Here is a 461,373-nt window from a genome sequence, read left to right on the forward strand (position 1 = left end):
AGGTTCGTTTTACAAAGCTCATAGTGATGATTCTAATATGATTGTAAAAGATGATGAACTAGTAGGTTTTAAAAATGTTGCAATAAATAGAAAACTTACAACTGTTTTCTTTGCCTCTTCATGTTCTGAAAAAGAAGATTTTAATACTTTTAGTGGAGGAGAATTATTGTTCAATTTTCTTTTTGATAAAGAAGGTAATCCTATTAAGTACAAACCAAAAGCAGGGGAAATGATTGTTTTTTTAAGTAACCCTTTTTTCACCCATGAAGTTCTAAAAGTAGAAAATGGATATAGGTTAAGTTTAGTTCAATGGCATGATGCAATCACTTCATAATAGGAACTATTATATAATGTAAGGATAAAATCTTTTGTTATAGGATTAGTTTATGAATACTAATGGATTATCACATGCATTGCTTTTAGATAAAAATGGTGGAGCAAAAAGTTTATCTTATGAAGAGATAAAAAGTTATAATAAAACTCAAGGCTTACTTTGGGTTCATTTTGATTATTCTAGTGAAGAAGCAATTGAATGGATAACCAATGTAAGTGGTATTGATGAAGTGGCTATTGATGCATTACTTACGTCTGAGACAAGACCTAGAACAACTATTTTAGATAACTCTATTTTGCTTGCTTTAAGAGGAGTTAATCTTCATCCAAATTCTGACCCTGAAGATATGATTTCAATTAGGCTTTTTATTTCAAAAGATTTAATAGTAAGCACTAAAAAAAGAGATCTTCTTTCTGTTCAAGATATAATAAATAGTTTTAATAAAAATAAAGGTCCTTTAGATAGTTCAGAGTTCTTAATAGACTTAACTGATAGGTTGACTTCTAGAATGGAAGGAACTATGAATGATTTAGAAGATAGAGCAAGTGAAATAGAAGAAATGGTTATATCTTCAAATAATGCTCAAGTAAGAACTGAAATATCAAGAATTAGAAGAGAAGCAATAAGTTTAAGAAGATATTTATTTCCTCAAAAAGAAGCCATGCATAAACTTTATAGTGACAAAATTTCATGGATAAGTGAACATGATAGAATACAGTTAAGAGAGATTACTGATCAATTAATTAGATATGTTGAAGAACTTGATTCAATAAATGATAAAGTGACTTTAATTCAAGAAGAAATACTAAGTAAAATGAGTGAACAAATGAACCAAAGAATGTATGTTTTATCGATTATTTCAGCAATTTTCTTGCCACTTGGTTTTTTAACTGGACTTTTTGGAATAAATGTAGCAGGTCTTCCTGGAACAGAAAACAAAGATGCCTTTATGTTTTTTACAATAGCTTTAAGTGCAATGGGAGTAGGATTGTTTTATTTATTAAAAAGGAATAAATGGATTTAAAGCCTAGTTTGCTGGTTTAGTATAAAAGTTAAACTTCCAACCTTTGTCTTTGTCATATTTTTCAAGATTGTAAGTTTCCCAAACTTTAATACACTTTTTATTTCCTTTTTTTACTCCATCTTTAGCAAATTGATGTGCTCTTCCAAAGTTTGGAAAGGCACCTTTTCCATTAGCATACATAAAGGCTAAGTTGCAGTTTGCATCTTCATAACCTTGCTTTGAAGCAAGTTCAAAATATTTTATTGCTAACTTATAGTCTTTATCTACAGCAATTCCAGTGGCTAAGAATTGACCAATCATATTTTGTGCTGGAGCATAACCTTCATTAGCAGCTTTTAAAAAAGTATTAAAGGCTAGTTTCTCATTAAAAAAGGGTGATCTTTTTGTAATATAAAGTTTCCCTAAAAGATAAGTTGATTTATGATGGTTTAGTAAACTACCTTGTTCTAAAAAGGTTTTAGCCGTAGAAATACTCTTTTGTACACCTTTTCCTTTTAAATAAAAAGTTGCAAGTCTATAAATAGACTCTGTGTCATCTCTTTTTGCTAAAACTCTATAAGAACTAAGAGCTTTTAAAACACCTTGTTCTTCTTCTATTTTTCTTACTTCTTCAAAACTAAGGCTAAAGGCAAAGCTTGTAATCAAAATAGTTAAGATTAGGTATTTCATTGTTACTCTTTTATTTAATCTGTTTTTCTATATTAGGATTAAGTGTTGTTGTTATTTCATAAGATATTGTATCATGTATTGTTGCTAATTGTCTAACATCATCAAAAATACATACTTCTTCATCTGTTGAATTAATAGAACAGTTATCCATTGATACTCGACCTAAAATTTCATAACCATTAGGAGTTTTATATGGTGTTTTTCCATTTAATCTTAAAAAGCCATCTCCATATCCAATATCATATGTTGATATATTTATTTCACTTTTTGCAGTAAAAATACCACCGTATCCAACTCTTTGTCCTTTTGTTATTTTTCTTGTAGAAATCCTATTTGCCCAAAGAGACATTATAGGTTTTAATTTTGGGTTATCAAAAATAGAATCTGTATCTAAATATCCATATTGAGCTATGCCAACTCGAGCAAAATCTTCATCGAAATTCTTAAATCTAAATAAACCTGAAGAGTTAGCTGAATGAAACATAGGAATGGGCAAAAAAAGTTTTTCACATGTGTTCACAGCCAAAGCTTTTACTTGGCTAAAAAGTTGTCTTTGCCAAAAGAATTCACATGATAAAGTATCAGCACTTCTATAGTGAGTCATAATTCCAGTCAAGTTTAAATTTTTCCTTAAAGTACCATGAATAGCCTCTTTTAGAGTTTCAAGTGAAATACCATTTCTATGCATTCCAGTGTCCACTTTTAGGTGAACATTCGTTTTTTCGGGTACTTTTTCAAGTTGTTCAAGACTATTCACTACTATGTGAAAAGTATGTGAATAGTTGTGAAAATTAGTATCAGCTAAAATTAAGATTTGCTCAAATAATGTCTCAACTTTTTTAGCTTCTTCATGGGTTCTTACTACTGCTTTTGTTATTCCAAATTCTTTTGCCATTGATGCAATTTCAAAAAGTCCATGACCATAGGCATTGTCTTTTAAAACAACAGCAATTTTATCTTTAGAACCAGCATGTTCAGAAATTATTTTTAGGTTGTGGAAGTAGTTTTCTTTGTTTAAAATGATTTTAGGCAAGGTTTAATTTTCCTTTTCGTCATGGAAATAATTATATAGTAAAATAGCATCTTTTTCATTTAGAACTTCTTTTAACATTTCAATATTTGCTTCTTTTATTTTTTCAAAACTTCCAAAATATAAAAGTAGTTTTTTAACCTTTGCTTCACCAATACCTTTTATTTGTAATAATGAAACTTGTTTGTCTTCTTTTCTTTTTTGTTTCTTATGAAAGTTTATTACAAATCTATGGGCTTCATCTCTTTGTCTTTGTATAAATTGTAGCCTTTGATCACTAGGTTTTAGTTTTAAACTTCTAATTACTCCAGTTTTTTCTTTGAAATGAACTATATCTTTTGCAGCACCTTTAGCTCTATGAGCTTTTGCATCTACTTTTTCTTTTGCAATAGCTACAATATCAAGATTTACTCCAACAGATTGAACAATATCATATGCAAGTTTTAATAAAGTTTCTCCCCCATCAATAACCCACAAATCAGGAGGACTTACTTTTTCAAAACTTTCAACTCTTCTCATTAGCATTTCTCTCATTTGAGAGTATTCATCTTTTGACTGTAAATTATAGTGTCTAAACTGTTTTTTATCAAAAGCATTAAGCTCTTCATTCCAAACAATCATAGCTCCAACTGTAGCTTGTCCCATCATATGTGAATTATCAAAACTCTCTATTATATATGGAAGGGTTTGTAAGGTAAATAACTCTTTTAATTCCTCATAAATAGTTGTTTGATTTTTAGATGATTCAATTCTAAGTAGTTCATCACAGTTATTTAAGGCGATATTTAATAAGGATTTCTTTTTATCTTTTTTAGGATTAACTATTTTTATATTTCTATCAAACCTTTCCTTTAAGAACTTCTCTATCTCTTCTTTATCTTCTAGTTCTTGTGCTACTAAAATCTCTTTTGGCAAAAGAGGAATTTCATTATCATAATAATTGATAATAGCTCTTTGGTAAGCTTCATTTAAATCAATATCTTTATTATCTTCTAAAAAGTCAAGTTTAATAAAGTCATGAGATGAAGAAGTTAGTTTACCATCTCTAATAAACATACGTACTACGACACCTTTTTTAGTACCAGCTTTTATTGCAAAAAGGTCTAAATCTTCATTTGAAGCTAAGTCAATTCCTGATTTTATTTGAGACTTTTCAATAGTCTTAATTCTATCTCTTAGTTTCATTGCTTCTTCAAATCTAAACTCTTCTGAATATTGCAACATTTTTTCATTAAGTTTGTTTATTAGTTTGTTTTTATTATAGATATATTCACAAGCTTCATCAATTAGTTTTGCATAATCTGCAGTTGAGATTTTACCTTCACAAGGAGCATGGCATTTTTTAATTTGATGAAAAAGACAAGCCTCTTTACCTTTTATACAAGACTTCTTTTGAACTAAAGGAACTATTTCATAGATTGAATCAAGCATATCTCTAGCCCCTGTTGAATAGGGACCAAAATATTTTATATTATTGCTTTTATGGACTCTTCTTGTAATTTCAAGCCTAGGAAAGAGTTCACTATTGTCTATCATAATATATGGATAGGTTTTATCATCTCTTAAAAGAATATTGTATTTAGGTTTTAATTGTTTGATAAGTGAATTTTCTAATATAAGGGCTTCATGTTCATTTGGTACAACTATCCATTCTAAAGAGACTACTTCTGTAATCATTTTATATATACGAGGACCAAGTTTTTCAGCTGGTTGTAGTGTAGGAGTAAACTTAAAGTAAGATTTTACTCTATTTTTAAGTACTTTTGCTTTACCAATATAAAGTAGGTGCCCATCTTTATCAAAATATTGATAAACTCCTGCTTCGTTAGGAAGTTGTTTGAGTTTTTCTTCTAAATTCATTTGTGAATTTTATCTAAAAGTAGCTTTATGAAATAGCTAAAAACTATTTCATAAATTATGTTTTAGTGATAGTTTATATAATAAGGTTGTCTTTTTATATTTCTAGAACCAACTGCTTCTAAACCTAAAATTTGTCTAGGAGTCATTAAAGGTTTTTTATCATTTTTATAAAATATTTTGAATCCACTATCTGCAATAAGTGATTCATTTTGAGAATAAAGGTTATTATAAATTTGAACTTTTATTCCTCCTATACCATGTCCATCAATGTTGTATATTAATTCTACATTGTCATAGTTTTTAACTAACTCTTTTTTTCTTAACATTCTTTTATGGAACATATGAACTATTAGTTTTTTCTTTTCTAATATATTATTTTCAATCAAATAATTACTAATAAGTTCTTGTGCTTCATTTACTTCATCTCCAAAAATATGACCTATATATTTACCTGGAGGATATTTTCTATGTTTAGGAATTCTAAACTCTGGGTCTAATGCTAGGTGAACATTATCATATTTTAAATATTTTAAAACTGGTTTTAAAGCTTCTTTTGGAGTATAAACAGCAAGTTGTAAATCAATAATTACTGCAAAACCTTCTTCTTGAGCTCTTTTTATATATTTCATTACAGTTCTATGAGGTAAATTAATTATATAATCATTGTCTTTTCCTGGATCTCGTGTTGCTAAACCATATATTAAATGAAATGCTAGTTTTACATCAAAGTTTTCACCTAACTCTTTATCATAATATGCTTTCTTCTCTTTAAGCTTTTTTACAACATTGTCAATGTGGCTTTCTCCTAAAATACCTAAAGAAGGTGTGTACGGTCTTCCATAAAAACCTACTAGAACTTCACTTTTTATTGGATCTTTTTGAACTACTATCTTTTCTTCTTTTTCAACTTGTGTTGGTAGTGTAGTTGTGTTTGCAAGGATAGGGTGAGTTAAAAGGGTAAATAGTGTAATTATGAAAGTTAATTTTTTTTTCATTTGCTCGCTTTTTTTTAATAGTTTCATTAGCGAAAGTATATTGAAATATATTAAAAAAAAATTTAAAAATTTGTTTTAAACCAAAGTTTCCAAAAATTTTTACAAATAACTTTATAATTTTTTAGTGTTCTGTAATATTTTTCTTTTATAAATGGAAAATAGGAGCTTAGAAGAATTTTCTCTTCTTCTTTTGAAAAATTATATTTTATGCACAGAGTTGCTAAATCAAAAAATCTATTATTTATAGAAGCAAATTCCCAGTCTATAAAATATGCTTTATTATCAAAAATAATATTCTCTTTATTTAAGTCATTATGACATAAGACTAAATCCTTTTTTTTATTATTTTTTCTAAGCTTTTTAAGGGATTTTTTTATAATTTTTTTTGATTTTTCATCTTTTAATAGAGTTTTATAGCTTTTAAACTCATTTTCTAAAAAGTTGGTTTTTTGGTTAAATTTAATTTTATGAAGTCTTTGTAAGGATTTAGCTAAAGTTTTAATATCTTTTTTTGAAAGTTTATTTTTATGAACTCCTTTTAAAAAGTGACAAGTCATAAACTTATCACTTAAATAAACAGGTTTTGAAGCAATACCTTTATTGTATGCTTTTTTTTGTATTTTAAACTCTTGTTTTCTATTTATATTCACACTATGAGTTTTTTTAAAAACTCGTAATATAAAATCTTTTTCTTCTTTTTTTATTTTATAAACTTCGTTACAAAGCCCTTGATTTTTTAACTTTTTTACCATCTATAGAAGTTTTAAAATATCCTCTTCTATAGCTTCTGGTGTTGTTGCAGAACCAAATCTATCAATAACTTTCCCATTTTTATCTACTAAAAATTTTGTAAAGTTCCATTTGATACTTTCTGTACCTAATATCCCTGAAGCTTCTTTTTTTAGGTATGTGTAAAGTGGGTCTTCATTTTCTCCATTTACATCAATCTTTGCAAACATATCAAAATCAACTCCAAAAGTTAATCTACAAAAATCTTCAATCTCTTTATTTGTTCCTGGCTCTTGATTGGCAAATTGATTTGAAGGAAACCCTAAAATCATAAAGTCTTTATCTTTATATTTTTGATATAGATTTTCTAATCCTTCATATTGAGAAGTGAAACCACATTTACTAGCAATGTTTACAATAAGTAAAACTTTGCCTTTATATTTTGATAAAGAGACTTCTTCTCCTTTTATATCTTTTACTTTTAAATCATAAATACTCATATCTTTATCCTTTGCAAATAGTGTTAGTGATAAAAAAATCATTAAAGAAATGATAGTTTTAAAAAACATTCTAAATCCTTTTTTTTGTATTTTAACCTAAATAAATATCATTTTGTAGTGGTTTTTTGTTTTAAAATAAATTTGTTTTATCAAAAATCACATCATTGTAGTCAACAAACCTATTGCACCTTTTACCTTCTAATGCTAAACAAATATCTTGCCATTTTTTAGAGTGTCCACCATTTTCTTTACTTACATCCCCAAATACAAACATTAAAGCATGGGCATATTCATGGGGTAAAACATCATCAATCATATAATCAACACTCTCTTTAAATCTCTTTTTATTTAGAAATATTACTATTTCTCCTTTTTGATTTAAGGTTGCTGCCCCAAAAAGATTAGAGGGCATTTTATTAGAGACTTTAATTGGAATCTTTCTTTTTATTCCAAATTTTTTATAGGCTAAACTTTGTAGATAAAGAATTTTATGTGTGATTCTATTTTTTGTTTTTTCATCTAAATCAGAAGTTTTAAATTTGTGAGTGTTGTATATTGAATAGACTAAAAATATTGTTCCTAAAATTGTGATTGAAGTAAAAAATAGTTTTAGTCTTTGTAAAAACACAAAAAAACCTTTCTAAGGAAAGGCTTTTAAAAGAACATCTTTGTAGTGATTTAATTGTTGCATTAGCTCATCACCATGGTCATTGATATCTGGATGATATTTTCTAGCTAGTTCTTTATATCTTTTTTTTATATCTTCTTTTGTTGGATCACTTGTAAATCCAAAAAACTCTTTTGCCTTTGATACTTCACCAAAAGATGAAGTCGCACCTTGAAAGTTTCCATTTCTAAACTGTTCTTGAAAATCATTGAAGTTAAAGTTATTTGCTCCATTTGCTTGAGAAAAATCTTGTCCATTGAAAGTAAATTTGAAGTGAGCATTATTTCCAGAAGCTTCTCTTAATTTCTTTTTAAATTGATAAACTATGTAATATCCAATTGCAATTAGTGTGAATATAATGATTAAAAATGTTCCAAAATTAGTAAATATTAAATACAAAATTCCAAAGAATATTGCCCATTTTATAAGACTACTTATAAGTTGTGCCAAAATATTAATCCTATTATTTATAAATTTTGTGGGTATTATAGTATTTTATTGTGAAGTATTTGCTTATCAAAAATGTAGATTATAAAAAGGTATGAATTTCATACCTTTTTATTTAAATTTTTTAGAATGATTCCCATTCATCATCATTGCTTTTTTCTGCTTTAAAAGTATTATGTTTATTAGTTGTTTTTTCTACTTTTGTTTCAGTTGGTTTTTTAGTTTTAATTTCACTTGTATGTGTACTTAAACTAGCTTTAGAACTTACTTCTTTTTTAATATTTACATTTTCTTTTCCAATAAACTCTTTGCTTTGAGCATCTGCAACAATCTCTTTTGCAACTCTATCTGTATCAATTGCAATATCATGAGTTTTGTTTGCAATAGAAGCATTCTCTTGAGTTTGTTTATCTAATTGGTTAATTGCATCATTAATTTGAGTAATACCAGATTCTTGCTCTTTACTTGCATTTGCAATTTCATTGATTTTTTCTGTTGAGTTATTTATATTTTCTAATAATGAGTTATATCCAGTAATCATATCAGCACTAATAGATTTACCTTCATTTGCTTTACTTGTTGCATTTTCAACTAAATCTTTAATCTCTTTAGCTGCTTCAGCTGATCTACTAGCTAGGTTTCTTACTTCTGCTGCTACAACTGCAAAACCTTTTCCAGCTTCACCTGCAGTTGCTGCTTCAACTGCTGCATTTAGTGAAAGAATATTTGTTTGGAAAGCAATTTGATCAATAATAGAAATCGATTCATTAATCAATGTTACTTGTTCAGTAATATCTTCCATTGCAGAAGTAGTTTTTTGTGCAAGGTTTTGTCCTTGTTTTGCAGATGAGTTTAGGTCATCTGTATATTGGTTCATTTGTTGGATGTTTTGTCCATTGCTTACAATTGTGCTTGTAATTTCTTCTAAAGCAGCAGCTGTTTCTTCTAATGAAGTAGCAGCAGAATTAGCAGAGTCATTTAGAGTATCAACATTTTCAATTAGTATGTCAGAAGAGCTATCAAGAGCAAGTCCAATTTCTAAAGATTTTTTTAATAATTCAGAAATACTATCTCCTAAATTATTTACTCCACTTGCTAATTGTTCTAAGTGTGCTTTTATTCCAGTTGTAGGCACTTTATTTCTGTAATTAGAGTTTGAGTATTCACCAAGTACTTTTAAAATAGAATCAACATTCTTTTCTAAGTTTGCACTCATATGATTAATCATTTTTGTTAAGTCATTTAAAGCTTCATTTGAAGAATTAATCTTAATCTTAGAACTAAAGTCACCTTGTTCATATTCTGTTAAAATTCTTACTGATTCATCTATAACTTTTCTATCTTGATCAATATTTTGTTTTGTTTTTTCAATATTTTTGTTTACTACTTTTGCCATAGAACCAAATTCATCATGATTTTTGTCATTTAATAGTTCTACATTATCTGTTTCATTATTTAAATAGTTAAAGAAAGAAATAAGACCTCTTTGAAAGTTATCTAGATTTGATAAGATACTTCTAATTAATGTTAATGCCATACCAATAAATAAAATAGAAGCTATAATTCCTACAATTAAAAGTTGCATTGTTTGAGTATTCTCTGCTTCTGTTCTCTCTTGTTTTGCATGAATATTTATCTCTTCTAGTTTTTTTTCAAGTTCAATTCCAATAGAAACCATTTTCTTCATGTCACGTAAAATCTCTTGACTTTCTTCTTGTATTCCATTTGAATAATCATTGATTCTTGAATTTGCAAAAGAGTCAAAAAATGAAATATACTCTTTACTTAAGTTTTGTATCTCTTTTGTTAACTTTATATCTTCTTCTAATTCTAAGTTTTTTAGAAGTTTTGAACTTTGGTCATTAATAACAGAGAATTTATCTCTTACTTTTTGGGCATTGTCACTTGTAGGGAGTCTTAAAAATTGATATACAGTGATTCTTCCAGTAAGTACTTGCTGTGTCATTTCATCTGTTATTTTTGCATTTGTATCTTTTATTTTAAGTACACCATTGTAGTAAGTATAGATACTACCCGCAATAATCGTTATAAAAAGAAATAAAATTGGTAAAACCAATAATTTAACTTTTGTCGAAATATTTGAAAACATTAACGTCCTTTTTGTCACATTTGTAATAATTGTCACAATAATATAATAATATATTAAATATTCCTCTTAAATGCATCCCAAAATACGACTATATAGTTCTTTTAATTTAGATATTAATAATAAATATCATTTATCTAGTAAGTCTAAAATAATTAACAATAATTTTAATAAAAAATTAATAATTATAAAGTATGATTATAATATAATAGATTAATGTAATATAGGGAATTTATATGGATTATGAAGAGTTTGAAAAAGCTGTAGATCTTTTTGGGATTTTAACAGGAACTTCAAAAAAAGAGTTAAAACAAAAGTATTTAAAGTTGTCAAAAAAGTTACATCCTGATACAGAAGAAGGAAGTGATGAAAAATTTCAACAACTACAAGAGGCTTACGAACTTTTAAATAATTATATTGATTCTTTTAAATATTCATTTGATGAAGAAGAGTTTAAAGCTCAATTTCCTCCATTTACCAACTACAAAAATTGGAATAAATAATAAGGGACTTGTATGAATGATATTAAAAATACAAAAGAGTTAATATTAAGCACTTTGGTTGCTGATGCTTACTCTTTAGGGGCACATTGGGTTTATGATGAGAAACTATTATTAAATCTTAATGTTGATTGGAATGAGTTAAATGATGCAAAAGCATTATGGCACAAAGGTAAAAAAGCAGGTGAATTTACTCATTATGGTGATCAATTAGTTTGGCTATATAACTTTTTACAAAATAAAGAAAACTTTAATACTGAAGAGTACACAAAATATTGGTTTGATAGAATGCAGTGTTATAATGGTTATATTGATGGTGCTACAAAGGATACTTTAGCAAATATCAATGAAGGAGTATTCCCAACAGGTTCTTCTTCTACTGATTTATCAATAGTTGGAAGAATAGCTCCTTTATTACTTGTATCAAAAGATAAAAAAGAGTTCTTAGAAAATGTAGAAAACTTTGTACAAGTAACTCACAACTCAAATGAAGCTTTAATTGCTTCTAAATTCTTTGCAAAACTTTTAGTTGAGGTTTTAGAAGGAAAAGAGATTTTAAAAGCTATTGATGAGTTAAAAGAAGAGTTTGATTCAAAAATACAAAGTTATATAAATGCAGGAATTAACTCTAAAAATGAAGATAGCACAACTGCAATAAGAAATTTTGGACCTGCTTGTGATATAAATGGTGGTTTTCAAGGTGTAATACATCTTTTAAGCAAATACGATAATTTAAAAGAAATGCTTATTTGCAATGCAAAAGCAGGTGGAGAAACAAGTGCAAGAGCAATGTTAGCAACATTAATATTTATGGCACAAGAAGATAAAAAAATAAGCCAAATACCACCTTCATGGCTGAATATTAGAGTAACAATAATATAAAATGAAAAGGACAAAGATGAGAAGATTTATGCGGTTTTTTAAAGATAAATTTTATATAGAAATTCTTTTTGCTACTGCATTATTTTTTGTAGCTTTATCATTAAATCTGATGTTAGAATTTATAATCTATATGTTGTACTTTATTATTTATCTAGAAATAGTAAGAGCAGTTATAAACTATATAAGAGAGCAAAGAGTTGTAATATCTTTTTTAGTTGATGCCTTTATTATTTTAGCTTTAAGAGAATTAATAGTAAATCTTGTAAAAATTAACAATGAAAAAATAGACTCTATTGAAGCACTTTGGTCAAGTAGTTTAAACTATAATATTATGATTATTTCAGGGGTGATTTTGTTTTTATTCCTAGTAAGATATTTATCGGTAAAAACAGCTCCTAAATATTTAATTGATAAGATAAAAAAAACAGATAATTATGTATGATAAATTATCATGAACCTGTATATAGACCTCCAGCAGAGGCAAACTCAATAATAATACAAGTTACACTTGGTTGTTCATACAATAAGTGTAGCTTTTGCTCTATGTATGAAACAAAAACTTTCCAAACTAGAAATTTAGATGAAATATTTAAAGACATAGATAGTATGTCTATTTACTCTGACGAAAGAAGAGTATTTTTAGCAGATGGTGATGCCTTAGCTTGTGATACTTCTTTTTTAGTTGAGGTTTTAACTTATTTAAAAAAGAGTTTTCCAAAACTTCAAAGAGTCTCTTCTTATGCAAGTCCTTATAATCTTTTACAAAAATCACAAGAAGAGTTAAATCTTTTAAGAGAACATGGTTTATCTTTGGTTTATTATGGAATAGAAAGTGGAAATCATGAGTTGTTAAAATATGTAAATAAACCTATGAATCCAGAAAAAATGGTGGAAGGTTTAAATAAAGCGACAAAAGCAAATATGAAAATATCAGCAACTCTTATTTTAGGACTTGGTGGTAAAAAGCTATCAAAACAGCATATTGAAGATAGTGCGAAACTTATCAATAAATGTGAACATATAAATTATCTATCTACTTTGCAACTTGGACTTACAAGTACAAAAGAGGATAATTTTTTCAAAAGATTTGAAAAGAAAAATAGTGAATTTATTTTTTGTGATGATAAAGATATGTTAGAAGAACAAAAAAAATTGATAACTTTAATTAATCCTAAAAAGCCTATAGTTTTTCGGTCAAACCATGCTTCAAATGCCTTGCCTTTAAAAGGAACACTTCCTAGAAATAAAGAGGATTTAATTCATACATTGAGCCTAGCAATAGAAGACTCTTCTATGCTAAGACCAATGTTTTTAAGAGGTTTTTAGTTCATATCAGGTTTTGGAGTTTTTGAAGTACTCACTGGTAACTGAGGATATGAAATATCTGGTTTATCACCTGTAAGAGCTTTTAAGAAAGTAGTAATCTTAGAAGACTCATCATCAGAGATATTGATACCTAATTGTACAGAACCCATCTCTTTTACTGCATCTGCAAGTGACCAAATAGCTCCATTATGGAAATATGGTGCTGTCTCTTCGATATTTCTAAGTGTTGGTGTTTTTACCATACCATTTTTATCACCTTGGAAACCACCTAAAGAAGCAAATTTATATTTTTCTGCTACTTGGAAAGGTTGCATTGTTCCACCTAAACCTATATCATTGTGGCACGATACACAGCCTTTGTCCACAAATAGATTTAAACCTTCTTTTTCAGCAGGAGTTAGAGCATCTAAATCTCCGTGCATAAACTCATCAAATCTTGATGGAGTAACTAATGTTCTTTCAAATACTGCAATTGTATCTGCAATAAGTTTGAAGTCGATTTTTACATCATCTCCATAAGTATCTTTAAACTCTTCAACGTATGCTGGCATAGAAGTAACTCTTGCAACAACTAAATCTTTTGGTGCTGCCATTTCTGGTCCAGCTTGAATAGGTCCTTGTGCTTGATCTTCTAAGTGAGGACTTCTTCCATCCCAAAACTGTACTTTGTTTAAAACTGAGTTATAAACAGTTGGCGAGTTTAAGTGAGCTGGATTTGGAGTCCACTTATGTCCTACAGCCGCTGCTACACCATCGGCTCCACCCATAGCTAAGTTATGACATGTATTACATGAAATAAGACCACTTTTTGATAGTCTTGGTTCGAAGTATAACTTCTTTCCTAACTCAACTTTCTTCTCAGTAATTGGATTGTTTGGGTCATCTACAAGTTTTAAAACTTCTAACTGACTTTGAGGTATTGCTTTAACACCTGCTTCTTTTACTTTGTTTATAAGTTGCATATCACTTGAAGCGAATGCACTTACACCTACTAACGCTAAACTTAAAACTACACATTTTGTTTTCATTATTCTCTCCTTTTAGTAGATAAATAAAATCATAGGATAATTTTTATTAATTGAAAATTAAAGTAAATAAAATATCTTTATTATTGAATAAAATTAATCTTTTATTAAGGTAGATAATTTGTATTGATACTTTTTATAAGTAAAACCATTATTTATTAAATGTAATTTAAATTGTTATTATTCTTAAATGTGTGACCAAGATGTGACAAAGAAAAGATATGATTATTAAATTTGAATAAAGGTAGTTAATGGCTATATATAATACTAACCAAAGAGATAATTTAGAAAGGTTTAATGAGTTCCATAAAGAATTTATACTTAATAAAAGGTGTTACTTTACTGGAGAAAAAGTTTTTAATCATAAAAATATAAAAGAATATGAAAATCAAATTATTAAAGGTTATGATAATAGTGATAGATCAAATCAAGCAAAGTATAGGGATCAAATTATCAAAGGTATGAGTAACTCAAAAAGCTTTAATCTTTTTTTTACAAATATATACTATTTATATGATTTATTTAGGCAGACTGACAATAAAATTAATAGAATAAACTTTTATTTAAATTGTTATCTAAAAGACTTTGATGTTATTAAAAAGGATAAAACATCTAATTCTTCTGATTCCAAAATAAAGAAAGTTTTGAATAATATTAATTTAAATATCATAGTTAATGAAAATATTTGTACAAATGGAATAATTAATTCAGTAGCTTATAATACTAATATGTATTATGAAATGAATTTCATTTATATTTTCTTGAAAAAAATATTTGAAAATGAATGTAACTATTCTGAAATTATTGAAAACATTAAATTTAAAGATGTAATATATTTAAAAAAATTTCATTCAAAAGTAATTCATAGTTTTGTTTCAAGAAATGCTTTATTATATTTGTTTTATCCAAAAAAATATGAACCAATATTAAGTTATGGAGATAAAAAGTCAATTATTACTTATTATTTGGGTTCTATAAAAAGTGAGTTTTTAAAAGAATTAGATATAGATTTATTATATATAAGAAATCAATTAAACATGAGTAATAATGGTTTCTATGACGAACCTTTTAACATTTGGGAAATTGATAAGAAAATATCTACTTCAGTTAGCAATAGGTTAAAACAAGTTAATACGCCTCCTTACATAACTGATTTAGATATAGATTTTTTATCAGAAAGGGAAAGAGAATCATTGATTAAGGCTAGAATTGGACAATCATATTTTAGAAACCAACTTCAATCAATATTTAAAACTTGTTCTATATGTGGAATAGAACATAGTGAATTATTAGTCGCTAGTCATATTAAACCATGGAGTAAATCAAATAGTGATGAAAAAGTAGATTACCAAAACAATGGATTACTTTTGTGTGTGATACATGATAAATTATTTGATAGAGGTTTTATTTCTTTTGATGATAATGGCAAAATTATTATTTCAAAAAAAATTAAAAAAGAAGATTTTAATAAAATAAGAATTGATAAAAAATTTAGATTAGGCTTTGAGATATCAAAAAAGATGAAAGAATATTTGAGATATCATAGAATAAATATATTTTATAAGAGCAATTAGCTCTTATAACTCTATTTCTAAAGCAACAGGGCAATGGTCACTTCCCATTACTTCTGCCATAATATAGGCATTTTTGATACTATCTTTTAAGTCTTCACTTACATAGAAATAATCAATTCTCCAGCCAACGTTATTTGCTCTTGCATTTGCTCTATAACTCCACCAGCTATATGAATCTTTCATATCACCATTTATATGTCTAAAAGTATCAACATATCCATGGGCTAAAAACTTATCAATCCACTCTCTCTCCATAGGTAAGAATCCAGAAGTCTTTTCGTTTGCTTTTGGTCTTGCTAGGTCGATTTCAGTATGAGCTGTATTTACATCACCACATACTATGATAGATTTTCCTTCTTTTTTTAAGTTTTCACAATGCTCTAAAAATCTATCATAAAATTCCATTTTATAAGTAAGTCTTTCTTCTTTTGATTGTCCATTTGGGAAATATACATTAAAGTATGCAATTTCTTTGTTTCCAAGTTTAAAGTGAGCTTCGTTGATTCTTCCTTCATCAAGAATATCAACAGTAGGGCAGTTACAAGTAAAGTGTGGCTGTAAATCAGTAAAAAGTGCAACACCACTTCTTCCTTTTATAGCAGAACTTGATACATGTAGGTTTTTATAATTTTTATCAAAAATAGTGTCTGGGATTTGTTCTGCTTGTGCTTTTGTTTCTTGTAATCCAAGAATATCAATATTTGCTTCATCTACCCATTTTAGAGCTTCTTTTTTGTCAACTGCTCTAATACCGTTTACATTCCATGAAATAAATTTATAATTTTGTTTCGCCAAATTAATCCTTTTTTTTATCTATTTCTTTTATTTTTAAATCTTCTAAATTTTCAATTTTTTTAGGTTGTTTTATTGATAAATCTTTTAAAGAGTTTAGGTCTTTTTGATTTGAAAAGTGTGGTGAGTTTTCAAGTAGTTTATCACCTTTTCCACCATGCATATCTATTTTGCCTTTTTCTTTATTGTAATAATTGTTTGCAAATAAAGAAGTACAAAGAAGTATTATAAAAATACTAAATTTCAATTTTTTTCCTTTTTAGATTTTTTGCCATACCATAAAGTGTAATTAATATCCAAAATATTTCAATAACAAGTGAACCTAAGTTAAAGTGTACGCATAATGATATGAACAATAATATTGCACCAACTAGGTTTAAAACTTGATAAGGTATAGAAGTTATAGTATATTTATTAGTTTGTAGTAAAAAATATGCAAATACAACAAATAGCATTCCTACAAATCCAATAATTTGATAAATATCTAGTTCCAATTATTTTACCTCTTCTTATTTTTTAATAGCTATTTTATCTATTTATACTTTGGAATTGTTTTATTCATATGTTCTTAAGAAAAAAGTAAATAAAATTTTACCAATTAAATTAAGCAAATTCCAAGGTTTGGAACGACAATATACTCAATTATGTCTCGTGCTTTGTTTAAAAAACTGAAGTAATCAAGGTTTTTTATATGCACCGAAATAAAAAAATCATTCTTTTATCTCACTGTATTCTTAATGTAAATTCAAAAGTTAATGGTATCGCAAACTATAAGGGTTCTTTAGAAGAACTTATGGTTCCTTTGATCCAAAAAGGCTTTGGTTTTATTCAACTTCCTTGTCCAGAAACTCTTCATTGTGGAGTAAAAAGATGGGGACAGGTAAAAGAGCAGTTAGAAACACCATATTTTAAAAAGCATTGCAAAAATTTATTAGAACCAATTATTGAACAAATAATTGACTATCAAAACAATGAGTATGAAATAATAGCCTGTATAGGAATAGATAAAAGTCCTAGTTGTGGAGTAAATCTTTCTTGTAGAGCAAATAACTGGGGTAAAGAGTTTGATAAATCTTTTTCACTTGAAGAGATAATATCTTCTTTACGATTTGTAAATGAAGAAGGTGTGTTTATAGAGGTATTTAAAAAGTTATTAGATGAAAACAATATTCATTTAAATTTTTTAGCTATCGACGAAGCCAATCCAAAAACTTCAGTAGAAAAAATATTAAAGGAATTAAATTGAAAAAAATTGTTTTAGGACTTATGGTATGTTTATCAGTACTATCTTTTGCAAAAGATAATACCTTGACTGTAGGACTTTGTGCTGCTTATCCTCCTTTTGAATCAAGGGATACAAAATCAGGAGATATTGTTGGATTTGATGTAGAATTAGCAAATGAAATCGGAAAAATCTTAAATAAAAAAGTAGTTATAAAAGATGCCGAATGGCAAGCTTTACTTGGTGGACTTAAAAATAGTCATTATGACATTATTCTTAGTGCTATGAGTAAACAAGAAGCTGGAGCAAATAATGTAAATCTTTCAGATACTTATTATCTTTTAAATGATGTTATTGTTGTAAAAAAAGACAATCAAGAAATTTCTTCTAAAGAAGATTTAAAAGATAAAACAGTTGGTGTACAACTTGGAAGTGGAAGTGAAAAAGTTGTTGATAAATTAGAAGGTTTAGAAAAAGTAGCAAGATATAACTATAATCCAGAAGCTTTTTTAGATTTAAAACATGAAAGAATTGATGCAGTTGTAGTTGGTTATGCATATGCAGTTAATCAAAAAAACTTTAAAGAAGAGTACAAAATAGTTGGGAAACTTGCGCCTGCTGAATTAGTTGTAGTAATGAAAAAAGGGCAAGACAAATTAACAAAAGATATTAACAAAGCTCTTGATACACTAAAAGAAAATGGTGTTTATGATAGTTTAGTTAAAAAGTGGCTAGCGGTAAAATAGATGGATTTTAGTGCAGTTTTTGATAATCTAGGATTTTTATTAGAAGCCTCATGGCTTACTATATATTTATCTTTTGTTTCATTTTTAATTGCTTTATTTATTGGAGCAGTTGTTGGAACACTTAGAAGTTATAAACTGCATTGGTTATTGAATTTAATACTTTCTTCTTATATAGAGATTTTTAGAGGAACTCCTCTTTTAATACAATTATTTTTCATCTATTATGGTTTGCCTCAAGTTGGCATTGCAATGTCAAGTCATGAAGCAGCCATAATAGGCTTGTCTTTAAACTTTGGGGCATATATGTCGGAGATTGTAAGAGGGGGAATTCAAGGTATTGATAAAGGTCAAGCAGAAGCTGCAATATCTTTAGGAATGAATAAAATCCAAATCTTAATCTACATTATTTATCCACAAGCTCTAAAACTAAGTTTACCTGCATTGACAAATACTTATGCTGCTATACTAAAAGATAGTTCTTTAGTTTCTGTTCTTTCAATAACTGAATTAACAAGAGCAGGGCAACTAATATATGTAAGAACATACGAACCTTTTGAGATTTATCTTACTCTTGGAGTTTTTTATTTTGTAATGACATACTCAATTTCTCTAATTTCAAGGAAAATAGAGAAAAAGTTAAATTACAATTAGAAAGGTTCTAAGTCTTTTTTGGGTATTTTAAAAACTTAATTTTTTTATAAAGATATAAAAGATGTCACAAGAAATTTTATTAGGGATTCTTACCTTTTTTACATCAACTATTGCAGGAGTTGTTGGTCTTGGTGGTGGAATGATTTTAATTGCTATTCTTCCTTCTTTTTTGCCTATAAATGCTTTAGTTCCTGTTCATGGTTTAACACAATTAAGTAGTAATTTAAGTCGTGCAGTATTTGGTTATAAAGATGTAAAATTAGAAGTAATACCTAAATTTTTACTTGGTTCACTTGTAGGTGTATCTTTTTTTGCTATTATTTTATATTTTGTTTCATTAACATACATTCCTCTTTTTATAGGATTTTATATTTTACTATCTTTATGGAGTCAAAAGTTTAATGACAAAATCAAAAAATTTGAAAGCTATTATTTAATAGGTTTTATACAAAGTGGTTTTTCTATTGTTGTTGGCGCCACTGGACCACTTGCAACCACACTTTTAGTTAAAGATTATAATGATAAACATACAGTTGTGGCAACTGCTGCTGCTTTGATGAGTATTACTCACTTATTAAAAGTTTTTGCTTTTATGATTTTCGGTTTTATATTTTTTGATTATTTAGGAATTTTAGTTGCTATGATTATAGGAGCAATTGCAGGAAGTTATGCTGGAACAAAACTAAGAGATAAGATTGATGGCAAAAAATTTATGCTAGCATTAAAAATCATTTTATCATTTATGGCTATAAAGCTTATTATATTTGTATTTATGTAAAGAGGACATATGTTAAAAGGAATTATTACACTATTATTTTTTCAATTTATAGGTGAATGTATTGCTAAACTTTTTGATTTATTAGTACCAGGTCCAGTTATTGGTATGATTTTATTACTTGTTTTTTTAATTATTAAAAAGTCAAGTTTTCCAAGTCTTGATAATGCAGTTGCAATTCATTTAAGATATTTACCAATGCTATTTATCCCTGCTGCGATGGGAATTATTACACAAGTTGATATTATCTCAAAAGAGTTTTGGGCTATTACAGTTTCACTTTTTGTAGGAACAATTGTTGCTTTAGGTTTTTGTGCTAAGTTAATGGATTATTTAACAATCAGACAGGAGAATAAAAAATGAATATAGATGCATTAATACAATATGTTTCTAATACTCCTCTTGTTTGGTTGTTATTGACTTTAGGGGCATTCAAAATTGGAATTATTGTTTATGAAAAATTTGATAAACATACACTTTTACAACCAATTATAATTGCATATATGATTATTATGTTAGCAATTATTATAACAGGTGCTTCTTATGAAGAGTATTTTAAAGGGGTTCAAATTATTCACTTCTTTTTAGGACCTGCAACGGTTGCTTTAGCACTTCCTTTATATAAAAACTTAAAACATATAAAGTCGCTATTTTTTCCAATATTTATTACTCTTGTTGTAGCAGGAACATTTACTATTGTTATTGCAATTGCTTTATTATGGGCTTTAGATGCACAACTTCCAACAATGTTATCCATGACTACAAAATCAATTACTGCTCCAATTGCTATTATTACATCAAAACAAATTGGTGCAATACCTTCTTTAGCAGTTGGCTTTGTAATTATTGCAGGAATTATTGGAGCACTTTTAGGAACTGCTATTTTTAAAATTTTAAAAATTAAACATGATACTTCAAAAGGTTTTGCTCTTGGAGTAGTTTCTCATGGTATTGGTACAGCAAGAGCAATTGAAATCTCTGAAAAGGCAGCTGCTTTTTCAGCACTTGCAATGGGACTAACAGGAATATTAACTGCTGTTTTTCTTCCTTTAGTTGTACAATTTTTCAAATAGATGGAAAAGATATTTAAATCACGTGTAGCTTTGCTATACATTATGTCTATATCTATGGTTTTCTCTTTTTCTGCATGGATGAGTCTACTTAATAACTTTGTTATTGAGGTAGCATCTTTTGATGGAAGCCAAATAGGAATTTTACAAAGTTTAAGAGAAATTCCTGGATTTTTAGCTTTTACTGTTGTATTAGTTATAATTTTTGTAGCCCAACAAAGACTTGCCTATATCTCTATGATGATGTTAGGTGTTGGAGTTTTATTAACTGGGTTTTATCCAACAGCTCTTGGATTATATATTACAACAGTTATTATGTCTATAGGTTTTCACTATCTTGAAACTTTAAATCAATCTCTAGCCTTACAATGGTTAAGTAAAGAAAAGGCTCCTATTATTTTAGGAAAAATAACTGCTGCTAAATCTTTTACTTCTCTTGTAGTTTTTGTGCTTATTTATATAATGATGAAGTTTTATTCTGTAGAGTACAAATATGTTTATGCTTTTTTTGGTGGAGTAACTTTAATAGTAGGAATTATTGCTTGGATAGCATTTGATCATTTCAAAGATGATGTAGTTCAAGAAAAGAAAATCAAACTTAAAAAAGAGTATTGGCTTTTTTATGTATTAACTTTCTTTGCTGGAGCTAGAAGACAAATCTTTATGGTGTTTGCAGGGTTTTTACTTGTAGAAAAATTTGGTGTAGATGTTCATAATATGGTTGCACTTTTATTTATAAATTCTGTTTTAAATATGTATTTTGCACCAAAAATAGGAAGATTTATTGTTAAATTTGGAGAGAGAAATACTCTAAGGTTTGAATATATTGGACTTATGCTTGTATTTGTTTCTTATGCTTTTGTTGAAAATCTTTATGTGGCATATTTTCTTTTTGTTATTGACCATATTCTATTTTCAATGGCAATTGCCCTTAAAACATATTTTCAAAAAATTGCCAACCCAAAGGATATTGCAAGTGCAAGTGCAGTGTCATTTACAATAAATCATATAGCAGCAGTATTTTTACCTGCTCTTTTAGGATTAGTTTGGCTTTATTCTACTTCTTTAGTATTTATTATTGGTGCAAGTGTTGCTTTCTTATCTTTTTCTTTATCTTTTTTAATACCAAGACATCCAGAACAAGGTTTTGAGACTACATTAAAACCTAGAGCTTAATACTCTAGGTTTTTCAAATATTCTGCTATTTTAGGAACATTGTCTTTTCTACAAATTAGACAAGTAGGAATATAAGCTGTTTTTTTATCGAGTTTTGTGATTTTTAAATCTTCAGTAAAGCCTAGTTTATCAACTAAATTTGTAGGAAGTAATGTTTTACCCATACCTGATTTTACACAAGCTAAGATTGTTTCTAAACTACCAAAGGCAAGTGACTTTTCTATGTTTTCACCTTTTTTAATATAGTAGTTTTTTAAAAACTCATCATAAGCACAACCTTCTTTAAAAGATAAAATAACATTTGGACAAGCTTCATCTTGTGGCTCTAAGATAGCTATTTCTTCTTCAAGCTTTTGTAAAACCATAAGTTCATCATGATTTGGTTCTCCACTTATAAAAGCGATATCAACTTTGTAGTTTAGAATCATTTGTATTACATCCCTTGTTGTTCCAGTTAAAAGCTCAAGGTGAATCTTTGGATAGTCTTTATGAAGTTTCATTAAAAAAGAAGAGATTCTAACTGCTGCATTACAATCTGTTGAACCAACAACTAACTTCTTTTGATATTGTATATTTTCCATATCTAATATAGCATTTTCAACTTTTTTTACAATCTCTACTGCATGTTTATAAAGTTTTTCCCCTTCATAAGTTAATACTACACCTTTTGGTATTCTATGAAATAAAGAATATCCTACTGACTTTTCAAGTTGTTTTATTCTTGATGTAACATTTGATTGTGCAAAGCCAAGTTTTTTTGCACCTAAAGTAATACTTTGTTCTTGGGCAACTGCTACAAATACCTTTAATAAATTTGAGTCCATCACTTTTCCTTATATCATTAATCACGATTCGATATTTGACACATCATCATTTTTAGTGATATTATACACAAAAGTTTTTAAAAGGGAAAAGAAACTTATGAATATTAATTTACTGGATAGAAATAGTAATCCAGCAATTATCTTAGCTGGAATACTTGCTTTGATTGTAGGAGTTGGAGTTGCAAGATTTGTTTTTACCTCTTTACTTCCACCTATGCTGGATGATTTTCTAACAATTACTTTTGCGGGTGTATTAGCCTCTTTGAATTTTGCTGGATATTTAGGGGGTTCTATCTTTGCCGTTTTTATTAAAGATATCAATACAAAAGTAAAATATTTTAGATTTGGAATGTTTTTGTGCATTGTTACAACTTTAGTTTTAGGTATTAGTTCAAATGAAATTCTTTGGACTATTTCAAGAATAATTGCTGGGTTTGGTGCAGCTATGGCACTTGTTGTTGGTTCAGCTATTGTTATGACAAAGTTAAAAATGGATAATAAAACAAAAGCTATGGGTATTCACTTTAGTGGAATAGGATTCTCAATTTTTGTAACAGATATGATTGTTAGAATTGTATTTGCTTATGAAGGAAGTTGGAAAGATGCTTGGATAATATTAACTATCTTTGGTTTTGTAGCTTCTATGTATTCTATGTATATTTTATCTTTTGATAAAGAGCTAAAACAAAATGTAGTAAAGCACAAATTTGATAGGTCTTTATTTTCACCTTTTGTAATTTTACTTATTATTGCATATTTTACAGAAGGTGTAGGTTTTGTTGTTCAAGGAACATTTTTACCTGATATTATTAATTCACTTGAAGGTTTAGATGGTTATGGAAGTTTTACTTGGACTTTAGTTGGACTTGCTGGTATTCCTTCTTGTATTATTTGGATGACTTTAGCACATAGATTTGGAAGTATAAATATTATTATAATAGCAATGCTTTTTCAAGTAGTTGGGATATTAATTTCAGCACTTACAACGAATGTTTATCTTAACCTTTTTTCTGGAGTTTTATATGGAGGAACATTTGTAGGTTTAGTTGCTTTATTTATGAATTTAGGTGGCAAATTAGCTGGCGGTAATCCAGTGGTTTTAATGGGAGCTTTAACAACAGCGTATGGAATAGGACAAGTTGGCGCTCCTTTATATAGTGTAAAATTAATTGAGATCTATGGAAATTATTCTATTGCATTATATGTAACAGCAGCAATTGTTTTAGCAGGAGTTATATTTTTATTTATTGCAAAGAACTTTGCAACGCAAGAACAAAGTAAAATATAATAAAAGCAATTTAAAAATCTGACATTTTAAAGGAGACAAAATATGCCAATAATAAACGTAAAAATGACGCATGAAGATGGTGGAGCAACAAAAGAACAAAAAGAACAATTATCTCAAAAACTAACTCAAGCTTTTGTAGATGTTTTTGGTAGGGGTGAAAAAACTTGTGTTGTAACTATTGATGAAGTATCCACTGATAATTATGCTATAGGTGGAAAAACAATCACAAACATAAGAAAAAAGAGTTAATTTTTACCTAGGATTTCTAAAAATATCCTAGGTATTTATGGTTTTTATATATAAAATGTATAGTTTTTTTTAAGAATTCATCTAAAAAAGAGTTAAATTCATCAATAAAATTTTTTTCATTATAAGTAGTGTTCATAATCTCCATAACCTATCCTTTTTTACTTATATCTTAACTATTTTAGAAAATTAAATATTAGAAAAAGATATAGCTTATAAGTTAATTTTGCAAAATAAATTACACTTTTACCCCTCCTAGCAATGTTAGAATTTTCTCACATTTAAAAGGAGAAAAAATGTTAGGTGAAATAAACGACTTTTTAAACAACCTAATTTGGGGTAATATTTTAATCTATTTACTTCCTGCTTTAGGTATATTTTTTACAGTGACTTCAAGGTTTGTACAATTTAGATATTTCTTTAAGATGTTTAATGTACTAAGAGATACAGTTCATGATAAAGAAGGGCATATTAGTTCTTTTCAAGCACTTATGTTAAGTGTTGCTGGACGTGTTGGTGGTGGTAATATTGCTGGTGTTGCTGTTGCAATTACTCTTGGTGGACCAGGTGCCGTATTCTGGATGTGGATTATTGGTCTTATTGGTATGAGTACAAGTTTTTTTGAGTGTTCATTAGCTCAATTATATAAAGAAAAAGATGGGGAAGACTCTTGTGTATATAGAGGTGGACCTGCTTACTACGTAACTAAAGCTTTAGGTCAAAAATGGCTTGGTGTTATTATCTCAATTTTACTAATGATTACTTTTGGATTTGCATTTAATGCAACTCAATCTTTTATTATCTCAACTTCTTTTGAAGCATCATTTGATATTCCAACTTGGATTACAGGTGCTATTGTTACTTTAGTTTTTGCTGTAGCTATTTTTGGTGGAGTTAAAAGAATTACTAAGTTTTCAGAGGTTATTGTTCCAGTTATGGCAATGGGATATTTACTAATTGCGATTGTTGTTATTGCACTTAATTTAGAAAAAATTCCTACACTTATTACAATGATTATAGAACAAGCATTCAATCCAAGTTCTGCTATAGGTGGTGGTATTGGTGCTGTAATTTTACAAGGTGCTAAAAGAGGTATGTTCTCAAATGAAGCTGGACTTGGATCTGCTCCTAATGTTGCAGCTGTAGCATATGTAGCTCACCCAGTTCAACAAGGTATTGTTCAATCATTCTCAGTATTTATTGATACTATTATTTTATGTTCTTGTACTGCATTTATTATTCTTTTATCTGGTGTTTATACTCCAGGACAAGAAGGTGTTCAAGGTGTTCTTCTTACTCAAAATGCACTTATTGAACATGTTGGACCATTTGGTGGATATTTTGTAACTGTTGCATTATTCTTATTTGGACTTTCATCTATGTTATATAACTACTATCTTGCAGAAAATAGTTTAAATTTCTTCTCAAAGGGAAATAGATTATTATTTAATGCTTTTAGAGTTTTATGTGTAGCACTTATTGTTTGGGGTTCATTCCAAGATTTAAGTTCAATTTTCTCATTTGCTGATTTATCTATGGGATTACTTGCAGTAATCAACTTAGTTGTTATTGCAATTTTATATAAACCAGTTCTTAGACTAATCAAAGGTTATGAAAGACAATTAAAAGAGGGTAAAAAACCTGTTTTAAGATATAATGATTATCATGAGTTTAAAATTGATAAAGAAACATGGAAAGAAATTGTTGATAATATTAATGATAAAAAACGCAAAGCATAATTAAAGAGGTAAGGTTTCCTTACTTCTTTATACTTTATGGAGTTAAGATGTTTAATAAAGAAGGGATTCCTTTTTTTACTGTTATTATTCCTTTTTTAAGTATTCTATTTATTTCATTTTTTACTACTTCATATCACTTGAAAGTGACTAATGAAGCTTTTGAAATAAACTTACAAGAGTATAAAAAACTATACTCTAAAACTGAAACTAACAAAGAAACTATAGAAAAACAAATATTACAAAAAAGAAATGAACATAAAAAGTATCAAAATAACTTTACTGATTTTATGATATTTTTAACTATATCGATTCTTATCTTTATGGCATTATTCTCTTTTTTAATGATTTCAATTATTGGTGATGTTGTAATAAAATATAAACAAGAAGTAGAGAATAAAGAAAGAAAATTACAAAGATTAAACAGAGAATTAGCAAGTAAAGTAGCTATAGGAATAGCAGAAGGAAAACGAAAAGATAAAGCTATTTTAGAACAATCAAAACAAGCAAGAATGGGTTCTATGATAAGCATGATTGCCCATCAATGGAGACAACCATTAACAGAGTTGTCAGGGGTATTAATGGAACTTGAAACAGCAACAAGATTTAAAAAAGTTACTGATAATCATATATTAAGTTCTATTGAACGAAGTGATAAAATGATTGAATTTATGTCAAATACAATTGATGATTTTAGAAACTTCTTTAAGCCAGATAAGAAAAAAGAAAAATTTTCAGTATATGATTCTTGTCAAAAAGCAATAAGTTTAATAAATGCTTCTTTAGATGATAGTAAAATAAATTTAGTTGTGGATGTTAAAGAAGATAAGCAAATAAATGGTTATCCAACTGAATATTCACAAGTAATCTTAAATCTTTTAATGAATGCAAGAGATATTTTAGTAGAAAAAGGAATAAAACAACCAGAAATTACAATAACTATTGATACGAAGGGCGTGTTAAGTATAGTTAAATTAAAAGATAATGCAGGTGGAATATCCTCTGAACATATAGATTTAATCTTTGACCCATATTTTAGTACTAAGGATTCCTCAAAAGGAACAGGCTTAGGATTATATATTTCAAAACTTATTATCGAAAAAAACATGGGTGGAGAATTAAGTGTAGCAAATGATGAAGATGGTGCTGTATTTAAGATAATATTAGTAGGATAAGAAATGGAAAAAAAGTTATTAGAAGAGTTAAAAAGTGTTCCAATTTTATGTGTTGAAGATGAAGATGGAATTAGACAGATTATAGTAGAAACATTAAAGTATTATTTTGATGAGGTATATGAGGCAAAAGATGGCGAGGAAGCTTATGAAATATATCAAGATTATAAGCCTAAAATTATACTTTCTGATATACAAATGAAAAATTGTAATGGAATAGATTTTGTGAAAAGAATTAGAAAAGAGGATTCTACAACTACTATATTTATGCTAACTGCATACTCAAATGAAGAGTATTTAGTAGATCTGATTAATTTAAATATAAATCATTTTATTTTAAAACCATTAAATTTAAAGAAATTAAATGAAGCTTTAATGAAATATTTAAACAAATCTGCTTCTCCTATAGAACTTTGCGAAAATATGTATTTAGATTTACAAAAAAGAGAAGTTACTTATAATAGTGATGTTATAATTTTAAGAAAAAGGGAAAAAGATTTTTTACATCTATTATATGAAAAAAAAGGTTCAATATTAAGTTATATTGAAATAGAAGATGAATTGTGGGCTGAAAGAGAAATGACTAGTCATGCACTTAAATCTTTTATCAAAGATTTAAGACATAAGTTACCAGTCAATGTAATCAAAAATATTCCCCAAGAGGGTTATACTTTGGCAAAAATTGATTAATTTTTAAAAAGCACACTTTTTTCTTACTTTGATTTTATATGATTGTGTTTTAAAATAAAAAAAGGTAAAAAATAATGGAAGAGAATTTCAGAATTGAAACAGATTTTTTAGGTGAAAAGAAAATTCCTAAGGATGCATACTACGGTATTCAAACTTTAAGAGCTAGTGAAAACTTTGATATCACACACACAAGTTTATCACTATTTCCAACTTTTATTAAATCTCTTGCTAAAGTTAAAAAAGCTTGCGCTTTAACAAACTATGAGTTAGGTGATTTAAATGATATGCAACGTGATGCAATAATTCAAGCTTGCAATGAAATAATTGATGGTAAATTCCATGATCAATTTATTGTAGATCCTATTCAAGGTGGAGCAGGAACTTCTACAAATATGAATGCAAATGAGGTTATTGCAAATAGAGCTTTAGAGATATTAAAAAAACCAAGAAGTGCTTATGATATTGTTCATCCAAATAATCATTTAAATATGTCTCAATCTACAAATGATGTTTACCCAACTGCTATAAAAATCACTTTATATGAATTAATTTATAAGTTAAAAGATTCACTTAGATACTTAAGAGATTGCTTCAATGAAAAAGCAGTAGAGTTTAAAGATGTACTTAAAATGGGTAGAACTCAACTTCAAGATGCAGTTCCAATGACTTTAGGTCAAGAGTTTAAAACTTATGCTGTAATGATTGATGATGATATTTTTAGATTAAGAGATTGCCAAACTTTATTAAAAGAAGTAAATCTTGGTGCAACAGCAATTGGTACAGGAATTAATACAAAAAAAGCATATAGAAAAAAAGTAATCAATAATCTTAGAGATGTAACAGGTATTGATTATGAAAGTGCTAGTAACTTAATTGAAGCAACACAAGATACTGGTGACTTTGTTCATATTTCTGGTATTTTAAAAAGAGTTGCAATTAAAATTTCTAAAATATGTAATGACTTAAGACTTTTAAGTTCAGGTCCAAGAGCAGGTCTTAATGAAATAAACTTACCTAAAATGCAACCAGGAAGTTCAATCATGCCAGGAAAAGTAAATCCTGTAATTCCAGAAGTTGTAAATCAAGTTGCTTATGAAGTAATTGGAGCAGATACAACTATTGCTTTAGCTTGCGAAGGTGGACAATTACAATTAAATGTATTTGAACCTTTAGTTGCATATAAACTATTTACTTCTATTAATATGATGAGAAGATCTTTTTATACTTTAGCTGAAAAATGTGTAAAAGGTATTACTGCAAATGAAGAGATTTGTATGAATAATATTCTAAACTCAGTTACTCTTGTAACTTGCCTAAATCCTATTTTAGGTTATGAAAAAAGTTCAGCTTTAGCAAAAGAAGCACTTGCAACAAATAGAAGAGTGTATGATATCATCTTAGAGCAAGAACTATTTACTAAAGAAGAGCTAGATAGACTTTTACATCCAAAGAATATGGTAAATAATTACGACGACATTTAAAGGAAAGATAGATGAAAATAACTGTAATAAATACAGGTGGAACATTTAATAAAAGATACAATCCAATAAAGGGACAACTTGAAGTCCCTGCGGATAATATTGCCTTAGATAAAATAATAGCTTCTTGTCATAATGTAGAGTTTGAGATTAAGAATATAGTTTCAAAAGATAGTCTTGATATGATAGATTCAGATAGAGAGAAGATTTGTGAAGCAATTAAATCAAGTGAAAATGATAAAGTGATTATTGTTCATGGAACTGATACTGTTCATTTAACCTCTGAATTAATAAAACAAAGAAAAATAAATAAAAAAATAGTATTTACAGGAGCTATGGTTCCAATGAGTATTGATACAGTTGAAGCAACTATGAACTTTTCTCAAGCCCTTGGTTTTTTAAGTGCAGATGTAGAAAATGGAACATATATTGCAATGCATGGAGTTGTTGTTGATTGTTCTAAACTTGTTAAAAATAGAGAACTTGGACAGTTCCTTATAAAATAAACCCTATTTTGGTATAATCTTATTACAAAATAAAGGAGAATAAATGTTTATAAAGTTAAATGATAGAGTATATATTAACTTAGATAGAATTACAAGAACAAAAATAGATCATGTTGAAGATGGTATTAGAGTTAGATTTTATGAAGGTAAAGATCAAGTAGCAAAATCACAGAAATTTGAAGATGTGAAAGCTGCTGATAAGTGGTTAAAAGAACTTCTTAAAAAGGTAATATAATATAAGATAAGAGATTTTCTCTTATCTTAATTTGTTGGGTCTTTAAATACTCTTGCCCCTAACTCTTTATCTATAGTATATAAACCATATCCATTGTCACCAACTAATTTAATATGATCGATGATTTCTTTTACTGTCGCTTCTTCCTCAACTTGTTCTGTAACATACCATTGTAGTAAGTTATAAGTAGCATGGTCTTTATCTTTCATAGCTAAATCACTTAAGATATTTAAATTTTTACTCATCATTTGTTCATGAGCAAGAGATTTTTTAAATACATCAAGTAAAGATTTATATTCAACTTTTACTTCATCAATAGAAGGTAGTTTTATTTCAACATCTTGATCTTCAAGATATTTAAATAGTTTCATTCCATGGGCAATTTCTTCTTGGTATTGAATTAAAAACCAATTTGAGGCACCATTAAAACCTTCTTTAGCAGAGTATGCACTCATTCCTAAATAAATGTAAGCAGAATGATATTCCTTGTTAAGTTGCTCAATTAAAGCTTTTTGTAGTTCTTTACTAATCATATTTACTCCTTTTATATACTGATTATAACAAGTAATAATAATAGTTTGTTTAAAACTAACATAACTAAACTTTAGCTAAAATCAGCAAAAATTAAAATAGGATATTTTTATGGCAATTTATACATGTGGACATACGACTCCTGATTCAGATTCTATTTGTTCAGCGATTTCGTTAGCTTATTTATTAAATAAAATTGGAAGAGAAGCAACACCTGCAAGACAAGGTCCTGTTTCTCCTGAGACTCAATTTATTTTAGATAGATTTGGGTTTGAAGCACCTGAGCTTAAAACTGAATTTGCTGGTGAAGAGATTTTTATCACTGATTATTCTGATAGAGGGCAAGCTCCTGCTGATATTGATGAGGCTACTATTGTTGGAATTGTTGACCATCATAAATTAGGTGATTTAACTACTTCAACTCCACTTGAATGTTGGATTAGACCTGTTGGTTGTACAAATACAATTGTAAAAGAGATGTATGATTATCATAAAGTTGAAATTCCTGCAAATATTGCTGGAATAATGCTTTGTGCAATTCTTTCTGATACTGTTATATTTAAATCACCAACTTGTACTCCTATTGATATTGAAGTTGTAAGAGAACTTGCTTCTATCGCTGGTGTTGAAGATTTTGGTGCTTTAGGTATGGAAATGTTTAAAGTAAAATCAGCAGTTGAAGGTGTACCTGTTAGAGAACTGATTTTAAGAGATTACAAACCATTTGATATGCATGGTAGTGCCGTTGGTATTGGTCAATTAGAAGTTGTTGATTTAGCAATTTTTGATTCTGTTAAATCATTATTACAAGCAGATTTAGATGCATTAAGAATCGAAAACAACTTACATACTGCATGTTTACTTTTAACTGATATTATGAAAGAAGGTTCAGAAGTACTTGTTTCATCTTCTGACCCAGCAGTATTTGAAAAAGCATTTGATGTAAAACTAGAAGATGGAAAAGTTTGGTTAGACGGTTGTCTTTCAAGAAAAAAACAAATTATTCCTTTCTTAGAACCAGCATTTGCATAAAATAAAGAAGAACTTTTTAGTTCTTCTTATCTACAATGAAAACAAAAATTTTTAAATCTTCAAAACTAAATTTTTTGGAACTAAGATATATAAAAGATATAACTCAATGTCAAAAAATGCATTTACATGAAGAGCTTACAATTACAGCCATAAAAGAGGGTTCTTTACATATAAGTTTTAATGACTCTTTTAAAATATTAAATCCCAATGAAATAGCAATAATCAATTCAAATACAATCCATAATGCGATACTAAATAGTGAAATTGTAAAAGATGGATATGTTTTATATATAGATAAAACCTACTTACAAAGCTTGAATTTAGGTATATCTTTAGATTATACTTTTTTACAAGATGATAAAAACAGTTTTATAAATTTGTGCGAAGTATTATTGGCTGAAGATATCTCTTTATTGGAAAAAGAAGAGATATTTGTAGAGTTTTGTTTAAGCACTTTTTCTTTTCAAGAAGATATAAAAGAAGTAGAGAAAAACTCTTTAGCTGCAAAAATAAAAAACTATCTTGATGAAAATTTTTTGGAAGATATTGTTTTAGAAGATATCTCAAAAGAGTTTGATATAACTGTTGTACATCTAATAAGAGTCTTTAAAAAGCAGTTTGGTTTAGCCATTCACTCATACATAATCAATAAAAAAGTTCACAAAGCAAAAGAACTTTTAAACTCAAATTTACCCATTATACAAGTGGCTTTACAAAGTGGTTTTTTTGATCAAAGCCATTTAAATAGAAGTTTTAAAAGAGTATTTCAAATAACACCAAAACAATTCCAAAAAAACTTAATTTCATAAATGTTAATTTTGTACAAGATTTAAATTCTTTTATTTTATATACTTAGTCAAATAAAAGGAGAAAGTATGAATAGTATAAAAAAATATAATCATATTCAAACAAATAATCTACTCTTTACCCTCTTACTCACTAAATAATCTTTAAATCAAACCTTATTAATTTTTGTCGCAAATATTTGCAAAATATATAAATTCATGGAGAATAAAATGACATATAAAAAATATAGACAATATCCTATTGTCAAAGATTTCGTACGTACTTGGCCAAATAATCAAATCACAAAAGCACCTATTTATGGAAGTGTTGATTTAAGAGATGGAAACCAAGCTTTGGTGAATCCTTTAAATATCGAGCAAAAGTTAGAGTATTTTAATACTTTAGTAAAAATGGGATTTAAACAAATAGAAGTAAGTTATCCAAGTGCTAGTGATACTGATTTTAATTTTACTAGAAAATTGATTGAAGAGAATCTAATACCTGATGATGTTGCTATTCAAGTATTGATTCCAGCAAAAAAAGAGTGGATAAAAAGAAGTGTTGAAGCTATGAGGGGAGTAAAAAATGGAATTTTTCATCTATACAATCCCACAAATGAGTTCCAAAGAAGAGTAGTTTTTCAAAAAAGTGATGAAGAGATAATCTCTATGGCAGTTGAGTCTATGAAATATTTAGTAGAACTTACAAAAGATTTTAAGGGAAATGTTACATATGATTATTCCCCGGAGAGTTTTTCTCAAACCAATTTAGAGTTTGCAGTAAAAATATGTAATAAAGTAATTGATGTAGTTAGACCAACAAAACAAAACAAGATGATAATAAACTTGCCAAATACTTTAGAAGCTTGTACTGCAAATATTTATGCAGATAGAATAGAGTGGATGTGCAATAATTTAAATAATAGAGAAGCCCTTATAATAAGCGTGCATCCACACAATGATAGGGGAACTTCAGTAGCTTCAGCAGAACTTGCAGTTTTAGCAGGAGCAAATAGAATAGAGGGAACTTTATTTGGAAATGGAGAGAGAGCAGGGAACTTGGATTTAGTAAATTTTGCATTTAATTTACACTCACAAGGTATTGATTCTAAGCTTGATTTATCAATCATAGATGAAGTAAAAAAGATGTATGAAAACTTAACAAAGTTAAATATAAATCCAAGACATCCTTATGTGGGAGATATGATTTTCACAGCTTTTAGTGGTGGACATCAAGATGCTATCAAAAAAGGAATAGACTTTTATAGAAAAAACTCTTGCCAAGAATGGAATGTCCCATACTTGCCAATCGATCCAAAAGATATAAAAAGAGGATATGAAGATGTTATTAGAGTAAATTCCCAATCAGGAAAAGGTGGAGTTGCTTTTATTATAAGTGAATTTTTTGGAGATAAGTTAGATAACCAAGACGCGAAAGAGTTTGGACTTTTAGTGAAAAAAGAGAGTGATAAAGTTCAAAGAGAATTGAGTAAAGAGGAGATTATTGAACTTTATGAGGGGTATAAAAAAAGATAATTTTTCATGAAGACTTAGCAGTCTTCGCTTTTTTTGCTTTTTGATCTCGAAAAAGTAAGCAAAAAAGACTGCCGAATTGATGAATGCAAAGCTATCTTCCAGTTAAATATTTATTTTCTGCCCTGTAAAACTTGCAAAAGAGTGCATTTAGCACTCTTTTTTACGCTCAAAAAGTTTCGGGCTTTACAGAAAATAAACATCTAACTTCCAGCTTCATCAAAGGCAGAAAAAATCCCTACAGTTCAAACTATCATTTGTAAATTTAGTAAAGAGAAGTTAGAAGTCTAAACAAATTAAAAAATTAAATGTCTTTATCCCACCTTTGATTCCAACATTTGCAAAAGCCGAATGTTTATTTCTCTTCTAAAAGAGTTACAACTGTTTGAGTAAAGATAAATAATAAATGAGAGAACCCAAAGGGCTTTGATACGGTTGGTGGTTTTCTCAAAGAGAGTGCAAGCACAAGGTTTACTTTGTCCACACAAAGTAAGAGAAGCGGAGAGGTTTACCTTTTCAAGATAATTATTGACATAAATTATTAGTATTATGTCCCCAGATTTTATAACCACATTTTAAAATAAATCAAAATTTTTACTTTCAAAAATATTTCATTATTTGAATCATTTTCATAAATTATTATCTCTTTATTAGATTTCTCATTAATTTGTTTTAGATAAAAATCAAATAAAGGGTCATGAGTTGAATGTGACAAAATTGGTAAGAGTTTGGACATTTCATATGATAATGAAGACGGATAATCTGGATATAAAATTTTATCTGTTGATAAATCAACTATCTCCATGTTTTGCAAATTTTTATGAATTTCATCAATAACTTTTTTTAATTCCTCTTTGTATTTTTTTTCAAGAGTATGGTCTGACGATAATTGAGTATTAAAGATTTTTAATAAATCAACAATAGCATAAATATAATAATCATTATCTAATCGATTCTTTGCCTCTTCATGTAAGATTTCAAGTTGTTTAATGATATTTTTCTCAGTAATAATTATTTGTTTTTTCTTTTCTAATACATAGTTGTTATACTGGTTATTTATCATTTCAATTAAATCATTTAAATATGAATATCTTAAATTTAAAAAGTTATTTAACTCGTTAAACTTTATACCAAAAGTTATGTCTTCTTGCTTAGGTTTATTACTGTATAAACGAACTTGAAAATCATACTCATCCATAAAATCTTTATATGGCCAACTAGCAAACCATTGTCCACTTTTATCATTTAAATTTACGGGATGTGCACCAAAAGTTGCACGTATATGTTTAAAGTATGTATTATCATCCATATGTTCAAATGGGGTGCTTTTTTGAAAAACACTGTTATCATTTTTAAAAGGAATTGAATTATCGCAAGCCAAAACCCTATGTAATTGTGTAATAGCTTCAAAAATAATATCTATGGATGAAATATACAAATATGTTTGCATACTTAAAACATCAATATTGGTATTATCATTTTTCATATCATATAAATTTCTAATTGCAACAGATATCCAATCCATGCAAGAACATATAATATTCCATTGATTTTTTTCATTCACATTTTTGTATCTGTGTAATACAAAATATGAGTTACTATTAACTTTGTCATGAAATTTTGTAATTAACTCTATATCTATTATATTTTTCATTTTACTCTAATATAATTATTTATTAACCATACATTTTATATAAAACACTCTTAAATCACACGATAATAATACACTTAAAACAAATCCTATAACAAAGGAGTTTATTTGATACTATTAAAATATTTTATTATAAATCATAATCATCTATTATTATTTAAAACAAGAGTTATAATACTAAAACTTTACAATCTGCAATATTTTAAGTCTAAACATTTTTTCTACGATATAGTTTAAAATCAATAAATCTTAAAAGGTACTCTTATGAATGACTTATCAAATATAGTAGTTTATAATGATGGAGAATTAGAACTAAAAGTTTCTATAAATACCGAAACAGTATGGTTGAATAGAAATCAACTCTCTGAACTTTTTGGTAGAGATGTAAAAACTATTGGTAAACATATTAATAATGTTTTTAAAGAAAAAGAGTTAGAAAAAATATCAGTTGTCGCAAATTTTGCGACAACTGCATTAGATGGTAAAACTTATAATATAGAGTATTACAATTTAGATGTAATAATTTCTATTGGTTATCGTGTAAAATCTCAAAGGGGTGTTAAATTCCGTCAATGGGCAACAAAAATTCTGAAAAATTATATTCAAAATGGCTATGTAATAAACAGCGATAAAATCACAAATGAAAGATTTGTAAATCTTGAGAATGATGTAAATATATTAAAGAATAAGGTTGATACTATCTCATCAAGACTAGAAGATAATAGTTTGAAAATCAAGCAAGGTATATTTTATGATGGACAAGTTTATGATGCTTATAGCTTTGTATCTGATTTATTAAGAACAACGAAAGAAGAGATAATACTTATTGATAATTATATAGATGATACAACTTTTACACTTTTTTCAAAAGTTCCAAATATAAAAGTAATAATATTTACAAATACTATTTCAAAGCAATTAAAATTAGATTTTGTAAAATATTCAAAACAGTATGATAATATCATTCTAAAAACTTTTAAAAACTCTCACGATAGGTTTTTAATCATTGATAAAAAAGAAGTTTATCATTTAGGTGCGAGTTTGAAAGACCTTGGCAAAAAATGGTTTGCATTTTCTAAGATAAATATAAGTGCAAATGACTTAATATCAAAACTAGATTAAAAAGAAGAAAATATGGCAGAACAATTAAAAAATGTATATACAAAAGAGTATATAAATAATCTAGCAAAAAAAATAAAAGAAAACTATCAAAAGTTTGATAGTGATAGTTTTATTAACTCTATATTTAATTCTACTTGGGAAACTTTAGAGTTAAAGATGCGTATGCGACATATTGCAGTTACTCTTAATACTTTTTTACCTTTATCTTATAAAGAACAACTTGAAATACTAAAACCTACATCACATGATTTTAGTGGTTTTGATGCTATGTTTTTTCAAGATTTTGTGGAAGTTTATGGATTAGAAGATTTTCAAAACTCTATGGAAGCCTTAGAAGTATTTACTCTTGATTCAAGTTCTGAGTTTGCAATAAGACAGTTTATATTAAATTGTGAAGATGAAACAATGTCTCAAATGAAACTTTGGGCAAAAAGTTCAAATGAACATATAAGACGCCTTGCAAGTGAAGGTTGTCGTCCTAGACTTCCTTGGGCTGTGGCTCTTCCTAAATTCAAAAAAGACCCTACAAAAGTATTTGAGATAATCGAACTTCTTAAAAATGATAAATCAAAGTATGTACAAAAAAGTGTTGCTAATAATCTAAATGATATCTCAAAAGATAATCCAAAACTTGTAATTGAGTTTATAAAAACAAACCTTGGAAAAACAAAAGAACTAGATTGGATTTGCAAACATGCTGCTAGGACTTTACTAAAAAAAGCAGATAAAGAAGTCCTTTGTTTATTTGGTTACATAAATAATTCTCATGTAGAAGTTGAAAACTTTATTTGTGATAAGAGTTTAAAAATGGGAGAAAATCTAAATTTCTCTTTTGATATAAAAAGTAATCAAGAGTTAGGAAAGTTAAGAATTGAATATGCAATTATTTATAAAAAAGCCAAAGATAAAAGTTCAAGAAAACTATTTTTAATAAGTCAAAATGAAATAAAAACAAAAACAAAAAGTTTTTCAAAAAGACAAAGTTTTAAAAATATGACAACAAGAAGACATTATAAGGGTGAACATCAAATAGAAATAATAATTAACTCTGATGTTAAATGTAAAGAATCCTTTAATCTTTTTTAGATAATTTCATAATTTATCTTTCTAATAAAAAATTTAATTATTATAGGTTATTATAGTTGTAACATAAAGGTAATATTATGAAAACTACATTAAAAACCTTTCTTTTCTTTTTTATTTTTTTCTTTTCTCCAACTTGTTTAATGGCAAATAATACAAAAGTAATCCTACAACTTTCTTGGTTACATCAATTTGAATACGCAGGATATTATGCTGCAAAAGAAAAAGGTTTTTATAGTGATGTTGGGTTAGATGTCATAATTAAAGAGATGAATTATCAAAAAAAAGATTCGGTTATTGATGATGTTTTAGCTGATAAAATTAATTTTGCAATATCTTATTCTAGTATCATTGAAAGATATTTAAATGGAGATGATTTAATATTTATTGCAAATTTCTTAAAACATTCTCCTTTAGTTTTAGTTAGTCAAAAAGAGATTATGCTTCCAAGTGATATTCGTGGAAAAAAGTTTATGGGAGGAAAAGATGCTTTAAAAAACTCATCCTTTCATTTAATGTTAAAACAGTTTGATATTTCACAAAATGATTTTATTGATGTTCCTCAAAATTTTAGCATAGATGATTTTATAGAAAAAAAAGTAGATGTAACTTCTATCTTTCTTACTAATCAAGTTTATAAATTAAATAAAGAGGGTGCAAAGTACAATATAATAAATCCTGAAAATTATGGGGCAGAGTTTTACACTGATAATTTATTTACTTCAAAAGCTCAATATTTTAAATACCCAAATAGAGTAAAAGCTTTTAAATCAGCCACCATTAAAGGTTGGAAATATGCCTTAGAAAATAAAGAAGAGTTAGTTGATATTATTTTAAAAAAGTATAACTCTCAAAATAAGACAAGAGAAGAATTACTTTTTGAAGCAAATCAAATAGAAAACCTTATACTAAAATCTGTATATCCTATAGGAAGTATTGATTTAAATAGAGTAAAAAGAATAGCAGATACTTATATTCAAACGGGCATAGTAAAAAATAAATCAAGAATAAATAGCCTTGATGAGTTTATTTTAGAACCAGTAAAAACTAATCCTATGTTAAGCAAAAAACAAAAAAAATATTTAGAAAAGAAAAAAGAATTATCTTTTTGTATAGATCCAAATTGGATGCCATTTGAAGAGGTTGATTCAAAAGGTAAACATAGAGGATTAAGTAAAGACTACTTTGAGATATTTAGAAAAGAGTTAAATGTTCCTATAAATTTAGTCAAAACAGAAAGCTGGACTCAAACATTAGAGTTTTTGAAAGCTAGAAAATGTGATATTTTATCTTTAGGAATGAAAACAAAAGAAAGAGAAAAGTACTTAAACTTCTCTTCTGCAATACTTTCTGCACCATTAGTTTTAGCAACAAAACTTGATATTCCATTTACAGATAATATTAGTACATTAGAAGGTAAAAGAATAGGAATAGTAAAAGATTATAGTTTTGAAGATACTTTAAAACAAAGATATCCTTTTTTAAATTTTGTAAATGTAAAAAATGTAGATGATGGTTTATTAAAAGTTATAAATGGAGAATTATTTGGTTTTGTTGGGGCTTTGCCAATAGCAGCATATAAGTTTCAAGAGTCTTATTTAGGACAGTTAAAGATAGCTGCAAAATTTGATGAAAAGTTAGTTTTACATATGGGCTTTAGAAATGATGAGCCAGAGTTGTTTGAAATCTTTAGAAATTTATTATCAAGTATAACAGCTAAAACTAAAGAGCAAATATATAATAAATATGTTGCAATTTCTTATGCGAGTAGAAAAGACTATACTCTTGTTTTATATACGATATTCTTTTTTACTTTTATTATTATATTTTTTATATATTGGAATAGGAAATTAAAACAACAAAAAGAACATTCAGAAAGGCTACTTTTTGAGTTAAGGCTTACAGAAAAACTTCTAGAAGAAAAAAATCAAAAATTAGAAAAACTATATATTACTGATAAATTAACAAATATCTATAATAGACAAAAATTAGATACAGAACTAGAAAAAGAGATTTATAGAAGTGGTAGAACAGGATATAAGTTTTCATTGATTTTAGTAGATATTGATCATTTTAAAGAGATAAATGATGAATATGGACATCAAGTTGGAGATAGTGTTTTAGTAGAGTTTGCCAAAGTTCTAGGAAGAGACTTAAGACAGATGGATGTCCTTGGAAGATGGGGAGGTGAAGAGTTTTTAATTATTTGTCCATATACTGATGAAAAGGGTGCTCAAGCTAAAGCAGAGTATATTAGAAATTCAATAGAAAAAGAGAAATTTACTTATATTGGCAAAAAAACAGCAAGTATTGGAATTACTACATATAAAGCCAATGATACAGAAGCAACTATTTTAAGTAGAGCAGATAAAGCTTTATACAAGGCTAAAAGTAAAGGAAGAAATAAAAGTGTATTTTTGTTATAGTTAACAAAAAAAAGAGGATAGATGACTCCTGCAATAAATTTTCTTAAAAAAAATAAATGTGAATTTTCTATACATAAGTATGACCATGACCCTTTATGTCAAAACTATGGCTTAGAAGTTGTAGAAAAACTAAACTTAGATGCGAAACAAGTATTTAAAACCCTTCTTGTAGAATTAAATCCAAAAGAGTTAGCAGTAGGAATTATTCCTGTTAGTTCAAAAATGTCTTTAAAAAATATTGCAAAAGCACTTGATGCAAAAAGTGCAATAATGGCAAATAAAGATGAAGCTCAAAAAGTAACAGGTTATCTTTTAGGAGGAATTTCTCCCTTTGGACAAAAAAAGAGGTTAAGAACTGTATTAGATAAAAGTGCTTTAGACTTTGAAAAGATTTATGTAAGTGGTGGAAAAAGAGGTATTGATATTGAAGTTAGTGTAAAAGATATTGAAAAGTTACTTAAACTTAAAATTATGGATATCTGCGCTAAGTAAATATATTTCTTTAATAAAATCTTAATTTTTAAAGAGTAGTATTATAAATAATAACAAAAAAAAGGATATTTATGGCTACTACTTCTTCAGATATGAATGCAATTTGTTCTCAACTTTTGACTCCAAATGATTTAGAAATTTCCAATGAGCTTCTTGAAAAGGTTATGAAAACTAATATAGTAACCCAAATTGAAGACGTTAATGGTTCATATAGTATAAAAATATATTCTAAAAAACAAATATTTTTATCAGAAACAACACCTATTTTACATGATATTGGTTTTGTGATTGTTGATGAGGTAACTTATAATATTCAAAACAATAAAAATATGGTTTTTGTTTCACGTTTTAATTTAAAGCTAAAAGATAAAACTGAAGAAAAAAAGATTAATAATGCAAAAGAAAATTTAGAATCAATAATAACTACTTGTTTAAAAGATAGTTCAATGGATCACTCACAGGTTTTTTCTCTTGTTTATAATCAAAATTTTGATTTAAGATACATAACGCTTGTAAGGGCATTTATAGAGTATATTGACCAAGCTGTTTTAACTATAAATTCAGAAACTATACTTCATACCTTTGTTACTCATCATAAAATAACAGATTATTTTGTAAAGTATTTTTGTACAAAGTTTAATCCAAAAATTAAAAAAAGAGAAAGTGAATTATCTAAATTAGAAGAAGTTATATCTGAGGAAATTAAACAAATTCCTCAAATAACTGATGATAAAATCTTAAAACTAACTTTCTCTTTTTTAGACTCACTTTTAAGAACAAATTTTTATTTAAACAAAGAGACTATTGCCTTTAAAATTGATGGAAAAAAATTTGGTCAAAACCTAAAAGGAATACAACCAAATTTTGAAAATTTTGTTTATCATTCTGACTTTTATGGTGTTCATTTAAGAATGAGTAAGATTTCAAGAGGTGGTCTAAGATGGTCTGATAGACATGAAGATTATAGACAAGAAGTAAAATCTTTAATGATTACTCAAGAAGGAAAGAATTCTATTATTATTCCTGATGGTTCAAAAGGTGGTTTTGTAATAAACAAAGAAACAAGTGAAGTTACAAAAGAGTACTTCAAAGAGATTTATTCACTGTATATTAATTCAAATCTAGATTTAGTAGATAATATGGTTGATGGAAAAGTAGTAATCAATCCTGAAGTTGTAAATTATGATGGTGAAGACCCATATTTTGTTGTTGCAGCAGATAAGGGAACAGCAGCAATGAGTGATGTGGCAAATGAAATAGCTATCCAAAGAAATTATTGGTTAGGTGATGCATTTGCTAGTGGTGGAAGTAATGGCTACGGACATAAAGATTTAGGAATTACTGCTCGTGGAGCAATTATGTCAACAAAAAGATTCTTTATTGAAAAAGGAATTGATATTTATAAAGATGAAGTGTCTATAGTTGGTATTGGTTCTATGAGTGGAGATGTTTTTGGAAATGGTTTAATTGAATCAGATAAATTTAAACTACTTGCCGCAATCTCACACAAAGATATATTTATTGACCCTAATCCTGATTTAGAAGTTTCTTATAAAGAGAGAAAAAGATTATTTGAATCTAAAAATGGTGGATGGAAAAACTATAATACTAAATTAATCTCTGCTGGTGGTGGAATATTTAATAGAAGTGATAAAGAAATTGAGTTAAGTCCTCAAATTAAAAAATTAGTTGGTACTACTAAAAAGACAGTAAGTGGAGAAGAACTTTGTCGAATGTTACTTACTATGGAAGTAGATTTACTGTTTAATGGTGGAGTTGGTACATATGTAAAAGCAAGTGATGAAAACTCTATTGATATTGGTGACAAGCAAAATGAAGCAGTAAGAGTCGATGCTACTGATATTAAGGCAAAAATAGTTAGTGAAGGTGGAAATTTAGGTTTCACACAAAAAGCTAGAATAGAGTATGCTTTAAGTGGAGGAAGAATAAATATTGATGGTATTGATAATGCAGGTGGAGTTGATACTTCAGACCACGAAGTAAATTTAAAAATTCTTTTAAATGCAATAAGTGTAACAGACAATATTTGTAAAGAAGAGACTCAAAGTACTTTAAACTCTATGACAGATCAAGTTGTGAATTTAGTTTTACAAAGTACTTATAATCAAGCTTTAGCTATATCTATTGATGAAAGATTCTCAAGAAAATATCAAAATGATTTCCTAAAAGTAATAGAAGTCTTAGAAGAAAATGTTGAAGCTTTTGATAGAAGATCGTTCTTTATTCCAAAACGTGAAAATATAAATGAAGTAGTTGATATTGATGGCTCTATTGTAAGACCAGTTATTTGTTCACTATTTTCATATTCAAAAATTTTTGTTAAAAAAATATTATTAGAATCAACCCTTGTAGATGAACAGTTTGCATTAAGATATTTATATAAATATTTCCCTAAATCTTTTGTGGGAGCATATGAACATGAATTATTAACACATCCTCTAAAAAGAGAAATTATTGCAACTAAAATGGCAGATGTTATTTTAAATTCACAAGGTTGTACTTTTGTAAGTGATTATTTAAAATTAGGACATGAAAGATTCTTATTAAAAATCAAATCTTATTTAATAGCAAAACAACTATTTGGGGCTAAAGAAATTAGACAAAAAATATATTCACAAGACTATATTATGGATGTAGAGTGCCAATATAAGTTAATAGGAAAATTAGAATATACCTTATATGCAAGTACAAAATGGATGGTTAAATATCTTAAAAAGAATCAACTTGATGCAACACATATTTTAGACCATAAAGAGGAGTTATTCTCTTTATTAGAACAAGTGCATCAACAAAAAGCAGAAAACTATATAAAAGGAGATGAAGTATTTAATCAATTCTTTACTGTAATAGATTACCTAAGATTTGCAATTCCTGCAATTACAATCAAGTCTTCAACAAGTCATTCCTTTAAAGATGTTGTTACATTATTCTATTTATTAGTACATGAATTTAATATCTTAGATATTATTATTGCACTTAACAAAGTAAAAATAGCAAATAGAAATGATATGGTTCTTAGAAATCAAGTTTTACAGTTTATAGATTTTATTGTTGTTGATTACACTAAAAAGATTCTTGATTTTCAAAGAATGAATGAAGAACCAGAAGCTGCTTTTTTAAATTATATAAATAATGAAAAAGATATTTTCTATAAAGTTAGAGATAATCTTGATACATTTATGACTAAAGAAAATAAAGATATTAAAGAAATAGCAGTTACTGTTAACCAAATGATGGTATCATTATTATAAAGTTGACTTAATTTTTATTATAAGTTAACATAATATATATTAAGAAAAAAAGGAGTTATCATGAAAAGTAATATGGATGATGAATTATCTTTAGATAAAATTGATGATTATAATGACAAAGAATCAAAACAAAAAAGAAATACAGTTAGACTTGTAGTTGTATTTTGTTTATTAGTTGGTGCTTTCTTTGCATATTTAAAATATAATAGTGTTCCTGATGATTATGTTGGAACTAAAGAAGCACCAGGTATAGATACAAGTAAAAAATAGATTTTTTTGTGAAGCCCTAGAATAGATTGTTAAAATAAATTAGAGTATAATATTTTAATAAATCTTTAGGGCATTCATGAATATTAAAAAGTTTAACTTTTGTAAGTTTTCTACCTTATTATCAATTGTATTATTAGCATATATTTCTACGACTACTTATATTGAGTTTTTTAGCTCAAATGGTTTTGCCTCAGATGAAATGTTTAAATTAAAAATCATCTCATTGGCAATTATATTTATTGCCTTAGCACTTATTTTTACTTTCTTTAAAATCTATAAGAAAAAATATATTGAAAAAGAGATTATTGAAAGAACACATGAAATTATAAATGAAAATGAAAAGCTAAAAATTCACTCTCACATTGACCCTTTAACACAATGTTTAAATAAAAAATATTTTATGGAAAGATTTAATGAAGAGGTTAAAAGAGCAATTAGAGATAAACAATGTCTATCTTTAATAGTTATAAACATTGATGAGTTTAAAGCCTTCAATGATATTTATGGTCAAAATGAAGGAGATGAGTGTATCAAACTTGTGGCTAATATCTTAGTAAATCATAGCAATAGACCTAGTGATTTAGTTGCAAGATTCAAAAGCGATGAGTTTTATATTTTACTTCCAAATACAAAAGAACCAACACTTATTGCAAATAAATGTTTAGAGTCAGTTAGAAGTTTAAATATTCCCCACGATAATTCAATAGCTTCAAATATCTTAACTATAAGTGCTGGAGTTAGTACTTTAATGCCCTTACATCCAGACCAAAAAGATGAGTTGTTATTAAAAGCAAGACATGCTTTATCTCAAGCTAAAAGACTTGGAAGAAACAGAGTAGTATAAGCTACTACTCTTCGTCGTGTGTATTCATCATCCAAATTGAAAATATATCAATATAGTTCCAAAAAGATTGTTTTAGTTCTTCATCTAAATCAAGAGTATTTAAAACCATAATATAAGATTCTAACCAGATTCTTCTAGCTTCTTGCGTAATAGCAAATGGCATATGTCTTGCAACCATTCTTGGAGCACCTCTACTCATATCAAAATATCTAGGGCCTCCACAAATTTGTATAAAGAAGTCAGCAGAGTGCTTTTTAGCCATCTCAAAACCTTCATCTGTAGGTGGGAACAGTCCTCTAATATTACTTTGTCTTAATAAATCATAGTGGTCAGAAACCATTTTTCTCATGCCTTCTTCACCTAAAGCTTCTAATATTTTTGGATTTGGTAAAGATACTTGAGGTCTAGTTCCTATTTGTGCGGGTGTTATGTTATATTGCATTATTATATTCCTAATTTAAAATTTGAAAAAATATACAACATTTTATTTATAAGTTTTAGAAAGTTTGTAAACTAAATAAGGTCTTTCAACCTTATTTAATATAGTTAGATTTTTTATCTTCTTTGTCTAGTTCTTGTCCTATCTCTTTATATCTATTGAAATAAAACTCTACAAAGGCTTTGATTTTTGAATCATTAGGCATAAAGTATTTAGACTCTTTTTTTGCAAAGTTCGCTAAGAATATTGTTGCATCTTTTTTATCTAAATAGTGTTTTGCTAAATCAGTGTATGTTTTAACATACCATTGTTTTAACTTTTTAATTTTTGAAGTTGATAAATCAATACTTAACTTGTCTTTTTCAAAGTCTAAGATCCCAACTGTAAATAGGGCATTTAAGTGAATAAGTCCTTCACAATAGTACGGTTGTACTTCATCTACTTCCATCCAACCTATAAGTCCTACTGCTCTTTTTATAAGGTCAATTAAAACTTGTTCTTCTAATTCTTTTTCATCATCTTCGCTATCTAGGAAAAATGAGATAAGTCCACCAGTTGTAGCTTTAAACTCTTCTATGTTTTTAAAGTTTCCAGTTTCATTCATAAGAGTTTCTGTTTCATCATCACACCACAAGATATGTCCATACTCATGTCCAATAGTACTTATGTCATATACTTGATGCCATTTATCAGTTTCATTGAATAAGAATTCTCTATCTTTTGTAAGTAGTTCTTGTCCAAAAATCTCTTGGCTTAACTTTAAAAAGGGTTTTGCCCTGCTTATTTGTAAAATCTCATCAGAGAATGCAAATATCTTTTTACCTTCTTCCTTTGATACTATTTCATCATTTGGCACAACTTGTGCAGAAAATAATCCATTAAACTCTGCTCCAAAAAATAGGGCAGGTCTTCCCACATATAATTGTACTTTGTCAAGTGATTTTAATGAGAAGTCATAAATAGCTTTGTATTCATCACTTTGCTTTACATTGTCAAAGATTTTTGCAAAGGCTGATTTTATTTTGTTTACTCTGTGGTCATTTTGTGCAAAGTGTGGATTTGTAAGTCTAATATCCCACTCTAGTGCAACTGCTTTTCTAAAATGATCTTCATAATATTCTAAAGGATGTCCTATTTGAATTGGAGATTTTATCTTCATCCAAGTTCTATCAACATCAGCCCATCTTTCTACAAGAAGATGAGTTTTATTTTCAGAGAAAGCTTTGATAAGTGCTTGAATATATAAAATGTAATCCCATTTTTGATTATAGATTTCATCTTCTAGTTCTATAAGTGCTTCTTCAAAATCTTCTAAAGCATCAACTACAGCTGTTGTTTGTTCTTTGAAACTTTCAATATATGCTTTTGATTTATATTCATCTTTTTGTTTTACTAAAGCAGAATATGATCTATCTGCTTCAATATTATTATGTCCTAAATCAAATAGTTTATGTTTTTTAAGGTATTCAAAAACTTTAGTTTCATTTCCATCAAACATATTTAAAAGTTCTTTGTTTACACCATTTATAATATGTGCTGTCCAAGAACTTTGCCATGATGACATTTTTAAACCAACATTATAAACACCCTCAAAAATAGCTTGATAAAAAGGAGTTAATAAGTTATTGTGTTTGATATATTCAACTGTTTTTTTATGTTTTTCATGCCAAAAGTCTCTTACAAAGCAGTATGCTTTTTCTTGTAAGTTTATAACTTCTTCTTCATTTTTACCAAGTTTTTTAAGAACTTGAACTAAAGAATCATCTCTTAAATTAACCAATCTTGTAACAAGTGCAAGTCTAAGATTTGAATCAAGTTCTAAGTCTAAAGTTTTTGCAAACTCATCAATAATAGTTAGTTTTTCATACTCTTCATTTTCTAAGTAAGTTATTAGTTTGTTTGTATTGTTTTTTTGTAAATCTAAATATTCGTAAACTTCTACTAAATCATTTAAAAATTTATCATTCATTTAAAACCTTTTTTTGTAGTTTGGAAGATTTTATCTAAAAATGCTTTTAGAAGAAGTAATATTTTTAAAATACAAATTTAGTCTTTTTTGTAATCAATATTTCTTTTTCCACAATTAGGGCAGGGGTTTGACTCATTCATATGACAAGTAAAGCAGTATATGGTATCACAGGATTTGCAAGTTAATTTACAGTGTTTACAAACGTAAACAGGTCTTTTTTCATTTTTCCATTCTTTCTTTTTGAATATATTAAAAAACATGGCAATCCTTCTATATTAGTTTAATATATTAAAAGTCTTAATGTAAGTCAATGATTATAATCAATATTTCTGAATAAATTGCTGTTAAAGATATTTGAAGCTATAATCCGATTTATAAAAAATAACCATTGTTTTAGAAGGATTGTAATTGATTTTTATTTGTTCATGTTTTAGGATTCTAAAAGGTGGTAAATTTAGTTTAATCATTACTTCAATTCTTAGTTCAACTACTTTGACTTTTGCGGCACCAGCAGGAGGAGTTGTTACTTCTGGTTCTGCAACTATCAATCAAAATAGCAATGTAACAAATATAAATCAAACCTCTAACAAAGCAACAATCAATTGGCAAGATTTTTCTATTGGAAAAAATGAGATAGTTAATTTCAAGCAACCAAACTCTAATTCTATTACATTAAATAGAGTTATAGGAAGTGAAAAATCAATTATAAATGGTGCATTAAATGCAAATGGTCAAGTTTGGATACTAAATTCAAATGGTGTTTTATTTGGCAGAAATGCAAGTATAAACACAAGTGGACTGCTAGCTACAACAGCAGAACTTTCTGATAAAGATTTTAATGCAGGAAATTATAATTTCAAAAATGCAACAGCAAATTCAATTATTAATCAAGGAACAATAGAAATAGCAAATAATGGTTCTGTTATATTAGCTTCAAATGAAGTTTCAAACGAAGGAACTATTAAAGCTATTAAAGGAAGTGTTCATTTAGTTGGAGCTGATTCTTATTCAATTAATCTAAACGAAAACTCATTAGTAAATCTTAGAGTAGATAAAGGAGTACTTGATGCTATGGTTTCAAATTCTGGAACTGTAATTGCTGATGGAGGAAAGATTTATCTAACTACAAATGCAGTTGATGAATTACTAAAAGGAGTTGTAAACAACATAGGTATTCTTGAAGCAAATAGTATTGATGATATAACAGGATATATAGAAGTTTTTGCACATGGTGGTGAGGCTTTAGTTGATGGAATTATAAGTGCAGAGGGCGGTTTTATTGAAACCTCTGCAAAAAAAATCAAGTTTTCAGATACTCTTGCTCTTAATGCAGGTTTTGGTGGTACTTGGCTTATTGACCCAAATAATATAAGAATTGTATCTGATGCAACTGCTGAAGCAAATTTAAACAATTCTGGAGGATTATATACAACTTTAGATGATTCAACAGTTTTGCGTGCATCTACTATTGAATCTCACTTAAATAATGGGGCAAATGTTGCAGTTATAACTTCAAGTGCAGGAACAAACTTGGAAGATGGAGATATTTTTTTAGAGACAAATATCAATAAAACTTCAGGTGGTGATGCAGTTTTAACACTAAAAGCACATAGAAATATAGTATTTGCAGATAGTTATACTTCACTAACTTTATATGGTAGTATTTCAAGCAGTAGTAATAAATTAAATGTTGTATTATGGTCAGATAGTGATGGAAATAATGATGGTTCAGTTTGGATACCTAAAAACTCATCTATTTCAACAAATGGTGGAAATGTTTGGATAGGAGGAGGAGCTGGCTCTATAACATGGAATGGAGTAACAATAGGAGACTCTTATGCAGTTGGTAGTAGTTTTTTTTCAGATGAAGGAAAAGCAATAGCAAGAGGTTCTTCAATAAATGGTAATATAAATGCAAATGGCTCAACTTCTGGTGGAGATATTTATATAAAAGGTCTTGCTAGTCAATCAAGTTATTATACTAGTGCTAGAGGGGTTTCTATAACAGGTTCAATAATAACAAACCATCAAGGAAATATTACAATAGAAGGAACTGCAAAAGGTGCCTCTGATGCTGTTGCTATTGGAGATACTGCTTTAAGTAATGGCTCAGGTATTTTAAGAGTTGAAGACGGAACTATTTCAATAAATGGATATTCAAATAAAAGTAATGCTTCAAGTGACTCTATTTATTTAAATAATGGTTCTTATATAGAAAGTACAGGAACTGGAACATTAATAATAGATGGAAATGATGATGAAATCTCTGCTGATTCTACTTCATATATTAAAATTGCTAATTTATTGTTAAAAAATGGTTTTACTACAACCTTAACTAATGCTAATAATGATATTAAAACATTAGCTGCAACAGGTATGACTGCTTTAACATATAGTGATTTAAATGATATTACAATAGGTACTGTTGGTGGGGTTAGTGGAATAACAGCTAATGGTGATGTTAATCTTTCTTCTGGTTCTGATATTTTTGCTTATGCACCTATTTCCAATGGTTCAAATATTCTAAATCTAAATGCTACTGGAAATATATATTATGATTCAAATGAACCTGTAAACAATGAATCTAAAAATACAGATGCTTCATCTATAATTTCTTCAAATACTTATTATACAATTAATGATTTACCAACTTTTGATAATATAAACAATAAATCTATATCTACAAATGATAAGTTATTTGATTCATCTAGTTTTGAACAAAATACCTTCGATACAGAATCACTTAGTCTTAATGACGTCTTTGGTGAAAGTAAAGTAGAAAAAAAGATTAACTCAAGTAGTTCAAATAAAAATCTTACAGAACAAAAAATTGAGACGAAAAAAGATGTTAGTTTAAATAAATCTATTGAAAATAAAGTTAATATTCAAACTTCAAACTCAACTCAAACTGAACAAAGTAGTGAATCAAATACTTCAAATGAGAGTTCAAGTGAAAATGAAACTAAAGAAAATAAAAGTTCAAAGAGTTCATCAAAGAATTTAACTGAAAATGAACTTGCTCAAAATACTTATGAGTTAGATGAAGCTCAAATTGAAATTCGTGTTGATGAAAATGGAAAGATAGTTTTTAGTAAATCTGAAATTGAAGTACGAGTTACAGCTACTGGAAAATTAATCTTTTCAAGTAGTACAAAAGATGTATTAGCGACAATGGGATTGGCAATAAAGAAAATATCTTTAAAAGACAATAAAATTGAAATTGCAATTACAGATAAAAAAGATACTTCTAAATATAGTGCAACTTTAACAAATGGTAAACCTTTGCCAAAATATTTAAAAATAGATACTAAAACAGGAAAAATAAATGGAGTTTTACCTAAAGGTGTTAAAGAAACAAAAATTAGTATAAAAGCACTAAGTAAAGATAAAACAGTTAGAGTTTTAAATTTAAAAATGGAGATTAAAATATGAATAGAAAAAATTATCTAATTTTTTCAGGAATTTTAATATTATGTATTATTAGTTTTATATATTATAAACTTGAATATTCAAAAAATATATTTGCTCAAATTGTTTCTAAAGTAGGAGAAGTTAATTTAGTTGATGAAAATGGAGAACTACTAAAAAAGGTTGAAGCAGGGTATAAAATAAAAGTAGGAGAATTTCTTGAAACAAAAGATAAATCTTCTGCAACCATAAAGTTTGTTGATAACTCAATTGTAATTATTTCAGAAAAATCCTTGGTTGCTATGAAAAAGTTAAAATATGATGAAAACTCTAAACAAGCTATTACAAATCTTCTTCTTTTAAAAGGAAAGGTTGAATCTACAGTAACCAACCAAGATACCTTTGGTTCAGAATATAAAGTAATAACCCCAACACTTCAACTTGCAGTTAGGGGAACTATATTTAATGTTGCAGTTGAAGATGATGAGTCAAGGGCTTTTGTAACAGAAGGAAAAATTGAAGCTTCAGATGGAAATAAATCTTTAATGTTAAATACTGGGTATGGTGTAGTTGTAAATGATGAAATCAAATTAAGCTCACCAATTAAGCTTCTTAATAAACCAACAGTAGATTTAAATGAATTAAGCATTAAGTATTATAAAAAGTATATATCTTGGAAAGAGCTTGAAAATGCAGTTAAATATCATGTTCAAATCTTTGCTACTTCAAAATACAATACTTTGATTCATGATAAATATGTAAATAGTACAGAACTAAGTATAGATGATTTAAAAGATGGAAAATATAAAATAAACATACAAGCAGTTGATAAGTATGGATTAGAAGGATTTAGAATTGAAGAGTATTTTGATGTTAAATCTAATCCTCTTCCACCAAAAATAAAAAATGCAAAAATTGATGAAGAAACAAAAATGATTTTATTTAATTGGGAAAAATCACAAGAAGCTAATAAGTATATAATAGAAATCTCAAAAACTAGAAGTTTTGATAATGTATTAATTAGAGTAACTAATTTAAAATCCTCATTAGATAGTATGTCACTACCTTTACAAAAAGGAAATTACTTCATTAGAATGTCAAGTGTTGATAATGCAGGAGTTAGAGGACCTTATAGCCAAATGTATCCTTTTAAAGTAGAAAAAAGATGAGAAAATCAGATAGTATATACTGGAAACATCAGCTTTGGATAGTAATTGTATCTTTAGCTATCACATATGCTTTTACTTATACTGCATTATATGATAGTTTGAAAAACTATTTTAATGATACAGTTCAATACCTATCATCAGAAGAAAAATATTTTACTGATAGTGTAGTTATTGATGTAAATGACAGTTCATTAAAAATTCTACAAAAAGATTTTGGACACTGGCCTTACACAAGAGATAAATATGCACTGATAATTGAGTTTTTACAATCAATGGGTGTAGAAAATATAGTTTTTGATATTAAGTTTGTAGATCCAAGAGTTGGGGATAATATTTTTAAAAGTACAATAACAAAGTATGATAATATTTTCTTTGTGACAAGTGTTTTAAATGAAGATATTCCAGTTAGTTTGGATGAACAAAAAAGATTAGAGCAAATGGCTTGGAGCAAAGACTCAAATATACCTGCATTAAAATTTAGTAGTCTTCTTCTTCCCAATGAAAGTGTTCTTAGTACTAACACAATATATAAGCTTGGGATAACTGCTGTTTCTGAAGATAGTGATGGAGTAATTAGGTCAATTCCGTTACTGTATAATGTTGATTCTAAAATACTTCCTTCTTTACTTCTTAGAGTAAAATCACCAAAAACAAATATCCCAAAGATAAACTATAGTTCAAAAACCAATGAACTATCACTAAACAATAAAACATGGAATGTTGATAATGAAAACAGAGTTAAATTGTTTTATCCTAAGAATGCAAACTCAATTATGTCTATTCCTTTTTACAAAATTAGCGAAGTAGCATTAAATAAAAAATCAGTCTCAAATAGTAGTTTTTTTAAAGATAAAACAGTTTTTATAGGAAGTTCAGCATTTTTGTCTGATAGAGTAAATACTCCAAGAGGAGCAATGTCAGGCTCATATTTGCTTGCAATTGCATATGAGGCATTAAAAAATAAACAAATAGTGAAAACTAATAATGTATTAAATTTTATCTTGTTATTGATCGCTGTTTTATTCTCTTTTTATTTAAGTAGTAGAAAAGAGATTTATAATAAAAAGGTATTAGTAGTTACGTCATTGACTATAGTTATAGTTTTTGTATATGGATTTATTTCTTTAAAATATTTCTACTTGGAGACAAATCTATTCTTTTCTTTACTTGTAATCATATTTTCAATTATCTTTACAGTGATAAACTATCAATTATCTTTATCTAAATATAATCAAAAGCTAATTGAAGAGACTAAAAAATTATATAATGAGGCAAATTGTGATACTTTAACTGGTCTTTTAAATAGACGTGGTTTTGATGAACAGTACAGAAAATACAAAGAAATTATCACTAAAACAAACTCTTCTCAAACAGCATGCTTAGCAGTAATGGACCTAGATCATTTTAAAAGTGTTAATGATACATATGGTCATGATATTGGAGATATAGTTTTACAAAAGTTTGGTAAACTTTTAAAAGAGCATTTAAGAGATATTGATGTTCCTGCTAGATGGGGAGGAGAAGAGTTTGTTATTCTTTTAAGGAATACAACAATAGATGAATCAATCATTATTTTAAATAGAGTTAGAGAATTATGTAAACAGATGCAAATTCAAACTTCTCAAGGGGAGCTAACAGTTACAATTAGTATTGGAGTAACGCATATAGAAGATTTAAATGAAACAATTGATTTATATGTAAAAAAAGCTGATATTGGCTTATACCAAGCAAAACAAAATGGTAGAAATAGAGTTTGTATTTCATAAATATTAAATATTTTAGCACTTATAAATAAAAAGTGCTAATTTCTATTAAAACTTTAGCTTCCTTTTATAAAGTTTTGTTAAAATTATCCCATAAAAAATAAAATATTATAGGAGAAATTAGCATGGCAAAACATCAATTTCAAACTGAAGTAGGTCAGTTATTACACTTAATGACTCACTCTTTATATTCAAACAAAGAGATTTTTATTAGAGAACTTGTATCAAATGCAAGTGATGCAATTGATAAACTAAACTATTTAAAACTTACAGATGACGAAATGAAGTCAAAGTTACCAGCTGATTGGTCTGGTGAAATTAATATCGCTTTTGATGAAGCAGATAAATCTTTAACAATCATTGATAATGGTATTGGTATGAATGAAGAAGATTTAATCGCTTCTATTGGTACTATTGCAAAATCAGGAACAAAATCTTTTGTTGAAGCTTTAACAGGTGATGCAAAAAAAGATTCAAACTTAATTGGACAGTTTGGTGTTGGTTTCTATTCTGTATTTATGGTAGCTGATAAAGTAGATGTTATCTCTAAAAAAGCAGGAGAAGAGCAAGCATATAAGTGGTCTTCAACTGGTACTGGTGAGTTTGATTTATCACCTTGTACAAAAGAATCAAATGGTACTGTTATTTATATCAAATTAAAAGATGAAGAAGCCGAAGAGTTTGCTTCTAAACCAAGAATTGAAAATATTGTTGGAAAATATTCTGATCATATTGCTTATCCAATCTTCTTAAATTATACAGAAGAAGTAGAAGAAGAGCTTTCTGAAGAAGATAAAAAAGCTGGAAAAGAGCCTAAAAAAACAAAAGAAAAAAGACACGAACAAATCAATAAAGCAACGGCTTTATGGATGCAACCAAAATCAAAAATCAAAGATGAAGAATATAATGATTTCTATAAATCAATCTCTCATGATTCACAAGACCCATTAGCAACTATTCACACAAAAGCAGAGGGTGTAAATGAATATACAACATTATTCTATATTCCTAAAACTGCACCAATGGATATGTACAGAGCTGACTATCAACCAGGTGTAAAACTTTATGTTAAAAGAGTATTTATTACTGATGATGATAAAGAGTTATTACCTACTTACTTAAGATTTGTAAGAGGTATTATTGATTCTGAAGATTTACCATTAAACGTTTCAAGAGAAATCTTACAAGAAAATAGAATCTTAGCAAATATTAAACAAGCTTCTGTAAAGAAAATCTTATCAGAAATCAAAAAGCTTTCAAAAGATGAAGAAAAGTACAAAGAGTTTATTGAACAATACAATAGACCACTTAAAGAGGGTGCTTACCAAGACTTTACAAATAAAGATAAGTTATTAGAGCTTATTAGATTTAAATCAACTAAAACTGAAAAAGATGCAATGACTTCTTTAGAAAAATATAAAGAGAATGCAGACTCAGAACAAAAAGCTATTTTCTATATTGTAGGTGAAAATGAGAAAGTTCTTAGAAACTCACCACTTCTTGAAGCATACAAGAAAAATGATATTGAAGTTCTTATCTTAGATGATAAAGAAATCGATGAAATCGTAACTCCAATGTATGGTGCATACAAAGAGTGGGAGTTTAAAGATATTACTTCTTGTGAAGCTCCAAAAGTAGAGCAAACAGAAGAGCAGATGAAAGAAGTAGAAGAGAAGTTTGAAGATATCACGAAAAAAATCAAAGATATTTTAGGTGAAGCTGTAGCAGACGTAAAAGTTACAAATAGACTTTCTGAATCACCTTCTTGTGTAGTAAAAGATGCAGGTGATGCTCAAATGGCACAAATGATGCAAATGATGAAAGCAATGGGACAAGAGATGCCAGAGTCAGCTCCAATCTTAGAAATCAACCCAGACCATGAGATTGTTAAGAAGTTAAATGGTTGTGCTGATGATAAAATGATTGATGATGTATCATGGGTACTACTAGACCAAGCGAAACTGTCAGAAGGTATGGAAATTACTGATGCGGTTTCATTTGCTCAAAGACTATCAAGAATCACAGCAAAAGCTTTATAAAATAATGATTTAGGTTCATCTTCGTCGTCGAAGAGAACCTATTTCTCTGTCACTTACCTTGTGTAAGCTCCTTCGCACTAGAACCTCTTCTTCTAGAATCTAAACCAAACTCATTATTCTATATAAGAATTATAAAAACAAATCAAAATCTAATTTTAAAACTATACAAAAATTAATCATGCACATAGAAAAATAATAATAAAATATAATTCAAATTTTTAATAGGATTATTTATTATGTTTAAAAACTTTTTCTTTACTATATTTTTATCACTGATTTTTGTATCTTTTTTAGAAGCTTCAAATGAAAAGATAAATCAACAAATATATGAACTAAAAACTTCACAAGAGTATGCACAAAAAATAAATGATGAAAAAATCACTCTTATAATGGGACAGATAATCCAAAAAGAGAATGAGATTAAAGTGTTAGAAAAGAAAATTGATGAACTAAGAAAAGATAAAAATTCTTTATCTAACTACAAAGATATTATTGATAGACAAGATAAAAGAATTGAAGATTTAAATCATTACTTTTTTTGGTATGGAATATTAATTACTATATTGTTATTTGGTGTGTCTTATATATCATATAGATTCACTTCAAATGAGTCAAAAGATATTGTAAATGATTGGTTAAATAAAAATAAAGAAGAAATATTAAAACCAATACATAAAGAGGGAAATGAATTATTAAGTAATATAGAAGATAAAGCTTTAAAATTTTATCAAAAGCAAGTAAATGATTTAAATAATGATTTAAACATTGATGAAAAATTAACAGAGAATCAACAAGAAACACTTGCAAAAGTTAATCAAATATTAGAACATAAAGAAAAAGAAAAATATACATTTGATGATTGGAATTCAAAGTTTATAGATTATTTTTATAAAGGAAAGTTTGATAATGCATTAGTAGCTATTGATAATGCAATTATAAAGGCTGAAAATAATTTAGATTTGTCATTTGGTTTACTTCGAAAAGGTATTTTTCTTGTAAAGGTGGAAAGATATTCTGATGCAATGGATATATATGATGAATTAATAGATAGATTCAAATACTCAAAAGAAATCAATATTTTAAAGAATGTTAGTGATGGAATATCTAATAAAATAGAGTTATCTTTAATAGAAAATAAAGAATATAGTAAAAAAGACTTAGATTTATATTTTGAATTAGTAAAAGATAAAAAAGATGAACTTATTTATTATGAAATTCTTACTCTCTTAGAGAAAGCTAAGCATAATGAAATTGATGAAAAAATAATATCTTGGAAAGAAGAGTTTAAAGATACTCTTATTGAAGATTGGTCATTTGAAGAATTAAAAACTTGGGCAAACTCTTTTGAAGATGAAGAAGTTAAAGATAGGCTTTTAAGATATATAGATATCTTTGAAAAGCACAATGAAAGTGTAGAGGAAAACTAATCTAAGATTAGTTCTCTAAACTATCCTCATCTTCTGATTCAAGTTCTAAAGTTTCCTCTTCTTCCTTCTCAGGTCTTTTTTCTGCTCTTGCAAGTATTTCTAAGTAAAAAGTTTCAGCTTCAGATTTAGCTGCTTCATCAATAGATTTTGTGATATCAATAAAATCAATCACCTTAGGTTCATCATCACCAATTGCAAATTTACAATCAAAAAACCAAAAGTCTTTATCTTCAGGAAGTGCTTTTCTTTTTTCTCTTTTGATATATTTTCTTACTTCATATTTAATAGAATCTACAACTCTATCAGGATGTTTATTTTCTTGCTTTAATTTAAAAGTCTTTTTCAAATCTTACCTTTGATTTTTTATATTTTTGCAATTGTATCTAAGTTTTTAGAAAATAACAGCTTTTTTGACAACTTAATAAACTATTTATGAAAAATAGGTATAATTCTTAGTAATACTATTTAGTATTACACATAGTTATATGTAATATTAAAGGTAGTCATATGGAAACAGATTTTCTTATAGCATTTACGCTAGTTATACTTATCTCTTCTTTTATACATGGAAGTATAGGTTTTGGTTTTGGTCTTATCTCAACTCCTGTAGTTGCACTTTTTACAGATATTCAAACAACAATCACATATATAATAATCCCAACAATGATAGTAAATCTTGTTAGCATACTAAGTGAAGGTAAATTTTTTGAAGCCTTACGAAAATTTTGGCTTATAATTTTACTTATGGTTATAGGTAGTGTATTTGGAACATTTATCTTGGTTTATTACAACTCTGAGTATTTTAAACTTATACTTGCATTTATAATATTCTTTTATCTTTTTCAGTCTTTGGTTAAATTTAGAGCTAGTTTTATATCTGATTATCCAAAATCTTCAACCTATGGATTAGGACTAGTAGGTGGAGTTGTCTCAGGTCTTACAAATGTAGTTGCTCCTCTTACAATCATGTACACCTTAGAACTAAAGTATTCAAAGAAAGATACAATCCAGCTTTCGAATTTATGTTTTCTTTTTACAAAAGTAGGTCAAGTTGCTACTTTTGTTTATTTTGGAGAGTTTACTTCTCAAGCAGTTCAATTATCTTTTGCTAGTATTTTTATCATTGCTATTGGTCTTTATTTTGGTATAAAAATAAAGAAAAAAATAGATGCAAAATTCTATGCAAAGATATTAAAAGTCTTATTGTTTATTATTGCATGGATGTTAGTTTTTCAAACAGTTTTAGTATAAAGGTTAAACATGGATTCAAATTTATTAAAAGTTTTTATAGCAGTTGCAAATACAAAATCTATTTCTCAAGCAGCAAAAGAGTTAGAGTTTACTCAATCAAACGTAACTTTACGAATAAAACAATTAGAAAAAAATGTAGGATATTCTCTTTTTCATAGAACAAACCGAGGTGTTATTCTTACAAATGAGGGAGAAAAGCTTTTCCCTTATGCTATTGATATTATAAAAAAAGTAGAAGAAGCCCAAGTTTATATGCGAAATATTGATTATCAAGAAGTTCTTAAAATAGGTGCAACTCAAACATTCACTACAAGTAGTTTGATGCCATTTTTAGAAAAACTAAACAATGATTTTAAACAAATGAATTTAGAGTTTACCGTAGATAGTAGTTTAAATTTGATAGATAAACTATTAGACTATAAGCTTGATATAGCTTTTGTAAATGGAAATCCAAATCATAAAGATATAGAGATTTTAAATATTTTTGAAGAGAAGATGGTTTTAGTTGAACCTTTAGACAAAGAGCCTCAAAAGACTTGTTTTGTATTTAAAAAGTCATGTGCAAATTGTATCGCTTTGGAAGGTTATATTAAAAATACTAGAGATGAAGATTATAAAACTGTTGAGTTAGAAAATTTTGAGTTAATCCTTGGTTGTATAAAAGCAGGTTTTGGATTAGGTCTTTTATCTCCTAAGATAATAGAAAAATTTGGCTACACAAACAAAGTAAAAACTACAGATATAGAAAATCATCTTGATACTCACTTGATTTGTAGAAAAGATTATCTTCCAATTATTCATAAATACTTAAGAGATGTAAGTCTTTAAGTAAGAAGTTTATGAAAAATTAAGCAAAGGATGTTATATTTATCCCGAAAAAAATATGAAGGAATTTTATGTCAAATATTATAATTAGAGATGCAGTTATTGAAGATTCTCAAACAATCTTAAATTTTATTACAGAGCTTGCAATTTATGAAAAAGCTGAGCATGAAGTAAAAACTGATGTTGAACAAATTAAAAAATCTATTTTTGGTGAAAACTCAACTGTTAAAGCTTTTATTTGTGAAGAAGATGACGTTGCAATTGGTTTTGCAGTATATTTTTACAACTACTCAACTTGGCTTGGAAAAAATGGTATATATTTAGAAGACTTATATGTTAGTAAAGATAAAAGAGGTAGTGGTGCTGGAAAAGCTATCTTAAAACATCTTGTTAAAAAAGCATATGATGAAGGTTGTGGAAGAGTAGAGTGGTCTTGTTTAGATTGGAATACTCCTTCAAGAGAGTTTTATGAGTCTATTGGTGCAAAGAGTCAAGATGAGTGGATAGGTTATAGATTAGAAGGTGACTCAATAGTTAATTTTATAAATAGCTAAAAAGGTTTTACATGGAAAACTTAGATAGTTTTTACTCTTTGATGTCTAAAGCTTCATCTTTAACAAAAGAGAAAAAATACGAAGAAGCACTTAGGGCATACGATGATATTTTAGTTAAATATTTAGATACAAAAGATGAGTCTATAATAGAGTATTTACCTTATACTTTTTATAACAAAGCTTTAATATATGCACATAAAAAAGAGTATGAAAAAGAGTTAGAAGTTTATAATGAACTTCTTTCAAGATTTATTTCAAATGTCTCACCAAATAGTGAGATTATTTTTGCAAAAGCTTATATGAATAAAGCTATTTGTATTCAAGAATTAAAAGATGAAAAAGAGTCTTTAGATATTTATAAAGAGTTTGTACAAAACTTTGAAAACTGTTTAGATGAAAAGGTTTTAGAAGATATTGTACAAGCAAAATATAATATAGCTCATATTTTAGGAGATAATGAGCAAATTGAAGAGTCTATAAAAGCTTATGATGATGTAATAGATTTATTTAAAGATACAAAAGAAAAATACTTTTTAGAGTTTGTTGCAAAATCTTTAGTAAATAAAGCAAATAAATACAAAGAACTATTTGAGTTTGAGAAAGCCATTGAATCTTTTGATAAAGTTATAAAAGAGTTTTCTTCTTTTGAAAAACAAGTTGCAATTGCATATCATAATAAAGCAACTGTTTTAGCAGAATTACAAGATGAAAAACAGATGAAAAAAGTTTGTGATGAGTTAATTGAAAAGTTTTCAAATGTTCATGATGAATTTATCATGAACATTGTCTCTTCTGCAGAAGTTCTAAAAGATAAGGACACTTTTAATAAAAACTGTTTTTAGTGACCTCGTCCTAACATCTCAGATGCTTCCATAACAATCATGAAAGCATCTTCATCTGTTTGCTGAATAATTTGCCTTAATGCACCTAATCTTCTAACATCAATTACCATAAAAATAAGAGTTTTGTCATCTTTTTTGTTTAAAGCATCCCCTTGAATAAGTGTACCTTCATGCTTTAAATTTTGGCTAATTTGTTTTCCTAACTCTTGTGGTTTTGAAGTAGTAATATGAATAACTTTAGTTGTAAGTGTTCCTGTTAATACAATATCAATAGCTTTAGCTGTTACATAAATACTCATAATACTTAAAACTGCTTTTTCAAAATCTTTAAATACATAAATTGAAGAGATTACAATAAGTGCATCAATAAATAAAATAATTTGTGCTGGTTTAAAATGTGAGTTTGTTGAAACTATTTTTGCAACAATAGTGGAACCACCAGCACTTGCATGTCCTTTTATAATAAAACCAACCCCAAAACCAATAACTGCTCCTGCAAAAATAGCAGCAACTAAGATATTTGAAATTAGTAAATCAAAATCTAATGTATATGAAAAAAAATCAATAAAAATAGAAATAAGAAAAACAGTGATGATTGTTCTTACTGCAAACATTTTCCCAAAATATTTTATTCCCCAAATAAGCAAAGGGATATTTATAGCAATAACCATACTTCCAATAGAAAAACCAGTAAGTTTATGTAATAAAATTGCAGCACCAGGGGTTCCACCAGTAGTGAAGTTATGAGGATTAAAAAATAATACAACAGATAATGCGATAAAAAGAGTTCCTAAAATAATATAAAAAATATTTATAAATTCTTTCTTATTAAAAATAGTTTTCATATATTCCTTTCTAGTTTTTTGGGATTATATCAAATTAAATAAAATATTTTATAATATCTTGAAAAAACGGGGTATTTATGATAAAGTGATAATAAAAAATAATTAGGTTTTATATATGGGAATATTTCAAAAAATAATTAGTGCAATAGCTAATGCTTCGATGCCAATCTATAAATTTGAAAATAATCAAATAGCTTTTAAAACAGATTTTGAAGAATATATAAAATATGATTTAGATATTTATGATATGAAAACGAGACATGATCCTTTTGTTGTAGAGGCTTACACTATAAATAATGAAGAAATATTTTTAGAATATGTAAAAACTGACACAAACACAACTTGGAATGGACAAGCTTTGAGTCTATATGAAGACTTCTTTAAACAAAAACTACAAATAAATGAGTTTGAGACTTTAGAGTCAAAAGATATATCAAACTATACTTTTAAAGTAAAAAGAGTAGATGATGCTTTTATTTTACATATAATCTATATTTGGGCTGCAAATACAGATGTATTTATTGTAGATATGAAAGGTAAGTTATATAAAAAGTTATTATCAGAATTTGAAGAAGGATATACTTATAATTATGAGAAAGAACAAAAAGGTAATGTAAATTTTAATATCTCTCTTGTAAAAGAAAATTGTATTCAAGGTTTCTTTAATGCAAGTCATTAAAAAAATACAAACATATTTTTTTATAATTTTATTTTTTAGTGCTTGTAGCATAAATAGTTTAAATAACTATTCTTCAAAAACTAAAGAACTCTCTTTTTATTCAAATAGTAAATTAATAGAAAAACTAAGCTTTAATAATCCAAAACAAAAGTACTACTTATCAATGCCTTGTGTTTCTAACTCTTATACAATAGAAGAAAAAAATAGTAGATATGGGAAATTGTTTTTTGAGTACATTGATTTAAATAGTAATTGTGTTTGGACAGGTTTAGCAAGTAGTTTTTTTGAAACGAGTTTAAATTATGAGTTAAAGCTTAATTCTTTTGAAGTTGTAGAAAATATTGATATAAATAATTATACTTTTAAAACCTATAAAATAAACAATGAAAGTTATTTAAGTGTTATTTATTCTTATTATACAAATACAAATATGTTTTTAATTGATTATAACGGGAAATTTTACACAAAATTTTTAAAAGAATTGAAACCAAGCTATAAATCAAAATATCTTGATAAAAAAAGATTTTTAGGAAATTATGATAAAAGTTTAGTAAGAAAGAATATTCTTGAAAACTATTTTAGATATGAAAGAATAGAGTTATAAGCATTTAGCTTATAACTTTAGTTTCCAAATACTTTTTTTAGTATTGAAGTTGTTTGTTCAACGGGGTTTTCTCTAATAGAAGCCTCTTTTTCAGAAATCATTTTAAATAAACCATCAATAGCTTTATTTGTTACATAATCATCTAAACTTTCTTCACTAGAACTTGGAATATACTCATCTACTCCAAAGTTTTTAGCTAAGTTCATTACTGAACTATTTTCTACATACTCTTTACCATACTGTTTGTAGTAAGTATTAAAAGTATCATAGTATTTTGAAACACTATTTTCTTGCATTGTTTTATTTACTATTGGTTTAATTAATTCTTTTAATTTGTCATAGGTATTTTCTTTGAAATAGTTTGTCGCAGAGTGTTCATCTGCACTCAAGATTTTTTTAGCATCCTCTAAATTCATTTTTTCAATTGCTTCAATAAAAATCTCAGCAGTTTGAGGTGCTGCTTTTGTTGCTGCACTGTTCATAGACTTTATTAAATCATTAGCAATTTTATCTCCACCAACTTTTCTTATAATACTTTCTGCTTTTTGAAGATTTTCGGGCAATGGAATTTTTACATCTTTATTGTTTAAATAGCCATTTTGTGCCCCTAACGTTTTAGTAGCATAATTAACTCCCACTTTTAAAGCCTCTTTCAAACCTTTTGAAACAGTATTTTCTGATAAAGAGCTTTTTACTGTTTGTTCTTTTTTTGTATCTGTAGTTGTTATATCTTTTACTATATCTTTTGTAAAGCTATTTAAATCAAAGCCAAAAGATAATGTACTACACACTATTAAAGATAAAAGAATTATTTTTTTCTTCATTGTTTTTTTCCCTATATTTTTTAATATTATATGCTAAAATGCTACAAATTCAAATTAGTGAGAGAAAATGATAGAAGAGATTTCACAGTTTTTTTATAGCTTTAAAACAAAAATTGTTGATTCAAATACTTTAGAAAAAGAGTATTCAAAGCAAATCTTTGATTTTGCACAAAAAATTAAAGATGAAAAACTACAAGAAGAGTATAGAGATAACTTTTTACTTATTTTAGGTTATACCCTAAGATTAGAAGATATTTCACAAAGACTTTTTTTCACTTTCCAAGAAGCAATTTATGCTATTGATTTAGATTTTCAAATGAAAAATGAAGAGTCAAAAAAAGTTAACTCAATAGTTTATATCTTAGTTTTAGAAGTTATTTTAAAAGAACTTCAAATCAAACAAATAGATGAAGAATTAAAACAAGAAGCTTTAAACGCTTATGAAAAATTAGAAAAACAAAAAGCTAAAGAGAATAAAAAATACCACATGTATCAATACTAGGAATCTTTTGATCCTCTTGAGTTTGGATAATACCTTTTTTTAGGAATATTATTTATAATAAATGCTATAAAAAGCATTATAAAAGCACCTGTTGTAACAGGTATTAAAACATATAAAAATCCTAAGTTATGAATTTGTTCAGTTCCTATAACTGCAATTAGTGCAGTTGCTCCTCCTGGAGGATGTAGTGTTAATGTTAACTGCATAACTAAAATAGAACTAGCTACAGCAAGGGCTGAACACAACCATAAATAATCACCCAAAAGTTTAAAACTTGTTACTCCAATAATAGCACTTAAAATATGACCACCTACAAGATTTCTAGGTTGTGCTAAAGGAGAGTGAATTGCACCATAGATTAAAACAGCACTTGCTCCAAATGAGCCAATTACTAAAGATAAATCAGTATCATTTAAAAAGTTAAAGTGAATAAATGCAATAGCAATTATTCCTATAAATGAACCTATCCAAGACCAAATAAGATTTTCAATTTCAATTTTTTCTGTGTTTATTTTTTTAAATCTTTTAAAAAACTTCTTCATAGTTATACATACCTTTAAAAATGAAGTATAACTATTACTTTTTATTTATTCTATGACTTGAATCAAATTGGAATATTTAAAATTTCATCTTTTATTTCATTAATATCATCAATCACTTTTATAATATCTAAATCACCTGGATCAATCATTTTTTCATCAATTAAAGTAGTTTCAATAAATTTCATTAGTCCATCCCAAAATTCACTTCCTACAAGATAAACTCTAAATCCATCTCTCATTTTCCCAGTTTGTGTTAGAGTTACTACTTCAAAAAGCTCATCTAATGTTCCAAAACCACCAGGAAAAATAATACAAGCTTTTGAGTACTTAACTAACATATATTTTCTAGAAAAGAAATAATTAAAAGTTAAATGTTTATTTGTATATGGATTAACTGATTGTTCAAAGGGAAGGTCAATACTTAATCCAACAGATTCTCCATTTGAAGATTTAAAGGCACCTCTATTTGCAGCTTGCATAATTCCATCACCACCACCTGTGATAATATTAACACCTTCTTTTGCTAAAATATATGCTAGTTTTTGTGCTTTCATCGCATAGACATTTGTTTGTTTTGTTCTTGCACTTCCAAAAATAGTAACGTTATTTTTTAAATCTTTTAAAAGTTCTCTACCATTTGTGAAGTCATCATTAATTCTTGGACTATATATTACATTGTTTTTTTCCATGATTAACTCCTTTAAAATCAAGTTATGATTATATTTATATTTTCATTATAAAGCTTGTAATATTTTATAAAACAACAAAGTTTTATTTCATTTTACTTTTAATACTCACTTTTATCTCACCTGTTTTAGATAAAATAGCATTTTTAATCAGGAGAATTTAATTGTTTAATGAAAAAAATATACCCAAACTTATTATCTTTACGCCTATTATTACAGCTATATTAATTGCTTTTTTTACAATATATTTCTTTATAGATAATCAAAACAACTATTTTGAAGAAGAGAGTTTAATTGTTGAAAAAGAGTATTTACAAAAACAAAAAAATATTCTAAAAAAAGAGATTGATTATGCAATAAACTATATAAATCATAGAGTTAACAACAACAAATTATTAAGTGAAGAAGAGTTAAAAAAAGATATTTTGGAATATCTTGAAACTATTAGATATGGAAAACATGGATATCTTTGGATACATGATACAAATTATTATTTAAGAGGGCATCCTTTTAGACCAAATAGTATTGACACTTATGACATTGACTTAAAAGATGCAAAGGGCGGTTTTATTACTAAAAAGTTTATAGACGAAACAATTAAAAAGCCAAATGGAGTTTTTATTGAGTATTATTGGCAAAAGCCAGAGGAAAAAGACTTTTCTAAGAAACTTGGTTTTTTTAAACTATATAAAAAATATAATTGGGTGATAGGAGCAGGGCTTTATATTGATGATATTCAAGACTCAATAAATGCAAATAAAAAACTTTTAGAAAAGAAGATTAACAAACACATTAGATTAGTTGTAACTGTTTCCTTTCTAGCGATTTTGATAATTGGTGTTTTATCTTTTATTATGTCAAAAAAGATTACTCAAGTATTTAATGCTTATCAAGAAAATGTAAAAAGAAAAGAGCTTTTACTAGAAGATTTAAATAGAAATTTGGAGTTAAAAGTTCAAAAGGCTGTTAAAGAAGTTAAGAAAAAAGATAGGGCAATGCTTCATCAATCAAGGCTAGCAAGAATGGGAGCAATGCTTTCAATGATTGCCCATCAATGGAGACAACCTTTAAGTGAAGTATCTGGAGTACTCATGGAGCTTGAAACTGCAAATAAGTTTAATAAAGTAACTTCAGAAATGATTGAAGAGACAGTTAAAGAGTCAAATAAACAAATTGCCTTTATGTCAAATACAATTGAAGACTTTAGAAACTTCTTCAAACCAGATAAATTAAAAGTTGATTTTTATATAGAAAATGCTTGTAATAAAGCTTTAACCTTAGTTGATGCTTCACTTAAAAATTTTAATATAAAAGTAGAAAAGAAAATAAAATATAACCCTTTAATTCATGGCTATGAAAGAGAATTTGCACAAGTGATTTTAAATCTCTTATCAAATGCAAAGGATGCTTTAATTCAAAGACAAGTTTCTAATCCTACTATTAAACTTATAGTTACAAAAAAAGATAATAATGCCATTATTAAAGTAAAAGATAATGCAGGGGGAGTGGAAGAGGATTATTTAGATTTAATATTTGAGCCGTATTTTACTACAAAAGGTGCATCAAAAGGAACTGGTCTTGGGCTTTATATGGCAAAAATGATTGTTGAAAAAAACATGAATGGAGAAATTACTGTAGATAACAAGAAAAAAGGTGCAAACTTTTTAATTGTACTTCCTATAGAAGAGGTTTGAGTATGGATGAGAGTATAATAAAACAACTTCAAGAATATACTGTTCTTTGTGTGGAAGATGAAGATGGTATTAGAAAAAGATTAGTAAATACTTTAAAGTACTATTTTGGCGGTGTTTATGAAGCAAAAGATGGTGAAGATGGTTATTACTTATATAATGAATATAAACCTGATTTAATCATTACAGATATAGAAATGCCTTGTAAAGGAGGGATTTCACTTGTTGAAGATATTAGAAAAAAAGACAGTGACACCTTAGTAATAATGGTAACTGCTTATTCAACTGAAGAGTATCTTTTAGAGCTTATAAATCTAAATGTAAACCAATATATTCTAAAACCTGTAAACTCTGATTCTTTATTGACTGGAATTGTAAAAGCTTTTGGAAAAAGATTAAAAGAAAAAATCTTTTTTCACAAAGATTTATATTTTGATGTGCAAGAAAGGGAATTATATTATAAAGATGAGGTAGTTTCATTACGTAAAAGAGATAAAGAGTTCTTACTTTTACTTCATAGAAATAGAAATGTAGTTGTAACTTATGAGTTAATTGAAGAGTATTTATGGCGAGATAAGTCTATGAGCATAACAGCTTTAAAAACCTTTATAAAAGAGTTTAGAAAGCGTATTCCCATTGAAATTATTACAAATAAACCACAAGAAGGGTATAAATTAATCGATTTTTAGAAAAACTCACTTGAAACTCACTTAATTGTTTTATGATGAATTTCATAAACAAAGGTTGCCTTTAGAAAATATTGATTTTTAAAGGGGAACCTAAACAAAGGAGTCTTAATGTTCAAAAAAAGTTTACTTTTAGTTGCTCTTGCAAGTGTTGCATTAGCAGGTAATATTAAAATGGATTTAAATGCAAAATATGGTGCAAATAATTTCCATACAAAAGGTGCTGAAAAGTATGCACAATTAGTTAAAGATTACTCAAATGGTTCTGTAGATATTACAGTACATGCAGGATCTGCACTTATTAAAGGAAATCCTCTTAAAGCTGTAAAAGATGGAACAGTTGCAATGACTGATATGTTTATTCCTTTTACATCTGGTGGAGGAAAAGTGTTTGGGATTTCTGCTTTACCATTTATTGCTAACTCATATGAAGATGCTTTCAAGTTATATCAACTTGCAAAACCAGCTTATGATAAAACTGCAAAAAAATGGAATCAAAAAATTCTTTATTCTGTAACTTGGCCAGCTTCTGGTTTTTATTCAAAAAAAGAAGTTACAAAACTATCTGATTTTGAAGGTATAAAAACTAGAACTTATGACAAAAACTCTGCTGCATTTATTAATAAAGCAGGTGGAAATGCAGTTGCCTTACCTTGGGGAGAAGTTTATTCTTCACTTAGAACGGGTCTTGTTGACTCTGTAGTTACTTCTTCAGCATCTGGAAAAGATGGTAAGTTTTGGGAAGTATTATCAAACTATACAAAAATCAATTATGCATACCCTTTACAAGCAGTATCAATTAACTTAGATTATTGGAATTCTTTAGATAAAACACAACAAAAAGCCATGTTAAAAGCAGCAAAAGAGATTGAAAAAGCTCAATGGGAAGCTGCAAAAGAAGAAGATAGAGTTGCTTTAGAAATGCTTACTAAAAATGGAATGAAAGTAAGTGAAGCAACATCTGAATTAAAAGCTCAATTAGACAAAATTGCAAATGAGTTATTAGAAGACTATTTAGATGGTGCAAATTCTCAAATCAAAGCAATTTTTGAAGAATATAGAAAGTAGTTAGAAGTTATGAGTTTTATTTCTAACTTTATAGATAAGCTTACCAAATTTGGGGCTTATCTGTCAGCTTTTATCTTAGTAGCATTGGTTTCATTGATTTTAATTGAAATCTTTATTAGAGCATTTTTTGATATGTCAACAATGATAGCAGATGAATATAGTGGATATTTTTATTTGGCATCTATATTTTTTGGATTAGCATATACTTTCTCAAGTGATTCTCATATAAGAATTAACATAATTACTTCAAGGTTATCAAAAAAGACTAATAACAAGATTGATATTCTTGCAGCAGTTATTACCTTAGCTGTATTAGCTTTTGCTCTTTATAGAACAATTTTATTTACATATGATTCATATGAATTACAGATGTTATCAGAAAATGTTTCTGAAACACCACTATATTTAACACAACTTGCAATGCCTATTGGAATTACAATGTTCATGTTAGCTGTAGTATTATTTATTTTCAAAGGATTTACAAATGATTAGTGATCCTTTATTCTTATCAGTAATTTTAATTGTGATAATGTTTGTATTTTTATTATCATCATTATGGATTGGTGTTTCGTTAATGTTAACAGGTATTATTGGTATGTTATTATTTGACCATAATTTACCTCCTGTGATTTCTGTTTATGACAAAATTGGAGACTTATTAGCTTCTTCACTTTATGATGCCTTAAACTCTTGGTCTCTTGCAGCTTTACCTATGTTTATTTTAATGGGTGAAATTTTATATAAATCTTCTATTTCAACAAGATTGTTAAATGGTTTAAAACCTTGGCTTGCATTTATACCAGGAGGTTTACTTCATGTAAATGTTGCAGCATGTTCTTTATTCGCTGCTGTTTCTGGTTCATCTGCTGCTACAACTGCAACAGTTGGGAAGATTACATTAGAAGAGTTAAAAAATAGAGGATACTCTAAAACATTAGCAATGGGATCACTAGCTGGTTCTGGTACATTAGGATATTTAATTCCTCCTTCTTTAATTATGATTATTTATGGAGTGTTATCAGATGTATCTATTGGTAAATTATTTGTTGCTGGGCTAATTCCTGGGCTTTTACTGGCATCTTTATACTCTTTTTATATCATGTATAAAGCCAAAGTTGACCCAAGTATTTTACCAAAAGAAAAAGAAGTATTTACATTTAAAGATAGAATAAACTCATTTAAAGATTTAGCACCAATTTTTTCACTTATTGGACTTGTTTTAGGTTCTATTTATGGTGGATTTTCTACTCCTACTGAAGCTGCTGCTCTTGGAGTATTAGGAAGCTTGATTCTTGCATTTTATTTTAAATCTATCTCAATAGATATTCTAAAAAATGCACTTTTAAACTCTGTTAAAACATCTGTTATGATTGGGTTTATTATTGCTGGTGCAGTTTTTCTTTCTCAAGTAATTGGATTTTTGGGAATTGCAAGAGCAATGAGTGAATTTATTGCAGGTCTTGGACTTTCTCCAATGATGTTAATTTTGTTAATTGGTATTATGTATATTATTTTAGGAATGATTTTAGAAGCTATTTCTATTGTAGTTATGACATTGCCAATTGTTTTACCAATCATTATTTTAGCTGGATTTGATCCACTATGGTTTGGTATTTTCTTAGTATTCATGGTTGAAATGGCACAAATTACGCCGCCAGTTGGTTTCTCACTATTTGTGATTCAAGGAATTAGTAATGAAAAAATACAGACAATTTTAAAAGCAACTTTTCCCTTCTTTATTCTTATGATTGTTACTGTTGTATTAATTACTGTGTTTCCTGAAATAGTATTCTTCTTACCAGACCAAATGATTAAATAATATTTTTGGTAAAATAAGGTTATATAAATGGAAGGTAATGAAATGATTAGATTAAATTGTGATATGGGGGAAAGCTTCGGTATTTGGAAAATGGGTGCAGATGAACAAATTATGCCTTATATTAGTATGGCAAATTTAGCGTGTGGTTTCCATGCAAGTGATCCTTTAACAATGAATCGTTCTGTTGAATTAGCAAAAAGATATAATGTAACTATTGGTGCTCATCCTGGATATCAGGATTTAGTTGGCTTTGGTAGAAGAAGCATTCAATGTACTTTAGAAGAGATTAAGTCAATAACTCTTTATCAACTAGGTGCATTAAGTGCCTTTTGCAAATCTCATGGTACAACTGTATCTTATGTAAAACCCCATGGTGCTTTATATAATGATATGATGCGAGATGAAAATATATTCAAAGCAATTTTAAGTGCTATTTCATCTTATGATAAAAATATTAAACTAATGATTTTATCAAATCCAAATAATGAAGCATTTTCCTATACTGCAAAAATGTATGGAATTAATCTAATCTATGAAGTATTTGCAGACAGAAATTATAATGACAATGGAAGTTTAGTATCAAGAATGCAACCAAACGCTATAATTCATGATGAATTATTAGTTATTGAAAGAATTCAAAATTTAAAAGATAGAGGATTTTTAGAAAGTGTAAATGGTCAAAGGCTATTTTTAAAAGCTGATACTGTTTGTGTTCATGGAGATGGTGCAAATGCACTTAATTTTATTCAAGCTTTACAAAAAGTAGTAAACTAAATGGAAATAAAAGTAGCTTCTGTTGATTGTGTAATTATTTATTTTGATACTAAAATCTCTAAAGAAATATCAAATAAAGTAAAAGCTTCATATGCTTATTTAAAGTCTTTAAATAATGAAGCTTTTATTGATATAATCCCTTCTTATAGCTCAATTTTAATTTCATATGATGTATTAAAATATGATTTTGAATCTATAAAAGCATATCTAGAAGAAAGGCTTAAAAATATAAAAGTAGATGAAGAAGAAAACTCTAAGCTTGTAGAAATAGATGTATATTATGGTGAAGAAGTAGGGCTTGATTTACAAAGGGTTGCTTCTATAAATAACTTAAATGTAGAAGAGGTAATAAATCTTCATTCTTCTAAAGTTTATGATGTTTATACAATTGGTTTTTTGCCTGGTTTTGCATATTTAGGTGTAGTTGATGAAAAAATTGCAACTAAAAGATTAGAAACTCCTAGAAAGAAAATTCCTAAAGGAAGTGTTTCCCTTGCTGATACTCAAACTGCTGTTTATCCAAAAGATAGCCCAGGTGGTTGGAATATTATTGGGAAAACTGCTTTTGAGTTTTTTGATAAAAATTTAGAACAATTATCGCAAATAGATATTAATACAAAAATAAAATTTAATCCAATTTCTAAAGAAGAATTTTTAAAACAAGGTGGAACTTTATGAAAGGCTTTGAATTAGTAAAAGCTGGGATTTATACAACTATTCAAGATAAAGGAAGATTCTCTTTCATGCATCTTGGTGTTACAAATTCAGGGTTTATGGATGAGTATGCTGCTAATGCTTGTAATAAACTTTTAGATAACAATCTTGAGACAAATCTTCTTGAAATCCTTTTTGCTGGTGTAGTATTAAAATCACATCAGAATACTACTATTGCAATAACAGGTGCTAAATGTGACTTTTACATTAATGGTGTTTTAAAAAACTGTTGGGAAACTCATAAAGTAAGAGTAGGGGATGAAATTAAAATTGGTAAATTCAATGAAGGTCAAAGAGTTTACTTAGGTGTAAAAAATGGCTTTGATATTGAAAAAGAGTTTGGAAGTAATGCTACTTCTATGAAAGAAGGCTTTGGTGGTCTTGATGGAAATAAACTAAAAAATAGTGATATTTTAGCGTTTGAAGAAAATTCATCTTTTGTAAAAAGAAGATGGAAAGAAAAGTTTGTTCCTAAATATAAAAAAGAGTTAACACTAAGAGTGATACTTTCATATCAATGTGATAAGTTTGAAGAAGAACAAATAGAAAAGTTCTTCTCAAGTGTTTATACAATTACTCCTGATTTTAACTCTATGGCTTGTAAACTTGATGGAGAGGCTATTGAATGTACTATTTCAAATCTAGTTTCTGAAGCAATTGCCTTTGGTAGTATTCAAATACCAAAAGATGGAAAACCAATAATTCTTTTAAAAGAGAGACAAACTATTGGTGGTTATCCAAAGATTGGTGCAGTTTTAAATATTGATTGTTATAAATTAGCTCAAATGAAACCTGGAAGTAAAATAAGATTTGAAAAAATTGAAATTAAAAAAGCAAGAGAAAAAGTTTTAAAATTTTTAGAGGCTTTTTCTTCTTAATCTGCTTGTTTTTTTAAAAGTGAGTTTAATACTTCATGGAAAGAGTCATCTTTCTTTGCTGCTATTGTTGAATATTTGTAGTTTGGTTTAATCATAACCCCTGAATTACTTTTTAGTGTTGTTACAAATAATACAGAAGAAGTATTTTTAATCAAGTTTGAAATAGTAGTAAAATCGTTATTTTTTACAGAAATAATGAATTTACTACTTAGGTATCTACAAATTTCAAAATCAATATCTTCTTTTTTGAACTCTTTATTTATAAACTCATAAATGAATATTAATAGATTATTTGAAATAAGTTTATTGTATGTTTTTTTGATATATTCAAAATCTTTTACATCAATTAGTATAATAATTGCATCTTCTTTTATCTTAGAATTTTGGGCTAAGTATTTATGATATAACCATTTTTTATTATAGGCACTTGTTAAATAGTCTTTGTATATATTCTCTGTCATATCTTGAAGTTTTTCTTGAAGTTCTTTTATTTGTACATAGAGTTTTTTTAGTGCAGAAGAGTTGTTTTCTTCAATGGCTTTTTGTGCATCTAAAGTTAATGCAGCAGCATTATCAATATTTTTAGTAGCATTTTTTACATAGTTATTAATAGTACTAATTTCACTTAAAAGAAGTTCATCTACTTCTTTTTCAAAGCTTTCATCTTTTAGTTCTATTTCTGAAAGTTTTGCATGTTTATCAAAACATTCAAAATATTCTGATGGCAAAATCACTTCTTCTTTAAGTAGTTCATTTATTGTTAAGTCGGTAATTTCTTTTAATTTCTCTTTCATTGCATATCTTCCATTATTTCTTTAATTGGCATAGGTTTTGCTATATAATAGCCTTGCGAGTAATCAATATCAAGTGATTTTACATATCTTAGAATCTTTAAATCACTTACAAACTCTGCTACTATTTTAATATTTTGTTCTTTTGCAAAAAGTACAATACTTTTTACAAGATTATAATAAACATCTTCATCAAGTTTTTTAATTAAACTTCCATCTAGCTTTATATAGTCAGTATTAATATTTAGAATATGCTCATAATTTGAAAATCCACTTCCAAAGTCATCAATAGCGATAGATACATTATAGTTTTTTAAATCTCTAATAAATTCATTTACTAAATAATAGTTTGAGATTTTTTTGCTTTCTAAAATTTCTATTGTTAAGTATTTACCAATATCATGATCTTTGATATTTTCAATAATTAAATCTTTCATTCCTGGATTTAAAATATCATTGTAATCTAAATTTATACTAACATCAATTTTATATCTTTTTATATATTCAATAACTTTTAGAATCAAAATTTCCATTAGTTTATTAAAAAGTCTATATTTTCTTGATTTATTTATAAAAACTGCTGGCATTAAAACTTGTCCATCATGGTCATAGATTCTCATTAATGCTTCATATTTTGTATTCTTTTTTGTTTTATTATCTTGAATTGCTTGGAAAAATGGTTCTACTGTTCTTTCTTCAATATTTTTTCTAAGAACAGATAAAAGCTCTCTATTTTCAAAATGATTGTGATAAAGTTTTGCATCATAATACATGAAGTTTATATAGTTCATCTTTGCATTATGTAAAGCTTTTTCTGCATATACTAAAAGTTCATTTCCTTTACCTTTTGAAGACCCTATAGTAATATCAATGTCAATCTTTAGATCAGAACCTAATAGTGAAAATTGATGTGCAATAATAGTATTAAAGATGATATTTTTAATTTCAATAACTTCTATTTTAGATAAATCATCATAAATTATTAAATTAAAAACATCAACATGGGTATTTTGAGCAGTAACACAGAGTTTTCTTTCAAGATTAAAAAGAATCTGTTGTTTAATATTTGTTGTTAAAAGCCTATAAAGTTGTTTTATTATGTAGTCGCCATTTTCAAAACCATATACAGCATTGATATCTTTCATATATAAAATATCAATTAAAAAAGTAGTTTTAATGTTATTTTTATAAAAATATTTGCATAAACTATTATATATGGACATTTTGCCTTCTTGATTTTGATTATTAAGTATATAAGATTAACTCTTTAATAAAAATCAAAAATGTAAAATATTTTATTAAATTTGTGATAAATGTAATATTGTTTATACATAGTGTATAATAACCCTTAATTTATCATACTTTAGTTAAAATCACATCCATATAGTAAAAGGGTTAAAATAGTACCTTTTTCTAAAATCAATTAAGGCTTTTAAGTGGAAGAATTTATTAGGGAATGGGGATATATTGCACTTTTCGCATACTCATTTGGTGGAGGATTTGTAGGATTAGTTATAGCAGGTGTATTATCTTATGCAGGTGATTTAAATATTTATATTTCAATATTAGTAGCAGGGGTTTCTAACTTTATAGGAGATCAATTTTTATTTACTCTTGCTAGGCAAAATAAAGCTTATGCAAAAGATATGATGAATAAATATGGTAGAAAGGTTGCATTAACTCATATTCTTATGAGAAAATATGGGTCATTTGTTGTAATCATTCAAAAGTATATTTATGGAGTAAAAACTTTAATTCCTTTAGCAATGGGACTTACAAAATACTCTTCAATGAAGTTTGTTCTTTTTAATGCAATTGCTACAACGCTTTGGGCTTGTATTGTTGGTTTTGCTAGTTTTACTGCTGGAGAATATATATTAAGTAGTACAGAAGAGTTTAAATATATTGGTTTAGCAATTGTTGCAGTTATCATAATTGCATTAACTTATTTTTTTAGAAGAGTTTAAAGAAGGAGAAAGCTTAAAAGCTTTCCCATTCATCATTATCCTCTTTTGAGTTGTACACTTTAGTAGGCTCTTTTTCTGCCTTTACTGGTTTTTGTCTTTGATTTGTTTGTTTGTAATCTTTTTTCATAACTTTTTCAATACTTCTTTTTTCATTTCCATTATATGAAAGGTCAGTAGTACTTTTTCTAATTTTGATTTCATCTTTACCATCAAAATCTTTAGCATCAGCATGATCAATAATCATATTAGAAATTTCTAAAGTTTTTTGTGCAATAGTATCTGCTTGAGATGCATTTTGTGCATTTTCTTGTGTGATTTTATCTAAATTAGTAACGGCATCATTAATTTGAACCATTCCTGCTGACTGTTCTTTACTTGCAGTGGTAACATTTTCGATTAAATCAATTGTACTAGAAATATTTTGGTTTAGCTCATCATATCCATTAATCATATCTGAAGCAATTTTCTTACCATCATTTGTTTTTAATTGTGCATTTTCAACTAAATCTTTAATCTCTTTTGCTGCTTCAGCAGATCTATTTGCTAAGTTTCTAACTTCACCTGCAACAACTGCAAAACCTTTTCCAGCTTCACCTGCTGTTGCTGCTTCAACAGCTGCATTAAGTGATAAAATATTTGTTTGGAAAGCGATTTGGTCAATTACAGTAATTGCTTCATTAATTGCTGTTGTTTGTGCATTTATATCTTCCATTGATTTAGCAGTATTATTTGCTAATTTTTGTCCTGTTAATACAGAGTGTTTAACTTTGTCTCCATACTCAGCCATTTTTACTGTAGTCTCAGTATTACTTTTAATATTTGCAGTTATCTCTTCAAGTGCTGCAGCAGTTTCCTCTAAAGAGGCAGCTTGATTGTTTGCAGCATTTGCAATTTCATCCATATTTTTAGTTAATGTATTTGCATTTTGACTTAAGATTAAACCACTTCTTTTATTTTCAATTAATGTTTCAGTGATTACATTTCTTAAAATATTTACGTCATCTTCAAGCTTTTTAATTGCTCCCTCTAAATTATTACCTTCAAGTTTTGGTTTAAAATCGAGTTTTGAATAAGAGTTAAGAACTTTCATAATATTTTCAATGTTTTCATTTAAAGTATGAAGCATTTCATTAATAATATTTTTAAGTTCACTTAATGCAGGATTGTTTGAGTCACTTGTTATTCTAGTATCTAAGTGACCTTTATTAATCTTATTTGCAACTTCAATTGTATTTGAGATAAGATTTCTATCAGCTTGAATATTTGCTTTTGTTTTATTAATATTTTCATTAATAAGTCTAGACATTTTACCTAATTCATCATTTGAATTAACAACTTCTAAATTTATATCATCTTTTTCATAGTTGATAAAGGCAAAGAAGTCATCTAATCCTTTTTTAACTTGGTCAACATCTAAAAGAATTGTAAAAGCAATTGTTCTAGCAAGTATAAGTGTTAAAGCAACACCAATTGCACATAAAATACCAAAAAGAATAATTTCATATATAGCATTTTCTATTTCTTTATTAATGGTTTTAATAAGATGTTCTGCAAGGTAGTTTTCAACTTTTTTTAATAAATTAATTTTTTTAGTAATAGTATTAAACCAATAAGAAGGATCAACTCCAAAGTTTGAATCTATATCTTTAAATAAAGCAATATCTCTCATTCTCTTTACTTCTTCAACTGCTTCACCTTTTACTGTATTTTTGTAAAATACTTTAGATGAATCATCTGATACTTTTAAGAAAGCATCCATATAAGCATTTTGTGCAGCAATTAATGTATAGAATTTAGCTTTCATACCTTCACCAAAGTTATTCCTTGCAAAAGTATTTGTTCCCACTGCTCTTTCTATTCCTGCTCTTTCTTTAGATAATAAGAAGTTTAAATAAGCAATTATATCTTGTGACACTTTTGCATTGGTAGATAGCTTTGCAATACTACTAATTGTATTTAATAATGAACTATTTATATTTGTATAATATCCAATTGCTTTAGAAGTTTGAATATTTAACCCAGTTACATTAGATCTAGTATTTGAAAGGTTAGTTAACATATCTAAACTTTTTTGTAAGTTGTTATTGAATTCTTTTCCATATTTAGATTCATCAAAGGTAGATAAAAAACTTTTCATTTCAGAAAGTCTATTATCTGTTAAATCTCTTTGTGTAGGTAATTTGTCCTGGAATTTACTTCCTTTACTTCCTAAATATCCTGCTGTCATACCTCTTTCTTTTTGTGTTTCATGTACAAGTGCACCAATCTTAGTAGATAATATAATTACATTATCCAAACTCTTTAAATTGTTATAGTACAAAAAAGAGTTAAAGCCCAGTTCTGCAGCTAATAATATTACAACACATAAAGGTATTGACATTATTAAAATAAGCTTTTGTTTAATAGACATTTTTGAAAGCATTTTTATTCCTTTAAATTACTAGATATATAAAAATAATTTTTAAACAGATAATAAAAAGCTTATACTATTTATCCTTTAAGATAATTTAAATTGTAATAAAGTAAAAATATAACTTAATTATATTTATGATAATTTAGATATAATCAATAAAAGAGAGGTATATCATCAAAAAATTCACACAATTAAATTTACCTGCAAAATTTTTATCAAATCTAGAATCTTTGAACTATAATACAATGACAAAAATACAAGAAGAGTCCTTACCTATATCTTTAGAAGGTAAAGATTTAATAGCTCAAGCAAAAACAGGTTCTGGTAAAACAGTTGCTTTTTCTATTCCAATTGTAAAAAAATTAAATGTAAGAAAATTTGCAATTCAGTCTTTAGTTTTAGCTCCAACACGAGAACTTGCTAACCAAATTGCGCAAGAAATTAGAAAAGTAAGTAGGCATATTCATAATGTAAAAGTACTAACTTTATGCGGAGGAGTACCTTATAAACCACAAGTTGCTTCTTTAAAGCATGGTGCACATATTGTGGTAGCAACTCCAGGTAGAATACTTCAACATATTTTTGAAACAAAAGTAGATTTAAGTGATTTAGAAATGCTTGTATTAGATGAAGCAGATAAAATGTTAGATATGGGCTTTTATGAAGATATAACTAAAGTAATAGAAAATATTCCTAAAAATAGACAAACTATGCTTTTTTCTGCTACATATGAAAAAGATATTGAACAATTAGCAAGTGAAATTACAAAAGAATCTACTTTTATTCAAGATGAATCAGTACATGAAAAACAAACTATAAATCAAATAGTTTATGAAGCAAGTGAGACAGAAAAGGATTTATTGATACCTTCTCTTATCTCTTCACAAGAAGCAAAAAGTGTATTAATTTTTTGTAATACTAAAATAAAATGTGAAGAATTAGCTGATATTTTATATAAAAATGATGTTGATGTTTTAACTTTACATTCTGATTTAGACCAAAGAGAAAGGGATGAGACTATTATTATGTTCTCAAATAAGTCTTATCCTGTATTAATAGCAACAGATGTTGCCTCAAGAGGTTTAGATATTGATGATATTGATTTAGTTATTAACTACGATTTAGCAAAAGATGTAAAAACACATATTCATAGAATTGGAAGAACTGCAAGAGCTGGAAAAAAAGGATTAGCCTTATCTTTTTATGATGAAGAATCAAGATATAAGTTAGAGATGATAGAAGATAAGTTTGATGACTTAGTTTATGGAAAAAAAGAAGAAATTGAAGTTTGTAATTATGAAATTGATTGTGATTTTAGAACACTATTTATAAATAGTGGGAAAAAATTCAAACTTAGAGCAGGGGATATTTTAGGTGCCTTAACTGCTGGACTTGGCTTACCAAAAGATGCAATTGGAAAAATTGATATTTTAGAGTTTGTTTCCTATGTTGCAATAAAAAAAGAGTACATAGAACAAGCCTATGAAGGGCTTTGTAGAAATAAAATAAAAGGAAAATACATTAAGTGTTTTATAAAGTAGTTACTATACTTATGATTAATTTAAGATAGAATCCTATAATATTTTCAATAAGGAGTTTGTTATGAAAATAATATCTTTACTACTTCTTTTTATCACAATTGCTTTTTCTTCAAGTATTAATTTTGAAGACAATTTAAAGGAAGCAAAAGAAGAGGCTATCAAAAAAAATAGACCTTTAATGATTATGTATTCAACACCTACTTGTCCTGAATGCAATTATATGAAGAAAAAAGTTTTCAAAAATGAAGAAGTTAGTTCTTATGTCAATAAAAATTTTGTTTCGGTTGTTATGGATATAAATGAAGATAAAAAAGAACTTCCTTTTAAATTTATAGGAATACCTAGTTTCTTTTTTGTAAATGCAAGAACAATGGAATTATTAGATAAAAGTTTAGGTGGAATGAGAGAAAAAGAGTTTTTAACTGTTTTGGAAAAAGTAAAGAAATAAAGGATATCTTATGAAATATTTTATTTTGAGTATTCTTTTTATTTCAAGTTTATACTCTTATAACCAAGAAGATTTAGAAAAATATTTAGCTACAAAATCCTGTGAAGAGTGCGATTTATCACTGGCAAATCTTAGTAATAAAGATTTACAAAACTCTAATTTAGTTGGAGCAAACCTAACAGGTGTAAACTTCCAAAACTCAGATTTAGTAAAATCAAATCTTTGGGGAACAACTTTAGAGAATGCAAACTTAAATAATACAAATTTAAGAGCTTCAAATTTACAAGCTGCTATTTTGATAAATGTTCAATGTAATAATACAATTTTAAAAGGTGCAAATTTATCAAATGCTTCTTTAGAAAATCTAAAGTGTGAAAATCTTTCTTTATGGGCTACAAGACTTTTAGATACTAGCTTTGACAATGTAGATTTTTCAAATGCAGGAGCAGCATACTCTATTTTCGATTCAGTAAATTTTACTGATTTAAAAATAGATGGAGCAATTTTTTGGAATGCAAAAATTTCAAACTCAACTCTTTCAAAAGAAAAGTGTGAGTATTTACAAAAAGAAGAAGCTATATTGTATGAAAATAGTTGTGAAGATTAATTTTTATTTTTCTTCTTTTCATTAATTTGTTGTATGTTTAGTTTATGACACATTTTCATTCCATACAAATAGATTACCCATGAAATATAAATCCAAAAAAATGAAAATAATAAAATAGCTAATGAACCATAAATAGTTGTATATGTTTTATTATAAATAACATAATAAATAAATAGATTTTTAGTGATAGAAAGAATTACTAAAGTAAATAGTGATGAAATGGCAGCTGCTCTTTTATGTACATATCTATTTACACTGAGTTTAAATAATCCAAAAAATACTAACCAAGCAAATGAAAAAGTAATTATCCAATTAAAAAAACTATTTTCGTAAAAAGATAATGCAATATTAACTGCTGCTAGCATTAAAGGCAAAGTAACTAAGAAAAATAGATAAAAAAAGAATGATGCTAAAAGAGGTTTTCTTTTTGCCTGATGTATCTTATTTACAATATATTCATAATCTTTAAAAAACATAATAAATACAAATAGCATATATAAAATACCTAACCAACCAAGTTTATCAGAGTTTGATATATAGTTTTTAAAAGTATTTATAAACTCTTTTGAGTGAGTAGGATTTAAAATATCAAAGGTATATTTAATAAAAATATCCGAGTAGTTTTGTATAACATCTAAACTTGAGATAATTGCAATAAGTAAAGCTATTATTGGTAAGATGGAAAAAATTGTAAAGAAACTAAGACTTGCTGCATAATAAGTTGTATCATCATTAAAAAATGAGTCTAATGCTTTAAGTAAGGTCTTAAGTGGACTCTTTACAATTTCTGGTTCTTTCATTTTTATTCTTTAGTTAATAAGCCCCATTTTAAAAGGATTTAAAATATTTTTAGGGTCAAATGCTTTTTTTATACTTTTAAATAGTTCTATTTCTGCATTATTAAAAGCTATATTCATAAATGGTGCTTTAGATAAACCAATCCCATGTTCACCTGATAAAGTACCACCCATATCAACAACAAGTTGGAAAATCTCTTCAATAGCCTTGTGTCCATCTTCCATCTCTTTTTCGTTTGTTTTATCTTTAACCATTACATTAACGTGAATATTTCCATCTCCTGCATGACCAAAACAAGGTACATTGAAACCATATTTTTCTCCAATTGCATAGATCGCATCAAGTGCTTCAGGAAGTTTTGATCTTGGAACAGAAATATCTTCATTTAGTTTTTTAGTTCCATAAATCATAGTTGCAGGACTTGCATTTCTTCTTGCAAACCATAAAGCATTTCCATGAGCTTCATCAGTAGCTTCAATAAAATCAATAGAACCATATTTTGCAAAAGCTTCTTTTAGTGTAGCTATTTGCGAATCAATTTCAGCTTGGCTTGAACCATCTACATCACCAACTAATATACCACCTGCATTTTCAGGAAGTTCTATTTGAGGAAATTTTTGTTTTAAAGCTTTAATTACAAGTGCATCTAAGAATTCCATTGCAACAGGATTTGCACCAGCAGCAAGTGATTTAAATACGGCATTCATAGCTGTATTTACATCAGGGAAAACACCCATATAAGTTTGTTTAAATTTTGGTTTTGGAATTAGTTTTAAAGTGATTTCCGTAATAACAGCAAGAGTTCCTTCACTTGCAATTAAGATACCAGCAGTGTTATATCCTGCAACATCTTTAATTGTTTTCTTACCTGCTGCAATAATTTCACCATTTGGTAAAACAGCTCTTAATGCAACAACATAGTCTTTTGTAATACCATATTTAGCAGCTCTCATTCCACCTGCATTTTCAGATACATTCCCACCTAAAGTAGAGTACTCTTCACTTGCTGGATCTGGTGGATAAAATAGTCCTACTTCTTCAACTGCTTTTTGAAATTGCATATTAATAAGTCCAGGTTGAACAACTCCAACCATATTTTCCATATCAATTTCAAGAAGTTTATTCATATGTCTTTCTAAACTTAAAATAATTCCACCATTTGAAGGTAATGCCCCACCTGTGAAACCACTTCCTGCACCCCTTGGTACAATTACAATTTCATGGTCATTGCAATATTTTAATACTTTTGATACATCTTGTTCATCTCTAGGGAAAACAACTGCATCTGGCTCAAATCTCTCTTTTGTTGCATCATAACAATAAGCGATTAAATGTGCTTTATCAGCTTTTACATTCTCTTCACCTACAACTGATTTAAAAAAATCAATATGCTCTTTATTTAGTTGCATTTTTTAAACCTAAAATTGTTTTATAATAGTTGTTATAAATCTCACCTTTAACTTCTAAAGCACCAGATTCAAGCTCATCTTCTAATAAAATTTGTTCTTCAGTTCTTTCATCATCACCTAAGAATGTTTTTAAGAATCCTAACCAGTTTTCATAATCTAACACAGTATCAAATGCATTTTTTTCAATCTTTTCAATTCTTGTATAAAATGGCATTTTTTCATCTTGTGTAAAGTTATATGCTAATGAACCTTTTTCTAAAATAGCGAATGTTTTACTGTCAACTATATAAGTAGTACTTCCAATTACAAAGAAAATTGTTCCAATATTTTGAGTTGCAGCAAACTCTTGAATAGTCTCTTTTGAAGGTAACGGTTCTCCTTCAACTTTTAATTTTGCAGCAAAAAGGTCAGAGTGTAAAAAGTCATTATCTCTGTATTTTTCTCTTGTAGCTAAAAATGCATCTTGTGATGGAGCGATAATCATAGAAGAGTCATATAAATAGTTTACTGTTACTTTATCTCCAGTTACAGGTTTTCTATTTGAAGTAGGAATTGCATTTTGCTTAATATCTAAGAATGGAATAATTTTTAGTGTTGAATTATTTGCATTTGAATCTGTAACATAAGCGTTAGCTACAATAAGTGATTTTCCATTTTCATAAGTATGTTCAATAATTGCACTTTGTCCAACTCTTAGATTTCCTATATTTATAGATGCAATTTCTCCATTTGTATTAGAAATTTTTGTATAAATTGGGCTATACTCTAATTTTTTATATTTATTTTCCATAAATTTTGCATTATCAATAGAGATTAATTCTTCATCAGTTAAAACATAAATATAGTTTAGACCTTTTTCTCCATTTTCAATTTTTAAATCTTTTAACTTCCAACCATTTTTTTTCATTTGTGTAAATGAAAATTCACCATTACATTGCCCACCATCAAGCTTAGTTGCTTCAATAGTAGAAGGTGTCTTCCAATCTTTTTTATAACAAATAGTAGTTTGTGCATTTAACCCTTGTGTTAAAACAAAAGTAGATATTGCTGCAATTAAAGTTTTAGATAATAGTTTCATTGTTTTCCTTAGTTTACTTGTTGAAGTTCTTGAAGTCTTTGTTTTACTACATCTGCGTGTAGAACTTCAATTTTTTCACCTTTTACAGTTTTTTTCTTTCTAACATTTACTTTTTCCCATTTTTCAGCAATCTTACCTTCAGGGTTAATAATAAAAGTAGTTCTTACAACTCCCATATTTTCTTTTCCCATGAATTTTTTAAGTTGCCATACTCCATAGTCTTCACACATTTTTTTATCAGTATCAGCTAATAAAGTAATAGATAGATTATATTTTTCAATAAATTTTCTGTGTTTTGCAGTATCATCAGGACTAACTCCTAAGATAATTGCATCTAAGTCATCAAATTCGGCTTCTGCTTCTGTAAAGTCGCAAGCTTCATTTGTACAACCTGGAGTTAAGTCTCTTGGGTAAAAGTATAATACAATCCATTTACCTTTTAAGTCTCTAGAACAAATTTCAATATCATCTTGATTTGGTGCACAAAACTCTGGTGCTACTTGTCCAACTTCTACCATAATAATCTCCTTTTAATTAGTTCCCTAATTTATAAATATTTTTTATTTCTATTTTTTTATTGCAATAAATGTAGCAAAGTTTACCCATTTAAATAGTATTTCACAATGGTCAAATCCTGCGTCAAGTATCATCTTTTTGTTTTCTTCATCAGTATAAGGTATAAGTACATTTTCCAAAGCTTCTCTTTTCTGAGAAATCTCATATTCACTATAGCCTTGAGTCTTCTTAAATTCATAATACTCATCAATGTATTGTTTACCTAAAACTTTATCAGATGAAATTACTTTTTCACAAAAAATAAAAACACCACCTGGTTTAAGGCCTTCATAAATTTTTTTTACAAGTTTTTCTCTTTGAAGAGGTCTTATAAATTGAAGTGTATAGTTAGAGATAATTAGCTTTGCATTAGGATAATCAATAGTGTGTAAGTCTTCATTTAAAAGTTTAATATCTACTCCAAAAGCTTTACACTTATTAGCTGCTCTTGCAAGCATTGCAGGAGAGTTATCTATACCTATTAAGTTTAACTTTTTAGAAGTATGCTTTGATAGTTCTATTAGCGTCGAAGCTGTAGAACATCCTAAGTCATATACAGTATCATCGTCTTCTAAATAGTTTAGAGCAAAATTTATTGTTAATCGTTGCATCTCTTTATAAAAAGGAACAGAACGATTTAACATATCGTCAAATACTGATGCTACTTCTTCGTCAAACTCAAATTGTTTTGTTATTGATTTTTCAAATACCTTATCTGTCATAGGGATATTTTAGCTAAATGAAGTTTAATTATAATTTATCAATTGATTCAATTACTTTAAAATTTCTCTAGCATTGTTAATATCTTTGTGAATTTGTTCTTTTAACTCTTCAAAAGAATCAAATTTTTTATTATCTCTTATTTTATCAATAAATTCAATTTGAACTGTTCTATAATTGTTTTTAATAGTTTTATCTAAGATGTGTGTTTCAACTGCAAAGCTACCATCAGTAGTTACTCTATGTCCTAAAAATGTTATTGAGTTATGACTTTCTTCAGCAATAATAGTATGTGTAGCATATACACCTTCATTTGGTAATAAAAAGTCATCAACTTTTAGGTTTATAGTAGGTACAAAACTCTTACTTCCTAAGCCTTGACCTTTTATTTGGTCTCCAAATATTTTATAGTTTTTAGCTAAAAGTTTGTTTGCAAACTTGATATTCCCATCTTTAAGATATTCTCTTATAACTCTTGAATGAACAGGAACATCTTCAATTTTGATTTCATCAATTACTATAACTTCTCCATCAAAAAGTTCTTTTAATTGAGGTATACAATTTTGTCTATTTTTGCCAAAACAAAAATCAAAGCCTACAACTATTTTTTCTAAATTTGGAAACTCTTCTTTTATAAGGTTTAAAAACTCAACGCCAGTTAGATGTTTTATGTTTTCAAGTTCATAATAGTAAATAGGGTAAACAGAATACTCTTGTCTATAACTTTTAGGAGTTAAGTTTGCAAAACCAGATTCAATAGAAACAATTCCTCCATTTTTGCCAAGTTTATTAAATAGCTTTTGGTGAGCATAATGCATACCATCAAAACCACCTAAAGCAATTGCAGTTATGCTTTTTTTATTTGTCAAAATAGAAGAGCTCTTCTTCATTTCCATCTTTTCCTTCAAGTTTACTTTTTGCACAAGCTTTTAGATTCCATCCTAGTAATTTACATGTATCCAAAAATTTATCCCTTGATTTAGTGATAGCTTTGATGTCTTTTACAACACCTTTTTTATCTCTTTTTATATTTGTTCCAACTTCAAATTGCGGCTTAAATAAAATTATAATTTCATTTTTAGCATGTGAATTTATATCTTCAATAATATTTAAAATAGAGATAAAAGAAACATCACAAGTTACAAGGTCAAACTTTTTTTCACTTTTAAAAGTTCTAATATCTTGATTTTCATAAAAGACAATTCTTTTATCATCTTTTATTCTTTCATGTAGTTGGTTTGAACCTACATCAACACAAACAACATTTTTAACATTTTTTTCTAAAAGTATTTGAGTAAAACCACCTGTACTACTTCCAATATCTAAAGCCTCTTTATTTTCAAGGTTTATATTAAACTCTTCAATAAAGTATTTTAGTTTATAAGCAGCACGGCTTACATAAAACTCATCTTCTAAAAGTTCTATATTATTATCTTCGTAAATTTTAAAAGATGGTTTTGTAACTATTTTTCCATCTACTTTTACTTTTTTGGCTTTTATAAGTTCGTTTGCTTTATTTCTACTTTGAATATCAAAATGTTTTGTAAGATATAAATCTAGTCGCATCTCTTTCATTGAGCAATTATAATAAAAAAATACTTCTTCTTTGATTATTTATAGTTATTTTAGTCACTTTGAGTAAAATACAAAAATGTATTTTGTAAAAGAAGAAAGCTCTCATACTTATGAAGAGAAAAAATCAAAGTTTATAGCTTATTTAGTACCTTTTAATCAATTCGATTCGCTTATGAAAAGATTAAAAGAAGAACATCCAAAAGCAAGACACTTTGTTTATGCTTATAGACACTTAAATGAGTTTAACCAAATAGTGGAAAATAGTAGTGATGATGGAGAACCAAGAGGTACAAGTGGAAAGCCTGCACTAAATGTATTAGCTGGAAATGAGCTTATAAACTGTGCTGTTATTATAATAAGATATTTTGGTGGAGTCAAGCTTGGAACTGGTGGATTAGTTAGGGCTTACAGTGATGCTGTAAATTTAGTGATTAGTGAAAGTAAACTGATAAAATATGAAGATAAAGAAAAATATTTTTTAACTTTAGATTATTCAAGGCTTTCTAAAATAGAATATCTTTTAAATGAGTTAGAAATAGAAGTTACAAATAAAGAGTTTGTAACTGATGTAACGTTAACTCTTCTTTTAACTAAAGAACAAAAAGAGAAATTGCAAGAACAACTTCCCATAGACTTACTACTTAATAATTAAAAAAGTTATAAATAAAGTTTTATTATAATAATTCAAAATATTATTTTGGAGTTTTTATGAGATATCTATTTTTAACTTTACTACTTATATCTTTTTCTTTTTCAAAAGATAAAATTGATGTAAATTTCAATAACTTAGAACTTTTGCAACTTATTAAAATTACTTCTAAAACCCTTGGGAAAAAAATATTAGTTTCACAAAACATAGATGCAAAAGTAAATTTTGTCTCAAATGAACCAATATCAAAAGATGAACTTTTAAATATTTTAGAACTTTCTTTACAAGAAAATGGTTATATTCTTCAAGAAGATAAAAATATTTTAAAAGTTGTAAAGACAAAAAAAGCAAAAAAATTTAAAATAAAAAAAGAAAAAATCTATAAAAGAAAAGTAGAAGTTGTCAAATTAATAAATTTAGATGCAAAGCATGTCCAAAAGATATTAAATAAGATAATTGAGAAAAGAGAAACAAAAGATTCTTATAAGACAGTTGTTATTTATGAAGAGAGTTCAAACTCTCTTGTTCTTGATGGTTTAGAAAAACAAATTAATTCACTGCTGAAAATTATAAAAACCCTTGATAAAAGAAAGAAACAAATATATGTAAAAGCAAAAATCGTTGAACTTGATGATTATTTATTAAGTGATATTGGTTTTAAATTTGGGATATTAGGAGCTAAATCATATAGTTCAGGTCTTTATACTTTTAGTTCAAATTTAAATAATGGTGCAGCAATTAATTTTGATACAAGATCAATTGGATTAGAAATCCCAAACCTTACTTCCTCTCTTGCTTTAGGAGCTTCTTTAAATTTATTGAACAAAACTTACGCTTTAGATATTGTTTCTGAACCAACATTACTTTGTTTAAATAATATTGCAAGTTCAATTTATGTGGGAGAAACTATTTCCATACAAACAGGAAGTACAACTACAGATGGAGGGACAACTAAAAATATTTTTGAAAGAGAAGATGTGGGATTAACATTGAAAGTTAAACCAAGAGTTGATTCAAATAAAGTTTTATTAGATATTGAAGCTATTTTGGAAGGAATAAAAAATAATAACACAAATAATAACCCAGATACTTCAAAAAAAAGAATTAAAACTACAGCCTTTGTAAACAATGGTGAGAGTATTGTTTTAGGAGGACTTATTGAGAAAAAAAAAGAAAAAACTGTTGAAAAAATTCCTTATGCTAGTGATATTCCTTTATTAGGTGAACTCTTTAAAAATAGAAATAAGAATAATAGTACAAAAAACTTGATAATAATCATTACTCCATATATAGTTCCAAAGAATAAAGATTTAACTTATGTAACAAATGAATTAGCAAAAATAAAAATCTTAGAAGATAAACTTTTAGAAAAATTATTATTAAATTTAAAAAAGAAAAAAGAAAAAATACCTGTAAATAAAAATAAAAATTTATTGCATGAAGAGAGATTGAAAAACTATTTTGCTTCATAAAGCTAAACCAAATGTTAAGTTTTATTTGTTAATCTAATAAAAAATAACATCATTTATGACAAAAGGTTTAAAAGATGAAAGTCTCCAATATTGGTATTTTTAAAGGAATGAATAGAAAAATGTCAATTATTTCTATTTTCTTAATTCTTATTTCTGTATTTTTCACGGGATATTTTCCAAAAAAAAGTGAAAGTTTTTTACAAAATATTAGAGAATTATTAAATCCTTTTTTAGAGTGGTATTATGTTTTATTAGTAGCATTTTTACTTTTTTTAATGATATGGCTTGGAATGGGAAGGTATAGAAATGTAAGGCTTGGTTCTGATGCCGAACAACCTGAATTTACCTTTTTCTCTTGGGTATCTATGTTATTTGCTGCTGGTACAGGTGTTGGTATTTTATTTTGGTCTGTGGCTCAGCCTATAATGCAGTTTCAAAATAATCCATTTACCAATTCTAATATGAATCCTGAAGCAGCAATCGTTGGATTGTCTCTTAGTTACTTTCATTGGGGATTAAATGGTTGGGCAATTTTTTCTTTTATTGCAATTACTATGGCATATTTTGCTTATAGGCACAACTATCCTTTAACTATTCGTTCTGCTTTATATCCTATTTTAGGGAAAAAAGTTGATGGACCATTAGGTGATATTGTAGATATACTTGCTGTATTTGGTACGATATTTGGTATCGCTACAACACTTGGTCTTGGAGTTCAACAAATGAATGCAGGACTTAGTCATGTTCTTGGGATTAAAAGTTCTTTATCTTTTCAATTAATTGTCATGGTAGTTATTATGGTTATTGCTACTATTTCAGTTGTATCAGGAGTAAGTAAAGGCGTAAAACTTTTATCTGTAGGAAACTTTTGGCTTAGTATTTTTGTTTTAGCCTTTTTACTTGTATATGGTCCAACGCAATATCTAATTGGAATAACAATTGAAGCTACTGGAACATATGTGCAAGATATTATTAAATTAACTTTTCATACAAATGTTACAAGAGATAGTGATTGGCAAACTGTTTGGACAGTATTCTTTTGGGGCTGGTGGATTGCTTGGTCACCTTTTGTAGGAATGTTTATTGCAAGGATATCAAGAGGTAGAACTTTTGGTGAGTTTGTTGCAGGCGTTTTATTAACGCCAACTCTTATTACAATAATATGGATTGGTCTTTTTGGTGGAACAGCTTTATATGAACAACTTTTTATGGGAAAAGATGTAATAAGTGCAGTAAATACTGATGTATCAGCTGCATTATTTATCATGCTTAAAAACATGGATATAGGTTTTATGTCAGAGATTATGTCTATACTTATGATTGTACTTATAGCTACATATTTAATTACCTCTGCAAATGCAGGAACATTAGTTATTACTACAATTTTAGCTTCGGGTTCTATTTCTCCTCCTTCTGGTCATAGAGCTTTATGGGGAGTGATAATGACTTTACTTACAGGAGTTTTAATTGTTGCTGGGGGTCTAAAAACTCTTCAAGCTGCTGTTATTACAGCTGCACTTCCTTTTTCTGTTATTATAATTACAATGGTAGCTGGATTATTAAAAAGTCTAAGTTTAGAAAATACTCCTGCAAGATCAGGTAATCAAGAAATTACAGCTAGAGAACCTTGGATTTTAGATGATGAAGTAGGGGAGGAGGGAGTATTAATTGACGAACTAAATCCTGAAGTAAAAAGGTTGGAAGAACCTGAATATAAGTAGAAGATTATCCTTCTACTTTTTTCATAAGTTTATATGTAATATTTAAATCTTTTGCTGTTTTTTGTTTGTTTGCAGATTTAATAACTTTTGCACAATCTGTACAAAGAATAACAATATTTTCTAGATTGAAACCTCCGCCATCTTTCATCTGTTTTGCCAGAAGAACTTGAGCATCAACAAGTTTTATTTTTGTTCCACATCTGTTACAAAGCCCTTTATCTCTATTCCAAGCAGCTTCTTTTCTTTTTGCCCAATCAATTGGTCTTTTATTATCTTTTATAAGTCTAGAGTTTGCTTCGTATCCTGCCCAAAGACTCTCTTTAGGGACTGATTTTTGAGTAATAAGATCATATTCATACTCTAAATATTGGTTTATAAAGTCTTCAACTATTAAAGTCTCTTTTACTCTAATATCTTTTTCATCTCTATATTTTTTTTCAATACTAAAATCAAAAGGAATTTTAGGATGATTGGAAACTAAATAAATTTCACAATCCTTCATAAAACCTTTTGTACTTCCTTTTTTATAAAGTCTTCTATATATTTGTTTTCTATAAATGTATAAAGGAATTATAGATGCAATAATTAAAAAGCCTATAAGTACATATTTTAAGTCTAAAATCATTTTTTATCCTTTATATTATCTCAGGATCAATTTCGTGTTTAAATAACTCTTTTTTGATTTTCTCATGCTCATTAAAACTTAAATTAAAAAGTTCACTTTTATGTAATACTGGAATAATTACTTCTCTTCCTACTGCTTTACTAAGACTTAGTCTATTTGCATCAAATAACTTAAACACTTCAACACTATCAACTATAAGTAAGTCTGCTCCTGCATCAAAAGCTTCAAGCATAATAGTTGCAGCAAGTTTTATAATAAAATTCTGGTTAAGATGGAATGTTTCAAGGTTTAAATCAATATTTTCATTTTCAAGTTTTATTTGTTTTGCATTTAGCCTATTTAAAAAGTTTTCTACTTCACTATCTTTATTTTTTCCATAGTAGTATGTAAGATTAAAACCATTGAAGTCATGCTTAATTAAAGAACTTAAATCATAATCATGAAATTTTACATTTGAAGACTTATCTATACAAAAGTTTTGTTCTTCAATACTTTTTATAAGTCCTAATTCATTTTTTATTTGATTTATTTTCTCTTCAATTGTTTTATCAAAATCAAGAAGTCTATTCTCTAAACTTGTATGATACTCTACAGAATACTCTTGTTTTTGTAATAATTTAAGAATTTTATCTTTAAAACTTGGTGTTCTTTCAATAAGCTTGTGAGCAAGTAAAATAATTGCATCACCAATATATTCATATTGAAAATTTAACGTGTTTGAAGCATAAAAATATAGTTTGTTTTCTAGGTATTCACTTTTATCTTCTGTTGTGGTAAACTCATTTAGTATTTCAAGTTTCTCTTCAAAATCACATTGATCAATTATAAAATCTTTGTTAGCTCGTCTAATTGATAAAGGTTCGATAATCAAATCTTTTCCAAAATTATCAACTAATTTTTTTATACTAACTTCTAGTGTTGTATATTTTTTATTTACTACAACACCAAAATCTTTATTATCTATAAAATCAAAAGGTTCATCAATATTTATTTCATTAAAAATATCAAGTAAAGTCTCTTGTTTTTTTATTTTTATAAAATGTTTTTTGTAATAGGGTAAATAATCAGATTTTGCATCAAATCTAAATATTGATAATTCTAGTATCATTATAAAACCTTGTTATTACTCTTTATGCCTACTTACTGTAGCACCAATTTTGCTAAGTTTACCTTCTAAATCTTCATAACCTCTATCAAGATGATAAATTCTATGGATTGAAGTTTCTCCTTTTGCTACTAATGCACATAGTACTAATGCCGATGAAGCTCTTAAATCTGTTGCCATAACATCTGTACCATTTAATTGTCCTGTTTGTCCATTGATTGTTGCAATATTTCCATTTAGATGAATATCTGCACCAAGTCTTAATAGTTCACTAACATGCATAAATCTATTTTCAAATAGTCTTTCATCAATTGTGCTTGTTCCATTTGCTTGAGTTGCAAGTGCCATAAATTGTGCTTGCATATCAGTAGGGAAACCTGGATATTCAGTTGTAACAATATTTACAGGTTTGATTTCATCTGTTGGCATAATTGTTACTGAATTTTCATCTTGTAAAACTTCAAAGTTCATCTCTTCAAGTTTTGAAATAATAGCTTCAAGGTGTAAAGGAATCACTTTATTTATTTTAAGTTTGCAGTTAGAAATAGCAGCAGCACACATATAAGTTCCTGCTTCAATTCTATCTGGAATTACATCAAAGTCTTTAAACTCTAGTAACTGTTTATTTGTACCATGAATTAAAAGTTTTGAAGTTCCAATTCCTTCAATTTTAACACCAGCATTTGCAATAACTTCACAAAGTTGAACAACTTCTGGTTCTTTTGCTGCGTTGATAATTGTTGTAATACCATCTGCTAAAGCTGCTGCCATAACTGTATTTTCAGTTCCACCAACAGTAACTTTATCAAATACTATTTTAGCTCCTTTAAGTCCATTTGGAGCAGTTGCTTCTATATATCCATGTTTGATTTCAATATTTGCACCCATAGCCTCTAAGGCTTTTAAGTGTAAATCAACAGGTCTTTGACCAATGGCACAACCACCAGGAAGTGATACTTCACAATGACCAAATCTAGCTAAGATAGGACCAAGTACTAAGATTGAAGCTCTCATTGTTTTAACGATATCATAAGTCGCAGTTGTATTATGTAGTTTTGAAGTATCAATTTTGATGCATTCAGCTGTTTTTGAAAAACTTCCACCAAGTTTATCAATAAGTTTTAAAAGTGTATTAATATCAACAACATCTGGCATATTACAAATATTTACTTCATTTTTTGCTAAGATTGTTGATGCGATTAAAGGTAAAGCTGCATTTTTTGCCCCTGAGATAGATACTTCACCTTGAAGAGGATTTTGACCGATAATTTTTAAATATTCCATTTGTTTCCTAATAAAGTCTTCTTTATTTATGTAAATGTTGATATTTTATCTAAAAGTTAATAAAATTCGCTTTTTAATAGAGGATACTAAATGACAAATAATGTCTCTTTGGGAATTAAGTATATGCTTTTCGCTTCTTTTATGTTTGCTTGCATGGGTGCATTTGCAAAAGAATTAAGTGATTCAATGACTTCAATTGAAGTTGTATTTTTTAGAAATGTATTTGGAGTGATTTTAATATTTATTTCTATTTATAAAAAACCATTAGTACAAGAAGGTGGTAAACCTTGGCTTTTGATTTTTAGAGGTGCTATTGGTTTTTCTGCTTTATTGTTTTTCTTTTATAATATTGCAAATATTCCCCTTGGTGAAGCTATGACTTTCTCTAAAACTTCAACAATATTTACAGCTATTTTTGCTTTTATATTTGTGAAAGAAAGACTTGGTTTTAGAGGATGGCTTGGTGTATTTATAGGTTTTATTGGAATTTTATTTATTACAGGTTTTGATGGAAGTGTTTTAGATAAAACAGATTGGTTAGGAATCTTATCAGGAGTTGGTGCTGCTTTAGCATACACTTCAATTCGAGAATTAAGAAAGTATTATGATAGTAGAACTATTGTTTTATCTTTTATGTTAATTGGAACAATTGGACCAGTACTTTTAATGCTAGTTTCAGAAGTTTATGTAAATGAAAAGTATGATTATATTTTTGGAAAGTTTGTTATGCCACAAACAAGTGATTGGATTTATATAATTTCTTTAGGAATTGTATCAACTTTGGCACAAATTTATATGACAAAAGCTTATTCAGTTGCAAAAGCTGGAATAATTGGTACAATATCTTATGCAAATATCGCCTTTAGTATTTTAATAGGACTATTGTTAGGTGATACTTTCCCTAGTATTTGGATAATATTAGGTATAATTTTAATTGTATTCAGTGGAGTTTTAGTCTCTTCAAAAAAGGATTAATATGGATATACTAAATGAATTTTTTCTATATATTGAAATCATAATTCTAGTTATTTTAGTTATTATTTTAGCTTGGTATGTACATGACAAATATGTACAAAGAGATCATCAGTTATTGGTTAATTATCCAATTATTGGTAGATTACGATATGTTTTAGAAGAAGCCAGAGAGCCTTTTAGACAATATTTTGGTGATGAAAAATTTTATGAATCAAAAGACAAACTAGATTGGGTTTACAAAGCTTCAAGGGATTTACCTAATTATGCTTCTTTTTCACCTGCTCAACCCTTACCAAAACCAAAGTTTATGTTAAGACATGCAACTATTGTTTTAAATGAAGATGAAGTTGATAATGAATTTTCTGTAACATTTGGTAATAAAAGAAAAAAACCATATACTGCAAAAACAATTATTGCAAGATCTGCAATGAGTGATGGTTCTATTTCTCCTGAAGGTACAAGAGCCTTTGTAAGAGGGTCTTTTATGGGAGATTTTCCTATAAACTCAGGAGAAGGTGGACTTACATCAAACTTTTTTGTAACACATCAAAATTATGATGAAAAGTATATGGAAATAGTAAATGGTACAGTTTTTCAAAAAAGAGTAAAAAATGTAGTTTTAAAACTTTTTAATGGTGCCTTAGCTGCTGATGCATATAGAAAATTAGTTTTTAAAGACAATAAAGAAGCAGAAACATATGTTTTTGATGCTAGAACACAAGTATTCCATAGACCTAATTGGGAAGCTCCTTTAGAGTTTTTCCCTGAAGATGTTCCAGAAGATATGCCTGATATTATTTTACAAGTAAGTTCTGGACTCTATTCTGTAAGAACAAAAGATGGTAAGTTTGACCCAGAGAGATATCAAAAAGTTATGAGATTTTGTAGAATGACTGAAATAAAAATAGCTCAAGGTGCAAAACAAACTGGTGGAAAACTTATTGCAGAAAAGGTTAGTCCTGCAATTGCTTATTATAGAAATGTTGAAGCTCATAAAGATTTATTTTCTCCAAATAGATTTCCTTATGCAAATAGTGTTGAAGAACTTTATGATTTTATAGGTCAAATGCAAGAATTATCAGATAAACCAGTTGGTATAAAAATTGTTATCTCTGATTATGAAAATATTGTTCCATATGCAAAAGAGCTAAAGAAAAGAATAGAAGAGGGTAATAGTGCTTATCCTGATTATATCTCTATTGATGGGGGAAGTGGAGGAAGTGCTACTGCTCCAATTGAAATGATGGAAAGAATAGGTCTTAATATTAGAGACTCTATTTATTTAGTAAATAAAGTATTAGAAGATTATGGTGTAAGAAAACATGTAAAGTTAGTAGCAAGTGGAAAACTTTTAACTCCTGATGATATCATTGTAATTATGGCACTTGGTGCTGATTTTGTTCAAATTGCTAGAGGGTTTATGATGAGTGCAGGATGTATCCGTGCTAGATACTGTTCTGGGACGACAGGACATGACTGTCCAGTAGGTCTTGCAACTCAAAATAAAGAAAAAAGAAAAAAATATTTTGTACATAAACAAGCTAAAAAAGTAAGAGACTATCATAAAAATTTATTAAAAAGTGTTAGAGGTTTACTTGCAGTTATGGGCTTAAAAAATATTAATGAATTAAATAAACACAAAATTATGTTCCTAGATAGAAACTCTAAAGTACACGATAATATTGATGACGTATTTGGTAGAATATTAGACATTGGAAAAGACACGGAGGATGAATATCATGAATCTAGATAAGGTTGTTTCAGGCTTTTTTATTATTTTAGCAATGACTTTAAACTTTGGTTTCTTTTATGGAGATATGGATTCACTTGTATCTCATAGTAAATATGAGCTTATGGCAGCAATTATTGTAAATTTAATTGCTACAACATTAAAACTTGGTGATAAAACTCAAATGGGTTCTGTTCTTTTAGCAACATCATTAGTTGCAGATATTCAACTTATAGTAGCAGCAACAGTTTGGGCAGTTGCTTCATATGCATATGCTATTAATCAAGAAATCACAAGTGTAATTATTTCACTTTCTGGTGGAGCATTATTAGCAAACTTTGTTTCTGTAGCACTTTATATTGGCGATACATTAAAGTCAAAGCGTTAGTTTCTATAAAATAAAAGTAAAGAGTAGTTTTGGAAAATAGTTCACTATTTATAGTCTTACAAAGGATGAGAAAACCTTTTTTGGTTTTAATTATTACTTATACAATAGCTATTGTAGGTTTTCTTATAATTGAAGGGGTTGACAATAATGGCAACCCTTATCAAATGACTATATTTGATGCTTTTTATTTTGTAACTTACACAGCTACAACTATTGGTTTTGGTGAAACTCCTTATGAGTTTACATATGCCCAAAGAATTTGGGCAACTGCTTCTATTTATATAACTGTTTTAGGATGGTTTTATGCAATTGGTACTTTAGTGTCTTTACTTCAAGATAAACTATTTATTAGAGGAATAAAAAGAACAAGATTTAAAAGACAAGTAAAAGGAATAAAAGAGAAATTCATTATTATCTTAGGCTATAATCAAATTACACATGAAGTTGTAAATAGAGCAATAGAACAAGGTCTAAGAGCTGTTATTGTTGAAAAAGATGAAATAAAAGCAAATGAAGCTATTTTAGAAAACTTTACTCCTACTGTTCCTGTTTTAGTTGCAGATGCACATTCTGCTTCGGCAATTGAACATGCAGGCATAAAAAGTAAATATTGTAGAGGTTTGGTATCTTTATTTGAAGATGATTCTTTAAATTTAAGAATTGCTCTTACTTCTAAACTTTTAAACCCTCATGTAAAATTAGTAGTAAAATCTACTACAAATAATCACTCTGATAATCTAAAAGATTTAGATGTAGAAATTGTTGCAAATCCTTTTTCAATAATCTCAAGTGAAATATCAATGGCCCTAGCTGCACCAAACCTTTTAAAACTTGAAAAATGGATATATCGAATGGAAGATTTAAATGCAAGTCTTCCTCTTTTTCCAAAGGGAAAATATATTATATGTGGATATGGAAGAATGGGGCAACATATCTATGAAAGATTAAGACATTATAATATAGAAGCTCAATTTGTAGAGATAGATAAAAGAAAAGGCACAAACTTTGCAAATGATGAATATATGCATCTTACTTATGGAAATGCAGATGATAAAGATTTATTACTAGAAGTAGGCATAGAAGAAGCTGTTGCAATTATCTCTGCAACAAATGATGATACAACAAATCTTTCAGTTCTTGCAACTGCAAAAAAACTAAATCCAAAAATTATGACAATTGCAAGAGAAAATGAAATGGAAGATTTCTCTATTTTCAAAAGTGCAAAAATTGACCATATCTTTATGCCTTCAAGAATTTTAATTAATAAAACAACAAATGCTTTAATAAATCCACTTTCAGATAAGTTTATTAGACTTATGTGTAAAAAAGATGATAAGTGGGCATCAACTTTAGTAAAAGATCTAAGTTCAAAAATTAATGAATTTCCTTTATTAAAAGAGATAACAATAGATAAGAAAAATACACTTATGATTTATGAGGCAATAGAAAAGAAAGAAGAAATAACTTTAAAAATATTTACAAGGTCTTTATACAATAGAGATAAAGAAAATAATATAATACCGCTGTTACTTCAACGAGGGAATGAATTTACATTATTACCATCTCTTGATGAAAAAATAGAAAAACATGATTCTATATTATTTGCTTGTGATGAAAATGCCCAAAGTGATATAGAATATATTAGTCAAAATATATATGAATTTCATTATGCCTTAACAGGAAAAGAAAAAAACACGATTTTTAAAAAGGATTAACATGACAATATTAACTGGACCATGTGTTTTAGAAGATAGAGATACAGTATTTAAAATTGCAGAAAAACTAAAACCATTAAGTGAAGATAAAAGAGTAGATTTTTATTTTAAAGCCTCTTTTGACAAAGCTAATAGAACAAGCCTTAGTTCATATAGAGGACCAGGCTTAGAAGAAGGCTTAAAATTATTTCAAGAGATAAAAGAACAGTTTGGATACAAACTTATAAGTGATATACATGAATCATATCAAGCAAAACCAGCAGGTGAAGTTTTAGATATTTTACAAATTCCTGCATTTTTATGTAGACAAACAGATTTACTTGTAGAAGCAGCAAAAACTAATTGTAAAATAAATATTAAAAAAGGTCAATTTTTAGCAGCAGATGCAATGAAACATCCAGTTGAAAAAGTACTTCAAACAAGAGGTGTTAATGAGGTATCTTATATAAACTCTTCTGAAAATGGTGTTTGGCTTTGTGAAAGAGGTAATAGCTTTGGATATGGTGCTTTAGTTGTAGATATGAGAAATTTAATTCTTATGCGAGAGTATGCTCCTGTTATTTTTGATGCAACACACTCTGTACAAATACCAAGTACTGGTGGAACAACAGGTGGTAATTCTGAATTTGTTCCATATATGGCAAGAGCAGCAGCAAGTGTTGGTGTTGATGGTTTCTTTTTTGAAACTCATACAGACCCAAAATCTGCTAAAAGTGATGGTCCAAATATGCTACAAGTAGATAAATTATATAAAACAATTGATGAGATATTTGCTATTAAAGAAGCGCTTCAAAGCCTTTAATATTTTTTTAGATATAATGGCTAAATATTAGAAAAATTTGGAGAAATTTTATGAAGATTATTGAAGGAAAAATGAGATTAAATGGTAACGAAAAAGTTGCTATTATCAATGGAAGATTTAATCATATTATTACAGATAGATTAGTTGAAGGTGCAAAGGATGCATTCGTAAGACACGGTGGAAACGAAGACAATTTAGATTTAATTCTAGTACCTGGTGCTTTTGAAATTCCATTTGCTTTAGAAAAAGCTCTTGAATCTGGAAAATATGATGCAGTTTGTTGTGTTGGTGCAATAATTAGAGGAGCAACTCCACACTTTGATTATATCTCAGCAGAAGCAACTAAAGGTATCGCAACAGTTGCTTTAAAATATGGTAAAGCTGTATCAAATGGTGTTTTAACAACTGATACAATTGAGCAAGCTATTGAAAGAGCTGGTTCAAAAGTTGGAAATAAAGGTGCAGAAGCTATGACTACAATCATTGAGATGTTAGACCTTTATTCAGAGATGGGGAAATAATTTGGCAACTAGAACACAAGCAAGAGAATCAGTAATAGGTTTACTTTATGCATATGACCTTGGAAATGAAGGTATTGTAACTTTTATTGATGAGATTTTAGAAGATAAAAAAATCAGAAATAAACAAAAAGATTTTGCATTAGATTTATTTAATGGAGTAGTTGACAATATTGAAGATATTAGTGAAGAGATTGTTTCACATTTAAAACAAGGTGGAATCAAAGATATTGGAAGTGTTGAAAAATCTATTTTAAGACTTGCTATTTATGAGATTAAATTTAAAGGTTTAGATAAAGCAATTGTTATTAATGAAGCAATTGAATTGTCTAAAAAGTTAGCTTCAGATGGTGCTCCAAAGTTTATAAATGGAGTATTAGATAAAGTAAATAAGGCATCATAAATGAGAGATATGAAGTTATGTATTTCTCTTGATTTACCAAGTGCAAAAGAGAATCTTGCACTTGTTGAACAAATTAAAGATTATGATGTTTGGTTAAAAGTTGGACTAAGAAGTTTTACTAGAGATGGAAAAGCTTTTTTAGAAGAGTTAAAAGCAATTAACCCAAACTTTAAAATCTTTTTAGATTTAAAGCTTTATGATATTCCAAATACTATGGCAGATGCAGCACAAGAAATTGTTTCATTTGGACTTGTAGATATGTTTAATGTACATGCAAGTGCAGGGAAAAGAGCAATGAGTGAAGTTATGGAAAGAATTAAAGATTTTCCAAATAAACCTTTAGTTATAGCTGTAACAGCTCTTACTTCATTTGATAATGATGAGTTTAAAGCAGTATATAATGAAGATATCCAAACAAAAGCCACTAAACTAGCAATAGATACATATGAGTCAGGAGTAGATGGAGTTGTTTGTTCTGCTTTTGAAAGTTTAGATATTAAGAAAAATACTTCTGATGAGTTTATTACTTTATGTCCTGGAATTAGACCTTTTGGTGAAGCTGCAGGGGATCAAAAAAGAGTTGCTGATATTGCTTTTTCAAAAGAAAATTTAGTGGATTTTATTGTAGTTGGAAGACCAATTTATAAAGCAGAAAACCCAAAAGAAGTAGTTAATAATATTTTAAAGAACATTTAGTTTGAAATTAAGATGTTTTTAAGTACATATTCATTAAAATCTCATTCCTAATTCGTTGGACAAGTGGGTGAGTTGGCTGAAACCACTTCCCTGCTAAGGAAGCGTACTGGCAACGGTACCGAGGGTTCGAATCCCTCCTTGTCCGCCACTAATTATGGATATTATTAGTGTGGTTGGGTTCTTAGCTCAGCTGGTTAGAGCACTCGGCTCATAACCGAGTGGTCCGGAGTTCGAATCTCCGAGAACCCACCACTTTTATAATAATACGCGGGAGTAGCTCAGTTGGCTAGAGCCTCTGCCTTCCAAGCAGATTGTCGCGAGTTCGAGTCTCGTCTCCCGCTCCACTTTTTATTTGTTTTTAAGAAATTTTTGTTAAAATTTCACCATTGCGGGAGTAGCTCAGTTGGCTAGAGCCTCTGCCTTCCAAGCAGATTGTCGCGAGTTCGAGTCTCGTCTCCCGCTCCACTTATTTTTTAACTACATATTAATCAAAACTTCAATAAAATTACAAAAAAAATATAAAGACTTAATTAATGAATGAATTTGTAAAAAATAACCTAAACTCTATACTTGAAGCTTCATTCTCTTTATCAAATCAAGCAATTTATCTTTTAAACAAAGAAGGGGAAGTATTATTTGCAAATAACAATGCATTAGAGACTTTAGGCTATACAAAAGAAGAGATAACAAAGCTTTATGTATGGGACATTGATACAAATGTAAATACAAAAGAAAAGTATTTAGATGCATTAGAAATATTTTATAAAAAAGCTGCTAATGGTCAATCTAATACTTTAGAAACCTATCATAAAAGAAAAAATGGAAGAAGATTTCCTGTTGAAGTTGTTTCAACATTTACTGAAATAAATGGGCAAGAATATCTTTTTTCATATGCAAGAGATATTACAAGTAGGGTTAGACGAACAGAAGAGATAAATTTATATTTTGATTTAATAAACTCTTCAAAAGATATGATTTTTGTTGTTGACCATGAAACTGAGATAGTAGAGTTTGCAAATGAAACAGCCTGTGATGAGTTAGGTTATACATTAGCTCAGCTAAAGAAAATGAAAATATCTCAGATTAGAAAACCAATGGAAAGTGTTGATAATATTGCTATTGCTGAAGTTTTAGAAAAAATAAAACAAAAGCATAGTTTAACTACCTTTGGTGTTTATACTTCAAAATATGGAAAAGATATCCCTGTTGAGACTTCACTTCATTTAAAAGAGTACCAAGGTAAATTTTTTGTAACAGCTATTTCAAGAGATATTTCAGAGAGACTTGAAATAGACGGAAAAAGAGAAGATTTAAACTTAAAACTAAAAAATTATAATAAAACCCTAGAAAAAGAGATTAGTAAAGTAAAAAAAGATCTACTTGATTATGAAACAATTATGAAAAGACAATCAAAAATGGCAGCCATGGGTGAAATGCTAGAAAATATAGCTCACCAATGGAGACAACCTCTTTCTGCTGTATCTGTACTTGCTACGGGAATGATTTTACAAAATGATCAAGACATCCTAACTAAAGACCTTTTAGACGCAGGTTTAAATGATATAAATGAACAAGTACAATATCTGTCTAAAACTATAGATGATTTTAGAAACTTCTTTAAACCAAATAAACAAAAAAATAGGTTTCACCTAAAAACTGTAATCAAAACATCTATCAAATTATCAAAAGCAAGATATACAAAAGAACATATTGAGTTTATTACAAATATCGAAGATATGGAGCTTTTCACTTATGAAAATGAACTGCTACAAGTTTTATTGAATATCATTACAAATGCAAAAGATGAATTAATCAAAAAAGAGGGTAAAAAGTTTATTATTATAGATACTTCTTCAGATGAAAACTATTTATATATTAGAGTTAAAGACAATGCAGGTGGAATAGATAAATTTATTTTAGATAGAATATTTGAACCATACTTTACTACTAAACATAATTCTCAAGGTACTGGAATAGGTCTTTATATGTCAGAAAATATTGTTAAGCATATGAATGGAAAAATAAGTGTCACAAATGAAAATGTTGAGTATAATAGCTCTGTATATTTAGGTGCTTGTTTTGAGATAAAACTTCCTTTTGTACAAAATAGATAAGGCAAAAAAATGAATGATAGATTACATGAAATCTTAGGTGAAGTTGGAATTATCCACAAAGCACTTTTAGAAAACAATAAAATTGATGATGTAGATTATGTGTTAGAGTATATAGATAGTTTTGAAGATGATGTTAAAGACCATTATTTAAAACTATTATTACAATACTATTTCCAACAAAATAATTTAAAGAATTTAAAAGAGTTACTTCTTTTAGGTTACAAATTTGATTTAAGAATGGAAGATATTAAGTTAGCATTTTTAAATATTAAATCAAATGATGAAAATGTAATTGACTTTTTTGATGATAATGTAGTGTTTTTAAAAGACTCAAATATGGAAGAGCCTTTAAAAGCAATTTACACTTATTATAAAGAAAATAAACAGTTACAAGCAAGTTTAGAACAAACAATAGAATTATTAAAAAGAAATAGATATATTTGTGCATATGCATACAAAAATAGTGATTATGATTTCGCAAAATTCTTTTTAAATGAAGACTTATTAAAATCTTTACAAGAAGATTTACCATATTTGTTAAAGTAGGTAATAGTTATAGCAAAGTTTAAAAAAGTACATGTTGAAATAACTAATGTTTGTAATCTAAAATGTAGTTTCTGCCCTCCAAAACTTCAGCCAAATGAAACAATGAAACTTTCAAAGTTTGATGAGCTAAATAAGCAGTTAAAAGAAGTAACTAATGAATTGGCTTATCATGTAGTTGGAGACCCTTTAGTTTTAAAAAATCTAAGTGAGTACTTAGATGTAAGTTTAAAACATAAACTTAAAGTAAATATAGTAACTACAGCAAACAATATAAATAAAAGTTTTCATGAAACACTGATGCACAAAGCAATAAGGCAAATAAACTTTTCTATAAACTCTTATAATGCAAACTCACACAAAAAGTCTTTAGAAGAGTATTTAAATCCAATAATTGAGTTTACAAAGTATGCAATTGAAAAAGAACAACACTTTTTTATTAATTTTAGAATTTGGAATTTAGATGATACTAAAAGTGCAAAAGAGTTTAACTATAAAGTATTTAACTACTTAGAAAAGCATTTTGATGTAAACTTAAATTTAGATGCAATCTATAAAGAAAAACCAAAAAATATAAAACTAGCTAGAATGGTTTTTATAAATTTTGATGAGTATTTTAATTGGCCAAGCTTGGAAAATGAGTTTGTTTCTAAAGAGGGAACTTGCTATGGTTTAGATTCTCACTTCGCAATTTTAAGTTCAGGAAAAGTAGCTCCTTGTTGTTTAGATAAAGATGCAGTTGTAAATTTAGGAGATATTAATAACTCTTCAATAAAAGAAATATTAGCTTCTAAAAGAGTGCAAGATATAAAGCAAGGCTTTAAAAGTGGCAAAGTAATAGAAGAACTTTGTCAAAGATGTGAATATAGAACAAGATTTAATAAATAAAGGTTTTTAGATGTTAGAAGGACGAATGATATCATTAAGTGTTAGAGATTTTTTTACAAAACCAATGCTTAAAATAGCTTTTTTACCACTTATAATTACTATGGTAGTTTTACTAATAGCTTTTTATAGTGCTGCTGATTATGGTTTTGATTCATTACAAATTTATATAGAAACAACACAAAATGGTCAAGATATAGCAGTTGATCCAAATGCTCCATTTTATTATATATGGGCAACGGCAGTTATTGGATTTTTATTTCAATACTCAGTAACTTCATGGTTAGTAGGATTTTTATTTTATACTATTGGAACACTATTTGTTATGATGTTTTCAGTATTTACTACACTTATTATTATAGGTTTTTTAACACCATTTATTTTAGATATTCTTCAAAAAAGACACTACCCTGAGATAAAAACAAATGGATTCGGAAATATTCTAAGTCCCCTTTGGGTTTTATTTAGAAGTGGTCTAATAATGGTAATTATGTTTTTTGTATTAATGCCTTTATATTTTATTCCATTTATAAATATAATTGCTTTTAATCTACCTTTATACTATTTCTTCCATAAGCTTTTAACTTATGATATAGCCTCTACAATTCTTACTAAAGAAGAGTATGCAGTAATTCATACAAGAAAAGCAAACTCTTTTAGAGCTAGAACTATTTTCTTATATATCTTATCAATGGTACCTTTTATTACTCTGTTTACTGCAGTATTTTATATCATATATTTAGGGCATGGATATTTTCAAGAATTAAAGAAAATTAGAAATAATGAAGATAGTATTATAAATAATTTAGAAACAAAGCAGCTACAAGATTAGTTATAAAACTAATCTGTATCCTGTACCTTGTACATTTTTAAGTGCATCTGCTGGAAGTTTTTTTCTAAAGTTTTTTATAAATAATCTCATGGCATTTGGTGTCATTATATCTTCATTCCAAATAATGTTTTCCATCTCTTCATAAGTGATTATTCTATTTTTTTGAATTAAAAGTTTTAAAAACTGATTCTCTTTTTTTGTTAGTTTAAACTCTTCATCTGGTGATTGAATAATTGATTTACTTTCATCAAATAGCCAACCTTCTGAAAGATTGTAAACTCTCGCACTATCAAAACTTTTTACGAAAGCTTCTAAGGCTTCAATTAGTTTTACTTCAGTAAGTGGTTTAATAATATATTTAACAAGATGAAGTTCAGTAGCTTCAAGCATATATTCTAAATCTGTATGAGCTGAAGTTATGATTACTCTTACTTTGCTATCAACTTTTCTAATTCTTTTAATTAGTTCTATTCCAGTTTCATTAGGCATTTTTATATCTGTAATGATTAAATCAGGTTTATTTTGTTCATATAAGCTATAGCCTTCTTTTGCATTTTTAGCTACATAAGTCTCTTTAAATAAGTCCTTTAATACCTCAGTAATATTCTTTCTAATACCTTCTTCATCTTCAATATATAAAATAGTGAAGTTTTTCAAGTTTGAAATTAGTGATTTGTCCATACCAAAAACCCCTATTATTAAAAGTATGGTATCATATCGAAAATAGCATTAGGGTTTAGAATTTGCAATTAATAACAGAGAAGAATATTTCAAAAATAATAATTTATGTCTTCATAATTATCATGACAACAATGATTCTTATGATTTCATACTTTTATGTAAAAAAGACCTATGAAGATTTTGATAGGCAAATGGACAAGTATGTTCAAGACTACTATAAAAATCAAAAAATAATGTTAAAAAAAGAGATTGATACAATCATTGATGTTATAAAGTATAATGCTACAAAAAGTGATGAAGAGAATGAAGAAGAACTAAAAATGGACACTGTAAGACTTCTAAATAATATCTCTTTTGATGAAGATAAAAGTAATTATATCTTTGTATATGAGATTTTAGATATAAATGGTGGAGATGATTTTGCAAAACTACTTGTAAACCCAAATAGACCTGATTTATTAGGTGTTATGATTTCTACAAATTATAAAGATGCAAATGGTAAAAAATTCCGCCAAGAGTTTATGGAAGATATTAGAATCAAAGGGGAGTCTTATACTGAATATTCATATAAAAAAGTAAATAGTGATATTTCAAATCAAAAGCTTTCTTATTTTAAGTATTTCCCTAGATGGAGATGGGTTATTGCTGTTGGAGTTTACACAGATGATATTGAAGAAGAGATTTCAAGAAATAGAGAACAACTGCAACAAAGTATTCAAAATCAAATAGTTCAAAATATTTTATTATTTACGCTATTTTTATCGATAGCTATAGTAATTTCAATTTTAGTTTCACAAAAAATCGATGAAGTTTTAAAATCATATCAAAGAAGAGTAAAAGCAAAAACAGATGAACTAAATGAGCTTAATGAAAATCTTGAAAAAAGAGTTGAGGGTGAGATTGAAAAGAATAGAGAGCATGAACAACTTCTTGTTCAAAAATCAAAATTCATAGCCCTTGGAGAGATGATTTCAAATATTGCCCATCAATGGAGACAGCCTTTATCTGAATTATCTTCTATTTTTATGAATATCAAATTTAAATATTATATGGAAAGACTTGATGAAAAAGTAATGGATAAAAAAGTAAGAGAAGCAGAAGCTGTTTTAGAGTTTATGTCTCATACTATCGATGACTTTAGAAACTTCTTTATGCCTAAAAAGTCAAAAGAAGAGTTTTATTTAAGAGTTTCGATGGATTCTATTATGACTATTATTTCTAGTGCTTTATCAAATAACAGTATTTTAGTAGATATTGATGTCCCTGATAATATCAAATTAAACACATATGCAAATGAGTTTCAACAAGTGATTTTAAATATTATTACAAATGCAAAAGATGTTCTTATTCAAAATAAAATAGAAGAACCTTGGATAAAAATTTATGCAAAAGAGACTGAAAATAATGTTATTTTACTTATAGAAGATAACGGTGGAGGAATTAAAGTAGAACCAAAAAGTAAAGTCTTTGAACCATATTTTACTACAAAAAAAGATAGTGATGGAACAGGAATTGGTCTTTATATGTCAAAAATTATTGTTGAAAAAAATATGAATGGAAAACTTAAAGTTAGAGACACAAAACATGGTGCAAGGTTTGAGATTTATTTACCTAAATAGAAATAATTTCTTTCTTTTCAAGGCTAAAAATAGTTTTTTCTTCATCACTTGATTTTAAACTACACCTATAAGAGTTGTTTAAAGATAAATTACCAACAATTGATAATCCTAGTCCAAAACCACTTTTTTTGTTTTTTCTGTTTTTTCTATTTTTGCTTTTTGAAGTTGTAAAAAATGGTTCAAATATTTTTTGACTATACTCTTTTTCTATCTTAGTTCCATTGTTTTCAAAATAGATATTTTCCTCTTTGGTATAAATTTTTATATATCCTTTTTCAATATGTTTTATTGCATTGCACATGATATTTATACAGATTTTCTTTAAATCTATTTTATTAAATCTTATTTCCAAATCTTTATTTATTTTATTTATATATTGAATATTTTGATTTTTTGGTAAAAGAGGAAACACTTCATTTTCAATAAAGTAGTATAATAAAATTTTTTCTTTTGTTCTATATTTTTTAATTGATGAAATAAACTCTAAGATATCTACTGTTAGTTCATTTAAAAATTCAATCTCTTTTTTTATATAATCAAGGGTTTCAGGTAGCTGTTCCTTTGAAATCAAACCATCTTCTATCTCTTCAATATAGCCATTGATTATTGTTATTGGTGTTTTAATATCATGTGCCATAGAAACAAGAAGGTTAGAAAGATTATGGTTTTTTTGTCTTAAGTCTTTAATTAGTGTTTCAAGTTGGTTTGAAAGATAGTTTATGTCATCATTTATTTCATTTACTTCAGTTATAAAAAATTTGCTATTATCTTGATTAAACTCTTGGTCTTTTATTTTTGCTAATCGTTTTTGAATAAAAATAGAATTTTTAGAAAGGTAAGTGCCAGAAACTAAACTAAAAAAAGCAATTACAGGTAAAACAGCTAATACGGTAAGAGAAATTTTTATAAACATCTCACTATGAATAGGTTCCCCAATAATTACAAAAGTCATAACAGCAGTAAAAGTTGAAACAATTAAGCCTGCAATAGTAGCTAAGGTTACAATAAATGTTTTAATTTTCATCTATTTTATATCCTATTCCTCTTATTGTTTTTATAATATCTTTATCATGATGAGCTGAGATCTTTTTTCTTATATTACAAATATGGCTATCTATTCCTCTTTCATCAATTTCACCTAAGTAGTTATCATATATCAGTTGGGCTAATTCTTGTCTTGAATATACTCTATTTTTATTGTTTGTAAAAACTGATAATATAAAATATTCGCTAGGTGTAAAATCTACTATAAAGTTATTTATAGAAACTTCTTTTGCTTCATCATTTATAAATATTGCACTTGTTTTCTTTTGTTCTTTTGTCATAGTTAATTCATCTCTTCTTTTTAAAAGAGATTTTATTTTAAGAGATAACTCTTTTGCAGAGAAAGGTTTTGCAATATAATCATCAATTCCATAATCATAAGCTTTAGTTTTAAAATCTTCAGTATCTAAAGCACTTATCATTACTATTAATGTTTTTTTTGATTGATTTCTTATTGAATTACAAATTGTAAATCCATCTATTTTGGGTAACATAATATCTAAGGTAATAAGATCATACTCTTTTGTATTTATAAGCTTTAAAGCACTTTGCCCATCTAAAGCAGTATCAACATTATAGATTTCAGAATCAAGCCTATTTTTAATAATATTTATAATTGGCTCTTCATCTTCTATTATTAGTATATTTTTTTTCATTGAATACTCGATTTCATTTAAATATAGTATGTTTTACTAGATTATACAATTGTAACATTAATAAAATATAAGTTTTTATCTTGATAATTTCTTGACAATATCTTAATAAAATCTCAACAATTTTAAAATAAGATTGTTATATATAAATGCACTAAAAGGATACGCCATGAAAGAAAAAAAAGAAATAGGACTTCACGAAGCTTATTATAATGATCCAGTAAAAAGTGATTTAGACATATTTGGTAGAGAAAGTGATGAAAATAGAAGAGGCTTTTTAAAAAAATCTTCTATGTTAGCAATGGCTGCAATGGTTGGTTCGAATATTCCTTTTGCATCAAAGATGCCTTCAGGTCTTATTCCTGCTGCATTAGCTGATTCTACTGAACCTTTTAGAATAGAAGGAAAAGATGGTCTTGTCTATTTAAATGATAGACCTGTAAATGCAGAAACACCGCCGCATTTATTAAATGATAAATTCACTCCAGGAAAACATTTCTTTATTAGAAATAATGGTATTCCTCCAAAGAAAACAGAAAATCCAGATGAATGGACTTTAGAAATTGCAGGTGAAAGTTGTGAAAAACCTATGACTTTTACTTTAAAAGAGTTAAAAGAAAAGTTTAAACACTATACTTATGCTGTACAGTTAGAGTGTGGTGGAAATGGTAGAAAAGAGTATAACCCACCAGCAAAAGGAAATCAATGGACTACAGGTGCTGTAGGATGTGGAAGATGGACTGGTGTTAGATTAAGAGATGTTCTTGAGTATTGTGGTATCAAAAAAGATGCCGTTTATATTGGATATTATGGGAGAGATACTCACTTAAGTGGTGACCCAAGTAAAGACTCTATTTCTAGAGGTGTTCCAATGAGTAAAGCCTTAGAAGATCAATCTTTAATCGCATGGGCTTATGAAGGAGAAGATATTCCTTTATATAATGGATATCCATTAAGATTAGTTTTTGGTGGATGGCCTGCATCAACATCAGGAAAATGGGTTAAAAAAGTAGTTATTCGAGATAGAGTGCATGATGGTAAAAAAATGCAAGGTCAATCTTATAGAGTACCTAAAAATCCAGTTGCACCAGGAAGTGAAGTACCTGATGAAAATATGGAAATCATAGAATCAATGCCAGTAAAATCATTGATAACATTCCCTAAATCAGGTGTAAGACATGAAATAGGTAAAAAGTTTAAATTCAATGGAAAAGCTTGGGCAGGTGATTTAGAAGTAGAGCAAATGGAAGTATCTATCGACTTTGGTGCCACATGGCAAAAAGTTAAAAAATTAGATAAACCAGTAAATAGACTTGCTTGGCAAACATGGGAAGCATCTGTAAGATTCCCTAAAATAGGATATTATGAAGTATGGGCAAGAGCTATGGACTCAAATGGTGTTAAACAACCAATGATTTTACCTGGATGGAATCCAAGAGGTTATTTAAATAATGCTTGCCATAGAATAGCTGTATTAGTAGTGTAAGGAGTTTTATTATGAAACTAAAAAAAACTTTTGTAACCTTTGGGTTACTTGCACTTCTTTCATCTTTTTCTTTTGCAGCTGAAAAGCAATATGACAAAGATACGGGTCTTATTATTGATTCTGGGATGGAAGTAGTAAAAACAAACTGTACAGTGTGTCATAGTGCTAAGTTTATTACTTTACAAAGAGGTAACAGACAAACTTGGCTTGATATGATTAGATGGATGCAAGATACACAAGGTTTATGGGAATTTGATCCAAAAACTGAAAAGATTATATTAGATTATCTGGAGAAAAACTATGCTCCAAGTGAATCTTCTAGAAGACCAAATTTAAGTAAAGACTTATTACCATAAAACAATTATTAGGGAAGTTTTTCCCTAATAGCAATTTAATACAATAAAATTTTTCAAAAATAGTATATACTTTCATATGGAAAAAAATCAAGATACTGCTTTTCAAACTAAAATTTGGAAACCAAAATTTAGTGATGACATTACTTTTCATAAAGCTTATTTTTTAAACTATGGTTTTGATAAGCATGTTCATGAAGACTATACTATTGGCTTAATACAAAATGGACATATGGATGCTTTTGTAGATGGTGAAAAAAAGAGTTTAGATAGTTCTACAATTGTTAGTGTAAATCCTGATGAAACCCATGCTTGCCAAACTTTTTACCATAAAGACTATACTCTTTATTCAATCTATTTAAAACCAAACTTATTTAAAGATCTTGTAAATGAAAACTTTCATACAAGTGAAGTTTATTTTAAAGATGGTGCATATTTTGATAAAGAACTTTCAAGTAGATTTCTAAAAATATTAAATTTTAGTGAAAATCAATATCTTTCTAACTTGGATTTTGAATGTGAACTTTTAGATTCTGTTAAAAGTCTAGTTTCAAAAAATGTAAAATATACAATAGATAAAAATATCTCAAATCATCAATCAATGATAAAAAGAGCAAAAGAGTTTATGAGTGAAAATTATCATTTAGATTTAAATTTAGATGATATCTCAAATGCTTTAGATGTATCTAAATATCACTTTTTAAGAACTTTCAAGGATAAAACCTTTATCTCTCCTCACAACTATCTTATGCTAAAAAGAATAGAAAAGGCAAAAGAATTACTTCAAAAAGGTGAAAGCCTTATAAATACAGCATATATCTGTGGTTTTAATGACCAAAGTCATTTAACTAAAAGATTTAAAGCTATCATGGGCTTAACTCCTGGGGAATATAAAAAGTTTTTTAATTAGCAATATTGTACAAGACAATATTTTCTTTCTTTGATACTATTTCTTATGGATAAAAATTTTAGAAATGGATTTATTGCTAATCTCCCAATTGGAGTTAGCGTTTTTGCTTATGGTGCAGTTTTAGGTGTACTTTGTGTTCAAAAAGAAATTGAGTTTTATCAATTAGCTTTGATGAATATCTTTATTTTTGCGGGGTCTTCTCAATTTGTAATTGTAGATATGTGGAATACAACTCTTGATATTATAGGTGTGACAATTGCAGCACTTCTTGTAAACTTAAGATATTTTTTGGTTACAGCTTCCTTGAATACTCTTTTTGTAGGCACAAGTAAAACTCAAAAATTTAAATATATGCACTTTGTGACTGATGAGTGTTGGGCTATTACAATGCAGAGATTAAAACAAGAGAAAATAACGCCTATGTTCTTATTAGGTGGAGGAGTTTGTATTTTTTCTATTTGGTTTGCTGGAACTTCACTTGGATACTTTTTAGGTGACTTTATTCAAAGCCCAGAAAAATATGGTCTAGACTTTGCATTTATTGCAATTTTTTTAGCTCTTGCAGTTAGTATGTATAAAGGTAAAGAGAATATTATTCCTTGGCTTATAACAATTGCTAGTGCTTTTGCTTTTGAACAGTTAATTGATGGAAAAATATATATAGTTTTAGCAGCTATTTTAGGAGCGTTTTCAGCAGTGGTATTTTCAAAGGATGAAAGATATGGATAGTTTTACACTTAGTGCTTTAGCTATAATATTTTTAGTTGCATTAGGAACTTATAGTTTAAGGGTTTCAGGAATATTACTTTCAAGTAAATTATCAAAAAATAAAAAAATAGAATTGTTTTTAGACTATCTTCCTTCTACTTTACTTTTGGCATTGGTTTTTCCAAGTATTATAAAAGAAGGTGTAGCTGGAATAGTTGCAAGTCTATTAATTGTTTTAATAATGTATAAAACAAATAATGTACTTCTTTCTATGTGTGTATCTATTTTATTTATAGCACTTTTTAGAAATTATATTACATAAGCCATTTTGGCTTATGCTTTGATTTCTTTGTATGCGTCACTTAGGCTTTTTGAAGCTTTTTGAAGTAGGTTTTTTTCTTTTTTATTTAAAGTCACATTTAGTCTATATTCAACTCCTTGGTTTCCAATTGTACAAGGAAGACTAAGAACTGTTCCTTTTTCTAAGTTATACTCTTCATTTGCTTTTACAGATACAGAGAATATCTTTTTTTCATCTCTAATAACACTTTGAATAAGTTTTACAACAGCAACTGCAACACCATAATTTGTATATCCCTTTTTTTGGATAATTTCATAGGCTCTATTTTTTACTATTTTCATAGTTTTCTTTTTTAACTGTGCCAATTTGATATTTTCTGGAAGAGGGAAGTTTTTTAGTTTTACTGAACCAATTATTGCATTTGACCAAACTGCAAACTCACTATCTCCATGCTCACCTATAACATGCACATGAACATTTTTTCTATTTACATTTAGTTCTTTTCCAACTTGAAATCTTAGTCTTGAAGTATCTAAAACTGTTCCTGAACCAAAGACTTTATTTGAGTCTCTTTTAGTAGCTTCTTGTGCTACTCTTGTAAGTATATCAACAGGGTTTGATACCATCAGTAAAACAGCATTTGGTGCATATTTATCAAGGTTTTTAATGATATCTTTTATAATTCCTGCATTTCTATCAAGAAGTTCTAATCTAGTCTCTCCTTCTTTTTGTCTAGCTCCAACTGTAACAGCTATGATACTACATTTTGCTAAGTCTTTATAATCATTTGTAGCTTTAATTGTCATTTCTGAAAGTAAAGGAATGGTGTCATCTATATCCATAGTCTCTGCTACTGCTTTGTCTTTATCTCTATTAAATAAAATTATTTCTTTTCCAACATTTCTAAGGACTAAAGCATTTACAATAGCTGCACCTACATTTCCAGCTCCGATTACACCTATTTTTGTAAGATTTGACATTTGATAAATCCTTTTGTTTTTATTTAAATTGTAGCTAGATAGTTTTAAGGAAAAATTATTTTAGGAAATCTATTTTTCTTTCGTCTTTCCATCTTTTTTTATTTTTTCTTTTAAAAGATGTAAAAATACTTATTCCTATTAATAAAGTTAGCACATAATAAGCATAAGTCTCCATGATATCCTTTCATTTTATATTTTGAAAGTATATCAATAAAAACTAAGCTTATTTAAAAGTATTTCATTTTGCAATATTTTTATTTTTGTAAAAGCTATAAGAAAAATATGTAACCATAACTAAAGTACCAATAATGATATAAATATATGAAATATCCCTTGCAGAACTTAAGTTTATAATAGAGGCTAAATATGTAGCACCCATAGAAGAAAGACCAAAGTTTAAAGCAGAAAATAGTCCTGATGCAGTTCCAGCATTTTTTTTAAAATCTTCTAGTGCAAAAGCAGGGCAGGCACTTACAAAGATTGTACATCCAGCTGCAATAATAGCCATAGGTAAAACATAGGTTTGCCAAATACCAAAAGATGAAAGAGCAAAAATCAACACTCCACCAAAAGTATAAAAAATGATTCCCATGCCTACAGTTTTTTTTATTCCTATTTTTTCTACTACTAAAGGAACTGTAAAACTGCCAATCATAAAAACAAAAGCAATAAGCATAAACATCCAACCAAAAGATACTTTTGTTAAACCTAAATGCCCAATTAAATATAAAGGTGCAACAGTTAAAAAGAACATAAAACCAAGAAAACCAACAAGGGTAAGACTTAGGTATAAAACAAAGCTTTTATTTGTAACTACACTTTTATAAGCTTCTAAAGTAGACTGCTTTTCTAAGATATCGTCTTCTTTACTTTTTACTAAAGTTTCTGCTGTAAAAAGGTATGTCCAAACAATACTACATAAACCAATAATAGAAAATAGAGTAAATACATATTGCCAAGAGTTTGTTTGTAAAATAAATGCCCCAATAAGTGGAGCAGATACAGGAATAATAGCTAAAGAACCATTTAGATAACTGTAAGCCCGTCCTAATTTAACTCCATCAAAAGTATCTCGAATAATCGCAAAAATTGCAGCAAAACAAGCACTTCCTCCAAAACTTTGTAAAGCTCTAAATACTAAAAACTGTGTTGCATTGTCTTGTGTTATTTTTGATATTAGATATGAAGCAAGGGAGAAAACAACAAGTCCTATAAGTGCAACATTTCTTCTTCCTATAATATCACTGATTCTTCCCCAAAACATCTGACCAATTCCCCAAAAAAGAAGGTAAATAGAAATAGCAAATTTAGCAACACTATTGTCACCTAGAAAAAAAGTTTGAATGTCATTTAATGCAGGTAAAAAAAGGTCAATACCCATTGGAAGTAGGGTAAATAATGGTAAAGCTAAAAAAAGAGTCATAAATATAGATTCACTACTTTTGTGTTTTAAAATTGTATGAATATGTTTCATAAAAATCCTTGTAAGAGTTATGTAAAGTTTGGAAGTGGAAAATAAAAAAGTGTACTCAATAATTAGATTTTTAGAATATATGCAAAGAGAGTACACTTTTTTTATAGAGAGAGGGAAAAAATGAATTAAATTGTTAGCACAAATCTCTATGGGCAGAACTTTAACAATTTATAACTTAAAAAACTATTACAGTAATAAAGTAAAGTAAGGACATAAAATATATATAGGGTAATATAATATACTAATAAATGTTACATTTATAATTAAATTTCTAAATTTAAACAAAATTTAATATAAAATATTACATATGTGACGGATATGTGACAAAAAAATATTATAATAATAAAATGAATAAGATTAAATTTTTACACACTTCTGACTGGCACTTAGGTCAAAACTTTATGGGAAAAAGCAGAATTGAAGAGCATGAAGCTTTTTTATCTTGGCTTTTAAATACAATAAAAGAAAATAATATAGACGTATTACTTGTATCAGGAGATATTTTTGATACAGGAACACCACCAAACTATGCACTTGAACTTTACTACAACTTTTTAAAACAATTATCACAAGTAAATAGTTTAAATACTACAATCATAACAGCTGGAAATCATGACTCTGTCTCAACACTAAAGGCACCAAAGCAATTACTTGAAGCACTAAATGTACATGTAGTAGTAAATGGCGATGAAGATGAAAATATAATCATCCCTATAAAAGAGCCTCTTATAGAAAATGATACTACTAAAGCAATAGTTTGTGCAGTGCCATTTTTAAGAGATAGTATCATAAGACAATCACTTGGAGCAGAAACAGTAAGTGATAAAGAAAAACTAGCAAATGATGGTATCAAAGCTTATTATGAGAAAACCTACAATAAAGCAAAAGAGTTAAACTCAAATGTACCAATCATAGCTATGGGACACCTTACAACTGTAGGAAGTAGAACAAGTGAAAGTGAAAGAGATATCTACATAGGTGGAACACTTGATATAGGTGGAGATTATCTTGGAAGTCTATTTGACTATGTAGCTTTAGGACACTTGCATATCAATCAAAAGGTTTCTTCAAATCATGTAAGATACTCGGGCTCTCCAATACCACTAAGTTTTAGTGAGTCAAAAAACACTCAAAAAGTAAATCTTGTAACTATAAAAGAAAGTGTAGAAGTAGAAGAGTTAGAAATCCCACTAAAAAGAAAGCTACAAGTTATCAAAGGCAACTTGGAAACTATAAAAGATGAACTACAAAAGGTGGAAGATAAAACAACTTGGATAGAAGTTCATATCAAAGATGATAACCCAATGTTTGCAAATACTCAAATAAGAGAAGAAGCTACAAAACTAGACCTAACAATCCTAGCTGTTAAAATAGAAAAAAGTGAAAAGCAACTGCGAGCAAAAGAGCTAAAAGCTATAAGCCTAGATGAACTAAGCGTAAATGATGTATTTGAAAAAAGATTAGAGCAAGAAAACATAGAAGATAAAGAGTTCAAAGAGCAATTAACTCTTAGCTTTTCTCAAATAGTAAACAACCTTCACGAAAGTGAGGAACAAATCTAATGAAAATACTAAAAGTAAAACTATTAAACATAAACTCCCTAAAAGGAAAGTTTGAAATAGACTTTCAAAAGTTTTTAAAAGATGAATCCCTCTTTGCAATAACAGGACCAACAGGAGCAGGTAAAAGTACAATTCTAGATGTAATAACTTGCTCACTATATGGAAAAACCCCTAGGCTTAAAAATCCAAATGAACTTATGAGTAGACATACTGGAGAAGCATTTTGTGAAGTAGAATTTGAAGTAAAAAGAAAAAACTATAGATGTTCTTGGGGTGTAAAAAGAGCAAGAAAAAATCCAGATGGAAACTTCCAACCAGCAAAGATGGAAATAGTTGATTTAGATTCTGGAAAAGTTATTGAATCATATTTATCAAAAGTTCCAAAAATAGTAGAAGAAATTACTGGATTAGATTTTGATAGGTTTACTAGGTCAATGATGTTAGCACAAGGTTCTTTTGACGCTTTTTTAAAAGCAGATGTTAATGAGCGTTCTACTCTTTTAGAAAATATAACTGGTACACAAATTTATAAACAAATCTCAAAAAGCATATATCAAACTTTTTCAGAAAAAAACAAAGAGATAGAAACAGCTCAAATAGCACTAGGAAGTATAGAGCTACTAGATAATGAGATAGTACAAGAAAAAACAAAACAATTAGAAGAAAGCAAAAAACAAAAGCAAGAACTAGACAAAAAAGAGGTCGAACTAAAGAAAATATCAACTTGGCTAGATACTTTAAAAAATCTTGAAAATGATAATATCAAATATACAACACAGTTCGAACAAATCTCAAAAGAAAAAGAGGACAAAAAAGAGGACTTCCTAAAACTAGAACTTGCAAACAAGGCTTTAAGAATACAGCCAATAAACCAAGAGAAAAACCAACTCTCAATAACTATAACAAATGACAAAAAAAGATTAGAAACACTAAAGCAAGAGAAAGAAACCCTAACAAAAGAGATAACAACAAAATCAAAAGAACTAGACTCTTCAAAAGAAACTTTAGAAAAAGAAAAACTCTCATACTCTCAAAACTACAACAAACTAAAAGAGGTAAGAGTTCTACAAACACAAGTTGAGAATAAATACGCCCTAAACATAGAAAAAAGCAAAAAAATATCAACTTATCTGCAAGAGTTAGCAAAACTATTTGAAGTAGATTTGCAAACACTTCTAAATGATGAATCACAACTACAAAGCTACTATGAAAACTTTTTAAACACTTTAAACACTTCAAAAGAGCAACTAAATAAACTCCTAGAAGAATACAAAGCTTGTGAGGAACAAACAAAAGATATAAACACAAAAGAAAACAACACAAGAGCAAAACTAAAAGAGATAGAAGCACTTCTAAAATCACTAGATGATTATGAAAAGCTAAACCAAGAACTAAACCAAGAGCAAACAAATATAAAAGAATATAACTCACAAATAGAAGTTCAAACAAACCTAAACAACGAAAAAATAAAACTAATAAATCAAATACAAGAGACTCTATCAACTCTAAAACAAACAAGAGAAAAAGAGCTTCTTATTAAAAACTACGAACAAGACAGAGCCAAACTAAAAGATGGCGAAGAGTGTTTTTTATGTGGCTCAAAAGAGCATCCATATATCAATCATAGTATCAATATCGATATAGATAAAACAACACAGAAAATAAAAGACCAAGAAGACTATTTAGCTGAACAAAACAAAGAGCTAAACCAAGCACAAATAAATCTAGGTAAATTAAGCACAAAACTTGAATCTTCAAACCTAAACTTACAAAAACAACAAATAACAAAAACACAAATAGAAGAGTTCTTCCAAGCAAACAGTTTCAAAATAGAGCAAGACTCAAAAGCTACCTTGCAAGAACAAAATGAAGTAAATGAAGCCAAGCTAAAAGAATATGTACTTTTAAGAGAGCAAAAAGAGAAACTACAAACACAAAAAGAAAATCAACAAACAGTAGTAAACAACCATGTGCAAAAAGAACAACAAATAAAATCAAATATCAAAGCAATAGAAGAGTTAAAACAAGAACAAAAAGCTTTAAACTCTGAGCTTCAAGATTTACAAATAAAAAGCAAATCTATTTTGGATGTACCAAATCTAGATGAGTTTGAACAAACTATTCAAAAAAATCTTGATAGTGTTTCAAAACATTATAACGATTTGCAAACATATCTTTCAAGCCTAAAATCAAAAGATGAATCAAACACAAAACAAATAGAACAATTAGTACAAAAACAAACACAAGATAAACAAACTCTAGAACTACTAACTCAGAAGTTTAACAAAGCCCTAGAAGAGTATGGTTTTAGTTCATATGAAGAGTTTGAAAAAGTAAAGCTAGATAAAGAGCAGTTTGAAACTCTATCAAAGCTATGTAAAAACATAGAAGAGAAATACTCACAAATACAAACACTCAAAAAAGACACAGCCAAAAAACTAAAAGAGCACAAAGAGCAAGAAAAAGAACTCTCTTTTGATAACAGAACTTTAGAAGATATAAACAAAGAGCTACAAGAGTTACAAAACACTATAGACAAACTTCAAGAAAGTATAGGAAGTCTTTCAAAAGAGTTAGAGATAAACGCTTCAAATATGAAAAAATCAGAAGATAAAATCAAAGAACTAGAAAAGAAAAAAGAAGCCTCAAAAGTATGGGTAAAACTAAATGAGATGATAGGTTCAGCTACAGGAGACAAATTTGCCAAATTTGCCCAAGGTATAACCCTAGACCAACTAATCTACCTAGCAAACAAACACCTAGAAATACTTAGCCCAAGATATGAACTCCAGAGAGCTACAGACTCAAGCAAGCTTTTAGATATAGAGATAATAGATGGCTTCCAAGGAGACGCGGTAAGAGGTGTAAATACACTCTCAGGAGGAGAAAGCTTCATCGTAAGTCTATCTTTAGCTTTAGGACTTTCAAGTCTAGCAAGCCAAAAGATAAGTATAGATTCACTTTTCCTAGATGAAGGGTTTGGAACACTAGATAGTGATAGCCTAGAGCTAGCACTAAATGCATTAAATCAGTTACAAAGTTCAGGAAAGATGGTAGGTGTGATTTCCCATGTGGAAGCTTTGAAAGAGCGAATTCCATTGCAAATAAAGGTTGAACCTAAGGGTGATGGAACGAGTATATTAAACTTAAATTAGAAGGAGTTAAGGATGAAAGATTTAATTATAGCGGCGATAGATAATAAAAATGTAGTAGAGTTTACTTATAAAAATGATTTACGAGTAGTTGAACCATTTGTCATAGGTGTTACATCTACAGGTAAAATTGCATTAAGAGCTTATCAGGTAGGTGGAAATAGTTCAGATTCTAATACTATTGGATGGAAATTATTTACACTTGATAAAATGAATAATTTAAGAGTTACAATAGATAATTTTACAGGAGTACGAGAACATTATAATCCTAATGATTCTGCATTAAATCCTATTTATGCAAGAGTTTAAGAGGTGCTTTTATGGGATTAAAATTAGATAGTTTATATTTAGAAAATTTTAAGTGCTATGAAAGTTCTGGGAAAATTCCTTTTCATAATTTAACAGTTTTTATTGGTGAAAATGATGCGGGTAAATCTACAATATATGATGCCTTAGATTTGGTATTAAATAATAATTATCCTAAAAATGAAGATTTTAGAGAAGGCTCAGATATTATTACAATTAAAATTGTATTTACTCTGAGTACAGAAATAGAAGAATTATCTCAATATCTTATTGATGATAGAGTAACTATTGTAAAAAAATATCAACGAGATTCTGCAACAATATTAGAAGTACTAGGTGAAAAATTTCAGGATGAAGACTTAAATAATTATAAGAACATGAATGCCACTGAATTGAAAGCTTTGTTAGAACGACTTGAACTTCCTGCTGAAAGTAATCAAGATTTGAGAAAAGATTCAATAAAGAATTACATTGATGAAGAAAATCCAATGACAACAGATGACTATATAGAAATTAAATGGAATCAAATTAATACATATCTCCCAATATTTCAAAGGTATTCGTCAAGTGATTATGGTAATCCAACTTCATCAATTAGAAAAACATTAGACTTAGTATATCGAGAATCGTTTTATGAAGAAGAAAATGGGACTTATAGATTAAAAGATAATTTTAGTAATTTACATGATGATATTACAGCGTCTTTAAACGAAAAGTTAGAAACACAGCTTTTAGCCTATATAAAAAAATATAAGCCTGAAATTGAAAGTGTAAGTGGTGATTACGATATTGATTTTTCAAGAGGATTGAACTTTTCAGGATTAATAATAAAAAACAATAGTAATGAAAGCAGAAATATTGATCAGTTGGGAGAGGGCTCTAAGAAAAAGATATTTTTATCAATTTTAGAATGGGATTCAGAAATCAGCTTAGCATCATCACATAATAGATGTATTATAAGGGGTTATGATGAACCAGATGCATATCTACACTACAATGCACAAAGAGAAATGTTCTATATGATTCAAAGATTAGCAGAAGATAATGAGTCAAATATACAGTCAATAATATGTACTCATGCTTTAACAATGATTGACAGGGCACCAGCAAGAACAATTAATCATGTTATTAAAGATGCTGACAAATCAATTATAAACTTTTTAGACACAAATGAAGATGAAGATATTTTAGATTTTTTAAATGATGTATCTCAAATAAGTGGACTAAAAAATACTAATATTTTTTATGAAAAGTGCTTTTTATTAGTTGAAGGTGAAGGTGAAGAAAATGCTTTACCAATTATGTATAAAACTTGCCATGACAAAAGTTTAGTTGAGAGTGGTGTAGTTTTAATTAATTTGCAAACTAATGGACAATGGTCAAATGCTTTGAAATTTTTAAAATCCAATAAAAAAGATGTAACGGTATTGTTTTTAGATACAGATACTCAATATGAAGATTCAAATAGTAGAGTAACAAAAGAGAAATTAGAAGATATTGGATTTGATGAAGATTTTTTAGATAATAATTGTTTTTTTATTGGTACTAAAGAGTTTGAAGATGTCTTTTGTGATTTAACATATAAAAACTTATGTAATGAAAAGTTTATCAAAGATGATGATACAGAGTGGATAGAAAATGAGTTTAATCAATTACGAAGTGTAGACAAGTTCTCAGAGGATTTAAGAAGAATGTTAAGTAGAAAATGCAAACGTAGAATTGGTAAACCTGAAATATCATTAGAACTAGCAAAAAAATTATCAAAAGATGATATTGAAAATATAGAACCAATAAAAAATCTTTTTGAAAAGATAAATGAAATTATAAACTAGAAATAAAAGGGAAAAAATGACAATTTATAAAGACATAAATGGTGACTCAGGTGTTTTAGGGTTTGAAATAGATGAAGATAGAATAGTTGTTGAGTTTAGAGGTGGTTCTAAATATTTATATACTTATACAAGTACTGGAAACGAGCATATTGAAAATATGAAAGAATTAGCTAAAAATGGTGATGGACTTAATAGTTATATCAATAAAAATGTAAGAAACAGATATGAAAAAAGATTAAAATAGGAATTTGTTTTGAAGAAAGAAATAGATGTAGAAAATAATAGTTTAATGAAATTGTTTAGTGAAAACAATTTTACAATACCATCATATCAAAGACAATATGTTTGGAATGAAGAAAACACAAAAGAGCTGTTACAAGATATTTTTGAAGCAAGTGCTGAAAATAGTGGTGAAAATGAATACTTTTTAGGTTCATTAGTATGTCAAAGAGTAGGAGATAGTTTAGAAGTATTAGATGGTCAGCAGAGACTTACAACATTATATTTAATTTTTCATGTGATGAGAAATCTATTCCTTAAACATGATGATACAAGTTATTATGAAGCACTAGATGAATTATTACATCAAAAAGAAAATAAAGCAAAAAAATTGAAGGAAAGAAATAAATTTAACTATGAAATTAGAAAAGATGTAAAAGATTTATTTGATAAATTAGCAACACATAATGATATAAATGAAATTGAATCTTTTAATGATTTTAAAATAAAGTCAAATATTTCAATTGAAAATATCATTAATAACTTGATTGAAATACAAAAATATTTTTCAAAAAAAGATATAAATATTGTTGAATATTATGATTATTTAATAGAACAAGTGAAAATTATTACTATCACTACGGAAGACTTAGAAAATGCTTTTAGAATCTTTAGTGTTTTAAATAATAGAGGTATCCAACTTCAAAATGCTGATTTAATAAAAGCGGATAATATTGGTGCTATTGAAAATGATTCCAAAATTGAATATTCTTTAAAATGGGAAGATATTGAGAATTACTTTGATGGAGATTTGGATCGTTATTTGTCAATAGTAAGATTAATTCTTGTAAAAGAAAAAGCAAAGTTAAATTTATATAGTGAATATAAAAACTATTTTGAGAAAAACTCAGATATAAAAGGTACAATTTTTATAGATAAATTAGATAAATATAAAGAAATATATGAAAAAGTAATTAAATTGAATGATAATAAGATTTCAAATAAAACTAAAAATCTTTTAACAATAATGCATTATTTACCACATAATGATTGGATTAGTGCAGTAATGAGTTATTATTATAAATTTGGAAATGTTAAATTTGATGAATTTATTGAAGCATTTGATTATATGGCATCTACGGATAATATTATCGGATATGATATTACAACAAAAATTAAAGATATTTCATTGATATTATCTGAAATTGATAAATCAAAATCACCTGATGAGTTACTTTCAAATGAAAAAAGTGTTCTATATGATATTGATATAGAAGAATTAGAACATGCGTTAAAACAAAATATATATAGAAAACGTGTATCTAAATATATTTTGTTAAAAATAGAATATATTTCTAGAAGTAATGATGATGTTCAAATAGGTAATTTTCAGAAATTAACAATTGAACATATTTATCCCCAAAAACCAAAAGATATGAAGGATTGGGATTTTGAGAATGAGGTAGAATTAGATAAGTATAGAAATAAAATAGGAAATTTAGTTTTATTAAATAGATCTAAAAATTCATCTTTAAGTAATAGTTCATTTGTAAATAAAAATGATAAATACAATTCTAATGAGTCAATCGATATATTTGAGGAAACAAAAAAAGTATATAATCCTAATAGAAGTGAATGGAAACTTGACGATATTATAAAAAGACAAAATACTTTAATAAAGTGGTTAATTAATAATAAAAAAGTTGAAGATTGGGCATAAAAAATGAACCTATCTAAATCACTCTACACAAAAGGTATCCAATGCCCCAAAGCACTTTGGCTTAAAAAATATAAGCCAAGTGTATTAACACCACCAGATGAGCAATCACAAGCTATATTTGAAACTGGAAATATAGTAGGTGACTTAGCTTGCAAGCTTTTCCTTGGTGGTAAAGAAGTACCATACACTACAAACTATGATGAGATGATAAGTACTACAAAAGAGTACTTAGAAGAGGGTGTATCAAATATCTACGAAGCTACTTTTAACTATGAGGGCATACTTATCATGGTAGATATTTTAAAAGTAGAAGATGATAGTGTATCTATCTATGAGGTTAAAAGTTCTACGGAGGTAAAAGATATCTATCTTCATGATGTATCTATTCAGTATTATGTTCTAAAAAACTTAGGTTTTAGTATAAAAAGTGCAAGTGTAGTGCATATAAACAATGAGTATGTAAGAGGTGAGAGTTTAGAACTAGACAAACTATTTAAAATAGTTGATGTCACTAGTGAAGTACAAAACCTACAGTCAAATATCCCAATCATATTAAAAGAGTTTGAAACTTACTTAGAAGACAAAGTAAATGAGCCAGATATAGATATAGGAAAACATTGTAACAAACCTTATGAGTGTGATGCTAAAAACTATTGTTGGAAAGTTCAAAGACAAATTCCAGATTATTCTATCTTTAATATTTTCAATCTTGGAAGTAAAAAGCAAGTTGAATTGTACAATCAAGGTATCATCGATATAGAAAATATCCCAGAAGATTTTGATATGACGGCAAATCAAGCTCAAGCAGTAGAAAACTACAAATCAAAAGCTAGCTACATAGACAAAGAAAATATCAAAGCCTTTTTAGAAAACCTCACATACCCTATCTATCACTTAGACTTTGAAACCTACCAACAAGCAATACCACAATACAAAGGTATAAAACCCTTCGAGCAAATCCCTTTTCAATACTCACTTCATATAGAGCATGAAGATGGAACGCTAATCCATAAAGAGTATTTGAGCAAGGATAGTATAGATAGTAGATATGAACTAGCACAAAAGTTATGTGAAGATATCCCAAGTGATGTTACAGTATTGGCTTACAATATGAGTTTTGAAAAAGGTGTGATAAAAAGATTAGCCAACCTTTTTCCAGAACTTAGCACTCACTTGCTAGCCATAAATGAAAATATGCAAGACCTAATGACACCCTTCCAAAAGAAATGGTACGTAACACCAAGTATGCAAGGAAGCTACTCTATCAAGTATGTATTGCCTGCATTAGTTCCAGAGTTTGAAAAGGCATACAAAGAATTAGAAGGTGTACAAAATGGAAGCGAAGCTATGAATGCCTTTGCAAATCTATCAAAGCTTGATGAGGTAAGCAAAGAGAAAATGAGAACTTCACTTTTAGAGTATTGTAAACTTGATACTTTGGCTATGGTGAAGATATTGGAGAGGTTGAGGGAGGTTTAGGTTATTCTAAATCTAAACTTAAGGTCACAGTTTGTGACCTTAAAAAGTATGAAAAGTCTTTAACACTTTTTAATTGCAATTTGTAATAAATTTAAATAAAAATATTTTTTAATGTTATTATATCTTCAAATGAGGACAATAATATGAATGAATTAATAATTGATGATGACATAAAAAATAAAATATATACCATAAGAGACGTGCAAGTTATGATTGATAGAGACTTAGCAAAACTTTATGGTGTAGAAACAAAAGTATTTAATCAAGCAGTAAAAAGAAATATAGAAAGGTTTCCTAATAATTTTAGATTTCAATTATCTGATATAGAAAAAAATGAACTGGTCACAAATTGTGACCGGTTGAGTATATTGAAACATTCTAGTTCAAATCCATATGTATTTACAGAGCAAGGTGTATCAATGCTTAGTGCTATTTTAAAAAGCAAAATTGCAATTGAAATCAGTATAAAAATCATAAATAGCTTTGTAAATATGAGAAAAGTTATCTCAAATAATAGTTTAATATATCAAAAAATAGATGACTTAGAAAAAAAACAAATTTTAAATGATGAAAAATTTGAAAAGTTATTTCATGCCTTAGAAGATAAAACAATCAAACCAAAACAAGGTATTTTTTACGATGGAGAGATGTTTGATGCCTATACTTTTGTATCTGATTTAATAAGAAGTGCAAAAGATAAAATAATACTTATAGATAATTATGTTGATGATAGTGTCTTAACTCTATTTTCAAAAAATCAAAATGTACAAATAACTATTTATACAAAAAATATCTCAAAACAACTGAATCTTGACCTTAAAAAATACAATTCACAATATAAAAAAATAGAGATAAAAAAGTTTGAAAATTCACATGATAGATTTTTGATATTAGATGATAAAGAACTATATCATTTAGGAGCTAGTTTGAAAGATTTAGGTAAAAAATGGTTTGCTTTTTCAAAGATGGATTTAAAAAGTTTCGATGTTTTAGAAAGGTTAGAAACTTGATACTTTGGCTATGGTGAAGATATTGAAGAAGTTAAAAAAGATATAGATTAAAACTAAAATCTATATCTTCACTTTTAGATATTCTAGCTTTCAACTTTTTCTAAAGAATTAGTATCAATTTTTTCTAAAACCTTATCTATAGATTCTAACTTACCATCTATAAACTCTATAAAACTTTTGTAGTGCTCTTTTTGTTTATGTTTCTCAAGAGACTCTTCACTATCCCATTCTTCTATAAAATAAAATTTATTTTCATCATCTTTATCTTTGTAAAGGTCATATTGAATAAAACCTTCATCAAATTCGTGGGTAAGTTTATGCATTGCTTGCATAAATGGATAAACTATTTGTGTAAACTCTTCTTTAACTTTTATTTTTACTGTAAATACTATATTGCTCATAAATAACCTTTAAAATTAAAATAACTTTAGCATTATACATTTGAAATTTTAAACTTAGATTTTTAGATAATGTTATTATAATCTTCTTTTACTATAGTGCAAATATTATATTATGATTTATATGGAGTAAATATGAATAATAAAAAAATACCATTATCTGTATTAGATTTAATTCCAGTGGGAGAAGGCTTTACCATACCTCAAGCTATTGAAAATAGTACAAAATTTGCCCAAAGTGTTGAAGAGTTTGGCTTTACTCGTTATTGGGTGGCAGAACATCACAACTTCTCAGGAATCGCTAGTGCTGCTACTTCTGTTATATTGAGTTATATTGGAGCTAAAACTAAAAGCATAAGAATAGGTTCTGGTGGTATTATGTTGCCTAATCACTCTCCTTTAGTTATCGCAGAACAGTTTGGTACATTGGAGTCTTTATATCCAAATAGAATAGATTTAGGTTTAGGAAGAGCTCCTGGAACAGATAGACAAACAATGATGGCTTTAAGAAGAGATATAAATAATGACGACTTTCCTCTTATGCTTAAATATTTACAATACTATTTATCAGATGAAGCAGGCAAAAATGGAATAAAAGCAATACCTGGATTTGGATTAGATATTCCTATTTGGTTACTTGGTTCTAGCACTTTTAGTGCACAATTGGCTGCACAAAAAGGTTTACCTTTTGTTTTTGCTTCACATTTTGCACCTGATTTGATGGATGATGCAATAAGAATATATAAGGAAAATTTTAAGCCATCTGCACAGTTAAAAGAGCCTTATATAATGGTTTGTATTAATATAGTATGTGCTAATACAAATGATGAAGCACAATATTTAGCCACTACAGAACTTCAAAAATTTCTTTATCTTCAAAGAGGAGATAATAGACAATTACCAAAACCTACAGAAGATATGAATAATTTATGGGAACAATGGGAAGAAAATAGCATAAGATACAAAACAAGAGAATCAATATGGGGAACACCAGAATATGTAAAAGAAAGACTTGATACTCTTATTAAAAGAACAGGTGCAAATGAAATCATGGTAAACTCAATGATACATGACCCAGAAAAAAGAATAAAATCCTACGAACTCGTCTCAAAAGTTTGGTTTAATTCTCATTGAGATTTGTTAAATATTAATCACTAGGATTTTAGAAAAACTTTAATATAATTTAACAAATTAATTACATAGGATAATTATGAATAAGATAGTTCTAAAACCAAAAAAACAAAAAAAATTTAGCTTATATTGCCCATTTACAAATGAAAAATTATATAACGATGATAATTCATATGAAATCTATGAAGGTGCTGGAAATTATCTTTTTTCAATATGTGAAGATTGTCTTTTTGTTGATGCAGGAAACAATGAAGAAATCGAAAGCTATTGGAAAAATTCTGCTATTGAAGCAATTGAAAAATTCGTAAAAAATCATAAAGAAGAAAATATCTTAATTATTGAAGTTCAAGATGATGAAGATACTTATTGGTTTGGTTTTTTAAATGAAGAAAATATTGAATTAACAGAGCAAGAATTAGAAAAGAAATTTATCAAATAGATAAATGAAGTTTAAAAGGAGAAAGTATGAAAATTGGATTTATAGGACTAGGAATCATGGGAAAACCTATGGCAAAAAATCTATTAAAAGCAGGCTATGAATTAGTTGTTACAAATAGAAGTAAATCTTCTCTTGAAGAGTTAGTATCAGCTGGTGCAATTGATGCTAATAGTGCTAAAGAAGTTGCTCAATCTTGTGATGTTATTATTACTATGCTTCCAAATTCTCCACAGGTTAAAGAAGTGGTTTTAGGTAAAGATGGCGTGATAGATGGCATAAAAGCTGATAGTATTGTTATAGATATGAGTTCTATTGCGCCATTGACTTCTCAAGAAATATCACAAGAATTAGCAAAAAAAGATGTAGAGTTTCTAGATGCTCCTGTAAGTGGTGGTGAACCAAAAGCTATTGATGGAACACTTTCTGTTATGGTTGGTGGAAAAAAAGAGATATTTGACAAGTGTTACGATATTTTGATGGCTATGGCTGGCTCGGTTGTTTATACAGGAAAAGTTGGAGCAGGAAATACTACAAAACTTGCAAATCAAATTATCGTTGCACTTAATATTGCTGCTATGTGTGAAGCTTTAGTTTTAGCTACAAAAGCTGGAGTAGAGCCAGAATTAGTTTATGAAGCAATTAGAGGAGGACTAGCAGGAAGTACTGTATTAGATGCAAAGGCTCCTTTAGTTATGGATAGGAAATTTGATCCAGGATTTAAAATAAACTTACATATAAAAGATTTACAAAATGCACTAGACACTGCTCATGAGATTGGAGCACCTGTTCATCTTACAGCTAGTGTTATGGAAATTATGCAAGCTATGAAAGCTGAAGGGGAAGACCATTTAGATCATGGAGCTTTGATAAAATATTATGAAAGATTAGCAAAAGTTGAAGTTAAAAGATAACTTCAACTTTATCACTATTATTAACTCAAAATAATATCTAATAAATCTATTTTAAAAAACTACTTAACGAATAACTAAAATATTATAATAAAATAACATTAAGTGTCATTCTAGTAAGATATAGAATAAAATTATTAAAAAGGATATGCTATGAGTATCAAAGGTAAAATCATTGGTGCATTTACAATACTTGTAATTATCACTATGTTATCGAGTGTTTATATTGCTTATAATATAAACAAGATTAAAATAAATGTTAATAATCTAACTCATAAAGATTATGCAGGTATTGATTACTTACTAGAGGGTGATAGAGACTCATATCAATCAAATGTAGCTTTATCTCAAATGATTAATTTAGGTTTGATTTATTTACTTGAAGCTGATAGGGATTCATACCAGTCAAATATGGATTTATCACAAGTTTTAAGTATAGAAGATCAAGATAAATCAAAAGAATTAATCGATGATGCTTTGAAAAACTTAGACCAAGTAAAGCAAAGATTTGAAAAGTTTAAAAATCTTTTAAAAAAAGAACTTCCTCAATTAACTGATGAATTTGGCAAATTTGATATATTATTTACAAAAGTAGAAAAAGATACAAATGAATTATTGTCTTTAATAAAAGGTGGAAAATTTAAAGAAGCAAAAATATACTATTTTGAATCTTATTTAGATGATTACAATAAAATGAGAGATAAAATGGATTTCTTTACTGGTGAAACTTATAAGGTTATAAATAATAATCAAGTTGGTACAGATGGAGCAATTAAAACATCTTTTTCTGCCTTTGTAATTATGTCTATTATAAATATAATAATAGCAATAATTTTTACTTTCTATTTAAGTAGAACAATTAAAAATGGGATCTCTAAATTTAGAGATGGTTTATTAGGTTTCTTCTCTTATTTAAATAAAGAAAGTAATGATGTAAAACTATTAGACACAAGTTCTAAAGATGAAATTGCCCAACTTGCAGTAATAGTAAATAAAAACATAGAAAATACAAAATCCTTACTGGAAGAGGATTTAATACTATTAGAGGATGTAAAAAAAGTTGTAGCACAAGTCAAAGAAGGAAATATAAAAGAAAAAATAGTTAAAGATACACATAACCAGAGTTTAGAAGAACTTAAAACTATTTTTAATGATATGTTAGACTCTATAGCAAAAACAGTTGCAGATGATTTAAATGCAATAAAAAAAGCATTAAAAGAGTATCAAAAATTAAATTTCAGATTTAGAATAGAAAATTCAAAAGGTGACACAGTAGAAGGATTAAATACTCTTGCTGAGATTATAAATGAAATGCTTGTTACTAACAAATCAAATGGTTTGACTCTACAAAATAGTGCATATACTCTTTTACAAAATGTTGATAAATTAAGTAGTTCATCAAATGAAGCAGCAGCAAGTTTAGAAGAAACAGCAGCAGCATTAGAAGAGGTTACCTCAAATATTTCACACAATACTGAAAATGTAGTAAAAATGGCACAAAATGCAAATGAACTTAAAAAATCATCTACAGAAGGTGAAAAACTTGCTACTCAAACTACTAATGCTATGGATAGTATTAATGAACAAGTGACTGCTATTAATGATGCTATTTCAGTCATAGACCAAATAGCTTTCCAAACAAATATACTTTCACTAAATGCAGCAGTTGAAGCGGCCACTGCTGGTGAAGCTGGTAAAGGTTTTGCAGTTGTTGCTCAAGAGGTTAGAAACCTTGCTTCAAGATCTGCTGAAGCTGCAAAAGAGATTAAAGATTTAGTTGAAACTGCAACTGTAAAAGCTAATGATGGTAAAAATATTGCTGATATTATGATTAAAGGTTATGTAGGTCTTAATGGAAATATTAGTACTACTTTAGAGTTAATTGCTGATGTTGAGGTTGCTAGTAAAGAACAAAAATCTGGTATTGTTCAGATTAATGATGCTATTAATCTTCTTGACCGACAAACTCAACAAAATGCTTCTGTTGCTAATGAAACTAAAGAAATAGCAAATCAAACTCAATCAATAGCAGATGAGATTGTAAAAGACGCAAATGAAAAAGAGTTTGAAGGCAAAAATAGTGTTAAAGCTAGAGAAGATATAGATATAAAAACTACAAATAAACAACCAACTGAAGAGAAAAAACAAAAACCTAAATTAGAAACAAATAATAATAGCAATACGAAGAATAAAGAAATAAAGCCTAATAAAAAAGATGATTCAGATGAGTGGGAAAGTTTCTAATCCCACTTTATAAAAGTTTTAAATAAAAAATTATTTAAAACTTTTTTTGTAGATATTCAATACAGTATCTAATAGTGCAGCAACTACTGGACCTAAAATAATACCTACTGGACCAAAAGTTATTATTCCTCCTAGTATTGATACAAGTATCACAAGGTCAGGTAGTTTTGCATCATTTCCAACAATCCATGGTCTTAAAAGATTATCTACTAATCCTACTACTGCAATCCCCCATATGGCAAGAGCAATTGCCCAAGCCATACTTCCTGTAATCATAAGATATATTACTGCTGGAACCCAAACTATAGGTGCTCCTAATCCAGGAATAGCAGAAAGAAGAAAAACTACTGTACCCCAAAATACTGGTCCATTAAGTCCGATAAGCCAAAAACTTAAAGAAACTAATAGTCCCTGAATGAATCCAATAATAACAATACCTTTAAGGGATGCTTTTGTTACCATAAGACCACGACTCATAAGTTCTTCATAATCATTTTTTGAAAGAGGTACTAAAGAAGAAAAAGAGTCTAGTAGTTTTTGTCCATTTATCAAAAAATAAAACATTGCATAAAGCATAATAAATAAACTCATAAGAAACCCAGCAGTTCCTTTTGTAGCACTAGATAAACTTGATACCAACCAACTTCCAACTGCACTTGTTGCATCAGAAGCTTTTTTAAGTAGGGTTTCATTTATAGAACCAAACTTATCTTGAAGGGGTAACCAACTAGGTAATTGTTCTTTTAATGATATTTTTTCATCTAAAATCTCTTTTACTAGGGGAGTTGTTTTTTCACTAAATTGTATAGCTTCACTTGTTACCATTCCTGTAAGTGCAGTTAGTGGTAAACCTACAGCTAAAATTGTTACTACTAATACAGTTGAAGCGGCCAAAACAGATTTGTCTTTTAGGTATAGAAGAGTCTTTTTATAAAAAGGATATAATAATCCTGCAAAGATTGCTGCAAGCACAAGAGCTATTAAGAACTGCAGAATCATTCCTATAAAACCCATAAGAACTGTAAACAATAATAATAATATAAATGCTTGTTGAAATTTATTGTGTTTTTTTTGGTCCACTAGGACTCCTTAGATAATTGATAAGTATTTAAAAATAAAAACTATACCTATTTTATAATTAAATTTTGTAATCTATAGATAATTAAAATAATTTTATTTTTTTACCCAATTATCTTTGTCATTTTTTTCATAAACATTTTTCACAGCAGACCAAGCAACTTTATGAGAAATCTCTTCTCTTGAAACATCACCTTTTCTATCTTTAGATTCTTTGTATTCATCCCAAGCACTATTATATGCTTCTTTATAAATTTCTTGAGCATGTTTTGGTAGATTGTCTTTTACTTGTTTTGGTAATTCATTAATACTTTTATATGGCATTATTTTCTCCCAGTTGAAATTTTACTTGTTGTTTTTTATTTACATTAAACTATAACAAAAGCCCATAAAGTAATTCTTAAAAAAAATTGCTACATTTTAAATAAATATATTATTTTTTTATAATGAACTTATAAATTGTAATTTTTATTTTTGATTAATACTCATTATGCTAGATTTAAAGGGTAATATTAAAAAAACAAAAAGGAATCAAAATGGCAACACAAGAAGTAACAAAACTAAAAGAAGAAATTGAAGTTTTAAAGGCTGACATAAAAGAATTGTCTTCTACTTTAAAAGAGGTAACTTCTGCAAAAGTGAATAAAAGTGCGAGTAAACTTGATGTTTTTGAAGATTTATCAATGGATGAATTAAAAGCAAAACTATATGAGTTAAAAACAAAAGGCTTAGATGAAGTTGGAGAGATTGAAACTAAGATTAAAAATGATCCTTTTAAAAGTGTTGCAATTACATTTGGTTTAGGATTTCTGGCAGCTTGGTTAGCTAAGAAATAAAATGTCAAAAGTTACAATTTCAGAATTTATTATTTCTGTTGTAGAACTAGTAGAAGCTCAAATAAAAGAAGTTGAATCTTCTTTAGTAAATAGTGCAAAGGGATTATTAATAAAACTTTTTGCACTTTCATTACTTGTTTTAGCATCTATCTTTTTCTTTATAGGAATAAAAATTTGGATAGAAAGTTATTTAGGTGAAATTTTCGCTTATTTTATAACTGCTTTAATAATTTTGATATTAGCATTGATAGTCTCAAAGGTAGCTTCATGGAAAATAGAGCAAAAAAGATAGAAAAACTTAATAATTTAGTATCTAAGTTAGAAGGTGAAGATTCTATATTTAGAAGAAAACCTAGTTCTGTACAAATTGCTAAGTTAAAATTAAAAGCAGTTGATCCTGGGTATGATATAGGTGATACATTGAAAAGTTTTAATTCCGGTGCAAAAGAAGAGTTAATAGCCACTTTTATATCTCAAAATTATGTAAAACCTTTTTTAATGAAACTATTATCTAAATTTTAAAATTAACTATTGAATTAATAGAAAGGATAAACAATGTTATCATGGTCTTTAACTTTTTTTATACTTGCGATAATTGCAGGGGTTTTAGGATTTTCAGGTATTGCAGGTGCTGCTGCAAATATTGCACAAATATTATTCTTTATATTTTTAGTACTTTTAATAGTGTCAGCAATTTCAAATGCAATTAGAGGTAAACGTCCTTAGTTTAGGACTAAATCTAGTTTTTAGAGTTATTTTTACAAACTCTAAAAACTTTTTTATTAAAATCTTGATTTGGCAGAATCTAAAGCCTCTCCCAGAGATTCCCAAGCACTATCAACTCCTGCTTTTAAATCTTCCCATGCATTATCACTAGCATTTTTTAGTTCAGAAAGTTTTACTTCTGCATTTGCTTGCATTGATTTTAATGTATCAATTTGCTCATAATACTCAATTTTTTTGTCAGCTTTTTCACCTTCTGCTTTAGCTTTAAGCTTATCTATTTCAGCACTCCATTCATCTAATTGTGCTTGTAGTTTTCTCTCATATTCTTTTTTCATACCCATAATGTACTCCTTTAGAATTATTATAATTAAGAGATAGATATATTTGTAATAAATATCCTTATTTATATTAGACTATAACAAAAATGAATAAATTAATCCTTAAATGAGATTGCTAGTATATTAAATAAAAGAGTATGTTTAATATTGTATAATCAATTATGATTATATTAGATTTTGAAACAAATACAATGAATTCCCAAGATGTTATTGAAGCCGCTGCTGTTAAGTTAGAGTTTGTAGATGGTGATTTTAAGGTAACAGATAAATTTCATAGATATTATCTTTCACGATATCCTGTAAATCCTTATTCTTATGAAATTCATAGACTTACACCTGAAAAAATTATTGCCCATCGAAATGGCGCTAGTTATAGTTCATTTTTCAATGAAGACGAAGAATTTATCGAATTTTGTAGTAGTGCAAAAACTTTGATTGCCCATAATATAAATTTTGAACTTAGACATCTTGATAAGCTTGTAAAGTTTGAAAATCATTTTTGTACAATGAAAGAAAATAAACATATAGTTAAAGCTTTAAATAAAAAGGGGAATATTAAAAATCCAAAGTTAGATGAGACTTGTGTTTTTTATGGAATAGATTTTGACCCTCTTTCATATCATAGTGCCACTTATGATGTAAGTAAAACATATGAAATATTAAGATGTATGAAAAAAACTTTTATATAATTAAAATAAGTAGTATGGATAAAAAATGGATTATTTGAGTATAAATAAACAAACTTGGAATAAAAGAACAAAAATTCATATTGATTCACAGTTTTATGATGTTGAGTCATTTAAAAAGGGTAAATGTTCTTTAAATAAGATAGAGTTAGAACAATTAGGAAATGTAGAAGAAAAAACTTTATTGCATTTACAGTGTCATTTTGGTTTAGATAGTTTGTCTTGGGCTCGCTTAGGTGCTGATGTAACTGGAGTAGATTTATCTTCAGACTCTATTGAGTATGCAAAATCTTTAAATTCATCTTTAGGTTTAAAAGCAAACTTTATTGAAAGTGATATATTTCAATTTGGTCTTGAAAATACTAAAAAATATGATATCGTATTTACTTCTTATGGTGTATTGTGTTGGCTACCAAATCTAAAAGATTGGGCAGAAACAATTGCTAAGTCATTAAAAGTAGGTGGAGAGTTTCATTTAGTAGAGTTTCATACCTTCAATGATTTGTTATCAGGTTATTCTTATTTTTCTAAGGATAAACCAGATATTGAAGAAGAGGGTACTTATACTGAAAATTGTGATGGTTCTAAATCTAAAATTGTCACTTGGTCTCATAGTGTAAGTGAAGTAATAAACTCTTTAATTAAAGCTGGTTTGAGTATTGATTCTTTTAATGAATATCCTTTTAGTCCTTATAATTGTTTTGAAAACATGGAGTTTGTAGAAGATAAAGGTTATCAAGTCTTATATAAAGGTCAGCAAGTTCCTTTAATATACTCAATAAAAGCAATAAAGAAATAAATTGTTATAAACTAAGAAGGTAAGAATAAATGATAGATTATAGAAAAAAACTTACATTACATAGAGAATTTTATCCTCTTGATGATATAAATGTTTCATTTGAAAGTGATAGAGGCAGAATTATCTCCTCTCCTGCTTTAAGAAGACTACAAAAGCGTACACAAGTTTTTGCTTTAGAATTAAATGCTTCTATTAGAACAAGACTTACTCATTCTTTAGAAGTTTCTCAAAATGCAAGATTTATAGCAAATATAATACTTCAAAAGTTAAAAGAAAAAGATAGTCTAGATAAATATGGTTTACAAAAGATGGAAAATGTATTTGTCTCAGTATCAGAGATGACGAGTCTTTTACATGATATTGGAAATCCTCCTTTTGGACATTTTGCAGAACAAACAATTAATGAATGGATAAAGAAAAATTTAGTAACTATTTTAAATGATTTTAAAACAAGTAGTGATGATGTTGTTGAATTAAAAGAGATGATTCAAAGAGATATTTGTGATTATGATGGCAATGCACAAGCAATAAGAGTTATAACTAAGCTCCAAAGACTTAATCTGTCATATACACAAATTTTATCAGTGTTAAAGTACACAAGAGGTGCTTATGAAAAAAGAGATAAAACTGATTCTTTAAATTATTTAAAAAAGAAGCCAGGATTTTATTATAGTGAAAAAGATTTTGTTGAGAATTTACAAAATATTTTGGAAGTAAAAAAAGGACATAGATTTCCTATAACTTATATTATGGAAGCTGCTGATGATATATCTTATTTAACAGCTGATTTAGAGGATTCTGTAGAAAAAGGTATTCTTTCCTTTAAAAAAGTTTATAACATCATAAAAGAAGAGTGTGAAAATAAAGATGAAAAATTTTTATTAAAAATAATAACGAAGTATTATGAAAAATCACAAAGTGATGATGAACCTTATCAGTTTAATATGTTTTTTACTCTTATGCGAGCTGAACTTGTAAAAAAACTTGTATTTCATGTATCGCAAGTATTTGTTGACAATCATAAGTCGATATTTGAAGGAAATTTCAACAGTGCACTTTTAGAATATGATAAAAATAGTGAATATTTTAAAGCAGTAGAGATACTACAAGATATATCTATGAAATATATATATCAAAATAAAGAAGTACAAACTTTAGAATTAAAAGGATATAGAATTATAAATACCCTTTTAGATATTTATAAACCATTGTTAGAACTTTCATCAGAAGATTTTTTAAAATTAACAAAAGATAAAAAAATTGATTGTTTTATTTCAATGCGTCTAATTAAAAGACTCTCTTCTAAACAAATTGTAGCATATAGAAAAGACATAGATATGCTTGACAAAGAAAACATTGAAAAGTATGAAATACTAGAATGGTATTATAGAGTTAGATTACTTGTAGATTTTCTTACTGGTATGACAGATGATTATGCCTTAGAAGAATACAAAGAACTAACTGCTTTAAAATACTAAATAAAAAAGCTAGAAGTAAAAACTCCTAGCTTTTTAAGTGATTTAATTTTAAATAATTTATCTATCATCCACCATACATTAAGTTTGGTAAGAATAATGTAATTTGAGGGATATAAGTTACTAATATTAACCCTGCTAAAATCGTCATTGTCCAAGGGAATGCCGCTACAATAACATCTTTGATACTCATACCAGTAAGACCAGATGTTACGAATAGATTCAGTCCAACAGGTGGGGATACCATTCCAAGCTCCATATTAACTGTAATAATGATACCAAAGTGAATTGGGTCAATTCCAAGTGCAACAGCAACAGGAAGTAATAAAGGTACCATAATCATAATAATAGCTGATGGCTCCATAAATGAACCAGCTAAAATTAGAAGTAAGTTAACCGCAACTAAGAACATGTATTTGTTTACATTTGCTTGAACTAATGCTTCAGTAATAGCTTGAGGAATATTCTCAATTGTTAAGAAGTGAGCAAATAACATTGCATTTGCAATAATAAACATAATCATTGCAGTAGTTTTTGCAGATTCTAAAGCTGTGATATATATTTTTGAGATCTTAATATCTTTGTAAATAAATACAGAAACAATAAATGCCCAAGCACAAGCTACAGCTGCTGCTTCAGTTGGAGTAAAGATACCACCATAAATACCACCGATTACAATAACAATTGTCATAAGGCCCCATGAAGCCTCTTTCATTCTTCGTAATCTTTCTTTAAATGGTTTAGGTTCAACTTTTTCAAAACCTAATCTTCTAGCACCAATATATGTAACAACCATCATCATAATACCAAGCATGATACCAGGAACAACACCTGCCATAAATAGTTTACCAATTGAAACTTCTGCTGTTACACCATATACGATAAGTACAATTGATGGTGGAATAAGAATACCTAAAGAACCAGCTGTTGCAATTGTACCAACTGCATATCTCTTTGGATAACCAGCTTGCATAATAGCTCCAAACATAATAGAACCAATAGCAACAACAGTTGCAGGAGATGAACCAGATACTGCTGCAAAAATAATAGATGCAAAAATAGCAGAGATTGGTAAACCACCAGGTAGGTGTCCAACAATTGATTTAGCAAACTCAATAATTCTTTGTGCCGCACTTCCTTTTGAAAGTAAGTTACCAGCAAAAATAAACATTGGAATAGCCATTAACGAATAGTGTTCAACTTTTTCAAACATCATTGCCGAAATTTCAATAGGAGAAATAGGCGTAAATAGTACTAATGTAACAAAAGTTGCAGCCCCTAAACAAATTGCAATAGGTGCACCAATAATAACTAGGAAGAAAAATATACCAAATAATACAGCAACACTCATTATAGCATTCCTCCTGTTTTCTTTTCTACTTCTTTAACCATTTTATTTAACTCTTGTATGTTTTCATTATCTTTATTTCTATGTGCACCAATTCCCATTTCAGCTAATACATGTTCAGCTTCACTCTCTTTTAAAATCTTTTCATGACTTGTTATAGCAATTACATAAAGTCTTTCTAATACTCTATATGCTGCAAGTGCAAAAGAAATAGGAATAACTAAATATACAATCCACATTGGCATATTCCAAAGGTCAATTGATCTTTCATCTAAGTCAATAACTAATAATAAATATTTATAACCATAAAAAGAAACTGTTATTAAGAAAATAAGAGTTACTACATGAGAAATTAGTAACATAACTTTAGCAATTCTTGTTGGCATAACATCTAAAACAATAGTTACAGCAATATGTGCATCTTTTTTGAAACAATAAGCTGCAGCAAAAAATACACTCCATAAGAATAAGAATACACTTAATTCTGATGCCCAAGTTAATGAAGCATCAAATACATATCTTGCAACAACATTAAAAAATGATACAGCAACACCACCAGTGATACCTATCACTGCGATTGATTGATTTATCCAACCAATTATTTTACTTATAATATTAAATATAGCCATATTTTACTCCGTTGCTAAAGCACCTTTGATAAGGTCTTCACCGATACTATTTTCATCATAGAACTCAGGGTAAATTTTACTAACAGCATTTCTCCAAGCATCTTTTTGCTCTTCTGTTAAGTGAATAATTTCTAATTTACCAGTTTTTTCAGCATACTCTTTGATTAATTCGAATTGATCGTCATTTAACTGTGCAGCAAACTCTCTTTCTTTTTCAGTAGCTTCTTGCATAGCTTGTTTTACATCTTCTTGTAAATCAGCTGGTAAAGAGTTCCAGAATTTTTGAGACATAACAACTAAATAACCTAAGTAACCGTGGTCAGAAATAGTTAAGTATTTTTGAACTTCATGGAATTTTTTAGTATAAATGTTAGAAATTGGGTTTTCAGCTGCATCAATAACACCTTGTTGTAATCCAGAATAAACCTCAGAGAAAGGCATCATTTGTGGATTAGCACCAACAGCATGGAATTGAGCTTCTAAAACTTTAGAAGACATAATTCTAAATTTTTGACCTTCAGCATCTTCAGGTAAAATTAGAGGTTTAGTAGAAGAAGATAATTGTTTGAAACCATTATCCCAGAAAGATAATGCAACATAACCTTTATCAGTAACCATATCTTTTAGTTTTTGACCAACTTCACCATCTTGAACTCTATGTAAGTGATCAACATCTTTGAATAAAAATGGTAAATCAAATAAAGCTAATTGAGGTACAATTTTACCAAACTTAGAAAATGACGGTGCAGCCATTTGAACAGAATCTAATTTTAATGCTTTTAAAACAGCATTGTCTTTATATAACTGAGAAGATGGGTAAACTTGAACGTCAATTCTACCATCAGATAATTCTTCAAGTCTTTTTTCAAAGTAATCAGCAGCTTTTCCCTTAGGTGTATTAGGACTTACAACGTGTGAGAATTTAAGCACAAATTTTTCAGCAGCAGGCTTAGCTTCAGCAGTTTTAGTCTCCTCTTTGTTGTCCCCACAACCTGTGAATAATAATAGTGATGCAACTGCAACACTTGATACTATCCCTTTCATTGTTTTAGTCATATTTTTCTCCTTAAAAATAAATTGAGAAAAGTATAATCAAAAGATATGTAAAACTTATGTATAAAATTACAAAATATAAAAAAATTTGCAAAATAATTTTTCTGTAGATATTGAAGTATAGCAGGTGTTACGAATATCAATAATATAATTAAATCTTAAAAAAGTACTACCAAAAGAAGTACTCTTAAGGAGATATTTATCTTAACCATGCTTTAAACAAAAAAAAAGTATAATCCCCCACTTTATGAGGAATATAAAGATATAAATAACAAAGGATAAAGATGGGATGTAATTTAGACTTACTTACTTCTTTTAAAGACAATTGTGGTTTTGGTTTGATGGCTGATTTAAAAAGCAGACCAAGTCACGAGAATTTAGAAGATGCTATTACTTCGCTTGAGCGAATGATGCACAGAGGTGCAGTGGCAGCAGATGGTAAAACTGGAGATGGTTCAGGGTTACTATTATCAATGCCAAATAAATTTATGAGAAAAATAGCTAGTGAACATGGAATTGATTTACCAGAAAAATATGCAGTAGCTATGATATTTGCAAAAGATTTAGAAGATATCGAAACTTTCAAAGAACATTGTGAAGAGAATGATTTAAAAATTCTTTTAACAAGGGAAGTTCCAGTAGACACTGATGCATTAGGAGAACAGGCATTAGAAAGTTTACCTCACATTATTCAAGTATTTGTTGGACCAAATGCACTTATGACATCAAAGAGATTTGATGCGATGTTATATTTAACAAGAAAAGAATGTGAACACAAATTAGTAGATAAAAAAGATTTTTATATTCCAACATTTTCATCTAAAGTAATCGCGTACAAAGGGCTTGTAATGCCTACGCACATAAAAAAGTTTTATATTGATTTAAGGGATGAGGATTTTCAAATTTCTTTCTCTTTATTTCACCAAAGGTTTTCAACGAACACTTTACCTCAATGGAGATTAGCACAACCATTTAGAACAATTGCTCACAATGGAGAGATTAACTCTGTTGAAGCAAATAGAGTTAATGTTCAAATAAAATCTGAAAACCTAAAATCTGAAGTTTTTACAGATGAAGAATTAAAAAGAATTTTACCAATTTTACAAGTATCAGGTTCAGATTCGGCGTCATTAGACAATATGTTTGAGTTTTTAGTTGTAAATGGTGTTGATTTTTTCAAAGCAGCAAGAAGTTTAGTTCCTGCGCCTTGGCAAAATGCTCCACATATGGATTCTGATTTAAGAGCATTTTATGAATATACTTCAACAGTAATGGAAGCGTGGGATGGTCCTGCAGCTGTTTCACTTACTGATGGAAGACATATTGGATGTTTAATTGATAGAAATGGTTTAAGACCTTCTAAATATGTTATTACTAAAAATCATAAAATATATATTACATCTGAGTATGGAACAATTGATATTGATGAAGATAATATTAGTGAAAGAGGAAGATTACAATCAGGACAGATGATTGGACTTGACCTTAAGCACGGAAAAGTTTTAAAAGAAGAAGATATCAATGATTATTTAAAATCATCACAAAACTATGTTAAATGGTTAAATAATGACATGGAGTACTTACAAGAGTATATCGATGAATCATTTGTTGATACTGATGATTATGAAATGGATGATTTAGAAAAAAAGCAAAAATACTTTAATATTACATATGAAGTACTAGATCAAATGATTGATCCTATGGCAAAAGATGGAAAAGAGCCTGTTGGTTCGATGGGTGATGATACTCCTTTAGCATGTTTTTCTACTGTAAATAGAAATTTTACTGACTTTTTTAGACAAAAATTTGCACAGGTAACAAACCCTCCAATTGACCCATATAGAGAAAAAATCGTAATGTCTTTAGAGACTGGTTTTGGTCATATCCATAATATCTTAGATGAAAAAGCAGAAGATGCAAAAAGATTAAAAGTAGCATCTCCTATTTTGATGAAAGAAAAGTTTGATGTATTAAACTCTTTTGGTAACCCAACGTCTCCAAGATTTGATGAATATTATAAAAATCAGGTTTTCTCAACTACTTTTGAATCTGATTTAAAAGCATCTTTAAAAGAGCTTGCAAATAAAGTTGAGAAAGCAGTTAGAGAAGATAATGTTTCTGTTGTTATTCTTTCTGATAAAGATATTGACGAAAATAAAAAATTAATTCCTATGGCTATGGCAGTTGGTTTTGTAAATGAGTCATTAATTAAAAAAGGTATTAGACATAAAGTTTCAATTGTAGCTGTTTCTGGTGAAGTTTATGATCCACATATGTCAGCAGTTATGATTGCATATGGTGCAAGCGCAATTTATCCATATATGATGTATGCTTCTGTTGTAGAGTTACATAAAACAAAAGTATCTTCAAAATATGAGATGCAAAGATTACTTAAAAATACTCAAAAAGCATTAAATGCAGGACTTCTTAAAATCATGTCTAAAATGGGTATTTGTACAATTGCTTCTTATAGAAACTCAAGATTATTTGATATTATTGGTTTAAGTGATGAAATCATTAATGACTGTTTTGAAGGTTCACATTCGGACTTAGCAGGTCTTACTTATGAAGATATTGAAAAAAGAATTGAGAAGTTACATTTTAATGCATTCTTCGATAATAAGCATATTTTCCCTCTTGATTTAGGTGGTTTTTACAAATATATAAATGATGGTGAATACCATGATTATGGTCCAGCTACAACAAGAGCAATGCATAATAAACAAGCAAAAGATAAGGAAGATATTTCTGATTTTAAAAAGCTTAAAGAGCTTGTTGAAACAAGAGATAAAAAGTTTATTAGAGACTTCTTTGAATTTAATTCTGATAAAAAAGCTATTGATATATCAGAAGTTGAATCAGTAGAAGATATTTTCAAAAGATTTGCAACGGCGGCGATGTCTTGTGGTTCTATTTCTCCAGAAGCTCATGAAGCAATGGCAATGGCTATGAATACTATTGGTGGTATGTCAAACTCTGGTGAAGGTGGAGAAGATCAATCTAGATTTAATACACTTAGAAACTCTAAAATTAAACAAGTTGCTTCTGGTAGATTTGGTGTTACTCCAGGATATTTAAGAAGTGCTGAAGAAATTCAAATTAAAGTTGCACAAGGTGCAAAACCAGGTGAAGGTGGTCAATTACCAGGACATAAAGTAACTCCACTTATTGCTTCACTTAGACATACAGTTGAAGGTGTTACTCTTATTTCACCTCCACCACATCACGATATTTATTCTATTGAGGACTTAGCTCAGTTAATTTTTGATTTAAAACAAATTAACCCAGAAGCAAAAATCACTGTTAAATTAGTATCAACAATTGGTGTTGGAACTATTGCAGCTGGTGTTGCAAAAGCTTATGCAGATAGAATTGTTATCTCAGGTGCTGATGGTGGTACAGGAGCTGCTCCTCTTACATCAATTAAGCATACAGGTAATCCTTGGGAAATGGGTCTTGCAGAAGCACATAATGCTTTAAAAGCAAACCACTTAAGAGAATCTGTACATGTACAAACAGATGGGGGATTAAAAACTGGTCTTGATGTAGTAAAAGCTGCAATGCTTGGTGCTGAATCTTATGCATTTGGTACAGCTGCACTTACACTTCTTGGGTGTAAAATTTTAAGAATTTGTCATACAAATAAATGTTCTGTGGGTGTTGCAACTCAAGACGAAGATTTAAGAGATCACTTTACTGGAACAGTTGAAAGACTAATTTCTTACTTTACATTTATTGCAGAAGATGTTAGAGAAATCCTTGCTTCTTTAGGTTATAAAACATTAGAAGAAGTAGTTGGTAGATCTGATTTATTAAAAGTTATTGATGATGAATTTGCACAAAAATTTGATTTCCAAAATGTTCTTAGAAAAATTGAAGGAATAGATACTTGTCAAAAAGAATCAAATGTTCCTTTTGATAAGAATAAATTTGAAAAAGAGTTACTTAAAAAAGTGCATAAAACAATTGAGCAACCAACTACTCCAATTAAAGTTAAAGAGACTATTACTAACTTAAATAGATCATTTGGTACTTTAATTTCTGGTGAAATTGCTAAGTATTACGGGGATGAAGGTTTACCTGATGGTTCTATTAATATCTTCTTAAAAGGTATTGCTGGTCAATCATTTGGAGCACTTTTATCAAAAGGAATGAACCTATACTTAGAAGGTGCAGCTAATGATTATGTTGGTAAGGGAATGAATGGTGGTAAAATCATTATAAATACTCCTCATCAAGGTCCAGAGTTTGCAGGTGCTGGTAATACTTGTCTTTATGGTGCAACAGGTGGTAAGCTTTATGTTAGAGCTGCTGCTGGTGAAAGATTTGCCGTTAGAAACTCAGGTTGTATATCAGTAGTTGAAGGAACTGGAGATAACGCTTGTGAATATATGACAGGTGGTATTGTAGTAATCTTAGGTAATACAGGTATTAACTTTGGTGCTGGTATGACAGGTGGTTTATCTTTTGTTTATGACCCAGAAAAATTATTTGTAGATAAAATGAATCAAGAACTAATAGAAGCAGTTAGAATTGATACAGATGATACAGAAAGAGAAAGACTTTTCTTAAAAAGATTATTAATGGATTATTTAAATGAGACTGAGTCTGAAAGAGCTGAGATGATTTTAGAAAACTTCAGAGCTGAAATTAGAAACTTCTGGATGGTTAAACCTAAAAATATGACAGTGTTACCTCTAAATCCTGAGGAGGGAGATTAAGATGTTAAACTTTACTAAATTTGAAAGAATTAGTCCTGAAAAAAGAGACGTATTACAAAGATTAAAAGATTATAATGAAGTTTATCAAGTTTTTGGTAAGCATAGAGCAAGAGAACAAGCAGATAGATGTATGCAGTGTGGTGATCCATATTGTCATACAGGATGTCCTCTAGGAAACTATATTCCTGCATGGTTAAAGCAAACTTCTGAAAAGAATATGCAATTAGCATTTGCTTTATCAAATGAAACATCTCCTTTCCCTGAAATTTTAGGAAGAATTTGTCCTCAAGATGTACTTTGTGAAGGTGCATGTTCACTAAACACTGGACATGGAGCTATTTCAATTGGTGCAATTGAAACTCATGTTAGTGAAAGAGCATTTGAAAATGGAATGAAACCAACTTTTACTGATAAAAAAGTTGATAAAAAAGTTGCAATTGTTGGTTCAGGACCATCTGGAATTTCAGCAGCTACATTCTTACTTAGAAAAGGTTTCGAAGTAGAAATGTTTGAAAGAGAAGACAGAGCTGGTGGACTTTTAATGTATGGTATTCCAGGATTTAAACTTGATAAATCTACAGTTGAAAGAAGAATGAACTGGTTAATTGAAGCTGGTATGAAACTTCATTTAAATTGTGAAATCGGTAAAGATAAGTCTGCAAAAGAGCTTGAAGAAGAGTTTGACGCAATTTATTTAGCAGTTGGAGCTAAAAAAGGAAGATTTGCTGGTGTTGAAGGTGAAAATGCTTCAAATGTACACTTAGCAATGGAGTTCTTAACAGGAGTTCAAAAAAGAAATCTTGGAAATACAGATATTGAATTTATTGATGTACAAGATAAAAATGTAGTTGTAATTGGTGGTGGAGATACTGCTATGGACTGCGTTAGAACATCTGTAAGAGAAAAAGCAAGATCTGTTAAATGTCTTTATAGAAGAGATGAAGCAAATATGCCAGGAAGTAAAAAAGAAGTTGTTAATGCAAAAGAAGAGGGTGTTGAATATCAATTTAATGTAAGTCCTAAATCTATTGTAATTGATAACAATATTGCAACTGGTGTTGAGTTATTAACTACTTCTATGAGTGAACCAGACGAATCAGGAAGACAAAGAGTTGTTATTAATGAAGGCAGCGAATATATAGAAGAAGCAGATGTTGTAATTATGGCATTAGGTTTCTCTCCAGAGGTTCCAGAATTCTTTAAAGAGTTAAATGTTGAAACAAACTCTTGGGGAGCGGTTGAAACAAACAACTATGTAACTTCAAACAAAAAAGTTTATGCTGGTGGAGATTGCCAAAGAGGTGCTCACTTAGCTGTAACTGCTGCATTAGATGGTAGAGAAGCAGCAAAAGAGATAGTGAAAGCTTTATCATAGTTATGTTTGACTATAACTCATTCACAAATGCAGTTATAAATGCAAATAAAGAGTTATATGGGTATATAAATACTCATATGACTCAAGCTGACCTAGAAGAGTCTTCTTTGATTGGATACGGAGGAGATAAAACTCTAAATATTGATATCATTGCTGAAAATATTTTTATAAAATACCTTTCTTCTTTTGGAGATATTTATTCTGAAGAAGCAGGTAATGTATCAAATAACTCAAATATAAAAATCATAATTGACCCTTTAGATGGGAGTCATAACTTTGCATCAGGATTAGAGTACTACGGTACTTCTGTAGCAGTTAAACAAGATGATGAATATATTGCTGGATATGTATGTAATTTATGTACTGCAGTTTTAATTTATAGAGAGAATGAAGATATAAATAAAATAAATATTTTGACAGAACAATTTTTAAGTTCATATGAAAATAGTAATCCGAATATATCAATATTTGAAAGAGCTTATGCTTATCCAAAAGTAACTCAAAAACTAAAAGAAAATTCTATTAAATATCGAAGTCCAGGGGCTGCTGCACTATCTCTTGTAAATGCAAGAAATTATAAATTTGTACTTTTTGCAGGTAAATTAAGAGAGTTTGATATTGCTGCTTCATTGTATATAAATAAGGACTTAGAAGTCTTCAAAAATGATGAATTCTTAATTATCTCTAAAAACTATAGCAATTTAGTACTAATTAAAGAAATAATTAAAGTTTTTTAGGTTATAACTCCAAAACTATATTTTACTTGGGGAAACGGTTTATGTCATTAATTATAACAGATGATTGTATCGCATGTGATGCATGTAGAGAAGAATGTCCAAACTATGCGATTGAAGAGGGTGATCCAATATACGTTATTGATCCAGATAGATGTACTGAGTGTGTAGGTCACTTTGAGGAACCAGCATGTATTGAAGTATGTCCAGTTGATTGTATCATTGTAGATCCAGATAATCAAGAAACAATGGAAGAATTACAATTTAAATACGAGCAGCTTCAAGAAGAAGAAGCGTAATGGCTAAAGTAACAACTATTATAGACATTGGGTCAAACTCAATGCGTATGGTTGTTTTAGAAAAGAGTAGTAGATTTTCTTTTAACTTAATTAACGAGACAAAAAGTCGTGTTAAAATTTCTGAAGGTTGCTATGAAAATAGTGGTAACCTTCAAGAAGCTCCTATGCAAAGAGCTTTTAATTCTTTGCAGTCTTTCTTAAATATTTCTAAAGCACTAAAATCAAGAAAAATTATTTGCGTTGCTACATCAGCACTAAGAGATGCACCAAATTCAAAACTTTTTACAAACAAAGTTAAAAATGAATTAGGTCTAAATATTAGAATTATTGATGGACCTAAAGAAGCTTATTATGGTGGTGTCGCTGCATTAAACTTAATACATGGTCAAGAGTTTGTAACTGTGGACATTGGTGGAGGTTCTACTGAGTTTGCATTTATAAAAGATGGACAAATTGTTGACTGTATATCCCTTGATGTAGGAACAGTAAGATTAAATGAACTGTTTTTTTCTAAAGGTGATTTAGTAGGTGCTAGAAATTATATTTTAGAAAAACTTGAAGAAGTTAAAAATTGTGGTCTTAGTATTCCAAATACTGTTGTTGGTATTGGAGGAAGTATTCGAGCTCTTAGTAAAATCATAATGAAAAAAACTGAATATCCTTTAGATATCTTACATGGTTTTTCATATATAGTTGATTTAAACTCTTATATTTTTGATGATATTTTAAGGGCTAAGAATAATAACTCTTTAAAATATATTGGTGTAAAAAAAGATAGATATGACACAATAAAAGAGGGTACTTTTATTTTTAAAACTATTCTAGAAGAGTTAAAAACTACAAGAGTTATTACTTCTGGAGTTGGTGTTAGAGAAGGTGTTTATTTAACTGATATTTTAAGAACTAATAATTGTAAATTTCCAGCAAACTATAATGTAAGCGTACGAAGTTTGCTTGATAGATTTCAAGTTTGTCCTAAACAAAGTGCTTACTTAGGTAATAATGCAAGACAAATCTTTGAAGCTTTAAAACCACTTCATAATCTAGATGATAAATATAAAACCCTTTTAGTTATTGCTTCAAAGCTTCATTCAATTGGTACAACACTTAACTTTTATAAATCAAATGATAACACTTTTGATTTTATATTAAATGGTTTAAATTATGATTTCTTACACTCTTCAAGAGTAACAGTTGCTCATATGATTAAGTTTTCTAAAAAAAGACTACCTAAAAAAGAAGACTTACAAAAGTATTCAAAACTATTACCTTGTTTTGAAACTATGCAATGGCTATCTTTTATGATAAGTCTTAATTTAACAATTAATCAAGATATGTCTAGTCCAAAAGTAACTTATAAACTTAAAAATGACAGGTTAAAACTATCACTTGAAAGACCTATATATTTAGTAGAAAGTGAAGTTAAAAAGATTCAAACTCCTAAGGGTGTAAAAGTAAAAGTAGTTTCATGAAAATAGCTATTGTAAAACTTTCTGCTATGGGTGATATTATTCATGCTATGGTTGCCTTACAATTTATCAAAAAAGCTAATCCTTCTATACAAATAGATTGGTTTGTTGAAAAAATATTTACAGAAGTATTGGAAAATAATCCTGATATTGATAATGTTTTTGCTCTTAATTTAAAATCTATAAAAAAGAAAAAAACAGAATTTTTTTCACAAATTTCAATTATAAGAAAATATTCAAAAAATAGTTATGATTTAGTAATTGATGCCCAAGGTCTAATTAAATCAGCAATTGTTTCAAAACTACTTGGAAAAAATAGGGTAGGTTTTAGTAAAACTTCTACTAGAGAGAGTTTAGCTTCTTCTTTATATAATAAAATTATTGACTCTGATTATTCTAAAAATGTTATTGAAAGAAATTTAGATATTTTATTAAAGCCTTTAGATATAGAGTTTAATAAAGAGTCTATTTTAAATAAAAGTCCTTTTCTTTTTTTTAAAGAGAGCTTTGATTTTAGTGATATATTAAACAAAGAAAAAAAGAATATATTGCTTATAGTAGGTGCTAGTTGGCCTTCAAAAATATATTCTAAAGAGAAATTCGCTAAAATAGTACAAAATATAGATGAGAATTTTATTATTGCTTGGGGTAATGAAGAAGAAAAAAAAATTGCAGAATTTATTTCAAGTTCTTCAAAGGCTGTTGTTTTACCCAAATTAAGTTTAAATGATTTGAAGTCATTGGTATCAAAAGTTGATTTACTTATAGGAAATGATACAGGTCCTACTCATATGGCATGGGCTTTAAATATTCCTTCTATAACTATATTTGGTTGTACTCCTGGGTATAGAAATACTTATGAAACAGATATAAATAAAATTATTGAATCAAAATCTAAAGTTGATCCTGAAAGATTAAATAAAGAAGATTATTCAATAGAAAAAATAGATGAAAATGAAATAATAAAAATAGCGAAGGATTTATTGTTTGAAGGCAAACGTTAAGGAATATTTAGTATATTATATATATGTCTTTTTTAAATTTCTTTTTACTTTTCTTCCTAAAGCTCTTGTAAAACAGATTTTAATTTTATGTGCAAAACTAGCTTTTAGATTTAATAAAGAACATAAACATATTGCAAAAGTGAATTTAGATTTAGCTTTTGAAAATACTAAATCTGATGATGAAAAAAATAGTATAATTTATGAGTCATATAAGTCTCTTCTTTTTAATATGTTTGAGTTTGTAGAGAATCAAGTTTTATCTAAAGAGGAAATATTATTAAAGGCAAATATTATTAATGCTTCTTATGTAGAAGATGCTATTAAAAAAGGTAAAAAAATTATATTTTTTACTGCTCATTATGGTGGATGGGAAATTGCATTACCTCATACAGCACTTAAATTTGGAACACTTGCTGTTGTAAATAGAAAAATGAATAATCCTCTAATTCAAGATATGTACAAAAAAGCTAGGAATAGAAATAATATCATAATGCTAGATAAAAAGACAGCTGCAAAAGGAATGTTGAAAGCATTAAAACAGAACAATCATGTAGCAGTTGTAATTGACCAACACATAAAAGTTGGAGAAGAAATTGAATTCTTTGGAAAAAAAGTAATGGCTACTGATTCAACGTCAAGATTAGCTTTAAAATTTGATGCAGTACTTGTTCCTCTTTTTTGTGAAATGAATGATTTTAGGGATTATACAATTAAAATAGAAAAACCAATTGATGTAGCTACTTATGAATTTAAAACAGATAATAAAATAAAAGAATTAACACAAATACAAAATAATATTATAGAAAATCAGATTAAACATAAACCAGAGCAATGGTTTTGGCAGCATAAGAGGTTTAAACACCTTTATAATAAATTATATAAAGTAAATACATGAATAATAAGCCTAAATATAATATTTTTAAAAATACAAAATATGCTCTAGATGGATTTAAACATGCTTTCAATACAGAAAGCTCTTTAAAGTTAGAACTATTATGTGCAATTTTTATTATTATAGCAATAGTGTTAATTGATGTTTCATTGGTATATAAACTTGTTCTTTTTGTTACGGGTATTTTGGTTTTGATTGTTGAACTTGTAAATTCTGCAATAGAAAATGTAGTTGACCTTGTAACTAAAGAGTATGATCCTTTAGCTAAAATAGCAAAAGATATTGGTTCTACTGCTGTTATGTTTACAATTGTGCTACATATAATTTCATGGATAACAATACTACTGTGGGCATGAATTTAAGTATTGGTAAAAACTTTGTAGAATATGCTACAAAGTTATATACAAATAATGATAAAGAAATATTTTCCTTTGAATATGATAATCAAAAATATTGGTTAAAAAAAGCAAGAGCTACAAAATCAAACTTAATTCATAAATTTTTTTATAAACTAACTGATATAGATATACTACTACCTGTTGAAAAAAAAAGTGCTAAAGAGAGTTTAATATTTGAAACTACTAAAATAGAAAGACTAAAAGAAAAAGGTATTAATACTCCTAATATAGCTTTTAAAAATGATGATTTTTTTATTTTAGAAGATTCTGGAAAGATGGTGAATTCTTATATTAGAAAAAGAGATATAACAAAAGAAAAGATGTATTTTTATATTGATTTAATGTTAAAAGAATTAGCATTAATTCACAATAATAGTGAATATCACGGTGGAGCACAAGCAAGAAATTTTATATATAAAGAAAGAATAGTGACAGCAATTGATTTTGAAGATAGCTTTGATAAAAGTATTTCTTTAGAGACATTACAGTTTAGGGATTTAATTTTATTTTTGTTATCTTTAACAAAAACAAGAGCAAGTTTTGCATTGAATTATAATTTCATTATTAATCAATATATAAAATTAGTACCCAAAAATAAAAACTTCAAAAATAAACTTCAGAATTTAGCAAATAAGATTTCCTTTTTTATTTCTTTATATGAAATAGATTTTATAAAAAGAATGATTGGTAGAGATGGACAAGGTTTCTTCAAGCTTTTTATTATTTTAAAAAAATTAGAAGGTTAATATAATGAATCAAATAGTTATGTCAAATGTACTAAATACATTTAAAAAACTTGTTCTATCAAATTTATTATTTTTATTTTTAATGTCACTTTTTAGAGTAGTGTTTTTTAATTATTATTCACCATTAGATAGTTTTAATGGATTTTATTTAGATATTTTAAATACTTTTATTTTAGGTTTACGAATTGATTTGACTGTGATTGGATATATTCAAGCTATTCCAACAATATTATTAATAATTTTGTATTATATAAAAAAAGAAAAACTATTATACTATTTTGAAAAAATTTTAATTTATTATCTTTTTATTTGTTTTTTTATAGTGAGTCTTTTTTTATGCGCTGATTTTGGTTTTTATTCATATTTTAAAGAACATATAAATATTTTATTTTTTGGGCTTTTAGATGATGATACAAAAGCTTTAATGATAACATTTTGGCAAAATTATAATGTGATACTTATTTTAACTATTTTCGTTTTTTACCTAGCCATTTTATTCTTTTGTATTAAGAAAATATTTACAATTGAAAATAAAAATTATAATTCTTTTTTAGGATTAAAAGTATCAGCATTAATTTTCTTAATTATATTTATATTAAATTTTTTAGCTATAAGAGGAACATTAGGAATGTATCCTTTGGGAAAAATGATTCCTAACATTTCTACAAATGAGTTTATAAATAAAGTTTCACATAATGGTTTTAGGGCTTTTACAAATGCATTAAGTGCAAGAGAAAAATACTTAAAAAAGAAATATGATTTACTAAAAGTAACTGGATACAAAGGAAACATAGAAAAAGCTTTTGAAGTTTATAAGGGTAATAATGAAATCAATAGAAATGATTTATTAAAAAATATTACATACAAAACTAATAAAATCGATGATAAAGAATACAATGTAGTTGTAATTATGGTAGAGAGCTTTGGAATGCCAATTTTAAAATATCAAAGTAAGAATTTTAATATATTAGGAGAATTAGAAAAACATTTTAAAGAAGACACTCTTCTAACAAATTTTATTTCAGCTGGAAATGGTACTATATCAAGTCTGCAAGCACTTCTTTTAAATATACCTCATAGACCTGGTTCTTTTGCTTTTTCTCAATCAATTTATAAACAAACTCAGTTTACATATTCTCCTGCTTTTCTTTATAAAAATCAAGGTTATGAAACTAGTTTTATATATGGTGGCGATTTAAGTTGGAGAAGTTTAGGGCAATTTATTAAACATCAAGGTTATAATAATGTTGAAGGTAAGATAAATATCTTTAATAATTTAGAAAATATTAATAAAGATAAAGATGAATATTTTCATCCTTGGGGAATATTTGATGAATATTTATATTCACATATTCTAAAAAAACTTGAAAAAAGTGATAAAAAACAGTTTATAGTAGCACTTAGTACAAATAATCACCCTCCATATAATATTCCTAATGACTATGAGTCTAAAAGTTTAATTTTTAATGATGAGCTAAAGAAACATATAACAGGTGATTTTGATTTAGCAAAGCAAAGATTTAAGTCATATGCTTATGCTGTTGACCAAGTAGGAGTATTTCTTAATAAATTTAAAAAATCTAAATTTAAAGATAATACTATAATTGTAATTACTGCTGACAATAATACTATTGATGGAATAATGAAATACGATGAAAATGAAATTCTAAATTCTCGAAATATACCTTTATATTTTTACTTACCAAAGAAGTTGAAAAATAAATTAAATATTGATACAAAAGTTGCTGGTTCACATAAAGATATTTTTCCTACACTTTATAATTTAACTTTAAATAATCAAGATCATATATCTATAGGAAAAGACCTTTTTGATTCTACTTTAACTCATTATGGTTTTAATGGAGCATTAGTTGTAAATTCTAATAAAGAAGCAAAGAAATTTAAAAGTTTAAGTATAAAAAATGAACCTAGTTTAGAATATTATAAAGCATGCTTAGCAATATCTGAATATTTGGTTAAATACGAATATGAAAAAAGTAAGGAAAATAAATGAGAATAGCAGTTATTGTAAGAAGCCTTAAATATGGTGGGATGGAAAGAGCAGCCTGTAATCAAGCTGATGCTTTTTATTTATCAGGACATGAAGCTGATTTAATTTATTTTTCAAATAAACAAAAGCAAATTGAACCTCGCCAAAAAGATGTAAATGTTATACAGATTGATTTAAATAAGAAGATGAGAACTTCAATTGCTGGTCAAACTTGGGATTTATTTTCTCGATTTATAAATGTATTTTTTAGAAAGTCTTATCCTTTATTAAAAGGTTTTTATACAAGCAAAATATTTAAAAAAGAGTTTGCAAAATTAGAAAAAGAGAAAAAATATGATTTGATTCTAGTAAGAGGACAAGGTACTTTTGAACAAATTTGGCAATATAAAAATAAAAGAACAGTAAGAATTTGTGTAAATGTATCAAAAAAAACAAAATCTTCTTTTTTAGATAAAATAATGAGTAAGTGCTATTATGAGAATGTAAGAGTAAATTGTAACTCAGATGGTTCAAAAGATTTTTATGTAGAAAAATTTAAAAGAGAAAACATTACTCCTTTATCTTTAGACTCAATTAAAAATCCTTTTTTTACAGATAAGGTTTTATCATTGTCAAAAGAAAAAAATAACAAAATCCCAAAAGAACCTTATATTTTAGGTTTAGGAAGACTTGTAAAAACAAAAAACTTTGAATTATTGATTGATAGTTATTTTGAAATGAAAAACAAGTTTAATATTCCTCATAAGTTGGTTATTGTTGGAGATGGTGATGATAAGGAGTTTTTGGAAGAAAAATGCAAGACATTAGATATTGAAAAAGATGTTATATTTGCAGGATATGAAAATAATCCTTACCCATGGATAAAAAACTCAGAAATAATTGCATTTACTTCAAAAAAAGAGGGGCTTTCAAATGTATTAATTGAAGCTATGTGTTGTAAAACAAGAATCTTAATAACTAAATCACCAGGTGGTATGTTAGAAATGATGCAAGGAAAACTGGCAGAAAATATTGCAGAAAATGATAAAACTGATATTGCAAATAAAATGAAAAAAATTTTAGATTATGAAAAAGAGTTTTATTTTGATGATTATGAAAAAGCACTTTCATTATTTGAACCTTCTCAAATAGTTAATAAGTGGTTAGATATGTATATAAAAAAGGATAAGTGATGTTTAGAGAAATTGATACTTTAAATAAAGAAAAAAGCTACAATATCTTTATAGTTAGAACACCTTTTCAGCTTATTAATGCATATGAAACAAAGTATTATTTTAAAAAAGAAGATGCTATTTTAATTATTATTGATAATGGGGCAGATAATAATAAAAAACAACTAACAAACTTAATCTATGATGGGGTTTGGGATAAAGTTATAAGATTTGGGAATGAAGATAAAAGCAATTTTTTTAACTATATAAAGATAATAAAAAAGTTAAAAAAAATTAATATTGATTCATTATTTATTGGAAGTGGCTTTAATAAAATGCAGCAAGTTCTAGTTGCAAATATCAAATCTAAATATACTTGTTTCTTTGATTCTGGAACTAGTACAATGGTTACATACGAAGCTTTTAAAAAAAATAAAATAAACTTTTCATCATTAAAAAAACTAAGATTTAACCTATTTGGATTAAAAACTAAAATTGATAAAAAAATAGATTTTTTTACAATGTTTAATTTAAAAGAACTACCCAACCATAAAATATTTAAAAATAGATATGAATTTATGAAAAATAAATTTACTGATTCTTCAGATTCAAAATCCAATGAAGTTTATATTATTGGACAAAGGTTTGTAACTGCAAATATATTAGAAGAAAAAAAATATATTCAATTTCTAGAAAATGTTTTAGATAAATATAAAAACTATAAAGTTAATTATTTAATGCATAGAAGTGAAGATAAGAATTATTTGATAAAAAATGGATTAGAAAAAAAGTTAAATATTGTAAATAGTACTATGCCTGGTGAACTTTTCTTTTTATCTTTATCAAATAAACCTGATTATATAATAGGTACTGTATCAACCCTAATTACATCATTGAAGTATATTTTTGATGATATATCAATTATTTCATATAAATTTAAAAATGAAGATTTTAAGAAAAATGGTGATTTATATTTATTAGAGTATGAAAATATGAAAAAAAATAATATTGAGATTGTAGAAATTTAAAGGATAGGTATTGAATATAAATGTACTTGACTGCACATTAAGAGATGGTGGTTATATTAATAATTGGAATTTTGAAGATAAAAACATTATTGAAATATTATCATTGCTTGCAAAATCAAATGTAGATATTTTAGAGTGTGGTTTTTTAGATAAAGATATTGAAAAGAATAGTAATTGTACACGATTTAATAACGTCAATAAAATTGATAAATTACTTGAAAAAGTAGAAAAACACAATAGTAGTTGCGTTGTAATGGTGGAGCTAGGTAAATTTAACTTAAACAGTTTACCAAATAAAAAAGATGTAAAAATTGATGGAATAAGATTCTCTTTTAGAAAATCAGATTTAGAAGAGGCATTAGTTCAAATGAAAATCATTGTTGAGAAAGGTTATGAACTTTTCATTCAACCTATCTCTACGAATAGCTATTCTGAGCTGGAATTAATTGATCTAATAAAAGAGGCTAATACTTTAAATGCAAAAGCTATATATATTGTAGATACACAAGGCTCAATGTTTAAAGATGATTTTAGAAGGCTATATTATTTATTTAATGAACATTTAGAAAAAAATATTGCAATAGGGTTTCACTCTCATAACAATATGCAGTTATCATATTCAATTGCAATAGATTTTATAGAGATTGCAAGGTATAGAGAGATTATAATAGATTCTTCAATTTATGGTATGGGTAGAGGAGCTGGAAATTTAAATACAGAGTTATTAGCTGACTATATAAATAAAAAGATTGAAAACAAATATGAAATTAATTATATACTTGAATTAATAGATAGCTATTTTAATTCACTGTACAAACAAAATAATTGGGGCTATTCTTTAGCACACTTTTTATCCGCTTCTTTAGAGTGTCATCCAAACTATGCATCTTTTTTATTGAATAAAAAACATTTAAATATAAATGAAATAAAAGATATATTACAAGGTATTCCTGATAATGAAAAGTTTGAGTTTAATAAAACAGTAATTGAAAAGATTTATCTTGAGTTTAATAGTAATAAAAGAATTAAAATAAATGAACCAAACTTAGGAAATAAAAATATACTACTTATTGGTTCAGGAAAAAAATTAAATGAAAAAATAGATTACATAAAAGAGAATTTAGACAAATATATTATAGTTTCATTAAATCATATTCCAGAAAACCTTGATGTAGACTATGTATTTTTTAATTCAGAAAAAAGATATTATGAATTTAAAGATGAGTTAAATGGAATAAAGGTAATAACAACTTCAAATTTATCTTTTTCTTTAGATTATGTTATAGATTTTGAAAAAGTATCTTCTTTAGAAGAACATTATAATGATAACTCGGCAGTTATGTTTATCAATTATTTATGCCAAATTGGAAAAAAAGAAGTTGAAATTGCTGGTGTTGATGGCTTTGATAAAAATTTAGATAACTACAACTATTCTGAATTTGATAAAATTGTAGAAGATAAAGCAATCGATGAGTTGAATGAAAAAATTCTTAGTGGATTAAAAATCTTATCTAAAAAAATAGATATTAAGTTTTTGACAAACTCAATTTTTAAATCAAAACTAAAACAAAAAATAGTAGGAGTTATCCCTTCAAGGTTTGCTTCTACAAGGTTACCAGGAAAACAATTAGCAGATATTTGTGGCTTACCAATGGTTATTCATGTTTTAAAAAGGGCATTAAAATCAGATATTTTAGATGAAGTAATAGTTGCAACAGATCATGAATCAATAGTTAAAGAGGTTGAAAAGTATGGTGGAAGAGCAATATTAACTTCAACAAAACATCAAGATGGAAATGCAAGGATGCATGAAGTTTCAAAAACTGTTAATGGTGATATTTTTGTCTTAATAAATGGAGATGAACCTTTATTAGAACCTAAACATATTAAAGAATCAGTAGAAGGTCTTATTAATTCAAAAAGAGCAGATGCTTCAGTTTTAGTTACTCCATATGAAGAAAGAAATAATACAACAAATTTAAAAATGGTACTTAATAGAAATGATGAAGTTATGTTTATATCAAGAAGTGATATTCCTTCAGATGCAAGAGAAGAGAAAAAACCTATGTGGAAAGGTTTTTACATAGTTTCATATTGGAAAGAGTTTTTAGATAAGTTTGTTTTAGAATTTGAAGAAACTGAATTGAATCAAAGAGAAACTACTGATCAAAATAAGATTATTGAATATGGATATGTTTTACAAGCTGTTAAAACGGAAAGTAATGCAATAAGTGTTGATACACAAGATGACTTAGAAAAAGTTAGAAAAATGATGGAAAATGATAAAACTTATTTAACTTATAAGGATGAAATTTGATTAAAGTTATTTTCTTTGATTTTGATGGAGTTATTTTAGATTCGATGCCTATAAGAGATTATGGCTTTAGAAAAATATTAGAAGAATATCCACTTGATATTGTTGAAGATTTTATTAAATTTCATCAAGAAAATGCAGGCTTATCAAGATTTTATAAAATAAAATATTTTTATTCTAAATATTTAAATAAAGATATTAGAGAAGAAAAAATACAAGAATATGCTACAAAGTTTTCTGAAATAATGAGATCTGAATTGCCTAATGAAAAATATTTAATCTCAGAAACTGTAAGTTTCATCAGAAATAATTATAAAAAAATGACTTTTCATATTGTCTCAGGCTCTGAACAAAATGAATTAAGATTTTTATGTGAGCAATTAGGGTTAAGTAAATATTTTAAATCAATAGAAGGCTCGCCTACACACAAAAATGATTTGGTAAAAAATATTTTAAATAAAGAAAAATATATATTAGATGAATCAATTTTAATTGGCGATAGTATAAATGATTTTAATGCAGCATCTATAAATGGAATAAAGTTTTATGGGTTTAATAACCCAAAGTTGAGATTAAAAGATGAATATTTAAATACAATTTCAGAGTTAGAGGAAATAGTAAATTGATTAATTATAGTAAAACAAATTGGTTTTTAATGTATGTATATTTTTATATATTCATAACACCTTTGCATTTTTCTAAGTCACAATTATCTGTTTCATCATTATTGCTTTTATTACTAGCAATATTTAAGTATAAAAAAACTTTATTAATAAAAATAAAAGAGTATGCTTTTTTTACTCCTATTTCTCTTTTTTTTGCTTTTATTTTATATATTTATCTAAGCACACTTTGGAGTAATCCTTTTTCAGAGGGCTTAGAACATATAAATACATTTTATAAATATTATTTTTTGTTTGTACCTGCAATTTTGGTTTCATTGAATAAAGAGCAAGCAATTATAGGAATAAAAGTATTGATTTTTAGTCTTGGATTTTATTCAATCTATTCAATTTTGATTTATTTAGGTTTTTTTAATTCTAAAGTATATGGTTTTCAGTCATCTAATCCTACTGGGCATTTAAGATATTTAATATCAACACAATACATGGTTATTGCATTTTTTACAGCTTCATTGTTTTCTTTATATGCTAAAAGTAGTAAAGAAAAGTTAATATTTTTAATTGTTGCACTTTTGTCCTTTTTTGCATTATTTATTAATAATAGTAGAACTGCACAGTTGTCATTTCTTTTTATTTTTATTATATTTCTAATAATATCTTTAAAAAAGTATTTATTTAATCTTAAACTAATACTTATATTTTTAATAATTGTATCTTCAAGCATCAATTTTTTATATCAAAATAACAAGTTAGATAGGTTTGTAGTAGCTTACAATCAAAGTCAACAAGTTTTTTTACAAAATCAATACAATGGTAGTGTAGGAGTAAGGCTTTACTTTAATAAAGCAGGAATTGCAATATTTAAAGATGACCCTCTTTTAGGTACTGGACCTAAAGATAATAGAATTATATTACAAGAGATACAAGAAAAAGACCAAAACTATAATTCAAAAATATATAATCATTTTCATAGTGAACATATAGATATATTAACAGCATATGGTATAATTGGATATTTTTTAATATTTTTATCTTTTACAACATTGATTTATAAACTAAAAAAAGAACCATTATATTATTACTTGAGTTTAGCAGTTTTTCTATGTTTGTTTTTTAATTCTTTTGCAAATAAAACATTATCAGTTAAGCCTTTAAACTATGTATATATTTTGTTCTTTCTACTTTTTGCTATAATTGCACTAAAATCAATTGATATAAAAAAGGGAAAAATTGAAAATAACAGCTAATATAATTACATTAAATGAAGAAAAAAATATAGAGGCTGTAATAAAATCAGTACAAGAAGTTTGTGATGAGGTTTTAGTAGTTGACTCTTTAAGTACTGATAGAACTTGTGAAATTGCCGAAAATTTAGGTGCAAGAGTTGTAAAACAAGAGTATTTAGGTGATGGTCCTCAAAAAGCATTTGGTGAGCCACTTGCAAAATATGATTGGGTACTAAGTATTGATGCTGATGAGAGATTAGATTTAAATGCAATTGAAGAGATTAGAAAACTTGATTTAGATAATACAAAGTATGATGGGTTCTCTTTTGCTAGAAAGACTTATGTAGGAGATAATTTTATTAAGCTTTGGTATCCAGATAGAGTAACAAGACTTTATAATAGAACTAAGTGTGGATATTCAAAATTAAAAGGTCATGCAAAGGTTGAAGCTAAAAATATTTGTGATTTAAAAGCTGATATGCTTCATTACTCTTATGAAGATTATATTCATATGATTAGAACTACTGAAAAGTTTATAAAAAGAGGAGCACAAATCTCATATGATGCAGGAAAAAGAGCAAACTCTTTAGACCCTTTTATTCATGGAGTAGGAGCTTTATTTAAAGCTTTAGTTTTAAAAGGTGGAGCTTTTCATGGGATTCATGGTTGGAATGTTGCTGTGATTTCTGCATATAGCTCTTATATGAAATATGCTTTAATGCTTGAGATGCAAAAGAATGACAAATAAAAAGATTTTAGAAGTTTGTTTATCTCCTGATTTAGGTGGTTTAGAACTTTATATGAGTAGATGTACAAATGAATTATCAAAGAGTTTTGATGTTTCTTGTGTAGTTGCTTCAAAATCAAAACTAAAAGATTTTATTCAAGATGTTCAAAAGTTTGAAATAAATAGGAAAAATAGCTTTTCTATAAGAGCATCTTTAAAATTAGCAAAAATCATTGATAAACAAAATATTGATATTGTTCATCTTCATTGGACAAAAGACCTTCCAATTGTTGTTCTTGCTAAAATCTTTTCAAAAAGAAAACCAAAGATTGTACAAACAAGACATATGACAATGACAAGATTTAAAAGTGATTTTTATCATAAATTTTTATATAAAAATATTGATACAATTATTTGTGTTACAAAAGCTTTAGAAGAGCAAATAAAAAAGTTTATTCCTCAAAATATTAGACCTAAAACTTTAACTTTATATCTTGGAGCAGATGAGAGCAAAGCTTTAAGTGATGAGCAAATAGCAGAGTTTAAAAAAGAATTACTAGTAGAAGACTCTTTTATGTTAGGACTTGTTGGAAGAATTAATGAGTTTAAAGGACAACATTTACTTATAGAAGCTATGAAGCTTTTAAAAGCAAAAGATTTAGATATCAAAGCTTATATTATAGGGTCTCCTATGAGCGAAGATTATTTGCAGCAATTAAAACAAAGAGTTATAGATTTTAATTTAGAAGAACAAGTTTTTTTTGTAGGTTTTACAAAAGAACCACATAAGTTTATGCAAGCTTGTGATGTAGTCTTAATGACTTCAAGAAATGAAACTTTTGGATTAGTTACCATTGAAGCTATGAGAAATGGTAGTTGTGTTATTGGCTCAAATTCTGGTGGGGTTTTAGAGATAATAGATGATGAAAAAACTGGGTTACTATTTGAAAGTGGAAACCATGAAGATTTAGCTTTAAAGATAGAAAAGCTATATAAAGATGAAACTTTAAGAAAAGATCTTGCAAAAGCAGGTCAAAAAAAAGCAGAAGAGCTTTTTGATAATAAAAAACAGTTTAATAAATTAATTGAATTTTTTATGTATCTTTAGTTTACTGTTAATAAATTTATATATAAATTTTAAGTAAAATAATATAGATAAACTATAAGGTAGAACTTGAACTTCAAATTTGAACTAAATGAACAATATAAAAATACAAAAGAATTTTTATTAAATATAAAAAAATATTTCCAAGAAAACTCAAATACTATTCACAAAGCAAGAAATGAGTTAAAAATAATTAATTATGGCGATGTACAAACAGTAGTAAAAGCTTTTAAAATACCAAATAAAATAAATCAAATAGTTTACGCATATTTTAGAGATTCAAAGGCAAAAAAATCATATAAAAATGCAGTAAAATTAAGAAGCTTAGGTTTAAATACACCAGAACCAATAGGATATATAGAATTTTATAGAAACTTTTTATTTAAAGAGAGTTTTTTTATAGCTAAAAAATATGAGTATGATTTTACAATTAGAGAACCTCTTCGAAATAAGACCCTAGAAAATAGAGAAGAGATTATAAAAGAGTTTGTAGAGTTTACTTTTTCTTTACATAAAAATAATGTATATCATAAAGATTTTTCAGCAGGAAATACTTTAGTAGCCATTAAAGATGATAGTTATGAATTTTCAGTTGTAGATATAAATAGAATGGAATTTAAAACTATTGATTTAGAAACTGGACTTGATAATTTTGCAAAACTTTGGTTAGATGAAGATGATATTATTTTAATAGCAACTACTTATGCAAAACTAGCGAAAGTTGAGAAAAACCAAGCAATAAATATTTTAAGAAAATGTGATAAAAAACTAAAAGAATTTGTAGAGTTTAAAAGAAAAGTTAGAGGTAAAAAATAGTGAATCTTCTTATTACTAGACATGATAAAATTGGTGATTTTGTTGTAACTTTGCCTTTAATTAAAGCTATAAAAGAACAATATCCAAGAACCAAAATTACAGTATTAGTTAGTAAAATAAATTTTGATCTTGCAAAAGAGATAGATTTTATAGACGATGTAATTTTATTTGATAAAGATAATTTAAATAAAACATTAGTTGAAATAAAAGAGAAAAAATTTGATGCTAGTATTAGTGCTTATATAGATACTATTTTAGGAAAACTTCTTTTTAAAAGTGGTATTAAAATTAGAGTTGCTCCTGCTACAAAAATAGCACAGATATTCTTTACAAAAAAAATAACCCAAAGAAGAAGTAAAGTAGAAAAAACTGAATGGCAATATAATCTAGATCTAGCAAAAGCAATTTTTCCTAATATTAGTTTAGATTTCTCAAGACCAGTAATTACAACACATACTTCATATCAAGCAACTAAAAAAAGAGTGATATTGCATCCAGGCTTTGGAGGAAGTAGTGATGGAAATTTATCTTTAGATGATTATATAAAACTTGCAAGAAAAGCAGCTCAAACTTCATATAAAGTTGTTTTTACTTTCGGACCAGATGATAAATCATCAAAAGAGTATATATTTTCAAGACTTACTTCTACTGAAAAAGATAAAGTTGAGCTTTTTGATTCAAAAATACCTTTATTTGAATTTACAAAATATATTGCATCTTCTTATCTTTTTATTAGTACTTCTACTGGTCCTATGCATCTTGCAGGGGCAACAAATACTAAGACAATTTCATTTTTCGGTGATTCTTTATTTGCTAGTTCAAAAAGATGGGCAACAATAAGTGAAGAAGAAAATCAAAATAATTTTATGCTTTCAAGTGAATACTCAAAAGAAAAGTATAAAGAAATAGAAAATTGTTTAATGGAACTTTTGCATGAGTGAGAAAATAGTTTTAAATAAAAAGTATTTTTTAGCAAAAGGTGGTGAAAGAAACTGTTATATTCATCCAAAAGATGAAAATAAAGTTATTAAAGTTGTTCATAGAAATGAAAAACACAATGAACAAAATAAGTTAGAATATAAGTATTATAATTTTTTACAGAAAAGAAATAAGCCTTTAACCCATTTGACTAAATGTTATGGTTTTATAAATACTAATTTAGGTTTGGGATTAATCTACGAAAGACTTAAAGATTATAATAACAATCCATCTAAGTCTTTTAAATTTTTTTTAGAAGAAAAAATATTTACTAGAGAAGAAGAAGACAAGTTAGTTAGTGAGTTAAAAGACTATTTATTTCAAAATGATATTTTGTTTATTGATGTAGATTTAAGTAATATTTTTTGTCAAGAGTTTATGGAAAACAAATATAAACTTGTAATAATAGATGGACTAGGTGCAAGAAGATTAAATTGGAGATTTTATACATATCTTTATTCTAAGACATTTACTAGATATAAAATAAAAAAACAATGGAAAAAGTTTTTTCAAAACTTTAAAAAGTATAGTACTTATTATAAATAAAAGGGAAAAATAAGTTGAGCTTTATAAATTTAAATAAGAAAAATTATTTAGGTAAAGGTAGAGAACGAGCATGTTATTTACATCCTGAAGATGATTCAAAGGTAGTAAAAGTAGTTTATAAACCTTTGGAAAATTTAAATCAAAATGAATTAGAGTATGAATATTTAAAATATTTAGAAAAAAAAGATATTCCTTTTTCTCATTTATCAAAATGTTATGGGAAGGTTCATACAAATCTAGGTGAAGGCTACATTTTTGAAAGAATAAAAGATTATAATGGTGAAACTTCAACATCTTTTAAAAATGTTGTAATGAATGGTCTTCTTTCTTCAAAACTTGAAATTGAACTTTTAAATGAATTAAAAAAATATTTGCATGAAAATAGTATTATTTTTGTTGATGTAGCTTTGAGTAATGTATTTTGTCAAAAAATTTCAGAAGATAATTATAAATTAGTTTTAACTGATGGAATAGGTGGAAAAAGAATGGGGCTTAAATCAAAATTGTATTTATATTCAAAACTTTTCACAAAATATAAAGTAAAAAAACAGTTAAAAAAACTAGACAGTAGATATAAAAAAGTGATTAAACAAGGAATTGAAGCTAAGACAAGGTTATTAAGTGAATAACGCACCCTTTTTTTGGGATAAGTATTCTGACCAACCAAGTGTTATAAAAGATAAGACTTACAAAAAAACTATGAGAAAGAAGTATATTTTGGATTATATCAAAATGCTTTTTTCTTCATTTTTTATTTTGCCTCTTGCTATTTTAGTCATGAAACTATTTCGAGGTAAGGAAGAACTTTCAAATAAAGACTTTATCGGACTTGGAGTAAATCTAGATAAAGATGATGGGAATAATATACAACAAGAACTTATAGAAGAACTTGGTGTTAAAAATCTTATTATTAGAATACCTCTTTGGGATATGCAAAATATTGATTCTTATGTAGAGTTTGCAAAAAGTTTTAATCAAAACTCACCTAAAAATATTTTACTAAATATCATGCAAGACAGAACTCATATTGAGAACAAAGAACTTCTAAAAAAAGATTTAGAACTTATATTTTCAAAGTTTAGTTCTTTTGTAAGTGAATATCAAATTGGAACTACTATAAATAGAGCTAAGTGGGGATTTTTTGCTGTAAAAGAGTATTTAGAAGTTTTTAAAATAACTCAAGATTTAAGAGATGAAAAATATAAAGGTTTGAAGTTAATAGGACCTAGTACAATAGATTTTGAATATTACTATAATATAAGGGCAATGTTTAATCTATATAATATAAAATATGACAAGGTAAGTTCTTTATTATATGTAGATAGACGAGGAGCTCCTTCAAATACTCAATATGGCTTTTTTGATACAAAAAATAAGATTGATTTACTTTATTCTTTATGTAAACTTTCATTTAAAACAAACGATGAGGTTTATATTACAGAAGTTAATTGGCCCCTTTCAAATACAGCTCCTTTTGCTCCAACAAGTGAACATGAGTGTGTTTCTAACGAAGAATACTCAAAATATATGCTTGAATATTTAGAAACTGCAAAAAAAAGTAAAAAAATACAAAAAGTTTTTTGGCATCAACTTATAGCCCCTGGTTATGGTTTAGTTGATAATAGAGATGGTAAAATAGTGAAATTGCAACAATTTTATGCGTTAAAAGAGTTCTTGAATGAAAAATAAAATGAAGATTGAAAAAATATTTATAGAGATACCAACTTGGCTTGGTGATGCAATAATGACAACTCCTGCTATACAAAACTTGATAAAAACTTATCCAAACGCAAAGATAACTCTTCTTGGCTCTTTTGTTTCAACTCAAGCGTTAGGTAACTTTAAAAACATAGAGAAAGTTATAGTTGATGATACAAAAAAAGAAGGAAATAGATATTTAAATCTTTATAAATTAGCTAAAGAAATAGGAAAAGTTGATTTAGCCCTTTCTTTTAGAAGAAGTTTCTCTTCAAAACTTATGATGTTCTTTGTAGATGCAAAGAAAAAGTTTAATTATAAAAGGCTACAGAAAAAACAAATACATCAAGTTCTTAGATACAATGATTTTGTAAACTATGTTTTAAAATTAGATAATAAAGCAGGAGACTTAAAACTATATTTTCCTGCTTATAAATACACTAAACCAACTCTTGGAATAAATCCAGGAGCTACATATGGAAGTGCAAAAAGATGGTACCCAGAAGAATTTGCAAAAGTAGCAATTGAAATGTCAAAAACTCATGATATAGTTATCTTTGGTGGACCTTCTGAAACTGATATTGCAAATGATATTGAAGCAATACTTTTAGCAAATGAAATTAAAAGCTATCAAAATCTTGCAGGAAAAACTACAATACCAGAACTTATAGAAAAAATAGCAGGTTTAGATATCTTTATAACCAATGATTCTGGTCCTATGCATGTTGCAGCAGCATATAAGGTAAAAACTGCAGCTATTTTTGGACCAACAAGATTTAAAGAAACAAATCAATGGAATAATCCAAATGAAAATATAATAACAAAAAACTTAGAGTGTGCACCTTGTATGAAAAGGACCTGTCCACTTAAACATCATAATTGTATGAAGTTCATAACTGCACAAGATGTTTTAAAAGTTTTGTAGTAATTTAAAAGTAATATTATTTTAATAGAGTATAATATATTTTATTACTACAATTTAGGAGACTTATGCCTGAAAATAGAGAATATATTTCAGAAGATGAGATTGATTTAAGAGAATTACTTAAAACATTATGGTCATATAAAAAGTTTATTATTATTTTGACAAGTTTAACTACAATCTTTTCAATTGTTTATGTGATGTTATTAAATCCTAAACCTATATATAAAGGTTCTCTTTTAATAAAAATAGGTGAAATTAAAACACAATCTTCTTTAGAGTTAATTGATAATCCCTATAATTTAAAATACTTAATTGAATCAGAATATAATATTGAACAAACACCTAAAAAGAAAACTGAAACGGGTATAGAAGTTTCTATTCCACGTTCTGCTAATTCACTTATAGTTATAAATGCAAAATATTATTCTAAAACTGATATTAAAGATAAAATTGAAAATATTTATAATGACTTAGTTAAAAATCAAAAAGAAAAATTAAAAATGTATAGTGAGTTTATATCTACTAAAAAAATTGGAAGTATAAAAATAGAAGAGGACTCTATAAATAAACCAAATAAAAAACTTATTGTTTTAGTTACTTTTTTATTTGGGTTTATTTTTTCTATAATTCTAGTGTTTTTCTTAAAATTTATTAAAGATATGAAAAAGAAAAAAAACTTTAATTGAGATTTTCAAAGTTATTATAACTTGAAATAAATACATATGATTAGCATAGGTTTCAATTTGGAATAATCATATTAAATAATAGTTTTAAAAGAATATACTATAACAAACTTGTAAGAAGAATATAGCTAAAATATTAAAATAAAATTACAGATAATATCAAGGATAAGATTATTAATGCTTAATAATAAATCATATAAAATTGCAATAGCAGGTACAGGATATGTTGGTTTATCTAACGGGTTACTTCTGTCTCAACACAATGAAGTAGTAGCTTTAGATATAGTTCCAGAAAAAGTAAAATTATTGAATAATAAAAAATCTCCAATTGAAGATAAAGAAATAGAAGAATATTTACTAAAAGATGATTTAAATTTTAAAGCAACTCTTGATAAAAACGAAGCCTACAAAGGTGCTGATTATGTAGTGATTGCAACTCCTACAGATTATGATCCAGAAACAAACTATTTTAATACAAAGTCAATAGAATATGTTATTACAGATGTTTTAGAAATAAATCCAAATGCAACAATGATTATAAAATCAACTATTCCAGTTGGGTACACAAAAAATTTAAGAGAACAATTTGATACAACTAATATAGTTTTTTCTCCCGAATTCTTAAGAGAGGGAAAAGCTCTTTTTGATAATTTATATCCTTCAAGAATAATAGTTGGTGAAAAGACTGAAAGAGCAGATATATTTGCTAATCTTTTAGCACAAGGTGCAATAAAAGAGAATATTGATATTTTATTCACTGATTCAACGGAAGCTGAAGCTATTAAACTTTTTGCAAATACTTATTTAGCAATGAGAGTTGCCTATTTTAATGAACTTGATTCATATGCTTTAAGTCATGGATTAAATACTGAACAGATTATCAAGGGTATTGGACTTGACCCAAGAATTGGTATGCACTACAATAATCCATCTTTTGGTTATGGTGGATATTGTTTACCCAAAGATACAAAGCAATTAAGAGCAAATTATGAAGATGTACCATCAAATTTAATAGGTGCAATAGTTGAATCAAATACTACTAGAAAAGATTTTATAGCAGAAAGTATTATTAAAAAACTTCATCTAACAGCAAAGAATCCCATAAATATAGATACTAATAAAAAAGTTGGTATATATAGACTTGTAATGAAAAGTGGAAGTGATAATTTTAGATCAAGTGCTATACAAGGTATTATGAAAAGAATTAAAGCAAAAGGTATTGAAATAATTATTTATGAACCAAATCTTGAAGATGAATCATTTTTTAATTCAAAAGTTTATAAGAATTTAGATGAATTTAAAAAAGATGCAAGTGTGATAGTTGCAAATAGAATTTCAGAAGATATTGCTGATGTGGAAGAAAAAATTTTCACAAGAGATATATTTAATTCAGATAGCTAAGGATTTTTTTTGATTTACGACTTTTGGAAAAATTATCAAGATATCTTATCTTATGACCAAGCCTTAGCTTTTGATTATAGACTTGATAATATAGTACTAAAACTTAATGAATTTTTTCAAAGACTTTTAATAGAACCAATTGAAAAAGAAGAGATTTCTTTGTATTTAGCTGGTTCATGTATTAAATCAGATAGTTTTAGAGATTTAGATATGATTTTTCCTATGTCAGAAGATAGAGAAACTCTTAATAATGCTTTAAACAAAGATTATTTTGAGTATGAAAATAATTCTTATACATATAGATACAAAAACGATATTTATCAATTAGTTTTTAGAGAGAAGTTTAAAAATGCAAGCTTGCAAGAACTTGTCGATGGTTTTGATTTTGATTCTACAAAAGTTGCTTTTGAGTGTATTTACAATACAAAAAAAAGACTTCTTACTGTGGTTTCTTGTGAAATGAGACAAGAGTTTATTACTTATATAAATACTAGAGTAAATAACCTTTGTAAAGTTAGTGTAAATCCTTTTGTTTCCTTACAAAGATCAATTCACTTTTTAAAAAGAGGTGATGATGTTCCTTATAGCGTATTTTTAGATATCTGTGAAAAGATAGCAGAACTAAAAATTAAAGAAAATGAAAATATAGAAAAGCACTTTGATAGACTTCAAGGTAATCCAAATAAATTAGAAAATATTAAAGATGCAATTTCAAACTTTATTGAACACAAAATAGAAGAGATTGAGGAAAAAAAGTGAAATATCAAAAAAGCTTTTATCAAATAAAATCAAATGATACTATTTTTGAAAAAATCAAAAAAGAGAAAGAATCTATAGGTTATTATAACCTTCCTTTTCAAGATACAAAAGAGATAAAAGAATTTTCAACAACTGTAAAGCAACAACACATTGTAGTAGTTGGTATTGGTGGAAGTTCTTTAGGTACTTTTGCAATTCATGAATTTTTGAAAAATAAAGAAAATGATAAAAAGCTTCATTTTTTAGAATCAACTGATCCTATTGATTTACAAAGAAGAGTAAAAAAGATTGATTTAGATGATGCTTTATTTATAATTATCTCTAAGTCTGGAACAACAATTGAGACAATATCTATTTTAAAATACTTGTCTTCTAAGATAGAGTTAACTAATAAAAACACTGTATGCATCACTGAAACTGATAGTAAATTAAGTATTTTTGCAAAATCAAGAAATATAAAAATATTTGATATCCCTAAAAATGTAGGTGGGAGATTCTCTGTTTTTTCAAATGTAGGTTTACTACCCCTTTCAATTATGGGTTTAGACATAGATAAATTATTAGAAGGATGCAAAGATATTTATAATAGTTTTTTCTCTAAAGAGGATTATTACAATATTATTATGGAAAAAGCAAGATTTATAGTTGAAAATAAAAATAGATTTAATATAAATGTTGTTTTTTCATACTCATCCTTACTTGATGGTTTTAATAAATGGTATGTTCAACTTTGGGGTGAAAGTTTAGGAAAAATAAATATAAATGGAACCAAACAAGCCTTAACACCTGTGGGACTTTTAGGTCCAATTGATCAACACTCTTTTTTACAACTTATAATGGAAGGTAAAAGAGATAAAACAGTTACTTTTATTAAAATTGAAGATTTCAATGATGATTTAACTATCCCTAATCTTTCATTAAAAGGATTAGAAGAACTTGATTATCTAAATGAAATCAAGTTTAAAGATTTAATAAATAAACAAGCAGATTCAACTATTCAAGCAATTGAAGATTTAAAAGATGTACCATTTGATGTAATTACAATTCAATCTCAAGATGAGTATAATATAGGAAAACTTATGTTTACCTATGAGTTATTAACTTCTATCGTTGGAAGTTTTGTTCAAATAAATACATATGATCAACCAGGTGTAGAAGCTGGAAAAATTATTTTAAAAAAAAGTTTAAAGAAGGAAGTATAACTTGAAAATATTAGTAACGGGTACAGCAGGTTTTATAGGTTTTCATTTAACAAAAAAACTTCTTGAAAGAGGAGATAAAGTAGTAGGGTTAGATAATATTAATGACTACTATGATGTAAATCTTAAATATGCAAGATTGAATGAACTTGGAATAGATAAAAATGAAATTAAAGAAAATAAATTGATTCAATCTTCAATTTTTTCACAACATAAATTTATTAAAATAAATCTAGAAGATAAAGAAGCAATGAATAAACTTTTTGAAAATGAAAAGTTTGATGCTGTATGTAATTTAGCAGCTCAAGCAGGAGTAAGATACTCGCTAGAAAATCCTCATGCTTATATTCAATCGAATGTGGTAGGGTTTATGAATATACTTGAGTCTTGCAGAAATTATGATGTAAAGAACTTATCTTATGCTTCTTCTTCTTCTGTATATGGACTAAATAAATCTCAACCATTTAAAACTACTGATAAAACTGATACTCCCATAAGCCTTTATGCTGCTACAAAGAAATCAAATGAATTAATGGCACATACTTATTCTCATCTTTATGGAATCAAAACTACAGGACTTAGGTTTTTTACAGTTTATGGTCCATGGGGAAGACCAGATATGGCACCTATGATTTTTGCAGATGCAATTACGAATAATAGACCAATAAAAGTATTTAATCATGGAAATATGAGTAGAGATTTTACATATATAGATGACATTGTTGATGGTATAATAAAAGTAATAGATAATCCAACTGATTATAAAGTATATAATATAGGCAATAATGCTCCTGTATCCTTAATGGAGTTTATTAAGACTCTTGAAAATTCAATAGGAAAAGAAGCCCAAAAAAATTTTATGCCAATTCAAGATGGTGATGTAGAAAGTACATATGCAGATGTAAGTGATTTAGTAAATGATTTTAATTATAAACCAAATACTAAACTTTCTAAAGGGATAGCTACATTTATTAAATGGTACAAAAGTTACTATTCTCAAAAAGAAGGTATTCTATGAATAAAAAAATATGTGTTATAGGTTTAGGTTATGTTGGATTACCTTTAGCTCATGCTTTTAGTAAAAAATATGAAGTTATAGGCTTTGACATTAATAAATCAAGAGTAGAAGAATTAAACTTAGGTTATGATAGAACATTTGAACTTTCAGAAAGTCAAGTTAAAGAAGCTCTTTCAAATGGTATGAAATTTTCATTAGATATTAAAGATATTAAAGATTGTACTGTTTATATTGTAACTGTACCAACACCTATTGATAGTTCAAATAGACCAGATTTAACGCCACTTATAAAATCATCTCAGATGATTGGTAAAATTCTTAAAAAAAATGATATTGTTATTTATGAATCTACTGTTTATCCAGGTGTTACAGAAGAAGTTTGTGTTCCTGAACTTGAAAGAGAATCTGGAATGAAGTTTAATAATGATTTCTTTTGTGGGTATTCTCCTGAAAGAATTAATCCAGGAGATAAAGAACATACTGTTACAAAAATACTTAAAGTGACATCTGGTTCAACACCTGAAATAGCAACAATTGTTGATGAACTATATTCTTCTATTATCACAGCTGGCACTTTTAAAGCTACATCAATAAAAGTTGCGGAAGCTGCAAAAGTTATAGAAAATACGCAAAGGGATGTAAATATAGCTCTTATAAATGAATTGGCACTTATTTTTGATAATGTAGGAATAGATACTAATGAAGTAATAGAAGCAGCAGCTACAAAATGGAACTTTATTAAATTAAAGCCAGGTTTAGTTGGAGGGCATTGTATAGGTGTAGACCCTTATTATCTTACTTTTAAAGCAGAAGAATTAGGTTATAAACCAAACCTTATTTTAGGTGCAAGACAAATTAATAATGGTATGGGAAAATACATTGCTGAACAAACTGTAAAACAAATGATTAAAAATGATAAAAAAATAAAAGATTCCAATATTTTAATATTAGGAGTAACATTTAAAGAAAATTGTCCAGATTTAAGAAATACAAAAGTTACAGATATAGTAGATGAATTAAGAGAATATGGGGCAAATGTAGATATTTATGATCCTTGGGTTGATTTAGAAGAAACAAAACATCATTTTCAGCATAAATTAATGGCTATAAACCCATTTGAGTCTGATAAAAAATATGATTCAATAATTATTGCAGTGGCACATCAACAATTTATTAAATTAACAGAGGTTGATTATACTTCAATTTCAAATGGAAAAAAAATATTAATAGATATTAAAGGGATTGTGAAAAACCCTACATGGAGATTATAAAAATGTCAAATAAAAAAAGATTTGCACTTATAGGTGCTTCTGGTTATATTGCACCAAGACATATGAAAGCTATTACAGAAACAGGAAATGAATTAGTTGCTGCACTTGATCCTTATGATGGGATAGGAATTATGGACTCTCATTTCCCTCAAGCGAGTTTTTTTACAGAATTTGAAAGGTTTGATAGATTTATTGATAAGTATCATAGAGAAAATGAGAAAAAAATAGACTATATTGGAATTACTACTCCAAATTATCTTCATGATGCACATATTAGATTTACACTTAAAAGTGGTTGTGATGCAATTTGTGAAAAGCCATTAGTACTAAATCCTCACAATATTGATCAGTTAAAAATAATAGAAGAAGAAACAGGGAAAAGAGTAAATAATATTCTACAATTAAGACTTCATCCTTCAATTATTGCATTAAGAGAAAAAGTTCAAAAAGAGTTAGAACAAAATCCAAATAAGATTTATGATATAGACTTAACTTACCTTACAAGTAGAGGAAAGTGGTATTTTGTATCTTGGAAGGGTGATGAATCAAAATCAGGTGGGATCGCATCTAATATTGGTGTTCATTTTTATGATATGTTATCTTGGATTTTTGGTGAAGTAAAAGAGAATATTGTTCACTTAAAACAACCAGATGCAAATGCAGGGTTATTAAGACTTAAAAATGCAAATGTAAGATGGTTTTTATCTGTAAATTATGATTACATTCCAGAAGAAGTAAAAGCTCAAGGGCAAACTACATTTAGATCAATTACTGTTGAAGGTGAGGAAATAGAGTTTTCTGGTGGATTTAAAGATTTACATACAAGATCTTATGAAGAAATCTTAGCTGGCAATGGATTTGGATTAGAAGAAGCTTATGGGTCAATAGATATTGTTTCTCAAATTAGAAAAATGACACCTATTGGATTAAAAGATGATTATCATCCTTTTTGTAAAAAGATTATGTAATGTCTAATTATTTTGCACATGAATCATCATATGTAGATGATAATGTAAAAATAGGTAATAATACTAAAATATGGCATTTTTCACATGTATTAAGTGGTACAACAATCGGTTATAATTGTTCTTTTGGACAAAATTGTGTTGTTGGACCAAAAGTAAATATTGGAAATGGTGTTAAAGTTCAAAATAATATCTCTATTTATGAAGGTGTTGAAGTAGAAGATGATGTTTTTCTAGGACCTTCAATGGTTTTTACAAATGTTATTAACCCCAGATCTTTTATAGTACGAAAAGAAGAGTTTAAAATAACACTTTTAAAAAAAGGTTGCTCAATTGGTGCAAATGCAACGGTTGTTTGTGGTAATACTATTGGAAGATATGCTTTAGTTGGAGCAGGTTCTGTAATAAATAAAGATGTAAAAGATTTTGCACTTATGGTTGGTGTTCCTGCAAGGCAAATCGGTTGGGTTTCTATTTCTGGAAATAGATTAAACTTTGATGAAAATAACATTGCCGTAGATACTTTTGATAATACGAAATATAAATTAGAAAATAATGAAGTTTCATTACTAGAGAAATAAGGAAAATTAGTGAAAATAGATTTTGCAAAACTACAAGATCAATATCAATTATACAAAACAGAAATCGATGAAGCTATTCAAGATGTATTAAATAAATCAAACTATATTATGGGAGAAGAAATAACTCAACTAGAAGAGTCACTTCAAGAGTTTACCGGTGCTAAACATGCAATCTCATGTAGTTCAGGTACAGATGCTTTACTTCTTGCTATGATGGCACTTGATATAAAACCTGGAGATGAAATAATTACTACACCTTTTACATTTATAGCAACTGCTGAAACAATTGCTTTTTTAGGAGCAGTTCCTGTTTTTGTAGATATCGATGATAGAACTTATAATATTAATCCAGATTTAATAGAAGAGAAAATTACTTCTAAAACTAAAGCAATAATTCCTGTATCTATTTATGGACAGCCAGCGGATATGGAAAAAATCCAAAATATTGCAAATAAACATAATCTAAAAGTGATAATTGATGGAGCACAAAGTTTTGGTTCTACTTTTAATAATATAACAGATTCTGCATGGGGTGATATTTCAACTACTTCTTTCTTCCCTGCAAAACCACTTGGATGTTTTGGCGATGGAGGAGCAGTATTTACTGATAATGAAGAATTAGCAGAAAAAATGAAATCATTAAGAGTTCATGGACAAAGCAAAAGGTATCATCATAAATATATTGGAATGGGTGGAAGACTTGATACTATTCAAGCTGCAATTCTAAATGTAAAATTAAAATATTATAAAAAAGATTTAACTTTAAGACAAGAAGTTGCAAGTAAATATACAAAAGCTTTATCTGGAAAAGATTTGATTTTACCTTTTGTTGGTAAAAATGCAACTTCTGCTTGGGCACAATACTCAGTAAGAGTAAAAAATAGAGATAATTTACAAGAAAAATTAAAAAAAACAGGTATACCAACAGCAGTGCATTATCCTATGCCTTTACATCTTCAAGAGTGCTTTGATTATTTAGGATATAAAAAAAGTGATTTCCCTATCTCTGAAATAGTTTCAGAAGAGATTATGAGCTTACCAATGAATCCTTATTTAACAGATGAAGAAATAGAATATATTAGTGAGAATATTAAGTAAATGATATATGATTATTTAATAGTAGGCTCAGGTATTATTGGAATGACAATTGCCTATGAGTTAAAAGAAAGGAATTCTTCTTTAAAAATAGCTATTATTGATAAAGAAGAATATGTAGCAAAACATGCAAGTGGAAGAAATAGTGGAGTTCTTCATGCAGGTTTTTATTACACTGCAAATAGTTTAAAAGCAAAATTTACAGTAGATGGAAATAGACTAATGAAAGAGTTTTGTAAAAAGAATAATATTTTTGTAAATGAAACTCAGAAAATAGTTGTTTCAAAAAATGAAAAAGAAGTTCAAGGGATATATCAACTTCAAAAAAGAGCAGAAACAAATGGAGTTGAAACAAAAATTATAAGTGAAGAAGAAGTTTTAAAAATTGATCCAAATATCAAAACTTATAAAAAGGCACTTTTTTCTCCAAATACAGCAAGTGTAGATCCAAAAGATGTTTGTTTTAAATTAAAAGATGTTTTAAAAGAAAAAGGAATAAATTTTTATTTTAATACTCCTTTTGATGATTGTACTTTAAAATATAAATATTTAATTAATTGTGCAGGAGCATATGCAGATAAGATTGCTCAAAAATTTGGTTTAGCAAAAGATTATACTTTACTTCCTTTTAAAGGAATTTATCTAAAATATACAACAAATAAAAGTGATATTAAAACAAATATATATCCTGTTCCAAATTTAGCAAATCCTTTTCTAGGTGTTCATTATACAATTACAGTAGATGGAAGTATAAAAATAGGACCTACTGCTATTCCAGCTTTTTGGAGAGAAAATTATAAAGGGTTTGCAAATTTTAATTTTAAAGAAATGATTGAAATATTATACTTCGAAACAAAGCTATTTATTCAAAATAGTTTTAACTTTAGAAAGCTAGCAATTGAAGAAATGAAAAACTATCGATCACATATTTTTATTCAAAAAGCAAAAGATATGGTTAAAAAAATTGGAGATAATTTTGAACCAATTCCTGCTGGAATAAGAGCACAGTTATTAGATAAAAAAACAAATGAATTAGTTCAAGATTTTGTGCTTGAGCATGATAAAAAATCAACTCATATTTTAAATGCTGTAAGCCCTGCTTTTACTTGTAGCTTTGCATTTGCAAAATATGTAGTTAATGAAATTGAAAAAAATAAAGGAAATAATAATGAATAAATTAGAAAATGCAAAAGTTTTAGTGATAGGTGCAGCAGGTTTTATTGGAGGATTTGTTGTAAGTGAATTGTTAAAAGAACCTGTAAAGGAAGTTATTATTTATGATAATTTTACTAGAGGTAAAATGGAAAATCTTGAAGATAGTTTAAAAGATTCAAGATGCTCGATTTTCCCTTATGGTGGTGATGTAAGAGAAATTGATGTTTTAGATAAAGCTATGGAAGGTGTAGATTATGTATTTCATTTAGCTGCTATGTGGCTTTTGCATTGTAAAGATTTTCCACGAACAGCATTTGATGTAAATATTGCAGGTACTTTTAATGTATTAGAAGCTTGTGTAAAACATAAAGTTAAAAAGCTAATTTATAGTTCTTCTGCTTCTGTTTATGGAGATGCAGTACAAGTTCCAATGACAGAAGATCATCCTTTTAATAATAAAAATTTCTATGGTGCAACAAAAATAGCTGGAGAAGCTATGTGTACAGCTTATAATGATAGATATGGTTTAGAAATTGTAGGACTTAGATATATGAATGTTTATGGTCCTGGACAAGACCAACATGCAGTTTATAGTGGAGTAGTTCCAATTGTTTTAAATAAAATTGATAGAAATGAAGAACCTACTGTAAATGGAGATGGAAGTCAAGCGTATGATTTTATTTATGTTGAAGATATAGCAAGATGTAATATTGCAGCAGCTAAATCAGACGTGAAACTTGGATATTACAATGTGGGAACAGAAATCCAAACTACTATTAAAACACTATGCGAAACAATGTTAAAGTTAAAAGAATCTAATCTAAAAATCAACTATATCCCTTATAGCGAAGATGATGCAAGACAATTAGTTCAAAATAGAATTGGATCAAGAAAAAAAGCAGAAAAAGAGTTAGGATTTAAATATAAATACTCTTTAGAAGAAGGACTTAATAAACTTATAACTTGGAGAGAAGAAAAAGGGATTAGAGGTTAATACTATGAAAATGAATATTCCTATTACAAAAACAATATTTGGTGATGAAGAAAAAGAAGCTATGGTTAAACCTCTTGATACAGGTTGGGTAGTTCAAGGTCCAAATGTAGCTAAATTTCAAGAAATATTTAGTGATTTTACAAAAGCAAAATATTCTCATGCTACAACAAGTTGTACAACAGCCCTTCATTTAGGTCTAGAAGCGATAGGTATTAAAAGAGGAGATAAAGTAATTGTTCCTTCTTTTACTTATGTGGCAAGTGCAAATGCAGTTGAATATACAGGTGCAGAAGTTGTATTTTGTGATATTGATTTAAAAACATTTAATATTGATGAAACAAAATTAGAAGATTTGATAAAAAATGATACTTCGATTAAAGCAATAATGCCAGTAAATCTATTTGGACTTTGTGCAAACATGCCTTATATTATGGAGTTAGCTAAAAAATATAACTTGAAAGTTATTGAAGATAGTGCTTGTGGTTTTGATGGTTGGATAGGAGATAAACACTCTGGTACTTTTGGAGATTGTGGTTGTTTTTCTTTTCATCCAAGAAAATCAATATGTACGGGGGAAGGTGGTATGTTAATTACCAGTGATGAAGATATTGCAAATAAAGTATCTCAACTAAAAGACCATGGAGCAAGTAAATCAGACCTTCAGAGACACAAAGAGAAAGGTGGTTCTTTATTACCTGACTTTACTATGAGAGGATACAACTATAGAATGACGGATATGCAAGGTGCACTTGGTGTTTGTCAAATGAATAAAAAAGAATATATCATGAATGGACGAAGAGAAGTTGCTTCAAAATATGATGAAGCATTAAAAGATATATCTCAACTTATAACTCCTTTTACTCCAGAAAATTATAAACATGGATATCAATCATATGTTTGTATTTTTACGGATGGAGAAGATATTGCTACTCTTACTAAAGAACAAATAGATAGAATAAATATAAAAAGAAATATTTTTATGGAAAAGTTAGAAGATATGACTATTGCTACAAGACAAGGAACACACGCTGTACATACCTTAGGTTATTATAAAAATAAAAATAGTTTTAGTGATGAAGATTTCCTTATGAGTTATGCTGCAGATAGGCTATCTATTGCCTTACCTCTTTATGCTGGTATGTCTGAGGAAGAATTTAACTATGTGATTTCAAATATAAAAGAGGCTTTAAAATAGTATGTGTGGTATTGTAGGAACATTATCATTAAATAGACCATCTATAGATGTAAATTATATAAAACCTATGGCTGATAAAATTGCTCATAGAGGGCCTGATGATGCGGGTTATTTATGTTTTCATACAGGTGCAAGACATAATAAAAGAGTTTCTTTTTATCAAAATCTTACAGATGAAAGATATAAAAATATAGATGATATGCTTCCTACAATTGAATCAAGCTCCGCTCAAAGAGAATTACATTCACATGACTATGATCTTTACATGGGACACAGAAGGCTTTCTATTTTAGATGTTTCTTATGCTGGACATCAGCCTATGAGTGACTTGTCTAAAAATATTTGGATAGCTTATAATGGTGAGATATATAACTTTAAAGAAATTAGAAAAGAACTTGAAGAATTAGGACATCGATTTAAAAGTCATACTGATACAGAAGTTATTATCTATGCATATATTGAGTGGGGAATAGAATGTATTAAAAAGTTTAATGGTATGTTTGCATTTTCTCTTTATGATAATTTTAATAAAAAGTTTTATCTTTGTAGAGATAGATATGGAATAAAACCTGTATATTATCATCTGTCTAAGGATAAGACTTTTATATATGCAAGTGAGATTAAATCTATTTTAGAATATAAAGAGTATAAAAGTGAAGTTGATAAAGAAGCTTTATTAGAATATTTTACATTCCAAAATATATTTACAAATAAAACTTTACATAAAGATATTCAAATACTTGAAGCTGGATATTACTTTGAAATTGATTTATTGTCTAAAGAAATAGAGAAAAAACAATACTGGGATTTTGATTTTTCTGAACCAGATACTGTAAAAGATGAAAGAGAATATATTGAAGAACTTGATAGACTTTTTACTCAAGCAGTAGAACGTCAGCTTGTAGCTGATGTACAAGTAGGAAGTTATCTAAGTGGTGGTATGGATAGTGGAAGTATAACTGCTATAGCTTCAAATTATTTTCAAAAATCAAATGATTTTTTAAAAACTTTTACAGTAGGTTTTGACTTGTCAAGTGCTAGTGGGATGGAACTTAGTTTTGATGAGCGAGCAAAATCTGAGTATATGTCATACAAGTTTAAAACTGAGCATTATGAAATGGTTTTAAAATCTGGTGATATGGAAAGATGTATGAATAAATTTGCATATCATTTAGAAGAACCAAGAGTAGGACAAAGTTATCCAAACTATTATGCAGCAAAGCTTGCTAGTAAATTTGTAAAGGTAGTATTAAGCGGAGCCGGTGGTGATGAACTTTTTGCAGGCTATCCTTGGAGATACTACAAAGCAGTAAATAATGACTGCTTTGATAGCTACATAAATAAATATTATAGCTTTTGGAAAAGACTTATTCCAAATAAAAAAATTAACAATGTGTTTTCACCTATTTTGTGTGCTACAGAAAAAGTATGGACTAGAGATATATTTGCAAATGTATTTGATACTCCTGTTAAAAATCAAACTCCAGAAGAGTATATAAATCATTCTTTATATTTTGAAGCAAAGACTTTTTTACATGGTTTACTAGTAGTTGATGATAAACTTTCTATGTCTCATAGTTTAGAAACAAGAGTACCTTTTCTTGATAATGATTTAGTAGATTTTGCACAAAAAGTGCCAGCTAAATATAAACTTGGTGATTTACAAAAAGTAATTAAGATGAACGAAAATGAAATAGGTAAAATGCAAAAAACAAATGATGGAAAAGTAATTTTAAGAAAAGCTATGAGTAAGTATATCCCCGAAGATATTCATAAGGCTGTAAAACAAGGCTTTAGTTCTCCTGACCAAAGCTGGTTCAAAGGTGAAAGTATAGAGTTTGTCAAAGCAAAACTTTTAAATAACGATGCAAATATATATAAATATATGGATAAGAACGCTACTCAAAAACTTATAAATGAACATTTAACAGGAAAAGAAAATAGAAGATTATTTATTTGGAGTTTATTAAATTTTGAAGAGTGGAGTGATATTTATGGGTAAATTAAATTGTCAGATATGTAATGGTTTTGTAAAAAAAATAGATTTTCAGATTATGAAATGTGTAACAAGTGATACTAAAGTTATCAATACACCTCTTAATCATTCTTATTGTTCCAACTGTGGGTTTGTATTTATTGACTTTGATAAAAGAGTTGATTATGAAAAATTTTATAAAGACGATTATGAATTTTTACTAGATGGTGAAGTTGAACCCACTATTGATGATGGAAAATATAGTGACTCTTTAGTAGAATTTTATCAAGAATTTTTAGAAAATGATTCAAGTAAAACTTTTTTTGATATTGGTGCAGGTAAAGGTAATTTTATTCAGGCTGTTGAAAATAGATATGAAGAAATAAAAAAATATGCACTAGAACCAAGTAAATCATATGAACAATTAAAAACTAAAAGTTTTTTACAAGAAAAGTATAATAACTTCTTTAACTCGAGTGATTTTATTAAACAATTTGATTACATAAGTTTAATAGGTGTTTTGGAACATGTGCCAAATCCAAAAAAATTTCTAATTGATATAAAAAATATTATGCATGAAGACACTTATATTTTAATAGAAGTACCTAATTTTGAAAATAATAAATCAGATTTATTAACTATCGACCACTTATCTAAATTTACAGAAAATTCAATTTTGAATCTTTTTAATGTCTGTAGTATGAAAGTTATTAAGAAAAAAGTATCTAATAGTGTACCTATGCAGTTTATACTGAAAAAAATCAGTAATGATAATATAAAAATTAACTCTTTAAATGATTTCGACTATATTAATCATGCTATTAGTTATTTGAAAAAAATAGAAAATGATATTTGTAATATCAAAAACGATAAAATTGTTATTTACGGGCAAGGTTTAGTTTTAGATTATTTGATAGGAGTAGGTAAAATAAATATAAAAAATATAGTTTGCATTATTGATGATAATTCTTTATATCAAGGAAAGAAATATAAAAATAAAATTGACATATTAAGTTTTGCTGAGTTTAAAACAAGTAATTTATTAAATGAAACAAAAAAAATATTTCTAGCAATGAATGATTGTTATCATCATAAAGTTAGTTGCAAACTTAATGACTTTGAAATTATTGGAGCAAATATATGAAGATCCTTTTAACAGGTTCTACAGGTTTTTTAGGTAATTATATAAAAAATAATATAGATAATAAGTATAATGTATTGTATGGTACAACTTCAAAGACTAATAATAAAGATTATTTAAAATTCGATTCACTTTATAAAGATATCGAAAAAGTGCTAGAAAATAAAACTATTGATTGTATTATTCACAATGCATCTATAATCCCTAAAAACTTCGATCAAGCAACTTATGAGTTATTTCTAGAAAACACTGAAATGATGAAAAATTTGTATGAGTATGCTAAAAAAAGCTACTTAAATAAATTTATTTATTTAAGTAGCTTTGGCTCAATGAGTGAGCCAAAGCTACTTGATATAGGGGATTATTACACTATGTCCAAAGTAGTTGGTGAACATTTTTGTTCAATGATGAACAAGAAAGGTATAAATGCAACATCATTTAGAATATCTGCTCCTTTTGGAGAATATTCTCATATTAAAAATGTTTTAAATATATTTATAGCCAAAGCTTTAAAAGATGAAGATTTAATACTTTATGGAACAGGAAGTCGAGAACAAAATTTTACTTATGCTGGAAATATTTTAAATGCTATAGAATTAGCACTTGATAATAATGCGAAGGGGACTTATGAAATTGTAGGAGAAAAAAGTATATCAATGCTAGAATTGGCAAAAACAATTATTAAACTAACTAAATCTAAATCTAAAATAGTATTTAATGGCTTACAAGATAGTCAAGAAAACTATCGTCCTACTTATAGTTTTAAAAAAGCTTTTGATGATTTTGGATATTATCCTAAATATACAATTGAAGAAGCCTTAGAAAAATATTTAAAATGGTATAAAAATGAAAATTGCATTAATATCTGATATACATTCAAATCTTTTTTATTTAAAAAAAGTATTACATGAAATAGAAAAAGAAAATGTTAATGAAATTTATTGTTTAGGTGATTTAGTTGGTTATTACGATAAACCAAATGAAGTGATTGAGTTGATTAAAAAAAAAGATATTAAATGCTTAAAAGGAAATCATGATAAATATTTATTAAATGAATTAGTTTATGACTTAAAAAAAGATGAACTTTATAGAATACAAAATCAAAGAAATATTTTAAGTGATGAAAACTTAGATTTTTTACTAAATTTAAAAGATGAAATAATCTTAAAAGTAGGTAATAAAAAAGTTTATATGACTCATTCATTACCAAATGATTGTGAAAAATATATATATAGTCTTGATACTTTAGACTTAGAGTTTTTAAAAGAGTATGATTATTATTTTTTTGGTCATACTCATATACCTAAAATTACATACCATTTTGGAACATGTATTGTAAACCCAGGTTCTATAGGACAACCAAGAGATTATACTAAACAATCTTCTTATGCCATAGTTGATTTTGAATTAGAAGAAGTTAAAATGAAAAAGATAGATCAAAATTTTTGTGAATTTAGTAAAAAATTAAAAAATAAACAATATGTAGTTCAATTGGTAGATATTTTGAAAAGAGGTAAAAATGAAAAAAATTAATGTTTTAGTTACGGGAATTGGTGGTGGAAGTCATGGTGAACAGATTATAAAATCACTAAAATTAATTAATGATTTAGATTTAACAATTATAGGAACTGATGTTACTTCATTAACAACAGGAAAAAACTTAGTAGATAAGTTTTATTTGGTTCCTTATGTGGCAGATAAAAAATATGAAAAAATCATTTTTGATATAATAAAAGAAAACAATATCTCTTTTATATTTCACGGTTCAGAACCAGAGTTAAAATTTATATCTGAAAATAGAGAAAAATTTGAAAATGCTAATGTTAAACATCCTTTAAATTCAAAAGAAGCTATATCCTTGTGTATGAATAAATATGAAACTTATAAATATTTAGAAACTAAAGGTGTGAACCTACCAAAATTTAAAAAAATAGATAAGATTGAAGATATAAATGAAATAGATTTTTATCCTTTGGTATTAAAACCAAGTACGGGTTCTGGAGGCTCTTCAGATGTATACATAGCCCTAGATAAAGAAGATTGCCAATTGCTAGTTAAATATATGCTTAAACACAATGTAGATATTGTGGCTCAGCATTATATTGGAACACATGAAGATGAATATACAATAGGTGTAAGTTCGGATATTAATGGAAAAGTTTTAGGAAGTATTGCAATCAAAAGATTCATTACAAATGCATTGTCAACATATAAAAAAGTTAGAGACCAAAACAATATTTATGTTATTTCATCTGGAATATCACAAGGAAAAGTGTGCCATAATGCGAACTTACAAAAACAAGCAGAGCATATTGCTGAATTAATTGATTCAAAAGGTCCTTTAAATATTCAATGTCGAGAAGTAAATGGTGAACTTATGTTATTTGAAATAAATCCTAGACTATCCGGAACTACATCATTACGAGCAATAGCAGGATACAATGAACCAGAGCTTATGATTAAACATCAAATTTTGGGCGAAAAATGGAACCATAACTACAATAATTCAACCATAATGAGAACAATTGAAGAGGTTGAGATTAGTGAATAAGGTTGTTTTAACTTTTGATTTAGATTGGTGTACAGATGAGGTACTTGACTATCTTTTGGATAAATTAATAAAGAATAATATTCCAGCGACATTTTTTGTAACACATGATACTAAGTTACTTAATAAAATAAAAAAGTATAATTTCTTTGAACTTGGAATACATCCAAACTTCAATGATGGTTCTACTCACGGAAATAGTTATAAAGAAGTTATTGACCACTGTTTATCAATAGTTCCTAAAGCTACATCATGTAGACCTCATGGACTTAAAGTATCATCGAATAAGCTTATATATATGATGGAAAAAGGTATAAAAATAGATTGTTCTATTTTTATGCCAAATGTTAGTAACTTAGAAAATTTTTATTTTGAAATAAATAATCATAGAATTTTAAGAGTTCCTTATAATTGGGAAGATGACTACGAGTTTTATCAAAGAGATAAAAAATATCAATTTAGTGATATCCAAAACTTAGAAAATAAAATCTTAGATTTTCATCCAATACATGTCTATCTAAACTCTGATTCTGAAAAGCAGTATAAAATGTACAAAGCAAATAAAGAATTTAGCAAAAATATGGGTATTGGAACAGAAACAATGCTTGATGAAATTATAAAAGAATATTTAAAAGGGAGTATACAAATTATGAATTTAAAAGAATATGTGGGTTCCATATGAAAGTTGCAATAATAGGTAGAACAGAGATTTTATATAAATCCATAGAGTTGCTTTTAAAAAATGGTTATGAGATACCACTTATAATTACATCTAAAGAAGCACCAGAATACATTAAAATATCAAAAGATTTTGAAAAATTATCCAATGAGATAGGTGCAAAGTATATATATACAAATAAACTTGATGAATTTAAAGAGGAGATAAAAAGAGCTGATTGTGAGATAGCTGTAAGTTTGAACTATTCTAGTATCATCTCGCAAGATGTTATTAATTTGTTTCCTTTAGGAGTTTTAAATGCTCATGGAGGAGATTTACCAAGATATAGAGGAAATGCTTGTCAAGCATGGGCAATAATTAATGGTGAAGAAAAAATAGGACTTTGTATCCACTCTATGATAGGTGGAGAAGTTGATAGTGGTAATATTATAGATAGAGAATACTTTGATATAGATATTAATACAAAAGTTACTCAGTGTTGGGAGTGGATGGTAAATCGAATTCCTGATATGTTTGTAAATTCTGTTCAGAAATTACAAAAAGACCCAAATTATATTTTGGAAGAACAGTCAAAAGACCCAAAAGAGGCTATAAGATGTTACCCAAGGATTCCTGAAGATGGAAAAATAGATTGGAGTAAATCAAACATAGAGATATTAAGACTTATTAATGCTTCAAATAAACCTTATGCTGGAGCATACAGTTTTTATGAAGATAATAAGTTAATCATTTGGGATGCAGAACTTTTTGAAGATGATGAAAATTATTTATCTGTAGTAGGACAAGTAGCAAGTATAGAAAAAGATGGAAGTATTTTAGTTATATGTGGAAATGGTAAATTGAAGATAAATGAAATTGAATATGATGGTTTTATTGGTAATCCAAATGAAAAAATAAAAAGTATAAGAAAAAGGTTATTATGATAAAACTTGAGAAAAATTTAAATATGTTTAAAGAAATTTTATTTAGTAAGAATAATAAAAATTCTGAAATAGTAAATCCATATTAAAAAAGGAATTTAGATGTTTGAAATATTAATACTTATATTATTAACAATTATCTTAAGAATAATACCTAAATTTATAAAAAATAGAATTAATGGGGATACCTGGTATCATTTTGCAATGGCTGAATCTATTAGAAATAATAATTTCTCTATTCCAAAAAGAATAAAAGGATATTTACTACCTAATTTGTATGACTATCCTTATTTTTATCATTATTTATTATCTTTTCTTTCTTTAAAACAAAGAATAAAATATGAAAGAATTTATAGTGCAGTTTTAGATGCACTATTTGTAATATTAGCATATTTTAGCTTTATTTATTTATATGCTAAAATAGGTATTGATTCAAGTTTAGCCTTTTTTAGTGCTCTGCTACTTTCTATTTCTCCTACTTTATTAAAAGTTTCTATGGGACCAAGAGCATTTGATGCTACTCCAAGAGTTTTGGGAGAGCTTTTAGTTTTTGGATTTTTTATAGCAATGTTCTTTTTTTATCAAGAACAAAGTTACTTGGCATATGGTATTGGCGTATTCTTTGCTGCTTTATCTTTAATTACTAGTAAATTTAGTGCACAAGTAATATTTATTTTTTCTCTAATTATTGGAAGTATTCTGAATTCATTAGTGATAGTTTTAGCACCAATTGCAGTATTTTTAATAGCTATTATAATTTCAAAAGAAAGATATATGACTATTTTAATAGGACAATATCAGCATCTTAAAAGATTTGCTAAAATTACTAAAAATGAAGTAGAATTTATTTCATCTATTAATAGGTTTGAACAATATAAATTATTTTTTAAGTATCTTGTATCCTTTCAAATTAAAAAAGCATATTTAGTTTTTCATAGTAAATTAAGTTATTTAAACTTTATAATTAAAGATATAGAGGTTTTTTTAGTTTTAATACTAATGATATCTTTCAATATTGATACTTCAAATAATTCTCTTAGTTTTATATATGCTTGGTTTGCAGCTGGTTTTATGTCATTTATATTAACAGGGAGTCATGCTTTTAAATTTATTGGTGAAGCTGATAGATATTTAGAATATGCTATTTTCCCTACATTTGTCTTTCTCACGATATATTTACAAAATAATATATTATGGCTTTTTTTACCATTTACATTATTGTATATATATAATGTTTTTATTTATAGTTTTACTTCAAAATATAAATTAGAAGATTTATTCAAAGCTACTGAATTTATTAAAAACAATTATAGAAGAGAAGAATATAGATTATTAGGCTTAGTAGAAACAAATAGTTTTTATTATGGTGAAATTTTAACTGGGCTTAAGTGTATGGCAGCATCTGAATTCTCTACAGAAAATTGTGGAGAAGAACTTTGGAAGAAATACTATCAACCTATAATGCCAATTAGAACCAATGATTTTGAATGGATGTATCAAGAATTTGGTGTAAATATTATCCTTGCATATCAACCATATATTGATGAAATCAAAAAAACATATAATCATGAGTACAAATTTGATGGATATAAAGAAGTTTATAATAAAAATGATTTTGTAGTTTATGAGAAGATATGATAAAGAGTGTTTTAAAAGATAGCTTTGTATATGGAGTATTAAATGCCTTCAATAGGTTTTTTATGTTCCTTATATTTTTTCTTTTTGTTAAGTATTTTACAAAAGAAAACATAGCTATTTTAGATATGCTTATTGTATTTGCTTCGATGGTAGGAGTATTTATATCTATGCAATTAGAGTCATCTTTTGCCAGGTTTTATTTCAATGAAAAAGAAGAAAATAAGCATTTTGATCATCTGAAAACTATAGCTTATATGATGGGATTGTTTGGGCTGTTTTATTTAGTACCTGCATATTTTGTATTTGATATATTTTTTGGTGAGTATTCTATGGACTCTTTTACATATCTTTTCTTTATGATATTTACTATTGGTTTTTTAATTAATATAACCAATCTTATAAATCTTCATTTTAGATACAGTTATGAAAAAAAGAATTTTATTATATCTAGTTTATTATTTCCGATATCATACTTGCTTATTATTGGGATTTATATACTATTAAATGATAGTTTGAGTATAGTTTTGGTTTTTGTAGCTCAAATAATAGGATATCTTGTAGCTTTATCTTTTCAGTTTAAAACAGTAGGTAATGAATTTTTAAAAGCTACTTTTCAAAGACAAAACTTAAAAGATATTATGAAGTATGCTCTGCCAATGTTTCCAATGTTTTTTTTGCTATTTGCAAATGACAAAGCTATAATATATATTTTAAAAGAGTTTATTTCTTTAGAGTTGTTAGCAGATTTTTCTGTTGCTACTAAGTACTTAGCTTTTTTATCACTTTTTTTCTTTGCGCTTCGTATGGCACTAGATCCAAAGATAAATCACTTTGTAAGTTTTCCAAGTGATAAGGGGAAAATCGAGTATATTAAATATATAAATATATATATAGTATTTACTATAGTTTTATTCTTTATTTTTATGGTAGTAGTTCCATTTGTACAAGAATATTTTTTTGTTGATTATACAAATGCTTACAAGTGGGCAACAATATTAGCACTAAGTTTGATTCTATTAAATATGGGTTCATACCTGACCCCAGGATTTGCTATAAAAAAAAGGATGGACTTAAAACTTATTATAGTTTTATTTCAAGTTCTATTTAACTTTGTAGGATTTTATTTAGTACTTAAAAGCGGTTATGATGTGGTTTTAGCATTAAACTATTTGGTTTTAGTAAATTATATATTTATGTTAGTACAACATTATTATTCAAATAGATTGTATAAAGTTTCAAATGAGTATTTAAAAGCTACAGGTGTATTCTTAGTTTTATTTATTGTAGTTAATAAGGATTTGATGTTATGAAAAATTTAAGTTTTTTGGGTGATGTATATTTAGATAAAGAGTATGGAATAGATTTTGAGCTTGATGATTATATATTCAATTTAGAATATCCAGTATCAAGTAGAGGAATACCAGCTAAAGATAAGATAAATTTAATTCAGCCAAAGTCTTATATTAAAGAAACTTTTGGTAAATATCCAATAGCCGTAAATCTTGCAAACAATCATATTATGGATTATGGTGAAGAAGCATTCGAAGATACTATAGAGTTTCTAGATAAGCATGGCATAAAGTATTTTGGAGCAGGAAATAAAGCTAACAATTTTAATAATCCTTGCTCTTTAGAATTTGGAGAAAAAACAATAGCACTATTTGGTTATAGCTGTGAAACTACAAGTGCAGTGTTTGGAAATGAGTCTAATAATGGAAGTGCAATTTTAGATTTAGAACTTATAAAGAATGACTTAGATAATTGTGATGCAGATTTTAAAATAGTACAACTTCACTGGGGTATGGAAGAAATACCATATCCAACATATAAAGATACTCAAAAAGCTCATCAAATCATAGATTTTGGTGCAGATATGATAATAGGACATCATGCACATATTATTCAACCTGTTGAAGAATATAAAGGTAAAAAAATATTTTACGGGATAGGAAATTGTATCTTTCCAGATTTTAAGATTAAATCACATTTTGATGGTGAGAAGTTTACAAGAACGAGTAAGAAAAAACAGTTGAAGCACAATAAGCAATCTATTAAAATTGATTTAAAAGAAAATTTGGATATGCAATTTAATATTATTGAGTTAATTTCAGATAGGCTTATGAGTAAAAACAATTATAATTTTAAATATGATGTACCTGAAAGTGAAAATCAGTTTAATAGTCAACTAATCAAAACACAAAGAATAATAATGCTTAGAAATGTATTCTATAATCCACGTTTTCCAACATTGAGACATTTAAAAAAACTATTAGGAGTTAGTATATGAAAAAAATATATATTCTTTTAGATAACAATAAATACTTTTCTAATCATATTAGATTTTCTGAAATAAATTATAAAATAATTATAGACTATTTTAGAGATAAAAATATAGAAGTGGAGCCTATTCCAATTAATAAGGTAGCATTTAGTGAAGCTATTGGAAATAGCATTATTTTTACAATAAGTTCAGAAAAACCTTATCATAAACAATATATTGATGATACAATAGAGATATTAAATATAAATAATAATAATGAGCTTATACCTTCTAAAAATATTTTAAAATGTCATGAAAATAAAGGTTACCAAGAATATTATAAAAATATTGTTGGAATAGACTCTTTGAACGGCTACTATTTTAATGCAGACACTTATGATAATAATTTCTTGAAATCTAAGTATAAGTTTCCACTTGTTTTAAAGTCAATTGATGGTTCAGGAAGTAGAGGGGTTAATCTAGTACATAATGAAAATGAACTTTTATCTAAAATTAATAGTTTTAAAGTTTCTACACATATTAGATTTTTAATTTATTTAAGAGAAAGTATTTATAAATTTTTAAAGTTAAAAAGATTCAATATAGAAAAATTAAAATATTACAAAGATCACCAAAATTTTGTTGTTCAAGAATTTGTACCAAATCTAAGTTATGATTATAAAGTATTAATATTTTTTGATAAATATTATGTTTTAAAAAGAAATATTAATAAAGGTGATTTTAGAGCAAGTGGTAGTGGAAATTTTGAGTATGTAGAGGTTGAAGATTCTTTATTGACTTATTCAAAAGAAATTTTTAAAAAATTCAATGAACCTTTTATGTCTTTTGATATTTGTTTTGATGGCAAAAATTATTATCTAATTGAATACCAAGGAATTCATTTTGGAGAATATACTCAAAGGAATTCTTCTGGATATTATTATGAATCTGAAGGTGTTTGGCAGTTTAAAGAAGAAAAAAAATCAATAGAATTTGATTTAGCTTATTCTTTATATAATCATATTCTAAAAAATAATTTAATAAAGGAACTAATCTAATTGCTATTTAATAGTTATGAGTTCATATTTGCCTTTTTGCCAATAGTATTTTTTGTATATTTTTATTTAAATAGTAAAAGATTAGTAGTAGGAGCAAAAGGTTTTTTAGTATTTGCTAGTTTGTTTTTTTATTCTTGGTGGAATGTAGTATATCTACCAATAATATTAAGTAGTATGTTATTTAACTATGTAATAGGAAATAGCTTAAATAAAGAATATGGAAATAAAAGTTTTTCTAAAAAAAGTATTTTAATCTTTGGAATAGTAGTAAATTTATCTTTGCTAGGATATTTTAAATACGCAGATTTTCTTATAGAGAATGTAAATTTAATAAGTGGTGTAAATATAGAACCATTAAACTTATTATTGCCATTAGCAATATCATTTTTCACATTTCAACAAATAGCATACCTAGTAGATAGCTATAGAAAAGAAACTAAAGAGTATGATTTTTTAAACTATGCACTGTTTGTAACATTTTTTCCTCAATTGATAGCAGGACCAATAGTACATCATAAAGAGATGATGCCACAGTTTGCAAGTAAATGGAATCTGGTAAAAAGATATAAAAATATAGCATTGGGATTGTTTATATTTTCAATAGGACTATTTAAAAAAGTAGTAATAGCAGATACCTTTGCCATATGGGCAACAAATGGATTTGATATAGCACCAACATTGAATTTTTTTGAAGCCTGGGCAACATCTCTTTCTTATACTTTTCAGTTGTACTTTGACTTTAGTGGATATACAGATATGGCAATAGGTATAGCATTACTGTTTAATATAAAACTTCCTATAAACTTTAATTCTCCATATAAAGCATTAGATATACAAGATTTCTGGCGAAGATGGCATATAACATTATCAAGATTCTTAAGAGATTATGTATATATACCATTAGGTGGAAATAGAATATCTTCTTTTAGAACCTACGTAAACTTATTAGCAACATTTATAATAGGAGGACTGTGGCATGGAGCAGGATGGACATTTATATTTTGGGGCTTTCTGCATGGGATGGCATTAGTAATAAATAGATTATGGCAAACCCTAAATATAAAACTTCCTAAAATAATAGCATGGTTTATAACATTTAACTTTGTAAATATAGCATGGGTATTTTTCAGGGCACGTGAGTGGGATGATGCTATTAAGGTTTTATCTGGGATGGTAAATTTTAGTGACTTTGAGTTAATTAATCCAATCTGGTTAGTAACTATTATTATCAGTGTTTTTGTAGTTTTATTTTTTAATAATTCAATGAACTATATAAATAATAGATTTCAATTTTCTAAAAAAATAGCTATTTTTACATCTTTTCTATTTTTTTGCTCTTTTGTCGCTATTAGATTATTAGGAGGTCAAAGTGAATTCTTGTACTTTAACTTCTAAAAAAATAAAAAGAAACATATTTATTAGTTTTTTCTTAGTCTTTTTGGGCTTTGTTGTATTGGATGTTGTATTAGATTTATATATATATTCAAGAACTAAAAAAGATAGATTTATAAATGAAAAAGCATCTAAAATTAAACATTTTAATTTAAACTACAGTGAAAACCGAGATTATGTTTTTATAGGAAGTAGTCGAACTCTTTATCATATATCTACTGAAATATTTAAAGAAAACAATTTAAATATTTATAACTTAGGAGTAAGTGGAAACTTTTTAATCGATTATCCCTCATATATATATGAGGCAATCAAACAAAAACCAAAAAATATAATAATTAGTTTGTCAAAAAAAGATTTATTTATAGAAAAAGAAAATGTATTTAAAACAGTGTTATATGAAGATTTACTTTTTTATAAAAAATATGGAAGCAATGATTTATTTATTTCTTCTTTATTTAGTTGGGTAAAAAGTTTACATAGTTTCTATAATTATTCTGAGGCTATTTTCCTTAAAATAAAATCATTTTATTCTTCTTTTAACTTAAAAAGTTCAAAAGTTCAAATTAAAAAATATACAAATGATATCAAAAGTGATTGTAGTATTTTTAAAAAAGTATTAGAAACAAAAAAGATTATTCTTAACTGTACTAATGGAGATGAAATATTATTAGGTACAAATACTGATCATTTATTAGAAAAAGAAAAATATTCAAATATAAATAAAGATACAATTAAAATTCTTAATAGTTTTATATCTATTATTAAAGCAAATGATATTAATCCAATAGTGATTTTTGAACCAACACTTTCAAAAAGTGAGTTTGATGAAAATATAAGAATAGATTCTTTTTTGGAGGATGTTGAGATTATAGATTTAACTCAAATGCATATACAAACAGATATGTGGGCAGATGTGTCTCATTTTAACAATATTGGTAGAACTTATTATAGTAGAAAACTAGCTAAAAGGTTATTACGTGATCATAAATAAATATTGGTTTTCATTTCTTTTAATAAAAATAGCTTACATGTTTTTAGCTATTTATGTATATGGTAATATTACTACATTGGGAGATACTTATACTTATATATATGGACTAAAATTAGATTATGATAATTTTTGGTATTTCTCTACTTCCATGATGAGCTTACTTGGGTTATTATCAACTTCAATTTTTGGAGAACCTTTAACTCATTTTCCTTTTTTGTTATTATCTTTTTATGGTATTTATTATTCTGTGTCAAGATTAAAGTTATCAAATAAGGATTTATTTATTGTATTAGTCTTATTGTCTTTCCCTTCTTTTGGTATTTGGACATCAATTGTTTCAAAAGAATCAATAGGTGTTTTTTATATGGGTGTAATATTAGGGTATTTTATAGATTTGATGGAAAATAAGAATAGAAAAATAAAACTAATAGAATATTTTGCATTATATTTACTTTTTGTTTTCAAAGTACAATATTTAAGTGCAATATTATCAATTTGGGTATATATAAAATTATCCAATTTTTTTAATTTAAAGGGCAATGGAAAATTAGCATTATTATTAATTCATATTATTATTGCTATATTCTTTTTATATTATTTTAGAGATTTAATTAATGAAATATCTTTTAAACTTCCTAATCATTTCAGTTTAGATGGAGGAAGTACAAGAGAAAATAATATATGGGTAAATGATTATGATGTATTTATAAACGCTCCTTATGGCATGTTTATAGGTTTTTGGGGTCCAACTTTCTCTGAAATATTGGAAAAACCAATACAATCTTTTGCATTTATAGAAAGTTTTATTATTTTTTCTTTTTTTTCTTATTTTTTATTTAAAGCTTTTATTTTAGTAGTGAATATTAAAAGAATAAATATATTTTATTTTAGTATATTACTTATGGCTGTTGTCTGGTTGCTTTTTGTACACTATCCTTTTGGAGTACTAAATCCTGGTAGTGCAATAAGATATAGAGAAAACTTCTATGGATTTTTAGTTGTGTTATTATTTTATATATATCAAAAAATTAAATTAAGGTATCAAGTTGAAAAAAGTAGTTTTTCTTATTAATTCTCTTGCTTCGGGTGGAGCAGAAAAAGTTATGACTGTAATTATTTCAAAATTAATAAAAGATGGTTTTGATGTAGAATTAATATGTTTAGAATCCAATATCTTTTATGAATTACCTAAAGGGGCAAAATTAACATTTTTAAATCATACTGCTAATAAAAGTGGATTAAGAAAGTTATTTGAACTACCATATTTAGCATTTAAATTAAAAAACTATATAGATAAGAATAATATTAATTTAATTCAAAGTCATGTTTATCGTGCAAATTATGTAAATCTTTTAGCAAAATTATTTGGCTCTAATCATATTGCTCAAATAGTTAATGTTGGAGCGATCTCTAGATATTTTGAAGAAGGACTAAGTGGAAAAGTTAACTTATTTTTAATTAAAAATTTATACAAAAGAGCAGATTTGATAATTTCTAAAGCAGAAGGTATGCAAAATGATATGCAAAAGTTATTTAATTTTAGAAATTCAAAAACAATTATAAATAATCCATATGATATTTCATTGATTAATAATTTAAAACATGAATCAATAGAAGAATTTAAATTCAATAAAGAAAAAAAATATTTAATTTCAATAGGAAGATTTGAAACTTTTAAAAGACAAGACTACATAATTAAAGCTTTATCTAAGTTAGATGATAATGTAGAATTAATTTTGATAGGTGATGGACCAAATAAAAAAAATTTAGAATTATTGGCTAAGAATTTAAATATTTATGAACGAGTTCATTTTTTAGGAAGAGTAAAAAATCCTTACAAATTTATATTTAGGTCTGATATATTTATATTAAGTTCAGATGATGGTGAGGGATTTCCTAATGTTTTAGTAGAGTCTATGATTTGTGGTACTGTAGTAATATCTAGTGATTGTATAAGTGGACCTAGAGAGATCTTAGCTCCAAATACTAATATTAAGTATCAAGAAAAAGAAAAATTTGAAATAGCTGAGTATGGAATTTTATATCCCAAAAGTAATATTCTAGAAATGGTTAAAGCTATTGATTTTTTATTTAATGATGAGAAATTAATGAAAACTTTTATTGAGAAAGCACAAAAAAGATCAAATGACTTTTCTGTTAATCAAATAGTTGAACAATATAAAAATGTTTTAAGGATTAGTAAATGAAGCAACAATTTGGTATTTTATAATGTGTGGAATAGTAGGGTTTTTAGATAAAGAAGAAAATATTGATGTTATAAATGATATGCTTGAAATTCAATCATATCGTGGACCAGATGATAGTGGAACTTTTTTTGATGGAAAAAGTGGAGTTCATTTCGGACATAATCGACTTTCCATTCAAGATTTGACTTCACATGGACATCAGCCTTTTATAAGTGATTGTAAAAATTATGTGATTGTTTTCAATGGAGAAGTTTATAATTTTAAAACTATTAAAATTGAACTTAAAAATTTAGGATATAAATTTATCTCAAATAGTGATACAGAAGTTATGCTTTATAGTTATAAGCAGTGGGGTATAAAATGTATTGATAAATTTATAGGAATGTTTGCTTTTTCTATTTTAGATAAACTTCAAAATAAGTTATTCTTAGTTCGAGATAGAGCTGGTGTAAAACCACTTTATTACTATATACATGAAAATGAGTTTATTTTTTCATCTGAAATTAAATCATTTCATAAACATCCTAAATTTAAAAAAGAGCAGAACCTAGAAGTGTTACCCTATTTTTTTCAATTTGGATATATACCTGCTCCATATACTATATTTAAAAATTGTTTCAAGCTAGAAGCTGGGCATTATCTAGAATTGAAAATTGATAATTTAGAATTTAAAATCACTAAGTATTGGTATGTAAATGATTTTTATTTAAAAGAAAAAATCAATAAAGAAGAAGATCAAATAATAGAAGATATAGAAAATATTCTTGATGATGCTATTAATCTTAGAATGGTATCAGATGTACCTGTAGGAGTGTTTTTAAGTGGTGGTTATGATAGTTCTTTAGTGGCTTCAATACTTGCAAAAAAACAAGGTAAAAAGATAAATACTTTTACTATAGGTTTTGATGATGAAAAATATAATGAAGCAAAACATGCTAAAACTATAGCTGAGTATCTTGCTACAAATCACACTGAATATTATATGAAAAATAGTGATATGTTAAATTTGGTAGAAAAACTGCCATTTTATTATGATGAACCATTTGGTGATAGTTCGGCACTACCTACTATGATAGTATCAAAAATGGCAAGACAAAGTGTAACAGTTGCATTAAGTGCTGATGGAGGAGATGAAGCTTTTTGTGGATATAGTAAATACTTTTTTTTAAATAAGTTTCAAAATATATTTTCAAATAGCTTTAAAAGAGAAGTTTTAAAAACTGGTTTAAATTTAATTAATTCAAATAGTATTGAATATATAAATGAAAAACTGCCTAAAAATCTAAAACAAACAAATATTAAAGATAAATATAATAAATTTAAAAGAGCTATAAATAGTGATAGTTTGGAAGAGATGTTTGAAAATGCAAGTAGTTATGTAAATAAGAAAGAAATAAAGAAGTTTTTATCTATAAGTAAAAATGAGAAATTATTTAAAAAATGGCAAAATATAGGAAATATTGAGTTTTTAAATCAGATGATGGCTATTGATTATAAACTTTTTATGAATGATGATGTTCTTACTAAAGTTGACCGTGCTACTATGAGTGTAAGTTTAGAAGGAAGAGAACCCTTACTTGACCATAGAATTATAGAGTATATGGCAAGAGTTCCTTTAAATATAAAATATAAAAATAATCAAGGTAAATATCTACTTAGGCAAATTCTTTATAAGTATCTTCCAAAGAATTTGGTGGATAAACCAAAGTCTGGATTTACTATACCTTTAAATGATTGGCTAAGAGATGAACTTAGAACAATGGTTGATAAGTATATATGTATAAATAAATTAGATGATAAAATATTTGATATATCTGAAATCATGAAGATTAAAGAGCAATTTTATAATGGAAAAAATTTAGGTACTCAAATATGGCTCATTTTGATGTATCAAATGTGGAAGGAAAAATGGCTTGATTAAGAAAAAAATAGCAATATCAGTAAATAACTCTTGGTATGCCTGGAATATGAGAGCAAATCTTGCTTTTTATTTTCAAAAACAAGGTTATGATATTACATTTATTTGTCCATATGATAAATATAGTGAAAATATAAAAGAATATTTTGAATATATAGATATAGATATAAATACAAAGGGTACAAATCCTATTGAGGATTTTAAATCTATATATAAATACTATAAAATATATAAAAAATTAAAGCCTGATATTATCTTGCAATATACTATTAAGCCAAATATATATGGAACAATAGCTGCAAATATTTTAAAAATACCAACAATAAATAATATTGCGGGACTTGGTACACTCTTTATTAATCAAAATATAGTGACAAAAGTAGCAAAATGGCTTTATAAATTTTCACAAAAAAAAGCTACAAAAATATTTTTTCAAAATTATGATGATTTTAAAATGTTTGTAAATGAAAAACTAGTGCAAAAAGAAAAATGTGATGTTTTACCAGGAAGTGGTGTAGATCTAGATAAGTTTCAACCAGTAGAAAAAAAGCATGATGGAAAATTTAGATTTTTACTTATATCTAGGATGCTTTGGGCAAAAGGTATAAAAGAGTTTATAGAAGCTGCAAGAATAATTCAACAAAAATATTCAAATGTGGAGTTTCAACTTTTAGGTCATCTTGATATGAAAAGTCCAACATCAATATCAAAAGAACAAATGAATATATGGGTAAATGAAGGATATGTAAATTATTTAGGTAGTAGTGATGATGTGAGAATAGAAATAGCTAAAGCAGATTGTATTGTATTACCATCATTTTATAGAGAAGGCACACCTAGAATACTTTTAGAAGCTGCAAGTATGGGAATGCCTATTATTACAACTAATAATGTAGGATGTAGAGATGTAGTAGATGATGGAATTAATGGTTTTTTATGTGAAGTTAAAGATGCTAAAGATTTAGCTGCTAAAATGGAAATAATGTTAAATTTAACAGATGAACAAAGAAATATTATGGGAAAAGCAGGAAGAAAAAAGATAGTAAATGAATTTGATGAAAATATAGTAATAAATAAATACTTAGAATCTATCGAAGGCATATTGAAGTGAATAAGTTAATAATAACAGGCTCATCAGGTTTTATTGGAAGCTACTTTATAAATAATTATAAAAAAAAGTATGATATAAAAACTTTTAGTTTTAGAAATAGTGATATTAATTCTTTGGATTATAATAATATAGATGTAGTTGTACATCTATCTGCTTTAGTTCACCAGATGGGTGGAGCTAGTTGTGAAGAATATGAAAAAATAAATGTTACACAAACATTTGAACTTGCAAATAAGGCAAAACAGTTTGGTGTAAAACATTTTATTTTTATGAGTACTGTAAAAGTATATGGTGAGGAGGCAGATGGTTCTTATACTGAAAACACTATTTGTCAACCAGAAGATCAATATGGAAAAAGTAAATTAAAAGCAGAAATAGAGTTAAAAAAACTAGAAAACAAGAACTTTAAAATAAGTATTATAAGAACTCCGATAGTTTATGGGTATGGCGTTAAAGCAAATATAAAATCACTTGTAAATTTAGTAAACAAAATTTCATTATTGCCTTTTGCAAAAATAGAAAATAAAAGAAGTATGGTATATATAGGAAATCTATGTCATTTAGTTGATGAGGTAATAAAACAACAAAAATCTGGAATTTTTCTAGCAAGTGATGATAAACCTCTTAGTACAACAAAACTTATTGAGTTAATAGCTAAAAGTTTAGATAAAAAACTTTATCTAATAAAAGTTCCTTTTTTTGAGAATTTATTAAAATCACTTAAACCATCATTTCATAAAAGACTTTATGGAAGTTTAGAGGTTGATAATAGTATTACAAAAGAAAAGCTTAATTTAAAAAATCCATATACTGTAGATGAAGGTATAGCGCTTATGATAAAAGGAGAAGAAGTTTGATTTATATAATTTTATTATTAATATCTTTTTTTCTTACATATTTTATAAAAAATTATGCGATAAAAAAATCATTAGTTGCTCAAGTAAATGAAAGAAGTTCTCATACTATACCTACTCCTCATGGTGGGGGTATAGCTATAGCTATTACATGGTTTATTGGCTTATTTTATTTATACTTTACTTCTCAAATAGAAACAAATCTTTTTTATGCTCTGTTAGTAGGATTTATCATAAGTGTTGTTAGCTTTCTTGATGATTTATATGAGTTAAGCCCTAAGTTAAGACTCATAGTTCAAGCTTTGGTTGCTATTTTAGGTCTTTATTTTTTAGATGGTTTTGGAAGTTTGACTTTTGGACTATTTGATATTTCAAATTCTATTATTACAAATATTTTTGCATTCTTGCTTATAATTTGGTTTATAAATCTAACAAATTTTATTGATGGTATAAATGGATATGTAGGTAGCGAGTTTGTATTTTTAAGTATGGCAGGTTTTTTAATTTTTTCTGATAATGTATTTATTGTTTTAGGAATATCTGTTTTAGGATTTTTATTTTGGAATTTTAATAAGGCTAAAATTTTTATGGGAGATGTGGGAAGTACTCTTTTAGGATATAATATAGCAATTTTTACTCTATATTATTCAAACTTTGAACCTACAAATTTTTGGTTATGGATTGTATTGTTTTCTCTTTTTTGGTTTGATGCAACAATTACTTTAATAAGAAGAAAATTAAATGGTGAAAGATTAAGTCAAGCCCATAAAAAACATGCATATCAAAGACTTACTCAAGCTGGCTGGAGCCATTATAAAGTTACAAACTATTCTATATGTGTTAATTTAATACTTTTTGTTTTAGTATATTACATTTCTAATATTTTCATATCTTTTTTATTATCTTTAATATTATTATATAGTATAATGAAATTTATTGATTCAAAAAAGGCCTTTAAATAATGTTCCACATTGATAAACGAATTCTAAATTTTTTAGTTATTATTACTCTTACTATCTTTTCTTTTGCTTGGACTTTTTTCATATTTCATAAGTCATTTGATTGGTTTGTTGTTTTAACTGTTATTGTTTTAAGAATGGTTTCATCACTTATTCTTTTTAAAGACTTTTCTCTTTCTTGGAGTAAAGCAACACAAAAGACATTTATTTTAAAAAGTATAGTTTATATAACTCCTTTCTTTTTATATGCACCATATTTTCATGGAGAAGTTAGATTTGCACTTCTTGCTTCAGAGCTTTTTCTTTTTGTTTTTTCTGTAAACTTTTTAATGTACTCATACTATTTTGTAGTAAATAGAAGTAAAGTTCAAAAGACAAAAAGAGTAGTTATCTACGGTGCTGGAAAAGCTGGTATGAAGCTTGAAGAAGAGTTTAGACCTAGTAAATATAAAGTAAGATATTTTATTGATGATGACAAAATTATTCAAGGTAGAAGTATTGATGCAATAAGAATCTTATCAAAAGAAAAGTTCAAAGAAAAAGGTAAAAAGTACGACCTTCTTGTAATTGCTATGCCAAGTGCAACTCAAGAGCAAATCAACTCTGTTTATAAAGAGTTAAAAGAGTATTTTACAGAGATACAAATTCTTCCTTCTTTAGAAGAAATTCTAAGAGACAAAGACTTTTCAACACAGTTAAAAGACATCTCTGTTGAGGATTTACTAGCAAGGCACCCAAAAGATTTAGATAAACAAAGAATTGAAAACTTTATTAAAGACAAAGTTGTTCTTATTACAGGTGCTGGTGGAAGTATTGGTAGTGAGATTAGCAGGCAGTGCAAAAAATTTGGAGCTAAGCAACTTATTTTAGTTGATCATAGTGAGTTTAATCTTTACAGCATAACTGATGAGTTAAACTCTGAAATGGTAGTTCCAGTTATGCAAACAGTTAGAAACTTTGGCTTTATAGAAGAAACTTTTAAAAAGTATAAGCCAGAAATTGTTATTCATGCGGCAGCTTATAAGCATGTCCCACTTGTAGAAGGAAATATACTAGAAGGTATTTCAAATAATATTATGGGAACTAAAAACTGTATTGATCTTGCTATTAAGTACAAAGCTGAGAAATTTGTCCTTATTTCTACAGATAAAGCTGTACGACCTACAAATGTTATGGGAACTACAAAGCGTATTTGTGAATTGTATGCACAGAATATAAATACAGAAGAAAACACTGAAATAGTAGCTGTAAGATTTGGAAATGTTTTAGGAAGTAGTGGAAGTGTCATTCCTAAGTTTAAATCACAAATTGAAAAAGGTGGTCCTATTACTGTAACACATCCTGATATTACAAGATATTTTATGCTTATTCCAGAAGCTTGTGAGCTTGTACTTCAAGCAGCTAGTATAGGAAAAGGTGGAGAGATATTTATTCTTGATATGGGTGAACCAATTAAGATTGTAGATTTAGCTAAAAATATGATTGAATTAAGTGGAAGAAAAGAGATTCAAATAGAGTATTGCGGTTTAAGACCTGGTGAAAAGCTTTATGAAGAGCTTTTAATCAATGATAGCGATATGAAAACACAATATGAATCAATCACAGTAGCAAGCCCTACAAAATATGATATTAAGAAACTAAATCAAGATATAGCAGAGCTTTTAGTTTGTGAAGATAAAATAGCCAAACTAAAAGAGATAGTACCAGAGTTTGACCATAAATTAAACTGATTTAGAATCTAATTAAAATTTTGCTAAAATAGTATCTTTTAAATTAAAGAGAGAATACTATTATGAAATATACAAATATAAATTTTAATAACAAAACAATACTTATCACAGGAGCAGCAGGTTTTATTGGTTCAAGCTTGTGCTTCTACTTTCAAGAAAACTATCCAGATGCAGAAATCATTGCCTTAGATTGCTTTAGAAGTGGAGAGACTTTTTCAAATGGAAACTTAAAAAGCTTTGGACACTTTAAAAACCTTTTAGGATTTAATGGACAAGTAATAAGTGGTGATATAAATGACAAAAAATTACTAAAAGAGCTTGAAATAAACTTCAACTTTGATTATATATTCCATCAAGCAGCAATCTCTGACACTACAGTTTCTGAACAAGACTTAATGGTCCAAACAAATGTAAATGCATATGAAGACTTATTAAAAATTGCAATTGCTCACGGTGCAAATATGATTTATGCAAGTTCAGCTGCAACATATGGTGATAGCGATAGATTTGAAGTAGGGTTTGAACAACCAAACAATGCATATGGATTCTCAAAAGTTATGATGGATAACATCTCATACAAATACATCAAAAAAGGTGTAGATATCTCAATTGTAGGACTAAAGTATTTTAATGTATATGGTCCAAGAGAATTCTTTAAAAATAAAACTGCTTCTATGGTAGTTCAATTTGGACACCAAATTTTAAATGGACAAATACCAAAACTATTTGAAGGTAGTGATAAAATCTTAAGAGACTTTATTTATATTGAAGATGTAGTGCAAGCAAATATAAAAGCTTGTGCAGCAAAACAAAGTGGTGTTTATAATGTAGGTACTGGATGTGCAAGAAGTTTTGAAGATATTGTAAATATTTTACAAAAAGAGTTAGAAATTGACAATGGCAAAGAGTATATTCCAAATCCATTTGTAGGTTCTTATCAGTTCTTCACTGAAGCAAATATTGAATTTACAAAAGAAAATCTAGACTATGAGCCGAGTTTTTCTATGGAAGAGGGAATTAAAGCATACCTTCCAGAAATAAAAAGACTGTTTGAAACAGAAGTAAAAAAAGGTTAATCATTGGAAAATATTCAAAAACTAGCTTCAAACTATCAGCCAAAAATATTAGTAATTGGTGACTTGATGATTGATGAGTATCTTTGGGGAACTTGTGATAGAATCTCTCCAGAAGCTCCTGTACAAGTAGTTGATATTAAAAAAGAGACAAAGGTTTTAGGTGGAGCAGGAAATGTTATAAGCAATCTTGTAGCACTTGGAAGTGAAGTTTCTGTTATGTCAGTTATTGGTAATGATGAAGCAGGTCATGAAGTAAAATCAATGCTTGACAAACAAGGAGTAAAATCTTTTTTAGTTGAGCAAAGTGGAAGAAAAACTTCAAGAAAAACAAGACTTATGGCTTCTCATTCTCAAGTAGTAAGATATGACAAAGAGAGTAAGAACTCTATTTCAACAAGTAGTGTAAAAGCTATTTTTGATAAATTACAAGAAAAAATTACTAGCTATGATACGATTTTATTATCTGATTATAATAAAGGAGTGTTAACACGTGAACTTCTAGAAAAAATTATTCCTTATGCAAATAAATATAATAAAAAAGTTTTAGTAGACCCAAAAGGAAGTGACTTCTCAAAGTATAATGGAGCATATCTTTTAACTCCAAATAAAAAAGAAGCACAATTAGCTTCTGGTATAGAAATTGAAAATGATGATACTTTAAAAAAAGCCCTTGAAAAACTAAAAACTGATGCAAACCTTGGAGTTTCTCTTATAACTTTAAGTGAAAATGGAATTGCTATTTTAAAAGATGATGAGGTAATAGTAAAACCAACAGTTGCAAGGGAAGTTTATGATGTAACAGGTGCTGGAGATACTGTTCTTGCTTCATTAGGTTTTGCTCTAAGTTTAAATTGTGAAATTGAGACTTGTTTAGAGTTTGCAAACTTAGCTGCTGGAGTTGTAGTTAGTAAAATTGGAAGTGCAACTGCTACTTTAGATGAAATTGAAGAGTATCAAACAAGCTTAAATAAAAGTTCAATTGAACTTCACATAAAATCAAAAGAAGATATAGCAAAGATATCTACAAGATTAAAAGCTCAAGGTAAAAAAGTAGTATTTACAAATGGTTGCTTTGATATTTTACACAGAGGTCATGTAAGTTATTTAAATGTAGCAAAATCTTTTGGTGATGTTTTAATTTTAGGACTTAACTCAGATGCTAGTGTGAAAAGACTTAAAGGTGAAAATAGACCAATAAATAATGAAGAAGATAGAGCATATATTTTATCTGCTTTAGAGTGTATTGATTATGTTGTTATCTTTGATGAAGATACTCCTTATGATCTTATAAAAGTAGTAGAGCCTGATATTTTAGTTAAAGGCGCAGATTATGAAGGTAAAGAAGTAGTAGGAAGTGATATTGCAAAACAAACAAAACTTGTTGAATTTGTTGATGGAAAAAGTACTACAAAAACAATAGAAAAAATTCAAGGGGCAAATTAGAATGAAAACTGTTATTGAAAATGAATTTGAAGCTCATTTAGAAACTATTTTAAAAGTTAAAGAAACTATGGTTGAACCATTACAAAAAGCTGCAGCCTTAATAGTTGAAACACTTAAAAATGGAAATAAAGTATTATTCTTTGGAAATGGTGGAAGTGCAGCAGACGCACAACATATTGCAGCAGAATTATCTGGAAGATACAAAACAGAAAGACGTGGACTTCCTGGTATTGCTCTTACAACTGATACTTCAGCTTTAACTGCTATTGGAAATGACTATGGTTATGATAGAGTTTTTGATAGACAAGTTGAAGCACTAGCTCAAAAAGGGGATTTACTTTTTGGTATTTCTACTTCTGGAAACTCTAAAAATGTTATAAATGCCTTTAAAGTAGGGCAAGAAATTGGTTGCAAAATTGTTGGTATGTCAGGACGTGATGGGGGAGCTATGAACGATTATTGTGATGTAAATTTAATTGTTCCTTCAAATGATACTCCAAGAATCCAAGAGATGCATATTCTTTTTGGTCATACAATTTGCCAAATAATAGATAATGAGTTATCATAAAATGCTTACTATAAACTATAAGACAAGAAATTCTCTTATAAGTAAACTTCTTGAAAAAGAAAATATAAAAGAAGTAAAAAAGCCATCTTTCTTTTCAAAACTTTTTGGAAAGAAAGAGTTTGCAGATATCTATTTTCATAGTGGAAATTTGGATGAACAATCCTTAGAAAATATTAAAAAAGCAAAAAAAGTTTTTGTAAACTCTCAAACTGTGCACCATGAATTACTTAAAAAATTTCAAGAAAATCTTGATAAGGTAGAAGTTTTATATCCAAGTGTAAATGTTGAGTATAAAAAACCAAAAGAAGTTAAATTAGCTTTTTGTGAAAAACAAAATATTGACCCTAAAAAGAAGATTGTTTTTTTTACAGCTAAGAATTTCAAAACTTCAGGTGTAAAAGAGTTTATTTCTATTGTTTTACAATTAAGTAGTGAAAATTACATAGCAGTAATAGAAGGTGATAAAAAGCAAATCACAAACTTAAGATTTCAATTATCAAAAATAAATGTAGAAGATAAGATTCTTTTATTAGAAGATTATGCAAATAAAGATGACCTTTTCTTAGCAAGTGATATTTTTATCTTACCTACATATAGTAAGAACTTTGCTTCAAACATCTTAAAAGCAATGTATTGTAAGTGTGCTGTTTTTGTAACTGCGTCAAATCCTGCAAAAGAGTTAGTTGATATTTTCTCTATGATGGAAAGTCCAGATGATAGAAGTATGCAGTTTAAAGTAGAAGCTTTACTTCAAAATAAAAATGATTTAAAACTAATAAAAAAACAAAATAGAAAAATAGCCAAAGAGTACTCTTTAGCTAATGCTTTAATAAAAGTTGAAAAAAGTATTTCTACTTTATAATCAATCCTTTCTAACTCTTAAAAATGAAGCAAACTTCGGTTTGCCATTTTTAGTAAAACCATAATATTTAAAACTAACTATTGTTCCTACTTTAAAAGATTTTTCTCTTTGTACTTTTGTAAAACCAGTTCCTAGATTAAATGTTGTTCCATTTTCTAATTTTACTTTTAAACTTTTAAGCACTCCTGTTTTTTTAGACATGTTTATACCTATAACTTCTCCTTCCATATCTGAAAAGTTTTTTACTTTTAGTATATTTGAACTTCTTCCACAAAAATAGTTCAAAGTAGGATTTTTTACTATTACACCTTCACCTTTTTTATTTGTAACTTCTTCCATAAATTTTTTTAAATGAGTTTTATCTTTTATTTTAATTTGTTTGATTACTTTTATATGTTGCAGTTTCTCTTTTTCTATATATTTTTGTACCAACTGTAATCTTGAAAGGAAATCTCCTTTTTGATGTGGTACTTCAAATATATTATATGTTATTTCCTTCCATTTCTTTGATGGTTTTTTATCCATTACGATACTTTGGATATTTTCAAAATCATCTCTTTTTGTCCACAACTCTCCATCAAGTTCAAAATCAGGTAAGTTTTTTATAAACCATTTAGGAGCATGGATTTTATTTCCTTTTCTTGTTAAAAGCTCTTTTGTGTTCCAGTAAGCTCTTATTCCATCAAGTTTTTCACTCATTACCCAATTTTTTATGTTATCATGTTGTTCATATTTTTTTGCCTTTTGTAAATCAAGGCCAAAAATAAAACTATTTAATATTAGTATTAAAAATAATTTGTTCATGCTAAACCTTTAAATAATAAAAAATATTATAATTATATGCCTTTAAAAAAAATTAAAGATTAAAGTATTGTTTAAACCAAACTTAAGAACAAAAGGGTATAATACGCGAATATTTTTCACTAAAAAAAATTAAGGAAAGAAAATGTCAAGAAGATGCGCTGTATCAGGAAAAGGACCTATGGTTGGAAACAACGTGAGTCACGCAAATAACAAAACAAAAAGAAGATTTTTACCGAACTTAAGAACTGTAAGAGTTACTTTAGAAGATGGTACAACTAGAAAAATCAAAATTTCAGCTAAAGAGTTAAGAACTCTTAAAAAGAACTCATAGAAAGCACATGTAAAGTGCTTTCATGAGCATTTTTAAACGAATAAAAAAAGCTCTTGGCTGGGAGATACGTTCAGCTAAACCAGAATATGACTTAAATCCAGTCATATATTCTCAACTTAAACCTTTTAGACTACCTCTTATTTTAGTACAAATGATTTTGATGATTGGTACATTTGGTTATGTGTACATTGAAGATTATTCAATTATGCATGCTATTTTTCAATCAGCTTATACTTTTACAACTACTGGATTTGGTTCCTTAAATGAAGAAAACTTTAGTAATGCAGGAATTGTTTTTACTGTAACACTTATGTTAGCAGGATTTGCTGTACTTACTTTTTCAGTGGGTATTTTAATTAGCACGATATCAAACGGTACTCTTTTTAAGTTAATAAAGGAAAGAAATATGCTTTACAAAATTGCAAGGCTAAGAAGACATTTTGTGATTTTTTATCACAATGAATATACTGCTCAGTTAGCAAGACAGTTTAATGAAAACCATATCCCATTTGTTGTTGTTGACCCAAGTGATGAAATTGAAGATATCGCAAAAGAGTGCAACTATCCATACTTTGTAAAAGAAGAACCATACAAAGAAGATGCATTTTTAAAATCACACTTAAGTTCAGCAAAGGGAGTTATTTCATTATCAAAGAATATTTCAAACAATATTACTTTGATTGCTTCTGTTAGATTATATGAAAAAGAGTTAGGACGAAGTCCTTTCTTAATCATTTCAAATGCAGAAACACAAAATGAAAAGATTAGACTTATGAAACTTGGTGCTGATAAAGTTGTTGCAACTCCTTCACTTATGGCAAAAAGAGTTTCTGCTATGGCAATTAGACCAGAGATGGAAAATGTACTTGAAGAGTTTTTATATAAAAGAGATACTCCTATTGATATGGAAGAAGCTTTTGTAAATGAAAACTCTTGGGCAATAAATAGAGAGATTAAAGATTTAAGATTAAGGGATAAAATCAAAGTATCTGTTATTGGAATTACAGAGAAAAAAGGTAGATTTATCCAAATGCCAAAGGGGTCTACTATAATTACATCAGAATCAAAATTACTTTTAGTAGGGAATCAAAAAGCAATCTCAAAAGCAAAAAGAATTATCTCTTTAGAAGAAAAACCAGACGACTTATAAAATAAAAGGATGATTAATGTTTACAATCTTACCAATAAAAGGTTATATAGACCAAATTGATGGTTTTTACTGTGATGGTATTCATGCAGGATTAAAACCAAATGGAAATAAAGACTTAGGTTTTATTTATTCTGATACTCTTTGTGATGTGGAAGCAGTTTTTACTAAAAATAAATTTCAAGCAGCTCCACTTAAGCATTATCAAATGTATGAAAAAGGTTTTCAGTCAAATTTTGTACTTATCAATTCTAAAAATGCAAATGCAATGACAGGACAAAAAGGAATTGATGATATAAATGAAATTTTTTCTTCTATAAATCACAAAATTGTAAATCCAATTATGAGTTCAACTGGGGTTATAGGAAATCCTCTTCCAAAAGAGAAAATTATTGTAGGAGCTAACTCTTTTGATTTAAGTTCAAAAAGTGGGCAAAATCTTTCAGAAGCTATTATGACAACAGATGCTTATCCTAAAACTTGCATGTATGAAGTAAAAATTGATGAAGAAAAGTCATTTAAAATAGGTGCAGTAGCAAAGGGTGCAGGAATGATAAATCCAAATCTTGCAACAATGCTTTGTTTTATTTGTACTGATGCAGCCATTCCAAAAGAAGATATGAAAGAACTTTTAGAAGAAGCTTCTCATACTACTTTTAATGCAATATCAGTTGATGGTGATACTTCTACAAATGATACAGTTCTTTTAATGTCTAATAAAAAATCTTTATCTTATGACAAAGAAGCATTTAAAGAGGTTTTAAAACTTGTAATGCATGATCTAGCAATGTTAATGGTTGCAGATGGGGAAGGTGCTAAAAAAGCAGTTGCTTTTGAAGTAGTAGGAGCAAAAAATGATGAAGAAGCTGAAACTGCTGCAAAAGCATTATCAAACTCACTTTTAGTAAAAACTGCACTTTTTGGAGAAGATCCAAACTTTGGAAGAATTGCATCAACTATTGGTGCAAGTCAAATTGAGTGTGATGAAACTAAATTAACTATTTCATATAATGACGTAAAAGTTTATGAAAATGGTGTTATTTTATTTGATGAAGTATGTGAAGCAAAAGCAGCAGAAGTACTTAAAAACTGTGAATTTAAGATTTTATGTGATATTGGATTAGGTGAAGGTAAGTTTACTGCATATGGGTGTGATTTAGGTTACAAATATGTTGAAATTAATGCTGATTATAGAAGTTAAATTTAAATATAATTAAGTGCTATACTGTTATAATAATTTAATACATTAATATTAAGGATTGAAAATGTTCCATGAATTTAGAGAAGAAATAACTGAATTAAAACAAAGTGATGCACACTTTATTAAAGTGTTTGAAAAACACAATGAATTAGATGAAGAAATTCAAGAAATGGAAAAAAACCTTGCTGATCAATTTGAAATTGAAAAAAAGAAAAAAGAAAAATTAAAACTAAAAGATGAAATTTATAATATTATTGTAAATTACAAAAAAGAGAACAATCTATAATTTTATAGATTATTTTATAAAAAGGATGGAAGTTTTTTACTTTCATCCTTTTTTTTTGCTTAAAAATACCGAGAACTAAGCCTTCTTTAGATAAAATATCTAAATTTTAGAACAAAGGCATTTATTAATGGAAAACCTTTTTGAAAATCAAGACATAATCGATATTAAGATAGAAGATAGTATCAAAGCTTCATATTTAGATTACTCTATGAGTGTTATTATTGGTAGAGCACTACCTGATGCAAAGGATGGACTAAAACCAGTTCACAGAAGAATACTTTATGCAATGCATGATTTAAATATGAGTTCAAGAAGCCCGTATAAAAAATCTGCAAGGATTGTAGGGGATGTAATTGGTAAGTACCACCCACATGGTGATAGCTCTGTTTATGATGCATTAGTAAGAATGGCACAAGATTTTTCAATGAGAGCACCATTAGTTGATGGGCAAGGAAACTTCGGTTCAATTGACGGCGATAATGCTGCTGCTATGAGGTATACAGAAGCTAGGATGACTAAAGTTTCTGAAGATATCTTAAAAGATATTGATAAAGATACAGTTAACTTTGTACCTAACTATGATGATACAATGAGAGAACCAGATGTATTACCAACAAGGGTTCCAACTCTTTTATTAAATGGTTCAGAAGGTATTGCTGTTGGTATGGCGACTAAGATTCCACCTCATAACTTAAATGAGTTATTACAAGGTGTTCTTCATATGATTGATAATCCAGAAACTACAGCTGATGAGTTAATGGAGTTTATCCAAGGTCCAGATTTCCCAACTGGTGGTACAATCTTTGGAAGAAGAGGTATTATTGACGCGTATAATACTGGACGTGGAAGAGTTAAAATTAGAGCAAAACACCACATTGAAACAAAAGGTAAAAAAGAAGTAATCGTTTTAGATGAACTTCCATACCAAGTAAATAAATCAAGACTTATTGAACAAATTGCAACACTTGCAAAAGATAAGCATATTGAAGGTATTTCAGAAGTAAGAGATGAGTCAGATAGAGAAGGTATTAGAGTTGTAATTGAACTTAAAAAAGATGCAATGAGTGAAATTGTATTAAATAACCTTTACAAATCAACTCCAATGGAAACTACCTTTGGTATTATTCTTTTAGCTGTTCATAACAAAGAGCCAAAAGTATTTAATTTACCAGAGTTGTTAAATGTATTCTTATCTCATAGAAAAACTGTAATTATTAGAAGAACAATTTTTGATTTAGAAAAAGCAAAAGCTAGAGCTCATATTTTAGAAGGTCTAAAAATTGCTTTAGATAATATTGATGAAGTTGTTAAAATTATTAGAGCTAGTGCAAATGATGCTGATGCAAAAGATAGTTTACAAAATAGATTTGGATTAAGTCCAATTCAATCACAAGCAATCTTAGATATGAGACTTGGAAGATTAACTGGTCTTCAAAGAGATAAGTTAGAAGCTGAGTATCAAGAGTTATTAGCACTTATTGCAGAACTAGAAGCTATTTTAAAATCTGAAGATAAATTAAATGAAATCATTAGAGAAGAATTATTAGAAATCAAAGAAAAATACTCTGAAGAAAGAAGAACAGAGATTGAAGACTCATATGATGAAATTGATATTGAAGATTTAATTCCAAATGAGCCAATGGTAGTTACTATTACTCATAATGGATATGTAAAAAGAGTTCCAATTAAGTCTTATGAAAAACAAAGAAGAGGTGGCAAAGGTAAAGTAGCTGTTACTACTCACGAAGATGACTTTATTGAGAAGTTCTTTGTTTCAAATACACATGATACTTTAATGTTTATTACAAATATGGGACAATTATACTGGTTAAAAGTATATAGAATTCCAGAAGGAAGTAGATCTGCTAAAGGTAAAGCAGTAGTTAACTTAATCAACTTAAGAGCTGATGAAAAAATTATGGCTATTTTACCAACATCAGATTTCGATGAGTCTAAATCTTTAGCGTTCTTTACTAGAAATGGTATTATTAAAAGAACATCATTAAAAGACTTTAGTAATATTAGATCAAATGGTGTAAGAGCTATTGTTCTTGATGATGCAGATGAAGTTGTAACAGCTAAGATTACAACTGTTGAAACTCAAAACCTAATGATTTTTACAAGTTTAGGTCAATGTATTAGATTTGATATTGAAAAAACAAGAGAGCAAGGAAGAACTACAAGAGGTGTTAGAGGTATTAAGTTTAAACATGACACTGACTTTGTAGTTGATGCTGAGATTATTGAAGATGATCAATATGAGTTATTAACAGTATCTGAAAAAGGTATTGGAAAAAGAACAACAGTAGATGAATACAGACTTACAAATAGAGCTGGTTCAGGTGTTATCTCTATGAAACTTCACCAAAAAACTGGAAATGTTGTTGGTGCAGTACTTGTTGATGAAACACAAGATTTAATGGCATTAACTTCTATTGGAAAAATGATTAGAGTTGATATGCAAACAATTAGAAAAGCTGGAAGAAATACTTCAGGTGTAATTATTGTAAATGTAGATGCAAAAGATAAAGTTGTTTCTATTGCAAAATGTCCAAAAGAACAAGATGAAGAATTAGATATTGAAAGTGCCGCTACAATGGATGGTATCGATTTAAATGAGTTTAATCTAGTAGATAAAAATGAAGAAATAAGTGAAGACCAAAACGATGGTTTAAATATTGACAATGACGAAAAAGGAAATGAATAATGAGAAAATTTAATGTAGCAGTCGTTGGTGCTACTGGTGCCGTTGGGGAAGAATTATTTAGAGTTTTAAAAGAGTATAATTTCCCTATCAATAAATTAGTTCCTCTAGCAAGTGCTAGAAGTGCTGGAGAAAAAATCGAATATGCGGGAAAAGAGTACACAGTTTTAGAATTAACTGATACTGTTTTTGAAGAGCAAGAAGTAGAGATTGCATTCTTTAGTGCTGGTGGAAGTGTATCTGAAAAATTTGCAAAATTTGCAGTTGATGCAGGTGCAGTTGTTATTGATAATACAAGCCACTTTAGAATGGATCCAAATGTTCCATTAGTAGTTCCAGAAGTAAATCCAGAAGATATTGCAAAATGGAGAGAAACAGGAATTATTGCAAACCCAAATTGTTCAACTATCCAAATGGTTATGTCATTAAAACCATTAGATGAATTATATGGAATTAAAAGAGTTGATGTATCAACTTATCAAGCAGTATCTGGTGCTGGTAAAACTGGTATGGAAGAACTTGTTAAACAAATGCAAGATTTCTTTGCTTTTAAATTAGATGAATCAAAAAAAGAAGCATTTGCTCACCAAATTGCTCTTAATGTAATACCACAAATTGATGTAGCTCAATCAAATGGTTTTACAAAAGAAGAGATGAAGATGATTAATGAAACTCAAAAGATTTTACATAAAGATGTTGCAGTTGCTGCAACTTGTGTAAGAGTTCCAGTATTAAGATCTCACTCTGAGTCTATTACAGTTACATTTGCTGATGATGTAGATGTAGATGTAAATGAAGTAAGAGAATCATTAGAAAGATTTGAAAATGTTGAAGTTATTGATGATTTAGAAAACAATGCATATCCAATGCCAATTATTTCAACTGATACAGATACTACTTATGTAGGTAGAATTAGAAAAGATGTTTACTCTCCTAATGTGGTACATTATTTTAATGTAGCTGACCAAGTAAGAGTAGGGGCAGCAACTAATGCTGTTAGAATTGCTATTAAATGGGTTGAAATGGAGAGCAATATTTAATGATAGAGAAACTATTCGAAAATTCACTGTGGGGAAGTAGATTTATTGTACTTCTTGCAGTGATTTTTGGATTAATCGGAGCTATAATACTTTTTATAGTTGCAAGTGTAGATATATATGAAGTTGCAAAGTATGTATATATAACATTTTCAACCGGTGCACATCCTGAAAATTTCCATGAAGATATAGTAGCAAATATTATAGGAGCAGTTGATTTATACTTAATTGCTGTTGTAATGCTGATTTTTTCTTTTGGATTATATGAACTTTTTATCTCAAAAATAGATGCAGCAGAGAAAGCTCATGAAGATGCAAGTACTATTTTAGCAATACATTCATTGGATCAATTAAAAGATAAAATAGCTAAAGTAATAGTTATGGTTTTAGTTGTGAACTTTTTTCAAAGAGTAATTCATACTGACTTTAAGACTCCACTTGAAATGATGTATTTTGCACTATCTATTACTGCTTTAGCAGTAGGACTTTACTTTATCGGTAAGGTACAAAAACACTAATTAACAAGGTAATTTATTATGTCAAAAATTTTTGTAGACGCATGTTTAAGAAAAGAAACTCCTTATACTCCTGTATGGATGATGAGACAAGCAGGAAGATATCTTCCTGAATATATGGAAGTTAGAGCTCAAGCAGGAAGCTTCTTAAAACTTTGCCATGACCCAAAAAAAGCTTGTGAAGTAACAATTCAACCACTTGATATAGTTGGAGTTGATGCAGCTATTTTATTTAGTGATATTCTTGTTATTCCAGATGAAATGGGAATGGATTTAGAATTTATTAAAGGTTTTGGTCCAAAATTTAATGATCCATTACAAACAGAAGAAGATTTAGATAGATTAATTGGTGGGGAAGAAGCTGCTGATAAATTAACTTATGTTTATGAAACAATTAAGTTATTAAAAAAAGAGTTACCAGAAGATAAAGCTTTAATTGGATTTACAGGCGCACCTTGGACTTTAGCAACTTATATGATTGAAGGACAAGGAACTAAAACATACAATATTTGTAAAAAAATGATGTATTCAAATCCTGAGTTTTTACATAAAATCTTAAGAAAAGTAACTGATGTAGTTAAACACTATATGATTAAACAAATTGAAGCTGGTGCTGATGTTGTTCAAATCTTTGATTCATGGGCTGCTGCAATTGAACCAGGAAAATATGATGAGTTTTCTTGGAAATATATGGTTGAGATTGCAGAGTATATTAAAGAAAAATATCCAGAGATTCCAGTTATTATGTTCCCTAAAGGTGTAGCTGCATTTATCGAAAGAGGTGGAGTTTATGGAAACTTTGATGTATTTGGTGTAGACTGGGGAACACCAATGGCTCTAGCAAAAGAAAAACTTGGTGACAAGTATGTATTACAAGGAAATATGGAACCTTGTAGATTATATTCAAAAGAAGCAACAACACAATGTGTAGAAGCTATTCAAAATGTAATGCAAGGTGAAGGTCATATCTTCAATCTAGGACATGGTATTTTACCTGATGTTCCTGTTGAAAATGCAAAACACTTTGTAAGTGAGTGTCAAAGGGTTTCAAAAAAGTAAATGTCTTATTCTAATAATATTATCTTTGGTCCTATTCCTTCAAGGAGATTTGGAATCTCTTTAGGAATAGACCTATCTCCTTCAAAAAAACAATGCAACTTTGACTGTCTATACTGTGAGCTTGAAAAAGCTAAAACAGTTGATACAATGACAACTTATCCAAGTGTTGAAGAAGTAATAGCAGAAGTAAAAGCCTCTTTTGAAAAACATCCTAAAATTGATGTTATAACTATAACTGCAAATGGTGAACCAACTTTATATCCAGATTTAGAAAGGTTGGTTGATGAACTTAATAAAATAAAAAAAGATGCAAAAACTCTTATTCTTTCAAATGGAAGTACAATCTATGATGAGAAGATTTACAAGGCACTTCTTAAAATTGATACTGTAAAGTTATCACTAGATTGTGTAAGTGAAAAGTGCTTTAAAAAACTTGATCGAATTCATAGTGGAATTGATATACAAAAGATAATTGACTATATGATTAGATTTAGTCAAGAAACTAAAAATATACTTGTATTAGAGGTTTTATTTGTAAAAACACTAAATGACAAAGATGAAGAGATAAAAGCTCTTTATGAGGCTATTAAGAAAATTAAACCACATAGAGTAGACATTGGTACTATTGATAGACCACCTGCATATAATGTAAAACCTGTGTCTTTTGAAACCTTAGAAAAAATAGCAGAAACCTTTGAAGGTATGAATGTAAATATAGCATATAAAAATAGACCAAAACTGCAATCAAGTTTTTCAGAAGAAGAAATAAAAAATATGCTAAAAAGAAGACCTCTTACACAAGAAGATATTAATAATATGTTTGATGAGGATTCAAAAAAATTATTAGAAAAATTAGTTTTAGAACAAGTAGTATCTCTTGTAGATAGCTCAGGTTTAAATTTTTATAAAAATTTGTAAATTTTCAAGAAAACCCTTGACAAAATTTACAAATTTTACTATACTTCCACTCCATTTAAAGAGGAAGTCAAATTCCGGCATAGCTCAGTGGTAGAGTAGATGACTGTTAATCATTTGGTCCCTGGTTCGAATCCAGGTGCCGGAGCCACTTAACACTTCACTTTAGATGATAAAAAACTTACATTCCGGCATAGCTCAGTGGTAGAGTAGATGACTGTTAATCATTTGGTCCCTGGTTCGAATCCAGGTGCCGGAGCCACTTTTTATTGTAACCCCTACAAATAGAATATTCCAACCTTAACTTTTTCATTGATTGCCAGTTTGACTGCCAACGATTGACAAATTTTTTATATACTTTTAATTTCTTATAAAAATAATTTTTTCTTACTTTACAAATTAAAATAATAAGTGATTGCCAAATCGACTGCCAAACTAGATAATAGAGTTTAAAAAAACACCTCTTTTAATATGCGGTTTCTTCATGTATCTAGCATATTTTGATAAGGTTGTTGTAGAGTCAATATGACCCATCATATTAGCTACCCAAAGGATATCTTCATTCTCTATCATCATTGTTGCAAAAGAGTGTCTTGTATGATATATAGGTCTATACTTGAAATCACATTTTGCAAGAAGTTTTTTCCAATATGTATTTCTTAACCTTTTAATATCATAATAATGATTACCCTCTTTATTTAAAAAAACAAACTCACTTATATCTGCTGTTCTTTCATATTGTTCTTTTAAAAATGGGATTAGTGTATCAATCATATCAATAGTCCTAATACTATTAATAGTTTTTGGAAGTCTTATTAGACCCATCTTAATACTTCTTCTAATAGTGATTTCTTTTTTCTCAAAATCTATATCTTCCCATTTTAAACCTATTAATTCTCCACTTCTAGCACCAGTCAAAAATGCAGTTGCAAGAAAGTTTTTAAATTGTCCTTCTGCATTAGATAGAAGAATTTTAATTTCTTCAATTTTGAAAGGTTGAATTTCAGGAGGAGCAACTCTAGGAGCTCTTACTCTAAGTAGAGGATTTTTATCTATAATTTCATCATCTATCGCATCATTAAAAAGTCTAGACATTACTTTTCTAACTGTTTTAACTCTACTAGGACTAAGTTTTTTAATTGTTATTAAATCACTTTGCCATTTTTTTAAGTCAGATGGTTTTATCTCATATATTCTTTTGTGTCCGAAAACACTTTTTATATGATTTTTATAGATACTTTTATAATCAGCAGTTGTATCTTCATTTCTGTATGATTTATGCATTTCTATTGATGTATGAATAAATTCATCAACTGTTAACATTTTACTTTGAAAGAACTCACTTGAATTTTCTTCAAGTGCTAAAAGCATTTTAGGAATAATATGATTTTCTGCTTTTCTAATATTTTCTTTTGTAGCAGGCAAACCAAGTGATTTTCTTTGTCTTCTTCCTTCATCATCGACAAAGTCTACTCCTAAATATTTACTTCCATTTTTTGTTTTTGTTATTCTTAATTTTACTTTTGACATTGATTATCCTTTTTCAGATAACCATTATCATCATAAATACAAATGTAATTATAATCCATAATAGTTAAATAATCAAAATATTATTTTCTAATAGAAGATATAATCTCCTCAATAGTTTCATCTATATTTAGATTTGTAGTAGTCTTTGGACTTTCTCCTTCAATCCATTTATCAAGTTCATATCTATTAAAGATAAGCTTTTTTATCTTTTTATGAAAATGTACACCTTGAACAAACTCCCCAGAGCTAATTAGTTTTCTAATATTCTCTTCTGAGTAGCTAATATACTTAGCTGTTTCACTTACAGATAGCCACTTCTTTTCATTAGATACTTTTTCTTCAAGAGTATTGATTTTTTCTAATATAGTGTTTATTTTTTCAAGATTTTCAAACGAGATGTTCATAATGCACCTCCTTAGTTGAAACATTAGGAACTAAATCTCTTTTAAGAGCTTCTTTTAATGTAACTTCATAAATATCTTTATTCCTTTTTGATTCATGTTGGGTTTCTTGAACCTTTTCTAAATATCTAAGTAAATCATAATCACTTAGTGTTGATACAGATATAGTCTTAATTGGTTCAATTATTGTCTTATCTTCTAATTGTCTAAGATGTTGTTTTGAGTTATCAGGATTAATTACTTCTATATCTATATATCTTTTCTTTAGTTCTTTCTTTGATGTTGTTTTATTTAATGAATCTTTTGCTTTTGTAAATAAGCTAGATAAGTATTCACTATCTATTAGTAGATTATTTATAAATGCTTTTCTAAGTAAAGCTATATATTCAAACTCAAATCTGTTTTCATCATAAGTAGATACTTTTCTTTTTACTCTTTTTAAACATATACTTGATTGTAAGAAAGATACTATATTAAACTCATCTTTTACCTCCTTGCCATAAGCTATGAGTTTTTGCTTTATACTTATTATGTTTTAAAGTATCCTCTGTAATAGATGTTGTATCTATTAGTCTTATATCTTCCATAGCTTGATTAAATAGATTCTTTGCATTATGTAGTAAGTCTTCTACTGTTAATATCTCATAGGCTCTTAAATGAGTTCTATTCATTTGAAACTCTATATTAAATAATGGCTCATCTAAACTAAGGTCATTATTTAAAAAGTACTCATTCATAAGCTCATACTTCTTTGACTTCTTAAGCTCCAAACCTTTATTATAAATTCTTAGTTTAAATGGCTCTTTTCCTACATAGATAGTTTGTGTACTGTTTGCATCTCCTATCTCATTTATAGTTGAATACTTTCTCTTTCTTGTACTAAACATATCTTTTGAAATAAAAGATAAGTCATACTGTATAAAACAGTTTATATCTGCTCTTGTAACTGGTATATAATCACTTATATACCCTTTTAGCATATCTTTTAGTAAAGTAATCAATGAACTAATACCAAGAGTATAAATACCATTTCCTTGAAGCTGTACTCTTATATCATTTAAACCTCTGTTTTTATACTTGTCTTTAAATCCAATTCTAAAAAACTCATTTAAATCTTTAAACCAATAAAAGCCTTCCTTCTTTCCTAAATAGTTTAAATGTATATCTTCTATAGTAATAGATATATCATTGTTCTCATATTCAATCTCTCTTTTCTCAAACTTTCCTTTTATATCTTCTATTTGGTCTAAAATATCTAAAAATAAATCATCATAGTTTTCATTAGATTCAAAGAAGAAATATAAAGTATCAATGCCATAAAGTTTTTTTATTTCACTCATGTTTTTTTTCTCCTTGTGTTTAAGCAAGGGGTATTACTAATAACCCCTTACTTTTTTTGTTGCGACACCTTTAAAAAAATTTAATAAACCTCCGTTTATCAAGATTTTTTATAAAGAGTGTCCCCATAGATTAAAGACCATAGAAACTATATTTTGAAGAAATGATTCCTACATCAACTTCAACCTCTTTGTTCTCTTTTCCTTTGTATAACTCAATCTTTGAATCAGGAATAGAGATTGTATGAAGCTCTTTTACTTTTGTTCCATTTGCTCTTACAACTTCTACAAGTATCTGGAGCTTCGCCTTTATATCTACTTCTAATCCATCCTCTTTTTTATACTTGCTTTTACCAATTGTATTAATTAGTAATCCTTTTAGTTTTAACATTGTTTATCCTTTGTGTGTTGTTTGGATAACGCGTTATCTTTTGTGTAATTACAGAAAGAAGTTTAATTGGATTTATTTTTTTTTAGAAGTTAATTTGCCTAGTCAATGACTAGTGAAATTAAATATTTTCAAAGATAGGGTGTTTTTTATAGTTTGATTTTGTTCTGTATTCAAGTATTTCTAAACCATTGAAAAAGTCCCTTGTTTGTACTTGTTTTTCAATATGTTTTTTTGAAAGGTTTGAATTAAACATATAATCAAAGAATGAATTTAAAAGATTATTTATACACTTAGCTAATGTAGTATATGGAATATGTTTGTTCAAATTTAAAGTTATATCAGCTAAAACTCCTTTTTTATAAAGGATAAAAGAGCTAATCTGACAACTTCTAAAAATCTGTGTATCTTCAAGTTTTGAAGCAGAGTTTAGAAAGTTTCTTTGATTGTATAAAGTATCAATCTTTTCTTTGTTCTTTTCTAAAAATGTATCTTTGTCTATGTAGTTTAATACATAATACATTGCACTTATTTCTAAAGGATTACTGTTAAATTCATTATAGATATTTAATGCAGTTTGAGAAGATGGAGTATTATTTATTAGTTGATAATCTTTTAGTGTTTTTATTTTAGGAGTTATTGCTTCAATAACTTTTGGATGTTTGGTTTTTGCTATACCTCTTTGTATTGCACAATCAATTTGTTCTAACTCACTTAAATTATTTAAAGCTTCAAGATGTGAAAAGATTTTTTCAAGAAGAATGGTTAACCTGTAGAATACTCTTTTATCATTCATGATACATGACTTATCATATTTAATTAACTCTTTAAATACTTCAATTTGTTCATCTTGAAAGTCATATTCATACATTGATAAAGTATTTTCTAAAATAGAGTTTTCTTCTTTTTTAGAATCAATATATTCAAGAGTTTTTGTAATGTTATATATATCTAGGATAAGTTCTTTAACTTCCTCATAGTTAACATCATCTTTAAACTCTTTTAGGCTTTCATCTATAAACGTCGATATAGAGTTAAAAGTATCCTCTAATTTCAATAAAGAGTTTATCTTTTTGTTAAAAAGTTTATTCATATCTTTTTCTTTAGATAACTATTTTAATTATAGAATAAATTACCATAATTTTTATTATATATAAATAATAAATTAGTATAATATTTATTATGGAGAAGACATGAATATTTGTAATAAAAGAGGCTGTAATAGAGAAGTTTATAATGAATATAAGCAATGTATATTTCATTGTGATAAAAGTAGTTTTGAATCAATTGATATAAATTTATTTTGGGACGAAATTAGAAATACTTATGTATCCTATTCAGGTTTTAATCATCAAATAATTACTAATGAAGTTCAAGTTAGTAATGTTGTTTTCCCAATATTTCAAGATAGAAACTATTCACGAGGTTTAAATTTTTACAAATCAAGAGACTTTCATCGCTATCAACATAATAAAGATATATACTTTACTAAATGTATCTTTAGTGATGATTTTGATTTTAGTAATTTTAATATAAATGCTAAACTCATTTTTAAAGATTGCACATTTTATGGTGATATAAAAGCAAATTTAATAAAAAATCTAGAATTAATTAATTGTGAGTTTAAATCTGAACTTAATGCATATAGTTTTAAATGTGATGACATTTTGATAGAAAATACAAAGTTTATCAAAGAAGTACATATAAATATTAATAATAATTTAGAAATAAATAAAAATGTAATATTTAGGAATAATTTTTTTGTTCAGGGAAATAGTTTTATTAATGTCGATATTTCAAATACACAGTTTGATAAACATTTTGAAATAAGAAATACTGAGCTAATTAACATTAGTGACTCTTTATTTAAATCAAGTGTTAAATTTACTAATGAAAATAAAGAAATAAAAATATCTAACCTTATATTTCCTAAAGATGTAAGCTTTGAAAAATCAAACAATGTGGAAATTAAAAAAGTTAAGTTTAATGCAAAGATTGACTTTATTAATGAATCTATTAATAATATTTTATTTGATGAAAGTGAATTAAACTCTTTATCTTTAAATTGTTCAAATAAAGTTATCTTTACAAATACTAAAGTTAATGATTTTATTAATTTAGATGAAGTTTATGATTCTTTTGAAATTTATAATTGTAAAGTAAAAAATAAAATCATTACAAGTCATATTAAAAATGCAAAAGTCAATAACTTATTTTTAGATGGTTCTTATACTCAAAGTCAACCCTGTAATGATTTTTATATAAATAATTCTGAAATCAAAAGTCTTAAAATAGGTACAACTAACAAAATTGATATATTAAATTGTTCTATTAATGATGAAGTTAATTATTTTGGAGATAGTTGTAATACACTTACAATAAAACAACTTTCTTGTAAAAGAGTTTCAATAAATAAAGTTGATAATTTGATATTAGAAGAAGTGAAAAAATATCCAGAAATAATATTAAAAAATGACACATATTCAGATGTTAATATAAAAAAATCTAGATTACAAAAATTAGAGTCTTTAGGTATTGTAAATAAATTACATATATTGAATGATACTATAGTTAAAAAACTTGAACTTATTAAAGAATGTGAACAAGTAGTTTTAAATAAGGTAAAGATTAAAGAAGATTGTATTTTCCCAACTATAAAACTTTTAGAAATGGATAATAAGAGTGTTTTTTTTAAATCAGTGCTTTTTAACGAACTAGGTAATGTAAGCATTAAAGAAACTAAATTTAATGAAGAAGTTAAATTTGAAAAAAAAGTAAATGTCTTAAGTATTATTGATAATTCATTATTTAAAGGCAGTTTATTATTTAGTGGTATTGATAGTTTAAGTATTATAAAAAGTGAAATATATGAGAGTGTTATTTTTAGTGAACAAATTTATAAATCAATAAGTATAGTTGATTCAGAAATTAATTCAAATATTGATTTTAAGTATTCAAAAGTAGAAAATCTAAAAATTGAGTCAACAGATACAAAAAATATTAAAACTATAATTGATGGAGTGATTGATTTTACACATTGTTATTTAGAGAATATAGAATTTAGTAATACAATTTTTAATAGAGATATTTTATTTAATTTTCTGAACAATAGATTGGTTTTTAATAAGCTAAAGAATGTATATTTTAACAATAAAATAATTATAAATAAAGTTACAATAAAAGATTTATTTAAAGACTCAATTAATTTAAAAATAAATAGCTTAGATATTAGTAATTCAAATTTATCTAAGCAAATTACAAACAAAGAATCAACAGATAAGACAATTGTCATTAAAGAGATTGAAATAGATAATTTTAAATTAAAAGAAGTAGTAATTGAAAACGACTTAAATCTAGAAAATTTAAAAATTAGCAAATTAGAGCTTCATAATTCAAATTTTGAAAAAATATTTAGAATTAAACACTCTTTTATTAAAGAAATAGAAAGTAAAGATAATATCTTTGAAGATTTACAAATAATTGATAATAAATATAATCGTTACAAAAATGAAAAAAGAGATATAAGTTTATTTAACACTACAATAAAAAGCGGAGTATTTGATAAGTTAAAATTTAATGATTTTATTATGAATGATGCACATGTCAGTGAAGCAAAAATTGGTTATGTAGAATTTGATAATGCAAGTAGGGAGACTAATAGGTTTTTCAAAAACTATTATGATTCTATAAGTGATTATATTACTGCAAATAAATATTATCAAAAAGAAATGATTGAGCAAATGAAAGATTGTAAAAATTGGAACTCTTCAGAATGGTGGATTTTATTATTTAATAAAGGTATATCTAATTTTGGTCAAAGTTGGTTATTACCTTTATTTTGGATATTTATCGCTACTTTAATTTTATATAGAATTGCTAACTTTGATTTGTTGTCCTTAGATGGTTTTAGACAAAATCATATTTTATGGATGTTCAATGATATCTTAAAGTTTTCAAATCCGTTTACTAAAAAAGTCTCAGTTGATTATGGGCAATTTTATTGGGCATGGATGTTTCATAAATTACTTATGACTATTTTTATTTATCACTTTATTGTAGCAGTAAAAAGAAAAACTAGAAGGTAGATAAATGAAGTTTAGAAAATTTTTATTAAAATTAAGTCTATTTATACTTAAAGATATACAAATAAAAAAAAGTAAGCAATTTACTGTAAATGAATCTTATGATATATTAAAGGATTCCTCTTCTAATATTAAAAATCATATATTATTTTATATTCCTATTTTATTATTTTTTTTTAATATAGTTCTTTCTATCTCAAATAAACAGATTTTTATAAATAGTTCTAATTTTAAACTCCCTTTTTTTAATTTAGAAATTAATATAACTATATTAATAATCACACTTCCTTTCTTATTATTTTATTTGCAGTACATACTTTTATTTAATATAAAAGCACATTATAAAAAAGTAAAGTATTTTATGAAGTTCTATAGTGTAAAATCAGATGGTATTTTGATGCCATTACCTTTTATTAACAATCTAACAAGCAGTAATATAAATATAATTAGATTATTACTACTAGAAATATTTATATTAATTATTCCTTTTAGCATTCTTTTCACTTTAACCAATATTTCTATGAAGTTTAATAATGAAATAATGACATTTATTGTCCTATCATGGTTCTTTTTATTAACAATTATCTCTTCTCATTATAGTTCTGTAATTATTATGATAATAAATGATTATAAAAAAACTCATTATTATAGGAATAATTTTATAGTAAGATTTATATCAATTATATGTATCTTTGTATTTTTTATATATGTAAAGGATGATTTTAATAAAATATTTATAATCAATCAAAACCTATCTCAAGAATCAAATAATATAATTGTTTCAAAAAATGCTAAAGCTTCTGAACTTAAGGTTTTAAATGCAGTAGGAGAAAATTTAAATGATAGAAGTTTTAAAAATTTAGAATTTTATGGAACTTCATTAATAAACTATAAGTTTAGAAACGTGGAAATTGAGAAATCAGTATTTAAAAATGTTGACTTTACAAATTCTAAATTTAATCATATTATTTTTTTTAACAGTACTTTTGATAATAGTAGTTTTAAAGGAACCAAATTTACTCAAGATATTATTGAAAGGTCTTCTGAATATAATAATAAAGGAATTTGGAATAAATTTTCTAGTCCACAAGAAATTTTTGATTTAAAGTTTAAACAGGTTAAGTTTAATAACAATAGTATTTTGGATGGAGCATTTTTTAATCATATTGAAATTGAAGATAGAGTCATCTTTGATGATTCCAGTTTAAAAGCAGTTCATTTTCATCCTTATTTTTATTTAAATGAAAAAGGTGAAAAAGCAAAAGTTTACTTTGATAATTCTGATATACGAGGAGCTAACTTTTTTATCTCTAAAGATAACTTATCTAATTTGAATTTTAATAATAGTAGATTGAATGGAAGTTTTTTCAACTATATAACTCGTGATATATTTTTAAAAAAGAATTTAGAAGTAAAAAATATTAGAGGTATTCTCTTTAGGAATGAATTGGAAGATAAAGTAAAAGTTGACTCTTTTATTAAGGAAAGAAAAAAAATTATTTGTGAAAATTATTTTATTTACAGAAGTTTAATTAACTTCAATATAAATGAAGCAGAAGTTTTTAATTCAAATTATAAAACAAGTATTATGAAAAAAGTTTTAGATACTTGCCCTAGATTTTTATATTATTAATTTATCTTAAGTTCATATTGTGGAGTAAAAATGCTTAAATCAAAAAATGAAGAGTTATTTATAGAATTATATAGTTTTGAACAATTAACATACAGTAATATTGAAAAAAGAATGAATATTAGTCGTAAAGAAGTGCAAGAACTTCATAATCAATTACAGGAACAAATTTCAAGTATTCAAAAGATTAGAAATAGATTTAATTCTAAAAAAAATCTAGCAAATTTTGGTTTTAAAGACTTTAGAAGTTTTTATACTTGGTATAAAAAACAACCAAATACTTGTTGTTATTGTGGTGTTAATCAAGAGGATGCAGTTAATAGTAAAGTTTATAAAAACCTTAAAAGAAAGACAAGAGCTATATCGTTAGAAATTGAAAGAGTAGTTACTTTCCCTGAGTTTAAAAACATATATTCACCATCAAATTGTAGACTTGCTTGTCATATTTGTAATAATGCAAAAAGTGATTTCTTAACTCCTAGTGAATTTAAATTTATTGCGATAGGAATAAACAAATTTTGGAGTAGTAAGATAAAAAAGGAAGTTATTTTCCCTGCTGAGGTATATAATACTTTTAATTCAGAATAAAGATTTTAAAATAATTTTTTTATTTAAAAAAATTGATTGCCAAAAATTGTTTTTAAATACTATTATATACTAAATAGTACAAAATATAAAATATATAGAAAGTCTGTATTTACGATGATATAGGCTATCTATTGGTTTTATTTGGTATTTCCAGGTGCCGGAGCCACTTACATTTTTGAAAATAAATCATTTAACTAAATATTTTTTTAATTAATTCATTAAAAGTTTTATTCTGTCATGTGCAAACATATGTTCTCTCATAAAAGAAAAATTCTATCCTATCATTTCTATACATTAGAATGAGATTTGATATAATTGTATATTATAAATTGTGAGGTAATAAATGTTATTTAAAGTTTCAGATGATTTTATTAATATCGTAGAGTCATATTTATTGTTTGGTAGGAAAAGACATTTAAGAGAAACATGGAGAATTTTGTTGTATCCTTTAATTATGATATTAAAAGGAGTGAAACTCTTTTATAAAGAGCTAAGCTTATTAAATATTACAACAACTATAATTATGGTATCTTTTATTAACTCTTACTTTTTAGAATTTATCGAGACAAGTTCTAATTCAACTAAAGAAGAAATTTATTTTATTATTATAAGTTTTTTTATTGGATATTTTACATTTAATTCTATTTTCTCAACTCCTGGTTCATTATATAATTTTGGCATAAATTCTACAGATATTAATTCAGTGATGAAAGAGTTAATTAAAATAAATCCAAGTACTAAGTTTTTAAATAAATTAAGAGATAATATTAAACTTTCGTATCAAAGGTACATAAGTAGATTTATATTTTTAAGAACGATTTTTGCATTATTATGGGCATTTAATACTTATTTATTTACTTATAAAAAAGGTGAGCTAGATAATATTTTTGTTCAAGACTTTAATTTTAAATTTTATATTTTAATTATAATATTATTTTGTCTTTTAGAACTTTACAAAAAAAGTGGAGACTTTGTATATAAGTGTATTTTTTATTCATTAAATGAATATGAGATTAGAATAGATAAAGAAATTTATTATAATAAAAAATATGAACGACCTTATGACTTGCCAGTTTAATAATTACATAGTAATAAAATATTAATAGTGAAATACAAAAAATATGCTTGAGATAATTAATAAAGCAGTCATAGTATCTATGACTACTTTGAAGATGTTTATTAAGAGTTAATTTATTGTTATTCGTATGTTTTAGCTAATAATGCTTTCATTAGCTTAGCTTCAAATCTTAAGTCATAACTTTGATTTTGAAGCCAATCACTTATAACTTCTTTTTTGTGTTCCATTTCTTCTTTTCTATAGAATTCATTTTCTGCTTTTTTATCCCATTTACCTTCTTCATCTAAGAAAGTTCTTGCACTAAATTGACCTTCCATAACAATTGTCGTAGGAATTTGTTCTCCATTTTCACCATAAGTGAAACCTTCTAATTTAGCATAATCATCAGGAGAAGGAATATAAGCTTCTCTACTTACTTCTCTAAGCTTATTCTCAAACCCTTGTGTTACTAAATCTTGGTCAAGATTATTAAAATCAAATGATTTTGAATGTTCAGTATTAGTATTAAAAAAACCAATGTTAAATTTATCTACAATTTCATTAACTCCCATAATTGCTCCTTTATTAGGTTATCATTTAGAATTGTAACTTTTATTAAATATTATAACCTATTTTTCTTAAAATAATTATATTATAAATTAATTAATAAGAAATTTTACGAAGAACAAGTTATGTGTGATACCCCAGCTACTCCAAAAAAGTTCGATGGTTTCTTATTATAATATCTATTTTCTATTTCGATTTCTTGCTTAGAATATGGGTTTGTCATTATTTCTTGTAGTTTCTTTATAAGCTGATAATTTCCATTTTCTGCCTCTTTATATGCATCAACTAAAATCCACTCCCTTAGCGTATATTTTGGGTTTGTAAGTTTCATTTCTTGTGATAATTTTTCTTTATCTTCTTTAGAATTAATGTTTAATTCTAAATTCCATTTTTCTAACCATTTATTCCATTTTGATTTGATATTTTCATTTTCAATATTTGTATAAAAACTTTTTTCAAGCTCTTTTATATCTTTTGGTATATTTGATAATTCTCTGAAAAATATTGTGTAATCAATCTTTGTTTCAATCATAAGATTAATAAGTTCTTCAAAAAGTTCAGAATCAAATCTTTTAATACCTAGTTTCCTTGCCCACATCTTTTCCATTTTTGATTGCATTATATATATAAAATCTTTTTCTATATTTTCAAGCTCTTTAATAGATTCTTGCTTAGAAATAACCAAGGGTTTTAAAGCAGAACAAAATGATTTAAAATTTTTCTGTGCTGCTTGGGGTTGATTGAAAAATGAAAAGTGTATACCTCCCCCAGTCCATGGTTGATAATTTGGGTCAAACATATCAATAAAGCCAAAAGGACCATAATCAAGGGTAAATCCACCTGTTGCACAATTATCACTATTAAAATTCCCTTGGCAATAGCCTACCCGTATCCAGTTAGCTACCAAAGAAGTAAGTCTATCTTGAAACTGTTTAGCTAGTAAGAGTACTTTTTTTTCTAAATCTAAGGTTACATCTATAGTCTTACTATATTCTCTATCAATTAGGTGTAAAACTATTTGTTCTAACTCTTTTAAAGCATTTTTATGTTCATGTTTTCTAGCTCTTCTTCCAAAAAGTTCAAGTTGTCCAACTCTTATAAAAGAAGGTGCAACTCTTGTAGTAATAGCAACATCTTCTTCTATCATAACTTCAGGATCTCTTGAATAAGAGTGTTCTTTAAACCATGGTCTTTGAACTTGTTCTTTTTTTGAAGTAAATAGTGTCAAAGACCTAGATGTTGGGATTCCAAGTTTGTGCATATGTTCTTGGGCTAAAAATTCCCTGACACTTGATCTTAAAACTGCTCGTCCATCAGCTCCTCTACAGTATGGTGTTCTTCCTGCACCTTTTAGTTGAAATTCCCATCTTTTATTATTTAAAATTCCTTCAAAAATAGAGATTGCTCGTCCATCACCATATCCATTTCCTGTTTGAAAAGGGCATTGTGCATAATATTCATTTCCATAAATAGATAGGGCATATCCTGTTGCCCAACCTTTGTTTCTCATGGGACTTGGTACATTTGATAAATCAGCTGAAAACATTTTGACAAAGTTTTCTTCTTTTAATAGACTTTCATCTATTCCTAACTCTTCAAAAAAGTTTTTACTATGTGAAATATAAATTGGGTCTTTGATAGGTGTAGGTGCAACATTTACATAATGTCCAGAAAAAACTTCTCTTGGGTTTTTATTATTTCCATTTAGTTTTTCATCTGGGTCATTAGTAAGATTTTCTACAAAAGAGTAGTCACTTGTATTTGCTAGTTTTTCAAAGCTATTAATATTTTTATTCATGTTTTTAATCCAATAATTTGTTTATATAAGATTTTTAACATAATTATTTAAAAGACATAGAAAAAATACTAGTTAGAAATTTTTATTAAGTGAAAAGTAAACCTTATTCACCAAAAAGTACATTCTCCTTTTGATGAATAATTCTTGAGGTAAAAAAGCTCACAACTAAAATAGTTATTATTGGTATTAATAAAAAGTAAAGTACCAGTATATCTGCTCTAAAATCCCAAATAGATTGAAAAAGTAAATCACTTATTATATATGAACCAATGCTTCCTAAAACTATTCCTAAGATACTTGCAAAAATTGAGATAAGTCCAAACTCCAATAAAAATGAGTTTTTAATTGTCTTATTTTTTACTCCAATCATTTTAAGTCTAAGTATATTGTTTTTTTGTAAATTCATTTGATACTGAATAATAATAAAACTCATAAGTAAACCAATTGCAACAGAGTATAAAGACATTTTCTCTGTAATTGATGTAACATCTTTTACAACAGTAGAAAAAGATTCAAAAAGATTTTTTACATCTATTACTGTAAGACTAGGAAACTTATCTGTTAGATTTAGAAGCATTTTTGTTGCATCATATTTCCCTGTAGAAATAGTTGCAAGCATAGTTTTAGGTGCATCATTTATAGCTGCATCTTGAAGTAGTAAAAAAAAGTTTGGAGTAAATTCAGTCCACTTTACTGTTCTTATGTTTACTACTTTTGCACTTAATTCTAATCCTAAAACATCAAAAACAATTGTATCTCCTAAACTTATATCTCTTCTATTTGCATATCTTTGCTCAACACTTAACTCAATAGGTTTTGAGAAATCACTTGAATTATATTTACCACTAAACTCTCTTCCTTCTACAATCTGCTCACTAGGCTTTAGTTTATTTCTATATGATAGATTTATAGCAGAGTTTCTTGCATTTTCACCTTTTTGTGATTGTTCTTTTGCATTTATTTTTATTATTCTAGCTCGAATCATAGGTGCTATATTTTCTAATTTTGCACCCATTTTTTCTACTTGTTTATTTATATCTTCTAGTTGTTCTTCTTTTGCATCAACAACAAAAAATCTAGGTCTTTCTTCTACACTTTTTGATAAAACATTTGATAAAGAACTTCCAACTTGAGGAATAAGGCTAAAAAATGCAGTACATAAAAGTATTGCAGTAAATAGTGTAAGTGAAGTTCTTTTCTGTCTTGTGATATTTTTTAAAGCTAACGATAAAGCTAAGTTATCAAGGTGTCCAGAGAAATCAAACCTTTTTAATAAAAATGAACCAATAGCAAAAAGTAGGGCTATTATTACAAGTACACCAAGGGCAAAGAAAAATCCTATATTTTTTGAAGGTGTAACAAAGTGAGAAAGCAAAAGTAAAAAACTTACAAAGGGAATAAAACTTAAAATTATTCTTGAGAGTTTTCTTTTTTGTCTTTGAACTAATGGCAAAATTAGAGGAAGCCCAATAGATAAACTCAATACAAAAAGAACTACAGCAGATTTTACAAAGAACATATAATCTAAAGAAAAATCAAAACTAAAATCAATGTATTTTTGAATAAATGGTCCTATAAATTGTGAAGATAAACTTATCAGAGTAAATACTAAAACCGTAGCAATACTTATAAGTACAAAAAGATGAAGTAAATAAGTTAAAATAAGATTGTTTTTACTAACTCCAATATCACTTAATATTGTAATGTCTTCTTGATGTTTTCTTAAAAAACCTGAATATAAATATATAAGTCCTACAAGACCTAAGAAAAAGGAGATTAAAGATACTAGAGATAAGAAGTTTGTCAAGAAGTTCAATACTGCAATCAATCTATCTCTTCCATCATTTGGAGATAAAATCCTAAGTGTTCTATCTATTTGTGATTCTATTTCTTCTTCTAAATTTTCAAGTTTATCATTACTTAATTTTTGCTCAAAAAGATAGTTCAGTTTATATCTTGCAGTTGAACCAAACTTTAAAAGTTCACTTCTTTTTAAACCTTCAGAACTTAAATATAGTTTTGGCATAAAACCACTAAAGCTTATATTTTTTAAACTATCTTCTTTGATGACTTTTGCGATAGTATAATTTTTACTTCCTATTTTTACAGTGTCATTTGCTTTTAGTTCAAGTAAGTCTAAAACCTCTTGATATACCCAAACCTCATTCTTCTTTGGTAAGTTTTCACCCTTTGGATAAGTTGAGTTATCATTAAAAGTTAAACCACCATAATATGGAAAACCCTTATTTATTTGAACAAGTTCCATAAGTCTTGCTCTATTTTTTGAAGCAACCATACTTACTGTTGAAATTCCTTCATCATAGCTTTTGATTTGTGGAAGTTTGTTTTTTATTTGCTCTTTTTGTTTATCACTTATTGGAAATCTTGAAGATACTACTAAATCAGCTCCAAGCAAATTTTTTGCTTTTTCATCAAGTGAGCTATCAATACTTGTTTTAAAAAATTGTAAATAAGACAGCGATGCAATAGCAAGACAAAAGTTTAGTATAAATATAAGACTAAAAGATTTAGACCTTTTTAACGCCTTTGAAACAAGTTCAAGTATTAACATTTTTCAAGTTTTCCAGCTATTAAAGAATAAGTTTCTTCACATCTTGCAGCTATATCTTTTGAGTGAGTTACTAAAATCAAAGTGGTATTGTTTTTTTTGATTAGTTCAAAAAGCTTATCCATTACTGCAATTCCTGTTTCTTCATCTAAGTTTCCACTTGGTTCATCTGCTAAAATTATCTTTGGATTGTGTATCAAAGCCCTTGCAATTGCTACTCTTTGTTTTTCTCCTCCACTAAGTTCAGAAGGAAGGTGTTCTATTCTATGCCCTAAGCCAACACTTTCTAATAACTCATAAGCTTTTTCTTTTGCATTTTTTATACCACAAACCTTTGCAGGAAGCATTACATTTTCTAAGGCATTTAAATATGATACTAGATGAAAGTTTTGAAAAACAAAACCTATATTTGTTGCTCTAAAGTCATTTATTTTTTCTTCATTCATATCTTTGTATGAAATATTATCAAGAACAATATCCCCATCATTTGGTTTTATAATACCTGAAATTAAAGAAAGTAAAGTTGACTTACCACTTCCTGATTTTCCCATGATAGCAACTCTTTGTGCTTTTTTTACATGAAAGTTCAAATCCTCATATATCTTGACTTCTTGTGCACCTTGAGTATATGATTTTTTAAGTGCTTTGATTTGTAGCATTATAACTGTTCCTTTAGAAATTTGAATACTTCTTTTGCTATGATTTTATGTCCTTGAGCATTTGGATGAATTCCATCTGCTTGGTTTAGTTTTTGAACTCCTGCTACATCTTTTAGTAAAAATGGCATAAACTTAAGATTATATTTCTTTTTTAATTTTAAATACATATCTTGAAACTCTTTTGAGTAAGCAGGTCCATAGTTTGGCGGTATAAGCATACCTGCTAATAAAACTTTTGCATTTGCTTTTAAAGTATAATTTATTATCTCTTCAAGATTTTGTTGGCTTTGCGTAAGGTTTAAGCCTCTAAGCCCATCATTTGCACCAAGTGCAATAAAAACAATATCAGGTTTTCTTTTTAAATACCATTTTAATCTAGATAAAGCATCATTTGTAGTAGAACCACTTACTCCACCATTTATGGCTTTGATATTTTTATTTAGTTTTTCTTTTGCTAACTTTTCTATTAAGCTTGGGTAAGCCTTGTCTTTTGATACTCCTAAACCTTCAGTTAAAGAGTCACCTAAAAATAAAATTGTTTTAGTACTTGTATTTGCAAATACAACTTGTAGTGTAAGTATAAATAGGATAATAAGTGTCTTTTTCATGCTCAATACTATCAAAAGAATATGGGCAAGTCAATTAAGTTTAAGTAGATATAATTTCTCTTCAGTTAACTATTATATATAAAGGTGTGGATTAAATTATGAAATTAAAAAAATGGATTTTTATAGCAGTATTACTTGTGATATTGTATTACACTTTTATAGTAAATACATTTCTAACTTTATCAATTATTTTTGGATTGATTGTTGCAATTAGATTATATAAACTTTATTCAAAAAAGAAATTAAATAAATTAGTAGCTTCTAAAGAATTTTTTAGAGAGAGTTATTTAGGACATTTTATTGCTCTAGTTGCAAAAGTTGCCAAAGCAGATGGAAGAGTAGATGAACTAGAAGCACAACTTGTGGGAATGATGTTTGATGATATTTCAAAAGTTTTTGATGAGCAAGACAAAGCTAGAAGTATTATGAAAGAGATTTTTAATGAAGAGAAAAAAAGAATTGATGATACAAGACAAATTGCAAATTCATTAAATAAACTTCTTGGAAAAAGTATTTTAAAAAGAAGACAGTTTATAAGTTTCTTGATTCAGTTAGCTTATATTGATAGTGGTATTAGTAATGATGAAGATAAAATATTAAGAATAATTGCAAAAGAGTTACAAATTTCTGATGAGGTATATAATTCTATTGTTAGTGCATTAGAACAAAAAATGCAAAACAATAAAGACTCAATGACTCCTTCAAAAGCTTATGAGGTTTTAGGGGTAAAAGAAAGTGATGATATGAATACTATAAAAAAAGCATATAGAAAACTTATAAGAGAATATCACCCTGATATTATAAGTTCACAAGAAAAAGATGAAGCTTATATGGAAGAAGCTACTTCAAAAACACAAGAAATAAATCAAGCTTATCAAGTTATAAAAGATATAAAGAAAGGATAGAAGTTAAAATGGATTATGAAAAGTTTTCAGAGTTTAGTCCTTGTGATTATGCAGGTCCTTTAAAAAGAGAGAGTTTTATGGATGCTGGGATGAAACAACTTTGGCAAGATATACCAAGAATTTCAGGACCTGCATTTACAGTTAATATGGTTCCTGGAGATAACTTAGCACTTCATAAAGCTATTTATGAAGCACCAAAGGGATCAATTATAGTAGCTCAAACTAATTCTATGGATTATGCAGTTTCTGGTGGAAATGTATGTGCAATTGCTCAGGGTTTAGGCATAAAAGGTTTTGTAATTGATGGTGTAGTAAGAGATATAGGTGAAGTAAAAGAGATTAAGTTTCCTATTTTTGGTAGGGGTGTTCATCCTATGCCTGGAACTAAAAAAGCAATACTCCCATTAAATACTCCAATTGTAGCTGGAGGTATTTGTGTAAATCCTGGTGATATTATAGTTGCAGATGAAGAGGGAATTGCTGTTATTTCTAAAGAAAAAGCCCAAGAAGTTTATAATCAAACAAAAACAAATGTAGAAGCTGAAAAAGAGATGGGCTTTGAAAAATGGGCACAAAACCATAGAAAAAAAATAGACTCTTTTTATAGTTAAAAGAGTCTATTTTTATAATTATTTATTTTCAATTACTTGTTTAGCAAGTTTATCTGCTAGTTCTAATAACTCTTCTTTTTCATTTAACCCATCAATAAATCTTTGAGGAATATTTTTTATACCTACTTGGGCTCCAACTAAAGCTGCTGTTAGTATCGACCTAGCTTGATTTTGTCCTCCTCCATTTAAAGCATGCAATACAGCTGATTCAAAGTCATCATTAAATCTACTTGCTAAGTAATAACAAGCAGGAAGCATATGATAAATAGCACAAGGCATACCATAAACTAAAGATACTTTCCAAGCAGGTTCTATTTGTATTTGAGGATCTTTTGCTGCTTTTGCCATAAATGATGGTGAAAGTAGGGCATCAGGTGAAGCAAATAGTCCAATATTTGAAGGATCTTTACTTCCAGGTTTTGGTGGTTGGAAATTATCTGAAGTTACTGCATGAAAAGGAAGTTCTTTGTTTTTTACTTGTTTCATTAGTTTATTTGATATATCTTCATCTAATGTTTCACCTTGAATTAGTTGGGCTAAAACTGCACCATATGCAACTGTCATAGAACCAACTATATCATCTACTTGTGTTATAAAAGTATTGTGAGAAATTGATTTTGCTAATTGTTGAGGATTAAAAGCATATCTTACTGCAAGGGCTAAAGTTCTTTCTATTGCTTCAGTTGTGTCAGCTTGGCTTCCTACTTCATCCCAAGAAAGTTTTTGTTCTACTCTTTGTCTATAAACTTCTCTAATTGATTGAGAAGTATATCCTCCTGGTCCATGAATTGGAATACCATCAATTTTTGTGAAAAGTTCTTCATCTATTTTTTTGCAAAAATCTTCTTGATTGTAACCATTATTATCTAAAATAGAATTAATCATTAATTTTAGTATAAAACCAGATTGAGATAAATCTCCTGCTTTTTGGTTTTCGTGGTATCTACCTTTTTTAGGAGTTGTATAGTCTGTTATCCATTTTCCATAATCTTTGTATTGTTCTTCTAAATCATAATACCAATGGCAACCAAGGGCTAATGCATCACCAATAAATGCTCCTATAATAGCACCTTTTACTCTTTCTTCTGTAGTTATTGGCATATCTACTCCTTTTTTATAGTTAAGAGTAGATTATAAGACTAATTAGTATTAATGTCAATGGATAGAATAAGGTTAATATCAAGCTTTGGGAAGTTAGCTTGATATTAAGTAGTTTAATTATTTAGGCGTTTTGCTACAAGTTCATTTACAACTTTAGGATTTGCTTTTCCACCTGTTGCTTTTAATACCTGTCCCACAAAGAAACCTGATAGTTTTGTATTTCCATTTTTAAACTTTTCTAAGTTTTCTGGATTTTTTGCAATAACATCATCAATGATAGGTAAAATAACAGCTTCATCACTAATTTGAATTAAACCTTTATCTTCAACAATTTTAGTAGGGCTTTGTCCTGATTGGCTCATCTCTTCAAATACTTGTTTTGCTATCTTTGTTGAAATAGTTTCATCATCAACCATTTTAATAAGTTCTGCGATATCTGAAGCATTAAACTTAAGTTCTAAAGCAGATTTCTCTTTTAATTGTTTTGCAACATCATTTGCAACAATATTAGCTAAAGCTACTGGACTATTTAAATGTTTTAGAGTCTTTTCATAAAATGAAGAAAGTTTTTCATCTCTACATAAAATATTTGATACTTCTGTATTTAGTTTTAACTCTTTAGTATACTTTTCAAAAAGTTCTTCTTGCTCTTTTGTTAAAGGAGCTGCTTCCCCATCTATTTGAACTTTTTTTGGCTCTTGTTTTTTTACTTCTTTAGGTTTGTCTTCTTCTTTTTTACTCTTTTTAGCCCAAGAGTCTTTTAAAGAAACAATCTTATTAAATACAGGAGCTTGATCTGTATAATCAACTGGTTCTTTATAGAAATATCCTTGTCTTTCAAATTGGAATCTTTCATGTGATTTATCTTCAATTACTGCTGGTTCTACAAGGGCATTTTTGATAATAGAAAGTGAATCAGGATTTAAGTCTTCTAATCCTTCAGGTGCTTCATTTTTAAATAGTCTATCATAAAGCCTTACTTCTATATTTTTAGCTTTATTTGCACTTACCCATTGAATAGCACTTTTTACTTTTATACCACTTGTGTCACTTCCACTTTTTGAGTCTTTATAATATTTAGCTTTGATTTCAATGATTTTTCCACTTGCATCTTTAATAACTTCTTCACAAGAAATGATATAACCATGTCTTAACCTTACAGGTTGCTCTGGTGTAAGTCTATAATATCCCTTTGGTGGATTTTCATTAAAGTCTTCTCTTTCTATAAAAAGTTCTTTTGTAAATGGTACTTTTCTAAAACCTTCTTTTGGAACATCATGGGGATAATATGAAGCTTCAATCTCTTCACCTTCACCTTCATAATTTTCTATAGTTACTTTAAGTGGGTCTAATACACACATAACTCTTGGAACTTTTTGGTTTAAATCATTTCTAATACAGTATTCTAGTTGTGCAACATCAACCATAGAGTTTGCTTTTGCAATACCAATTTGGTCACAGAAGTTTAAAATAGATTCAGGTGTATATCCTCTTCTTTTATATCCTGCAATTGTAGGCATTCTTGGGTCATCCCAACCACTCACATAGTTTCCTTCAACTAGCTCAAGAAGTTTTCTTTTACTCATAACAGTATAGTTAATTCCAAGTCTTGCAAACTCATGTTGATATGGTCTTGGTGGTTGTAATTCTAAAGTATCTAAAACCCAATCATAGATATCTCTATTATTTTCAAACTCTAAAGTACAAATAGAGTGTGTAACCCCTTCAATATAATCAGATAAACAATGAGCAAAATCATACATTGGGTAAATACACCATTTATCACCAGCTCTAAAGTGGTGAGCATGTCTAATTCTATATAAAAGAGGGTCTCTCATCTTCATATTAGCTGCGCTCATATCAATCTTTGCTCTTAATACATGTTCCCCATCTTTAAACTCACCATTTTTCATCTTTTCAAAAAGCTCAAGGTTTTCTTCTACAGTTCTGTTTGCATATTGACTTCTTTTACCAGCTTGTGTAACAGTACCTCTTAGCTCTCTCATTTCTTCTTCACTTATGCTATCAACATATGCTTTTTCTTTTTTTATAAGTTCTACAGCATAGTCATATAGTTTTTGGAAATAATCAGATGTAAAATAAACTTCTTCACCCCAGTCAAAACCTAGCCATTTAACAGCATCTTTTAAGGCTTCAACATATTTTGTATCTTCTTTTGTTGGGTTTGTATCATCCATTCTAAGGTTACAGTGACCATTATAATCACGTGCAATACCAAAGTTTATACAGATAGATTTAGCGTGTCCAATATGAGGAAAACCATTTGGTTCAGGAGGGAATCTTGTAACTACATTATTGTATTTATTTGATTTTAGGTCTTCTTCTACAATTGCACGTAAAAAATCTTTGCTTTCATTCATTATTATTAAACCTTTGATTTTGTAACTTTTAAGGGAGATATTTTATCTAATTAGTGCTTACAATTTTGTATTCATTATAAAGAGAAAAGAAATAGTCAAAAAAGATAAAGGATAATTTTTTTCCAAAGAAAAGTATTATTAAGTAAAGTTTAATAAAACTTCTATTATACTTCTATTTATAAAAGAAAAAAATTATTAAAGGAAATAAAATGTTAGTAACAAAAAAAGCTCCAGATTTTACATCAAAGGCAGTATTAGCTGATGGACAAATTGTAGAGGATTTTAATTTATATGAAAATATTGGTGAGAAAGGTGCAGTATTATTTTTCTGGCCTTTAGATTTTACGTTTGTTTGTCCATCTGAAATTATTGCTTTTTCAAAAAGAGTTAAAGATTTCAAAGAAAGAGGTATTCAAGTGATTGGTTGTTCTATTGATTCAGAATTTGCACACTTTGCTTGGAGAGAAACACCAGTTGAACAAGGTGGTATTGGAAGAGTTGAGTTCCCAATGGTTGCAGACTTAAGCAAACAAATTGCAAAAGATTATGATGTATTATTTAATGAAGAAGTTGCATTAAGAGGTTCATTCTTAATTGACAAAGATGGAACAGTAAGACATGCAGTTATCAATGACTTACCATTAGGAAGAAATATTGATGAAATGATAAGAATGGTTGATACTATGATTTTTACAAATGAAAATGGTGAGGTTTGTCCTGCTGGATGGAACAAAGGTGATGAAGGTATGAAAGATACAACAGAAGGTGTAGCTGAATACTTAAGTAAAAACTCTGACAAGTTATAAAATAATTTAAAGAATAATAAGTCCTCTTTTAAAGGGGACTTTTCAAAAGGATAATATTATGTCAAAATATATTGAAATAAATGAAAGTACTATGGAAGATACAGTTAAAGAAGGTGTTTCTTTAGTAGATTTTTGGGCACCTTGGTGCGGACCTTGTAGAATGATTGCTCCAGCAATTGAACAGCTAGCAATAGATTACGAAGGTAAAGCAAAAATTTGTAAAGTAAATACAGAAGAAGAACAAAATCTAACTGTAAAATATGGAATTAGATCTATTCCTACTATTCTTTTCTTTAAAGATGGTGAAATTGTAGATCAACTAATTGGTGCAACTACTAAAGCTGCATTAGAAGAAAAACTAAACAAATATATCTAAATAAAATAAAAGGCAAGTTCTCTTGCCTTTTTCTCTATATATTAAATACACAAAAAAACTATATAATTCTTTTTTATTGGAGAAATTATGAAAGAAAAGATAAAAAAGTATTTAAAAGAGATTATTGTTTTTGTTGTTGTATTAACTATTGCTGCAAATGTTTTTAGCTATTATCGCTCACTTGATTTAAATAAAGAAAAATTAGATTTAAAAACTATTACATTATTAGATGGCAGTTTATATACTCTTCCTAATAATAAACCAGTACTTCTTCACTTTTGGGCTACTTGGTGTCCAACTTGTAAATTTGAAGCTTCAAATATAGAAAAAATATCAAAAGATTATGAAGTGATTACGGTTGCAGTTCAATCAGGAACAAAAGAAGATATTCAAAATTATTTAAATGAACATAATCTAAGTTTTAAAGTTATCAATGATGAAGATAGCTTTTATTCAAAAAAATTCAATATTAAAGCCTTTCCTTCTACTTTTATATATGACAGTGAAAAAAGTTTAATGTTTAGTGAAGTGGGTTACACTTCAACTCTTGGATTATATGCAAGAATGTCCTTAGCAAAATAAGTTACATAATTATTACTAATCATAATTATTAGTAATAATTATAACAAAAAAGTAAAATTATAATTACTTATATAATTTAAAATTAGAATAAACATATTTATCCTATAATTCCAGCCAATTAAGGAGAAGGATAATGTTTAAAAATATGAGTATTCAAAAGAAATTTTCTTTTGTAACTGTTCTTATAATATTTGTTGCATTAGTAATTAGTTTTTTGGTTTTTAATTACTATAAAAATATTACAAAAAAAGAAGTTTATCAAAGTACATTAGATGAGTTAATTACTCACGTCACTGAGAATGTACAAGTGAAAAAAGATGTTGGGATTTCAAATGCTTTATCAATAGCAAATGATGGAAGAATAAAACAAGCACTAAGAGAAAACAACAGAGAGTTAGCAATTCTTAGTTTAAAGTCAATCTCAAAAGAGATGAAGGACCATACCCCTTTTAAAAACATCAAAGTTCATGTGCATACAAAAGATAACAAATCTTTTTTAAGAGCATGGAAACCAGAAAAATATGGTGATGATTTAAGCTCATTTAGACATAGTGTTGTAAAAGTAAATAGTTCAAATGAACCAGTTAATACAATGGAACTAGGAAAAGCTGGACTTAGTTTAAGAACAGTGGTTCCTATAAAAGATGACAATGGAGAACATTTAGGTTCTTTAGAGTTTATTCAAGGTTTAAACTCTGTTGCTAAGAAGTTTGATAAAGACAAAGATGCTTTTTTACTTCTTATGGATTTAAATGTAAAAAAAGTTGAACTTTTTAATGATACAAACAAATTTAAAAACTATCTTATTTCTCAAAAATTTGTAAATAAAGATTTCTTAGCTGATGCAAGAACAATTGATTTAGAGTCTTTAAAAGCAAATGGTTTTTATAAAAGTGATAAATACTTTTATACAAGTAGTGAGGTAAAAGATTTTAGAGGTGAAACTTTAGGAATCTACTTAGTAGCAAGACCTTTAGCAATAGTTGAAAGTGCTATTATTAATGCAGAGAAGTTTATTAATACAGCAGTTATGATTTTAGTAATCTTTGGTTTAGTTGTTTTAGTCGCTATTTTATTTAATCTAAAAAATACAGTTATAAAACCATTGGGTATTTTATCTGATGCAATTGTTGATCTAACAAAAAGCAATGACCCAAGCGAAAAAATAAAACTAAATAGAAATGATGAATTAGGGATTTTAGCTAATAATTTTAATAAATATCTTTCAAATATAGAAGAGGGCTTAAAGCAAGATGCAAAAGTTATTGATGAAGCAATTGATATTGTAGCAAAAGCAAAAGATGGTTTCTATACATATAAAATCGATTCAAGTGCTTCAAATAAACAAGTAGAACTATTAAAAGAGAATATTAATCAAATGTTAGAAATAACAAGGGATAATATTGTTATGGTAATCAATGCATTAATTGAGTTTGGTAATGCACGTTATGATTATAAAATTTCTAGTGATAAAAGTGGGAATATCGGTTCTTTAGTAAAAGGGGCAAACGCTTTAGGTGATTCTATTTCAGAAGTTTTATCTATGATTGATAAAACAGGTAGAAGTTTATCAGTAAACTCAAATGAACTTGCAGCAACTTCAGAACAACTTTCTGCTTCAGCAACACAACAAGCAGCCAGCTTAGAAGAGACAGCTGCTGCAGTTGAAGAGATTACTTCTACTATTGTTTCAACAGGACAAAGAGCAAAAGAGATGTCAGATATTGCAGAAGATTTAAAAACTACAAGTGCAGAAGATGATAAGTTAGCTCATAGGACTGGAAAGTCTATGGAAGAGATTAATACTGCAACTAATGATATTGTTGAAGCAATTACAGTAATTGATCAAATTGCTTTCCAAACAAATATTCTATCACTAAATGCAGCAGTTGAAGCAGCAACTGCTGGTGAAGCTGGAAAAGGTTTTGCAGTTGTTGCAGGTGAAGTTAGAAACTTAGCAAATAGATCTGCTGAAGCAGCAAAAGAGATTAAAGATTTAGTAATTTATGCTCAAGAAAAAACAAAAGAGGGTAAAGAAACAGCTGATAAAATGGTTGAAAGCTTCAAGTATCTAAATGAAAAAGTTTCACAAGTTACAACAAATGTAAATGAAGTAAGTTCTGCAACTAATGAACAAACAAGAGCAATGGAACAGATCAATTCTGTAATTACTCAATTAGATAAAGCTACACAAGAAAATGCAAATGCATCTGAAATAGTATCTCAAAAAGCTATGACTTTAAGTGAAATAGCTTCTAACTTAATGGCAGTTATAAATAGAACTCAATTTGATACTTCAAAGTCAAATCAAGTATGTGACGTAGATTTAGTATTTGATACAACAAAACTAAAACTTGATCATATCTCATTTAAAGAAACAAACTTTAAAGAGCTTGGAAATGGCAAAACTGCAAAAGTTAAAACTCATACTGAATGTGCTTTAGGTAAGTGGATAGAGGAACATTCAAATGAGTCATATACTAACAACAAAGATTGGGATGAGTTCCTTATAGCTCACGAGAAAGTTCATAGCAATGTTCAAAAGTATATTGATATTGATGCAAAAGATAAAACAGATAAACAATTATTCTCTGTAGCAAGAGATATTGAAGATAATACGACTAAGGTATTTAATTATATTGATAAAATTAAAGAGCATAATTGTACAGATTTAAAAAACTCATAAAAAAGTAAAAGGAATTATTTCCTTTTACTTCTATTTTGAAAATAACTCTATTTTTTTCTTATAACTATTGATTGTTTTCTCATTTTATATAATTCAAAACTTTCATTAAAAAATTCATCATACTCTAAAATTTCTACTTCTTTTTTATCAAAAAAAGTTTTTAATTCTCCTTCTTTTAATAAAAAGTCAGGATTTGAAGGTGGCTTTTCATTCTCTTCATGGAACATATAAGTTTCTATAAATAGTACACCATCTTTTTTTAAAGCCTTAGTTAATTTAGGAATAATATTTCTATCTAAAAAGTTTGTCATTATAATTAAATCATATTTGTTTTCATCAAAAGAGTGTGTATCTAAATCAACAAGTTTTGTTTTTACATTTGGGTTATTTTTTTTATTTAAAGTATCAAGGGCCACTTCTGAAATATCAATTGCTGTTACTTTAAAATCATTGTTCGCAAGAAAAATTGAGTTTCTTCCTGAACCACAAGCAACATCAAGGGCATCTAAGCCTTTTGTATGTTTTATAACATCTGCTAATTTATAGCTTTGGGGTCTATCGTCTAAAAGTTCCGGTGTATTTTTATATTTTTTATTCCATTTTTCTTTATCTTTAATTGCCATATTTTTTCTTTTATTTTTTGTTATTATACAAGCTTTTAGTTAAAACACATAATATAATAAATATAAATTAGATTGTAAAAAGGGGATAGTTAAAACAATTTATTTGTTATAATAAGTATGTATTGATAATATTATAAGGTTGTATTATGATTGAGTCTGAATTATATTTATCACATTCAGAAGAAAAATTCAAACTACTATTTGAGTTTTCTCCTATTGCAATGGCAATGATAGAACAAGAAACTGGTAAGTTTCTAGAAGTAAATCAAACCTTATTAGATTATACTGGATATTCAAAAGATGAACTTTTATCCTTATCTTTTTGGGATATTACTCCTTCTAAATATAGTAAGCAAGAAAAACAACAATTTAAAGACTTAGATAAATATAAACGATTTGGACCCAATGAAAAAGAGTATATAAAAAAAGATGGAACAAGGTTTCCTATTAGAATTAGTGGTTTTAGTTTAAAACAAGCAGATGGCAAAAAAGTAGTTTGGGGCTTAATCGAAGATATTACAGAAACTAAACATTATGAACTTATTTATAAAGATAATAAAGAGTTATTAGAGTATATAGCTATAGAAAGTTCTCTTGATAAATTATTAGAAAAAATTGTATTACTTGCAGAAAAAAGATGTTATCCATCAAAGTGTTCAATTCTTTTATTAGATAAATCAAAAGGAAGATTAGTTACAGGAGCTGCTCCTTCTTTACCAGAATTTTATAATAATGCAGTTAATGGTACAAAAATAGGGAAAAAAGTTGGTTCTTGTGGTGCAGCAGCATTTTCAAAAAAAAGAGTTATTGTAGAAAATATTAATGAACATGAAAATTGGCAAGGTTTTTTAGAATTTACCAAAAAAGCAAACCTACACTCTTGTTGGTCAGAGCCAATTATCTCTTCTAATAATGAAATCTTAGGTACATTTGCAATTTATAATGATAAACCAAGTTCTCCAAATAAGTATGATTTAAAATATATTGAAACATATGCAAATATTGCATCAAAAGCAATTGAAAAACATGAATATACTTTAGTTTTAGAAAACAGAGAAAAAGATCTAAAACTTTTATTTGACAATTCTCATTCTGGGATTGTATATGTTTCAAAAGAGGGAAAGATAATAGATGCCAACCATAGGTTTGCAGAAATGATGGGATATGATTCAGCAAATGAATTTATAGGTTCATTTACCACTATATTTCATTTAAGTGAAAAAAAGAGAAATGAATTTTATAAAAAATCCCATCCTCTTTTAATAGAGAATAGAACCTTTGATATAGAGTATAGATTAAAACGAAAAGATGGTGTACCTGTTTGGTGTAGGATGTCAGGAAAGGCCTTAGATGAAAATAGACCAGCAGATTTATCAAAAGGTATCTTATGGACTATAAACGACATCTCTTTACGAAAAAATTATGAAGAACAGTTAAATCAAAAACAAATACTTTTAAAAAATATTTTACTTACAATTCCTGATATGGTTTGGTTGAAAGATCAAAATGGTATCTATTTAGCATGTAATTCAGAGTTTGAAAAATTCTTTGGAGACAAAGAAGGAAATATAGTTGGAAAAACTGATTATGATTATGTAGATAAAACACTTGCAGATTTTTTTAGAATGAATGATAAAAAAGCAATGAAAACTGAAGGTGTGCATAAGAATGAAGAAAAAGTTACTTATGCTACAGATGGAAGAGAAGTATTATTACATACTTCCAAAAAAGCAATGAAAGATAAAGATGATAATATAATTGGAGTTTTAGGAATAGGGCATGATATAACGGAATTAAAAAGAAGAGAAGATGAATTAAGAGAGTTAAATAAGTTAGCTAATTCCTTGGCAGAATCTCAACAAGTATTATTATCTTTATTTGATAAAGGTGATTCAGTTTTATTAAAATGGAAAAATGATGAGGTGTGGACTGTTGAGTACGCTTCTTTGAGTATTAAGAAACTCTTAGGGTATTCTAAAAAAGAGTTTTTAAACAATGAAATAGATTATTTTGACTGTATTCATAAAGAAGATTTACAAAGAGTTAAAAGTGAATATAAAAAATCATTAAGTAAAAGAAAAGACTATTTCAAACATGAACCTTATAGAATAGTCACAAAACAAAATGAGGAAAAATGGGTTTTAGATTATACGGCAACTCAAATTGATAATGAAAATAATGTTGTAAATTTTATTGGATATATTATTGATATAACTGAACAAGTACAAAGTCAAGAAATGATGTACCAACAATCAAAAATTGCATCACTAGGTGAAATGTTAGGTAATATTTCCCATCAATGGAGACAACCTTTATCAATTGTTTCAAGTTTAGCAACAGGAAGTAAGCTAAAAAAGGAGATGGGAATATTAGAAGATAATGAGTTAATGTTAAACTTAGATAATATAAATAAATATGCTCAATATCTTTCATCAACAATCGATGATTTTAGAAATTTCTTTCTTTCTGACTCACAGACTAAGGGTGTAGTAAATTTAAAAGAGACGATTTTAAAGGTAGTTGGCTTAGCAAAAGACTCTTATAAAACAAAAGGTATAAATTTAATTTTAAACCTAGAAGATGATTCCTTATTTGAATGCAATGAAAACCTACTAATTCAAGCTTTAATTAATATCTTAAATAATGCAAGTGATGCTTTGGGAAGTATAGATGATAATAGATCTAATAGATACGTTTTTGTAGATTTATTTAAGAAAAAAAATAAATGTATAATTACTATAAAAGATAATGCAGGTGGAATAAAAAAAGAGTATATAAATAAAATCTTTGAACCATACTTTACAACAAAACATCAATCTCAAGGTACGGGAATAGGTCTTTATATGACAAATCAAATAATAACAAAACATTTAAATGGTGAAATAGATGTTTCTAATATTGAATATTCATATTTAGATAAAAATTATATTGGAGCATGTTTTGTAATAAAACTATGCTTAAAAAATCTTAATTAAAATTATTACTTGTTGCATTTAGTTATATTTAAGAGTGTAAGTTATAAAATGAATTATATACTGATAAAGGAGTTTATTATGAAACTTCAAGGAATTACAATTGATTTTTATGATAAAAGAACATGTGGTCTTTTACCAGACCTTTGTGCCCAATGGGATATTCGTTATGATGAGCTAGAAGACAATGATGAGCTTATATCATATTGGGAAAATAGTTTAGAAAATGTTTTATCTAAAACTGATAAAGTAGTTAGTGGAACTATAGATGGAAAATCTATTTTATATTCTGCTGATAAAGAAGCAATAAAAATAATACAAGATGAGTTTAAAGAGTTAGAATTATTAACTATTGATTATGATGATATTACAAAATGTGATCACTGTTTAAAACATGATTATATTGCTGATGAAAATAAACTTGTAGAAGCTAATTAAATTTTAATTAGCTTCAGTATTAAAACAAGTCAACACTTGAAACTTGTTCTTCTTTAAATCTAACAACTCTATCTCTACCACTATTTTTAGCTTCATATAAAGCAATATCAGCATTTTTAATAATATTTTCAAATGATGTTGAATCTTCAGGATACATTGAAAGACCTATACTAACAGTTTTCTTCAATTTATTACCTGCGTAAACATCTATTTCATTTTCTCTTACTTTGTCACCAATCTTTTTAGCAACACTCATTGCAGCTTCATCTGAGTTTACACCCATTAATAAAATCATAAACTCTTCACCACCATATCTGATGATAATATCAGATTCTCTAACTGTTTCATTTAAAATTCGTGCAAGTTCTTTAAGTACTTTATCTCCAATATCATGACCATACTCATCATTAACAGCTTTAAAGTGATCCATATCAAGCATAAGTAATGCAACATTTGTTCCATCTCTTTTAATTTGTGGTAACATTTTTTTAGTATATTCTTCTAAGAATTTTCTATTATATAGTCCAGTTAATCCATCTGTAAATGCAGATTCTTGTAAAGCATTCATTAAAAGTTTAACTTCAATAGAAGGAACTGATTCTTTTAAATAACTTTTTATGAATACAGTTTTTTCTTTTAATTCTTCAAGTTCTTCCTGTGTATCACAAACGCAGTTAATAATTAAATATAGATTTTGTGTAATATCTACATTAAAGCAGTAGTATAATTTGTCACTATCAAAAAGAGGACAAGTATTATGAAACTGTACTGACATAACATCACTTTTTGTTCTAGCTGCTCTACAAGCTTCTGGATTAGTTTTTAAAGTTTCTTCACAATATAATGATTTTCCACACTGTTTCATTGTAGTCATCTTATATTTTTTCATATCAATTTCCACAAAACTAAAGTTTTTCAATTTAAACTTGTTTTGTAGTACTTCTGCTAATCTATCATAAATCTCTTCTTTAGTGTTATCTAATTCAATCTGCTTTTTAAACTGATAAAGGTTTGATAAATTATCAATAATCTCTTTTGAGTCTTTAAGTGGGTTTCTATTTTTGTTTGAAGCTTTAAATCCAACAAAGCCTTGAAGTTTTTTATCAATATCAACAGCGGTATCTTTAAAAGATTGGATTAAATTATTATAATCTTCTGTAATGTTAATCATTTCAGCAGATAATCCAACAGGAGGAACTATCCCTTTAAATCTTCCATGTGTAGCTTGATTAATATTAATTTTGAACTTATCAAATAGTCTTAAATATGGACTAATTAATCTTCTACTAACTAAAATAAATAGAATAATTGTTGTTAAGATTAAAACAGTAATAACATATATAGATTCTATACCTATTTCTTTTATAGTACTAATATCTAGTACAATTGAAACTGCACCTAAAGTTGTACCTTGATCTACTTGATGACACTTTAAACAATCTATTCCTTTTTCTGCAACTGCATTATATGGAATAGTAACCCTAACAGTAGTACTTGTTATCTCTTCATCAATTTGATATTGCATTCTTCCTGTTGAAAGTGCTTTTTTATCAAAATCATCCCTTGGAGGATTTTTTAAGTGAGAAGAAGGAAACTGCTCATTAACAAATTTACTTCTTACAAGCCATAGCTGTTCTACATTTTTAATATTTGACGCAGAATTTATAAATGTATTAACATCTTTCATATTACCATTAATCATATGTGCAGTTAATCCACTTTTTACAACTTCTGAAATAGATTGGGCATTATGAATAGCTGATTTGATTCCAGTTTTTCTTAGATTATAAAGACTAAATATAGAAATAGTAACTGAAAGCATAATAATCATAACTATTGTATAAAGTGTAATATTTTTTCTCATTGCGTACCTTTTATTAAGGTAGCTATTCTATAAAAAATAGGCTTAATGTATTAAAAAAATATAAGAAAAAAGACATAAATGTTAAAGTTTATTTTTGGTTAATAATTTATAATGATTTTTATTATATTCTAAAAAGATCTTTAGGATTTACATGCATTTCATTTTTTGTAGCTTGGAAAGTTAAAGTATTATTAACTCTTCCTACAACATACCCCTTTTTTATCCATCTACCTACTTTTAAAGATGGTGAAATCTGATCTAAATGAGAGTAAATAGTATGTAAACCATTTCTATGCTGAACAATTACAACATTTTCAAGCATACCTGCATTTTTTTTAGCATATACAATTTTACCATTGAAGATTGATTTAACTTTTGCTTGAGGTTTTTTAGTTTTTAAAACAATAGATTCATTAAATAGTTGTATCTTATATACTGGGTCAAAATATGTTCCAAAATTTTTAACAACTTGGAAAGAGTCAAGTGGAGCAATTGTTTTTCTTCCTCTATATTTTGAAATCTTAATTCCTGAAGTTGAAGAACCAATCATTCTAACATCAATATCAAGGTTTTTTGCATAGCTATTGTTTCTATCTTCATCACTAACTTCATATTTACTAGAACTCTTTTTTGCTTGTCTTCTCTTCTTTTGTGCAGCAAGTCTTTTTGCTTTTGCAATTGCTGCTCTTCTTTGTTTTTCTATCTCTTCTTTTTTAAGAATATTTAGTTTTCCAAGAAGTTGTTTTAAAGAGTCTTGTTTTTGAACAGTTTTTTTAAGTTCCTCTTGATATTCTGTATGTTTTTTTTCTAATGATACCAAAGATTTTGAATGAGTTCTTTTTAAAATACTTAACTCTTTTTTCTTCTTGATTCTATCTGCAATATAAGTACTAATCTTATCTATTTTTCTTTTATTTTCTTTTCTATTTTGAGTCAAAAGTTCATAATTATTGTTTATTTTTATAATTTCATCTTTAGAGTTTTGTGAAAGTAAAGTATAAACTTCTGAGTCAATTAGTTCCTCAAGGCTACTTTCTCCTGCAAGCTTTAAAGCTATTGAAGAAGAAAACTCATTTATTATAGTATTAACAATTTTTTCTTCACTATCTTTTTTTTCTTTTATTAAATCACTTGAGTCTTTTTGTAAAGTTTTTAAAGCTTCTTTTGCAGCAACAAGTTGACTTTGGTGTTTTTTTATATCATCATTAATAATAGTAATAGCTTTTTCTAATCTACTTAATTCTTTGTTTTGATTATTAATTTGTTTTGCAAGAATCTTTATTTGTAAATCTTTTTGTTCTTGGACTTTTTTATTTTTTTGTAAAATTAATTTATTGTTTTGGATTTTTTTATCAATACTATTAGTGGATGCTCCAAATAAAGTGATTGATACTAAAAATAGTAAAGCTAATCTTTTAATCATATTTTATTTTATACTTTAATAATACACCAATAATTGTTAGTATTGAAATACCAAATGATAATAGAAAAATTTTAGATAATGACTCATTTAACGGAAGAGTAACTTGTACAATATTTTCTAAATCATTAGGTAATAATACACCAATATTATCAACTAAATAAATAAACATTCCAGATACTATAAAAAATGAAATGAAGGAACTAATAATTGCATACTTTAAAATTGTTGATGAACTATATAAAATAGATGCCCCATGAAGTTTTAAAATAGTAATTTTTTCATGATGTTCATAAAACCAAATTCTAATTTGCTTTGATATCATAATAATTGCAAAGATAGTTATTATAGTAAAGAGTATAAAAGATATTTGACTAAGTAAAAGCATTAGTAAATATATACTATTGTGATTTTTCGAGAAAATTTCTACTTTCCTAACATTTTTATTTGCATACAACTTATCTTTTATTGTTTGAAGCTGAGTTGTTGTAGGAAATGTTTCTAAATTTATTTTATAAAAGTGTGGTAATTTCTTTCTTAATAAATCTATTGAAGAATTTGATAAATCAGATTTAATATTATCAATTATTGATTTTTTCTCTAAAGTTATAATCTTTTCTACATTTATTCCTGCTAATTCGGTAATATCTTCTTTTATTAAAGGCGTATTTGTAATTACTACAATAGAATAATCATTTGCAATTTTTATTTTATAATTATCTAAAATATTAGATGCAAATAAATATATAATAAAAGATATTAGCATAGCAGTTAATGGAACAACAAAAGCAAATGTATTTTTAAGAAACTTCATAAATTATCCCATCTTCAATAGATAACTGTCTAAATCTAATACCAAAGTTTTTTGGAACTCTATGTGTTACAACAACTACTGTGATACCTAATTGTTCATTTGCACCTTTTAAAAGATTCCATACAACTTCTGCTGAGTAATCATCAAGGTTACCTGTTGGTTCATCAGCTATGATTATTTTAGGGTTGTGTGCAAGAGCCCTAGCAACTGCAACTCTTTGTTGTTCACCACCACTTAGTTCATTTGGATAATATCCTGCTCTGTGTGATAGTTTTACATGGTTTAAAAGTTTTGTTGCTTGTTCCCTTGAAATATCATTTGAATAACCATTGATTTTAAGAGGAATCATAATATTCTCTTCAATAGTCCACTCTTCTATTAATTTATAATCTTGGAAAATAATACCAATATCTTTTCTAAGACTTCTTAGGGATTTTCCCTTTATTCCAAAAACATTTTGTCCTGCAATTCTTAGTTCTCCATGTTTTAGTGGAATTTCTCCATAAAATGATTTTAGTAAAGTAGATTTTCCACTACCACTTGTTCCACCAATAAATATAAACTCTTTTTCTCTTATTGAAAAGTTACCTTTTTTAATAACATACTTGTTTTCATCATAAGAAAGATATATATTTTTGGCTTGTATCATTATTTTAATATCTCTTTTATTTTATTGTGTGCTTTTATATTAGAACTTGTTGGAAGAGGAAGATCTTGAAAATATGAAGCTTTTCCCTCTCTTACAATAATATATTTGCTTAAAGGTCTATCAAAATTACCAAAGGTAACTTGAATAAGTCCAGAATTAGTTTCATCTTCTATAACGAATATATCTTCAACATGAACAAAGTAGTCTTTTTCAACTAAAGTTTTAGTAGGAATACTTTTTATAGTCTCTTCAAAGTTTACTTCTTCTTCAAAGTTAAAATCAAAGTCGTGATTTATTTCTTTATCTTCTTGTTCACATAATAAAACTACATCATAAATATGTTTACCTTGTTTCTTCCATCTATCTTCATATTTACTCGATACAGGTAAGTCTTTATTTATATCTATAGTAATTTTACCCTTTGGCAGATTCGTAAGTAACTCCGTACAGTAGTCAAAATACTTTCTACTATCTGTTCTTAATTCTAAAGTACCATTTACTTTTAATACTCTTAATGCTTCATTGATAAAATCACTTGAATAAACTCTTCTATGTGGTTTTTTATCCCAAGGAACAGGAAAGTGAACAAAAATTCTGCCAACTTTATTTGATTTGATAAATTCCATAAAAAGTCTTGCATCATAGTTTACAACTAAAATATTAGTTAACTCTTGAATTTTTACTTGTTTTAAAAGTTGTTCAATAGAAGGTGTATGAATCTCTAAACCTATAAACTGAACATCAGGATTCTCTTTTGCTTGGTGTAAAAGATGTCTTCCACTACCAAAACCAATCTCAATTTGAATCTCTTTTTCTGTATCAAAATCATTTAAAAAATAGTTAATATCTTTTAAATAATCTTGTGTAGGTTCAATTTTTTGATTTATATTTTGAGTATTTGCAAATAAAATTTCTGATTCAGTAATCTTTGCATAAGAGTTTAAAGAATCTTTGATTAGTTGTACAGGACTTACTCTTGTAACTTTATCTGGTTTTAAAAGTAAGTTGTCATCTTTTTGTCTTAGAGTTAATAAAAACTCTTTATTATCTCTTGTTGTTGAAATTTTATACTCTGTTTTTCTTGGGCTTTGTGTAAAATTATATGACTTTGCAATAAAATTAAAGCTAGTATCATCTATTGAAGATGGTACCTTTAATTTTTTGTTTGTTTTATTAAATACTATATGAGGCATTTATTTAGTTCATCTCCACTAACTTAGGTAAAATAAGCTCTGTTTCTTTTGTTATTTCAGAGTGAATCCCATTTTTGTCAACTGCTTGAATAGCATAGCTATACTGCACACCTCTTACAATATCTTTATCTTCAAATCTAAGTGCGGTAATATCTTGATATTTAATAGTCTTATCTTTGAAAAAACCTTCTTTTATAGTTTTATAAACAGTATATGAAACTGCTCTATCATCACCTGGTTGCCAATTTAAAATAGCTTTTGCCCCTTGAATTTGTGCAAGAGTCATTACAGGTTTTCTTAGTTTATTTAAAGTAACACCCATTACAGAGTTAACATTTAAATTACTTTCTAGACCATCTTTATCTACTGAACTTACTTTATAAAAATATACTTTTCCATCTTCATTAACGAAATCTTCATAATTTAAAGTTTCGGCATTAACTGTTTTTATAACATCAAAACCACTTTGATCATCTGTACTTCTATAGATATTATATTTAACTACATCAGCAGATTTTGAAGGTTCCCATTTTAAACTGATTTTTCTAGGTAAGTCAGTTGTAGCTTTTAAACTTAAAATTCCTTCGGGTAAAGGTTTTGTTTGAGCTTTTACTAAATCACTTGGCATAGTTTCTAAACCATCAAATGTTTTACCAATAACTCTATAGTGATAAACAACATTGTCTTCTAAGTCTAAATCAATATACTCAGCTTGTAATCTTCCATCTAAAGTTTCAATCTCTTCCCACTTGCTAGTTGCAGGAGTTTTTCTTTGAATTTCATAACTTTCGATTCTTTCACTACTATGTGGTCTCCAAACAATTTTAATTTGTCTTGGAAGATTTGAAATAGCTTGAATAAAACTTACTCCTTCCATTAGTGGAAGTGTTGAAACTACATAGTCATTAGTAGTTTTTGATTCAAATTCTGTAGCAGTAGCAGAAGAAATTTTATAAACATATTTTGTACTAGGTTCCACATCTTCATCTACATAATGTGTTGTGTATCTATTTTCAACTGTATCAATTAGTTTTAATTTTGCACCATCTTTTTGTAAATTTGCTCTATAAAAATGATATCCTGTAACTCTAGGGTCATCAACTTTTCTCCACTCAAAAGCAATTGCATTGATATCTGGAAGAGTTCTAATAGAAGCAGAATCAACTACTTCAAGAGTTTCATTAATTTTTGGTTTTGTAGTATCGAAGTTTTTTAAACTACATCCACTAAGTAGTAAAATTAAAGCACTTAACGATGTTAGTTTCATCAATTTTGTCATTTACAATCTCCATATTAAAATTGTTTGTTAAAAAGTCATGCATGTCATTTGAAAGTTTTGCAGTAAAACTCATTTTTTCTTTTGTAATTGGATGAATTAAGTAAAGATTGTATGCATGCAAATAAAATCTATTTATTTTATTTAATTCGCCCTTAAATCCATATAAATTATCACCTAGGATATGCCTATTCATAGTACTTAAGTGTACTCTTATTTGATGAGTTCTACCTGTGAAAAGTTTACATGCTATTAAATCATATTTATCATTATTTGAAGTGCATAGTTTACAAAAAGCAGATTTTGCATTTTTACCATTTTGTTCAATTGACATTTTAAGTCTATTATTTGGGTTTCTAGCAATTGGTTTTTCAATTATAATATTATCTTTTAAGGGTAAATCAATTATTGCTAAATAGTATCTTCCCATACTTTTATCTTCAAGTTGTTTTGAAAGCCCAGTATGAGCTTCATTTGTTTTAGCAATAACCATTACACCGCTAGTTCCTTTATCTAGTCTATGAACAATACCATGTCTTTCTTCACCACTTATTGTAGAAAGAGAAAAGTTATTTAGTTTTAACCAGTCAACTAAAGTTGCATCTTTTACACTTGGTGCATCATGAACTGTAAGGTTATAAGGTTTGTTTACAACTAAAATATAATCATCTTCATAAATTATTTCAATATTTTTATCTTTTAAAGACTCTTTTATGAAACCTTCATCTTTTACTGGATTTATTTGGGCATCTGGAAAGTGAACTTCTACTTTTTGTTCTAACTTTAATTTTAAACCTCTTTTTGTACAAGTTTTACCATCAACTTTTACATATTCTTTATTTATTAGTTGTTCTATCTGATTTCTTGATGCATCAATTTTAGAACTTAAAAATTTATCTAATCTATTTGTCTCTTGAACAATAAAATTTTTATCCATATTTGGGTACTCTTTCACTATGCGTTTATTTGATAAAAGAATTATTTCACATTTTGATTATTTAATAGTTATATTTGTATTGCCTTTAATATTGTTATCATACAATCTTATAAGTGAAACAAACCGTATATTAGCGAATAAACAATTAATTTATTTTACAATCTCATTAATTGTTTTTTTTATAGTATTTATCTTACCAATTAGAAGAAATATTAGACTTATTCCTATTTTGTATTGGCTTGGTATATTTTTGCTACTTGCAGTTGAGTTTTTTGGTGTTACTAAATTAGGTGCTAAAAGATGGCTTAGTTTACCTTTAATAAATATGACAATTCAACCAAGTGAACTATTTAAGCCTGTATTTATTCTTATGCTTGGACACTTAATTCACAATAAGCCACCAGAAGATAGAGGATACAATTTAAAAGATTTTATATATTTCTCTTTTTATATTTTTCTTCCTTTTATTTTAATTGCAAAAGAGCCTGATTTAGGTACGGCATTAGTTTTACTTCTTGTTGGTTATGGGATTTTATTTATAGTAGGAGTTAATTGGAAAATTTGGGCTACTATTTTTGTAACAATAGCTTTAGCTTCTCCTTTTATCTATACAAATTTGATTAAAGATTATCAGAAAAAAAGAATTAAAGATTTTCTTTCTGAAAAACCTAGTTATCAAGTTCAACAATCTATTATTGCAATTGGAAATGGTGGTTTAGTTGGGAAAGAAGCCCAAGAAGCTACACAAACACAATTAAAGTTTTTACCTATTGCAACAAGTGATTTTATTTTTGCATATTTTGTAGAAAGATATGGCTTTCTAGGTGCTATAGGACTTATATTTATTTATGGTTTACTAATTTATCATTTATTGTCTTTTAATTACTACTTTCATGATGATTATGTAATTCGTTCCTTTGCCTCCGGACTTGGACTTCTTATATTTTTAAATATGAGTATTAATATTTTGATGGTTATTGGTTATGCCCCTGTAGTTGGACTTCCTTTACCTCTGTTTTCATATGGAGGAAGTTCTTTTATTAACTTTATTGTACTTTTTGCAATATTAGAAAATTTATTAGCATTTAGGTATATGGATATGTATAATTTTGAAAGGCGATTATAAAATGGAAGCACAAAGTTCTACTTTTATTGGATTTGAAGACTCTTTTGAAGAATCAAAAGCAGTTTTATTTGGAGTTCCTTTTGATGGAACAACTTCTTTTAAACCAGGAACAAGATTTGCACCAAGTGCAATGAGAGAAGACTCTTGGGGATTAGAGAGTTTTAGTCCGTATCAAAATAAAGATTTAGAAGATTTAAAACTTTTTGATTATGGAAATTTAGAAGTTCCCTTTGGGGATAAAAAAACTGCTTTAAGAATGATTCAAGAAATGACACAAGAAATCATTGATGCAGGGAAAATCCCAATTATGATTGGTGGAGAACATTTAGTATCACTTGGACCTGTAAAAGCACTATCAAAAAAGTATGAAGATTTACATATTATTCATTTTGATGCACACACTGATTTAAGAAATGACTATTTAGGTGAAGCTTTAAGTCATGCAACAGTTTTAAGAAGAATTTATGATCAAGTTGGTGATGGAAGATTAAATCAGTTTTGTATTAGAAGTGGTCTAAAAGAAGAGTTTGAATGGGCAAAAGAACACTCTCATTTAGAAAAATTTACATATAACACACTAGAAGAAAGAGTTGAACTTTTAGTTGATAAACCTGTGTATATCACTATTGATTTAGATGTTTTAGACCCTTCAGTATTTCCAGGAACAGGAACACCAGAACCAGGTGGAATTGATTTTCATGACATGATGAAGATTATTTCTATTTTATCAAGACTTGAAAATGTAGTAGGGCTTGATGTAGTTGAACTTAGTCCTAAGTTTGATGCAAGTGGTGTTTCAACTGCTGTGGCATGTAAGACTTTAAGAGAGTTAGTCCTTGCAACTATAAAATAATTTAGAATAAAGAGAGTTGACCAAGGTTACTTTGTTCAACTTTTTTTATACAAGAGCTTTCATCAAATAAAACTTTGTTTACATTTGATGTTACTTCATAAATCTCAAGCTTTTCGTTTGGATAAATATTAAATAAAGAGTTTACCTCTTTTAAGTTTTCACTGTAAAGCCAAGTTTGAAACTCTTTTTTCTCTAATACTACAGGCATACGGTGATGAATTTCTCCTAACTTTTCATTGGCATCACAAGTTATTAATGCAACAGTTACTATTTTCATGTTTAACTCAATATCAAAATATTCATCCCAAATACCTGCTAGGGCTAAATAGTCATTTTTTATATCTTTTACAAAGTAGGGTGTTTTTTCTTTATCTTCTATTTTCCATTCATAAAAACCATTTATAGGGATAATACATCTTCTAAATCTAAATGAATCTCTAAATGTTTGCTTTTCAAAGATAGATTCGCTTCTTGCATTTATATTCATTGCTTTTTTATCTTTTGCCCAAGAAGGTAAATATCCAAAATGAGAATATAAATAGTTTCCATTATTTAAAAGCGCAGGTATAGGCAGTGTTGGAGGGAGGTTATATCTTGGATTCAAAGTTTGAATCATATCGTTTTTTATTAGATGAGAAGCATCTTTTTTAAAAGATTTGTCGTTGAAAATAGCTAAACGACCAGGCATAGGTAGTATTAAAGTAAAAGAAAAATTTCTTTTACTTATTGTCTTTAATTATTTGTCTTATCTCTTCTAATAACTCAACAGAAGCATCAATCTCAGCTTTTCTAATAGCTACACTTTCTATGTTGCAGCCAACTGGAATACCTCTTTTTTTACCATATATAAATAAATCTTCAAAGATATCTCTTGAAAGTTTTACTGAATCATGTAAAATATCACCAGACTCTTTTAAATCCTCTTCTAAATAGTTTGGAATATTGATTCCTAACCACTTCATAAAATCAAGGGTTTTAGCACTACCACAAGGAGTTAGGGTAAAAATAATTGGCACAGGTTCAATATTGTTTTCTTTTGCGTATTTTGCATAGTCTGTTAAAAATGTTTTTGCAGCATGTAGATCATAAACACACTGAGTAATAAAATACTCACAAGAACTATTTTGCTTAGAAAATACTCTTAAATGTTCATCATGTTTTTTCATATGTCTTTCTGGAATTGCAATTCCACCAAGACAAAGATTATTATTAACTTCTTTTTTTATATTGTATGCTTCTTTTAAAGTGATATTTGTTTGTTGCTCATGACTTGCTGCTCCAACAAATACAGAGTGTACTTGAGTTGCTTTTGTACTTTCAAGCCAAGTTGCAAACTGCTTTGCAGTATAATTACCAACTGCTCTATAAACAATTCTTGGAGTTTTAAGTTCTTGTAAATAGTTTTTAGAGTATTCACAAGGATTAATTGTTTTGATAAAAGGAAAAGGTCTTTTTTCATCAGTTCTATCTGACTCATCTTGAATATCATATAAAACTAAACCATCTACATTTAGTTTTGAAATTCTTTCAACATGCTTTTTAGCAATCTCTTTTATCTCTTCTTGGGTATGTTTTACTTTTGGAGGTGTAATTCCGTATAATAATATTCCATTTTCTTTATTTCTAATCTTATCTGTAAGCATTGAAAACCTTAATTTTTATAATAATAATTGTAAATTTTTCGTATTATACATTAATACAACTTGTAATAAACGTATATCTTTATTTTTGTAGGTGTTTTTGGTCTTGGATAATCTTTATATGCATACTCAATTGTTTCTTTGGTATTTTCATCTAAACTTGAATACCCTGAAGAGTTAGTAATTCTTAGATTAGATATATCCCCATTTGGGTGAAGAGTAAATTCAACTATATTCATCCCTTGTTGCCTTGTTCTGACTGCAATATGTGGGTATCTTAAATACTTTTGTGTAATTCTTCCTATATCTTTTAGATTTTTTTGTAAAAATACTTTTTGCACCTTTGTAAAAGAGTTATACTCTTCTCCATAAAGATTGATATAGCTTTTTGTAATATCATCAAGTAATTCTTTATCTAATGGAACAGGTTCTGCTAATAGAAAGTTTTCTAGTGATCTTTTCTCAATATCTTTTTCCCTTTGTGTTTTTTTAGGAATATCTTTTGTAAATGTAGGTTTTGCTTCAACTTTTGGAGTTGGTCTTTTCTGAATCTTTTTAGGTTTTTTTATTACATCTCTTTTAGGAATATTTTGTTTAGGTATTTTTACTTCTTTGTACTTTTTAGGTCTATCTTGTTTTTTAGGTTTTACTTTTTCTTGTTTTGGTTCAGTCTTCTTTTGAGGCTTCACTTTTGGTTGTAACTTTACAAAGTGTACAGAAGATTTATCAATTTTTTTTGAGCTCGATGGTTTGTCATACATCTGCTCTTTAGGTGATTCAATTTTAGTTAAAAATAAAAAGTGAAAAGTTATTGATAAAATAAACGCTAGTATAATAAGTTTCATAACGCAATTATAGTAGAATGTTGCTTTTAATTATAAAAAATAATGATAAATAGGATACATAATGTTTGAAAAATCAATTGAAGCTTATGAACAAGCTTGCCAAGTAATTCCAGGTGGTGTTGATTCACCAGTTAGAGCTTTTAAAAGTGTAGGAGGAACACCACCTTTTATTGAAAGAGGTGAGGGTGCTTATTTAGTAGATGTAGATGGTAATAAATACTTAGATTTTATTCAAAGTTGGGGACCACTAATATTCGGACATTGTGATGAAGATATTGAAGAATCAGTAATACAAACAGTTAAAAAAGGTCTTTCTTTTGGTGCGCCAACAGTTTTAGAAACTGAATTAGCAAGTGAAATTGTTGAAATGTACGATCATATTGATAAAGTAAGATTTGTAAACTCTGGAACAGAAGCTACTATGTCTGCTATTAGACTTGCTAGAGGTGTTACTGGTAAAAATGCAATTGTTAAGTTTGAAGGATGCTATCATGGGCATTCTGATTCTTTACTTGTTCAAGCAGGTTCTGGTTTAGCTTCTTTAGGAACTCCAAGTTCTCCAGGTGTACCAGCTGATTTTACTAAACATACTTTAGTTTGCGAATATAATAATATTGAAGATTTAAGAAAATGTTTTGAGGAATCAAATGATATCTCTTGTATTATAATGGAGCCAATTGCTGGAAATATGGGATTAGTTCCTGCTTCAGCAGAGTTTTTAAAAGAGTGTAGAGAATTATGTGATAAAAATGGGGCATTACTTATTTTAGATGAAGTAATGACAGGGTTTAGAACTTCTTTAACAGGTGCACATGGTCTAATTGATGTTAAAGGTGACATTATTACTTTTGGTAAAGTAATTGGTGCAGGTATGCCAGTTGGTGCTTTTGCTGCAAATAAAGAAATTATGGGACATTTAAGTCCAGATGGTGCAGTTTATCAAGCAGGAACTTTAAGTGGTAACCCAGTTGCAATGGCAGCAGGACTTACAAGTTTAAGAAAATTAAAATCAATTCCAAATCTACATACTGAATTAAATAGAAAAGCAGTTAAATTAGTAACTGGTTTTAAAGAAGTAGCTACAAAAAACAATATTCCTCTTCAAGTTGACACAAGAGGAAGTATGTTTGGATTCTTTTTTGCAGAAAAAATGCCTACAAACTTTAAAGAAGTAAGTGCACTTTGTGATTTTGAAAGATTCGGTAAGTTTCACCATGAGATGATCAAAAAAGGTTTCTATTTTGCTTGCTCTCAATATGAAGCTGGATTTATTTCAACAGTTATGTCTGACTCTATGATTGATGAGTGTATTGCAGCAGCTGATGAAGTTATGCAGAACCTATAAAAAAGGAAAATATAAATATGTCAACTTTTAAAAATGTTGAATTAACAAAAAAAGCAAATATCTACTTTGACGGAAATGTTACAAGTAGATCTTTTGTTGATGAAAATGGTGAAGAAAAATCTTTAGGAATTATGATGCCTGGAGAATATACATTTGGTACTAATCAAGCAGAACTAATGGAAATTACTGAAGGTGAAGTAGAAGTAAAATTAAAGGACTCTGATACTTGGAATACTTATACAGCGAATACTTCTTTTGATGTACCAGCAAATTCAAGTTTTGATATCAAAGTTAAAACAATAACTGATTATTGTTGTTCTTATATAAAATAGGGAATATAAATGGAAAATAAAAAAACAGAAGAAACACCTAAACACCAAGATAAACTAAGAGCTTTAGATAACTTATCTTTAGGTATTTCAATTGTAGCAGCTGTTGCAATTGGTTTTGGTATAGGATATGGCTTAAAAGCTTGGACTGGTTATGCTTGGACTTTATGGTTAGGTCTTTTCTGGGGTATTGCTGCTGCTGGATTAAATATCTATAAAGCCTATAGAAGAGCTCAAAAAGAGTTTGAAGGGCTTGAAAATGACCCAAGATATGCTCATAGAGCAAAGTATGGCGACAAATCTGACTTTGATGACGACGAATAAATATATATTTGATTTTGCAAAAGTATTTTTAATACTTGATGCAAGTTTAGTACTATACTCTTTCATTTTTCAAAATGCAATTTGGGCTTTAAATACTCAAGTTGCATTTTTAGGTTCTTTATTTGTCACACTTGCTTCTTTTTTAGCATATAGAAGAAATGTTAATAATAGATTATCAACACTTGAAAAAAAAAGTGAGCATAAATCTTTAGAAGATAGAGATAAAATAGATGAAATAGATGATCCTTATGATTTATATTCTGAATATGAAGAGATTCCCGAAGAGGAATTAACAACTGAAAAAATCAAAGAGATAATCAAAGATGAAAAATCAAAAGTTAAAAGACACTCTATAAAAAACACTTTTACTTCAGCAAGTAGTTTTGTATCTATTTATAGAATACTTGGATATGGTTCTTTAGTTTTTGGTTTTTTTGCATTAAATAATAATGGTATTTTTCTAGCAGTTCCATTTTTAATTGGTTTAAGTGTTGTTCCTTTTGGAACATTACTTTCAAAACTTGTTTTTAAAAAGAAGTTAGAAGAGTAAAAGTTTCTAGACCTTACTTTGTTATTAAAGGAAGGTCAATAGAAACTTTGTCTTGTAGTTTTGTTACTATAAATGAAGCATTTTCATCTTCATAATTAAATGAATCTAAGTCTATACTATTACTAGAACTTAGTTCCACACTTATAATCGAGTATTTCTTTCCATCAATTTTAATATATTCACCAATTTTTAAAATTACAGATGTAGTTACTATTTCACTTTTATCAAATGCATCATATATAAGATTAAGGGTTTTTATAAACTCTTTTGCATTGATTTTAAATTCAGGAATAGAAGGGTCATAATTTTTTATAAACTTACTAGCTGATTTTATTTTTTTACTTGAAATAGCTAAATCTACAAGTGTAAAGATATTTGTAATGTTAGTATTTTTAGTAGTTAATTGTGAATCTTTTTTTACCATAGCACTTTTATAAAGTTTCATATGGATTTCATCTTCATTATCATACTTAACAGTAATAGCATAAAAAGTGTAGTTTTCTATACTTAAATCAATATATGTAGTTTCTACACCAAAAGTTTTAGGTGCATATTTTAAAGTTAAATCAAAAAGCTCTTTTTGTTTAATTCTATTAAACAAAAATTGAGCTTCATGATTAGAAAACAGAAGTTTTCCACTTGAGGAAAAGGAAATAACTGGATTTAAATCTAGTTCAACCCATTCTTCAAAAAAATTCATTATATTAGCTTTCTACGTAGTTTTTAAGGTTTTTACCAACTTTTGGATGCTTAAGCTTTTTAATAGCACTTGATTCAATCTGTCTAACTCTTTCTCTTGTTACAGAAAGCTCTTTTCCAATCTCTTCTAGTGTTCTATCACTTGCATCTTCCATAAGTCCAAATCTCATTCTAACAACTGCTTGTTCTCTTTCATTCAGTTGAGCTAATATTTGATCAATTTGACCTTGTAAGTCATCTTTCATAATATTATCAATTGGAGTTGGAGCTTTTTCATCAGGCACGAAGTCCCCAAATTTACCATCATCATCAGATCCAATAGGAGCTTCAAGTGATACAGGTTCTTTAGTGATTTTAATTACTTGTTTAACTTTATCAACAGGTAATCCTACTTCTTTTGAGATTTCTTCTACATCCGGCTCTTTACCATTTTCTTGAATACCTTTTCTAATGATTTTATTAATTCTATTAATAGTTTCAATCATATGAATTGGAATTCTAATAGTTCTAGCTTGGTCTGCAATTGCTCTTGAAATTGCTTGTCTAATCCACCAAGTTGCATAAGTAGAGAATTTATAACCTTTTTTATACTCAAACTTATCAACGGCTTTCATAAGACCAATATTTCCTTCTTGGATTAAGTCTAAGAAAGGTAAACCTCTATTTGTATATCTTTTTGCAATAGATACAACAAGTCTAAGGTTTGATTTTGCCATTCTAGTTTTAGCTTGGTCAGTAATCTTTTTACCTCTTTTGATTTGTTCTAATACATCCACAAGTTCTTCTGGCTCTAAATCAAATCCACCTTTAGATGCTTCTGCTGTTTGGAACAGTTTTTTGATTTCCATATACGTAGAAACCATAGTTGCTTCAGGAACCATAGAAGTAATTTGAACTTTAGATAAGTTGATAATATTATCTAAAATCTTTTGGTGATTTTTTAATAAAATATCATTAAATAAAGGTAATTTATATTCTAATTTTTTTAGTTCAGTTTCAAAACCAGTATCTGATTTAAGTGCTGTTTCCATTGCTTTAACAATTTCAGAAATAAGTTTAGAAGTAGGTCCTAAATCAGTAAGAGCATCTTTTACAACTCTCTTTTTAAATGCTGCAGCAAGATTAAATTGCATTTGATCTTGTTCATCATCAGATTTTGCTTCTTCTTTAGTTTGGAATTTAAGCCAATCTTTTTTTGCTTTTTCTAAAATTTTAAAGGCTGCAATAATAGTTTCAGCTCTTTTATCAAGTTTTTTATTTTTCTTTGATGATTTCTCATCTTCACTTATTTCTTCTTCTACATCATCAGAATCTTCATTTTCAGAAGAGTCATCAGAATCTTCATCATCAAAGTTTCTAAATAGCTCTTTTACTTTTCTTTCTCTATTTACTAAAGGCTCTTTATACTCTAAAATAAAATCAATTAAGTATGGTACATAACAGATTGCATCAAGAATGATATCTTCACCCATTTCAATTTTTTTAGAAATTTCAATCTCTTCTTCTTTTGTAAGAAGTGGAATTTGACCCATTTCTCTTAAATACATTCTAACCGGTGAATCTGATCTTGACCACTCTAAAAGCTCTTTGTTTTTAAGTAAGTCGAAAACATCTTCATCGTTTTCTCTCATTTTATTTCTTAGGTCTTCTTTCTTTTTTGCCTCTTCAGCGTTCATTCTTTTTGCTTGTTCTTGTGAACTAATAAGTGTTACGTTATATAGTTGTATAAAAGCTAAAAGTTTTTTTACGTTTGCAGCTGAAGGAGCTTTTGGAAAGATTTTAATAAGTTTTTCGTATGTAAGAACAGAATCTTTGTATTCTTTTACTGTCTGTTCAATCTCTTTATTTAAATCTTTTGCGCTCATAAATGGAAATTCCTCATTTGTTTTTAAAGATAAGGCATATATTATACCGAAAATATTTGAAATTACCTTTAATTTTATTTATTTAATCTATTATTTTTTAATTTTTGGATAAAATGATTGACTTTATAAAAATATCCAAGAAGTTTTGAAATAAAAATTTAAGGTAAATAAGGAAGTTTAAGATGAGTAAAATAACGGGAAAAGTTTGGAATTTTGGGGCAAATATTGATACAGATGTTATCATTGCTGCTAGATATTTAAATAGCTCTGATCCAGAACATTTAGCTAAATATGTAATGGAAGATGCAGATCCTGATTTTCCAAAAAAATTACAAAAAGGCGATATCATTGTTGCTGGAGAAAACTTTGGTTGTGGTTCTTCAAGAGAACATGCACCAATCGCTTTAAAAGCAGCTGGAGTTGCAGCAGTTGTTGCTCCATCATTTGCAAGAATTTTTTACAGAAATGCATTTAATATGGGATTACCAATTTTTGAACTACCTGAATCATTAGAGATTAAAGAGGGTGAAGAGATTTCAATTGACCTAGATGCAGGTGAAATTACAAATAACACTACAAATAAAACATATAAATTTATACCAATTCCAGAGTTTATGCAAAAGCTAATCTCTACTGGTGGTTTAATCAATTTCGCAAAAGCTGAAATGGGAGTTGAAAAATAATGAAAAAGTATAATATTTCAATTATTAAAGGTGATGGTATTGGTCCAGAGATTGTAGATGAAGCTATTAAAGTTTTAGATGCAGTTTCATATTCTTGTGGTTTCTCTTTAGAATATAAAGAGTATTTAATGGGTGGTATTGCTATTGATGTTACAGGTGATCCATTACCAGAAGAGACTGTTACAGGAGTACTAAACTCAGATGCTTGTTTATTTGGAGCAATTGGTGGAGAAAAATGGGACAACTTACCAAGAGATAAAAGACCAGAAACTGGACTTTTAAAGTTTAGAGAAGCTATGGAAGTTTATGCAAACTTAAGACCAGCAATTATCTATGATGAGTTAGTAAATGCTTCAACACTTAAACCTGAGGTTATTGAAGGTGTTGATATTATGATTGTAAGAGAACTTATTGGTGGAATTTATTTTGGTCAACCAAGAGAAAATGATGGTTTTAAAGCATTTAATACTATGGTTTATACTAAACCAGAAATTGAAAGAATTGGTAAAACTGCCTTTGAGCTTGCAATGAAAAGGGATAAAAGAGTTTGTTCTGTTGATAAAGCAAATGTTCTTGAAGTTTCTCAATTATGGAGAGATACTATGGAAGAAATAGCAAAAGATTATCCAGAAGTGGAACTTAGTCATATGTATGTTGACAATGCTGCAATGCAACTTGTAAGAAATCCAAAACAGTTTGATGTAATTGTAACTGGAAATATTTTTGGAGATATTTTATCTGATACAGCTTCTATGGTTGTTGGTTCTATTGGATTATTACCATCAGCTTCAACTGGAGATAAAACAGCAATTTATGAGCCGATTCATGGTTCTGCTCCTGATATTGCAGGACAAGGAATTGCAAACCCAATCGCAACAATTGAATCTGCTGGAATGATGTTAAGATACTCTTTAGGAGAAATCGAAGCAGCAGACAAAATTGATGCAGCAATTAAAAAAGCATTAAAAGATGGATATAGAACAGGTGATTTAGCTGCATATGATGCAAAAGAAGTTGTTTCTACTGCTGAAATGGGTGATGTTATTGCAAACAACATAAAATAACTTTAGGAGTTTATGGTTATGTCTAAAAAGTATAGATTAGTTACAAGAAGTGATATGGATGGTTTAGTGTGTGGAACACTAATGAAATACCTAGGTATTATAGATGAAATAACTTTTGTTCACCCAAAAGATATGCAAGATGGAAAAATTGAAATAACGCAAAACGATATTACAACAAACTTACCATATGTAGATGGTGTTTACCTAGCATTTGATCACCATTTTTCAGAAACACTAAGAAATGAAAAAAGAGATAACCATATAATTGAAGCTGATGCACCAAGTGCTGCTGAAGTTGTATATCAATATTATGGAGGAGATGAAAAGTTTCCTTCAACTTTTAGACCTATGATGGATGCAGCAAACAAAGCAGACAGTGCTAGCTTTACAAAAGAAGATATTCTTAATCCACAAGGTTGGGAGCTATTAAGTTTCTTAATGGATTCAAGAACTGGTCTTGGAAGATTTAGAGAATTTACTGTTTCAAACTATCAACTGATGATGGATTTAATTGACTATTGTAAAGACCATACAATTGAAGATATATTAAAACTATCAGATGTAAAAGAGAGAGTTGATTTATACTTCAAATATGAAAAAGAGTTTGAAGAACAACTAAAAAGATGTACTACAATAAAAGCTAATCTTGCAATTATTGATTATAGAAGTGAAGAGATTATTTATCCTGGAAATAGATTTTTAGTATATGCTTTACATCCAGAAATTAATATATCTATGCATGTTGTATGGGGAAGAGAAAAACAAAATGTAGTATTTTCTCCTGGTAAATCAATTATTAATAAAACTTCAAAAACAAATGTTGGTGAGTTAATGCTTAAATATGGTGGCGGAGGTCACAAAGCTGCTGGTGGTTGTCAAATTGACCACGATAAGGCAGAACAAGTATTAGAAGAGTTAATTACTCAAATCAACGCTGACGGTTAATCTTTTAACTGTTTAAATAAATAGGATAAAATCCTATTTATTTGTTTGTTTCACTTTCATTATCTAATAAATCATCATGTTCATCCATATCCCAAGGAAGTGTAGCTGGTGTAGTATGAATAAATCTTAAATATCTTTCAAACTGAGTAATAATATCATTGATAATTGTATGCTCCTCATAACCATATAAATCATAATGTAATGCTCCTCTTTTTAAGAAGGCTTCGGCATTATAATAGTATTTTTGCTTTTTATTTGCATCTTCTAAGTGAGCAAACTCTGGTATTTCGTATTCTCTTAATCTTACTTCATATGTAAACCTAATATTGTCATCTTTATAAATAGTAATAATAGATCTTACATACTCCTCATCATATTCAATGTCACAATCCCATTCTGATTGGCTAAGCTCTTTCTTTAACTTCTTCATGCTGTTTAGAACATCTTTTTTTATAAAGTTCACAACAACACCTTTTTTAGGGAAATTAATTAGCTCTTTAAGTCTTCCTTTCCAAAAATCCTCATTATCAATACTTGGATGTTGGAAATTCATATTTACATTATGTTGTAAACTATCTTCTCTGTGGTCTTCAATAATTAAAGCTCTCCACATTCCAATAGCTGCAATTATCATAATAATAGCAAATGGCAAGGCACTTACAATAGAAGCTGTTTGCAAGGCTCCTAATCCACCTGCAACAAGAAGAATAGATGCAACTAAACCTTCTAAAATTACCCAAAATGATCTTTGCCAAATAGGAGTATGAATTACTCCACCTGAAGCTAAAGAATCAATTACAAGTGAACCTGAGTCAGAAGAAGTTACAAAGAACGTAATAATTAAAAATACAGCAATAAAAGATAAAACATCAGTTAAAGGCAGTCTTTCAAAAAGTTTGAATAGTGCAATGGCTTTATCATTTTGTACTTCTGTTATTAGTGAATCATACCCTTGAACCATAACCATATGTAAAGCTGTATCACCAAAAACTGAGAACCAAAGGAATGTAAAAATTGTAGGTACTAACATAACTCCAACAACAAATTGTCTTATTGTTCTACCTTTACTGATTTTTGCAATAAACAGACCTACAAAAGGAGCCCATGCAATTGTCCAACCAAAAATAAATAGAGTCCAGTTTCCAATCCAATCATTTGAAATATATGCTTGTAAGCTAAAAGTTCTTTCTACAATATTACTTAAGTAACTACCTGTATTTTCTAAAAAAGTATTTAAAATAAATATTGTAGGACCAACAATAAATACAAAAGTCATTAAAGCAATAGCTAGATATATATTTAATAAAGATAATCTTTTTACCCCTTTATCCATACCTGCAAGTACTGAAAAAAGTGCCATGGCAGTAATAACAACAATTGCAATAATTTGATTAAATATACTTACTTCAATGCTAGGCCACAAATAGTTTAATCCTGCATTTATTTGTGAAACAGATAAACCTAAAGTTGTAGCAATACCAAATAGTGTACCTAAAATAGCAAAGGTATCAACAGTATGTCCTGCTGGACCATGTATTTTTTCTCCAATAAGTGGATAAAGTGTTGATCTCATAGATAATGGTAAACCATGTCTAAATGCAAAATATGCAAGTGATAGACCAACTAAACCATAAATAGCCCAAATATGGAATCCCCAGTGAAAATATGCAATTTGCATTGCTTGTTTAGCAGCTGCAATTGTTTGTGCTGCACCTTCTGGTGGTTCTGCATAGTGTAAAATGGGTTCTGCAACACCAAAGAAAAGTAAGGCTATACCATAACCTGCTGAAAATAACATTGCAAACCAAGAGGAAAAACTATATTCAGGTTCTGAGTGATCAGGACCTAATTTTATATTACCCCAAGGAGACAAGGCAATACATACAATAAATATTAAAAATAAAGCAACAGCTAACATATAGAACCAACCAAAATCATTAGTTATATATTTTAACGTTACAGAAAATACTTCTCCCATAAGTTTAGGGTCACTAATTGTTCCAACAACTAATAGAAATATAACTATAACTGCTGGAACAAAAACTGGAAGAAGAACTGTCGAATTAGATTTTTTTAATTTTTCTAACACATATAATCCTTTCTTAAAAAAGAATTATATTAGCAAAATGTGACTAAGAATTTAATTTGTTTAGTAATCTCTTTGTAAATTCATCAAAAGATGGAAGAGATAAATTTGCTTCTCTTTGTTTCTTCCCCCACATTGGTTCAGGGAAATAAGAGTCTTCTTTAAATCTAGCCATTATATGAAAATGTACATGTGGTACATAATTTCCAAAAGAAGCTATATTTATTTTTTCTGGAGTGTAATATTCAAGCATATGTTTTTCTATAATATCTAGACATCTAAATATTTCAGTTTTTGTTTTATTATCACATTGTGAAAACTCTTTTATATTTTCATTTGTAAAAATAATAAGCCATGGAATTTCACTTTTTTCTACTTTTATATTTATTAAGTCATTTTTATATATCATTGTTTTCTCACTAGTTAAATTGTAAATTAATACTAACATAGCCCTAATTAAACTATATTTAAGCAATAAATAACTATAATCCAAATCCATTTTTCCAACCATAGAGGAATTTTTTATAAAATTTTTGTGTTTTATAAAGAGTTGGGCAGAACCAGAAAAAAGCAAATAGCCCTTGTCTCAAACGAGATACAATGGTTGTTTAAGCTTGGCTCCGCCGATTTTTATTGCAATGCAATATATAAAAATCGGGGCGAACTACAAAAAAGCAAAGCAGTTTGCTTTTTTCAAGTGTAGTTCTTCCCTGTTGGAATGTGGTAATAAACACAAAAGAGGAATGACTGATGAAAGTTAGAGCTTCAGTAAAAAAAATGTGTGATAAATGTAAAGTTATCAAAAGAAAAGGTATCGTTAGAGTAATCTGCGAAAACAAAAAACATAAACAGAGACAAGGATAATCGATGGCAAGAATTGCAGGTGTTGATTTACCAAATAAAAAAAGAATGGAATATGCGTTAACGTATATTTATGGAATTGGTTTACATAACTCTAGATTAATCTTAGACGCTACTGGTATCTCTTATGATAAAAGAGCACACGAATTAACAGAAGACGAAGCAGCAGCAATTAGACAAGAAATCCAAAAGAACTATATGGTTGAGGGTGATCTTAGAAAAAAAGTTGCAATGGATATCAAATCTTTAATGGATTTAGGTTCATACAGAGGTTTAAGACATAGAAAAGGTTTACCTTGTAGAGGGCAAAAGACTAAAACTAATGCCAGAACAAGAAAAGGTAAAAAGAAAACTGTTGGTGCAGCATAAGAAGGATAACGAATGGCAAAAAGAAAAGTAACTAGAAAAAAAGTTGTAAAAAAGAATATTGCTGACGGTATCGTTCATATTGCAGCAACGTTCAATAACACTATGGTAACAGTAACTGACTCTGCTGGTAATGCAATCGCATGGTCAAGTGCAGGAAACTTAGGATTCAAAGGTTCTAAAAAATCTACTCCATTTGCAGCTCAACAAGCTGTTGAAGATGCAATGACTAAAGCTATGGAACATGGTATCAAAAATGTAGGTATTAAAATCCAAGGGCCAGGTTCAGGTAGAGATACAGCAGTTAAATCTGTTGGAGCTATAGAAGGTATTTCTGTTAAGTGGTTTAAAGATGTAACACCTTTACCACACAACGGTTGTAGACCTCCTAAAAGAAGAAGAGTGTAAGGAGTATAGGTATGGCAAGATATAGAGGACCAAGAGAAAAGATTGAAAGAAGATTGGATGCAGACCTTGGATTAAAAGGTGAAAGAAGACTTAACGGAAAATCTGCATTAGAGAAAAGACCATATGCTCCAGGACAACATGGACAAAGAAGAACTAAGATTTCTGAGTATGGTTTACAACTAAGAGAAAAACAAAAAGCTAAATACTTCTATGGTGTATCTGAAAAACAATTCAGAAAATATTTCAAAGAAGCTGCAAGAAGAGATGGTAATACAGGGGCAAACCTTATTACATTAATCGAGCAAAGATTAGATAACGTTGTATTTAGAATGGGATTCGCTTCAACTAGAGCGAGTGCAAGACAATTTACAACTCATGGACATATCCTAGTTGATGGTAAGAAAGTTGATATTCCTTCTTACGTTGTTAAACCAGGACAAAAAATTGAGATTAAAGAAAAATCTAAATCTAACCCACAAATCGTTAGAGCATTAGAATTAACTAACCAAACTGGTATGGTTGAATGGGTTGATGTAGATAAAGATAAAGTATTCGGAATTTTTACAAGAATCCCAACAAGAGAAGAAGTTGTTATTCCTGTTGAAGAAAGATTAATCGTAGAGTTATATTCTAAATAATAAATAAGGTTAGCTATGAAAAAATTTGCAGACACACCGTTTTTACCAACAGAAGTTGAGATAGAAGCTATCAGTGATAATGAGGCTAAAATATCAGCATATCCATTTGAAAGTGGTTTTGCAATTACTTTAGCACACCCTTTAAGAAGACTTCTTCTTTCTAGCTCGGTTGGATACGCTCCAATCGCAGTTAAAATCGAAGGAGCTTCACATGAGTTTGACTCATTAAGAGGAATGCTTGAAGATATAGCTATTTTTATAATTAATCTAAAAAATATTAAGTTTAAAATCAATGGTGATGAAGATCAAGTTGTAGTTGAATACTCTTTTGATGGACCAAAAGAAATCAAAGGTGAAGACTTAGTAAACTCTGATGTAGAAGTAGTTTCTCCAGATGTTCACTTAGCAACTATCAACTCTGATTGTAACTTAACTTTCTCTGTTATTATTCAAAGAGGTATTGGTTATATGCCTTCTGAAGATATTAGAGAAATCGTAGGATCAGATTATATTCCAATTGACGCTTTCTTTACACCAGTAAAAAAAGTTGTTTACGATATTGAAAAAATGTTAGTTGAAGATAATCCTAACTTTGAAAAAGCTGTATTTAATGTACAAACAAATGGACAAATTACTCCAATTGCTGCTTTTAAAGAAGCAGTATCTGTTATGTACTCTCAAATGTCAGTATTTAACAAAGTATTTGATTTATCTGAAGTAACAGTTAGCGATGCTGGTGAAGAACCAGTTGAGTTAAAAGATTTAATTGTAAAAATTGATGATTTAAATTTAAGTGCTAGATCTTTCAACTCTTTAGATAGAGCTGGATTAAAATTCTTAGGTGAACTAGTACTTATGAGTGAAGTAGAAGTAAAAAATATTAAAAATCTTGGAAAAAAATCTTTTGATGAAATCTCAGAGAAATTAGAGTCTTTAGGTTTCCCAATTGAGAATACACTTCCAGAAAATGTTGCATCGGCTTTAAGAAGAAAGCTTGAGCAACTTAAAGCATAATTTAAGGGTTTGATATGAGACATAAGCACGGATATAGAAGATTAAACAGAACATCTTCTCATAGAAAAGCATTACTAAAAAACTTAGCAATCGCTTTAATCGAAAGAGAGAAGATTGAAACAACTGTACCAAAAGCAAAAGAGTTAAGAAGATATATTGAGAGATTAGTTACAACTTCTAGAAATGCTGATTTTAACACTCACAGAGCTGTTTTCAAAGCATTACAACATAAAGAAGCTACTAAAAAACTAATTAATGAAATTGCACCAAAATACGAAGGTAGAAATGGTGGATATACTTCAATAATTAAAACAAGAATTAGAAGAGGTGATGCTACTCAAATGGCATTCATTTCTTTTGTTTAATCTTTAAATAGATTAACTACTCTTCAAAAGGCAGAAGTCATTGACTTTTGCCTTTTTTTATTTCTAAAAAATTATACTTTTTAAATATCAAAATTTCATTTACCAGATTTTAATCATTTTTTTTATATAATGGCGCGTTATACTATATATTTGTAAAACTCTAGGAGAAACATTTGATAACTCTAAAAGAAGCACTAAAATTAAATAGTGATGAATTAAAGAAGCTTAAAGAGGATTTGGCTTCTAAAGTAAAAGAGAGTAACATTGGTGCTTACGTGGAACAGCTAACAAATACTGATATAACAGATTCAAGCAATGGTGTTCCAATTGCTATAAAAGATAATATAAATGTTAAAAATTGGGAAATTACTTGTTCAAGTAATATTCTAAAAGGATATAAATCACCATACAATGCAACTGTAATTAACAAGCTTGAAGAAGCTGGATTATGTGCATTTGGTAGAACAAACATGGATGAGTTTGCCATGGGAAGTTCTACAGAATCTTCTTGTTATGGTAAAACTTTAAATCCTATTGATAATACAAAAGTTCCTGGAGGAAGTTCTGGTGGTTCTGCTGCAGCTGTTGCTGGTGGAATTGCTATTGCTGCACTTGGTACTGACACAGGTGGAAGTATTAGACAACCAGCAGCTTACTGTGGTGTTGTTGGTATGAAACCTACTTATGGAAGAGTTTCAAGATATGGTATTACTGCATACTCTTCATCTTTGGATCAATGTGGTCCTATCACTCAAAATGTAGAAGATGCTGCTATTTTATATGATATTATTTCAGGAAATGATCCAATGGATTCTACTTCTTCAAATATTGATTATGAAGCCGTTGCTCCAAAACTTGATGGAGATAGAAAATTAACAATTGCAGTTATTGATAGTTTTGTAGAACAAGCAAGTCCAGCTATTCAAGAAGGATATAAAAAAGCTATAAAAGCTTTTGAAGATGCAGGACATACAATTGTTCACAAAAATATGTTAGATACAAGTAAAATCCTTTCATCTTATTATATCGTTGCTACAGCAGAAGCTAGTGCGAACCTTTCAAGATTTGATGGTGTTAGATATGGAAATAGAAAAGGTGAGGGTGGATTAAAAGATATGTACACTCAAACAAAATCACAAGGATTTGGTGAAGAGGTACAAAAAAGAATTATGCTTGGTTCTTTTGTTTTAAGTTCTGGTTATTATGATGCATATTATATTAAAGCTCAAAAAGTTAGACATCTAATTAAAGATGAATATGAAGCAATTTTCAAAGATGCTGACTTAATCCTTTCTCCAGTAGCTCCAACAACAGCTCCTGAGTTTGGAAGCTTTAAAACATCACTTGAAATGTATTTAAGTGATATATATACTATTTCTGTAAACCTAGCAGGATTACCTGCAATTTCATTACCTGTTTCAAAAGATGAAACTGGTATGCCAGTTGGATTACAGTTAATTGGAAAAGCTTATGATGAGCAAACTGTGTTTGATGGTGCTTTAGCGTTAGAAAAAGCTGTAAATTATACAAAATAGATATTCAATAGGGGTTATTATGAGAATTAGAAAAAAAGCGTTAACATTTGAAGATGTTTTATTAGTACCAGCAAAATCTGAAGTACTACCAAAAGAAGTTTGTATTAAAACAAAATTAACAAAAAATATTGAATTGAATATTCCTTTTGTATCTGCTGCAATGGATACAGTAACTGAATACCAAGCTGCAATTGCTATGGCAAGACTTGGTGGTATTGGAATTATTCATAAAAACATGGATATAGAATCTCAAGTATTACAATGTAAAAAAGTTAAAAAAAGTGAGTCTGGAATGATTATTGACCCTGTAACAATTACTCCAACTCAAACTCTACAAGATGCAGAAGATATTATGGCATCTTATAAAATCTCTGGTGTTCCAGTTGTAGATGAAAATAATAAATTATTAGGTATTTTAACAAACAGAGATATGAGATTTACTAAAGATTATAGTGAATTAGTTAAAGATAAAATGACTGATATGCCTTTAATTACAGGAGTAGAAGGTACTACTTTAGAAGAAGCTGCTGATGTAATGCATAAAAATAAGATTGAAAAATTACCAATTATTGATAATGCAGGTTTCTTAAAAGGTCTTATTACAATTAAAGATATCAACAAAAAAAGAGAATATCCAAATGCAAGTAAAGATGAATTTGGAAGACTTAGAGTTGGTGCTGCAATTGGTGTAGGACAAATGGATAGAGCAACTGCACTTGTAGAAGCTGGTGTTGATGTTTTAGTTTTAGATTCAGCTCACGGACATTCAAAAGGTATCTTAGATAGTGTTAAAGCTATTAAAGCACAATTAGATGTAGATGTTATTGCTGGAAATGTTGCAACAGCTGAAGCAACTGCTGATTTAATTGCAGCAGGTGCTGATGCAGTTAAAGTAGGTATTGGACCTGGTTCTATTTGTACAACAAGAATCGTTGCAGGTGTTGGTGTTCCTCAGATCTCTGCTATTGATGAGTGTTCTGCTGAAGGTGCTAAACATGGTGTACCTGTTATTGCTGATGGTGGTATTAAATACTCTGGTGATGTTGCAAAAGCACTTGCCGTTGGTGCATCTGCTTGTATGATGGGTTCTGCATTAGCAGGAACTGATGAGTCTCCAGGTGAAGTAGTATTATTCCAAGGAAGAAAATTCAAAACTTATAGAGGAATGGGTTCTATTGGAGCTATGACTAAAGGAAGTAATGATAGATATTTCCAAGAAGGAACTGCTGCTGATAAACTTGTACCAGAAGGTATTGAAGGTAGAGTTGCTTATAGAGGAAGTATAAAAGATATTATTCATCAAATGGTTGGTGGATTAAGAGCTTCTATGGGTTACTTAGGATCTAAAGATATTCCTACATTCCAAGAGAAAGCTGAATTTGTAGAGATTACATCTGCTGGACTTAAAGAGTCTCATGTGCATGATGTAACTATTACGAATGAAGCTCCTAATTACCACGTTTAAAAGTGATGTTATAAACATCATCTTTTAAACTTATTCTGCGTTGAAGATTGATTTTTTATTCTCATGTACTTTGTGTACACTCCGAGAAAAAATCAATCTTCGCCTTGACTAAATCTAAAATCTACTATTTCTAACATCACTTTTAGATTCCATTGAGTTTTTTATCTGATATCAGTACACTTTGATAAGATATCAGATGATTTCTCAATATCTTAACAATCAGATCATTTAAAAAATTATATCCAATATAAATGACAGTAAAAAATATTACATATTGAAATATATTATTTTATATTTTATTAAAATATGCCTATTTATAGGATTTTATCTAACTTAATATTATAACATTGAAATGTATTCCTATTAAGTGATTTTATGGGCAATTAATATATAATGTATTACTAATAAATAGTTAGACAAATACAATAAAGTAAACTTCTTAAGTATATTTGATATAATATATATTAATATAAAACTTATAAGACTGCAAAAGGATAGAAAATATTAAATAAAATAATTTTATTAAATAGTGCAAAATATCATAAAGCAGTTATATCATTTGATGATGTAGATTCTATTCAGATTGTTGGTAAAAATAATATTGGTAAAACATCGCTAATTAGTGTATTGAATTTTTTATATATGCCAAATCAAAATGATTGGAACTTTGATCATAATCCACTGATGACATTAAAGTATTATTTTAAAAAGTTAGATAAAAACTATATCATTTTTGAAATATTTAAAAATAGTTACTTTTGTATTTTAATAAAAAGAAATGATAACAATAAACTTGAATATTATAAGATTAACTCTTCTTATGATGATATTGAAAATAGCTTTTTTGAAAAACGAGAAGATGGTAATCTTCTTTTAGATTTTGAAACGATACAATCTAATTTGATAGAAAATATAGAAGAGCTAGATTTAAATAAATTTAAAGCACTATTATACGGTAAATCAAAAAGAGAAAAAACTATTATTTGGTTAAACGATAATAGTACACAAAAAACATTTAGCAAAATTTATAAATATCTATTGAATACAAAGTTGATTTCTAATGAAAAAGTGAAAGAATCACTTTTAATAGCTGATAAAAAGCATGAAGAGATAAGAGAATTTACCACTAGTGACAATCAAAAGATAGAAGATATTAAAAGGCACCAAAATTATATTGGTAAGTTAAAAAGTATTAAAAAAGATTTTTTTGAATTTAAAGATAAGGTTGAAGAATATTATATTAAAAACGAGAACCTCAATAGTTTTTATCTAAGCTTCAATACTCTTTATAATGAAGAGTTTAATAGAGTTATTCAAGAAAAAAATACTTTAATACTAGCCGTGGAAAATACTCAATCAGAACAAATTAAACCACTTGAAAAAGAAAAATCTGATCTTGATATAAAATTTGGTACTTGCTTAGCAAATATACAAAGTGTAATAAAAAACCATACTAATAAAGAACAAGAAATATTAAAAATAGAAAAATATGATTCAATTGAATTATTACAAGCTTCATTACAAAATATCGAAACAGAAAAAAAGAACTTAGAATATGATTTATCCCAAATAGAAAGAGAGAACTATACTCAAGAAAAGATACAAGGACTTATATCTAAACAAAAAACAGATATAGATCAACTAGAAGCTCAAATAAATAACTTTGAAAACCTATTAATACACCATATCGCAGAAGATGAGAAAATAAAAAAAGTCATCAACAATGTAGTCTCTGATAAGATTTTAAATTTGGATAAAGAAAAAATTATCTCTATCATTAGAAGTGTAGATGAAAATATTTTAAATATTTTTGATGGAAAAATTGATATATCTAATATAAAAGAAAGAGATTTTATAACTATAGATAGTTTAAATACCCAATTACAAAAGACTAAAAAAGAGTTAGAAAAATATACATCTATACACACAAATATTCAAAATTTTAATGATAAACAAAATATATTAAAACAATTAGAAAAAGATATAAAAACTATAAACTCACAAATTGAAGAGATTGAAAAGTTACCAAAACTTAAAGAAGAGTTATTAAAGTTTGAAAACGAAAAGAAAAAATTAGAAGATGAAAAACAGGATATAGAAAAAGAGAAAGAAAAATTAAAAAAGCAAATTGAAGAAATTAAAGCTTCTATTGAAGAGAAAAATAAAACTATTAAAAACTATGAAGAGCGATTAAAAACTTTAGAGATTTACTATAAAGGTTTTGAGGATGAATTACAGAACTTGCAATTAAATTTTAAGGATGAAAAACCTGATAAATCAATTGATGATTTAGTCACTAATATAAAGACTTTGAAAACAACTTTATATACTTTAAAAAGTAAAAAAGATAGTGAATTTTTTAAATTAAAAAATATTTTACAAAAAGAACACTCTTACGAAAAGGAATTTATAAAAGAGATTGAAGAGGAGTTGTCTTCTATCAAAGATAGGCAAAACTCAATCGATACACTTATTGATTCTATAACCAATGATATTAGTAAACCTACTAGTGATTTTTTAAAACATTTGGAACAATTTGAAGGCTATATCTCATCCATAAATACCAAATTTAAAAAATATAAAATATCTGATTTAGAGTCAATCGAGATTAAACTTCATCCAAATAAAATTTTAATCAATGAATTAAAACTAATATCAAATATAGACAAAAACACTCTTTTTCAAGATGATTATAATCAAAAAATAGAGATTTTAAAAGAGTATATTGGTAAATCTAAGAAGTTTCATTTATCTGATCTATTTGATATAAATTTTATAATCAATGGGAATGTGGCAAACCTAAATAAACAAACTGAATCAAATGGAACGGATAGAATACTTAAAGTTACACTTTTTATTTTAATAATGAGAGATTTAATCGTTCAGGATAGTGATAATAAATTAGTAATTTATATAGATGAACTAGGTGAAGTTGATGATGATAATATTTATGAGCTAATTAAAAGATGTAAAGAAAATAACTTTATTCCAATATTTGCAGCCCCTGACAAAAAGCCACATATTGATAAATATTATGACTTGATCGAAGATAGCAGTACAAAAAAAATTACAGTTGATGATAGTAGGGCAATTTATGTCAAAGATAGAGTTTGAATTTTATACTAAATTAAAAAATAATCGAATGGCAAAAAAGCCAATTCCTACAACAATAAAGAACTCTTCTATTTTCAAAAGTTTAGTTAATTCAAAAATTATTGAGCCTATACAAAGGGGAAAAGGTTATATTAAAATATTAAATGAAAAAAAATTTAATGTATTTTATTTGAAAAAATTTCCAAACCCAGGTTGTGAAATAAAAACAGAAATTGATAATCAAAAAAAATTTAAAAATACAAAATCAACCCATATTGAAAAAGATAGAGTTATTTTTATTCGTGGATTTAAAGATATTGTAATTAATGATAAAAAGACAGATTTAAACCAAATTACATCTGAGCATAAGCTTTTTAGCACAATCTTACAAAACCTTACGACTCAAAAACTATGCTTTGTAGAAAACTTAGAGCCTTTTTTAAACATTGAAAAACTATTGGGGAAAGATTATATTTATGTTCACTTTTACGGTAGATTTCCAAAAAAAGAGATACTTGAAAAAATAGCGTGTGAAGAGTATTTGCATTTTGGGGATTATGATTTTGTAGGACTTAGTGAATATTTAAAAGCAAATACAGTTTATAAAAATGCCAAACTATATATCCCTGATAACTTTGAGCATTTATTTGATGAGTATTCAACCCCAAGAAAAAAGAAAGACACTATTTACAAAAATATAAAAGAAACACATAATCAAGAAGTGATTTATATAGTAAACAAAATTAAAAATAGCAATAAAATCTTAGAGCAGCAAATTATAATGGATAAGTTATGATTGATCCAAAAAAAATATTAAGATTTTTAGAAGAGTATTTTGATGAAATCAAAACTATATATAAAATTAATAAACAAAATGGGGTGATACTTAAAGAAGAGTGCGAAACTATTTTTAATAGTAGTAATGTATTGATTGATAACTTAATAGAATATGAGATAATCGAGCAAAGAGTTGATGATACTTTTACACTTAATGAAACTTATGGTGGTTTTATCTCTTTTTTACTAGATGATTTTTCTCTTGATATGCCAGAACAGATTGAAAAATATTATAAGTCATTGGATTCTTTATATAGAAAATTGAAAGTCTCAAACAATAAAAATGAAACTATAAAAACAATAGAAGCATTAAATGATGAAATAAATAAATTTGAAAATCAATTACGAAAAAACATTACTAAGCTAATAAAAGAAACCAAATATATAAAAGCAAATAATCAAAAACTTGATTATCCCAAAAAACTTCAAAAGGCTTCACAGCTTACAACAACTTATATTGAGCCATTAAATATTATTTTGCAGAACCATAGTGAATCCATTTTATATATTATTGATAATATTATTGACGAATCTAGTAAACAAAGATTTAGCAATAATGATGAAAATTTAAAAAAGATTTATACAAAACTTTATAATACATATTATCAAACTAAAAAAGAGATACTGAATCAAAATAGACTTTTAATAAATGAAGTTATACCACTGCTTGATAGAATAAAATCAGGTAGCGATATTCTAACAGGTTTTATTAACTTCTTAAATAACAATACTGCATATAATGTACCTGTCCTTTTGGATAAACAAAGGGATAAAACATATTCAACAAATGCAGAATATGAAGCACAAAATGTTTGGGAGGGATATATCGGTATAAACGAAGATGTCATTATTTCCAAGACACCACCTTTAGAAAATATTTGGATTTATGATAAACAAAAATATAAAAATAAAATGCTTAAGTCCTTGCCGATAGAAAACTTTTATATTTGGATATATGAAGAGTTGAGAGATGAATTGGATATAATTCAAAGTAAAAACTTCTTAGATTTATCAAAATTAATTTTTGATAAAGATATAGAAATTGAATACACAAATCAAAGAATAGATATAGATTTAGCAGATAAAATTATAAATGTACCAACTATTAAAATTAGGAGTTTAAATTGAATTATCCAACTAAACATTATGAAATTGTACAAAACCTACTAAACGGTAAATTTATTTTACATAAAGATGAAATCTTTGATATAGTGTCAGGTAATTATGATTTTTATAAAATGTTTTTTAAAAAAAGTTTTAAATATGACCTAATTAAAACATCGGAAGTAATATATTTAGCTTCAGATAATACAAGTGAAAAGTTTTCAAGAAATTTAATGTTAGTTTTGGCTATTTTAGTGGATTACATTAATCTGCAAGGGAAAGATATATACGAAGAGCTTTATAAAAGTTATAAAATCAGTGAAATCGAAAGTATAATTAAAAATTCAAGTTATAAAAGTGTATGTCGAAATATCGTAATAGAACAATTATTCAAAAATGATTGTCAAAAACGCAATATTATTAACTATAATAGTGAATATGATACATTTCAATTTACTAGTGCAATAAATGTTTTTTTAGAACAAGCAAAAGATATATCAAAAATGAATTACATTGAAGAGGAAGAAGGACAAAAAGAGTTAATATGAAAAAACTAAACGAACTAACACTAAAACAAAGAGAAGAACTTTTTAGACAATTAAGAATATCAATCACACACCACTCAAACGCAATGGAAGGAACAACATTATCGTACGGTGAAACGAAAGAGTTATTAGAGCTTGGTCACACTGCAGGACATAAACCATTAGGTGAACAGCTTGTAATCTTAGGTTTTGCAAAAGCTTATGATGTCATAGTTCGTGAAGCTACAAATAAAGAAAATGTTATTGACAGTAGCTTTATAAAAGATATACATGCCATTATGTTTGAGGATGCTTTAAAAGTAGCACCTCAATATGTATCTAAACCAATAGGAGCATATAGATTAGATGAGCGATACATCAAAGGTGTAGATATAAAATTATCTTTACCACATATGATTTCAAACGATATTGAAAATTTATTATATAGATTTCAAAGTAATCAAATGAGTTTGCTAAATATATCAGAGTTCCATATATTATTTGAAAGAATCCATCCATTTGCAGATGGAAATGGAAGAGTAGGACGATTGATAATGGCATATCAAGCTATACAAAATAATATAGTTCCGCCACTTATTGAAAATGAACATAGAGATGGTTATCTACAAGCGATAAATGATAAAGATGATTTGTGTGAGTTTTTAGATAGAAGCATCTCTAAAAGCTTAAAATTGATAGATTTATAAGTAAATTGTATAACAAAACCTAGCACCGAATAGTATACTCTGTCGGTGAAGTCAACTATTATATTTAAAGAATGAATCATGAATATTCAAAAAGTTACAAAAGAAAATTATCAGGAATTAATCAATGTCTGGGAAGCTTCTGTTAGAGCAACACATAATTTTTTACCAGAGGGAAAAATTGCAGAGTTAAAACTTCTGATTTTGGAACAGTATTTTGATGCTGTTAATTTGCGTTGTTTTAAAGATAGTAACGATAAAATATTAGCATTTATTGGTGTTGCTGATTCGAAAATTGAAATGTTATTTGTAGATCCAGATTATATCGGTCAAAAAATCGGTCGAAAGTTAACTAAATACGCCATTGAGAATTTTGGCGCATCAAAAGTTGACGTAAACGAACAAAATCCCGATGCAATTGGTTTTTATCAGCGAATGGGATTTATTCAATCCGGTCGCTCTGTACTTGATGGACAAGGTAACCCATTTCCTTTAATAAACATGAAATTAAAGAAAATATAACAAATCAGAGGAGCCAATAAATTACTCTATGGGGAATTATCGACTCATATTAAATATTATACAAAAAACGATTCAAATGACATGGATGAAGCAGTACTAAAAGTAAAAATGCTGAACCCACCATTAGATGATGAAAATAATGATAAATATCATCATAAATTAAAAAGTGTATAGAAAAATATAAATTACCATTACCAAGCAAGGTATAATAAAACAATAAAATTAATATAATTTCAATTCACTACATTTATGTTATAATCAAAAATAAAATTCAATGGAGTTTATTATGACTGCACCAAAACAAGAAGCTAAAAAAGTTATTGATTCTTTGCCAGATGATTCATCTTATGATGAAATATTAAAAGAATTAGCTTTTGATAGAATGATTCAAAAGGGTTTAAAAGATTCAAAGGATAATAAAACCATTTCAAACGATGAAATGAAAAATAGAATCAAACAATGGTAAATATAAATTGGACAAATGAAGCAGAATTTTGGTTAAAAGATATTCATGATTATATAGCACTAGATAAAAAATCTATTGCTAAAAAAGTTGTCAATGAAATTTTTAATAAAGTTCAAATCTTACAATCTTTTCCAAAAATTGGATATGAATATCTAAATGATGAAAATAAAGAAATTAGAATACTCCTTTATGGGCATTATCGTATTGCTTATTTAATTAAAAATGAAAATACAATAGATATTTTAGGTGTATTTCATGGAGCATTAGATATTGAAAGGTATTTATAATCCATATCAAAACCTTAGAAAAAAAACAAAGATGTGCTTGTAATAGTTTAAAGTTTATCTTATAAACTAAGAAAAAAATAGATTTGAATTAGCAAGTATAAAATAGCTTTAATTTTGAGTATTTTTTATTTGCAATAAAGAAAAACCTAAACCTACAAATATTCCACCAGTAATCCTATGAAACCAAGTCATAAAGTTTTGTTTTTTAAACAATCCTTTTGTTGATTTTGCCGCAAAACCATAAATACAAAGAATAAAAAAAGAAAAAAACATAAATATTCCAGTCATAATAAAAAACTGAGGCGTAATGCTACTTTTTAGATTTAAAAACTGTGGAAAAAGTGCTATAAAAAATATTATTGGCTTGGGGTTTGTAACAGCCAAAAAGAAAGATTCTAAAAAAGTTTTTTTCAAACTTTTGTCTATCTTTATATTTTCATCTTTTTTTAGTTTTAAAGAAGATGCATTTTTAAACTGTTTTATTCCTAGATAAATCAAATATCCAGCTCCAACTATTTTTACAATCATAAATAAAGTTGAAGAAGTAAGTAAAATAATACCTAACCCAGAAATAGAAACAGAAGATAAAATAAATAAACCTAATATATTTGCAAAAGAAGATGTAGTAACTGTACGCATATCGTGCACTAATCCATTTGTAATAGCTAAAAAAACAGCAGGACCAGGACTAATTACATAAAAAAAAGCAACAATAGAATATAAAAAAAGTGTATGTAAATCCATAAGTATATCCTTGTATGGAATTTATTAAATTATAGCTAAATAATGTGATACTCAATATATTAATTGATTATTTTTTATATATAGTACCAATTGATTGAGCAAATTGTTTTTCTATTCCTTTTGGGTCTTTTTCTAATCCCTTTTTTATAGACTTTGAAAAATCATCTGGATAAACCTCTTCTTTATTTGCTTCTATTTAGAAAATCAAAAAGAGGAAAAAACTTCCCCTCTTTAACTAATTACTGAGGATTTTGTGAAAAATCATGTGTAACAGCAAAGTTATTTAAATGCTCTTCTAAAGCTAATTTATACTCATTTACAAAGTATTCCATTATCTTCTCTTTTTCTGCTAGCATATCTTCAGCACTATCAAATGATGTACATGTCATATACGTAGTAAATCTAGCTGAACCATACATAAGTGAAGCACTTACTTCACCTAATGTTAATCCTCTTTCTAATTGTTTATTTGCAACTTCAATATGTTCATCCGCTCTTTGTAAAAATTCATTTGTTTTTTCGCTCATAAAATTTCCTATTTTTTATTTGAATTATAGTGAAAGAATAGTTATAAAATGCATTTTTAGAAAAATTTATTTATTTTTTAAATGTTAAAATAAGTCTATTCTTTTATTAACTTTTTACTACAATACCAAACTTTAAATACAAGGCTACAAATGGCAAAAAGTCAAAACTCTAATAGTGTAAAAAGTTCAAAAGTAGATCTAATCAAATTAGGTAGTAATTCTACTCCAAAAGCTTTTTCAAAAGATACAACAGTAAAAGAACAAGTGGTAAATGCAAGAAAAGCTGCAAGTTTAAACAAAGCCAAAGCAAAGAAAAAAGCCAAAATGGCAAAGGCATCTAGAAAAAAAGCTAGATAGATTAGAAGTCTTTTTATCCTAAATCAAGGGGCATAAAATTTTTTTGAAGTTCTATGCTTGTATAAAGTTCATTCTCTTCTTCTAAAACTCTTTTTACCTTTACTTCAATAGCATTAAGAAACTCTTCTTTTGTATTGCAGTTTAAAGTATCTGCTGCAATAGTAGTTGCTTTATCTTTTATAGTTTCAAAACTTTCATCTTTTAAATTACTCTTTACTTTTAAGGCTATAGCATCTTTTATGCAGTCTTTATCGTATCCACACTCTTTAATATCAGCTCCAATTTTCTTGGCTTTTTCTTGTAGTATTTCAAAATATTCATCCATAATAATCCTTTAGAAAAAAGTAATTATAAAACAATAGTATAAAGAGTTTGTAAATATCAATATAAGTGAATTTTTTAATAAAATTGATAAAGCTTTTATTAAATTAGAAAACTCGCTATAATGCCTAAAATACAAGGACATATATGCCAAAAGGTAAAAAAACAGTTATTAAAGAAATTAAACTATTAGGAGAAAATGAAATCCTAATAAATGGAAAAGAATACATCATTCTTGAAACTACAGAAGACATTGAAACTGCAAAGACTATGAAAGTATCTTCAAATGGAAATAGAATCCTAAGATTTGAGGATGAAAACAAAAAAGCTAGAATTGATTTAAAAAGATCGATTGATATTATCAAAATAACTTTCAAAGATGAACAAAGAGCAAGAAAGTTTTTCAAAACAAAAGACAAAAAGTTAATCTTACCAGCAGATACAAAAGAGATTGTTGCAACTGCAAATTCTTTTATTCAAGCACGTTCTATAGTTTCTGATTATCAAGATAAAAAGAGTAAAAATTATGATAGCCAAATAGGTATTCATACTTTTTATTTATTTGAAGAGTAGGTTTAATATCAATTCAAATTGCAGTTTGCAATCTTTTTTAGACTTCACTTTTTTTTCTTATATAATTTATAAAATAAAATAGAGGTTTTACCTTATGAAGGAAAAAATAGTGAATGGAAATATAGAAGTTACATATAAAATAGTAAATGACAAAGATTTAAATCTAACTCTTAGTTTGCAAGAGCTTTTAAAAAATGAGAAGATAGTAAAGATTATCAAATCAGAGTTTGCTAAAGGTTTTAGAAATATTGATATTAAAACTGACCAAGAGTTAAATGATAAGTTCAAATTAGAGACTATAAAAGAGCATCATAGTTTTACTGTATCAAAAGATGATTTTGCAGATATTGTAAGTCTTGCAGAAGAAGATGCAACTACAAAAAAACTTCTTAAAAAAGACTCTTTTGTAGAACTTGTAGATATAAAGACTATAGAGTAAAATTTAAAAAAATACTTAGGAGTATATTGATGTCTTATTTTGTGTATATCTTAGAGTGTAGTGATAAGAGTTTATACACAGGCATTACAACTGATGTAAAAAAGCGTTTAGATGAACATAACACTTCAGAAAAAGGTGCAAAATATACAAAAGCTAGGCGTCCAGTAACACTTATATATTTTGAGAAATCTGAAAATAGAAGTAGTGCTTCAAAAAGAGAATATGAAATAAAAAAACTATCACGAACAAAAAAGCTACAACTAGTAGAGAAATTTAAAGTAAACAATTAGGAAATCATTAGTGAATAATACAGATAATACCTCTACTAAACTATTAGCTTTAAATAAGCCAAAGGGTTACGTAGTAACAAGGTCAGATGAACGTGGAAGAAAAACTGTTTATGATTTACTTCCTACTTGGGTATTTGAAAACGAGTGGATGCCAATAGGTCGTCTTGATTTAGAGTCTAAAGGCTTACTTCTTTTTACTCAAGATGGAAAAGTGGGAAATGCTCTAACTAAACCTGGAAATTGCAATAAGATATATGAAATCTGGGTAAGAGGTCATGTAACAGATGAGCATATTTTAACTGCAAAAAAGGGAGTTGAGAGTAAATATGGTTTACTAAAAGCCTTAAAAGTAGACAAAATAGGCTCAGGTGGAGCAAAAACAAAATTAAGAGTACAGATAGATGAGGGTAAAAATCGTCACATAAGACGTCTTTTTGGAAGTTTAAAAGACCCAAAATTTGGAACACCTCTTAAAGTATTAAATCTAACTAGAGTATCAATTGGAAGTTTTAATCTAGATTTAGAGAGTGGCAAGTGGCGTTATCTAAGCCTTGACGAAGAAAAACAGCTATTAGGTAAACTCTTGTATTAGCTGTTCTTAACGACTTTTTTTATACAATCACAACAACGAAACACACTAAGGAAATTGACTATGAATTTAATGGTATTTGGTGCACCTGGTGCAGGAAAAGGTACACAAGCTAAATTTTTAATTGAGAAGTATGATATCCCACAAATCTCTACAGGTGATATTTTAAGAGCAGCAATCGCTGATAAAACTGAAATGGGTATGGAAGCTAAGAAGTTTATGGATGAGGGGAAATTAGTTCCTGATTCAACAATCATTGGTATTATCAAAGATAGACTTGCAGAAGAAGACTGTAAAAAAGGTTTCATTCTTGATGGTTTCCCAAGAACTTTAGCTCAAGCAGAAGCTTTAAAAGAGTTAATGGCAAACATGAATATCTCTTTAGATAAAGTTATTTCATTAAACGTTCCAGATGAACTAATTGTAGGAAGAATCACTGGTAGAAGAGTTTGTCCAGATTGTGGAGCTTCATTCCACGTTGACTTTAACCCATCAAAAGAAGAGGGTAAATGTGACTACTGTGGTGGAGAATTAGTTATCAGAAAAGATGACAATGCTGAAACTGTAAAAAGTAGACTTGGTGCATACCATGAGCAAACTGCACCACTAATCAAATTCTATACTGACATGGGTGTTATGGTAGAACTTGATGGTACAAAAGATGTTAAAGACGTAACTGCTGATATGTTCGCATCTATCGAAGGATAACTCTTCATATAAAAGAGGTTGAATTTTCAACTTCTTTTATAAATCTCACTTAACTCAAAGTTAGATTTTTTCTCTAACTCTTCTATTCTTTTGATAAGCTCTTCTTGAGTTTGAAATTCACATTTTTGACAAATAGCTTCTATAAGTTTATATTTTGTTTGTGCAGTCCCATCAAGTTTTGATTTTTCTTGTTCTTTTTGTATCTCATTTCTTTTAGTAATAACTTTTTTAAGATATAAATCAACTGCTTTTAAATCAAGTACTCCATCAACCATAAACATATCTACATCGTTTAATATCAATGCAACTTTTTGTTTTAAAGTATCAAAGTTATAAAGAGTCTTATCTTTTATCAGCTCATCTATTTTTTGATCTATTTCTACAATATCATCAGTGTACATTTATTTACAAGCTTTATAGTTTTGAATTGCATAATAGATATTAGCAATAAGTGTAATAATCCATCCAATAATTGGAATAAAAAATAAAATACTACATACAAAGTGAATTAAAGTCGGTGTTGATTTTCCATATTCTTCTTCTCTTTTTTCATCCATTAAAGCAAATCTTGTTATTGCAGTTCCTATAAAACTAAAAAATAATGTTAGTAAAAGTGCTATGATAGCTTTAAATGTATTATCTTGTATTTGTTCAATCACAGGTTGGGTTATATTAAATACTGCAATAGCTTTATTATCTTGTGAAATATTAAAATCAACTGATTGTCCTACATATGGAGTTCCTTCACTTTGCCATTCATTTTTAATAAATGTATATCTCTCTCCATCTTGTGCTTTTATTGTATATAGATTGCCGTTTTTGTCAACACCTAAAATTTTACCTTCCATTTAAGACCTTTATAATAAAATAGGACATTATATAAAAAATAATATTATTTAGATATAAAATAAACTTATAATAAGGCATTAAAGTGTTAAATAATATCTTCGATGATATAAAAATAGATAAAGAAAATGAACAATTTATAGATTTACTAAATCACAAAAATGTAAGAATTGAAAGAATAGTTTCAAATGGACAGGCTTCTCCTGTAAATTTTTGGTATGAACAAGATGAAAGTGAGTTTGTTCTTTTACTAAAAGGAGAAGCTGTTTTAGAGTTTGAAAATAAAGAAATTGTTTTAAAAGAAGGTGCTTTTATAAATATTCCTTCAAAGCAAAAGCATAGAGTAAAGTACACATCAAAAGAATCTACTACTATTTGGCTAGCAGTTTTTTATAAAGATTAAAAAGTCTTGAGTAAATATTCCCCAAAGGGAATATTTTATTGATTTGCTTTTACTACACCATAAAAGATTTTTAAAAACTTTTCTGGTGGTAAAAAACCACCACCTAGTTTTTTATCATAATCAGCAAAAGGTTTTAATGCCACAATCTCTTCTAAGGTTTTGCCTTCAGAGATTAGTTTTTTCATTCTTTTATTAAGTTCTACAAGTGTATCTTTATAGTAAATTAACTCTTTTTTATTTGAAAGTTTACCATGACCTGGAATAACTTTTGTTTTGTCATCAATTCTACTTAAGATATAATCTACAGCTTTAATAATACCATCTACATCACCTTTACTTGATTCATCAATAAAAGGATAAAAACCATTGAAATAGATATCCCCTGTATGCACAACATTGGCATTTTCAAAGAATATAACACTATCTCCATCTGTATGTGCATTTTTTTGATATATTACTTCTATATTTTCATTATTCATTGAAAAGTTGATTTTGTCATTAAAAGTTATAGTTGGCAATCCTACCTTTGATAATGCAGGAACTGTTTTATTAAAAGCTTTTATAAAAGTATCTTCACTAAGTCTTTTTTTAACATTTTCATGGGCAACTATAGTCACTCCATCTTTACCTATATTTTCATTTCCATTTGTATGATCATAGTGCCAATGAGTATTTACTAAATATTTTATATTTTTTTGAGATAGCTTAGAAATTGCACCTTTTATTTTTTTGGTTAAAGGAGCAAATTGACTATCAATCATCAAAATACCATCTTTTCCAATTTGTACACCTATATTCCCACCTTGACCTTGAAGCATATAAATATTATTTGCTACTTTTGTTGTAGTAATTACAACTTCTTTTTTGTCATGATTATTGGCAAATAAGAGTGTTATAAAAAAGCTTAGTGCAAAAAATAGTTTTGTAAGTTTCATCTTAATCCTTTTAGAAAAATATAATTATAAATAATATTAACCAAAATAGAAAAGAGAAACTTTAAAATATAAAATTAGTATTTAAAGTAGATAAAACCTCCAAAAGGAGGTTTTATTTTATAATACAGAGTGAATAGTTACTTTAAAGTCTAAATCACAACCTGCAAGAGGGTGGTTATAATCAACTGTAACTTCATCTTTTGTTACTTCTGTAACAGTTGCTTTGATAATCTCACCATCTTCTCCATCTGCTTCAAGAACTAATCCTATTTCTAAATCAATTCCTTCAAAATCTGAAATTGGCAGTGTTTCTTTTAGTTTTGGATCATGTTCACCATAAGCATCTTTTGCCGCTACTTTGATATTTTTTGTTTCACCAGCTTCCATTCCTACAATACCTTTTTCAAGTCCTGCAATAATTTCACCTGTACCTTGAACAAATTTTATTGGTTCTTTGTCTATGTTGCTATCTATTACTTCATCATTTAATCTTACTTCATAAGACATAGATACAACACTATTTTTACCTATTCCCATAATAATCCTTATACGAGTTTCTAAGAACTAACTATACCTTAATAGAATAATTCTAAGGTAAAATAGAAATTGAGAACTTAGCGTTTATTACATTTTAAACTACTTTGTATATAATCTTTTTTTATATTTTGAAAAGGATAAATTATATGAAAGTAGCAGTATATTGTGGTTCAAGTAATGGAAACGAAGCTAAATATATAGAACAAACAAAAGCTTTAGGAAAATTTTTAGCACAAAATAATATTGATGTTGTTTATGGTGGTGGAAAAGTAGGGCTTATGGGAACTATTGCTGATTCTGTTATGGAACATGGTGGAAAGGTTTATGGAGTTATTCCAGAAAAACTAAAAAATAAAGAGTTAGCTCATACAGGAATTACTGATTTAAGAATAGTAAAAGATATGCATGAGAGAAAAGCAATGATGGCTGATTTAGCTGATGCTTTTATAACTCTACCAGGTGGAGCAGGAACTTTAGAAGAGATTTTTGAAGCATGGACTTGGGCTCAACTTGGTTATCACAATAAACCTTGTGCTTTTTATAATATAGATGGTTTTTATGATGATTTATTTAAAATGTTTGAAAAGATGACACAAAGTGGATTCTTAAAAGAAGAATATTTATCTATGCTTATAAATACTTCAAATTCACAGGAGTTAGTAGCTTCAATTAAAAACTACAAAGCTCCAAACGAAAAATGGCATTAAAAAAGAAGGTTCAATTAAAATGAACCTTCAATTTGTTTTACCCAAGCTTCAATTCTCTCATCTGTTAGTTCATCTTGATTAACATCATCAATAGCTAAACCAACAAACTCTCCATTTTCAACTGAATCACTTTCATCAAAATAATATCCATCAGCAGAGGTTCTTCCTACAACATTTCCTGCTTTTACGTATGCATAAAGATTTGCTAAAGCATTACAAAATGTATCTGAATAAGTTTCTTGATCTCCTAATCCAACTAAAGCAATAGTTTTAGAAGAAAAATCTATTTCTTGAAGGTTATTCTCAAAGTCTTCCCAATCAGCTTGTAAATCACCACTACCCCAAGTTGCAGAAGCAAGAATAAGTTTGTCATATTTTTCAAGATCTTCTTTTGAAGAGTCTGCGATATTATGAAGTTCTACCTCTTTTGAGAAAGCACTTTTTATTTTTTCGGCTACTTCTTCCGTAGTTCCTGTATCACTACCATAAAATAATCCAATTGTTTCCATGACAATATCCTTCTTAATTTATTTGTACTAAATAATATAACATGATTATATTAAATAATTATAAAATAGTTTTATTATTTCCAATGAGTTAGAAACTCTTTATTTGTATTTCTTTCTACTTCCTTGCAAAGCTGTGGGAAAAACTCTAAAAAGTCTTCTTCTATTTTGTCTATATTTGAACAAACTCTTTCATAATAGTTTGAAGCCTTGTCTCTAGAAGCTAATCTATCAGATAATCTTTTATCAACTCTTAGAAAACCTTCGTTTAGTTGTTCTAGGCTTTGATATTTATTTAATAAATCAAAATCAATCATTCTTTTTAAAGGTATTGCTGCGCAAGCAGGAAGAGTAGGAAGTATTTGGTATGAGTTTTCATAAAACTCATTTAAAAATTCATCTAAAGGAATTTTGGAAAATTTATCCCAATTTTTAGTAAGTAAATAATCATAGCTTAGATCAATAACTACAGCTTTTAAAAGTCCTTTATTTCCAAGTCTATTTTTACTTATTTTAAAAAGTTTATGTGAATCAGTATATGAGTCAATAAGTTTATGGATTTTCATTCCATTTTGTATATGAATACTTGCATTATCCCAAACTTTTCCTTTTAGTGGGTCTGCAAGGTAGTTTGCAATTTGAAACTCTATATTGTATTCTGATAAAAAAATATGTGCTAACCAATTCATTGTTTATTTTATCATATTTGATATAATAACAGTAACAAAGGAATTGTTATGAAAATAGATATCTACTATGATAAAGAGTGTCCTTTTTGTAATAAATATGCACAGATACTAAATCTTCGCAAAGAACACGATGTAAGTATAAATAATGCTAGGGATGATTTAGAAAAACTTAGATATTTTTATTCTTATGGCTATGATATAAATTATGGAATAATAGTACAAATAGATGATAAAATATATCAAGGCAGTGATGCTATACTAGCTATTGATAATCTAAGTGAAAATACTTCGTTTTTCTATAAAACAAAGATATTTCAAAACTTTTTATATCCAGCTTTAAAGATTATAAGAAAAATTGTTTTATTTATTTTAGGGAAAAATTCTACTATAAAGTTTGAAGAGTAAACCCAAGCAAAAGCTTGGGCTTTTTATTAGTTAATACTACTAATAGTAACTGAGAAGTTTAATTCTTTTCCTGCTAATGGATGGTTGAAATCTACTTCAACAGAACCATCTTCTTTGATATCAGATACAATTACTTGGATAGGTTGACCATTTTCACCTTGACCTTGTAAAGGCATTCCAACTTGTAGTTCTAAATCTCCAAATTGTTCTTTTGGTAAAACTTGTTTTGCTTCTTCATTGTACTCACCATAAGCTTCTGCTGCTGGTACAGTGATATCTTTTGAGTCACCTTCATTTAATTCTACAATTCTTGATTCTAAACCAGGAATAATTTGTCCTGTTCCATAAGTGAATTCTAAAGGATCTTTGCCAATATTACTATCAACTACCTCTCCATCTACTTTTAATTCATACATCATTGCTACAACTTGATTGTTTTCTATAGCCATATTGACGCTCCTTTATTTTATTATTAATGTAAAACTTTATCGAAATAAAATAACACAGAGGTAAAATATGACTATATAAAAAATAAATCTTAAAATTTAGATTTGATAGTCGAAATTTCCACTTTTTGAATTTTTATCATTCCACTCAAAAATAAAACACATTGGCAATGCATTTCTTTTGTTTAAGTAAATTGCAGATACAAGTCCACCTATAAAAATAGAAACAATAGCTACTGCTGAACCAAAAGCTAAAGTAGAAAGTCCAGTTAGACCTTGACCTACTGTACAACCAATTGATAAAACACCACCTGTTCCCATAAGTGCTCCACCTATCATGTTATTTCTAATTCTATTTTCACCTTTTGCAGCAGTACAACCAAAGCTATATCTTTTATTGAATTTAGACATTGTAAATGCCCCAATAACAACACCAAGTACAAGTGATACTGAAAAACTTAATTCATTTACTTGATAAAGCATAAAAAGTTCAATTGTTTTTCCTGTAGGATATACAAAACTAATAGCTTCATAATTTATTAATCTTTCAATGCTTTCTGCTCCTAAAACTCCAGTAACAGTCCATGCAGCAGCTACTAAAAGACCAATTAATACACCATCCCAAAGTGAAAATACTCTTTGTATTTTTTTAGTTAATACAAATAAAAGTACAAGCAAAATACCTACTACAACATAGATATTCATAGTTTTTTCTTCAATAAAAGAAGACCATTGTATTAAAGTAGGGTTATTAATAATAGGATTTAAATATCCACTTAAAAAACCTCTTGCAGTTGCAAAAGCAAAGATACCAATAAATAAAATACTAATTAAAGAGTTTTTATCCCCTTGTGCAAATTTTATAAGGTGTCTATTACTACATCCGTCTGCTAACATCATTCCTGTACCGAACATTAAACCACCAAGAATAATTACAAAATAGTTAATATTTTCTTTATAATATGGTGTTTCTGAAAAATCTAGCTCATAATATGAAGAGATAATTGCTGTTGAAACAATAGCAACAATCATTGCCATTACAACAGATGCTCCTCTCATTGTGGATTTTGTTAACATATAATCTTTAATTGACCCACTAAAACAAAACTGTCTTTTTTGAGCAATCATCCCAAAAATAGCACCTATTGCAAAGCCTAGAATATTTACTATTTGAAAGATTTCTAAATCCATTTAAATCCTTAGTTGATTAATATAGTTTAATTTTATCAAATATTATCTATAAATATTTGAATAGTATATTAATGAGACTTCTTAATAAAATAATTAAGTAAAAATAAATCTTTACTAAAAAAGTAAAGATTATACTTCTTGATTTTCAGCTCTCATATCTTCAAGACCTTCAATGATATCTAAAGCCTCTTCTTGAGAGATTGTATTGTTTTCTATGTCAGCTAATACTTCATCAAAATATTGTTTTATTTGTTTCATGTACTCTAATTCTTCTTTTAAGTCATTAGTACTTTTTTTAGCTAATTCTTCTCTTATTTCTCTAATATTTTCATTTACTTCAACTAAAACATCTTCTTTTACTAACTCTTCTAATTGTTTAATATAATCCATAATTTACCTTTTTTGTCTTGATTAATTCTAATATTATAGCTAGTTGATTTAAAGAATTAGATATAATTGCAAAAAATCCAAATATTTAGGTTTATGATGAAAGATATTAAAGAGTTTATAAAAAAGCTTCCAAAAGCAGAATTACACTTACATATAGAAGGTTCACTAGAACCAGAACTGATGTTCAAATTAGCAAATAAAAATAATATAAAAATTCCGTATAAAACGGCAGATGAAGTAAAAAAAGCATATGATTTCACAAATTTACAAAGTTTTTTAGATATTTATTATGCAGGTGCAAAAGTACTTATTACAAAACAAGATTTTTATGATATGACTTGGGATTATATTTTAAAATGTAAAGAAAACAATATTATACATACAGAAATATTTTTTGATCCACAAACTCATACAAAAAGAGGAATCTCTTTTGAAACAGTTATCTTAGGAATAAAAGAAGCTTTAGATGATGCACAAAAGAAATTTTCAATAAGTTCAAAGATAATAATGTGTTTTTTAAGACACCTAAGCCAAGAAGAGGCTTTTGAAACTTTAGAAGAGTCTTTAGCTTTCAAAGATTATATTATAGGTGTAGGACTTGATTCTTCAGAGTTAGGAAATCCTCCTAAAAAATTTGAAAAAGTATTTAACAAAGCAAAAGAGTATGGATATAAATTAGTAGCTCATGCAGGAGAAGAGGGTGATATTTCTTATATTGAAGATGCCTTAGAGTTACTTCATATAGAAAGAATAGACCATGGTGTTCAAGCAATAAATTCAGACTCTTTGATGAAAAGGTTAAAAGAAGAACAAATACCACTTACCGTATGTCCAAATTCAAATATAGAGTTAAAAGTATTTGAAAACTATAAAGAACACAATATAAAACAACTTTTAGATTATGGTTTAAATGTCACAGTAAACTCTGATGACCCTGCATATTTTAAAGGCTATATAAATCAAAATTTTTTCAATCTAGTAGATAATACAACTTTAACCAAAGAAGATATTGTAAAATTAGTAAAAAACTCTTTTAATTCATCTTTTATTGATGAGAAGTTAAAAGAAGAGTATATTAAAAAAGTTGATGAGGTTATAGAAAGACATGAATAATATTTTAAACTACATAAAAATAAACGAACAAATTTCAACTGCTGGACAACCTAGTGTTGAGCAGTTTCAAAAAATCAAAGAAGAAAACTTTGAGATTGTTATAAACTTAGCTTTAAGTACTGCAACAAATGCTTTAGAAAATGAAGACAAAGTTGTAACTGAATTAGGAATGACTTATATTCATATTCCAGTTGATTTTGAAGAACCAAAAGTAGAAGACTTGAATAAATTTCTAAAAGTTATGCAAGCTTTTAAAGGTAAAAGAGTATTTGTACATTGTGCCAAAAACTATAGAGTAACTGCTTTTATGTATATTTATCATAAACATGTATTAAATACTGCTTTTGATGATATCGATATTTCTATGTTTGAACAATGGTCACCATCAAAAAAGTGGCAAAATCTTATGAAAATAGATTTTAAGAAGTTAGAATTATCTTAGGAAAATACCCTTTAAATCATCTTCTTAGATATTTTTTGTTAGTATAAAGCGATATTATAATAAATGGATTAAGTTTGAAAATAGAAACAAAAGTTGCGAAATTTAATGAACCATTATATTTAGAAAGTGGTAGGATTTTAGAATCCTATGAGCTTATATATGAAACTTATGGTGAACTAAATGAAGATAAATCAAATGTCATAGTGGTTTGCCATGCACTTGCAGGAAGTCACCATGCTGCTGGAAGATATGCCGATGAAGCAAAGCCTGGTTGGTGGGATAAACTTATTGGTGATGGGAAAGCAATAGATACTACAAAATATTTTGTAATTTGTTCTAACAATATAGGTAGTACCTTTGGTTCAACAAATGCTTTAAGTATAGATCCAAGTACAAATAAAGAGTATAGATTAAAATTTCCAATTCTTACTATTTCTGATATTGTTAAAGCACAAATAAATCTTTATAAAAGTCTAGGAATACAAAAAGCAAAAGCAGTAGTCGGTGGAAGTATGGGTGGTATGCAAGCCCTTTGTTACTCAATAGAGTTTCCAGACTTTGCAGAACATGTATTTGCACTAGCAACAACAGCATATACTAGACCATGGGCAATAGCAGTAAACAAAATTGCAATTGAGTCAATAAGACATGACCCAGCTTTCAAAGATGGTTTTTATGACAAAGATAATTTAGAAGCAAAAGGTTTACCAGGACTTGCAATTGGAAGAATGGCAGGATTAATTGCATACTTAAGTCCAAATTTGTTTAATAAAAAGTTTGGAAGAGATTATGCTAGAACAGATGGTTTATATGAACTTTTTGGTAGATTTGAAGTTGAAAGATATTTAGAATACAATGCTTACTCTTTTCCAAAGATATTTGACCCACTTTCATATCTTTATATTTGTAAAACAATGAATATTTTTGATGCAGGAAGAAATGAAGATACTTTAGAAAACTCTTTTCAAAAGATTAAGTGTAAACTTCATTTAATCTCTTTTTCTGATGATATGCTATTTTTCCCTGAAGAGATGGAAGAAATAAGAGACATCATGGAAAAGATTGGAAAAGGTGACCAAGTAACTTATAAAATGATTGAGAGTCAATCAGGACATGACTCATTTTTGGTAGAAGTAGAAAAGTTTGATGATTATATTATAGATTTATTGGAGAATAAGTAATGAGTGAAACAGAGATAAAAGAAGAGATAGTATTTGAAAAAAAGATTGAAAAAGCAAAAGAGCTTTTAGAAAAACTTTCAAATCCAGATATAACACTAAGTGATTCACTTGATGTTTATAAAAATGGAATAAAAGAACTAGAAGAAGCTCAAAAGCTTTTAGATGAAGCAAAACTTGTATTTACACAAGAAGAAAAAACTAACAAAGAAGAACCTTTTTAGAACTGAAAATTTGCCATAAAATATTGCAAATTGACATGTAAATAACAAAAAATAAAATTTATTGATAAACTTCTTCTACTATTTAGGAGAAGTTTATGGAAACTACTAATGAAACTTTTGATCAGTGGAATAGAATCAAGAGAACTACTAACCAAAATAATAGAAAACTAGGAATAAAACCAAGAGAAATATATTGGGCTAAAATAGGACAAAATATTGGCTATGAACAAAATGGCAAAGGTTCGAATTTTGCAAGACCTGTACTTATTATAAGAAAACTTACCTCTGAACTTTTTATAGCAGTTCCTTTAACTAGCACATTAAAAAACAATGACTATTTTCATAGATTTAAGTATATTAATAAACAAAATGGCGAAGTAGAAAATTCAGCATTGATTTTGCAACTAAGAGTTTTTAGTATTAAAAGATTGATGAATAAAGCAGGAGTTATAAATAAAAAAGACTTTCATTTTGTTATAAAAAAATGTACTAATCTAATTAGCCCCACTTGAAAAAGTGGGTGTGCCCGTAGGCGAATTATAGATAAATTATATCAAAAGAAATTTTCTAAGTCAACACAAGGATTAAAAAATGAATACTATTAAAAAGTTAGAAAGCATTGATAAGCCAAGAGAAAAGTTAGAAAAACAAGGTTTAAGTGCTTTAAAAAACTATGAACTTATGGCTATATTATTAGGAAGTGGAGTAAAAGGAAAAGATGTTATTTCTTTAGCTAAGGAGTTAGTAAAACTCCTTGAAAAAGAGTTTGATAATATAGATTTAGAAAAATTACTTAAAATCCATGGATTGGGCAAAGCAAAAGCTTGCCAAATAATAAGTGCTATAGAAATAAGCCGTCGATATTTAATCCAAAATCAAAATATAAAAATAACTTCAAGCCAAGATGTCTATCAAGAGTTAAAACAATACAAAAACAAACAACAAGAATACTTTTTATGCCTATACTTAGATGGAGCAAACAATCTACTTGAAACAAAAGTAATCACAATAGGAACTCTAAATCAAAGCTTAGTTCACCCAAGAGAAGTATTCTCTTATGCCATAGAAAAAAGATGCGCCAGCATAATAGTAGCACACAATCACCCAAGTGGAATTCTAAAGCCAAGTAGTGAAGATATAGAAGTAACTCAAAGGTTAAAAGAATCAGGAAAAATCTTAGGCATAGAACTACTTGACCATGTGATATTTACAAAAGATGATTTTGTTAGTTTAAAAGAAGAGGGTGTTTTATGATAGAAAATGATTTTGATAAATGGAATGAAATAAAAAAGAGAACACAAGATAAAAAAATTACTGCTTATTTTAGAGAAAGAGAAATTTATTGGGCTAATATTGGCAAGAATATTGGTTATGAGCAAAATGGTAAAGGTAAAGATTTTATGAGACCACTTTTGATTTTTAGAAAATATAATAATAAACTTTTTTGTGGAATACCTTTATCAACAACAATAAGAGAAGGTAGCTTTTTTTATAATTTTAATTTCTTAGAAAGTAAAGATAGCTGTGCATTGTTAGTTCAAGCTAAAACTTTTGATGTAAAAAGACTTGATAGAAAAATTGGAACAATAAATAAAAATGATTTTGAAAAGTTAGAAACAAAATTTAAAAAATTAATGAAGTTGTAATTTTCCTCTCTTACAAAGGTAAGAGAGTAGTCCCGAAGGATAATTGTAAAAATATTATATCTAAGAATATTTGTTTTGTCAATTTTTATTTATGCCCCAAACTTCTACTTAAACCAACTACATCTTTAAATCTCTTCTGTTTTATCCAATATAGGGCTAAGTTTTTGTAAAATAATATTTTAAAATACAAACAATTATACAAGGTACAAATTTGAATCACAAAGTACAAAATCAAACTATAAATTTTATTTGGGGTATTGCAGATGATGTTTTAAGAAATGTTGTCAAAAGAGGTAAATATAGAGATATCATCTTACCTTTTACTGTTATTAGAAGACTTGATGTTTTACTTGAAAGTACAAAAGAGAAGGTTTTAGAAACTTATGAGTTTTTAGAAAAGCAAGGTATTGAAGATAAAACAACTCTTTATCAAGTTACAAAATACCCTTTTTATAATCATTCCAAATTTACTTTATCAACACTGTTAAATGACCCTGATAATATTGAGTCAAATTTAGAAAACTATCTTGATGGTTTTAGTGACAATGTTCAAGAGATAATCTCAAAATTTAAATTAAGAAACCAACTTGAAACAATGGCAGAAGGAAATATAACATATTCACTTATAGAAAAGTTTGTTTCAAAAGATATAAACCTTAGTCCAAATATCTCTTTAAATACAAAAGGGGAAAAACTTCCAGCACTTACAAATCTTGGGATGGGATATGTTTTTGAAGAGCTTATAAGAAAGTTCAATGAAGAAAACAACGAAGAAGCGGGAGAACATTTTACTCCAAGAGAGATCATAAGTCTTATGACAAATATAGTTTTCCTTCCTGTAAAAGATAAACTTAAAAACAATCAACAACTTAGTATCTATGACCCATGTTGTGGAAGTGGTGGAATGCTAACAGAATCAGAGAAATTTGCACATGAGTTAAATGACACTTTGAACTTTTCTCTTTATGGACAAGAGAGTGAAGGTGAGACTTATGCTATTTGTACAGCAGATATGCTTATTAAAAATGAAAACCCTGAAAATATCTTTCATGGCTCAACTCTATCAAGGGATGGCTTTCCTACTAAGAAGTTTGAGTTTATGCTTTCAAACCCACCATATGGAAAGAGTTGGAAAAATGACTATGACTATATAGTTGGAGATAAAAAAGAGATACATGACCCAAGATTTTATGTGGGAGTTCCAAGAAGTAGTGATGGTCAGCTTCTGTTTCTTATGAATATGGTTTCAAAGATGGTGGACTCAACTGAACTTGGAAGTAAAATAGCCTCAGTTCACAATGGAAGTTCTCTTTTTACAGGAGATGCAGGAAGTGGTGAGAGTGAGATAAGAAAACATATCATTGAAAATGATTTGCTAGAAGCTATTATTGGACTTCCTAAAAATATGTTTTACAATACTGGTATTAACACATATATTTGGGTACTTACAAATAGAAAAGATAAAAAAAGAAAAGGAAAAGTTCAACTTATAGACGCCACAGAAATCTACTCAAAGATGAGAAAATCACTTGGAAGTAAATCTTATGAACTAAAAAAAGAGCATATCAAACAAATCACTGATTTATATTTGAATTTTGAACCTACACAACAAAGTAAAATCTTTGATAATGAAGACTTTGGATATCACAAAATCACAGTTGAAAGACCCTTACGACTAAAGGTGCAGTTTACAATTGAAGCTATTGAGAGTTTACGATTTGATAGTACTTTAACTGAACTAATGAAGTTAATATATGAAAGATACCAAGATATGGTTTATATTGGTCTAAAAGATGAGAAAAAAGCTATTGAAAGTTATTTTGAAGAGAATGAAATCAAAGTAAAACCAGCAGAACTTAAAAAACTATTCGATACAAAACTTTGGGAAAATCAAAGATATTTACAATATATTGCAAATAAGCTTTTTGAAGTATTTAAAGATGAAATCTTTATGGACTACAATCTTTTTATAAAAGATTTTGATAAAGAGCTTAAAAAGTTAGATATAAAACTAAGTGCAAATGAAAAGAAAAAAATATTAAATGCAATATCTTCAAAAGATGAAAATGCAAAAAGAGTTATAAAAAAAATACACAAATCAAGTGTAGAAAAAGAGCCAGAACTTTATGGGCTGTTTGTATATGGTAAAAACTTTGTAGAGTATGAAAGTGATAGTGAGCTAAGAGATTATGAAAACATCCCTTTAAAAGAGGATATTGAAGAGTATTTTAAAACTGAAGTTCTACCCCATTTAGATGATGCTTGGATAAACAAAGACAAAACTTTAAAAGGCTATGAGATAAGCTTTACAAAGCAGTTTTATAAGTTTACACCTCTAAGAGATATAGAAAAGATAGAAAAGGATATAAAAAAAGCCTTTGAAAGTTCAGCACAACTACTTAAAGAGTTGGGTTTATGATAAAGTATGATTCTTATAAATCAAGTGGAATAGAGTGGCTTGGAGAGATACCTAGTCATTGGGAAAATAAGAAAATAAAATATATATTCAAAATAAAAAAACAAATTGCTGGAAAGTTAGGTTTTGATATTTTATCTATAACTCAAAAAGGTATTAAAATTAAAGATATAGAAAGTGGTGGCGGACAACTTTCTATGGATTATTCTAAATATCAGTTAGTAAAAAAAGGTGATTTTGCAATGAATCATATGGACTTATTAACAGGTTATGTGGATATTTCAAAATATGATGGAGTAACAAGTCCTGATTATAGAGTTTTTTATTTAACTGAAAAAGAAAGTGATTCAAGATATTTTTTATATTTAATGCAAATGGGATATCAAAACAAAATATTTTATGCTCAAGGACAAGGAAGTTCTCAACTTGGTAGATGGAGATTTGCTTCTGAAGAATTTAATAACTTTTTTTTACCACTACCTCCAAAAAACGAGCAAGAGGCTATTGCTAATTTTTTAGATAAAAAATTAGAGCAAGTGGATAACTATATCTCTAAACAAAAAGAGTTAATAGAGCTTTTAAAAGAGAAAAAAAGTTCACTTATAAACCAAGCAGTTACAAAAGGCTTAGATTCAAAAGTAGAGTATAAAGAGAGTGGTATAGAGTGGCTTGGAAAAATACCAAAACATTGGGAAGTAATAAAAATAAAAAGATTAATAAAATATACTGTTGGTGGTATTTGGGGAAATGAAAAAAAATTAAACTCATCTGATATTATATGTGTAAGAGTAGCAGATATGGATTATAATAATTTTAATTTTTCAGATAAAAATCTAACTATTAGAAATATTTTACATAATGAACGTAATAATAGAATTTTAAAAAAAGGAGACTTGATAATAGAAAAATCTGGAGGCGGTGAAAAAACTCCAGTTGGTAGAGTAGTCAAATTTAATTTAGACTATGATGCAGTATGTTCAAATTTTATGAATAAAATTAAAATAATTGATAAAAAAATAATATCTGATTTTCTAGTTTTAATGTTTCATATTTTATATATTAATAAAATAGTAATTGATAGTATTAAACAAACAACAGGTATACAAAATTTAGATATAAATAGTTATTTATCCAATTTGATTCCAATTCCACCAAAAAATGAACAAAAACAGATAGTAGACTACATAGAAAAAGAGAGTTCAAAAATAGATAAAGTGATAAACACAAAAGAGGATGAGATAAAATTACTAGATGAGTATAAACAAAGTTTGATTAGTAGTACAGTTACTGGGAAAATAAAGGTATCTTAAATGGAAAATCAAAATATCCTAATCTACGAAAATCAGAATGGAAATATCAAAGTTGATGTAAGATTTGAAGATGAATCTATATGGCTAAATCAAGCACAAATATGTGAATTGTATGGTAAAGCAAAGTCAACAATAAGTGAGCACATAAAAGCTATATTTGAAGATGGAGAATTAGATAAAGATTCAGTTGTTCGGAAATTCCGAACAACTGCAAATGATGGAAAAAACTATAGTGTTGAGTATTATAACTTGGATGTTATTATAGCCTTAGGTTTTAAAGTTCGTTCAAATACTGGTACAAAATTTAGAATCTGGGCAAATCAAAAGCTAAAAGAGTACATCACAAAAGGTTTTGTCCTTGATGATGATAGATTTAAAAACGGCAATCAAATGTCATATTTTGATGAGCTTCAAAACAGACTTAGAGAAATACGACTTAGTGAGAAGTTTTTTTATCAAAAAATCAAAGACATCTATATGACGAGTATAGATTATGACCCCAAAGATGAAAAAACAATTGAGTTTTTCAAAATAGTTCAAAATAAGCTTTTATGGGCAGTATCATCTCAAACAGCAGCCGAGCTTGTACACAATCGTGTGGATATAACAAAACCACTTTTAGGTATGAGTTCATATGATAAAGAGAATAAAAATATCACCAAAAAAGATGTAGGTGTTGCAAAAAACTATTTAAACGAAGAAGAGATAAAACTTCTTGGACTTTTAGTAGAACAATATTTAGCTTTCGCAGAAACTATGGCAAATCAGCAAACACCTATGTATATGAAAGATTGGATAGAAAGACTTGATTTGATTTTATCTATGAATGGAAGAGAATTATTAACAAATGCAGGAAAGATATCTCACCAAATGGCAAAAGAAAAAAGTGAATTAGAATACAAAAAATATAAAGAAAACAAAAAACAAATAGAAAAGATACAAAGTCTAAAAGAGTTAGAAGAGGATATAAAAAAACTAAAATAGAGGATATTTTATGGCAAGTTTAGAAACAGTTGATACAAGTGAAAGAGGATTTCAAAAACTTATTTTAAAAGAGCTTACAAAAAGTCAAGATTATGAACTCTCATTTAGTAGTGATTTTGATAAAAGTATGTGTATAAATCAAGAGCATCTTTTTAGGTTTTTAAAACAAACCCAAGAAGATATATATGAGATGATACTCTCAAAAGGCAAACAAGCTTTTTTAAATAGAGTAGATAAAAAAATCCAAAAAGAAGGTATAGTAAACACTTTAAAAAAAGGTGTAAAATATTTTGATAAAACTGTAAAACTCTTCTACTCAAAACCTGTTAGTAAACTAAATGAAAAAGACAATAAAAACTATGATGAAAATATTTTTAGTGTATGTGAAGAGTTGATTTATACAAGTGAGCATAAAAATAGAATTGACCTTGTAATTTTCCTAAATGGTTTTCCTATCATAACCTTTGAACTTAAAAATGCATTTACAAAACAAGCTGTAAAAGATGCTATAAGACAATACCAAAACGATAGAAACCCAAAAGATAAGATTTTTAATTTTAAAAGATGTTTTGTACATCTTGCTATGGATACAGATAGTGTTTATATGTGTACAAAACTCTCTGGTAGAAAAACATTTTTCTTACCCTTTAACAAAGGTTTAAATAATGGAAAACCATATGAACCTTTTGGAGCAGGAAATCCTGAAAGTGAAGATGGGATAAAGACAAGCTATATTTACAATGAAATCTTACAAAAAAACAGTTTATCAAATATTGTAGATAAGTTTGTAAAACTAATAGATGAAGAGGATGAAGATACAAAAAAAGTAACTCAAAAACTAATCTTCCCAAGATACCACCAACTAATGGCAGTACGAAATCTTTTAAAAGATGTAAAAGATAATGGAATAGGAAAAAGATATCTTATACAACACAGTGCAGGAAGTGGAAAAAGTAACTCTATATCTTGGTTAGCTCATCAGTTAGTAGCACTTCATAATAGTGAAGATGAAAATATTTTTAATAGTATTATCATAGTTACTGATAGAACAGTTTTAGATAAACAGCTAAGAAACAATGTCATAAGCTTTGCGGATAATCCAAAAATAGTAGGTGCAATTATGGAAAATGGTGGAGATAGTAAAACAAATCAACTCCAAACAGCTTTGGCAAATAAGAAGAAAATAATCATCTCTACTATACAAACTTTTCCTTATGTATTAAAACAAATGGATAGTATAACTGATGGAAAATTTGCAATTATTATCGATGAAGCACATTCTTCACAAAGTGGAGAGACAAGCAAAAGTTTAAATGCAGTGTTATCAGATGTAAATTTAGAAGAGATAAAAGATGAGTTTGGAGAGATAGACAATGAAAAGCTAATCTCTGCGCTTATTCAAAATAGAAAAATGCTTTCAAATGCTTCTTATTTTGCTTTTACTGCAACACCAAAAAATAAAACACTAGAAATATTTGGTGAAAAACATGGCAAAGAATTTTATCCTTTTCATACATACTCTATGAAACAAGCTATACAAGAAGAGTTTATTTTAGATGTATTGGGAAATTATACCACATACCAAAGTTTTTATAAGCTTGTAAAAGCAGTACAAAATAATCCAACATTTAATACAAAAGAGGCACAAAAAAAACTAAGAAGTTATGTGGAAGCACATGAATACTCTATCAAACAAAAAGCAAGAATAATGATTGACCATTTTTTAAGTGAAGTAAGAACACTAATAAATGGAAAAGCGAAAGCAATGGTAGTAACAAAAAGCATAGAATCTGCTATAAAATACAAACAAGCTTTTGATGAGTATTTAACTGAGTTAAATATACCTTGTAAAGCAATAGTTGCATTCTCCGGAAAGAAGACATACAAAGGTATAGACTACACAGAAAACTCAATGAACAGTTTTGAAGATGGTAATAACAATATCCCAAAACAGTTCAAGAAAAATGAGTTTAAGTTTTTGATTGTTGCAAATAAATATCAAACAGGCTTTGATGAACCACTTTTACATACAATGTATGTGGATAAAAAACTAGATGGTGTACAAGCTATACAAACTTTATCAAGACTAAATAGAGCAAAAAAACCATATAAAAAAGATACTTTTGTATTAGACTTTTTTAATAAAACAGAAGATATAAAAGAGGCTTTTAAAAACTATTATTCAATTACAGTATTAAGTGAAGAAACAGATGTAAATAAACTTAATGATTTACAAGATGATTTAGAAAATACACATGTTTATGAAGAGGAAGATTTAGATGAATTATTTAGTATCTATTATGGGAAAGAACAAGATAGAGGTGCACTAGAAAGGGTAATCAATAAATCAGTTATTTATTTTGATGATGAGTTATCTTTGAAAGAAAAAATAGAATTTAAAAGCAATGCTAAATCATTTTTAAGAACATATAGTTATCTATCTAAAATAATAGATTTTGAAAACCAAACTTGGGAAAAGATGTGGTTATATCTCAAACTATTAGTTACAAAGTTAAAAATAGATGATGATAAAGATGAAGATGAGAATATTTTAGAAGCTATTGATATGGATAGTTATAAGCTAATAGATGAAGGAAAAAAGAAAATAGCATTAGATGATGATATAGGAATTATAGATCCCGTTCCAGTAACTATTGGCGGTGGATTAAATGAAGAAGAGTTTGATACTCTAGAAAATATCTTGAAAGCCTTTAATGATAGATTTGGAAATATCCCTTGGGATAATCCTGATAAAGTGCAAGATGTATTGGTAAAAGAGATACCAAATGTATTAAGAAAAAATGCAGCAGTAATCGAAACAATTGCAAATAGCTCAAGGGATAATGCAAAAGACGCAAGTAACAAAAAAGTAAAAGAGCTTATGCAAACTTTTATACATGCGCATACTGAAATATTTAAAGTTTATATGAACAATGAAGGTAGTTTTCAAAATAGATATAATGAATATATTTTTGATATTTTGCTAGAAGAAGCTAAAAAATATGCTAATAATCAAAAGTATGAGAATAAAAGTTATGGAGCAGATTTAGCAGCTGATATTAAACCAGAATATAATTAATAGTTACTAACTTACTCAACATTAAAATTGATAAAAGTCAAACTAATTTAAACTATTTTCGCTATGATTATATTAGATTTAAAAAATAAACTTGACTTTAATACTTAGGAATAAAAAATGAGTGAGATTCATGAATATTTTAACAGACAAATAAAACTTTGGGGAGAAGAGACTCAAGATAATCTTCAAAATAAAAAAGTAGCTATCATTGGAAGTGGTGGTTTAGGTTGTACTTTAGGTATTGCCCTTGGTGCTTCAGGAATTGGAGAGTTTGCTCTTGTAGATTTTGATGAGGTTGGTGTACATAATATTCACAGACAAATTGGATTTAAAGTTGGTGATGATGGTAAATACAAAGCTGAAGTTTTAAAAGAGCTTATTGAGTCAAGATGTCCATATACTAAAGCAACTGCTTATGTGGAAAGTTTTGATGAGTTTGCAAAAAGAGATTTAGACTTTGATTTAATCATTGATGCAACAGACAACTTACCTAGTCGTGCAGCTATAAATAAATATTGCATAGAGAAAAAACAACCATGGATTTATGGTACTGTTGAAGAGTTTCATGGGCAAGTTTGTTTCTTTGAAGAGGCTTCTTATGAAGCAGTATTTAAAATAAATGATAGAAAACCAAATGGAATCGCTTGTCCGATTGTAATGCATATTGGTTCACTTCAAGCAAATTTAGCAATCAGATATTTAACTGGATATCCAGTACAAAAAGATGTATTATATTACTTATCTTTTGATGAAAATGGTGTTTTACAAAACCAAAAATTCAATCTTCCAAAAAACTAAAATCTAGTATCTTTTTAGGTACTAGATTCCCTAACAAAAATTTAAGCACTTCTTAGATATACTATCCAAATTTTTAACTACACTACAACGGGGAACTTTATGCCAAAAAGAGAAGATATTAAATCTATTTTACTTATAGGTTCTGGACCTATTATTATTGGACAAGCGTGTGAGTTTGACTACTCAGGAACTCAAGCTACAAAGACGCTTAAAGAATTAGGATATAGAGTTGTTTTGATTAACTCAAACCCAGCTACAATTATGACTGATCCTGAATTTGCTGATAAAACTTATATTGAACCTATTACAGAAGAAGTTGTTGCTAAGATTATAGAAAAAGAGAATATTGATGCTATTTTACCAACTATGGGTGGTCAAACTGCATTAAACGTAGCAACTACAATGTACGAAAAGGGTATGTTAGAGGGAGTAAAATTCCTTGGAGCTCATCCAGATGCAATTAAAAAAGGTGAAGATAGACACTTATTTAACGAAGCAATGATTAAAATTGGTATGGATTTACCAAAATCTGCAAATGCATACTCTGTTGAAGAGGCTATCAAAGTGGCAAAAGAGATTGGATTCCCAGTTATCTCAAGAGCTTCATTTACTCTTGCAGGTGGTGGTTCTGGTGTTGCTTATAACATGGAAGAATTCAAAGCATTAGCTGAAGCTGGTATTGAGGCATCACCTATCAATGAAATTGAGATTATGGAATCAATGCTTGGTTGGAAAGAGTACGAAATGGAAGTTATCAGAGACAAAAAAGATAACTGTATTATCGTATGTTCTATTGAAAACTTAGACCCAATGGGTGTACATACAGGTGACTCAACTACTATTGCACCAGCACTTACTCTTACTGATAAAGAGTATCAAGACATGAGAAATGCATCTTTTGCTATTTTAAGAGAGATTGGTGTAGATACAGGTGGATCAAATGTTCAGTTCTCAATTTGTCCTAATACAGGAAGAATGATTGTTATTGAAATGAACCCAAGAGTTTCTAGATCTTCTGCACTTGCTTCTAAAGCTACTGGTTATCCTATTGCAAAAGTTGCAACTCTTCTTGCAGTTGGATTTACTCTTGATGAAATTACAAATGACATTACAGGAACTGCTGCATCGTTTGAGCCAGTTATTGATTATGTTGTTACAAAGATTCCAAGATTTACTTTTGAAAAATTCCCAAAAGCTAACTCAACACTTACAACTGGTATGAAATCAGTTGGTGAAGTTATGGCTATTGGTAGAACATTTAATGAATCTATTCAAAAAGCACTTTGTTCTATGGAAACAGGAATTCACGGATTTGACCCAATTTGTGATGATTTAGAAAAAATCAAAGCAGAAATTAGAAGACCAAATGCGGATAGACTAAGATATCTTATGGATGGTTATAGACAAGGTCTTACAAACGAAGAAATCTTTGAGTTATGTAATATTGACCCATGGTTCTTATCTAAGTTTAGAGAAATCTATAACATTGAAAAATCAATGAGCAAAGCTATTTTAGCAAATGAAGAAGCTATGAGAGAAGCTAAAACAAACGGATTCTCTGATAAGATGATTGGTCTTCTTATTGGAAAAACAGAAGAAGAAGTATATATTGCAAGAAAAGCTTTAGATATCGATTTTGAATACAATGAAGTAGATACTTGTGCTGCTGAATTCAAGGCTTTAACTCCATATCTTTATTCAACTACAAATATTACAAAACTACCAAAAGTAGAAAAAACTTCTAATGAGAAAAAAGTTTTAATTATTGGTGGTGGACCAAACAGAATTGGTCAAGGTATTGAGTTTGATTATTGTTGTGTTCACGCTTCATTTGCTTTAAATGAAATTGGTGTAAAAACAATTATGTATAACTGTAACCCAGAAACTGTATCAACAGATTATGATACTTCTGATATTTTATATTTTGAACCAATTGACTTTGAGCATGTAAGATCTGTAATTGAACAAGAAAAGCCAGATGGAATCATAGTGCACTTTGGTGGACAAACACCTCTTAAATTAGCAAATGCTATTACAGAAGCTGGTGGAAAAATTATTGGTACTACTGCTGAAGTTATTGATTTAGCTGAAGATAGAAAAAAATTCTCAACTTTTGTTGAAAAAGTAGGATTATTACAACCTGATAATGGTACAGCTGTTGAAGTAGAACAAGCAATTGAAATTGCAGAAAGAATTGGTTATCCAGTATTAGTTAGACCTTCATTCGTACTTGGTGGTAGAGGTATGAGAATTGTTTACTCAACTGATGAATTAAAACAATATATGGATGAAGCAGTTTCAGTATCAAATGATGCACCAGTACTTATTGACAAATTCCTTGATAGAGCAATTGAACTTGATGTTGATTGTATTAGTGATGGAAAAGAAGTTTATATTGGTGGAATCATGCAACATATTGAAGAAGCTGGTGTTCACTCAGGAGACTCTGCTTGTTCATTACCTCCTGTATCAATTTCTGATGAACTAATCAAAGAATTAGAAGAAAAAACAAAAGCAATGGCATTAGGACTTGGTGTAGTAGGTCTTATGAATACACAATATGCTATTCATAAAGGTGAAATCTATTTAATAGAAGTTAATCCAAGAGCTTCTAGAACAGTTCCATTTGTATCTAAAGCAACAGGTATGCCTTTAGCAAAAGTTGCTACTAGAGTTATGTGGGGCGAATCTTTAAGATCAGCTCTTGATAATTATAACTCTGAGATTGTTTATGAAGATAATGGTGTATTAAAACCAATTTTAAAAGGTCATATTGCAGTTAAAGAAGCAGTATTCCCATTCAATAAATTATCTGGTTCTGACCCTATTTTAACACCTGAAATGAAATCAACGGGTGAAGTTATGGGGATTTCAGATAACTTTGGTGAAGCATATGCAAAAGCACAAAGTGCTGCTAAAAATGGCTTACCAACAGAAGGAAAAGTATTTATTTCTTTATGTGATTTAGATAAAGAGTTTGCACCACAAATTGCACAAGGACTTATTGACAATGGCTTTACAGTTGTTGCAACTGGTGGAACACATAAGGTTATTACTGAAGCTGGAATTGAGTGTGAAAAAGTACTTAAGATTTCTGAGGGTAGACCAAATATCACTGATGCAATAACTAATGGTGAAATTGCATTAGCCTTTAATACAAGTGATGGAAAAGAATCATCAAAATCAGATGGACAAGATATCAGAAGAGCAGTACTTAAAGAAAATGTTCCTTATGGTACAACAGCTGCAACTGCACTTGCTTGTATCGAAGCAATGAAAGCTTTAAGAAAAAAAGATGGATTAGCTGTAAAATCTATCCAAGAATTTTTAAATGACTAATGGATACTAATTTAATATATTTAGTACAAACTGACACTACAGTGGGTTTTTCATCAGCAAATGATGAAAAGCTCGCTTGTGTAAAAAGAAGACCCAAAACACAAAAAATACTACAAACTCTTGACTCTTTTGATACTTTAAAAAAATATACAAGAGTTCCAAAAAATCATAGAAAAAGAGTTAGAAACTCTAAAAAAACCACTTTTATTTATCCAAATATGAATTCATATAGAGTTGTTGATAGAAATGATAAGTTTTATTCATTTATAAAAAAGTTTAAAGCCCATTATTCTACTTCTGCAAATCATACTAAAATGAGTTTTGAAAAGGATTTTGCACTAGCAAATAGTGATGTTATAGTTTCCACAAAAGAAGGTTTTAATGAAAAGATATCTTCTTCAATATATCTTTTAAAAAAAAGAAAAATAAAGAAAATAAGATAACAAGATGTTTATACATAGAAAAGCAGAACTTGAAAAATTAAATAATAGTTACTCAAGTGTAAATTCAGCTTTAGACATAGTTTATGGGGCTAAAAACATTGGTAAAACAGCTTTAGTAAATGAATTTTCTAAAGACAAAGCTTGTATTTATTTTTCAAGTTATGAGATGATACCTAGCCATTTTTTTACACATATGGTTAATTGTATCTCAAAATATTTTTATGGTACTAATACTGTAGGAAAACCTTTTAACTCTTTTGAAGAAGTTATTTTATTTTTACTTGAACAAGATATAAAAGAGAAATTAATCCTTGTATTAGATGATTTTCAAGCTATTTTAAAGACAGATAAGCAAGCCCTTGATACACTTTGTAAATATTGGAAAAAAGAGCTTAGAAAAAAGAATATACATATCATAATATCTAGTTCTTTACAGTTTTTAGAATTTCAAGCCAAAAATGAAATAGAAGCTTTTGCAAATAATATTATAAAATTAGAGTATTTAGATTTTTTTGCATTAAAAGAGTTTTTCCCAAATATAAATAAGCTTGATCTTTTATATATATACTCTTTATTAGGTACAACTCCTGCTAATTTGAAGTATTATAATCCCAAAATCGATTTTACAGAGAATATTGTAAATCTTTTTATCTCATCAAATGCTTATCTTTTTGAATATGGTGTGAGAGTTTTAAAAACTGAAATTACTGAAATAGGTACTTATTGTTCTATTTTACAAGCAATTGCAAAGGGCAATAAAAAAATAGGGGATATTGCAAAATATTTAGATGTGAAATCAACTTATCTCACAAGATATCTTCTAAAGCTTTCAGATATGATGGTTATAAAAAAAGTTATTCCATTAGGAGAAGAAAAAAACAAGAACTCAAAGTATGGAAGATATGAGATATCTGACAACACTTTAATCTTTTGGTTTTTGTATATTTATCCAAATCTTTCTTTGCTTCAACAAAATAAACTAGAAGAAGTAAGTCAAATTATACAAGAAGAGTTTATTAAAAAAACTGTTTTTCAAAGTTATAAAAGATGTATAAAAGAGATTATCTTTGATAAACAAGAAACAATTTTTGGTTATCTTCCAAATGCAATTGGTTCATGGTGGGATAACAGTGATAACACAATAGATATTGTTGCTCATAATAATAAAGTTATAACCTTTGTACAAATTTTATGGGAAGATAAAGATATCGCAAAAATAGCTTATGGTAAATTAAAAAACACTTCAGAAAAATTTGAAACCTCACTTGAAAAAAAATATATAATTGTAACAAAGAGTACATTTTTCAATATGAAATAAGCAATTATATTTATAAAAATATAAAATAAATTTATTTTTTAAAATCCCTTAAATTAGTTTTTTATAAAGATTATATGTTATTAAACATAAATAAAACAAATAAATAAATAAAAATATATTTTACATATATAGTTTTAGCTATAATTTATATAATTTAATACTTCAAGGGTAAATTATGGCAACTACAGATAACAAATATGTTAAATATCTAGATAAAAGTGTAAAAATTATTGATAAACCAAAAGTAAATGAAAATGTTTCGGTTTACGTAAGACCAGGAGACTTGGTTGATTTTAAAGTTCCTGGAGTTAACATAGAAGATTTAGAGTACGAACTTGTAGGGGGAGATATTGTAATTGATATCCCTGGAAGTGGTACTTTTACTTTCGTATCTATGGCTTTAATGGGATATAACGATACTCCACCAAAATTTGCAAGTAATTCTGGAAAACAACTAAGCCTTGGAGATATTTTATCTGAAGTTGAAGAAATCAACGCGTTGCCTATTGATTCTTTAGTTTCAAATGTTGATGTAAATATCCCTGAAAATACTGCCAAACAAACACAAGAAAACCCTCAAATAATTATCCAAGAAGTAGAAGTTTTAGTAGAACAAGAAACAGAAGAAAATGATAATATAAATGACAACGAGTTTGAAATTCCTCCTGTAGATGTACCTGAAATCGTTGAAAATGATTTTACTAGTTACGAAGAAGCTACAGATGATAGTTCTAAAAAAGAAGAAGCTGTAACTGAAGGTACTAAAGCTTTACTTACTTTTGATATAGATATTCAACATTTAGATTCTAGTGAAAGTATAGATACAGCAGCAGGAGTTATGACTGTAGAAGGTGGAGGTGGAACTACTTATAAAAATATTCACCCAGGTACAAATGCAAATGCTAGTAGAGCAGGAATTGTAAAACAAACAGAGGCAGAAGTGCTTGATTATAGACATGTATCTAGTACAGAAGCAAGTAAATTAGTAATAAATGCAGATGATTCAAACTATTTTAATGCAGATACTATTTCAAGAACAATAAAACTTTCTCCAAATCAACCTATAGGTTTTGCAGTTGAGAGTATTACTATTTCAAGTGATGATTTTCCAGATGGTTTTAATATTTTAAATGCTACTAAAACAGGAAATTCTTGGACGATTATAAAAGATAATCCAGATACACCTGAAATAGAAGGTTTTACCCTTGATGAAAATGGAAATATTGAAATAAAAATTTCAATGGATAGAGATCAAGAAACAAATTTTGAGATGAAAATAGAAGCAAAATCTGAGTTTAATATAGAAAATATTCCAGAAGATGAAAGAGCGGGTGTAGAAACACCAGTTGAAACTACTCTTGATTATTTTAAACTTTATGGAGTAAATGTAAAAGAAGTAGATAATTTAGGTGATCCTAATGAGTATCTTTTTGAGCAATTTGTAGATGGTTCTGGGCAACCTATAAAATCAGGTTTTGTTATTACTACAAATATAAATGACAATATAATTTATGGTTCTCAACAAGAGAATGTTTCAAATACTATTACTGGTGGTTTAGCAAATGATACTATTACTACTGGTATAGAAAATGATATTGTAGATGGAAATGTTGGAAATGATACTTTAGATTACTCAACATATAATAATGTAGATAACGAATTAGGGGTTGTAGCAGACTTAAGTGCAGGAAGTGTAACTAAAAAATACGCTTCAAATAATACTGATACTATTTCAAATATTGAAAATGTTACTGGTACACAAGATAATGATACTATCACAGGAAATGCAGAAACAAATACTTTATTAGGTCTTGAAGGAAATGATACTTTAAGAGGTTTGGCTGGTAATGATACCTTAGATGGTGGAGCAGGGAATGACATACTTGAAGGTGGAACTGGTGCTGATATTATAAAAGGTGGTTCAGGAAATGATACTACAAGTTATGAAAATGCAAGTGGTTCAGTAAATGTTGATTTAGATGATGGAAATGGTAAAGGTGTGGTTTCAGGTGCAGATGGAAACGATACTTTATTTGATATAGAAAATGTAATAGGCTCTAATTTTGATGATATTATTGAGGGTAATAATAATAGTAATACCTTAGAAGGTCTTGATGGAGATGATACTTTCTTTGTAAGTGGTGGAAAAGATACTATTATAGGTGGAGATGGAAGTGATACAATTGATGCCTCAAAATCATCTGTCTCACATACAATCAATCTAAAAAATGGACAAGTTTTTGGAGAAGGGTTCTCTTCAATTACTGGGGTTGAAAATGCAATTGGGTCTGATTTAGCTGATATAATAACAGGAAGTGACTTAGATAATACTCTAAAAGGTGGTGTAGGTAAAGATACTATATTTGGAGAAGATGGAGATGATTATCTTGAGGGTGGTACTCAAGATGATATTCTAAGTGGTGGATTAGGAAATGACTATATTGATGGTGGTGCTGATTCTGATGGAGGAATTGGAGACACTGTAAGTTACTCTGATATAACTTCTGGTGGGGTTAGAGTAGATTTATCAATACAAGATGGCTCAGCCCAAAATACAATCAATGCTGGTGAAGATATATTAGTAAATATTGAAAATGTAATTGGTACAAATAATACTGATTTAATCATTGATAAAGTAGATGGTAATAATATGATTTCAACTGCTGGTGGAGATGATTATATCCTTTTAAAAGGTGGAAATGACTCTATTAATGGTGGAGCAGGAAATGATACTTTAAGTTTTGAAGAGTTTGAAAATTCAGTTACTTTTGATTTATCTCTAGGTTCTAGTCAAGAGATAAATGGTGGTAATGTTACAATCTCAAGTATTGAAAATGTAAAGGGAACAAGTTTCGCTGACACTTTAAAAGGTTCTTCTCAAAATAATGAACTTTTTGGAAACTTTGGTAATGATGTTTTAGATGGAAAAGAAAACAATGATACTCTTTATGGTGGAGCAGGAAACGACACATTAATCGGTGGTACAGGAAATGATACTTTAGATGGAGGTAAAAATAGCGATTACTCTAGATTAAGTGGTATTTCTACTTCGCCTTTAACAATTGTTATTGCAGGCTTAACCCTTACAGCTACTGGTGCAAATGCAAGTGAATTAATAGCAAACTTTTTAAAAGAGTTTAAAGAAGCAAATGCCACTAGAATTTTAAATGGACAAGAACCTTTAGGTGATATTTACACTGATAATACAAATATTTTTATTGATAGCCCTGAAACTATTACTTCTTCTACAAATGTAACTATTGATAATAACTTCACTTTTATAGATACTGCTGATTACTCAAATATTGGTTCAGAATCAATTGAAGTAAATATGAAAGATGTAGGTGATTCTACAGTTGATGTAAGTGATGGTTCAACAGATATTTTAATTGATATTGAAAGAGTTGTTGGTTCTTCATCAAATGATATTATGAATGGAAATAGCCAAGATAATATCTTTGTAGGTGGAAAAGGAAATGATACTTTCTTTGGAAAAGCTGGAGATGATACTATTTATGGTGAAGAAGGAAATGACATTATAAATGGTGGAACTGGTGTTGATATTTTAGATGGTGGAAAAGGAAATGATACTTTTATCGCTTCTTTAAATGATGGAATAGATACAGTAAATGGAGCAGATGGAAGTGATACTTTAGACTACTCATCTTATACAAGTTCTGATGGAAATATTTCAGTTTCTTTAAATGGTGCCCTTGAAAGTAGAGTAGAGATTGGTGGAACAGATGAAGATTATATAAAAAATATTGAAAATGTAACTACTGGTGCAGGAAATGATACTTTAAAAGGTGATGATAATAACAATACTTTTATAGCAAATGCAGGAAATGACATATTATCAGGTGGAAAAGGCGATGACTATTTAAATGGTGGAGCCGATATAGATACTGTTGATTATACTTATATTGATGATGGTGTAGGAACAAATGACAAAGGTGTAGTTGTTGATTTAGCAAATAATCGTGCATCTGATATGGATGGTAGTACAGAACACCTTGTTGGAATAGATACTTTAGTTGATATTGAGAATGCAAAAGGTTCTAAGCATGATGATTCTTTACTTGGAGATAGTGGTGTAAATGAACTTTTTGGTGAAGATGGAAATGACTTTATTTCAGGTGGAGCAGGAAATGACACTTTAAATGGTGGAGCTGGTAATGATATCCTAAAAGGCGGAACTGGAGATGATATTTTAAATGGTGGAGCTGGTATAGATACCGCTGATTTCTCTGATGCAAATGCAAGTGTTAATGTAGATTTATCAAATACAGGTTCTGTTGATATTGGAGCAGGTTTAGGAAGTGATACTTTTAACTCTATTGAGGGTGCAATTGGTGGTAACTACGACGATACACTAAAAGGTACAACAGGAGCAAATACACTTATTGGTGGAGCAGGAAATGATACTTTAATAGGTAATGGTACTTCTACAGCAGATGGTGGTACATATGATTATCTTGATGGTGGAGCTGGAGAAGAAGATTTTGTAAGTTTTGAAGGAGAGACAGGCAATGTGACTGTTAACTTAGGACTTAATTATTCAAATAATTCTTCAGATGGTCATGCATTTGATGACTCAGATGGTTCAGTTTATAACTATCAAGATGGTGGAGCTGCTGGAAATCTTCAAATTAGAAATGTAGAAAATCTTCAAGGTGGAGCTGGAAATGATACTTTTATAGGAAACAGTTCTTCAAATACATTAGCAGGAGGAGCAGGTGACGATTGGTTAGTAGGTAAATCTAATAATAACCTTTTAGACGGTGGTTCAAATACAACTACTGGTGATACTGCTGATTACTCAGGTATTACATCAGGTCTTGGTATAAAAGCTAACATGAACGCTGGAACTGATGGTGCAAATGAGTTTGGTGAGGTAGAATATAACGGAGAGTTTGTAGATACATTAAAAGATATTGAAAATATAAGAGGTTCAAAAAATGATGATCAAATTATTGGAGATATTGATGATAATGTAGATAATGTATTTGAAGGAATGGGTGGAGCTGATACTATAAGTGGTGGTTCTGGTGATGATATTATTTATGGTAATAATAAAACAAATGATAATTCAAGTGATGATTCAGATGATATACTTTCTGGTGGAATAGGCAATGATACTATTTATGGTCAAGCAGGAAATGATACACTAAGTGGAGATGAAGGAACTGATACTTTAGATGGTGGAGCTGGAAATGATAGTGTAAATCTTTCATATTTAAATACTACTGCAAATGGTGCAACAGTAAATTTCACTACTTTAACTACAGATGATGGAACAAATACAGATACTTTAATTTCTATTGAAAGTGCAATAGGAAGTGATAATAATGATACTTTTATTATGGATAGTTCCAAAACTACTGATACAAATACAATTGATGGTAAAGCTGGAGTTGATGTATTAGACTATTCAAACTATACTGCAAATGGAATAACTGTAGATTTAGGAAATGAAAATGAACAAACTATAGTATCTGCCACAAATGATAAAGATACAATAAAAAATGTAGAAAATCTAATTGGTGGTACAAAAAATGACACTATAACAGGTTCAAATGCAAATAATAGCCTTAATGGAAATGAAGGTAGCGATAGATTTTATGGTTCAAATGGAACTGATATCATAGATGGTGGAGTTGATGTTGATGGTACAAATGATACTGATATAGCTGATTATTCTAATATGACTGCAAAAGTTGTTGTAACAGGAAGTGGAAGTGATTATTCAGTATTAAAACCAGATGGAAATAGTGATACTCTAACAAACATAGAAGAGGTTCAAGGTAGTGATTTTAAAGATACTATGATTGGAGATAATACATCTTCAAATGATGATATCTTTAGAGGTGGAGATAATTCAGACTTACTTATTGGTAACTTAGGAGATGACTCTTTATATGGAGAAAGTGGTGATGATACTTTAAGAGGTGGAGCTGGAAACGACTATTTACATGGGGGAATAGCTGGTAGTGATACAGCTGATTTCTCTGATGCCACAGGAAGCGGAATAAATGTAGATTTATCTCAAACAGGAAGTCAAAATATTGGTGGTAACTTAGGAAGTGATACTCTTGTTGATATAGAAAATGTTATTGGTTCTGCTTTTGCAGATACAATTACAGGTAATGATAGCGATAATATTATTCATGCTGGAGCAGGAAATGATACTTTAACAGGTGGACTTGGAGCTGATGATTTATATGGGGAAGCTGGAGATGATACTTTCAATTTCTCAAATGCAGTTGGTGAATCAACTGGGGACTATATAAATGGTGGAGCAGGAGTTGATACTGCTGATTATAGTAACCTAACATCAAATATTGAAGTAGATTTAAATGAAGAAAACAATGGTTCTACTTATGTAAAAGTTGGTTCAAATACAATAGACCATCAAATTGAAAATGTAGAAAATATCAAGGGAACTTCTTTTAATGATAACATTTCTGGAAATAGCAGCCAAAATATCATTGATGGTGGAGCAGGAGATGATATTTTAGATGGTGAAGGTGGTGTTGATTCTTCAAATCTAGATACTCTTATTGGTGGATTAGGAAATGATACTTTTATTGTAAATGATAGAGGATATACTGTATATGATGGTAGTACAAATGAAGGTGTAAATTTTATTGATACAGTAGATTTCTCTCAAGTTGCAAATCAATCTTCTGATAAAGTAAATGTAAATTTACAAGATGGAACATTTACTTTAAATGGAAATACTATTAATGAAACTACCTTTACTGGAATAGAAGGTGCTATTGGTGGTGCAGGTGATGATACTATTGTTGGTACTACCCAAGCAAATACACTAGTTGGTGGAGAAGGAGATGATACTCTTTTAGGGAATGGTGCTTCAAATGGAATTGACTATATTGATGGTGGAAGTGGAAATGAAACAAATGGAGACTTTGTAAGTTTTAATTATGCTGGTGCAAATGGTGTAACAGTTGATTTATCAAATGGTTCTGCCCAAGATATTGATGGAAATGATGTTGATGATTTAATAATCAAAAATATTGAGAATCTTGAAGGAAGTATTGGAAATGATAATTTAACAGGTAATTCATCAAACAATATTTTAAAAGGTTTAGATGGAGATGATACTTTCTTTTCAAGTGCTGGAAGTGACACTATTTATGGTGGAAATGAATCAACAGATACAGGAATAGATACAGTTGATTATTCAAGTGGTTCAAAAATAGATGTTGACTTAGAAAAAGCAAATAATCAAGTAGTTAAAACAGTAGGTACCGATACTCTTTATGGTATTGAAAAAATTATTGGTTCTTCTGAAAATGATGTGATGAGAGGTGATGCTTCAAATAATACTTTTGAAGGTGGAGCAGGAAATGATACTTTAGAAGGTAGAGCAGGTGATGATACTTTAGATGGTGGAGATGATGATGATATCTTAAGAGGTGGAATAGGAAATGATGAATTAATTGGTGGTGCAAATGGTTCTAATGGAGATACTGCTGATTACTCTTTAAGAAGTGAAGCAATAAAAGCGGATCTTTCAACTGCCTCACCTAAAGTAATTGTTGATACTAATGATGATGCAAGTGATGGAGATACTTCCCATGAATTTAATGCTTCAGATGAAACAGATAGTTTATCTGGAATTGAAAATGTTACTGGTGGTTCAAATGATGATACTTTTATTGGTAACTCTGAAAAAAATACTTTAAAAGGTGAAGCTGGTGATGATACAATAGTTGTAAATAATACAGCTAATGTATTAAATGATTTTATTGATGGTGGCAGTGAAACTAATGGTGCTAGAGGAAGTGATACTGTTGATTATAGTGCACTAGGAACAAGTGAGAGTATAAATGTAAGTTTAAATGATACTGCAATTACAAATGTTACTCTTTCAGGTACTGGAAATCATCATCAACTAACTGATATTGAAAATATTATAGGAACACAAGGTAGTGATACTATTCAAGGTGATAGTGCAAATAATATTTTAGATGGACATACTGGTGTTGATACTTTATCTTATTCTAACTCTTCAAATGGTGTTTATGTAAACTTAAGTAATACTCAAATTACAACAGATATTTCAGGGGATAATACTACTGATGAAATCAACCAAAATACAGCACAAGGTGTAGTAGATAATAGTGAAATAGGTGTTGATACTATTACAAACTTTGAAAATGTTGTAGGTGGAATAGGAGATGATACTTTAATTGGAAATAGTGGAGCAAATACTCTTACTGGTGGAAATGGAGATGATTTACTTCTTGGACTTGATGGAGCTGATAGATTAGTTGGTGGAATAGGAAATGACACAGTTTCATATTTATTAGATAATGCAGGAGTTGATGCAAGTTTAAGAACTGCTACTGCAACTGATGGCTGGGGTAAAACTGATACTTATGACAGTATAGAAAATATTATAGGTTCTAATCAGGATGATATTATTGAAGGTGATGCAGGAGATAATACTCTTGATGGAGCAGGTGGAAACAATACTTTAACTTATGAAAATGTAACTGTAGGTGGAGTAACTGTAAATTTATCACAAGAAGTAAATAATACAGGTAGTGATGGAATAGATACTATTAGAAATTTCCAAAATCTAATAGGTTCAAAAACTCAATCAGATAATTTAACTGGTAATGATGAAGTAAATACAATAAAAGGTCTTGGTGGAAATGATACTATTGATGGAGGAGTAGAAGATGACTTCCTTTATGGTGGAGCAGGAAATGATACATTTAAAGTAAATCTTGGTGATGGAAATGACATAATTGATGGTTTTGATGAAACCGCCTCAGCAGATATAGATGATATTTCAAATAAAGATACAGTTGATTTTAGTTCTATTGGTTCAGGATATCATGTTGAAGTTGATTTACAAACTGCAAATAATTCAGTAGTTACAAATGGAACAACTATAGACCAAACAGATACTTTATCAAATATTGAAAATGTAATTGGAACTGCACAAAATGATACTATCATTGGAAATGATGAGGTAAATGTTATAGATGCAGGTGCAGGAAATGATACAATTATTGGAAACCTTGGTGCTGATACTTTAAAAGGTGGAACTGGTGAAGACACTTTCCAAGGTGATAACTTTACTGGTGATATTATAGATGGTGGAACAGGACTTGATGGAAATGGTGACACTATAGATTATACAAATTTAAACAATAAAGTAACTCTTACTTTAGCTGAAAGTGGTTCTTATACAGATGTTCAAGTAGGTACAAGTTTAGCAGATCACAAAATAGCAAATATTGAAAATGTTATAGGTTCAAATACGCAAGATGACACAATCACTGGAAATAGTGAAAATAATACTATTTTAGGTCTTGGTGGTAATGATACTATTGATGGTGGACATGGAGATGATTCACTAGATGGTGGTACTGGAACAAATACTTTATCTTATGCAAGTATAGGTTCAGGGGTAAATGTAAATCTAGATACACAAACTGCTGTTTCAAATGTTGATACAGATGGAAATGGAACAAATGATACAGATACTGTATCGAACTTTGATAATATTATTGGTTCAAGTGGAGTTGATACTTTAACTGGAAATAACAATGCAAATGTTATTAAAGGTGGAGATGAAGGCGATACTATAAATGGTTTAGGTGGTGATGATACTTTAGAAGGTGAAGCTGGAAATGATCTATTTATCATGGGTGCTAATGATGGAGCTGATAGTGTTGATGGAGGAAGTGGAAGTAGCGATACTATCTCTTATGAAAATTTAGCTTCAAACCAAGGTATTACAATAACTTTAGACCAAGACACAAGTAATGAAGTAATTATTGAAAATGGAACAAATGATACTGGTGTTAAAAATGTAGAAAATGTAATTGGTGGTGCAGGAAACGATACTATTATAGGGGATGCTCTTAAAAATAAACTTGAAGGTAATGCTGGAAATGACATTATTGATGGTGGAGCTTCTGATGATACTATTTTAGGTGGAGCTGGTGATGATGTTATTAAAGGTGGAGCTGATGATGATATCCTTTATGGTGGAAGCCAAGAACACGATGAAAATACTACAGAATCTGGAACTGGTAATGATGATATAAAAGGTGAAGCTGGAGATGATGTTATCTATGGTAGAGATGGAGATGATACCTTAGATGGTGGAGCTGGTAACGATACTCTTTATGGTGGACTTGGAAGTGATAATCTAAGTGGTGGTGATGGAAACGATACTATAGATGGTGGAGAAGGAGAGGAAGAAAATGGTGGAGACACTGTTGATTACTCTTCTAAAGTAGGCGACTATTTAGATGTAAATTTAAATAATACAGTAGGTGGATTTGCAGATGCTGTTATTGGTGCTGAAACAGATAGATTAAAAAATATTGAAAATATTAAAGGTACAGTTAAAAACGATAATATCTCAGGTGATAATGATTCAAACCTTTTAGACGGTTTCCAAGGTGATGATACTTTAGTTGGTGCTGGTGGAAGTGATACTTTAATTGGTGGCGATGGAGATGATATCTTTAAAGCTGGACTTGATGATAACGGTGACGGTATCTTAGAAAATGGAGATGATGGAGTTGATTATATAATAGGTGGAGAAGTAGATGAGAATAATGGTGGAGACACTGTTGATTATTCAGCTTTAGATTCAGCTATTAATGTAGATTTATCTAATGTTGATACTTCAAACAATGATTATGTAACCGTAAATGTAGATGGTTCTTCAAATGATTATATTAAAGAAATTGAAAATATTATTGGTTCATCACAAGATGACACTATCAAAGGTGATGCAAGTGCAAATACACTAAGAGGTGATGCAGGAAATGACACTTTAAGTGGTGGAGTTGGAGCTGATACTTTAGACGGTGGAACTGGAATAAATAGAGCAGACTACTCAAATGCTGCAGGAAAAATTGTAGTTGATATGGAAAATGCTACAGAAGTTTCAAATGATGGAGATGGTTCATCTGATGATTTAATTTCAATTCAAGAAGTAGTAGGAAGTAATTCAGGAGATACTATTTATGGTTCAGATAGTGAAGATGAATTATTTATTGGGGGTGATGCTTCTGATACTTTCATGGGTAGAGGTGGAGATGACACTATTTATGGTGGAAGTGAAGATAGAACTGACAACTTCTCTGATTTAGTAACTTATGAATATCTATCAGATGGTACAAAACATGTTGTTGTAGATTTAGAAAATGAAAATGCAAAGGTATATGATAATAGTTCAAATCTATTAGAAACTGATACTCTTTATGATATTGAAAATATAAAAGGTGGAGAAGGTAATGATACTTTCATTACTAAATTTGATGAAACAAATGTAATTAATGGCGCAAATGGAAGTGATACTTTAGATTATTCAAGTTTAGACACAAATCATTCAATTACTGTTGATTTAGAAGATAATGGAGCTAGTACAACAGTAGATGTAAGTGATACTGTAAATGATGATACTATTTCAAATATTGAAAATATAAGTGGTTCAAACTTAGCAGATACAATCTCAGGAAATAATTTAGCAAATACATTAAGAGGTAATGCTGGAAATGATATTTTAGAAGGTGAAGGTGGAAATGACATCCTTGATGGTGGAGCTGGAAGTGATACTGCAAGTTATGAAAATTCAAGTGATGGTGTTACTGTTGATTTAGGATTAGCTACTTCTCAAAATATCTCAGCATCACAAGGAAATGACACTTTAATTGATATTGAAAATGTTATTGGTTCTTCTTATGATGATACTTTCTATTCAGACCATACAAAAGCAAATAATTTTAATGGTCTAACAAATGGAACAAATGGCGATACAGTAGATTATACAAATTTACAAAATGATAAAGCTGGTTCAAACTATACTGGAACTGAAAATGTAGATTATATTATTGCTGATTTATCTGGTGCAAGTGATACAGTAACTATTAAAAGTTCTGGTGCTGATGTTGTAGATACTTTAGAAAATATAGAAAATATTACTGGAAGTCATGGTAATGATACTATTACTGGTGATGGTAATAAAAATACATTAAAAGGTTTAGCAGGAGATGATATTATTGCAGGTGGTGCAGGAGATGATATTATCGATGGTGGAACAGATATAAATGGAGATACAGTAAATTATTCTGATGCAACAAGTGGTGTGACTGTTGATTTAGGAATAGATGGAGTTTCTCAAAATGTTGGTGGTGGTCAAGGAAATGATACTTTAACTGATATTGAAAATGCAATTGGTTCACAATATGCTGATATGTTTAAAGGCAGTAATAGTGAATCAAATACTTTTAATGGAGGTATTACAAATTTAGCTGATCCAAACTCTGAAAATATAAATGATGAAAATGATACAGTTGATTATTCTTCATTAACAGGTGCAAATGATAGTATTGTAGTTGATTTATCAAATACTTCAAGTGCAAATGTAGCTGTAACACAAGCAAGTGTAGCACAAGGTAGTGATACTTTAATAAATATAGAAAATGTAATTGGTACAGCAGGAGATGATACTTTCACTGGTAACTCTGATAGTAACTCTTTCCAAGGTGGAGCTGGAAATGATACTTTCTACGTAAAAGAAGCAGCAGTAGGAAGTGAATCAGATATTATAGTTGGAGGAAGTAATTCTAGTATAGGGGATACAGTTGATTTTAGTTTAGTAAGTGATAATACTTTATATGTAGATGTTGATTTAAGTTCACAAAGTTTACTTCTTAAAAACTCTTCAAATGCAACTGTTAGAAACGATAGTGTTTCAGGAATTGAAAATATAGTTGGAACTCAAAATGAAGATACAATTACAGGAGATAGTTCAAATAATACTTTAAAAGGTGAAGCAGGAACTGATACTATTAAAGGTGAAGCAGGAGATGATTATATCGAAGGTGGTTCAAATACTGATGATAGTACAAGTGCTACACAATATGAATATTTAGATGGTGGAGAAGGTGCTGATACTATCTATGGTGGAACTGGAAATGACTACATCTTAGGTGGAATTGGTGACGGTAAAGATACTCTTTATGGTGAAGCTGGAAACGATACTATTTATGCAGGTGCAGGAGTAGATAGAGTTTATGGTGGAGCTGATGATGATTCTATTTTAGGTGAAGCTGGGGAAGATTTACTTGTAGGTGGACTTGGAAATGATGAAATCAAAGGTGGAAGTGAATCTGATACAATTTATGGAGATGATGAAGCTAGAACTGATGTAAATGGTGGAGATGATATTCTTTATGGTGGAGATGGTTCAGATACTATTTATGGAGGTTATGGAGATGATACCTTATTAGGTGGAGCAAATGACGATATTCTTCATGGTGATGCTGGAGTTGATACAGTTGATTATTCAAATGCTACAAATGGTGTAGAAGTTAACTTTGTAACTAATAGAGGTACTGGTGAAGGTATTGATGAATTATATAATATAGAAAATGCAGTTGGTTCTAAATATGATGATACTTTTGTCTCAAAACTTGATGTTTCAAACAGATTTGATGGAAATGATGATGAATCAGGTGAAACAAATGGGGATAGTATCTCTTATGAAGGAATTACAGTAAATGATGCAACACAAGATAAAGTTGTAATTGATTTATCAACAGGAGCCGATGCAGACGGATATTATAGTGCTGATATTTATCAAGGTGGTACTACTACTGTAAGTGATTACTTAAAAAATATGGAAAATATCACTGGAAGTAATGGTAATGATACAATTACTGGTGATGATGACGTTAATACTTTAAGAGGTCTTGATGGTGATGATTTAATTAGTGGAAAAGGTGGAAATGATTATATAGATGGTGGTGAAGGAAGCGATACTATTGATTATAGTGATGAAACTCTTTCTGTAACAGTTGATTTTAAAAATAACCAAGCTTCTACAAATGCACCAGAAGTTGATACTATTATTAGTATAGAAAATGCTATTGGTGGTACATCAAATGATATGTTCATTATGAATGAAGACCAAAAAACAAATACTATAAATGGTGGTATGGGAGTAGGAGATTTAAATGATACAATCTCTTATGAAAACTATACTAACTCTATAAATGTAAACTTAGGAACTACAGATTCTCAAACTGTTTCAACTTCTGACACAGATACAATCTTAAATATAGAACACTTAATTGGTTCTCAAACTGATGATACAATTATTGGTTCAACTGCCAATAACAGTATTGAAGGTGGAAAAGGTGATGATACTTTTATTGCTGGAGCTTATGATGATACAAATGATACTTTAACAGGTGCGGAAGATGGAGCTGATTATTTTGATGGTGGAATAGGTACAAACGATACTATTGATTATTCTGCTATTGATAGTACAGCTGCAGATGCTCAAGGTATAACAGTAACTTTAGACGGTGCAAATAAAAAAACTGTAACAGTTCATAGTCATACAAACAATGATGAAATTTTAAATGTAGAAAATGTTATTGGTACTCAAGATAATGATTATATCAAAGGTGATGTTCAAAACAATACTTTCTTTGGACAAGATGGAAATGATCAATTATTTGGAGAAGATGGAGCTGATGATTTAAGTGGTGAAGCTGGGAATGATACTCTTGATGGTGGAAGTGGAGATGACACTTTAAGAGGTGGAAATGGAGATGACACTTTAACAGGTGGAGTTGGAAACGATATTATTTATGGTGGAGATGAAGGAAGTGATACTGGAAATGATACAGTAGATTATTCAAATGCAATTGAATCATTAATCATTGATTTAGATGTGTCTTTATCAGGTGGTATATCTGGAACTGAAACTTATGGAAAATCAGATGGAAATAACTCTGAGCAAGGACAGGGTGATGATATTTTATATGGAATAGAAAATGTTATTGGTTCAAATGATGAAGTAAGATCAGACTCTATATATGGAAGTAATAGTAATAATATTATCAATGCTCAAAGAGGTGATGATTATATTGAAGCTAGAGGTGGTGCTGATACTGTTCTTGCAGGAGAAGGTAATGACACTGTAAAAGCTACAAGTGCTACAGATGGAGCTGATTATTATGATGGAGGAGCTGGTAATAGCGATACTTTAGATTACTCTTCTTTAAATGAAAATATTTCTGTAAATATTGGTCAAAATGCAACACATGAATTTGAAACTGGAAGTGGTACTAATGATGCTTGGCAAGTAGAGGTTGCAAGTGGTGATAATGATATTATCAAAGGATTTGAAAATATTATTGGTGGAAGTGGAGATGATACAATCTATGCTGACTCAAATGATAACTCAATCTTTGGTGGTGCAGGAAATGATACACTATTAGGTGGAGCAGGTGCAGATACAATTAATGGTTCAACAGGTAATGATACTATTAGTTATGAGTATTTAGATAGTTCAAAAGATTTAAGATTAGACTTATTAAATGATAGTTCAACAGTTCTTGGAGACTCACTTGATGATGACACTATTTATAGTATAGAAAATGCTATAGGTGGAGCTGGTAATGATAGTATGCAAGGTACAAATGATGCAAACATCTTACAAGGTGGAAATGATGGAGATGATACTTTTGTAGGTCTTGGTGGAAATGACACTATTTATGGTGGTTCTTTTGATGGAGCTACTCATACAGATAGTGGTAGTGATACAGTTGATTATACAAATCAAAATAAAATATCTGTAACTTTAGAAGATGATGAAAATACAGTTTCAACAGTAACAATAGATAGTGATGGTGATGGAAGTTTTGCAACGGGAAGTGAAGAACAAGATTCATTATATGGAATTGAAAATATTAAAGGTTCTGATTCTGCAATAAATGGAGCTGATACTATTATTGGAAATAGTGCTTCAAATACTATATATGGGCAAAGAGGTGATGATACTTTATCTGGTATGGCTGGAAGTGATGAGCTTCATGGTGGAGATGGAGCTGATACTATCATAGGTGGTGCTGATGCAGATTATTTATATGGTGATGCAGGAAATGATAGCTTCAATGTAGGCTCTACTGATATATCAGAATATAGTGGAGATGTAATTGATGGTGGAAGTGAGATAGATACTATTGATTATAGCACTATCAATACATCTGGATTCTCTACTGATAGAGGTGTTGATATTGTACTTCAAGCAGGAAGTCCTGCCAATGTTTATGTTGATGGTGATACAACAAATGTACACCATACAATTACAAATGTAGAAAATGTAATTGGTACAGATTTAAAAGATAATATCACAGGAGATAATCAAGCAAATACTATTTCAGGTATGGCTGGAGATGATACTTTAAGAGGAAATGCTTTAAGTGATACTTTATATGGTGGAACTGGAAACGATGAACTTTGGGGTGAAGAAGGAAGTGACCTTTTAGAAGGTGGAGAAGGTAATGACATCATAAGAGGTGGTTCTGGTTTTGATATTCTAAAAGGTGATGCAGGAGCTGATAGTATTTATGGTGGAGCTGATGCTGACCAAATTTATGGTGGAGCTGATGATGATTATATTGAAGGTGGAGATGACAATGATACTATTGTTGGTGAAGCTGGAAATGATACTATAAGAGGTGATAAAGGTGATGATATTATCGCGGGTGGAACTGTTACTATAAGTGGCGGAACAGTTACTGCAAGTGTTGATGATGGAGAGTCTGATACAGTTGATTATAGTGGTGCACTAACAAGTATGACAGTTGATTTAGAAACAGATGATACTTCAGATTTAGCTTCAAAAGGTGAAGCTTATAGTTCAAACTTAAATGACCAAGGAACAGATGAACTTTATGATATTGAAAATGTAATTGGTTCAGAAGAGAATGATACTATCAAAGGTAGTAATGAAAACAATATATTAGATGGTAGAAGTGGTGATGACACAATTTGGGGTGAAGCAGGAAATGATACTTTATTAGGTGGAAATGACAATGATACCCTTTATGGTGGAACTGGCGCTGATAGTATCTCAGGTGATGCAGGAAATGATAATATTTATGGTGGAGCAGACAATGACACTTTAAGTGGTGGAACTGGAAATGATACTTTCTATGCAACAGCACAAGATGATGGAGCAGATATCATTGATGGTGGAACAAATGTAGGAGATAGTGATACTGTTGATTATAGTGCTTTAACTAATTCAAATAATAAAATCGTTGCTACTTTAGATGAAAATAATGATACTGATTCAAGTGTTCAAGTTTATGATGACACAGGAACTTTACAACATACAGATACTATTAGAAATATTGAAAATATAACTGGTACTAGTGGAGATGATACTTTTACTGGAAATACAAGTGCAAATATTTTAATTGGTGGAGATGGAACAGATAAAGTAAACTACAACTATGCAGCTTTAACTGCTGGTGTTACAGTAAACTTACATGTAGGAACTGCAAGTGATGGAGATACTTTAAGCTCTATTGAACATGTAGTAGGTTCAAATTTTGATGATACTTTTGTAACAAAAGCAGGAGTAAATAACACAATAGAAGGTGGAACAGAAACTTCAGAACTTACAGGAGATTGGATAGATTATAGTTCTAACTCTTCTACTGATTTAGTATTAGATTTAAGTGCTCTTGATGGTTCTGGTTTTGCAACTGCACAAGTAAGTTCAAACTCAAAACAAGACTTAGTTAAAGATATAGAAAATGTAATTGGTACTACTGGAAATGATATTATCACAGGAAATGCAGAAGTAAATACAATCCTTGGAAATGATGGGGCAGATACAATCAATGCTGGTGCTAGTGCAGATAGTGTAGAAGGTGGAGCTGGAAATGATATTATTGATGGTGGAGCAGGAGCTGATATTCTAAGAGGTAATAGTGGAGATGATACTTTTGTAGGAACTGACTTTGATGGTGATGATATTGATGGTGGAACAAATACAAGCGCTGGGGATACAGTTGATTATTCACAAGTACTTACATATGGTGTAAATGTTGATTTAACAGATACAGATGGTGATAATGTAAGTATTAATGGCGTAACTCATACAGTAAGTAATATTGAAAATATTAAAGGAACAGACCAAGCTGATGATATTATAGGAAATGACCAAAATAATATTTTAGAAGGTAATGCTGGGAATGATACAATCTCTGGTTTAGATGGAGAAGATACTTTAAAAGGTGGAGCAGGAGAAGATATTTTAAAAGGTGGAGCAGGTAACGATAGACTTGAAGGTGGAACAGGTGATGATACTTTAGAAGGTGGAACAGGTGATGATGACCTTTATGGTGGAGAAGGATCTGATACTGCTGATTACTCAAATGCTACATCTACAATTGAAACAGATGGAAACTTTATTTTTGTAGGTACTGAAAGGGATTATAGAAATAGTATAGAAAATATTATTGGTTCTGATATTAGTGGAAGTGGGGATATTATTGTTGATATTGATTCTACTGATACTTCAAATGCTTTTTATGGTTTAGCAGGAGATGATACTATCACAGAAGGTGCTGGAGATGATATTGTTGAAGGTGGAGCTGGAAACGATTATATTTATGCGGGAACAGGTGATGATATAATTGATGGGGATGATAGTGATGCAGGAACATCAAATGGTAATTCTGATACTTTAGACTTTACAAATGTATTAATTAATGATGATACAGGTGATACAAGAGTTGTAGATGCCGAAACATATAATGGTGGTGACTTTACAGGTATAGAAATTGACCTTTCAAATACAAGCGCTCAAAGAATCCATGCTCAATTTGGTACAGATACAATTTCAAATATAGAAAATATAATAGGTACTGGAAAAGCAGACTATATCAAAGGAAATGATGAGGCTAACCTAATAGAAGGTAGAAGTGGAAATGACTATCTTATTGGTCTTGATGGAGCTGATACATTTAAAGGTGGAGATGGACAAGATACTGTTGATTTCTCTGCTGGTAACCAAGATGTTGTAATTGATATGACAAAAGAACAAACTGTAGGAGATAATACTTCTTATAGAGTTCAAAATGATGGTTATGGAAATAAAGAGTATATTGATGGAATAGAGCATATTATAACTGGAAGTGGAAATGATACAGTTTATGGAGATGCACAAGGAAACTCTTTAATCACAGCTGCTGGTGATGATATTATTAGAGGTGGAGCAGGAAGTGATTATATAGATGGTGGAAGCGAAGGTGCAAATGGTGATACAGTTGATTTTTCTGATTTAACAAGTAAAGTTACTGTTGATTTAGTAGCAGGTACAGCTATATCAGGAACTGACACAGATACATTAGTTGACATTGAAAATGTTATAGGTACTTCTAAAGATGATAGTATTACAGGAGATTCACAAAATAATACAATTATCGCAGGTGATGGTAATGACTACATTAAAGGTGGAGCTGGAACTGACTCTATAGATGGTGGAGCAGGACTTGATGACACAGCTGATTATTCAGATGGTACAGAAGAGATAAATATTGATTTAACACAAGCAGCAGCAAGTAGAGTACAAAATGATGGTTTTGGAAATACAGAATATCTTAATGGGGTTGAAAATATCATTGGTACAAACTCTGCTGATACAATTATAGGAGATAGTGCTGATAATGAGTTCTTTGGTGGACAATCAGATGATACTCTTTATGGAAATGCAGGTGATGATACTTTAGTAGGTGGAACAGGAGCAGATACATTTAGAGCTGGTGCTGGAAATGATATTATTTATGGAAATGAACAAAATACTTCAAGTTTTGATGCTTCAAGAGATGTTATTGATTATTCTGATGTAAATGTTGATATGACTATAAACCTTGAAGCAAATCAAGCTAATGGAGTAGGACAAGGTGTTGATACTCTTTATGATATTCAAGATGTTTTAGGTTCAAGTGCAAATGATAATATCACTGGTAAAACAGGTGAAGTAAACTCTTTATTAGGTTTAGATGGTGATGATACATTCCATGCAACTTTAGATGGTGATTTTATTTATGGTGGAGATACTACAACTGACACAGGAAATGATACAGTAGATTATAGTCATATTGATTCAAATGATGGAAGAGCTATAAATGTTGACTTATCAAAAGATAATACATCAGGAAATGAAAAAGTACAACAAGTTGCAGATGCAACAAACTTCGATATCTTAGATGGAATTGAAAATATTATTGGTACTCAAAATGATGACTTTATTAGAGGAAGTGATGATATTAATGAAGTTAACATTTTAGATGGAGATAAAGGTGATGATACTTTCTATTCTTCAAATGGTGTTGATAGTTTCATAGGTGGTGAAGGAATTGATACTTTAGATTTCACAGGTGTAAATACAGGGAATGAAGGTGTAAATATTGATTTAGACCAAGATAAAACTATAGATGATGGTTTTGGTTATGAAGACTATATCTCAAATGATATTGAAGTAATAATTGGTAGTACTAATGTAGATACAATAAAAGGTGACAGTGCAAATAATACACTTCTAGGAAATGATGGTGCAGATACAATCTTTGGTGGAAGTGGAAATGATAGTATTGATGGTGGAAGTGGAGCAGATACTTTAAAAGGTGATGCAGGTGATGACACTATTTTAGGTGGTGCTGACGGTGACTTTATTTATGGTGGAGAAGGTAACGATATCTTAAATGGACAAGCTGGTGATGATACTATTTATTTTGATAAAGGTGATGATAATATCACAGGTGGAAGTGGAGCTGATACTTTAACATATGAAGAACAAATAATCACAAGCACAGGAATTATTGTAAATAGAACAGATACAGGAGCTACTGTTGATGTTGGTGCTGATGGAACAGATACTTTAGCAGACCATATTGAAACAATTATCGGAACAGGTTTAGATGATGCATTTAATGGTTATGTAGGTACAGATAACGGCAATGACTATAATGATACTTTCTTTGGACTTTCAGGAGATGATATCTTTGATGGAGGTAGAGGTGATGACTATATCGATGGGGGAACACATTCTACTGGAGATACAATTACTTTTGAAACAGTTTCAACAAATGTTGGAGTAGATATAAATTTAGACAGAGCTCAAAGTGATACAGCAGGTAAAACAGATTTTGCAGTACAAGAAGATGGTTTTGGTGGAAAAGATTATGTTACAAATGTTGAGAATATAATTGGTTCTAAAAATGATGATAATCTAGCAGGAAGAGATGACTCTGATAACACAATTCAAGGTGGAGATGGAGATGATACTCTTTATTACACAGGTGGAAATGATAGATTATATGGTGGTACAACTGACTCATCTTCTGGAAATGACTGGTTAAGCTTTGAAAATAGTAATATAGGTGCAACATATGTAAATATTGATGAAGGTGGAACTGTAGGAAGTACAAGAGTATATGGAATTGATAATATTATAGATTCAAAAACTAATACAGGAAATAGAAACTTCTTTGGTAATAGTAATGCAAATAGCTTTATTACTTATGGTGGAAATGATAGAGTTAGAGGTGAAGGTGGAGATGACATCTATGATTTAGGTGATGGTAATGATATAGCTGAATCTGCATATGGTAATGACACTATTATTGGTGGAGCTGGAACAAATACTATTGATTATAGATATTATGAAGGAACAAATGGAATTGTCTTTGATGCAAATAATACTCAAACAATAGATGTAGATGTAAATAAAGATGGAATAAATGATTACACAAATATCACTTTCCAAGAGATCCAAGATGATGGTACTGGTGCTACAGACCTTATATATCAAGTACAAAATATTTATACTGCTGACAATAATAACAGGGTAGATATTATTAGATTTGATGACCAAAACAATGAAATAAGAACATATGGTGGAAATGACACTATTGATGGTAGAGGTGGTGATGACCTAATTTATGGTGGAAATGGAAATGACCTTATCAATGGTGGAACTGGAAATGATGAAATCCATGCTGGGAATAATAATGACACAGTTTATGGAGATGCTGGAGATGACCAAATCTATGGTGATGGTGGAGATGACTATATTGAAGGTGGATTAGGTTCTGATAACATAAATGCAGGTAGCGGCGATGATACTGTTTTAAATGATGAAGGAACTGATACTATTGATGGTAGCACACATGGTGTTGGTGGTGATACTATGACATTTAAAGCGAATGGTTCAAATGGGGTTGTTGTAAACTTAAGTGGAACAACTTTAAATTATGATGCTACTTCAATTGCAGCAAATAGAACTATTGATACATATGGAAATACTGAAACAGTTACAAATATTGAAAATATAATTGGAACAGGAAATGATGATATTGTTCAAGGAAACAGTTCTGTTAATAGCTTAATTATGGGAAGTGGTGATGACACTATCTATGGTTCTTTAGGTAATGACTTCCTTAATGGAGAAGGTGGAACTGACCTTTTAGATTATTCTAACTTAAATAGTGGAGAAGGTGTAAATTTACAACTTGGAGATAATGCAACTATTGGTTTAAATAATCAAACTGTTAGAAATATTGAAAATGCTAGAGGAAGCCAATACGAAGATAATATCACAGGTGATAATGGAGTTAATACACTTTGGGGTGGAGACTCAAATGATATTATCGATGGTCAAGACTCTAATGACTCTATTTATGGAGAAGATGGAGATGATACTTTAATTGGTGGAGCAGGTGCTGACCTTTTAGATGGTGGTGCAAATGGAACTGGAGAAGGTACAGGAGATACAGCAGATTATACTGATATTGGAGCAAAGGTTGTAATTGATTTAAATGAGTCTGGTAATGCAACTGCCTATGTAACTGGTGATGGAAATGATACTTTAATAAATATTGAAAATCTAACAGGAAGTGCAGTTGGAGATGAACTATCAGGTAATAGTGGTCAAAACACAATTCTTGGAAATGCCGGAGAAGATATAATTGATGGTGAAGCTGGAAATGATTATATAGATGGTGGAGCTGATAATGATACTATTATTGGAGGATTAGGTAACGATACATTAAAAGGAAGTACTGGAAATGATGTATTTGTAGCTTCTAATAATGATGGTGATGACAATATAGATGGTGGTGATGATATCGATATTGTTGATTATAGCAATGTAAATGGACCATTAGATGTAACTTTAAATGCATCAGGTGGTACAGATAGTGTTATTACAATTGCTGGAAATGACACTCTTTCTAATATTGAAGGATTTATTGGTACTTCATCAAATGATACTATGGTTGGTAATGATGAAAATAATGTATTTGAAGGTAGAGATGGTTCAGATACTTTAATTGGTAATGCAGGTGATGATACACTTCTTGGTGGTGAAGGAGATGACACACTAATTGGTGGAACTGGAAATGATATTATTGATGGTGGAAATGATGGAGCAAATGGTGACTGGGTAGATTACTCAGGAAGTACAAATGCTATTAATATCAACCTTAGAGCAGATGCCGATCATGCAACTGGTGAAGGAACTGACCAAATAAGATATATAGAAAATATCAATGTTGCAAACAATGAAAATGGAAATATTGTACAAGGTGATGCAAATGATAACTCATTTGTAGCAGGAACTGGTGAAGATACTTTATCTTATGCTGGTTCTACTACTGCAGTTACTATTGACTTTGATTCTGGAACGGTAAGTGGAGATGGAGATGATAACTTTACAGATTTTGAAAACTTTATTGGTACAAACCAAAATGATGTTTTAATAAATGATTCTGTAAAAGATGATACTGACTTTAAATCTTTTGATGCAAAAGGTGGTATTGATACAGCTGATTATTCTGCTTCAACTCAAGATATAACAGTTGATGTAAATGGTAATACTCAATCAGTATTAACTATTGGTGGAACTACAACTGATGAGTTAAATAATGTTGAAATTTTAAAAACTGGTTCAGGAGATGATACTTTTGTTGTAACTTCAACATCTGGACTTGATACTTTAGATGCAGGAAATGGAACAGATACTTTACAATTAAGTGGTAACTTAGACTTATCTTCAGTAACACTTTTAAATTTTGAGAATATAGTGGTTGCCAATGGTGATACCTTAACATTAAGTGTAACAGATTTAGATAATCAAACATTAAATATTGAACTTCAAGGAAATGCAAACTTAATTATTGAAGGTACTTCAAATAATGCAGATTTTGATTTTGATAATATAACTATAAATAAAACAGGAACTGCAAATGGACTTGTTACTTTAGAGTTAGATAATACAATTGATTTAACATCAAAAAATATAAATGGTACAAATGATATTTTAGATGTAATTTCAGTTAATAATGGAACAACAACTATTTTAGAATCTCAAGCTACAACTTTAGATGAGGTAAATGGAAATGGAAGTGTTGTTGTAGAAGTTAGTGCAAATAGTTCAAGTGATTTTGGAACTATTTTAAATTTATCAAATCCAGCAAATGAAACTATCAAATTTACTGGAAGCTCAACATTTACAGGAAGTTTTGGAGATTCTAATGTTGAAGTTGGTTCAGGATTTACTTTAACAACAGCAATTGATAAACTTGATTTAATAGATGTTTCAGGTGCTGGAAATATAGCAGCAACTGGTAACTCTTCTACTGTTGATTTAAGTGGAGTATCAAATGATATCTCTTTTGATGGAACAGTAGTTTTAGGAAATAATAAGGTAAGTCAAGGTGATATTGCTTTAGGAAATAGTGCAAATCTTACAATTGAAGATGCACTAGATATTAGTTCAAAAACAATAACTGGTACAGGTACCTTAAATTTACAAGGTGGTGGAACAGTTGATTTATCAAATGTAAATGTATCTACATTAACTGGTAATTTCACAACTACAACAACACTAAATGGTTTAGGTGTAGATATTGATGCTTCATCATCAAGTGCAAATATCACAATAAATGCACAAAATAGTGTTTCAAATATTCAAACTGGAAATGGTGATGATATTATTAATACTTCTAATGGAGCAACAAATATTGATGGAGGAGTTGGAAATGATACTGTAGTTTATACTGCAAATACTACTTTATCAGGAACATTAACTTCTATTGAAACAATCACAGTTAATGGAAGTAACTTAACATCAAATGTTTCTAATGTTTCAGGGGCTACAGTAAATGGAACAGGAACATTAACTATTAATTCAAGCGGAACATTAGATGCTAGCAATATTTCAAACAATTTAATTCTTGATTCAAGTATTACTTTAAGCAATGCAGGAACAGGAAATATAACTGTAAATGCAGGACAAACTTTAACAGCAGATGCAAGTGTGTTAGATCAACTTACAATTAATGGTTCTGGAAATGTAGTAGTAACAGGTAACTCTTCTACTGTTGATTTAAGTGGAATATCAAATGATATAACAGTATCAGGTACAGTAACATTAGAAGATAACAAAGTTAATCAAGGTGATATTACAGTAGATGGTTCTTTAACTGTATTGGATGCTACAGATATAAGTGCTAGAACAATTGATGGTACAGGTACTTTAAACTTACAAGGTGGTGGAACAGTTGATTTATCAAATGTAAATGTATCTACATTAACAGGAGATTTTGATTCTTCTTCTACAACTTTACAAAATTTAGGAGTAAATTTAGATGCTTCTGCTTCATCTGCAAATATTGAAGTACAAACATCTGATGGAAGTTTAGATATTTCAACAGGAAGTGGAAATGATACAGTTGTTTATACTTCAAATACTACTTTAACAGGTAATTTAACAAATGTAGAGAATATCTCTTTAAATAATGCAGTTATATTAACATCAACAATTGCAGCACTTGGAACTATGGCAGTAGCTGAAACTGGAACTGCAACAGTTAAAATAACTGATGCAAGTGGAGCTTTAGATTTAAGTAATATCTCTACAAATATAATTCTTGATGGAAGTGTTACTGTAAGTTCTTTAAATGCCTCTGTTGGAACTATTACTACAACTGCTACAAAAACAATAAGTGTTGATGCAGATGTTATTTCTAGTAAAACAGTACTTGGAAACGGAATTGTTGATATTACAAGTGGTTCAGCATCTTTAATTGATTTATCAAATATTTCAAATGATGTAAAAGTTAGCAGTGATTTTGAGATTAGTTCAGTTAATAATGGTTCAAACTCTATAGAAATTTCTGCTTCAAATACTTTAAGTGCAGATGCAACAGTAATTAGTGGACATACAATTAATGGAGCAGGAACATTAGCTTTAGATGGAACTGGCGGAATAATTGATATGTCAAATATTAGTTCAGTTGATTTAACAGCTAATATGTCTGGAAATACTACATTTAATAATTTAAGTGTAGATATGAATGCCTCTTCTTCAACAGGAGATATTATTGTAAATGAAACAGCTGGTAATAATTTATCTATTATTACAGGAAGTGGAGATGATATAGTTAATTTAAGTGATGGAAATGATACTGTTGAACTAGGAGAGGGAAGTGATACAGTTAATGTTTCTCATACTAATATTGATATAAATGATAATATCTCAGATAGTGGAACAGTTGGAACTGATACTTTAAATATAACTAGCTCTGGAAATATTGATTCTGCAAATTTAATTGATGTAAGTGGTTTTGAAAATCTAAATCTTTCAAGTGGAGATGATAATATCTCTTTTGATGATACAACAGAGTTTAATAACTTTATCAATGAATTTACTAATATCTCTGATTCAGGTGGAAATGATACTTTATCATTTGGAAGTAGTTCTATTTCAGGAGACTTAGACTTTAGTAAACTAGGAGATTTTGAGAATTTAAATCTTTCTTCAAGTGATGATAATATTACTTTAAGTGGAGATGAACCTTCTAACATAAATGGTGGTGCAGGTGATGATAATTTCACTTTAGATTTTGCAAATATCGATAACTTTACTATTGATGGTGGAAGTAATACAAGTGCTGATAAAGTTACTTTAACTGGAACAACTCAAACTATTACAAGTGATACTGTATTTGGACATGTAGATTCATTTACAAATATGGAAGAAATAGATTTCACAAACTTAAACTTAGATAATGGTGGAACTGGTTCAGAGTTTGAGTTAACAGCAGAATTACTTAACTCTTGGGCAGGTGATAGTTCATCAAGTTTAAAACTTATTTTAGATGCAGATGCTGCTTCTAAGTTAGAATTTACAGCTAAAGATGGTACTAAGTATGGTGGTGATGATGCAGATACTACAGCATTAACTGATGGTGGTTCATATACTCTTAATGATAATGGAGTAGATGTAACACTTGATATTGTAATTCAATAATTAGGAATAATATGAGCAAAAATGAAAATATAAAAGTATTGTTAAAAAAAGCATATGAAGCTTACTCTAAAAGTGATTTAGAATCTTCTAAAAATCACTATTTAGAGGTTTTAAAATTTGATGAAAAAAATAGTGAAGCCTTAGGAAATTTAGGTGTTATTTTTAAAGCACAAGGCGATAATAAAAAAGCCTATGACTTTTATATAAAAGCTATAAATTCAAACCCTAAGAATTCAATGACTTATAATAATTTAGGAAATCTTTTAAAAGATACTAAAAATTATAAAGCTGCTTTAAAAGTATATGCAGATGGGATAAAAGTTAATCCAAAAAACTATCATGCATACAATAATATTGGAATGGTTTTTGAAAGTTTAAATGACAATGATAAAGCAATACAAGCATATAAAGACGCTGTAAGAGTAAATCCAAATTTTGACAAAGCAGTAAATAATATTGGAGTTGTTTTATATAAACAAAGAAAATACAAAGAAGCAATAGAAATCTTTAAAATAGCTTTAGATTTAAATCCAAAATATGTAGAATTATATGCAAATATTGGAGCTTGTTATAATAAACTTAAAATGTATGATGAAGCAATTGAAAACCTAGATAAATCAATTGAATTAAACCCTAAAAATGCAGGAGCATATACAAATTTAGGAAATGTATATAACAAATTAAAAGATTATAAAAAAGCTGCAAAACTTCATGAAAAAGCAATAGAACTAGACCCAAATGGAGCAAATGCATATAGTAATGTAGGAACTTCATATAAATATTTAGGTCAAGTTTCTAAAGCAATTGACTCTTATAAAAAAGCGATAGAGCTAAATCCTTCTTTTGAAAATGCTCACTTTGATTTAGCAACTATTCTTTTAGCAAAAGGTGATTTAAAAGAAGGATTCAAAGAGTATGAGTGGCGATTTAGAAAAGATGAAATGAAAGGTCATATTCTAAATAACAAAGATATCTTTTCTAAGCCAATGTTTAAAGGAACTGAAGATGTAAGAGGTAAAACTATTTTACTTCATTCTGAACAAGGTTTTGGGGATTCAATACAATTTATTAGATTTTTACCTCAGTTTAAAGAGAAATTTGGATGTAAAATAGCTGTTAAATGTAGAGATGAATTAAAAGAGTTATTTAAATGTATAGATGAGATTGATGTTTTAACAAATAGAAGTGAACCAACACCAGCTTTTGATTATCATTTATCTATTATGAGTATGCCTTATATTTTAGGTCTTAGTTTAAATAAAGAGCTTATAACAAAAACTCCATATTTATTTGCAACAAAAGATAAAGAGTTAGAAGTAAAAGAAGAAAAAGGGAAAATAAATATTGGTATTTGTTGGTCTGCTTCAACTACTTCAGAAAGCTATGAAGAAAGAGTTTTAGAACTTGAAAAATTTTTACCTATAATAAATAGTGACAAAATCAATATTTATAATCTTCAATTAGGAGAAGATAAAAAACAAATCCAAAAGTTAGGTTTAGAAGATAAAATTATTGACTATAGTGATAAATTAAAAGATTTTTCTAAAACAGCATCATTGGTAAAAGAGCTTGACTTAGTTATTTCTTCTGATACTTCTGTTGTTCATCTTTGTGGTGCCCTTGATGTTCCAACATGGGTTTTAGTTCCAAAAGTACCTGATTTTAGATGGCAAAATAAAGGTGTAAATTCAGCTTGGTATAAAAGCGTTAAAATCTTTAGACAAAAGAGCTTAGGGGTTTGGGATAACGTATTTCAGTCTGTTTATGATAAACTATTTTCAAATTTTAAGATTAAAATAAAAAAATAAGATAGGAATTTTTTGGAAGAGACTATTAGTAGAGAGGAATATCCTTTAATATATTCACTAAAATATGTATTAGACTTTTATTTTGGGGACATTTCATTAGAAACAATATTAAATATTAGTGCATCTTCAAGGGAAGGTTTTACAAAAGAATTAGCAATAGATGTTGCAAATGAAGTTGGACTTACTGCCGTTTCAAAAAATATAGAAGCAGGAAATATTCCTGCTCACTTTTTCCCTTGTATTATTTTTGACAGTCATGATAAACCCTTTATTCTTTTGAAAAAAGATAGAGATGTTTATTTATTTGACCCAATAGCAAATAAAGAAGTAAAAGAGAATAAAAGCTTTTTAGGTAATTTCAAAAAAGCAATCTTGATTTTTAGGGACCCTAAAAAAGAGAAACTTATAGAATCTAGTAGAACAAAAGATTGGTTTTGGTCTCCTGTAAAAACTTTTTGGCGTTCATATATTGAAGTTGGTTTTTTAACTTTATTTATCAATATCTTTGCACTAGCAGTGCCTCTTTTTACAATGAGTGTTTATGATAGAGTAGTTCCAAATAATGCAACTGAAACTCTTTTTGTACTTGCAAGTGGAGTTGTAATAATTTTACTTTTTGATGTATATTTTAAAAGTGTAAGAAATCATATTATAGAAAATGTAGGAAAAAAATTAGGTGTTTATTTAGAAGAAGAATTGATGAAAAGAATGCTTAAAATCAAATCTGAGTATGATAATATGCTTGTTGGTTCAAAGGCAAATCTTTTTAGAGAATTACATCAAATAAAAGATTTTTTTGCTACAAAATCTATTTTACAAGTTATTGATTTACCATTTTTCTTTATAGCATTACTTGTAATATTTCTTATTTCACCAGCAGTTGCAGCAGTTCCATTTTTTGTAGCAATAGTTATTGTTCTTTTTAATTATTTTATGCAAAAACCTATTGAAAATCTTAGTAAAAAAAATGTAGAAAATGTACAAGCAAAGAACTCATATTTAGTAGAAACAATTCAAGGAAGTGAAATAATTAAACTTACCAATGCTTCTTCAACAAAACTATTTAATTGGCGAAATATAGTTGCAAAAACTGATTCAATAGGACAAAGAATACAATCATTAAATGTATTTTCAATGAACCTTTCACAAACTGTAGTACAATTTGTAACTATGATGGTTATAGTTGTTGGAGTATTTGAAATTGCTTCAAACAACTTAACAGTTGGTGGACTTATTGCTGTAACTATTTTATCAAGTAGGGCAATGGTTCCTGTAATTCAAACTTCAATGATGGTTATTAGATTAAAAGAGATAAAAGAGTCTTTAAACAATATCAATGAGTTTTGGCATTTACCCCTTGAAAACGATAATAATATGGAAATAGGTGTTGGAAAAATAAAAGGTGATATTGAGTTTTCAAATGTTGAGTTTTTTTATAAAAATAGTAAATATCCTTCTTTAAAAGATTGTAACTTAAAAATAAAGCAAGGAGAAAAAGTAGGGATTATTGGTCAAACTGGTGCTGGTAAAACTACTTTTTTAAGGTTGCTTTCTGGACTTGATAGCGCTACAAGTGGAAATATATATTTAGATGGACATGAAATTTCTACTATGCATCCAGTTGAGATAAGACAAAATATTGGAGTTATGACTCAAGAACCTTTTTTATTTTCTGGAACATTAAAAGAGAATATAGAATTATCAAATCCTATAAGTAAAGAAAGAATGATGGAGCTTATTAAATTAACTGGTTTAGAAGAATTAGTTAAAAAAAGCGGTCAAGGTGATGCTTTACAAGTAGGGGAAAGAGGAAGTAATTTATCTGTAGGGCAAAGACATTTAGTAGCACTTGCTAGGGCAATTTTAAATAACCCTCCTGTTTTACTTTTAGATGAACCTACAACAGGACTTGATGTTGGATTAGAAAAGAAACTAATTTCACATTTAAAAGAGTTAATGAAAGATAAAACACTATTTGTAATAACTCACAGATTTGCAGCTTTAGATTTAGTTGATAGAGTAATAGTTTTAAATAATGGACAAATTGTTGCAGATGGACCAAAAGATAAAGTGTTAGCAGCACTTCAAGGAAAGAGACAATAAATGAATAATAAGTTTTTTGAAGAGACAAAATGGAATTATTATGTATCGGTAGTTCCAATTATGCTATTTTTTATAGCTTTTATTACTTGGTCTTTTTTTAGTGAAATTGATGAAGTTGTAAGGGGTGCAGGTAAAGTAGTTCCATCTTCTCAAACAAAAGTTTTGCAGAACCTTGAAGGTGGAATAATCTCAAATATAAAGGTTAATGAAGGACAAAAAGTTGCAAAAGGTGATGTTATTTATACCCTTTCAAATAAGTTTTTTAAAGCAGATTTAAGATCAAAAGAGATAGATCTTTTAGCTTATAAAGCAAATCTTATAAGACTTGAAGCCTTAATTGATGAAAAATCTTCTGTAACTTTTCCTAAGGAGCTTTTAGAAAAAATTCCAGATATAGTAGAAAATGAAAGAAGAATTTTTTATGAAGATTTTAATAATTCAATTACTAAAATCGAAATAGCGAAAGATCAATTAAAACAAAAACAGTATAAGCTAAAAGAAGCCGAAAGTAAATATGAGAACTTAACATTAGAGATGAATCTTGCCCAAGCTAATATGAAAATTTTAGAGTCTTTATATAAGAAAAAAGTTGTTTCTAAAAAAGAGTATTTATCTGAATTATCAAAAAAACAAAATATTGTAACTAAACTTTCTGATACAAGAAATTCAATTCCTATTATAGAAGAAGAAATACAAGAAGCTAAAAAGAAAATTCAAACTGTAAAATCAGAGATTAGAACTAAACATCTTCAAAAATATTCAGCTTTAAAAGCAGAGATAAGTAAATTAACTGAAAAAAATAAAGCAAATGCAGATAGAGAACTTAGAAAAGATGTAATTTCTCCTGTTAATGGAATTATTAATAAACTATATTTTTACACTATAGGTGGTATTGTAAAACCTGGTGATAAAATGGCAGAGATTACTCCTTTAGATGATTCTTTAACAATTGAAGCAAGAGTTAATACATCAGATAGGGCTCAAATTTGGGAAGGACAAGATGTTTCTGTTGAGATTACAGCTTATGATTTTTCAAAATTTGGATTGTTAAAAGGTAAACTGATATCTATTTCACCTGATTCTTTTGAAGATAGAAATGGAAATATCTTTTATATAGTAAAAGTAAAAGCTAATAACGATCAGTTTGCTCCAGATTTACCTATTTTACCAGGTATGATTGCAAATATAAATATCTTAACTGGTAAAAAAACAATTCTGCAATATATAATAAAACCTTTAAAAGATATAAGTAAAAATGCATTAAGTGAACAATAATTCAAAAATAAATAATTTTTAAGCTATCATAATGTAATTTTCAATTATTTAAAAGCATAAATTAACTATTATATGGAGTTTTAATAATTAATAATATATTTTAAGGGCTAGTTAATGTTTAGTTTTTTTAAGTTCTTGCAGAAATTTTTTAAAGATTTAAAGAGTAATAAGGGTTTATGGTTTACAACTTTAGCTGTAATATCAGTTACAGGTATCTTTTTATGTTTGTATATTTTAACAAATATGACAGAGTCAGTTTCTAAAGAAGTATATGAAAATATTTCTAAAAACTATAGTAAAAACTATAAAAATAGAGTTCTTAAAAAAGAAGAAAACTTAAAGAAAATTATACTTTCTTTAAAATCAAATGAAGAACTTATAACTAATATTGAAAATAACAATCTTGTTACAGTAGGTGATGAAATCACACTATTTAATGATACTTTTAAAAAGACAGGTTTCACAAAAACACAATTAAGTTTTTATCCTGTAATTAATCAAGTTAACCAATATAGAAATAGTATAAATACAGTAATAAATTCAAAAAATAGAATTTTTGGGTTAGAGGTACTTCTTGATGGTATTTTTTATGTTTATATTGAACCATTAATTAAAGATGATAAATTAATAGGTATTTTAGAATTAAAAGAAGAAGTACATAGCTTTAAAGCAGAGTATTTAAAAGATGATTTGATTTTTATGTTTTTACTTGAAGAAAGAATGTTAAATAAATTATCAATTGCAACTAGAGGAGATAACTATAGAGAGGTTATTGACTCTGTTTATGTAGAATCAGCAAAATATGATAATCAATTTTTCGGGAAAATTATTGAAGCTGGAAAAGATGAATATAATCAAATGATTGAAAGAGGATATTCTGTTGATGATACTTATTTCCGTTCTGCACAAAAAGTATCTGATATAAATGGTAATATAATTGGTTTAGTTTTAATTGGTGAAACAGCTGAGGGAAGTGGTTCTTTTGTTAATATTGTTGATGATATGACAAAGACTGTTACAACAGTTGCACTTGGTTTAGTAATCTCAATTTTACTATTTATGTTTTAAGCAAAGGTAGTAGATGAGACGTATTAAAATATTAAAGATTTATTTCATTTTTCTATTATTTTTAGTTTTTCTAATTTTTTCAAATATACAACTAATCACAACATTCTTTATGGCGACATTAACATTTAATATCGCTATTTTAACAATATTTTCAATTGGATTACTAATACTTTATCAAGCAGCAATAAAATTAACTATGCTTTCTGGTACTTTTGGTATTTTAGCTTATAAAAAAGGAAAAGCTTTAGAGTTTTATTTAAATGGAATTACTGGAGTTTTCCCTGCAACTATTGCACATATGTTTAATAAAAGAGCAAAAAAAGGTGTTTTATACTTTACTCAAAATGAAGCAAAAGATGTAAGTGAATGGTTAGGAGAACAGTTTTTTAATCAAAAAGGTTATACAAACTTTTTCGTTGGTACTTCACTTATGTTAGGTCTTTTTGGTACTTTTACAGGTCTTTTAGTTGCTATTGATGAAATGGGAGCAATTATTTTATCTTTTGGTGGAGATGACATAGATATTGGTGAAGTAATGACTAAGTTTTCTGGACCATTAGGTGGTATGTCTATTGGGTTTGCTTCTTCATTATTTGGTGTTGCATCAGCTGTTATTTTAAATGTAATGCAATATATTCTTACTAGAAATCAAGCTGCATTTATGCATGATGTTGAAGATTGGATGAAAGGTAAAATCATTGAGTCTCAAAGTTCTGATATGCTTGAAAGTTTACAAGGTTCTGAAATTGGTGGTTTATTAAAAGCTTCTCAACCTTCTTCTTCTGAACCAAATTTATTAAGTGCAGGTTTCTTAGATGTCTTTGTAGATACAATGGGTGATTTTACTGAGAAATTAGATAAGTCGAATAAAGCATCAGAAGACTTACATAAACTTATTAGTCAAAATATTGCACAATCAAGTAGAACCTCTGAAAAAGAGTCAGTATTACTTGAAAGTATTGTAAATAACTTAAGAGAATTAAATGTTAATCAATTCTCAAATGCTTCTATGATGGAAGAGTCATTACAAGAAATTTCAAATGTGATCTTAGCTGAACATAGATCTGTTAAGAAGAATTTATCTTTACAAGAAGAGAATAATAAACTATTAAAAGAGTTAATCAATAGAATTGAAAAACTTGAATCAAATGAAAATAAGTAGTTAGGTTTAATATAAATGGCAAAAAGATGTGAAGACGAGTTTAACCCATGGCCATCATTCGTTGATATTTTTTCATCGGTTATTCTTGTAATGCTTTTATTTTTATTAGTTGTATTAGTAAACTTAGGTTATTACGCACAATTTAAATATAAAGTTTCATATACAGGAACTATTGCAACAGATGACTTGATAGTTAATGATAATCCAAGTGATGGTACAACAAAATTATATCAAGAAAGTCAAGCACAACCTAACAAAAACGTATCAATGATGCAAAAAGAGATTATAAGACTTAGAAGAATTGTTGAAGAAAAAACAGTTAAAGCAAAAGAAAAAGAAGAGTCTGAAATAGAACACGGTGGAATTGATGTGGCTGATAGAGATGACACAGATGAACCATCAAAACAGACTTTAATCAACTCAGATGATTATTATATTGTAACTTTTAAAGGAAATGAGATCTTTTTTGACACAGCAATTATTAAAGAACTTAAAAACTTTATTCTTGAAAGTAAAAAGAAGTATGGAAATAATCATAAAATCATGATTAATGCTGCTGATGTACAAGGACAAGCAAGTGCTACTGTTGCAAAACAAATATCTCTAGCTAGATCAATTGGTGCAAGAAACTTAATTAGAAAATTTGGTTATGAGAAAAAAGATGTAAGGATTGATTTATTGTCAAATACAGATGTTAAAGAAGAAATCAACAAACAAAATGGTTATCTTGTAATTAGGATAAAAAGATAATGAAAAGTATTGTTGTTAATTGCTTTATAATTTTAATATTGTCTTCTTCATCTTTATTTGCACAAGATGAAAATGATCCAGCACTTTTAGTAAATGAGAATAAAAAACTTTTAAAAGAAAATAATCTTAATCAAAAAGAAGGGAAAAAAGACTCTTTAGAAGCAGTTGCAAAAGATAACTTAAATACAGTAACAAATATTACAGAAAAGAAAAGCAATAAAAAAGTAAAAGGTGTAGATACTTCTGTTTATACTAAAGTAAAACTTATTGATGCAGTTTTAGAAACTTTAGCACAAAGTGAGATTTTAAAATCATCAAGGGAAAATGTAATTCAATATGAATTAAAACTTAAAAATGCTATGGCAGAGTATTATCCTACCGTTGATTTTGAATATGTTAGAGGTAGAACAAGAAGTAAACCTAATGATGAAGATGAATTAGCAAAGTTTAAATTTTTTAATGATGAATACTATAAATTTGTGCTTAGACAAAATCTATACTCTGGTGGCTCAACAAGTTATATGGTTAAAAGTGTTGCAAAGAAATTTGAAGTAGCCAAAAATCAATATAAGATAAAACTTGATAGTGAAATAAAAAAAGCAATAAAAGCATATTTTGATGTAGTATTTGCAAATCGTTCTGTTATGGTAAATGAACGAAATATGAAAAAACTAAACAAAATATTAGAGATTGTAACTATTAAGTATGATAATGGAGCAGCTTCAATTGGGGATTTAACATCAATAAAAGCTAATGTTGCAAATGCAATGACAAAGCTTGTAAAAGTAAAATCTAAATTTGTAGAAGCACTTAGATATTATGAATATATAGTTGGAACTAGATTTGAAAAGACACTGCCTTTTGAAAAGAATTTTGATATTAAAATTGATGATTTTGATAAGTTATATAAAAGAGCATTGGAAAACAATAAAAACTTAATAAACTACTATGAAACAATCCAATCTGAAAAGTTCAAGCATAAAAGTATAAGAGGAAAGTTTGAACCAAAAGTAGATTTTGAATTATCTTATAAAGAGTCTATGCAAGGTGAAGATATTGAAGAAGAACATGAACAAGATGTAAATGGTAAAATTAGAGTAACTTATAACTTATTTAACGGTGGAAGAGATAAGAATAAAGTATTAGAAATCAATAGTCAAATTAGAGATTTAAACTATAGATTAGAAGAAGAAAAGAAAAAGATGAAGTGGAATTTATCTAAAGTTCATACTTCTATTACAACAGTAAGTGATGCTTTAAAAAGTACAATTGAGGAAGTTGTAGCTTCTAGAAAAATGGTATCATCATATTGGGAAGCCTTTAAACTTGGAGAACAAGATTTACAAGCCTTGTTACAAGGACAAAAGCAATTAAATGCGGCAGAAACAGAAGTTGTTAAATTTGAAAAAGATCAAGTAAATGATTTCTTCTCTATTTTAGAAATTACTGGTGATTTATCTGCATTTTTTGATGTAGATCCAGAAAACCCTAAGTTTATTGATTTTTCAAAAAGTGATTATAAAAAAACTGTAATAGCAAAAGATGGTCAAAAAATCTCATTAAATTTAGAAAAAAAAGAAGATAAACCTAAAAAAGAAAAAATAAAAGAAGAAAAACCAAAAGAGATAGATATTCCAGAGCTTTCTTTTGAAGATAAAATCAATAACTATATTAAAGAATTTGATAATTTTGATGATGAAAGTTATATGATAAAAATAGGAGATTTTAAAAACATATATGAATCATTTGCTTTTATCAAAAATAAAAACATTAGCGACAACTCTTTTTCATTTGATGTTTTAGATAATTTAAAGATTAAAAATATAATAGTTCATAATAATTTCAAAGATGAAAATCTGGCAAAAGAGTATATTTCAAAATTCAAAAAAGATAATGATATTGATAAAGAAGTTTCACTTATAAAAGTAAAAGAGATTAAATCTTTGTATAACAGTTATTTAGCTGGCTTAGAGATAAAAAAACCAAAAGCAAAAGTTAAAATCGTAGAGAAAGTTAGACAAGAAAAAAAGAAAAAAGAGTTTTCAATTAATGAAGCCTTTAAACAAAAGTTTTTGAATTCAGATGAAAACTTCTATACAATAAATGTTGCTTCTTTTTCTAATAAAAAAGAGTTAGAAGACTTCATATTAGCAAATAATCTTTATGAAAAATCATTTTTCTTTAAATATTTTAGTTCGGTAGAACTATATAAATTAGTTGTGGGTATATATTCTTCTTATGAAAATATTGAAAATGATATAAATGAATTGGTATTAAATAATAAAGGAATTTTCCCTGTTGTTGAAAAAATTGAAAATATAAAAACACAATTTAAAGATAATATTGATTTAAATATTCAAGAAAAAAAAGATAAAGAGTATGAATATATTTCGTTAAAAGAGTTAGAAAAACAAAAGAAAAAAGAAGAAGAGAAAAGAAAAGAAGAAGAAAAACTACGAAACTCTATTTTAAATAAACAAGAAAAAAAAGCTAAACTTGAAGCAGAGCAAAAGGCTAAAGAAGAAGCTGAAAAGTTAGAAAAAGAAAGACTGAAAAAAGAAGAGCTTGAAAGACAAAGAGTAGAAGAAGAACTTTTAAAAAAAGAAAAAGAATTAGCTAAAAAAAGAAAATTAGCCCAAGAAAAAGCTAAACTTGAAGCAGAGCAGAAAGCAAAATTAGAGGCTGAACAAAAGGCTAAACTTGAAGCAGAACAAAAAGCAAAAGAAGAAGCTGAAAAGTTAGAAAAAGAAAGATTGAAAAAAGAAGAACTTGAAAGACAAAGAGTAGAAGAAGAACTTATAAAAAAAGAAAAAGAATTAGCTAAAAAAAGAAAATTAGCCGAAGAAAAAGCTAAACTTGAAGCAGAGCAGAAAGCAAAATTAGAGGCTGAACAAAAGGCTAAAGAAGAAGTTCAACAAAATGTTGAAGAAATAAAACTTGTGGAACAAAAGGCTATAGTAGATAATAATAGTATTGAAAATAATTCACCAATAAAAGAGATTGACTTATCTGGTGAAAAGAAAGAAAAAAGAGAAATAATTCCTTATAAAAAAAGAGTAAAAATTTTTGAAAAAGAGTTTTTAAATGCAGATGCTAATAAATATACCTTATATCTAACAACCATCAAACCAGAAGAATTATCGTGGTATAGAAAAAGATTTGCTTTAGCGCCATCTCATTTTGTAAAAACACAAGCAGATAAAACAAAAATATATTTTGGTATCTTTGACACAAAAGAAGAGGCTTTACAAAAAGTAGATTATTTGCATCCTAAGATATTTGAATCAAATCCTACTCCTATATTAATAGGAAGTGTTAGATGAAAAGAATTTTAGATAAATTTGAAAGACCAAAAATTAAAAATCTTGGTAAATTTATTGATACTAGTTCATCTAATACAACTATTATCTTAAGTTTCTTTGCTCTTGTTTTCTTTATAACTTCATATTTATTTTTCAAAGAACATAAAACAAAACTTTTAGAACAAAGGGTTACGGCTTATCATTTAAATATAGATTATTTTAATTCAAAGCTTGAAAAAAATTTAATTAATCATAATGTTTCTCAAATCGAAAAAGAACTACAAAGTTTATACAACACTGGTTTATTTGAATCAATGATTCTTCAAAATAAGAAATATGTTTTTAATAAAAATACTTTAATAAATAATACTGCTGATTTTGATGATAAATCTTGGAATCTAGCAGATGTAATAGTAGATATTAGAAACGGTACAATAAGAAAAATTGAAAACACTTCTTTATATAGGTTTTATCCTTCTGCCAGATTTGATATTGAAGAAGCAGTAAAAATAAGATATCAACTATATAAAAATAGACAAATAAAGAGTTTTGTTACAGAATTAAATTTCTCTAATTTTGATATTGAAAAGAATTATAAACCAAAGAGTTCTTTTATTAGTTTAGATTTTAAATTACCTATTAAAAATGAAACAGTTGAACATGAAATAAAAGTAGATAATGAAACAATAGCAACAATAACTTATAAATTTAATCTAAAAGATTTACATCTTGAAATAAAAGATTTCCTTTTTAATCTAATTATTTTTAATATAGTTATGTTTTTACCTATTTTATTTGTTATAGGTTTTTATCATAGATTCTTATTTAAAAAACATGTTACAAATCCCGTTAATAACTTAAACAAATACTTAGATAGTATTTTAGCTGGTAAATTTTCTATGCTTGATAAAAAAGAGTATGAAGGTACAAAAGAAGTACAAGAACTAAGCAAAAAAGTATCTAAGATATCGGGAAAAATTGCATCATTGAAAAATGAGTTAAATATTAATAAAGAAACTTTAGAATTAAAAGCCTCTACAGATACTTTAACAGGTTTACCAAATAAGAATATTTTTGATTTTGATATTAAAAGTATGTATGTTTCGAGTATATCTGGTTATGTTTTTATTTTAAGAATCGAAAAACTAACTCAAATAAGTGAAAAATACGATTCAAGTTATATTAATAATTTTATTCAAAGTTATGTAAGTGTTGTAAAAAGAGTTATGGCTAGTATTCATAAAACTGATATTAGGTTATATAGATTTTATGGTTCAAAGTTTGCAATTATTGCAAAAAATATTGATATGGAACAAGCTGTTAAATTGTGTGAAAATACAATAGAACAACTTCACACAAACCTAAAAGATATTTATGAAATACCAGATGATTTAGTTCAAATTGCAGGTACTTTTTTTGATATTTATGGAAGTGTTGATTCTTTATTAAAATCTACTGATAAAGCTTATGATATATCAAAGAAAAAAGGTAAAAACAATTATCATATAATTGCAGAAGAAGAGTTAGAAAAGAACTTTACACAATTAGACTCAAATGTTGTTGATATCATAGATAGAGCAGAATTTACTTTAGATTTTGTTTTAGACTCATATTCATTTGATGAGCCAGATAAAGTAATAATGAATGAAGCTGCTCCACAATTATATACTCGTGAAAATGAGAAATTACCAATAGGTTCATTTATATCTGTTGCAGAAAAACTTCAAATAGCTCATAAGTTTGATAAGCTTGTTATTGCAAAAACTATTGCTCATATAAGAGGAAATGATTTAGAACATGCAGTTGCTATTAATCTTTCTATGAGTTCAATAAATGATCAAAGTTTTATGCAATGGCTTGAAACAGTACTTCAAGCAAATAAAGATATCCTTGATAAAATAGTATTTAGTATAACTTCATATACAGCATATCTAAATAAAGAAACTTTTGTTATGTTTGTAAGAAATATACATGATATTGGAGCAAACATCATTCTTAAAAGATATAAAACTGATGAATATCCATTAGAAGAATTAGAAGGTTTACAAATAGATTATTTAAGAATGCATCAAGATTATACAACAAACTTTGCCAATGATATGGTTAAAAAACATAAAGTTAAAAATATTCTAATTTTTGCAGAGTTAAATAATATTCATGTAATTGCTGATAGTGTTAAGTTAGAATCAGATTATGATTTATTAGAACGATTAGGCACATATGCTACAAGTAGATAGGAAAAATAATGTATAAATATTTATTAATTTTTGTTTTAACTTTTTTCACTGGATGTTTTAGTAATAAAAATCTTTCTGTTGATGTAGAAAAAAAAGATGAAAGAAATAGTACAAAAAGAGTTTATAAAGATATCTCTAAAGACGCGATTTTTGAAGCTGCAAAAAGAACATTTATTTTAACTGGTGGATTAGAATTTAGAATAGATTCGTACAGAGATTCCATAATTGTTTCAAAAACAAAACTTTCTCATTATCCTTTTTATACAAATGTTTCAGAAGATAGATGGCAAATTTCTATTGAAGAGAAAGATAACTCTTCTTATGTAAAAGTTTTAGCAAAAAGAATAAATAATTTTGATGACAAAAATCCTATATATTTAAGTAGTAGTTTACATGAACTTTTATTTGATAGAATAGATTTTTATTTAGGATTAAAAGATAACTGGAGTAGTTGTTTAGTTGATTTTTCTTTAGATGATGCTCTTTGTGATATTATTGATTTAAAATTTTATTCAAACCCTACCAAAGAAGATGTTTTAAAAAATATTTATATTTCACAAAGAAAACCTAGTAAAAAACTAATTGATACAAAAGATATTCTACTTGATGATATTTCTTTTTCAGTTGATGAACAATCTGAAGATATTTTATCACAAGAAGATAATATTGATACAAGCTCAGAGACAAGAGAATTTGATGCAGAAATTTTAGAACTAGATAAAAAAATTAATAGAAATTTAGATAAAACTTTAGATAAAATAGATGATAGCCTTGAGGATAAAGAAGAAGCAAATGAGAGTAATAAATAAACTTTTACTTTTTTTTATTTTGAGTGTCTCTTTAAATGCAAACACCTTTGAAGAAGCAGAAAAATATCTAAATGAAAAGAACTATTCAAAAGCCTTAGAACTATTTACTGATTTAGCTTTGCACGAAGAGAATGCAAAAGCACAATATAATCTTGGAGTCATGAACTATAACGGACTTGGAACTAAACAGAATAAAGAACTTGCTTTTTTTTGGTATGAACAAGCCTCAACTAATGGAAACTTAGAAGCTACAAATAATTTAGCTTATATGTATTCAATTGGTGAAGTCGTAGAAAAAAATATAAAAAAAGCAAGAGAGTTATATGAACAAGCTGCAAATGAAGGTTATGCCTTAGCTCAATTAAATACTGCTATGTTTTATGAAAAAAACCCAACAAAAGAAAATCTAAAAAAAGCATTTAATTACTATGAAATGTCTGCAAAGCAAGGAGTTATAATGGCTCAAAATAATCTTGCTTCTATGTATTATTATGGAAAAGGTGTTAAAAAAGATATAGAAAAAGCTTTTTATTGGTACACAAAAGCTTCAAATGCCAATAATGAAGTAGCCTCTTATAATTTATCTATGATGTATCTAACAGGTGAATATGTACAAAGAGACTATGAAGTGGCAGTTTCTTTACTAGAAAAGTCTGTAAAAAAAGATTATAAAGTAGCAATTTTAAAACTTGCCGATATTTATCGAATAGGAAGTGTAGTAAGCCAAGATTATAAAAGAGCATTTTCTTTATATGAACAAGCTGCTAAGCAAAATAGCTTAAAAGCAATGTATTATCTTGGATTATTTTATTACAAAGGTTATGGCGTACTAAAGGATCTTGGTAAAGCAAAGCTATGGATGAAAAGAGCGGCTGATAGAGGACATGAAAGGTCAAAGAATTTTCTTGAGTTACATAAAATGTAATTAAAAGGTTTTTAAAGACTTTTTATATATAATTCCTATCTTTTTTGACCCCGTCGTCTAGTGGCCAAGGACGTCAGGATTTCCTCCTGAAGACGGATGTTCGAATCATCCTGGGGTCGCCAACTATTTTATGGGTTTTCTAGCTAATTTAAGTTTTAATAAAACTTATTGTTTCCCACCTATTTCCCACTTAGAATGGAATTTCTTGTTCTAATAAATATTCTTCATAAACTTCAAAAAAATCTTTTTTTTCAGGTTCTACAGAAGCATTTAATTGAATATCAAACTTACTTGTATCTATATCGTTTATTTTTTTGATTTGTTCTAGAGGGATATTTAATAGTTCCTTATTTTCATAAGGGGATATAACTCTTTTAAGTTTTTCATATTTTTTCTCTATCTTTCCATCTTCAAAAAAAGTATTGTAGAAAATAAAATCATTTTTTACTAAAGTTGATAATAGTATAAAAAACTCATGTTCTTTTGTACTAAAAATAGTATAAAACTCATGGAACTCTTTTGAAATAAATAATGTAGAATAATTTATTTCTTCTGCAATCTTTACAAGAGTAGCATGATAATCAAATAATAATACTAAAAAATCATCTTTAGCTGATAATCTCTCTAACTGGATAATTTCTTTTTTATATCTTGATAAAAAATCTAAGTAGAGTTTTTCGTTGTATGGGTTTTGTATAAAGTCAAATTGCAATGAAGTATATTTGTGAATTAATTCAGGTTCAACTAATGCAAAAAAATCATATTTAGATACAGTTTTTTTTTCTAAAAATTCTTCTAAATCATTACGACTGAAATATTTTTCAAGTAATTCAATAATTGGTCTATTTTCTTTTCTCCATTTTCCTACACCTTGTGGAGTCATTAAAAGTATCTTTGAAATTAATGTATTTGTTAACATTTAAGTTCCTAAATGAAATATTATTTCAATATTCTATAAAAAAAGAGCTTAAAAACAATAAAATAGAAATAATTTAATAAAATAAAAAGGTAAACAATATTACAATTTTATTAAATATTTTATAATAATAAGTTGCTAATAAAATATTATTTCAAAATGAAAGGAAAATGATATGACACTAGAAGAATTAAATTTAATGCTTGAACCTAAACTTAAAAATAAAATTTGTTTAAACCAAAGTCAAGTAAGTGATTTATTAGGCGTATCTCCCAGTACACTTAGTAATTGGAGAGCAGAAGGGGTTTCTCTTGCATATATGAAAGTAGGAAAAGGAACTAAGAATCGTATTTTATATAACAAAGTAAAGCTATTAGAATTTTTAAATAGTTCTGAGAATAATATAAAAGTAATTTAGACATCCACTTTTTTAAGAGTTTTGCCGAACGTCAAAAAAGTGGACTATCCCGTGTTTAGGACTTCTGCATTATAGTCTGTAAGTCCTTATGTATTATTGAAAATGTATAAAGGATTAATCATTGAAAATACGTGTTAAAAAGAAAGAAAGACAGTATGGACAAGTACATCATAATTTAGTATTTCATCCTAAAGTATCATTACAAGCAAAAGGTTTAGGAGCCTTATTTGAGTGTTATAGTGATGATTTTGAAGTAAGTATGGCTAGTTTAGAAATACATACTGGTTTACATAGAGATACAATTAGAAAGTATCTAAAAGAACTAGAAAAATACTTTTTTCTATTTAGAGTTCAGGTTATTAGAAATTGTAAGATGATTTGGTTTTTTGATTCTGAAAATTTAGAAATTAATTTTCTTATAGATGAGATAGAAAAGATACAAAAGAACCAAAAAATAAGATTTATCACCGCATATGAAATTTTCGCACCCGAAAAAATCGGCACCGAGAAATTAGCTACATATAATAATACTACTAATAGCACCCCTAACTTATCCAATTTAGATTATTTTCAAATGATGTATGAAGTACAACAACATAAAGAAAAAAAAGGGGGAAGTAGTAGTGATTACTATACTTCTAAAAATGGTTCTAAAAAGAAAAAACAGTTGACTTACAGTCCAAGAAAAATTAAACAAGATGAAATTGAGTTTTAAAGGTTGAATTATGAAGATATTTATTTTATACACAATGTTTGAAAAATTAATTTCATATTCAAACAGTTATGAGAGTGCATTAAAATCAGTTGGTTTAATAGATGAATTAGTAGTAAAAGTCATAGAAAAGGAAATATAAGATGGTAGTTAATTATTCACAATTTACAAAATTTGAACTTATATGTCGTGTGAAAGAGTTAGAAGTTTTATTAATAGATTTAAGAGATAAGTATGAGGAGATATTTAAAGAATATTTTGGAGAGACAGATGAATTTATAGAAAGTACATTTGCTGAAATGATGATAAATAATACTCTTTTCAAAGGGAAAATAGTAGATGGAAAACTTTCTATTGAGCGAGAACTAGGATTGAATGATGATTAATTTATTTCACTTAATAAATGGAATTTTTGAAAAAGCCACACAACAAATTACAAGGGGTATTTATGATGTAGGTGCTTCAATATTTAATAATGAGTTTTTTACAAGTGTATTCGCATTATTTATTCTTTATGTAGGCTTTTTGATCGCTTTTAGAAAAATACAAACAGAAGAACTAGCATATAAATTAGTTTGGACTATTTGTATATTCTCATTAGTTAAAGCATTTATGTATGATAGATATTATTACGAAATGTTAGTTTCCTTTTTAAACTTACCAATGTCGATATTTACAGAAATGATTTCAAGGGTTGTTCATTCAGCTAATAGTGATGCAGATATTGCTACTTTGATAAATGTTTTATATACGGCATCAGATAATCTTACTGAAACAATTTTAAAAGAGGCTGGCTGGTCTAATATAAGTGCTTATATTTATGGCTTTGTTGTTTGGGTTACTTCAACATTCTTAATTCTTATTATTTTACTAACAACAGTATTTAGTACATTTTTAGCTAAAGTCATTTTAGCTTTAGGAACTTTTATTGTTCCATTTATGCTTATTAAAAAGACAGAGTATATTTTCTATAGTTGGTGCAAGCTCTATATATCTGTTTCTCTTTATGTACCTTTTACAGTTTTATTTGGTCTTGTTGCAATTGAAACTGCAAATTTGACAATGAATATTTCAAAAACATTAGAGACTGACTTTAATAATAATATTCAATTAATTTTAGCCTTAGTGGTAGCACAAGCATTAACAATAGTTGCAATTTTTAAAATACCAAATATTATAAATCAAATTATAGGAAGTTCAAATGAGGGAAGTTCATTAACAAGTGGAGTAGGAACTGTATCAGCAGGAGCAACAGCAGTAGGAGCATTTTCTAAGTTTACAGGATTAAATTTTGTTAGTAAAGCTGCTCAATCAGGTGTAAGTAAAGCAAGTAGTTCAGTAGCTAAAAAGTCTGCTGAAAAATGGAATGATATTAGAGTAAAAGGTGGCAAGTGATGAGTAAATATTTATCTATGAATAAAAAAAAGATGATTGATGAAATAAAAGAGTATCAAAAAATGTTAAGGGAAGTACTTGATTTATATATTATGCTTCAAGAAATATATGTGAATGAAAAAGGAGGAAGGCTTGAAGATACTGAGGACATCGAAGAAAAACTAGAAGAAGATATTGAACAAATGAGTCTATTAACTAAAACATCTGAAAAGAAAAATAATAAAAGCTAAAAGAAGAGATTAAATTTCGCGAGCGAAAATAAAAAAGGAAATATTATGAAGAAAACAATTCTAAGTTTTAAAACAGTTATGCCAATACTTGATTCATATGGAGATAAATTTAAAAAAGAAGAAATAGAAGGTAAGACAATAAGAGCAACATTAGATTTTCTAGGATGGGGCAAATCTAAGAATTTATTTTTACTTTTTTCTACAAAAGATAAAAAGTTCAAAACCTTTGTTTTTCATCCACAGTATTCTACAAGAGATAAAAGCTTTTCGTTCAGAGATGAGGAACTTATAGGAGAAGAGTTTGAATTAAAAATGAAGATATCTAAAAGCTACTATTTAGATCTTGAATTTGCAAAATTAATAAAAGAAAATGAAAGGAGTACTTCCCCTTTTTTATAATATAAATTGAAAGCTTTATGCTTCAATTTTTAACCATATCCTGATAAGGTGCTAGTATGCAAACTATACCCTTTCGGGATTTAAATTTAAAATCTACCCACAAGGGCTTAGATTTCTTATAAAAAGGGGAGGGATTTTATATGGAACAAGAAGAAAACTTATTAGAACAAAAATTAAAAAGTACTCCAAAGCAAAAAGAGAAAATATTTAAATTAAAAGAAGAAAAAAACTTTAATAGTAGTTATTCAAATAGTAGTGGTAAAAGTAAATATACAAGTGGAAATGTATCTATTTATAAATCATCTTTTCATAGTCAAAAAGCAACTAAACATTCGTTAGAACATATGGAAAGAGAAAGTAAAGTTACATATCTTTTAGAACATGATTCTAGTGTCAATGATAATAAAATATATGAAGATATAGAAAAGTTTAAAAAAGAAGCTCCACAAATTTATAAAGAAAAAATTGGTCAAAAAATGCAGGCGACATCAAAAGCTAATTTAATAAAAGAAGCCGTACTTAATGTAAAGCCTGATAGTACACTTGGAGATATAGAAAGAACATTTAAAAACTTAAATGAAGAGTTTGGAGGACATTATATTTTAGCTAGTTCTATTCATAGAGATGAAGGCGTTTTTATTGATACAAAATATGATTTAAGAGACTTAGAATATGTTTCAAGTAATTTATCATGGAAATTAAGAGATACAGGCATAGATGTTACAGGTGAAGTAATTGATTTCGCACCCAATCGGAATATATATTTTAATAGTGAAAATAGTAATTGGTACTTTGATAAGGAGTTTAAAAATAAAGCAGATACTTCAAAATTCCAAAAAAAAATCAATTATCATGCTCATGTTTTATATTCTAATTTTGATAAGCAAACTGGAAAAACTGCAAGGCTTGATAGAACTGATTTAAGAAATCTTCAAACAATAGTAGCAGATTCTTTAGGGATGAGAAGAGGGCAAAGATATTCTAAAACTAAGAGAATGAATCATTGGCAGTTAAAAAGAGCTATTGACTCAAAAAGAACTTCTAACTTAAAAACTAAAGAATCACTAGCTAGATTAAAAGATTTAAAAAATCAAGTAAATGTAATAAGACAAGAACTGGAAGAAAATAAGTTTGATAGAAATAGCTATGCAGTTTTAGAGCAATTAAAAAAAGATTTAACGAAAGAGATTAAAAATAAAGAATTAACAATTAACGAACTGAGAAATAGGTTAGATGAATATAGAGTAGAAAATGAAAAGAGAAGAACTTCTATTGATGGAACAATACTTACAAAAACTGTAAAAGTAAAAGAAGGATTATTAAAATCTAAAGAGGTTAGAATTTATGATAATTTATCTGTTGAAGGCTATGTATTAAAAGCAAAACAGAAACAAAATAAGTTAGTATCTGAAAATGAAGACTTAAAACAAGAGAATAAAAAGCTTAATGATTTTGTGTATGAGTTAAGGCATCATTTTAAAGTATTTGAGTTAGATAAATTAAAAGAATCAATTAAAAGTAAAATACCAAAAGTTGATAAAAAAATAAATAATAAGAATAAATCTTTAAATAATGGCTATGAGCGTTAATAATAATTTTGTTAAAATAATAAAAGTAAAGATATATTCTTGATTTTATTATGATAATAAAATTTCGCCAGCGAAATATCTAACTAATTATACAACTTAAAAGCTAACATTTAAAAAAGGGAAGTGATGTTTAAAACTATTGCAATTTTATTAGATTATGCGATTTGGTATTCAACTATTAATGACTATCTTTATAATTTATTAGTAGCTCCTTATATGCATGAACCTTTTTTAAAGCAGTATTTATTAAATGTTTTGATTTTCTCTGCTATTGGATTATTTATATTTTTTAAAGTGAAGAAACTATTAGATTTTATCGCGTATGGAATATTAATTATTATATTTAAATTTAGAGAAGAAAAGTAAAAGGAAAAATGGATGAAAAGAATATTAGGAATTATTGGAGTGTCAGTACTTTTAGTTGGATGTGGAAATCCCAAAGAGGCAAATAATGAGAATTTTGAAAAGGTTGTTAATAAGTATTTATTAGAGAAAAAAGATAACTTAACTTGTACAAAAGTAGGAACAAGATTCCCAATAAAAGATGATTTTGGTATTTATGGAAATACATATAAAAAGTTTGTAGATTCTGGACTGATGAAAGTTGATGCAGAAGAGTATGAAACAAAAGACTTTCTAAGTGGAGAAATGAAAAAAAAGTATAAGAATTCATATGATTTAACAGAAAAAGGGAAAGAACATTTAAATAATGGGAAGTTTTGTTTTGGTACACCTGTAGTAACTAAAGTTATAAGTTTTACAGAACCAACTGCATTTATGGATAGAACAGTTAGTGAAATTAAATATACTTATAAATTAAATGATTTACCTAAATGGTTTAATTACAATGAAGATAGAAAAGGTAAGTTATTAGTGTTCTTGACTAATGAAGGTTGGGAGTATAAATAGATAAAAAGACTAAAAAAATCATTTAGTGATATAAATTTCAATTTAGTGATATTAGAATTTAGAAATATCACTAAATGAATGAAGAAAAATATTTTAAATAAAATTTCGCTGGCGAAAACATCTGATTGTTATTTACCTATAAATTATCGAGATATTGCCTTAAAATTTCTTTTGCTTCATAATAGTCAACGATTTCATCATTAAAAATTATTTTATAACCACCATGCTCTTCATGATATTTACCTGTTGAACTAATATTTCTCTCATGATTTAAGTCTGTATCAATATTAAATTTTTCAATTAAAGCATTAAATACTTCTTCTGTCATATTGTCAAGTTGAGTAGAAGAAAATACATAACCAGATTCTTCTTTACTATCAATAACATATCCTTGAGTTTCTAAGCAGTTTATAAAGATTTCAAATCCATCTTTTGTAAAAGCATCAAAGTGCTCTTTATTTAAATCATTCATTTTATTTTCCTTGTAAAAGTTCATTTATTTTTTTGTTAAATTCTTGTTTTGTTGATAAGTAATTAAATAAATATATTTGTGGATGTATAGTTTTCAATTTGCTATATCGTAATAAACTTTTTTTAAATATTAATTTTTTTAGATATTTTGATAGAGTAGTATCCTTTATTAATCTATCAACTGTCGCATTAATTAATTCATATTTTGAGTAGATAATTATTAAATAATAGAATGGGATATATAAAATAATTAAAAGAACAGGTAATAAAAAGCTTTTTAATGTACTTACTAAAAAGAAGTGAGTAGGATTATCTAATAATTCATTTATCGTGAAATATAATAAAAATCCTCCAAGTATTGATAATGTTGTATTTAATACTTTTTCATTAAGTTCAGAGCCTTCTTTAGATGGCCCTAGTTTTACTGCTGCTTGCATACCAACAATTAAAGTTGCTAAGGTAACTACACATAGTTCTACAATATAGTTAAAAGAATAAAAATTAACAATAAACTGAAAAATTGTAAGAATTTTAATATTATCCATAATGATTTTCTTTAAAAAATTATCTTTTGCAACTATTGCTCTATGATTTAGAATTAGTGCAAATGCAGTTAAAGACCAAATAATTGTATCTTTTAAAAGATATAGTTCCCAATAACCAATTTTAGCTAATAAAATAACCTCTAAAGATATGTATAAAGTAAATAATAAAATAGTGATAAAAATAGGTTTTGCAAAAAGTGTTCTAAGTAATAATTTAGTTTGATTAATTATTCCTCTATCTTCATCTTTATACAATGCATATGATAGAGCAAATATAATAATTGTAAGTGTTGCAAGTTCTCTATTATTGATATCCATTTTAATCCTTATATTACCTAATTATATAAGAATTTTAGAAATATTTATAATATATTGCAACTTGTAATATTTAATAAATCATTTAAATTAAATATCATAAGGAATAAGAATGAAGCTAACAACAGAAATTGAGTGTCCTAAATGTAAAAAAAAATTAAGATAAAAATTGAAGAAATGGTACCTAATATAAGTAAAAACTGTAATTCAGAGATTATTTTAATTCCTAATGATGGTAGAAAAATATAGAAATCATTTGATAATTTTGAAAAATCTATGAAAAAAAAGTTTAGATAAGAGATTATACAAAATTAAATTTTTATTAATACAGTATAAATGCAATATGAGGCTATTGTAAAAGCACTAAGAGAAGTTACTGTAAGAATTATTGAAATGGCATTTGATATATTACCTTTTGTGATTTTTTGATTACTATAAAATGCTTGTGTAAAATATGTTGTACCATAGGCACATGCTGAGAATAGAACACCTAGTACAAATATTAGAAGTGGAGTTGAAAGTGCATTTACATATATTTTTTCATTTTTCCCAATCAAGTTTGATATTAGAGTTAACATACTTATTGCTGCACCAGCATTAATAAAAAGAGCAGTTTTCATAGCATTTTGTCCACTTTGAATAACAGATTTTAGCATTTCAATAGATATATTTGATTGGTGTTGTAATCTTTCTTTTAGTAAATTATCTTTTTTTTCATTAGGAATTTGTTTGTTTGAATAGTCTATATAGTCTAGTAAATCATCTACATTAACAGATATTTGATTGTTTTCTTTTAAATTTATAAGCTCTTCTCGTAGTTTAGTAATTTGTTCAGTTTGTTTCATTTTATTTTTTTCCTTAATTTTAGTAAAGATATAGATTAATTCTTGATTGAGTGTTATCCCATTGACAATTAATAAATATTTTATTATAATTTTATTACAACATTTCTATCACAGAGTACATAGTTTATGTATTTGATGACAGAAATGTCTTCTAGTAGTGAAGAGGGGTTACGATAGTCTGCGTTAGTTTACCCGTGGAGGTTTAAAGATATATCGTCTCTCTTCCAATTTAATCAATACTGTAAAAAGAAACTACTAATTCATTCTCATTTTCAGATTTCAATATAATATTATGTTCTTTATCTCTGTTTTTATAATTAATTACAATATTATCAGGATTTGTTACACCTACACTATTTAGTTTTAAGCCTCTTTGTATGATTAAATCCATATTTAGTATATCACTTAAAGTAATTCTTCCAGGGCATTCATTACAATAGTGTTTTTCTAATATATGTTGAAAACCTGCTCCAGTATGCCCTTTTCTTAATATTATTTTCATATCTTTTATATAGAAAGTTGCATTTTTAGTGACATTATTAATAAAGTTGATCATAATTTGTTGATTAGGCGTGAACTTTTTCTTTTTCTTTTTTCTTTTAGTTACTTCTATAGAAAGTTCTCTTTTTAATTTTGCTAATCTTTGTTGATACAATTGACTCACTAAATACCTTTATTCCATATTGAAAAATGATTTTATCATATATTATATAAATCCTTAACTGCTTCTCTCCCACTATCAGGACTCAATTTAGCATATCTCAAAGTCATTTTTATATCTTTGTGATTCATAAGCTTTTGAATCGTAAAGATAGGAGTTCCATTTATTGCTAAATGACTTGCAAATGTATGTCTTAGTGTATGAAATACTATTTTATTCTTTCTATCATTTTCTTCTACATCTTTATTGAACAAACTATCAAGTAATGCCCTTAATCTTCTCTCAGGATTTGAAATAAAGAGTTTATTTTTAATATCATGGTTTATGATGTAGTTCTCAAGTAATTGGCTTAATTCCTCTGTTAAAAAAGCTTTATAAGTACTTTTATTTTTAAAGTCTTTAAGTGTTAATAGTTCATGGGTAAAATCAATATCATTTTTTTGTATGTTTAATATTGATGATAGTCTAGCACCAGTATTCAATGCTATTTTATATATTAGATATAAAACATCATCATTCTTTGAACTTTCAAATAAAGTATTTATCTCTTCTTTTGATAAAAACCTTTCCCTTGCATTATCTATTGAAAAAAGTTTAACATATTTTGATACATCATTTTTAATGAAGTCATTCTTTACTCCATATTTGATAATTGTTTTAAATAGGTTTAGTATATTGTTAATTGTCTTTTCTGCAAGTTTTTTGTTATCTTTAGAGTAGGTTATATTTTGTAGATACTTTGAAAAGCTATCAATATTTGTTTTATTCAAATTGTCGATATCTATTTCATTGAAAAATACTTTGATATATTTGTTATAGTTTGACTTATCTGTTAATGTGCTTCTAGTGTCATTCCTTTGCTCAAAATAAGACTCTGCAATTTTTTCTATACTTAGTATTGATTTTTTCTTTTTCTTTGATATAGCAGGTGGTTCTTCTCCTATTCGTTGCTTTGTAATTATTTCATTTCTTATTTGATTACAATAGTTCTCTCTAAAGCCTTCTGAATATTTTCCAATCTTTTTTTCGACATCTTTTCCATTAGTATCTTTATATCTGATATAATAAGTTTTATCTTTCTTATCATTAGTAAAAGATTCTCTATAAAACACACCACTAAATTTAGTTTGAACTCTCTTTGCTATTCCCACTTATTTCCCACCTAAAATTAATTAATATAGAATAATATAGGTTTTATTGTAAAAAGTCAATTTAATATAAAGCCTATAAATAGGCTATTTGAGATAGTATTTTAATATTTAAGGATTATTGGAAAATATATTATATAGGGATTTCCTCCTGAAGACGGATGTTCGAATCATCCTGGGGTCGCCAACTATCTAAACATTTTTTGTAACTATAAAAATACACTTTTTTAATAATCTTACAATATTAACTTTTTCATTGATTTGAATCAATGATAATAGATATCAAAACAATTATACTTCCAAATAAACAAAAATCTACCTTTATATTTTAAATAAAAACTAATTTAGATCTTGGATATTATTTTTTGTATTTACAGTATGAAAGCTAAGATAGAAATATTATTAAGATATTAGGCTAAAGGAATATATATGAAATATCCAAAGTTTTTTGACGAGGTTGAAACAATAAATCTACAAGATGATTTATCATTGTTTTTAGGATCTTTAGAAGATGGTTTAGTAGAGTTTAGCTATTTAGATATAGTAAAAACAGCAGGACATTCATGCCCAACTGTTGCCGGGGCTTATATTATGACTCTTGTTGCATTAAAAGAATTATATGAAAATGAAATTCCTAAAAGAGGAGAAATTTATGTCAGTTTTAAAGAGGATTCAAGGGAAGGTACAACGGGTGTTATTGCAAATGTAATCACACAAATAACAGGTGCAACAGAAACTTTTGGATTTAAAGGATTAAATGGGAAGTTTAAAAGGTTTGGTTTAATGAAATTTAATGACAATATAACCACAAGTGCAAAGTTTCAAAGACTAGATACAAATAAAACTATTGAAATAATTTATAATCCTAATGTCATTTCATTTAAATCTAGAGTACCAGTATTAATGGAGAAACTCTTAAAAGGAATTGCAACAAATAATGAAAAAAAAGAGTTTGGAGTTTTATGGCAAGAAAGAGTTAAAAATATTTTTGAAAATATTGACAAGGTAATAAAAATAATATGATTGAAAATTCTTTAAATAATTTAATATTAAAAAGGAAATTAAATGCTTAACTACAAATCATTATATTTAAGAATGACACTTATTCATTTAACAGGAATAATACTCTTACCAATAAATGCAATATTTTTTACACAAGAGTATTTCTCTCAAGTAGTTCAGATTATAATTGCTATTGCACTTATATTTCATGAATTAGATGAAAGGAAAAATGGTAATAATCTATCAAAAGAACTTATAAAATTTTTAAAAAATATGGATAAAAAAGATGTGACTTTTAAAATAAATACCTCAATGTCAAGTGAATATTCTGAAATAAAAAATATCATAGAAGAACGCGAAAAGATATTGATTAAAAAAGAGAAAAAAGAAAATGAATTAATAGAAGAAGCAAAAAAAGTAATGCAAAAAGTTAAAGAAGGAACTTATTCAAGTACAATTGTTTCCCAAACCTCAAATATTGCAATAGAAGAGTTTAAAAAAACAGTTAATGACATGATAGATGATACTAAAAAAAATTATTCTATCATAAATTCTGTTTTAGAAGAATACATTAATTATGATTATAGAAATAAGTTAGTATTAAATGGAATAACTGTTGATAGTGAATTAAGTATTTTAGTAAATGCTGTAAATAAATTAAAAGAAGCAATAACACAGATGTTATTAGAAAATAAAAGCACTGGAGTAAATCTTCAATCTTCATCTAAAACTTTATTGACAAATGTAGATAAGTTAAATATATCATCTGATGAATCAGTTAGTAGTTTAAAAGATACTACATCAGTATTAGAAAATGTTACAGTAAATGTATCAAAGATATCAGAGCAAACTATTTCTATGTCAAAATTAGCCAATACTGTTGTAAAATCATCAAAAGATGGTGAAACACTAGCTAATAAAACTAATGTTGCAATGGATGAAATTAATACTCAAGTAAAAGCAATAAATGAGTCAATATCTATTATTGACGATATTGCATTTCAAACTAATATATTGTCACTTAATGCTGCAGTTGAGGCAGCAACTGCAGGAGAAGCTGGAAAAGGTTTTGCAGTAGTAGCACAAGAAGTAAGAAATTTAGCCAATAGATCTACTGAAGCAGCAAAAGAGATAAAAAATTTAGTTGAGTTAGCTAATCAAAAAGCTAATGAAGGTAAAGTTATTGCAAACAATATGATAGAAGGTTATTCTAATCTAAATACGGATATTAGTAAAACCATTGAAATTATAGATAATGTTGCTAATATTTCAGAAGAGCAAAGAAAGGGTGTCATAAAGATAAATGAAGCTATATCTATTTTAGAGAAGCAAATAAAATCAAATAATGAAGTATCAATAGAAGCAAATAATATAGCTATTAAGACATTGGATATAGCTGAAACTATTGTTGCGAAAGCAAATGAAAAAGAGTTTGAAGGTAAAGACTCTATCAAGTGTGAAAAGTGTAGTTAAAAAATGGTTATAAATTTATTTATATTAAGTAAATCATATTTAAGCTAATATTTTTATATGAAAGAAAAATATATAAAACTTAATCCTTTTATCACAATGATAGTTTCTGTATTCATTGTTTTAGTATTAGTTATCATTAGTTATAAGTTTTTTATTAAAAGTTTTGAAGATTTAGAAAGTCAACAAAATAGAAAAAACATATCTTCAATCTTAGATATTATGAATAAAAAACTTTCTTATATAGATGCAATAATTAATGATTATTCTAAATGGGATGACACTTATAATTTTATAAATAATAAAAATGATGAATATATTTATGAAAACTTTAGAGAAGGTACAAATACTCTTGAAGACTTAAAAATAGACTTTCTTATATTTACTAATTTAAAAAATGAAATAATCTTTACTTCAACAATAAATAATAAGTATTATAAAGATAATAAACATCTAGTAGATAATATTTTAGATGAATATTTGCAGAGTAAAGAATTTGTGACTATTTATAAAGAGAATATTAAAGACAATAAGGACTTAAGTAATAACAAGTTTTATTTAGTAAAACGAGCTATTTCAAATAGTGATAATAGTGCAAAAATCAATGGATATATATATGCAGGAAAATTAATCTCTGATTCTACTTTTAATAGTATAAAAAATATTTTTAATGATGTGAAAATCAATGAAGATACTTATTTAAACAATGACTTTACTTTGCACACTCAATACTTAAAAAATGTTAAAGTAAAAGTAGCAGTAAATGACTCTTGTTCTTGTTTAGAAAATACTATTCAAATTTATGATCATGAAAATAATTATTCTATGTCACTAATAACCCAAAATAAAAGAGTTTTAATACAAGAAGGTAAAAGCACAATCTTTTATTATAATTTGATTATTTCTATTTTTGTATTTATTGTATTGTTTTTAATCTTTAGAAATCAAAGACTTTTACAAACTTATAATAAAGAACTTGAAAGCAAAGTAAATGAAGCCATTAGTACTCTTAGAGAAAAAGATAAACTTCTTTTTCAACAATCTAAATTAGCCTCAATGGGTGAGATGCTAGGAAATATTGCCCATCAATGGAGACAGCCTTTAAATGTATTAAGTCTTTTGATACAAAAGGTTGAAATCAAGTATCAGACAAATAGTTTAGATGAAAAAACTTTAAGTGAAATAGTTGATAAAAGTAAACTACTTACAAATAATATGTCTGAAACAATTGAAGATTTTATGAACTTTTTTAATCCAAAACAAAATGATGAACTTTTTATTATAGATGATATTTTAGAAAAGACATTAAATCTTTTTTATGCAAGAAATAATATTTGTAAATTAAATATTTTCAATAATTTAACTTCAAAGAATAAATTAAAAGGTTCAAAAAATGCTCTTATTCAAGTTATATTAAACCTTTTAAGTAATGCCTTTGATAGTATGAAAGATAAAAAAGAGTGTAAAATAGATTTAATTTTAAAAGAAGACGATAAAAATTTATATATCTTAGTTAAAGATTATGGTTTAGGAATAGAAAAAGAAATTATAGAAAGAATATTTGAACCATATTTTACAACTAAATTTAAATCACAAGGAATAGGTATAGGTCTATATATGAGTAAGATGGTTATTGAAGAAAATATGAAAGGTTCTATTATCGCACAAAATGATAACGATGGGGCTACTTTTAAAATAACTATACCTTATAACTAAAGTCTTTAAAAGTAACATAAATATATAATATAAACAATCTCATTATAGGAAGTAAGAACTATGGCAAAAGTACTTTATGTTGAAGATAATAGTGAAGTTTCAGAAATAATGAAAGATATGTTAGAAGCTTTTTTTGAAGAAGTTTATGTTGCAAAAGATGGAATAGAGGGATTAGAACTTTATAAAAAGTATAAACCTGAATTAGTTATTAGTGACATATTAATGCCTAGAATGAATGGAATAAATCTAGCTAAAGAAATTCGGAAAATAAATAAAGATGCAAAAATTGTATTAATAACTGCGGACAATGATGAGAATTACTATTTAGAAGCAAAAAAATTAGGGGTATTAGGTTATTTTAGAAAGCCTTTTGATTTTGCAGAACTTCAATATCTTTTTAATAATTTGTAATGAGATTTTATTTTTATAAATTAAGTCTTTAGTTAACTCTTATTATAAATCTTCCATAAACTCTACACAAAACTATGATAAAATAATCCAAATTATAAAATTGGAGTTTTTTTAATGCAAAATAAAAAAGTAGTTTTAGTCTCGATAGTTGCTTTATTGGCACTATTTTTTGTTGCTGGATATGTTTATAAAAATAAACAATCTGAAGAGTATAAAAATATTTCAGAAAATCAAGCTTTAGTTTTCCAAAGACCTTATTCTATAGTAATTGGAAATAAAGATGCCAAACTTCAGCTAGTAGAATTCTTTGATCCAGCTTGTGGAACTTGTGCATATTTTCATCCTCATGTAAAAGAGATAATGAAAGAGCATGAAGGGAAAATCAAATTAGTTTTAAGATATGCACCATTTCATCAAAATTCAAACTATGCTGTAAAGATGCTTGAAGGAGCAAGAGAACAAGGTATGTTCATGGAAACTTTAGAGTTTATGTTTGCTACTCAAACTTATTGGATAAAAAACCATGTTGTTCAACCAAAACAGTTATGGGCTTTATTAGCAAACGTAAAAGGTTTAGATATGGAAAAAATGACTGAGTTTATGAATAATAACAAAACAGCTGATGAAAGAATTGCACAAGATTTAAAAGATGCAGAAACTTTAAAAGCTGATAAAACTCCATCTTATTTTGTAAATGGAAAACCTTTACAAGAGTTTGGATTAGAAAACCTAAAAAAACTTATTAATTCTGAACTTTAATTCTTATTTTAAATACTTTATGATTTTTCATAAAGTATTTAGAAAACTCTTATATCTTCGCCTTTTTAACCCATTTTCAATAAATTTTAGATAATATATTTAAAAAACTATAAACTATGGATTTTTAATGATTGTAAATATTTCTCTACCAGATAATACTAAATACGATATTACTATTGATACTTTAGAAAAACAATATTTTGACAGAAAAGTTGTAATAGTTACAAACCCAACGGTGAGTGGCTTACACTTAGAATATCTAAAAGAAAAAATTTCAGCAAAAGAGTTGTCTGTTGTAACAATCCCTGATGGTGAACAGTATAAACATATGAAAACTATTGAAGATATTTTAGAACACTGTTTTGAACAAAAACTAAATAGAAACTCTTTACTTATTGCCTTTGGTGGTGGTGTTATTGGAGATATGACAGGTTTTGCTGCTTCGATTTATCAAAGAGGAATTGATTTTATTCAAATACCTACGACTTTGCTTTCTCAAGTTGATGCAAGTGTTGGTGGTAAAACAGGAGTTAACAATAAGTTTGGTAAAAACCTAATTGGTTCTTTTCATCAACCAATTGCAGTTAATATTGATCCTCATTTTTTAACAACTTTACCAAAAAGAGAGGTGGGTGCAGGAATTGCAGAGATTGTTAAAATGGCAGTAACATTTAATAAAGATTTCTTTTCTTGGCTTGAAGAAAATGATTTAAATGATAAGGAAAATGTTAAAACAGCTATTGCAAAATCAGTTGAAACTAAAGCTTGGGTTGTGAGTCAAGATGAAAAAGAAAAAGGCTTAAGAGCAGCACTTAACTATGGACATACTTTTGGTCATGTAATTGAAAATGAAACAAACTATAATACTTATTTACATGGTGAAGCTGTTGGTATTGGAATGGTTATGGCAAATGAACTTGCATGTAAAATAGGGTATATGAGTGAAGATGAAGCTTTAAGAGTTAAAAAACTATTAGAAAAATATGATATTCCAACTGACTATAAGATAGAGGATGTGGAAGACTTTTATGAGCATTTCTTTTTAGATAAAAAATCATTAGACAATAAAATAAAATTTATAGTTCCTAAAGGTATTGGAGATTGTGAAATCACAGATGAGATTTCAAAAGATGATGTAATGCAAGTTCTAAAAGGGTTCACAAATTGAAAAATATTTTCAAACTATTATTACTAACTTTAGTTATAACTTTTTCATTTGCACAAGAAAATACAAAAGAAACTGTATCTAACAAGCTTTCTGATATTGAAGCAATAGAAGTAAAAAGATTAAAAGAGATTGAAGAAGAGAAGTTAAAACAAAAAAAAGAAGAAGAAAAACGAGCAAAAGTTACTGAATTAAAAAATAAGATTGATGCAATTGATTCTGAATTAAAAAACAATATTTTATTAAAAAGATATAGCAATTATGATGCATATAGAAGAATTTCTCAAGAACTAGATGATTTAAAAGATAATCTTGAAAGTGTAAATCCAAAAAATGAAGATAAGATTTTTCAATTAAACAATAAAATTAGAATTAAAGAAAATGAGTTAGAATTAATTTCAGAATATAAAGGTTCACCTATTGGAGGACTTATTAATCCACCAGAAATAGAAAGTTATGAATCTATAACAAATCCTTTTGGAATAATAAATGCTCTTTCATATATTAAAAAATTAGAAAATAATAAAAAGCAGTTTTCTTCTATTGAAGAGAGAATTTCAGAGATTACTAATTTACTTGATGAAAAACTATTTGCATATGTTGAACTTTACAATACAGATCCAAAACCAGAGTATAAAGAAGAAATAAACTTCTTAGATAAAGAGAAAAAAGATTTTCATATGGTTCTTGAAATTGTATCTACTACAGAAGAAGTTTATACAAGAAAGATAGAACAAGTAATTTTAGAGACAAAATCACAAATTTCTAATCAAGTTGAAAAGATATTTAATATTGCAATGATTATTGTTTCTTTATTCTTAATTACATTCTTAATAAAACTTGCACTTAAAAAGTATTTTTCTCAAAATGAAAACTATTATATGACAAATAAAGTGATTAACTTTTTTGTTGTTTTCTTTATTATGATGATTATTTTATTCTCATATATTGACAATGTATCTTATGTAGTTACAATCTTAGGTTTTGCATCTGCTGGTATTGCAATTGCACTTAAAGATTGGTTTATGTCTATTTTTGGATGGATGGTAATTGTTACTTCAGGTTCTATACATGTAGGAGATAGAATAAAAGTTACTAGAAATGGTCTTGAAGTAGTTGGGGATGTACTTGATATTTCACTATTTAAAATAACAGTTAGAGAAGATATTACATTAACATCATACAATGTAAATAGAAGAACAGGAAGAATTTTCTTTATTCCAAATAACTATATTTTCTCAGAAATGATAGCAAACTATACTCACTCAGGACTTAGAACTGTTTGGGATGGTATTGATATTACAATTACTTTTGATTCAAACCATAAAAAAGCACAACATATTGCAAAAGAGATTTTAAAACATTATTCAAAAGGTTATACTGATATTACAAGAAAACAGTTATCAAAAATGAGAAGTAAATATCAACTAAGAGCAACAGGTGTTGAACCAAGAGTTTATACTTTTGTTGAGTCATATGGTATTGTAATTTCTTCTTGGTATTTAACAAACTCTTATGCGGCATTAGTACTTAGAAGTACAATGTCTCCTGAAATACTTGAAGCCTTTATGAAAGAGGACGATATTCATATCGCATACCCAACTCAAACTGTTAATTCAAGTACAGGAGTTAGAACTCCACCACTTGATTTGGAGAGCGTATAATTATGCAATTTAGTACAAGTAAACAAAAAGTATATTTTAAAACTTTTGGTTGTAGAACAAATGTTTTTGATACTCAAGTTATGATGAGTAATCTAAAAGATTTTGAAGTTACAACTGATGAAAAGCAAGCAGATATTGTTGTTATAAATTCATGTACAGTTACAAATAGTGCAGATAGTACGGCAAGAGGTTATATTAATTCTTTACAGAAATTAACTAAACCACCAAGAGTTATCTTCACAGGTTGTGGAGTTTGGACAAAGGGTGAAAATCTTTTTAAAGATAATAAAATAGATGCTCTTTTTGGACATAGTGAAAAAGAAAATATTAACGAGCTTCTAAAAAAAGAAGAGAGATTTTTTGATGCTGGGGATTTAGAACATATTGATGACACTATTGTTGAAGAGTTTATCGGTAAAAGTAGGGCATTTATTAAGATACAAGAAGGTTGTGACTTTAGATGTTCATATTGTATTATTCCTTATGTAAGAGGAGATGCAAGAAGCTATAAAGAAGACAAGATTTTAGAGCAAGTTACTACCTTAGCAGCAAATGGTTTTGGTGAGTTTATTTTAACAGGAACAAATGTAGGTTCTTATGGTAAAAAGCAACATACATCTTTAGCAAAACTTTTAAAGAAAATGTCTTTGATAAAAGGTGTTAGAAGAATTAGAATGGGAAGTATAGAACCTATTCAAATTGATGATGAGTTTAAAGAGATAATAAATGAACCTTTTATGGCAAAACATTTACATATTGCACTTCAACATACTTCTAAAACTATGCTAAAAATTATGAATAGAAGAAACAAGGTATTATCTGATTTAGAACTTTTTGAATTTTTAAAAGATAATGGCTATGCATTAGGTACTGATTTTATAGTAGGGCATCCTGGTGAAACTGATGAGTTATGGAAAGAAGCAGTTGAAAATTTACATAGATTTCCTCTTACTCATGTTCATGCCTTTACTTATTCAAAAAGAGATGGAACACCAAGTGCAACTATGAAAGAAGAAGTTCGAGGTGATATCGCAAAAATAAGATATAACGAACTAACTGCTATTATTAAACAAAAGAATTTAGACTTTAGACAAAACAATACAAAACCTTTAGATGTGTTAATCGAATCATATAAAGATGGTAAGTATCATGGACTTGATCAACACTTCAATCAAATAGAGGTTGAAAGTAGTGCAGATTTAGTAGGTGATTGGATTACAATTGAAAACTATGAAGCAAAAGAAGATAAAAATGTGGCAAAATTCTAATAACAAAAAACAAAATAATTTACTAGATAAAAATATCAAGTTGATGGCAATATCTGCCGTTGTATTAATTGTATTATTTTTATATACTTTATATAAAAGTAGTGCACATATAGAGTCTGGTTCATACTACTTTGGAATTATCTTTTTACTATTTTTATTAGTTTTTGCAGTATTTGCAAGAATAAAGCAAGATAAAATTCAAAAGTTTTTAAATAAAAATAGAAAAGAGAATGAAAACAGTTTTTCAACTGAATTAAAACAAGCAAAACAAACATCAGTAGTAAAAGAAGAACAAGAAGAAAACTCTTCTATAAAAGCAGTTAATTCTGATGTTAGTTTCAATGATGTTGCTGGTATTTCTGAAGTAAAAGCTGAACTTGAAGAAATAGTTGACTTTTTAAATAAACCAAGCAAATATTTAAAACATGGAGTTAAACTTCCAAAGGGTGTTTTACTTGTAGGACCTCCGGGAGTTGGAAAAACTTTAATTGCAAGAGCCGTAGCAGGTGAAGCAGATGTGCCATTTTTCTACCAAAGTGGTGCAAGTTTTGTTCAAATATATGTAGGAATGGGCGCTAAAAAAGTTCGTGAACTTTTTATGCAAGCAAAGTTAAATGCTCCTTCTATAGTATTTATAGATGAAATAGATGCAATAGGTAAACAAAGAACTGGGAAAGCAAATGATGAAAGAGAATCAACTTTAAATGAACTTCTAACTCAAATGGATGGTTTTGAAGGTGATTCAGGGGTTATTGTTATTGCTGCAACAAATAAGATTGAAGTTTTAGATGATGCACTTTTAAGAGCAGGAAGATTTGATAGAAGAGTTTTTGTAAACCTACCTAATATAGAAGATAGAAAAAAGATTTTAGAACTATACTTAGATAAAAAGCATTATGAATTTGATCTTGATAGCTTAGCCCATGAAACTTCAGGTTTCTCTTCTGCTGCACTTTCAACTTTAGTTAATGAAGCTTTATTAAATATGATAAAAAGAGAATCAAAAGTTGTAGAACAAATTGATATAGATACAGCAAAAACAAAGATAGAGTTTGGTAAAAAACAAGCCCTTCTTTTAGATGACAAACAAAAAGAGATTTTAGCTATTTATCAAGCAAGTAAAGCTTATATAACAAAATCAAAAGTTTTACTATTTGATGAAAAAGTTTCTATTTTAGACTCTATTTATCCCTCATACAATGAACTATTAGAGAATATAAAAAGATATCTTTGTGGTTCAATTGCTGTTGAAGTTATCAAAAATGAAAAATATGCCATAAATAAAGATGACATTAAAAAAGCCTATAAATTAGCAGAAGATATGAAAGAAGAGTATAAAATGGTTAAAAGCTCTCAAAATATTATTGATGAAGTATCTAACTCTTTAAGATCAACAATTTCTCAAAATGTAAATGAAATAAATAGATTAAAAACATTAATTTTAGAAAATGAGGTAATTTTAGAAGATGACATTTAAATATTTTTCAGGGTTTTCTTTAGAAAATGAAAAAGAGCTTTTTGAAGACTATTTAGTTGAAAATGACTTAACAGTTTCTGGATTTTCTTATGGAGCTATAAAAGCTTTTGAATATGCTTTAACTACAAAGAGAAGAGTTGATTTACTTCAACTTTTTTCACCTGCATTTTTTCAAACTAAAGATGAAAAGTTTAAAAGAACTCAACTAATGTATTACAAAAAAGATGAAGAAACTTATTGTAATACTTTTTTACAAAATGTTTCTTTTCCCTCTAAAGTTAATATGAAAGAGTATCATAAAGAAGGGCATGTACAAGAACTAGAAGAGTTACTTTATTATAAGTGGGATGAAAAAGATTTACAAACTCTTATAGAAAGAGGAACAAAAATAGAAGTATATTTAGGTCAAAAAGATAAAATTATTGATACAACAAATGCAAAAGAATTTTTTGAAAAATTTGCAACAGTTTATTATTTAAAAGAGAAAGGACATATTTTAAAATGAGTAATGAAATAGCAAAAATTGGAATTATTACAACTTCAGATAGAGCCAGTAAAGGTATTTATGAAGATATCTCAGGGAAAGCAATTGAAGAAACTATGAATGATTATTTAACTTCACCTTGGGAACCAGTTTATAGATGTATTGAAGATGATCAAGAAACTATTGAAAATACATTAAAAGAGCTTGTTGATCAAGAAGAGTGTTGTTTAGTAGTTACTACAGGTGGAACAGGACCAGCTAAAAGAGATGTGACTCCAGAAGCAACAGAAGCAGTGTGTGATAGAATGATGCCAGGCTTTGGTGAACTAATGAGAGCTGAGTCTTTAAAGTTTGTACCAACTGCAATTTTATCGAGACAAACAGCCGGACTTAGAGGAAGTTCACTAATAATAAATCTTCCAGGAAAACCAAAATCAATAAGAGAGTGTCTAGATGCAGTATTCCCTGCAGTTCCATATTGTATTGATTTAATGGAAGGTCCATTTTTAGAGTGTAATGAAGAGGTTATGAAACCTTTTAGACCAAAGAAAAAATAGTTATATCTTTCAATAGACACACTTAGATGTGTCTTTGAAAGCTTTTTAATGCTTACCTATAAACTCTGCTTTATTTATATGTTCCACATTTTTATTTGCAATACCTTTAATCTCTAATGATGTTTCTCTTACGTGTTGAGCGACATTAGCATTTTGTTGTGTTAAAGTATCAATTTGGGCAACAGAATCATTTATAAGTGATATACTTTTTTCTTGTTCTTGAGAAGCCTCTACTACTTCTTCAATTAATTTTGTTGTTTTTGATATATTTTCATCAAGTTCTTGGTATCCTACAATCATTTTATCTGCAATTGTTTTACCTTCATCAGCTTTTATAGTAGCAGATTCTACTAAGTTTTTTATCTCTTTTGCTGCTTCAGCAGATCTACTTGCAAGGTTTCTAACTTCTCCTGCAACTACAGAAAAACCTTTTCCTGCTTCTCCAGCTGTAGCTGCTTCAACTGCTGCATTTAATGAAAGAATGTTTGTTTGAAAGGCAATTTGGTCTATTAAGTTAATAGCTTCATGTACAGCATTTGTAGAATCATTTATTTCATTCATGGCAGTTACTGTTTCAGACGCAAGTTTTAATCCTCCTGTAATAGAAGTTTTTACATTTTCACCTTGTAAAGACATAGTTTTTGCAGTTTGAGTATTACCTCTTGTTGTATTAGTTATTTCTTCAATAGCAGCAGAAGTTTCTTCTATAGCTGATACTTGAGAATTAGTAGCTTCAAATAATGAATTTGCATCCTCAAGTAAACCATGGGATTTATCTTTTAATGAAATACTTGTTTTATATTTTGTTCTAAGGTTATTTGTTATTTCTCCTTTTAAAAAGTTGATACCTTTTGCTAACTCTTGAAGTTTACCGCCTTTGAATAAAGTTTCATCAATATCTTTAATATAGTTTTCATTACCATATTCTTTTAATGTATCAGCAATCTCAGTAAGACTTTGATCTAATTTTTCAGTCATTATATTTATTGATTTTGCAATATAGTTTAACTTTTCATTAGATGTTTTTATTACTATTCTATCTGTAGTGTATCCATCAGATAATTTTTCAGTTGAGAGCATTATCTCACCAAATAGAGTCAAGTCTTCAGTTTGTTTAGATTCTATCAAGTGAGATAACTCTAAAATTGTATCAATTACCTCTCTTGTTTCACCTTTACATTTATGATCTATTTTTTCAATAGAGTTTATTTCATCTTTTATGTATTGTTCAATTACTTTGATTGAATCAATTACACCTTGGTTCTTCTTTTTTTTGAGGAAAGATAGCATAATTTATCCTTTATTTTAACGTTTTGTAGAGTTCTTCAGCTTTTTCTATTTCTTTTCTTGTAGGCTTAATTCTTACAGAAATATATCTTTTTTTTCCATTGGCGGAAGTAGAAGGATAAGCTGTAGCATTTACCCAATAGTAGTTTCCATCTTTAGTTTTATTTTTTACAATACCTTTCCAGATTTTACCTGCTTGAATTGTTGACCAAAGATCTTTAAATGCGGCACTTGGCATATCGGGATGTCTTACAATATTGTGGGGTTGACCTATTAATTCCTCCTTTGTGTACCCAGCAATTGTACAAAAGTCTTCATTTGCATAAATAATGATACCTTTTTCATCCGTTTCTGAGACAATCATTGTTTTTTTATCGAGTTCAACTTCATGCATAATTTATCCTTTGAATTGGAATGTAATTAAATTGTATATTTATAGTAATTAAACTTAGATTATATAAAACAATTAATTGTGTTATTATTTAGTAATATAGAATGTAATTTTTGATAAAAAAATTATCTTAAGAACATTTTTGTATAATTATTGAACATTTAGGAGTACTATCAATGAATAAAATATTATATTCTCTAGCTTTATCAATAATTGCTTTTGCTTTAGCTTCAATTAATTTTAATCTGCAACATTCAATTCTAGTTGGAATACTTGTTTTATTAGTTGCTTTATGGACAAATGAGGGTTTACCTTTAGGTGTAGTTTCTTTATTACCAATAATTTTATTTCCTTCTTTTGATATATTAAGCACAAATGAAACCGTATCTAATTATTCAAAATCCATTATTTTTCTATTTTTAGGTGGTTTTATGATTGCAATTGCAACTCAAAAAACTGAATTACATAAATACATAGCAAACAAACTTTTAAGTATTTTTCCAAGTACTACAAGGGGAATAATCTTTTCCTTAGCAGTTACATCTGCTTTTTTAAGTTCGCTTATTTCTAATACTACAACGGCACTTTTACTTATTCCAATTGCAATGTTTTTAACAAATGAAGCAGACTTAAAATTAAGATTTGTTCTTGCTATTGCATACGGAGCAAGTGTGGGGGGAATTGTAACTCCAATTGGAACTCCTCCAAATTTAATTCTTTTAGGATTTTTAGAGCAACACAATATTGAAACAATCTCTTTTGTAAATTGGATTTTCTTAACGGCTCCCTTGGCAGTAATAATGCTTATTCTAATACCTTTTATTTTATCATTAGGTGCAAAAGATATTGTATTAGACAAAGATATAGGAAAAGTTGTTACTTTAACAAGTGAACAAAAAAGATTAGGAACTATTTTACTTACTTTAATAGTTTTACTTTTTGTAAACTCTAAAATTGAACCTTTTTATTCTGGACTTGGAATAAATGAAAAAGGAATATTATTAGGTTATGGTCTTTTAATGTTTGTTCCTAAATTAGGTTTTCTACAATGGGAAGATGCAAGAAAAATACCTTATGAGATAATTTTCTTATTTGGTGCAGGTTTTTCTATTGCAATGGCATTTTCTTCAACAGGCTTAGCTGAACAAATTGCAAGTTATTTATTAGCATTAACTTCTTTCCCTGTTATGTTACTTATTTTATTAGTTGCTGCACTTGTAACTTTTACTACAGAAGTTACTTCAAATACAGCACTTATTTCTATTGCTTTACCAATAATTTATTCTTTAGGTGAAGCAGCCCAAGTTGATATTCAGTTGATTCTTTTTGTAGCTACAATTTGTGCTTCATATGCCTTTATGCTTCCTATTGCAACTCCACCTAATGCTATTGCGATGAGTAGTGGGGCAGTAAAAGTAAAAGATATGGCAAAGTATGGTTTTGTATTTAATTTATTAGGAATTTTGTCAATTACAATAGTTGCGTTAGTTTATTGGCAGTTTATGATTTAAAAGAAGACTCAAAGAGAGTCTTTCTTTTAAAATGTTTCCCATTCATCATTTGAACTTGTATCTTTAAATGATTGGTTTTTTTCTACTTTAGAAGGAGCTTTTTTCGCTTCTGAATGATTAGTTTGTTTAGGTATAGATTCATTATTTTGATTAGAGTTTGTTTTTATCTCTTTTGTAATATCAATATTGTCTTTTCCTTCAAAATCTTTTTTATCAACTTCTGAAACAATCTCTCTTGCTAAAGAAGCTGTATTTGTAGCAATTTCTTGTGTTTCTGTTGCTACAGCTGCATTTTTTTGAGTTTGTTGATCTAGTGAGTTAATAGCATCATTAATTTGAACTATTCCAGTTTCTTGTTCTTTAGAAGCATTAGAAACATCAGAAATAAGTTCAATAGTTTTATCAATGTTTGTATTTAAACTTGTATATCCTTTAATCATATTTCCTGCAATATTTTTACCTTCATTCGCTTTTATATTTGCATTTTCAACTAATTCTTTAATCTCTTTTGCTGCTTCAGCTGATCTTGAAGCTAAATTTCTAACTTCTTGTGCAACTACTGCAAAACCTTTTCCAGCTTCTCCTGCAGTTGCAGCTTCTACTGCTGCATTTAGTGAAAGAATATTTGTCTGGAATGCAATTTGGTCAATTACAGTAATTGCTTCATTAATAGATGTTACTTGATCATTAATATCATCCATAGCTACTGTTGTTTTTGTAGCTAATTCTTGACCTTCACTTGCAGAGTTTGTAACTTGTGTAGCAAACTCTGACATCTCTGCAACTTTTAAGCTTGTAGATTTAACGTTTCCAGTTATTTCTTCTAAGGCAGCAGCTGTTTCTTCTAAGCTTGCAGCAGCTTCATTTGAAGCTTGATTTAAAATATCAACATTTTTTAAAAGTATATTTGAAGATTCATTTACAATAAGACCATTCTTTTTATTTTCAACCAACATTTGAGTAATAGACTCACCTAAAGAATTAACACCTGTTGCTAGTTTTTCTAGGTGTTCTTTAATTCCAGTAGTATTTACTCTACTTTTATAGTTGTAGTTAGAATATTGCGAGAATACTTCTAAAATATTATCAATATTTTTTTCTATATTGTCAGCCATTTTATTTAGAACATCTCTTAGTTCATTTAATGCTGGGTTATTTACCTTCGTTGTTATTCTTTGGTTTAAATCCCCTTGTTCAAACTCTCCTAAAACTTTAATAGCTTCATCAATAATTGCACGGTCTTCTTCAATACCTCTTTGAGCTTTTTTGATATTTTCATTAACAACTTTAGACATAAGACCTATTTCATCGAAGCTATCACTTTCAAGCTCTTTTACATTGTCAGCTTCTCTATTTATATAGTTGAAAAATCCAAGAAGTCCTTCTTGAAAAGATGTTAATCTTTTTACAATAACATTGTTAATGATTAAAATTGTTCCTACAATTACAAAACCTAAAACACCAAGTGATATGGCAATAATTAAATTTCTAATTGCATTTGGAGTAATTAAAACTTCTGCTTCATCAATCTCTGAAAGAATTGCCCACTTAAAGTCTTGACCAATTTTAACTACAGAATATGCAGATAAAACTGGATTATTATTATAATCCATAATAATTTCAGTATTCTCTTTTCCTTCAAGTGCATTTTTAGCTGCAACTGTATCAACTTTTGCTTTATTTGCAAATGATGCTTTAAGTGAATACTCTTTTGGATTTAAGTAACTATCACTTCTCATAAGTAAGTCTTCACCTACAAGATAATCTTCTTGTGATTTACCATATCCTTCTCTAAATTGCATAATAGTATTAATAGCTCTATCACTAATTTGGAATACTAAAATAGCAATTATCTCTCCTTCATCACTAATAGGTGTACCTAAAAACATTGCAGGTGCATTATTGCTTGGTGCATAAGGTTGCATATCTATAAAAGTAGGTCTTTTATTTTCCATTGTTTGTCTATAAACTTTTCCAAGACCACTATGTTTTAAACTTCCATATTTTAAGTTAGCACCATAATCAGACTCTTTTGCTGCTGTATAAATTACATGTGAAGTTTTTGCATCAATTAAAAAGATATCATAATATCCATACTCTTTTAAATAGTATTGTATGAACTCCTCATGTTTTTGTGTTGCATCTTTAATAATAACTGAGTCAATAGGAAATTTACCTTTTTCATCAATATCAAGCATATCATAGGTATTTCTTAAATCATAAATAAGTTCAATAATATTGTAATTTTTTGAAAGTACATTAATATCACCAACTCTTTCTTTAAAAAAACTTGAAATCTGGTTTGATTTTGAATCCCTTGCAGCTGTAAGCATTGCATAGTTTTGGTTTAATAAACTCTCTTTTGCTTCTCTTACAGAAAAAGATGTAAGAATAATAGTTAAAAAACTTAATGAAAAAACTATTAAGATAATAATTTTAGTTTTGATGGTAAATTTTTTTAGCATTTTGTCTCCTGTTACCAATATGTTACTATTATATAATATTTAAATTACACATTTGTTTAAATATTATATATTATAAAATAAATTAAGAAATAAATACTCTTCTATTTTCTTCTTTTTTAATTTCTGAAAAATTGTCTAAATAATCTAAGTAACTAATTAAATATTTTCTACTAATAGGAAACTTTTCTTTAAAATTTGAAATATCAATAAAGCCTTCATTTTTGATTATGTTTTTCATTTCAAGAATGATTTTACTTAAACTTTGTGCATGAATAAAAATATTATGTTGTAATCTTATTACACTTTTTTTAGCGCATAAAGATTTTAAAATATTATCTCCAACTTTTCTATCAATATCAAGCTCATCATAAATATTATATGGAGCTGTAGGAGCAATATCCTCTTCTTCTAATCTTTTTAAGATGATATTTTCAAGTGTTTTTTTGAAATCTTCTTTTACATTTGAACTTTTATATAGTTTTCCATCTTGTATTAAGAATTTTTCTTCTACTAACTCAGTCATTACTGTTTGTATAAAACTTTCACTAGCCCATTTAAGTCTTAGTGCAATAGACGAAACAGAAAGTAGGGCATATTGATTCTTTTTATAAGTTGAGATGATAATATCTTTTATAACTTGTTTTGTCTCTATAGGGTACAAAATAAGTGAATTTTCATCAATAAATACATTTTCTAAACTCTTTGCAAACTCTAAAGCCTTTTCATGACTTAAAGCAAATCTTTGTGCAGATGAAACTAACCCTAGACCTTTTTTATGTGCTTCAAGTAAGATTCTATACGCTTTTTCAATTTCTTCTTTTTCTAAAGCTTCCAAAAGTTGTAGTTTTTGAGTTTTTTTCATGGGATCAATAATTGGATTTAATACAGTTGCTCCTGCAATAGTATCGTTTGATTGTCTGATAATAATCTTCTCTTTATATATTGAAAAAATAGGTTCTAATAATGAAATTTGAGCAAAGCCTTTTGAAACCTCTACTTGTTCTGTAGAATTAAACAATAAAATTTTTGCTTCAACTTTTTTAGTTCCAATAAAGATAGAATAGTTTTGATTATGTTTAATTGTTTTATTTTTTAAACATTTAAAAGAGATATCAATTTTATCAAAGCCTCTTAAAAAACCTTTTTTAGATATTAAAAAACCTTTTTCTATATCTTTTGTATGTACATTGCTTAAGTTTATAGCAGTTCTATTTGAAATATTTGATATTTCAGTATCTTCTCCATGAACTTGAAGCTTTTTTACTTTTGCTTCTTTTTTTATATCACAAATAAAAACTTTTTCATCTTTTTTTAGTGGTTTTCCTAAAACGGTTCCTGTAACAATAGTACCACTTCCTGCTGAAGAAAAGACTCTATCTATATAATATCTAAAGAAGTTTTCTTCTATTTTTGTACTTGCATCAAGTGTAAATAGTTTTTCCTTTAGTTCTTCAATTGAAGACTCATCGTAAATAGAAACTGCTTTTGAAAATAGTATATTGAAATCATACTCTTTTTCAATAAACTCTTCTATTTCTTCTTGATTATTTTTTAATGTAGCTTCATCTACTAAATCTTTTTTAGTAATAGCTAAAATAGCATTCTTAACTCCAAGAAGATTTAAAATTTCAAGGTGTTCAATTGTTTGAGGCATAATTTTTTCTACTGCACTTACAACAATCATGACACTATCAAAAGAAAAAGCTCCTGCAATCATATTTTTCACTAATTTCTCATGTCCTGGAACATCAATAAAGGCAACATTTTTATCACCTTGACTTAAATTTGAAAAACTTAAATCAATGGTAATTCCTCTTTGTTTTTCTTCTTTTGTTGAATCACCTTCATAACCATTTAATGCTTTTATTAATGCAGTTTTACCATGGTCAATATGTCCACAAGTTCCAATAATATAGTTACTCATTTATAATCTGTCCTATTTTTTCAATTAAAATATTTAAATCATCTTCTAAAATTGTTCTAAAATCCAATAAGAACTTTTCATTTTCAATTCTTCCAATGATATTGTTTTTTCTAAATAATTTTTCTATCTTGTTTGGTTTATAATCTTTAAATTCAATATTAAGAGCTATTGTAGGTATTTTTTTATTTGGTGTTGTTCCTCCACCAATTACAGTTTTTGTTTCAATAGTCTCACAAATACAAAAAGAAGATATTTCTGCTTTTACTTTTTTCGCATTTATTTCTAACTCTTCAAGAGGTTTAAAAAGCATTTTAAGTGTAGGAATAGAAGCATACTCTTTTAAAAGAATTGATTTTACATTTTCTTCTAAAATAGCAAGGGTTAATTTATCAACTCTTAACATCCTTAAAAGTTGATTTTTCTTTAATTGTTCAATATATTTTTTCTTTCCAACTATGATTCCAGCTTGAACTGAACCTAATAGTTTATCCCCTGAAAAGCTAAGTAAACTTGGGTTATGTTTCATATAATCTAGTACTGAAGGTTCAGACTCATTTAGTCCATAGGGTAAATCAACTAAATGTCCACTTCCCATATCATAATAGTCAATGATCTCATTTTTTTGTGCAACTTCAATAATATCTTTAAAAGATACCTCTTGAGAAAAACCTTCAATAGAGTAGTTTGACTTATGTACTTTCATTAACATTGAAGTATTTTCATTTATTGCGTTTTCATAATCTCTTAGGTGAGTTTTATTTGTAGTTCCAATCTCTTTTAAAATAGCTCCACTATTACTCATAACATCAGGAACTCTAAAACTTCCACCTATCTCTACAAGTTCGCCTCTACTTACTGCTACTTCTTTTCCTTTTGCAAAAGTATTAAGGATTAAAAAAACGGCACTAGCGTTGTTGTTTACAATTAAAACATCTTCGCAACCAAGAAGTTCACAAAAAACTTTACTTATATGTGAATATCTTTCTCCTCTTTTCCCTTCTTTTAAATCATATTCTAAATTGTTGTATGAAGTTGCAATATCTTTTGCTTTATCAAAAATATTTTTATCTATAAGACTTCTTCCTAAGTTTGTATGAACAATTACTCCAGTTGCATTTATAACTTTTTGAAGTGAGGGTTTTATAATAGTTTCATACTCTTTTAAAATATTTGATATTAATTGTTTTTCATCTATTAAATCAATTTTTTTAGCTAAAATATTTTGTCTTAATTCTTCAATTTCTTTTTTTATAATTGAAGTAACTAAAGAGCTTGATAAATCTTTGAAAGTACCATTTGAGGCTAATTTATCAATTTTAGGAATAGATTTTAGTAAAGTCATTTTTACCCTTTTAGAAATTTTTAATCTTTTTATTGTAGAATTTCAATCTAACTAAAGTTTGGGGGGTATGTGACCCTGGTGGGCACCGCAGGCTTCAACCCTGATCGGCGGTTTTTGTGTAAACGCCGCGGTAGGTTCGATTCCTACACCTTCTCGCCAAACAATAATCATTTTTAAATCAAAACTAATAAATTATAATTGGTGTTGCACCTCTAGGAATAACTTCACCTATGATTGTTGCATAGCCGTATGTTAGGTCTTCGACTCTTTTTACATACTCTTTAGCATCTTTTGGATCCATTGCAATTAAAAGTCCACCTGAAGTTTGTGCATCACAATACATTTGATAGCATTTATCAGTAGGACACATAATTGTTGTTTTATCTTCAAGATACTTCATATTTCTTTTTGTACCACCTGGAACAACTCCTTGTGCAGCAAACTCTTGGGCTTCAGGAGCTACAGGAACAACTCCACAATGAATAGCAAAAGAGTTAAAAGAATTAGTTGCTTCTAAAGCATGCCCTAATAATCCAAACCCAGTAATATCAGTACAAGCACTAACATCATAATCTCTTAAAAGTTTTGCTGGTAAATAGTTTAATGTCTCCATAATTTTTATAGCTTCATTTTTTGCACTATCGCTTATTAAATCTCTTTTTATAGCTGTTGTTAAAATTCCCATCCCTAAAGGTTTTGTAAGAACTAATACATGTCCAATTTTTGCAGTATTATTTCTTAATATTTTATCAGGATGTACTAATCCAGAAACTGATAAACCATAGTACATTTCAGGTGATTCAATTGTATGTCCACCCATAAGTAGCCCACCACATTCTTGAATCTTTTCATTTCCACCTTTTAACATTTCTCTTAAAACATCTGTACCATGGTTTTTTCTATCAAAACCTACAATATTTAAAGCAGTTTTAACTTCTGCTCCCATTGCAAAGGCATCAGATAAAGAGTTTGCAGCAGCTATTTTCCCATAAATATATGGGTCATCTACAACTGGTGTAATAAAGTCTAATGTTTGAACTAGACCTTCTTCATCATTTAATTTATATACAGATGCATCATCATTATTTTCAAATCCAACAAGCACTTTGTCATCATTAGGTACTAAACTACAAATTGTTTGTTTAAGGTCACCCGGACCCATTTTTGCAGCTCAACCAGCAGCTTGTACGAATTTGGTTAATTTATATTCGTCACTCATAAAATATTCCTGTATTTTTGTATGGAGAAGTATAGATAAATAGTAGTTAAAAGTAAGTTCAATATATTTATGTATACCTATTCCATAGGTTATATATTATAGATTTTACTTTCTTATTATTTAAAGCTAGTTTAAGTAAGGTAAAAATTTTTTTACTATTTAAGTTAATATTTATTTGTAGTTTAATATAGTTACGAAATCAAAAAGCATAACCTAAGGTTTAGGTTGGACATAAAAATTAAAATGCATGCAAATTAATTTATGACTACATATGCTTCAAATCAATTAAAAAATTTGGAGTACAAATGAAGAAACTACTGTTTATTGCACTTTTATGTGTAAGTTCACTTTTTGCAAAAGACTTTGCATTTACGGCAATTCCTGATCAGGATGAAACTCAATTAAAAGAGAGATTCTCTTTATTAGCTGATTATTTATCAAAAGAATTAGATGTTAATGCTAAGTTTATCCCTGTAAAATCATATTCTGCATCAATTGCAGCTTTTAGAAACAATCAAGTTCAATTAGCGTGGTTTGGTGGTTTAAGTGGTGTTAGAGCAAGACTGATTGTTCCAAATGCTGTAGCAATTGCACAAGGTATTGAAGATACACAATTCCATTCATATATCATTGCAAACACTTCTACTGGTTTAGAAAAATCTGATTCTATTCCTACTGGTATTGAGGGTAAAACTTTTACTTTTGGTTCTAAAGGTTCTACATCTGGTAGATTAATGCCAGAATATTTTATTAGACAAGCATTTAACAAAGCTCCTAATGATATATTTGAAAAAGTAGGATTCTCTGGAAATCACTCTAAAACAATTGCACTAGTACAAAGTGGTGCATATGAAGTGGGTGCTGTTAACTTTAAAGTTTGGGATAGAGAATTAAAAGAGGGTAAAATTGATACTTCTAAAGTAAAAGTACTTTACAAAACTCCTGCATATCCTGATTATCAATTCACTGCAAGAGGTGATTTAGATAAAACTTATGGTGAAGGTTTTACAAAAAAATTACAAGAAGCATTAATTGCTATTAAAGATGAAAAAATCTTAAATGCATTTCCAAGAAGTGGATTTATTAAAGCATCAAATAAAGATTTTGAGCCAGTATTAGAAACTGGTAGAAATATAGGACTTATTGACTAATATGGCATTTAATCTTGTTAATGAATCAATATTTTATGATGATTTTAAAGCAATTGACTCTTTAACACTAAGTATCCAAAAGGGCGAAAAAGTAGCTCTTTTGGGTAAAAGTGGAAGTGGAAAGTCAACACTTTTAAAAAGAATGTTTGAACTTCAAAAAGAGTTTTCTTCTTATATTCCTCAAGAGTTAGGTTTAGTAAATAATTTATCAGTTTTCCATAATGTATATATTTCAAAACTAGATTCAAACTCCTTATTTTATAATATTAGAAATTTTATTGTTCCATGTAAAAAACAAGTTAATGGGATTTCTAATGTTTTAAAAGATTTAATGCTTAATGATAAGCTATTTACTAAATCTTTGAATCTTTCAGGTGGTCAAAGACAAAGAGTTGCAATAGCAAGAGCAATATATGGACAAAACTCTATTTTACTTGCCGATGAGCCAGTTTCTGCTTTAGATGAGTTTTTATCAAAAAAAGTTATTGAAAAACTAAACTCTTCTTTTGAAACTGTAATTTGTACAATGCATAATGTTGATTTAGCAATTGAAAATTTTGATCGAATCATTGGTTTAAAGGATGGTTTTATTTTAGTAGATAAACACTCTTCAGAATTAACAGACGAAGATAGAAATAGACTTTATCATGCTACAAAGTAAAAGTTTAAATGTATCAGTTATATTTTTAGCTGTTGCAGTTATTTCTATTTTTTTTGCAGATTTTTCAATCTCAACTTTAGAACCTTTTTTAGAATTAAAGAAGTTTTCTCTTGGAATCTTTCAAATAAATATTTTTGAAGTACCAAAATTAATTCCAGCACTTTTTACTACAATTTCAATTGCTGTTGTTGCAATGCTTGTATCTTCTATTATTGGATTTTTCTTAGCTTTACTTTTTGAAAACTTTTTTATAAGAATAACTTTGGCTTTTACAAGAGCTATCCATGAACTTTTTTGGGCATTAATCTTTTTACAAATATTTGGATTAAATACTTTAACTGCACTTCTTGCAATTATTCTACCTTATAGTGCAATTTTAGCAAAAGTTTATGCAGAAATATTACAAGAACATGATACTTTTCCTAAAGAGTTAAAAGGAAAATCAAAGGTTTCATATTATTTTTATACAAAAATTCCAGATGCATTTGCTCACCTTCTAGCATATACTTATTATAGATTTGAGTGTGCTTTAAGATCAACTGCTATTTTAGGTTTTGTTGGGATTACAACTTTAGGTTATTATTTGTCTTCTTCTTTTATGCAAGGCTATTATAATGAAGTATGGTTGCTATTAATCATGTTTTATATAATCATTGCAACTATTAGGTGGTGGTTAAATAAATATACAGTTATTCCTGTTGTAGTATCATCTTTATTTTATTTAGATGATTTTGCAACAGTTAACTTTGATAACTTTATTAGATTTATTACAAAAGACATTATTCCTTACCCAATAAAAACAGATAAACCTTTTAGTGAAGTTATTTTTTGGTTTGAGTCTATTTTAAAAGAAGAGATAGTAGTTGGAGTTTTTAATACAATTTTATTAACTCAAATTTCATTAGTTTTAACAGCTGTTTTAGCCCTTGCAACTTTTCCTTTAGTTTCAAAGAAATTTACAAATAAGTTCTTTAGAACTCTTTCTCATGTTTTTTTAGTAATTTTAAGATCTACTCCTGAGTATATTTTAGCATATCTGTTTTTACAAATCTTTGGTCCATCAATGCTTCCAGCGGCACTTGCTCTTATGCTTCACAATGGAGCAATTATAGGTTTTCTTATGGGACAACAAACTGATCAAATAGATTTTAGACTAGATGTAACAAAAAAGAAAAATGAGCTTTATTTATATGAAGTATTACCAAGAATCTATTCTCAATTTTTAGCTTTCCTTTTCTACAGATGGGAAATAATTATGAGAGAGTCTGCAATCTTAGGAATACTAGGAGTTGCAACGTTAGGTTTCTTTATTGACTCTGCTATTGCAGATTTTAGACTTGATAAGATGATGTTATTATTAATAGTAACAGCTATTTTAAATATCTGTATTGATTTGATTTCTAAAAAGAGTAGGGATTATTTGAAAGTAGAAAAAAGTATAACTTCTTGTGGGTGTGATTTAAAATAAGAAGAGTTATCTTCTTATTTAATTTTTAGATAATTACTTCATTTAAAGCAGTATCTCTAACTTTTTGAATTTTAAATGTTGCATTAGCAACTTTTCTTGCTGTATCTTCACCATATTTCTCAATAACAGCTTCAATACTATTTATCTCTTTTCTTGTAAAAAGTGATTTATCAAACTCTTCTTCCATTTTTATAAATTTTAGTTCTATAAACTTATCTTTTGTAAGAACTTCAATATCCAAATAGTCAAGTAACTCTTGAATAATATAAAGTCTCTCATCTTCTTCATCTAGGTCTTCACTATTTGCAATAATATCAAATATCTCACTAATAACAACTGGCTCAGGATTTCTTTTATCTTTTATATATTCTTCATTAAATATTTTTTCACCAGTTTTCTTTTGGTGTTCAAAATCCATTAAAAAAAGTAGAATAGCTACCTTTCTGTCATTTAGATGTTTTACATCTTTTTCAATCATATATAAAATTGCATTTGCAATTTTTGTAATATCAATTTTCAATTTTTTCCTTTTATATTAAGTCTAATGCTTTTTCATTAAACGTGTATGTTTTATGTGCAACTTTTGTAAGAATATCTTTTGCAGCTAAATCTTTAAAAAGTTTAATTAGTGTTGGTTTAGAAATACAAATTTCATTCATAATATCACTATAAGAAGCATGAAGTTGATTTTTTTTATCTAAATTACTAATAATATATTTTACAACATCTACTTGTTTACTATCTGTTATAGCAGAGATAGTTTTAATAATATTTGAATTCTTTTCTATTTCTTGTGATTGAACAATTGGAAAAAGTACATCATGCAAAGTATTTAGAAGTTCTTTTATATTTATAGGTTTTACAATATAGTTCTCTACTTTTAATTTAATTGCATCTAAAAGATATTTTGTATCAGTATGTGCAGTTGTTAAAATTGTTGGAATAGTTCTTTCTTCCTCTTTTAAACTTCTTAAAAAATCAATTCCATTTTCCTCTTCTAATAGAATATCAGAAATAATAAGGTCAACTTTTTTACACTCAAGTATTTCTAAAGCTTCTTTTGAAGTATTTACTGCATAAACATTTGCAACAAAATCATCAAGTATATCTTTTGTGTGTGTTAATAGTGATTTGTCATCCTCTAAATAAAGAATATTAAACTTATTTAGAATATTAAGGTCTCTTTCTGACATCAATCTTTTCCTTCTGTTTTTGTATCAAGTGGTATATCTATAATAAATAGTGCACCATGTTCTAAATTGTATCCATCTATTTTATTAAAAACATTCTTACATTTTATATTTCCATTCATATGTCTTTCAATAATTTGCTTAGACATATAAAGTCCAATACCTGTTCCTGCACTTTTGTATTTAGTTGTATAATATGGCTCAAAAATTTGAGGAAGGATAGTTTCATCTATTCCTCCACCATTGTCATAGATATTTATTCTTGCGTAATCTTTGTGTTCTTTAACAACAATCTTAATATATCTATCTTTAACTAAATTTTTTAAAGCATCTTTAGAATTAGAGATTATATTTAAAAAAACATGAGATAATTCATTATAAAAACCATATATTTTTAGATCTTTTTCTACAATCAACCTTAAGTTGATATTGTCCTTTTCTAAAATATATTTAGAAAGTTCAATTGAGTGTTCTAAACATTTTTTTAAACTAAAAGAAGATTTGTCTTTATTTGGACTAAAGAAGTTTTGAAAATCCTCTAGGGTATTTGACATACTTTCAGCAAGTAAGATTGCATCTTCTGTTTTTTGTTCAACAAATTCAAAAGATAGTTTTCCAAGTTCCATTTTTGTTTGAAAAGATTGAATAATCATCATCAAAGAACCTAAAGGCTGTCTCCATTGGTGGGCTATATTTCCAAGCATTTCACCAAGTGAAGCAAGCTTAGATTGTTGGAACATTATTAAATCTTTTTTTCTAGAGTTTGCAACTTCTTTTTGGATTTTAACTTCAAGATAATCATTAAGTTCTTGTAACTCTTTTGTTTTTTCATCAACGGCATCTTCAAGCCTAAAGTGAAGTTTTCTAAAGTTGTTAATTAAAAGAGTTGATAAAATAATTGAAAACAAAAATACAAATACAATTGAGATATTTAATACAGTTGTTAGAGTACTAAAAGTTTTTAATGTTTCTCTTCTTTCGCTAATTGCCAAGGTTAAATCATAGTTAGAAAGATTTGTAATATAGATATTAATTGAATTTATTTCAAAATATATTTCATTAATTAAGTCTGATGTTTCTATTGATTGACCATTTTCTAAAAGTTTTACTGCTTTTTGTATTTTTTTATGTAGCTCTAAAATTTTATCATCAATATTTGAAATAATACTATCTTGTAAAATCTGGCTTGTAGAATTATAGCTTACTCCAAAAAGTTCATTAATTTTTCTTGTTACATATGATTTTTTAAAGTTTGCATTTTTTGAAGTTTTTAAATAAGTATGCCAGTTCTTATTAATAAGTTGTTGCCCTAAGAGAATTATCTCTTTTGATTGTTGTATAGAGATATTATTTTTCTGTATATCATAAAGAGTATCGTAAATATTTATTTTATAAGTATCTTTGATTTTTTCTAATTTAATAATAGGTTTTGTTCTTTTCTCAAAAAGGATATCAAAGTCATTTTTTAAAGTATAAATCGATATTTGTGAAAGTATGATAATAGAAATCATTCCCCCTGTAATAATAAATATTAAAATAGAGGTTTTGTAAGAAAATGGTAAATCGTCGAAGTAAGACCAAATTTTTTTAATCATATTTTATCTCTTCAAAGGTATGGTTTTTATATTTAAATAAATATACATTATTTAATAATTGATGATTTTTATATTCAATTTTTATACCCTTTAGTACATTATTAGGAATAGTTTTAATTGCTTTTAAAAACTTAGCTTGTGTAATATCTCCATTTATTCTTTTTATAGCTTCAACAGTAGTTTTAGCAGCTAAAAAAGATTCTAAAGATACAAATCCTAATGGTTCTTTAGGAAAATACTTTTTCATGATATTTCTATATTCTGCAACTATTCTTATTCTGTTGTCATAATAGGGTGGAACAACTTGTGAAAATAAAATATTAGAAGTTGAGTTATTAAGTTCATTTACCATCTCATTTGCATCGCCAAAAGAGATGTTACAAAAAATAGTATCTTTAAAGCTTTCATCCTCTTTTGCTTTTTTGATAAAATGTGCATTTGCTTCATATGCTCCAATCATGATTATTGCTTGAGGATTATGGGATTTAATTTCTAAAAAGGCATGCCTAATAGAAAGAGTATTTCTTTTATACATTCCTTCACCTTGAATATCTAAGTTCTTTTTCTTTAAAGATTTAATCAAAGAAACATACCCTTCTTCTCCAAAAGTATCATTTTGATAAAAAACTGCAAATTTATCTATACCTTTTTTCTCATATAGATAGTTAACAATTTTATCTATCTCTTCTTGATAAGAACTTCTAAAATTAATAAAATTATCAAGTTGTTTGTTTCTTAAAAATGATGCTCCAGAAAAAGGTGCAATAAAAGGAATTTCAAGTTTAGTAAGCTCAGGTATAATATTTTTAACAGTAGGTGTTCCTACAAAACCAAAAAGAGCAAAAATTCTATTATTGTCAACAAGTTTCGCAAGATTTTCTTTTGTTAGTTCAGGTTCATATTTATCATCATACCAAAGAAGTTTGATTTTTTTATTATTAGGAAGAAGCTTCATTTCATTTGCATAGTTAAAATAAGCATTAGCTCCAACATATACATTATGACCTACTGCTTTCATAATACCTGTTTTTGGAAGTGAAGTTCCTAAATATAAAGTGTCTTCATTAAATTCATTTTTATTTAATTTATAATAGCTTAAAATAAATATTAAAATAAATACTGAAATATATTTTATCAAATAAAATCCTATATTTTTTTAAGATTATAGCATAACAGTCAAATAACTTTTACGAAAAGGTAACAGTTTTTTAAAATAGGTAAACTATATTTAACCTTTTAAGTTTCATATAAGTTTTAAGCTAATAGAATAAAGTAAAATATTCTTTACCAAAAGGCATAGGTTATGCAGGAATTTATATATTATAACAAAGATGGAATAGAATTTCCATTACCTGAAACAATTTTTGTAACTCAAAGTTTATCAGATATCCCTCAAAATGAATATATTGTATCAAATACAATAGGTACTCATGCAGAGCTTGTGGCTGATGAAATAGATTTTTATATAAAAAACTCTCAAGACTCTTTAGCAAATAAAATTAAAAATGTAGAAAAACTTTATGAAGTAAATGCAATTAGATTTGATAATGCAAAAGATATCACATTTAATCAAGAAGTATCAAATGGTGTATTATTAGTTTGTGATGATGAGCAAAAGAAACAAGTTTTAAAATCTATGGTTCCTGATGAATTTAACTTATTTCATGTAAATGAAGACATTATTAAAGATATTAATGGTCATATTGGTAACTTAACAGTTATTGTAGATGATGACGGTGAAGATATTGAGTTAAGAGTAGATCAAATTATTTGGTTTGATGAAAAAGAGTTAGGATTAAAACAAAGTGGTTGTTTTGACCCACTAAAAAGCTCAATTGATGATGTATTAGCAACAATAAGACAAAATATAACTAATTATGAATATAGAAAATTTACTACATATGATAAAACAATTTGTCAATATCATGAAAGAAGAGAAGAAATCTGTTCTAAATGTGAAGAAGTATGTCCTACAGTTGCTATTGTAAAAGACGATTCTAAAAAGCATTTAGAGTTTTCACAAATAGATTGCCATGGTTGTGGTGGATGTGTTTCTGTTTGTCCTAGTGGGGCAATTGATTATGCACCAACTTCAAGAAACTCTATTTTTGAAATGGCAGAACTTTATGAAGATACTCATCCTCTAATAGTTCCTCAAAAAATGAATATTGCAAATTTAGATATTGAAATAAAAGAAAATGTTTTACCTTTTGCAATTGACGGTGAAAAATTCTTAGATGAATCTACTTTATTAACAATAGCTCAAATCTCTGGTTCTCAACTTATTTTCTATACTGATTTTATATCAAAAGGAAGTGGAGATGCAATCAGAATTGTAAATGATATTTATCAAAGTAAATATGGAAAAGATGCAATTATAGTTGCAATGAATGAAGAAGAGTTAAAGCTAGCTTTAGAAAAAGTAGCATTTATAGAAAACTCTCACTTTAACTTTAATCAAGATGGACTTAAAAAAAGAGAAGTTTTTTCTCATAGATTACAACGAATTGTGTCAGATGATGATTTAGGTGAAGTTAAAACAGGTGAGCATGTACATTATGGACTTGTAAAAGTAAATGAAGATAAATGTACTCTTTGTTTAGTTTGTGTAGGAGCCTGTAACGTGGATGCATTACAAGCTGATGCATCCGACAATACACTAAGATTAAATCCTTCTTTATGTACTTCATGTGGTTACTGTGAAGTTTCATGTCCAGAAGCAGATTGTTTAACTATTGAAAGAGATGTTATTAAGTTAACTCCATCATGGTTTAAAGAGAATGTTTTAGCACAAGATGAGCTTTTTGCATGTGTAGAGTGTGGAAAAGAGTTTGCAACAACAAAATCAATTGAAAAAATAGCCACTATGATGGGACCTATCTTTGCAAGTGATCCTGTTAAAGAGAGATCTTTATATTGTTGTGCAGATTGTAAACCAAAAATTATGATGCAAAACTATTTTGATCAAAAAAAAGAAGGAATGGCAAATGCAAGATAATCAAGCAATAAATAAAGCAAGGGCTTTATATTACAACTTATTTGCAAACTTTTTTGTTCCTGCATCAGATGTGCAGAACTATTTAGAGTTAGTTAAATTAGTTGATATTCTAAAGAAAAGTCCCCTTGATACAAATTCAGGAAATGCTTTAGAAAAGATTAATGAGTTACTTGATTCAAGTTCAAATGTAACACTTCTTCAAGAGTATGATGAAATATTTCATAGTCCAACTTCTAAGAATATTAGAACAACAGCTTCATACTATGATGAAGGTGTTGAATCTGGTAAAAAAAGAGTTGAAATGATTAACTTTGTTGGAAAAACAAAATTAAGAAGAAATGAAAAAAAATATCATGAATATGAAGATTCAGTTGGATTTATTTTTTCTTTAATGGCACAACTTACTGATTTAATTGCACAAGGTGAAAAAGAGTATGAAAATACAGTTCATTGTATTTTTGCGCAGATTTTAAATGACTTTATTGATGAGTTTGCAAAAGAACTTTATGAACATGATAAAGCAATTGTATATAAAGAATTAATGGTAGTTCTTCACTCTTTTATAGAATTTGAAAGACTTTATCTTGAAGTTTCAAAACCTATTCCAAAAGAAAAAGTTATAAAAACGCCAACTGCAGATAAAGATGAAGATATCTCAGAAGAAGAAAAAGAAAGAAGAGCAAGAAATAAAGCGTTAAAGGCACAAGGTCCAAAAGAAGAAGCTTGTCCTATTGATATTGCATATGATGTAGAAAGTAATATCTAAAAAAAAGACTAGCCTTTGTTAGGAGATTTTATAAAGAAAGCTTTGCTTTTTTTATAAAGTCTCTTAATCGGGGCTTAATTTCTATAAGGAGGTCAGTCATGCAACAAAGCAGAAGAGATTTCGCTAAAAAAACTGCAATTGTTACAGCTGGAGCAGCAGTAGCTGCAGGAACTAGCGTATTGGCTGCTACTGGTAATTCATCGTATCAAGGTGATTCAAATAATGGTGTTGTGAAGGGTACTTCAAGAAAAAAAGAGATCCTTTATAAAAAAACTGCGACTTGGGAAGAATATTACAAGAACGCAAAATAAATCAAATGATGGTAGGAGAAGCATATGTCAGCTAACACATATGAAACTCTGAATGCAAAAGTTGGTAGACGGTCATTTATGAAAATGGCTGCTGTAGCTACTGCATTTGGTGTTACGTCATCTTTTGCTAGTACTACTGCTACAAGACAAGCTACTGAGGAAGAGATTAAAAATCCTTTCCCTGGTTCAAAAATGGTTAAATCTATTTGTACTGCTTGTTCTGTTGGTTGTGGTATTATGGCAGAAGTACAAAATGGTGTATGGGTAAGACAAGAAGTAGCTCAAGATCACCCGGTATCACTTGGTGGGCACTGCTGTAAAGGTGCTGATATGATTGATATGGTTAGATCAGAAGTTAGACTTAAACACCCAATGGTAAAAAGAGCAGGAAAATGGCAAAGAATTTCTTGGGATGAAGCATTAGATAATATCGCTAATAAGCTTGAATCTTTAAGAAAAACAGATGGTCCAGATTCTGCAATGTTTTTAGGGTCAGCGAAATTTGGTACAGAGCAATCTTACTATTTTAGAAAATTCGCTGCAATGTTTGGAACGAATAATATAGATCACCAAGCTAGAATTTGACATAGCTCAACAGTTGCCGGTGTGGCAAATACATGGGGTTATGGTGCTATGACAAATTCTTTAGGAGATATTCAAAATTCTAAAGCAATAATTATATTTGGTGCGAATCCAGCGGTTAATCACCCTGTAGGATTCCAACATTTCTTAAAAGCAAAAGAAAGAAATAATGCACAAATTATAGTTATAGACCCAAGATATACAAAAACAGCTGCAAAAGCTGATTACTTCGCACAAATTAGACCAGGAACTGATATTCCATTTATGTATGGAATGTTAAATCTTATCTTTAAAAATGGATGGGACAATTTAGAGTTCGTTAAATCTAGAGTGTTTGGTATGGAAGAGATTAAAAAAGAGGCTGCAAAATGGCCTATTGAAAAAGTTGCTGATGTTACAGGTGTTAAAGCAGAGCTTATTGAGCAAATTACAAAAGTGTATGCTCAAAATACTCCAGGAACACTTATTTGGGCAATGGGACTTACTCAACATACAAATGGATCATCAAACACAAGAATGGCTCCTATCTTACAACTTGCTCTTGGAAACATGGGTGAAGAAGGTGGAGGATGTAATATCCTAAGAGGACATGATAATGTTCAAGGTGCTACAGATATGTGTTGTTTATCACACACATTACCAGGGTACTATGGATTAAGTGAAGGTTCATGGAAATATTTTGCATCATCATGGAATGTTGATTTTGATTGGCTACAAGGTAGATTTAAATCTCCTGAATGGATGGGTAAAAAAGGTTTCACTCTTGCTAGATGGTGGGCTGGAGTACTAGGTGGAAATCCTGGTGAAGATGCAATTCACAATGCAGGTACAAACTTAAAAGCTTTATTTGTTATGGCAAATGGTATTACATCTATTGCACAACAAAAGAAAATAAAAGAGGCTTTAGATAACTTAGAACTTGCAGTATTTGTTGACCCATTCGTAAATGAAGGTGCAATTATTACTGATAAGCAAGATGATGTTTATATTTTACCAGGTGCAACTCAGTTTGAAACAAGTGGTTCTGTAACTGCTACAAACAGATCAGCACAATGGAGAGATAAAATAGTTGAGCCAATGTATGAGTCTAAAACTGACCATGATATTATGTTTGAATTAGCAAAAAGACTTGGATTCTATAAAGAGTTTGTTGCAGGTATGGGTAAAGGTGAAAACTTCACTTGGCCAGAAGATGCTACAAATGAAATTGCTAGAACTATTAAGACTATTGGTCTTACAGGTTGGACTGCAGAAAGACTTAAAAAGCATCAAAAAAATTGGCATATGTTTGATGAAGTTAGTCTTAGAGGTTATGGTGAGATGGCTGGTGAATACTATGGTTTACCTTGGCCTTGTTGGACTAAAAGTCACGGTGGATCTCCTATTCTTTATAACATTAATAGAAGTGTTAGAGATGGAGGTATGGGATTCAGAAATAGATTTGGACTTGAGTACAATGGTGTTTCTCAACTTGCAGGAAAAGGTTCTGCTCCAAGAGATTCATTCTTCAAAGATGGTTACCCAGAAATTACTAGGGATAACATTGAAGAGATACTTGGTATCAAACTAACAGAAGATGAAAAGAAAAGAATAGGTAAAAACTGGAAAGTTGATACTTCAGATATAATTGCTGAAAAAAGTATAGAAAGAGGAATTGCTCCTTATGGAAATGCTAGAGCAAGAGCTGTTGTATGGACATTTGCGGATAAAATCCCAGTACATAGAGAGCCATTACACTCTCCAAGAACAGATTTAACTAAGAAATATCCAAATTTTGCTGATAAAAAAGATCATTATAGAGTTGATACAAGATATATAAGTGAGCAAACTGAACAAGATTGGGCAAAAGACTTCCCAATTAACTTAGTTACAGGAAGACTTGTAAATATGAATGGTGCTGGTATTGAGAATAGAGCATCTAAGTATCTTGCTAAATTAACTCCAGAGATGTTCTGTGATATTCATCCAGAACTTGCAGGAAGACATGGAATTAGAGATGGTTCTATGATGTGGATTCATTCACCTCAAGGAACTAAGATTAAAGTTAAAGCTAAATATTCATTTAGTGTATCTGAGGATAGAGTATTCTTACCATTCCACTTTGCAGGTGTAATGGAAGGTGTTGATTATACTCATAATTTCCCAGATGGTACAAAACCTTTTGCATGGGGAGAAAGTGCGAATACTGTAACTAACTATGGTTATGATATTGTTACTCAAATCCCTGAAACAAAAGGTGGTTTATGTAGAATAGAAAGAGCATAGGAGAAGCAACATGAGTAGTAATAATTTAGATTATTCAAGAATGAAATTTTATTGCGATGAACACAGATGTATTCATTGTGATGGCTGTTCTGTTGCTTGTGCCGAAGCTCACGAGTTACCAGTAGAAATTTCTAGAAGAAAAGTAATAACAGTAAACGAAGGTAAGCTAGGGGAGGAATTTTCTCTTTCTGTAGCTTGTATGCATTGTACTGATGCACCTTGTGAACAAGTATGTCCAGTTGATTGTTTTTATATCAGAGAAGATGGAATCGTTTTACATGATAAAAATAAATGTATTGGTTGTTCATATTGTTTATATGCTTGTCCTTTTGGAGCTCCACAGTTCCCAAAAGATGGAGCATTTGGAACAAAAGGTGTAATGGATAAATGTACAATGTGTGCAGGTGGACCTGATGAGACTAATAGTGAACATGAAAGAGAACTATATGGTCAAAACAGAATATCAGAAGGAAAAGTTCCAGTGTGTGCTGCGATGTGTTCAACTAAGGCCTTATTAGTAGGGGATTCTGAGTCTGTATCTAATATTTATAGAGAAAGAGTTCTATCTTTTGGTCATGGTGCACAATCTATGCCTTACGGATGGGATAAAGCATATGGAAAATAAAAGTTTTCTTAGCGAATACAAGGCCTATTTATTAATAGGTCTGTTATTCGTCCTTTTAACATATTGGTATTTTTGGTTAGCAACAATTGCAGACATTAGTTATGTTTACAATTTTTTGTTACAAATAGCACAGGGTAATTTTACTGGGCAGGTTGTTCCTTTTGAATCTTTAACTAGATATGAGCAAATGGAAGTAGCACTGTTTGGACCAGAATACGATGCAATTGCACCTGAAGTAATTAGAGCTTTTGAAGAAAGACAGCATTTACTTCCAATAGTATTTACTGTTGAATTCTTCATTTTTCTAACTATGTTTATAATTGCAAAGGGAAGAAAACAAGCAAAAATCACAAGAAAAAGTGATAAAGTAAGAGTATATTCTGTTTTTCAAAGAGTAGTTATCTTACTTAACATCGTAATTATGATTTATTTATTTATCACTGGTTTTTCAATTACATTTGGTAACTGGACTGGTGGTGGAGAACTTGCAAGATTAATGAGGGCAACACATGAGGTAGTAGGAGTTGGTTGGATTCCTGTATGGGCAATAATGACTATTATCGCATTTAAAGACCACAAATTTTTTGTAAGACCAAGTTCAAAGATTTGGAATAAGATTTTCTTAAGAGGAAAATATAAGCATATGGATAGAATCAATTACTATATGTATGTAGCATTTGGTTCAACATTAGTTGTAAGTGGATTTATCATTTGGTGGTTATTCCCAGATGCTTCAACTCATGCTGAGACTATTCAACTTAAAAGATTTATTCTTTTCTTCCATTTTATGGGAAGTGCGATTATTTCATTCTTTACGCTTGAAACAGTTTATTCTTATTTTATATCTGTTAAAGGATATATTCCTGGAGTTATAACAGGAAAATTACCAGTTGAGTATCTAGAACAATTAAGACCTGATGTTCTAGAAGAAGAGGATTTAAGAAAATAGAATTAGCATCTAAGTTTCCTTTAGGGAAACTAGGTTGCTTTTTCTATTTAATTTATAATATGCAGAATTAGCATATTAAATTTAAAAGCAACTCGTTGCTTATTTTAGAATTTGTTTCTTTATCTGGAAATTTCTTCCAGTTTTAAAAGAAATTATAAAATTAAAATATGCTAGATTAGCATATTAAGAAGAGAAAGATATGGACAACACAAAATATTTAAAAACAGTAGTAATAGACAAACTTATAGAAAATGAAGCAACTGAAATTGAAGATGTGACAATAGAAGAATCACGTCTAAATTTGTATTTAAATGGAGAAAAAACCATATCTATGATGTGTATTCCAAAAGATCAAGATGCCCATGCAATTGGTTTTTTAATGAGTGAGAATGTTATCTCAGGAATTGAAGATATTGAAAGCCTTGAAGTAAGTGAAGATGGTTTAAGAGTTGATGTTAAAGCGAAGATTGATGAAAACTCTTTACAAAATCTTTATAAAGAAAAAACACTTACAAGTGGTTGTGGAGGTGGAGTTACTGGAACTGCCGATGGTAACCTTGAAATTCCTTTTAATCAAACAGCTTTTAATATCAAGCCTAAAACAATTTTAGATGAGATTAAAATATTTTATAGAGAGAGCGAACTTTATAATTTAACTGGTTGTGTACATAAAGCAATGATTTATTTACTTGATGGAACAACAGTTACAGCAGAAGATATTGGAAGACATAATGCAATAGATAAAGCTATTGGTAGATGTAAACTTCAAGGATTAGAAACTAAAAAATCTGTACTTTTTGTATCTGGAAGATTAAGTTCAGAAATGGTTACAAAAGCAGTTATGCATAGAATCCCAATAATTGTTTCAAGAACAGCTCCTACATATTTAGGAGTTCAAACAGCACATAAACATGGAATTACTCTTATTGGTTTTGCAAGAGGTAAGAAAATGAATATCTATACACACTCTGGTAGAGTACTAGGAGTGTAGTATGGGTAAACTTCAAAATATAATCAATCTTGATGAAACACAAAAAGAACTTATCTTATCAAATTTAGATGATAATGGAAGACTATCTTGTCTAAAGGCTTTTAAAGTGGCAAGACTAATTGGGGTAAAACCAATTGAAATGTCAGATGCTTGTAAAAGTATAAATGTAAAGATTACAAATTGTGAACTTGGAGTTTTTGGAAAAATTAAATTTCAAAATGCAGAGAGTGCAATTTATAGCAAAATTAAACAAAACTTTACACAGGATAGTGATGTTTCTTGTAAAACCTTATGGTATATAGCGCAAGAAAGTAGTTTAAGAAGAGTGGGCAATACAGTGAAAAACAGTGATGTAGAAGTAACAAATTGTCAATTAGGATGTTTTAGAGAAAGAAAGGGGCATCGTGAAATCAAAAGTTAAAATTTGGATAGAAGACAATGAACATAATCTTATTTTTGGTGGTGGAAAAACTCAGATACTAGAATTAATTGATGAAACAGGTTCAATATCTGAAGCCTCAAAAAGAGCAGGAATGAATTATAAAAAAGCTTGGTCACATATAAAAGTTTTACAAGAATATATAGATGATGAGCTAGTAATTGTTACAAAAGGAAGAAATTCAGGGGGAACAACTTTAACTCCAAAGGCTAAAGAGTTAGTAAAAAACTTTAAAAAGTTAAATGAAGAGGTTAGTAAATATTCAGAAGAAAAATTCAAAGAGCTTTTCTTAAAAAAAGAGAACATTATTCAATGTTCAAAAGAGAATGAAGATGTATAAATTAAATTTTATTCAATATCCAAGCGTAAATAAAATAGAAGTTGATAAAACACTTTCTTTACAAGCTTTAAAAGATAATGATGAAGCACAAGTTGTTATAGAGGATTTTAAAAAGAGATTTAATTTTAAATCTTTAAACTCATTCTCTTTTTCTGAAGATGGTTTTTTAAGTCTAATGATAAAACTTGGTGGAAAAATTATTGTTTCTAAAGGTGAAAGTCAAGCAATAGTTGATGCAGCAAAAAAATACAAAGATTTAGGTTTTGATATTGAATTTATTTCATTAAAGAAAAATGGTCAATTAAATTATGATGAGATTAAAAATTGTGATTATGCTTTTATCTCTTCATATATCATGGATACTTATGTAAAAGTAGATTTACAAAAAGTAAAAGAGTTATCAGGGGCAAAAATTATTTCAAATGTAAGTGCAACTTTAGATGTAAGTTTTTGTGATATTGCAATATTTGATGCATATAAACTTACTGGTTTTTCTTTTTCTTCAATTCTTTTACATAATGAAGTTTTAGAAGAACAATATTTAGCACTTATTGATATTACTTCTATTGTAACTATTTTAAAAGCAGTTGAAAACTTTACTATCAAAACTAATTATAAAAAAGATTTCCAAATAGCTTTAGAAGAAGAGTTAAACGAAGATATTTACTTCTTTGTTGATTCGAATGAAACTTTAGAATATACACTTCATTTTGGTTTAAAAGGTATCAAAGCTAGGGAAATAATTCGTTCTTTAGCTTTAGGTGGAATTTTAGTTACAAATGGAGAAGGGTGTTCTTTAGGTTTATCAAAGCCATCAAGAGTTTTAAGTGAAATGGGCTACGAAGAGCTTGAAACTAGATGGGCTTTAAGCTTAAGTTTCAAAGATGAATTAACAAGTGATGAAATTAATTTAATAGTAAAAGCAATAGGCAAAAAATATAGACAAATAAAAAGGTTAGGCTAATGAAGAAAACATTTTTAGATTTTAATATAGCAATCCAAAAAGCATTAGAAAATGCAACAGTAACAAAATTTACTGAAGTAGTTAGTATTGATGAAGCATTAGGAAGAGTTCTAGCTAAGGATATAGCTTGTGTTAAAAATCTTCCATCTTTTAATAACTCAGCAATGGATGGTTTTGCAATAAAAGCAAGTGATGCAGGAAAATCATTAAAAGTAAAAAAAGTGATATTTGCAGGACAATCAGTTGATGCTTGTTTACAAGAGGGTGAGTGCTATAAGATTATGACAGGAGCAAAGGTTCCAAGTGATGTAGATACAATTATTCCTATTGAAGATGTAGTATCTTTTGAAGAAAATATAGTAACTATTAAAGAAGAAGTAAAAAAAGGTTCTTCTTTAAGACTTAAAGGTGAAGAAAAAGCTTTAGGTGAACTACTTTTTGAAAAAGCTGACGTTATAACTTCAAGTAAAGTTGCAGTGCTAGCTTCTCAAGGAATTGTTAAAGTTGAAGTATATAAAAAACTATCAATTGCAGTTGTTTCAACAGGAAATGAATTAAAAGAGCCTTGGGAAGAAGCAAAGGAAGATGAAATTTATAACTGTAACTCTTATGCTCTTATTTCTTTTTTACAAGAAAAAGGTTTCAAAGCAGTATATTCAGGTTTAGTTCCTGATAATTTAGAAGAGTCAATTGAGTTTGTAAAAGATTTATCAACTTATGATGTTGTTATCACAACTGGTGGTATTTCTATGGGTGATGCTGATTTTATAGGAAAAGCCTTTTTAGAAAATGAATTAGAAACAATTTTTCATGGAGTAAATATAAAACCAGGTCGTCCAATTATGATGGGTAAAATGAAAAATACTTTTGTAATGTGTCTTCCAGGAAACCCTCTTACAGCATTGGTAAATATGCATCTTTTTGCTATTCCAGTTTTAAATAAAATTCAAGGTAGTAGCTTAATTTATCATGATGTGACAATAGCTAAAAATCAAGAAGAGTTTAAAACAAAAGCAGGACGAGTAAATGTAGTACTAGGAACTTGTGAAAAAGGAGAATATAAAGTAACTAAAAAAAATAAATATGGCTCAGGAATGATTACTGTACTTGATGAGAGTAATTGTATTCTTGTAACAGACGAAAGTACGGTACTACAAAGTGTAGGTGATAGTGTAAAAGTAATCAAGTTCAATTGTTCATACTTAAAAGAACAAACAAATATATTTAATTAAAAAAGAAGGATTTAAATGAAGAAAACATTATTAAGTTTAGGATTAAGTGCAGTATTAGCATCAGCATTAGTTGCAAAAGAGAAAATTGTAGTATTTCACGCTGGAAGTTTAGCAGTTCCATTTTCTGAAATTGAAAAAGAGTTTGAAGCAAAATATCCAGAATATGATGTTCAAAGAGAAGCAAGTGGAAGTAGAGCAGCAGCTAGAAAAATATCAGAAATTGGTAGAGCAGCAGATGTTATGGCAAGTGCAGACTATAAGGTAATTGATAATTTATTAGTTCCTAATAATGCAAAATTTAATGCACAGTTTGCAACAAATGAGATGGCAATTGCTTTTACTCCAAGTTCAAAATATGCAGATGAAATTAATTCAAATAATTGGCCAGAAATCTTTTTAAGAGATGGTGTTAAAGTAGGTCATTCAAACCCAAATATGGACCCTTGTGGATATAGAAGTATTTTAGTTACAAAATTAGCAGAAGAGCATTATAAAATTCCAGGTTTTTATGAAAAACTATTTGGATATGGACAATCTTATAAAGTAGGTGAAGAAGATAAAAATAAAGTTATCGTAAGACCAAAAGAGACTGACCTTTTAGGTTTAATTGAAGCTAATGCATATGACTATTTATATATTTATAAATCAGTTGCCAAACAACATGGATTAAAATATATTACTTTACCTAAAGAAGTTTCTTTAAAAGATAATGAAAATGCAAAATTCTATAAAACTGCAAAATTTGATATTGATGGTAAAAAACCAGGAACATTTATTACTAAAACTGGTGGAGCAATGGTTTATGGAATCACAGTAGCACAAAATAAAAAATCTCCTGCAAATAAAGAAGGAGCTGTTAAGTTTGTAAATTTTGTTTTATCTGAAAAAGGTCAAGAGATTATGAAGAAAAATGGGCAAGGAGTAATTTCTCCTGCAAAAATAACTGGTGATGCTTCAATTATAGGAAAGTAATGAGCTATTTACAGTTAGATAATTTATCAAGCACAATAGATAATTTTGTGCTTGATAATGTGAATTTAAATATTGAAGAGAATGAATATTTTGTACTTTTAGGACAAAGTGGAAGTGGGAAAACAAGACTTCTAGAAACTATTGCTGGATTAAATGATAGTACTGGAAAGATAATATATAAAGATAAAGATATTTCAGAACTACATCCAGAGCAAAGGGAAATAGGTTTTGTGTATCAAGAGTTTGCACTTTTCCCTAATTTAAATGTAGAAAAAAATATTAAATTTTCATCTAAATATAAAAAGGTAGATAACTCAAAAGAGTTATTTGATGATTTAGTAGATTTTTTAAAACTTGGTAACTTATTAAAAAGAGATATTGAAAATTTAAGTGGAGGAGAAAAACAAAGAGTGGCAATAGCAAGAGCCTTGTTTTCAAGACCTAAAATTTTACTTTTGGATGAGCCTTTAAGTGCTATTGATCCAACTTTTAGAAACTCTATTATGAAAAGTTTAAAAGATATTCATAGAAGGTATGATTTAACAACTATTCATGTAACTCATAACTTTAGAGAGGCTTCTTATTTAGCTGATAAAATAGCAATTATTATGAATGGAGAAATCCAACAAGTAGGTAAAAGTGAAGATGTATTAAATCATCCTGCCAATATTGATGTAGCAAAGTTTTTAGGGTTTAAAAATATATTTCCTTCTTCTTTATTAGGCTTTTCTTCCTCATCAAAATTTTTCTCTGTTGATCCAAATATGATACATGTTTCTAAGAAAGAAAAACCAAATTGTGATTACACTTTTATAGGTACTTTAGAGGATTGTATGGGTGTTGTTGATCACTATAAAGTTTTTGTAAATGTTGAAAATCATCAATTTTTTATAAAAATATTAAAAAGAGAATATGAAGGTTGTTACTCAAATGGTGGAAATAGAGTATTTATCGGTTTTGATAAAAAAGATATAGGGTTTATTTAATGCAAAAGAAATCATTTATAGTTTTATTAATTGCCTTGGCTTTTATTATCGTTTTTTTCTTAAGTGTACCAATTTTAAAAATGTTTGTAGGAGTTGGAAGCGATAAACTACTTGAAACAATAAAAGACGGTGAGGTTTTAGCTTCTATTTGGCTTACAATGAAAGTATCAGCTTGGGCAATGATTTTTGTTTTAATAACAGGACTTCCTTTAGCTTATATTATTGCAAGATATAACTTTCCTGGAAGAAGTTTAATTGAATCAATTATTGATATACCAATTATGATTCCTCATACAGCAGCAGGTATTGCTCTTCTTACAACTTTTGGAGATACTTTTTTAGGGGACTTCTTTAAGTTTTTTGGAATTGAGTTTGTAGGAACAGAATATGGAATTATGATTGCTATGATGTTTTTATCTGCTCCTTTTTTAATTAATAGTGCAAAAGATGGTTTTAGAAAAGTAGATGTAAAACTTGAAAAAGTAGCAAGAACTTTAGGTGCTAGTCCTATTTCTGTATTTTTTAGAATCACTATTCCCAATGCTAAAAAAGACATTATTAATGGAGCATTGATGATGTGGAGTAGAGGACTTGGAGAATTTGGTGCAGTAGTAATCTTAGTTTATCATCCAATGACTACACCAGTTTTGATTTTTGATAGATTTAATAGTTATGGATTAAGTTTCTCTGCACCAGTAGCAGCAGTTATTATAGCCTTTTCTGTTGTTGTATTTTTAGCAGTTAGGTTTGTAACTTCAAGGCTAAAATAAATTTAATGAAGGAGAGGTAAATAAGGAAAGAAAAAAATTGTTAGTAGTAGGATTGTTGTCACTTCAGTTAAGTGATTAAGTATAAATAATTATAAAAAGGAAAAAATATGAAAAAAACATTATTAACTTTAGGTTTATCGGCAATATTAGCATCATCACTTATGGCAAAAGATGCTTTAATGATGGCTACAACAACAAGTACTGATAATACAGGATTATTAGACTACTTAGCTCCAAAGTTTGAAAAAGATACAGGTGTTACTTTAAAGTGGGTTGCAACAGGAACTGGAAAAGCTTTAAAAATGGGTGGAAATTGTGATGTAGATATTTTATTTGTACACGCTCCTGCTTCTGAGAAAAAGTTTATTGCAACTGGATATGGTGTTGATAGACATCAAGTTATGTATAATGATTTTATTGTAATTGGACCTAAAAAAGATCCAGCTTCTGTATCTGGAATGACTCCAAGTGAAGCTTTACAAACAATCAAAGATAAAAACGCTAAGTTTTTCTCAAGAGGTGACAATTCTGGAACAAATAAAAAAGAACTTTCTTTATGGAATAATGCAAAAGTTGATACAAAAGAGGCTTCTTCTTGGTATGTTCAAACAGGTCAAGGTATGTTAAGAACTATTAATATGGCTGCTGAAAAAAATGGTTATACAATGACTGATAGAGGTACTTGGATTAAATATATGTCTCAAAAAGGTGATGATAACACTATGAAAGTAGTAGTTGAAGGAGATAAATCATTATTTAATCAATATTCTGTTGTATCAATTAACAAAGAAAAATGTTCAAATGTAAAACCAGAATTAGCTAAAAAATTCACTAACTGGGTTGTAAGTCCTGAAACTCAAAAAACAATTGCTGACTTTAGATTATTAGGTCAAGCACTATTTATTCCTAATGCAGATAAATAAGGGTTTTTATAGATGAATCTTTTTACGGATGGCTTTCAAGAAGCAATACAATTATTAACATCAGGTAATGAATCTGTTTATTCAGCAATTACAACTACAATAACTGTATCTTCTTGGTCTTTATTGATTAGTTTAATACTAGGTCTTCCACTAGGCTTCTTACTAGGGTATTATAATTTCCCTGGTAAGGCCATAGTAAGAACTATTGTCGATACTCTTTTAGCCCTTCCAACAGTTGTAATAGGTTTAATAGCATATACAATGTTATCTCAAGTAGGACCACTTGGTAGTTTAGGTTTACTCTTTTCTCAAGAAGCAATAATAATGGGGCAAATAGTATTAGGATTACCTATCATTATTGCTTTAACTGCAATACAAGTTGAAGCTGTAGATAAAAGACTTTATGTTTCTTTAAAAGGTTTAGGAGCAAGTTCTAAACAGATTTTAATAGCTACTTTAATTGAAGCAAGATTTGGACTTATGACAGCAGCAATGACTGCTTATGGAAGAATTATTACAGAAATTGGTATTTCTATGATGGTTGGTGGAAATATTAAATATCACACTAGAACTGTTACAACTGCAATTGCATTAGAAACAGGAAAAGGTGAGTTTGTTACTGGAATCGCACTTGGATTAGTTTTATTTGTAGTTGCTTTATCTGTAAATATTGCTTTATCTATGTTAAAAAGGAAGTGGAACCAATGAGTAATATTTATGAATTAAAAAATATAGAACAATATTATGATTCAAAAAGAGTATTAAATATAGAAAAACTATCTTTACAGAGAAGTCAAATCATAGGTTTTTTTGGACCAAATGGAAGTGGTAAATCAACTCTTTTTTCTCTTTTATCCTTTATAAATAAACAAACAAAAGGAGAAATAATCTTTAATGGAATAGATAATAAACATTTACCACAAGAGTTAAAACAATCAGTAGTAATGGTTCCTCAAAACCCTTATTTACTAAAAAGAACAGTATTTGAAAATATATCATATGGATTAAAACTAAGAAAAAACATACATAATCTTGAACAAAAAGTACAAGAAGCATTGTCATTAGTTGGATTAGATAAAACTTTTGCAAATAGAAAATGGAGTCAACTCTCTGGAGGTGAAGCTCAAAGGGTAGCATTAGCAGCTAGACTTATATTGAAACCAAAAGTTTTAATCTTAGATGAACCTACAACAGGAGTTGATACAAACTCTGCACAACTTATAAAAGAAGCTATTTTAAGTACAAAACAAAAGTGGAACACAACAATACTTATTTCAAGTCATGATCACAATTGGCTTAATCATATTTGTGATAGAAAAGTAGCTCTTTTTCAAGGGCATTTAGTAGATAGTGGAAATCTTAATTTACTTTTTGCACCTTGGGAAAAAGCAGAAGATGATAAGTTAATTAAATTTTTCCCCGATGGACAAGCATTAAAAATAGAAAATAGTGAATCTAAAAAAAGAGATTCAGTTGTTATGATAGAGTCTAGTGCAATTACTATTTATAGAATAGATTGTAAGGATTTAATTAAAGAAAATACACTAATAGGTGTTATCAACTCAATATCACATCAAAATTCAAATGAACTCTTACTCGTAGAGTTTTCAATTGGAGGAGTATCATTTAATTGTAAAGTAGATAAAAAGACAATGCAAGAACAAAGATTTTTTCCCTCAGATAGAGTTTATGTAAATATTGATACAAACCAAGTTTGTTGGATATAGGTAAATTAAATTATGCAAAAAAAGCTATATATTTTTCTTCTCTTTTCTTTTGTTGCAATATTTCATTTTTTGCTTCTTAATTATGAGTTTAATAAAGAAATTGAATTAAAAAGAAAAAATATTAGCCATGATATTACAGATATAAATCTTGTAAGACTTGAAAAAAAGCAAGAAATTATATCAAAAGCTGAACAAGTTAGAAAAAAGCAAATTGAAGAACAAAAACAAAATGAAGTAGCAGAAAAAGTAATTAAAAACAAAAAAAAGATTATAAAGAAAAAAGGCTTTAAAAAAGAAAAAATAGTAAAAAAACAAATAGAAAAAAATAGTAAAGATAAAATTGACCAAAAAGAGTTAATAAAAAAAGAAAAAGAAAATAGTTTAGAAAAAGAGCATATAAAGCTTTATATAGGATATGTTAGGAGAGTAATAGAAAACAATAAATTTTATCCTAATATTGCAAAGGCAATGAATTTACAAGGTGAGTGCTTAGTAAGATTAAAAATATTAAATGATGGAAAAATTCAAGATATAGAGTTTGAGAAGAAAACAAGATATAAAGTTTTAAATAGTTCCACTTTGAAGATTTTGAAAAATATAGAAAAATTTAAAGCTTTTCCAAAAGAGATTTCAAGAGAATATTTAACTTTACGACTTCCTATTAAATATAGATTAAAAGGTTAAGTTTGAAGAATATTTATATAAAACTATTTTTATTGCTTTTAATAACTGTTTTCTTATCATTAAGTTTAGGTAAATATCCTATAAGTTTTGAGCAAATTATAAACTACATACAAGAGTTGTTATTTTCAAATGAAATAGATGAAAACTTGCAGATGATAGATAATATTATTGTTGAAATAAGACTTCCTAGAGTTATTGCTGCAATATTAATTGGAGCAGCTTATGCTGTATCAGGAGCTTCTTTTCAAGCAATGTTTATCAATCCTTTAGTTTCACCTGGAATATTAGGAGTTTTATCTGGTTCTGCTTTTGGTGCAGCTTTAGCAATTGCATTTTTTGATAGTTGGTTTCTTACTCAATTATTCTCTTTTTCTTTTGGTGTATTAGCAGTAATCTTTGCTATTTTTATAACAATGATTTATCAAAATAGGGCAAATAATAGTTTGATATTAATACTAGGAGGAATAATTAGTGGTTCTACCTTTTCTACCTTGTTATCAATTGTAAAATTTACAGCTGATCCTTATGAAAAGCTTCCTTCTATAGTTTACTGGTTGATGGGAAGTCTTTCATATATTGAACTAAATCAAATTGTTTTGGTATCTATTCCAATGCTTCTTGGAGTTTTAACTCTTATAGGAGTTTCAAAATATTTAAACATTTTGAGCTTCTCTGAAGAAGAAGCAAAAAGTATGGGAGTAAATACAAAACTAATTAGAACTATAGTTATTATAGTTGCTACATTTATTAGTGCGATAAGTGTTTGTTTAGCTGGGATGATAGGCTGGATTGGTCTTATTATCCCTCACTTCGCAAGATTACTTGTTGGAGCAAATAATCAAGTTTTATTACCTACTTGTGCTTTATTAGGAGCGATATTTTTACTTATAGTAGATAACTTTTCAAGAATGCTTTTTGAGTTTGAAGTTCCTATTGGAATATTAACTTCAATAATTGGAATACCAATATTTATTTTTGTGTTAAAAAGTTCAAAAAAGGCTTTACAATGATTGAAGTTAAAAATTTAAGCTTCAAATATGCAGATGATTTAATCTTAGATAATATTAACCTTTCTATTCAAAGAGGAGATGTCCTTGCAGTTTTAGGAGAAAATGGAAGTGGTAAAAGTACTCTTTTAAAACTTATTCTATCATTTTTAGAACCTTTAAAAGGAGAAGTTTTAATAGATAATAAAAATGTTAATTCTTACGAGAAAAAAGCCTTAGCTAAAAAAATAGCCTATGTTCCACAAAGTAGTACTTTACCTTTTTCTTATACTGTTTTGGAAGTGGTTTTAATGGCAAGAATCTCTTATCAATCAATTTTTTCAACATATTCAAATAAGGATAAAGAAATTGCAATTGAAGCTTTAAAACACTTAGAAATAGAAAGCCTAAAAGATAGGATTTTTAGTGATTTAAGTGGAGGACAAAAACAGTTAGTTTTAATAGCAAGAGCTTTAGCCCAAAAAGCAGAAATTCTTATAATGGATGAGCCAAGTTCTAGTTTAGATTATTCAAATGAGTTGATGCTTTTAAATCAAATAAAGAAACTTGCAAAAAAAGGCTTTACTGTTATTCAAACAACACATAATCCAAATCATGCTTTTTATATTTCATCAAAAACATTACTTATAAAAGATAAAAAAGTTTTTGCATTTGGTAAAAGTACTGAGATTCTAACTCAAAACAATATAAATAGTTTATATGATATAAAAGTAGAACTTTACGAAAGCAGCGAAAAAATAAAGTTTTGTATTCCAAAGTTTAATAGGTATTGATATGAAGATAGTTTTTATTTTAATTTTTTATAGTATTTATAGTTTTGCAAATGTTATAAATTGTAATGAATATGAAGGTAATGCTAAAAATATAATAGGACAATCTCCTCCTGTAAATATATTTTTACACTCTTTATATGAAACAAAATTTCCTAATAAAATATCTAAAAAAGATAAGAGATTTTCAAAAATTCCTAGTATTGAAGTATTAGCCAAAAATGGTGTTGAACTTGTACTTTTATATAATTCACAAAGCAATTTTGAGAACTTAGCAAAAAAGTTAAAAAAAGTTAATATTGACGCATGTTATTTAAAACTTCATTCTATATATGATTATATTGATGCTTATAAAACAGTAGGAAAAATAATTAACAAACAAAAAAGAGCTCAAGAAGTTTCTTCATATATAAAAAAAGAGTTAAAGTTTTTAAAAAATATCACAAAGAATATAAAAGATAAAGTAACTATTTATTATGCAAAAGGAGATAATGGTTTAGTAAGTAGTTGTGAAAAATCAGCTCATACTGAAGTTTTTGATTTAATAAAAGCAAAAAATGTAGTTGAGTGTGGCACTTTAGAAAAAAGAAGAGTAACTCTAAATTTAGAAAATTTATTACTTTTAAATCCTGAGATTATTGTAACCGATAATAAAAGGTTTTATAATAAAGTCTTTAAAGACAGTAAATATAGTTTCTTACAAGCAGTAAAAAACAAAAGAGTTTATTTAGTTCCTAAAAAACCATTAAACTATATAGATAGTCCTCCAAGCTTTTTTAAGATTTTAGGAAGTTATTGGGTAGGTAAAAAAGTTTATAAAAAAGAGTTTGAAGAAGTGAACTTTAAAGACAAAAAGACAGAGTTCGAAAGAATATTATTAAATAAGGAATAGATTTTGGAAAGTTTTAAAGCATATATTTGTATTGATGATACAGATGAAATAGGTTATGAAAAATCAACTGGTGAAATTTCAGAAGAGATAAAACAATATATTGAAAACAACTTTGATATTGCTTGTTCTTTAGTTACTCGACATCAACTTTTTTTACATGAAGATATTCCTTACACTTCTCATAATAGTTCTATGTGTTTTACTTGTAATTTAAACCAAGCTCAAAAAGAGCAAATCAAAGAGTTTATAATCTCATATTTAAATAAACATAGTGCTCCTAGTTCTCAGCCTGGGCTTTGTATTGGTTTTGAAAAAGATATTTCAAATAAAAAAGAGCTTATTGAATTTGGTTTAGATGCTAAAAAAAAGGTCTTAACAAAAGATGATGCTTATAAAATGGCCACAAAGCAAGGCTTAGATTTGAGTGAACACAAGAATGAAGGGCAAGGAGTAGTTGGAGCTTTAGCAGGTGTTGCCCTTAGACTTTATGGCTTTGATGGAAGAGTAAAAGGAAAGTTTGACGTAAAAAAGGAGTCTATGAGTGTTGAAGAGTTATTGAAATTTGATTTTATAGATGAAGTTAGGTTTAAAAATAATGACTTAGTTTCAGAAGATACTATTATAAAAACAACACAAGCTTTAAAAACTGTTTTTTTAGACCATAAATCAATTCTTTTAGTTCAAGAGTGTGAAGATGGATATGAGGTTATAAGAAAAGAGAATTTAAAAAGTTATTAAAGGGTATTAATGTTTGAATATATAAATAATAAAAAAATATTTAAATATGGGAAAGAAGGATATAAAGAGGCAATCATACAAGCAATGGATTGTAAAAGTTTTGTTTTGGATAAAGATGAAGATGAACTTATTACTTCAATAGATAAAAACTCTTGCTATAACTGTTTATATAGAAGATGGACCCAAAAAAGCTTCATGTGTATGGTGTCTAAATAAATAGGAGATTATTCTCCTATTTATCTTTAAAAGCTATACTTTAAAGAAGCATAAAATTCTCTGCCTTTTTCTGGATAACCTAAATCATATTCATAGTTTTTGTCAAATAAATTTTCAACGCCAACTTTAAAGCTTAATGCTTTTGAATAAATATATTTTGCATTTAGATTTGTTAATGAAATATTTGATGCTTTAAGATAATCACCTGATACTTCATTTTCTAAATAGAAATCTTTTTTATAAGTATAGTTTGCTTCAAGAATTACACTTTTTACAGGTTTAATATTTGCATAAACATAAAATTGATGTTTAGGAAGTCTTTCAACTTGATCTTCTGAATCTTTTTTTATGTTTGTATATGTATAGTTTAAACCTGCTCCAAATAATGAAGTTTGATAATTAATAGATGATTCAATTCCTTTATATCTTTCATCTGCACTATTTTGTTCTTGTCTCTTTCCATTATCTAAAGTTTTATTTATAATTGCATCTTTAACTTTTGTATAGAATAGGGCATTATTGAATGTAAAGTTATCTACTTTTATTTTATGAGCTACTTCATAGTGTGTTGCAATCTCTGGATCTAACTCTGGATTTGGTATAGCTTTACCTTTTTTGTCAGAGTATCTTTCTTTCATAGTAGGTAAGTGACTTTTTCTAGCTGCAGTAAAACTAACTTGTTGATCTTTAGTAATATCATAAAAGAAACCAATTTGAGGATTAAATGCACTATTTGATTTTTTTTCAACGGCAGTTGCAGTAGTATCAACTTTTGAAGCTCTTGTATAATCATAACTTGCAGAAGTAATAACTTTGAACTTTTCTGTTGCAAAATAGATATCTTCTAAAGCAATAGAGTAAATATTATCAGCTAAGTCTTCTTCTGTATTTGTAATCTTACCTTTTTTGTTAATATTTTCTTCTGTTCCTTTATGAGAATCTTTTTTATAAGAAAATGAAGTCTTTAAGATATGATTTTCTAGAAGTCCAAAGTTTGAGTATTCTAAAGATGTTCCTTTAGTATTATCATCTGAGTCATAAAAACCTTTTGAAGTAGTGTATGTTTCATCTTGAAAATAGTCTGTTTTATATTTATAGTCATTTCTAAAAAGTTTAAATTTAACAGAACTATCAGAAAAAATTTTATTTGCTATAAAATACATTGTTCTTGTGTCCCAAACAGGCCATTTCCAGTACTTCTCATTACTTATTGTTGGATCGATTGTAGAAGGTTGACCTTTTTGTGAATCCATGTAAGAATAACCAAATACATATTCACTTGTATCATCAGGTATAAATCCAACTTTTGCACTTATTGCTTTTTGTTTAGAATCACTATTTTCTCTTTTAGAGTCAGATAAATTAGCATCATTTGATAATGTCCAGTGACTTCTATCTTCAATTGTTCCATTTATTTGATAGTAATATTTTTCTTTTTTTGAACCAAGGTATATATTATACATATGACTTGATTTTTCCCAATCACTATCTGCATTTATTTGAGATGTAAAACTACCTTCAAACTCTTTTGTTGGTTTTTTAGAAACCAAGTTTATTACTCCACCTAAAGTGTTTGAGCCATATAATGATGAACTAAAACCTTTTGCTACATCAATTGAGTCTAGTTGAGTAGTTAAAATTCTAGAATAATCAAATTGTGCATCATAAGGAACATAAATTGGAATACCATCTAAAAACATTCCTATTCTATTTGAGTCAAATCCTCTAATGTTTACAGACTTCTCAACTCTTCCTCCTCTGTTTACTAAAGTTATACCTGTAGTTTTGTCTAAAACTTCAGTAATATCTTTAGATGCAGTATTTTCTAAAGTTTGTGATGAAATTTTGTTTGTATCATATTTCACACCATTGTTATCTTGTATTGAAATTTCTCCAAGTGTAAAGCTACTTTGTGCTAACAAAACACTTGAAGCAATACATGAAAGTAAAATTATCTTTTTCATTTTCTCCCTTTTAATAATTGGTAAAATACTTTTTACTATAAAATATGCTAAAATAGCATATTAAAAAATATAGTCCAATTTTGTGTAGTAAATTGACTATTTAGTAAATTTTTTTTGGTAAAAAAGATTTTACTTTAAAAAGTTTTATAAATACTTAATAAACTAAAATTTAAGTTATATTTTAGTTTGAATAGTAAAATTGACTATTTTATTTTTAAAAAAAAGTTAAAAAAATTTAAGATAATATAAATGAGTTATAAAGATAAAGAGACTTGAAAAGTCTCTTATATCTGTTTTTTTAATCTGTTACTTTTCTAATGCTATTAAACCATCAGCTAAATTAACTTTCCAAGCATAATAATCATGTCCACTTTGAAACTCTTTATATATAAAATCATAACCCTTTGATTCAAGTACTGTTCTTAAGTGTCTATTACTTTCTAAAATATCTATAGAAAAATATCCAGTCTCATAAGTACCAGCATTTAAATAAAACTTAATATCTTTTTTATTTGATTTAGCAATTTGTCTTGTTAACCATTCAGGTTCAGGGTTATTATTAGAGTCTTTCCAAAAAGAACCTGATTGGCTTAATACCTTTCCAAAATATTGAGGATAAGTAAAAGCAACAAAAGCTGAAGCTAAACCACCATAACTAGAACCTGTCAAGGTAGTGTTTTTTGCTTTAAATTTCATATTTGTTTTTTGTTCAACAAAAGGGAGTAACTCTTTTGCCATAAAATCTGCAAATTCCTTATTTGAAGGCAGTTCTAAAGCTCTAGAATTCCTTGTTGGATTATCAATAAAAACAGCAATTGTTGGCTTGATTTTATTTTTATAGATTAAATTATCAAGAATAGTAGGTGTATCAATTTTTACTTGATATTCAACTCCATCAAATACAAAAAGAAGTGTATAGTCTTTTTTTAAATCAAAATTTGAAGGTTTATAAATAGTAATATTTCTAGTATTATTTAATATATCACTTTTAATTTTATAATTTTTTAATGAACCTTTAGGACTATTAGCTTTTACACCCCAGTCTTTATATTCTTTGTCTTTTATTTCAAAAGTTGAATTAGTCATATATTTATCTAACTTTAAATCTTTTGCCATCTTGTAAGGATATTTATTTAAAGGATCCATTTGAGATGTAGCTAAAATAGCCATTCTTTGTTCTCTACTCGTTCCATCAATAGTTGGCACATCAGGTGCAATTTGATATGACATTCTAATACCTTTTTTTACTACAAAACTTTTAAACCAAATATCACTATTTTCTAATCTATTAAAATAAACATGTTCATGGCTTGGTCCCCCAAACAATCTTACATTGTGTTTTGCACCTTGATATAAAAATGTTAAAATTGATTCTTTATCATTTAATGGTTCTACTAAGGGTGTTCCTATTTTTTTAATTTTTTCCCAAAACTCTTTAGTATTTTTATTTGTTAAAAGATTCTTTTTTTCATTTTTGATTATGTCACTTATAATTTCTACTTTTTTATTTTCTTTAAATTTTATAGGTAGAATTTTATCTATGCTTAATTTAAAAGTATTTTCTTTTGACTTATTCTTTAATTTTATATAGAATTTTTGAGAATCATTAGTCACAAATATCAATTTATTTTGAAGTTTATTAGGTTGATCCATTCTTCTTAGAAAATGTTTATTTTTGTCTAATAAGTCTATCCTATCAACTTTAGTACCTAAAATAAAACTACCTCTTATATATGAATTTTTTACTAACTCTAAAGGAAATAAAACTTCTTTATTAGCTTTTATTTTCTTTTCTAAGATAATAGTTTTTGATGATGCAAACATTGATATGTTAAGACATATTATACAAAGAAAAGAGAAGATAAGACTTCTCTTTATTTTTTTAGAATTTATATTCAAGTGACACTCCATAAGATCTTGGTGCTCCATACATTGTATAACCACCTTTCATTAAAGAAGAAAAATATCTTTCATCTGTTAAGTTATTTACATTTAAAGAGATATTTGTATTTTTATTTACTTTATAACTACTCATTAAATTATAAACTACATAACTTTTTTGTGATACATCTTCATATCTACTATCGTATGTTCTACTTTTCCAGTTTGCAGATGCACCTAATTTTAATCCTGTAATTTCTTTTGGAGAATATGTAATAGAAGCATTTAACATTCTTCTTGGTATGTGTCTTGTTACATCATTTTTATCTGCATCTTTAATAGAAAGATTTGTATATCCAATAGAAGTATTAATAGTATCATTAATATCACCAGAAACTTCTATTTCAAATCCTTTACTTGTAACTCCATCTATTGCTCTGAAATAATCTTTACCATTAGGTAATTTACCCATGTTTTCAGCAACATTCTCTTTTTTTGTTTCAAATAAAGCAAAAGAACTATTTAAAGTTCCATCAAAAAATGAAAATTTAAGTCCAACTTCATAGTTGATACCTTCTTCTGCATCTAGCTGATCTCCATTTTTATCAATATTATTTTGAGGGTTATAAGTCGTAGTATAACTCATATAAGTAGATATATTATTAGTTATTTTATATACAAAAGAAAGATATGGAGTTAAAATAGAAGTATCTTTTTTTGTATATGCACCATTCCAAGCAGTTCCTTTTTCATCATAATTTGCTATTTTACTTCCAATTAACAAACTAAGATTATCAAGTATATGAAAATTTGTTGCTGCACTAAAAGATAACTCTTTTTGTATATAATCTGTATTTTCAAGTGCTGAAAAGTCATAATTTCTAGCTGGTGTTGAACCATCCCAAGTACTTAAGTCTATAGGATATTTTGTTACTTCTGTTAATCCCTTTCCTGTATATTTATGTTTTGTGTAATTTGTATTAAAAACAACTTCATGTTCTTTATCAAATAAAGAATATTCTCCATTTAAAGTAAGGTCTAAAGAGTTAGTTTTATACTCATCATCGGCATAAATATTTGCCCAAATTATTCCAGGATCTAAAGTAGACACATCATTATCTTGTTCATTATTATTATATGAATAAGTAGATTTTAATTTCCATTTATCAGATAGTATAGACTCTAATTCTAAAAATGCATTGGTTGTCTTAGTATTTCTATATGACCAGTCTGAACTTGGATTTACTGATATGTCATATTTTTTTTCTTGTAATTCTCTACTATCAAATCCTCCATGTTGTGAACCATTATTTTTATCTTCAACTCTTGTTAATCCAAATGTCAATGTATTATTATCATTAATATCTCCATCAATTATTGCAGAAAAAATAGTTGACTTAGTATCTCTTCTATCTAAATAAGAGTCTGCTTTTTCATATGCTGCTAATACTCTTGCTCTTATAGTTTTTGAATCATTTAGAGAACCTGAAACATCACCTTCTATTCTTCTTTTATTCCAAGAACCACCAGATATTTTTGTACTTGCTTGGAAATCTTTTGTAGGTCTTTTTCTAACCATATTAATAGTAGCAGATGGATCTCCATGATTACTAGTAAGTCCTGTTGCTCCTCTAGTAACTTCAACATGATCATAAAGAAACATGTCCATATCACCATAAATATACCCATTATTACTGGCACCCACTCCATCTATTAAAAAGTTAGTTATATTAAAACCTCTTGAAGTATATCTTGTTCTATCACTTTCAAGTTGTTCTACTTCGATTCCTGTTGTATTATTTAATACATCATTTATAGTGTTTAAATTAAAATCTTTCATTTGTTGTTGAGTTATAACTGATACACTTTGTGGTGTATCTAGTATTGATAGATTCATTTTTGTTGCAGAAGACATTGAATTTATAGTATAAGAATTGCTATTTTCTGTCATTCCATCATCATTTGATATAATATCAATTGAACCCAATGATGTATTATTTTTATTTATTTTGTCATTTGCAATTAAAGTATTACTTAGTGCAATTATTGCAACAAACGATAACAACGATTTTTTAGAAAAAATCATTTAATCTCCTTTTAAATTGATACTGAGTATCATAACCAATAAAAATGACAATGAAATAACTTTAGGAAAAAAATTGACAAAAATTCCAAATTTTATGCAAAAAGAAATAGATATATTAATTGTAGAAGATGAAACACTTTTAGCAATGGGAATGAAGTGTATATTAAACGATTTCAATTATAATGTAAGTGGAATAGAAACAACAGGAAAAAATGCAATTGAACATGTAAAAAGGAATCAACCAGATTTAATTTTAATGGACATTCATTTAAAAGATTCTATGAATGGAATAGAAACAGCAAAATATATATGGCAATACTATAAAATTCCAATAATATTCTTAACTTCATATGGTGATTCAAAGACGGTAAAAGAAGCAATGATTTGTGAACCTTATGCATATTTACTTAAACCTTGTCGAGATGAAGAGATAAGAGCTACAATAGAAACAACAATACATAAACATAATTATTTCTTTAAAAATAAAGAAATAATAGGAAAAGAGAAAAATACAAAGACTATCTTTTTAGAAGACAATTTCTCCTTTGATAAATTAAAGGGTATATTATATAAAGAGGGCAAGGCTCTAAAACTGACAGGAAATGAAGTGAAACTGATACAATTATTAAGTGATTATCCAAAAGAACCTGTAAACTTCAATTATATAAGCACTTATATTTGGAGAGAAGAAGCTTATGATTTAGCAAAACTTAGAACTTTGATTTATAGACTAAAAATAAAAATTGGAAGTAATCTTATAGAAAATGTATTTGAATTAGGATATAAATTAAAAATAAAATAGATGCTTAAACTTAATCTTAATTCATTAAATACAAAAATCTTTATTAGCTTTATATTATTAGGACTGTTTTTATTAAGTCTTTTATTAATGCAACTTATACCAAATATGCAAAATGAACAAAAAAAACAGATCTTAAATGAAATTGAGAATATTATATATTTAACTACTCAACAAGTGATTCTTGCAGAAAAAGCAATCAAAAATAATGGGATTATTAAAAGAGATAAATTAAAATCTATTATGGAACTTGAAGCAAATAAAATATATAACAATATCAATAGATTAAGTGATATAGAAAAATTATCAGCAATTACATATAAGACAAATAATAAAGAGGCTTCATTTAATATTACAATTTTAGATAAAAATAAAAATGTAATCTTTCAAGTGGAAAAAGAAGATTTTAGTCAAATAAAAGACAAACTAAGAATAGATGATTTTCTAAGATATGATGAAAAAAATGAATATGTTTGTTCTTCTGGAATTAGAAAGTTTTTTTATACAAAGAAATTGACTGATACAGATAAATATTTTGTATTATCTTGTGATATTGATAAAATGCCAATTAAAGGCAAAGGACTTGAACTAAATATTAAAGCTGATATTCAAAGTAGCTTTTCAAGGCTAGAAAGATTTCATAAGGGAAAGACTTACCTAATGTGGCTAAATATTAAAAATGCAAAAGAGAATAAAGTTTTATATAATAAAAATGATAATTCAGAATATAATACAAAATATTGTTTAAGCAGATTATCAAAATTTAGATTTCCAAAAACTGGACTTCTTACTGGAAAAGAAATCTTAAATGCAATAGATAAAGAGCCTATAAAACATCTTCTTGACTCCTCTGAAGATCCAGGTAACTATGTTTATCCTACTTTAACTTGGGTTAGATTAATAAGTGGTGATAGCAATGAAAAGTTTCTTTATATAACTTCAGTATATGAAAAAGATTTTATTCAAAATATAGACTCTTCTTTATTGAAAGTTTTACCAGCTGTGATTATCTCTTTTATTATTGCACTAATAATTGGTGCTTTTTTATTTAGAAGATTATTTAAAAGTATAAATATACTTACACATACTTCAAAGCAAGTAAATGAAGGTAAGTTATATCATAGAAATAATTTAAAAGGGAATGATGACATAGCAATGTTGGCAAACTCTTTTGACAAAATGTTAGATTCTTTAGAAAAAAATATTAATGACTTAGATAAAAAAGTTGAAGATAAAACAAAACAATTGAGTAATTCTTTAAAAGAAAAAGAAACTTTGCTAAAAGAGATTCATCATAGGGTAAAAAACAATTTAGCCATCACTATAAATTTAATTAAATTAGAAAAATCAAAAATCAAAAATAAAGACACATTAGATTCTCTTACTAATATCCAAGAAAGAATTTTCGTAATGGAGCTATTACATAGAAAACTATATGAATCAGAGAACTTAAGCTTTATTTCATTAAAAAAATATATAAAAGAACTAACAAAAGATATTGAGCTTAGTTACAATAAAACAAATTACATCAAAATAAACAATCACATTGATGATATAAACATGGATATTGATAATGCACTACCTTGTGGAATTATCATAACAGAGTTAATTACAAATTGTTTCAAGTATGCATTTAATGGTAAAAATGGTGTAATTGATGTATCTTTTAAATGTATTAATAATAAATGTTATTTAACTGTTAAAGATAACGGTATAGGCTTAGATAAAAATATTGATATAAATAATACCGAAACTTTAGGTTTACAGATTATTTCAAATATTGTAAAAGGGCAGTTATTTGGTGAGTTTAAATATTCTTATCATCATGGTTCTAAGTTTGATATAATTTTTAATATATAACTCCTATAATACTTTTTTAAAATAAGAATATTAAAATAGAATTAATTTTAACAGATATAATATATACTATTATATTAAAATAAGGAAATTTAAGTAAAATAAACTTTACTTATTTACTAAAGTATTTGAAGATATAAAGGGTTATTGTAAAAATGAATTTAAAAGTCAAGTTGTGGATTGAAAACAAAAATAGAAACCTTATTTTTGGGGATGGTAAAAATTTGATCTTGCAATATATTGACTCTACTGGTTCTATTAGTGAAACAGCAAATAAACTTTCTATGTCTGAAGATAATATTTTAAAGCACTTAAGAATTTTAGAAGATAATAATAGTAGTGAAATGGTATTAAAGATACAAGGATTGAAAAAAGACTCAAAAGCATCTTATGTTTTAACTCCTGAAGCTAGAATGGTTTTACAAACCTATCAAATTTATCAATATGATATTAATAAGTTTGCTCAAGAAAAGTTTAAAGAAATTTTTAAAGACTTTATTTAATAATAAGTTTGAACACATAAAAAAAGGCTAGTAAAATTACTAGCCTTCTAAAGATTTTGCTATTTTTATTGAATTAAAAAATTAACTATACTCTTCTGTTAATTTATCATAAAATTTAACGTATTCAGTATCACCTTCATCTCTAGCTTTCATAGCTGGTCTTGGATGTTCATTTAAGTGACCTGTAATGATGTACGGTACACTTGGACCCCAGTCTAACTCCTTTTCTAAAGCAACCATATGTTGCTCAATAAATTTTAATACAGGAGCTAATTTATATTTTGGATTTTTTAAGAACCCAAGTAGTAATTCCATAGCACAGTTTCCTGCACCTCTTCCTAATCCACAAACTGTAACATCAAGGTAGCTAGTTCCATAAATCATAGCTTCTAATGTATTAGCATATGCAAGTGTTAGGTTATTGTGTGCATGGATACCAACTTTTTTACCAGCTGGTTTTGCAAATGATAAATATTTTGCTGTTAGTTTATTTATTTGTTCTGGATAAAAAGAACCAAAGCTATCTGCAATATAGATTACATCTACATTTGTTTCAGCAAGTTGTGTTAAAACTTCTGTTAACTCATCATCAAATGATTTTGAAATAGCCATGATATTACATGTAGTTTCATAACCTTTTGCATGGAAATCTTCAATTAACTCAATAGCTTCTGGTAGTTGGTGAATATATGTAGCAATTCTAATCATATCTACTACTGATTCAGACTTTGGTGGAATCTCTTCTTTTATAGTTCTTCCAACATCTGCCATAGTAGCAATTTTCATATTAGTATTGTTTTCACCTACAATTCTTTTAATATCCTCTTCTTTACAGAAGTTCCAAGCCCCATACTCATCTTCACTCATAACAGTTGGTGATACGTTTTTACCGATTTCCATATAGTCAATTCCAGCTGCAACACACATTTCGTAGTGAGCTTTTACAAATTCATCAGTAAAGTGGTAATTATTAACAAGTCCACCATCTCTTATAGTACAGTCAAAAACTTTTACGTCTTTTCTAACCGAAAGTATAGAACCTTTTCTTTCTAACATAATATATCCCTATTTCTTAGTAATTAAATGTGACAAGAATAATACCTTAAAGTTATAAAAAAAGTTATTAAACACTCTTAAAACTCACGTCTTTCTTGACCTTTGTAACTTTTTGGTGACATTGAGTCTCTAATTATTAGCAATTACATTAAAATATTATTTATAAAATAATCAATGCTTTTAAGATATAATGCGCCTATGAATGAAATATTAAAAAAATTAGATTTAGTAGAGTATATAGACTCTTTTTCAAAACTTTTTGCAAGGCAGAAGCCTGTAGTGTTAGAAGGTGATATCAATCTTCACTTTAGATTAATAAATGAGCTTTCAAATTTTGAAATAAAACAACCAGTAAATGTAGAAAATTTAGATACACAAATAATTCATATTCAAAAACAAGGTATTTTAAAATCTTATGAAATATATGAATTTATAAAAATCATTAATTACTTTTTATATCTAAAAAAATTCTCTTTTGAAGGAAAACTAGAAGAGTGGATAGAAAAAATTATTATTCCCGAAGAGCTTATAAAAATTTGTGATTATTTTGATGAAAAAGCAAAACTAAAACATGGTATTGATGAAGATTATGACAGAGTAGTTGAAGCAATAAAACAGAATAAACAAGAGATAAAACAAAATCTTTATAAAACTATAAATTCAAGTAAAATTAGATCTTATATGGTTGACTCTCAAGTTCATTATATAAATGGTGAAGAGTGTTTACTTGTAAGAGGTGGTTTTAATCATGTTTTAAAAGCACAGGTTTTAGACAGGTCAAACTCTGGATTCTTTTATGTTTTACCACATAGTGTTAGTACTTTAAAACAAAAACAAAATGATTTACAAAATAAACAAGAAGAGATTTTATTAAAACTTTGTAAACAAATCACTTCTACTTTTGAAAAGCATTTACTATTTTTAAAGTTTATAAATAAAGAGTTTGATAGGTTTGATCATTATCAAGCAAGACTTCATTTTGCAAAAATTGGTGATAAAAACTTTATTTTACCGAATAAAAAAGGTAAAAATAGACTTGTAGAGTTTAAGCATCCAGCACTTCATGAGCCAAAACCTATTTCTATTGATTTTAGCAAATCAGTTATTATGATTACTGGTGTAAATGCTGGTGGTAAAACTATGATGTTAAAATCCATTTTAAGTGCAGTGTTTTTATCTAAATATTTACTTCCTTATAATGCTCACCATGAGACAGAAATTGGAAATTTCAAATCAATTCAAGCAGTTTTAGATGATCCACAAAGTGTAAAAAATGATATCTCAACTTTTGCAGGAAGAATGGTAGAGTTTTCTAAACTATTCTCTAGTAAAGGTGCAATTGTTGGAGTGGATGAAATAGAACTTGGAACAGATTCAGATGAAGCAGCAAGTCTGTTTAAAGTGATAATTGAAGACTTAATTCAAAAAGATATGAAGATTATTATAACAACTCACCACAAAAGACTTGCAGCACTTATGGCATCAAATGAAAATGTTGAGTTAATAGCAGCTCTTTATGATGAAGCAAATCAAAAGCCAACTTATGAGTTCTTACAAGGAACTATTGGTAAATCATATGCCTTTGAAACAGCTAGTAGATATGGAATTCCTCATAATGTAATCAAAAGAGCAAAAGAAGTTTATGGGGAAGATAAAGATAGGTTAAATGAACTTATAGAAAGAAGTTCAGCCTTAGAAATTGAGTTAAAACAAAAGATTGCAAAACTTGATGAAGAGATAAAAGAGCATGAAAGATTAAATAGAAATCTAAAAGATACAAAAGAGAGTCTAGATAATCATATTTTCATGGAAAAATCAAAACTTCACAAAGAGTATAGAGATGCAAGAGATGAAGCTAAAAAAGCAATTAAAGCAAAAATCTCTAAAGAGGGACATAGACACTTAAACACAGCCCATGAAAAAGCTTCACAAATTAAAACCCAAAAAGTTAAAGATGTTGAGGAGAACTTAAAAGAGGGTGATAGAGTTAAATATAGAAACTCTAAAGGAGTTATTATCTCAATCAAAGGTAAACGTGCTTTCATTGAAAATGAATTAGGTATGAGACTTCAAGTTCCATTAGTTGACCTTTCAAGAAGTGGAAATCCTCCTAAAATAAAACAAAAACCAAAAGCAACTGTAACAGTTCAAAAACCAGATTCTGGTCATGTAAAACTAGACTTACATGGACAAAGAGTAGAAGAGGCATTAGAAAACTTAGATAAGTTTATTTCTGACTCTTTAATTGCAGGATTTGATGAAGTTTTAGTTTACCATGGTATTGGTACTGGAAAATTAGCAGCAGCTACAAAGAAGTATCTTGACAAACATCCAAAAATAAAAGCATACGAAGATGCCCACCCAAGTAGTGGTGGTTTTGGTGCAAAAGTTATAAAACTATAAGGGAAAAGTATGGAACAAATGGAACAAGAAATCCAATCAATACAAAAAGTATATAACCTTTTAATAGAGTTTTTTATGAATTATAGTTTCCAAATTATTGGTGCTATAATTATCTTAATACTTGGATTTTTTATAGGTAAAAAAGTATCTCAAGCTGTACAAAGACTTTGTGATAAAAATAATTTGGATGTTACTCTTACAAAGTTTATAGTAAATACTGTAAAGTTTGCAATTATAATTGGTGCAATAATAATTGCAGTTGGAAAACTAGGTATTACATTAACACCCTTTATAGCTGGTATTGGTGCTGCTTCACTTGGTGCAGGACTTGCTTTACAAGGAACTTTATCAAACTATGGAGCAGGGCTTTCTATAATTATTACTAGACCTTTTATTGTAGGAAATACGATTACAGTACAAGATGTGTTTGGCGTCGTTGAAGAGATAAAGTTAGGATATACAGTACTTTTAACAGAAGATGGAGAACAAATCACAGTTCCAAATAAATATATTATTGGAGAGGTTATTGTTAACTCTTTTGATTATAGAATTGTTGAAGCAACTATTGGAGTTGCATATAATAGTGATATGGATAAGACTATCTCTTTAATTTTAAATGAGTTAAACAAGTTTGAAGAGTATATTTCAAAAGAGGCTAAACCTCAAGTTGGAATAAAAGAGTTTGGTGACTCTTCTGTTAATATTGAGTATAGATATTGGGCAAAAACAAATAACTATTTTGAGACACAATACAAAGTAAATTTTGCTATTTTTGAGACTTTAAAGAAAAATTCTATCGAAATTCCTTTCCCTATAAGAGATGTATTTATTCATGAAAAAAAAGCATAAAATAGATTTTCTATTTTATGCTAATAAATGATTTAAATACACATTCTATTCTATTTTTTATGTCACTTCCATCTTGTTTCATATAGTCAGTTTGTATCTTATAAATTTGTTTTTTATTAATTTTGAATTCAAATACTAAATAACCAGCGTAAAGTTTAGCTTTTTTATTTTTTTTGCCTTTATCTTCTTTGTCATTTTCATATATATAATAATCTATTTCAAGTTTCTTCTTTGAATCTTTATTTGAAGTAAAATATAAGCTAAGAACTTCACTTACTTCTTTTTGTAATTCATTTTTAGAATAATAATTGATTAAAACTGACTTCATAATCTTTGAGTACTCAATATCTGAAATTATTTCTATATTTTGTGATTTTAGTAGTTCAATAGCTTCTTTAATTTTTTCTTTATTTGAGATTTTTTCAAAAGTAGTTGTTTTTTCTTGGCAAGTTAATCTTTTTGATTTGATAGTTTTTTTATTTACTTGTTCATATATTCCATAAGCAAAAAATAGAGCAATAACAAAGATAAGTAATAGTAGTTTTTTCATAATAATATTCCTTTAAATGATACATTAAAGAAATATTACTATTATAATAATTATAAGTAAATAAAATAATTTGTTTATAAGTAAAACTTATCTTATCTTTTTACTGATACATTTAATTTAAATTTTGCCCATTTATCTTTTTTATCAATTTGTACATTTATTTTATCATCAAGTACAATTGCATTTTTATCTGTCTTTTTCTCATTAATTAGGTAGTCTAAAATATTTTGTGTTCTAGTTTTAGCTAAGTTTTCTAACTCTTTTGTAGTAACTTCTTGTAAGGCGGCAAGACTTTCTCTTAGTCTTTTAACATAAGCTTTTTCATCAAAATATTTTGTTCCTTTTTTGTCTGTTTTTTCAAACATTTCTTTTATCGTATCTAAGTCTTTATCTTTAAAGGTTTCTTCAAATAGGTTTTCTAAAGCCTTTTTGTATTCATCTCCTTTTACTATTTTTTTCATTCTTTTTTCTAAAAACTCTTCAAATTTTTTATTTTGTAAGACTTTTTTATCGTAAACTTGGTGATATGAAGGAGTTATATTAATTGCAAGTCTTCTTTTCTTTTCAAGAATTTTTGCAATATTATCTAATGCCTCTTTTTCAGATTCTATAATAGCAGTATTTCCATACTCAAAATCGATACTTTTTATCTTGTCTGCTTCAATTCCAAGTACAGATGCTAAAAGAGTAAATGGCGAAGAAATAGCTTTTGCAATTAAGTTTCTAAACACTTTCCATACAATTGGAGCAATAGCAAATTGAGGGTTATCTAAATCTCCACTAATAGGAATTTCTAAATCAATAATTCCATCACTATTTTCTAAAAGAGCTACAGCTAAATCAAGAGGTAAGTTTGCAGCATCTTCACTTTGTACTTTATCTCCTAATCTTATATCACTAATGATAATAGAGTTATTTGCATTTAGGTTAGATTTTCTAATATTATATTTCAAATTTAGGTCTAGCTTTCCACTATCAATCTCTCTTCCTAAAAATTTTCCAGAATATGGAGTGAAGTTTTTAATAGCTATATTTTTAAATAAAACTGTTGTATCAGTTAGTAGTTTTATATCAGTTATATCTACAGTTCCCATAATTTTTGTATAACCATACTTGTTAACTTTACCTTCCATTTTAAGTTTTGTGGGTTTTGAAGAACTAGAGTTAAGTCTTGAAAAATCTCCATTTAGTTTTGATATATTTGCTTTAAATGGTATTGGTAAGTTTTTATCTTGGAATGCCATTTGAGCATTTTTGATTTTTAAAGGACCAATATCAAATGAGAAATTGTTTTTTTCTTTTTTTGTTTCTGTTTTTTTCTCTACTACTTTTTTTACTTCTTCTTTAGTTTTAGCTTTAGCTTTTTTATCTAGTGTTATAGCTATAAAAGGTTTATTTATCGAAGATGAAACAATTTTTAATTCGTTATTATTGTATGTGATTTCATTTATTAATAATTCAATATCTTTTGCTTTGATATCAGTTTTCGCTTTATTATCTTTAAAACTAAAATTTGGTTCATTTACTCTTATATTATTTACAGTTACTTTGTTATCTATTTTTTTAATTTTATTTACATCAATAAGAATTTCATTAATAGAAATCTTTTTATCTGTTTTTGCATCATTTATTAAAATAGTTGGTTTATTTACAGTTATTTTTGATATCTCTACATCTTGATTTTTATTTTCTATTTCATTTAGATTTATATCAAAATCCTTTGTTGTTATATAAGTTTTTGATTTTTTGTCAGATACTTTTATTTCTTGTGATTTTAGATTAAGATAATCAATTGTAATATCTTTGTTATTAACTTTTAGGTTCTTTCCTTTAAGATTTATATCTTTAATTATTGTTGAAAATAATGTTTTCTTGTCATCAAAAGAGATTTTTGTATTATCAATATTTGTATTTGTTAAGTTTATCTTCCATGGTTTAGAAGTTTCATTTTGTGTTTTTGTTTCTTCTTTTTTTGTATCTTTTTCTTCTTCAATATTTACTAACTTTGTAAGATTTATAGTCTCTTCTTCATCTTTGATAATCTTAGTATTTAATTGGTCTAAAGTAAAAGTTTTAATATCTACACTATTTTTTGGATAGTTAAGGTTTAAATCATCTATTTTTAGAGCTTTTAAATATACAGTTGAGTGTTTGTTTTGCATGATGTTTAAATTTGTAAGGGCAAGATTTAGATTGTTGACTTTTACTTCCAACTCTTTTTTTGTATCTACGTTATATCCGAAGTCTAAGTTAATATTAGTTTCATCTGTTAGCTTGAAGTTAAATAACTCTTCTTTATATGGTAAAAACTCATTTGGTCTTAAATTTGAAAGTTTTACATTCCCATACATATGGAAAGGATAAACTCTAAGCCCACCATTTATATCTAGTTTTGTATGTTTATTTACTAAAATATCTAAACTATGAGATGCCAAAATATTTCTAAAGGTACCTATATCATAAAATGTATAGTTAAACTCGTTGATATTAGTTTCAAAAGGTTTTTTACCCTTTTGTAGTTTTGTAAATTTAATTTTTGCTTTTTGAATAGTTGTTTTATAGATCTGAAACTTGATTGGCTCTGTTGCTTTATCTGTTTTAGACTCTTTTTTCGAATCACTTTTTTCACTTGTTTTAATTAACTTTTCTAGATTAAAACTTTTATTTTCATTTTCAATTATATGAATATAAGGATTAATCAATTGTAAATCTTGAAATGCTAAATGTTTTTCAGTAATAGTTCTAAAAAGATTGAAGTCAATAGTCAATGAATCAACTGAAAATGTTGTCTCTTTTTTATCTTGAACTTTTAAATTTTCTAGTGTAACCGTAAATAAAAATGGATTAAAAGATACTTTTTCTAAGCTAGCTTTTTGTGTAATGTTTGCATTTATATTATCAATAATAATAGGTTTTACTATTTTAGGAACAGCAACAAAACCTAAGATTGAATAGATGATTAATATAGATGATAATATTAAAGCTAATTTATTGTTCTTCATGGCATAGCCTTTTTATGTATTCAATATTATTATAACTAAATATTAGCTACAATCCGTTTACAATAAAGGAAAACAATGACAGTTATAGAATTATTTCAAAAATTATTAAGGTTTAAATCTGTTACTCCTGATGATGATGGAGCATTTGATTTTATAGAGGAGTATTTAGGCGAGGAATGGACTTGCATAAATATCGATAGAGAAGATACTAAAAACAGATTTTATTATAAAAAGTTTAATGACAATCCTCAGCACCTATGTTTTGCAGGACATATTGATGTTGTACCTCCAGGTGAGGGTTGGGATGGTGATCCCTTTGCTGCTGATATTATAGATGGAGTAATTACTGCAAGAGGTGCCCAAGATATGAAAAGTGGTGATGCTGCCTTTTTATATGCTTGTAAACATGCAAAAAACTTTGATGGAACACTTTCAATTTTAATGACAAGTGATGAAGAGGGTGAAGGAACTTACGGAACTATCAAAGCCTTAGAACACTTAAAAGAAATTGACTTCATACCACAATATGCAGTTGTAGCAGAACCAACTTGTGAAGAAGTTTTTGGTGATGCAATTAAAGTAGGGCGAAGAGGAAGTATCAATGGATATATCACTATCAAAGGAAAGCAAGGGCATGCTGCATATCCTGAAAAATGTATAAATCCTGTGCATAACTTTGCAGAGATTTTACCAAAATTAGCTGGACATAATCTTGATGATGGAGATGAATATTTTGCTCCTAGTAAAATGGTTATCACTGATATAAGAGGTGGTATGCAAGTTACAAACGTAACTCCAAATGAGTTAAAACTTATGTTCAATGTAAGAAACTCAACAAATACTACAAGAGAATCAGTAGAAGAGTTTATTCATAAAAATCTTGAAGGTTTAGAGTATGACTTTAGGACAACTCAAGGCTCTTTTCCATTTGTTACAAACAAAGAATCAAAAGTAGTAAAAGCTATGGAAACTTCAATCCAAAAGGTACTTGGAGTAACTACAAAACACTCAACACACGGTGGAACTTCTGATGCCAGATATTTTGGAGCCTTTGGAATAGAAGCTATAGAGTTTGGAGTTATAAATGATACTATTCACTCTGTAGGTGAGAGAACAACAGTTAAAGAGGTTGAAGGTTTAGCTGATGTTTATGTGGACTTGATTAAAAACTTTTAGATTGCAAATGAATTTAAATCGATAAGGCAAAACTTGAAACTAAATGCAGAAAATATAATTAGAGATAAACTTATAGAGAATTTAAAAATTTTAGATTCTGATTTAGTATTATTAAAAAAAGAAGAATTTTTGCCAAATAATCTTGGAACTAGAGGTTTTATTGATATACTGGCAAAAGATTCAAAAAATCGTTATGTAATTATAGAACTAAAAAGAAGTAAAGCTTCATCAAGAGAAGCACTACATGAAATCTTAAAATATATTGAGGGAATAAAAGAAAATAAAAGTCTAAGAAATGATGAAATACAAGTTATGATTGTATCAACAGAGTGGGAAGAATTATTAGTTCCTTTCTCATCATTTATAAATAAAACATCAATATCAATTAGTGGGTATCTTTTAGAAATAGATACTCAATTAAATCCTATATCAGCTAAAATTGTTGAGCCTTTGGAATTAAATAATGATAGATTGCTTAGTGACATTCATTCGATTCATTTATATGAAAATTTAGGAAATTTGAATAAGGGTGTGATATCACATAAAAAAGTTTTAGAACAAAAAAATATAGATGATTATTTATTAGTTATATTAAAAGCATCTCCTGAATACAATGAACTAGTAAAAGAATCAGTTTTATTTAGTTTAAATGAAGTATATAAAAATTTTGATGGAAATAAATCTGATACTAAAATATTTGATATTATTGATAAGATTCCTTCTTATCACTATATTATTTATAGGGCAGTACAAGTATTAAGTGAAGCACACTACTATGATATTATAAAAAAGGATTCAGAACAATATGAAGAATTAAATTACATAAAAGAAGATTATGAAGGAGATGACTTATTTAAATTATTACATGAGTATGCTCTTGATAACGTTGAACCTTCACCTTATTGTGATAGCATGGAAATAGGATATCCTGCAAAATTTTCAAAAAAGTTGTTAGAAGATGAAAAGTGGGAAATTCAAGAAATAATAAGGAACGGAAAATTTTTAAATAATAAACTATTAACTGACGATATACTGATAGAAGAAATATCAGGTAGTATGGGTACAAATAAACAAAAGTATTATAAAGAATTTTCTACAAAAAGTTTATCCTCTTTTGATGAAATAACCAAAGGTGTAAAAAAATGTTTACAAGATAATGTAATTTGGAAGCAAGGTATTTTATATGCATTACAAGCCATAAAAGAAAAAAATATAATTGAAACTGCAAAAGGACATATACAAATCTATAATCCTTCAAATACAATATTATCTATATATCAGTTTTTGAAAGCTAATTCTCCTATTGAATCTTTTTTATGGATTCCAAATTATTTATTATCATTAGAAAATGATAATTATGCCTATGCATATATTGGAGGGTTAGAACCTAATAATATTAAAACTACATTTGCGAATATACTCAATGAATATTATGAAGGTAATAGTTTTGGATTATTACACTGTATGACATGGGGTGGTTATGAACATAGAGATATCCAAATTAGTAGTTCTTTAGGATTAGAATATGCAAATTATTATGTAGAGATTGATAAGAAGAAAAAAAAGAAAACTATGTTTAAATTTAATGGATTCCAATATGTTCAAATTGAAGATGTAGATATTTTTAAATTATTTATAAATTTTATTAATAATAATGATAGCTTAGTTACAGAAATTTGTAATTTTTATGATAAACATTATATTGCTCCCGGAATACTAATGTCTATTAATGAAAATAATATAAGTTTATAGTAACATGAATTTTTATAAAGAGTTAAAATTAGATTTTACAATAGAAAAAAACTTTATGATATATTCTAAGCATATGTAATCCATACAAAGGTAAAAAATGCCATTTTCAAAAGAAGAAAAACAAAAGCTTTTAGAAGTAAAGTTTGAGGGTGAAACCGTTATAAGAAGATTTGAGCAAATAGGTATTGATTCTTTGGAGGCTTTATCTAAAAGTAGTGTGGATGAGATTACGGCTATTGTTTCAGATATTTTGGGAAGCAGTTGTTGGAAAAATTCTCCCCAAGTTAAAAAAGCGGTTCAAAATGCCATTGATTATGTTAAATCTGTCCAATAAATTTAAAAATTAAAAAAGAGTTAATACATAATGAACCTAGAACAAATAGAATCTATATTTATGGCTAAACAAGGTGCAACAAAAGATTTTCCTTTTGGTGATGATACTATGGTCTTTAGAGTTATGGATAAGATGTTTGGTCTTATTAGTTTAAAAACAACTCCATTAAATATAAATTTAAAATGTGATCCAAATGATGCAATAGCCTATAGAGATATTTATGAGTGTGTAAATCCAGGTTATCATATGAATAAAAAGCATTGGAATACTATAACTTTAGATGGGACTATGAAAGAAGAGACAATAAAAGACATGGTCAATGAATCATATGATTTAGTAGTATCGAAACTAACAAAAAAACAAAGAGAAGAGTTACTTTTTAAATAACTATAAAATGAAAAGAGATATACTATCGCATAAATAAAAAAGGAAAAAACAATGAATACTTTACTCTAATTCAAGGGTAAAATCTGACTTATCCTTGATACTAAATATAGATAGTTCAAGGAATTTATATGCAATATCTACAAATAAATAATCTTACTTTTAAATATACAAGCAGTGAAATATTTTCAAATCTTAATTTGAGTTTTGAAAAGGGTTGGAGCTGTTTAGTTGGTTCAAATGGTTCAGGTAAAACCACACTTTTTAAACTTATTGCCAAAAGATTAAACCCTCAAGAGGGAAATATCGTTGGCAATGAATTGGTCTATTATTGTGAACAAGAACTTCATGAAAAACCAAATGGTTTTGAAGAGTTTCTTTATACATACAATACAAAAACATTTAAGCTAAAAGAGTTGCTTCACATAGAAGAGGAGTGGTTTTATAGGTGGGAAACTCTAAGTTTCGGCGAGCGAAAACGCATACAAATAGCCATTGCTCTTTTTTTAGAGCCTGATGTTTTATTGCTTGATGAACCAAGTAATCATCTGGATATAAAAACAAAAGAGATATTGATAAAGAGTTTGAAAAACTTTAAAGGCATTGGTATTTTAATAAGCCATGACAGAGAACTTTTGAACTCTTTGTGCCATAACACAGTTATTATAAAAAATAAAAAAATCTATAACTATAAAACCACTTTCCAAAAGGCAATAGAAGAGTTAGATTTATATTTTAACTTTTTGCAAAAAGAGAATGAAAATATAAACAATAAAGTGAAAAAATTACAAAAAAATATTCAAGTACAAAAAGAGAAAGTATCCCAATCAAAAAGCAGATTGTCCAAAAAAAATATAGATACAAAAGATAAAAGTCTAAAAGAGAAAATAAACTTAGCAAAACTTACAGGAAAAGATAAGTCTGATTCAAAACTTGTGACAAGTTTTTCTAAAAAAGCCCAAGAATTGTCCTCTAAAAAAAATGAAATAGAAAAAAGTTTTGACAAAGGTATTTCAATAAAAGATGAAAAGAGTAAAAAAGAGAACTTCTCTTTTCTTTTGCAAAAAGGTCAATTACATTTAGGTGAAAAAAAGATTTTAAAATATGAAAATCTATCTTTGAATAAAGGTGATAAAATAGTCATAATAGGTGATAATGGCGTAGGGAAAAGCAGTTTTTTAAAGCTACTTATTTCAAAAATAACACCCCTTAAAAGCTATTTATATCTTCCCCAAGAGATAGATTTAAAACAAAAAGAAAATCTTTTTGAAGCAATAAAGAGTTTGAACAATGAAAAAAAAGGTGAACTTTTTACTCTTATTCAAAGGTTATCTTCAAATCCTAAAAATCTTTTAAACAATGAAAATACAAGTTCTGGAGAGCTTAGAAAACTTTTTATTGCAAAGGCTTTATTGGATAATATACAACTTATAATATTAGATGAACCAACCAATCATATGGATATAGATTCTATACAGTCTTTAGAACAAGCTTTAAAAGAGTATCAAAACACTCTAATAGTAGTAAGTCATGATAAAACTTTTATAAAAAATATAAATACGAGAAAGTACTCCATCACAAAAGGTATAGATGATTTTTATGAGTTAAAGGAGTTAAATGCAAATAATACAATATGATAAGAAATATAAAAAAAAGATCCCCGAACTTTTTACCAACACCATTCATAAAACATGCAATAAAGAGTATACAAAAGAGCAATTAAACGCTTGGGCAAATTTGCATATTGATTATAAGTCTTGGGAAGAAAGATTAAATAAAACAAAACCATATTTGGCAATACTTGATGAAAAACTTGTAGGTTTTGCAGAGTTTTATGAGAATTATATTGATTGTTTTTATGTACATCATGAGTATCAAGGTTGTGGTATAGGAAAGATGCTTTTAAATCATATTTTTAAAATAGCAAAAGAGAAAGAACAAACTTCATTAAGAGTAGATGCAAGTATCACTGCAAAACCATTTTTTGAGAAGTCTGGTTTTATAGAAGTAAAAAAGAATAAAGTCATAAGAAATAATATAGAGTTAATAAATTTTAGTATGCAAAAAGTATTATAATTAAAAGGCAATGAGTATTTATACTCATTATCCTTCATAATCTTCTATTTTAAAACTATTAAAAAGTATGTCTGTTGCATACATTCTTGAACCATGATTTAAAGCATCTAATATATCTTTATCACTCCAACTTTGTGCTTTTAGTTCATTTATTATGTTTTCATCTACTTTGTGTGGATTTTTAACTGAATCAATTACAAATTTTAAAAGAGTATTTTCCTCTTTTGTTAATTTGTGACTAGCAATATCATTTTTTAGTTTTTCCACATCTTCTATGCTCCATTTTGCTTTGTTTATAAGAAGTGCAGAATTAAAATCAATACAAAAGTTACATTTTTCTTGATTTGATACACAAACTCTGATACTAGCAAGTAATGGCATTGATAAAGTTTGATGATTTGCATAATATTTAATAAATTCAAGTTGTTGTTTTAGTAACTGGGGACTTGAACTAAAAAGTTTAGCATTATTTCCTACTTCACCTCTTAGTTTTATTATCTCTTCATATATCTCTTGTAATTCACCAGTTGCTTCTTCTTTTTCATAGGTTTTAATTAGTGGCATAAGTTCTCCTTTTATAGTTGACCTGTAGGTCAAGTAGAATAATACTTAAACTTGACCAGTTTGTCAAGTCCAAAATGTTATAATAAAAAATGGAAAAAAATACAAGAATCAATTTAATAAATTCAGCATTTAAAGAGATATATGAAAAGGGGTATCAAGGTGCTTCTATGACAACTATTTTAAAGAGTGCAAAAGTACACAAAGGATCAATGTATCATTTTTTTGCAAATAAGAAAGAGTTGGCTTTAGTATCTATAGAAGAAAAGATTTATGAAAGGTTTGATGAAAGATATACTTCAATTTTACAAAATGAATCAAACTATTTAGAAACTTTTATTGAAAGTTTAAAAGATATTACCCAAAGAGATTTTAATAAAGGTTGTCCTATCGCAAATGTAATACAAGAGATGTCAAATCTTGATAGTGATTTTAAAGTTTTGATGGAAAAAATTTATTTGTCTTTTAGAAAAAATATAAAAGATATTTTGGATAAAGCTATTGAAAAAAAAGAGATGAAACAATGTGATACTACAAAACTTGCACTTTATATAGCTTCAACTTTAGAAGGTGCAATACTTTCTGCAAAAGCAACAGGAAATATACAAGACTATGTAGATGTAGTAGAAATACTTTCTATTTATATTTTATCTTTTCGTTTATAAAGGAGTTATATGCAAAATAAATTACATTTTATGTGTGGAAAAATGGCAGCAGGTAAATCTACACTATCAACAAAAATATCAAATGAAAATAATGCAATTTTTTTAAGTGAAGATGAACTTTTAAAAAAGTTATATCCTGATGAAATAAAAAACATTGAAGATTATATAAAGTATTCAAAAAGATTAAAAGATACGATGTATGAATTTATTGTTGAACTTTTAAAAAAAGGCAATGAAGTTGTTTTAGACTTCCCTGCAAATACTGTTGCTCAAAGGCAGTGGTTTAAAGATATATTTGAAACAGCAAATGTTGAACATATTATGTATTATGTAAAAAGAAGTGATGATGTGTGTAAAGAGCAACTAAAAAAAAGAAATGAAAACTTACCAAAAGATGCTCCTTTGATAGATGAAGCAACTTTTGATGCAATTACAAAATATTTTCAAGAACCAAAAGAAGATGAGGGTTTTAATATAAAGTATGAATAATTTTGTGATAGGGTGTAGCCTATCACAATTTAAGAATTTATTTAAAAACTTTCCCAATCATCATTATCTTTTTTATCTTTGATAATTTCTTTTTGTATTGTTGGTTTTGATTTTTCTTCAGTCTCTATTTTCTTTTGATTTTTTTTAGCTTCAACATTATCTTTTCCTCTAAACTCTTTATTATCTGCATCACTTACTACAAATTTAGCTATTTGATCTGTTAAGCTTGCAATATCTTGTGTTTCAGATGCAATCATTGCATTTTCTTGTGTTTGCTGATCTAATTGGTTTACTGCAACATTTATTTGTTCTATTCCAGAAAGCTGCTCTTTAGAAGCACTCTCAACATCAGAAATTAGATTTGTTGTTTCTTGAATATCTTCATTTAATACTTTATATCCTTTAATCATCTCATCTGCAATATTTTTTCCATCATTAGCTTTATTTGTTGCATTTTCTACTAATGATTTTATTTCACTTGCAGCTTCAGCACTTCTTGATGCTAAGTTTCTAACTTCTCCTGCAACAACAGCAAAACCTTTTCCTGCTTCACCTGCCGTTGCTGCTTCTACTGCTGCATTTAAGCTTAGAATATTTGTTTGGAAAGCTATTTGGTCTATTACAGTTATAGCCTCATTAATTGCAGTAACTTGCATATTAATATCTTCCATTGCAAGAGTTGTGTCATTTGCTAATTTTTCACCTTTACTTGCTGATTCAGTTACACCATCTGAAAGTCGAGACATTTTTGCTATATTTTCTGTATTACTTCTAATATTACTCGTAATTTCTTCTAAAGCTGCTGCTGTTTCTTCAAGTGAACTTGCTGCTTCATTAGAACTTTCATTTAATTTATCTACATTATTTAGTAAGCTATTTGAACTTTTTTCTAGTGTTAAGCCATTTGATTTGTTTTCCACTAACATTTCAGTTATTGAATCACCTAAACTATTTACTCCAGAGGCAAGTTTTAAAAGATGTTCTTTTAATCCTTTTGTAGATATTTTGTTTAAATAGTTATATGAAGAATATTCCTCAACAATATCTAATACATTATTAATATTGTTTTCTAAAGTATCTGCCATTTTATTTAGTACATCTTTTAGTTGCATTAATGCTGGATTTGATACATTTATATCTAATCTTTGTATTAAGTCACCTTGTTCAAACTCCCCTAATACTGTTATCGTTTCATCTATTAATCTTCTATCTTCTTCTATTCCTTTTTTTGTTTTCTCTATATTAATATTAATTATTTTTGTCATATTTCCAAATTCATCTGTGGAGTCAATTTTTATTAACTCCACTTCTGTTATTTCTCTGTTTAAGTATTTAAAGAAGTCTATTAGTCCTATTTGGAAAGTATTTAATAAGTTAGATATGTTTCTAGGTAATGCTATTGCTAGGAAAATTGCTAAAGTTAATATTATAATAGATATCGTTGTAATTAATGATTTCATATTTGAGTTTAATTGTTTAACTGCTGGTCCAATTAAATCTTGTTCTTCTTTTATTGATAATTTTACTTCTTCACTTAAATTTGCAATGACAGGACCAAGAACATTAAGTTTTTTTTCAAGTATTTCACTTCTTTTAAGAGTATCTTTATATATTAATGTAAGTGCATCTGTATATTTTTTTATTAAATCAATTGCTTCATTAAGTTGAGTTATTCTTTTTGCACTTTGTATAGTATTTCTTAATTCAGTTAAATGTTTAGATAAAGATTTAAACTCACCTTCTACTTTATTGTAGTTATTTTTAGATTCACTTTCTAAAAACTTCATTGTATAAAGTCGTGCTAATAGTAGACTTCTAATTGCACTACCAGTGAGATATGAAGCTTCATGGTCTTTTTCATTTTTTGTAGCTTCAAAAACAGAAGACAAAATAGTTTCAATTTTTTTGCCATTTACATTTAATATTGTATTTAATATTTTATCTTTATTTTTTGTATATTTTACTATTTCATAAAAGCTACTTTTATATGTAGTTAAATCATTTTCTATTTTTAACATATTTGTAGCTCGAGTTGGATGTTGAATATCTTTTTTTGCTATATCAAGAAATTTTTGAGTTTTTTTGTAAGAGTCTTCGAAGCTATTTATATTTTCTTGCGTAGGTGTACTTAAGTATTTAACAACACTAATTCTTGCCATTAGCATATTTGCTTGAATACGTGATGCAAGAGCAGTATTTTTTGCCATTTTTCTATATGAGTTAAATCCTTCACCTGCTTTATTGGTTGAATATATACTATAAGCTGCTAAGCAGATAATTAGACCAACTATTAAAACGAATGAAGATATTAATTTTGTTTTGATTGTCATATTTTTGAACATATTATCCCTTTTTTAATTCTTTAATATTATTTAAGTGAATACAAAACTCTATTCCATAAACACTTTTTCCTTTAAATTTAAACTTTTTATTTGCTATTTTCATTTCTCCTTTATAATATTCTTCAATAATTTTTTTTGATATTTCAAGACTAATATCAAAAGGAATTTCATCAATAGTTATATTCGTGCTTTTAATTGAAATTATGGTTTTATTTTTATTTCTTTGTGTATTTATTATTAAAAATTTAGATTCAGTTTTATTTTTTAAAATATTAGTTAATGAGCTCAAAATATATAGAAATATTTGCGATAATTCATTCTCATAACCATAAATATAATTTGTAGTAGAATAATTAGTTTCAATAGTGATATCATGCTTTTTATAAGTAGAAGTATGTGAAGATATTATATTTTGTAAAGTATTATTAATATTAAACTGCTTAATTTCTTTTCCATTACATAAAAAAGTCTCAAAAGAGTTAATAGTATTTATTATTGATTTAATATTTTCATTTACTGAAACTAAAGTCTCATTATACATATCATCTGTAGCTAAACCAACTTCACTATTAACTAAAGTTCCCGATGACATAGTATATATTTTATTTAATTTACTTTTCCAGTCATTTATTACATGTGTAATTTCATCAGCTAATTGTAAAATTCTATAATTTTTTTCAGTAAATAAATCATTTTTATTCATAGATATCTTTTTAATTATTATTTTATAATTGATAATGATTATAGCTTACAACTAAACTTAATATCTATATCCTATAGGATAAATTATTTAAATTGTTATAAGTTATTATTTGCAGTATTAAAAAAATAGAAATGTATAAGATATGTAAAAATAATTTTAACATAGAAAATTTTTATAATGCAAATTAATTTGCATATTATATTTTTTTAATAGATGATTTATCCTATAGGATAAACATAAAAAAATCCTCTAAGTATATAATAGTAATATTGGTTTAGATATATCTGTAATTTAATTCTCTGCAGTTTAACAAAGTTTTATAGGATAAATAGAATAATGAATATTTTTACTAATTCAACCCAATCTGAGGTTGATATCTTTCATCGAAAAATATCACGAAACATTAAGAGGAGAAGATTAGAAAGAAATTTAAAACAGTTAGATGTTGCATTGGAAATAGGCATTAACTCAGTTGCTTTTTATTCAAATTGCGAAAATTGCAAATATGGAAAACATTTTAATTTAGGACATATTTATAAAATAGCAAAGATATTTAATATTGAACCCTATGAATTGTTAAAATAAAATAATATTAAGTTTACTAAAAATATTACAATTTGTATTTTAAAAGATTAAAGTAAATTGCTAAAATAAATATTATAACATTGTTGAGTTATAATATTTTATTACTTTTAAATCATTGTCCCATTGCAGACTTAGTTGCAAAGATTACAATTCCTATTGCAAATAATAAGACTATTAACAAAGAAATAATTTTATAGAAGGTGAGGTTGATTTTTACATTTTCATTATTTTCAGCTTCTATGTCATTGAATTTTATACATAAAGATATTAATACAAGAGCTATTATAGTACTGATAAATTCTATTGAAAATAGTGTTGTTGACATTGCTACTGGACTTGTTGGAAAAATCTCAAATAAATCAAGCATATATACAAAAATATAAAGAAGTGCAAAAATAGCACTTAATACAATTGAATGGTTTTTTTTCTTTGCAATTAAAAAAGCAACAACAAAACTTAAAAGTCCTAATGCAGTAAGAAATATATTAAATAAAGATAGAGTAGTTTCACTATAGTGAGAAAAGTCTCTTGTTTCTATTGGACCACCTGGAACTAAGATTGTTAATAAAATAGATAATGTAACAAGTAAAAATGCAATAACATAATGAATGTTTTTTGAGAGCATAAATATCCTTTATATATAATAGTAACAATGATTTTACATAAAGAGATATTTTATTAAGGTTAAAGATTAGTCTTAAACTATGCAATAAGAATTTATAACTAATATAAAAAAGTAATTTTTGTTATAAAATATTTAGTATAATGAAATATTTTAGAAGAAAGATTAATTAAAAGGTAAAGCTTATGGTAGATTGGGGACAAAATTATGCAGCTATTTATAGAGCTAAAAATGAATATTTAAAACCTGTTAAGTATCTTGACGAAGTGTTTTTTAGTGACTTATTAGGAATTGATCATCAAAAAAATGAGATTATGAAAAATACTCAAAGATTTATTGATGGTTTACCTTCAAACAATGTTTTACTTTGGGGTGCAAGGGGTACTGGAAAATCTTCACTAATAAAAGCAGTATTAAACGAATATAAATCTCAAAAATTAAGACTAATAGAGATTGATAGAGAAGATTTAGATGATTTGATAGAAATAATCGACAAGATAAGAGATTTACCATATAAGTTTATTATTTTTTGTGATGATTTATCTTTTGAAGAAGGAGAGCGAGGTTATAAAGGTTTAAAAAGAATCTTAGAAGGTTCTATTGAGGCAACACCTAAAAATGTAAAAATATATGCTACTTCAAATAGAAGACATCTAATCACTGAATATCATAGTGATAATGTAGGTACAAAAGTTGGTACTAATGGAGAGATTCACTATAGAGATAGTGTAGAAGAAAAAATATCCTTAAGTGATAGATTTGGTTTATGGTTGTCTTTTTATCATGGAACTCAACAAGAGTATTTAAAATTAGTTGATTTTTATTTTAAAGATTACAAAGGTGATAAAAAAGAACTATATAAACATGCACTTATGTTTGCCCAAAGTAGAGCAAGTAAAAGTGCAAGAACTGTAAAACAGTTTTTTAATAGTTTCTCAACCTTTGATTTATTATAAATAAAATTAAAATTTTAAATTTATTTATCTAATTGTTTTTATCTTCTTTTGATAATATAATATAAATAAAATAGAAAGAGACAAATGAAAGTAAAATATTTAGAAAAATTTTATGTAGCAGGTATTACAACAAGAACAAACAATGAAACTGAATTAAATGATGAAAATCCAAAGATACCAGCTTTATGGCAAAGATATGTAGATGAGAATATAGAAGGTAAAACTTTTAATAAAGCAAAATCTATGGCAATGTATGGAGTTTATAATAAATATGAAAGTGATGTAAACTCAGATTATGATTATACTATTGCAGTAGAAGTTACAAAACCTAAAAATGCTATTACTATAGAAAAAGATAGATATTTAGTATTTACAAAAGAGGGTGAATTTCCAGAAGTAGTAATTGAAGCTTGGAAAGATGTATGGGATTATTTTGCTTCAGAGACTTGCGAATATGAAAGAGCATATAATTTTGACTTTGAAAAGTATACAAAAGAGAATGAAATAGAAATATATATATCTATAAAATAAGGAAAATATAATGCAAGAAAACAGTAAGATCAATTTTTTTATCTTAGGAATATTTATATTTTTAGGTTTGAGTACTTTAGGATACTTTTTTCAAAATGCAGTTATTTCTTATAAGCAATATGATAGAAGTGTAAAAGTAAAAGGTTTGTCTGAGAAAGAGTATAAGGCAGATATTGTTATTTGGCCTATTTCATATACTGAAGTTAATAACAACCTTGAACAAATGTATAGTTCAATAGATAAAAACAATGAAAAGATTTATAATTTTTTAACTTCAAATGGTATAGAAAAAAGTGAAATAAGTTTTTCAGCACCAATAATAACTGACAAAGTTGCACAACAATATGGGAATGAAAAGATAAACTATAGATACAATGCATTTCAAACAATTACTGTCTATTCAAAAAATATTGATCTTGTAAGAGATGTAAAAAAATCTATATCAAAACTTGGAAAACAAGGCATAGTATTTTCAGGTAATAATTATACAAATCAAACAGAATATATCTTTACAAAACTAAATGAAATTAAACCTAAGATGATAGAAGAAGCTACAAAAAAAGCTAGAGAAGTGGCTCAAAAGTTTGCAATAGATTCAAAAAGCAAACTAGGAAAAATAAAAAGAGCTTCACAAGGTCAATTTTCAATCTCTCAAAGGGATAAAAATAATCCTCAAATCAAAAAAATTAGAGTTGTTTCAACTGTTGAGTATTATTTAACAGATTGATAAAGGAATAAAATGAAAACTATAGGACTACTTGGTGGAATGAGCTGGGAAAGCACAGCTTTATATTATAAACAAATCAATGAAGAAGTTAAAAAACAACTTGGTGGATTGCATAGTGCTAAAGTAGTCATCTATAGTGTAGATTTTGATGAGATAGAAAAGCTTCAACATGAGGGCAAGTGGGACGAAACAGCAAAGATATTAAGTGAAGCAGCTAAAAATCTTCAAAATGCAAGTGCGGATTTTTTAGTTATATGTACAAACACTATGCATAAAGTAGCTCCTGCTATCCAAGAAAATATTGATATTCCTATTTTACATATTGCAAGTGCTACAGGTAAAAAACTTCAAAAAGAAGGTATTAAAAAAGTAGGACTTTTAGGAACTGCTTTTACTATGGAACAAGATTTTTATAAAAATACAATTTATGATAACTTTGATATTGAAGTTATAGTTCCTAATAAAGAGGATATAAAAATAGTACATAGTATTATATATGAAGAACTGTGCTTAGGAATTATAAAAGAGTCATCAAAAAAAGAGTATTTACGTATAATAGACTCACTTGAAAATAAAGGGGCGCAAGGTGTTATTTTAGGTTGTACGGAAATAGGGATGTTAGTATCTCAAGAAGATACTAACATAAAACTGTTTGATACAACATATATACATGCACTTGAGGCTGTAAATAAAGCCCTTAGTTAAAAGGATTGATTATGCCAAATATGATTTATGGAACAGCATGGAAAAAAGAGAATACAACTTCTTTAGTAGAAGAGGCACTTTTATGTGGTTTCAAAGCTATAGATACTGCTTGTCAACCAAAACACTACAGAGAAGATTTAGTTGGGATAGGACTTGAAAATGCCATAAAAAAAGGTATTGAAAGAAAAAATATCTTTATTCAAACAAAGTTTACTCCAATAGCAGGACAAGACAGAACAAATATGCCATATGAAGCTAGTGATGATATTTTAACACAACTAGAAAAATCTTTTTATAAGTCAAAACAAAATCTAAAAGTAGATTTTATAGACTCTTATCTTATACATTCACCTTTTGCCCCATTGGAAGATTTAATAAAAGTATATAAGACTATGGAAGAGTTTGTTATTTCTGGTGAAGTAGGGCAAATAGGCATTTCAAATTGTTATGATTTAAACTTACTTGCATATATTTATGATGTAGCAAAAGTAAAACCAAAGGTGATACAAAATAGATTTTATGCTGAAACTTCTTATGATAAAGAAATACGTGAATTTGCAAGACAAACAGGTATGATGTATCAAGGTTTTTGGTCACTAACTGCAAACCCACAGTTATTAAAACTTGATGAGATACAAACTCTAGCAAGAAACTATAAAAGAACAGTTCCCCAAATATTTTATAAGTTTTTAAATCATATTGGAATAACTCCTCTTAATGGAACAACTTCTAAAACTCATATGCAACAAGACTTAGATATAAAGAGCTTTTCACTAGAAGAGGATGAGGTAAACTCAATACTTCGATATATATAATTAACCCATATGTAACCAAACTTATGATAACATGCGCTTATAATTATATTAAGTTAAAGGAAAGAAATGGAGCAATTACCAAATTGTCCTAAGTGTAATGGAGAATATACTTATGAAGACGGAAGTTTATTAATCTGTCCTGAGTGTGCACATGAATGGTCAAAAGATGCTGTAGAAACTGAAGATGAAGATGTATTAGTAGTAAAAGATGCTAATGGTACAGTTTTACAAGATGGAGATGATGTAACAGTTATCAAAGATCTTAAAGTAAAAGGAAGCTCTTCAGGTATTAAAGTTGGTACAAAAGTAAAAGGTATCAGACTTGTAGAAGGAAATGATGGTCATAATATCGACTGTAAGATTTCTGGAGTTGGAGCAATTAAATTAAAACAAGAGTTTGTTAAAAAATCTAACTAATAAAATGAGAGTTTAATTACTCTCATTTATATACTACTTATAGCTTTTTGATTTCCAAAAAGAATAATACAAATCCCTACAAATACAACAAGAGAACCTAAAATATCCCATTTATTAAAAGCTTGTTTTTCTACTAAAAATAGCCAAGCTAAAGAAGAGATAATATAAATACCTCCATATATAGCATAAGCTCGTCCCGCAAACTCTAAATTTACTCTAGTAAGTAAGTAGGCAAAAAGAACTAAAGAGATAACACCTGTAAAAAGCCAAAAAGATGATTTTTGAAGTTTAAAAACCATCCAAAAACTATAGCATCCTAATATTTCAAAAAATGCTGCTAAAAAATATATTGCAAACTCTAAACCCAAAGTAACTCCAAAAGATTTTATTATTAGTATTGAATATCATTACTAAATTGAACTTTAGTTAAAAACCTTTTAAAAGCTACTAAAACTATTATCCTATATATCTCATCCAATAAAACTCTAAAGGATATAAAAATGTTATAGTGATAATAGCTAATAGAAGTATTACTTTTATCATATACTTTTGTTTCATACCAGATAAAGCAAGTCCTACTGCTAAAGGTGGAGCTTGAAATGGAAAATAAATATTAGAAAAAGCAGCAACTTGCATCATAAAAATTTCGTTTAATGAAAAGCTACTTATATTACTTAGGTGTTCTGCTATTGGTGTATAAATAGCTGGAATAGTTGGTTGAGTGATAATAGTTCCACTTAAAGACATCAAAGTAGTGATTTTTATATAATCAATTAATTCATACTCTGATGGTGTGTATAGATTTATAATACCAAGTAGTCCCTCTTTTATGAACTCATTATTTGCAACAATACTTCCAAGACTAATAATAGCAGCTACAAAAATCAAAGAAGAGAAGTTGATACTATTTATATCTTTACTTTTTATGATATTTATACTTGGGTATGCTAAAAACAGAACTCCAATCATAGCAATTACACTAGGTGAGATTTTATGGATAAAATCAGTTAACCAAAATAGAAGCATGATAGATAAAGTTATCATAACTATTTTTTCATTTTTACTAAAAGAACTAGTGTCTTTTTCTAGTTTGTTATGTTTTATTTCATCTTTAAAAAATAGGTATATTAAAGCAACAATTATAATATTTTTTAGTAAACCTAGAACAAAGAAGTTTGATAATAAATAGTGAGAAAATAAAAGCTCAAAATCATATATCTCTTTTGTAAGTCCACTTAAAATCATATTTGGTACATTTGCAGGTAAAACAGTAAATGCAGGAATAGAAGTACAAAGTATAAAAGTAAGTAGTATTCCAATATAACCTTTGTCATTTTCTTCAAAACCAAAAGCTTTTGCTATTGTTATAGCTAAAGGTACTAATAAAACAACTCTAACTACACTAGAAGGCATTAAAAAGCTAAAAGCTATGCAGAATATAGAAATAACAGATAAAAGCTTTAAATAGCTAATATTGTTGATTATAGAAAAGAAGTTGGAAAATCTATTACTTAGGTTTACATTTTTTATAGCAGTTGCAATTAACATACCAGAAAAAACTAACCAAAAAGCAGAAGAAGAGAACCCAGAAAAGATTATCTCTTTAGGACTTAGTGCAAATACTAAACAAGTAAATAAAAATATAAGTGATGAAAAATATAAAGGTATTAGGTTTGTTGCCCAATAAACTATAGTAGAAAGAATCAAAGTAATTAGTATTAAGTCTTTTGTTTGCCCAATAAAACTATTTAAAATAAAATATAAAAATAAGGGAATGCAAATAAAAGCAATATTTTTCATAATAGAGTGTTTTGTCATTTTTTACTCTTTAGTGATTTTCTTATTCTACTAAGGTGAGTAGGTGAGATACCTAAGTATGAAGCAATATGGTGTTGAGATAGTCTTGATAAGATGTGCTCAAACTCTTTTAAAAATCTTTCATATCTAACTTGAGCATCTTCTAAAACCAGTGCATAAGTGTTATGATCTTTTTGTAGTATCCAATGTTTTTCTAAATATAAAATATGATACATCTTCAAGTCTTCATACTTTGATAAAAGCTCTCTATATTTTGTATGGTTTATATCTACAACAATAGAGTCTTCAATAGCTTGAACTGATGAGGTATTTTCAGTATTTGAAAGTAGTGCAACCATAGGACCATAAAATCTAGTTTCCCAAAAGAAGTTTTTTGTGTACTCTTCCCCGTGTTCATTTGTAGAGAAGGTTCTAAATAATCCTTTATAAACAAAAGAGATAGCATCAACTTTATCAAATAGTTCAAAAGCATAGTCATTTTTTTTGATCTCTTTTATAGTGCATATATTTTTAAAGTCATTCCATGTAGTCTCAGAAATCTTAGTATAAGAGTCCATAGTGTTTTTTAATGAGTCAAAAATTTCATTTATATTTATATTCATAATATCTCATATATTTTTTGTAAAGAATAGTATATATTTATTAAAAAATCAACATATGTAAATGACAAAAAGAGATTATTTTTATAATCTTCCATAAAAAAAGGAAGAATATGTCAAAAGAGTTAAACTCTCATCTTATTATTTTATTTGCTACATTTTTAGTAGCAGGTTCATTTATCGTTTCTCAAAAAATATCTGGAATAATTGATCCAATTTCTATTACACTTCTTAGGTTTGTTATAGCATCTGTTATTTTAGCTCCAATAGTTTTATTAAAAAAAGAGTTTAGAAAAAAAATAACTACAACATTTAAAAGAGCTATGATTATTAGTTTTTTTTACTCTTTATATTTTATTGGCTTATTTAAGTCTTTAGAATATACTACCGCACTAAATACAGGAACACTATTTACACTTGTACCTTTACTTACAGCTATAGTCTCTATTTTTGTATTTAAACAAAAAATTCCCTCAAAGCAGTATTTAGTTTATTTTTTAGGAATACTAGGAACTTGTATTGTGATATTTAAAGGTAGCTTGCAAATGTTTTTATCTTTAGCTTTAAATCAAGGTGATATTTTATTTATTGCTTCAGTTTTATGTATGGCTTTATATTCTGTCTGTGCAAAGTATTTTCATAAAGAAGATGATAAGTTAGTAGTATTAGTATTTTTAACACTTGTGGGTGGAAGTATTTGGATGAGTATTGCCTTAATAGCTTTTAATATTCCTTTAGAGTGGAACAAGATAAATAGTCCACAGTTTTTAGCAATGGCTTATTTAAGTATAGCTGCTACTTTAGTAACTTCATATCTTTATCAAAAAGGAACAATCGTTTTAGGACCTAAGAAAGTAATGTCCTATGTTTATCTAAACCCAGCAGCTATTGCAATACTTTTATTGGTATTTGAGTTTAAGTTTATAAATGTTTGGATGATACTTGGAATTATGATTTCATCTTTTGCTACTTTTGTTTTGTTACGTAGTAGAATCTAAAAGTATAGAGGAGATTATAAAATCTCTTCTATAAAGTATCTATTGTTTTTTTCATTAACATGAATTTCTATATCAAAGATAGAAGATAAGTTTTTGCTTGTAAGTAACTCTTCTTTTTTCCCTTGTTTGTAGATTGTATTGTTATGAATTAGTGCAATATTATCTATCTCTTCAAATATCTCTTCTAAATGGTGAGTTACTAAGATAATACTTGCTTCTTTTGATAGTTTTTTAAGCATTTTTATAAAGTTTATTTGTGCTTTTATATCTAAGCCAACTGTTGGCTCATCAAGAATAAATGCTTTTGGACTATGAATTAAAGCTCGTCCTACAATACACTTTCTAAGTTCACCTGTTGACATCTCATTTACTTTTTTATCTTTTAGATGTTCTATTTCAAGAAAACTCATAACTTCCTTTGCTTTATTTAATTGTTCTTGTGAAAAGTCTTGGAAAGTATAAACCCCTATAGAACTATAATGACCACTTAATACAACTTTATATCCTGTAAGAAAGCTTCCTTCTTTTGCAAAGTAGTTATGTAAATCATTTGTGATAATACCTAGACTTTTTCTTAGTTCAAAAACAGAATAAGTAGATTTACCTAAAATCTCTTTTTTGAACTTTGAAGTTCTTCTTGGATGAATTTCAGATTGTATTAATTTCATAAGTGTAGATTTTCCTGAACCATTTGCACCTAAAATAGCCCAGTGTTCTTTTTCTTTTATTTTTAAGGTAATATCTTTTAGTACAATCTTCTCATCATAACCTACATTAATATTTTCAAAATCTATAATATTCATGAAAAGAACCTTTTAGTTAGTATGCATAATAGCTTTAAATTATTGTTTAGCCAATGATTTTACAGCAATTGAAATCTCTTTTTCATTAAAGCAGTAAAACTTTAGATATAAAATATTGTTATTTAGAATTTTGATATAATACTTTTTAAGCTGACCAAAGGATTATTGAATGGAAAATAATGCAAAAGTACTTTTTATAAAAGTAGGGAAAGTAACTACAACAAAATTAGAAAATCAAAAAAGAAAAGAATTAGTATCTGGTATAAAAAAATATCCAGTAGAAAAAGCATATCTATCTAAAACAGGGTTTTTAGAAGATGAACAAGCAGATTTAAATCATCATGGTGGAGAGAATAAAGCTCTGTTTTTATTTTCAAATTTGACATATAAAAAGATAAATAAAGATTGTAATACTAATTATAAAATAGATGAGGTATCACATTTTGGAGAAAATATAGTTTTATCTAATATAAGTGAAGAAGATGTTTGTATAGGTGATATCTATAAAATTGGAGAAACAATAATACAAATAACTCAACCAAGACAACCTTGTTGGAAATTAAGTGCAAATACAAATAAAAAAGAGATGACAAAATTTATTTTCAATAGTGGTTTAACTGGGTGGTATGCAAAAGTTATAAAAGAGGGTGTAATTAGTAAGAATGATATGTTTGAACTTATAGAAAGAGTAGAAGATGATTTAACTATTAGTATTTTAAATAAGCTTATGCTAAATGTTGATATTGATATAAGTTTAGCAAAAAAAGCTATTGAATCTAAATATTTAGGAAAACCCTTTCAAGATTCTTTAAAAAAAAGAGTTCAATTAAAAGAAAAAGACAATCAATTTGAAGTTTATCATAGCTAAGTACCATTTTAAATAAAATGGTACTTTAATATAGATTATCTTTTATCTACGCTGATTTTTCCAGCACCTAAGAACATTAAAGCAATAGCTCCTAACATAAATAAAAGTGGAGTTTCGATTAAAAGACCACCTGTTTTTGAATTTATTACAAAAATATCTGAAAAATGAGCTAAATAAATTGCAAAAATCATTGTTGCTGCATATATAAAACTATTAATTCTTGTATATAGTCCAATGATTATTAGAATAGGAACTATTAATTCTCCAATATAAACGCCATAAGCTAAGAATTCAGGAAATCCGTTTTTAGTAACTAGAAATTTAATACCTTCAATTCCTTTTTCTAATTTACTTATTCCATGAAAAAGCATTAGAATACCAAGATTTAATCTTAGAATTAGTTTTCCCATATCATCACTTAAAACTCTAGCTAAAAAGTTTTCTAACGTCCTCATACTATTTTCTCCTAGAAAATTAAATATTTTATAAATTATTTGATAGAATTTATAATGTTGCAATTGTATCAAAAGCTTTAATAATCAAAGTTTATATAAATTACTTTTACTCTTTTGTTCTTGCCAAAGAGTATAAAATATCTCAAGTGCTTTTTTTAAATCATTCTCTTTAAAACCTCCAAATCCCATAGATAAAACTTCTTCTTTTGTATTTAAATTTCTTAAATACAATTTCATATACTTGTTTTGTGCTTCTTTTTTTAATATTTCTAAATCTATATTTATTATTGGTTTTATTAAAATATTTAGTCCACTTCCTTCTCTTAAAATCTCAATTTCATCTATCATTTTTGAATATAAAAAATTTTTCATAATATCATGTTTCTTTTTATTTTGAGTTCTTACTTTTCTTAAGTGTCTTTCCCAAAATCCTTCTTTTATAAATAAAGCAAGAGTTTTTTGTATATCAATAGGAATATTTGAAAAATGATAATCAAACTCTTTTTTGTACCTTTTTAATAATTTAGTAGGTAAAACTAAATAAGCAACTCTAATTGAAGGGGAAAATGATTTAGAAAAAGTTCCTGTATATATTACTTGTTCATTGTTATTTATACCTTGCATAGCTGGAATTGGTCTATTGTTGTAACTTAATTCACTATCATAATCATCTTCAATGATATAAGAGTTATTATCTTTTGCCCAATTTATTATTTCAATTCTATTTGCAATAGGAGTTGTCACTCCAAAAAAGTATTGATGGGATGGCGTTAGATATAGAAGTTTTGCATTGGATTTTTTTAATTGATTTAGATTTATACCATTTTGTTGTACTTCTATCTCTTCAATCTCAAAATTATGTTGTTCAAAAACTTTTTTGGCAACTCTATAACTTGGAGTTTCAAACGCAATTTTTTTAATTTCATCTTTTAATATTTTTGAAACGATAAACATAGAATCTGCAAAACCACTTGTAAGAACAATATTATCAACTGTACAGTTTACACTCCTTGAACTTTTAAGATATTTTGTAATTTGTTCTCTAAGTTCAATATCACCTTGATTGTTGTGATATATCCCAAGATTTAAAGAGCTTTTTAAAACTTTATTATAAAGTCTTAACCAAGTCTTTTTTGGAAAAGTATCAGCACTTAAACAAGCTGGAAAAAAGTCATATTTGACAATATTATCTGTTGTTTTATCTTCTACTTCAATTTCATTTTCTTTTTTAAAACTATCATAAAGATTTTCACTTACAAAATATCCACTTTGAGGAATACTCTCTATATAACCCTCTGCAAAAAGCTGATTATAAGCTGTTTGTACAGTATTTTTACTAATTTTATAATCTGTGGTCATTTTTCTAATAGAAGGCAGTTTTTCTCCAGCTTTTAGATTTGTTTGAATATCTTTTTTTATCTCTTCATAGAGTTGAAGATAGATTGGTTTTTTTAATTTTGAATCTATATTATACAAAACTGTCTCCATAAAAAAATTATAATTTGTATCTTGTAGTAAGTACAATTTATTGATATTATACGTAAAACAACTTAATAAAAAGCAAAGGATATAAAATGGATAAAAGAATAAATCTAGGAAAAGAAGCACCACATATGTATGATAAATTAATATCTTTAAAGCATGATATGCAAGCTTTGATAAAAGATGCAAATATAAATGAAGGATTTAGTCATCTATTATTACTTAGAGCTTCACAAATAAATGGTTGTGCTTTTTGTGTAAGACTGCATACAAAAGATTCTTTAGATGCAGGTGAAACTATAGAAAGAGTAAGTGTACTTCCAGCTTGGAGAGAAACCGAATATTTTAATGAAAAAGAAAGAGTAAGTTTAGAATTAGTTGAGGCAATTTGTTATATCAAAGATACACATATTCCAGATACTCTTTATGAAAAAGCAAAAGAAGTTTTAACAAAAAAGGAAATTTTGGCAGTTGAATGGTTAGCACTTGTAATAAATGCTTTAAATATATTAGCTATAAGTAGTAGGTTGGAAGTAAAATAGGAAACATAGATGAGAAAAAGTGAATTTGAAATAAAAAACAAAGAGATTATTGAAGAGATTTTAAATAGCAGTGAATATGCAACATTGGCACTTGCTTGCGATAATAAACCCTATAGTGTACCTGTAAATTTTGTCCATGATGGAAATGTTGTATATTTTCATGGAGCAAAAAAAGGTAAGAAAAAAGAGTTTATTGTCTCAAACTCTTATGCTGCTTTTAGTATTGCTTTGCCTTACTCTTTAATACAATCATATTTTAGTAGCAATGATGAGTTAGCTTGTCCTGCTACACAATTTTTTAGATCAGTTTGTGCAAGTGGACAAATTTTTATAGTTGAAGATTATGATGAAAAAGTAAGAGCATTATCTCTTTTGATGAAAAAGCTTCAACCAGAAGGAAAATATAAACCATTGAACCAAGAGGTTTATACTAAAATGATAAATGCAACAGAAGTTTTTAGGTTTAATATTGAAAATATAACAGGAAAACTAAAAGTAGGGCAGAACTTATCTCAAGATAGATATGAAATGGTTTTAGATTACCTTGAAAAAAGAGCTTATAATATAGATAAAGAAACAATTTTAAGTATGAAGGAAAATAGATGATAGAGTGTAGATTAGCAACCTTAGATGATATAGATGAGATTTTAAAACTTCATTCACGTTATCAAGTTGATACTATAAATGAAGAGGATAAAAAAGATGGATTTATAACAACAGCTTTTACCAAAGAACAGTTGACAGCTTTAATTGAAGATGAAAAAGGTTTATTTGTTGCTATCAAAGATAAAGAGATTGTTGCTTATGTTATGGCAGCATCTTGGGCATATTGGTCAGCATGGCCTATGTTTGTACATATGATAAAAGATTTACCAAATGTTAAATTTCAAGGTGTTACATTAAGTGTAGATAACTCATATCAATATGGACCAGTTTGTGTGGACAAAAGTGTAAGAGGGACAGAAGTATTAAAAAAAATATTTAATTTTGCAAGAGAACAGATGAATAAAAAATATCCTATATTAGTAACCTTTATAAACAAGATAAATACTAGGTCATTTGAAGCTCACACAAGAAAACTTGGACTTCAAGTAGTAAAAGAGTTTGAGTTTAATAATAATAGTTATTATAAATTATGTTATGATACTTCAAAAGCAGTAAACTAAAAAGCCCAAAATTTTGGACTTTTTAGTATTTATTTCCCATCTATATCTTTAAATCTTTCAACCATCCACTGTGGATACTCTTTATTTAAAGCACTAATTTCATCTAAGTTTTCAAGTTCTGTTTCACTTAAAATGATATTTGTTGATTCAACATTATCTTTAAGTTGTTCTACTTTTTTTGCACCAATGATTGTACTTGTAATTGCTTTTTGAGCCTCTACCCAAGCTAAAGCTATTTGAGCAACAGATACTTGGTGTACTTTAGCAATTTCTTTTAAAACATCAATAATCTCATAGCTTTTATCTTTATTTAGTGGTGGAAAATCAAAGTTTTCTCTTCTTGAATCTGTAGTTTTTTCTTCTTTTGTATATTTTCCACTTAAAAAACCACCACTTAAAGGACTCCAAGGCATAATTGATAGGTTTTCATCTAAAGCTAAAGGGATTAACTCTCTTTCAATATCTCTAGCAGAAAGAGAATAGTGGTATTGTAAAGCTACAAATTTATGCCAAGCATTTTTTGAAGCTATTGCATTGGCTTTCATCACCATCCAAGCTGGCCAGTTACAAACACCTAAGTATCTTACTTTGCCACTTTCAACTACATCATTTAGTGAACGCATTATCTCTTCTATATCTGTAGTGCTGTCTGTTCCATGAACATATAAAATATCCACATGATTCATTTGCAGTCTTTTTAAACTATCTTCTAAAGAGTTAAAAATATGGTATCGTGAAAGCCCAGAATGGTTGGGTTTTTCTTTCATCATACTTCTTACTTTTGTAGCAATAACCACTTCATCTCGTGGGATATTTAAGTCTTGTAATGCTTGTCCTAAAAGTTGTTCTGCTTCTCCATATGAGTAGATATTTGCAGTATCAATGAAGTTGATTCCACTTTCAAAAGCAGTTTTTACAATATTATTTACCTCTTCTTGATTTGCTTTTCCTATATGTTCCCAAAAGCCACCTCTGTTTCCACCAAAAGTCATTGTGCCTAAACAAAGCTCTGATACTAATAGTCCTGTATTACTTAAGTTGTTGTATTTCATGTTAATATCTCCTTAAAATAGATAAGAAAATATTAACTTATAAGTGAAAAAAAGTTTATACTATATTCAATCAAAAAATTGTAAAAATCAAATATTTACAAATCTCTGTATTTTTTAGGTGTAGTTTTTATTCTTTTTTTAAAAAAGTTTATAAAATGTGGTGGCTCTTCAAAGCCTAAACTAAAAGCAATATCAGAAATAGACCACGGGGTATGTTTAAGCAGTATTTTTGCCTCTTGTAAAACTCTGTTTGAGATAAGTTTAGAGGTTGTTTTTCCTGTAATCTCTTTTAAGACTTTATTTAAATGATTGGTATGTATATTTAAATTT

Annotated in this window: 430 protein-coding genes, 8 tRNA genes and 1 pseudogene (1 of these 439 cut by a window edge); 316 read left to right on the plus strand and 123 right to left on the minus strand. The window is 27.7% G+C overall.

Annotated elements, in window-relative coordinates; translation table 11 throughout:
* Together CRV01_RS04510 and CRV01_RS04515 are read left to right on the plus strand one after the other, a co-directional pair.
* Positions 1-334: 2OG-Fe(II) oxygenase (locus CRV01_RS04510; protein ID WP_164970014.1), on the plus strand; the 334-nt coding region annotated here is incomplete at its 5' end.
* Between the two features lie 52 nt (positions 335-386).
* Positions 387-1,358 (plus strand): zinc transporter ZntB, encoded by a 972-nt coding sequence (locus CRV01_RS04515; protein ID WP_129007048.1) that lies wholly within the window; start codon positions 387-389, stop codon positions 1,356-1,358.
* A 3-nt stretch (positions 1,359-1,361) separates the two neighbouring features.
* Here CRV01_RS04515 and CRV01_RS04520 read toward each other — a convergent pair whose 3' ends face one another.
* The 9 genes from CRV01_RS04520 to CRV01_RS04560 form a co-directional block, all read right to left on the minus strand.
* Complete coding sequence (locus CRV01_RS04520) at positions 1,362-2,027, minus strand: tetratricopeptide repeat protein (protein WP_129007049.1); 666 nt, start codon at positions 2,025-2,027, stop codon at positions 1,362-1,364.
* A gap of 10 nt (positions 2,028-2,037) precedes the next feature.
* Complete coding sequence (locus CRV01_RS04525) at positions 2,038-3,060, minus strand: alanine racemase (protein ID WP_129007050.1); 1,023 nt, start codon at positions 3,058-3,060, stop codon at positions 2,038-2,040.
* A 3-nt stretch (positions 3,061-3,063) separates the two neighbouring features.
* On the minus strand, positions 3,064-4,917 hold the full coding sequence (gene uvrC / locus CRV01_RS04530; RefSeq protein WP_129007051.1) for an excinuclease ABC subunit UvrC: 1,854 nt from the start codon (positions 4,915-4,917) through the stop codon (positions 3,064-3,066).
* Positions 4,918-4,979: 62 nt separating this feature from the next.
* Positions 4,980-5,912 (minus strand): hypothetical protein, encoded by a 933-nt coding sequence (locus tag CRV01_RS04535; protein ID WP_129007052.1) that lies wholly within the window; start codon positions 5,910-5,912, stop codon positions 4,980-4,982.
* A 62-nt stretch (positions 5,913-5,974) separates the two neighbouring features.
* The gene (locus tag CRV01_RS04540) at positions 5,975-6,664 is read right to left on the minus strand and encodes a choline/ethanolamine kinase family protein (RefSeq protein ID WP_129007053.1); all 690 of its coding nucleotides are present in this window, start codon (positions 6,662-6,664) and stop codon (positions 5,975-5,977) included.
* Positions 6,665-7,141 carry a glutathione peroxidase gene (locus tag CRV01_RS04545; RefSeq protein ID WP_129007517.1) on the minus strand — a complete coding sequence of 159 codons (477 nt, stop codon included), beginning with the start codon at positions 7,139-7,141 and terminating at the stop codon, positions 6,665-6,667.
* A gap of 130 nt (positions 7,142-7,271) precedes the next feature.
* Positions 7,272-7,769, minus strand: a complete 498-nt coding sequence (locus tag CRV01_RS04550; RefSeq protein WP_129007054.1) for a SprT-like domain-containing protein — start codon at positions 7,767-7,769, stop codon at positions 7,272-7,274.
* Positions 7,770-7,781: 12 nt separating this feature from the next.
* Positions 7,782-8,258, minus strand: a complete 477-nt coding sequence (locus CRV01_RS04555; RefSeq protein WP_258238310.1) for a J domain-containing protein — start codon at positions 8,256-8,258, stop codon at positions 7,782-7,784.
* Between the two features lie 121 nt (positions 8,259-8,379).
* Positions 8,380-10,365 (minus strand): methyl-accepting chemotaxis protein, encoded by a 1,986-nt coding sequence (locus tag CRV01_RS04560; RefSeq protein WP_129007055.1) that lies wholly within the window; start codon positions 10,363-10,365, stop codon positions 8,380-8,382.
* A 233-nt stretch (positions 10,366-10,598) separates the two neighbouring features.
* Here CRV01_RS04560 and CRV01_RS04565 point away from each other — a divergent pair, with 233 nt between their 5' ends.
* From CRV01_RS04565 to CRV01_RS04580, 4 genes are read left to right on the plus strand one after another with little or no spacing between them, the layout of a single operon-like run.
* The gene (locus tag CRV01_RS04565; RefSeq protein WP_129007056.1) at positions 10,599-10,865 is read left to right on the plus strand and encodes a DnaJ domain-containing protein; all 267 of its coding nucleotides are present in this window, start codon (positions 10,599-10,601) and stop codon (positions 10,863-10,865) included.
* A gap of 12 nt (positions 10,866-10,877) precedes the next feature.
* The gene (locus CRV01_RS04570; protein ID WP_129007057.1) at positions 10,878-11,744 is read left to right on the plus strand and encodes an ADP-ribosylglycohydrolase family protein; all 867 of its coding nucleotides are present in this window, start codon (positions 10,878-10,880) and stop codon (positions 11,742-11,744) included.
* A gap of 16 nt (positions 11,745-11,760) precedes the next feature.
* Complete coding sequence (locus CRV01_RS04575) at positions 11,761-12,186, plus strand: phosphate-starvation-inducible PsiE family protein (RefSeq protein ID WP_129007058.1); 426 nt, start codon at positions 11,761-11,763, stop codon at positions 12,184-12,186.
* Positions 12,183-13,070 (plus strand): radical SAM protein, encoded by an 888-nt coding sequence (locus tag CRV01_RS04580; protein WP_258238311.1) that lies wholly within the window; start codon positions 12,183-12,185, stop codon positions 13,068-13,070. The genes CRV01_RS04575 and CRV01_RS04580 overlap by 4 nt, the downstream gene beginning before the upstream one ends.
* Here the strand turns inward: CRV01_RS04580 and CRV01_RS04585 are convergent.
* Positions 13,067-14,098: a cytochrome-c peroxidase gene (locus CRV01_RS04585; protein ID WP_129007059.1), complete on the minus strand. Its 1,032-nt coding sequence runs from the start codon at positions 14,096-14,098 to the stop codon at positions 13,067-13,069. The two genes, CRV01_RS04580 and CRV01_RS04585, sit on opposite strands and share 4 nt — an antisense overlap.
* 248 nt (positions 14,099-14,346) lie before the next feature.
* Between CRV01_RS04585 and CRV01_RS04590 the strand changes: the two genes are divergently transcribed.
* Positions 14,347-15,669 carry an HNH endonuclease gene (locus tag CRV01_RS04590; RefSeq protein WP_129007060.1) on the plus strand — a complete coding sequence of 441 codons (1,323 nt, stop codon included), beginning with the start codon at positions 14,347-14,349 and terminating at the stop codon, positions 15,667-15,669.
* Between the two features lie 3 nt (positions 15,670-15,672).
* On the opposite strand, the gene CRV01_RS04595 is transcribed toward CRV01_RS04590, so the two are convergent.
* From CRV01_RS04595 to CRV01_RS04605, 3 genes are read right to left on the minus strand one after another with little or no spacing between them, the layout of a single operon-like run.
* A complete protein-coding gene (locus CRV01_RS04595) occupies positions 15,673-16,464 on the minus strand; it encodes an exodeoxyribonuclease III (RefSeq protein ID WP_129007061.1) in 792 nt (263 codons plus the stop codon).
* 1 nt (position 16,465) lies between these two features.
* Positions 16,466-16,708 (minus strand): hypothetical protein, encoded by a 243-nt coding sequence (locus CRV01_RS04600; RefSeq protein ID WP_129007062.1) that lies wholly within the window; start codon positions 16,706-16,708, stop codon positions 16,466-16,468.
* Complete coding sequence (locus tag CRV01_RS04605; RefSeq protein WP_258238312.1) at positions 16,698-16,955, minus strand: hypothetical protein; 258 nt, start codon at positions 16,953-16,955, stop codon at positions 16,698-16,700. Before CRV01_RS04605 ends, CRV01_RS04600 begins: the two co-directional genes overlap by 11 nt.
* Before the next feature lie 197 nt (positions 16,956-17,152).
* Here CRV01_RS04605 and CRV01_RS04610 point away from each other — a divergent pair, with 197 nt between their 5' ends.
* From CRV01_RS04610 to CRV01_RS04640, 7 genes are all read left to right on the plus strand, one after another.
* Positions 17,153-17,707, plus strand: coding sequence for a CD3072 family TudS-related putative desulfidase (locus CRV01_RS04610; RefSeq protein ID WP_129007063.1), 555 nt, complete (start codon positions 17,153-17,155; stop codon positions 17,705-17,707).
* A complete protein-coding gene (locus CRV01_RS04615; protein WP_258238313.1) occupies positions 17,704-18,429 on the plus strand; it encodes an ABC transporter substrate-binding protein in 726 nt (241 codons plus the stop codon). The genes CRV01_RS04610 and CRV01_RS04615 overlap by 4 nt, the downstream gene beginning before the upstream one ends.
* Positions 18,430-19,080, plus strand: a complete 651-nt coding sequence (locus CRV01_RS04620; protein WP_129007065.1) for an amino acid ABC transporter permease — start codon at positions 18,430-18,432, stop codon at positions 19,078-19,080. It abuts the gene before it with no gap.
* A 61-nt stretch (positions 19,081-19,141) separates the two neighbouring features.
* A complete protein-coding gene (locus tag CRV01_RS04625) occupies positions 19,142-19,858 on the plus strand; it encodes a sulfite exporter TauE/SafE family protein (RefSeq protein ID WP_129007066.1) in 717 nt (238 codons plus the stop codon).
* Between the two features lie 9 nt (positions 19,859-19,867).
* On the plus strand, positions 19,868-20,218 hold the full coding sequence (locus CRV01_RS04630; RefSeq protein WP_129007067.1) for a CidA/LrgA family protein: 351 nt from the start codon (positions 19,868-19,870) through the stop codon (positions 20,216-20,218).
* Complete coding sequence (locus CRV01_RS04635) at positions 20,215-20,928, plus strand: LrgB family protein (protein WP_129007068.1); 714 nt, start codon at positions 20,215-20,217, stop codon at positions 20,926-20,928. Before CRV01_RS04630 ends, CRV01_RS04635 begins: the two co-directional genes overlap by 4 nt.
* Positions 20,929-22,101, plus strand: a complete 1,173-nt coding sequence (locus CRV01_RS04640) for an MFS transporter (RefSeq protein ID WP_129007069.1) — start codon at positions 20,929-20,931, stop codon at positions 22,099-22,101. It begins immediately after the preceding gene.
* On the opposite strand, the gene CRV01_RS04645 is transcribed toward CRV01_RS04640, so the two are convergent.
* Positions 22,098-22,925, minus strand: coding sequence for a LysR family transcriptional regulator (locus CRV01_RS04645; protein ID WP_129007070.1), 828 nt, complete (start codon positions 22,923-22,925; stop codon positions 22,098-22,100). The two genes, CRV01_RS04640 and CRV01_RS04645, sit on opposite strands and share 4 nt — an antisense overlap.
* A 97-nt stretch (positions 22,926-23,022) precedes the next feature.
* On the opposite strand from CRV01_RS04645, the gene CRV01_RS04650 reads away from it, so the two are divergent.
* Entirely contained in the window at positions 23,023-24,213 is a 1,191-nt protein-coding gene (locus CRV01_RS04650) for a YbfB/YjiJ family MFS transporter (RefSeq protein ID WP_129007071.1), read from the plus strand.
* A 42-nt stretch (positions 24,214-24,255) separates the two neighbouring features.
* Complete coding sequence (locus CRV01_RS04655) at positions 24,256-24,462, plus strand: 2-hydroxymuconate tautomerase family protein (RefSeq protein WP_129007072.1); 207 nt, start codon at positions 24,256-24,258, stop codon at positions 24,460-24,462.
* Between the two features lie 16 nt (positions 24,463-24,478).
* Here the strand turns inward: CRV01_RS04655 and CRV01_RS13835 are convergent, their stop codons facing one another.
* The gene (locus tag CRV01_RS13835) at positions 24,479-24,607 is read right to left on the minus strand and encodes a hypothetical protein (protein ID WP_258238314.1); all 129 of its coding nucleotides are present in this window, start codon (positions 24,605-24,607) and stop codon (positions 24,479-24,481) included.
* A gap of 148 nt (positions 24,608-24,755) precedes the next feature.
* Between CRV01_RS13835 and CRV01_RS04660 the strand changes: the two genes are divergently transcribed.
* The 6 genes from CRV01_RS04660 (at position 24,756) to CRV01_RS04685 (ending at position 30,276) form a co-directional block, all read left to right on the plus strand.
* On the plus strand, positions 24,756-26,198 hold the full coding sequence (locus tag CRV01_RS04660) for a sodium:alanine symporter family protein (RefSeq protein ID WP_129007073.1): 1,443 nt from the start codon (positions 24,756-24,758) through the stop codon (positions 26,196-26,198).
* Positions 26,199-26,245: 47 nt separating this feature from the next.
* Positions 26,246-27,370: a sensor histidine kinase gene (locus CRV01_RS04665; RefSeq protein WP_129007074.1), complete on the plus strand. Its 1,125-nt coding sequence runs from the start codon at positions 26,246-26,248 to the stop codon at positions 27,368-27,370.
* A 3-nt stretch (positions 27,371-27,373) separates the two neighbouring features.
* Positions 27,374-28,057: a response regulator transcription factor gene (locus CRV01_RS04670; protein ID WP_129007075.1), complete on the plus strand. Its 684-nt coding sequence runs from the start codon at positions 27,374-27,376 to the stop codon at positions 28,055-28,057.
* A gap of 74 nt (positions 28,058-28,131) precedes the next feature.
* Complete coding sequence (gene aspA / locus CRV01_RS04675) at positions 28,132-29,538, plus strand: aspartate ammonia-lyase (protein ID WP_129007076.1); 1,407 nt, start codon at positions 28,132-28,134, stop codon at positions 29,536-29,538.
* 11 nt (positions 29,539-29,549) lie between these two features.
* Positions 29,550-30,041, plus strand: coding sequence for an asparaginase domain-containing protein (locus CRV01_RS04680; protein WP_129007077.1), 492 nt, complete (start codon positions 29,550-29,552; stop codon positions 30,039-30,041).
* 43 nt (positions 30,042-30,084) lie between these two features.
* Positions 30,085-30,276, plus strand: a complete 192-nt coding sequence (locus tag CRV01_RS04685) for a sodium-dependent tyrosine transporter (RefSeq protein WP_129007078.1) — start codon at positions 30,085-30,087, stop codon at positions 30,274-30,276.
* A 26-nt stretch (positions 30,277-30,302) separates the two neighbouring features.
* On the opposite strand, the gene CRV01_RS04690 is transcribed toward CRV01_RS04685, so the two are convergent.
* The gene (locus tag CRV01_RS04690; protein WP_129007079.1) at positions 30,303-30,809 is read right to left on the minus strand and encodes a ferritin; all 507 of its coding nucleotides are present in this window, start codon (positions 30,807-30,809) and stop codon (positions 30,303-30,305) included.
* Positions 30,810-30,918: 109 nt separating this feature from the next.
* Between CRV01_RS04690 and CRV01_RS04695 the strand changes: the two genes are divergently transcribed.
* From CRV01_RS04695 to CRV01_RS04705, 3 genes are all read left to right on the plus strand, one after another.
* Entirely contained in the window at positions 30,919-31,839 is a 921-nt protein-coding gene (locus CRV01_RS04695; protein WP_129007080.1) for a manganese-dependent inorganic pyrophosphatase, read from the plus strand.
* 35 nt (positions 31,840-31,874) lie between these two features.
* Complete coding sequence (locus tag CRV01_RS04700) at positions 31,875-32,648, plus strand: AraC family transcriptional regulator (RefSeq protein ID WP_129007081.1); 774 nt, start codon at positions 31,875-31,877, stop codon at positions 32,646-32,648.
* A 207-nt stretch (positions 32,649-32,855) separates the two neighbouring features.
* Positions 32,856-34,160, plus strand: a complete 1,305-nt coding sequence (locus tag CRV01_RS04705) for a 2-isopropylmalate synthase (protein WP_129007082.1) — start codon at positions 32,856-32,858, stop codon at positions 34,158-34,160.
* A 559-nt stretch (positions 34,161-34,719) separates the two neighbouring features.
* On the opposite strand, the gene CRV01_RS04710 is transcribed toward CRV01_RS04705, so the two are convergent.
* Complete coding sequence (locus CRV01_RS04710; RefSeq protein ID WP_129007083.1) at positions 34,720-35,811, minus strand: hypothetical protein; 1,092 nt, start codon at positions 35,809-35,811, stop codon at positions 34,720-34,722.
* A gap of 261 nt (positions 35,812-36,072) precedes the next feature.
* Between CRV01_RS04710 and rhuM (CRV01_RS04715) the strand changes: the two genes are divergently transcribed.
* From rhuM (CRV01_RS04715) to CRV01_RS04745, 7 genes are all read left to right on the plus strand, one after another.
* Complete coding sequence (gene rhuM, locus CRV01_RS04715) at positions 36,073-36,930, plus strand: RhuM family protein (protein WP_129007084.1); 858 nt, start codon at positions 36,073-36,075, stop codon at positions 36,928-36,930.
* 12 nt (positions 36,931-36,942) lie between these two features.
* Complete coding sequence (locus tag CRV01_RS04720) at positions 36,943-38,016, plus strand: DNA alkylation repair protein (RefSeq protein ID WP_129007085.1); 1,074 nt, start codon at positions 36,943-36,945, stop codon at positions 38,014-38,016.
* Between the two features lie 77 nt (positions 38,017-38,093).
* Entirely contained in the window at positions 38,094-40,439 is a 2,346-nt protein-coding gene (locus tag CRV01_RS04725) for a diguanylate cyclase (RefSeq protein ID WP_129007086.1), read from the plus strand.
* Positions 40,440-40,460: 21 nt separating this feature from the next.
* Entirely contained in the window at positions 40,461-40,931 is a 471-nt protein-coding gene (ybaK, locus tag CRV01_RS04730; protein WP_129007087.1) for a Cys-tRNA(Pro) deacylase, read from the plus strand.
* A gap of 71 nt (positions 40,932-41,002) precedes the next feature.
* Entirely contained in the window at positions 41,003-44,203 is a 3,201-nt protein-coding gene (locus tag CRV01_RS04735) for an NAD-glutamate dehydrogenase domain-containing protein (protein ID WP_129007088.1), read from the plus strand.
* Positions 44,204-44,263: 60 nt separating this feature from the next.
* Positions 44,264-44,473: a hypothetical protein gene (locus tag CRV01_RS04740; RefSeq protein ID WP_129007089.1), complete on the plus strand. Its 210-nt coding sequence runs from the start codon at positions 44,264-44,266 to the stop codon at positions 44,471-44,473.
* Positions 44,474-44,549: 76 nt separating this feature from the next.
* The gene (locus CRV01_RS04745; protein WP_129007090.1) at positions 44,550-45,317 is read left to right on the plus strand and encodes a GGDEF domain-containing protein; all 768 of its coding nucleotides are present in this window, start codon (positions 44,550-44,552) and stop codon (positions 45,315-45,317) included.
* A gap of 4 nt (positions 45,318-45,321) precedes the next feature.
* Here the strand turns inward: CRV01_RS04745 and CRV01_RS04750 are convergent, their stop codons facing one another.
* On the minus strand, positions 45,322-45,759 hold the full coding sequence (locus CRV01_RS04750; protein ID WP_129007091.1) for a globin: 438 nt from the start codon (positions 45,757-45,759) through the stop codon (positions 45,322-45,324).
* A gap of 91 nt (positions 45,760-45,850) precedes the next feature.
* The gene (gene ciaB, locus CRV01_RS04755) at positions 45,851-47,725 is read right to left on the minus strand and encodes an invasion protein CiaB (protein WP_129007092.1); all 1,875 of its coding nucleotides are present in this window, start codon (positions 47,723-47,725) and stop codon (positions 45,851-45,853) included.
* Positions 47,726-48,133: 408 nt separating this feature from the next.
* On the opposite strand from ciaB, the gene CRV01_RS04765 reads away from it, so the two are divergent.
* The 5 genes from CRV01_RS04765 to CRV01_RS04785 all read left to right on the plus strand — a co-directional run bounded on the left by CRV01_RS04765 (position 48,134) and on the right by CRV01_RS04785 (position 57,531).
* Positions 48,134-51,157 carry a filamentous hemagglutinin N-terminal domain-containing protein gene (locus CRV01_RS04765; RefSeq protein WP_129007094.1) on the plus strand — a complete coding sequence of 1,008 codons (3,024 nt, stop codon included), beginning with the start codon at positions 48,134-48,136 and terminating at the stop codon, positions 51,155-51,157.
* On the plus strand, positions 51,154-52,302 hold the full coding sequence (locus CRV01_RS04770) for a FecR domain-containing protein (RefSeq protein ID WP_129007095.1): 1,149 nt from the start codon (positions 51,154-51,156) through the stop codon (positions 52,300-52,302). Before CRV01_RS04765 ends, CRV01_RS04770 begins: the two co-directional genes overlap by 4 nt.
* Positions 52,299-54,068: a diguanylate cyclase gene (locus tag CRV01_RS04775; protein ID WP_129007096.1), complete on the plus strand. Its 1,770-nt coding sequence runs from the start codon at positions 52,299-52,301 to the stop codon at positions 54,066-54,068. The genes CRV01_RS04770 and CRV01_RS04775 overlap by 4 nt, the downstream gene beginning before the upstream one ends.
* 122 nt (positions 54,069-54,190) lie before the next feature.
* A complete protein-coding gene (htpG, locus tag CRV01_RS04780; RefSeq protein WP_129007097.1) occupies positions 54,191-56,104 on the plus strand; it encodes a molecular chaperone HtpG in 1,914 nt (637 codons plus the stop codon).
* Between the two features lie 236 nt (positions 56,105-56,340).
* Positions 56,341-57,531 carry a hypothetical protein gene (locus CRV01_RS04785; protein WP_129007098.1) on the plus strand — a complete coding sequence of 397 codons (1,191 nt, stop codon included), beginning with the start codon at positions 56,341-56,343 and terminating at the stop codon, positions 57,529-57,531.
* Positions 57,532-57,538: 7 nt separating this feature from the next.
* Here CRV01_RS04785 and CRV01_RS04790 read toward each other — a convergent pair whose 3' ends face one another.
* The gene (locus CRV01_RS04790; protein ID WP_129007099.1) at positions 57,539-57,877 is read right to left on the minus strand and encodes a DUF6172 family protein; all 339 of its coding nucleotides are present in this window, start codon (positions 57,875-57,877) and stop codon (positions 57,539-57,541) included.
* A gap of 161 nt (positions 57,878-58,038) precedes the next feature.
* On the opposite strand from CRV01_RS04790, the gene CRV01_RS04795 reads away from it, so the two are divergent.
* The 4 genes from CRV01_RS04795 to CRV01_RS04810 all read left to right on the plus strand — a co-directional run bounded on the left by CRV01_RS04795 (position 58,039) and on the right by CRV01_RS04810 (position 61,003).
* Positions 58,039-58,782: a sulfite exporter TauE/SafE family protein gene (locus CRV01_RS04795; protein WP_129007100.1), complete on the plus strand. Its 744-nt coding sequence runs from the start codon at positions 58,039-58,041 to the stop codon at positions 58,780-58,782.
* A 9-nt stretch (positions 58,783-58,791) separates the two neighbouring features.
* Positions 58,792-59,610 (plus strand): LysR family transcriptional regulator, encoded by an 819-nt coding sequence (locus tag CRV01_RS04800; RefSeq protein ID WP_129007101.1) that lies wholly within the window; start codon positions 58,792-58,794, stop codon positions 59,608-59,610.
* Positions 59,611-59,678: 68 nt separating this feature from the next.
* On the plus strand, positions 59,679-60,161 hold the full coding sequence (locus CRV01_RS04805; protein ID WP_129007102.1) for a GNAT family N-acetyltransferase: 483 nt from the start codon (positions 59,679-59,681) through the stop codon (positions 60,159-60,161).
* An 11-nt stretch (positions 60,162-60,172) separates the two neighbouring features.
* Positions 60,173-61,003 carry a tetratricopeptide repeat protein gene (locus tag CRV01_RS04810; RefSeq protein WP_129007103.1) on the plus strand — a complete coding sequence of 277 codons (831 nt, stop codon included), beginning with the start codon at positions 60,173-60,175 and terminating at the stop codon, positions 61,001-61,003.
* Here the strand turns inward: CRV01_RS04810 and CRV01_RS04815 are convergent.
* A complete protein-coding gene (locus CRV01_RS04815; RefSeq protein ID WP_129007104.1) occupies positions 61,000-61,848 on the minus strand; it encodes a YitT family protein in 849 nt (282 codons plus the stop codon). The genes CRV01_RS04810 and CRV01_RS04815 overlap by 4 nt on opposite strands.
* Before the next feature lie 115 nt (positions 61,849-61,963).
* Between CRV01_RS04815 and CRV01_RS04820 the strand changes: the two genes are divergently transcribed.
* A complete protein-coding gene (locus tag CRV01_RS04820; protein ID WP_129007105.1) occupies positions 61,964-62,527 on the plus strand; it encodes a hypothetical protein in 564 nt (187 codons plus the stop codon).
* On the plus strand, positions 62,514-63,131 hold the full coding sequence (locus CRV01_RS04825) for a hypothetical protein (protein WP_129007106.1): 618 nt from the start codon (positions 62,514-62,516) through the stop codon (positions 63,129-63,131). The genes CRV01_RS04820 and CRV01_RS04825 overlap by 14 nt, the downstream gene beginning before the upstream one ends.
* A 17-nt stretch (positions 63,132-63,148) precedes the next feature.
* Here CRV01_RS04825 and CRV01_RS04830 read toward each other — a convergent pair whose 3' ends face one another.
* Positions 63,149-63,955 (minus strand): DUF4197 domain-containing protein, encoded by an 807-nt coding sequence (locus tag CRV01_RS04830; RefSeq protein ID WP_129007107.1) that lies wholly within the window; start codon positions 63,953-63,955, stop codon positions 63,149-63,151.
* Positions 63,956-64,022: 67 nt separating this feature from the next.
* On the opposite strand from CRV01_RS04830, the gene CRV01_RS04835 reads away from it, so the two are divergent.
* Entirely contained in the window at positions 64,023-64,457 is a 435-nt protein-coding gene (locus CRV01_RS04835) for a hypothetical protein (RefSeq protein ID WP_129007108.1), read from the plus strand.
* Here the strand turns inward: CRV01_RS04835 and CRV01_RS04840 are convergent.
* Both CRV01_RS04840 and CRV01_RS04845 read right to left on the minus strand, forming a co-directional pair.
* Entirely contained in the window at positions 64,454-64,999 is a 546-nt protein-coding gene (locus tag CRV01_RS04840; RefSeq protein ID WP_129007109.1) for an HPP family protein, read from the minus strand. The genes CRV01_RS04835 and CRV01_RS04840 overlap by 4 nt on opposite strands.
* 62 nt (positions 65,000-65,061) lie before the next feature.
* Positions 65,062-65,688, minus strand: a complete 627-nt coding sequence (locus tag CRV01_RS04845) for a TIGR00730 family Rossman fold protein (protein ID WP_129007110.1) — start codon at positions 65,686-65,688, stop codon at positions 65,062-65,064.
* 161 nt (positions 65,689-65,849) lie between these two features.
* On the opposite strand from CRV01_RS04845, the gene CRV01_RS04850 reads away from it, so the two are divergent.
* The 8 genes from CRV01_RS04850 (at position 65,850) to CRV01_RS04885 (ending at position 73,315) form a co-directional block, all read left to right on the plus strand.
* Entirely contained in the window at positions 65,850-67,379 is a 1,530-nt protein-coding gene (locus tag CRV01_RS04850) for a cache domain-containing protein (RefSeq protein WP_129007111.1), read from the plus strand.
* 2 nt (positions 67,380-67,381) lie between these two features.
* Positions 67,382-68,065 carry a response regulator transcription factor gene (locus tag CRV01_RS04855; protein WP_129007112.1) on the plus strand — a complete coding sequence of 228 codons (684 nt, stop codon included), beginning with the start codon at positions 67,382-67,384 and terminating at the stop codon, positions 68,063-68,065.
* 108 nt (positions 68,066-68,173) lie between these two features.
* Positions 68,174-69,130: a TRAP transporter substrate-binding protein gene (locus CRV01_RS04860; RefSeq protein ID WP_129007113.1), complete on the plus strand. Its 957-nt coding sequence runs from the start codon at positions 68,174-68,176 to the stop codon at positions 69,128-69,130.
* A gap of 9 nt (positions 69,131-69,139) precedes the next feature.
* Entirely contained in the window at positions 69,140-69,622 is a 483-nt protein-coding gene (locus CRV01_RS04865) for a TRAP transporter small permease subunit (protein ID WP_129007114.1), read from the plus strand.
* On the plus strand, positions 69,615-70,949 hold the full coding sequence (locus CRV01_RS04870; protein WP_129007115.1) for a TRAP transporter large permease: 1,335 nt from the start codon (positions 69,615-69,617) through the stop codon (positions 70,947-70,949). Before CRV01_RS04865 ends, CRV01_RS04870 begins: the two co-directional genes overlap by 8 nt.
* Before the next feature lie 27 nt (positions 70,950-70,976).
* The gene (locus tag CRV01_RS04875; protein WP_129007116.1) at positions 70,977-71,723 is read left to right on the plus strand and encodes a 5-oxoprolinase subunit PxpA; all 747 of its coding nucleotides are present in this window, start codon (positions 70,977-70,979) and stop codon (positions 71,721-71,723) included.
* The gene (gene pxpB, locus CRV01_RS04880) at positions 71,724-72,401 is read left to right on the plus strand and encodes a 5-oxoprolinase subunit PxpB (RefSeq protein ID WP_129007117.1); all 678 of its coding nucleotides are present in this window, start codon (positions 71,724-71,726) and stop codon (positions 72,399-72,401) included. It begins immediately after the preceding gene.
* Entirely contained in the window at positions 72,398-73,315 is a 918-nt protein-coding gene (locus tag CRV01_RS04885) for a biotin-dependent carboxyltransferase family protein (protein ID WP_129007118.1), read from the plus strand. Before pxpB ends, CRV01_RS04885 begins: the two co-directional genes overlap by 4 nt.
* Here the strand turns inward: CRV01_RS04885 and CRV01_RS04890 are convergent.
* Together CRV01_RS04890 and CRV01_RS04895 are read right to left on the minus strand one after the other, a co-directional pair.
* Entirely contained in the window at positions 73,312-74,109 is a 798-nt protein-coding gene (locus CRV01_RS04890; protein WP_129007119.1) for a diguanylate cyclase domain-containing protein, read from the minus strand. The two genes, CRV01_RS04885 and CRV01_RS04890, sit on opposite strands and share 4 nt — an antisense overlap.
* Positions 74,106-75,329 carry an EAL domain-containing protein gene (locus CRV01_RS04895; RefSeq protein WP_129007120.1) on the minus strand — a complete coding sequence of 408 codons (1,224 nt, stop codon included), beginning with the start codon at positions 75,327-75,329 and terminating at the stop codon, positions 74,106-74,108. Before CRV01_RS04895 ends, CRV01_RS04890 begins: the two co-directional genes overlap by 4 nt.
* A gap of 213 nt (positions 75,330-75,542) precedes the next feature.
* Between CRV01_RS04895 and CRV01_RS04900 the strand changes: the two genes are divergently transcribed.
* Positions 75,543-76,073 (plus strand): DedA family protein, encoded by a 531-nt coding sequence (locus CRV01_RS04900; protein ID WP_129007121.1) that lies wholly within the window; start codon positions 75,543-75,545, stop codon positions 76,071-76,073.
* 13 nt (positions 76,074-76,086) lie between these two features.
* On the opposite strand, the gene CRV01_RS04905 is transcribed toward CRV01_RS04900, so the two are convergent.
* The gene (locus CRV01_RS04905; RefSeq protein WP_129007122.1) at positions 76,087-78,495 is read right to left on the minus strand and encodes a methyl-accepting chemotaxis protein; all 2,409 of its coding nucleotides are present in this window, start codon (positions 78,493-78,495) and stop codon (positions 76,087-76,089) included.
* Positions 78,496-78,659: 164 nt separating this feature from the next.
* On the opposite strand from CRV01_RS04905, the gene dbpA reads away from it, so the two are divergent.
* From dbpA to CRV01_RS04920, 3 genes are all read left to right on the plus strand, one after another.
* Positions 78,660-80,027, plus strand: a complete 1,368-nt coding sequence (gene dbpA, locus CRV01_RS04910; protein ID WP_129007123.1) for an ATP-dependent RNA helicase DbpA — start codon at positions 78,660-78,662, stop codon at positions 80,025-80,027.
* A gap of 61 nt (positions 80,028-80,088) precedes the next feature.
* Entirely contained in the window at positions 80,089-80,475 is a 387-nt protein-coding gene (locus tag CRV01_RS04915; protein ID WP_129007124.1) for a thioredoxin family protein, read from the plus strand.
* A 10-nt stretch (positions 80,476-80,485) separates the two neighbouring features.
* A complete protein-coding gene (locus CRV01_RS04920; RefSeq protein WP_129007125.1) occupies positions 80,486-81,082 on the plus strand; it encodes a pentapeptide repeat-containing protein in 597 nt (198 codons plus the stop codon).
* On the opposite strand, the gene CRV01_RS04925 is transcribed toward CRV01_RS04920, so the two are convergent.
* Genes CRV01_RS04925 through CRV01_RS04955 form a run of 7 tightly spaced genes read right to left on the minus strand, consistent with a single transcriptional unit; the run spans position 81,079 to position 87,208 of the window.
* The gene (locus CRV01_RS04925; RefSeq protein WP_129007126.1) at positions 81,079-81,882 is read right to left on the minus strand and encodes a YihY/virulence factor BrkB family protein; all 804 of its coding nucleotides are present in this window, start codon (positions 81,880-81,882) and stop codon (positions 81,079-81,081) included. The two genes, CRV01_RS04920 and CRV01_RS04925, sit on opposite strands and share 4 nt — an antisense overlap.
* Before the next feature lie 9 nt (positions 81,883-81,891).
* Positions 81,892-83,289, minus strand: coding sequence for an FAD-binding oxidoreductase (locus tag CRV01_RS04930; protein ID WP_129007127.1), 1,398 nt, complete (start codon positions 83,287-83,289; stop codon positions 81,892-81,894).
* Positions 83,276-84,367, minus strand: coding sequence for a plasminogen-binding N-terminal domain-containing protein (locus CRV01_RS04935; protein WP_129007128.1), 1,092 nt, complete (start codon positions 84,365-84,367; stop codon positions 83,276-83,278). Before CRV01_RS04935 ends, CRV01_RS04930 begins: the two co-directional genes overlap by 14 nt.
* 8 nt (positions 84,368-84,375) lie before the next feature.
* Positions 84,376-84,885: a thioredoxin-dependent thiol peroxidase gene (gene bcp, locus CRV01_RS04940; protein WP_129007129.1), complete on the minus strand. Its 510-nt coding sequence runs from the start codon at positions 84,883-84,885 to the stop codon at positions 84,376-84,378.
* Between the two features lie 48 nt (positions 84,886-84,933).
* Positions 84,934-85,644, minus strand: coding sequence for a carboxy-S-adenosyl-L-methionine synthase CmoA (cmoA, locus tag CRV01_RS04945; protein ID WP_129007130.1), 711 nt, complete (start codon positions 85,642-85,644; stop codon positions 84,934-84,936).
* Between the two features lie 51 nt (positions 85,645-85,695).
* On the minus strand, positions 85,696-86,532 hold the full coding sequence (locus CRV01_RS04950; RefSeq protein ID WP_129007131.1) for a bifunctional riboflavin kinase/FAD synthetase: 837 nt from the start codon (positions 86,530-86,532) through the stop codon (positions 85,696-85,698).
* The gene (locus tag CRV01_RS04955; protein WP_129007132.1) at positions 86,501-87,208 is read right to left on the minus strand and encodes a TlyA family RNA methyltransferase; all 708 of its coding nucleotides are present in this window, start codon (positions 87,206-87,208) and stop codon (positions 86,501-86,503) included. The genes CRV01_RS04950 and CRV01_RS04955 overlap by 32 nt, the downstream gene beginning before the upstream one ends.
* A gap of 85 nt (positions 87,209-87,293) precedes the next feature.
* On the opposite strand from CRV01_RS04955, the gene CRV01_RS04960 reads away from it, so the two are divergent.
* The 3 genes from CRV01_RS04960 (at position 87,294) to CRV01_RS04970 (ending at position 91,059) form a co-directional block, all read left to right on the plus strand.
* A complete protein-coding gene (locus CRV01_RS04960; protein ID WP_129007133.1) occupies positions 87,294-87,869 on the plus strand; it encodes a YigZ family protein in 576 nt (191 codons plus the stop codon).
* A gap of 56 nt (positions 87,870-87,925) precedes the next feature.
* Positions 87,926-89,338 (plus strand): type II secretion system protein GspD, encoded by a 1,413-nt coding sequence (locus CRV01_RS04965; protein ID WP_129007134.1) that lies wholly within the window; start codon positions 87,926-87,928, stop codon positions 89,336-89,338.
* Between the two features lie 74 nt (positions 89,339-89,412).
* The gene (locus tag CRV01_RS04970; protein WP_129007135.1) at positions 89,413-91,059 is read left to right on the plus strand and encodes a BCCT family transporter; all 1,647 of its coding nucleotides are present in this window, start codon (positions 89,413-89,415) and stop codon (positions 91,057-91,059) included.
* A gap of 4 nt (positions 91,060-91,063) precedes the next feature.
* On the opposite strand, the gene CRV01_RS04975 is transcribed toward CRV01_RS04970, so the two are convergent.
* The 3 genes from CRV01_RS04975 to murA are packed head-to-tail and all read right to left on the minus strand — an operon-like array spanning position 91,064 to position 94,073.
* Positions 91,064-91,684, minus strand: coding sequence for an HNH endonuclease (locus tag CRV01_RS04975; protein WP_129007136.1), 621 nt, complete (start codon positions 91,682-91,684; stop codon positions 91,064-91,066).
* A 10-nt stretch (positions 91,685-91,694) separates the two neighbouring features.
* Entirely contained in the window at positions 91,695-92,792 is a 1,098-nt protein-coding gene (locus tag CRV01_RS04980; RefSeq protein ID WP_129007137.1) for a DUF5644 domain-containing protein, read from the minus strand.
* Between the two features lie 15 nt (positions 92,793-92,807).
* The gene (gene murA, locus CRV01_RS04985; protein ID WP_129007138.1) at positions 92,808-94,073 is read right to left on the minus strand and encodes a UDP-N-acetylglucosamine 1-carboxyvinyltransferase; all 1,266 of its coding nucleotides are present in this window, start codon (positions 94,071-94,073) and stop codon (positions 92,808-92,810) included.
* A 90-nt stretch (positions 94,074-94,163) separates the two neighbouring features.
* On the opposite strand from murA, the gene CRV01_RS04990 reads away from it, so the two are divergent.
* The 16 genes from CRV01_RS04990 (at position 94,164) to CRV01_RS05065 (ending at position 105,673) form a co-directional block, all read left to right on the plus strand.
* Positions 94,164-95,048 (plus strand): DMT family transporter, encoded by an 885-nt coding sequence (locus tag CRV01_RS04990; protein WP_129007139.1) that lies wholly within the window; start codon positions 94,164-94,166, stop codon positions 95,046-95,048.
* 1 nt (position 95,049) lies between these two features.
* Entirely contained in the window at positions 95,050-96,801 is a 1,752-nt protein-coding gene (locus CRV01_RS04995; protein ID WP_129007140.1) for an FMN-binding glutamate synthase family protein, read from the plus strand.
* A complete protein-coding gene (locus CRV01_RS05000) occupies positions 96,788-97,165 on the plus strand; it encodes a DUF6394 family protein (protein ID WP_129007141.1) in 378 nt (125 codons plus the stop codon). Before CRV01_RS04995 ends, CRV01_RS05000 begins: the two co-directional genes overlap by 14 nt.
* Positions 97,166-97,194: 29 nt before the next feature.
* Positions 97,195-98,880, plus strand: coding sequence for a TrkA family potassium uptake protein (locus tag CRV01_RS05005; RefSeq protein ID WP_129007142.1), 1,686 nt, complete (start codon positions 97,195-97,197; stop codon positions 98,878-98,880).
* Position 98,881: 1 nt separating this feature from the next.
* Complete coding sequence (gene kdsA / locus CRV01_RS05010; RefSeq protein ID WP_129007143.1) at positions 98,882-99,682, plus strand: 3-deoxy-8-phosphooctulonate synthase; 801 nt, start codon at positions 98,882-98,884, stop codon at positions 99,680-99,682.
* Between the two features lie 50 nt (positions 99,683-99,732).
* Positions 99,733-100,203 carry a 6,7-dimethyl-8-ribityllumazine synthase gene (ribH, locus tag CRV01_RS05015; RefSeq protein ID WP_129007144.1) on the plus strand — a complete coding sequence of 157 codons (471 nt, stop codon included), beginning with the start codon at positions 99,733-99,735 and terminating at the stop codon, positions 100,201-100,203.
* Position 100,204: 1 nt separating this feature from the next.
* On the plus strand, positions 100,205-100,603 hold the full coding sequence (gene nusB, locus CRV01_RS05020) for a transcription antitermination factor NusB (RefSeq protein ID WP_129007145.1): 399 nt from the start codon (positions 100,205-100,207) through the stop codon (positions 100,601-100,603).
* Between the two features lie 9 nt (positions 100,604-100,612).
* The gene (pyrF, locus tag CRV01_RS05025) at positions 100,613-101,299 is read left to right on the plus strand and encodes an orotidine-5'-phosphate decarboxylase (RefSeq protein WP_129007521.1); all 687 of its coding nucleotides are present in this window, start codon (positions 100,613-100,615) and stop codon (positions 101,297-101,299) included.
* Between the two features lie 57 nt (positions 101,300-101,356).
* A tRNA-Ser gene (locus CRV01_RS05030) sits at positions 101,357-101,447 on the plus strand.
* 27 nt (positions 101,448-101,474) lie between these two features.
* Positions 101,475-101,551 (plus strand) — tRNA-Ile (locus tag CRV01_RS05035).
* A 15-nt stretch (positions 101,552-101,566) separates the two neighbouring features.
* Positions 101,567-101,643: transfer RNA gene (locus CRV01_RS05040), tRNA-Gly, on the plus strand.
* Positions 101,644-101,687: 44 nt separating this feature from the next.
* Positions 101,688-101,764 (plus strand) — tRNA-Gly (locus CRV01_RS05045).
* A gap of 68 nt (positions 101,765-101,832) precedes the next feature.
* Positions 101,833-103,413, plus strand: a complete 1,581-nt coding sequence (locus CRV01_RS05050; RefSeq protein ID WP_129007146.1) for a PAS domain-containing sensor histidine kinase — start codon at positions 101,833-101,835, stop codon at positions 103,411-103,413.
* A gap of 9 nt (positions 103,414-103,422) precedes the next feature.
* A complete protein-coding gene (locus tag CRV01_RS05055) occupies positions 103,423-103,959 on the plus strand; it encodes a hypothetical protein (protein WP_129007147.1) in 537 nt (178 codons plus the stop codon).
* 39 nt (positions 103,960-103,998) lie between these two features.
* The gene (locus tag CRV01_RS05060; RefSeq protein WP_375234258.1) at positions 103,999-104,844 is read left to right on the plus strand and encodes a radical SAM/SPASM domain-containing protein; all 846 of its coding nucleotides are present in this window, start codon (positions 103,999-104,001) and stop codon (positions 104,842-104,844) included.
* A 10-nt stretch (positions 104,845-104,854) separates the two neighbouring features.
* The gene (locus CRV01_RS05065) at positions 104,855-105,673 is read left to right on the plus strand and encodes an EI24 domain-containing protein (RefSeq protein WP_129007149.1); all 819 of its coding nucleotides are present in this window, start codon (positions 104,855-104,857) and stop codon (positions 105,671-105,673) included.
* On the opposite strand, the gene CRV01_RS05070 is transcribed toward CRV01_RS05065, so the two are convergent.
* The gene (locus CRV01_RS05070) at positions 105,674-106,354 is read right to left on the minus strand and encodes a response regulator transcription factor (RefSeq protein WP_129007150.1); all 681 of its coding nucleotides are present in this window, start codon (positions 106,352-106,354) and stop codon (positions 105,674-105,676) included.
* 62 nt (positions 106,355-106,416) lie between these two features.
* Here CRV01_RS05070 and CRV01_RS05075 point away from each other — a divergent pair, with 62 nt between their 5' ends.
* Positions 106,417-107,973 (plus strand): cache domain-containing protein, encoded by a 1,557-nt coding sequence (locus CRV01_RS05075; RefSeq protein WP_129007151.1) that lies wholly within the window; start codon positions 106,417-106,419, stop codon positions 107,971-107,973.
* On the opposite strand, the gene CRV01_RS05080 is transcribed toward CRV01_RS05075, so the two are convergent.
* On the minus strand, positions 107,966-108,997 hold the full coding sequence (locus CRV01_RS05080) for a HAMP domain-containing sensor histidine kinase (protein WP_129007152.1): 1,032 nt from the start codon (positions 108,995-108,997) through the stop codon (positions 107,966-107,968). The genes CRV01_RS05075 and CRV01_RS05080 overlap by 8 nt on opposite strands.
* Entirely contained in the window at positions 108,987-109,673 is a 687-nt protein-coding gene (locus CRV01_RS05085) for a response regulator transcription factor (protein WP_129007153.1), read from the minus strand. The genes CRV01_RS05080 and CRV01_RS05085 overlap by 11 nt, the downstream gene beginning before the upstream one ends.
* 289 nt (positions 109,674-109,962) lie before the next feature.
* Between CRV01_RS05085 and CRV01_RS05090 the strand changes: the two genes are divergently transcribed.
* From CRV01_RS05090 to CRV01_RS05110, 5 genes are all read left to right on the plus strand, one after another.
* A complete protein-coding gene (locus CRV01_RS05090) occupies positions 109,963-111,156 on the plus strand; it encodes a sulfite oxidase (protein WP_375234259.1) in 1,194 nt (397 codons plus the stop codon).
* Positions 111,157-111,167: 11 nt separating this feature from the next.
* Positions 111,168-111,512, plus strand: a complete 345-nt coding sequence (locus CRV01_RS05095; RefSeq protein ID WP_129007155.1) for a hypothetical protein — start codon at positions 111,168-111,170, stop codon at positions 111,510-111,512.
* Positions 111,513-111,588: 76 nt separating this feature from the next.
* Positions 111,589-112,419 carry an AraC family transcriptional regulator gene (locus tag CRV01_RS05100; protein WP_129007156.1) on the plus strand — a complete coding sequence of 277 codons (831 nt, stop codon included), beginning with the start codon at positions 111,589-111,591 and terminating at the stop codon, positions 112,417-112,419.
* Between the two features lie 45 nt (positions 112,420-112,464).
* Positions 112,465-113,148 (plus strand): AzlC family ABC transporter permease, encoded by a 684-nt coding sequence (locus CRV01_RS05105; RefSeq protein WP_129007157.1) that lies wholly within the window; start codon positions 112,465-112,467, stop codon positions 113,146-113,148.
* Positions 113,141-113,449, plus strand: coding sequence for an AzlD domain-containing protein (locus CRV01_RS05110; protein WP_129007158.1), 309 nt, complete (start codon positions 113,141-113,143; stop codon positions 113,447-113,449). The genes CRV01_RS05105 and CRV01_RS05110 overlap by 8 nt, the downstream gene beginning before the upstream one ends.
* Positions 113,450-113,460: 11 nt before the next feature.
* Here the strand turns inward: CRV01_RS05110 and CRV01_RS05115 are convergent, their stop codons facing one another.
* Positions 113,461-114,408, minus strand: a complete 948-nt coding sequence (locus CRV01_RS05115) for an L-lactate dehydrogenase (RefSeq protein ID WP_129007159.1) — start codon at positions 114,406-114,408, stop codon at positions 113,461-113,463.
* 238 nt (positions 114,409-114,646) lie between these two features.
* The gene (locus CRV01_RS05120) at positions 114,647-115,882 is read right to left on the minus strand and encodes a multidrug effflux MFS transporter (RefSeq protein WP_129007160.1); all 1,236 of its coding nucleotides are present in this window, start codon (positions 115,880-115,882) and stop codon (positions 114,647-114,649) included.
* Between the two features lie 347 nt (positions 115,883-116,229).
* On the opposite strand from CRV01_RS05120, the gene CRV01_RS05125 reads away from it, so the two are divergent.
* From CRV01_RS05125 to CRV01_RS05160, 8 genes are all read left to right on the plus strand, one after another.
* Positions 116,230-117,444: an exonuclease SbcCD subunit D C-terminal domain-containing protein gene (locus CRV01_RS05125; RefSeq protein ID WP_258238315.1), complete on the plus strand. Its 1,215-nt coding sequence runs from the start codon at positions 116,230-116,232 to the stop codon at positions 117,442-117,444.
* Positions 117,444-120,599, plus strand: coding sequence for an AAA family ATPase (locus tag CRV01_RS05130; RefSeq protein WP_129007161.1), 3,156 nt, complete (start codon positions 117,444-117,446; stop codon positions 120,597-120,599). The genes CRV01_RS05125 and CRV01_RS05130 overlap by 1 nt, the downstream gene beginning before the upstream one ends.
* 12 nt (positions 120,600-120,611) lie before the next feature.
* Positions 120,612-120,905, plus strand: a complete 294-nt coding sequence (locus CRV01_RS05135) for a hypothetical protein (protein ID WP_129007162.1) — start codon at positions 120,612-120,614, stop codon at positions 120,903-120,905.
* An 11-nt stretch (positions 120,906-120,916) separates the two neighbouring features.
* Complete coding sequence (locus tag CRV01_RS05140; protein WP_129007163.1) at positions 120,917-122,734, plus strand: ATP-dependent endonuclease; 1,818 nt, start codon at positions 120,917-120,919, stop codon at positions 122,732-122,734.
* A gap of 16 nt (positions 122,735-122,750) precedes the next feature.
* Positions 122,751-122,978 carry a hypothetical protein gene (locus CRV01_RS05145; RefSeq protein ID WP_129007164.1) on the plus strand — a complete coding sequence of 76 codons (228 nt, stop codon included), beginning with the start codon at positions 122,751-122,753 and terminating at the stop codon, positions 122,976-122,978.
* Between the two features lie 9 nt (positions 122,979-122,987).
* Complete coding sequence (locus tag CRV01_RS05150; protein WP_129007165.1) at positions 122,988-124,673, plus strand: DUF262 domain-containing protein; 1,686 nt, start codon at positions 122,988-122,990, stop codon at positions 124,671-124,673.
* A 3-nt stretch (positions 124,674-124,676) separates the two neighbouring features.
* Positions 124,677-126,152, plus strand: coding sequence for a DUF2779 domain-containing protein (locus tag CRV01_RS05155; protein WP_129007166.1), 1,476 nt, complete (start codon positions 124,677-124,679; stop codon positions 126,150-126,152).
* 143 nt (positions 126,153-126,295) lie between these two features.
* Positions 126,296-127,162, plus strand: a complete 867-nt coding sequence (locus CRV01_RS05160; protein WP_129007167.1) for an ORF6N domain-containing protein — start codon at positions 126,296-126,298, stop codon at positions 127,160-127,162.
* Between the two features lie 83 nt (positions 127,163-127,245).
* Here CRV01_RS05160 and CRV01_RS05165 read toward each other — a convergent pair whose 3' ends face one another.
* Positions 127,246-127,563 carry a putative quinol monooxygenase gene (locus CRV01_RS05165; RefSeq protein ID WP_129007168.1) on the minus strand — a complete coding sequence of 106 codons (318 nt, stop codon included), beginning with the start codon at positions 127,561-127,563 and terminating at the stop codon, positions 127,246-127,248.
* A 132-nt stretch (positions 127,564-127,695) separates the two neighbouring features.
* Between CRV01_RS05165 and CRV01_RS05170 the strand changes: the two genes are divergently transcribed.
* From CRV01_RS05170 to CRV01_RS05185, 4 genes are all read left to right on the plus strand, one after another.
* Positions 127,696-128,694, plus strand: a complete 999-nt coding sequence (locus tag CRV01_RS05170; RefSeq protein ID WP_129007169.1) for an LLM class flavin-dependent oxidoreductase — start codon at positions 127,696-127,698, stop codon at positions 128,692-128,694.
* Between the two features lie 76 nt (positions 128,695-128,770).
* The gene (locus CRV01_RS05175) at positions 128,771-129,130 is read left to right on the plus strand and encodes a hypothetical protein (RefSeq protein ID WP_129007170.1); all 360 of its coding nucleotides are present in this window, start codon (positions 128,771-128,773) and stop codon (positions 129,128-129,130) included.
* Between the two features lie 26 nt (positions 129,131-129,156).
* Positions 129,157-130,041: a 2-hydroxy-3-oxopropionate reductase gene (gene garR / locus CRV01_RS05180; protein ID WP_129007171.1), complete on the plus strand. Its 885-nt coding sequence runs from the start codon at positions 129,157-129,159 to the stop codon at positions 130,039-130,041.
* Between the two features lie 150 nt (positions 130,042-130,191).
* Positions 130,192-132,282 carry a methyl-accepting chemotaxis protein gene (locus CRV01_RS05185; RefSeq protein WP_129007172.1) on the plus strand — a complete coding sequence of 697 codons (2,091 nt, stop codon included), beginning with the start codon at positions 130,192-130,194 and terminating at the stop codon, positions 132,280-132,282.
* Between the two features lie 30 nt (positions 132,283-132,312).
* Here the strand turns inward: CRV01_RS05185 and CRV01_RS05190 are convergent, their stop codons facing one another.
* Positions 132,313-133,362 (minus strand): AI-2E family transporter, encoded by a 1,050-nt coding sequence (locus tag CRV01_RS05190; RefSeq protein WP_258238316.1) that lies wholly within the window; start codon positions 133,360-133,362, stop codon positions 132,313-132,315.
* A gap of 93 nt (positions 133,363-133,455) precedes the next feature.
* A complete protein-coding gene (locus tag CRV01_RS05195; protein ID WP_129007173.1) occupies positions 133,456-133,683 on the minus strand; it encodes a ChaB family protein in 228 nt (75 codons plus the stop codon).
* A gap of 212 nt (positions 133,684-133,895) precedes the next feature.
* On the opposite strand from CRV01_RS05195, the gene CRV01_RS05200 reads away from it, so the two are divergent.
* From CRV01_RS05200 to CRV01_RS05215, 4 genes are read left to right on the plus strand one after another with little or no spacing between them, the layout of a single operon-like run.
* Positions 133,896-134,195, plus strand: a complete 300-nt coding sequence (locus CRV01_RS05200) for a DUF883 domain-containing protein (protein WP_129007174.1) — start codon at positions 133,896-133,898, stop codon at positions 134,193-134,195.
* 1 nt (position 134,196) lies between these two features.
* On the plus strand, positions 134,197-134,487 hold the full coding sequence (locus CRV01_RS05205) for a hypothetical protein (RefSeq protein WP_129007175.1): 291 nt from the start codon (positions 134,197-134,199) through the stop codon (positions 134,485-134,487).
* The gene (locus CRV01_RS05210; RefSeq protein ID WP_129007176.1) at positions 134,463-134,717 is read left to right on the plus strand and encodes a hypothetical protein; all 255 of its coding nucleotides are present in this window, start codon (positions 134,463-134,465) and stop codon (positions 134,715-134,717) included. The genes CRV01_RS05205 and CRV01_RS05210 overlap by 25 nt, the downstream gene beginning before the upstream one ends.
* Positions 134,718-134,750: 33 nt before the next feature.
* The gene (locus tag CRV01_RS05215) at positions 134,751-134,921 is read left to right on the plus strand and encodes a DUF1328 domain-containing protein (RefSeq protein WP_129007177.1); all 171 of its coding nucleotides are present in this window, start codon (positions 134,751-134,753) and stop codon (positions 134,919-134,921) included.
* A gap of 56 nt (positions 134,922-134,977) precedes the next feature.
* Here CRV01_RS05215 and CRV01_RS05220 read toward each other — a convergent pair whose 3' ends face one another.
* The gene (locus CRV01_RS05220; RefSeq protein WP_129007178.1) at positions 134,978-135,262 is read right to left on the minus strand and encodes a coiled coil domain-containing protein; all 285 of its coding nucleotides are present in this window, start codon (positions 135,260-135,262) and stop codon (positions 134,978-134,980) included.
* Positions 135,263-135,420: 158 nt separating this feature from the next.
* Here CRV01_RS05220 and CRV01_RS05225 point away from each other — a divergent pair, with 158 nt between their 5' ends.
* Genes CRV01_RS05225 through dgt form a run of 3 tightly spaced genes read left to right on the plus strand, consistent with a single transcriptional unit; the run spans position 135,421 to position 138,222 of the window.
* The gene (locus tag CRV01_RS05225) at positions 135,421-135,948 is read left to right on the plus strand and encodes a 3'-5' exonuclease (RefSeq protein ID WP_129007179.1); all 528 of its coding nucleotides are present in this window, start codon (positions 135,421-135,423) and stop codon (positions 135,946-135,948) included.
* A 25-nt stretch (positions 135,949-135,973) separates the two neighbouring features.
* Positions 135,974-136,744: a bifunctional 2-polyprenyl-6-hydroxyphenol methylase/3-demethylubiquinol 3-O-methyltransferase UbiG gene (locus CRV01_RS05230; RefSeq protein ID WP_129007180.1), complete on the plus strand. Its 771-nt coding sequence runs from the start codon at positions 135,974-135,976 to the stop codon at positions 136,742-136,744.
* 29 nt (positions 136,745-136,773) lie between these two features.
* Complete coding sequence (gene dgt / locus CRV01_RS05235; protein WP_129007181.1) at positions 136,774-138,222, plus strand: dGTPase; 1,449 nt, start codon at positions 136,774-136,776, stop codon at positions 138,220-138,222.
* A 64-nt stretch (positions 138,223-138,286) separates the two neighbouring features.
* Here the strand turns inward: dgt and CRV01_RS05240 are convergent, their stop codons facing one another.
* The 3 genes from CRV01_RS05240 to CRV01_RS05250 are packed head-to-tail and all read right to left on the minus strand — an operon-like array spanning position 138,287 to position 141,252.
* Positions 138,287-139,570 carry a TRAP transporter large permease gene (locus tag CRV01_RS05240; protein ID WP_129007182.1) on the minus strand — a complete coding sequence of 428 codons (1,284 nt, stop codon included), beginning with the start codon at positions 139,568-139,570 and terminating at the stop codon, positions 138,287-138,289.
* Positions 139,570-140,196 carry a TRAP transporter small permease gene (locus tag CRV01_RS05245; RefSeq protein WP_129007183.1) on the minus strand — a complete coding sequence of 209 codons (627 nt, stop codon included), beginning with the start codon at positions 140,194-140,196 and terminating at the stop codon, positions 139,570-139,572. Before CRV01_RS05245 ends, CRV01_RS05240 begins: the two co-directional genes overlap by 1 nt.
* Positions 140,197-140,199: 3 nt before the next feature.
* Positions 140,200-141,252 (minus strand): TRAP transporter substrate-binding protein, encoded by a 1,053-nt coding sequence (locus CRV01_RS05250; RefSeq protein WP_258238317.1) that lies wholly within the window; start codon positions 141,250-141,252, stop codon positions 140,200-140,202.
* Positions 141,253-141,533: 281 nt separating this feature from the next.
* Between CRV01_RS05250 and gltB the strand changes: the two genes are divergently transcribed.
* From gltB to CRV01_RS05545, 59 genes are all read left to right on the plus strand, one after another.
* The gene (gene gltB / locus CRV01_RS05255) at positions 141,534-145,970 is read left to right on the plus strand and encodes a glutamate synthase large subunit (RefSeq protein WP_129007184.1); all 4,437 of its coding nucleotides are present in this window, start codon (positions 141,534-141,536) and stop codon (positions 145,968-145,970) included.
* A 1-nt stretch (position 145,971) separates the two neighbouring features.
* Positions 145,972-147,345, plus strand: coding sequence for a glutamate synthase subunit beta (locus CRV01_RS05260; RefSeq protein WP_129007185.1), 1,374 nt, complete (start codon positions 145,972-145,974; stop codon positions 147,343-147,345).
* 2 nt (positions 147,346-147,347) lie between these two features.
* Complete coding sequence (locus tag CRV01_RS05265; protein ID WP_129007186.1) at positions 147,348-148,082, plus strand: inositol monophosphatase family protein; 735 nt, start codon at positions 147,348-147,350, stop codon at positions 148,080-148,082.
* 41 nt (positions 148,083-148,123) lie between these two features.
* Entirely contained in the window at positions 148,124-148,378 is a 255-nt protein-coding gene (locus CRV01_RS05270; RefSeq protein WP_129007187.1) for a YfhL family 4Fe-4S dicluster ferredoxin, read from the plus strand.
* Positions 148,378-149,850: a Ppx/GppA phosphatase family protein gene (locus tag CRV01_RS05275; protein ID WP_129007188.1), complete on the plus strand. Its 1,473-nt coding sequence runs from the start codon at positions 148,378-148,380 to the stop codon at positions 149,848-149,850. The genes CRV01_RS05270 and CRV01_RS05275 overlap by 1 nt, the downstream gene beginning before the upstream one ends.
* Positions 149,847-150,851 carry a lipopolysaccharide heptosyltransferase I gene (waaC, locus tag CRV01_RS05280; RefSeq protein ID WP_129007189.1) on the plus strand — a complete coding sequence of 335 codons (1,005 nt, stop codon included), beginning with the start codon at positions 149,847-149,849 and terminating at the stop codon, positions 150,849-150,851. Before CRV01_RS05275 ends, waaC begins: the two co-directional genes overlap by 4 nt.
* Complete coding sequence (locus tag CRV01_RS05285; RefSeq protein ID WP_129007190.1) at positions 150,835-151,746, plus strand: lipid A biosynthesis acyltransferase; 912 nt, start codon at positions 150,835-150,837, stop codon at positions 151,744-151,746. The genes waaC and CRV01_RS05285 overlap by 17 nt, the downstream gene beginning before the upstream one ends.
* Positions 151,743-152,099 (plus strand): diacylglycerol kinase, encoded by a 357-nt coding sequence (locus CRV01_RS05290; protein WP_129007191.1) that lies wholly within the window; start codon positions 151,743-151,745, stop codon positions 152,097-152,099. Before CRV01_RS05285 ends, CRV01_RS05290 begins: the two co-directional genes overlap by 4 nt.
* On the plus strand, positions 152,096-152,887 hold the full coding sequence (locus CRV01_RS05295) for a hypothetical protein (protein ID WP_258238318.1): 792 nt from the start codon (positions 152,096-152,098) through the stop codon (positions 152,885-152,887). Before CRV01_RS05290 ends, CRV01_RS05295 begins: the two co-directional genes overlap by 4 nt.
* Before the next feature lie 4 nt (positions 152,888-152,891).
* The gene (locus tag CRV01_RS05300; RefSeq protein ID WP_129007192.1) at positions 152,892-154,901 is read left to right on the plus strand and encodes an LTA synthase family protein; all 2,010 of its coding nucleotides are present in this window, start codon (positions 152,892-152,894) and stop codon (positions 154,899-154,901) included.
* Complete coding sequence (locus CRV01_RS05305) at positions 154,898-156,070, plus strand: glycosyltransferase (protein WP_129007193.1); 1,173 nt, start codon at positions 154,898-154,900, stop codon at positions 156,068-156,070. The genes CRV01_RS05300 and CRV01_RS05305 overlap by 4 nt, the downstream gene beginning before the upstream one ends.
* Positions 156,070-157,077 carry a polysialyltransferase family glycosyltransferase gene (locus CRV01_RS05310; protein ID WP_129007194.1) on the plus strand — a complete coding sequence of 336 codons (1,008 nt, stop codon included), beginning with the start codon at positions 156,070-156,072 and terminating at the stop codon, positions 157,075-157,077. The genes CRV01_RS05305 and CRV01_RS05310 overlap by 1 nt, the downstream gene beginning before the upstream one ends.
* 10 nt (positions 157,078-157,087) lie before the next feature.
* The gene (kdsB, locus tag CRV01_RS05315) at positions 157,088-159,394 is read left to right on the plus strand and encodes a 3-deoxy-manno-octulosonate cytidylyltransferase (protein ID WP_129007195.1); all 2,307 of its coding nucleotides are present in this window, start codon (positions 157,088-157,090) and stop codon (positions 159,392-159,394) included.
* On the plus strand, positions 159,391-160,017 hold the full coding sequence (locus tag CRV01_RS05320; protein ID WP_129007196.1) for an HAD family hydrolase: 627 nt from the start codon (positions 159,391-159,393) through the stop codon (positions 160,015-160,017). Before kdsB ends, CRV01_RS05320 begins: the two co-directional genes overlap by 4 nt.
* Positions 160,014-161,261: an O-antigen ligase gene (locus CRV01_RS05325; protein ID WP_129007197.1), complete on the plus strand. Its 1,248-nt coding sequence runs from the start codon at positions 160,014-160,016 to the stop codon at positions 161,259-161,261. The genes CRV01_RS05320 and CRV01_RS05325 overlap by 4 nt, the downstream gene beginning before the upstream one ends.
* Positions 161,245-161,988, plus strand: a complete 744-nt coding sequence (locus CRV01_RS05330; RefSeq protein ID WP_129007198.1) for a glycosyltransferase family 2 protein — start codon at positions 161,245-161,247, stop codon at positions 161,986-161,988. The genes CRV01_RS05325 and CRV01_RS05330 overlap by 17 nt, the downstream gene beginning before the upstream one ends.
* Positions 161,978-163,075, plus strand: coding sequence for a glycosyltransferase family 4 protein (locus CRV01_RS05335; RefSeq protein WP_129007199.1), 1,098 nt, complete (start codon positions 161,978-161,980; stop codon positions 163,073-163,075). Before CRV01_RS05330 ends, CRV01_RS05335 begins: the two co-directional genes overlap by 11 nt.
* 66 nt (positions 163,076-163,141) lie before the next feature.
* On the plus strand, positions 163,142-163,888 hold the full coding sequence (locus CRV01_RS05340; RefSeq protein WP_129007200.1) for a lipopolysaccharide kinase InaA family protein: 747 nt from the start codon (positions 163,142-163,144) through the stop codon (positions 163,886-163,888).
* The gene (locus CRV01_RS05345; protein WP_129007201.1) at positions 163,888-164,829 is read left to right on the plus strand and encodes a glycosyltransferase family 9 protein; all 942 of its coding nucleotides are present in this window, start codon (positions 163,888-163,890) and stop codon (positions 164,827-164,829) included. Before CRV01_RS05340 ends, CRV01_RS05345 begins: the two co-directional genes overlap by 1 nt.
* Positions 164,822-165,412 carry a YrbL family protein gene (locus CRV01_RS05350; protein ID WP_129007202.1) on the plus strand — a complete coding sequence of 197 codons (591 nt, stop codon included), beginning with the start codon at positions 164,822-164,824 and terminating at the stop codon, positions 165,410-165,412. Before CRV01_RS05345 ends, CRV01_RS05350 begins: the two co-directional genes overlap by 8 nt.
* Positions 165,413-165,426: 14 nt before the next feature.
* A complete protein-coding gene (locus tag CRV01_RS05355; protein ID WP_164970015.1) occupies positions 165,427-166,041 on the plus strand; it encodes a YrbL family protein in 615 nt (204 codons plus the stop codon).
* A complete protein-coding gene (locus tag CRV01_RS05360; RefSeq protein ID WP_129007204.1) occupies positions 166,034-167,101 on the plus strand; it encodes a hypothetical protein in 1,068 nt (355 codons plus the stop codon). Before CRV01_RS05355 ends, CRV01_RS05360 begins: the two co-directional genes overlap by 8 nt.
* Positions 167,091-168,035 carry a glycosyltransferase family 9 protein gene (locus CRV01_RS05365; RefSeq protein ID WP_258238319.1) on the plus strand — a complete coding sequence of 315 codons (945 nt, stop codon included), beginning with the start codon at positions 167,091-167,093 and terminating at the stop codon, positions 168,033-168,035. Before CRV01_RS05360 ends, CRV01_RS05365 begins: the two co-directional genes overlap by 11 nt.
* 65 nt (positions 168,036-168,100) lie before the next feature.
* A complete protein-coding gene (locus CRV01_RS05370; RefSeq protein ID WP_129007205.1) occupies positions 168,101-168,721 on the plus strand; it encodes a Wzz/FepE/Etk N-terminal domain-containing protein in 621 nt (206 codons plus the stop codon).
* Between the two features lie 174 nt (positions 168,722-168,895).
* Positions 168,896-170,119: a nucleotide sugar dehydrogenase gene (locus CRV01_RS05375; protein WP_129007206.1), complete on the plus strand. Its 1,224-nt coding sequence runs from the start codon at positions 168,896-168,898 to the stop codon at positions 170,117-170,119.
* A 9-nt stretch (positions 170,120-170,128) separates the two neighbouring features.
* Positions 170,129-170,878: a hypothetical protein gene (locus tag CRV01_RS05380; RefSeq protein WP_129007207.1), complete on the plus strand. Its 750-nt coding sequence runs from the start codon at positions 170,129-170,131 to the stop codon at positions 170,876-170,878.
* Positions 170,875-172,080, plus strand: coding sequence for a glucose-6-phosphate isomerase (locus tag CRV01_RS05385; RefSeq protein WP_129007208.1), 1,206 nt, complete (start codon positions 170,875-170,877; stop codon positions 172,078-172,080). Before CRV01_RS05380 ends, CRV01_RS05385 begins: the two co-directional genes overlap by 4 nt.
* Position 172,081: 1 nt before the next feature.
* The gene (locus CRV01_RS05390; protein WP_129007209.1) at positions 172,082-173,095 is read left to right on the plus strand and encodes an NAD-dependent epimerase; all 1,014 of its coding nucleotides are present in this window, start codon (positions 172,082-172,084) and stop codon (positions 173,093-173,095) included.
* Entirely contained in the window at positions 173,092-174,366 is a 1,275-nt protein-coding gene (locus CRV01_RS05395; RefSeq protein ID WP_129007210.1) for a nucleotide sugar dehydrogenase, read from the plus strand. Before CRV01_RS05390 ends, CRV01_RS05395 begins: the two co-directional genes overlap by 4 nt.
* Before the next feature lie 2 nt (positions 174,367-174,368).
* The gene (locus CRV01_RS05400) at positions 174,369-175,334 is read left to right on the plus strand and encodes a Gfo/Idh/MocA family protein (RefSeq protein ID WP_129007211.1); all 966 of its coding nucleotides are present in this window, start codon (positions 174,369-174,371) and stop codon (positions 175,332-175,334) included.
* The gene (locus CRV01_RS05405; protein WP_129007212.1) at positions 175,334-175,912 is read left to right on the plus strand and encodes an acyltransferase; all 579 of its coding nucleotides are present in this window, start codon (positions 175,334-175,336) and stop codon (positions 175,910-175,912) included. The genes CRV01_RS05400 and CRV01_RS05405 overlap by 1 nt, the downstream gene beginning before the upstream one ends.
* A gap of 9 nt (positions 175,913-175,921) precedes the next feature.
* The gene (locus CRV01_RS05410) at positions 175,922-177,010 is read left to right on the plus strand and encodes a DegT/DnrJ/EryC1/StrS aminotransferase family protein (protein ID WP_129007213.1); all 1,089 of its coding nucleotides are present in this window, start codon (positions 175,922-175,924) and stop codon (positions 177,008-177,010) included.
* A complete protein-coding gene (gene lhgO, locus CRV01_RS05415; protein WP_129007214.1) occupies positions 177,011-178,183 on the plus strand; it encodes an L-2-hydroxyglutarate oxidase in 1,173 nt (390 codons plus the stop codon).
* Positions 178,176-179,156, plus strand: coding sequence for an SDR family NAD(P)-dependent oxidoreductase (locus CRV01_RS05420; RefSeq protein ID WP_258238320.1), 981 nt, complete (start codon positions 178,176-178,178; stop codon positions 179,154-179,156). Before lhgO ends, CRV01_RS05420 begins: the two co-directional genes overlap by 8 nt.
* 4 nt (positions 179,157-179,160) lie before the next feature.
* Complete coding sequence (locus CRV01_RS05425; RefSeq protein ID WP_129007216.1) at positions 179,161-180,351, plus strand: DegT/DnrJ/EryC1/StrS aminotransferase family protein; 1,191 nt, start codon at positions 179,161-179,163, stop codon at positions 180,349-180,351.
* Between the two features lies 1 nt (position 180,352).
* Positions 180,353-182,353 (plus strand): asparagine synthase (glutamine-hydrolyzing), encoded by a 2,001-nt coding sequence (asnB, locus tag CRV01_RS05430; protein WP_129007217.1) that lies wholly within the window; start codon positions 180,353-180,355, stop codon positions 182,351-182,353.
* Complete coding sequence (locus CRV01_RS05435; RefSeq protein ID WP_129007218.1) at positions 182,346-183,470, plus strand: class I SAM-dependent methyltransferase; 1,125 nt, start codon at positions 182,346-182,348, stop codon at positions 183,468-183,470. The genes asnB (CRV01_RS05430) and CRV01_RS05435 overlap by 8 nt, the downstream gene beginning before the upstream one ends.
* A complete protein-coding gene (locus CRV01_RS05440; protein WP_129007219.1) occupies positions 183,467-184,336 on the plus strand; it encodes an NAD(P)-dependent oxidoreductase in 870 nt (289 codons plus the stop codon). Before CRV01_RS05435 ends, CRV01_RS05440 begins: the two co-directional genes overlap by 4 nt.
* A complete protein-coding gene (locus CRV01_RS05445) occupies positions 184,314-185,000 on the plus strand; it encodes a metallophosphoesterase (protein WP_129007220.1) in 687 nt (228 codons plus the stop codon). The genes CRV01_RS05440 and CRV01_RS05445 overlap by 23 nt, the downstream gene beginning before the upstream one ends.
* Positions 184,987-186,018, plus strand: a complete 1,032-nt coding sequence (locus tag CRV01_RS05450; protein ID WP_129007221.1) for an ATP-grasp domain-containing protein — start codon at positions 184,987-184,989, stop codon at positions 186,016-186,018. Before CRV01_RS05445 ends, CRV01_RS05450 begins: the two co-directional genes overlap by 14 nt.
* Positions 186,011-186,697: a hypothetical protein gene (locus tag CRV01_RS05455; protein ID WP_129007222.1), complete on the plus strand. Its 687-nt coding sequence runs from the start codon at positions 186,011-186,013 to the stop codon at positions 186,695-186,697. The genes CRV01_RS05450 and CRV01_RS05455 overlap by 8 nt, the downstream gene beginning before the upstream one ends.
* On the plus strand, positions 186,694-187,617 hold the full coding sequence (locus CRV01_RS05460) for a methionyl-tRNA formyltransferase (protein WP_129007223.1): 924 nt from the start codon (positions 186,694-186,696) through the stop codon (positions 187,615-187,617). The genes CRV01_RS05455 and CRV01_RS05460 overlap by 4 nt, the downstream gene beginning before the upstream one ends.
* A 99-nt stretch (positions 187,618-187,716) precedes the next feature.
* Positions 187,717-189,252 carry a hypothetical protein gene (locus CRV01_RS05465; RefSeq protein WP_129007224.1) on the plus strand — a complete coding sequence of 512 codons (1,536 nt, stop codon included), beginning with the start codon at positions 187,717-187,719 and terminating at the stop codon, positions 189,250-189,252.
* The gene (locus CRV01_RS05470) at positions 189,249-190,562 is read left to right on the plus strand and encodes a lipopolysaccharide biosynthesis protein (protein WP_129007225.1); all 1,314 of its coding nucleotides are present in this window, start codon (positions 189,249-189,251) and stop codon (positions 190,560-190,562) included. Before CRV01_RS05465 ends, CRV01_RS05470 begins: the two co-directional genes overlap by 4 nt.
* On the plus strand, positions 190,559-191,539 hold the full coding sequence (locus CRV01_RS05475) for a CapA family protein (protein ID WP_129007226.1): 981 nt from the start codon (positions 190,559-190,561) through the stop codon (positions 191,537-191,539). The genes CRV01_RS05470 and CRV01_RS05475 overlap by 4 nt, the downstream gene beginning before the upstream one ends.
* Positions 191,536-192,570 carry a RimK family alpha-L-glutamate ligase gene (locus CRV01_RS05480; protein WP_129007227.1) on the plus strand — a complete coding sequence of 345 codons (1,035 nt, stop codon included), beginning with the start codon at positions 191,536-191,538 and terminating at the stop codon, positions 192,568-192,570. Before CRV01_RS05475 ends, CRV01_RS05480 begins: the two co-directional genes overlap by 4 nt.
* Positions 192,571-193,965, plus strand: coding sequence for an MBOAT family protein (locus tag CRV01_RS05485; RefSeq protein WP_129007228.1), 1,395 nt, complete (start codon positions 192,571-192,573; stop codon positions 193,963-193,965).
* Positions 193,940-194,956, plus strand: a complete 1,017-nt coding sequence (locus CRV01_RS05490; protein ID WP_129007229.1) for a hypothetical protein — start codon at positions 193,940-193,942, stop codon at positions 194,954-194,956. Before CRV01_RS05485 ends, CRV01_RS05490 begins: the two co-directional genes overlap by 26 nt.
* A 37-nt stretch (positions 194,957-194,993) precedes the next feature.
* The gene (locus tag CRV01_RS05495; RefSeq protein WP_129007230.1) at positions 194,994-196,028 is read left to right on the plus strand and encodes a hypothetical protein; all 1,035 of its coding nucleotides are present in this window, start codon (positions 194,994-194,996) and stop codon (positions 196,026-196,028) included.
* Positions 196,003-197,163, plus strand: coding sequence for a glycosyltransferase (locus CRV01_RS05500; protein WP_129007231.1), 1,161 nt, complete (start codon positions 196,003-196,005; stop codon positions 197,161-197,163). Before CRV01_RS05495 ends, CRV01_RS05500 begins: the two co-directional genes overlap by 26 nt.
* 22 nt (positions 197,164-197,185) lie before the next feature.
* Positions 197,186-199,084, plus strand: coding sequence for an asparagine synthase (glutamine-hydrolyzing) (asnB, locus tag CRV01_RS05505; RefSeq protein ID WP_129007232.1), 1,899 nt, complete (start codon positions 197,186-197,188; stop codon positions 199,082-199,084).
* Entirely contained in the window at positions 199,077-200,192 is a 1,116-nt protein-coding gene (locus tag CRV01_RS05510; RefSeq protein ID WP_258238321.1) for a glycosyltransferase family 4 protein, read from the plus strand. Before asnB (CRV01_RS05505) ends, CRV01_RS05510 begins: the two co-directional genes overlap by 8 nt.
* Positions 200,189-201,049, plus strand: coding sequence for an NAD-dependent epimerase/dehydratase family protein (locus CRV01_RS05515; RefSeq protein ID WP_129007233.1), 861 nt, complete (start codon positions 200,189-200,191; stop codon positions 201,047-201,049). The genes CRV01_RS05510 and CRV01_RS05515 overlap by 4 nt, the downstream gene beginning before the upstream one ends.
* Positions 201,046-202,008 carry a glycosyltransferase family 4 protein gene (locus CRV01_RS05520; protein WP_129007234.1) on the plus strand — a complete coding sequence of 321 codons (963 nt, stop codon included), beginning with the start codon at positions 201,046-201,048 and terminating at the stop codon, positions 202,006-202,008. The genes CRV01_RS05515 and CRV01_RS05520 overlap by 4 nt, the downstream gene beginning before the upstream one ends.
* Positions 202,009-202,142: 134 nt before the next feature.
* Entirely contained in the window at positions 202,143-203,735 is a 1,593-nt protein-coding gene (locus CRV01_RS05525; RefSeq protein WP_375234260.1) for a polysaccharide biosynthesis protein, read from the plus strand.
* Positions 203,736-203,797: 62 nt separating this feature from the next.
* The gene (gene rfaD / locus CRV01_RS05530; protein WP_129007236.1) at positions 203,798-204,811 is read left to right on the plus strand and encodes an ADP-glyceromanno-heptose 6-epimerase; all 1,014 of its coding nucleotides are present in this window, start codon (positions 203,798-203,800) and stop codon (positions 204,809-204,811) included.
* Between the two features lie 3 nt (positions 204,812-204,814).
* A complete protein-coding gene (gene rfaE1, locus CRV01_RS05535; RefSeq protein WP_375234256.1) occupies positions 204,815-206,254 on the plus strand; it encodes a D-glycero-beta-D-manno-heptose-7-phosphate kinase in 1,440 nt (479 codons plus the stop codon).
* 1 nt (position 206,255) lies between these two features.
* Complete coding sequence (gene gmhA / locus CRV01_RS05540; RefSeq protein ID WP_129007237.1) at positions 206,256-206,822, plus strand: D-sedoheptulose 7-phosphate isomerase; 567 nt, start codon at positions 206,256-206,258, stop codon at positions 206,820-206,822.
* Complete coding sequence (locus CRV01_RS05545; protein ID WP_258238322.1) at positions 206,809-207,684, plus strand: glycosyltransferase; 876 nt, start codon at positions 206,809-206,811, stop codon at positions 207,682-207,684. Before gmhA ends, CRV01_RS05545 begins: the two co-directional genes overlap by 14 nt.
* On the opposite strand, the gene CRV01_RS05550 is transcribed toward CRV01_RS05545, so the two are convergent.
* Entirely contained in the window at positions 207,685-208,488 is an 804-nt protein-coding gene (locus CRV01_RS05550; RefSeq protein WP_129007239.1) for a DNA ligase, read from the minus strand.
* 142 nt (positions 208,489-208,630) lie between these two features.
* Here CRV01_RS05550 and rpmB point away from each other — a divergent pair, with 142 nt between their 5' ends.
* From rpmB to CRV01_RS05605, 11 genes are all read left to right on the plus strand, one after another.
* The gene (gene rpmB / locus CRV01_RS05555) at positions 208,631-208,819 is read left to right on the plus strand and encodes a 50S ribosomal protein L28 (protein WP_129007240.1); all 189 of its coding nucleotides are present in this window, start codon (positions 208,631-208,633) and stop codon (positions 208,817-208,819) included.
* A gap of 22 nt (positions 208,820-208,841) precedes the next feature.
* Complete coding sequence (locus CRV01_RS05560; protein WP_129007241.1) at positions 208,842-209,969, plus strand: TrkA family potassium uptake protein; 1,128 nt, start codon at positions 208,842-208,844, stop codon at positions 209,967-209,969.
* A gap of 16 nt (positions 209,970-209,985) precedes the next feature.
* Positions 209,986-211,167 carry a bifunctional glutamate N-acetyltransferase/amino-acid acetyltransferase ArgJ gene (gene argJ, locus CRV01_RS05565; RefSeq protein WP_129007242.1) on the plus strand — a complete coding sequence of 394 codons (1,182 nt, stop codon included), beginning with the start codon at positions 209,986-209,988 and terminating at the stop codon, positions 211,165-211,167.
* Between the two features lie 64 nt (positions 211,168-211,231).
* A complete protein-coding gene (locus CRV01_RS05570; protein ID WP_129007243.1) occupies positions 211,232-211,453 on the plus strand; it encodes a YdcH family protein in 222 nt (73 codons plus the stop codon).
* A 127-nt stretch (positions 211,454-211,580) separates the two neighbouring features.
* Positions 211,581-214,160, plus strand: coding sequence for a DNA gyrase subunit A (gene gyrA, locus CRV01_RS05575; protein WP_129007244.1), 2,580 nt, complete (start codon positions 211,581-211,583; stop codon positions 214,158-214,160).
* Entirely contained in the window at positions 214,160-215,197 is a 1,038-nt protein-coding gene (locus CRV01_RS05580) for an aspartate-semialdehyde dehydrogenase (protein WP_129007245.1), read from the plus strand. The genes gyrA and CRV01_RS05580 overlap by 1 nt, the downstream gene beginning before the upstream one ends.
* On the plus strand, positions 215,197-215,712 hold the full coding sequence (locus CRV01_RS05585) for a YqhA family protein (protein WP_258238323.1): 516 nt from the start codon (positions 215,197-215,199) through the stop codon (positions 215,710-215,712). Before CRV01_RS05580 ends, CRV01_RS05585 begins: the two co-directional genes overlap by 1 nt.
* Positions 215,713-215,730: 18 nt before the next feature.
* Entirely contained in the window at positions 215,731-216,768 is a 1,038-nt protein-coding gene (gene hemE / locus CRV01_RS05590) for a uroporphyrinogen decarboxylase (protein ID WP_129007246.1), read from the plus strand.
* Positions 216,769-217,686, plus strand: a complete 918-nt coding sequence (locus tag CRV01_RS05595; RefSeq protein WP_129007247.1) for a radical SAM protein — start codon at positions 216,769-216,771, stop codon at positions 217,684-217,686.
* A gap of 73 nt (positions 217,687-217,759) precedes the next feature.
* Positions 217,760-217,834 (plus strand) — tRNA-Asn (locus CRV01_RS05600).
* Between the two features lie 36 nt (positions 217,835-217,870).
* A tRNA-Asn gene (locus tag CRV01_RS05605) sits at positions 217,871-217,945 on the plus strand.
* Between the two features lie 173 nt (positions 217,946-218,118).
* Here CRV01_RS05605 and CRV01_RS05610 read toward each other — a convergent pair.
* The 5 genes from CRV01_RS05610 to CRV01_RS05630 all read right to left on the minus strand — a co-directional run bounded on the left by CRV01_RS05610 (position 218,119) and on the right by CRV01_RS05630 (position 222,432).
* A complete protein-coding gene (locus tag CRV01_RS05610) occupies positions 218,119-219,213 on the minus strand; it encodes a site-specific integrase (protein ID WP_129007248.1) in 1,095 nt (364 codons plus the stop codon).
* An 80-nt stretch (positions 219,214-219,293) separates the two neighbouring features.
* Positions 219,294-219,617 (minus strand): helix-turn-helix domain-containing protein, encoded by a 324-nt coding sequence (locus CRV01_RS05615; protein WP_164970016.1) that lies wholly within the window; start codon positions 219,615-219,617, stop codon positions 219,294-219,296.
* A 476-nt stretch (positions 219,618-220,093) separates the two neighbouring features.
* Positions 220,094-220,954 carry a hypothetical protein gene (locus CRV01_RS13840; RefSeq protein ID WP_258238324.1) on the minus strand — a complete coding sequence of 287 codons (861 nt, stop codon included), beginning with the start codon at positions 220,952-220,954 and terminating at the stop codon, positions 220,094-220,096.
* Positions 220,955-221,084: 130 nt separating this feature from the next.
* The gene (locus tag CRV01_RS05625) at positions 221,085-221,342 is read right to left on the minus strand and encodes a hypothetical protein (protein ID WP_129007250.1); all 258 of its coding nucleotides are present in this window, start codon (positions 221,340-221,342) and stop codon (positions 221,085-221,087) included.
* Positions 221,343-221,460: 118 nt separating this feature from the next.
* Positions 221,461-222,432, minus strand: a complete 972-nt coding sequence (locus CRV01_RS05630; protein WP_129007251.1) for a hypothetical protein — start codon at positions 222,430-222,432, stop codon at positions 221,461-221,463.
* Positions 222,433-222,532: 100 nt separating this feature from the next.
* Here CRV01_RS05630 and CRV01_RS05635 point away from each other — a divergent pair, with 100 nt between their 5' ends.
* The 4 genes from CRV01_RS05635 (at position 222,533) to CRV01_RS05650 (ending at position 228,717) form a co-directional block, all read left to right on the plus strand.
* Positions 222,533-225,424: a hypothetical protein gene (locus tag CRV01_RS05635; RefSeq protein WP_129007252.1), complete on the plus strand. Its 2,892-nt coding sequence runs from the start codon at positions 222,533-222,535 to the stop codon at positions 225,422-225,424.
* 358 nt (positions 225,425-225,782) lie between these two features.
* The gene (locus tag CRV01_RS05640) at positions 225,783-227,054 is read left to right on the plus strand and encodes a pentapeptide repeat-containing protein (RefSeq protein ID WP_164970017.1); all 1,272 of its coding nucleotides are present in this window, start codon (positions 225,783-225,785) and stop codon (positions 227,052-227,054) included.
* A 30-nt stretch (positions 227,055-227,084) separates the two neighbouring features.
* A complete protein-coding gene (locus CRV01_RS05645; RefSeq protein ID WP_129007254.1) occupies positions 227,085-227,639 on the plus strand; it encodes a hypothetical protein in 555 nt (184 codons plus the stop codon).
* A gap of 343 nt (positions 227,640-227,982) precedes the next feature.
* Positions 227,983-228,717: a hypothetical protein gene (locus CRV01_RS05650; RefSeq protein ID WP_129007255.1), complete on the plus strand. Its 735-nt coding sequence runs from the start codon at positions 227,983-227,985 to the stop codon at positions 228,715-228,717.
* Between the two features lie 119 nt (positions 228,718-228,836).
* Here CRV01_RS05650 and CRV01_RS05655 read toward each other — a convergent pair whose 3' ends face one another.
* The 5 genes from CRV01_RS05655 to CRV01_RS05675 all read right to left on the minus strand — a co-directional run bounded on the left by CRV01_RS05655 (position 228,837) and on the right by CRV01_RS05675 (position 234,897).
* The gene (locus tag CRV01_RS05655) at positions 228,837-229,268 is read right to left on the minus strand and encodes a hypothetical protein (protein WP_129007256.1); all 432 of its coding nucleotides are present in this window, start codon (positions 229,266-229,268) and stop codon (positions 228,837-228,839) included.
* Between the two features lie 104 nt (positions 229,269-229,372).
* On the minus strand, positions 229,373-231,061 hold the full coding sequence (locus CRV01_RS05660) for a protein adenylyltransferase SelO family protein (protein ID WP_129007257.1): 1,689 nt from the start codon (positions 231,059-231,061) through the stop codon (positions 229,373-229,375).
* A 103-nt stretch (positions 231,062-231,164) separates the two neighbouring features.
* Positions 231,165-233,633, minus strand: coding sequence for an ABC transporter permease (locus CRV01_RS05665; RefSeq protein WP_129007258.1), 2,469 nt, complete (start codon positions 233,631-233,633; stop codon positions 231,165-231,167).
* Entirely contained in the window at positions 233,627-234,289 is a 663-nt protein-coding gene (locus tag CRV01_RS05670; protein WP_129007259.1) for an ABC transporter ATP-binding protein, read from the minus strand. Before CRV01_RS05670 ends, CRV01_RS05665 begins: the two co-directional genes overlap by 7 nt.
* Complete coding sequence (locus CRV01_RS05675) at positions 234,289-234,897, minus strand: arylesterase (protein ID WP_129007260.1); 609 nt, start codon at positions 234,895-234,897, stop codon at positions 234,289-234,291. The genes CRV01_RS05670 and CRV01_RS05675 overlap by 1 nt, the downstream gene beginning before the upstream one ends.
* Positions 234,898-234,995: 98 nt before the next feature.
* Between CRV01_RS05675 and CRV01_RS05680 the strand changes: the two genes are divergently transcribed.
* Together CRV01_RS05680 and CRV01_RS05685 are read left to right on the plus strand one after the other, a co-directional pair.
* A complete protein-coding gene (locus tag CRV01_RS05680) occupies positions 234,996-235,802 on the plus strand; it encodes a DnaJ domain-containing protein (RefSeq protein ID WP_129007261.1) in 807 nt (268 codons plus the stop codon).
* An 8-nt stretch (positions 235,803-235,810) separates the two neighbouring features.
* The gene (locus CRV01_RS05685; RefSeq protein WP_129007262.1) at positions 235,811-236,413 is read left to right on the plus strand and encodes an RraA family protein; all 603 of its coding nucleotides are present in this window, start codon (positions 235,811-235,813) and stop codon (positions 236,411-236,413) included.
* An 18-nt stretch (positions 236,414-236,431) separates the two neighbouring features.
* Here the strand turns inward: CRV01_RS05685 and CRV01_RS05690 are convergent, their stop codons facing one another.
* A complete protein-coding gene (locus CRV01_RS05690; protein ID WP_129007263.1) occupies positions 236,432-237,514 on the minus strand; it encodes an ADP-ribosylglycohydrolase family protein in 1,083 nt (360 codons plus the stop codon).
* Between the two features lie 113 nt (positions 237,515-237,627).
* Positions 237,628-239,895 (minus strand): glutamine--tRNA ligase/YqeY domain fusion protein, encoded by a 2,268-nt coding sequence (locus CRV01_RS05695; RefSeq protein ID WP_129007264.1) that lies wholly within the window; start codon positions 239,893-239,895, stop codon positions 237,628-237,630.
* A 209-nt stretch (positions 239,896-240,104) separates the two neighbouring features.
* Between CRV01_RS05695 and CRV01_RS05700 the strand changes: the two genes are divergently transcribed.
* From CRV01_RS05700 to CRV01_RS05715, 4 genes are all read left to right on the plus strand, one after another.
* Complete coding sequence (locus CRV01_RS05700; protein WP_129007265.1) at positions 240,105-240,701, plus strand: peroxiredoxin; 597 nt, start codon at positions 240,105-240,107, stop codon at positions 240,699-240,701.
* 58 nt (positions 240,702-240,759) lie between these two features.
* Entirely contained in the window at positions 240,760-241,077 is a 318-nt protein-coding gene (gene trxA, locus CRV01_RS05705) for a thioredoxin (protein ID WP_129007266.1), read from the plus strand.
* Between the two features lie 87 nt (positions 241,078-241,164).
* On the plus strand, positions 241,165-241,659 hold the full coding sequence (locus tag CRV01_RS05710; protein WP_129007267.1) for a redoxin domain-containing protein: 495 nt from the start codon (positions 241,165-241,167) through the stop codon (positions 241,657-241,659).
* 133 nt (positions 241,660-241,792) lie between these two features.
* The gene (locus tag CRV01_RS05715) at positions 241,793-244,345 is read left to right on the plus strand and encodes a methyl-accepting chemotaxis protein (protein ID WP_129007268.1); all 2,553 of its coding nucleotides are present in this window, start codon (positions 241,793-241,795) and stop codon (positions 244,343-244,345) included.
* A gap of 47 nt (positions 244,346-244,392) precedes the next feature.
* On the opposite strand, the gene CRV01_RS05720 is transcribed toward CRV01_RS05715, so the two are convergent.
* A complete protein-coding gene (locus CRV01_RS05720) occupies positions 244,393-244,968 on the minus strand; it encodes a methyltransferase domain-containing protein (RefSeq protein ID WP_129007269.1) in 576 nt (191 codons plus the stop codon).
* 146 nt (positions 244,969-245,114) lie between these two features.
* Here CRV01_RS05720 and CRV01_RS05725 point away from each other — a divergent pair, with 146 nt between their 5' ends.
* Both CRV01_RS05725 and CRV01_RS05730 read left to right on the plus strand, forming a co-directional pair.
* Positions 245,115-247,943: a PAS domain S-box protein gene (locus CRV01_RS05725; protein ID WP_129007270.1), complete on the plus strand. Its 2,829-nt coding sequence runs from the start codon at positions 245,115-245,117 to the stop codon at positions 247,941-247,943.
* A gap of 78 nt (positions 247,944-248,021) precedes the next feature.
* Positions 248,022-248,378 carry a hypothetical protein gene (locus CRV01_RS05730; protein ID WP_129007271.1) on the plus strand — a complete coding sequence of 119 codons (357 nt, stop codon included), beginning with the start codon at positions 248,022-248,024 and terminating at the stop codon, positions 248,376-248,378.
* Positions 248,379-248,397: 19 nt separating this feature from the next.
* On the opposite strand, the gene CRV01_RS05735 is transcribed toward CRV01_RS05730, so the two are convergent.
* From CRV01_RS05735 to CRV01_RS05765, 7 genes are all read right to left on the minus strand, one after another.
* Positions 248,398-250,242: a GGDEF domain-containing protein gene (locus tag CRV01_RS05735; protein ID WP_129007272.1), complete on the minus strand. Its 1,845-nt coding sequence runs from the start codon at positions 250,240-250,242 to the stop codon at positions 248,398-248,400.
* 121 nt (positions 250,243-250,363) lie between these two features.
* Positions 250,364-251,665 carry a murein hydrolase activator EnvC gene (locus tag CRV01_RS05740; protein WP_129007273.1) on the minus strand — a complete coding sequence of 434 codons (1,302 nt, stop codon included), beginning with the start codon at positions 251,663-251,665 and terminating at the stop codon, positions 250,364-250,366.
* Positions 251,658-252,476, minus strand: a complete 819-nt coding sequence (locus CRV01_RS05745; RefSeq protein WP_129007274.1) for a cell division protein FtsX — start codon at positions 252,474-252,476, stop codon at positions 251,658-251,660. The genes CRV01_RS05740 and CRV01_RS05745 overlap by 8 nt, the downstream gene beginning before the upstream one ends.
* Complete coding sequence (locus CRV01_RS05750) at positions 252,463-253,125, minus strand: cell division ATP-binding protein FtsE (RefSeq protein WP_129007275.1); 663 nt, start codon at positions 253,123-253,125, stop codon at positions 252,463-252,465. Before CRV01_RS05750 ends, CRV01_RS05745 begins: the two co-directional genes overlap by 14 nt.
* Positions 253,125-254,318: a tRNA (guanosine(46)-N7)-methyltransferase TrmB gene (gene trmB / locus CRV01_RS05755; protein ID WP_129007276.1), complete on the minus strand. Its 1,194-nt coding sequence runs from the start codon at positions 254,316-254,318 to the stop codon at positions 253,125-253,127. The genes CRV01_RS05750 and trmB overlap by 1 nt, the downstream gene beginning before the upstream one ends.
* Before the next feature lie 4 nt (positions 254,319-254,322).
* The gene (locus CRV01_RS05760) at positions 254,323-255,597 is read right to left on the minus strand and encodes a fibronectin type III domain-containing protein (protein WP_129007277.1); all 1,275 of its coding nucleotides are present in this window, start codon (positions 255,595-255,597) and stop codon (positions 254,323-254,325) included.
* Positions 255,545-256,531 carry an RluA family pseudouridine synthase gene (locus CRV01_RS05765; RefSeq protein ID WP_129007278.1) on the minus strand — a complete coding sequence of 329 codons (987 nt, stop codon included), beginning with the start codon at positions 256,529-256,531 and terminating at the stop codon, positions 255,545-255,547. The genes CRV01_RS05760 and CRV01_RS05765 overlap by 53 nt, the downstream gene beginning before the upstream one ends.
* 19 nt (positions 256,532-256,550) lie before the next feature.
* Here CRV01_RS05765 and CRV01_RS05770 point away from each other — a divergent pair, with 19 nt between their 5' ends.
* Together CRV01_RS05770 and speB are read left to right on the plus strand one after the other, a co-directional pair.
* Positions 256,551-257,657: an FtsW/RodA/SpoVE family cell cycle protein gene (locus tag CRV01_RS05770; RefSeq protein ID WP_129007279.1), complete on the plus strand. Its 1,107-nt coding sequence runs from the start codon at positions 256,551-256,553 to the stop codon at positions 257,655-257,657.
* Position 257,658: 1 nt separating this feature from the next.
* Positions 257,659-258,510 (plus strand): agmatinase, encoded by an 852-nt coding sequence (gene speB / locus CRV01_RS05775; RefSeq protein ID WP_129007280.1) that lies wholly within the window; start codon positions 257,659-257,661, stop codon positions 258,508-258,510.
* A 1-nt stretch (position 258,511) separates the two neighbouring features.
* On the opposite strand, the gene CRV01_RS05780 is transcribed toward speB, so the two are convergent.
* From CRV01_RS05780 to CRV01_RS05790, 3 genes are read right to left on the minus strand one after another with little or no spacing between them, the layout of a single operon-like run.
* Positions 258,512-259,198, minus strand: a complete 687-nt coding sequence (locus CRV01_RS05780; protein WP_129007281.1) for an SOS response-associated peptidase — start codon at positions 259,196-259,198, stop codon at positions 258,512-258,514.
* 31 nt (positions 259,199-259,229) lie between these two features.
* On the minus strand, positions 259,230-260,153 hold the full coding sequence (locus CRV01_RS05785; RefSeq protein WP_129007282.1) for a methylenetetrahydrofolate reductase: 924 nt from the start codon (positions 260,151-260,153) through the stop codon (positions 259,230-259,232).
* A gap of 50 nt (positions 260,154-260,203) precedes the next feature.
* Positions 260,204-260,995: an energy transducer TonB gene (locus CRV01_RS05790; RefSeq protein WP_129007283.1), complete on the minus strand. Its 792-nt coding sequence runs from the start codon at positions 260,993-260,995 to the stop codon at positions 260,204-260,206.
* 61 nt (positions 260,996-261,056) lie between these two features.
* Here CRV01_RS05790 and hemL point away from each other — a divergent pair, with 61 nt between their 5' ends.
* From hemL to CRV01_RS05810, 4 genes are read left to right on the plus strand one after another with little or no spacing between them, the layout of a single operon-like run.
* On the plus strand, positions 261,057-262,340 hold the full coding sequence (gene hemL, locus CRV01_RS05795) for a glutamate-1-semialdehyde 2,1-aminomutase (protein WP_129007284.1): 1,284 nt from the start codon (positions 261,057-261,059) through the stop codon (positions 262,338-262,340).
* Between the two features lie 17 nt (positions 262,341-262,357).
* Entirely contained in the window at positions 262,358-262,672 is a 315-nt protein-coding gene (locus tag CRV01_RS05800) for a pyrimidine/purine nucleoside phosphorylase (RefSeq protein WP_129007285.1), read from the plus strand.
* Between the two features lie 9 nt (positions 262,673-262,681).
* Positions 262,682-262,993 carry an AtpZ/AtpI family protein gene (locus tag CRV01_RS05805; protein ID WP_129007286.1) on the plus strand — a complete coding sequence of 104 codons (312 nt, stop codon included), beginning with the start codon at positions 262,682-262,684 and terminating at the stop codon, positions 262,991-262,993.
* Positions 262,959-263,543: a hypothetical protein gene (locus CRV01_RS05810; RefSeq protein WP_258238325.1), complete on the plus strand. Its 585-nt coding sequence runs from the start codon at positions 262,959-262,961 to the stop codon at positions 263,541-263,543. Before CRV01_RS05805 ends, CRV01_RS05810 begins: the two co-directional genes overlap by 35 nt.
* A 13-nt stretch (positions 263,544-263,556) precedes the next feature.
* On the opposite strand, the gene CRV01_RS05815 is transcribed toward CRV01_RS05810, so the two are convergent.
* Both CRV01_RS05815 and rpoD read right to left on the minus strand, forming a co-directional pair.
* A complete protein-coding gene (locus tag CRV01_RS05815; RefSeq protein WP_129007287.1) occupies positions 263,557-264,243 on the minus strand; it encodes a hypothetical protein in 687 nt (228 codons plus the stop codon).
* Positions 264,244-264,247: 4 nt separating this feature from the next.
* Entirely contained in the window at positions 264,248-266,107 is a 1,860-nt protein-coding gene (gene rpoD, locus CRV01_RS05820) for an RNA polymerase sigma factor RpoD (protein ID WP_129007288.1), read from the minus strand.
* Between the two features lie 182 nt (positions 266,108-266,289).
* Here rpoD and CRV01_RS05825 point away from each other — a divergent pair, with 182 nt between their 5' ends.
* From CRV01_RS05825 to CRV01_RS05835, 3 genes are read left to right on the plus strand one after another with little or no spacing between them, the layout of a single operon-like run.
* Positions 266,290-266,790 (plus strand): 3-isopropylmalate dehydratase small subunit, encoded by a 501-nt coding sequence (locus tag CRV01_RS05825; RefSeq protein WP_129007289.1) that lies wholly within the window; start codon positions 266,290-266,292, stop codon positions 266,788-266,790.
* Positions 266,790-267,854 carry a 3-isopropylmalate dehydrogenase gene (gene leuB / locus CRV01_RS05830; RefSeq protein ID WP_129007290.1) on the plus strand — a complete coding sequence of 355 codons (1,065 nt, stop codon included), beginning with the start codon at positions 266,790-266,792 and terminating at the stop codon, positions 267,852-267,854. Before CRV01_RS05825 ends, leuB begins: the two co-directional genes overlap by 1 nt.
* A gap of 18 nt (positions 267,855-267,872) precedes the next feature.
* Positions 267,873-268,799: a DHHA1 domain-containing protein gene (locus CRV01_RS05835; protein WP_258238326.1), complete on the plus strand. Its 927-nt coding sequence runs from the start codon at positions 267,873-267,875 to the stop codon at positions 268,797-268,799.
* A 37-nt stretch (positions 268,800-268,836) separates the two neighbouring features.
* Here the strand turns inward: CRV01_RS05835 and CRV01_RS05840 are convergent, their stop codons facing one another.
* On the minus strand, positions 268,837-270,888 hold the full coding sequence (locus tag CRV01_RS05840; RefSeq protein WP_129007292.1) for a BCCT family transporter: 2,052 nt from the start codon (positions 270,886-270,888) through the stop codon (positions 268,837-268,839).
* Positions 270,889-270,931: 43 nt separating this feature from the next.
* Positions 270,932-271,294 (minus strand): HIT family protein, encoded by a 363-nt coding sequence (locus CRV01_RS05845; protein WP_129007293.1) that lies wholly within the window; start codon positions 271,292-271,294, stop codon positions 270,932-270,934.
* Between the two features lie 341 nt (positions 271,295-271,635).
* On the opposite strand from CRV01_RS05845, the gene rpmJ reads away from it, so the two are divergent.
* The 16 genes from rpmJ to CRV01_RS05925 all read left to right on the plus strand — a co-directional run bounded on the left by rpmJ (position 271,636) and on the right by CRV01_RS05925 (position 285,074).
* On the plus strand, positions 271,636-271,749 hold the full coding sequence (gene rpmJ, locus CRV01_RS05850) for a 50S ribosomal protein L36 (protein WP_114838802.1): 114 nt from the start codon (positions 271,636-271,638) through the stop codon (positions 271,747-271,749).
* A 3-nt stretch (positions 271,750-271,752) separates the two neighbouring features.
* The gene (gene rpsM, locus CRV01_RS05855) at positions 271,753-272,115 is read left to right on the plus strand and encodes a 30S ribosomal protein S13 (protein ID WP_129007294.1); all 363 of its coding nucleotides are present in this window, start codon (positions 271,753-271,755) and stop codon (positions 272,113-272,115) included.
* Between the two features lie 12 nt (positions 272,116-272,127).
* Entirely contained in the window at positions 272,128-272,520 is a 393-nt protein-coding gene (gene rpsK, locus CRV01_RS05860) for a 30S ribosomal protein S11 (RefSeq protein ID WP_129007295.1), read from the plus strand.
* An 11-nt stretch (positions 272,521-272,531) separates the two neighbouring features.
* A complete protein-coding gene (gene rpsD / locus CRV01_RS05865) occupies positions 272,532-273,158 on the plus strand; it encodes a 30S ribosomal protein S4 (protein WP_129007296.1) in 627 nt (208 codons plus the stop codon).
* Positions 273,159-273,173: 15 nt separating this feature from the next.
* Positions 273,174-274,172, plus strand: coding sequence for a DNA-directed RNA polymerase subunit alpha (locus tag CRV01_RS05870; RefSeq protein WP_129007297.1), 999 nt, complete (start codon positions 273,174-273,176; stop codon positions 274,170-274,172).
* Positions 274,173-274,186: 14 nt separating this feature from the next.
* A complete protein-coding gene (gene rplQ / locus CRV01_RS05875) occupies positions 274,187-274,537 on the plus strand; it encodes a 50S ribosomal protein L17 (protein ID WP_129007298.1) in 351 nt (116 codons plus the stop codon).
* A 173-nt stretch (positions 274,538-274,710) separates the two neighbouring features.
* A complete protein-coding gene (gene gatA / locus CRV01_RS05880; protein ID WP_164970018.1) occupies positions 274,711-276,072 on the plus strand; it encodes an Asp-tRNA(Asn)/Glu-tRNA(Gln) amidotransferase subunit GatA in 1,362 nt (453 codons plus the stop codon).
* A gap of 19 nt (positions 276,073-276,091) precedes the next feature.
* Complete coding sequence (gene guaB / locus CRV01_RS05885; protein ID WP_129007299.1) at positions 276,092-277,537, plus strand: IMP dehydrogenase; 1,446 nt, start codon at positions 276,092-276,094, stop codon at positions 277,535-277,537.
* 627 nt (positions 277,538-278,164) lie between these two features.
* A complete protein-coding gene (locus CRV01_RS05890; RefSeq protein WP_129007300.1) occupies positions 278,165-280,651 on the plus strand; it encodes a hypothetical protein in 2,487 nt (828 codons plus the stop codon).
* Positions 280,632-281,426 carry a hypothetical protein gene (locus CRV01_RS05895; protein ID WP_129007301.1) on the plus strand — a complete coding sequence of 265 codons (795 nt, stop codon included), beginning with the start codon at positions 280,632-280,634 and terminating at the stop codon, positions 281,424-281,426. The genes CRV01_RS05890 and CRV01_RS05895 overlap by 20 nt, the downstream gene beginning before the upstream one ends.
* A complete protein-coding gene (locus CRV01_RS05900) occupies positions 281,423-282,595 on the plus strand; it encodes a hypothetical protein (RefSeq protein ID WP_129007302.1) in 1,173 nt (390 codons plus the stop codon). The genes CRV01_RS05895 and CRV01_RS05900 overlap by 4 nt, the downstream gene beginning before the upstream one ends.
* Positions 282,592-283,119, plus strand: coding sequence for a hypothetical protein (locus CRV01_RS05905; protein WP_129007303.1), 528 nt, complete (start codon positions 282,592-282,594; stop codon positions 283,117-283,119). The genes CRV01_RS05900 and CRV01_RS05905 overlap by 4 nt, the downstream gene beginning before the upstream one ends.
* The gene (locus CRV01_RS05910) at positions 283,116-283,802 is read left to right on the plus strand and encodes a Fic family protein (RefSeq protein ID WP_129007304.1); all 687 of its coding nucleotides are present in this window, start codon (positions 283,116-283,118) and stop codon (positions 283,800-283,802) included. The genes CRV01_RS05905 and CRV01_RS05910 overlap by 4 nt, the downstream gene beginning before the upstream one ends.
* 78 nt (positions 283,803-283,880) lie before the next feature.
* Positions 283,881-284,321: a GNAT family N-acetyltransferase gene (locus tag CRV01_RS05915; RefSeq protein WP_129007305.1), complete on the plus strand. Its 441-nt coding sequence runs from the start codon at positions 283,881-283,883 to the stop codon at positions 284,319-284,321.
* A 286-nt stretch (positions 284,322-284,607) separates the two neighbouring features.
* Positions 284,608-284,787 (plus strand): hypothetical protein, encoded by a 180-nt coding sequence (locus CRV01_RS05920; protein ID WP_129007306.1) that lies wholly within the window; start codon positions 284,608-284,610, stop codon positions 284,785-284,787.
* A complete protein-coding gene (locus CRV01_RS05925) occupies positions 284,781-285,074 on the plus strand; it encodes a type II toxin-antitoxin system RelE/ParE family toxin (RefSeq protein WP_129007307.1) in 294 nt (97 codons plus the stop codon). Before CRV01_RS05920 ends, CRV01_RS05925 begins: the two co-directional genes overlap by 7 nt.
* 108 nt (positions 285,075-285,182) lie before the next feature.
* Here the strand turns inward: CRV01_RS05925 and CRV01_RS05930 are convergent, their stop codons facing one another.
* Together CRV01_RS05930 and CRV01_RS05935 are read right to left on the minus strand one after the other, a co-directional pair.
* Positions 285,183-285,818: a LysE family translocator gene (locus CRV01_RS05930; protein WP_129007308.1), complete on the minus strand. Its 636-nt coding sequence runs from the start codon at positions 285,816-285,818 to the stop codon at positions 285,183-285,185.
* 239 nt (positions 285,819-286,057) lie between these two features.
* A complete protein-coding gene (locus CRV01_RS05935; protein ID WP_129007309.1) occupies positions 286,058-286,345 on the minus strand; it encodes a DUF3144 domain-containing protein in 288 nt (95 codons plus the stop codon).
* Positions 286,346-286,495: 150 nt separating this feature from the next.
* Here CRV01_RS05935 and CRV01_RS05940 point away from each other — a divergent pair, with 150 nt between their 5' ends.
* Positions 286,496-286,702, plus strand: a complete 207-nt coding sequence (locus CRV01_RS05940) for a hypothetical protein (protein WP_129007310.1) — start codon at positions 286,496-286,498, stop codon at positions 286,700-286,702.
* Positions 286,703-286,715: 13 nt separating this feature from the next.
* On the opposite strand, the gene CRV01_RS05945 is transcribed toward CRV01_RS05940, so the two are convergent.
* Positions 286,716-287,027 carry a hypothetical protein gene (locus CRV01_RS05945; RefSeq protein WP_129007311.1) on the minus strand — a complete coding sequence of 104 codons (312 nt, stop codon included), beginning with the start codon at positions 287,025-287,027 and terminating at the stop codon, positions 286,716-286,718.
* Between the two features lie 143 nt (positions 287,028-287,170).
* On the opposite strand from CRV01_RS05945, the gene CRV01_RS05950 reads away from it, so the two are divergent.
* The 5 genes from CRV01_RS05950 to CRV01_RS05970 all read left to right on the plus strand — a co-directional run bounded on the left by CRV01_RS05950 (position 287,171) and on the right by CRV01_RS05970 (position 289,622).
* Entirely contained in the window at positions 287,171-287,596 is a 426-nt protein-coding gene (locus CRV01_RS05950) for a hypothetical protein (protein ID WP_129007312.1), read from the plus strand.
* 109 nt (positions 287,597-287,705) lie between these two features.
* Positions 287,706-288,035 carry a hypothetical protein gene (locus CRV01_RS05955; protein ID WP_129007313.1) on the plus strand — a complete coding sequence of 110 codons (330 nt, stop codon included), beginning with the start codon at positions 287,706-287,708 and terminating at the stop codon, positions 288,033-288,035.
* A 29-nt stretch (positions 288,036-288,064) separates the two neighbouring features.
* Positions 288,065-288,325, plus strand: a complete 261-nt coding sequence (locus CRV01_RS05960; protein ID WP_129007314.1) for a GIY-YIG nuclease family protein — start codon at positions 288,065-288,067, stop codon at positions 288,323-288,325.
* 10 nt (positions 288,326-288,335) lie between these two features.
* Complete coding sequence (locus CRV01_RS05965) at positions 288,336-288,917, plus strand: pseudouridine synthase (RefSeq protein WP_129007315.1); 582 nt, start codon at positions 288,336-288,338, stop codon at positions 288,915-288,917.
* Between the two features lie 60 nt (positions 288,918-288,977).
* Positions 288,978-289,622 carry an adenylate kinase gene (locus CRV01_RS05970; protein ID WP_129007316.1) on the plus strand — a complete coding sequence of 215 codons (645 nt, stop codon included), beginning with the start codon at positions 288,978-288,980 and terminating at the stop codon, positions 289,620-289,622.
* 26 nt (positions 289,623-289,648) lie between these two features.
* On the opposite strand, the gene CRV01_RS05975 is transcribed toward CRV01_RS05970, so the two are convergent.
* On the minus strand, positions 289,649-290,023 hold the full coding sequence (locus tag CRV01_RS05975) for a hypothetical protein (RefSeq protein ID WP_129007317.1): 375 nt from the start codon (positions 290,021-290,023) through the stop codon (positions 289,649-289,651).
* Positions 290,024-290,470 (minus strand): hypothetical protein, encoded by a 447-nt coding sequence (locus CRV01_RS05980; protein ID WP_129007318.1) that lies wholly within the window; start codon positions 290,468-290,470, stop codon positions 290,024-290,026.
* A gap of 83 nt (positions 290,471-290,553) precedes the next feature.
* Between CRV01_RS05980 and CRV01_RS05985 the strand changes: the two genes are divergently transcribed.
* Positions 290,554-290,871 carry a cupin domain-containing protein gene (locus CRV01_RS05985; protein ID WP_258238328.1) on the plus strand — a complete coding sequence of 106 codons (318 nt, stop codon included), beginning with the start codon at positions 290,554-290,556 and terminating at the stop codon, positions 290,869-290,871.
* A gap of 35 nt (positions 290,872-290,906) precedes the next feature.
* Here CRV01_RS05985 and CRV01_RS05990 read toward each other — a convergent pair whose 3' ends face one another.
* A complete protein-coding gene (locus tag CRV01_RS05990) occupies positions 290,907-291,806 on the minus strand; it encodes an MBL fold metallo-hydrolase (protein WP_129007320.1) in 900 nt (299 codons plus the stop codon).
* A 117-nt stretch (positions 291,807-291,923) separates the two neighbouring features.
* Positions 291,924-292,343, minus strand: coding sequence for a peptidylprolyl isomerase (locus tag CRV01_RS05995; protein ID WP_129007321.1), 420 nt, complete (start codon positions 292,341-292,343; stop codon positions 291,924-291,926).
* A 146-nt stretch (positions 292,344-292,489) separates the two neighbouring features.
* Between CRV01_RS05995 and CRV01_RS06000 the strand changes: the two genes are divergently transcribed.
* Positions 292,490-293,050 (plus strand): TIGR00730 family Rossman fold protein, encoded by a 561-nt coding sequence (locus CRV01_RS06000; RefSeq protein WP_129007322.1) that lies wholly within the window; start codon positions 292,490-292,492, stop codon positions 293,048-293,050.
* A 14-nt stretch (positions 293,051-293,064) separates the two neighbouring features.
* Here the strand turns inward: CRV01_RS06000 and CRV01_RS06005 are convergent, their stop codons facing one another.
* Complete coding sequence (locus CRV01_RS06005) at positions 293,065-293,559, minus strand: flavodoxin (protein WP_129007323.1); 495 nt, start codon at positions 293,557-293,559, stop codon at positions 293,065-293,067.
* 74 nt (positions 293,560-293,633) lie between these two features.
* A complete protein-coding gene (locus tag CRV01_RS06010) occupies positions 293,634-294,245 on the minus strand; it encodes an acyl carrier protein phosphodiesterase (RefSeq protein WP_129007324.1) in 612 nt (203 codons plus the stop codon).
* 48 nt (positions 294,246-294,293) lie between these two features.
* Here CRV01_RS06010 and CRV01_RS06015 point away from each other — a divergent pair, with 48 nt between their 5' ends.
* Positions 294,294-294,650 carry a DCC1-like thiol-disulfide oxidoreductase family protein gene (locus CRV01_RS06015; RefSeq protein ID WP_129007325.1) on the plus strand — a complete coding sequence of 119 codons (357 nt, stop codon included), beginning with the start codon at positions 294,294-294,296 and terminating at the stop codon, positions 294,648-294,650.
* Between the two features lie 26 nt (positions 294,651-294,676).
* On the opposite strand, the gene CRV01_RS06020 is transcribed toward CRV01_RS06015, so the two are convergent.
* From CRV01_RS06020 to CRV01_RS06030, 3 genes are all read right to left on the minus strand, one after another.
* Positions 294,677-295,099, minus strand: a complete 423-nt coding sequence (locus CRV01_RS06020; protein ID WP_129007326.1) for a peptidylprolyl isomerase — start codon at positions 295,097-295,099, stop codon at positions 294,677-294,679.
* A 96-nt stretch (positions 295,100-295,195) separates the two neighbouring features.
* The gene (locus CRV01_RS06025; protein ID WP_129007327.1) at positions 295,196-296,287 is read right to left on the minus strand and encodes a YeeE/YedE family protein; all 1,092 of its coding nucleotides are present in this window, start codon (positions 296,285-296,287) and stop codon (positions 295,196-295,198) included.
* A 129-nt stretch (positions 296,288-296,416) separates the two neighbouring features.
* On the minus strand, positions 296,417-296,677 hold the full coding sequence (locus tag CRV01_RS06030) for a hypothetical protein (protein WP_129007328.1): 261 nt from the start codon (positions 296,675-296,677) through the stop codon (positions 296,417-296,419).
* A gap of 96 nt (positions 296,678-296,773) precedes the next feature.
* Between CRV01_RS06030 and CRV01_RS06035 the strand changes: the two genes are divergently transcribed.
* From CRV01_RS06035 to CRV01_RS13720, 27 genes are all read left to right on the plus strand, one after another.
* Complete coding sequence (locus CRV01_RS06035) at positions 296,774-297,790, plus strand: adenosine deaminase (protein WP_164970019.1); 1,017 nt, start codon at positions 296,774-296,776, stop codon at positions 297,788-297,790.
* Positions 297,783-298,232 carry a protein tyrosine phosphatase family protein gene (locus CRV01_RS06040; RefSeq protein WP_129007329.1) on the plus strand — a complete coding sequence of 150 codons (450 nt, stop codon included), beginning with the start codon at positions 297,783-297,785 and terminating at the stop codon, positions 298,230-298,232. The genes CRV01_RS06035 and CRV01_RS06040 overlap by 8 nt, the downstream gene beginning before the upstream one ends.
* Before the next feature lie 74 nt (positions 298,233-298,306).
* Positions 298,307-299,413 carry a homoserine O-acetyltransferase gene (locus tag CRV01_RS06045; protein ID WP_129007330.1) on the plus strand — a complete coding sequence of 369 codons (1,107 nt, stop codon included), beginning with the start codon at positions 298,307-298,309 and terminating at the stop codon, positions 299,411-299,413.
* Positions 299,413-299,634, plus strand: a complete 222-nt coding sequence (gene xseB / locus CRV01_RS06050) for an exodeoxyribonuclease VII small subunit (protein ID WP_129007331.1) — start codon at positions 299,413-299,415, stop codon at positions 299,632-299,634. Before CRV01_RS06045 ends, xseB begins: the two co-directional genes overlap by 1 nt.
* Before the next feature lie 95 nt (positions 299,635-299,729).
* The gene (locus tag CRV01_RS06055; protein WP_129007332.1) at positions 299,730-300,146 is read left to right on the plus strand and encodes a type II toxin-antitoxin system PemK/MazF family toxin; all 417 of its coding nucleotides are present in this window, start codon (positions 299,730-299,732) and stop codon (positions 300,144-300,146) included.
* 79 nt (positions 300,147-300,225) lie between these two features.
* A complete protein-coding gene (gene radC / locus CRV01_RS06060) occupies positions 300,226-300,888 on the plus strand; it encodes a DNA repair protein RadC (protein WP_129007333.1) in 663 nt (220 codons plus the stop codon).
* Positions 300,885-301,280, plus strand: a complete 396-nt coding sequence (locus tag CRV01_RS06065; RefSeq protein WP_129007334.1) for a type II toxin-antitoxin system PemK/MazF family toxin — start codon at positions 300,885-300,887, stop codon at positions 301,278-301,280. The genes radC and CRV01_RS06065 overlap by 4 nt, the downstream gene beginning before the upstream one ends.
* 211 nt (positions 301,281-301,491) lie before the next feature.
* The gene (locus tag CRV01_RS06070) at positions 301,492-303,699 is read left to right on the plus strand and encodes a class I SAM-dependent DNA methyltransferase (protein WP_129007335.1); all 2,208 of its coding nucleotides are present in this window, start codon (positions 301,492-301,494) and stop codon (positions 303,697-303,699) included.
* Positions 303,696-305,006: a restriction endonuclease subunit S gene (locus CRV01_RS13635; RefSeq protein WP_164970020.1), complete on the plus strand. Its 1,311-nt coding sequence runs from the start codon at positions 303,696-303,698 to the stop codon at positions 305,004-305,006. The genes CRV01_RS06070 and CRV01_RS13635 overlap by 4 nt, the downstream gene beginning before the upstream one ends.
* Complete coding sequence (gene rhuM, locus CRV01_RS06080; RefSeq protein ID WP_129007336.1) at positions 305,007-305,990, plus strand: RhuM family protein; 984 nt, start codon at positions 305,007-305,009, stop codon at positions 305,988-305,990.
* 10 nt (positions 305,991-306,000) lie between these two features.
* The gene (locus CRV01_RS06085; RefSeq protein ID WP_129007337.1) at positions 306,001-309,069 is read left to right on the plus strand and encodes a type I restriction endonuclease subunit R; all 3,069 of its coding nucleotides are present in this window, start codon (positions 306,001-306,003) and stop codon (positions 309,067-309,069) included.
* 117 nt (positions 309,070-309,186) lie between these two features.
* Entirely contained in the window at positions 309,187-309,867 is a 681-nt protein-coding gene (locus CRV01_RS06090) for a ThiF family adenylyltransferase (RefSeq protein ID WP_258238329.1), read from the plus strand.
* Between the two features lie 99 nt (positions 309,868-309,966).
* Positions 309,967-313,206, plus strand: a complete 3,240-nt coding sequence (gene carB, locus CRV01_RS06095; protein ID WP_129007338.1) for a carbamoyl-phosphate synthase large subunit — start codon at positions 309,967-309,969, stop codon at positions 313,204-313,206.
* The gene (locus tag CRV01_RS06100; protein WP_129007339.1) at positions 313,206-313,649 is read left to right on the plus strand and encodes a Sua5 YciO YrdC YwlC family protein; all 444 of its coding nucleotides are present in this window, start codon (positions 313,206-313,208) and stop codon (positions 313,647-313,649) included. Before carB ends, CRV01_RS06100 begins: the two co-directional genes overlap by 1 nt.
* Positions 313,650-313,653: 4 nt before the next feature.
* Complete coding sequence (locus CRV01_RS06105; protein WP_129007340.1) at positions 313,654-314,967, plus strand: ATP-binding protein; 1,314 nt, start codon at positions 313,654-313,656, stop codon at positions 314,965-314,967.
* A 175-nt stretch (positions 314,968-315,142) separates the two neighbouring features.
* Positions 315,143-342,154, plus strand: coding sequence for a hypothetical protein (locus tag CRV01_RS13845; protein WP_258238330.1), 27,012 nt, complete (start codon positions 315,143-315,145; stop codon positions 342,152-342,154).
* An 11-nt stretch (positions 342,155-342,165) separates the two neighbouring features.
* Positions 342,166-343,962: a tetratricopeptide repeat protein gene (locus tag CRV01_RS06360; RefSeq protein ID WP_129007341.1), complete on the plus strand. Its 1,797-nt coding sequence runs from the start codon at positions 342,166-342,168 to the stop codon at positions 343,960-343,962.
* Between the two features lie 12 nt (positions 343,963-343,974).
* Entirely contained in the window at positions 343,975-346,065 is a 2,091-nt protein-coding gene (locus tag CRV01_RS06365) for a type I secretion system permease/ATPase (protein ID WP_129007342.1), read from the plus strand.
* Positions 346,066-347,340, plus strand: coding sequence for an HlyD family type I secretion periplasmic adaptor subunit (locus CRV01_RS06370; protein WP_129007343.1), 1,275 nt, complete (start codon positions 346,066-346,068; stop codon positions 347,338-347,340). It begins immediately after the preceding gene.
* A 114-nt stretch (positions 347,341-347,454) separates the two neighbouring features.
* Positions 347,455-348,408, plus strand: coding sequence for a hypothetical protein (locus CRV01_RS06375; RefSeq protein WP_129007344.1), 954 nt, complete (start codon positions 347,455-347,457; stop codon positions 348,406-348,408).
* Positions 348,409-348,421: 13 nt separating this feature from the next.
* On the plus strand, positions 348,422-349,570 hold the full coding sequence (locus CRV01_RS06380; RefSeq protein WP_129007345.1) for a hypothetical protein: 1,149 nt from the start codon (positions 348,422-348,424) through the stop codon (positions 349,568-349,570).
* Between the two features lie 15 nt (positions 349,571-349,585).
* The gene (locus tag CRV01_RS06385) at positions 349,586-350,320 is read left to right on the plus strand and encodes a hypothetical protein (protein ID WP_129007346.1); all 735 of its coding nucleotides are present in this window, start codon (positions 349,586-349,588) and stop codon (positions 350,318-350,320) included.
* The gene (locus tag CRV01_RS06390; RefSeq protein WP_129007347.1) at positions 350,320-353,643 is read left to right on the plus strand and encodes a TolC family protein; all 3,324 of its coding nucleotides are present in this window, start codon (positions 350,320-350,322) and stop codon (positions 353,641-353,643) included. The genes CRV01_RS06385 and CRV01_RS06390 overlap by 1 nt, the downstream gene beginning before the upstream one ends.
* Entirely contained in the window at positions 353,640-355,859 is a 2,220-nt protein-coding gene (locus CRV01_RS06395) for an EAL domain-containing protein (RefSeq protein ID WP_129007348.1), read from the plus strand. Before CRV01_RS06390 ends, CRV01_RS06395 begins: the two co-directional genes overlap by 4 nt.
* Positions 355,860-355,867: 8 nt before the next feature.
* Positions 355,868-356,668 carry a hypothetical protein gene (locus CRV01_RS06400; RefSeq protein ID WP_129007349.1) on the plus strand — a complete coding sequence of 267 codons (801 nt, stop codon included), beginning with the start codon at positions 355,868-355,870 and terminating at the stop codon, positions 356,666-356,668.
* On the plus strand, positions 356,652-357,593 hold the full coding sequence (locus CRV01_RS06405; RefSeq protein WP_164970021.1) for a tetratricopeptide repeat protein: 942 nt from the start codon (positions 356,652-356,654) through the stop codon (positions 357,591-357,593). The genes CRV01_RS06400 and CRV01_RS06405 overlap by 17 nt, the downstream gene beginning before the upstream one ends.
* A gap of 46 nt (positions 357,594-357,639) precedes the next feature.
* Positions 357,640-357,715: transfer RNA gene (locus tag CRV01_RS13720), tRNA-Glu, on the plus strand.
* Between the two features lie 68 nt (positions 357,716-357,783).
* Here the strand turns inward: CRV01_RS13720 and CRV01_RS06410 are convergent.
* A complete protein-coding gene (locus CRV01_RS06410) occupies positions 357,784-358,512 on the minus strand; it encodes a hypothetical protein (protein WP_129007351.1) in 729 nt (242 codons plus the stop codon).
* A gap of 172 nt (positions 358,513-358,684) precedes the next feature.
* On the opposite strand from CRV01_RS06410, the gene CRV01_RS06415 reads away from it, so the two are divergent.
* From CRV01_RS06415 to CRV01_RS06455, 10 genes are all read left to right on the plus strand, one after another.
* Positions 358,685-358,927, plus strand: a complete 243-nt coding sequence (locus tag CRV01_RS06415; RefSeq protein ID WP_129007352.1) for a helix-turn-helix domain-containing protein — start codon at positions 358,685-358,687, stop codon at positions 358,925-358,927.
* A 121-nt stretch (positions 358,928-359,048) separates the two neighbouring features.
* Positions 359,049-359,642, plus strand: a complete 594-nt coding sequence (locus CRV01_RS06420; RefSeq protein WP_129007353.1) for a hypothetical protein — start codon at positions 359,049-359,051, stop codon at positions 359,640-359,642.
* A 10-nt stretch (positions 359,643-359,652) separates the two neighbouring features.
* Entirely contained in the window at positions 359,653-359,781 is a 129-nt protein-coding gene (locus tag CRV01_RS13850; RefSeq protein ID WP_258238331.1) for a hypothetical protein, read from the plus strand.
* Between the two features lies 1 nt (position 359,782).
* A complete protein-coding gene (locus CRV01_RS06425) occupies positions 359,783-360,025 on the plus strand; it encodes a hypothetical protein (protein ID WP_129007354.1) in 243 nt (80 codons plus the stop codon).
* Positions 360,018-361,034, plus strand: coding sequence for a type IV secretion system protein (locus CRV01_RS06430; RefSeq protein ID WP_164970022.1), 1,017 nt, complete (start codon positions 360,018-360,020; stop codon positions 361,032-361,034). Before CRV01_RS06425 ends, CRV01_RS06430 begins: the two co-directional genes overlap by 8 nt.
* Positions 361,034-361,264 carry a hypothetical protein gene (locus CRV01_RS06435; protein ID WP_129007356.1) on the plus strand — a complete coding sequence of 77 codons (231 nt, stop codon included), beginning with the start codon at positions 361,034-361,036 and terminating at the stop codon, positions 361,262-361,264. Before CRV01_RS06430 ends, CRV01_RS06435 begins: the two co-directional genes overlap by 1 nt.
* A gap of 45 nt (positions 361,265-361,309) precedes the next feature.
* Positions 361,310-361,663, plus strand: coding sequence for a hypothetical protein (locus tag CRV01_RS06440; protein ID WP_129007357.1), 354 nt, complete (start codon positions 361,310-361,312; stop codon positions 361,661-361,663).
* Between the two features lie 140 nt (positions 361,664-361,803).
* A complete protein-coding gene (locus CRV01_RS06445) occupies positions 361,804-363,252 on the plus strand; it encodes a hypothetical protein (protein WP_129007358.1) in 1,449 nt (482 codons plus the stop codon).
* Positions 363,253-363,378: 126 nt separating this feature from the next.
* The gene (locus CRV01_RS06450; RefSeq protein WP_129007359.1) at positions 363,379-363,618 is read left to right on the plus strand and encodes a hypothetical protein; all 240 of its coding nucleotides are present in this window, start codon (positions 363,379-363,381) and stop codon (positions 363,616-363,618) included.
* A 12-nt stretch (positions 363,619-363,630) separates the two neighbouring features.
* The gene (locus CRV01_RS06455; RefSeq protein ID WP_129007360.1) at positions 363,631-364,161 is read left to right on the plus strand and encodes a hypothetical protein; all 531 of its coding nucleotides are present in this window, start codon (positions 363,631-363,633) and stop codon (positions 364,159-364,161) included.
* Between the two features lie 136 nt (positions 364,162-364,297).
* On the opposite strand, the gene CRV01_RS06460 is transcribed toward CRV01_RS06455, so the two are convergent.
* The 5 genes from CRV01_RS06460 to CRV01_RS06480 form a co-directional block, all read right to left on the minus strand.
* Complete coding sequence (locus tag CRV01_RS06460) at positions 364,298-364,633, minus strand: hypothetical protein (RefSeq protein WP_129007361.1); 336 nt, start codon at positions 364,631-364,633, stop codon at positions 364,298-364,300.
* Between the two features lies 1 nt (position 364,634).
* On the minus strand, positions 364,635-365,495 hold the full coding sequence (locus tag CRV01_RS06465) for a hypothetical protein (protein WP_129007362.1): 861 nt from the start codon (positions 365,493-365,495) through the stop codon (positions 364,635-364,637).
* Between the two features lie 308 nt (positions 365,496-365,803).
* Positions 365,804-366,337, minus strand: a complete 534-nt coding sequence (locus CRV01_RS06470; RefSeq protein WP_129007363.1) for a hypothetical protein — start codon at positions 366,335-366,337, stop codon at positions 365,804-365,806.
* 229 nt (positions 366,338-366,566) lie between these two features.
* Positions 366,567-367,001, minus strand: a complete 435-nt coding sequence (locus CRV01_RS06475) for a hypothetical protein (protein WP_129007364.1) — start codon at positions 366,999-367,001, stop codon at positions 366,567-366,569.
* Between the two features lie 35 nt (positions 367,002-367,036).
* Entirely contained in the window at positions 367,037-368,149 is a 1,113-nt protein-coding gene (locus CRV01_RS06480; RefSeq protein WP_258238332.1) for a tyrosine-type recombinase/integrase, read from the minus strand.
* Between the two features lie 426 nt (positions 368,150-368,575).
* Between CRV01_RS06480 and CRV01_RS06485 the strand changes: the two genes are divergently transcribed.
* The 11 genes from CRV01_RS06485 to mog all read left to right on the plus strand — a co-directional run bounded on the left by CRV01_RS06485 (position 368,576) and on the right by mog (position 380,119).
* Positions 368,576-369,169, plus strand: coding sequence for an FmdE family protein (locus CRV01_RS06485; protein WP_129007365.1), 594 nt, complete (start codon positions 368,576-368,578; stop codon positions 369,167-369,169).
* Positions 369,170-369,211: 42 nt separating this feature from the next.
* Positions 369,212-370,621, plus strand: coding sequence for a methyl-accepting chemotaxis protein (locus CRV01_RS06490; RefSeq protein WP_129007366.1), 1,410 nt, complete (start codon positions 369,212-369,214; stop codon positions 370,619-370,621).
* A gap of 57 nt (positions 370,622-370,678) precedes the next feature.
* Positions 370,679-372,334, plus strand: a complete 1,656-nt coding sequence (locus CRV01_RS06495) for an ATP-binding protein (protein WP_129007367.1) — start codon at positions 370,679-370,681, stop codon at positions 372,332-372,334.
* A 60-nt stretch (positions 372,335-372,394) separates the two neighbouring features.
* On the plus strand, positions 372,395-372,745 hold the full coding sequence (locus CRV01_RS06500) for a response regulator transcription factor (RefSeq protein WP_129007368.1): 351 nt from the start codon (positions 372,395-372,397) through the stop codon (positions 372,743-372,745).
* 114 nt (positions 372,746-372,859) lie between these two features.
* Complete coding sequence (locus CRV01_RS06505) at positions 372,860-373,504, plus strand: thioredoxin domain-containing protein (RefSeq protein WP_129007369.1); 645 nt, start codon at positions 372,860-372,862, stop codon at positions 373,502-373,504.
* Between the two features lie 127 nt (positions 373,505-373,631).
* Positions 373,632-374,672 carry a 3-dehydroquinate synthase gene (gene aroB / locus CRV01_RS06510; RefSeq protein ID WP_129007370.1) on the plus strand — a complete coding sequence of 347 codons (1,041 nt, stop codon included), beginning with the start codon at positions 373,632-373,634 and terminating at the stop codon, positions 374,670-374,672.
* A complete protein-coding gene (locus tag CRV01_RS06515; RefSeq protein ID WP_129007371.1) occupies positions 374,669-376,333 on the plus strand; it encodes a mechanosensitive ion channel family protein in 1,665 nt (554 codons plus the stop codon). Before aroB ends, CRV01_RS06515 begins: the two co-directional genes overlap by 4 nt.
* A gap of 2 nt (positions 376,334-376,335) precedes the next feature.
* The gene (mtaB, locus tag CRV01_RS06520) at positions 376,336-377,601 is read left to right on the plus strand and encodes a tRNA (N(6)-L-threonylcarbamoyladenosine(37)-C(2))-methylthiotransferase MtaB (RefSeq protein WP_129007372.1); all 1,266 of its coding nucleotides are present in this window, start codon (positions 376,336-376,338) and stop codon (positions 377,599-377,601) included.
* Positions 377,564-379,078 carry an AAA family ATPase gene (locus CRV01_RS06525; protein ID WP_258238349.1) on the plus strand — a complete coding sequence of 505 codons (1,515 nt, stop codon included), beginning with the start codon at positions 377,564-377,566 and terminating at the stop codon, positions 379,076-379,078. The genes mtaB and CRV01_RS06525 overlap by 38 nt, the downstream gene beginning before the upstream one ends.
* Entirely contained in the window at positions 379,068-379,583 is a 516-nt protein-coding gene (gene bioV / locus CRV01_RS06530; RefSeq protein ID WP_129007373.1) for a pimelyl-ACP methyl ester esterase BioV, read from the plus strand. The genes CRV01_RS06525 and bioV overlap by 11 nt, the downstream gene beginning before the upstream one ends.
* The gene (gene mog, locus CRV01_RS06535; protein WP_129007374.1) at positions 379,580-380,119 is read left to right on the plus strand and encodes a molybdopterin adenylyltransferase; all 540 of its coding nucleotides are present in this window, start codon (positions 379,580-379,582) and stop codon (positions 380,117-380,119) included. The genes bioV and mog overlap by 4 nt, the downstream gene beginning before the upstream one ends.
* Before the next feature lie 45 nt (positions 380,120-380,164).
* Here mog and CRV01_RS13900 read toward each other — a convergent pair whose 3' ends face one another.
* Together CRV01_RS13900 and CRV01_RS06545 are read right to left on the minus strand one after the other, a co-directional pair.
* Positions 380,165-381,409: a methyl-accepting chemotaxis protein gene (locus CRV01_RS13900; protein WP_129007375.1), complete on the minus strand. Its 1,245-nt coding sequence runs from the start codon at positions 381,407-381,409 to the stop codon at positions 380,165-380,167.
* A 10-nt stretch (positions 381,410-381,419) separates the two neighbouring features.
* Positions 381,420-381,800 carry a PAS domain-containing protein gene (locus CRV01_RS06545; protein WP_129007376.1) on the minus strand — a complete coding sequence of 127 codons (381 nt, stop codon included), beginning with the start codon at positions 381,798-381,800 and terminating at the stop codon, positions 381,420-381,422.
* 173 nt (positions 381,801-381,973) lie between these two features.
* Here CRV01_RS06545 and CRV01_RS06550 point away from each other — a divergent pair, with 173 nt between their 5' ends.
* Complete coding sequence (locus tag CRV01_RS06550) at positions 381,974-383,308, plus strand: DASS family sodium-coupled anion symporter (RefSeq protein WP_129007377.1); 1,335 nt, start codon at positions 381,974-381,976, stop codon at positions 383,306-383,308.
* 26 nt (positions 383,309-383,334) lie between these two features.
* On the opposite strand, the gene CRV01_RS06555 is transcribed toward CRV01_RS06550, so the two are convergent.
* The 3 genes from CRV01_RS06555 to selA form a co-directional block, all read right to left on the minus strand.
* Positions 383,335-385,773 (minus strand): methyl-accepting chemotaxis protein, encoded by a 2,439-nt coding sequence (locus tag CRV01_RS06555; protein ID WP_258238333.1) that lies wholly within the window; start codon positions 385,771-385,773, stop codon positions 383,335-383,337.
* 82 nt (positions 385,774-385,855) lie between these two features.
* Positions 385,856-387,697, minus strand: coding sequence for a selenocysteine-specific translation elongation factor (selB, locus tag CRV01_RS06560; RefSeq protein WP_129007378.1), 1,842 nt, complete (start codon positions 387,695-387,697; stop codon positions 385,856-385,858).
* Entirely contained in the window at positions 387,690-389,039 is a 1,350-nt protein-coding gene (gene selA, locus CRV01_RS06565) for an L-seryl-tRNA(Sec) selenium transferase (protein WP_129007379.1), read from the minus strand. Before selA ends, selB begins: the two co-directional genes overlap by 8 nt.
* 60 nt (positions 389,040-389,099) lie before the next feature.
* Here selA and CRV01_RS13725 point away from each other — a divergent pair.
* Positions 389,100-389,198: transfer RNA gene (locus CRV01_RS13725), tRNA-Sec, on the plus strand.
* 25 nt (positions 389,199-389,223) lie between these two features.
* Here the strand turns inward: CRV01_RS13725 and selD are convergent.
* Entirely contained in the window at positions 389,224-390,258 is a 1,035-nt protein-coding gene (gene selD / locus CRV01_RS06570; protein ID WP_258238334.1) for a selenide, water dikinase SelD, read from the minus strand.
* 305 nt (positions 390,259-390,563) lie between these two features.
* Here selD and CRV01_RS06575 point away from each other — a divergent pair, with 305 nt between their 5' ends.
* Genes CRV01_RS06575 through CRV01_RS06585 form a run of 3 tightly spaced genes read left to right on the plus strand, consistent with a single transcriptional unit; the run spans position 390,564 to position 393,538 of the window.
* Entirely contained in the window at positions 390,564-391,409 is an 846-nt protein-coding gene (locus CRV01_RS06575; protein ID WP_129007381.1) for a putative selenate ABC transporter substrate-binding protein, read from the plus strand.
* 1 nt (position 391,410) lies between these two features.
* Complete coding sequence (locus tag CRV01_RS06580; RefSeq protein ID WP_129007382.1) at positions 391,411-392,070, plus strand: ATP-binding cassette domain-containing protein; 660 nt, start codon at positions 391,411-391,413, stop codon at positions 392,068-392,070.
* Positions 392,057-393,538: an ABC transporter permease gene (locus tag CRV01_RS06585; RefSeq protein ID WP_129007383.1), complete on the plus strand. Its 1,482-nt coding sequence runs from the start codon at positions 392,057-392,059 to the stop codon at positions 393,536-393,538. The genes CRV01_RS06580 and CRV01_RS06585 overlap by 14 nt, the downstream gene beginning before the upstream one ends.
* 25 nt (positions 393,539-393,563) lie before the next feature.
* On the opposite strand, the gene CRV01_RS06590 is transcribed toward CRV01_RS06585, so the two are convergent.
* The 4 genes from CRV01_RS06590 to CRV01_RS06605 are packed head-to-tail and all read right to left on the minus strand — an operon-like array spanning position 393,564 to position 397,461.
* Positions 393,564-394,058: a type II toxin-antitoxin system antitoxin SocA domain-containing protein gene (locus CRV01_RS06590; protein WP_129007384.1), complete on the minus strand. Its 495-nt coding sequence runs from the start codon at positions 394,056-394,058 to the stop codon at positions 393,564-393,566.
* A gap of 10 nt (positions 394,059-394,068) precedes the next feature.
* Positions 394,069-394,731, minus strand: a complete 663-nt coding sequence (locus tag CRV01_RS06595; protein WP_129007385.1) for a response regulator — start codon at positions 394,729-394,731, stop codon at positions 394,069-394,071.
* Positions 394,731-396,323 carry a sensor histidine kinase gene (locus tag CRV01_RS06600; RefSeq protein ID WP_129007386.1) on the minus strand — a complete coding sequence of 531 codons (1,593 nt, stop codon included), beginning with the start codon at positions 396,321-396,323 and terminating at the stop codon, positions 394,731-394,733. Before CRV01_RS06600 ends, CRV01_RS06595 begins: the two co-directional genes overlap by 1 nt.
* Complete coding sequence (locus CRV01_RS06605; RefSeq protein ID WP_129007387.1) at positions 396,316-397,461, minus strand: ABC transporter substrate-binding protein; 1,146 nt, start codon at positions 397,459-397,461, stop codon at positions 396,316-396,318. Before CRV01_RS06605 ends, CRV01_RS06600 begins: the two co-directional genes overlap by 8 nt.
* Before the next feature lie 165 nt (positions 397,462-397,626).
* Between CRV01_RS06605 and CRV01_RS06610 the strand changes: the two genes are divergently transcribed.
* The 23 genes from CRV01_RS06610 to CRV01_RS06725 all read left to right on the plus strand — a co-directional run bounded on the left by CRV01_RS06610 (position 397,627) and on the right by CRV01_RS06725 (position 418,470).
* Positions 397,627-399,321, plus strand: a complete 1,695-nt coding sequence (locus CRV01_RS06610; RefSeq protein ID WP_129007388.1) for a 4Fe-4S binding protein — start codon at positions 397,627-397,629, stop codon at positions 399,319-399,321.
* On the plus strand, positions 399,311-400,087 hold the full coding sequence (locus CRV01_RS06615; RefSeq protein WP_129007389.1) for a molecular chaperone: 777 nt from the start codon (positions 399,311-399,313) through the stop codon (positions 400,085-400,087). Before CRV01_RS06610 ends, CRV01_RS06615 begins: the two co-directional genes overlap by 11 nt.
* Positions 400,088-400,185: 98 nt before the next feature.
* Positions 400,186-400,398: a Tat pathway signal protein gene (locus tag CRV01_RS06620; RefSeq protein WP_129007390.1), complete on the plus strand. Its 213-nt coding sequence runs from the start codon at positions 400,186-400,188 to the stop codon at positions 400,396-400,398.
* A 24-nt stretch (positions 400,399-400,422) separates the two neighbouring features.
* Positions 400,423-403,245, plus strand: a complete 2,823-nt coding sequence (locus CRV01_RS06630; protein WP_258238335.1) for a formate dehydrogenase subunit alpha — start codon at positions 400,423-400,425, stop codon at positions 403,243-403,245.
* Between the two features lie 10 nt (positions 403,246-403,255).
* The gene (gene fdh3B / locus CRV01_RS06635; protein ID WP_129007392.1) at positions 403,256-403,870 is read left to right on the plus strand and encodes a formate dehydrogenase FDH3 subunit beta; all 615 of its coding nucleotides are present in this window, start codon (positions 403,256-403,258) and stop codon (positions 403,868-403,870) included.
* Positions 403,860-404,819 (plus strand): cytochrome b/b6 domain-containing protein, encoded by a 960-nt coding sequence (locus tag CRV01_RS06640; RefSeq protein WP_258238336.1) that lies wholly within the window; start codon positions 403,860-403,862, stop codon positions 404,817-404,819. The genes fdh3B and CRV01_RS06640 overlap by 11 nt, the downstream gene beginning before the upstream one ends.
* 199 nt (positions 404,820-405,018) lie before the next feature.
* Positions 405,019-405,810 (plus strand): formate dehydrogenase accessory sulfurtransferase FdhD, encoded by a 792-nt coding sequence (gene fdhD / locus CRV01_RS06645; protein ID WP_129007393.1) that lies wholly within the window; start codon positions 405,019-405,021, stop codon positions 405,808-405,810.
* Position 405,811: 1 nt separating this feature from the next.
* Positions 405,812-406,231 (plus strand): ModE family transcriptional regulator, encoded by a 420-nt coding sequence (locus CRV01_RS06650; protein WP_129007394.1) that lies wholly within the window; start codon positions 405,812-405,814, stop codon positions 406,229-406,231.
* On the plus strand, positions 406,215-406,589 hold the full coding sequence (locus CRV01_RS06655; RefSeq protein ID WP_129007395.1) for a winged helix-turn-helix domain-containing protein: 375 nt from the start codon (positions 406,215-406,217) through the stop codon (positions 406,587-406,589). The genes CRV01_RS06650 and CRV01_RS06655 overlap by 17 nt, the downstream gene beginning before the upstream one ends.
* A complete protein-coding gene (locus tag CRV01_RS06660; RefSeq protein WP_129007396.1) occupies positions 406,582-407,553 on the plus strand; it encodes a cysteine desulfurase in 972 nt (323 codons plus the stop codon). The genes CRV01_RS06655 and CRV01_RS06660 overlap by 8 nt, the downstream gene beginning before the upstream one ends.
* Complete coding sequence (locus CRV01_RS06665; RefSeq protein ID WP_129007397.1) at positions 407,553-408,785, plus strand: molybdopterin molybdotransferase MoeA; 1,233 nt, start codon at positions 407,553-407,555, stop codon at positions 408,783-408,785. Before CRV01_RS06660 ends, CRV01_RS06665 begins: the two co-directional genes overlap by 1 nt.
* Before the next feature lie 15 nt (positions 408,786-408,800).
* A complete protein-coding gene (wtpA, locus tag CRV01_RS06670) occupies positions 408,801-409,757 on the plus strand; it encodes a tungstate ABC transporter substrate-binding protein WtpA (RefSeq protein ID WP_129007398.1) in 957 nt (318 codons plus the stop codon).
* Positions 409,757-410,743, plus strand: coding sequence for an ABC transporter ATP-binding protein (locus CRV01_RS06675; RefSeq protein WP_129007399.1), 987 nt, complete (start codon positions 409,757-409,759; stop codon positions 410,741-410,743). The genes wtpA and CRV01_RS06675 overlap by 1 nt, the downstream gene beginning before the upstream one ends.
* Entirely contained in the window at positions 410,743-411,513 is a 771-nt protein-coding gene (locus CRV01_RS06680) for an ABC transporter permease (RefSeq protein ID WP_129007400.1), read from the plus strand. Before CRV01_RS06675 ends, CRV01_RS06680 begins: the two co-directional genes overlap by 1 nt.
* A 107-nt stretch (positions 411,514-411,620) precedes the next feature.
* On the plus strand, positions 411,621-412,436 hold the full coding sequence (locus CRV01_RS06685) for a substrate-binding domain-containing protein (RefSeq protein WP_129007401.1): 816 nt from the start codon (positions 411,621-411,623) through the stop codon (positions 412,434-412,436).
* 12 nt (positions 412,437-412,448) lie between these two features.
* A complete protein-coding gene (locus tag CRV01_RS06690) occupies positions 412,449-413,144 on the plus strand; it encodes an ABC transporter permease (RefSeq protein ID WP_129007402.1) in 696 nt (231 codons plus the stop codon).
* Positions 413,141-414,163: an energy-coupling factor ABC transporter ATP-binding protein gene (locus CRV01_RS06695; protein WP_129007403.1), complete on the plus strand. Its 1,023-nt coding sequence runs from the start codon at positions 413,141-413,143 to the stop codon at positions 414,161-414,163. The genes CRV01_RS06690 and CRV01_RS06695 overlap by 4 nt, the downstream gene beginning before the upstream one ends.
* Before the next feature lie 12 nt (positions 414,164-414,175).
* Positions 414,176-414,847, plus strand: coding sequence for a TonB family protein (locus CRV01_RS06700; RefSeq protein ID WP_129007404.1), 672 nt, complete (start codon positions 414,176-414,178; stop codon positions 414,845-414,847).
* Between the two features lie 2 nt (positions 414,848-414,849).
* Entirely contained in the window at positions 414,850-415,857 is a 1,008-nt protein-coding gene (locus CRV01_RS06705) for an iron ABC transporter permease (protein ID WP_129007405.1), read from the plus strand.
* Positions 415,854-416,627 carry an ABC transporter ATP-binding protein gene (locus CRV01_RS06710; RefSeq protein WP_129007406.1) on the plus strand — a complete coding sequence of 258 codons (774 nt, stop codon included), beginning with the start codon at positions 415,854-415,856 and terminating at the stop codon, positions 416,625-416,627. The genes CRV01_RS06705 and CRV01_RS06710 overlap by 4 nt, the downstream gene beginning before the upstream one ends.
* A gap of 1 nt (position 416,628) precedes the next feature.
* Entirely contained in the window at positions 416,629-417,516 is an 888-nt protein-coding gene (locus tag CRV01_RS06715; RefSeq protein ID WP_129007407.1) for an ABC transporter substrate-binding protein, read from the plus strand.
* A 3-nt stretch (positions 417,517-417,519) separates the two neighbouring features.
* Entirely contained in the window at positions 417,520-418,254 is a 735-nt protein-coding gene (locus CRV01_RS06720; RefSeq protein WP_129007408.1) for a hypothetical protein, read from the plus strand.
* 9 nt (positions 418,255-418,263) lie between these two features.
* On the plus strand, positions 418,264-418,470 hold the full coding sequence (locus CRV01_RS06725) for a molybdopterin biosynthesis protein MoeB (protein WP_129007409.1): 207 nt from the start codon (positions 418,264-418,266) through the stop codon (positions 418,468-418,470).
* Positions 418,471-418,496: 26 nt separating this feature from the next.
* Here the strand turns inward: CRV01_RS06725 and CRV01_RS06730 are convergent, their stop codons facing one another.
* The 3 genes from CRV01_RS06730 to CRV01_RS06740 all read right to left on the minus strand — a co-directional run bounded on the left by CRV01_RS06730 (position 418,497) and on the right by CRV01_RS06740 (position 424,401).
* Complete coding sequence (locus CRV01_RS06730) at positions 418,497-420,434, minus strand: TonB-dependent siderophore receptor (RefSeq protein WP_129007410.1); 1,938 nt, start codon at positions 420,432-420,434, stop codon at positions 418,497-418,499.
* Between the two features lie 306 nt (positions 420,435-420,740).
* Positions 420,741-422,258 (minus strand): alpha/beta hydrolase-fold protein, encoded by a 1,518-nt coding sequence (locus tag CRV01_RS06735; RefSeq protein ID WP_164970023.1) that lies wholly within the window; start codon positions 422,256-422,258, stop codon positions 420,741-420,743.
* 58 nt (positions 422,259-422,316) lie between these two features.
* A complete protein-coding gene (locus CRV01_RS06740; protein ID WP_129007412.1) occupies positions 422,317-424,401 on the minus strand; it encodes a TonB-dependent siderophore receptor in 2,085 nt (694 codons plus the stop codon).
* Between the two features lie 73 nt (positions 424,402-424,474).
* Here CRV01_RS06740 and CRV01_RS06745 point away from each other — a divergent pair, with 73 nt between their 5' ends.
* The 3 genes from CRV01_RS06745 to CRV01_RS06755 all read left to right on the plus strand — a co-directional run bounded on the left by CRV01_RS06745 (position 424,475) and on the right by CRV01_RS06755 (position 427,560).
* Entirely contained in the window at positions 424,475-425,203 is a 729-nt protein-coding gene (locus CRV01_RS06745; protein WP_129007413.1) for a response regulator, read from the plus strand.
* Positions 425,204-425,290: 87 nt separating this feature from the next.
* Positions 425,291-427,060 (plus strand): histidine kinase dimerization/phosphoacceptor domain -containing protein, encoded by a 1,770-nt coding sequence (locus CRV01_RS06750; protein WP_164970024.1) that lies wholly within the window; start codon positions 425,291-425,293, stop codon positions 427,058-427,060.
* A gap of 152 nt (positions 427,061-427,212) precedes the next feature.
* Positions 427,213-427,560 carry a hypothetical protein gene (locus CRV01_RS06755; protein ID WP_129007415.1) on the plus strand — a complete coding sequence of 116 codons (348 nt, stop codon included), beginning with the start codon at positions 427,213-427,215 and terminating at the stop codon, positions 427,558-427,560.
* A gap of 81 nt (positions 427,561-427,641) precedes the next feature.
* On the opposite strand, the gene CRV01_RS06760 is transcribed toward CRV01_RS06755, so the two are convergent.
* Positions 427,642-428,616 carry an aldolase catalytic domain-containing protein gene (locus CRV01_RS06760; protein ID WP_129007416.1) on the minus strand — a complete coding sequence of 325 codons (975 nt, stop codon included), beginning with the start codon at positions 428,614-428,616 and terminating at the stop codon, positions 427,642-427,644.
* 198 nt (positions 428,617-428,814) lie between these two features.
* Here CRV01_RS06760 and CRV01_RS06765 point away from each other — a divergent pair, with 198 nt between their 5' ends.
* Complete coding sequence (locus CRV01_RS06765) at positions 428,815-431,019, plus strand: endonuclease MutS2 (protein WP_129007417.1); 2,205 nt, start codon at positions 428,815-428,817, stop codon at positions 431,017-431,019.
* Between the two features lie 9 nt (positions 431,020-431,028).
* A complete protein-coding gene (locus CRV01_RS06770; RefSeq protein WP_258238337.1) occupies positions 431,029-431,868 on the plus strand; it encodes a mechanosensitive ion channel family protein in 840 nt (279 codons plus the stop codon).
* A 10-nt stretch (positions 431,869-431,878) separates the two neighbouring features.
* On the opposite strand, the gene CRV01_RS06775 is transcribed toward CRV01_RS06770, so the two are convergent.
* Entirely contained in the window at positions 431,879-432,418 is a 540-nt protein-coding gene (locus CRV01_RS06775) for a hypothetical protein (protein ID WP_258238338.1), read from the minus strand.
* 92 nt (positions 432,419-432,510) lie between these two features.
* Positions 432,511-435,420, minus strand: a complete 2,910-nt coding sequence (locus tag CRV01_RS06780; protein ID WP_129007419.1) for a DUF748 domain-containing protein — start codon at positions 435,418-435,420, stop codon at positions 432,511-432,513.
* Between the two features lie 75 nt (positions 435,421-435,495).
* Here CRV01_RS06780 and dapE point away from each other — a divergent pair, with 75 nt between their 5' ends.
* From dapE to CRV01_RS06810, 6 genes are all read left to right on the plus strand, one after another.
* On the plus strand, positions 435,496-436,596 hold the full coding sequence (gene dapE, locus CRV01_RS06785; RefSeq protein ID WP_129007420.1) for a succinyl-diaminopimelate desuccinylase: 1,101 nt from the start codon (positions 435,496-435,498) through the stop codon (positions 436,594-436,596).
* Positions 436,597-436,629: 33 nt separating this feature from the next.
* On the plus strand, positions 436,630-438,348 hold the full coding sequence (locus CRV01_RS06790) for an endonuclease NucS domain-containing protein (protein ID WP_164970025.1): 1,719 nt from the start codon (positions 436,630-436,632) through the stop codon (positions 438,346-438,348).
* A gap of 97 nt (positions 438,349-438,445) precedes the next feature.
* Positions 438,446-438,682, plus strand: a complete 237-nt coding sequence (locus tag CRV01_RS06795; protein ID WP_129007422.1) for a helix-hairpin-helix domain-containing protein — start codon at positions 438,446-438,448, stop codon at positions 438,680-438,682.
* A 30-nt stretch (positions 438,683-438,712) separates the two neighbouring features.
* Positions 438,713-439,069, plus strand: coding sequence for an MmcQ/YjbR family DNA-binding protein (locus CRV01_RS06800; protein WP_129007423.1), 357 nt, complete (start codon positions 438,713-438,715; stop codon positions 439,067-439,069).
* 128 nt (positions 439,070-439,197) lie between these two features.
* Positions 439,198-440,703, plus strand: a complete 1,506-nt coding sequence (locus CRV01_RS06805; protein ID WP_129007424.1) for an ATP-binding cassette domain-containing protein — start codon at positions 439,198-439,200, stop codon at positions 440,701-440,703.
* Complete coding sequence (locus CRV01_RS06810) at positions 440,684-441,142, plus strand: GNAT family N-acetyltransferase (protein ID WP_129007425.1); 459 nt, start codon at positions 440,684-440,686, stop codon at positions 441,140-441,142. Before CRV01_RS06805 ends, CRV01_RS06810 begins: the two co-directional genes overlap by 20 nt.
* A 27-nt stretch (positions 441,143-441,169) precedes the next feature.
* Here CRV01_RS06810 and CRV01_RS06815 read toward each other — a convergent pair whose 3' ends face one another.
* Positions 441,170-441,706: a carboxymuconolactone decarboxylase family protein gene (locus CRV01_RS06815; RefSeq protein WP_129007426.1), complete on the minus strand. Its 537-nt coding sequence runs from the start codon at positions 441,704-441,706 to the stop codon at positions 441,170-441,172.
* An 89-nt stretch (positions 441,707-441,795) separates the two neighbouring features.
* Here CRV01_RS06815 and CRV01_RS06820 point away from each other — a divergent pair, with 89 nt between their 5' ends.
* Both CRV01_RS06820 and CRV01_RS06825 read left to right on the plus strand, forming a co-directional pair.
* A complete protein-coding gene (locus CRV01_RS06820) occupies positions 441,796-442,368 on the plus strand; it encodes a TetR/AcrR family transcriptional regulator (protein ID WP_129007427.1) in 573 nt (190 codons plus the stop codon).
* Positions 442,369-442,377: 9 nt separating this feature from the next.
* Positions 442,378-442,857: an ATP-binding protein gene (locus CRV01_RS06825; protein ID WP_129007428.1), complete on the plus strand. Its 480-nt coding sequence runs from the start codon at positions 442,378-442,380 to the stop codon at positions 442,855-442,857.
* Positions 442,858-442,898: 41 nt separating this feature from the next.
* Here the strand turns inward: CRV01_RS06825 and CRV01_RS13925 are convergent.
* The 3 genes and pseudogenes from CRV01_RS13925 to CRV01_RS06845 form a co-directional block, all read right to left on the minus strand.
* A pseudogene (locus CRV01_RS13925) lies at positions 442,899-444,149 on the minus strand (methyl-accepting chemotaxis protein); the annotation flags it as partial.
* Between the two features lie 1,051 nt (positions 444,150-445,200).
* Positions 445,201-445,902, minus strand: a complete 702-nt coding sequence (locus CRV01_RS06835; protein ID WP_129007430.1) for a HAMP domain-containing histidine kinase — start codon at positions 445,900-445,902, stop codon at positions 445,201-445,203.
* 697 nt (positions 445,903-446,599) lie between these two features.
* Positions 446,600-447,112 carry a hypothetical protein gene (locus tag CRV01_RS06845; RefSeq protein WP_129007431.1) on the minus strand — a complete coding sequence of 171 codons (513 nt, stop codon included), beginning with the start codon at positions 447,110-447,112 and terminating at the stop codon, positions 446,600-446,602.
* 182 nt (positions 447,113-447,294) lie between these two features.
* On the opposite strand from CRV01_RS06845, the gene CRV01_RS06850 reads away from it, so the two are divergent.
* The 6 genes from CRV01_RS06850 (at position 447,295) to CRV01_RS06875 (ending at position 451,260) form a co-directional block, all read left to right on the plus strand.
* Positions 447,295-448,065, plus strand: coding sequence for an ATP-binding protein (locus tag CRV01_RS06850; protein WP_129007432.1), 771 nt, complete (start codon positions 447,295-447,297; stop codon positions 448,063-448,065).
* An 84-nt stretch (positions 448,066-448,149) separates the two neighbouring features.
* Entirely contained in the window at positions 448,150-448,596 is a 447-nt protein-coding gene (locus tag CRV01_RS06855; RefSeq protein WP_129007433.1) for a GyrI-like domain-containing protein, read from the plus strand.
* Between the two features lie 10 nt (positions 448,597-448,606).
* The gene (locus tag CRV01_RS06860; protein WP_129007434.1) at positions 448,607-449,323 is read left to right on the plus strand and encodes an SIMPL domain-containing protein; all 717 of its coding nucleotides are present in this window, start codon (positions 448,607-448,609) and stop codon (positions 449,321-449,323) included.
* A 12-nt stretch (positions 449,324-449,335) separates the two neighbouring features.
* Positions 449,336-450,028, plus strand: coding sequence for an aspartate/glutamate racemase family protein (locus tag CRV01_RS06865; protein ID WP_129007435.1), 693 nt, complete (start codon positions 449,336-449,338; stop codon positions 450,026-450,028).
* 11 nt (positions 450,029-450,039) lie between these two features.
* Positions 450,040-450,843: an aldo/keto reductase gene (locus tag CRV01_RS06870; RefSeq protein WP_258238339.1), complete on the plus strand. Its 804-nt coding sequence runs from the start codon at positions 450,040-450,042 to the stop codon at positions 450,841-450,843.
* Between the two features lie 66 nt (positions 450,844-450,909).
* Positions 450,910-451,260, plus strand: a complete 351-nt coding sequence (locus CRV01_RS06875; protein ID WP_129007437.1) for a zinc ribbon domain-containing protein YjdM — start codon at positions 450,910-450,912, stop codon at positions 451,258-451,260.
* A gap of 26 nt (positions 451,261-451,286) precedes the next feature.
* On the opposite strand, the gene CRV01_RS06880 is transcribed toward CRV01_RS06875, so the two are convergent.
* From CRV01_RS06880 to CRV01_RS06890, 3 genes are all read right to left on the minus strand, one after another.
* Positions 451,287-451,628, minus strand: coding sequence for a YnfA family protein (locus CRV01_RS06880; RefSeq protein WP_129007438.1), 342 nt, complete (start codon positions 451,626-451,628; stop codon positions 451,287-451,289).
* A gap of 88 nt (positions 451,629-451,716) precedes the next feature.
* A complete protein-coding gene (locus CRV01_RS06885) occupies positions 451,717-453,078 on the minus strand; it encodes an SLC13 family permease (RefSeq protein WP_258238340.1) in 1,362 nt (453 codons plus the stop codon).
* Positions 453,075-453,680: a Crp/Fnr family transcriptional regulator gene (locus CRV01_RS06890; protein ID WP_129007439.1), complete on the minus strand. Its 606-nt coding sequence runs from the start codon at positions 453,678-453,680 to the stop codon at positions 453,075-453,077. Before CRV01_RS06890 ends, CRV01_RS06885 begins: the two co-directional genes overlap by 4 nt.
* 110 nt (positions 453,681-453,790) lie before the next feature.
* Between CRV01_RS06890 and CRV01_RS06895 the strand changes: the two genes are divergently transcribed.
* Positions 453,791-454,675 (plus strand): DMT family transporter, encoded by an 885-nt coding sequence (locus CRV01_RS06895; RefSeq protein WP_129007440.1) that lies wholly within the window; start codon positions 453,791-453,793, stop codon positions 454,673-454,675.
* Positions 454,676-454,689: 14 nt separating this feature from the next.
* Here the strand turns inward: CRV01_RS06895 and CRV01_RS06900 are convergent, their stop codons facing one another.
* Positions 454,690-455,478, minus strand: coding sequence for an ABC transporter ATP-binding protein (locus CRV01_RS06900; protein ID WP_129007441.1), 789 nt, complete (start codon positions 455,476-455,478; stop codon positions 454,690-454,692).
* Between the two features lie 169 nt (positions 455,479-455,647).
* Here CRV01_RS06900 and CRV01_RS06905 point away from each other — a divergent pair, with 169 nt between their 5' ends.
* On the plus strand, positions 455,648-456,346 hold the full coding sequence (locus tag CRV01_RS06905) for an MOSC domain-containing protein (protein ID WP_129007442.1): 699 nt from the start codon (positions 455,648-455,650) through the stop codon (positions 456,344-456,346).
* A gap of 35 nt (positions 456,347-456,381) precedes the next feature.
* Here the strand turns inward: CRV01_RS06905 and CRV01_RS06910 are convergent, their stop codons facing one another.
* Entirely contained in the window at positions 456,382-456,801 is a 420-nt protein-coding gene (locus tag CRV01_RS06910) for a DoxX family protein (protein WP_129007443.1), read from the minus strand.
* A gap of 84 nt (positions 456,802-456,885) precedes the next feature.
* The gene (locus CRV01_RS06915; RefSeq protein ID WP_258238341.1) at positions 456,886-458,277 is read right to left on the minus strand and encodes a PLP-dependent aminotransferase family protein; all 1,392 of its coding nucleotides are present in this window, start codon (positions 458,275-458,277) and stop codon (positions 456,886-456,888) included.
* 98 nt (positions 458,278-458,375) lie between these two features.
* On the opposite strand from CRV01_RS06915, the gene CRV01_RS06920 reads away from it, so the two are divergent.
* The 3 genes from CRV01_RS06920 to CRV01_RS06930 are packed head-to-tail and all read left to right on the plus strand — an operon-like array spanning position 458,376 to position 459,991.
* Positions 458,376-458,825, plus strand: coding sequence for a carboxymuconolactone decarboxylase family protein (locus CRV01_RS06920; RefSeq protein WP_129007445.1), 450 nt, complete (start codon positions 458,376-458,378; stop codon positions 458,823-458,825).
* A gap of 9 nt (positions 458,826-458,834) precedes the next feature.
* A complete protein-coding gene (locus CRV01_RS06925) occupies positions 458,835-459,431 on the plus strand; it encodes a pyridoxamine 5'-phosphate oxidase family protein (RefSeq protein WP_129007446.1) in 597 nt (198 codons plus the stop codon).
* On the plus strand, positions 459,428-459,991 hold the full coding sequence (locus CRV01_RS06930; RefSeq protein ID WP_258238342.1) for a GNAT family N-acetyltransferase: 564 nt from the start codon (positions 459,428-459,430) through the stop codon (positions 459,989-459,991). Before CRV01_RS06925 ends, CRV01_RS06930 begins: the two co-directional genes overlap by 4 nt.
* Before the next feature lie 29 nt (positions 459,992-460,020).
* Here CRV01_RS06930 and CRV01_RS06935 read toward each other — a convergent pair whose 3' ends face one another.
* Positions 460,021-461,043, minus strand: a complete 1,023-nt coding sequence (locus CRV01_RS06935; RefSeq protein ID WP_129007447.1) for an aldo/keto reductase — start codon at positions 461,041-461,043, stop codon at positions 460,021-460,023.
* 95 nt (positions 461,044-461,138) lie between these two features.
* On the minus strand, positions 461,139-461,373 hold the end of the coding sequence (locus CRV01_RS06940) for an AraC family transcriptional regulator (protein WP_129007448.1). It continues 659 nt past the right edge of the window; only the last 235 of its 894 coding nucleotides appear in the window; its start codon lies beyond the right edge, outside the window — the gene reads right to left on this strand; it ends in the stop codon at positions 461,139-461,141.

Origin of the sequence: Arcobacter sp. CECT 8983 (genome assembly GCF_004118855.1) — a bacterium.
GTDB lineage: Bacteria > Campylobacterota > Campylobacteria > Campylobacterales > Arcobacteraceae > Halarcobacter.

Bases quoted from the DNA above. Each gene is read 5' to 3' on its own strand.
- CRV01_RS04515 (WP_129007048.1), top strand. From the start codon at position 387: ATGAATACTAATGGATTATCACATGCATTGCTTTTAGATAAAAATGGT.
- CRV01_RS04520 (WP_129007049.1), bottom strand. From the start codon at position 2,027: ATGAAATACCTAATCTTAACTATTTTGATTACAAGCTTTGCCTTTAGC.
- uvrC (WP_129007051.1), bottom strand. From the start codon at position 4,917: ATGAATTTAGAAGAAAAACTCAAACAACTTCCTAACGAAGCAGGAGTT.
- CRV01_RS04535 (WP_129007052.1), bottom strand. From the start codon at position 5,912: ATGAAAAAAAAATTAACTTTCATAATTACACTATTTACCCTTTTAACT.
- CRV01_RS04540 (WP_129007053.1), bottom strand. From the start codon at position 6,664: ATGGTAAAAAAGTTAAAAAATCAAGGGCTTTGTAACGAAGTTTATAAA.
- CRV01_RS04545 (WP_129007517.1), bottom strand. From the start codon at position 7,141: ATGAGTATTTATGATTTAAAAGTAAAAGATATAAAAGGAGAAGAAGTC.
- CRV01_RS04560 (WP_129007055.1), bottom strand. From the start codon at position 10,365: ATGTTTTCAAATATTTCGACAAAAGTTAAATTATTGGTTTTACCAATT.
- CRV01_RS04565 (WP_129007056.1), top strand. From the start codon at position 10,599: ATGGATTATGAAGAGTTTGAAAAAGCTGTAGATCTTTTTGGGATTTTA.
- CRV01_RS04570 (WP_129007057.1), top strand. From the start codon at position 10,878: ATGAATGATATTAAAAATACAAAAGAGTTAATATTAAGCACTTTGGTT.
- CRV01_RS04575 (WP_129007058.1), top strand. From the start codon at position 11,761: ATGAGAAGATTTATGCGGTTTTTTAAAGATAAATTTTATATAGAAATT.
- CRV01_RS04580 (WP_258238311.1), top strand. From the start codon at position 12,183: ATGATAAATTATCATGAACCTGTATATAGACCTCCAGCAGAGGCAAAC.
- CRV01_RS04585 (WP_129007059.1), bottom strand. From the start codon at position 14,098: ATGAAAACAAAATGTGTAGTTTTAAGTTTAGCGTTAGTAGGTGTAAGT.
- CRV01_RS04590 (WP_129007060.1), top strand. From the start codon at position 14,347: ATGGCTATATATAATACTAACCAAAGAGATAATTTAGAAAGGTTTAAT.
- CRV01_RS04610 (WP_129007063.1), top strand. From the start codon at position 17,153: ATGCACCGAAATAAAAAAATCATTCTTTTATCTCACTGTATTCTTAAT.
- CRV01_RS04620 (WP_129007065.1), top strand. From the start codon at position 18,430: ATGGATTTTAGTGCAGTTTTTGATAATCTAGGATTTTTATTAGAAGCC.
- CRV01_RS04625 (WP_129007066.1), top strand. From the start codon at position 19,142: ATGTCACAAGAAATTTTATTAGGGATTCTTACCTTTTTTACATCAACT.
- CRV01_RS04630 (WP_129007067.1), top strand. From the start codon at position 19,868: ATGTTAAAAGGAATTATTACACTATTATTTTTTCAATTTATAGGTGAA.
- CRV01_RS04635 (WP_129007068.1), top strand. From the start codon at position 20,215: ATGAATATAGATGCATTAATACAATATGTTTCTAATACTCCTCTTGTT.
- CRV01_RS04640 (WP_129007069.1), top strand. From the start codon at position 20,929: ATGGAAAAGATATTTAAATCACGTGTAGCTTTGCTATACATTATGTCT.
- CRV01_RS04645 (WP_129007070.1), bottom strand. From the start codon at position 22,925: ATGGACTCAAATTTATTAAAGGTATTTGTAGCAGTTGCCCAAGAACAA.
- CRV01_RS04650 (WP_129007071.1), top strand. From the start codon at position 23,023: ATGAATATTAATTTACTGGATAGAAATAGTAATCCAGCAATTATCTTA.
- CRV01_RS04655 (WP_129007072.1), top strand. From the start codon at position 24,256: ATGCCAATAATAAACGTAAAAATGACGCATGAAGATGGTGGAGCAACA.
- CRV01_RS13835 (WP_258238314.1), bottom strand. From the start codon at position 24,607: ATGGAGATTATGAACACTACTTATAATGAAAAAAATTTTATTGATGAA.
- CRV01_RS04660 (WP_129007073.1), top strand. From the start codon at position 24,756: ATGTTAGGTGAAATAAACGACTTTTTAAACAACCTAATTTGGGGTAAT.
- CRV01_RS04665 (WP_129007074.1), top strand. From the start codon at position 26,246: ATGTTTAATAAAGAAGGGATTCCTTTTTTTACTGTTATTATTCCTTTT.
- CRV01_RS04670 (WP_129007075.1), top strand. From the start codon at position 27,374: ATGGAAAAAAAGTTATTAGAAGAGTTAAAAAGTGTTCCAATTTTATGT.
- aspA (WP_129007076.1), top strand. From the start codon at position 28,132: ATGGAAGAGAATTTCAGAATTGAAACAGATTTTTTAGGTGAAAAGAAA.
- CRV01_RS04680 (WP_129007077.1), top strand. From the start codon at position 29,550: ATGAAAATAACTGTAATAAATACAGGTGGAACATTTAATAAAAGATAC.
- CRV01_RS04685 (WP_129007078.1), top strand. From the start codon at position 30,085: ATGTTTATAAAGTTAAATGATAGAGTATATATTAACTTAGATAGAATT.
- CRV01_RS04690 (WP_129007079.1), bottom strand. From the start codon at position 30,809: ATGATTAGTAAAGAACTACAAAAAGCTTTAATTGAGCAACTTAACAAG.
- CRV01_RS04695 (WP_129007080.1), top strand. From the start codon at position 30,919: ATGGCAATTTATACATGTGGACATACGACTCCTGATTCAGATTCTATT.
- CRV01_RS04700 (WP_129007081.1), top strand. From the start codon at position 31,875: ATGAAAACAAAAATTTTTAAATCTTCAAAACTAAATTTTTTGGAACTA.
- CRV01_RS04705 (WP_129007082.1), top strand. From the start codon at position 32,856: ATGACATATAAAAAATATAGACAATATCCTATTGTCAAAGATTTCGTA.
- CRV01_RS04710 (WP_129007083.1), bottom strand. From the start codon at position 35,811: ATGAAAAATATAATAGATATAGAGTTAATTACAAAATTTCATGACAAA.
- rhuM (WP_129007084.1), top strand. From the start codon at position 36,073: ATGAATGACTTATCAAATATAGTAGTTTATAATGATGGAGAATTAGAA.
- CRV01_RS04720 (WP_129007085.1), top strand. From the start codon at position 36,943: ATGGCAGAACAATTAAAAAATGTATATACAAAAGAGTATATAAATAAT.
- CRV01_RS04725 (WP_129007086.1), top strand. From the start codon at position 38,094: ATGAAAACTACATTAAAAACCTTTCTTTTCTTTTTTATTTTTTTCTTT.
- ybaK (WP_129007087.1), top strand. From the start codon at position 40,461: ATGACTCCTGCAATAAATTTTCTTAAAAAAAATAAATGTGAATTTTCT.
- CRV01_RS04735 (WP_129007088.1), top strand. From the start codon at position 41,003: ATGGCTACTACTTCTTCAGATATGAATGCAATTTGTTCTCAACTTTTG.
- CRV01_RS04740 (WP_129007089.1), top strand. From the start codon at position 44,264: ATGAAAAGTAATATGGATGATGAATTATCTTTAGATAAAATTGATGAT.
- CRV01_RS04745 (WP_129007090.1), top strand. From the start codon at position 44,550: ATGAATATTAAAAAGTTTAACTTTTGTAAGTTTTCTACCTTATTATCA.
- CRV01_RS04750 (WP_129007091.1), bottom strand. From the start codon at position 45,759: ATGCAATATAACATAACACCCGCACAAATAGGAACTAGACCTCAAGTA.
- ciaB (WP_129007092.1), bottom strand. From the start codon at position 47,725: ATGAATGATAAATTTTTAAATGATTTAGTAGAAGTTTACGAATATTTA.
- CRV01_RS04770 (WP_129007095.1), top strand. From the start codon at position 51,154: ATGAATAGAAAAAATTATCTAATTTTTTCAGGAATTTTAATATTATGT.
- CRV01_RS04775 (WP_129007096.1), top strand. From the start codon at position 52,299: ATGAGAAAATCAGATAGTATATACTGGAAACATCAGCTTTGGATAGTA.
- htpG (WP_129007097.1), top strand. From the start codon at position 54,191: ATGGCAAAACATCAATTTCAAACTGAAGTAGGTCAGTTATTACACTTA.
- CRV01_RS04785 (WP_129007098.1), top strand. From the start codon at position 56,341: ATGTTTAAAAACTTTTTCTTTACTATATTTTTATCACTGATTTTTGTA.
- CRV01_RS04795 (WP_129007100.1), top strand. From the start codon at position 58,039: ATGGAAACAGATTTTCTTATAGCATTTACGCTAGTTATACTTATCTCT.
- CRV01_RS04800 (WP_129007101.1), top strand. From the start codon at position 58,792: ATGGATTCAAATTTATTAAAAGTTTTTATAGCAGTTGCAAATACAAAA.
- CRV01_RS04805 (WP_129007102.1), top strand. From the start codon at position 59,679: ATGTCAAATATTATAATTAGAGATGCAGTTATTGAAGATTCTCAAACA.
- CRV01_RS04810 (WP_129007103.1), top strand. From the start codon at position 60,173: ATGGAAAACTTAGATAGTTTTTACTCTTTGATGTCTAAAGCTTCATCT.
- CRV01_RS04815 (WP_129007104.1), bottom strand. From the start codon at position 61,848: ATGAAAACTATTTTTAATAAGAAAGAATTTATAAATATTTTTTATATT.
- CRV01_RS04820 (WP_129007105.1), top strand. From the start codon at position 61,964: ATGGGAATATTTCAAAAAATAATTAGTGCAATAGCTAATGCTTCGATG.
- CRV01_RS04825 (WP_129007106.1), top strand. From the start codon at position 62,514: ATGCAAGTCATTAAAAAAATACAAACATATTTTTTTATAATTTTATTT.
- CRV01_RS04830 (WP_129007107.1), bottom strand. From the start codon at position 63,955: ATGAAGAAAAAAATAATTCTTTTATCTTTAATAGTGTGTAGTACATTA.
- CRV01_RS04835 (WP_129007108.1), top strand. From the start codon at position 64,023: ATGATAGAAGAGATTTCACAGTTTTTTTATAGCTTTAAAACAAAAATT.
- CRV01_RS04840 (WP_129007109.1), bottom strand. From the start codon at position 64,999: ATGAAGAAGTTTTTTAAAAGATTTAAAAAAATAAACACAGAAAAAATT.
- CRV01_RS04845 (WP_129007110.1), bottom strand. From the start codon at position 65,688: ATGGAAAAAAACAATGTAATATATAGTCCAAGAATTAATGATGACTTC.
- CRV01_RS04855 (WP_129007112.1), top strand. From the start codon at position 67,382: ATGGATGAGAGTATAATAAAACAACTTCAAGAATATACTGTTCTTTGT.
- CRV01_RS04860 (WP_129007113.1), top strand. From the start codon at position 68,174: ATGTTCAAAAAAAGTTTACTTTTAGTTGCTCTTGCAAGTGTTGCATTA.
- CRV01_RS04865 (WP_129007114.1), top strand. From the start codon at position 69,140: ATGAGTTTTATTTCTAACTTTATAGATAAGCTTACCAAATTTGGGGCT.
- CRV01_RS04870 (WP_129007115.1), top strand. From the start codon at position 69,615: ATGATTAGTGATCCTTTATTCTTATCAGTAATTTTAATTGTGATAATG.
- CRV01_RS04875 (WP_129007116.1), top strand. From the start codon at position 70,977: ATGGAAGGTAATGAAATGATTAGATTAAATTGTGATATGGGGGAAAGC.
- pxpB (WP_129007117.1), top strand. From the start codon at position 71,724: ATGGAAATAAAAGTAGCTTCTGTTGATTGTGTAATTATTTATTTTGAT.
- CRV01_RS04885 (WP_129007118.1), top strand. From the start codon at position 72,398: ATGAAAGGCTTTGAATTAGTAAAAGCTGGGATTTATACAACTATTCAA.
- CRV01_RS04890 (WP_129007119.1), bottom strand. From the start codon at position 74,109: ATGAAAGAGAAATTAAAAGAAATTACCGACTTAACAATAAATGAACTA.
- CRV01_RS04895 (WP_129007120.1), bottom strand. From the start codon at position 75,329: ATGTCCATATATAATAGTTTATGCAAATATTTTTATAAAAATAACATT.
- CRV01_RS04905 (WP_129007122.1), bottom strand. From the start codon at position 78,495: ATGCTTTCAAAAATGTCTATTAAACAAAAGCTTATTTTAATAATGTCA.
- CRV01_RS04915 (WP_129007124.1), top strand. From the start codon at position 80,089: ATGAAAATAATATCTTTACTACTTCTTTTTATCACAATTGCTTTTTCT.
- CRV01_RS04920 (WP_129007125.1), top strand. From the start codon at position 80,486: ATGAAATATTTTATTTTGAGTATTCTTTTTATTTCAAGTTTATACTCT.
- CRV01_RS04925 (WP_129007126.1), bottom strand. From the start codon at position 81,882: ATGAAAGAACCAGAAATTGTAAAGAGTCCACTTAAGACCTTACTTAAA.
- CRV01_RS04930 (WP_129007127.1), bottom strand. From the start codon at position 83,289: ATGCAACTAAATAAAGAGCATATTGATTTTTTTAAATCAGTTGTAGGT.
- CRV01_RS04935 (WP_129007128.1), bottom strand. From the start codon at position 84,367: ATGAAACTATTATCTAAAACTTTAATTGCAGCAATATCTACTTTTGTT.
- bcp (WP_129007129.1), bottom strand. From the start codon at position 84,885: ATGGTAGAAGTTGGACAAGTAGCACCAGAGTTTTGTGCACCAAATCAA.
- cmoA (WP_129007130.1), bottom strand. From the start codon at position 85,644: ATGACAGATAAGGTATTTGAAAAATCAATAACAAAACAATTTGAGTTT.
- CRV01_RS04950 (WP_129007131.1), bottom strand. From the start codon at position 86,532: ATGAAGAAGAGCTCTTCTATTTTGACAAATAAAAAAAGCATAACTGCA.
- CRV01_RS04955 (WP_129007132.1), bottom strand. From the start codon at position 87,208: ATGCGACTAGATTTATATCTTACAAAACATTTTGATATTCAAAGTAGA.
- CRV01_RS04960 (WP_129007133.1), top strand. From the start codon at position 87,294: ATGTATTTTGTAAAAGAAGAAAGCTCTCATACTTATGAAGAGAAAAAA.
- CRV01_RS04965 (WP_129007134.1), top strand. From the start codon at position 87,926: ATGAGATATCTATTTTTAACTTTACTACTTATATCTTTTTCTTTTTCA.
- CRV01_RS04970 (WP_129007135.1), top strand. From the start codon at position 89,413: ATGAAAGTCTCCAATATTGGTATTTTTAAAGGAATGAATAGAAAAATG.
- CRV01_RS04975 (WP_129007136.1), bottom strand. From the start codon at position 91,684: ATGATTTTAGACTTAAAATATGTACTTATAGGCTTTTTAATTATTGCA.
- CRV01_RS04980 (WP_129007137.1), bottom strand. From the start codon at position 92,792: ATGATACTAGAATTATCAATATTTAGATTTGATGCAAAATCTGATTAT.
- murA (WP_129007138.1), bottom strand. From the start codon at position 94,073: ATGGAATATTTAAAAATTATCGGTCAAAATCCTCTTCAAGGTGAAGTA.
- CRV01_RS04990 (WP_129007139.1), top strand. From the start codon at position 94,164: ATGACAAATAATGTCTCTTTGGGAATTAAGTATATGCTTTTCGCTTCT.
- CRV01_RS04995 (WP_129007140.1), top strand. From the start codon at position 95,050: ATGGATATACTAAATGAATTTTTTCTATATATTGAAATCATAATTCTA.
- CRV01_RS05000 (WP_129007141.1), top strand. From the start codon at position 96,788: ATGAATCTAGATAAGGTTGTTTCAGGCTTTTTTATTATTTTAGCAATG.
- kdsA (WP_129007143.1), top strand. From the start codon at position 98,882: ATGACAATATTAACTGGACCATGTGTTTTAGAAGATAGAGATACAGTA.
- ribH (WP_129007144.1), top strand. From the start codon at position 99,733: ATGAAGATTATTGAAGGAAAAATGAGATTAAATGGTAACGAAAAAGTT.
- pyrF (WP_129007521.1), top strand. From the start codon at position 100,613: ATGAAGTTATGTATTTCTCTTGATTTACCAAGTGCAAAAGAGAATCTT.
- CRV01_RS05050 (WP_129007146.1), top strand. From the start codon at position 101,833: ATGAATGAATTTGTAAAAAATAACCTAAACTCTATACTTGAAGCTTCA.
- CRV01_RS05055 (WP_129007147.1), top strand. From the start codon at position 103,423: ATGAATGATAGATTACATGAAATCTTAGGTGAAGTTGGAATTATCCAC.
- CRV01_RS05065 (WP_129007149.1), top strand. From the start codon at position 104,855: ATGTTAGAAGGACGAATGATATCATTAAGTGTTAGAGATTTTTTTACA.
- CRV01_RS05070 (WP_129007150.1), bottom strand. From the start codon at position 106,354: ATGGACAAATCACTAATTTCAAACTTGAAAAACTTCACTATTTTATAT.
- CRV01_RS05080 (WP_129007152.1), bottom strand. From the start codon at position 108,997: ATGAAAATTAAAACATTTATTGTAACCTTAGCTACTATTGCAGGCTTA.
- CRV01_RS05085 (WP_129007153.1), bottom strand. From the start codon at position 109,673: ATGAAAAAAAATATACTAATAATAGAAGATGAAGAGCCAATTATAAAT.
- CRV01_RS05090 (WP_375234259.1), top strand. From the start codon at position 109,963: ATGTTAGCAATGGCTGCAATGGTTGGTTCGAATATTCCTTTTGCATCA.
- CRV01_RS05095 (WP_129007155.1), top strand. From the start codon at position 111,168: ATGAAACTAAAAAAAACTTTTGTAACCTTTGGGTTACTTGCACTTCTT.
- CRV01_RS05100 (WP_129007156.1), top strand. From the start codon at position 111,589: ATGGAAAAAAATCAAGATACTGCTTTTCAAACTAAAATTTGGAAACCA.
- CRV01_RS05105 (WP_129007157.1), top strand. From the start codon at position 112,465: ATGGATAAAAATTTTAGAAATGGATTTATTGCTAATCTCCCAATTGGA.
- CRV01_RS05110 (WP_129007158.1), top strand. From the start codon at position 113,141: ATGGATAGTTTTACACTTAGTGCTTTAGCTATAATATTTTTAGTTGCA.
- CRV01_RS05115 (WP_129007159.1), bottom strand. From the start codon at position 114,408: ATGTCAAATCTTACAAAAATAGGTGTAATCGGAGCTGGAAATGTAGGT.
- CRV01_RS05120 (WP_129007160.1), bottom strand. From the start codon at position 115,882: ATGAAACATATTCATACAATTTTAAAACACAAAAGTAGTGAATCTATA.
- CRV01_RS05125 (WP_258238315.1), top strand. From the start codon at position 116,230: ATGAATAAGATTAAATTTTTACACACTTCTGACTGGCACTTAGGTCAA.
- CRV01_RS05130 (WP_129007161.1), top strand. From the start codon at position 117,444: ATGAAAATACTAAAAGTAAAACTATTAAACATAAACTCCCTAAAAGGA.
- CRV01_RS05135 (WP_129007162.1), top strand. From the start codon at position 120,612: ATGAAAGATTTAATTATAGCGGCGATAGATAATAAAAATGTAGTAGAG.
- CRV01_RS05140 (WP_129007163.1), top strand. From the start codon at position 120,917: ATGGGATTAAAATTAGATAGTTTATATTTAGAAAATTTTAAGTGCTAT.
- CRV01_RS05145 (WP_129007164.1), top strand. From the start codon at position 122,751: ATGACAATTTATAAAGACATAAATGGTGACTCAGGTGTTTTAGGGTTT.
- CRV01_RS05155 (WP_129007166.1), top strand. From the start codon at position 124,677: ATGAACCTATCTAAATCACTCTACACAAAAGGTATCCAATGCCCCAAA.
- CRV01_RS05160 (WP_129007167.1), top strand. From the start codon at position 126,296: ATGAATGAATTAATAATTGATGATGACATAAAAAATAAAATATATACC.
- CRV01_RS05165 (WP_129007168.1), bottom strand. From the start codon at position 127,563: ATGAGCAATATAGTATTTACAGTAAAAATAAAAGTTAAAGAAGAGTTT.
- CRV01_RS05170 (WP_129007169.1), top strand. From the start codon at position 127,696: ATGAATAATAAAAAAATACCATTATCTGTATTAGATTTAATTCCAGTG.
- CRV01_RS05175 (WP_129007170.1), top strand. From the start codon at position 128,771: ATGAATAAGATAGTTCTAAAACCAAAAAAACAAAAAAAATTTAGCTTA.
- garR (WP_129007171.1), top strand. From the start codon at position 129,157: ATGAAAATTGGATTTATAGGACTAGGAATCATGGGAAAACCTATGGCA.
- CRV01_RS05185 (WP_129007172.1), top strand. From the start codon at position 130,192: ATGAGTATCAAAGGTAAAATCATTGGTGCATTTACAATACTTGTAATT.
- CRV01_RS05195 (WP_129007173.1), bottom strand. From the start codon at position 133,683: ATGCCATATAAAAGTATTAATGAATTACCAAAACAAGTAAAAGACAAT.
- CRV01_RS05200 (WP_129007174.1), top strand. From the start codon at position 133,896: ATGGCAACACAAGAAGTAACAAAACTAAAAGAAGAAATTGAAGTTTTA.
- CRV01_RS05205 (WP_129007175.1), top strand. From the start codon at position 134,197: ATGTCAAAAGTTACAATTTCAGAATTTATTATTTCTGTTGTAGAACTA.
- CRV01_RS05210 (WP_129007176.1), top strand. From the start codon at position 134,463: ATGGAAAATAGAGCAAAAAAGATAGAAAAACTTAATAATTTAGTATCT.
- CRV01_RS05215 (WP_129007177.1), top strand. From the start codon at position 134,751: ATGTTATCATGGTCTTTAACTTTTTTTATACTTGCGATAATTGCAGGG.
- CRV01_RS05220 (WP_129007178.1), bottom strand. From the start codon at position 135,262: ATGGGTATGAAAAAAGAATATGAGAGAAAACTACAAGCACAATTAGAT.
- CRV01_RS05225 (WP_129007179.1), top strand. From the start codon at position 135,421: ATGATTATATTAGATTTTGAAACAAATACAATGAATTCCCAAGATGTT.
- CRV01_RS05230 (WP_129007180.1), top strand. From the start codon at position 135,974: ATGGATTATTTGAGTATAAATAAACAAACTTGGAATAAAAGAACAAAA.
- dgt (WP_129007181.1), top strand. From the start codon at position 136,774: ATGATAGATTATAGAAAAAAACTTACATTACATAGAGAATTTTATCCT.
- CRV01_RS05240 (WP_129007182.1), bottom strand. From the start codon at position 139,570: ATGAGTGTTGCTGTATTATTTGGTATATTTTTCTTCCTAGTTATTATT.
- CRV01_RS05245 (WP_129007183.1), bottom strand. From the start codon at position 140,196: ATGGCTATATTTAATATTATAAGTAAAATAATTGGTTGGATAAATCAA.
- CRV01_RS05250 (WP_258238317.1), bottom strand. From the start codon at position 141,252: ATGACTAAAACAATGAAAGGGATAGTATCAAGTGTTGCAGTTGCATCA.
- gltB (WP_129007184.1), top strand. From the start codon at position 141,534: ATGGGATGTAATTTAGACTTACTTACTTCTTTTAAAGACAATTGTGGT.
- CRV01_RS05260 (WP_129007185.1), top strand. From the start codon at position 145,972: ATGTTAAACTTTACTAAATTTGAAAGAATTAGTCCTGAAAAAAGAGAC.
- CRV01_RS05265 (WP_129007186.1), top strand. From the start codon at position 147,348: ATGTTTGACTATAACTCATTCACAAATGCAGTTATAAATGCAAATAAA.
- CRV01_RS05270 (WP_129007187.1), top strand. From the start codon at position 148,124: ATGTCATTAATTATAACAGATGATTGTATCGCATGTGATGCATGTAGA.
- CRV01_RS05275 (WP_129007188.1), top strand. From the start codon at position 148,378: ATGGCTAAAGTAACAACTATTATAGACATTGGGTCAAACTCAATGCGT.
- waaC (WP_129007189.1), top strand. From the start codon at position 149,847: ATGAAAATAGCTATTGTAAAACTTTCTGCTATGGGTGATATTATTCAT.
- CRV01_RS05290 (WP_129007191.1), top strand. From the start codon at position 151,743: ATGAATAATAAGCCTAAATATAATATTTTTAAAAATACAAAATATGCT.
- CRV01_RS05295 (WP_258238318.1), top strand. From the start codon at position 152,096: ATGAATTTAAGTATTGGTAAAAACTTTGTAGAATATGCTACAAAGTTA.
- CRV01_RS05300 (WP_129007192.1), top strand. From the start codon at position 152,892: ATGAATCAAATAGTTATGTCAAATGTACTAAATACATTTAAAAAACTT.
- CRV01_RS05305 (WP_129007193.1), top strand. From the start codon at position 154,898: ATGAGAATAGCAGTTATTGTAAGAAGCCTTAAATATGGTGGGATGGAA.
- CRV01_RS05310 (WP_129007194.1), top strand. From the start codon at position 156,070: ATGTTTAGAGAAATTGATACTTTAAATAAAGAAAAAAGCTACAATATC.
- CRV01_RS05335 (WP_129007199.1), top strand. From the start codon at position 161,978: ATGACAAATAAAAAGATTTTAGAAGTTTGTTTATCTCCTGATTTAGGT.
- CRV01_RS05350 (WP_129007202.1), top strand. From the start codon at position 164,822: ATGAGTGAGAAAATAGTTTTAAATAAAAAGTATTTTTTAGCAAAAGGT.
- CRV01_RS05365 (WP_258238319.1), top strand. From the start codon at position 167,091: ATGAAAAATAAAATGAAGATTGAAAAAATATTTATAGAGATACCAACT.
- CRV01_RS05370 (WP_129007205.1), top strand. From the start codon at position 168,101: ATGCCTGAAAATAGAGAATATATTTCAGAAGATGAGATTGATTTAAGA.
- CRV01_RS05375 (WP_129007206.1), top strand. From the start codon at position 168,896: ATGCTTAATAATAAATCATATAAAATTGCAATAGCAGGTACAGGATAT.
- CRV01_RS05395 (WP_129007210.1), top strand. From the start codon at position 173,092: ATGAATAAAAAAATATGTGTTATAGGTTTAGGTTATGTTGGATTACCT.
- CRV01_RS05400 (WP_129007211.1), top strand. From the start codon at position 174,369: ATGTCAAATAAAAAAAGATTTGCACTTATAGGTGCTTCTGGTTATATT.
- CRV01_RS05405 (WP_129007212.1), top strand. From the start codon at position 175,334: ATGTCTAATTATTTTGCACATGAATCATCATATGTAGATGATAATGTA.
- lhgO (WP_129007214.1), top strand. From the start codon at position 177,011: ATGATATATGATTATTTAATAGTAGGCTCAGGTATTATTGGAATGACA.
- CRV01_RS05420 (WP_258238320.1), top strand. From the start codon at position 178,176: ATGAATAAATTAGAAAATGCAAAAGTTTTAGTGATAGGTGCAGCAGGT.
- CRV01_RS05425 (WP_129007216.1), top strand. From the start codon at position 179,161: ATGAAAATGAATATTCCTATTACAAAAACAATATTTGGTGATGAAGAA.
- asnB (WP_129007217.1), top strand. From the start codon at position 180,353: ATGTGTGGTATTGTAGGAACATTATCATTAAATAGACCATCTATAGAT.
- CRV01_RS05435 (WP_129007218.1), top strand. From the start codon at position 182,346: ATGGGTAAATTAAATTGTCAGATATGTAATGGTTTTGTAAAAAAAATA.
- CRV01_RS05440 (WP_129007219.1), top strand. From the start codon at position 183,467: ATGAAGATCCTTTTAACAGGTTCTACAGGTTTTTTAGGTAATTATATA.
- CRV01_RS05445 (WP_129007220.1), top strand. From the start codon at position 184,314: ATGAAAATTGCATTAATATCTGATATACATTCAAATCTTTTTTATTTA.
- CRV01_RS05450 (WP_129007221.1), top strand. From the start codon at position 184,987: ATGAAAAAAATTAATGTTTTAGTTACGGGAATTGGTGGTGGAAGTCAT.
- CRV01_RS05460 (WP_129007223.1), top strand. From the start codon at position 186,694: ATGAAAGTTGCAATAATAGGTAGAACAGAGATTTTATATAAATCCATA.
- CRV01_RS05465 (WP_129007224.1), top strand. From the start codon at position 187,717: ATGTTTGAAATATTAATACTTATATTATTAACAATTATCTTAAGAATA.
- CRV01_RS05470 (WP_129007225.1), top strand. From the start codon at position 189,249: ATGATAAAGAGTGTTTTAAAAGATAGCTTTGTATATGGAGTATTAAAT.
- CRV01_RS05475 (WP_129007226.1), top strand. From the start codon at position 190,559: ATGAAAAATTTAAGTTTTTTGGGTGATGTATATTTAGATAAAGAGTAT.
- CRV01_RS05480 (WP_129007227.1), top strand. From the start codon at position 191,536: ATGAAAAAAATATATATTCTTTTAGATAACAATAAATACTTTTCTAAT.
- CRV01_RS05495 (WP_129007230.1), top strand. From the start codon at position 194,994: ATGTTTTTAGCTATTTATGTATATGGTAATATTACTACATTGGGAGAT.
- asnB (WP_129007232.1), top strand. From the start codon at position 197,186: ATGTGTGGAATAGTAGGGTTTTTAGATAAAGAAGAAAATATTGATGTT.
- CRV01_RS05525 (WP_375234260.1), top strand. From the start codon at position 202,143: ATGGTTTCATCACTTATTCTTTTTAAAGACTTTTCTCTTTCTTGGAGT.
- rfaD (WP_129007236.1), top strand. From the start codon at position 203,798: ATGAAATATACAAATATAAATTTTAATAACAAAACAATACTTATCACA.
- gmhA (WP_129007237.1), top strand. From the start codon at position 206,256: ATGAAAACTGTTATTGAAAATGAATTTGAAGCTCATTTAGAAACTATT.
- CRV01_RS05545 (WP_258238322.1), top strand. From the start codon at position 206,809: ATGAGTTATCATAAAATGCTTACTATAAACTATAAGACAAGAAATTCT.
- CRV01_RS05550 (WP_129007239.1), bottom strand. From the start codon at position 208,488: ATGAACAAATTATTTTTAATACTAATATTAAATAGTTTTATTTTTGGC.
- rpmB (WP_129007240.1), top strand. From the start codon at position 208,631: ATGTCAAGAAGATGCGCTGTATCAGGAAAAGGACCTATGGTTGGAAAC.
- CRV01_RS05560 (WP_129007241.1), top strand. From the start codon at position 208,842: ATGAGCATTTTTAAACGAATAAAAAAAGCTCTTGGCTGGGAGATACGT.
- argJ (WP_129007242.1), top strand. From the start codon at position 209,986: ATGTTTACAATCTTACCAATAAAAGGTTATATAGACCAAATTGATGGT.
- CRV01_RS05570 (WP_129007243.1), top strand. From the start codon at position 211,232: ATGTTCCATGAATTTAGAGAAGAAATAACTGAATTAAAACAAAGTGAT.
- gyrA (WP_129007244.1), top strand. From the start codon at position 211,581: ATGGAAAACCTTTTTGAAAATCAAGACATAATCGATATTAAGATAGAA.
- CRV01_RS05580 (WP_129007245.1), top strand. From the start codon at position 214,160: ATGAGAAAATTTAATGTAGCAGTCGTTGGTGCTACTGGTGCCGTTGGG.
- CRV01_RS05585 (WP_258238323.1), top strand. From the start codon at position 215,197: ATGATAGAGAAACTATTCGAAAATTCACTGTGGGGAAGTAGATTTATT.
- hemE (WP_129007246.1), top strand. From the start codon at position 215,731: ATGTCAAAAATTTTTGTAGACGCATGTTTAAGAAAAGAAACTCCTTAT.
- CRV01_RS05595 (WP_129007247.1), top strand. From the start codon at position 216,769: ATGTCTTATTCTAATAATATTATCTTTGGTCCTATTCCTTCAAGGAGA.
- CRV01_RS05610 (WP_129007248.1), bottom strand. From the start codon at position 219,213: ATGTCAAAAGTAAAATTAAGAATAACAAAAACAAAAAATGGAAGTAAA.
- CRV01_RS05615 (WP_164970016.1), bottom strand. From the start codon at position 219,617: ATGAACATCTCGTTTGAAAATCTTGAAAAAATAAACACTATATTAGAA.
- CRV01_RS13840 (WP_258238324.1), bottom strand. From the start codon at position 220,954: ATGAGTGAAATAAAAAAACTTTATGGCATTGATACTTTATATTTCTTC.
- CRV01_RS05625 (WP_129007250.1), bottom strand. From the start codon at position 221,342: ATGTTAAAACTAAAAGGATTACTAATTAATACAATTGGTAAAAGCAAG.
- CRV01_RS05630 (WP_129007251.1), bottom strand. From the start codon at position 222,432: ATGAATAAACTTTTTAACAAAAAGATAAACTCTTTATTGAAATTAGAG.
- CRV01_RS05635 (WP_129007252.1), top strand. From the start codon at position 222,533: ATGAATATTTGTAATAAAAGAGGCTGTAATAGAGAAGTTTATAATGAA.
- CRV01_RS05640 (WP_164970017.1), top strand. From the start codon at position 225,783: ATGAAGTTCTATAGTGTAAAATCAGATGGTATTTTGATGCCATTACCT.
- CRV01_RS05645 (WP_129007254.1), top strand. From the start codon at position 227,085: ATGCTTAAATCAAAAAATGAAGAGTTATTTATAGAATTATATAGTTTT.
- CRV01_RS05650 (WP_129007255.1), top strand. From the start codon at position 227,983: ATGTTATTTAAAGTTTCAGATGATTTTATTAATATCGTAGAGTCATAT.
- CRV01_RS05655 (WP_129007256.1), bottom strand. From the start codon at position 229,268: ATGGGAGTTAATGAAATTGTAGATAAATTTAACATTGGTTTTTTTAAT.
- CRV01_RS05660 (WP_129007257.1), bottom strand. From the start codon at position 231,061: ATGAATAAAAATATTAATAGCTTTGAAAAACTAGCAAATACAAGTGAC.
- CRV01_RS05665 (WP_129007258.1), bottom strand. From the start codon at position 233,633: ATGTTAATACTTGAACTTGTTTCAAAGGCGTTAAAAAGGTCTAAATCT.
- CRV01_RS05670 (WP_129007259.1), bottom strand. From the start codon at position 234,289: ATGCTACAAATCAAAGCACTTAAAAAATCATATACTCAAGGTGCACAA.
- CRV01_RS05675 (WP_129007260.1), bottom strand. From the start codon at position 234,897: ATGAAAAAGACACTTATTATCCTATTTATACTTACACTACAAGTTGTA.
- CRV01_RS05680 (WP_129007261.1), top strand. From the start codon at position 234,996: ATGAAATTAAAAAAATGGATTTTTATAGCAGTATTACTTGTGATATTG.
- CRV01_RS05685 (WP_129007262.1), top strand. From the start codon at position 235,811: ATGGATTATGAAAAGTTTTCAGAGTTTAGTCCTTGTGATTATGCAGGT.
- CRV01_RS05690 (WP_129007263.1), bottom strand. From the start codon at position 237,514: ATGCCAATAACTACAGAAGAAAGAGTAAAAGGTGCTATTATAGGAGCA.
- CRV01_RS05695 (WP_129007264.1), bottom strand. From the start codon at position 239,895: ATGAATGAAAGCAAAGATTTTTTACGTGCAATTGTAGAAGAAGACCTA.
- CRV01_RS05700 (WP_129007265.1), top strand. From the start codon at position 240,105: ATGTTAGTAACAAAAAAAGCTCCAGATTTTACATCAAAGGCAGTATTA.
- trxA (WP_129007266.1), top strand. From the start codon at position 240,760: ATGTCAAAATATATTGAAATAAATGAAAGTACTATGGAAGATACAGTT.
- CRV01_RS05710 (WP_129007267.1), top strand. From the start codon at position 241,165: ATGAAAGAAAAGATAAAAAAGTATTTAAAAGAGATTATTGTTTTTGTT.
- CRV01_RS05715 (WP_129007268.1), top strand. From the start codon at position 241,793: ATGTTTAAAAATATGAGTATTCAAAAGAAATTTTCTTTTGTAACTGTT.
- CRV01_RS05720 (WP_129007269.1), bottom strand. From the start codon at position 244,968: ATGGCAATTAAAGATAAAGAAAAATGGAATAAAAAATATAAAAATACA.
- CRV01_RS05725 (WP_129007270.1), top strand. From the start codon at position 245,115: ATGATTGAGTCTGAATTATATTTATCACATTCAGAAGAAAAATTCAAA.
- CRV01_RS05730 (WP_129007271.1), top strand. From the start codon at position 248,022: ATGAAACTTCAAGGAATTACAATTGATTTTTATGATAAAAGAACATGT.
- CRV01_RS05735 (WP_129007272.1), bottom strand. From the start codon at position 250,242: ATGAGAAAAAATATTACACTTTATACAATAGTTATGATTATTATGCTT.
- CRV01_RS05740 (WP_129007273.1), bottom strand. From the start codon at position 251,665: ATGATTAAAAGATTAGCTTTACTATTTTTAGTATCAATCACTTTATTT.
- CRV01_RS05745 (WP_129007274.1), bottom strand. From the start codon at position 252,476: ATGAAGTTTCTTAAAAATACATTTGCTTTTGTTGTTCCATTAACTGCT.
- CRV01_RS05750 (WP_129007275.1), bottom strand. From the start codon at position 253,125: ATGATACAAGCCAAAAATATATATCTTTCTTATGATGAAAACAAGTAT.
- trmB (WP_129007276.1), bottom strand. From the start codon at position 254,318: ATGCCTCATATAGTATTTAATAAAACAAACAAAAAATTAAAGGTACCA.
- CRV01_RS05760 (WP_129007277.1), bottom strand. From the start codon at position 255,597: ATGACAAAATTGATGAAACTAACATCGTTAAGTGCTTTAATTTTACTA.
- CRV01_RS05765 (WP_129007278.1), bottom strand. From the start codon at position 256,531: ATGGATAAAAATTTTATTGTTCAAGAGACAAATAGATTAGATAAATTT.
- CRV01_RS05770 (WP_129007279.1), top strand. From the start codon at position 256,551: ATGCGTTTATTTGATAAAAGAATTATTTCACATTTTGATTATTTAATA.
- speB (WP_129007280.1), top strand. From the start codon at position 257,659: ATGGAAGCACAAAGTTCTACTTTTATTGGATTTGAAGACTCTTTTGAA.
- CRV01_RS05780 (WP_129007281.1), bottom strand. From the start codon at position 259,198: ATGCCTGGTCGTTTAGCTATTTTCAACGACAAATCTTTTAAAAAAGAT.
- CRV01_RS05785 (WP_129007282.1), bottom strand. From the start codon at position 260,153: ATGCTTACAGATAAGATTAGAAATAAAGAAAATGGAATATTATTATAC.
- CRV01_RS05790 (WP_129007283.1), bottom strand. From the start codon at position 260,995: ATGAAACTTATTATACTAGCGTTTATTTTATCAATAACTTTTCACTTT.
- hemL (WP_129007284.1), top strand. From the start codon at position 261,057: ATGTTTGAAAAATCAATTGAAGCTTATGAACAAGCTTGCCAAGTAATT.
- CRV01_RS05800 (WP_129007285.1), top strand. From the start codon at position 262,358: ATGTCAACTTTTAAAAATGTTGAATTAACAAAAAAAGCAAATATCTAC.
- CRV01_RS05805 (WP_129007286.1), top strand. From the start codon at position 262,682: ATGGAAAATAAAAAAACAGAAGAAACACCTAAACACCAAGATAAACTA.
- CRV01_RS05810 (WP_258238325.1), top strand. From the start codon at position 262,959: ATGGCGACAAATCTGACTTTGATGACGACGAATAAATATATATTTGAT.
- CRV01_RS05815 (WP_129007287.1), bottom strand. From the start codon at position 264,243: ATGAATTTTTTTGAAGAATGGGTTGAACTAGATTTAAATCCAGTTATT.
- rpoD (WP_129007288.1), bottom strand. From the start codon at position 266,107: ATGAGCGCAAAAGATTTAAATAAAGAGATTGAACAGACAGTAAAAGAA.
- CRV01_RS05825 (WP_129007289.1), top strand. From the start codon at position 266,290: ATGAGTAAAATAACGGGAAAAGTTTGGAATTTTGGGGCAAATATTGAT.
- leuB (WP_129007290.1), top strand. From the start codon at position 266,790: ATGAAAAAGTATAATATTTCAATTATTAAAGGTGATGGTATTGGTCCA.
- CRV01_RS05835 (WP_258238326.1), top strand. From the start codon at position 267,873: ATGTCTAAAAAGTATAGATTAGTTACAAGAAGTGATATGGATGGTTTA.
- CRV01_RS05845 (WP_129007293.1), bottom strand. From the start codon at position 271,294: ATGATATATAAAAATGACTTAATAAATATAAAAGTAGAAAAAAGTGAA.
- rpmJ (WP_114838802.1), top strand. From the start codon at position 271,636: ATGAAAGTTAGAGCTTCAGTAAAAAAAATGTGTGATAAATGTAAAGTT.
- rpsM (WP_129007294.1), top strand. From the start codon at position 271,753: ATGGCAAGAATTGCAGGTGTTGATTTACCAAATAAAAAAAGAATGGAA.
- rpsK (WP_129007295.1), top strand. From the start codon at position 272,128: ATGGCAAAAAGAAAAGTAACTAGAAAAAAAGTTGTAAAAAAGAATATT.
- rpsD (WP_129007296.1), top strand. From the start codon at position 272,532: ATGGCAAGATATAGAGGACCAAGAGAAAAGATTGAAAGAAGATTGGAT.
- CRV01_RS05870 (WP_129007297.1), top strand. From the start codon at position 273,174: ATGAAAAAATTTGCAGACACACCGTTTTTACCAACAGAAGTTGAGATA.
- rplQ (WP_129007298.1), top strand. From the start codon at position 274,187: ATGAGACATAAGCACGGATATAGAAGATTAAACAGAACATCTTCTCAT.
- guaB (WP_129007299.1), top strand. From the start codon at position 276,092: ATGAGAATTAGAAAAAAAGCGTTAACATTTGAAGATGTTTTATTAGTA.
- CRV01_RS05895 (WP_129007301.1), top strand. From the start codon at position 280,632: ATGTCAAAGATAGAGTTTGAATTTTATACTAAATTAAAAAATAATCGA.
- CRV01_RS05900 (WP_129007302.1), top strand. From the start codon at position 281,423: ATGATTGATCCAAAAAAAATATTAAGATTTTTAGAAGAGTATTTTGAT.
- CRV01_RS05910 (WP_129007304.1), top strand. From the start codon at position 283,116: ATGAAAAAACTAAACGAACTAACACTAAAACAAAGAGAAGAACTTTTT.
- CRV01_RS05915 (WP_129007305.1), top strand. From the start codon at position 283,881: ATGAATATTCAAAAAGTTACAAAAGAAAATTATCAGGAATTAATCAAT.
- CRV01_RS05920 (WP_129007306.1), top strand. From the start codon at position 284,608: ATGACTGCACCAAAACAAGAAGCTAAAAAAGTTATTGATTCTTTGCCA.
- CRV01_RS05925 (WP_129007307.1), top strand. From the start codon at position 284,781: ATGGTAAATATAAATTGGACAAATGAAGCAGAATTTTGGTTAAAAGAT.
- CRV01_RS05930 (WP_129007308.1), bottom strand. From the start codon at position 285,818: ATGGATTTACATACACTTTTTTTATATTCTATTGTTGCTTTTTTTTAT.
- CRV01_RS05935 (WP_129007309.1), bottom strand. From the start codon at position 286,345: ATGAGCGAAAAAACAAATGAATTTTTACAAAGAGCGGATGAACATATT.
- CRV01_RS05940 (WP_129007310.1), top strand. From the start codon at position 286,496: ATGGCAAAAAGTCAAAACTCTAATAGTGTAAAAAGTTCAAAAGTAGAT.
- CRV01_RS05945 (WP_129007311.1), bottom strand. From the start codon at position 287,027: ATGGATGAATATTTTGAAATACTACAAGAAAAAGCCAAGAAAATTGGA.
- CRV01_RS05950 (WP_129007312.1), top strand. From the start codon at position 287,171: ATGCCAAAAGGTAAAAAAACAGTTATTAAAGAAATTAAACTATTAGGA.
- CRV01_RS05960 (WP_129007314.1), top strand. From the start codon at position 288,065: ATGTCTTATTTTGTGTATATCTTAGAGTGTAGTGATAAGAGTTTATAC.
- CRV01_RS05970 (WP_129007316.1), top strand. From the start codon at position 288,978: ATGAATTTAATGGTATTTGGTGCACCTGGTGCAGGAAAAGGTACACAA.
- CRV01_RS05975 (WP_129007317.1), bottom strand. From the start codon at position 290,023: ATGTACACTGATGATATTGTAGAAATAGATCAAAAAATAGATGAGCTG.
- CRV01_RS05980 (WP_129007318.1), bottom strand. From the start codon at position 290,470: ATGGAAGGTAAAATTTTAGGTGTTGACAAAAACGGCAATCTATATACA.
- CRV01_RS05990 (WP_129007320.1), bottom strand. From the start codon at position 291,806: ATGAAACTTACAAAACTATTTTTTGCACTAAGCTTTTTTATAACACTC.
- CRV01_RS05995 (WP_129007321.1), bottom strand. From the start codon at position 292,343: ATGGGAATAGGTAAAAATAGTGTTGTATCTATGTCTTATGAAGTAAGA.
- CRV01_RS06000 (WP_129007322.1), top strand. From the start codon at position 292,490: ATGAAAGTAGCAGTATATTGTGGTTCAAGTAATGGAAACGAAGCTAAA.
- CRV01_RS06005 (WP_129007323.1), bottom strand. From the start codon at position 293,559: ATGGAAACAATTGGATTATTTTATGGTAGTGATACAGGAACTACGGAA.
- CRV01_RS06010 (WP_129007324.1), bottom strand. From the start codon at position 294,245: ATGAATTGGTTAGCACATATTTTTTTATCAGAATACAATATAGAGTTT.
- CRV01_RS06015 (WP_129007325.1), top strand. From the start codon at position 294,294: ATGAAAATAGATATCTACTATGATAAAGAGTGTCCTTTTTGTAATAAA.
- CRV01_RS06020 (WP_129007326.1), bottom strand. From the start codon at position 295,099: ATGGCTATAGAAAACAATCAAGTTGTAGCAATGATGTATGAATTAAAA.
- CRV01_RS06025 (WP_129007327.1), bottom strand. From the start codon at position 296,287: ATGGATTTAGAAATCTTTCAAATAGTAAATATTCTAGGCTTTGCAATA.
- CRV01_RS06030 (WP_129007328.1), bottom strand. From the start codon at position 296,677: ATGGATTATATTAAACAATTAGAAGAGTTAGTAAAAGAAGATGTTTTA.
- CRV01_RS06035 (WP_164970019.1), top strand. From the start codon at position 296,774: ATGAAAGATATTAAAGAGTTTATAAAAAAGCTTCCAAAAGCAGAATTA.
- CRV01_RS06040 (WP_129007329.1), top strand. From the start codon at position 297,783: ATGAATAATATTTTAAACTACATAAAAATAAACGAACAAATTTCAACT.
- xseB (WP_129007331.1), top strand. From the start codon at position 299,413: ATGAGTGAAACAGAGATAAAAGAAGAGATAGTATTTGAAAAAAAGATT.
- CRV01_RS06055 (WP_129007332.1), top strand. From the start codon at position 299,730: ATGGAAACTACTAATGAAACTTTTGATCAGTGGAATAGAATCAAGAGA.
- radC (WP_129007333.1), top strand. From the start codon at position 300,226: ATGAATACTATTAAAAAGTTAGAAAGCATTGATAAGCCAAGAGAAAAG.
- CRV01_RS06065 (WP_129007334.1), top strand. From the start codon at position 300,885: ATGATAGAAAATGATTTTGATAAATGGAATGAAATAAAAAAGAGAACA.
- CRV01_RS13635 (WP_164970020.1), top strand. From the start codon at position 303,696: ATGATAAAGTATGATTCTTATAAATCAAGTGGAATAGAGTGGCTTGGA.
- rhuM (WP_129007336.1), top strand. From the start codon at position 305,007: ATGGAAAATCAAAATATCCTAATCTACGAAAATCAGAATGGAAATATC.
- CRV01_RS06085 (WP_129007337.1), top strand. From the start codon at position 306,001: ATGGCAAGTTTAGAAACAGTTGATACAAGTGAAAGAGGATTTCAAAAA.
- CRV01_RS06090 (WP_258238329.1), top strand. From the start codon at position 309,187: ATGAGTGAGATTCATGAATATTTTAACAGACAAATAAAACTTTGGGGA.
- carB (WP_129007338.1), top strand. From the start codon at position 309,967: ATGCCAAAAAGAGAAGATATTAAATCTATTTTACTTATAGGTTCTGGA.
- CRV01_RS06100 (WP_129007339.1), top strand. From the start codon at position 313,206: ATGGATACTAATTTAATATATTTAGTACAAACTGACACTACAGTGGGT.
- CRV01_RS06105 (WP_129007340.1), top strand. From the start codon at position 313,654: ATGTTTATACATAGAAAAGCAGAACTTGAAAAATTAAATAATAGTTAC.
- CRV01_RS13845 (WP_258238330.1), top strand. From the start codon at position 315,143: ATGGCAACTACAGATAACAAATATGTTAAATATCTAGATAAAAGTGTA.
- CRV01_RS06360 (WP_129007341.1), top strand. From the start codon at position 342,166: ATGAGCAAAAATGAAAATATAAAAGTATTGTTAAAAAAAGCATATGAA.
- CRV01_RS06370 (WP_129007343.1), top strand. From the start codon at position 346,066: ATGAATAATAAGTTTTTTGAAGAGACAAAATGGAATTATTATGTATCG.
- CRV01_RS06375 (WP_129007344.1), top strand. From the start codon at position 347,455: ATGTTTAGTTTTTTTAAGTTCTTGCAGAAATTTTTTAAAGATTTAAAG.
- CRV01_RS06380 (WP_129007345.1), top strand. From the start codon at position 348,422: ATGAGACGTATTAAAATATTAAAGATTTATTTCATTTTTCTATTATTT.
- CRV01_RS06385 (WP_129007346.1), top strand. From the start codon at position 349,586: ATGGCAAAAAGATGTGAAGACGAGTTTAACCCATGGCCATCATTCGTT.
- CRV01_RS06390 (WP_129007347.1), top strand. From the start codon at position 350,320: ATGAAAAGTATTGTTGTTAATTGCTTTATAATTTTAATATTGTCTTCT.
- CRV01_RS06395 (WP_129007348.1), top strand. From the start codon at position 353,640: ATGAAAAGAATTTTAGATAAATTTGAAAGACCAAAAATTAAAAATCTT.
- CRV01_RS06400 (WP_129007349.1), top strand. From the start codon at position 355,868: ATGTATAAATATTTATTAATTTTTGTTTTAACTTTTTTCACTGGATGT.
- CRV01_RS06405 (WP_164970021.1), top strand. From the start codon at position 356,652: ATGAGAGTAATAAATAAACTTTTACTTTTTTTTATTTTGAGTGTCTCT.
- CRV01_RS06410 (WP_129007351.1), bottom strand. From the start codon at position 358,512: ATGTTAACAAATACATTAATTTCAAAGATACTTTTAATGACTCCACAA.
- CRV01_RS06415 (WP_129007352.1), top strand. From the start codon at position 358,685: ATGACACTAGAAGAATTAAATTTAATGCTTGAACCTAAACTTAAAAAT.
- CRV01_RS13850 (WP_258238331.1), top strand. From the start codon at position 359,653: ATGAAGATATTTATTTTATACACAATGTTTGAAAAATTAATTTCATAT.
- CRV01_RS06425 (WP_129007354.1), top strand. From the start codon at position 359,783: ATGGTAGTTAATTATTCACAATTTACAAAATTTGAACTTATATGTCGT.
- CRV01_RS06430 (WP_164970022.1), top strand. From the start codon at position 360,018: ATGATTAATTTATTTCACTTAATAAATGGAATTTTTGAAAAAGCCACA.
- CRV01_RS06435 (WP_129007356.1), top strand. From the start codon at position 361,034: ATGAGTAAATATTTATCTATGAATAAAAAAAAGATGATTGATGAAATA.
- CRV01_RS06440 (WP_129007357.1), top strand. From the start codon at position 361,310: ATGAAGAAAACAATTCTAAGTTTTAAAACAGTTATGCCAATACTTGAT.
- CRV01_RS06445 (WP_129007358.1), top strand. From the start codon at position 361,804: ATGGAACAAGAAGAAAACTTATTAGAACAAAAATTAAAAAGTACTCCA.
- CRV01_RS06450 (WP_129007359.1), top strand. From the start codon at position 363,379: ATGTTTAAAACTATTGCAATTTTATTAGATTATGCGATTTGGTATTCA.
- CRV01_RS06455 (WP_129007360.1), top strand. From the start codon at position 363,631: ATGAAAAGAATATTAGGAATTATTGGAGTGTCAGTACTTTTAGTTGGA.
- CRV01_RS06460 (WP_129007361.1), bottom strand. From the start codon at position 364,633: ATGAATGATTTAAATAAAGAGCACTTTGATGCTTTTACAAAAGATGGA.
- CRV01_RS06465 (WP_129007362.1), bottom strand. From the start codon at position 365,495: ATGGATATCAATAATAGAGAACTTGCAACACTTACAATTATTATATTT.
- CRV01_RS06470 (WP_129007363.1), bottom strand. From the start codon at position 366,337: ATGAAACAAACTGAACAAATTACTAAACTACGAGAAGAGCTTATAAAT.
- CRV01_RS06485 (WP_129007365.1), top strand. From the start codon at position 368,576: ATGAAATATCCAAAGTTTTTTGACGAGGTTGAAACAATAAATCTACAA.
- CRV01_RS06490 (WP_129007366.1), top strand. From the start codon at position 369,212: ATGCTTAACTACAAATCATTATATTTAAGAATGACACTTATTCATTTA.
- CRV01_RS06495 (WP_129007367.1), top strand. From the start codon at position 370,679: ATGAAAGAAAAATATATAAAACTTAATCCTTTTATCACAATGATAGTT.
- CRV01_RS06500 (WP_129007368.1), top strand. From the start codon at position 372,395: ATGGCAAAAGTACTTTATGTTGAAGATAATAGTGAAGTTTCAGAAATA.
- CRV01_RS06505 (WP_129007369.1), top strand. From the start codon at position 372,860: ATGCAAAATAAAAAAGTAGTTTTAGTCTCGATAGTTGCTTTATTGGCA.
- aroB (WP_129007370.1), top strand. From the start codon at position 373,632: ATGATTGTAAATATTTCTCTACCAGATAATACTAAATACGATATTACT.
- mtaB (WP_129007372.1), top strand. From the start codon at position 376,336: ATGCAATTTAGTACAAGTAAACAAAAAGTATATTTTAAAACTTTTGGT.
- CRV01_RS06525 (WP_258238349.1), top strand. From the start codon at position 377,564: ATGAAGCAAAAGAAGATAAAAATGTGGCAAAATTCTAATAACAAAAAA.
- bioV (WP_129007373.1), top strand. From the start codon at position 379,068: ATGACATTTAAATATTTTTCAGGGTTTTCTTTAGAAAATGAAAAAGAG.
- mog (WP_129007374.1), top strand. From the start codon at position 379,580: ATGAGTAATGAAATAGCAAAAATTGGAATTATTACAACTTCAGATAGA.
- CRV01_RS13900 (WP_129007375.1), bottom strand. From the start codon at position 381,409: ATGCTATCTTTCCTCAAAAAAAAGAAGAACCAAGGTGTAATTGATTCA.
- CRV01_RS06545 (WP_129007376.1), bottom strand. From the start codon at position 381,800: ATGCATGAAGTTGAACTCGATAAAAAAACAATGATTGTCTCAGAAACG.
- CRV01_RS06550 (WP_129007377.1), top strand. From the start codon at position 381,974: ATGAATAAAATATTATATTCTCTAGCTTTATCAATAATTGCTTTTGCT.
- CRV01_RS06555 (WP_258238333.1), bottom strand. From the start codon at position 385,773: ATGCTAAAAAAATTTACCATCAAAACTAAAATTATTATCTTAATAGTT.
- selB (WP_129007378.1), bottom strand. From the start codon at position 387,697: ATGAGTAACTATATTATTGGAACTTGTGGACATATTGACCATGGTAAA.
- selA (WP_129007379.1), bottom strand. From the start codon at position 389,039: ATGACTTTACTAAAATCTATTCCTAAAATTGATAAATTAGCCTCAAAT.
- CRV01_RS06575 (WP_129007381.1), top strand. From the start codon at position 390,564: ATGAAGAAACTACTGTTTATTGCACTTTTATGTGTAAGTTCACTTTTT.
- CRV01_RS06580 (WP_129007382.1), top strand. From the start codon at position 391,411: ATGGCATTTAATCTTGTTAATGAATCAATATTTTATGATGATTTTAAA.
- CRV01_RS06585 (WP_129007383.1), top strand. From the start codon at position 392,057: ATGCTACAAAGTAAAAGTTTAAATGTATCAGTTATATTTTTAGCTGTT.
- CRV01_RS06595 (WP_129007385.1), bottom strand. From the start codon at position 394,731: ATGTCAGAAAGAGACCTTAATATTCTAAATAAGTTTAATATTCTTTAT.
- CRV01_RS06600 (WP_129007386.1), bottom strand. From the start codon at position 396,323: ATGATTAAAAAAATTTGGTCTTACTTCGACGATTTACCATTTTCTTAC.
- CRV01_RS06610 (WP_129007388.1), top strand. From the start codon at position 397,627: ATGCAGGAATTTATATATTATAACAAAGATGGAATAGAATTTCCATTA.
- CRV01_RS06615 (WP_129007389.1), top strand. From the start codon at position 399,311: ATGCAAGATAATCAAGCAATAAATAAAGCAAGGGCTTTATATTACAAC.
- CRV01_RS06620 (WP_129007390.1), top strand. From the start codon at position 400,186: ATGCAACAAAGCAGAAGAGATTTCGCTAAAAAAACTGCAATTGTTACA.
- fdh3B (WP_129007392.1), top strand. From the start codon at position 403,256: ATGAGTAGTAATAATTTAGATTATTCAAGAATGAAATTTTATTGCGAT.
- CRV01_RS06640 (WP_258238336.1), top strand. From the start codon at position 403,860: ATGGAAAATAAAAGTTTTCTTAGCGAATACAAGGCCTATTTATTAATA.
- fdhD (WP_129007393.1), top strand. From the start codon at position 405,019: ATGGACAACACAAAATATTTAAAAACAGTAGTAATAGACAAACTTATA.
- CRV01_RS06650 (WP_129007394.1), top strand. From the start codon at position 405,812: ATGGGTAAACTTCAAAATATAATCAATCTTGATGAAACACAAAAAGAA.
- CRV01_RS06660 (WP_129007396.1), top strand. From the start codon at position 406,582: ATGTATAAATTAAATTTTATTCAATATCCAAGCGTAAATAAAATAGAA.
- CRV01_RS06665 (WP_129007397.1), top strand. From the start codon at position 407,553: ATGAAGAAAACATTTTTAGATTTTAATATAGCAATCCAAAAAGCATTA.
- wtpA (WP_129007398.1), top strand. From the start codon at position 408,801: ATGAAGAAAACATTATTAAGTTTAGGATTAAGTGCAGTATTAGCATCA.
- CRV01_RS06675 (WP_129007399.1), top strand. From the start codon at position 409,757: ATGAGCTATTTACAGTTAGATAATTTATCAAGCACAATAGATAATTTT.
- CRV01_RS06680 (WP_129007400.1), top strand. From the start codon at position 410,743: ATGCAAAAGAAATCATTTATAGTTTTATTAATTGCCTTGGCTTTTATT.
- CRV01_RS06685 (WP_129007401.1), top strand. From the start codon at position 411,621: ATGAAAAAAACATTATTAACTTTAGGTTTATCGGCAATATTAGCATCA.
- CRV01_RS06690 (WP_129007402.1), top strand. From the start codon at position 412,449: ATGAATCTTTTTACGGATGGCTTTCAAGAAGCAATACAATTATTAACA.
- CRV01_RS06695 (WP_129007403.1), top strand. From the start codon at position 413,141: ATGAGTAATATTTATGAATTAAAAAATATAGAACAATATTATGATTCA.
- CRV01_RS06700 (WP_129007404.1), top strand. From the start codon at position 414,176: ATGCAAAAAAAGCTATATATTTTTCTTCTCTTTTCTTTTGTTGCAATA.
- CRV01_RS06710 (WP_129007406.1), top strand. From the start codon at position 415,854: ATGATTGAAGTTAAAAATTTAAGCTTCAAATATGCAGATGATTTAATC.
- CRV01_RS06715 (WP_129007407.1), top strand. From the start codon at position 416,629: ATGAAGATAGTTTTTATTTTAATTTTTTATAGTATTTATAGTTTTGCA.
- CRV01_RS06725 (WP_129007409.1), top strand. From the start codon at position 418,264: ATGTTTGAATATATAAATAATAAAAAAATATTTAAATATGGGAAAGAA.
- CRV01_RS06730 (WP_129007410.1), bottom strand. From the start codon at position 420,434: ATGAAAAAGATAATTTTACTTTCATGTATTGCTTCAAGTGTTTTGTTA.
- CRV01_RS06735 (WP_164970023.1), bottom strand. From the start codon at position 422,258: ATGTTTGCATCATCAAAAACTATTATCTTAGAAAAGAAAATAAAAGCT.
- CRV01_RS06740 (WP_129007412.1), bottom strand. From the start codon at position 424,401: ATGATTTTTTCTAAAAAATCGTTGTTATCGTTTGTTGCAATAATTGCA.
- CRV01_RS06750 (WP_164970024.1), top strand. From the start codon at position 425,291: ATGCAACTTATACCAAATATGCAAAATGAACAAAAAAAACAGATCTTA.
- CRV01_RS06755 (WP_129007415.1), top strand. From the start codon at position 427,213: ATGAATTTAAAAGTCAAGTTGTGGATTGAAAACAAAAATAGAAACCTT.
- CRV01_RS06760 (WP_129007416.1), bottom strand. From the start codon at position 428,616: ATGTTAGAAAGAAAAGGTTCTATACTTTCGGTTAGAAAAGACGTAAAA.
- CRV01_RS06765 (WP_129007417.1), top strand. From the start codon at position 428,815: ATGAATGAAATATTAAAAAAATTAGATTTAGTAGAGTATATAGACTCT.
- CRV01_RS06770 (WP_258238337.1), top strand. From the start codon at position 431,029: ATGGAACAAATGGAACAAGAAATCCAATCAATACAAAAAGTATATAAC.
- CRV01_RS06775 (WP_258238338.1), bottom strand. From the start codon at position 432,418: ATGAAAAAACTACTATTACTTATCTTTGTTATTGCTCTATTTTTTGCT.
- CRV01_RS06780 (WP_129007419.1), bottom strand. From the start codon at position 435,420: ATGAAGAACAATAAATTAGCTTTAATATTATCATCTATATTAATCATC.
- dapE (WP_129007420.1), top strand. From the start codon at position 435,496: ATGACAGTTATAGAATTATTTCAAAAATTATTAAGGTTTAAATCTGTT.
- CRV01_RS06795 (WP_129007422.1), top strand. From the start codon at position 438,446: ATGCCATTTTCAAAAGAAGAAAAACAAAAGCTTTTAGAAGTAAAGTTT.
- CRV01_RS06800 (WP_129007423.1), top strand. From the start codon at position 438,713: ATGAACCTAGAACAAATAGAATCTATATTTATGGCTAAACAAGGTGCA.
- CRV01_RS06805 (WP_129007424.1), top strand. From the start codon at position 439,198: ATGCAATATCTACAAATAAATAATCTTACTTTTAAATATACAAGCAGT.
- CRV01_RS06810 (WP_129007425.1), top strand. From the start codon at position 440,684: ATGCAAATAATACAATATGATAAGAAATATAAAAAAAAGATCCCCGAA.
- CRV01_RS06815 (WP_129007426.1), bottom strand. From the start codon at position 441,706: ATGCCACTAATTAAAACCTATGAAAAAGAAGAAGCAACTGGTGAATTA.
- CRV01_RS06820 (WP_129007427.1), top strand. From the start codon at position 441,796: ATGGAAAAAAATACAAGAATCAATTTAATAAATTCAGCATTTAAAGAG.
- CRV01_RS06825 (WP_129007428.1), top strand. From the start codon at position 442,378: ATGCAAAATAAATTACATTTTATGTGTGGAAAAATGGCAGCAGGTAAA.
- CRV01_RS06835 (WP_129007430.1), bottom strand. From the start codon at position 445,902: ATGAATAAAAATGATTTATTTACTGAAAAAAATTATAGAATTTTACAA.
- CRV01_RS06845 (WP_129007431.1), bottom strand. From the start codon at position 447,112: ATGCTCTCAAAAAACATTCATTATGTTATTGCATTTTTACTTGTTACA.
- CRV01_RS06850 (WP_129007432.1), top strand. From the start codon at position 447,295: ATGGTAGATTGGGGACAAAATTATGCAGCTATTTATAGAGCTAAAAAT.
- CRV01_RS06855 (WP_129007433.1), top strand. From the start codon at position 448,150: ATGAAAGTAAAATATTTAGAAAAATTTTATGTAGCAGGTATTACAACA.
- CRV01_RS06860 (WP_129007434.1), top strand. From the start codon at position 448,607: ATGCAAGAAAACAGTAAGATCAATTTTTTTATCTTAGGAATATTTATA.
- CRV01_RS06865 (WP_129007435.1), top strand. From the start codon at position 449,336: ATGAAAACTATAGGACTACTTGGTGGAATGAGCTGGGAAAGCACAGCT.
- CRV01_RS06870 (WP_258238339.1), top strand. From the start codon at position 450,040: ATGCCAAATATGATTTATGGAACAGCATGGAAAAAAGAGAATACAACT.
- CRV01_RS06875 (WP_129007437.1), top strand. From the start codon at position 450,910: ATGGAGCAATTACCAAATTGTCCTAAGTGTAATGGAGAATATACTTAT.
- CRV01_RS06885 (WP_258238340.1), bottom strand. From the start codon at position 453,078: ATGACAAAACACTCTATTATGAAAAATATTGCTTTTATTTGCATTCCC.
- CRV01_RS06890 (WP_129007439.1), bottom strand. From the start codon at position 453,680: ATGAATATAAATATAAATGAAATTTTTGACTCATTAAAAAACACTATG.
- CRV01_RS06895 (WP_129007440.1), top strand. From the start codon at position 453,791: ATGTCAAAAGAGTTAAACTCTCATCTTATTATTTTATTTGCTACATTT.
- CRV01_RS06900 (WP_129007441.1), bottom strand. From the start codon at position 455,478: ATGAATATTATAGATTTTGAAAATATTAATGTAGGTTATGATGAGAAG.
- CRV01_RS06905 (WP_129007442.1), top strand. From the start codon at position 455,648: ATGGAAAATAATGCAAAAGTACTTTTTATAAAAGTAGGGAAAGTAACT.
- CRV01_RS06910 (WP_129007443.1), bottom strand. From the start codon at position 456,801: ATGAGGACGTTAGAAAACTTTTTAGCTAGAGTTTTAAGTGATGATATG.
- CRV01_RS06920 (WP_129007445.1), top strand. From the start codon at position 458,376: ATGGATAAAAGAATAAATCTAGGAAAAGAAGCACCACATATGTATGAT.
- CRV01_RS06925 (WP_129007446.1), top strand. From the start codon at position 458,835: ATGAGAAAAAGTGAATTTGAAATAAAAAACAAAGAGATTATTGAAGAG.
- CRV01_RS06930 (WP_258238342.1), top strand. From the start codon at position 459,428: ATGATAGAGTGTAGATTAGCAACCTTAGATGATATAGATGAGATTTTA.
- CRV01_RS06935 (WP_129007447.1), bottom strand. From the start codon at position 461,043: ATGAAATACAACAACTTAAGTAATACAGGACTATTAGTATCAGAGCTT.